The organism is Providencia sp. PROV188 (genome assembly GCF_027595165.1).
Taxonomy (GTDB): domain Bacteria; phylum Pseudomonadota; class Gammaproteobacteria; order Enterobacterales; family Enterobacteriaceae; genus Providencia; species Providencia lanzhouensis.
The window spans coordinates 692057-1153429 of record NZ_CP097291.1 but is presented as its reverse complement, the minus strand read 5'-3'; the positions used below and the strand labels follow the sequence as shown (position 1 = coordinate 1153429).

Sequence of the window (461373 nt, the reverse complement as noted above, 5' to 3'; positions counted from 1 at the left end):
AACCATTTCATCAACATTCATTTTATTTTCAATTAATGTGATTTTTGGGAAGTTTGCATAGTCAAGGCCCGAAAAAATCTCATCCACATACATTTTTGCGATACGGCGCGGGGTATCCGCTAAGCTATCATCGGTTAAATCTAAGTTCAGCAACTTCATAATTTCGGTCATATGTCCTTCAATCAGTTGCTTACGATCCTCACCGGATTTTGGTTGAATACGTAACGGGGTTTCAAGCCCTCTTGCTTCCAAAGCAGCATGAACTAATTCGGCCTCTTTACTCAGAGATGACATAGGATCCTCCACAGATGGTATAACGCTATTTTTATAAAAATGCAGGTGTGCGCGGTACTCTAAAGCAGCAAGTGCAGATAATCCAGTAATACATCTATCAACAGCATGAAATATTTGCAGGTTATCGCGCGACTCGATCCAGAATACTCCTTGCCATTTAAATAACTATTTCATTATTTAAATGCGATTAATAACACCCTTTATTTTAGCCTTTTTGGTAGCTCTGTTTTAGCAAAAATCGTGTTCTTCGATAACGGATTCATTAAAACAACGCAATATGTGACCCAAATGAGACAAACTATCCACCCAAAAGCTATCAGTAATCAATTTCTATTCATTCACCCAATGCGCTATATCTGACATAATACCGCCAACAATTTATTTTAAGCCTCGAAGGCCAATAACAAGATTAAGGGGTAACGATTTATGGACCAGTGTCATACTAACGGTTTGATTTCACTAGAGCTTGCATTAGAAAAATTACGTTCAAACACCGCAACTGTCACAAGCACTGAAATCATTCCACTAACTGAGTCTGCCCAACGTATTATTGCCGAAGACCTCATTTCTCCCATTAATGTCCCGCCGTTTGATAACTCAGCGATGGATGGTTATGGTTTTCGCTTTGCTGATTGGGATGGAAAAACCCCGATGCCCGTCGCTGGAAAATCCTTTGCTGGCAACCCAATGGAAGGAAAATTACCCGCAGGTAGCTGTGTAAGGATCATGACGGGAGCGCCTATTCCTGAAGGTGTTGATACCGTTGTCATGCAAGAAGCCACAGAACAAACTGATCAAGGAATTATTTTTACGGAAAGCTTCAAGCAAGGAAACAATATCCGTAAAGCTGGTGAAGATATTGCCCAAGGTAGTGCGGTATTCCCTGCCGGAACCTTACTCTCCACCACACAGCTACCATTGATAGCGTCTCTTGGAATTGCGAATGTGACAGTCCAGCGCCGTTTGAAAGTTGCCGTGTTCTCAACCGGTGATGAGCTTCAAGCAGTAGGCGAACCTCTGGCTGAGGGGCAAATTTATGACACAAACCGTTTTGCCGTTCGCTTAATGTTAGAAAAACTCAATTGCGAAGTGCTGGATTTTGGCGTTATCCCCGACTCACCAGAAAAACTCAAGCAAACCTTTATTGAAGCTAACCAATGTGCTGATTTAGTCATCAGCAGCGGCGGCGTCTCTGTCGGCGAAGCGGATTACACCAAACAAATTTTGGATGAACTGGGTGAGATTGGATTTTGGAAATTAGCTATCAAGCCAGGTAAACCTTTCGCATTTGGCAAGCTAAGTTCCGCGTGGTTCTGTGGCTTACCAGGTAACCCTGTCTCTGCCGCGCTGACTTTCTATCAATTAGTTCAGCCATTAATTGCTCGCCTCAGCGGCCATAGCCAATGGAAAGCCCCTGTCCGCTTCAAAGTTCCTGTCACTACACCACTGAAAAAATCACCTGGACGCCTTGATTTCCAACGAGGCATTTTAAGCGTCAATGAACAAGGTCAGCTACAAGTGGCGACTACAGGGCACCAAGGCTCACATGTCTTCAGTTCTTTTAGCCAAGCAAACTGCTTTATTGTATTAGAACGTGAGCGTGGAAAAGTGGCGGCAGGTGAAATGGTTGATGTGGAAATGTTCAATTACTTATTAAAAAGTGAGTAAGACTGTGCAAGAACTGACTGATCAGGAAATGCTACGTTATAACCGCCAAATTATCTTACGCGGCTTCGATTTTGACGGGCAGGAAAAGCTGAAGGCAGGTAAAGCCTTGGTCGTTGGGCTTGGTGGACTTGGCTGCGCGGCGACACAATACCTCGCCGCCGCGGGTGTCGGTTATTTAACCCTCGTAGATTTTGATACGGTTTCCCTATCAAATTTGCAGCGCCAAATCCTGCACCGCGACGCGACTATCGGTGAACCTAAAGTAGATTCAGCAAAAGCGCAGCTAGCGGCCATCAATCCTCATATCCAGATTGATACTGTTAACGCGCAATTGGATGATCATGAGCTAGAACAATTAGTTCAACAGCATCATGTAATCTTAGATTGCACGGATAATGTTTCCATTCGCGAGCAGCTTAATCGCCTCTGCTTTAAACACAAAATTCCTTTTGTTTCGGGTGCTGCAATTCGTATGGAAGGGCAACTTTCCGTATTTACCTATGAAGAAGGAATGCCCTGCTATCACTGCCTAAGCCGACTGTTTGGAGAAAATAGCCTGACATGTGTAGAGGCTGGCGTCATGGCGCCGCTGGTGGGGACAATTGGCACATTAGAAGCGATGGAAACCATCAAATTGCTAGCCCAGTACGGCAAAGTCAATGTTGGAAAAGTGCTGTTATTTGATGCGATGACGCTGGATTTTCGCCAATTTAAACTCAATAAAGACCCTCATTGTGAGGTTTGCTCCTAAGATTCTTCATGGCGAGCTAAGTCTCGCCATTTTTTAAGATACAAAATTAGGAATATTCCTAAAAATTCATTTATCTTGTCTTTGGTCTTATACTATCCCCCTTTCGGGGAACCTCGTTATCCCTACTGATTTGAACTATGACTGTGTCAGTCATTACTGAGAATATAAATATGTCATTACCTCCTTGCCCAAAATGTCAGTCTGAATATACCTATACTGACAACGATATGTACATCTGCCCTGAGTGCGCGCACGAATGGAATGATGCTGAGCCAGTTACTGACATTGATGAACTCATCGTAAAAGATGCTAATGGCAACTTATTAGCTGATGGCGATACTGTTACCGTAATCAAAGATCTTAAAGTGAAAGGTAGTTCTTCAATGCTGAAAATCGGTACCCGCGTTAAAGGTATCCGTTTAGTGGAAGGCGATCACAATATCGATTGTAAAATCGATGGTTTCGGTCAAATGAAACTGAAATCTGAGTTTGTGAAGAAAAACTAATTTTGAGGCTGTTCTGCCATTTTGAACAGCTAAATAAAAATAGCCCCTCGGGTATCACACCAGCGGGGCTATTTTTTTATTCAAACAAGATTAGATAACAACACCTTGGCTTTTCAGGTACTCGTCATAAGTACCTTTAAAATCAATCACTTTATCTTCTTTAATCTCAAGAATACGAGTTGCCAGTGAACTCACAAACTCACGGTCATGGGAAACGAAAATCAGCGTTCCTTGATACATTTCCAATGCTAAGTTCAATGATTCAATGGATTCCATATCTAAGTGGTTGGTCGGTTCATCCATAATCAAAATATTTGGCTGTTGCATCATCAACTTACCAAATAACATACGACCCTGCTCACCACCTGATAAGACCGACACTTTTTTCTTAATATCGTCTTGAGAGAATAGTAAGCGACCTAAAATACTGCGAACCGCTTGCTCATCATCCCCTTCACTTTTCCACTGGCTCATCCAGTCAAACACGTTCAGGTCAGTATCGAAGTCTTCTGCGTGGTCTTGCGCATAATAACCAATGTTATGGTTTTCAGACCATTTGACGATTCCGCTTGTCGCAGGTTGCTCACCGACTAAGGTTTTTAAGAATGTGGTTTTACCGATACCGTTAGCACCGATAACCGCCATTTTCTCACCCACTTCCATTAATAGGTTCACGTTTTTAAACAGAGGACCTTGATCGTAACCGTTAGTGACCGCTTCTAATTCTAAAGCATTACGGAACAGTTTTTTCTCTTGTTCAAAACGAATGAATGGGTTTTGACGACTAGAGGCTTTAACTTCATCTAATTGAATTTTATCAATTTGACGAGCACGAGAAGTCGCTTGTTTAGATTTTGATGCGTTAGCGCTGAAACGGCTAACGAAAGATTGTAACTCAGCAATTTGCGCTTTTTTCTTGGCGTTATCAGATAACAGACGCTCTCTCGCTTGGGTTGCCGCAATCATATACTCATCGTAGTTACCCGGGAATAAACGCAGCTCACCGTAATCTAAATCCGCCATGTGCGTACAAACGGTATTTAAGAAGTGTCTATCATGGGAAATGATAACCATGGTGCAGTTACGGTCATTCAGCACTTGTTCTAACCAACGGATGGTATCGATATCCAAGTTGTTCGTCGGTTCATCAAGTAACAGAATATCTGGATCAGCAAATAATGCCTGAGCCAATAGCACACGCAGTTTCCAACCCGGCGCGACTTCGCTCATTGGACCATAATGTTGCTCAACCGGAATACCGACGCCTAATAGCAGCTCACCCGCACGCGCTTCCGCGCTATAGCCATCCATTTCACCGTAAGCCACTTCAAGATCTGCAACGCGATAGCCATCTTCTTCACTCATTTCTGGCATCGCATAAATTCTGTCACGCTCTTGCTTTACATCCCAAAGCTCAGCATGTCCCATGATAACGGTATCGAGAACAGTAAACTCTTCGAATGCAAACTGGTCTTGGCGTAATTTACCTAAACGCTCGTTAGGATCCGTGGTGCTCACATTCCCTGCGGTTGGCGTTAAGTCACCACCCAGAATTTTCATAAATGTGGATTTACCCGCACCATTCGCACCGATCAGACCGTAGCGGTTACCGGTACCGAATTTAACTGAGATGTTTTCAAACAGCGGCTTACTGCCAAACTGCATAGTGATATTGTTGGTTGTTAACACTGCGATGCCTTAAATTGATCTTTGTAGAGTCGCCCCGAGATTGGCGTAATTGCCCTTATCTCGCCGACTTGAAGTCTGATAAGAATAAATAGCCGCGCATTATGCCATAATCCCGCGTTTAGATCTTGTGCTCATTTTTGAGCTGCTTTTTCTGAAAAAGATATGATTTGTTCATAATGCCTTGGGGGCTAATACTATAAAAAGCTCCCCAATAATGGAGAGCTTAAAAATTTACAACGCGATCCCCATGGTACGGGATACTTCGGCTAATCCTTCGCGCTCATAAAACTTAATAGCTTGGTGGTTTTGCGCTAATACTGAAAGTTCTAAGTGACTAAATTTCTGCAACTTAGCCCACTCTTTCATTCCATCTAAGAGCTGTTTACCTGCTTTTTCACCTCGAAAGTCGGGAGAGATGACCAAATCAAAAATATAACCGAAATCCCTTGGCACAATGCAACTATAAGGATCTGCCGTTTGTTTTTGAGCAATACAAAAACCTTTGATTTCACCTTCATGATCAACCACTAAAAGATGAAACTTATTATCCTCAATGGCATTTTCAACAAACTCACTCGATTGTTCCGCGGCTTGTAACCTTTCACGATCAAACTTAGCCATCTCGGCAAATAAAATTTGGTAGAGCGCAAGAATTGCTGATAAATCCTCTTTTTTTGCTTTTCTGATCATAAAGCTACCCGAATAAGTTAGTCGTAAGTTTTCACTGGTGGTGCAATATACGTTTCAAATTGATCTAATAAACTGGCTGGGGATGATTCCACAATCGCCATATGACGATATTTTTCATGTAAAAAGCCCTCATCCGCCATTTTATTGGTCATATCAATCAGAGGCTGCCAGTAATTATTAATATTGAATAATCCGCAAGGCTTAGTATGTAAACCAATTTGACTCCATGTGAACACTTCGCTGTATTCTTCTAAAGTGCCGTATCCACCAGGCATTGCGACAAAACCATCAGCAAGTTCAATCATTTTGCTTTTGCGCTGATGCATGGTGTCAACTTTGTACAGTTCGGTCAGATTTTTATGCGAGATTTCACGCTCTTCAAGCAGGGATGGGATCACACCAATAGCCTTGCCGCCTAAAGATAATACCGTATCGGCAACGGTTCCCATCAGCCCAACACTCGCACCACCGTAGACTAAAGCGATATCACGCTTTACCAGCTCTTTTGCAAACTCAATGGCTTGTTTTTGATAAATTTCATTCGTCCCCATGCTTGAACCACAATAAACCGCGACGCTTTTAATTTTTTTCATGTTCTATTTTCATTCCTATTATCATTCTTGTAAGCGCAAAATTATACGGTACCCTCAAAGAAGCTCAACTCACAATATTTTATTTTTAGTCGTTATCCAATATTAAATAATATGATGAATTTTTCGCTCTCAACAAAGCAATATAATCTGCATGAATTCTGTGAGATAATTCACGCCAATTTGCTGGCTTAGGGTAAATATCCCAACAAACCACCATTATTATTTAGATTTACCCATTTTATCTGTATATACCGTGTGGGTTTTATCGACGTTCCTAACGTTTTTTTGAGGTTTTTTATTCATGTCTGCCGATACTAAAAAGAGTGCTTTTCCGCTATTACCGATAGGCTTGCTATTACTGGCAATGATGTCAATCCAAAGTGGTGCCTCTTTAGCTAAAACATTGTTCCCACTTATCGGCGCACCAGGTGTTACCGGTTTACGTTTGTTGCTTGCCACGATTATTTTGTGTGTGATCTTTAAACCATGGCGTTTAAATTTTAGAAAAAGCTCTCTGGGACCACTGCTTGCTTATGGTTTATCTCTCGGAACCATGAACTACCTGTTTTATTTAGCGCTTGAGCGTATCCCTTTAGGAATTGCGGTCGCACTTGAGTTTACGGGCCCATTAGCCGTTGCGATGTTCTCTTCTCGCCGCCCTATTGATTTTTTATGGATTGGGCTTGTCATTGCTGGGTTGCTATTCTTACTGCCTATTGGCAATAACATTGACTCTCTCGATCTCGTTGGTGCCGCTTATGCTTTAGGTGCTGGTGTCTGCTGGGCGATTTATATTATCTTTGGTCAACGCGCTGGCGCAGGTTATGGTGCCGCAACGGTTGCTGTGGGTTCGTTGATTTCTGCGCTGATTTTCTTCCCGATTGGATTAATGCAAACCGGGGTTGAAGCGATGTTTGACCCAGCCATTCTACCTTTGGCTTTAGGGGTTGCTATTTTGTCTACCGCATTTCCGTATACATTAGAGATGATAGCGTTAACCAAGCTGCCCGCAAAAACCTTCGGTACTCTAATGAGTCTAGAGCCTTGCATGGGAGCATTTTTAGGCATTGTCTTCCTACAAGAACATTTAACGATGACACAATGGTTAGCGCTGTTGTGTATTGTATGCGCGTCTATTGGCTCAACATCCACTTCGGTACCCAAATCAAAGATTGAAAAAGTATCGTAAATAATTACGTCATCTTCACTTTTATTAAAGGCTAATAGGCAATTCTATTAGCTTTTTTACTTTTTTTCTTTGTTCATTTTTTATTTCATTATCTTGTAAGGTAATCTTCATTTATTTGAAATGTCACATCGATAGATTCGATTGGTAAAATCTAAATAAACGCCCAAAAAAAATATCATCGTCCTGCCTATTAAAGTAATAGATTATTACTTTATGACATTCTTAGCTTTACACTCTATATTTATAAGCAGACAAGACAATTGAGTTAATTATATTTAAGAGAGGAAATTCTATGAATACTGCAAAATTATTTAAAACCTCTTCAACTGAACTTTTATATACCCGTAATGATATTGAAGATAGTGTAAAATTAGAAACCATCGGTATCTTAAACATGATGGTTATCCATTTCACCGATCTCTCTTTAATCACTAAACAAGCACATTGGAACATGCGCGGTCGCAACTTTATCGCAGTGCATGAGATGTTAGATGGCTTTAGAGATAGCATCATTGGGCACTTGGATGAATTCGCTGAGCGTGCGGTTCAGTTAGGTGGCATCGCCACAGGAACATCACAACAAGTCAATAAGTTTACATCATTAGAAGCTTATCCATTGGATATTCATTCTGTACAAGACCATTTAAAAGCATTAGCTGAACGATATGCTGTTGTTGCAAATGATATTCGTAAAGCTATCGATGAAGTTGAAGATGAAAATACCGCAGATATGTTTACCGCCGCATCTCGCGATCTGGATAAATTCCTGTGGTTATTAGAAGCCAATATTGAGTAGTGTCGTAAAACAGAGTCAATATATTGACCATGAGACCACTTCGGTGGTCTCAATTTATTTATCGCCCTACTTATCTGATGTTGGCATTTCAGGTTGTTCAATAGGGAAAATGGGTAACGAATTTAATAAACGTTTACCATAGCTTTTGGTTAATAAGCGCTTATCATAAATGATAATTTCGCCATAACACTCATGACTTCGAATCAAACGCCCTGCTTGCTGGATCAAATTAAATGAAGCGCTAGGTAAACTTTGTACCTCGAATGGATAACGCTTTAATGACTTCAGCCAATCACCTTCAGTAATAATTACTGGATTTGTCACAGGCGGAAACGCAATCTTGTGAATATGCACTTGGGTTAAAAATTCCCCTTTTAAATCCAACCCTTCCGCAAATGATTGTAAGCCGATTAACGCGCTTTTTTGCCCTTGTTTAATACGTTCACAATGCGTCTCCACTAGCCGGTAACGTGGCTGATCCCCCTGCACTAATAGCTGTAAACGCAAATCTTTCACATGCTCCAGAAACCCTTCCATCGCTCGCTGGCTACTAAATAGGATCAAGACCCCATGGTGATCACTATGCGTAAATTGATGACGAAAATAGGTTGCCATCTCTTTTAAATGTTCAGCTTCATTTGCCATAGTTGGCTCATGCTGCATTTTGGGGATCACCAACTTACCCTGCTCAACATGATTAAACGGTGAGGTGAGCGTCACGAAACGGTCATCACTCTTTTCGGATAATCCCGTTAACTCCATAAAACGTGAATAGCTGTTCAAAGAGCGAAGTGTTGCCGATGTCACTACAATATGAGGCACATTTTTCCATAACAAATGTTGCAGCTGTTCACTTACGCGGATCCCTGCGCAATGCATAAAAATCCGGGATTGATTTTTCTCATAACGGCGGCTAAGCCATTTCGAAACAGGTGCGCCTGAGCTTTGATCGAGCGAGGCTAAGCGCCACAATTTGGTCATATTTTCAAAATAGCCCATCGCTCGGCTTGTCACTAAGATGGAGCGATGTAAACGCACAATATCTTGCTTTGCTGTTTGTTCCGTTAAATCACTGAGAATCGCCTCTGATAGCCCACGTAATCCATCTGTCAGCTTAAATAGCTCTTGGCAACATTGCTGCATTACCTCAGGCAAGATCCCCATTGGAAACAAATATTCTGACTCTTTGGATGTTTCAGGTAATAGCCCGTTCGCTAACAGTGAAAAATCACGGAAACACTCACGTAATTTCTCAGCATGTTGTTGTAGCTTATCAGGATTAGTCAACTTAGGTGGTTTTGCTGGACGAAACTGCGCAACATACTGCCCGACATGATGAATAAAATTATCCACCTGCGCGGTAAGCTGAACTAGCGTAATTTCCCCTTCAACTTCTAAAGCGTCTCTCGCCACATCGGGAACATGATGCCCCTCATCGAGAACTAACAGTAATTTCTTGGGATCCGGTAATACCGATTCACTTTCCATGGCTGCCATCACTAAAGCATGGTTAGCCACGACCACATCCGCATCTTCAATTTCACGGCGTGCCATAAAAAAAGGGCATCGTTGATAGAACTGGCAATTACGCCCAAGGCAATTCATTTTATCGGTGCTGACTTTACGCCATAAACTATCGCTAAATGCCTTTTTATGGTGGTCGCGTAGCCCATCCCAAGCAAAACTATGAAAATCATTGCATAATTGCTGGCATTGCGCTCTCTCTTCGCTGTTGGTAATTTCAGTTTTGTCTTCCACCAACAGCATTAAATCAATTTGTTCCCCTTCCGCGGCACAAATAGCTTCTAAGTTTCGGGGGCACACATAACGCGCCCGCCCAAATGCGCCTGTATATTTTAAGTCAGGGATAATTTTGCTCAGTAATGGCAAATCCTTACTGAATATTTGATCTTGGAGGGCAACGTTAGCGGTGCTCACGACCAAAGTTTTACCTTCTTCGCGCCCTACCGCAATGCCTGGTATCAAATAGGATAAGGTTTTTCCCACCCCAGTGGGTGCTTCAATCACTAAATGACGCCCTTCTGCATCCGACAAATTTTTCGCCACTTCAGCAATCATCTGCCGCTGAGGTGCCCGAGAGACGAACCCCTCGATTTGGTTAGATAACCCCTTATACCATTGAGTTATTTGTTCTTTGATTTTATTTGACAGAGACATAGATACGCAGAAGACCAAGTAAAAAGGAGATGATAGCTAATCAAAAAAGAGGCAGGAAAGCCCCTGTTTCTCTTTTGCGAAACCCTTCGCAAAACTACTGTATTAATTTCCATTATACACAAATTCTGGAAAGCCTTTCGCAAAACACCAAATCGAGCCAAGAAAATATCCCGTAAAACTTGTTTGCTATCACCATCCAGTTATACTTTGGCATCTTCGTGTCAAATCAGGCTAATAAAAATGAAAAAAGTCGTCATCGCACTGTGCGCATTATGCGCATTGAGTTCTATTGGGGGTATTGTGCTTGCCGGGATGAATATTTATACCCGCTCCACCACACCTTTAGAGCAAAATCAGGCTCAATCGCCATCGATATTACCTGCACCTAATCAGATCCAGTAATCATCCATTATTAATCAAACGGGACGGTGAGTTATGATGTACAACGATTATTTTGTAACACCAGAGTGGTTAAATTCACATCTTTCAGACAGTAATATTATTGTGCTTGATGTCTCTACGCCACCACCTACCGCCCCTTATGATTGCTACCAAAGCTACCTTGATGAGCACATTCCCCAAGCTCAATTTTTTAATCAAGATGAAATCGCCGATAAGAGCTGCGACTTACCCCATATGCTCCCTGACGCCGCCACATTTAGCCAAGCTGTTGGAGCGATGGGGATTAATAATCAAACGCAAGTCATTATTTACGCTCAAAATAATTTGTTTTCATCTCCGCGTGCATGGTGGACTTTCCGCACTTTAGGCTGTAAACAGGTTAAAATTTTAGCCGGTGGAATTAACGCATGGAAAGCAGCTGGTTTCGCAACTCAATCTGGTAAAGTCACCCCACCCGCCGCACAAACCTTTATTGCTGATAGACAAGATGCTAATGCGCTGAATCAACAGCAAATGTTAGAGGTTGCCACTGAAGGTAAAATCCAAATTATTGATGCGCGTGCAGCTGCCCGTTTTCTGGCTCAAGCTCCTGAACCTCGCCCAGGTTTAAGGATGGGGCATATTCCAGGCAGTAAAAATGTGCCTTGGGATTTATTAGTGGATAATGGGGAATATAAATCCCCCGAACAATTAAAAGCTATTTTTGCGCAGCAAGGTGTCGATATTCTCGCACCAACAGTCACAACCTGTGGCTCTGGCATGACTGCTGCCGTAGTTTTACTGGCATTGGTATTATTAGGTAACCCACATGTGCGCCTCTATGATGGTTCATGGGCGCAATGGGGACAAGACAACGGGTTACCAATCGAACCTTAATCATTTTTATTCCCTCATAAATACGCGTTAATTATGAGGGGATTTGTTTGTTCTATTTAAATCTAATATTATAAAAAATCAATCTAATTAATTAAGATTTCTATTACTCTATTTTTATGGAGCTAATAAAAAATGAATACATCATGGGAACTCTGGGTAATAAACCTAGGGACGATCTCTACCTTTGTCGGTACAGCCGCAACTTTATGGGTTCTATTACAAACATCAAGATTAACGATTAAATTTAATCGTAAGGTATCTATTTATTTTCATAAGGAGAAGCTATCCAAGCTACTTAATGATTATTATAAACACTTATCTGAAGTTCATAATAAAAATACCTTTCATGAAGAAATGCATAGAAGGAAGTTACATAGTAGAATACAATCATTACACCATTATATTCTATTCATTGACTCTAAAGATAAAAAATTAACATCATCAATAAAACAATACAAAATAAAAACCACAAAAATAACATCAATAAAAGACCACCATGATTTAGATATTAGCCTATGTTTTGATATGTTAGATGAAGTAAATCTTCTACTTAATTATATTGATAATATTATTGATATTTCAGCTAGAAAAATATGAGGGAAAACTAATGAACCCAACAGAACACAAAGTCATATCTAACGTATTTTTAAAAAGTTTAAAGCGCCAAATAGAATGGGAGCAAACAAAAGATATCCATCCAGCCATTAACCAGTCTCCAAATTTTTGTATTCTAGGATGTTATAATACAACAAACTTAGATAACATGGCTTTTTACTTATACTCATATCGTGCTATTGAATTTAATCATTACACTGAGACACATAATTCTGTAGTGAAATTTTCTCTTACATTAATTGAAAATAACTGTATCACTTGGAATACAGTTCATGATGATAGATTATTGACTCAGTTATTTGAAATTACTGCATTTGATAAATCTTCAATACATAAATTCATGGAACCATGTGAAAATTAAAAAATTAAAGCCACTCATTATTTAGCGAACGTCATAATAGGTGGCTTTAATAAATATTTGATTGTGCAGTTAAAAAGCATTTTTTCCTCAAGATAACTATTTGAGAAATGCTACTTAATAAACATTCCCGCAAGGAATAGCACGACAATGGCGCCGATCACGGCAACAACAAAACTACCGAAGTTAAAGCCATCCACCTTGCCTTTACCAAAGAATGTGCTGATGTATCCCCCGACAACCGCCCCGACGATCCCCAATACAGTCGTCATGATAAAACCCATTTGATAGGTTCCAGGCATTAACCATTTAGCTAAAACACCTGCGATTAAACCAAAGATAATCCAAGCAATAACGCCCATTTGAGGCCTCCAATATCTCTGTTGCTCTAAATTTCCTAGCACGATAACTTTGTTACACGATATAGACTCTTTAATCATGACATACGGTAATGACAATATTTTGAATTAATCACCACCATACTAGTCACCACCATACATAGTAATTAAAGACCTAATCTCAAATTTTGGCAAATTTCATCATGTTAAGATGATACGACAGAAAGCTGCTCCACATGTAGCGCAATAACATCCGCTATTTGCTCCGCCGTTTTCAACGCTCTCACTTGAGAAAACAGTTCATCCGCCTGCTGATACTCTTTACGTAAATAACTCAGCCACTGTTTGATACGAGCTGCATGGTAATGCCCTGTATCACCCAGTTTTTCTAGTTCCGTATATTTAAAGAGTATTTTCCCGACCTGTTCCCAAGGCATCTTCGCGACATTGTGTTTGATCACACGGCTCAAATTCGGCGTATTTAAAGCACCTCGACCAATCATAATCGAATCGCACCCAGTGATTTCCATACAGCGTTTAGCACTTTCATAATCCCAGATTTCGCCATTGGCAATCACCGGAATCGACAGTTTCTGACGAAGCTCACCAATCGCCTGCCAGTTAATACATTCCGCTTTATAGCCATCTTCCTTTGTACGCCCATGAACCGTCAGTTCGGTCGCCCCGGCTTGCTGTACAGCATCCGCAATTTCATGAGCAAATTGGCTGCTATCCCAACCCAAACGGACTTTCACAGAAACGGGTAAATCTTTCGGTACAGCCGCTCGCATAGCTTTAGCGGCGTGATAGATAAGCTCTGGCTGCTTCAATAACGTCGCACCGCCACCGCTGCCATTTACCGTTTTTGATGGACAACCGCAATTGAGATCGACGCCCCAAGAGCCTAATTCAATTGCGCGGTTGGCATTTTCAGCCAACCACTCAGGATGTTGCCCTAATAGCTGCACCCGCACTAACGTTCCCGATGGCGTTCGGCTACCTTGTTGCAATTCCGGGCATAACCGATAAAACGTTTTTGCCGGCAACAAGGTATCGACAACTCGCACAAACTCAGTAATGCACAAGTCGTAGTCGTTCACCTCACTCAATAATCGGCGAACCAGAGAATCGAGTACCCCTTCCATCGGGGCGAGTAGCACACGCATTAGCTATCACTACGCCCTTGTCTAACGCGCTTCTGTGCATTTTTCCACGGTGAACCTGAAGTGGATTCAGACTGACCTTTCTCGGAATTCGCATTTTGACGACGAGGACGGCTTGAACCTTTATTGCTATTATTGCCTGAATGATTGCTGCGCTCACCGCGGCTATCCTCAGAGCTACGGCGGTTGTCAGAACCACGACGGTTATCAGACCCGCGGCGACTATCAGAACCACGACGATCATTACGCTGAGAAGGCTTTTGGATCGGCTCAGCTTTGATTGACGGGTCTGGCTCGTAGCCTTCAATCTCCATCTGTGGGATGGATTTTTTCAATAATTTCTCAATATCTTTAAGCAGTTTCGCTTCATCGATACACACCAAAGATACCGCCATACCCGTGGCTTCCGCACGTCCAGTACGACCAATACGGTGAACATAATCTTCCGCCACATTAGGCAGCTCAAAGTTAACCACATAAGGGAGCTGTTCAATATCTAAGCCGCGAGCCGCAATGTCTGTCGCCACTAAGACACGGATATCCCCGGATTTAAAATCAGCTAAAGCACGGGTACGAGCGCCTTGGCTCTTATTACCATGAATCGCCGCCGCTTTGACACCATCTTTGTTTAAGTGCTCAGCTAAGCGGTTAGCGCCATGTTTGGTACGCGTAAATACCAGAACTTGCTGCCAGTTTTCACGCCCAATCATAAACGAGAGTAACTCAGCTTTACGTTTTTTATCCACTAAATGAACATACTGCGTTACTTGCTCAGAAGCTGAGTTGCGCGGAGCCACTTCAATGGAAACTGGATTGTTCAATAACTTGCTCGCCAACTGTTTGATCTCATCAGAGAACGTCGCGGAGAACAGAAGATTTTGGCGCTTTTTAGGTAATTTCGTGATCACACGGCGAATATCGTGAATAAAGCCCATATCTAACATACGGTCAGCTTCATCCAAGACGAAAACTTCAACCTGCGATAAATCCACCGCGTTTTGATGTTCCAAGTCCAATAAACGACCCGGTGTTGCGATCAACACATCCACACCACCACGCAGTTTCATCATTTGCGGGTTAATACTGACGCCACCGAACACAACAAATGAACGAATTCTCAAATGACGGCTATATTCTTTTACATTTTCAGCCACTTGAGCCGCAAGTTCACGGGTCGGGGTTAAAATCAATGCGCGAATAGGACGACGGTTATTACCGCGTGGATTGTCCACCAGCTTTTGCAAAATAGGTAAAGTAAAACCCGCTGTTTTACCCGTACCTGTTTGAGCGCTGGCTAATAGGTCTTTGCCCGCTAAAACAGCAGGAATAGCTTGTTGTTGAATAGGCGTAGGACTTTCATAGCCTAATTCATTAATGGCACGCAAGATTTCCTCGTTTAACGCGAGGTCAGAAAAACTAGTCAAATTAATTACTCCGGGCTCCACCGCTTCAATTTACTGGGCAGCTCTAGGGGGGAAGATTCGATATTCAATAGAAGAAAAGCGCAAACTGCCATGCGACACGCAAAAATTCTACCATCATTTGACCATGATAAATATATTAATTTAGATTGATGAATAAACTAATACAAAATCTGCTTTATATAGTATATATACGTACACAAAACTAAAGATACATCCGTTTTCATCCTGAACAATGAATAAATGCCAACTAAGAGCATGCTAAAAATTATTTAATTCTGAATCAAAAGGAATGTTTATGAACACAAATTCGTCGCCAACATTACGCGGAGAGAGCGCCAAACTCCAACTTCTTCTCGCCGCTGCCGATGTTTATGGAGAACAAGGTATCGACGGGGCAACCACCCGCCAAATTGCCCAAGCATCTGGGCAAAATATCGCAGCTATTTCCTATTATTTCGGATCTAAAGAAGGGTTATATCTCGCGGTTGCTCAGCAAATTGCCAATAATATCAAAGAGAGTTTCGCTGAAACTATCACTCAAATAGATAACTTTATTAGCCAACCCGCAGAGTCACAAATTCCTGAAGAAGCGCTCGAATTACTGAAAAAAACCATTATTTCGTACAATTTTTTCCAACTTAAAAAAGAAAACTTAAGCTTCTCGCGCATTCTAGCTCGCGAGCAGCTGAACCCAACCGAAGCGTATGGATTGATCCACGAACAAGCGTTAGGACCCATTCACTCACGGCTCAATCGCTTAATTTCTATTTATATCGGCGCCGACCCTAATAATCTAGCGACCTTGATCCACACGCACGCCATTTTAGGTGAAACCCTCTCATTCCGCATTGCGCGAGAAACCTTACTCAGACAAACCGGTTGGAAGCACATCAACGAAAGCGAATTTAAAATTATTAATCAGGTTCTTATTGAGCATATCGACATTTTATTATTGGGGTTACGTCATCGCCAACTAGCAGAAAAGTGATATGATATATGGATTAAATTAAATCATAATCCTGAGTAATGTTTTATCCGTCACTAAGGTTAGCTATGAACACAAAACGCCGTGCATTGGTTATATTACTGCTTATCATGCTGATTGCCACTATTGCTGGAGGCTATTATTATCAGTCACTTAAGGATAAGACATTCGCCTTATACGGGAATGTGGATGTGCGCACAGTTAACCTTAGTTTTCGAGTCAATGGTAAACTCGCCTCTTTAGATGTTGATGAAGGGGCGAAAGTCACTGCTGGGCAACGACTTGGTAAATTGGATGATGCGCCGTACATCAACGCGTTAAATAAAGCTAAAGGGCTGCGAGATAGCGCTAAAGCACAGTTAGCACTCAAAGAGAAAGGCTACCGGACACAAGAAATTGCTCAAGTCGAATCTGAAGTCGCTCAGCGTCAAGCCGCTTGGCAATATGCGGATAATTTTTACAAACGTCAGCAAGGTTTAGCGGCACAAAAACTGATTTCTGCCAATGACTTAGATAATGCCAAAAACAATCGAAATCAAACGCTTGCCGCATTAAAAGCTTCCCAAGATAAACTCAACCAATATCAGAGCGGATTTCGCCAAGAAGAGATAGCAGCAGCCCGAGGGGAATGGCTACAAGCAGAAGCTGCCGTTGCTCAAGCTGAGCTTGATCTCTCAGACACCCAGCTTATCGCCCCATCTGACGGCACAATCCTGACTCGTGCCATCGAACCTGGCACCATCATTGGTGCAGGTAATACCGTTTTTAGCGTGACATTAACTCACCCTGTTTGGGTGCGAGCCTATGTGAGTGAAGCTCATTTAGGTGATGCGGTTCCTGGTAGTAAAGTCTTACTCTTTACGGATAGCCAGCCCAATACCCCTTACCATGGTACGATTGGTTTTGTCTCCCCTACGGCTGAATTTACCCCAAAAAGTGTACAAACACCGGATTTACGTACCGACTTAGTCTATCGATTACGAATTATTGTCGATGATCCTAACGATAAACTGCGTCAAGGAATGCCTGTCACCGTTGAATTTGCGACACCTCAGCAATAGGGCGCATTATGGCTCAGCAAGATATTCACTCATCGAACAGCGTGATTTCATTAATAAACGTCGAAAAACGCTTTGTTGGGCTAAATAACCCTGCGGTTGAAAGCCTAACTACCGAAATTCACGGCGGCTCCGTGACGGGGTTAGTCGGCCCCGATGGTGCAGGGAAAACGACGCTAATGCGCATGCTGGCGGGGCTACTCAAACCCGATTCAGGGCAAATCCACTTAATGGGATTAGACCCTATTAAAGACAGTATCGAAGTGCGGGCAAACCTCGGTTATATGCCGCAAAAATTCGGTTTATATGAAGATTTAACGGTTCAAGAAAATCTTGATTTATATGCCGACCTGCGCGGCGTTATTGGTGAAGAGCGCCAACAAACTTATAAACAATTACTCGCATTTACTAGCCTAGCCCCATTTACTGCTCGCCTTGCCGGTAAGCTTTCAGGGGGAATGAAACAAAAATTGGGACTCGCCTGCACGCTATTAGGTAAGCCGAAAGTTTTACTGCTGGATGAGCCGGGTGTCGGCGTAGATCCTATTGCTAGGCGAGAACTTTGGCAAATGGTGCACACCCTTGCTGACGATGGTATGTTGATCCTCTGGAGTACATCGTATCTGGATGAAGCAGAGCAGTGCAAAGAGGTGCTACTACTCAATGAAGGCAAACTTCTGTATAGCGGAAAACCCGAGCAACTCACCCAAAAGATGGCGGGACGCTCATTTTTACTCGATGTTCCTCCAACACAAAAACGCACCATTCTACAAAATGCCTTAGTGTTACCCGAAACCACCGATGGCGTGATCCAAGGGCGCTATATTCGCTTAATTTTAAAACCTCATGCATCCCAAGAGAATTTACTTAATGCGTTAAATATGAGAGATCAAACGCTGATTGAAGCCCAGCCACGCTTTGAAGATGCGTTTATCGACCTTTTAGGTGGCGGACCATCCCATCGTTCTGAACTCGCAGCTATCGTGCCACAAATTCCACCCGCTCCCAATGAAACCGTCATTGAAGCCCGCAACCTGACCAAAAAATTCGGGGATTTTGCCGCGACGGATACCGTTAACTTTCAGGTAAAACGGGGTGAAATTTTTGGATTATTAGGGCCTAACGGCGCAGGCAAATCCACTACCTTTAAGATGATGTGTGGATTAATGAAACCCACGGATGGACAAGCTCTGGTGCTTGGTATGGATTTAAAAACCAGTTCAAACAAAGCCCGTCAGCACCTTGGGTATATGGCACAAAAATTTTCCCTCTACGGCAACCTCAAAGTTGGGCAAAACTTAAAATTTTTCTCCGGTGTATACGGTTTGCATCATAAACAACAAGCCACCAAAATGCAGGAGATGATCAACGCGTTTAATTTTACTCCCATTATCAGCCAGATTACTGACTCACTTCCGCTAGGTTATAAGCAGCGCCTTGCCCTCGCCTGCTCACTGATGCATGAACCGGATATCCTGTTTTTAGATGAACCCACTTCGGGAGTTGACCCGCTAACTCGGCGAGAATTTTGGCTACACATTAATGGTATGGTAGACAAGGGGGTCACCGTCATGGTCACCACCCACTTTATGGATGAAGCGGAATATTGCGATCGTATCGGGTTGGTTTATCACGGAAAAATTATTGCCGCAGGCACTCCAGATGAGCTAAAAAAACAGGTCGCCAGCACAGAAAATCCGAATCCATCCATGGAAGATGCCTTTATTGAATTAATTTTCAACTACGATAAACAGCGGGAGGCACAATGAAGACAACCGCCTCTGGTTTTTCATGGCGCAGGCTGAAAGCCCTCTGTTGGAAGGAAAGTAAGCAGATAGTTCGAGACCCCAGTAGCTCCTTAATAGCCATTGTTATCCCACTGATGCTGCTATTTATTTTCGGTTATGGGATCAATCTAGACTCCAGTAAATTACGAGTGGGTATCCTAATGGATCAACAAAGCCAACCCGCTCGTGAATTAGTCGATACCTTTACCGGCTCTCCCTTTATTGATGCCACCATTAGCGATAATCGCAATTTATTGATTAATAAAATGCAAGCGGGCGAAATTCGCGGCATTGTGGTGATCCCCGTCAATTTTGCAGAGCAACTTTCTCGCCCTGATGGACATGCGGCAATCCAAGTGATCACCGATGGAAGTGAACCCAATACCGCCAATTTTGTGCAAGCCTACACCAAAGGGGTTTGGCATACATGGCTTATCCAACAAGGTGAAAATCAAGGTTATCCCACCGACCCGCTTATCGAACTCAATATGCGCTATTGGTTTAACGAAGCGGCACTCAGCCAACATTTTATTATTCCAGGCGCCATTAGCATCATTATGACCGTCGTGGGTGCCATTTTAACTTCACTGGTGATAGCCCGAGAATGGGAACGGGGCACCATGGAAGCACTGCTTTCCACCCAAATCACTCGCACTGAATTACTGCTTTCCAAATTATTGCCCTATCAAATTCTTGGATCGTTCGTCATGGTGCTGTGTATGTTGGTGACGACCTTCGTGCTCGATATTCCTTATCGTGGCTCTTTATTGATTTTATTTGTGATAACCAGCCTCTATTTGGCCACCGCATTAGGAATGGGATTACTGATTTCAACCATTACCCGCAATCAGTTCAATGCGGCGATGGTGGCGCTGAATGCGGCCTTTTTACCTGCCATTATGCTTTCAGGGTTTATTTTTGAAATTGATAGCATGCCAGTATTTATTCAAGTAGTGACTTACTTCATTCCCGCTCGCTACTTTGTCAGCAGCTTACAAACCTTATTTTTAGCGGGAGATATCTATTTGGTGTTACTCACCGATTTCTTATTGCTGATTGCTTCAGCGATATTATTCATTGGTTTAACGGCGCTGAAAACGCGTCGCCGTTTGGATTGAGGTGAACTATGTTTTATCGTCTTTACACCTTAATTATGAAAGAGTTGCAATCACTATTGCAGGAAAAACAGACGCGAATTATTTTAATCATGCCTGTCATTTTCCAAATGATCCTCTTCCCACTGGCGGCGACCTTAGAAGTCACTAACACCACCATTGCCATTTTTGACCAAGATAATGGCGAGCATTCGATTGAACTCACTCAACGCTTAGCAAAAGCCAGTGCGTTTTCCCATGTGCTGTTACTGAAAAATGAACCTGAGATTCGAGAAACGCTAGATAACCGTAAAGCCTTGTTAGTCGTCCGTTTTAATCAAAATTTCAGCGCTGATATCGCCAGCCATCATACCGCAAATATGATGTTGCTATTGGATGGACGAAACTCAAATAGCTCCCAAATAGCGGCTAATTACATTGAACAGATAGTCATGCAATATCAGCAGGAGCTCACACAAACCCAAGTACTGCCCAATAACAGTGAACTGATTGTTCGCAACTGGTACAACCCAAACTTAGACTATAAGTGGTTTATTGTGCCATCATTAGTGGCATTGATTACGACGATAGGAGTGCTAATCGTCACCTCGTTGTCTATTGCAAGAGAACGAGAACAAGGAACCCTCGACCAACTATTAGTTTCGCCGCTAACCACATGGCAAATCTTTATTGGCAAAGCGATTCCTGCCTTAGTCGTCGCCACTGCACAAGCAACATTGGTGCTAGTGATTGGGATTTTTTGCTACAAAATCCCGTTCGCCGGTTCACTATTGCTGTTCTATGGCACGATGATTTTTTATGGTTTATCACTCGTGGGATTTGGTCTGCTCATCTCCGCATTGTGCTCAACTCAGCAGCAAGCGTTTATTGGCGTGTTTGTGTTTATGATGCCCGCAGTGTTGCTATCCGGTTATATCTCTCCCGTCGAGAATATGCCCGTTTGGCTACAGGATATTACGTGGGTGAATCCCATCCGCCACTTTACGGATATCACTAAGCAGATTTACCTTAAAGATGCTGATTTTTCCGTGGTATTTCATAGCTTATGGCCTCTTCTGATTATCTTCCTGGTAACCAGCTCTCTGGCTTATTACTTATTTCGCAAAAAAATCGCTTAACTGCCAGATAAAAACCATAAAAAACCCCGCAACAATTAACTTATTGCGGGGTTTCATATTTTCAATCAGCTTGATTAGTAATTAACGGCGGTCACCGAAAATACGCAGTAACATCAGGAACAGGTTGATGAAATCTAAGTACAGAGATAACGCGCCCATAATAGAGTACTTACGCATATTTTCTCTGTCATCTTGGTTGATTTGCTCACCCATCTCTTTGAGTTTTTGAGTGTCATAAGCAGTTAATGCAGCAAACAGTAATACACCACCGTAAGTGATCACCCAGTACATCATAGAGCTTTGCAGCCAGATATTAACCAGAGAAGCGACAACCAGACCAATCAGCGCCATAAACAGGAAGTTACCCATCCCTGTTAAGCTACGCTTAGTCGTGTAACCGTAGAAGCTTAACGCGCCGAACATCACTGCGGTAATGATGAACGTCCCAACAACAGACTCACCAGTATAAACCGCTAAAATAACGGAGATAGTTAAACCAGTCAGTAATGCGTAAAGCATAAACATCCCAGTTGCAATCGCACCGCTCATTTTAGGCAGTAAGAAAGACAGCCCCATCACTAAACCAAGTTCAGCGATGATCATTCCAAAGAACAGAACTTTGTTAGTTGCGATAGTGAAAAACAGACCGCTGCTTAAGGAGTACCAAGCAACAAAAGCTGTCAGTAATAACCCGACGGTCATCCAACCGTAGACTTGCGACATAAATGCCTGAACGCCAGTGCTGGCATTCTGGACAAGAGAATCATTACGTTGATCAAATTGACCCATGATGGTTACCCTTCCATTTTAAGAAAAATCGACCCAGCAAAACCACCAACAGAGTAATCCTTACTGTGATCGGACAAATTTGTTCCAAAGTTTATCACAATATTTTGACATTACCATTCGGCTTATTCGCATTTTCCGCGTAACAGTTTAAGACTACCAACGGTTTGCAGAAGCTTCATCACTCTCTTTGGCTTCCACCCAGCGTTCATTATCAGGGAGAGACTCTTTTTTCCAGAATGGTGCTTTGGTTTTCAGGTAATCCATTATAAATTCAGCCGCTTGGAATGCTGCATTGCGATGTGCGCTGGTCACGCCTACGAATACAATTTCTTCACCGGGTTGTAAGGTACCTATCCGGTGGATCACACTCACGCGTTGCAGTGGCCAGCGCTCGCGAGATTGCATCACAATGTCCGCTAAGGCTTTTTCTGTCATGCCAGGGTAGTGTTCAAGAGTCAATGCCGCTACGCTGTCCCCTAAATTATGATTACGGACTTTACCTGTGAATGTCACTACGGCGCCATCACTGTCACATTCAGCAAGCCACGCATACTGCTCGCCAACACTAAAATTCTCGGTTTGTACCACAATATGGGTATTGTCCATGGTCATCCCCCTGTAACTGGTGGGAAGAAAGCCACTTCATCGCCCGCATTCAGGGGATGGTCCGCAGAAACAAACGATTGATTAACCGCAGCTAATAATTTGCCATCTTCCAAAGCCAGCGCCCAGCGATCACCTTTTTGAGTTAATGCTTGGCGCAAAGATTCTACGGTTGGGTACTCCGCTGCTAACTCTAAGCGGTCAGTGCCAACTAACTCACGAACTTGAGCAAAAAAGAGGACAGTGATCATGCTTCCACCTTAAAATGACCGGACTTTCCGCCCATTTTTTCTAATAAACGCACAGGCCCAATAACCATATCTTTTTGTACCGCTTTGCACATGTCGTAGATAGTTAATGCCGCGACAGAAGCAGCCGTTAACGCTTCCATTTCGACCCCCGTTTTCCCTGTTAATCGGCAACAAGTTTCGATACGTACACGGTTATGGGCTTGCTCAGCTTCCAGGGTGACTTCCACTTTGGTCAGTAGCAAAGGATGGCACAGCGGGATCAACTGCCACGTATTTTTTGCTGCTTGGATCCCAGCGATACGTGCCGTCGCAAAGACATCCCCTTTATGGTGACTGCCATCCACAATCATGGCTAAAGTTTCTGGGTTCATCGTCACAAACGCTTCTGCGCGTGCTTCACGGACGGTTTCCGCTTTGGCTGATACATCAACCATGTGCGCCTCGCCCGACGCATTGAGGTGGGTCAGTTGGGACATAATTACTCCTGAAAATCAAAAAGTTATTAACCGCCGATAACGGAAAGATTCGGGGTGATCCCGCTGTCGCCTTGGTGAAGGAAATGGGTTTCTCGCTTAGACATTAAGCCACTCTGGATACGTGCTTTTAGGGCTTCATTCTGGTTTTCATCGCCCAGTAAATCACGCAGTGGAATGCCATTTTCACCAAATAAACACAAATGCAGATTGCCTAAAGAAGAGACCCTGAGACGGTTGCAGCTTTGGCAAAAATCCTTCTCGTACGGCATGATCAGCCCAATTTCCCCTTGGTAATCAGGGTGACTAAAGACTTGGGCGGGACCGTCGCTACGAGAACGTGGCTGCATATACCAGCCTTCTGCGATAAGGCGATCACGAACGGTTTCACCAGACACATGGTAACGTTGGAATAGGCTGCTGCCTTCCCCTGTTTCCATGAGTTCAATAAAACGCAGTTGAATTGGACGGTGTTTGATCCAATTGAGGAAAGATTTGAGGGCGATATCATTGACGTTTTTCATCAAGACCGCATTGACTTTAACTTTTTCGAAGCCAGCATCAAATGCAGCATCAATCCCTTTCATGACTTGGAAAAATTTATCTTGCCCAGTGATCGCCGCAAATTGGCGAGGGTCAAGGCTATCCACACTCACGTTTACTGCATTCAAACCAGCATCTCGCCATGCTTGCACATCACGAGCCATCCGATAACCATTGGTTGTTACGGCGATTTTTTTGATGGAGTTATTTTCTTTGATAGCGGCGATGATATCGGTGAAATCTTTACGCATCGTTGGCTCACCGCCAGTGATACGGACTTTTTCAGTCCCTAACTCAGCAAAAGCGCGGCTCACTCGACGGATTTCATCAAGCGTCAGAAATTCATGGCGACCACTCGGTTTGTAGCCATCAGGCAGGCAATATGTGCAACGAAAGTTGCAAACATCAGTGATAGATAAACGAAGATAGTAAAATTTTCGGTCAAATTGATCGACAAGTTGCTGCATATTCACACCTTTCCAAATACGGGAGATGCAGACATTTCTATCTTGCACCCTGGTGACTCAAGGTCACGGCCAGAGCATCATATTCAGGAGAACTTAGACACAAAGGCTAGGAGTTTTATCTGGAACCCCGTGAGCTGATTAAGCCTAAAGAGTTAAGACACTCATCACTGGGTTCACTTATTTTCTGTAAGGATTTTAGCCCATTGCAAATGAAAAAGCGAATCCAAAAACGATATATAACTTAATATACAACGACTTACAGAAAACAACCGCTATACTCAGAAGTCCTTATTATTACGGATAATTTTTTTGCTATTTCCATGTGATGATAAACGCCTATCTGTCAATATCTCGTCAAAATGAGGTTAATTCTGTGCACATTGTTTGTTGTAGATCAGTTTTATCCCGCGTTTTTTGATAGATAACCCTAAGAATCCATAAATATGATGTCTCGAATTACTGAAATGACTACATCACCATCGAATCATTATCGAAATGAATCAAAATGGCACCTAGAGGGTAAAATACGCACTTAAATTCCGCGAGTTCAAAAAATATTAATTCCTGTTACCCCACAATAAACAGCGCTATTTAATCTGATTATAGAAAGCGTTAATAATCTCCCATCTATATCCTTTATTTTCATACCGTTCTAGTTAATTACGCTTAGCTACATAATCAAGAAATTTGTGATACCGATCGAGAATATTCTCTTTTGTTGTTTTTTATCACAGCAAGTAAACTTCAGATGGTGTTTTATGATAGATTAGCGCCAATTTTGTTTTAGCACTGATTCTAGATTGATAATTTAGCTAGATTGACAGTTTAAATAGATTGATTGTTTAAATAGGAACACTATGCCAAACCGTAGTTTGACAAATCTTAATCACGTCGTCGCCCTTGGGGGCGGACATGGACTTGGTCGAGTGATGTCTTCTCTCTCATCTTTAGGCTCCCGTTTAACTGGCATTGTCACCACCACGGATAATGGTGGCTCTACAGGGCGAATTCGTCGCTCTGAAGGAGGAATTGCTTGGGGTGATATGCGTAATTGCTTGAATCAGTTGATTACTGAGCCATCTATTGCCTCTAAGATGTTTGAATATCGATTTGCAGGTACAGGGGAATTATCAGGACATAATCTCGGTAATCTAATGCTGAAATCCCTTGACCATTTAAGTGTTCGCCCACTTGAAGCCATCAATTTAATCCGCAATATGCTGAAAGTGGATGCTCAATTAATCCCGATGTCTGAATCACCGGTAGACCTGATGGCTATTGATGATATGGGAAATGAAGTCTACGGTGAAGTTAACGTGGATGCTTTGCAGGAGTTACCGCAAGAATTGCGTTTATACCCTCCCGTTAAAGCGACCAGCGAAGCCCTTGATGCTATCCATCGAGCTGATTTGATTTTAATCGGCCCCGGAAGTTTTTTTACCAGTTTAATGCCCCTGTTATTACTCGATGATATCGCCTGCGCCCTGAAAGAGAGCCAAGCGCCGATGGTGTACATCGGTAATTTAGGGAAGGAAATTAGCACCTCCGCTGCCAGCCTCACACTTCCTGAAAAACTAGTCATGATGGAGCGTTATATTGGGCGCAAGAAAATCGATGCGGTGATTGTAGGGCCACGCACCGATGTCACGACAATCCGCCAAGAACGCAAAGTGACTCAGCGAGTATTAGAGGCTGATGATATTCCTTATCGCCACGATAGAAACTTACTGCTGAAAGCCATCGAAGAGACCATTCCCCTTCTGTAATTCACTGAAATTTTAAGTTGCAGGTCAATCCCTGCAACTTTCTCTCTATTTATCTCCAATAATTTAAGTCCGATAATGGTGCTTGTCTAATCCGTACTTTTTCATCCGTAAATAGAGTTTTTTCCGTGGCATTTGCAGATATTCCGACACATCGTTAATTCGTCCTTGATGAATATTCAGAGCTTCCGTAATAATCTGCCGTTCATAATTTTCAATTTGTTGATCTAATGCCGTTGGCGCTACCGACGTTAATAACGGATTCGCTGTCTCCCCCATTGGCATAATGCCAACCGCGTACAGCTCCGCTGCGTTGGCTAACTCCGTTACATTTCCAGGCCAATGACGACGACTCAGTTTTTTGATGAAAGACTCATCCAGTTCAGGCAATTTCTGATTCAATCGAGTACAAGCCAGCTCTAAATAGTGTTGGAATAAAACCGGAATATCCGCTTTACGCAGGGATAACGGTAAACAATTCACCTGAGTTAATGAAAAATAATAATAAAGTTCTGCAATAATCTGCTGCTGTTTAGTCAAAGTAAGCAGCGGCTGATCTGAGATCCCAACCAAACGAAATTCCCGTTGGTCTTGCTGTAAATGCTGAACCAAATAACGCTGTTGGTTCACAGGGAGTAACTCAATATTCTTAATCACTAATGTTCCTGAGCGTGCCTCAGAGACCCATGTTTCAACAGGCACTTCTTGCTCATTTAATAATGTTTTGATCACCAATGGCGCTTGCTGTGGTGTGCTAATTTGATGCAGATAGCGCGCTAAGTAAGTGCGACCACTCCCTAACTCTCCTTGTAAGAACACTGCGGCAAGGGTTTCCGATAACCCTTGAAGCTGCCCGCGAACTTGTAAAGACCACTCACTGCTCCCTACAAAATTGAGCATCAATTGGTTTTTGCCCCACCGGCGCTGCAATACACGCTGTTTCCGTGCCGCCAGCGCTTTGGCAACTTGCTCTAAAAGATATTCTGGGTTAATGGGTTTTTGTAGAAAATCCCATGCCCCCATTTTGACTGCTTCCACCGCCATTGGTACATCCCCATGCCCGGTGATCAATACCACAGGGAGATGTTTGTCTTTGGCGAGAAATAGTGTCATCAACTCGATGCCCGAACATTCCGGCATACACACATCGCTAAGAATAATGCCGCACCAATCACGGTGAACTAACTCTTTTGCTGTCAATGGGTTATCACACGCATAAACTCGGTACCCTGCTTGTTCGAGTAGCAGACAATACGCTTCCAATACATCTTTATCATCATCAATCAGCAATATGTCATGGTTGTCATCAAGCATCTTCAAGTACCTTTTTAAATTCTAAAATTACACACCCATTTCCACGCAGTGTAGAAGCGATTCTCAACTCGCCACCAATTTGCTGCATAATCGATTGGCTAATGGATAACCCAACCCCCAGCCCAATCTCTTTGCTTGTCGTAAAGGGTTTCATTAATGTATCCGCTAAATGCAATGGCCAACCCGTCCCGTTATCACACAAGGTCAACAGCAACTTATCCGCGGTTTCACTGTAATCAACGGTGATTTCTGCTTCTGTGGGGCTGGCATCAAGCGCGTTAGAGAGCAAGTTAACCAACACCTGCTGAATACCAATTTCATCCCCCAGCACCTTAGGCAATATATCTGGATAACTTAATATCACTTTGCGGGTTTTATGTTGAAGCTTCAGAACATCCCAAGCGCTTTGAATTGATTGGCGTAAATTCACAGGTTGTAATTGCTCATTATCATCACGCTTACGAGCGAATTGACGCAGTGAGCGCACAATGCCATCCATTCGAGCCACAAGTTGCTCTGACTTATTTATCGCCATCAACGAGGTGTCATTATCTTGCTCTGGCAACCCTTTTTTCGCCATAAACAGGTGCATAGAGAGCGCATTTAGCGGTTGGTTAATTTCGTGAGCTAAGGTGGTCATCGTCTGCCCCACGACGGCGAGTTTTGCCGTTTGGATCAGCTCGTTTTGCGTAGTTCGTAAGTTTTCCTCTATTGCCTTACGTTCTGCAATCTCTTGTTCTAGCTGGGTTTTCTGTTGATTGATTTGAGCAATACTGCGCTGTAACAGCGTGCCAATTCGCCCTAACTCATCACGACCTTCGACAGGAATATGGGTCGTCAAATCCCCAATACTGATCCGAGCCACTGCTTGGTTTAATGCGGTAAAACGTTTGACCAAACGAGGACGAATAAACAGCATGTTGAACAGCAATACCAACAGTAATGCCAACCCTGCGGTAATAATAATAATTGTGCCACTCCACGACATAATGTTCGCTAAACGCTGGTTTAGCGTTTGTAGCTGAAAGTGGCTGCTCCCAAGTTGCAAATCAAGCTGAGAGCGAAAATCAGCCAAAATTCGCTCTTTTTCGGTCGTCGCTTCATTTAAGGCTCTTTTCGCCGTTTGATAATTTTGCAGGACTTCAAGCATTTGGTTATCCGAAAGGCCGATATCTAACAACTCATCGATGGTTTGACGCAGCGTCACTGAACTTGGATATAAATTCAACGCCTCTTCATTGGCAGCTAAATTCGTTTTTAAGTACCCTAAATAACGGGCATAGCCGTTAACATCGATGGGCTCATCAAAAGCATCATCCCCTTGAATATCCTTCAAGCGCCCCGTCAAAATATTGGTGATCTGCTCTTCCAAACGCGCCAGTGTATAAATTAACTGCAACTCTCCTTGCACGTTACGTAGCCGACTTTGTAACCCTTTGGCTTGAAGAGGATCTTGCTCAATTTTGTCCAGTAAAGAGCCTTGTTGTAGGCTAATATCTTGCGATAACGAGTTGAGCTCCGTACTAAAATCGTCATGTAACCAGTTGATCCGAGAAGATAATGTATTAATTTTTTCCCGTGCTAAAAACAGGGCATATAGTGCCTTATCCAAGCGCTGTAAAAGATCCTGACTTTGGGTCAAAATGACAGAGATTTGCTGTTGATCCTGCCCATTCAATTGCTGATTAAAAGCGGCTATTTGCGCTAAATGTGCGGTGATCTGATTGCGTAGTTGTAATCTCGTCGCTGTATTTGGCGCTTTTAAAAATTCGTTCAATTCATTGACTAAGGTATTTAGCTGCCCTTCAATCAAAAATGAAGCCTGCATTTTGGGAAAATAGTCTCCAAGTGCGTAGCGGATCTGCTTATTTTGCTCTTGCCATGCATATAAGCTGACGCAACTGACGATCAGTGTCATCAAAGCGCCCGCGATAAAGGCGCCACGTAAAATAGCCGTAATACTGAAGCGCCCCATCAATTTCACTATCGATGTTTTCATTTAATCGCTTCCAATACACTGATGGCTTGACGTTGCTGTTCCTGAAAGAAATGCTGCCAGCGCATATATTCCTCTTCCGCTTTGCGATTATCTTCAAAACGCGAATAATAAGCAGGATCTTCACTTTCTTTCGCACTGACTGGCATCGCCGTCAGTAGCGCTCGAACCTCTGGTAAAGAGTGCTTTAGCTTAGCTTCCGCCATATACACCGCACGCCAAGCATCTTTCGATTCCGTTAAACGAAACGTGATCGCCGCATCAAACAGTTGTTGAACTAATCGCTGGCGCTGTAATACCAACTGGACATCCAGCGGTTTAGGCGAATCTAATAGCTGGCTTTGCTGCGCTTTTCGAGGGTTGTCATCCTCAAGAGGAGTAACTGGGTATTTCCCTGTGCTGCTGTCTGCAAACACTTTTTGCCCTTGTTCACTGAGTAAAAAATCAATCAGCTTTCGCGCATTCTCTGGCGCTAAACTATGGCGAGTGATCGCAATAAACGTCGGCGATGTGGCTGAATCAGGCAGATAGTGAAACTCGAGTTCAGGGTCAGCTAATAGCACATTCGCGTAGTTATCAATAATCGGTGCTGCCCCACCTAGCCCCACTTTGATTTTATCGGCTACCCCAAAACTGCGTGATGATACAGTGGCTAAATTCCCCGACATTCCCAGTAAAATGCGCCATCCATCTTCCCATCCCCGCTGCTGTAATAACGACTCAATCATTAAATGATAGGTATCAGAACGAGATGGACCGCTTATCAGTAACGAGCCTTGATATTGGCTATTTGTCAGGTCATCCCATGTCTTAGGAATAGGTAATTTGTTTTGCTCCATCCACTTTCGGTTGGTCAAAATGCCATATCCAGAAAATGCCACCGCAGCAACGGAACCTTTTAAAGATTCAGGAATTAAGCGCTGGGAATACTCAGGAATATCCGGCAATGCACTCAACCGATTATGCTGCTGCAAATGGTGCATCAGCATCGGCGAGGAGGTCAGAATTAAATCGACATTTTCCAAAGCATCGGTATCTAACAAGCGCTCTAATGAGGCACTGGTTCGATTAATCGTGCGGATGGGTATTGCATCCTCTCGCGCATTCCAATTCGTGACTATCGCTTGTGTCGCTTCGGGTGAGAATGTTGTCGCTATCACCAACTCATCATTTTTCGCATGGCTAATTCCCACGCTGTTTAGCAAGATAATAAAAAAACAGAGCCGCATTATCAGTGGACGAATTGGTGTTATTAGTCTCATAAGCGTAGTCATCCCCTGGGTAGATGTGATTCATATCAAAGAAAGTAACAATAATGTGAGTTTGTCAAAAAGTGCATTTGAGACAAATTTTACCCTTTTCGGATTTATGAGCACATGACAAAACTTACCCGCTTTATTCTCATTGTTACGCGATTAAATCAACCCTTAGTTGCGCGTTTTTTGAAATCCATTCCCGTTAATTTATGAATGGGTCAATTTGACTCGTCACTATACAAAATTGGGTCAATTTTGACCCAAACCCTTCATATTGCGATATTTTTTCAACAAGAACATGATGAGTCTGTCAGAAATAAAACGACAAAAAACATCAGGGAATTTCTTTTTACTCTATTTCACAGGTGAACCTATGCTGTCATTTTTAACGCCAGCCACGGCAAAAAAACAAATTGCACCAGAAAAAGTTCCTGCCGCCTATAAACGCTATCGCGTTCAAGCACTACTCAGCGTGTTCTTAGGTTATTTGGCTTACTATATTGTCCGTAACAACTTCACGCTCTCTACCCCGTATTTGAAAGAAAACTTAGATTTAAGTACCACCCAAATTGGTCTACTAACTAGCTGTATGCTGATTGCTTACGGGATCAGTAAAGGCGTGATGAGTAGCCTTGCCGATAAAGCCAGCCCAAAAGCATTTATGGCATTTGGTTTGATCCTGTGCGCCATTGTCAACTTCGGAATGGGGTTTAGTAACGCATTCTGGTTATTCGTTGGTTTTGTAGTGCTTAATGGTATGTTCCAAGGCATGGGTGTGGGTCCGTCATTTATCACCATTGCAAACTGGTTCCCGCGTCGTGAACGTGGCCGTATCGGTGCATTCTGGAATATTTCTCATAACGTGGGTGGTGGTATTGTTGCCCCAATCGTCGGTGCTGCTTTCGCCGTATTAGGCACTGAGCACTGGCAAAGTGCGAGCTACATGGTTCCCGCTTGTATTGCGATTTTATTTGCAGGAATTGTGTTGGTATTAGGCAAAGGTTCCCCAAAACAAGAGGGTTTACCTGCGCTTGACCAAATGATGCCAGAAGAAAAAGTGATCCTGACTTCAGCGCAAAAAGAACAATCACCGGAGAATATGAGCGCCTTCCAAATTTTCTGTACCTATGTACTGAAAAACAAAAATGCGTGGTATATCTCTTTCGTTGACGTCTTTGTGTATATGGTACGTTTCGGCGTGATCAGCTGGCTACCAATCTACCTGCTGACAGAGAAAAACTTCTCTAAAGATCAGATGAGCGTTGCATTTTTATTCTTCGAATGGGCAGCGATTCCATCCACTTTATTAGCTGGTTGGTTAACGGACAAACTATTTAAAGGTCGTAGAATGCCGTTAGCTATTGTTTGTATGACACTGATTTTCTTCTGCCTCATCGGTTACTGGCAGAGCCAATCATTAGCTGTCGTCACCTTCTTTGCAGCAGTAGTTGGTTGCTTAATCTATGTGCCTCAGTTCTTAGCATCAGTACAAACAATGGAAATCGTGCCAAGCTTCGCAGTTGGTTCAGCCGTCGGCCTACGTGGTTTTATGAGCTATATCCTTGGCGCAACATTAGGTACTAGCTTATTTGGTTTCGTGGTTGACCGTATGGGTTGGCATGCAGGTTTCTATCTGCTCTTAGGGGGGATTGTTTGCTGCATTATCTTCTGTGTGCTGTCCCACTTAGGCGCATTGGAACTTGAGCGTAACCGTCAATCGGTAATAGCAAAAGGTCAGTTAGCTAACGCTTAATCTCGCTAAGAAAATTCGACTAAAAATATGACTGAGTTCAATTTCTCACTGAACTCAGTTTTCTTTATGTATTAATACATTGCTTCGATTTCTGTCGGGGATAAACCTGTAATTTGACTAATAACATCAATGTTTAAACCTAAACTTAAGCTGGTCAAAACTTGGGCATAAGTGCGTTGTTTGGCCTTCTCCTGCTCTTCTTGTCGAGCTTCTTCTCGCCCTTCATTTCTTAATCGATCAGCAATTGTCATAACGGTCTCCTGATATCCTTCTGTTTTCTCTATTAATGTTTTGACTATCTTCTTGTATGTCGGCGTATCCATCACACTAAACAGATAGTTGATGATTAAAATAACGTCGTCGCGATGGTTTTCGTTCTCATGGATCACCTGCGCTAAGCGTTTTGACAGCACCATAAGGTCATCTTTCAGGGATGAGTGTTTGAGAACTAACTCCAACGCCGCAACTTTTCGGTGATTCACAAGTTCATCATCACTTGCCACTGTTACATCCACTAACGGCAGTGGATTACAATACAAATCATGCGCTAAATCAGACCACTCAAAGCAATCTGTCCATGATTGGGAATAAGGATAAGGGGATTGATTTCCATGATAAAACAAGATGGGAACCACCAGCGGCAAGGTTTTATGTCCTTGTTGTAAGTGTTGATTCATCGCGCAAAATGCATAATGCATCATCCGCCACCCCATCAGCTTATCAGGGGAAGATTGGTGCTCAACTAAAAAGTAAAAATACCCTTTACCCATAAGTGTTTGCACGGAGTAGAGCATGTCCGAAAAACGAGAACGCAATGTTTTATCCACAAATGAAGCGCTGGCTAACTTCAAGGTATCAAAATTGCAAAGGTGCTTAATGCGATTAGGAAGATGGACTTCAAAAAAATCCCGCGCATTATCCACTTTGCTCATAAAGCCTTTAAAGGTTGAATCATGAGGAGCTACAATTGATTGGGTCGCCATCTCGGCCTCGTCTTGGTTCATAAGGTGACGAGATACTAACCAATATTTTTGCAAGTGTGAGAAAAAGTTAGTCCTAATTACCGCAAATTACTTGACAAGCTAACTTGTTGTTATAAATAACTTTACTAACTTATTCCATTCATAAAAAAGCCCCTTAACCCGCATATTGCAGCGCTAAGAGGCACTTAATAAATTAGCGTATTTTTTAGCGATTTTTAAAAATTACGAATTGGCGATAAATTGGTTTCGTAGTGTTTGTAACTCATCGCGAACCCGCGCAGCAGCTTCAAATTCCAGATCTTGAGCATGTTTATACATCTGCGCTTCCAGTTGAGAAATACGCTGCTCCAGCTCTTTCGTTGACATGGACTGAACATTAAGCAGAGATTCATCTTTGATGATCTCTTTACCGCGCCCTTTCCCTTTACCACCCACTTTGTGACCAATCTGGAGGATGTCCCCCACTTTCTTGTTCAAGCCTTTAGGCGTGATACCATGGGCTTCGTTAAACGCCATCTGTTTGGCACGGCGTCGCTCTGTCTCAGCAATCGCTTTTTCCATGGAGTTAGTGATTCTATCCCCATACAAAATGGCTTTACCGTTCAAGTTACGCGCTGCACGACCGATGGTTTGGATCAGTGAACGTTCTGAACGTAAGAAACCTTCTTTATCAGCATCAAGGATAGCCACCAACGAAACTTCTGGCATATCCAAACCTTCTCGCAATAAGTTGATCCCAACCAGTACATCAAACTCACCAAGACGTAAATCACGGATAATTTCAACACGTTCCACTGTGTCGATATCTGAGTGTAGATAGCGAACTCGCTCCCCATGCTCTTCTAAATATTCGGTGAGGTCTTCCGCCATGCGTTTGGTTAGTGTGGTGACCAGCACGCGCTCCTGTTTCTGAACGCGAATACGAATTTCAGAAAGTAAGTCATCCACCTGCGTTGCCACCGGACGCACTTCAATCAGCGGATCAAGCAGCCCTGTCGGCCTAACTACCTGCTCAATCACTTCCTGCCCCGACTTATCCAGCTCATAATTACCCGGTGTCGCTGACACATAGATAGTTTGAGGCGCTAAAGCTTCAAATTCTTCAAAACGCATTGGGCGGTTATCGAGGGCAGAAGGCAGTCGGAAACCATACTCTACAAGAGTCTCTTTACGAGAACGGTCACCTTTATACATCGCCCCAATTTGTGGGATAGTGACGTGAGACTCATCCACAACCAGCAAGCCATCAGCAGGTAAATAATCAAATAATGTTGGCGGTGGCTCGCCCGGTGCACGCCCTGAGAGATAACGTGAATAGTTTTCAATACCTGAGCAGTATCCCAGCTCATTCATCATTTCCAAGTCAAATTGGGTGCGCTGAGTGATCCGCTGCTCTTCCAGGAGCTTATGATTCTCTAGCAGCACTTTGCGCCTATCCGCTAACTCGACTTTGATATTTTCCATCGCCTCAAGGATCCGTTCTCTTGGCGTCACATAGTGAGTTTTAGGGTAAACGGTAAAGCGTGGTACTCGATGTTGAATAGCCCCAGTTAACGGGTCAAACAACGATAATCGCTCCACTTCATCATCAAAGAGTTCAACTCTTAATGCATACTCATCGGATTCTGCTGGGAAAATATCGATTACTTCGCCACGAACGCGGAATGTTCCTCGCGTGAATGCTTGGTCATTACGGGTATACTGCAAATCTGCAAGGCGGCGCAAAATAGAGCGCTGATCAATGATCATGCCATCAGTCAAGTGCAGCATCATTTTCAAATAACTGTCAGGATCACCCAACCCATAAATTGCAGAGACCGATGCCACAACAATGACATCACGACGCTCAAGTAAAGCTTTGGTTGCAGACAAACGCATCTGCTCAATATGTTCGTTTACCGAGGCATCTTTCTCAATAAAGGTATCTGAGCTGGGGACATACGCCTCAGGTTGATAATAATCATAGTAAGAAACGAAATACTCTACTGCGTTCTCAGGAAAGAAGGCTTTCATTTCACTGTAGAGTTGTGCCGCCAAGGTTTTGTTATGCGCCATCAACATCGTTGGTCGATTTTCTTGCGCGATAACGTTCGCAATTGTAAACGTTTTCCCTGATCCAGTAACCCCTAGCAAGGTTTGATGAGCAAGACCATCTTCTAATCCTTCTCTTAATTTACGAATCGCCTCAGGCTGATCGCCTCCCGGCTGAAAATCAGAATACAGTTTAAAATCCTTGCTCATAGTTATGCCTCTTTAATAATCTCTCGCCTATGATACTGGATAAAAAACCAGCTTCAAGTGCTGGTGATAAATTTCCTTTTTATGAGGTTGAAATCTGTTTACGAAAATGTTATCCCCAAAATAAAACTTGACCTTTTTGAAAGGAGATATTTTATGCTTTTCGACTTTTAGGCTTTAACGCAAATCTAAATAGAACGCTTGCTTTTATTTAACTAATTGTATTTAAACAAAATTACATAAAAGCCCAGAATCACATCAAATAAAGGCAAAGCCGCTTGTCACCTAGCATTAGAATGGTTTTTGAATGTTAATTCACAAGGTTATCCACAGAAATAGTGGATAACTCTGGAAGCCCTTCCGCCTCATGCACTCCCGTAGCATGCTCATTTTACGGTTTGGCGATAAAATGACAGAAATATGGCGAAATGATGAAAGTGTTTTTACTCTCCATTCGTGACAAAAGAAAAATATTCTGTTTTTTTACGGAAACTACTTAGTATTTTTCCTATGAAACTTGACAAAAAAAGGATCATTAGCGTTAAAAAAGATCGGCGAAAACAAGTAAAAGGCGTACTCCCACCATACCTAATTGTATAGCGGGTTTACTAAGATTTTTAAGGGATCTTAAAGATAGGAAAGGTTTAAATATTGCCCTAAAGAATCGGTAGATTGGCTTTTGATATGCGGGATGATCCCTAAGCATGGCGCATCGATCATCCGTTTCAGTGCAGTGAGATATTCTTGTTGATAAGTGCCCGCGGGTTCCACTTCATTCGCAATCCAACCAACTAACGATAACCCTGAGGCTTTCACGGCTTGCGCAGTTAATACCGCATGGTTAATACACCCAAGCTTCACACCTACCACTAAAATCACGGGTAACCGCTGTTCAACCACCCAATCTGCGTAGGTTTGTTCGGCAGATAATGGGGTATACCAACCGCCAGCTCCTTCCACTAACACCCATTCCGCCTGTGCTTGTAGCTGTTTTAGTCCTTGAGTCATCACGGAAAACTCAATGGACTGCCCAGTTTTTTCACTGACAATGTGAGGTGACGTCGGCGCTTCAAAAATGATGGGATTAATTTGCTCATAAGGTACTACGACGCGGCTATTCGCTTGAAGCTGTAGTGCATCGCTATTACGCAAACCTTGTGCGGTCATTTCGCTACCAGAAGCTACTGGCTTATATCCTACGGTTTTTAGCCCTTGCAGATTAGCTGCTTGTAACAATGCACAGCTCGACATGGTTTTGCCAATTTCGGTATCCGTTCCGGTTACAAAATACGTTTTAGTCACGATAAATAATTCCAAATACAGTTTGATAGGTTAATGGCAGCCCTTTCTCAGTACTTGGATATACTGAGCTGAGTTGCTGCAAACGCTGACGAGTCATCAGCCCCGCTTGGCGACCCGCAGTTAAGTGAGTTGCACCGATTCCCTTCACTGAATTAAGTAATTCAATGAGGTTCGAAAAATAGAGAGTGTCCGCTTGTTGATAAAGTTGGCTACGCCAGCCCTGACAGCTCTTAACAATGTTTGAGTAGGGTAAAAAACGGTTTACATGAGGGGAATCATCCAACGCTTTCCAAGCCGCCGAAAGCTCGCCAAGGGAGTGCTCCGCTAAGGTGGTAAAACCGATAATTCCTCCTGGCTTTGTCACGCGGTATAACTCACCCAGAGCATGAGATAAATCATCGCACCACTGAATGGCCAAATTCGAAAATACCCAATCAAAACTGGCATCCTCAAAAGGAAGCGTATCCATATCCCCACACACATAACAGTGCGCCGATTGCTTGTTTCGCGCGACATCTAGCATGCCCGCAGAGAGGTCAAGCGCCGTCACATGCGCTCCCGTCTGTTTGATAATTTGGCTAAAAAACCCTGTTCCACAACCTGCATCTAATACCTGTTGAGAAAACATAGGCGTCTCTATTACCCCGTGGCTTTCTAATAAGCTAAGCAGCTGCTTACCGCTATTTTGTTGATAGCTAGCCAGAGAATCATAGCGAGAGGCTGCACGCCCAAATGCCGACGCTATCTTGGCTTTTTCTTGCGTATTTCGCGATAAACTCGTCTCATCATGATACAAAGACAAATTCATTGAGTGCCTCCAATAATTTGTCGATATCTTCTTGCTGGTGGGCAGCACTTAGTGTCATGCGTAATCTGGCACTCCCCGGAGGAACCGTTGGTGGTCTAATTGCTTGAACCCAAATGCCTTTCTCGCGCAAAAATTGTGATAACTGCAAACTCTTTTCGTTATCCCCGACAATTAACGGTTGGATAGCTGTATTTGAATCCACCAGATGCATATCCGGTAAATTAAGCTGGCGCTTAAAATAGTGAATATTGCGCTGTAATTGAGCCCGCTGTTCATCCGCTTGTTGAATTTCTCCTACCGCCGCCGAGATAGCAACGGCTTGAGCTGGAGGCATTGAGGTGCTGTAAATAAGGTGACGAGCCGCTTGAATTAAAAAGTCCGCAGTGCGTTCATCACACAACACCGCTGCCCCGCTAACGCCAACGGCTTTACCAAAAGTGGCCACGAGAATATCGGGCTTAATACCATATTCATCACAACTACCACGCCCTTGCTTGCCCCAGATCCCAAGTCCATGAGCATCATCCACCATCAACCATGCATTGTGAGCGTGAGCCAGTGTTTGCAGTTCATCAAGTGGTGCACTGTCCCCATCCATGCTGAACACCCCTTCCGTCACTACTAACGTTTTCGCTGTATGGGGTTTGCTGATTAGTTTTTTTAAGGAATTAACACTATTGTGGCTAAAGCGTCGTAACTGGGCTTGGGAATGCATCGCCCCTTCTAACAAAGAAGCATGGCTGAGTTTATCAGCCAGAATACGGTCTTCCGCCGTCATTAACGCGGTGATCAAGGCATGGTTAGCGGCAAAGCCAGAAATAAACAAAATGGCACGTGGATAGCCTAGCCAATCCGCCAGCTTCTGCTCCGCTTGGTGATGAGCGTGAGTGAACCCCGTGATATGTCCAGAGCCGCCACTTCCTACTCCATACTCTTGCGCACCTTGCTGCCAAGCACGGATAATTTCAGGATGTTGGCTCAGCCCTAAATAATCATTCGACGAAAAATTCAGGTAGCTTTTGCCTTGAAAATGGAGTTCCCGACCAGAGCTTTTTTCAATACATCTGCGCTCACGCCATGCAGAAGCGTCTTTACGCTTCTGCAATTGGCTATCGATAAACGATGTCCAGCCCATCAGACTGCCGCATTATAGAATTGCGGATTGTCAGCGGTTAACAGTGTTTCTGCCAGTTTCGCTGCTTGTAGATCTTCCCCGTCTTCCATTTCGATACGTTCAGGGTTGATATTCAGCTTCTTAAACAGCGCAATATCTTTGTTTTCATCAGGGTTTGGCGTGGTTAACAGTTTGCAGCCATAGAAAACAGAGTTCGCACCTGCCATAAAACACAGCGCCTGCGTTTGCTCGTTCATATGTTCGCGACCTGCGGATAAACGCACATAGGAGCTTGGCATCATGATCCGCGCCACTGCAATGGTACGAATAAAATCAAATGGATCGACATCTTCATTATCAGCCATTGGAGTACCTTCAACCTTCATCAACATATTGATAGGCACGCTCTCTGGTGGTTTTGGTAAGTTAGCCAGCTGCACGAGTAATGCCGCACGGTCACTGACTTTTTCACCTAAGCCCAAAATCCCACCCGAGCAAACTTTAATTCCCGCATTACGCACGTTATCTAGCGTATCTAAACGATCTTGGTAAGTTCGCGTGGTGATAATATTGCCGTAATATTCCGGTGAGGTATCAAGGTTATGGTTATAGTAATCCAAGCCCGCGTCCGCTAAGCGACCCGCTTGCGAATCATCAATCATCCCCAGCGTCATGCACGTTTCCATGCCTAACGCTTTCACTTCCTTGACCATCATTTCAAGGTAAGGCATATCACGCTCTTTCGGGTTACGCCATGCAGCCCCCATACAAAAACGCGTAGAACCGGCATTTTTGGCTTTTTTCGCCGATTCAACCACTTGCTGGACTTCCATCAAGCGCTCAGTTTCTAAGCCTGTTTTATACCGCGCACTCTGAGCGCAATACTTACAATCTTCAGGACATGCCCCTGTTTTGATAGACAGCAACGTGCTCACTTGCACTTGTTGCGGGTCAAAATGTTGGCGATGTACTTGCTGTGCTTGAAATAGTAATTCGAAAAACGGCATTGAAAACAGTTCGTTAGCTTGTTTTATTGTCCAGTTTTTTACTGAACATTGTTTTAGTTGGCTCACGGGAACTCTCCAGTTGAAAAAGTTGTTGCCAGTTTAAATATTGCGATTATCATGTCAACTAAATGATCTAAAAAAAGTTGACGAAAGATAATAATGGACAGTTGTGATATTGCTTTTGATGCCAAGCACATTTGGCATCCTTACACCTCAATGAGCCACCCTATTCCTGCCTATCCAATCGTTGCCGCAGAAGGTGCGGAGCTGATTATGGAAGATGGTAGAAGACTGATTGACGGGATGTCATCGTGGTGGGCAACCATCCATGGCTATAATCACCCAGTCCTCAATCAAGCGGTCACCGACCAACTAGCGAAAATGTCTCACGTGATGTTCGGGGGCATTACCCATCCACCCGCCATTGCATTATGCAAACAACTGGTTGCCATCACCCCAGAGCCACTCGAGTGTGTTTTTCTTGCGGATTCTGGCTCAGTCGCCGTAGAAGTTTCCTTAAAAATGGCGCTGCAATACTGGCAAGCTCGCGGTGAAAAACGCCAGCGAATCCTCACATTACGTCATGGTTACCATGGCGATACTTTTGGTGCGATGGCGGTGTGTGATCCTGACAACTCGATGCACGGTTTATACAAAGGTTATTTACCGCCCCATATTTTTGTCGATGCACCTCAGTGTGGTTTCCATGACGAGTGGAATGAAAATGATCTTCAGCCACTCAAGCATCAACTTGCCGAAAATCATCAGGACATTGCCGCGATCATCCTCGAACCTATCGTTCAAGGTGCGGGAGGAATGCGTTTTTATCATCCTAATTACCTCAAAGGCGTTCGTGAGCTTTGTGACCGTTACGGATTACTGCTCATTGCGGATGAAATCGCCACAGGGTTTGGTCGTACCGGAAAGTTATTCGCTTGCCAGCATGCGGAAATTTCACCTGATATCATGTGCCTAGGAAAAGGTTTGACGGGAGGGTATATGACGCTCTCTGCCACTATCGCAACCCGTCATGTGGCTGAGACAATAAGTAATGGAGAAGCAGGCTGCTTTATGCACGGACCGACCTTTATGGGAAATCCATTAGCCTGTGCCGTTGCCAATGCCAGTTTGAAATTATTGCTAGAAAGCCCATGGCAAGAGACTGTTGCCAACATTGAGCAGCAACTGAAAACGGAGTTACTTCCCCTTGCCCGTTATTCCTGTGTTCAAAATGTTCGGGTGCTAGGCACTATTGGTGTGATTGAGATGAAGCAGCCGGTCAATACGGCCGAATTGCAGAAAATTTTTGTGGCTGAAGGGGTATGGGTACGCCCATTTGGTAAGCTTATTTATGTGATGCCGCCGTATATTATTACCCCAGAGCAGCTAAGCAAAATAACTCAAGCAATGGAAAAAGTGCTTACCGCGTAATGAAACCTGTCGCTGGGTTATTCACACAGCGGCAGGCTTATCAACCATTAACGGAATGTCACCCACATACAGCCTGTAGAGGCTTTATAACGCGCTAATTCAGTTAATTTTCCAGTGATAGAGTCAATCTCTGACACGGAAATATGATCGGATTTTTGTCCGCTTGACACCAAGAAACGCCCTGATGGGTCAATGTTAAAACCACGAGGCTGCGCTTGTGTTGGGTAGCGTCCAACTAAACTTAACTCGCAACCATTCTCAGAAACTTGATAGTGAGCTAAGTAACTCTCTGAACGTTCACTCGCATATAAATAACGACCATTTGGCGTGATATGAATATCCGCCGCCCAACGCTGGCTCTGATTCCCCTCTGGATACAATGCTACATTCTGCATTTCACGGTAACGCGTAAATTTATGATAAACGTTGATCGTGGAATCCAGTTCATTCAAGCAGTAAATCACTTTTTCTCGAGGGTGTAGCGCTAAATGACGAGGTCCCGCTTTTGGCGCTGTCGTGATTTGATCGGCGGTGGCTTCGGTAAGATAACCATTGTTTGCCAAATCAAATAAACGAATATGATCTTCGCCTAAACATGGTACCCACAGCTGCTGATTATCAGCGTCCATATGGGATGAATGCGGATGGCGTAATCCTTCGATGACCTGAATTGGGGCCCCAGCAACGCCGCCACTACCAATCGGTAATACGGCTAAATTGTGCTGGTGGTATGAAGGGACAAACAGGAATTTACCGCTATTATCCAGCGATAAATGCACAGGTTTTCCTGGTACGCAGGTTTGTGCTTTAAAACGTAATGTACCTTGAGGTTCAATATCATAGGTCACAACACTCAGGTGAGGCCCGACCCCGATATACAGATGCTTTTTATCGTGGCTCACCACCATTGGCTGCACTTGCCCCGGTGTACTCACGGTTTGCAGTAGTGAAAGTTCACCCACTTGATTCATCGCCCAAACGTGAATTTGTTGGGTTTCTGGGCTGGCAACATAAACAACCTGATCCATCCTGACTCCTTGATTGATAGTAAAATCATCGAATGAAATGATTGACTGACTATACCGAAAAAAAATCAAATTGCCGCTAAAAAACCAAATTACGGTTAAAAACCCAATAACCACTAAAAACCTGCGCCGCACAGTTTAGTGTATAAACACTAATCAACTTCAGTTATCATAAAGCCCTAAAATGAATCCGAAAAAATCATATGGAGTCGTTTATGTCATACCGTGTTATTGCCCTTGATCTCGATGGAACGCTACTTGATCACCAGAAAAAAATTCTGCCCGAATCTTTAGAAGCTCTGAATGAAGCCCGTCGACAAGGGGTCAAAGTCATCATTGTGACAGGTCGCCACCATGTGGCCATTCATCCGTTTTATCAGACGCTTGACTTAGATACCCCCGCAATTTGCTGTAACGGTACCTATCTGTATGACTATTTAGGTAAAAAAGTCTTAGAGTCGAACCCAATGACGGTCGATTCTGCCGCCTTACTGATTGATAAACTGCGTGGCTCCGATATTCAACACTTAATGTATGTCGATAACGCGATGCTGTATCACACGAAAACTGAAGGTGTGACGCGTACATTAAATTGGGCGCAATCTTTACCTCAACACCAGCGTCCAACTTTCGAATTTATCGAAGATTTCGCTCATGCGCTCAATCAGTATGAATATATTTGGAAATTTGCAGTTACCTCGCCAGATCACCAACGCCTGCACGATGTTGTTCGTGAAATTGAGTCAGAATTGGACTTAGATTGCGAATGGTCATGGGAAGATCAGGTGGATGTGGGTCGCAAAGGTAATAGCAAAGGTCAGCGCCTGAAAGAATGGGTCGAAGCCCAAGGCATGAGCATGAATGATGTGGTTGCTTTCGGCGATAATTTCAATGATTTAAGTATGCTAACCACAGCAGGTTTAGGAGTTGCTATGGGAAATGCAGTTGATGAAATCAAGCAGCAAGCCAAGTTAGTGACTCGCGTTAATACCGAACCCGGTATCGCCGAAGTGATCCGTAAATATGTTTTGTAAAACATCATTCTGGCTAACTTAAAGATGTCTATATCCGCATAAAAAGAAAAACCGCTTACGCGGTTTTTCTCCCTTCCTAAAGGAAGTATCCGACCAATTCTAGAATTGAACGCATTAGATCGAGAATTAATGTAATTAATTTCAACATGTTCAACCACCTTAGATATCTTTCGACATCAAAGATGTGCGACTAATCTGCTTACCTATACAACTAGCCCCTACAGAATTCATCCTGTTTAAATTTGAAGCATCACACATAGAATTAAGGCTTTCAGGTCGCCAAACCTGAGGGACTAGTTATAATTATACAAATTCATAATCTATAACCTAACCAACTGAAATAGTTAAATTTAAAGGAAACAGTAAATAACTTTCTCTATGGTGATATCACAAATTTATCAATCTAATTCGGAGTATGTGGAGTATACTTAGTAGGCAGGAATTTGCAATTGATTCTCAGTTTCGTTATACTTGGCCTGTTTAAATTTGAAGCATCACACAGAATCGCTGGCAAGTGATTCTGCATAAAAACCTCGCAACGCCAAGCGAGGTTTTTTATTTTTTATCTATAGAGCTTACCAACAAGCTGCAAGTCTAAATCATAGATACGTTTACTAGCTAATGAAATCAACAACGCTGCGGTGTGAAGAACGACTCGGAGCAAGGCTCTAAGTTATTCGCATTGCAGCTAGGCGACAAATTCACTCATCCCTAGGAGCATACGCAAGTATGTGACTAGGGTGAGTTAATGAAGTCAACAACGCTGTGGTGTGAAGAACGACTCGGAGCAAGGCTCTAAGTTATTCGCATTGCAGCTAGGCGACAAATTCACTCATCCCTAGGAGCATACACAAGTATGTGACTAGGGTGAGTTAATGAAGTCAACAACGCTGTGGTGTGAAGAACGACTCGGAGCAAGGCTCTAAGTTATTCGCATTGCAGCTAGGCGACAAATTCACTCATCCCTAGGAGCATACACAAGTATGTGACTAGGGTGAGTTAATGAAGTCAACAACGCTGTGGTGTGAAGAACGACGAGCCTTTAGAACGTTTTAGAAAGAGATGCCGACTTAACCTGCGCAAACACCTTCCGTCCTTTACGAATCGAAAGTTCATCCCTAGCCCAGCGCGTGATCCTTGCCCATAAATAGTGCTCATCCCCCAAATCTAACTTCACATCCACTTGCTCGCCATCCTCTATCCATTCCACTACTTCCGCAGAAAGAATATTACGGATACTGCTCACTGAAGGTTTTTCAAGCACTAAAGAGACATCAGATGCATCAATACGTAATCGCAACGCACTGTTTTTATCTACATCTACGCGAGGGATCCACAATTTTTGATTACCCACCATCACCGCCGTCATTTGATAATCAGGGTGCTGGCTATGCACCTCCACACTCAACACGCTACTCAAGGTTTCTTGCTGTAACCAAGGGCGTAATGCGCTACTTGCCCATACCTCTTCTAGGGGGCCAAACGCCTTCACTTTACCTTGCGCCATGACGATAACTTTATCTGCCAAACGCAGAATTTCATCGAGGCTATGACTGACATACAAAATCGGGATTTTAACGTCTTGGGAGAGCTTTTCTAAGTAAGGCAATAATTCACGCTTACGTGGGAGATCAAGGGAGGCTAATGGCTCGTCCATCAACAGAATTTCAGGCGCTGTTAATAATGCACGCCCAATCGCCACCCGCTGTTTTTCCCCACCAGAGAGAGTCATTGGGAAGCGATTTAGTAATTTTTCAATCCCCAATAATTCAACGATATCGTCGAATCGCTCTTTCATTTGCGGCGCCATACCGTAGCGTAAATTGCTTTTTACGCGGTAGTGGGGAAATAACCGAGCATCTTGGAAAACATAGCCAATATGACGCTTTTCAGGGGGCAAGCAGATCCCTTTTTCGATATCCACCAGCGTGCGTCCATTGAGAACGATACGCCCTTTATTTGGTTTAGTTAACCCGCCTATCACGTTGATTAGTGATGTTTTTCCCGCACCTGATAATCCAAAAACTGCGGTGATACTTTCTGTGGGTAGCTGGGTATTCACTTCCATTTGTAAATCACCCAATTTTTGCGCGAAATTTAGTTCTAACATACTAGGCTACCCCCAGACGCTTCTTGCCCCAACGGGTGAGCCATTCTGAAATTAATAACGAAATTAATGCTAAGACAATCGCAATAATGCACAGACGCGCCGCATCAGTTTCTGCTCCCGGCGTTTCTATCAATGTATACATAGCGAGTGGGATTGTCTGAGTTTCCCCTGGAATATTAGACACAAACGTAATAGTTGCCCCAAATTCGCCAAGAGAACGTGCAAAAGCTAAAACCGTACCGACAATAATTCCCGGCAACGATAATGGAATGGTGATCGTGAAAAAAACTCTTAATGGGCTCGCGCCAAGGGTTCGTGCGGCTTGTTCCAGCTTTTTATCTACAGCTTCTAGCGCTAAGCGTATCGCTCTCACCATTAATGGAAATGCGACCACCGCCGATGCCAATGCCGCGCCGCGCCAACTGAATGTAAAACTGAAACCAAACCAGTCATACAGCCATTCGCCAATAAATCCTCGCTTCCCCATACTGACGAGTAGCAAATATCCCACTACCACTGGCGGTAGCACCAGTGGTAAGTGGATAATACTGTCGAGCAATGTTTTGCCAGGAAAATGGCAGCGGACTAATACCCAAGCCATCAAAATACCAAACGGTAAGCTAAATAGCACCGCCACGCTGGAAACTTTTAAACTGAGGTAAATCGCTTCCCATTCATATGGACTTAACATCTGCAACGATATGATCTCTTAATTATTTTTGATTTGGAGTGAAGCCGTAACGCTTGAATATTTCTGAAGCCGCTGGGGTTTTCAGGTATTCATAGTAATCACGGGTCGCTTTATTATCCTGATCTTTCACAATTCCCATTGGATATTCAACAGGTTTATGAGTGTCTGCAGGGAAAATACCCACTACTTTTACTTTTTGGCTTGCAACAGCATCAGAGCCGTACACAATACCTAATGGTGCTTCTTGGCGCTCAACGAGTGCCATTCCGCTACGTACGTTGTTAGTACGCGCTAATAATGGGTCAACCGTTTCCCAAGCTCCTAAATAGGTCAATGCTTCTTTTGCATAAATCCCAACAGGAACGTGATCAGGGTCGCCGACTGCTAAGCGGCCGCCATCTAACAGTTTTTTCCAATCTGTCTGTTTGTTAATTTCCACTTTATCGATTTTTGAATCTTTTGGTGCAATCAACACTAGCTCGTTACCTAATAAAGTATAGCGGGTGTCTTTAACCATCAGATTTTTATCAATCGCAAAATCCATCCACTGCTGGTCAGCAGAGATAAACATGTTTGCGGGTGCGCCTTGCTCAATCTGGCGAGCCAGCGTTGAAGAAGAAGCATATGAAGCGACTACCTCAACATTCGTTTCTTTCTTATATTGCTCTGAAATTTCATTCAGTGCATTAGTCAGTGATGCCGCCGCAAATACGGTAATTTTTTCAGCCGCGAAGCTATTACCTGCCATAGTCAGTGTTAACGTGGCACCCGCAACCAGAGATATCAAACCTTTTTTCATGTTAATCCACCATTGTATTATTTAACTCGCTATATATATCAAGATACAGCGATAACTTAAAGTCAAACAATACATAAAAGTGTGCTAGCTCAAGAACTCATCCACTTTTTCTCAATGGGATACTTATCATGCTAATTACACCGCAGGATTTTTGGGTCTTAGCATCATCGCTTTTATATAGCCTTAAATATATTTCCTTTGTAATTTTATCGGCACAAATCATTTACATTTGAATGTTTAATTCAATTTTTTTGCCATGCGTCATGAAAAAAGGAAAAGGTATGATTCCCACACAGGTAGTACGCGCTCCAACCCAAAATAATTACATAAGCGGATTAACGACCGAACAATTTAATCGATTATTTGATGAAGAGATCAATCCAGAAACGTTGGATGTTTTGGGAAAACAGGCAGGAAATGGCGATTTAAACAGTATTGAGTTACTACACAATATCGCCCTACGCCAAGGCTCTTCAGGAAAAAAAGCCGAAAATATCCTATTCGATTTATTCAGTGGTAAACAGCCAGCAAAGAAAGGAATTGATAAGGAAATACAGAAAACCAGTGAAGCGTTATACCAACTATATACCGACAAAAAACTCGCAAACCACTTTGACGATTCAAAGTTAAAAAAACCGTCTAAGCTCCTCTATATTATTGGTTCATCCATAAAAAACCTCATGGATAAGATTGGATTAAGCACCCTGTTATTCAAAGATGATAGAACAGAATCAACACTTTGGGATACAAATAGAATGGTCACCAGCGATGAAATTGATTCCGAGAATAAAGCCCTCAACGCCTTACCATCTAATATAACCATCAATAGCGCAATGCCTCTTACTCTAAGTGGGTTAGATTTTTTGAAGGAAAATATTGAACAAAAAGAGAAAAATTCGCAGGGATTGAATCAACTTGAATTATTCCCCATCAATGTCCACGAGCATTGGATTTTGCTTGCACTTTATCGAGATCAATTGACACAGAAAACCGATAGTGTGGTATTCAATTCATTCACTGGACTCGCGCCCGAAATTCGTGAACAACTCATGGATGCCGCTCAAGTTGTTGGGGCTGGTGATAATATGACCTTTATTGAAGGGAATATTCAACAATACGTGCCAAATGGTTGTGGGCTATTTGTTCTTGAAGCAATCAAAAAATTAACTGAAAACACACAACAAGATCCAATAGATATCCTCAAAACATTCCACAAAAATTTCCCAGAAAAATCCGTAGAAGAACAACAAGAGTTTAATATTCAAAACCGCAGAGAGTTGTTTTCAAACTATTACGATGACCAACATCATTTATTTTAAAGCGCTCTACTAAAACGAAAAGCCCCTTGACTGCATGCACAATCAAGGGGCTAGGATTAATTCGAGCTAAGCTCGCTATGTATTACTTATTTTCAGTATTATGGTGATGCGGAACATGCGCTTTAGACAATAGGTTAAAGAATGAACCTAAGCCATAGATCAGACCCATGATCAATACCATTACAACCGGAACCATTAATAGGGCAAAACCCAAACTTTTGATAAGTTCTAACATCTAAGCCTCTTCAGTGATACTGTGCTCACCAGCATTCTGATACGCTGACGAGGGAAAAATCAATATAACAAAAATAATAACGCACAATAGCATTATATTGCATACTATTTTAGACAAATTATTATACTAGCAACATACTAAATGTGCTTTTTGCCTTTGCCGCCACAATCCTAGCAGGGAGATTTTAAACAATGCAGGCCGAAATCTTACTTACATTGAAGCTACAGGGAAGTTTATTTGCCGACCCTCGCCGAATTGCGCTATTAAAGCAGATAAAAGCAACAGGATCGATTAGCCAAGGCGCTAAACTTGCAGGGATCAGCTATAAAAGTGCATGGGATGCCATCAATGAAATGAACCAACTGACCGATGATATTCTGCTGGATAGATCAACCGGAGGCAAAGGTGGCGGCGGAACCACTCTCACCCAGTATGGAGAAAGATTAATCCAGCTCTATGATTTACTGGGGCAAATTCAACAGAAAGCCTTTGACGTGCTCAAAGATGATAGCCTTCCCCTTGATAGTTTACTCGCTGCAATCTCTCGCTTTTCATTGCAAACCAGTGCCCGAAACCAATTTTTTGGTACTCTGATTGCTCGAGATCACAACCATGTTTTACAGCATGTTCAAGTGAAATTGGCCGACAAGAAAACTGTCATTAATGCCGCACTAACCGAGTCCAGCGCTAACCGCCTTGGCTTAGTTGAAGGGAAAGAAGTCCTCGCTCTGATTAAAGCGCCGTGGGTCAAATTGACCAAACAACCAAGCGAAACCCATTTTGATAATCAACTGGCAGGCACCGTTTCAACCCTCGAAAGAGGCCCTGAAAACAGCGAGATCCTTGTCGCTTTAACGGGTGGAGAAACACTCTGCTCTACCTTATCAAATCAAGAAGTTGATGCGTTAAAACTGGCGATTAACGACCCGATTACAGCGCTATTTAATGCCGACCAAGTGATTATCGCTACACTTTGTTAGATTTTTAGGGGTTAACGCCCCTAATATTGCTCCTAATTCGCTATTTTTTAGCTTCCCCCTCATGTCGACTTATTGACTTTACCTGTAAACCTGATTATTTGTGGTAGCAGGCAGGTCAATGATAAGGAAGCTAAATGAGCTCGATAACAATACAAAATGGGTGCTTTAAGCTGAGCGAGACCCAAACGCTCGATATTCCTCATCTCGAAATTCATTCGGGTGAAAGCTGGGCTTTTATTGGTGCCAATGGTAGCGGAAAATCATCGCTAGCACGCGTACTCTCTGGGGAGTTGAAATCCCTTACCGGAATCACCCAAAGCGGCTTCAAGTCCCCTATCCGCCTCTCTTTTGAGCAGCTACAAAAAATCATCGCAGAAGAGTGGCAACGTAATAACACCGACTTACTCAGTGAAAATGAAGACGATACGGGCTTTACTGCCGCGGAAATTATTCAACTTCATCATAAAGATAATGAATTGTGCTTAGAACTTGCGGCTAAATTTGGTATCAGCGATTTGCTATCACGCCGCTTTAAATATCTGTCTACCGGGGAAACTCGCAAAGTCTTACTGTGCCAAACTTTGATGAGCTCTCCAGACTTACTGATCCTCGATGAACCTTTTGATGGCTTAGATATCTATTCACGAAGCAATCTTAGCGAACTGCTATTTAGTCTGCATGATAAAGGTCTCACTTTGGTATTAGTTCTCAATCGATTTGATGAGATTCCCGATTTTGTTGAGCACATTGGTGTTGTCGCTGACTGTAAACTCACTCTAAGTGGAGATAGAGAGTCAGTGCTTGCTAACACCCTAATCCACCAGCTACAACACAGTGAAAAAATCAAGCAACTCACTATTCCTGAACAAGAAGATCCCACGATTGAAGAGGCTCTAGATACAGAGACACCACGTATTGTTTTAAACAATGGTGTCGTTAGCTACAACGATAAACCCATTTTACATGAGCTGAATTGGCAAGTTAATCCCGGAGAACATTGGCAGATCATTGGTGAAAATGGTGCGGGTAAATCCACATTGTTAAGCCTGATCACTGGTGACCATCCTCAAGGTTATAGTAATGATTTAACCTTGTTTGGACGCCGTCGCGGCAGCGGAGAAACGATTTGGGATATTAAGCGCCATATTGGCTATGTCAGTAACAGTATTCATCAAGAGTATCGTGTGGCAACCAGTGTACTTAACGTAATTATTTCCGGTTTCCATGACTCCATCGGTCTGTATCAAACACCTTCAGACCGCCAAGTTCAGTTAGCTTATGAATGGCTAGCACTGCTTGGATTTGCACCACAAACGGCTCAACAACCATTTCATAGCTTATCGTGGGGTCAACAGCGATTAATTCTGATTGCTCGCGCTTTGGTTAAACACCCTACCATGCTTATTTTGGATGAACCTCTTCAAGGGCTTGATGGGCTAAATCGCCTGCTGGTATTACGTTTTATCGATATCATGCTTAGCCGAGGAAATACTCAGCTATTGTTTGTTTCACATCACCAAGAAGATGCGCCATCGTGCATTACCCATCGCCTGAAGTTTGTCCCTGATGGGGATAAATACCGCTACGATATTGAAATTGTCTCAGAATTATAACCTTGCTATCTTGCTGGTAAGTATTTACTTACCAGCATCATTTATTACCCCTTATCAAATTTCCCAATAAATTAATCCAGCACATATTATTATTGAATTTTTCACTTGCTGTATCGATTCACTTAGGGTTAAATCTATGGCATACCTTCTGATTTACTGAGCCAGTGACACGGTGCTAAAACACCTAATAGACTAAATCGTTTCGTCTAACCTTAAGTTAAATTAAAACCACTAATCCCAAGATATTATTGCTTTTTTTGACTTGAAACTGAGAAAACGTCATGTTGTCACTAGCGTTCGGGACGACTATCCCTATAATGTAGGTCAGCAATAATTCATTTCTAATTTGAATGTACTGATAGGAGTTTTAGCTATGGCTGTAACTAAACTGGTTTTAGTAAGACACGGTGAGAGTGAGTGGAACAAAGAAAACCGCTTCACCGGTTGGACTGATGTAGAACTGTCAGAGAAAGGTCGTGAAGAAGCCAAAAATGCAGGTCAACTTCTGAAAAAAGAAGGTTTTGTTTTTGATTTCGCTTATACCTCCGTTCTAAAACGTGCCATCCACACCTTATGGAACATTCTGGATCAAGTTGAACAGCAATGGCTGCCAGTTGAAAAAAGCTGGAAATTAAACGAGCGTCATTACGGTGCACTGCAAGGCTTAGACAAATCAGAAACCGCGGCAAAATACGGTGATGAACAAGTGAAACTGTGGCGTCGCGGTTTTGCAATTACCCCACCAGACCTGACTAAAGATGATGAGCGTTTCCCTGGTCACGACCCACGTTACGCAAACTTAAAACCATCTGAATTACCAGTGACTGAAAGCTTAGCAACCACTATCGATCGCGTTGTTCCTTACTGGGAAGAAGTGATTAAGCCACGTGTTGAAAAAGGTGAGAAAGTGATCATTGCCGCTCACGGTAACTCACTGCGTGCTCTGGTTAAATACTTGGACAACATGGGTGAAGAAGAAATTCTGAACCTGAACATCCCAACAGCAGTGCCACTGGTTTATGAGTTCGATGAGAACATGAAACCAATCAAGCGCTACTATCTGGGTAACCAAGATGAAATCGCAGCAAAACAAGCGGCGGTTGCAAACCAAGGTAAAGCGAAGTAATTACTAACTTTTCTTTATGCCTATTGAGGGTTAAGCCAATGGCTTAGCCCTTTTTTATTGGCATTTTTCTTTATTTTTCGAGTTTGATTATAAAATCCATCACCTCAGAGTGTCGAAAACACCGAGAACCGACTATCATAGGGAAAATTCACTGAAAGGTTTATAATACAAGATAATGAATAAGTTTAATCTTTATGTCTGGGTGGGGTTGATCCTCAGCGCCAGTATTTTAGGTGCGCTACTGTATATGTTACAAACAGGGGAAATGACTCTTGAAGGCCCTGCTGGCAGCGCAAACCCTGAGCTGATGAAAACATTGATGATCATTGCGTGTGTCAGCTTCCCTCTGCAAATCGTCAGCATGATGGTTCTCAATTATAAACCTACATTCGCTATTGTTCTGGCCGTGGTCAGCAGCGTCGCATTAATGCCAATTACCATTGTGTTTGCGATGGGTATGGTCTTTTCTGCCATCCGCTGGCGTTACCACCAACTCACGCCATTTGATACCACCATTAATGTGCCTTTCGACGTCAGTATCCCGATGAATAAACGCAGCAATACAATGATGGTATTCCCGATTGCGATTTTAGGTATCGTACTGATTGTATTAAGCCAAAGCCTAGGTATGTTTTTATTTGTGCTGGCAATTTTCTTAGGTTTCTTTGGTAAAAAAGCGAGTAGCACTACCTACTTGGCTATCAAAGATGCACATTTTTATATTCGCCCGAATATCTTTGCTTATTGTTACCGTATCCCACTCAAAGATGTGTTCTACGTAAAAAGTGAAAAAGGAAAATTATTTTTCACTGCTAAAGTAGACGGTTCAGATATTCAGCTCTCTGCTAATCCTGCCAATATGACTCCTGAAGATCAGGCAAATATTGAAAAATTATTAAGCCGAGTGCAAAAATAGTCACAAAAAAGCCAGTTCCGAGAACAACGAACTGGCTTTTCATTCATGTTATTAAATTTGTATTTTATGGATTACTTTTGACGACGAGCAATCACCGCATCGGATAATTGACGTAAAACTTTTTCCGTATCATCCCAACCAATACACGCATCAGTGACACTCTTACCGTAAACCAAAGGCTCGCCAGATTCTAAATTCTGGTTACCTTCAACTAGGTGGCTTTCGATCATCACACCCGTAATTGAGCGATCGCCATTGCTAAGCTGGGCGCTAACATCCGTTGCAACTTCCATCTGTTTTTCAAATTTCTTGCTGCTGTTCGCATGACTAAAGTCGATCATAATGCTTGGGATAAGCCCTGCATTCGTTAACCCTTCACGCACGTCTTTAACATGTTCAGCGCTGTAATTTGGCGTTTTGCCACCACGTAAAATAATATGGCAGTCAGGGTTTCCGCTTGTATTCACAATCGCTGAATGGCCCCATTTAGTGACCGATAAGAAACTGTGCGCCGAGCGCGCTGAATTAATAGCATCAATCGCAATTTTAATTGTGCCATCAGTTCCGTTTTTAAACCCTACAGGGCAAGATAAGCCGGAAGCTAATTCACGGTGGATTTGTGATTCAGTGGTGCGCGCACCAATGGCGCCCCAGCTCATTAAATCCGCCACATATTGTGGGCTGATCACATCGAGGAATTCACCCGCCGTTGGTAAGCCCTGGTCATTGATCGTTAGCAGCAGCTCGCGCGCGATACGTAACCCTTCGTTAATATCAAAACTATGATCCATATGAGGATCGTTAATTAATCCTTTCCAACCAACTGTAGTACGCGGTTTTTCAAAATAAACACGCATCACAATTTCTAAAGAATCTTTTAACTCTTCACGAAGTTTTTTCAAGCGCTCAGCGTATTCCAAAGCCGCTTTTGTATCGTGAATAGAACATGGACCAATGACAACGACTAGACGGTCATCTTTCCCTACTAGGATATTGTGAATAGCATGACGAGCTTCATGAACGGTAAACGCCGCTTTATCGGTTGCTGGAAATTTTTCAAGCAGTGCAATAGGGGGTAATAATTCTTTTATTTGTTTTACTCTGACGTCATCGTTCTGATAGTTCATACTGGCATATCCAATGTTTATTATTTTTCCTAAAGTTGAGTTACATACCTTTTTGAGTCTCAATAGCTAACAATTAACTTAAAATGCGACAGGTATCGAATTTTCAATCTAACTGTTCCCTAGCCATCTGTAAACAGCCAAAATGGCGAGATAATCACTCATTATTCCGCTTCTGATTATAAAATGAGGTGAAACAGTGATATCTAGCACAATAGCTAAACAGTTGAGGGATAATACAGAGTAAAAATATAAAGAAACGGCTAAATAACGATGATGTTACTTTAACCGTTTTTTGCATTTTTTCCTATTGAGTAACTAACTTAACAAGAAGCTTAGTCACGAGATAACGCCGTTGAGCCATTTTCTTTCGCGGATTTGATCCACAACCGAGAACCATTCAATGCAATACCAAGCAGAATTAAATATTCCAGTGACATTGCATAAACGCCTTGGATAAAGAAAATCACAATACTAATAACGTTAATCACTACCCAGAGTAGCCAGTTTTCTACATACTTACGGGTCATTAAAATCATCGCTACCACAGATAACACAGTCATTGTGGAATCCCAGAATGGGAAAGCATCTGGATCTAGCGTTGGTAAGGTTAAGTTAGCGCCAAATAGGTTTAATAATTCAACCGCCCAAGTTGCAAGGCGCCCAAATGCCGCATCAATATTAAAGGTAAGGAAAATAATAGCTAAAACCGAAATAACCAGCGTTGTTAACGCCTTAGGAAGACTTAGCCAACGGATTTTCAGCTCTGCTTCTTGAGCATTTGATACGCGACTCCATGCATACCAACCATAAATATTGGCGCCGAAGAAAAATACCTGTAAAAGCAAATTAGCGTATAACTGAATTTGGAAAAAAATCACTGCGAATAAGGTCACATTAATGAGACCAAATAAGTAGTTGATAGTTTTTTCAAAGCTTGCCAATAGAATGCACAATAAACCCGCTATTGTGCCAACAGCTTCAATATACGAAAGGTCATAAATAGTTCCCCATACAGGGATCTGCACTAACGTATTTGCGGTGCTAAAAAACTCCATTTTCAAATCCTATTTATCATTCATCGTTAAAATAGCATTGCTCATCAATATCACACGGTTAACTTATTTGAAATTAAACCGCTCATTTTTGGTTGTTATTTTAGACTTTCTGCAAACTTTAACATTTTATCCAATGGTAATAGGGCTTTTTCACGCAGCTGTGCGTCTACATGAATTTGGTGCTCGATACCATTGCCTTCTAAAGCCGCTGTAATCGCCTGTAAGCCATTCATTGCCATCCAAGGACAATGGGCACAAGTTCTACATGTGGCCCCCTCACCTGCCGTTGGAGCAATATACAGTGACTTATCTGGACACGCTTGCTGCATTTTATAAAAAATACCCTTATCGGTCGCTACTATCATGGATGGGTTAGGTAACGTTTGTGCAGCTTTAATCAGTTGGCTAGTTGAACCGACAGCATCCGCTAAATCTACAACCGCCTGAGGCGATTCAGGATGAACCAATACCGCCGCTTCAGGATACATGGCTTTCATTTTCTCTAATGATTGGGTCTTAAATTCATCGTGAACGATACAAGCCCCTTGCCAACAAAGAATATCCGCGCCAGTTTGTTGTTGAACATAGCGCCCTAAGTGCTTATCCGGCGCCCAAATAATCTTTTCGCCGAGGCTATCTAAGTGTTCAATCAACTCCACCGCAATACTGGATGTCACGACCCAATCTGCACGGGCCTTTACCGCGGCTGACGTGTTCGCATACACCACCACAGTTCTGTCTGGGTGAGCATCACAGAAGCGGGCAAATTCTTCGTCTGGGCAGCCAATATCCAGCGAGCATTGTGCGTCGAGTGTTGGCATCAAGACATTTTTTTCTGGGCTTAGGATTTTGGCTGTTTCCCCCATAAATCGTACGCCAGCAACAACAAGGGTTGATGCATCATGTCGAGCGCCAAAACGCGCCATCTCAAGGGAGTCGGCAACACAGCCGCCAGTTTCTTCAGCTAATGCTTGTATTTCAGGATCGGTATAGTAATGGGCTATGATCACCGCATTTTTTTCGACCAATAATTGCTTAATGCGCTCACGATAAAATGCTTTCTGATCGGTATTTAACAGTGCTGGCTTAGGAGGAAAAGGATAAACAGCATGGTCAAAATCGATAAACTCGCTCATTTCTTGCCTCTGTTTAGTAGAAAGTTATTTTATGCTTATAAATATTCATAAAACCCCTAATTCTACATACTTTTGTTTTATATACTAAACAAGATACGCTTATTTGGCTAAGATGTCTCCAACCTTTTCACCTATAAGCGAATGATTTTATCATAGTGCCCTTTTTCACGATTTGTTTTTCGCTTTTATCCTCATTTGTCGGTATCTTAGCGGCTTCTGTTAACTCCAATAGGTTAGTTATGGAATCACCTGCAACGCTATTAAATAAAATAATTTCTATTTCACTACTCGAACCTAGAATCGAAGCCGTCATACTGACTGGATCTAGAGGGAGAGAATTAGACATCGATGGCTATTCAGACATCGATATTGAACTCATTGGTCATGGTGTGACTACACTTTTCAATGATAAACAATGGGTTAGCCTTATTGCCAATCCATTAATCGCATTACATTTAGAAAATGGTGGTGAAAATGAGCCAGAAGATCCCACCTGCTTAGTAATTTATGAAGAGGGGCGCAAAGTAGATTTTACATTTGCAGAACCTTCTCGATTACTCAAAATGCAGCAACAAGGGTTAGATAGTACTTACTCACGTGGTTTCATGGTGCTGTTAGATAAAACCGGGATCACGGATGCACTACCGTCGCCTAATCCTCGCGTATTAAAACCTGCACCGTTAAGTGAACATCAGTTTAATGAACTGGTTACGGATTTTTGGTTTGAAGCACACCAAGTAGCAATTGCATTAACGCGTAATGAGCTATGGAGTGCTTGGTCAAGAAGCACTGACATGAAACGCTTTTTTCTCAGTTTACTTGAACAAACTGTTGCTCATGGAAATACACAGCATGATGTTTGGTATAACGGTAAACATTACCAGCAATGGATGCCTGTGCGTGTTATTCAAGCAACTGAAACGATTTTTGACTGTAGCACTGCGCAAAAAGCTGCATTATCTCTACATTGCTTGATGAGCCATTTTATGGAAGCGATGACTGAAGCCATTGAACTGTTTGGTTATCAAGATAACCGAGCGGTAGGTTTAAAAGTGCAAGAAATTGTTATCGGGATCTTAAAGGATAATGGGTTAATTCCTGAAAATCTGGAATAAATGGTATTAGGCTGGCGAGGGAATGCTGGTTTTTGGGGTACTTGAGATGGTGGGTCGTGCAGGATTTCAGTTCTTCGAACTGACACTTCGTGTTGAACCTGCAACCATCTTATCGAGGTATAATTCAATCACTGGAGTTTTACTTGAGATGGTGGGTCGTGCAGGATTCGAACCTGCGACCAATTGATTAAAAGTCAACTGCTCTACCAACTGAGCTAACGACCCATCTAATTTTTTGATTTTCTGTACTAATATAATATCGAGAACGTACAGTATTCTTCGGCCTTCGGTCTCACCCTACGGGCTGAACCTGCAACCATCTTATTAACAGTTAACAATTCTACCAACTGAGCTAACGACCCATCTGAAATGCTTAAATTGTTTACTGCTTTTAGATGGTGGGTCGTGCAGGATTCGAACCTGCGACCAATTGATTAAAAGTCAACTGCTCTACCAACTGAGCTAACGACCCATCTAATTTCTTGCTTTTCTGTACTAATATAATGTCGAGAACGTACAGAATTCTTCGACCTTCGGTCTCACCCTACGGGTTGAACCTGCAACCATCTTATTAACAGTTAACAATTCTACCAACTGAGCTAACGCCCCATCTTTGCTGCTTAAATTGTTTACTGATTTAGATGGTGGGTCGTGCAGGATTCGAACCTGCGACCAATTGATTAAAAGTCAACTGCTCTACCAACTGAGCTAACGACCCATCTAAATGTTTTTAGAATCAATGTTTAATCGATTCTTGCTGATATGACTCGGATTTATCAACCCGCGCTTTCTCGTATCAACGGCGGCTTATATTACTGATTTCTGACGAGGGTGCAATGGTTTTTTTTAAAAAAAAGATTAAGTGCACACTAAACATACGGATAACCCCGAAATATTCGGCTACATCGCTTCGGGGTTATCAATTACAGTGTACTGAGCTTCTTCTCTGCAAGTTTTGCACCAGAACTATTTGGGTATTGTTGTAATACCTGCTGGTAAACAGCCTTCGCTTTATCTTTCTGTCCCTTATCTTGCATGATCAACCCCACTTTAAATAAGGCTTCACTGCTTTTTTGAGACTTAGGATACTGCTTAACTACAGTCGCAAAGTAGAATGCGGCGTCATCCTTGCTACCTTTGTTGTAGTTTAACTGTCCTAGCCAATAGTTGGCATTCGATTGATATCCAGATTTTGGATATGTTTTGATAAACCCTTGTAATGCACCAATCGCTTCATCAATCTGTGCTTTGGACTTACTTTCCATTGCCAGTTTAACAGCTGCATTGTAATCATCTTTTTCATTACCGCCGGAGCTTGCAGCTGGCGTATCTGAAGAAGATGATTGTGCATTTGATGCACTAGTATCAGTTGCATCTGAAGAGCTTGAAGAATCACCACCACTCGCTTTGTCTAATTGCATGTACAAATCTTTTTGGCGCTCAACAACTTGATTCAATTTGTATTCACTTTCTTGAATCTGTCCACGTAACATATCAATATCACGTTGGTTATCGGCTAATTGCTGCTGGATTTGATAAATCATTTGACCTTGAGAGCTAACAGCGGTCTCAAGTTGAGTGAGGCGGTCTGCGGAAGAACCCGATCCGACATTGTTGATTGGCGCTTGGGCAATAGCGGCCCAAGGGGCCGCTACGCCAACCAATAACGACAGACCAACTAGTAATTGTCTGAAGTTACTGTTCATAATAGATAATTTCGCTTATCTATTAGTATGCAATGACTGCACGACGGTTTTTCGCGTAGTCTGCTTCAGTGTGACCTAACACAGCTGGTTTTTCTTTACCGTAAGAAACCAGTGAAACTTGGTCACCTGAAACGCCTTTGCTTTGCAGATACATTTTAACTGCGTTAGCACGACGCTCGCCCAGTGCGATGTTGTATTCTGGAGTACCGCGCTCATCCGCATGGCCTTCAACAACAACACGTACAGATGGGTTGCTACGCAGGAATGCTGCGTGTGCATCTAACATTTCAGCGTACTCTGGAGATACGTTGTATTTATCGAAACCAAAGTAAACAGTGTTGTTCTGTTGCAGTTGTTCCATTTGCTGACGTGCCAGCTCTTCCGCAGACAGACCAGTGTTAGTTTGATTCATAGAAGAATCATCACCAGTTTGGTCGTTGTTTTTGTTAGAGCTACAAGCTGCGACTGCCATGATTGGTAATGCGATCATCAGCCCTTTAAGCACTTTATTCAGTTGCATCGTTTTGATCCTTAATATTTTTGCCACACATTATTATTATGCATCACAGATACGGCGACCAGGCAGGGAATTTAACCTGTCCATCGGTTGCCGGAAGACGCGCTTTGAAACGCCCGTCGGTCGAAACTAGCTGCAATATAGTCCCCAAGCCTTGAGAGGAGCTATAAATTACCATAGTGCCGTTAGGTGCGATACTCGGCGTTTCATCTAGAAACGTTGACGTTAAATATTCAACGTTACCCGTTGCCAGATCCTGTTTGGCGATATGTTGCTGACCGCCCCCGGAGCTGACCATCACTAAGAAAGTTCCATCCGGGCTTACATCAGCATCCTGATTTTGTGATCCTTCATAGGAGACACGAACAGGACTACCACCATTAATATTCATTTTATAAATCTGCGGACGTCCTGCCTGATCAGAGGTATAAACTAAAGTTTGGCTATCCGGCATCCAGCTTGGTTCAGTATTGTTACTACGACCATCTGTTACTTGACGAATTTGACCACTACCTAAGTCCATCACATATAAATTCAGGCTGCCTGTCTTAGACAGAGCAAAAGCTAGTTTAGTCCCATCTGGTGAGAATGCAGGTGCCCCATTATGACGTGGGAATGATGCAACCTGACGAACCGCACCACTTGATAGAGTCTGGATAACTAGCGCAGAACTACCACTTTCAAACGTTACGTACGCAATCTTTTGGCCATCTGGTGACCAAGCTGGCGACATTAAAGGTTCTGGCGAACGGTGAACCGTGAATTGGTTAAAACCGTCATAGTCAGAAACTCGTAATTCAAACGGATATTGACCGCCGTTGGTCTTCACCACGTAAGCAATACGTGTACGGAAAGCACCACGGATGCCAGTCAATTTCTCAAATACTTCATCACTTGCAGTATGCGCTGCATAGCGTAACCAATCTTTGGTCACTTTAAATTGGTTTTGCGCTAAAACTGCACCTGGGTTAGCGGCAACATCCACTAACTGATAGCTAACAACAAAGCTACCATCAGCTGCTGGTTGAACTTGACCAACAACAACCGCGTTAATGCCTAACGCAGTCCAAGCTTCTGGCGTCACTTCTGAAGCCGTGCCAGGTTGCTGAGGCATGCGGCTTGGTTCAATAGGGTTAAATTTACCACTATTGCGTAAATCAGCACCGACAATTCCGCCCACTTCTTGTGGCGGCGCACCCGCGCCAGCCCATTTAAATGGGACAACGCCAATTGGCTGAGCTGAGTTAACACCTTCAGTAATCTCAATACGGATCTCTGCCTGAGCAACAGTAGCCCATAGCATTAAGAACCCGAGAACTATTTTAAACGCATGCTTCATCCTAATCTCCCTTACTGCGATATTCACCACCGCAATAATTCGCTGAATTTTAACAAAGGTATACTAACAAAACTAGATAGCACACAAACTATTTATTACATTGCCTCAAAATTTACAATACAGACTGCTCTTAGTTGTTGAAAATCAAGGCTTAAATACCAATGTGCTACCCGATTTATTAAACGTATCATAGACCTCTCTGCTAGGTGGTTTTGGCATAGTCGCAAGTTTTGCTGCTCTCATTGCCGCCTCACATAACGCGGGATCATTTGCTGGATTATTTTTCGGTGAAATATTCACCAATAATCCATCTGGTGCTAACTTCAATTGCAGTTCACAAGTACGTCCACGATAACTTTCTGAGTCATAGAATTTACTTTGAACAGCAGCCTTAATTTTACCGGCATAGCTATCAACATCAGCATTCGATGCGCCTGATTTTTTACCACCACCGCTACCCGCAGCTGTTTGTCCACCTTGCTTGCTTGGCCCTGATGCAGTTAAATCACCCAGCAAATCATCAACAGATGATGCACTTTTCGCAGCTTCAGCTTTGGCTTTAGCTGCTTTTGCTTTAGCTTCTTTGTCCGCTTTTTCTTTAGCTTCTTTATCTGCCTTAGCCTTAGCTTCTTTGTCAGCTTTCGCTTTAGCATCAGCTTTAGCTTTGGCTTCTTTATCAGCTTTAGCTTTAGCGTCAGCTTCCGCTTTTTCTTTAGCTTCTTTTTCTGCCTTAGCCTTAGCAGCTTCAGCTTCTTTCTTAGCTTGTGCGTCAGCTTTTTCTTTCGCTGCCGCTTGCTCTTTTACGAGTTTTTCTTTTTCAGCTTTGGCTTGAGCAGCAGCTTCTTCCGCTATTTTTTGCTCTTCCTTCGCTTTTTTAGCCGCATCTAAGGCTTGTTTTTTCTGCTCTTCAGCTTGTTTTTGCTGTTGTTCGGTTTCTCGCTGAGTTTGGATCCGTTCTTCTTCAAGTTTTTGCAGACGTTTTTGTTCCTGCTCTTGCTTTTCTCTTAGCTCAGCATCTTGTTTTTGTTGCTGTTCTTTACGTTCTTTAGCTACTTGCTGGGAGCTTTTTTGCTGCTGCTGAGATTGATTATATTGCTCAACAACTGCGCCTGGATCGACCATCACAGCATCAATGACCGTTCCCTCTTCCCCACCGCCGCCAAGTTGGACGACTGTCACTAAAGAGCCTATAACGATCAAAGCAATCAATAAGATGTGCAGCCCAGCTGACATCAATAATGAGCGCTTCAAATCATCTTGTTTCTCTTTTGTCTTTCCCACTCTGGTTTCCAAAAAAAGAATCGATTCTTTTCAACTATATCCGCGCCACTCTCAAAGTGGCGTCAGCAAATTAAATAGGTTGAGTCATCAAACCAACAGATTTGATCCCGGCACCATGTAACATGTTCAGCGCCTTAATGACTTCGTCATAAGGAACTTCTTTCGCACCACCAATTAGGAAAATCGTTTTCGGATTTTTTTCTAACTGCTCTTTTGCGACTGCTGAAATTTGTTCAGGTGGCAGTAACTCCATGCGCTCACCATCGACCAATAAATTATATTGATCAACACCCGCCACTTCTAAAATGACGGGCGGATTATCACTGGATGAGACGGTTTGGGTATCTGTTGCATCCGGCAAATCAACTTCCACGCTCTGAGAGATAATGGGTGCAGTTGCCATGAAAATCAGCAAAAGCACCAACAATACGTCCAGTAATGGAACAATGTTGATTTCGGATTTTAGCTCACGTCTGCGACTATTGCGCGCCATTCGCTTTTTCTCCCCGTCTTATTTCTTATCAGCAGAGAATGCTTGACGATGCAGGATAGCTAGGAATTCTTCCATAAAGTTATCGTAGCTTTGCTCAAGTTTATTCACACGTAAATTTAAGCGGTTGTACGCCATAACAGCTGGAATTGCAGCAAATAGACCGATTGCTGTTGCGATCAGAGCTTCCGCAATACCCGGAGCAACCATTTGTAATGTTGCTTGTTTTACCGCACCCAGTGCGATAAAAGCATGCATGATCCCCCAAACGGTACCAAACAGACCAATATAAGGGCTAATTGATCCTACGGTACCTAAAAATGGGATATGCGATTCAACGGATTCCAACTCACGATTCATAGAAATGCGCATAGCACGAGATGCACCAGTAACTACCGCATCAGGCGCATGAATATTAGCTTGATGTAAGCGAACAAACTCTTTGAAGCCAGAGTAAAAAATTTGTTCTGCACCACCTAATGCATCACGGCGAGCTTGGCTTTCTTTATATAATCGGGACAGCTCGATACCTGACCAGAATTTATCTTCAAATGCTTCCGCTTCGCGCGTGGCGGCATTTAAAACTTTTGTTCTCTGGATAATAATCGCCCACGATGCAATAGAAAAACCGATCAAAACGAACATAATCAGCTGAACCAATAGGCTCGCTTTTAGGAATAAATCCAAGATATTCATGTCAGTCACTGCTTAAACTCCGCGACAATAGACTTAGGAAGCGCTTTCGGCTTCATTTTAGATGTGTCCACACAAGCAATTAGGGCTGTCGCCCCACAAAGCAAGTTACCTTGCAAATCAACTAACCTTTGCTGAAAGAGTAAAGAAGCGAGTTTTATTACAACGACTTCCGTTTCTACTTCCAGCAGGTCATCTAACCGAGCGCCCTTAATAAAGTCAATGGTCATACTACGGACGACAAAACCAAGGTTCTCAGCGAGTAAACTTTGTTGGTTAATACCTTTATTCCGCAACATTTCTGTTCTTGCCCGCTCAAAAAAAGCCAGATAACGTGCATGATATACAACTCCCCCCGCATCTGTATCTTCATAATACACGCGGACAGGCCAGCGAAATAACATAAAAAAACCACTCCGTCTTAGGTTAAATTAATTAACGGTGTCACTATACGCAAGACAGTGCCGCTTTGGAATCACTTTGCAGGTAAAGATATCAAAAATAATTGCGGGTCGCATGACCCACAATCTGAATTTAGATTAACTAAAGACTTTTACAAGTCCCCAGATAAGAATGATGGCGGCAGGTAATGGGTGGAACAGCACTCGCCACATCAATTTATTGGGTAGGAAACCCACTCCAAAAATGATGGCGCTGCAAGTTGCCCATATCATGAGAAGACCTTGCCAGATTGGAAATGCACTGGTATTGGCTGCAAACAGGGAAGGATCCCACATTACTGCGCCAGCGGTTACTAAAGCTAATATAAGGATAAGGGCCCTTATCGGGCCCTTTCCTAATAGCTGATAGGATTTATCCATCAGCATACTATTTACTCACCATCTTTAGCTGTTTTAGCTTCTTTTGCACTTTCAGAGTGCTCAAGGGCTAATGCTGCAATCACTGCAAAACTACAAGCTAACAGAGTGCCGAGGATCCAGGCGAAATACCACATATGTTATGCTCCTTAATACAGTGAATGCTTGTTGCTTTCGATAAAGTTTTTGTCCAAACGGCCAAACATTTTGTAGTAACACCAAGCGGTGTAACACAGAATAATTGGAACAAAAATGATAGCAACCACAGTCATAACTTGCAGAGTGAACAGGCTAGATGTCGCATCCCACATGGTCAAGCTTGCATTTGGCATGATGCTTGAAGGCATGACGAACGGGAACATTGCAACACCACATGTCAAGATAATGCAAGCGATAGTCAATGATGAGAACAGGAACGCCCAACCATTTTTATCTGCTTTAGTTGCAATCATCGTTAACAGTGGTAATGCCAGACCCAGACCAGGTAAAGCCCACAGGATTGGATACGTATTAAAGTTAGTTAACCATGCACCAGAAACAACTTCTACAGTTTTGTTCAGTGGGTTAGACGGGCTTAATGTATCAATCGTTGAAGTCACAACATAACCATCGATACCCATCACTAACCATACGCCAGCACCAGCAAAAGCAGCTAAAGTGATAAACGCACAGATGTAAGTTGCTTTACGGGTACGTAAGTGCAGTTCGCCAGTTGTACGCATTTGCAGATAAGTTGCACCTTGGGTAACAATCATCATTAAACCGACAACGCCAGCTAACAGACCGTATGGGTTCAGCAGACCAAACAGGTTACCGGTATAAGTCAGATACTGCTGGTTATCGATTTGCAGTGGAACACCCAGTAACAGGTTACCAAACGCAACACCGATAACTAACGGAGGCACGAAACCACCGATGAACAGACCCCAGTCCCACATGCTACGCCATTTTGGGTTCTCCAGTTTAGAACGGTAGTCGAAACCAACCGGACGGAAGAACAATGCAGCTAATACCAAAATCATAGCGACATAGAAGCCAGAGAATGAAGCAGCATAAACCTGAGGCCATGCAGCGAACATCGCACCACCCGCAGTGATTAACCAAACTTGGTTACCATCCCAGTGCGGTGCAACAGCATTAATCATAACGCGGCGTTCAGTATCTGTTTTACCTAAGATAGGTAATAAGAAGCCTACGCCCATGTCAAAGCCATCCGTGACGGCAAATCCAATCAGCAGTACGCCGATAAGGATCCACCACACAAATCGAAGAACTTCATAATCAAACATAAGTGGACTCCTGTTTACTGAACGTCGTGTGCTGAACTATTTTTCTGTTCAAAATGGTAACGACCGGTTTTCAGGCTGCTAGGCCCTTTGCGAGCGAATTTGAACATTAAGAACATTTCGGCAATCAAGAACAGTGTATACAGACCACAGATCAGAGCCATAGAGAAGATCAGGTCTTGTGGGGTTAAGTTAGAGTGTGCGACCGAAACCGGTAACACTTCACCAATTGCCCACGGTTGACGACCATACTCAGCCACGAACCAGCCTGATTCAATAGCAATCCATGGTAATGGAATACCAAACAGAGCCAGACGAAGCAGCAGTTTGCTCTTACCAATACGGTTACGAACAACTGACAGGAATGCCCAACCGATGATTAACAGTAACGCGAAGCCAACTGCAACCATGATACGGAATGCCCAGAACAGTGGTGCAACATTAGGAATACTGTCTTTAACCGCTTTCTGAATTTGTTCTTCTGTCGCATCAACAACGTTTGGTGTGTATTGTTTTAACAGAAGACCATAGCCAAGGTCTTTTTTACTTGCTTCGAATGCAGCACGCAGTTCTGGGCTCTTATCACCAGCTAACAGCTGTTGTAATTGACCATAAGAAACCATACCGTTACGGATACGGACTTCGTGTTGCTTCATCAGATCTTTCAGACCTAATACTGGCGTGTCGATAGAACGCGTTGCAATAATACCCATCGCCCATGGAATTGAGATAGAGAATGTATTCTCTTGTTTCTCATTGCTTGGGAATGCGATTAGGTTAAATGCAGCTGGAGGCGCATGGGTTTCCCACTCTGCTTCAACAGCGGCCAGCTTCGTTTTCTGCACGTCACCCATTTCGTAACCTGATTCATCACCAAGAACGATAACAGAGAGAACAGCAGCCATACCAAAGCTTGCAGCAATTGCAAAAGAGCGCTTAGCGAATGCCAAGTCACGACCTTTAAGCATGTAGTAAGAGCTGATACCCAGAATGAACATGGCACCAGTACAATAACCAGCAGCAACTGTGTGAACGAATTTAACTTGCGCAACTGGGTTCAGGACTAGCTCAGAGAAGCTAACCATTTCCATACGCATTGTTTCGTAGTTGAAGTCTGCAGCGATAGGGTTTTGCATCCAACCGTTCGCAACCAGAATCCACAGCGCAGAGAAGTTAGAACCTAAAGCAACTAACCAAGTCACCGCAAGGTGCTGAGTTTTGCTTAAACGATCCCAACCGAAGAAGAATAAACCAACAAAGGTAGATTCTAAGAAGAATGCCATCAGACCTTCGATTGCCAGAGGCGCACCGAAGATATCTCCAACATAGTGGGCGTAGTATGACCAGTTAGTCCCGAATTGGAACTCCATAGTCAGACCAGTCGCAACACCCAGAGCGAAGTTAATACCAAATAACTTGCCCCAGAACTTAGTCATATCTTTATAAATTTGTTTACCAGACAGCACATATACCGTCTCCATAATCGCAAGCAAAAACGCCATACCGAGCGTTAATGGAACGAACAGGAAGTGATACATCGCAGTTAAGGCAAACTGTAATCGTGACAGTTCGACAATATCAAACATCTTGACTCCTTGCTCCTAGCAGGAAGACACCGACTTGCGGCAACCCAGCTTCCAGTGTTAAACGGGAAAGCCTCTTAACTACCAGCAAAAAATGCCTCAAAACAACAAATAATTAACAAAAGTAAAAGAAAAAACCTACCATAATAATAGTACGCCTATCTTCACATACAATAAACTTCTTTTACGTGATTCAGATTTGAATTCTGAAGTTATATCAATAATTATACCCTTTAATAGAAAAATGAGTATTTGATCGAGCACCAATTTAAGCAATTTGGGCAAATAAAGCTAGTGGTAATAAATTGATTTACGTCAATTTTTTCTCACTTGTTAATTGCTCTCGACCCGATTCAAATAATAGTTAGACAGTTGTTAACTATCTGTTATTTTAATTGATATAGGTTTTTTTACTTTTTTAATAAGATTAAAACAAAATGATAACTTTTGTTTTTCTCAATCTAAAAAAGAATGCTTATTTATAATAGCAGCCCATTTCTAAATTATTACTTTATTTATTAATAAAGATAATTATCGTAAAAAAAGCCCTATATTCAGTTAATCAAAATAATCTAAAAATAAAAAAATTGATCTAATATCAAATTAGACCATTTCCCATTTTGTGCTATTTCATATTCAATAATAAACTTACCCAAAACGTACTATTTATGCTGACTTATTTTGGTATTACTCACTAAAAACCCTACATTTTAAGCTTTTAGTAGAAATTACATGAAATAAGTACAGTTATTAGCCATAAAAAAACCCGTGCTTCCTAGAAAGCACGGGCTTCGTCTCTTACGTGATACGAGCTATAAGCTCATATTGCGCTTATTTGTTTAGCATAGACTTCACAGCATCGCCGATATCAGCCAAGCTACGTACAGTTTTCACGCCAGCGGCTTCTAAAGCAGCAAATTTCTCGTCAGCAGTACCTTTACCACCAGCGATAATTGCACCAGCATGTCCCATACGCTTACCTTTAGGTGCAGTTACACCCGCGATATAGCCAACAACTGGCTTAGTGACGTGCTCTTTGATGTATGCAGCCGCTTCTTCTTCCGCGTTACCACCGATTTCACCGATCATCACGATCGCTTCAGTTTGTGGGTCTTCTTGGAATAATTTCAGGATATCGATAAAGTTTGAACCAGGAATTGGGTCACCACCGATACCAACGCAAGTTGATTGACCTAAACCTGCATCCGTTGTTTGTTTTACCGCTTCATAAGTCAGTGTACCTGAACGTGAAACGATACCAACTTTACCTGGCATATGAATGTGGCCAGGTTGGATACCGATTTTGCACTCGCCCGGAGTGATAACACCTGGACAGTTAGGGCCAATCATACGAACGCCAGCTTCGTCTAATTTCACTTTAACAGTCAGCATATCCAGTGTTGGAATACCTTCTGTGATAGTGATGATCAGTTTGATGCCTGCATCAATCGCTTCAAGGATAGAATCCTTACAAAATGGTGCTGGTACGTAGATAACAGATGCTGTTGCACCGGTTGCTTCTACTGCTTCACGCACAGTGTTAAATACCGGCAAACCTAGGTGAGTTGTACCACCTTTACCTGGCGTTACACCGCCAACCATTTTTGTACCGTAAGCAATAGCTTGTTCGGAGTGGAAAGTACCTTGACCGCCAGTGAATCCTTGGCAAATTACTTTGGTGTTTTTATCGATTAAAATAGACATTATTTAGCCTCCGCCGCTGCTACTGCTTTCTTAGCTGCATCTGTCAGGCTGTTTGCAGCGATAATATTTAAGCCGCTGTCTGCCAGTTTTTTCGCACCTAACTCTGCATTGTTACCTTCTAAACGTACAACTACTGGTACATTCACGCCAACTTCTTCTACTGCACCAATGATGCCGTCTGCAATCAGGTCACAGCGAACGATACCACCAAAAATGTTTACGAATACAGCTTTAACGCTCTTATCCGAAAGAATGATTTTAAACGCTTCAGTTACGCGTTCTTTGGTTGCACCGCCACCAACGTCAAGGAAGTTAGCTGGCGCACCGCCGTGCAGTTTAACGATATCCATGGTACCCATTGCAAGGCCCGCACCGTTAACCATACAGCCGATATTACCATCCAGAGCAACGTAGTTAAGTTCCCACTTAGCCGCTTGAGCTTCACGTGCATCTTCTTGAGATGGATCGTGCATTTCACGCATTTCAGCTTGACGATACAGAGCGTTGCTATCCACGCCTAATTTACCATCTAAGCAAACTAAATCGCCTTCAGTATTGATAACTAATGGGTTAACTTCGATCAGCGCTAAATCACGCTCTAAGAACATGGTTGCTAAGCCCATGAAGATTTTAGCGAATTGGCTAACTTGTTTACCCGTTAAGCCTAATTTGAATGCCAGTTCACGACCTTGATATGGCATTGGGCCAGTCAGCGGATCGATAACGGCTTTGTGGATCAGTTCTGGTGTTTCTTCAGCAACTTTTTCAATTTCAACGCCGCCTTCAGTTGAAGCCATGAATACAACGCGACGTGTACCACGGTCCACGACTGCACCTAAATACAGTTCTTTAGCGATATCAGTCGCGCTTTCAACCAAAATTTGGTTAACCGGCTGACCATTTGCATCAGTTTGGTAAGTAACCAGATTCTTACCTAACCATTTTTCAGCAAATTCACGGATGTCATTGATATCTTTTGTAACTTTTACGCCGCCAGCTTTACCACGTCCACCTGCGTGAACTTGGCATTTGATAACCCATGGACCATTACCGATTTTTTTCGCCGCAGCTACTGCTTCTTCTACTGATGAACAGGCATAACCAGTTGGAGCTGGTAAACCATAGCGTGTAAAAAGCTGTTTTGCCTGATACTCGTGTAAATTCATGATGTTCTATCCATAATTGAGTCTGGAGGAGCGTTTATCGCCCCTTGCAATTGTTACAGATTTAGCAGCCAGCGAACTGGCTGCATCGGTTACCTCAGACCGGACAGGTTGTCCCCCTGCCCTGTTATGTTTCTATACGTCTAGCAGTAAACGAGTTGGATCTTCCAACATATCTTTGATAGCCACTAAGAAGCCAACTGATTCACGACCATCGATTAAACGGTGGTCATAAGACAGCGCTAAATACATCATTGGAAGAATTTCTACCTTACCATTAACTGCCATTGGGCGGTCTTTGATGGCATGCATGCCTAAGATTGCGCTTTGTGGTGGGTTAATGATTGGAGTAGACATCAGAGAACCGAACACACCACCGTTAGTGATAGTGAAGTTACCGCCACTTAAATCTTCAACAGTTAATTTACCGTCGCGACCTTTGACAGCCAGCTCTTTAATATTTTTCTCGATATCAGCCATGCTCATTGCATCCACATCACGCAGAACTGGGGTTACCAGGCCACGCGGTGTTGATACCGCAATACTGATGTCGAAATAGTTATGGTAAACCACGTCCGAACCATCGATAGAAGCGTTCACTTCTGGATAGCGTTTCAGTGCTTCAACCGCCGCCTTAATGTAGAAAGACATAAAGCCTAAACGTACACCGTGACGTTTTTCAAATGCTTCACCGTACTGTGCACGCAGGTCTTTAATAGGCTGCATGTTGATTTCGTTGAAGGTTGTTAACATCGCCGTGCTGTTTTTCGCTTCCAACAGACGCTCTGCAATACGTTTACGCAGGCGAGTCATCGGAACACGTTTTTCACTACGGTGAGCTAATGGTGCTTGAGCTGCAGCTGGTGCTTGAGCCGCAGGTGCCGCAGCTGGTTTAGCTGCTAAATGTTTTTCAACATCTTCACGAGTCAGACGACCGCCAACACCAGTCCCTTTGATATCCGCAGGGTTCAGGTTGTGCTCAGCGACCAGACGACGAATCGCTGGGCTCAGCGCATCATTACTTTCTTCTTCTAAGCTCGCCGTTTGACGTGCTGCTGGTGCAGGTGCTGCTTCTTTAACTTCAGCAGGGATACCTGTGCTATCGCCTAAACGAATGCGACCTAGTAACTGTTTAGATAAAACAGTTGCGCCTTCTTCTTCAATAATGGCTTCCAGAACACCTGCTTCACTTGCAGGAACTTCAAGAACAACTTTGTCTGTTTCGATCTCAACCAGAACTTCGTCACGCTGAACACTGTCACCTGGTTTTTTATGCCATGTGGCAACCGCTGCATCAGCGACGGATTCAGGAAGATCGGGAACAAGAATTTCTACGCTACTCATTTTCTATCCTTTAATTATGCAATGTTCAAAGCGTCATTAACCAGGGCCGCTTGTTGTTCCTGGTGAACGGAGGTATAACCAACTGCTGGAGAAGAAGAAGCTGCTCGACCCGCATAGCGTAAAGTTGCGCCTGCAGGGATAGCTTCATGGAAATTGTGCTGGCTGCAATACCAAGCACCTTGGTTTAGTGGCTCTTCTTGGCACCAAACGAAATCTTTCACATGAGCGTACTGAGCGAATACTTTTTGGATATCTTCGCGTGGGAACGGATACAGCTGTTCAATACGCACGATAGCCACATCTTTTTGCTCTTTCTTACGACGTTGTTCTAATAAATCGTAATAAACTTTACCGGAACACATAACGACGCGTTTCACATCTTTCGGATTAATTTCGTCAATTTCACCGATAACTGGTTGGAATGAACCATTCGCCAGCTCATCCATGCTAGAAACTGCTAATGGATGACGTAACAGTGACTTAGGTGACATAACAATCAGAGGACGACGCATATCGCGCAGTGCTTGACGGCGTAACATGTGATAAACCTGGGCTGGTGTTGATGGCACACACACTTGCATGTTTTGATCTGCACACAGTTGCAGGTAACGCTCTAAACGTGCAGATGAGTGCTCTGGGCCCTGACCTTCATAACCATGAGGCAGTAGCATAACCAGACCACACATACGACCCCATTTTTGCTCACCAGAGCTAATGAATTGGTCGATAACAACTTGCGCACAGTTAGCAAAGTCACCGAACTGAGCTTCCCAAATAGTCAGCGCGCGCGGTTCAGTTGTTGCATAGCCATACTCAAATGCCAATACTGCGTTTTCAGTCAGAACAGAGTCCCAAACGTTGAATACACCTTGGCCGCTATGAACATTTTGCAGAGGTACGTAAACAGAGCCATTAGTTTGGTTGTGAACAACTGCATGACGGTGGAAGAACGTACCACGCCCCGCATCTTCACCAGATAAACGGATTGGAATACCTTCATCAACTAACGTACCGTAAGCCAGAGTTTCTGCCGCACCCCAATCAAGTAATTTTTCGCCTTTCGCCATTTCAGCGCGGTCAGAATAAATTTTCTCAACACGAGATTGCGCAACGATACCTTCAGGGATCGTGCTCAGCTTAGTCGCTAACTCAGTTAAACGTTTAATATCGTAGTTAGATTTGTATTGCTCATTCCACTCATGATTTAAGTACGGTTCCCAAGTGTAAGAATGCAGCCCCATTTCACGATATTCTTCAACAACACAGTCACCACGATCTAACGCGTCACGATACAGGTTAACCATTTCAGTGACTTCATTCGCAGAAACCACGCCAGCTTCGATTAAACGATCTGCGTAGATTTTACGTGGGGTTGGGTGCTGTTTAATTTTTTGGTACATGATTGGCTGAGTTGCACTTGGCTCATCAGCTTCGTTATGTCCATGACGGCGGTAGCACACTAAGTCGATCATCACATCGCGCTTAAAGGTGTTACGGAAATCTAAGGCTAAGCGAGTCACGAATGCAACCGCTTCAGGGTCATCAGCATTAACGTGGAAAATAGGCGCCTGCACCATTTTCACGATATCAGTACAGTATTCTGTTGAACGCGTGTCTTTCGGGTTTGAGGTTGTGAAACCAACTTGGTTGTTGATAACGATACGCATGGTACCGCCAACTTCATAACCACGAGCCTGAGACATGTTCAGGGTTTCTTGTACAACACCTTGACCAGTTACTGCTGAGTCACCGTGAATGGTGATTGGCAGAACCATATTACTACGACCTTCGTCCAGACGGTCACGGCGAGCACGTACAGAACCGATAACCACTGGGCTTACGATTTCTAAGTGTGATGGGTTAAATGCCAGTGCTAAGTGAACACGGGAACCCGCCGTTTCGAAATCAGAAGAGAAACCTTGGTGATATTTAACGTCACCTGCGCTTGAATGGTCTTTATGCTTACCAGCAAATTCATCAAATAATTCGGCTGGTTTTTTACCCAGAATGTTGATCAGGACGTTTAGGCGGCCACGGTGCGCCATACCAAGCACCACTTCACGAGTGTCTTGTTTGCCTGCATGATGGATAAGATCCTTCAGCATTGGGATCAGTGCATCGCCACCTTCTAAAGAGAAACGTTTTGCACCTGGGAATTTTGCACCAAGGTAACGCTCAAGACCTTCTGCTGCTGTTAATTCAGCTAAGAAGCGACGTTTTTCTTCTTTAGAAAATTGCTGCGCAACATTCACAGACTCTAAACGTTGTTGGATCCAACGTTTTTCTTCTGTGTTAGTAATGTGCATATATTCCGCACCAATGGAACCGCAATAGATGCGTTTCAGGTGGTCATATAGTTCGCTGAGTTTCATGGTTTCTTTGCCAATTGCAAATGAACCCACGTTGAAAGTTTCGTCGAAATCTTCTTTGGTTAGGTTATGGAATGTAGGGTCCAGATCTGGAACGGCTTCGCGTTTCCAAAGTCCTAACGGGTCGAGATTTGCATTTTGATGTCCGCGGAAGCGGAAGGCATTGATGAGCTGCAAAACTTTAACTTGTTTTGCGTCGATCGTTGGATCGCTAACAGAGGTGTGGTAACGGGTAGAATCTTTTGCTAAGCGACGGAAGTAGTCTCGTGCTTGCGAATGTAATTGCTCACCGCTATTACCCGCTCCAGGTAGTTGCTGGAAGATTTCTCTCCATTCGACATCTACGGAATTAGGGTCAGTCAGATAATCTTCATAGAGCTGTTCTATATAAGACTGGTTCGCGCCTGCCAGAAAGCTTGAATCCAGCCAGTCCTTCATTACGCCGTTCTGCATTGTGATCCCTTAAGCTTTATAAGCTTTAGTTTTCGCCGTGGTTAACTAATCGCCGCATTTAAGCGACCTCGATAAAGGTTCTCTTGGACGTGCTTTTTGCATGTTCTCACTTTGGGAGTCCCTCTTATCAATTAAGGGTTTCCCTTTTAAGGAACCTTTAAAAACTGTCTACGGTTTTTAAAGGTTCCTTGCTTTCGCAAGTGTCTTCATCTTGTTTTGCAGTTGGCTTTTTACTTTCACTTTTTGACTTTTTACTTTACGTTTCAGTGATTCAATTTAAGACTTATACTTACTTTACGCTTATTTTTTACTTTAAGTACGTATTTTGTGCTATCCAAATTTAGCCTACGGCACCTAAGCGCCGCAGGCTGTATCGATTTAGGCGCTATGTTTCAATAACATAGACTTAATGTGACCGATAGCTTTCGTTGGATTTAGTCCTTTAGGGCATACATTGACACAATTCATGATGCTATGACAGCGGAAAACACTAAAAGCGTCGTTCAGATCATCTAATCGTGAATCTGTTTCAGTATCGCGACTGTCAATTAAGAATCTATAGGCAGCGAGCAGACCTGCAGGACCGATAAATTTGTCCGGATTCCACCAGAAAGATGGGCATGAAGTTGAACAGCATGCACACAGAATACACTCGTAAAGACCATCAAGTTTTTCACGTTGTTCTGGTAGCTGTAAGTTTTCGCGCGCCGGCGGATTCTTATTATCATTAAGAAGATACGGACGAATTTTTTCGTATTGAGTATAAAATTGCGTCATGTCGATGATCAGGTCACGAATCACTGGCAGACCGGGCAATGGACGGATCACAATTTTTTTACCACTACGGGTTAAAGCAGACAATGGCGTAATACAAGCCAGTCCGTTTTTACCGTTCATGTTCAGACCATCAGAACCACATACACCTTCACGGCAAGAACGACGGAATGAGAGTGTTGGATCTTGTTCTTTTAACTGAATTAACGCATCCAGCAGCATCATGTCACGCCCTTCTTTCACTTCAAGGGTGTAATCTTGCATACGTGGCGCATTGTCTACATCAGGATTGTAGCGATAAATCGAAAATTCTAGTTTCATAGTTTATTTCTCCGCAACTGGATTAACACCACGCATTAATAAGTACGAATCTTCGGTGGGAAGGCTTCACGCAACTTAGGTTGCATGTTCACTTCACGACGAGTCATCGTTTCAGATTGCGGTAGATATAATGAGTGACATAACCAATTTGCATCATCACGATCTGGGAAGTCAAAGCGACTGTGAGCACCACGGCTCTCTGTACGGAAGTTTGCAGCTTGTGCAGTTGCATAAGCAGTTTCCATCAGGTTATCCAGCTCTAAACATTCGATACGTTGGGTATTGAACTCAGTTGAAGTGTCATCCAGACGCGCATTTTTCAGACGTTCACGGATTTCTTTCAGTTCTTCTAAGCCCTTCGCCATTGCATCCCCTTCACGGAATACGGAGAAGTTGTTCTGCATACAAGATTGCAGCGCTTTACGGATATCAGTTGGATCTTCACCCGTACGCGCATTTTCCCAACGATTGAAACGAGCCATTGCTGCATCGATGTCTGATTCAGACGCATCACGCATTGTACCTTGTTCCATGATGGATTCATTTAAGTGTAAGCCAGCAGAACGACCAAAAACTACGAGGTCAAGTAGGGAGTTACCACCTAAACGGTTAGCGCCGTGTACAGATACACAAGCAATCTCACCCACAGCAAACAGACCCGGAATCACTTCGTCTTCGCCTTTTTCGTTATAGCGAATTGCTTGACCCGTCACTTTAGTTGGAATACCACCCATCATATAGTGACAAGTTGGGATAACTGGGATTGGCTCTTTAACTGGGTCAACGTGAGCAAAAGTACGAGATAATTCAAGGATACCCGGTAAGCGAGATTCCAGAACATCTTTTCCTAAGTGGTCCAGTTTCAGTTTCGCGTGTGGACCCCATGGGCCATCACAACCACGACCCTCACGAATTTCAATCATGATTGAACGTGCAACAACATCACGACCAGCAAGGTCTTTCGCGTTTGGTGCATAACGTTCCATGAAACGCTCGCCATCTTTATTCAGCAGGTAACCACCTTCACCACGACAGCCTTCTGTGACCAGAACACCTGCGCCAGCGATACCCGTTGGGTGGAACTGCCACATTTCCATATCTTGTAATGGAACGCCAGCACGTACGGCCATACCAACACCGTCACCCGTATTGATGTGTGCGTTAGTGGTGGATTGGTAAATACGACCTGCACCGCCAGTTGCTAAGATGGTTGCTTTCGCTTTGAAGTAAACCAGCTCGCCCGTTTCCATACAGATTGCAGTACAACCTACGATATCGCCATCTTGGTTTTTCACTAAATCCAGTGCATACCATTCAGAGAAAATCGTAGTGTGGTTTTTTAAGTTTTGCTGATACAAAGTATGTAACAGTGCGTGACCAGTACGGTCAGCTGCCGCAGCAGTACGTGCCGCTTGCTCGCCACCGAAATTCTTAGACTGACCACCGAATGGACGTTGATAAATACGTCCATCATCAAGGCGAGAGAAAGGCAATCCCATATGTTCTAATTCAAGGATAGCTTCCGGTCCTGTTTTACACATGTATTCGATAGCGTCTTGGTCACCGATATAGTCGGAACCTTTAACGGTGTCGTACATGTGCCATTCCCAGTTGTCAGGGTGTGTGTTACCAAGTGCAACAGTGATACCACCTTGCGCTGACACAGTATGAGAACGAGTTGGAAAAACTTTAGATAACAAAGCACAAGATAGGCCTTGTTGAGAAATTTGTAGTGCTGCGCGCATACCTGCACCGCCCGCACCGATAACGATAGCGTCAAACTCTCTGATTGGCAGATTCATTTTATGCACCCCACACAACAATTGTTCCGTAAATTAAGTAAGCCAGTAAACCAACCACGATGGCCAGTTGCAGCACTAAGCGAATCGCCAGCGGCTTAACATAGTCAGTCAGTACTTGCCACATACCAATCCAGGCATGCACAAGAATTGAGAACAATGTGAGGATGGTGAATACTTTGGTCACAGAGGAGGCAAAGAAGCCACGCCATACTTCATAGGTAATATCATTAATTGCTACGAAGCCAACAATGTAGAGTACGTAGAGGACGATAACGATCGCCGAACCACGGATTAGCAGCCAGTCCTGGATACCAGTACGGCCTAAAGCTGATGCATTACTTACCATACTAAGATCCCCGCCAGAATTGCCAGAATTACAGTAATTACGAATGTAATTTTTGCGGATGAGTTGCCCGCAGCAAGGGTTTCATCAACACAACCGAAATCCATCAGCATATGACGAATACCACCACAAATGTGGTACGCCAGCGCTGTTAAGATCCCCCAAAGAATGAACTTGGCAAAAAAGCCAGTCATTATTTCAGACGCGTATTGAAAACCTTCTGGAGAGGAGAGAGAAGTCCCTAGCAACCAAAGCAGAATACCAACTGCGATGAGAGTAATGACGCCAGAGACACGGTGCAAGATCGACGATATTGCAGTAATCGGAAAGTGAATCGTCTGCAAATCAAGGTTGACAGGTCTTTGTTTTTTCACAATTTTGCCCACACAGCTCTTTATTATTTTCCATCCTCCGGACCTGGGGTGGAAATCAGACAGCGACAGGGGTACAAAATGCAACTTAACACAAACTTTAATCCATCATGTTTGAATAAAGTTGCATACTGATCACGCTGGGAACTCCTACTCAGGGTAATCCGGAGACCTGGCGCCAGTATAAAGTCTTCACATTGCTATTACAATTCCCACACAAAAGGTTTGGAGACATTTAGCCCGAACAGTGAGAAGGATCACGATTTAAACATTTTATATAAATGTGCTTATCTTATTTGACAATGATTCAACATTTATCTTACATATATGCCTGACAGATTTATCTGAATACGTTACGGATGACCCAGAGTCGTGTAGTAATGTGAATGAGTATGCAAGTATAAACAAAAGTTATGAAAGTTGTTTCCCTTACCACAAATAATGATATTGTAGAGAAAACAACAAAAAAAGAACATAACGCCCTATACACTCGCAAACAACCTAACCACATTGTTATCGGTATTGATATTGGTTGCCGGATTTCAAGGTTTTATGTGATATCCCGCTGATTTTCTCAACACACCGATAGAACAATGCTCAAAGACGCAGTATAACGCTGAGTTCTGGGTTGTTGAGTGTGGATTATCAAGCGCTAAGGAGACCGTAAATGGCTGATAACAAAGCTAAGATAATGACTGGAAGTAAAGGTGATTTCGAACTAGACATCCTAAGCCCAACCATTGGCCAAGATGTTATCGATGTACGAGCTTTAGGTTCTAAAGGGTTCTTCACATACGACCCCGGTTTTACTTCTACCGCATCCTGTGAGTCAAAAATTACCTATATCGATGGTGATAAAGGCGTTCTACTCCACCGTGGTTTCCCAATTGATCAACTCGCCACTCAAGCCTCATACCTTGAAGTCTGTTATATCCTGTTATACGGCGAAGCACCAACCCAAGAACAGTACAATACATTTAAAAATACGGTGACCCGCCACACCATGATCCATGAGCAAATCACTCGTATGCTTAATGGATTCCGTCGTGACTCTCACCCAATGGCAGTTCTGTGTGGGGTAACAGGTGCTCTAGCAGCATTCTACCACGATGCATTAGACGTTAATAACCCTCGCCACCGTGAAATCACCGCTTACCGTCTGCTGTCTAAAATGCCGACCGTTGCAGCGATGTGTTATAAATACTCTATTGGTCAACCTTTTGTTTATCCTCGTAATGATTTATCTTACGCGGGTAACTTCTTGCACATGATGTTCTCTACACCATGTGAAGAATATGTGGTTAACCCAGTACTTGAGCGCGCAATGGACCGTATTTTGATCCTACACGCTGACCACGAACAAAACGCATCAACCTCAACAGTCCGTACCGCTGGTTCTTCCGGTGCTAACCCATTTGCGTGTATTGCAGCAGGTATCGCGTCTCTGTGGGGACCTGCTCATGGTGGCGCTAACGAAGCATGCCTACGTATGCTTGAAGAGATTCAAACTGTTGAGCACATCCCAGCATTTATCGAACGTGCAAAAGATAAAAACGACTCTTTCCGCTTAATGGGCTTCGGTCACCGTGTTTATAAAAACCATGACCCACGCGCTACCGTTATGCGTGAAACTTGCCATGAAGTACTGAACGAGCTGGGTTTAAATGATAGCCTGCTTGAAGTGGCCATGGAATTAGAACGTATCGCACTGAACGACCCGTACTTCATTGAGAAGAAACTGTACCCTAACGTTGACTTCTACTCAGGTATCATCCTGAAAGCAATGGGGATTCCATCTTCAATGTTTACTGTTATCTTCGCGATTGCACGTACCATTGGTTGGATTGCACATTGGAACGAAATGCACGATGAAGGTCTGAAAATTGCGCGTCCTCGCCAACTGTATACTGGCTACGACAGACGTGAATTCAGTTCTGAGTTAGACAAAAAATAATTTAACTCACTCATCACTAAAGCCTCGAAGATTCGGGGCTTTTAAATGTCTAACATTCTATATTTATTCTATTTTTTTAGTCTTGATTCACCGCTGTATTCCCGCGGTGTCATCCCGCTCATTTTGCGGAAAAAACTAATAAATGCGCTGTCACTGGCTAAACCTAACTCTTGAGTAATAAATCCATAGCTTTTCTCCTGTGCTAATAACTCTATCCCTTTGATAAACCGCCATTGTTGTCGCCACGCCTGATAACTCATTCCTGTCTCTTTTAGAAAAACTCGAGTAATCGTTTTCTCACTGGCACCAACCGTTTGAGCTAATTGATTTAGAGGCGGAGGAAGTCGCTCTAGGTCAAGGGACTTAAAACGCCGGTCTTGAGGTAAAGAAAGTAGCGTAGGTTCCTTTGTTGCACATTGTAATTCATCAATAAAAACAGGAAGTAACCTTGCTAGTCTCCCTTCTCGCCAGTCACTCTCAAAAGGCGCCACCGCGATGCGTTCCAACAGTTCTCGAAGCAAAGGAGAGATACTTAAAATAGACACCTGATCAGAGATTTGCTCTGCATATTCTTGGCTTAGGTAAACAGACCGATACCCTACCGAAGCTCGCATTTGTGCTCGATGCTGTGTAAATGGTGGGATCCACGCGACTCTCCCTGGCGGTAGTAACGAAATTTCATTCTGTAAGCTAATGCGAATACAGCCTTGTTGTGTAAATAATAACTGCCCCATTTCATGGGTATGCGCTCCTGAATCATGTTGCCCCATTTGGGCTGCAATCCCCAATACGGGGGTATCATACCAGTGAGTTTGAAACTCATCCGTCTGTAATAACCACGCCATAAATGTCTCTTTTTTGATATTTATTGTCTTTATTATCGTAATAAGACAAATAAAAAGCCACTAAACTTTGCGCCATTCCACACACATTGAAAATAAATAGGTAAATCAATATGGAGCGCGTACTTTCATTATCTTTAGCAATAGCGCTGATGATGTTTCCGCAAATTGTCGAAACCCTATATAGCCCTGCGTTAACAGATATTGCGGCTGCATTTCAGGTGAATGCCGAGCAAGCCTCTCAAACACTTTCGCTGTATTTCTTTTCTTTCGCTTTTGGTGTCGTATTTTGGGGCAGAATGTGTGATGTGATTGGTCGTCGTCCCACTATTTTGCTTGGGTTATTTCTGTATGGAATTGCCTCTGTAAGCACACTTTTTGTCTCACATTTCTATGGGTTACTGTTACTGCGTATGTTATCTGCGTTTGGCGCTGCGGTAGGTTCTATTGGCACACAAACCATGATGCGTGACAGTTTTCAAGGTCATACGTTAGCCAAAGTTTTCTCTGTGATGGGTATCGCCTTAGCGATAAGCCCCGCTCTTGGGATGATTTTCGGTGCCAGCTTAGTTTGGCTAGGTAGTTACCGAGCCGTTTTTATGGGTTTGGCTCTTTTAGCCGCCATACTTTTGTTATGGTCATGTTATAAGCTTCCTGAGACCAAACCACAGAACGTGATCAAAACCCCATTTTTAACCACGTTTTTACACATGTTAGGGGATAAACGAATTTTCCAAAATGTGATGTTGATTGCATTTTTCAACATTAATTTATTCAGTTACTATCAGCTTGGACCTTTCATTTTTGAGCAATTAGCGTTCAACCAACAACAATTTGGTCTAACTGGAATTCTGTTAGCGTTTGGTGTTGGTCTCGGTTCGCTGATCAATCGCACATTATTGACGAAAAAGTGGTCACCCGAAAAGCTCGTTAAACTGGCAAGTGGCGTTTCTTTAATCAGCGGCGGCTTAGTTTATCTATTACAAGGTCATATTGGGTTTGTGCTACCAATAATGGGCATTGTGGTGGGATATGGGATCGCAATCCCGAATATTTTGGCGCACGCTCTGGATCATTATCAAGACAGAAAAGGCACCGCCGGCGCAATTTTAGGTTTGTTTTACTATTTAGGATTAGCTCTCGGATTAATGGCCGCCGGCGAGGTTCAAAACCTAGGATTAGTGCTTATCACTTCAAGCTTAATTCTGGTTTTAGTGGCTTTAAAATACCGGACTTAAATCAAACTTAAATTTGATATTTAACGGAAAAAAATCAAATTATCTTTATTACATAGCTATTTTCTAAATAGTTCGCGTTGTAGCTAGGCGGCAAATGAGCTAATCCCTAGGAGCATACAAAAGTATGTGACTAGGGTTAGTGAGTGAAGCCAACAACGCTACAGCGCGAAATATGACGAAAAAAATTAGGCGGGGTTATCGATATCGATGAAGGTAGCATTTACCTCATGATTATCATTCAACCACTCCGTCAACGCCTTAATCCCATAACGCTCTGTTGCGTGGTGCCCTGCGCTGTAGAAATGGATTCCCATTTCTCTTGCGATATGAATAGTTTGTTCTGACACTTCCCCTGTCACGAAGGCATCTACACCAAACTCCGCCGCTTGCATAATAAAGCCCTGACCACCGCCAGTACACCATGCAATTTGACGAATTTCTTCTTTGGCGTTGTCGCCACAATGCAATACTTTGCGCCCTAAGCGTGTTTCTAAACGTTGGGTTAATTCCGCTGGGGTAATGGGTTGGTCGAAAAAGCCAAATGGCATCAGTGGCTCAATGTTGCCATTGACTTGCACGCCCATAATATGAGCCAGTTGCACATTGTTGCCTAATACTGGGTGAGCATCTAATGGTAGGTGATAACCGTACAGGTTAATGTCATTCGCCAGTAACGTTTTTAGGCGATTTCTTTTCATGCCTTTGATAATGGCCGGTTCGTTTTTCCAAAAGTAGCCATGATGCACAATCACAGCATCGGCATTGAGTCTGACCGCTTCATCCAATAATGCTTGGCAAGCCGTCACGCCTGTCACGATTTTTTTAACGTGGGGACGACCCTCTACTTGTAATCCATTTGGAGCATAGTCTTGGATTTCACTGACTTTCAGCTCGTCGTTAATCAGTTCTTCTAACTTAAAATTATGCATAATCGTGTCCTTTACCTACTGAATTCCTACATATTCGTATTCAATTAGCATAAACGTAAATGACATTTTTTTCTGCTGTATTTATTGGCAAACTCACACAAGCTGAAGAATTCAGTTAAATTTGAAAGAGAGAGAATTAAACAAAAGGCTCCCCACTGAGAGCCTTTTTTAGTTTACAGAATTGCGACTATTTTTAGTCTTTCTTAGATTTATTCGCAAAGAAAATATCAGATTGAATATCTTCAGTTCGAATAGTGAAAAGTTGGTTAGTTAAATCCTCAGTTAACTTCTCGGCGCTTGCCATCACATCCAAATTAAACTTGTTGAGCATTTTATTGGCGGCGGCTTTATCTGTTTTCGCCATTTTTAAGTAATTCACTTCCATGGCTTTTTGCTCTAACGCCGTTTTCGCTTCCCACTCTTGATAGGCTTTTTTAACAATAGGCGCCAATTTAGGGTAGTCCGTCATCACTAATGTTTGTAACTTACGGTATTTCCAATAAATAGAATCGCTGTCTGCCTTGTCTGTCCCAATACCATAATGTTTTGGATAAGCTTCTAACCCACTATAGAAAGGAACAAACGCGGTCAAATCAGCCATTCCTAGACCAACATATGTCACTTCACCAATTTCTTGCGGTAGCTCCGGACGTACTTGCATCACATGAGCCTCGTAGGTTCTAAAGACACTGATTGGTCGCCATGGCTCTTTTCCATTTAAGCCGTTGGTATACGGATCATGCTCCGTGCCTTCAAAGTGATTACGTAGCATGGCTTTCGCTTCTTCGACAGACACTTTTTTCTCTGGAGTTAAGAAAGGCGCAAAATTTCGACCATCTGCAATATCTTGTTTTAACGACGGATTAAACTGCTGCTGAATGATCCAAACTCGTGGGTCGTTATAATCACGATCACGCTCATCATCACGCGTATAGGCTTTAGAGAAATTGAATGCGCCATCTTTAGCAGGGTTGTATAAACCCTTTTCTACTGCAAATTCAACGAGGTTTTTAGAACCAAGCATATCGGGATTATTCACCTCAAATGCTTGTAAACGCCCCTGATTACCCGTTGCAAAATATTTATCTTTTGCAATTTTTTGAGCCATCCATTGATGCCCCGTCCCTGTTTCTAAATACCACAATTCATTTTTATCGACGACAGCAACACCAAAACCTTCACCAGCACCTTGGGTTTCAATAATATTACCTAAAAGCTCCACCGCTTCACGGGCTGTTTTTGCACGAGAAAGAAGTACATCTGGAATATCATCTTCGGTAATTCCCGTTTCTTCAACATAGGGATCAAACGCTAATGCTTTAGTAGAAGCAAATATAGATTCGGTACCACTAACTCCTACACCTAATTCATTAAATCCAGTTGCACCATGTAATTGTGTTTTCCAATTTGGCACAGTTGTATATCGTAATGAATTTTTTGGTAATGGGTAGGTGAAATTATTAGCACCATTATGTTCTTTTGTACTGTATATTCCGGATTGATTTTTCTTTGCTGGATGTATTACAAAATGCTGAGCCTTTAATGCACTGCTGTCAGCGCTTCTCGCGATAATTAGCGAGCCATCATTCGTGGCTTCACTGCCTGCAAGTAGCGTGGTACAGGCCAACCCCGATGATATTAATGCGATATTAATTGACAATGCGATAACACATTTTTTAAATAGAATCATGATATTCCTCATTTGCTATTTATAATTAAATATCTTTTGGATTTTAATAAAATAAAATCTAATTTTATTGGGAATGGATATTAGCAATGAGACAAAGACAATTACCGTGATTCACTTCTCAGTGTCAAATAAGTTAATTTATTTAAATTTCAAATTAAATAACATGGCTTTAATTTAAATAACATTGAAGTATAGGAATTAATTATTATGATTTTTATATAAAAAAATCCCCACAATTAAATTATTGTAGGGATATCTTTTTAGTGAATTGAATCACTGATTAACGATGGCTTTCCATCGTCATTTCCGAGCTAGCCAACCATACAGGTTTATCGCTCGTTTTAGCCCAGACTTTATGCAGGTAGCTATAAAATCTTGCTCTTTTTGGGTAAAAAACCATAACCGGAAACGCAATAATGCCAGCTGTTACAGCAGCAGTGCGGCGTAAAAGTACCTGATTACGGGAATATTCTTGATATGTGGACATCGATATCCTCCTTCAGTAGCCACTTAATTTTGCCGATTCCAGTCTTGCTCTTTACTTCTATTTCACTTAATTCACATTTAACTCAATTCGCATTGAACGCAAATCATCAAAGAGGCACTAAAATCGAACACCAAGGTTAATCTTCATTAACGGAATCTATAATAGCGCAATTTGTGTAATTAAACCACTCATCTGACCACTTAAATATAAAATAAATTAACTTTTTGACTCAGTTTCGTTGCTTTATTACAAAATGTAGCAAGATACCGTATGAAACAAACAAATAAATTACATTTAATTAACACACTATACTTAGAGAATCCCTCTATCATCACGAGGCGATTTTAATTGGGCATTTTTATACTATTTTTACACCCCACCTTGTTTTTTTATCAGCTTCTTTACAAGCAAATGCCTAACCTAGCGCAATGGAAATAATAAGGAGATAACAATGTCACTACTTTCCATTTCTGGGGCAGTTCTTGTTGTTGTACTGCTGGTTTATCTGATTTATGCCCTGCTCAACGCGGAGAATTTCTGATATGGCCACCTATGCGTTTTTATTGATCGCCAGTTTTTTACTGGTTCTGATGCTGTTAGCAAAACCACTCGGCAACTTTATTGCTTATCTGATTGATGGTGATATGCCGCGTGCTATTGCCAAAAGTGAATCCGTATTTTGGCGATTAAGCGGCATCAAACAAGTGGGGCGCGATCTCCCTGAGATGAATTACTGGCAATATGCCATCGCCATTTTGCTATTTAACCTGCTAGGTTTTGGCTTACTATTCGTCATTTTAATGTGCCAAGGCTCGTTACCACTCAACCCTCAGCATTATCCGGGAATGAGCTGGGACTTAGCTTTTAATACAGCAATTAGTTTTGTTGCCAATACCAACTGGCAATCTTATAGCGGGGAAAATACCCTAAGCTATCTGAGCCAAATGGTCGGGTTAACCGTACAGAACTTCCTTTCGGCAGCGACAGGGATAGCCGTCGTGTTTGCACTTATCCGTGCATTTTCACGCCACGGTAGCAAAACGATTGGTAATGCTTGGGTTGATTTAGCGCGTATCACGCTGTATCTCCTGCTGCCATTAGCCATTATTTTTGCGTTATTCTTTGTCAGCCAAGGGGTTATTCAAAACTTCTCCCCTTATGTTTTGAGTAACAACCTTGATAGTGCGCCGCAACTGTTACCAATGGGGCCTGTTGCCTCCCAAGAAGCCATCAAATTATTAGGGACCAATGGTGGCGGATTCTTTGGGGCTAACTCATCTCACCCATTTGAAAACCCAACGGCATTAAGCAACTTTGTTCAAATGCTGGCTATCTTCCTTATTCCAACGGCACTTTGCTTTGCTTTTGGTCGTACCGTTTGTGATAACAAGCAAGGTCACGCCCTGTTATGGGCAATGGCGATTATTTTCGTGATTGCCGCCGCCGTTGTGATCCATGAAGAATATGTCGGCAACCCATTCTTAGGGGAGCTACACGCTAGCAGCACAGCCAACCTTGAAGGAAAAGAAAGCCGCTTTGGCACATTAGGATCTGCGTTATACGCCGTCGTCACCACCGCGGCATCTTGTGGTGCTGTGAACTCAATGCACGATTCTTACACTGCATTAGGTGGCATGGTTCCTATGTGGCTGATGCAAATTGGTGAAGTTGTCTTTGGTGGAGTCGGTTCAGGTTTATACGGCATGTTGCTGTTTGTTTTACTTGCCGTGTTCTTAGCGGGATTGATGATTGGTCGTACTCCTGAATACCTCGGTAAAAAAATCGAAGTACGTGAAATGAAAATGGTGGCACTGGCAATTCTTGTTACGCCAACTTTAGTGCTACTTGGTACCACTATTTCACTGATGACCGAAGCAGGACGTGCCGGCATTCTTAACCCTGGCGCTCACGGATTTAGCGAAGTGTTATACGCTTTCTCATCCGCAGCCAACAACAACGGCAGTGCATTTGCAGGATTAAGCGCGAACACGCCGTATTACAACGTGATGCTGGCATTAGCCATGTTCCTCGGACGTTTCGGTGTGATTTTCCCTGTATTAGCTATCGCAGGCTCTATGGCAGTGAAAAAACCACAAGCGGCTAGCCTTGCGACATTGCCGACACACGGTCCACTGTTTATCGGTTTATTAATCATGACTGTTCTTCTCATTGGTGCGCTGACTTTTGTCCCTGCGCTTGCGTTAGGGCCAATCGCGGAACATCTGCAAATTTGGTTAGCGGCATAATGAGGGTGAAAAAATGAAAAATCAAAAAACACAATTATTTGATAGCAAACTGGTTCGCCAATCGACAATTGATGCCATTAAAAAACTGACACCACAAGCACAATGGCGTAACCCAGTCATGTTCGTGGTTTACATCGGCAGTATTATTACGACTTTATTATGGATAGCGATGGTCGCTGGCTATAGTGAAGGCAATGCTTGGTTTAGTGGCATGGTCACTTTATGGCTATGGTTTACGGTGCTGTTTGCCAACTTTGCAGAAGCTTTAGCGGAAGGTCGTAGTAAGGCTCAAGCTCAGAGTTTAAAAGGCGTCAAACAGCAAAGCCGTGCCACTAAACTGGCGACTGCCTCTCTTGATGCGCCACAAGAAATGGTCAGTTCAGACCAACTACGCAAAGGCGATATCGTCCTGATCCGCGCAGGGGAAACCATCCCTTGTGATGGTGAAGTGATTGAAGGCGGCGCATCAGTGGATGAAAGTGCCATTACAGGTGAATCCGCGCCGGTGATCCGTGAATCCGGTGGCGATTTTTCATCAGTCACAGGAGGAACCCGCGTACTTTCTGACTGGCTGATCGTCGAATGTACGGTTAACCCGGGGGAAACATTCTTAGACCGCATGATCTCCATGGTGGAAGGCGCGCAACGCCGTAAAACTCCCAATGAAATCGCGCTCACTATCTTATTAACCGCACTGACCATTATCTTTGTTTTAGTCTGTGCAACATTGTATCCATTCACCTTGTTTGCTACAGAATACGCAGGTGCAGGTGGCGCAGTGTCTATCATTGTACTGATTGCCCTGCTGATCTGTTTGATCCCTACCACCATTGGCGGGCTACTGTCTTCCATTGGGGTTGCTGGCATGAGCCGCATGCTGGGCGCTAACGTGATTGCCACCAGCGGGCGCGCTGTGGAAGCAGCGGGAGACGTTGACGTCCTGTTACTGGACAAAACGGGGACCATCACCCTCGGAAACCGTCAAGCCTCTGAGTTTTTACCGTTAAGTGGAGTTTCGGAGCAACAATTAGCGGATGCTGCTCAACTCTCGTCTCTGGCAGATGAAACCCCTGAAGGGCGCAGTATTGTGGTGCTTGCAAAACAGAAATTCAATTTACGCGAGCGTGATATTCACGCCATGAACGCCACCTTTGTGCCCTTCTCTGCGATGACGCGCATGAGCGGTGTAAACGTCGGCGAACGCATGATCCGCAAAGGTTCTGCTGACGCTATTCGCCGCTATGTAGAAGCTAACCACGGCAAATTCCCAGTAGAAGCCGACAAACTTGTTGAACAAGTGGCGCAGACAGGGGGAACACCGTTAGTGGTGGTTGATAGCCAAACGGTGCTCGGCGTGGTGGCGCTCAAAGACATCGTCAAAGGCGGCATGAAAGAGCGTTTTGCACAAATGCGTGCGATGGGGATCAAAACTGTGATGATCACGGGGGATAACCACCTAACCGCAGCGGCAATCGCGGCAGAAGCAGGCGTGGATGATTTCTTAGCTGAAGCCACCCCCGAAGCAAAACTTGCGTTAATCCGCCAATATCAATCGGAAGGTCGCTTAGTCGCCATGACAGGAGACGGCACCAACGATGCCCCTGCATTAGCACAAGCAGATGTAGCGGTTGCCATGAACTCGGGTACGCAAGCGGCGAAAGAAGCCGGTAACATGGTGGATTTAGATTCCAACCCAACCAAGCTGATTGAAGTGGTGCATATTGGTAAACAAATGCTGATGACTCGCGGCTCATTGACCACATTCAGTATTGCCAACGATATTGCCAAATACTTCGCGATTATTCCGGCCTGTTTTGCGGTCACATGGCCGCAGCTCAATGCCTTGAATATTATGCATTTGCACTCACCTGCATCGGCATTGCTGTCGGCGGTTATTTTTAATGCCTTGATTATCGTGTTCTTAATTCCACTGGCATTAAAAGGGGTAAATTATCGCCCAATGAGTTCTCAATCACTTTTACAGCGTAACTTGAGCCTGTATGGGTTAGGCGGATTGATTGTCCCATTTGTGGGGATCAAACTTATCGATATGTTCATCAGCTTGTTTGGTATTTAAGGAGCCTATTATGAGCATGTTTCGTTCTTCATTGATGATTTTAGTTCTGTTAACGCTGGTAACTGGGATTGCTTATCCGCTACTCGTGACGGGGCTTGCTAATGTCATTTTTCCAACTCAATCGATGGGTTCACTGATCCTACAAGATAATCGCATTATCGGTTCATCGTTGATTGGGCAGTCTTACCAAAATGACAATTACTTTTATGGTCGCCCGTCCGTGACCGCAGAAATGCCCTATAACGCACTGGCTTCCGGTGGCAGTAACCTTGCTATCAGTAATCCACTGTTAACCAAAGAATTGACTGAACGCTCGGTCGCATTGAAACAGCATGAACCCGATGGTGGTGATATTCTGCCTGTGGATTTACTGACCGCCTCTTCCAGCGGGCTAGATCCCCATATTTCGGTTGCCGCTGCGTTATATCAAGCACCGCGTATTGCTAAAAACAGACAGTTATCGATAGACAAGGTAAAATCGCTTATATCTGACAATACGCAATCTCCTCTGTTTCGATTTTTAGGAGAGCCAGTCGTCAACGTATTAGAGTTAAACCTTGCCCTTGATACCTATCAACGGGAAGCTAACAGCCAAAATCTCTGAGGTCAGTTATGAATAATCAGGAGCCTATCCGCCCAAACCCAGATGACCTGTTGGTAAAGGCAAACGAAAGTGGACGTGGCAAACTTAAGATTTTCTTCGGTGCTTGTGCTGGTGTCGGGAAAACTTACGCCATGTTGCAAGAAGCACAACGCCTTCGAGCACAAGGGTTAGATGTGCTGATTGGCGTGGTCGAAACTCATGAACGAGAAGAAACCGCCGCGCTACTGGATGGGCTCCCTCAACTTCCTCCATTAAAAATCAGCCATCGAGGGCGTCGTCTGCACGCCTTCGATATTGATGCTGCATTGGCAAGGCATCCTGCCATTATCTTGATGGATGAACTTGCCTTCAGTAATCCAAATGGCAGCCGCCACCCTAAACGCTGGCAAGATGTCGAAGAATTACTGGATGCAGGTATTGACGTTCTCACCACCGTTAACGTTCAACATATTGAAAGCTTAAATGACATTGTCGGCAGCATCACCGGTATCCGCGTGCGTGAAACGGTGCCTGACCATATTTTTGATGCCGCCAATGAAGTGGTTTTAGTGGATTTGCCTCCAGATGACCTTCGCCAACGTTTAAAAGAAGGCAAAGTGTATATTCCGGGGCAAGCTGAACGTGCTATCGAGCATTTCTTCCGTAAAGGTAACTTAATTGCTTTACGGGAATTAGCCCTGCGCCGCACGGCTGATCGCGTTGATGATCAAATGCGTGAATTTCGCGATGGTAAAGGTGAAGCCCCCGTTTGGCATACCCGCGATGGGTTACTCCTGTGTATCGGGCATAATACGGGCAATGAAAAACTGGTTCGCGCTGCTGCTCGCCTTGCCGCTAAGTTCGGCAGTGTTTGGCATGCGGTGTATGTAGAGACGCCAACATTACACCAACTTCCTGAAAATCAGCGCCGTGCCATTTTAAAAGCCTTGAGGTTAGCTCAAGATTTAGGTGCAGAAACCACCACGCTTTCTGATCCTAATGAAGAAAAAGCCATTTTGCGCTACGCACGGGAACATAATCTCGGTAAAATTTTGATCGGCCGACGCGATAAACACCGCAAATGGTATAAATTCAATTTACACCAAGGTTTTGCCGATAGACTCGGTAAACTCGGACCTGATTTAGATTTGATCATTGTCGCCCTTGAAGAAAAAAGCGATTGGGATAAAGAGCCAGAAAGAAAGCCGTTTACCGAAAAATGGCGCTCTGATGTCAATGGCTATTTAATGGCGATCGCCATGTGTGCAGCCATCACCCTATTCTCTCGAACCTTCTTATTGGCACTGGATAAAGCCAACTTAGTCACTCTCTATTTATTGGGCGTGGTATTAGTCGCGCTATTTTACGGTCGTCGCCCTTCTGTTTTCGCCGCGTTAGTCAACGTGATCAGTTTCGATTTATTTTTCGTTCAGCCCCATTTTTCATTAGCAATTATGGATATGCAGTATCTGGTTACGTTCACTGTGATGCTGATTGTGGGGGTGGTTGTCGGGAATCTCACCGCGGGTATGCGCTACCAGGCAAGAATTGCGCGTTATCGAGAACAACGCACGCGCCATTTATATGAAATGACCAAAGAGCTAGGTCAAGCCCTCAGCACGGAAGATATCGGCAAAACAGGCTATCACTTTTTAAACAATGCATTTCAGGCAAAAACCTGTTTGTTACTCCCTGATGAAAATAACCAACTGACGCCATTACAGTGCGAAGGTTATAGCCAGTTGCAAATCGACAAAGCTATCGCAAAATGGAGCTTTGATAAGCGCCAGCCCGCTGGTGCAGGGACGGACACACTTCCCAGCGTGCCGTACCAATTACAGCCTATCACAACGGCGGATGAAACCCTTGCCGTGCTCGCCATTGAGCCGCGTAATATTCGCCAATTATTGATCCCCGAGCAGCAACGTATGCTGCAAACCTTTACCGGGTTAATCGCCAGTAGCCTTTCCCGCCTGCAACTGACCAAACAAGCAGAAAGAGCCAAATTGGATGTTGAACGGGAGCAATTACGAAATTCACTGCTGGCAGCCCTATCCCATGACCTCAAAACGCCACTGACTGTTTTATTTGGTCAAAGCGAAATTTTGATGCTGGAGTTATCAGCCGAAAATTCACCGCTCACCGCACAAGTCAGCCAGATGCGCCAACAGGTATTAAGCACTTCGCGATTAGTGAATAATTTATTGGATATGGCTCGCTTACAATCTGGGGGGATCCACCCCAATTTGGAATGGGAATCTCTGCAAGAAATTACGAGCAGCGCAGTTCGCATCTTGGACTACACTTTAGATAGTCACCCACTTGATATTGATATTCCAGCCGATTTACTCTTGTATTGTGACGGTAACTTGATTGAGCGCGTCATCATTAACTTGCTCGAAAATGCCATAAAATACAGTGATAGCGATACTCCGATTGGTATTAGAGCGTCTATCGAATCACAAAAAGCTCATATCGAAGTGTGGGATGCCAGCAATGCCATTCCCGATGGGCAAGAAAAAACCATTTTCGATAAATTTTCCCGCGCACAAAAAGAATCAGCAATTCCGGGAGTTGGCTTAGGTTTAGCTATCTGTCGTGCTATTATCCATCTCCATGAAGGGGAAATTTGGGCTGAAAATAATGAAAAAGGTGGCGCCAGCTTCCATTTTATTTTGCCGTTAAAGCCATTACCTGAAATTGAAAACGAAATTTAGGAGCACCTAGCAAACTGTGAGTTCCCATCAAATCCTGATCATTGAAGATGAAAAAGAGATCCGCCGCTTTGTTCGATTAGCGTTGGAGGGTGAAGGCTGGAAAATTTTTGAAGCTGAAAATTACCAGCGAGGGCTCATAGAAGCAGGCACTCGTCAGCCTGATTTAGTGATTTTAGATCTCGGATTACCTGATGGTGATGGATTGGATTTGATCCGTGATTTACGCCAATGGAGCAGTATTCCGTTGATCGTACTTTCTGCTCGTGAAGAAGAGTCCCAGAAAGTGGCCGCTCTCGATGCGGGTGCCGATGATTATTTGACGAAACCTTTTGGTATTAGTGAGTTGCTCGCCCGTGTCCGAGTCGCTTTACGCCGTTTTGGTAAAGCGGGTCAAGAAAGCCCTACTTTTCAATTTGGCGATGTTACGGTGGATTTTATCAACCGCATCGTGACTAAAGGCAGTGAAGAGTTGCACCTCACCCCGATTGAATTTCGCCTACTCAGTGAACTCGTTGCCAATAGCGGAAAAGTGCTCACTCAGCGCCATTTGTTGCTACAAGTCTGGGGACCGAGTTACGTCGAACATAATCATTATCTACGCATTTATATGGGGCATTTACGCCAGAAGTTGGAAAATGACCCTGCACGCCCCGTACATCTTTTAACTGAAACGGGAATTGGCTACCGTTTTATGCCTTAACTGATACCTTAAAACCTAAGTTTGTCTTAAAGCGTGATTCTCAGACTATTACTGATAGTTTATTCATCACGGCTGCCTATAATCTCTCCAATCTTAACTTATCGGAGCGTTTCCTGTGCAATCGTTACTGACTCAAGCCTCTCGCCGTTTTGCTTCCATCTTAGTGATTTTTTTAACTATTTTCGTCACCACCAAAGCCCTTGCGCTAAGCCCTGAAGAGAAAACGCGTACTGAAGCGTTGTTAACGGAGTTGGGTAAGCAGCAGAATTTAACCTTCACGCGTAATGGTTCCGGTCATTCTGCACCAGAAGCTGAATCCCATTTACGATTAAAGCTGGGTAAAACTGAAAAGCGCTTACAGACAACAGAGCAGTTTATTGACAATGTGGCATCAAAATCTTCTATCACCGGAGAAGAGTACCGAGTCACCGATGCCCAAGGTAAAGTCACCAGCGCCAATCAGTATCTGCATGATTTACTGAAAAATAACGTCGATAAACCAGCCAAATAACCCGCTCTATCCCCCCGATTAATAAAGCGCTCCCAATAGCTAGCGGGCGCTTCATTATGTCGCTGTCTTTCGTGACCCGCCTTACACCTCTGATAATGAAAGCGCCTTTTTCACGATCGAGAAACCCCATTTTCCTGACCCAATATATCTGCCAATCAGAATCACAATCCGAATCTTATAACCCTATGTAGGCCGAAGCATTAGATGTGCTGATGAAATGAGTTGATAGTTGCCTCATTGTTCAAAAAGCAATTTGATTGAAATGCTGACTTTCTAAAACATAAAAAACTGATTAATTATCATAAGTTATTCTTAATGATTATTATTATCATATAATATTTAAATGATTATTATTATCATATAGAATACGGAGTTAAAGTTTGAAAATAATAGAACGCTAATGTATTAGCTTGCACATCTATATGTTTTTCATCTAAAAACTTTACATTTTCACATTGAGAGCACATTGATTTAATTCAGATATATTTACGCCAGAGATGTCGAAGAATACATCGGTGTAAGTATGAACGGTAAAAGAAAAACTCACTTTTATCCCCTCCTGACCAAATCAAAAAATATCCATCGTGTGAAAACTTGCACTGCTAGGTTTCCATACCGTCTTAAATTTCACGTTGAAAATAGGGATGAACAGGTATTGCTATGTTAAATAAAAATAAGCTATCAGCGCTATCACTGTTAATAGTTTCGCCATTCGCTGCTTCAGCAACTGATGTTCTGGTTGTGACTACACCAAGCTCAAGTGATTCATATACTGCAACAACGACTTCTTCTGCAACGAAGAATGAAACTCAGATAATGAAAATACCACAGACGGTGAATGTGGTGACCAAAACCCAAATAGAAAACAGAGCGGCAGAAACCGTTGTGGATGCACTGAGGTATACACCAGGTGTAGTTACCGAATACCGTGGTGATTCAAATCGTAATGATGAGGTATTCAGTCGCGGTTTTGATTATGCGAACAAAATTCTAGATGGCATTCCTTTTGGCGGAAATGCGTCCTCGTCCATGGGCACAACCGAGCCTTGGTTTCTAGACAGAATTGAGATGATTAAAGGACCGGCATCTGTGCAGTATGGGCAAATAAGCCCTGGTGGGGTTATTGCCATGACAAGCAAAAAACCAACCGCGCAGAGCATCAATAAAATTCAGTTACGGGTCGGTAATCGAAATAAAACGGAAGGATTTTTTGATCTGGGTGGCAAGCTAACGGATGATGGAAATATCCTCTACCGTTTAAATGGCCTAGCAAAAAAGAAAGACACTCAGGTTCGAGACTATGAAGAAGAAAAATATGCCATCGCTCCCGCCATATCATTCCTAAATGAAGACACTACTTTCACTCTTCTGGCTTACTTACAAAACTCACCGAAAAATGGTTACCGAAATTTTCTTCCTAAAGTTGGCACGATTGAATCAACCCCGGAAGGAAAAATTCCGCAAGACTTCAACATAAGCAATCCTGACTATAATATTTCCAAACAAAAACAACATAGTATCGGGTATGAATTTGAACACAATTTTAGTGATAAAATTTCATTGGTACAAAAAGCACGCTACGCAGAAATTGATGAAAAATATAATTACTTAGTATTTAACACCTTAGCAAGTGAAGCTAAAAACTATCCTTATGTACTAAAACGAATGGCTCAGCACGAAAAAACGAAACTCAATACATTTGGCGTTGATACCCATTTAAATTTCGACATTGATAATGGGGGGCTTTATCAAACACTATTAGTCGGCGTCGATTACAAATGGACTAAAGAGGACAAACAGTTTTGGCGTGACAGAAACGGCAATTATGATATTGATTGGCGTAACCCCCAATACCAGAAAATTGATGAATCCAAGCAGACACTATTCACCGACCAGCTGCAAAAAAGCGATCAAATCGGTATTTATATTCAAGACCAAATCGAATGGAATAACTGGAACTTATTAGCTAGCACTCGGTATGACTGGATTGAAGTCAAAACGATAGACAGAACGATCAGTGACAGGTCACAACAAAATGATGGCAAATTAACAGGCTTAGTTGGATTGTTATACTCATTTGATAACGGTATTTCCCCTTATATTAGCTACAGCACCTCTTTTGAGCCAAATCTTGCAACCAACAGAAAGCCAGAAAGTAAGCCGTTTGATCCTAAAACAGCAAAACAAACAGAAATCGGTATCAAGTACCTCACTCCTGACCAAAAAACGCTGGCGACCTTATCTCTCTATCATATCGAGCAAAAAAACATTCCTAAATACGACTCTGAATTAGGTTATATGACGCTAATCGGCAAGGGGGAAAGTAAAGGTGTGGAAGCCCAGATAAACAGTAAGCTTACCGATAAATTTGCCGTTACAGCAGCATATTCATATACCAAAACCAAAGTGCTTGAAACATCAAACAGTGCGGAAAAAGGAAAAGAATTTCCTCGTATTCCTAAAAATATGGCCTCTGTCTGGGGGCAATATGAAGAGAACTCAGGAATGCTGAATGGACTGAAAGCGGGAGCGGGAGTGCGCTATATCGGTTCCAGCAAAGCAGGGGCGGATAATAGCTTTTCTGTGCCTGGGGTAACGCTTTACGATGCGATGATTGGCTATGAACTTTCCAATATTTCGCCCTCTTTGAAAGGCGCAACGATACAGTTAAACGTGAATAACTTAATGGATAAACATTATGTTTCATCCTGTGGTATGAGTGATGCCTGCTTTTATGGCATAGGCCGTACTGGTACTGTCACGTTTGATTACGCTTGGTAAAACAAAGAGTAAGAATAAAGGCTATATCAAATTGAGATGTAGCCTTTGTTATCCCATTGATAATAAAGATTAACTTGAAAGTGAGGGCTCATGAAGTCTGTTTTGCTTTACGTAATGGTCGCTTTGAGTGCAGCACCCGCAATAGCCGCTCCTTGCAACGAACTGCCTCTCCAAGGGGTTCAGGAAGGCATATTTGATACCGAGGGTAAGGTTTGCTTTGTGCTTCCAGCGCTTAATGAAAACTATATTGCTGCCACACTAAAAGGGGCAACAGGAGCACAATTACTCGACCAGCAAAACCATCATTTACGCACATTATTGGAAGCAGGACCTGCTGATGGAGAAAAATCGCTACTTTTTTCATCCCCGGCAGGGCAAGTTTCATCATTAATGTTATATGGAAATAGCGGTAGCGAATGGCAGTTTAACTGGCAAGTGACAGAAACTCAGCCACTCAATCGCATGCGAAAACTTGATCCAGTCAGTCCTACTTTACAGCAACTCGCAAAGGAGCTGGCAGCAGGAGGAACAACAGATGCATTTTGGAAAAAACAGCAACTCATCGGTACGCCTTTAATTGAACCCGTAGATACATCTCATAAACGAGTCACTTTTTTGTGGCGTGCAGCACGTGGTAATGTGTTTATTTTAGGGTCTCCGGCAGGCGATCATGATCCCATGTTTAAACTGGGTGACTCCGATGTTTGGTTTCGCAGCTATGTGGTACCCGCTGATACGCGTATGCAATATCAATTGGCACCTGACGTTCCTAAAGTAGATGGCAATGCGCGTGAACAACGCCGTGCGATTTTGGTCACTGCACAAGCCGATCCTTTAAATCCCACGACTATGAGTATAGAAAATGATGATAAGTGGAACACTTCATCTTTACTTGATTTAAAACCCTCACGGTATTTTACCCGCGATACAATGAAACAGCCTATACGCCATGGCTCTTTGACTCGACATACATTAAAAAGTAATTTCCTTGGAAATAGTCGGGAAATCATTCTTTATCGCCCAAAAGCGACAACACCTGTTAGTTGGACATTATTTTTGTTTGATGGTCAAATTTGGCAGGATAAATATCACACCGCCAATGTAATTGATGGTTTGATTGCTAATCATCAATTACCCCCGATTAATATTGTCTTTATAGATAGTTTGGATAGTAAACGTCGCTCCAAGGAACTCCCTCCAAATCAAGCTTTTGCTGATTTTATGGCACTGGAACTACTACCTTGGGTGAGCAAAAATGGTATTGAAATAAATAATGAAAAGACGATTGTGGCTGGCGCAAGTTATGGAGGATTGGCATCATCCTGGGTCGCATTGCGATATCCAAACCAATTTCGTCATGTGCTGAGCCTATCAGGCTCATACTGGTGGGCGCCTGAAGGTGAAAAGCCAGGATGGTTAACTCGTCAATATCAGCAATCGCCGCATTATCCGATCAGTTTCTGGATACAAGCAGGGTTATTTGAAAACCAAGGTACTGATGGCGGCATTTGGCTTAATAGCCAAGAGCTTGAATATGTTTTGCGAGATAAACACTACAAAACCAGCTTCCATTCATGGTCAAGTGGTCATGATTATGCAGCTTGGGTAGAAGCATTGGTCTATGGATTGAAAGACTTCACAAACCAACGTTGAATCTTCTGTGGGTGATCAGTCACATCAAAAAAACCCCAGTAATTGGAGGTCTTTTTTTAGGCTGTTTTTAGGCTGTTTTTAAACCTATCTCAGCAATCCTCTAAATAATTCGCGTTGTAGCAAGGCGGCAAATGAGCTAATCCCTAGGAGCATACATAAGTATGTGACTAGGGTTAGTGAGTGCAGCCAACGCCGCTACAGCGCGAAGTATGACGAGGATTCAGCTAATCCCTAGGAACATACATAAGTTATGTGACTAGGGTTAGCGAATGCAGCCAACGCCGCTACAGCGCGAAGTATGACGAGGATTCAGCTAATCCCTAGGAACATACATAAGTTATGTGACTAGGGTTAGCGAATGCAGCCAACGCCGCTACAGCGCGAAGTATGACGAGGATTTAGTTAGACTCAATCTTAGCCCACGTATCACGCAACCCAACCGTACGGTTAAACACCAGCTTATCCGCACTGCTCAGTTTGTTATCTGCGCAGAAGTAACCTTCACGCTCAAACTGGTACGCTTTTTCTGCTGGTGCATCGCGCAGGCTTGGTTCAACAAAACCTTGGCGAATAACCAGAGATTCTGGGTTCAGCACTGATAAGAAATCATCTTCGGCTGCTGGGTTTGGTACAGTAAACAGGCGGTCATACAGACGAATCTCCGCTGGCAGTGCATGTGCTGCACTTACCCAGTGGATAACACCTTTGACTTTACGACCGTCAGCTGGATCTTTGTTTAATGTGCCTGCATCGTAAGTACAGAAGATGGTGGTAATGTTACCTTCTGCATCTTTTTCTACACGCTCTGCTTTGATGATGTAAGCATTACGCAGACGCACTTCTTTACCTAATACCAAGCGCTTATATTGGCGGTTAGCTTCTTCGCGGAAGTCTGCACGGTCAATATACAGCTCATTGCTAAATGGCACTTCACGAGTTCCCATTTCTGGGTTGTTCGGGTGATTTGGTGCCTTCAGAATTTCTTCACCTGCTGGCATATTTTCAATCACTAAGCGAACTGGGTCGATAACTGCCATTGCGCGTGGTGCTGAATCATTCAGGTCATCACGGATGCAAGATTCTAATGCCGCCATTTCCACGTTGTTATCTTGCTTAGTGACACCGATACGACGGCAGAATTCACGAATTGATGCCGCAGTATAGCCACGACGACGTAAACCAGAGATGGTCAGCATGCGTGGGTCATCCCAACCAGCAACGTGTTTTTCCGTCACTAATTGGTTCAGTTTACGTTTTGACATTACCGTGTATTCGAGATTCAGACGAGAAAACTCGTACTGACGCGGGTGGCAGTCAATCGTGATGTTGTCCAGTACCCAGTCATACAGGCGGCGGTTGTCTTGGAATTCTAATGTACACAGTGAGTGTGTAATGCCTTCCAGCGCATCAGAAATACAGTGAGTGAAGTCGTACATCGGGTAGATGCACCACTTGTTACCGGATTGGTGATGTTCCGCAAACTTAATGCGGTATAACACTGGGTCACGCATAACCATAAATGGCGATGCCATGTCGATTTTCGCACGCAGACACGCTTTACCTTCTTCGAAGCCACCCTCGCGCATTTTTTCAAATAACGCTAAGTTGTCTTCAATCAGGCGCTCACGATAAGGGCTGTTTTTACCCGGCTCTTTTAATGTGCCACGGTATTCACGAATTTCATCCGCACTTAATTCATCAACGTAGGCAAGGCCTTTTTTGATAAGCTCAATCGCGTATTGATATAAAATATCAAAATAATCAGATGAGTAGCGAATGTTGCCGCTCCACTGGAAACCTAACCATTGAACGTCATTTTGAATGGAGTTCACATACTCAACATCTTCTTTGACCGGGTTAGTATCATCAAAGCGTAAGTTACACTGGCCTTGATAATCCTTCGCGATACCAAAGTTCAAGCAAATTGATTTCGCATGGCCAATGTGTAAGTAGCCATTCGGTTCAGGTGGAAAACGGGTATGTACTGATGTGTGTTTCCCAGTCGCCAGATCTTCATCTATGATCTGACGGATAAAGTTAGTTGGGCGAGCATCTGCCTCATTCATTGTCATCGTTCCTCAGTGCCAAAAGCGCGCTAAATTCGTATAGTAACCGAATATATTCTACCATAATACGTCCAGAAACAACCGTTTGATTAAGGTTAGTCGGCAAAAGCAATGGCAAAGGGGGATTTTTATCAAAAAATAGGCTATTTATACGAATAGCATGACCCCAAGAACTACCATCAGTAAAATGGGATAGCTTTGAGCATGGCGTTTATCACTCAAGTAGGGCATCAAAAACGAAGCAAAACGAATACCTAGCCACGAGGTAGCAATCAAAATTAAGGCGCCTTTAATATAAATCATCCCTAAGAAACCAGAGCCTAATTCAAGGTGCTTTTCCATAGCAAAATAGAAGTAAATCAAAGAGCCCGTGATTGCCATCGGTAACGTCAGCGGGTTAGCAAATGCCGCCGCTTGCAACATGCTCGCTCCACGGCGACGCATCAAAGGTACCGTCATCACACTACCCCCTACGCCTAAAAATGCCGCGACGGTACCGATCACTGTACCGATGAGCGTGTCCTCAATGCATTTGCCTCTTATTAACGTATTACCTTCTGATTGGGTTTGTATAAATCCGGGGCGAATAAAGCAATCGAGAATAGTGATAATGAGATAACCAATAAATATCCAGCGGATCCATTCACTGTCTACCGATAGCGCGATGAGCGCACCTAAAATGCCGCCAATTGAAATAGGCAGCATAAAAGGTTTAATAATTTGCCAGTTGAAATTCCCTTTCAGGTAGTGTGCTCGGCTCGATAAGCTTGATGAGAAAATCATCACAAATGTAGATGTGGCGACGGCGATTTGCATCGCAACTTCGCTGGCATCATGGCGGGGTCCCCAAACAAGGGTAATTAAGGCATATAACAGGGGCACCGTAATAAAGCCGCCCCCAAAACCGAATAGCGCTGTTGTGATCCCCGAAATAAAACCAAATAAACAAAGTAGTAAATCCACAGGATGATCCTCAAAGATGGTTGAGTTTTTATCTTATCCTTGAGAACCGTCATGTGCTTATGCAGATTTGACAACTCGCTTTGAGATTTCGCCAAATTAATTAACAAATATAACCTTTGAGTTACAAGTCTCTGTGAATTCAATCAATTAGTTTTTTCGCCATACATCAAATTCATCGGCAAATTTCCCAACGGATTCCCCTTTCGGCGCCTTAGGCATCTGCTTAATCGCTTGAGCGACACTGATAATCAAACGCATAAATTCATCCGCAAGTCGCTCTTCACTCTCCTTAGGTATGTCTGTTATGTTTCGACCTGCTTTGGGTTTCCACTGCTCCCTTAACGCATCAAAGAGATTAAACAGTTGCTGCTTGGAGCTATACAGTAGGCTGCCATCTTTAAAGACGTCCTGAAAACCCAATTCATCAATATAATAGTCAAGAAGATCTTCGTTAGCCGGGTTATTAATATAGACCCCCTCTCCCCCGACCTTGATGAGAAAAAATAAAATACTCAGCAATGAGTAAACCATCATTTTTCCATCTAATGCTTTATTGTTTTTCTCAAAATTTTGCAGTATTTCGATTGTCGCTCGACGGCAATGAGGGTCATAGCTACAGACACAACCTCCCGCTGCTTTATCGGGTATTCGGACTAAAATTCGGTTACGGCTAATAAGTTTAAAACAAAAACTAAAGCTCTCTTTGGTCATAACAATTTCTTGATACTCAAGCCAATCTAAAGGCTCTTCCATTGCTAACGAGCTGATATTGCAATACTTTAAATTCTCTTTGTTCATTCTACGAATGCGAATCGGATTCCCTGAACATTGAAAAAAATGGTTCATTTTTTGAAACACATATTCGCTAGCTTCACTCACGAGCGTTATTTTCGACATCATCTTATTTATTCCTTTAAAAACAGCTTCCTTTAACCAACCGATTTCCTTAAATGATTTTTCGCTTCGCCAACAAGGGAAATTTACCTCAAAGAAAATAAGCCATAAGAGAAATAAAATAGTAATAAGTGCCAAAAAATTAAATTCGGTTATACCGAATACATGATTGATTAATATAGGAATTAATACATCGAAAGTTAATACTTGAGGAATTAATGCTTTGGATATTAATTACAGAATAATTTAGATAAAAAATGCCAGCTGATTAAGCTGGCATTTTCTAGGTACTGCTCGCTATTTTCTATCTATACGTAGATTATTTTAATACGTGATAAATAACGGTTTCACCTGCAATAACCTGACCTTTCGCTAAAATTTCAACGCCAGCGAAGTCATCAATATTACTGATGATAACAGGGCTAATCATTGATTTTGCATTCGCTTCAAGAAATGGCAGGTCGAGTTTCAGAATCGGTGTGCCCGCTTCAACTTCAGCACCCTCTTCAACTAAACGCTCACAGCCTTCACCATTTAATGCAACGGTATCAATCCCCATATGCACAATCAGTTCAACGCCATTCGCGGTTTCGAGGCAGAACGCATGGTTAGTTGGGAAAATTTTCACAATTGTCCCTGCGGCTGGCGCCACCACTTCACTGCTGGTTGGTTTGATAGCAATACCATCACCAACGATGCGGCTAGAGAACGCTTCATCCGGAACCTGATCCAGTGAGTAAACTTCACCACTAACTGGTGCGATTAATGACAGTACCGCGTTACCTTTTACTTTTTCTGGTGCCGTTTGCTGGCTTTTTTCTGGAGCCGCAGCTGGCGCAGATGCCGCAATAGGGCCTTTTGCCATCACTTCTGTCATCGCTTTAGCGATTAATTCAGCACGAGTTCCCACAATCACTTGCACGTTTTGCTTGTTCAGGCGGATCACGCCAGATGCACCAATACGTTTAGCAAGTGGGTCGTTGACTACCGCTGAATCTTTTACGCCTAAACGTAAACGCGTGATACACGCGTCGATGTTAACGATGTTGTCGCTACCACCTACTGCTGCAATATACTGACGAGCTTCTTTTTGAATTTCGCTTTCATCGCTGTGAGCATCGCTGACGTTTTCGTCATAGCCATCAACAGTTTCATCACCCGCGCTGACTTCACGACCTGGCGTTAACAGGTTGAATTTGCGGATCATGAATCGGAAAATCACGTAGTAGATGCAGAAGAAGACTAAGCCTTGAACAATCAGCATATACCAGTGAGTTGCGAGTGGGTTACGTGTCTGTAAGAACATATCCACCAGCCCCGCACTGAAGCCGAAGCCTGAAATCCATTCCATTGTTGCCGCGATATAGACAGAAATACCGGTCAATAATGCGTGGATCACATACAGTACTGGCGCAACGAACATAAATGAGAATTCAAGCGGTTCAGTAATACCAGTAAAGAATGCAGCAAACGCACCTGCAATCATGATACCAGCCACTTTGGCTTTATTTTCTGGACGTGCACAGTGATAGATAGCCAGAGCCGCACCTGGTAGACCGAACATCATGATAGGGAAGAAGCCCGCTTGGTAGCGACCCGTAATCCCAACTGTTGCCAGACCTGCTTCGATAGACTTCGCGCCACCTAAGAAGTTAGGAATATCGTTGATACCCGCCACATCGAACCAGAATACAGAGTTCAGTGCGTGGTGTAAGCCAACAGGAATTAATAGACGGTTAAAGAAAGCGTAGATACCCGCGCCAACAGAACCTAAGTCTTTGATGCTTTCACCGAACGCCACTAATCCGTTATACACCACCGGCCAAACATACATCAGAATGAATGCCAGGATGATCATCAGGAATGAGGTTAAAATCGGGACGAGGCGACGACCACTGAAGAATGACAACGCTTTTGGTAGCTCAACGCCACTGTAGCGGTTGTAAAGTTCAGCAGAGAGAACCCCAACAAGGATACCCACGAACTGGTTATTGATTTTATTGAATGCAGCAGGGACGGATTCCACTGGCACACTCATAATCATTGAGTAGGACGCAGGCGAACACAGTGTTGTCACCACTAAGAAGCCGACAAAACCGGTTAATGCAGCTGCACCATCTTTATCTTTAGACATTCCGTACGCAACACCAATCGCAAACAACACGGACATGTTGTCGATGATGGCTGCACCGGATTTGATCAGTAACGCAGCGATTGCGCTATTGGCGCCCCAACCATCTGGGTCAATCCAATAACCAATCCCCATAAGGATTGCGGCGGCTGGTAATACGGCGACAGGCACCATAAGCGCCCTACCAATCCGCTGTAAGTAGCTAAGAATATTCACAAACTCCCCCTTTGTATCGCTCTATTTTTGTCCCATTTCAGGATCTTATTTTCACGCATCGGAAATATATCCGAAGTCGCTTAATTATAGCAATTCATAGAATAGATGAATTTTTTCGCGATACAAAATAAATAGCTGGAAACTGTGATAAATGTCAACGAAAGAAACCTAATATTGACTAAATTAGTAGCTATTCTCGAAAACTTATTTTATGATTAAAAATAAGTTTTTTATATGATTTGCTGTATATACTCCAAGTACCTCAGTCATAAGAAAATGTTGAAAATGTTCAACACAATTGAGATTTGGGGTCCTACAAGTATAAATTTAAAGAAACACTAGAGGTAAAAGTACATGAGGCTTATCCCATTAAATAATGCTCATGATGTTGGCGTATGGTCCGCACAGTACATCGCTGATAAAATCAACGCATTTAATCCGACAGCTGAACGCCCTTTCGTTCTAGGCTTACCGACTGGCGGAACACCGCTTGCCACCTACAAAGAATTAATTGCCTTATATAAAGCAGGTAAAGTCAGCTTTAAGCATGTCGTGACATTTAATATGGATGAATACATTGGTATTCCAAAAGATCATCCACAAAGTTACCACACGTTTATGCACCAAAACTTTTTTAATCATATTGATATCCAAGCTGAAAACATCAATTTACTCAATGGTAACGCACCTGATGTCGACGCTGAATGTCAACGTTATGAAGACAAAATCAAATCCTACGGTCAAATCAACCTGTTTATGGGTGGGGTAGGTAATGATGGTCATATCGCGTTTAATGAGCCAGGTTCTTCTTTAAGTTCGAGAACACGTATCAAAACGCTGACGCCAGAAACTCGCCAGGCTAACTCCCGTTTCTTTGATAATGATATCAATCAAGTTCCTAAATATGCATTAACTGTGGGTGTTGCTACTTTATTAGATGCGAAAGAACTGATGGTATTAGCGACGGGTGCAAACAAAGCTGATGCCGTTCACGCTGCGGTAGAAGGTTCTGTTAACCACTTATGGACAATCAGCTGTGTGCAGCTACATCCTAAAGCATTGATTGTCTGTGATGAGCCAGCAACATTAGAATTGAAAGTCAAAACGCTCAAATATTTCAAACAATTAGAATGTTCGAATATCGAGCAATTTGATTAATTTATACTCAACTCTATTTTAGAGCCTCTAAAAGTAACTAAAATAGATAGAGTATCGAACACCCGACCCGCCATACTGATGCGGGTCGGTGACCCATTTTACTCGCGGTCAGGAGTTTTACGCTATGTACGCATTAACTAATTGCATTATTTTTACAGGTCACGAAAGACTGGATAACCACGCAGTCATTATTGATGGCGAAATCATCAAAGCGGTGTGCCCAGAATCCGAACTCGCTCACGATATCGAACGTAGAGATTTGAAAGGTGCCATTCTATCGGCTGGCTTTATCGATCTCCAAGTGAATGGCTGTGGCGGCGTGCAATTCAATGACAACGAAGAAAATGTCACATTGAAAAACCTCGAAATCATGCAAAAAGCCAATGAGCGTGCGGGGTGTACTAGCTTTCTGCCAACTCTCATTACCTGTTCAGATGAACTGATGAAGCATGGCGTTGATGTCATGACTGAATATCTGAAACAGAATAAGAACCAAGCGCTTGGTTTACATATTGAAGGCCCTTACATTAATTTGATTAAAAAAGGGACTCATAACCCAGAATTTATCCGTAAGCCATCAATTGAAATGATGGATTACTTAGCAGCACATGCTGACGCAATTAGCATGATCACGCTCGCACCTGAAGTCGTTGAGCAACACTTTATCCACCAGCTCACCGAAGCTGGCATTGTGGTTTCAGCAGGTCACTCCAATGCAACCTATGAAGAAGCGCGTCAAGGCTTCCGCTCAGGTATTCGCGCATCAACCCACCTATTCAACGCCATGCCATATATTTCTGGTCGTGGCCCTGGTCTGGTTGGCGCAATTTACGATACCCCTGAAGTCTATGCAGGCATTATCGCGGATGGTTTACATGTTCAATGGGCCAATATTCGCAATAGTAAACAACTCAAAGGGGATAAGCTGGTTTTAGTCACCGATGCGACAGCACCAGCGGGAATTGATCCCCAAACAGGTGAAATGGATCATTTTATCTTCGCAGGTAAAACCATATACTACCGCAATGGATTATGTGTCGATGAAAATGGCACACTGAGCGGCTCTTCCCTGACCATGATTAATGCGGTGAAAAACAGTGTTGAACATGTTGGCATTCCTCTTGATGAAACATTAAGAATGGCCACCCTTTACCCAGCAAGAGCCATTGGGGTAGAGGCAACATTAGGTTCCATCGAAGCCGGCAAAACGGCTAACTTGACTGCCTTTAACCAAGACTTCCAAGTCCTTTCAACTTATGTAAACGGAGAGGAAGTCTATAAAAATGAGTAACTAGCTGATGAATCAAAGCCACTCGCTAAAGCAAATTGGTAATATTGATCTCGTAAAACAACTCAACAGTGCTGTCGTTTACAGCCTGATTGATCAACAAGGACCGATATCTAGAATTCAGATAGCGGAACAGAGCCAGCTTGCGCCAGCGAGTGTCACTAAGATCACCCGCCAATTACTCGAACGTGGTTTAATCAAAGAAGTAGACCAGCAGGCCTCCACCGGAGGCCGTCGCGCTATCTCTATCGTCTCCGAATACAAACATTTCCACACCATCGGCGTACGCTTGGGGCGTTACGATGCCACAATCGCCCTGTATGATCTTAGCGGCAAAATGCTGGCAGACGGTCACTACCCTATTACAGAACCCACCCAGCAAATCGTCGAAGAGAAACTGATTGCGGCACTTGAAGATTTTATCTCGCTGCACCAGCGACGCATCCGTGAGCTGATTGCTATTTCGGTGATATTGCCAGGACTTGTCAATCCGCATTCGGGTATTGTCCACTACATGCCACACATTAAAGTGGATAACTGGAAGCTGATTGATAACCTACAGCAGCATTTCAATCTCACCTGTTATGTTGGGCACGATATTCGCAGCCTAGCTCTCGCTGAGAGTTATTTCGGTGCTACCCAAGATTGTGAGGACTCGCTTCTTGTTCGCATTCATAGAGGCGCTGGAGCCGGTTTAGTCGTTAATAAAGAGATCCTTCTTAATCATCGAGGTAATCTTGGGGAGATTGGGCACATCCAAGTAGACCCACTAGGCGACCTGTGCCATTGCGGTAATTTTGGATGTTTAGAAACCATCGCCTCCAACCAAGCCATTGAAGCTCGCGTGAAACAGCGCTTAGAACAGGGCTATGCGAGCCAATTAACCCCTGAAACCAGTTCAATTACCCATATTTGCCAAGCCGCCAATAAAGGTGACCCACTGGCAACCGAGGTTATCCAACACGTCGGACGCCAAATTGGTAAAGCCATCGCTATCACTATTAACTTGTTTAATCCTGAAAAAGTGGTGATCGCCGGAGACATTACTGAAGCTGAGCAGGTTCTATTACCCGCCATTCAAAGCTGCATTGATACCCAAGCATTAAAAGGTTTCCGTGAAAACTTACCGATTGTTACCTCACAACTGGTTCATAATTCAGCAATTGGTGCATTTGCGCTGACAAAACGCGCCATGTTAAATGGGGAATTGCTCCAAAGATTATTAGAAAGTTAGCTTTGTGCTCTTTCTTATCGATAAACAGCAAAATAGCGCAATAAATTCCAGTGTAATTTTTAACCATCTTAATAATAACAAATCACATTTTTTCAAATTCGGGGTTGTTTTTTGCTGGCTTTATCGACAAAATGATTATTCATCAAACAAACAGACGCATTTTCTAAAAAATAGTGCAAAAAGCTGTTGACTGTCTTGCCTGTAATTAGCATAATGCGCCCCGCAACGCCGATGAAGGTTAAGCAAAAAAAAAGATGGCTATGTAGCTCAGCTGGTTAGAGCACAACACTCATAATGTTGGGGTCACAGGTTCGAATCCCGTCATAGCCACCATTTCTTTGCGGGAGTGGCGAAATTGGTAGACGCACCAGATTTAGGTTCTGGCGCCGCAAGGTGTGCAAGTTCAAGTCTTGTCTCCCGCACCATTTTCCTTCTCGGTACAAATTGAATTTAAGATTGGGGTATCGCCAAGCGGTAAGGCACCAGGTTTTGATCCTGGCATTCCCAGGTTCGAATCCTGGTACCCCAGCCATCTTAAAGGCAATTAATTTTCGTAGTGAAAATAAATAATAGATATTCTCGGATGGGGTATCGCCAAGCGGTAAGGCACCAGGTTTTGATCCTGGCATCCCCAGGTTCGAATCCTGGTACCCCAGCCATCTATTATCCTACCAAGTAGTAAAATCACACAGTAAAGAAAATACAATGGCTATGTAGCTCAGTTGGTTAGAGCACAACACTCATAATGTTGGGGTCACAGGTTCGAATCCCGTCGTAGCTACCATTTCTTTTTTGTTGGGGTATCGCCAAGCGGTAAGGCACCAGGTTTTGATCCTGGCATCCCCAGGTTCGAATCCTGGTACCCCAGCCATCCTCTCTTGTATCCATCATCAAAAAATACTCTCAAAACAATTTAAAAATTTAAGTAAATAAACTTAATGCGTTATTTATTTAATGCTTTTTAAAACTATCATTCTGCCTTTAAATTTTCTTTTAACCTTTTAAAAAACATTTAACACATCCCATTTACCTTTATGCAACCTTTATGTCGGAAGTGTGATGTCAGTCATTTTCACATAACCAAATAAAGTGGTAATCTTGCGGCGAATTGTAGTTAGATTAGATTAGTAATACGTAAGCCCCCTTTCGTCTTAAATTATCAGTCCAACTTTCCAATCCATCTCAACTCAGTTGTAAAAAAAAACCAATAATTATAATTGCTATAACACAATATTTTTACAGAGAAAACTTATGCGAAACATAATAAAACAACCACTATATAAAATTTTATATGTGCAGGTCATCGTCGCCATCACTCTTGGTATTGCCCTTGGGCATTTTTTCCCAGACATCGGAGAGTCATTAAAACCGTTGGGTGATGCGTTTATTAAAATCGTGAAAATGATTATTGCCCCAGTCATTTTCTTAACGGTTGTGACCGGTATTTCAGGCATGACCAACATGAGAGCCGTTGGTAGCGTTGCAGGTAAAGCAATGCTGTACTTCATCACATTCTCAACTATCGCACTGATTATTGGTTTAATCGTCGCTAACGTCATTCAGCCAGGCTCTGGACTGAATATTGACCCTGCAACCTTAGATAATGCCAAAGTCGCGGGCTATGTTGAAAAAGCACACGAATCTACCATCGTTGGCTTCTTCATGAATATTATTCCAGACACCGTTATTAGCCCATTGGTGAACGGAAACATTCTGCAAGTCCTGTTTATTTCGGTGATTTTTGGTTTAGCACTGGCAGCAACTGGTAAACACGGTGAGCCTATCGTTAAACTGCTGCAAAACTTCTCTGAGCCTGTGTTCAAGATGGTTGCGATGTTGATGAAACTAGCACCTATCGGCGCATTTGGTGCGATGGCATTTACCATTGGTAAATACGGTATTTCGTCTATCGGCAACTTAATGATGCTGATTATGACGTTCTACATCACCTCCCTGCTGTTTGTTCTGGTCGTACTGGGTGCAGTGGCTAAATATAACGGCTTCTCGATTATTGAGCTTATCAAATACATCAAAGATGAATTATGGTTAGTGCTGGGTACCTCTTCCTCTGAAGCGGCATTACCAAGCTTAATGAGAAAAATGGAGCACGCTGGTTGCGAAAAATCCGTCGTGGGCTTAGTGATCCCTACTGGTTATTCATTTAACCTCGATGGCACCAATATCTACATGACGATGGCGGCGCTGTTTATTGCTCAAGCGACCAATATTGAACTGACGCTCTGGCAGCAAATTTCCCTGCTGTTAGTTGCGATGATCAGCTCTAAAGGTGCGGCGGGTGTAACGGGTGCAGGTTTCATTACCTTAGCGGCAACACTGATGGTAGTACCAAGCATTCCAGTTGCAGGTATGGCATTGATTCTGGGTATCGACCGCTTTATGTCTGAGTGCCGTGCGCTGACCAACTTAGTCGGTAACGCTTGTGCATGTATCGTGGTTGCGCGTTGGGAAAAAGAGTTAGATACCGAAAAACTGGCGCATGCATTCTCATCCAAAGGTGAATCTTTAGATTCAATCATCACCGAAGAAGATGTAGTACAACCAACGAGTTCTGTCGATATCGCAAATAATAAATAATTTATTACTGCCATAACGAAAATAAGCCGCAATCGCGGCTTATTTTTTATCTAACAAATTAAAGTTCAGTCACGACTTCATTCAATGGAAGACGCACTTTCGGTAAGGCAGAATTAAAATCGTCTTCAGTTTTATAACCCAGCGCAACTACCGTCACCGCACTTAGCCCTTTCTCATTTAAATCGAATTCGTCATTAAGAATTGAAAAATCGAGACCTTCCATTGGCAACGCATCAACCCCTAACACCGCTGCGCCCAATAATAATGCCCCCATATTCAAGTAAACTTGTTTTTCTATCCAATGCGATAAATCCTTCAATTCATTCTTATGTAAATTCACAAAAAATGAACGAGCCATATGATTTTGCTCTTTAAACTCGCTTTTCTGATATCGCCCTTCTTCATCTTCGAGCTCTAAAAGATGCAGTAAATAATCCTCAGGCAACTCTGTTTTTGCGCACATCACTACCACATGGGATGCATTGCGAATTTTTTCCTCATTGAATGAGTATCCACCTGCCGTCGCATTGATAATTTTTTGTTTTGCTTCAGGGCTACTTACCATCAAGAAATGCCAAGGTTGCACATTGACACTCGAAGGACTTAATTGAAGTAACGCTTTTATCTCACTCAGCGTTTCATCAGAAATCGTTTTATTTGGGTCAAAACTTTTCGTTGCATAACGGGTATTTAAAACATTAATTAAGTTCATTGGATCCTCTAAGTTAAATAAACTGTCTTGAGTTTTGAACATCCTAATGTTAAAAGTACAAACAGACAAGTACGCACATTAATGGCACATACTATACAAATGGATACTATCAAAAAAAGACGTTATACAAACTACACCTACGATGGATGCCCTGTTGAAGCCTCATTAGAGCTAATGGGCGGAAAAGGGAAGGGCGTGATCCTGTATCATTTACAGGGAAAAACACTGCGATTTAATGAAATAAAAAGGAAACTAGTTTTCATTACGCCGCGTATGCTGACCAAGCAATTACGAGAACTCGAAAGCGATGGGCTAATTACTCGACATGTCTATCCTGAAGTTCCGCCTAAAGTCGAGTACTCAATGACCCCCGCGGGTGAATCTTTAAGTACAGTGATTAATGCTCTGCAAGAGTGGGGGGAAAAATACGGGATCCCGCTATTAAATATGCAAGAGCAAGATGCAAATACAGAAGAGTCATCATGAGGAAGTTACCCAGAAACTTATCTGGGTAACAAATAACAATAAATAGGTTCAGTAGATTACAGCCCCAGCGCATATTTTAGCGCTAATTTTTTCGCCTCGCCCGCACGTTGCGCGGTCATCAAGCCAAAGTTTCTTAGCATTTTCAAGCCCGGTAAATTTTCGCTAAAGGCCATATAGAAAATATCCATCCCCGCCTGCATCACAAGATTATCGGGTAAACGGCGGCGCTGATAGCGCTTAAGCACATCCAAAGACTCCCATGTCTCAACACACTCACGCGCTTGGTAAATGACCTTCAATAACACATCTACATCGCGATAACCGAGGTTCACCCCCTGACCCGCTAACGGATTGATAGTATGCGCCGCATCACCAATCAGCACCAAGCCATCCATCACATAACGGCTTGCATGGTGACGTGTTAAAGGAAAGGCGCCCGATGCGATGGCTTTTACTGCACCAAGCCGCTCAGGGAACGCTTCCGAGATAGCACCTGTGAGCTGCTCCATAGACATGCTTTGCAAACGGCGAATTTTGGCGGGGCTGTCATACCACACGAGGGACGCCCAGTTATCATACAGCGGTAAAAATGCCCTTGGGCCTGATGGGAAAAACTGTTGCCATGTACGGTCTTGCTGCGGCGCATCCGTTTGGATAGTGATCAGCATACAAGATTGGCGATATTGCCAGCCACGGCTTCCAATACCCGCCATTTTACGCACTTGAGAATTAGCGCCATCTGCGCCAACCACCAGTTTAGTTTCTAGAATGCGCCCATCTTCCAGCTCAACCATCCAGTGTTTTTGCCCATGAGGTTGATGTAAATTCACCAACGTGGCTGGGCAAACTAACTCTAGGTTGCTGTACTGTTCGCACTCTCGCCACAATGCCAACTGTAAAACACGGTTTTCCACCATAAAGCCAAGCTCTGGTAAGCCTAAACTTTTAGCATCAAAAATCACATTGCTGCCCGGCTCTTCCCAGGTTTCTAATTCACGATAAGGCGCGCTGCGCATCGCTTCTACATGTTTCCATGCCCCTAATTGCTTTAATAATTCAATCGAGGCACTGCTGATGGCAGAGATACGCACATCTGGCGTACTGCTCGCGTCAAACTCGGTCGGCTGGGCTTTCTCAAGTAAAGCCACTTTCATCCCTTCTTGGGCGAAGCCTAATGCTGCTGCAGCGCCGGTCATTCCCGCACCAACCACAACAACATCATAAAATTCAGTTAGTTTATTCATCATGATAGCTACTATTAACTGTTTGATTTATTTAGTATACCGAAAAATTCTTACCCCCGCAGGCAATATCTACGCTCGGGCTCTGGTCACTGATGCCTCAAATGAATACAATACTCGTCAATCTTTAAAACAATAGGCAAATAGCCTGCCCTTAAGTATTTGGTGATGATATTATTTTAGCATGTTATTACTGGGTGATTTTTGCATTTAATCCAATACAGAACGCTGTTCTTAATCAAAATGCGGTGAATTCCCCATCATCATAGGGTAGGACTTTGGATTTACAACGCGTTTCGAAGTCCCTATTTTAGACCTCGAAAACACCGGATACACGACATGTCGACAAATAAAAAGTTATATATGAAAACTTGGGGCTGCCAGATGAACGAATACGATTCATCTAAAATGGTCTCTTTACTGGAAAGCACCCACGGCTATCAACTGACTGAAATTGCTGAAGAAGCAGATCTGTTGTTATTAAACACTTGTTCGATCCGCGAAAAAGCCCAAGAAAAGGTGTTCCACCAGCTTGGTCGTTGGAAATTCTTCAAAGACAAAAATCCTGACATCATCATTGGTGTCGGTGGCTGTGTCGCATCACAAGAAGGTGATTTTATTCGCCAGCGCGCACCTTGCGTTGATATCGTTTTCGGCCCGCAAACTCTGCACCGTTTACCGGAAATGATTAACCAAATTCAAGGTAACCGCAGCCCAATTATTGATATCAGCTTCCCTGAAATTGAAAAATTCGATCGCTTACCTGAGCCACGTGCTGAAGGCCCAACCGCGTTCGTTTCTATCATGGAAGGCTGCAACAAATACTGTACGTTCTGCGTTGTGCCGTACACTCGCGGCGAAGAAGTTAGCCGCCCTTGTGACGATATCCTGTTTGAGATTGCACAGTTAGCGGCGCAAGGCGTGCGTGAAGTTAACTTGCTGGGTCAAAACGTTAACGCCTACCGTGGTGAGACGTTCGACGGTGAAATCTGTTCATTCGCAGAATTATTACGTTTAGTGGCCTCTATCGATGGTATTGACCGCGTCCGCTTCACCACCAGCCACCCAATCGAATTCACCGATGACATCATCGAAGTGTATCGCGACACACCTGAGCTCGTGAGTTTCTTACACTTACCAGTACAAAGTGGCTCTGACCGCGTACTCACCATGATGAAACGTGCGCATACCGCATTGGAATATAAAGCGATTATTCGTAAATTACGCGAAGCTCGCCCAGGCATTCTGATCAGCTCCGACTTTATTGTTGGCTTCCCTGGCGAAACCACCGATGATTTCGAAAAAACCATGAAGCTAATTGCTGACGTGAATTTTGATATGAGCTACAGCTTCGTCTACTCCGCGCGTCCGGGTACGCCAGCCGCTGATTTACCGGATGATGTTAGCGAAGACGAGAAAAAGCAGCGTCTGTATCTGCTGCAACAGCGCATTAATCAGCAAGCAATGAGCTTCAGCCGTGCCATGCTAGGAACAGTACAACGTATTTTAGTGGAAGGCACCTCACGTAAAAATGTGATGGAGCTTTCAGGTCGTACCGAAAATAACCGCGTAGTGAATTTTGAAGGCACTCCGGACATGATCGGTAAATTTGTTGATGTCGAAATCGTCGATGTTTATACCAACTCTTTACGCGGTAAAGTGATTCGTACCGAAGATCAAATGGATCTGCGTGTTCATGAATCCCCTGAATCCGTGATTGCACGTACCCGTAAAGAAGATGAACTTGGCGTTGGTAACTTCCAACCCTAAAGATAGGATACTCAGTGACCGATAACAAACCTTTGCAAATCGCAACACAAGAGATTTTTTTAGAGCCCGCAGATAATCAGCGTTTAATGAGCCTTTGCGGGCCATTTGACGACAATATTAAGCAATTAGAGCGTCGTCTTGGCATTGAAATCAATCGCCGAGACAATCGTTTTAAACTATCGGGTAAAGCGCTTAATATCCAAGCGGCCAGTAAGATTTTACGCCAGTTGTACGTTGATACCGCGCCAATCCGCGGTGTGATCCCTGACATTGATCCTGAAAATATTCACCTTGCGATTGTCGATAGCAGAGTGCTTGAGCAATCCGCAGAAAGCGTGCCTGACTATGGTAAAGCCGTGAATATCAAGACCAAGCGCGGCGTGATCAAACCTCGTACCCCAAATCAGGCGCAATACATTGCCAATATCTTAGATCACGATATTACATTTGGAATTGGTCCTGCGGGAACTGGTAAAACTTACCTTGCTGTTGCAGCAGCCGTCGATGCATTAGAACGTCAAGAAGTACGCCGAATTCTGCTCACCCGCCCTGCGGTTGAAGCAGGCGAAAAACTGGGTTTCTTGCCGGGTGATTTAAGCCAGAAAGTAGATCCTTATTTACGCCCTCTGTACGACGCGCTGTTTGAAATGCTTGGTTTTGAAAAAGTTGAAAAACTGATTGAGCGTAATGTGATTGAAGTGGCTCCGCTGGCTTACATGCGCGGTCGCACACTGAACGATGCGTTTATCATTTTAGATGAGAGCCAAAACACCACCATCGAACAGATGAAAATGTTTTTAACCCGTATTGGTTTTAACTCTAAAGCTGTTGTCACTGGGGATATCACTCAGGTCGACTTACCAAGAGGCAGCAAATCCGGTTTAAGACACGCCATCGAAGTGTTGTCGAACGTGGATGATTTAAGCTTTAACTTCTTCCATAGCGAAGACGTGGTGCGTCACCCTGTCGTGGCGAAAGTTGTCATGGCTTATGAAGCATGGGAAGAGCAAGACAGCAAACGTCGCCAGCAATTGAAAGAAGAAAAAGAGCAACAACGTGAGCTTGAAAAGCAGGAAAATCACTAAATGAGCGATGTTATTCTCGATTTACAAATAGCGAGCGAAAATACCGACGGTTTACCCTCTGAAGCGATGTTCCAGCGCTGGGTCAATGCGGTATTACCCAAGTTTCAAGCTGAAAGTGAAGTCACTATTCGTATTGTTGATGAAGCCGAAAGCCATGAATTAAATCTAACTTATCGTGGAAAAGATAAGCCGACTAACGTGCTGTCATTTCCATTCGAAGCGCCACCAGAAGTGGAACTTCCGCTGTTAGGGGATTTAATTATTTGCCGCCAAGTGGTGGAGCAAGAAGCCGTCGAGCAGCAAAAAAGTGAAGAAGAGCATTGGGCACACATGGTAGTTCACGGTTGCCTGCATTTACTCGGTTATGATCATATTGAAGATGATGAAGCTGAAGAAATGGAAGGATTAGAAACCGAGATCCTCGCAGAAATGGGTTATGCCGATCCGTATCTTGCGGAAAAAGAGTGAGCTCACTATAATTTTTAACGTTAACAAGCATTTTTAGACGTAAAACGATGTCTGTTAACGTAAAGAATATGCTCCGACGCTAACCCATAAATTGTTTCGCTAAACAAAATGTTTTAAGCTAAACAATTCATACCTAACTCTATGGGTTAGCGATTTTTCTAATTAACTGAGGAATAATAAATTAAACGCCATGAGCGACGATAACTCTTCGAGTAGTGACACCCCTGGGCCTAAGAAAGGTTTTTTTGCATTGTTAAATCAACTTTTCCATGGTGAACCTAAAAACCGTGATGATTTGGTCGAATTAATTCGTGATTCTGAACAAAACGATTTAATTGACCCGGATACCCGTGAAATGCTGGAAGGTGTCATGGATATTGCCGATCAGCGGGTACGTGACATCATGATCCCTCGCTCTCAAATTGTTACCTTAAAACGTAACCAAAGCCTTGATGAGTGCCTCGATGTCATCATCGATTCTGCCCACTCTCGCTTCCCTGTTATCAGCGAAGATAAAGATCATATTGAAGGGCTATTAATGGCAAAAGATTTACTGCCATTTATGCGTACCGACGCAGAACCATTCAGTATTGATAAAGTGTTACGTCAGGCCGTTGTTGTTCCTGAAAGTAAACGAGTAGACCGCTTACTCAAAGAATTCCGTTCCCAGCGTTACCATATGGCCATCGTTATTGATGAGTTCGGCGGTGTCTCTGGTTTAGTGACTATTGAAGATATTTTAGAGCTGATCGTCGGTGAGATTGAAGACGAGTATGACGACCAAGATGATGTGGATATCCGCCAGCTGAGCCGCCATTCATACTCTGTTCGCGCCTTGACTCAAATCGAAGACTTTAATGACGCCTTTGGGACGCATTTTAGTGATGATGAGGTAGATACCGTTGGGGGCTTAGTGATGCAAGCCTTTGGTCACTTACCATCCCGTGGTGAAACCATTACCATCGATAACTACCAGTTTAAAGTTTCCATGGCGGATAGCCGTCGAATTATACTGCTTCAAGTAAAAATTCCTGACGATGCCCCAGTGCCTACTTTGGATGAAGAACAGAGTTAATGAACTTATCCTCTACTTATCAAAGCCAGTGGCTACGCCTGCTGCTGGCTTTACTATTCGGAGCCAGTGGTACACTGGCTTTTTCGCCTTTTGACTTCTGGCCCGCCGCTCTCCTTTCTATTTTCTTTCTCCAGCTATTAACCCTACACAGAACCGCCAAGCAAGCTTTTGCTATCGCGTTCGCATGGGGATTTGGCTTATTTGGCAGCGGCGTCAACTGGGTGTATGTCAGTATCGCCGATTTTGGTGGGATGCCGGATGCCGTTAACGTATTTATCGTTATCTTGCTGGCTGCTTATCTGTCTCTGTACCCCGGTCTATTTGGTCTACTGCTCAATAAACTCACCCCCAACGCCAATATTTGGCGCTTAGTCTTGATGGCGCCCGCACTGTGGCAAGTGACTGAGTTTCTGCGCGGTTGGGTACTGACTGGCTTCCCATGGCTGCAATTTGGTTATACTCAGATTGATGGACCGATGAAATCATTAGCGCCGATTTTTGGCGTTGAGATGATAACCCTGCTGCTATTTAGCATCAGCGGCTTGCTCGTCCTAACAGTCATTCGCCGCAATCTTATCCCTCTAGCATGTGCGGCGGCGCTGTTGCTGGTTCCTCTGTTAGCCAAAAACGTCCAGTGGTTCACTCCTCTGAATGATAAAACCATGGAAGTGGCATTGGTGCAGGGCAATATCCCTCAATCAATGAAATGGGAAGCAGGCTTTTTGCAGCAAACCAAAGATCGCTATATCAAGCTTTCCAGCCCTTATATTGGCAAAGCCGATATGATTATTTGGCCTGAGTCAGCCATTCCTGTGGTAGAACTGGAAAATCAGCCGTGGCTTAAAGCGCTGGACACGTTGCTAAATGAAACCAAAACGCGGTTAATTACCGGAACTGTTGATGCCAAACCGGTCAATGGTGATTCGGTATTCTATAACTCCATCATTGTGCTAGGTGATAGAAAACCCTATCTCTACCCGACTAAGAATCGTTATAACAAGCATCACTTAGTCCCATTTGGTGAGTTCGTCCCGTTGGAAGATTTACTTCGCCCGCTTGCGCCATTCTTTAATTTACCAATGTCGGGCTTTAGCCGTGGAGATTATCAACAGGCTCAATTAGCAATTGGTAATATTCATCTAACAGCAACCATTTGCTATGAAATTATTCTGGGTACTCAAGTTAGAGATAACTTCAAACCTGACAGTGACTACTTACTGACAATTTCAAATGATGCTTGGTTTGGTGAATCGATTGGTCCTTGGCAGCATTTCCAGATGGCAAGAATGCGCTCATTAGAACTTGGTCGCCCGCTATTACGCGCCACCAACAATGGCGTAACGGCGGTCATCAGTGCGGATGGTTCCATTCAAGGTATTCTGCCACAGTTCCAAGATGCGGTACTGGCTGAAAAAGTCACACCAACAACGGGATTAACCCCTTATGCTCGTTGGAGTAACTGGCCGATGTGGGGTATGGTCGCCATATTCGGTATTGTTGGATTTACCCTTAACCGTCGTCAAAAACGTCACTAATTGACGCTTTAAACCGATTAATAATCCCCGACATCTCGATTGATGATTCGGGGATTTTTTTAACCTAACCAATTAATAATCCCTGCGTTTCTGCTATCCCAATTGAGGCAATACAGCCTGCGTTGAAATTCAAATAATCATCTTCAATACCATCGGAAAAAATTACGCCATTTTCAGGCATTAATGACTCTAATTGTAATGGCGTGGTTTGCTCAATGGTGCCAAACACTAATTCCGTTCCCGTCATTCGGCTGCGAAAAGGTTCCCTTACGCTGAACTGTAACCGTTTTTCATCCCAGCCAAACCCCTGTGATAATGGATGGGAGTGAGTCCCTGCTATCGCCTGAGCCCCCGCAATAATAGATTGAAACCATCCCGTTGACCCTAACCCTGTCGAGACAATAATTCCTGATGATGATTGAAATTCTTGCTGCCCTTGCCATTTCACTCGATAGCGTGCAGATGTATGGCTTTTAGGACCTATAAATAGGTCGTTAACGGCTAATAGCGTTTGCCCATCATTGGTTGTAGCTTGCGCAAAAGTAACGGATTTTTGATTTACCTTTCCAGTTAGTGTACGCGTCACCACATCCGATAGCTGCCCAATTTCAAAGGGCAGCAATTTACCATCCCAACGCGTCGGTTCCGGATTTATAGCAATCACCGGCTGCCCATTAAGGTATTTAAGGGTATTTGCCACTAAACCATCTTGCCCTATGACCACCACGATATCTCGCGCTGAAAACTGGTAGCTCGGTAACAGTTTTCTTTCCAGTAATTGAAAGCGTCCCATCGTTTTAAGAATCGACTCAGCTTGGATTAACTGCCGCTGATACACATCATGTTCAAGTAGGTAATCACTCACTTCAACATCATTATGTTCAAGGTAAAATTTTGCTTGCGACCAGGTATTGAAACGCTCAATTAATTCCTGCATACGAGTTTTACGCATCACTAACACAAAGCGAACATCATCATACTGACTCATTGTTTAGCCCCTTTTTTCATTAGCTGACCAAATAAATCTGGTGAGAAATTAATTTCACCAATTTTGCCTGCGTTTTGAGCCAAGGATTCAAATGCCATCGCCATCAATTGCTCTGGGTTCATTTTCGCCAATGCCATCGCCTTCAAATTCTCCACTGGCAATTGGCTATACGCTTTCATTTTAGCTTCGATGGCATAAGCATCCGCTTCTGATTGAGTACGTTGGTTTTCAACACTTAGCGCCACCAGCTCATTACGCTTAGCTTCCAAATTAACCTGAGCTATTAACTCTTCTTGTTCAATTTCAGCACGCTCACGCAGCAATGTACGTTCATTATCCAACCGAGCTTCTTCAATTTGCTGCTGCTTGGCTTGTACTGATAAATCCGTTTCTAATTCCGCCTCTTTTATAGTTCTCTCCTGCTCAACAGAGAATTTGCGTCTCGCATAAATCGCATCGTCAGCCTCTTTCAAAATTGATTCCCGTGCTTGAGCTTCCAGCGCTTTGAGCGTTTCAGGAGACGGTGTAATAGCAGAAATTGCCACATCCAAAATTTCTATGCCTAACGATTCAAGTGCAGGATGCTCAGACAGTTGCTGAGAAACCAACAGCACCAATGGTTGCCCCATGAGTAATGCATCTCGCAAATCGGTACTTTGCGTTTTTGCTTGGATGACAGTTTGGGCACTACGAACCACCCTATCACTCAGCTTTAACGGGTCTTCTGACGCATAAGATTTACCATCTTGGGCAAGGTTAAAATTCAAGACATCCGCTGTTTTTTCTGGGTATTTCACTTGAAACGAAATTTGCCCTTGAATACGCAAGCTTTGGAAATCCGCTGTCTGTAGATTAAAAATAAATGGCGCTTCTTGGGCGTTCAAAGGTAATGCCGCAATGGACGTTTTATCCGCGTTATACCAAAAACTTAACCCTTTACCTTGCTTACGTACCGCACCATTAATGGATTGAATAATGAATGTCGATGAATCTGATTTGAAATATTTAAAATTTAACATGGTCTACCCCACTTAGTGTCTTTGTGAAATCAATTAGTGTCTTTATGACCTTAATTAATTATTGTCCTACAGACACAAATAAGTCAACGCTTAAATGTCTTAATGACACTAAATAAATTTTCGCGTATGATTTAGCGCAAGACTAAATATGGGGGAAAGGATCTTAATCACATGACAGAAAAAGAGTTTTTATCTAATTATGATCGACGAGATTATTTAACTCCTTTGCTCACAGTGGATACCGTATTATTCACTTATCATGAAAACACCTTAAAAGTGCTGCTCGTGGAACGTGCTAATTACCCTCAGAAAGGGCAATGGGGATTACCGGGTGGGTTCGTTGATGAAAATTGTGATGCCACGTTAGACGATACGGTATATCGCAAGTTAAAAGAGAAAACGGGGGTTGTTCCTCCTTATATCGAGCAGTTATGTACCATAGGAAATTCAGAGCGAGATCCTCGAGGCTGGTCAGTGACAGTCTGCTATACCGCACTCATTGCTCACCAAGCCTGCGAAGCGCACATTGAAAGTGTACATTCTGTTAAATGGGTCTCCATCGAAGAGATTGAAGACATGGCACTGGCTTTCGATCACTATCAGCTTTATTTACAAGCCCGTGAACGTTTACGCCAGAAATCCCTTTATTCCATTGTGCCGGGATTTGCGCTACCGGAAGTATTCACCTTAGCCGAGCTGCAACATGTTCATGAGGTTTTAATCGGAAAATCCATACAGAATAAATCTTTCCGTCGCCGTTTAGACCAAGCTGATTTATTGATTGATACAGGGGAGAAACGCCAAGAGCGCGGACGCCCAGCCAATCTTTATCGCTTAAAGTCCCAATCGGCTGACTATCGGTTTATTCGCAATCTCGAATTTTGATGAAAGAGTTTGAGATTAGAGTTTGATAAGAAAAATGCCCTTGATGCTGATACCAAGGGCATTTAATTAAAACGAAGCGAGCCATAAACGGCTTTTCAGCCCCAGATAACTCGTCCAGCCAGAAGTAAAACTCACCATTTCGCCTTTATCGATAATCATAAAGGTCGGTGTTGCTGTCACGCCAACCTGCGCAGCCAGTTGACCGTTGATATCATTCACTACAGGAAAATCTAATTCCTTTTTTTCCATTCCGGCTAACAGTCGAGAAGATTCCCCCGAACGCAGTGCTACCGTCACCACCGGAACTCCTGATTTTGCTAAATCAGAAACGGTTGGCGATGTGAAGCGGCAAACACCACACCATGTTGCCCAGAAATAGACTAATACAGGCTGTTTTTCGCTGAGTTCAGCAATAGAAACCACCTCACCCGTTGCAATGGTGAGTGGCTCTAATAACACGGGGGCAAGGCTTTGCGGTTTACGCCAAAAGTCCATCACCGTAAAAGCGATCACCAAAATAATCGCCAATACGAGAAGCTCTTTTGACCACTTTTTCAGTCTCCCCATCACGACATTATTTCGCTTTGCTGAGCTGTTCTTTCACGATGCGTTCAAATTCTTGTGCATCAACAGCGCCTGGGATCATTTCATCACCCACTAGCGTTGCAGGCGTACCATTCACGCCCAGCATATTAGCCAACTCAAGGTTTTTACGAATAGCTGCACGGCTCTTATCATTCGCTTTTAACTTATCATTGCCGGTTGCTTGCAGCGCTTCTTTGATGTTTGAATCAGATAACATCCCCTGTTTCGCCATCAGTTTTTGGTGCAGAGCTAAGAACGCTTTTGGATTTTCTTGCCATAAAGTCATCGCTAATTGCGAAGACTCCAGCGAGGTTTCCCCTTTAAATGGCAGGTACTTGATAACAACTGCAACATCTGGGTTTTTCTTCACAATATCTTCTAACAGTGGGTCAAAGCGTTTGCAGTATGGGCAGTTAAAGTCAGTAAAGTTCACCAAGACTAATTTCGCGTCTTTCGAGCCAATACGTGGGCTAGTCGGGTCATTAAACAGGGCATCATGCTGATCTTTTAATACCTGTTTCATTTGCGCTTGTTGTTTTTCACCTTGTTTCGCTTGTAAAGCCACAATCGCTTCTTCAAGGATCTCTGGATTCTCAACTAATGTATCGCGTACCAGCTTACGAACTTGTGCTTCTTGGTCGGCAGTCAGTGGCGCTGCATGTGCTGTGGCCCCTAATACTAGTGAGGAAAATAAAACAGCTAATATCGTCTTTTTCATTTTTCGGCTCCTTTGGCCTCAGTCATAATTGATAATACAGATTCACGATCAAGTATTGTTGACAGTATTTTCCCCTCTGTCAGATTAGGGCCATAAATCTGGTTAAACGGCACAGCCACTTGCCCTCGACGTTGCAAAAACGCCGAGATTTCAGGTGAAGGTTTTGTCCAATCACCCCGTAGCGCGACGACATCCGGTTCACTCAGTAAGTGCTGAATTTCGTCATTAAGTAGGACGTTATATTTATTCGCCTTACACGTCACACACCAGTCTGCAGTCACATCAATAAACACACGTTTATTATCTGCCAGCGCTCGCGTGATTGCGTCTTCAGACAGTGTTTGCCATTGAACCTTATCGGAAGCTAGCGTTTGGTGGCCTTGTTGTTGGTCTATCGCCATCCAAGCAAACCCAGCACCCAGTGCCGAGAATAATAGGAATGGGAAAATTGCCGCACGAACTCCTCGGTTCTTAAGAATAAATAACACTAAGATTAATAAAAATAGTACGGCGATAACGGTAGCGGTCATTGCACCAAAATGGGGAATTAATAAGCTGATTAACCATAAGCAGGAAACCAACATCATTAAGCCCAGTACTGCGCGCAATTTCAGCATCCATGTTCCTGGCTTTGGTAACGCTTTCGCAATCACAGGGAATGCCGCAATCAATAACCACGGAAGGCTCATCCCGATACCTAGTGCAGTGAAAATCAGCCACAGTTGCGACATCGGTGCCGCTAATGCGAAAGCGACCGCCGTGCCCAAAAAGGGTGCAGAACAAGGTGTCGCTAAGAGTGTCGCGAAAACCCCTTGCCAGAAATGCCCGCTATTACCCTGCCCACCTGCGGTGGCTAAACGCGTATTTGCTTTACTGCCTAGGTTAATTTCAAACAACCCAAATAAATTCGCAGTAAACAGCGCCGTAATCAGCACCATAAAGCCGATAAACCACGGGCTTTGGAACTGAATACCCCAACCAACAACTTCCTGTCCCCATCGCAAGAATGTCATCAATAAGGCTAATAACCAGAATGAGACCAGAATCCCCGATGAAGAGAGCAAGAATTGCCGACGAATGGTATTTTGTTCACCTTGAGGAACCAATAAGACAGAGCCGAGTTTCATTGCCAGTACAGGCAAAACACACGGCATTAAGTTCAGGATCAGACCGCCAAGTAGCGCAAATAGAACTATCTGCCATAAACCCAGCGCGTGTCCACTGTCATCCCCAGATACGGAACCAGTATAAGGCACGACATTGCCATGTATTTGTTGAGATAACTCACCGTCCGCCACAACAAATGAAACTGTTTTACCCACAAGATTAGGCGCTTCACCGCCCCAGTCATCGCTAACATCAATGGTAGCGGTTAACTTATTGCCAGAATATTTTAGGGATGGAACACCAAGGCTCGCGCCATCTACAACATCAGTAAACAGATGCGGGTCAATCCAGGTATTATCGGCGGCTTTTTGTAACTCTACCGTCAATTTATTGCCAGCAAAGCCAAATTGCGCCTGTTCAACAAGCCCACTAGCCGCAGGCACACTGCCTTTTGCTTGATTAAATGCCCAGCTAAAATCCGCAGGAGCCGGTTCAGTGAGATCCAATTCAAAAGGGTAGTCAGTTAAAATACAAACATTACTGCACGTTGATAATGTCAGTGTGCCTGACAATTTATCGAGATGCTCACTACTAGTGACTGTAATAGGGAAAACCACGTCTCCCATATAACCTTGTGTCGACACGCCAGCGACATCAAAGCGCCCCGGCGTTGGCCATAGCCACTCCACCGTTTTGACGGGTGAAGACCAACTTATTTCCGGTGCAACGCCCCCTTCTCCCGGTGAGCGCCAATAGGTCTTCCAACCATCATCGAGTTTTACATCCAGTAAAATATCGACCTTGCCCTCTTTTTGTGCAGAGCTCAGCAAGCGAACCTGTACATGGCTCGGTGTGTTTGCGGTCATAAAACCCGTGTTTGCAGGTTGTAACCAGCCTGTATCCGCAGCCTGTAAGCTGCTAGAAAATACAGTAAATAAAACAATTAACGCATTAATAAAAAAACGCATGATCCCTCCAGAATAAATAACAGCGACGAACAATAAGCCGCGGCTTTCTAATCCCGAAGATTACAGAATTGTAGATGACGCCGAACGCCAGGTGGGGAATGGCTCTCTTCACGGTTTGCTCTATATATAAATAGCCTAGTGCAAAAGATAGCGAATGCCGCTAAAGAAAGAAATATAAAAAAGAGAGGTTCTATCACAGCAGGAACAAGAGTAAGGAGTGATTTGGAACTTAATTCACACGTTGAAAGCTTCACGGGCTTGCTATTTTGTTCATTTATATCAGAAAGATAATGCTCTGAAGAAAGCTGGATTTGATTCGCTACCGCAGAAGTCTGTAGTGAAGCTGATGTAAACATTGAGGCGAATAGACGCTCCCCGACGGCTCTTTGATTCATACAAATCAACACCATCAGACAGGCAAACAGCACTAATCCTTTACCTAACTTTATCGACCTCGTCATGTCTGTCTCAGATTATCTTCCTGAATTCACAATAATTAGCTAATTAAGTTAATAACAGGTTACATCTTACACAGGCAAATAAGCAACACAAGCACCATCATCTAACTTTACAAACAACTCTCATTTATAAAATTAACTATTTTTTGCACTTTATCCGAAAAGCGGCACGGAACTTGCTACTTACTTAATAAATGGCAAAACGAAACTATTTTGCACGATTTCGGTGCACGATAGTCGAGTTTCGGCAGTTTGTCTCTTTATTGGTGTCGCAGTTCACAACTGCCTAAATAATATGCGAGACAGCTCCCGAATTTAAAACAATTCGTTTTCAAAACTCATATTTTTTAATTACTTTTTAACAATAATAAAACATACAGCCGATGATCGTGTCATGATGAAAACCTCACGAAACATCTGCAAACACAACACCACAAAACCAAAATAAATCGAGTAATGTATCGTTAAAACACAAACCTCGAAATATGGCGGATTGACACCGATGTTCTAAAGGAGCTGTAATTATGCGTATTAGCAAGCTTGTTTTAACAATGATGCTTTTGGGTGCAACCTGCGCAGTTCAAGCAGAAGAATTAAACGGTACTCTGAAAAAAATCAAAGATAATGGAGTGATAGTCGTGGGTCACCGCGAATCATCAGTGCCATTCTCTTACTATGATAATAATCAGAAAGTTGTTGGCTACTCACAAGACTACTCCAACCTCATTGTTGATGCAGTGAAAAAGAAACTCAATATGCCTGATTTACAGGTGAAATTGATCCCTATCACCTCGCAAAACCGTATTCCATTACTGCAAAACGGCACATTTGATTTCGAATGTGGCTCCACAACGAATAACCTAGAGAGACAAAAACAAGCAGCCTTCTCTAATACCATTTTCGTGGTTGGTACTCGACTGCTGGCGAAAAAAGACGCCGGTATCAAAGACTTTGCTGATTTAGCTGGCAAAAATGTGGTTGTCACTTCAGGGACAACGTCAGAAGTGATCCTGAATAAGTTAAATGATGAGAAAAACATGAAGATGCGCATTATCAGTGCTAAAGACCACGGGGACTCATTCCGTACTTTAGAATCTGGTCGTGCTGTTGCCTTTATGATGGACGATGCCCTATTAGCTGGTGAGCGCGCAAAAGCGAAACAACCGGATATCTGGGAAATCGTAGCAAAACCACAAACTGAAGAAGCTTACGGCTGTATGCTGCGTAAAGATGATCCACAATTCAAAGCACTGGTCGATGAAACTATCTCAACTGCACAAAAATCTGGCGCAGCGGAAAAATCATTCGACCGCTGGTTTAATCAACCTATCCCACCGAAAAACCTGAATCTGAAGTTTACGTTATCTGATGAAATGAAGGCGCTGTTCAAATCACCAAACGATAAAGCATTAAACTAATAAAAAAGACAAACAGGGTGTTACTGAAGTAGGAGTCGCAAGGCGGTCGTTCCCGCCTTGCTTTCTCTTATTGCGGTATTCGGGACAATCAAATTGCCCACAGGAAGTCATATTATGTCAATTAATTGGAACTGGGGGATATTCCTTGAGAATGCCCCATTTGGGAATACCACCTATTTAGGGTGGTTAATATCTGGCTTAGAAGTCACTGTCACGCTATCCATCTGCGCTTGGATCATCGCTTTTCTGGTTGGCTCATTTTTCGGTATTTTACGCACAGTACCTAACCGCTTTTTAGCCTTTTTAGGGACTGCTTACGTTGAATTATTCCGTAACGTTCCGCTGATTGTTCAGTTCTTCACTTGGTATCTAGTGATCCCTGAACTGCTGCCACAATCTATCGGCGACTGGTTTAAAATGGAGTTAGATCCTAACTACCAGTTTTTCCTCTCTTCCATGTTATGCCTTGGCTTGTTCACTGCTGCGCGAATGACTGAGCAAGTTCGTGCTGCTATTCAATCCCTGCCTAGAGGGCAACGTAATGCAGCGCTCGCGATGGGGCTAACACTGCCACAAACCTATCGCTATGTACTGCTACCGAATGCTTATCGCGTCATTTTACCGCCAATGACCTCGGAAATGCTGAACTTAGTGAAAAACTCCGCTATCGCATCCACTATCGGGTTAGTGGATATGGCGGCACAAGCAGGAAAATTACTCGATTACTCCGCCCATGCTTGGGAATCTTTCACAGCAATCACACTGGCATATGTCGGTATCAACTTGATTATTATGCTACTAATGAGCTTGCTTGAGCGCAAAGTGCGCTTACCCGGCACACTAGGAGGACGCTAAGATGGCTTATCAATTTGATTGGAGCTCCATTGAGCCAAGCATCCCATTCTTAGTGGATGGTTTTATTATCACCGCCAAAATTACAGCAGCAGCCATTGTGGTTGGGATTTTATGGGGAACCGTACTCGCCGTTATGCGTTTATCCAGCATTAAGCCACTGCGCTGGCTGGCGGCCTTTTACGTCAACACCTTCCGCTCAGTTCCGCTAGTTATGGTACTGTTTTGGTTCTATTTAGTTGTGCCTAACATATTACAAAATGTTCTAGGCTTATCACCAAAAAATGATATTCGTTTAATATCCGCAGTGGTAGCCTTCTGTCTTTTTGAAGCGGCTTACTACTCTGAAATTATCCGTGCAGGTATTCAAAGCATCTCGAAAGGTCAGGCAAGCGCCTCCCTCGCTTTAGGTATGACCCAAATGCAAACCATGCGTTTAGTCGTATTACCGCAAGCGTTTAGAGCGATGGTGCCATTATTACTGACCCAAGGTATTGTATTATTCCAAGATACTTCATTAGTGTATGTTCTTGGGTTAACCGACTTCTTCAGAACCGCCACCAATATTGGTGAGCGTGACGGTACGCAAGTCGAAATGATACTCTTTGCGGGACTCATCTACTTTATTTTCAGTTTCGGCGCTTCAATGCTGGTGAATTATCTTAAGAAAAGGACTGTTTCATGATTACCCTGAAAAATGTATCGAAATGGTATGGCCAATTTCAGGTGCTCACAGATTGCACAACTGAAGTCAAAAAAGGCGAAGTTGTGGTTGTATGCGGGCCATCTGGTTCTGGTAAATCCACATTAATAAAAACAGTAAATGGGTTGGAGCCAATTCAACAGGGTGAAATTTTCGTTAACGATATCCAAGTTAATAGCAAAAAAACTGACCTTGCGAAGCTGCGCTCAAAAGTCGGTATGGTGTTCCAACACTTTGAACTGTTCCCTCACCTTTCCATTATTGAGAACCTAACATTAGCGCAAGTTAAAGTCTTAAACCGTGACAAGAAAGCCGCTGAAGCTAAAGGTTTAAAATTACTGGAGCGTGTGGGATTGGCGAGCCATGCTAATAAATTCCCTGCGCAGCTCTCTGGTGGTCAACAGCAACGTGTCGCCATCGCCCGCGCGCTATGTATGGACCCGATTGCCATGTTGTTTGATGAGCCAACTTCCGCCCTAGACCCAGAAATGATCAACGAAGTGCTGGATGTTATGGTGGAGTTAGCGAATGAAGGAATGACCATGATGGTGGTAACGCACGAAATGGGCTTTGCGAAAAAAGTGGCTAACCGCGTGATTTTCATGGATGAAGGTAAAATTATCGAAGACAGTAAAAAAGAGGATTTCTTCGCTAATCCGAAGTCAGACCGCGCGAAAGATTTTCTGGCAAAAATCTTACATTAATCTCGATTTAGGTTGCAGAAAGTCCGACAGGGCTTTTTGCAACTTTTCCCTCAACTTTTCTTACCCGCACAAAATTCACCTCGTTTTCTTGATTGTCACTTTTCTGCGCTTGAAATCTCTTAAAAAATTCTCTAACGTGTTCTAAGTTCAAATAAAATTGCGAACAAAGCAAATTCCCCCTGAAATAGTTCAAGTTTTAGGTAGTAAATTGAATTATGATAGGCGATACGCTTATTATTTTGTGCGCGTTCTTAGTTTCATCAACGTATGGCAATATCAACGTATCGCCAACCACTATGTAGCACAAAATATAACAAACAGCTGAAACAGCAAGACCAAGTCCCTGTAAATTCATCTAATCGACGATTCATCGTTTTTTACAGACACAATGGCTTTCGGCATTGTTGTTTTCATGTGTGATCCGCTATGCTATGCGGATCCATTTTATAGAAAAGACATTCACCTGCTACAGACTAAACTGTAGCGATTATTCACCATAGGATTATCGGTGCCATGCAAGAACAATATCGTCCAGAAGATATAGAGCCTAAAGTACAGCGTCACTGGGATGAACAACAAACGTTCAAAGTGACAGAAGACAACAGCAAAGAGAAATACTACTGCCTGTCCATGCTACCTTACCCTTCTGGTCGACTACACATGGGCCACGTTCGTAACTACACCATTGGTGACGTGATCTCCCGCTACCAGCGTATGCTGGGCAAAAACGTTCTGCAACCAATTGGTTGGGATGCGTTTGGTCTGCCAGCTGAAGGTGCCGCGGTTAAAAATAACACTGCGCCTGCACCATGGACTTACGCCAATATTGATTACATGAAAGGTCAGCTGAAAATGCTGGGCTTCGGTTACGATTGGAACCGCGAAGTGACCACCTGTACGCCAGAATATTACCGTTGGGAACAGTGGTTCTTCACTAAACTGTATGAAAAAGGCTTAGTCTACAAAAAAACCTCCGCCGTTAACTGGTGTCCACACGACTTAACCGTTCTAGCAAACGAACAAGTCATCGACGGCTGCTGCTGGCGCTGCGATAGCCAAGTTGAGCGTAAAGAGATCCCTCAGTGGTTTATCAAAATTACCGACTACGCTGAAGAGCTGCTCAATGACTTGGACAAACTGGAAGATTGGCCAGAACAAGTTAAAACCATGCAGCGCAACTGGATTGGTCGCTCTGAAGGTGTGGAAATCACTTTTGATGTTGCTGATCGCGCAGACAAATTAACTGTCTACACCACCCGCCCAGATACCTTTATGGGTGCGACATATGTGGCGGTTGCTGCAGGTCACCCATTAGCGCAAGAAGCTGCCAAAGCGAATAGCGAATTAGCCGACTTTATCGATGAGTGCCGTAATACCAAAACTGCGGAAGCGGATATGGCAACCATGGAGAAAAAAGGTCTGGCAACAGGTCTGTATGTCGTTCATCCATTAACCCAAGAAAAATTACCAATTTGGGTCGCGAACTTTGTTCTGATGGAATACGGTACAGGTGCAGTGATGGCAGTTCCAGCTCACGACCAACGTGACTGGGAATTTGCTCATAAATACAATCTGCCAATCAAAGCGGTGATTGCAGATGCTGAAGGCAACACGCCTGACTTATCTCAAGAAGCGATGACTGAGAAAAACACCCTGATCAACTCAGGTGAATTTACTGGTTTAAGCAACGAGGCTGGCTTCAACGCTATCGCTGACAAACTGGTTTCCCTTGGTGCAGGTCAACGCAAAGTCAATTATCGCTTACGTGACTGGGGTGTTTCCCGTCAACGTTACTGGGGTGCGCCAATTCCAATGGCAACCTTAGAAGATGGCACCGTGGTTCCTGTTCCTGAAGACCAGTTACCGGTTATTTTACCGGAAGATGTCACCATGAATGGCATCACAAGCCCAATTAAAGCGGATCCTGAGTGGGCAAAAACCACCATTAATGGTCAACCAGCGCTGCGTGAAACCGATACCTTCGATACCTTTATGGAATCATCTTGGTACTACGCTCGTTACACTTGCCCACAATACGACGATGGCATGTTGAACCCTGAAGCAGCAAACTACTGGCTGCCAGTGGATCAATACATCGGTGGTATTGAGCACGCCATCATGCATTTAATGTATTTCCGTTTCTTCCACAAATTAATGCGTGATGCCGGTCTGGTGAACTCTGATGAGCCAGCAAAACGTTTACTGTGCCAAGGTATGGTTCTGGCTGATGCCTTCTACTACACCGGTAGCGATGGTCAGCGTGTATGGGTTTCTCCTGCGGATGCAATTGTTGAACGTGATGACAAAAACCGTATTACTAAAGCGGTAGACAGCGAAGGTCATGAACTGGTTTATACTGGTATGAGCAAGATGTCTAAATCTAAGAACAACGGTATTGACCCACAATTAATGGTCGAAAAATACGGTGCTGATACCGTCCGTCTGTTCATGATGTTCGCTGCGCCACCAGAATTAACTCTGGAGTGGCAAGAGTCTAGCGTTGAAGGGGCTAACCGTTTCGTTCGTCGTGTATGGCGTTTAGTTCACGAACACGCACAAAAAGGCGCAACTCAGCCATTAGATATCAGCGCATTAACCGCAGAACAAAAAGATTTACGTCGCGACTTACATAAAACCATCGCGAAAGTGACTGACGATGTGGGTCGTCGTTACGCATTCAACACCGCTATCGCAGCGGTCATGGAATTTATGAACAAGTTAGTTCGCGCTCCGCAAGAAACTGAGCAAGACCGCGCTTTAGTTCAAGAATCTTTAGATGCTATCACGCTGATGTTATCACCAATCATTCCACACGCTTGTTTCGAAATGTGGAAAGCATTAGGTCACAATGACGATATCGATTTTGCAAGCTGGCCGGTGGCTGATGAACAAGCCATGATCGATGATACTAAATTGGTTGTTGTTCAAGTTAACGGTAAAGTCCGCGGTCGTATTACGGTCCCTGCTGATGCTAACCAAGAATTCGTTCTGGAAATGGCATCACAAGAAGGCAGCGTCGCGAAATACCTCGAAGGCGTTAGCATCCGTAAAGTCATTTACGTACCAGGTAAATTACTGAACTTAGTTGTTGGCTGATAAGGAGCCCAAGTGCGCTATCTGATAACTCTATTTCTCAGCCTGTCGGTGCTCGTCACCGCAGGTTGCGGTTTTCGCCTTCAAGGAACCACGCAACTTCCTGAAGAATTGAAAACATTACAGTTAAGTTCTGGCGACCCGTACAGTTACCAAACTCGTGCGGTCAGGGAACAGCTGCGACTCAATAACGTGACTCTGCTAGATTCTGGTCGCGCTGATGTGCCTATTTTGAAAATTGTAGGTTCAACAGAAAGCACCGATACCGTTTCGATTTATCAAGATGGTAAAGCTGCAGAGAAACAACTGACACTGGTCATGAAGGCGCAAGTGTTAATGCCGGATGGCGCTATTTATCCGCTGGAAACAAAAGTTGTGCGGACTTTCTTTGATAACCCGTTAGAAGCGCTCGCAAAAGATGCTGAGAACGAGATTGTGAAGCAAGAGATGCAACAACAAGCGGCACGTAACATCGTGCGCAAACTGCTTCTGGTTCACAGTGCTGAGTTAGAAAAGGCGAAAGCTCAAGCGGCTGAGAAACCTGTTGCCGAATAATGATACGCATTTATCCTGAACAGCTGGCCTCTTCGTTACAAGAGTCTCTAAGAGGCCGCTATCTCATTTGGGGCTCCGAGCCCCTTCTTATTCAAGAAAGCCAAGATGCTATTCGCCAAGTTGCACGTCAGCAAGGTTTTGAAGAGCATTTTACTTTCGCTTTAGAGCAAAATACGGATTGGGATGAAATTTTTAGTCTCTGCCAAGCGCTGAGTCTATTTGCCAGTCGCCAAATGCTCACCTTATTTTTGCCTGAAAATGGCCCTAATGCCGCGATGGCAGACAAGCTCACACAGCTCGCCGGTTTACTTCACCCCGACCTGCTATTAGTTCTACGCGGGCATAAACTCACTAAAGCGCAAGAAAACAGTGCTTGGTTCAAAGCCATCAGCCAAGATGGTATCTATGTCAGTTGCCTAACGCCTGAATATCAACGTTTGCCCCAGTGGGTCTCTAAGCGTGCTAGCCAAATGCGGCTTTCATTAGAAACTGAAGCAAACCAATTACTTTGCTATTGCTATGAAGGTAATTTATTGGGATTAGCGCAAGCGCTGGAAAGGCTTTCCTTGCTCTATCCGGATGGAAAGCTCACTTACCCTCGTGTCGAAAGTGCGGTGAATGATTCAGCCCATTTTACTCCCTACCATTGGGTTGATGCGATACTAGCGGGTAAGCCTCGCCGTTCATGGCATATCCTTGAGCAGCTCAAGCAAGAAGATGTTGAACCTGTGATTTTACTACGGGCTATCCAACGAGAATTAATGTTGCTGATCACGTTAAAGCGTCAATCTGCGACCACCTCATTAAAAACGCTATTTGACCAACATAAAGTTTGGCAAAACCGTCGAGGATTGCTAGGCGAGGCGCTACAACGTTTGAGCTTACATCAATTACAATCGGCGTTGATGCTACTCACCCAAGCTGAAATTCACACTAAGCAGGATTATTCCCACTCTTCATGGCCGGATTTGCAGTCTCTTTCCATGGTGTTATGTGGTAAAACCGATGCAGAACATTTTATTCTGCCACGATAATAACTGATAGCTAATCACCTAATATCAATGGTAATGAATGATGAACGCTAAACCACAAGGTCTACAAGCGCTATTTGGGGGGACTTTTGACCCTATTCATTATGGGCATCTACGCCCTGTTGAAGCATTAGCTAATCAGGTGGGGCTGCAAAAAGTGATTTTGCTGCCGAACCACGTTCCACCTCATCGACCTCAGCCGGAAGCTAGCCCTACCCAGCGATTAGAAATGGTAAAATTGGCCATTCAAAATAACCCACTGTTTACTGTTGATACCCGAGAACTCCAGCGAAATACGCCCTCTTTTACAATTGAAACGCTCAGTGAATTGCGCCAAGAACTTGGTCATGAACAACCTCTTGCGTTCATTATTGGTCAAGATTCCCTGTTATCCATTAATACATGGCATGGCTGGACTCAGCTATTAGATAAATGCCATCTGCTAGTCTGCGCGAGACCCGGTTACGCCACACATTTTACCGATCCTGATATGCAACAGTGGCTGCAACAGCATCAAGTACAAGACCCGCAAGTATTGAGCCAAACGCCCTGTGGTTCGATTTTTATTGGCAATACACCACTGGTTAATATTTCAGCGACTGAAATACGTGAACAACTCAGCGAAGGTCAGGCTTGTGAAGATTTACTCCCTCGCGCAGTTTATCACTATATTCAACAACAACATTTGTATCAAAAATAAGCAATTTTATTTCTATTAACCAAATAGGAATGTCAGCAAATAATTTATTCTCTTTTATTCACTTAATTTCGATTTAATTAATTGCACAACTCAGCGCTTATTCTAGAATATTGATACGTAAGAGATAGGGATATTTTATTTGTAAAGTTACGATAATTATCTTGCCCAATGGATAAGATATCCCTATAAATTGCCCACTTACGCCAATAAAAAATAATTTAGCCGATTTTTGTGAAAATCTGGGGTAAAATGGCGGCACTTTGCTAGGGGGATCCCCCTAGAAAGCACAATGATGAATAGTCTTTAACAAGAATAGTGTTTAACAAGAGATTCTCTCAATTTGAATGAAAGGTGAACCTTTTGCAAGGAACTGAACTCCAACAATTTATTATCGATCAACTTGAAGATGCGAAAGCGGAAGATATCATTTCGATCGATGTCCATGGGAAATCAAGTGTTACTGACCAAATGATCATCTGCACAGGGACGTCAACTCGTCACCTGATGTCTGTGGCTGATCGTTTAATTGATGCGTGCCGTAAAAACGGTTTAATGCCTCTCGGTGTTGAAGGTCAAGGCATTTCAGACTGGATTGTTGTCGACCTTGGTGATGCCATCGTCCATATCATGCAAGATGAAAGCCGCCGCATGTACGAACTAGAAAAGCTCTGGAGCTGAGTTTGAAATTACAACTCATCGCTGTCGGAACTAAAATGCCGGACTGGGTACAGACCGGCTTTATGGATTACCTTCACCGTTTTCCCAAAGATATGCCTTTCGAATTAACCGAAATCCCCGCAGGAAAACGTGGAAAAAATGCAGACATCAAACGCATTCTCGAAAAAGAAGGTGAATTGATGCTTGCCGCTGTCGGCAAAGGCAACCGTATCGTCACGCTGGATATTCCAGGAGATCGTTGGGATACACCCAAATTAGCCGTGCAGTTAGACAAGTGGAAACAAGATGGTCGTAATGTCAGTCTGTTAATTGGTGGACCAGAAGGACTTGCTCCGGCGTGTAAAGATGCCGCAGAACAAAGTTGGTCTCTATCGCCACTAACACTACCCCATCCGCTAGTTCGAGTCCTTGTTGCCGAAAGTCTTTATCGGGCATGGAGTATTACGACTAATCACCCATATCATCGGGAATAGTTAGGAATTAATTTGTACACAATGGCAATGGGATGAAACAACAACGCACCCCTTTTCGCGACCATACCGCAGAATCAGTTTTGTTTATTCGCCGAGCATTAATTGCTTTCGGCGTCATTGTCATACTTACTTCAATCCTCGTGACCAATTTGTATCATCTACAAGTTGTTCGTCATGACGATTACCAAACACGCTCAAATGATAACCGCATTAAATTGGTGCCTATTGCGCCTAGCCGCGGCATTATTTATGACCGAAAAGGCACCCAGTTAGCTCTCAATAGCACGTTTTATCAGCTAGAAATTGTTCCTGAAAAAGTAGATAACTTACAGGAAACACTCGATAAGCTACGGGATGTTGTTGACCTTACTGACGAAGATATCACCAACTTTGAAAAAGAGCGTAAACGCTCTCGCCGCTTTACGTCTATCGCGCTGAAAACCCAGCTAAATGAAGTTCAAGTTGCCCGCTTTGCCGTTAATCAATATCGCTTTCCTGGCTTAGAAGTGAAAAGTTATCAGCGTCGCTCATACCCTTATGGCTCCGCATTAACCCATGTCATCGGCTACGTCGCAAAAATTAATGATAAAGACGTCGAACGCCTTGATAAAGAAGGTTTATTACCTAACTACGCCGCCAGCCATGATATCGGTAAATTAGGTATTGAACGTTACTATGAAGATGTCTTACATGGTAAAACGGGCTACGAAGAAGTTGAAGTGAATAGCCGTGGTCGAGTGATCCGCCAATTACACGAGCAGCCACCGCAAGCAGGTCGCGATGTCTATTTAACTATCGACCTTGAATTACAAACTTATATTGAGAAAATCCTCACGACAAGTCGTGCTGCTGTCGTCGTTACAGACCCGCGTAATGGTGAGATCCTCGCCTTGGTTTCCACACCAAGTTACGATTCAAACTTGTTTGTGAACGGAATTTCCAACAAAGATTACCAAGAGCTGTTAAATAACCCTAACAGGCCGTTGATCAACCGCGCTACTCAGGGCTTATATCCACCCGCATCGACGGTGAAACCTTTTATCTCTGTCGCAGCATTAAGCGAAAAAGTCATTACGCCAAACACCACAATCTACGATCCAGGCTGGTGGCAACTCCCTGGCTCAGAAAAACGCTATCGTGACTGGAAACGCTGGGGACACGGTAAGCTGAATGTGGTCAAGTCTATCATTGAATCTGCGGATACCTTCTTCTACCAAGTCGCTTATGACATGGGGATTGACCGTCTTTCCGAATGGATGACCCGATTTGGTTACGGTGAATATACAGGTATTGACCTTTCCGAAGAGCGCCAAGGGATCATGCCAACCCGCGAATGGAAACAAAAACGCTATAAAAAACCTTGGTACCAAGGGGACACCATCCCTGTCGGGATTGGTCAAGGTTATTGGACATCAACGCCAATTCAAATGTCTAAGGCTTTGATGACGTTGATTAATGACGGAAAAGTCAAAACGCCTCATTTACTGTATGGAACCAAACTTGGCGATGCCATGGTACCTTATGAAGATAAAGAAACCCGACAAATTGGCGATATCCATTCTGGATATTGGGAGCTGGCCAAAACCGGTATGTACGGTGTGGCCAATGCGCCAAATGGTACCGGTAAGCGTAGTTTCGTAGGAACACCTTATAAAGTAGCTGCAAAATCAGGAACGGCGCAGGTATTTAGTTATGAAACCTATAACGCCAGCAAATTAGCCGAGCATTTACGTGACCATAAACTAATGATTGCTTATGCACCTTATGATAACCCCACTATTTCCGTTGCTATTATTTTAGAAAACGGGGGAGCAGGCCCTGCAGTTGGTGATATTGTTCGCCAAATCTTTGACCATGTCCTGTTAGGTGATAACAAAACCCAAGTCGAAAGTACGGGTGCCAGTGCAGAGGAAGATCGTTAATCATGACTGACGATAAGAGAAAATTATCACTATCAACACGTCTGCACATTGATGTGCCTATGTTATTAATCATCATCGCCTTACTCGCTTATAGCGCCTTTATTATGTGGAGCGCTAGCGGGTTAGATCCCGAGATGATGGAACGAAAACTAGGACAAATTTTTTCTGGTTTTATCGTGATGATCGTGATGGCGCAAATTCCACCTCGCATGTATGAAAGCCTCGCGCCACACCTGTTTATTTTCTGCGTTATTCTCTTAGTCTTCGTTGATGTTTTCGGGCAAATCAGTAAAGGGGCTCAGCGCTGGCTAGATTTGGGCTTTGTACGGTTCCAGCCATCCGAAATTGCGAAAATCGCGGTACCGCTCATGGTCGCTCGTTTCATGAACCGTGACTCATGCCCGCCGTCATTTAAAAATACCTGTATTGCCCTCGTATTTATTTTTGTCCCAACATTGCTGGTCGCAGCTCAGCCAGACTTGGGGACCTCGATCCTCGTCGCCGCATCAGGGCTATTTGTCCTATTTTTAGCAGGAATGAGCTGGCGTTTAATTGCCGTTGCCGCCGTCGCGCTTGCCGCCTTTATTCCTATGCTCTGGTTCTTCTTAATGCATGACTACCAGAGAGCCCGAGTCATGATGCTACTTGACCCAGAAAGTGATCCTCTAGGTAAAGGCTATCACATCATCCAATCTAAAATTGCGATTGGTTCTGGCGGTTTAATGGGTAAAGGCTGGTTGGAAGGCACTCAGTCTCAACTAGAATTCTTACCTGAACGTCACACCGACTTTATTTTCGCTGTATTAGCTGAAGAACTTGGATTGATTGGTGTCTTGATCTTATTGGGTCTTTATATCCTATTGATTATTCGTGGGCTATACATTGCTGCAAATGCGCAAAACACCTTCGGGCGAGTGATGGTCGGCGGATTAATCCTAATCCTATTTGTGTATGTGTTTGTTAATATTGGTATGGTGAGTGGTATTCTACCTGTTGTGGGGGTTCCCCTCCCCTTAGTGAGTTATGGGGGCTCCGCCTTAATTGTTTTAATGGCTGGATTCGGTATTATCATGTCTATCCATACCCACAGAAAATTTTTATCTAAGAGTTTATAAAATGAGGCTTAGTATGCGTTTACAATGGATTATGCTCGCCATGGCAACCACATTACTCAGTGGGTGTATTAACGAAGACGTTAAGCAGCAGCCAACAGTTCCAACTAATGTCCCTACACAAGATGTGTTGGGTGCTGAGCCACATTATGAGCCTTATCATCCAACGGCAAATAATGATTACCAGCGTAATGGCAAGCAATACCAAATTGTCCGTGAACCCGCACAGTTCTCCCAAGTTGGCTATGCGTCAATTTATGGTCAAGAAGCTTCCGGTCAATTGACTGCCATTGGTGAACGCGCTAACCCAGTAGAGTTAACTGCAGCTCACCCTACATTACCTATTCCAAGTTATGCTCGTATTACCAACATGATGAACGGGCGCATGATGGTGGTTCGTATCAATGACCGTGGCCCTTATACTCCTGGCAAAAGTATTGCCGTATCCCGAGCAGTCGCTGATCGCTTAAATCTGATGACGACCACAAAAATTAAAATTGATGCAATCCAAGTTGCACCAGATGGAAGCTTATCAGGGCCAGGAACTGTTGGTTCAAACTTTGTTAAACAAAGTTATGCCCTGCCGGATCGTCCACAATTAGGTTCAGGTCCATTAGGTACACCGGTGATGCAAGAATCCCCAGCGCCAAGCAACGTATTACCAGTAAAACAGCCTGCGGAACCTATGCAACCAACGATGCCAGATATGAACATCAAGCAGCCAGAACCACAAGTTGCACCGAAAGCCACTGAAACAGAATCCGTTCCTGAACGTGGTTTCTTAGTTCAAGCTGGCGCTATCAGTAGCAAAGCAAACGCACAAAGTATGTTGGATAACTTAAAAAGTCAGTTTAACGTACCGGGTCGCCTACAGCCTTACAATGGCATCTACCGTGTTCAATTAGGACCTTTTGCAACGAGACAGCAAGCAGTAGAGATACAATCTCGTTTACAGTCTGAGCGCAATCAACAATCCATGGTTGTTGCCCCTTAATCACTCAATAACCGAATAATTTACGTTGCTGGGGGAAATTATTGATAGCTCCCCCTGCAACTTAAAGTACAACGGGTATAAACTAACGTAAATTTACCTGCACAGCGCAAGAGCTTCTTTTATCTGCCTTCGAACTTTTGCTAAACTGCGCTTTCTTGTGTTAACCGAATGTTGGATGTAATGATACAACCATGAAAAATGTCTCCTCATCACGCAATGTCTTTCTGCCACAAATCGTGCGTCAGACTGCGCTGGCTTCTGCACTGATCGTTTCTACTGTCACTTTTGCAAATGCGAATGAAGCTTTTCCAAATACTTCAGTTCCTGCTGCTCCAGCTATCGATGCTGAAGCGTATATCTTGATTGATTACAATTCAGGTAAAGTGCTTGCCGAAAGTAATGCAGATCAGCGCCGCGACCCTGCTAGCTTGACCAAAATGATGACGAGCTATGTCATCGGTCAAGCCATTAAATCAGGCAAAATTGGCGCGAATGACATGGTCACCGTGGGTGAAGATGCATGGGCGACAGGTAACCCAATTTTCAAAGGCTCTTCATTAATGTTCTTAAAACCCGGAGATCGCGTGAGTGTTTCTCAGCTAACCCGTGGTATTAACTTACAATCAGGTAATGATGCCTGTGTTGCTATGGCAGACTATGTCGCAGGTGATCAAGCTAACTTTGTTAACTTGATGAATACCTACGTGAATAAACTGGGTCTGCAAAATACGCACTTCCAAACAGTACATGGTCTCGATGCTGCGGGTCAATACAGCTCTGCTCGTGATATGGCATTGATTGGTCAAGCGCTGATCCGTGATGTACCGGAAGAATACGAAATTTATAAAGAAAAAGAATTCACGTTTAACAATATCCGCCAAACTAACCGTAATGGTCTGTTATGGGATAAAAGCCTTGCAGTTGATGGGATCAAAACTGGTCACACTGATGCAGCAGGTTATAACTTAGTTGCCTCCGCAAAAGATGGCGATATGCGTCTTATTTCCGTCGTTATGGGTGGAAAAAGCAGTAAGGGGCGTGATGCAGAAAGCAAAAAATTGCTGACATACGGCTTCCGTTTCTATGAAACAGTGAAACCTCTGCAAGCTGGCGTCGAGTTTGCCACTGCCCCAGTTTGGTTTGGCGATGACAGCGAAATTAAGTTAGGCGTGGTTGAAGACCTGTACCTCACAATCCCTCGTGGTCGTTTAAAAGACTTAAAAGCAAGCTACGAATTAACCACCACTGAAATCGAAGCGCCGCTGAAAAAAGGCCAACAAGTGGGTACGATTAGCTTCCAATTAGACGGTAAAACCATCGAACAGCGTCCTTTAGCGGTATTAAAAGATGTTGAAGAAGGCGGATTCTTCAGCCGTTTAATCGACTACATCAAATTATTATTCCATCGTTGGTTTGGTTAATACTTGAAATTGAAATCAGTTAGCCCCATATAGTTTGTATCTGAAAGCCTGTAGTGAAATACAAACCCTGATGGGATAGTGAGTTGGCTGGCGAAATCTATTTTCTTCCAGCCAATTTTTATGCAGGCGCTAATCAATATTTTAGGAGTGCCCATGAAAACGAAATTAGGTGAACTGCTTGAGTTCCCATGTCCATTAACCTACAAAGTGATGGGCCTAGCGCAGCCAGAATTAGTTGACCAAGTCATTGAAGTGGTTCAACGCCATGCTCCAGGTGATTATGCACCAGATGTTAAACCGAGCAGCAAAGGCAACTACCATTCTGTATCTATTACTATTAACGCCACTCACATTGAGCAAGTTGAAACGCTCTACACTGAGTTAGGTGCATTAGAATTAGTCAAAGTTGTGCTGTAATTAGCAACAAGAAAACCGAGCCTCCGGCTCGGTAAGTTGATGACAAAGAGGGATAAAAACGTGGTTTTTCCCTCTTTGTGTTATCAGGCGAAAATCAATAAATTGATTTTCCTTGTTCGTTTTACAACCCAAAAGAGCCATTTCCAAACCTGATGGTTTTGTCAATGGTCTGGCCGAGCCTCCGGCTCGTTTTTTTTATTATCCGCAATATCAGCTGAAAAATAACAAGTTAATAACAAGACAAACTGGTGGTAACGCGTTCACAGCGTTATACTGCCATTCATCTTTACAGCCTGTGGACACCGAATTTTGTCGAAGAATAGCATCATCATCCGCGACTTAGGTCTGGCTCCCTACGAGAGCACATCTGAGGCAATGCACCAATTTACTGAATCCCGTACTCCTGATACCTGCGATGAAATTTGGCTGGTGCAACACCCTTCTGTGTTTACCCAAGGGCAAGCTGGCAAAGCCGAACACCTTCTCGCGCCGGGAAATATCCCCGTGATCCAAAGTGATCGTGGCGGACAAGTGACTTACCATGGTCCCGGCCAGCAAGTCATGTATGTGATGATAGATCTAAAACGCAGTCACATTGGTGTCCGTGAGCTTGTTAGCGCCCTAGAAACTTGCGTGGTCAATACCCTCGCCCATTTTAATATCAGTGCGTATCCGCGCCCTGATGCGCCCGGCGTTTATGTCAACGGAGACAAAATTTGCTCCCTTGGCTTACGTATTCGAAAAGGCTGTTCATTCCATGGATTGGCTCTGAATGTGGATATGGATCTCGAGCCTTTTAATCGCATTAACCCTTGTGGTTATAGTGAATTGAAAATGACACAAGTGAGAGCGCTGTCTCCAAACATTACATTAAACGATGTTCAGCCAGTGCTTATTAGTCAGTTCTGTGACACACTTGGATTTCATATTGTTCAATAATAATGCTATAATTTTTTAACATTTTTCAAAAAAATTTTAATGGCAAACAGATAACTGGAACCGGCACATTATGAGTAAACCAATTCAGATCGAGCGTGGAATTAAATACCGTGACGCCGATAAAATGGCACTGATCCCTGTTAAAAACGTGGTGACGGAACGTGAAGAAATTCTACGTAAACCTGACTGGATGAAAATCAGATTGCCAGCTGATTCTACGCGAATTCAAGGCATTAAAGCCGCAATGCGTAAAAATGGCCTGCACTCAGTCTGCGAAGAAGCTTCCTGCCCTAACCTCTCTGAATGTTTTAACCACGGAACTGCCACCTTTATGATCTTAGGTGCTATCTGTACTCGCCGTTGTCCATTCTGTGATGTTGCCCATGGTCGACCAAATGCTCCTGATGCGAATGAACCAGAAAAATTAGCGCAAACTATCAAAGATATGGCTCTGCGTTATGTGGTTATTACTTCCGTTGACCGTGATGATTTGCGTGATGGTGGTGCCCAGCACTTTGCTGATTGTATCAGTGCCATCCGTGAAAAAAGCCCGACCATTAAAATTGAAACTCTCGTGCCTGACTTCCGTGGACGTATGGATCGCGCATTAGAAATTCTCACCGCTACGCCACCGGATGTGTTTAACCACAACCTTGAAAACGTACCGCGTATTTACCGCCAAGTTCGCCCTGGTGCTAACTACGAATGGTCACTGAAATTACTGGAAAAATTCAAAGAAGCTCACCCTGAAATTCCAACAAAATCAGGCTTAATGGTAGGCTTAGGGGAAACCAACGAAGAGATCATTGAAGTGATGCGTGATCTGCGTCGTCATGGCGTTACCATGTTAACGTTGGGGCAATACTTGCAGCCAAGCCGCCACCACTTACCCGTTAAACGCTATGTGAGCCCTGCTGAGTTCGATGAAATGAAAGAGGCAGCGATGGATATGGGCTTCACTCACGCAGCCTGTGGACCGTTTGTGCGCTCTTCCTATCATGCCGACCTACAAGCAAAAGGCGAAGAAGTTAAATAATATTAATCTTTTCGTCTAAATAGTAATTAAAAGAAACCCCAATTGTGAATTACTACACATTGGGGTTTTTTATTAGTGACTTAATTTATCACCAATAAGAATGATCATTAGGTCAATTTTAGCGATAAAAAAACTCGCGCTAGCAAAGCTAGTGCGAGTTCAGTGCTGTTCGTTTCTAAGTATTTAATTACAAAGAGACAACGTTAGCAGCTGATGGACCTTTCGCGCCTTCAGTGATTTCAAATTCAACTTTTTGGCCTTCTGCTAAGGTTTTGAAACCGTCGCCAGAAATCGCAGAGAAGTGAACAAAAACATCTTTGCTACCATCTTCTGGAGTGATAAAACCAAAACCTTTGGACTCATTGAACCACTTAACGTTACCTTTAACTTTAGACATCAAATATTACCTTTAAAATAAAATAGACACACCATCTGTATCAAGCTCAGTACATCAAATATATAACTGACTTGTCTACAACCTAGATCACGAAAATTGATTTAAATGATAAAAAAATATTATTTATCCACCTATTTCGTCCAGAATACGGGGATAATTCTTAATAATAGTAATTAATACAAAGGTAAGTATTACTCATGGTTAATTTTTTAGCGTTTACTTCTCATGAATAAGTAACCAATCTTTAATATCCAATCCTCCTGTATAACCCACCAGCTTTCCGTCATGCCCTAAGACACGATGGCAAGGCACAATCAAAGATATCGGGTTACGAGAATTGGCCATACCGACGGCTCGACAGTAGTTAACCGAGCCCAGTTTTAAGGCGAGATCTTTATAACTCCAGCGCTCACCATAAGGAATTTCGCACAAATGCTTCCAGACTTTTTTCTGAAATTCAGTACCTTGCGGATTCAATGCAACCGAAAACACTTTCCGCTTATGATTAAAATACTCTTTTAGTTCTTTCGCACACTGCTTTGAGAATTCGTTTTTCGACTCTTTCTCCGTTTTTTCATCAACAAAATAGATACTCGTCACACCTTCATCATCAGCCGTAATATGGATCCACGGTTTCGGAAAGTTTTCTGGGGCTACTAAATATTGATGGTACATAACATCTCCTCAAAAGGATTCATTTACCTGATTGTATATACAGTTATAAGGTAAATTATTTCTACTTTGCAATGATATTTTTTCTCAGTGTAGCTAACTGAATCATCTCCCCCTGAATTTTTTTATTTCCAATGTTAATAACAGCATAGACAATAATTCGAATGATTATCATTCAAATAAAGAAATCACTATATATTGTATGGTTGAAATATTTTACGCCTATATATAGGATCAGCTCATCTTCAACACACCACCATTACGTAACTACCACGTTCTGAAAATGTTAAGGTGAAAAAAATGACTGAGATTACCATTTATAGTAAACCCAACTGCGTCCAGTGTAATGCAACCTACCAAGCGTTCGAGCGCAAGCAATTACCGTACACCATTATCGACCTTTCTGAAGATAACCAAGCCATTGAGTTCATAAGAAAACTAGGCTATCAGCAGCTTCCTGTCGTCATTGTAGGAGAGCAGCATTGGTCAGGCTTCCGCCCCGATAAAATCAATGCACTGATTGAGTAAGAGAGGTTGAAATGACCACTCAACCGCTAATTTATTTCTCGAGTCGCTCAGGTAATTGCCATCGATTCGTCGAAAAATTACAGCTGCCAGCCACTCGTATTCCCATTGGCCATCTACCTGAAAATGTACTTTTCGCCTCACAACCCTATGTGCTGTTGCTGCCGACCTATGGCGGTGGAACCGCTCATGGCGCTGTGCCTAAAGAAGTGGTGCACTTTCTCAATATCGAGGCAAACCGAGCGTTAATTCGCGGTGTCATCGCTGCGGGTAATACCAACTTTGGTGAGGCTTATGCCATTGCCGGCAACATTGTCGCTCAAAAATGCGCAATTCCCTTCCTCTACCGATTTGAATTATTAGGCACAGAGCGCGATGTGCAATCTGTAAAACAAGGATTAAAAACATTCTGGGCTCACACAAAGGAGCAGATCAATGGATAACCCACAGCACAGTCACCTAAATAATAATCGCAATGCGGACTACCACGCGCTCAATGCGATGCTTAACCTTTATGATAGTGAAGGTCGCTTACAGCTGGATAAAGACAAACAAGCTGCTCATCTCTATTTCCGCCAGCATGTGAATCAAAACACGGTCTTTTTTCACGATTTAAAAGAAAAACTCGATTTCTTAGTTAATGAAAATTACTACGAAGAAGAGGTGCTCGCTCAATACGATTTCCCATTTATTAAACAGCTTTTTAAACAAGCCTACGCCCACAAATTTCGCTTCCAAACCTTTTTGGGCGCCTTTAAGTATTACACCAGTTACACCCTAAAAACCTTCGATGGTGAGCGCTATCTTGAGCGTTATGAAGACCGGGTTTGTATGGTTGCACTGGCTTTGGCGCAGGGCTCAAAATCCCTTGCGACTCTCTTAGTGGACGAAATCATTAGCGGACGTTTTCAACCTGCCACTCCCACATTCCTGAACGGTGGTAAAAAACAACGAGGCGAGCTTATTTCCTGTTTTTTACTGCGCATAGAAGACAATATGGAGTCCATCGGGCGCTCCGTGAACTCAGCCCTGCAACTGTCCAAACGCGGAGGTGGTGTCGCTTTCTTGATGAGTAATTTGCGCGAACAAGGCGCACCGATTAAACAGATAGAAAACCAATCGTCAGGCGTGGTTCCTGTGATGAAAATGCTGGAGGATGCCTTTTCCTATGCCAATCAGCTAGGAGCAAGGCAAGGTGCAGGCGCGGTGTATCTTCATGCTCATCACCCTGACATCCTGCGATTTTTAGATACCAAACGAGAAAATGCGGATGAAAAAATTCGGATTAAAACGCTTTCACTTGGGGTTGTGATCCCCGATATCACCTTCCAACTCGCTAAAAATAATGAAGACATGTACCTGTTTTCTCCCTATGACATCCAAAAAGTCTATGGGGTACCGATGTCTGAAATCAGCGTGACAGAAAAGTATCATGAAATGGTGAATAACAAAGCCATCAAGAAATTCAAAATTAATGCGCGAGAGTTTTTCCAGACTATCGCCGAAATTCAATTTGAATCTGGCTATCCCTACATTTTGTTTGAGGATACCGCTAACCGCGCCAATCCGATTGCAGGTCGAATCAATATGAGTAACTTGTGCTCTGAGATTTTACAGGTAAACCAACCTAGCCTTTATGAAGAAGATTTAAGCTACCAACATATTGGTAAAGATATTAGCTGTAATTTAGGCTCCATGAACATCGCCAAAACCATGGATTCTCCTGATTTTGCACGCTCGATTGATACTGCCGTTCGCGCCTTAACTGCCGTTTCTGATATGAGCAATATTTGCTCCGTTCCGTCTATTGCTAAAGGCAACCAAGAATCCCACGCTATTGGTTTAGGGCAAATGAATTTGCATGGTTTCTTAGCTCGTGAGCATATTCATTATGGTTCTGAAGAAGGGTTAGATTTTACCAATATCTACTTTTACACCGTGGCATACCATGCCTTAAAAACTTCGAACCAATTAGCAATCGAACGCCAACAAACGTTTGATGGCTTTGAAATATCCACCTACGCCAGTGGCGAGTATTTTGATAAATATATCAACAAAACATGGTCACCAAAGACCCAAACCGTGCAGGAATTATTCCGACGTTCGGGCATCGAAATACCAACACAAACGGACTGGCAGATATTAAAACAGTCCGTAATGGCACATGGAATTTATAATCAAAACTTGCAAGCTATTCCGCCTACGGGGTCTATCTCTTATATCAATAATGCCACCTCCAGCATTCACCCCGTGGTCGCGCCTATCGAAATTCGTAAAGAAGGTAAGATTGGGCGTGTTTACTACCCAGCCCCTTTTATGACTAATGAGAATCTCAAATACTACCAAGATGCTTATCAGATTGGTCCTGAGAAAATTATTGATACCTATGCCGAAGCCACCCAACACGTCGACCAAGGTTTATCACTAACCCTATTTTTCGATGGCAATGCCACCACCCGTGATATCAATAAAGCCCAAATATACGCATGGCGAAAAGGGATCAAAACCTTGTATTACATTCGATTACGTCAGACAGCACTTGAAGGCACCGAAGTCGAAGGCTGCGTCTCCTGCTCACTGTAAAAGGAAAAAGATAATGACCACCAGCACGCTCAATCGCCCTGTTCAAGCAATAAACTGGAACCGCATTCAAGATGATAAGGATCTTGAAGTATGGAACCGATTAACCAGTAATTTTTGGTTGCCCGAAAAAATTCCCTTGTCCAACGACACGGTTTCTTGGAATACACTGACATCTGCCGAACAGCAACTCACTATCCGCGTTTTTACGGGATTAACCTTGTTAGATACCATCCAAAATACCGTTGGCGCACCGTGTTTGATGGGAGATGCTCAAACGCCTCACGAAGAAGCGGTTCTCTCCAATATCAGCTTTATGGAAGCGGTGCATGCACGCTCTTACAGCTCGATTTTTTCAACACTGTGTTCCACAGTCGATGTTGATGAAGCCTATCGTTGGAGTGAAGAAAACAGTGCATTGCAAAATAAAGCCAAAATTATTTTGTCTTACTACTGTGATGAACATCCACTGAAGAAAAAAGTCGCCAGCGTCTTTTTAGAATCATTTTTGTTTTACTCAGGTTTTTACTTACCAATGTACTGGTCAAGCCGAGGAAAACTCACCAATACCGCCGATTTAATTCGTCTGATCATCCGCGATGAAGCTATTCATGGTTACTATATTGGCTATAAATTTCAGAAAGCCCTTGTCCATTATTCTGAACAAGAACGCAATGAAATTAAGGATTTCACTTTTTCGCTCTTGTTTGATTTATATGAAAATGAAATCAAGTACACCCAAGAGCTGTATGATAGCGTTGGCTGGAGTGAAGATGTGAAAAGCTTCCTTCACTATAATGCGAATAAAGCCTTGATGAATTTGGGCTATGAAGCACTTTTCCCTGACTCAATAACCCAAGTTAGCCCAGAGATTTTATCGGCGCTCTCGCCTGATGCTAACGAAAATCATGACTTTTTCTCAGGTTCAGGTTCATCCTATGTGATTGGTAAAGCAGTCAGTACTGAAGATGATGATTGGCTTTTTTGAATAACATCAACAAAAATATCTCGCATCAATCTTTTGAAAAAAATAATAAAATCACTTAAATCATTAATACTATAAACGGTCATAGTGGGATAGGCTTGATGCCTACCCACAGATCATAAAATAACATTCATATCCAAAGCATAATGAGCATGAAAACACCACAAGCGGAACTGACTACGGGCTTAACGCTCTTAATGGCCATCGCCACTGGGCTGGTCGTTGCCAGTAATTATTACGCACAGCCCCTGCTAGACACTATCGCACTCCAATTCAACCTAACAACCAACATGGCGGGCTTTATTGTGACCGCCGCACAATTAGGTTACGCCGTTGGATTACTCTTCCTTGTTCCTCTTGGTGATCTTTTTGAACGTAAAAAATTGATCATCGTGATGACCACATTGTCAGCCAGTGGTTTATTAATCACCGCGCTTTCTGATAATATTTGGCAAATTCTTCTCGGTACCGCTCTCACAGGGCTATTCTCCGTTGTCGCCCAAGTTCTTGTTCCTATGGCAGCTTCTATTGCAAAGCCTCATCAACGGGGCAAAGCAGTGGGTACTATTATGAGTGGGTTACTTCTTGGGATCTTACTCGCTCGAACTATCTCCGGTGGCGTGGCAATGATAGGCGGTTGGCGAGCTATTTACTGGGTTGCCTTTGGATTAATGATGTTCCTGATCCTAATTTTGGCGCTTAAATTACCGCGTTATCACCAAAAAACGGATCTTAACTATTTTCAACTCATTGGCTCTATCGGACGTCTGTTTTTTACTACGCCAGTCTTAGCAACTCGCGCACTGCTTGGCGCCCTCACTTTCGCGAACTTTGCGCTATTATGGACTGCGATGGCATTCTTATTAGCCAGCCCGCCTTTTAATTATTCTGAGGGTACTATCGGGTTATTTGGTTTGGTTGGTGCAGCAGGTGCATTAATGGCAACCCAAGCAGGGCGCTTAGTGGATAAAGGTAAAGGCAAATTAGTCACTACCCTTGGGTTAATTCTATTATTGCTCTCATGGATCCCAATTGGTCTGGCAAAATATTCACTAATCGCTTTTATTATTGGCATCTTAGTGCTTGATCTTGCCATCCAAGGTGTTCATGTGACTAACCAAAGCACACTTTATCGTATTATGCCTGAAGCACGAAATCGCTTAACTGCCGGCTATATGACCAGTTATTTTATTGGCGGAGCACTAGGTTCATTACTTTCAGGTTATGCCTATGAACATGCAGGTTGGATGGGCGTAGCAATTTCAGGCGTTGTTATCACAGGTATCAGTTTAATCATTTGGGCAATTGGTGCTCGATTCGATCCAATTATTACCTCTGAACAGTAATCCCTTCATTCATTTATATCTATAGCAGTCATTTATTTGGCTGCTATAGATTTAATATCTGATCTATTATTCATATGCCCATTATTTAGCCTATTATTATATCTCTGTGATAATAATCATCATGTTAAATAGCTAACAATGATAAATAATTGGTTCAAGGTATAATTTACCTAGAAAAAGTTAATAAGTGACACAGTTAAGCAAAAAGTATATCTTTATCAGATGGTATACTTCTTACCCACAAAATATTAATTCGGTATTACTCAATACCCTAGGTGCCTTTTTAGGGTATTTACCTCAAAAAATAGAAAGATCCTTCTATCTTGTAATTATTGAGTAATAAAAAAAATGGTATTGAGTTAATGCGATGTGATTATATATTGTTTTATATGATTTTATTTGTCGTATAAAACGCAATTATATTTTCATCTATTTACCTACATGATAGTAAGAAAGCAGTGATTGTTAATTGAACTATACTAAATGCGTTAAAACACATTCATAAAATTTATGAATGATGTATCATTGTCAAAATAAAATGGATGAAATTAATTAAGTATAATTGCTAATTCTATCTTTTAATATACCATTCACATGGTTGATTACAGTTGAAATCTTACCAACTGAAACTAATAAGGTATCCAAATAATGGAAAGTTCATTTACACCGACAGAAGAATTACTTAACGCTCGCGTCGCGCAACAAACTTCACAAGAAAATACTATCCCTTACCAAGAAATTTTATTGACGCGCTTGTGCATGCACGTTCATGGAAAACTGTTGGAATCACGTAATAACATGCTAAGAGCTCAAGGTGTCAATGAAACGCTATTTATGGCGCTCATGATCCTTGATACTAAAGATTCTCATAGCATTCAGCCATCTGAACTCAGTGCAGCATTAGGTTCTTCACGGACTAACGCAACACGTATTGCCGATGAATTAGAAAAAAATGGTTGGATTGAACGTAAAGAAAGCCATAACGACCGTCGCTGCCTACATTTGCACTTAACGGAAAAAGGCTCTGAGTTTCTCAGTGGATTATTACCGCCGCAGCATAAGGCATTGATCGATATTTGGTCTTCATTGGATACTGATGAAAAACAACTGCTCGACAAGCTGATGCGCAAATTATTAGCAAAACTCGATAGCATAAAAGAGTGATAATATTGACCACAGATATTTCATGGTTAATGTTTTTGAGGCATTCTGTGGCTTAAACTGAAAAAAAAACTTTTCACTCACATATATTTCATTATCCTTTCAGTTATATATTGCGATATCCCATCGAGCAACGAAATCATTTGTCGTCTTAGTTTCCAGTAGTTAACACTAACTGCTGGAAACAGTCGTTATTTTTATCCATTGAATATGGGGAACCACCAGTATGAGCGCACGCGAGGATCTGCCTGAAACGCAAACGCCGCCATTGAACAAAAAAAGACAGCGCAGAAATGCACTAATGTTCCTAACCGTTATTTTTATCGCGATAGGCATCGGTTGGACTGCATACTGGTATCTCGTCTTACGCCATTACGAATCAACAGACAACGCTTACGTTGCTGGAAATCAAGTTCAAATCCAAGCGCAAATATCCGGTAGCGTCATGACAGTCAATGTCGATAACACCGATTTTGTGAAAAGTGGAACGGTACTGGTGGAGTTAGATCCTAGAGATGCCGAACTCGCTCTTGAAAAAGCCAAAACTGAACTTGCTAACAGCGTTCGACAATCCCAACAGCACATTATCAATAGCCGCCAATTTCAAGCAAATATTGATGTTAAACGCTCTGAATTATCCCGTTTACAAAATGATTTAAAACGCCGCGAAGTCTTGGGTAGCAGCAATTTAATCGGTAAAGAAGAGCTTCAACATGCGAGAGAAGCTGTCATCAGTGCGAAAGGTGCGCTTGATGTGGCGATTGAACAGTACAACGCCAACCAAGCCATCGTGCTCAATACCGCTTTAGAAAAGCAGCCGCTTGTTGAACAAGCTGCAACGCAAGTGCGAAATGCATGGCTTGCCCTGCAACGCACCAAAATTGTCAGCCCAGTGGACGGTTATGTTTCCCGCCGTAGTGTGCAAGTCGGTTCACAAATCACGCCAAATACCCCATTAATGGCAATTGTGCCATCTAGCGGAATGTGGATTGATGCCAACTTTAAAGAGACACAATTAGCGAGTATGCGCATTGGCCAACCTGCCAAAGTAACTACCGATTTCTATGGCAAAAATGTGGTATTCAACGGCACCGTGGTCGGGCTTGATATGGGGACGGGAAGCGCTTTCTCATTATTACCCGCTCAAAACGCGAGCGGCAACTGGATCAAAGTGGTTCAACGCCTTCCAGTACGTATCGCCCTCGATGAGTCCCAACTTGATGAATACCCTCTACGTATTGGGCTCTCAACCGAAGTCGAAGTGGATACTGCCAATAAAGACGGCAAAGTGTTATCCAAAGGTCTGCGCGATACGCCCGCTTATCACACAACGGCTTTAGCGGTTGATATGTCTCCTGCTGACAAAATTGTTGCTGAGATTATTCAAAATAACTCTGGCAAATAAGTAAACGGAGACACTAACGTGACAAATGCACCGTTAACAGGCTCAAAACTGGCTTGGATGACCATTGCGTTATCTTTGGCGACTTTCATGCAAGTTTTGGATTCGACCATTGCTAACGTCGCTATCCCCACAATTGCGGGTAACTTGGGTGCATCTAACTCACAAGGCACATGGGTGATCACATCGTTTGGGGTAGCGAATGCTATCTCTATTCCGATCACTGGCTGGTTAGCTCGTCGTATTGGTGAAGTTCGCCTCTTTTTATGGTCTACCGGGCTTTTCGCCCTTACCTCATGGTTGTGTGGGATCTCCAACAGCTTAGAAATGCTGATTTTATTCCGCGTCCTACAAGGTTTGGTTGCAGGTCCACTCATTCCTTTGTCTCAGAGTCTCTTACTCAATAACTATCCACCAGCCAAACGTAGTATGGCTCTTGCACTGTGGTCAATGACCATTGTGGTTGCGCCGATTTGTGGGCCTATTCTTGGTGGCTATATTAGTGACAACTACCACTGGGGCTGGATTTTCTTTATCAACGTTCCTTTTAGTATCGCGATTATTTTTGCCATTATGCGAACGCTTAAAGGACGTGAAACTCAAATCGCGATCAAGCCAATTGATACCGTCGGGCTTGTCTTACTGGTTGTCGGGATTGGTGCATTGCAGATTATGCTCGACCAAGGGAAAGAGCTCGATTGGTTTAACTCTACGGAGATCATCGTTCTGACCGTTATCGCCGTTGTCGCGATAGCCTTCTTAATTGTTTGGGAACTGACTGATGAGCATCCCGTCATCGACCTTTCCCTCTTTAAAGAGCGTAATTTTACTATCGGTTGTTTGGCGCTCAGTTTGGCGTATATGCTCTATTTCGGTACCATTGTCCTATTGCCTCAGTTGCTGCAAGAAGTGTACGGCTATACCGCAACTTGGGCGGGGTTAGCCTCCGCACCCGTCGGTCTCTTGCCGCTGCTGATCACGCCGATTATTGGTCGCTTTGGTAACCGTATTGATATGCGTTATTTAGTGACATTCAGTTTTATTATGTATGCCGTCTGCTATTACTGGCGAGCTTACACCTTTGAGCCTGGTATGGGATTTGCCGCAGCAGCATGGCCTCAGTTCGTTCAAGGTTTAGCGATAGCCTGCTTCTTTATGCCACTCACGACCATTACATTATCAGGTTTACCACCAGAAAGAATGGCATCAGCGTCCAGCTTATCTAACTTCACGCGAACCTTAGCGGGTGCAATTGGTACCTCCATCACCACCACGTTGTGGACACAGCGTGAAGCAATGCACCATGAAAATTTGACAGAGTTTGTTAACCCGTATAATCCAAATGCTCAACATATGTACAGTGAGTTGGCGCAAATAGGAATGAATGAGCAGCAAAGTGCTGCATATATTGCGCGTTCAATTACTGAGCAAGGGCTAATTATTTCTGCTAATGAAATTTTCTGGATGTCCGCTGGCGTGTTTATTCTGTTAATGGTGATTGTATGGTTTGCCAAACCACCATTCGGTGCTGGTTCAAAAGATGGTGGCGGAGCTCACTAGCCGGTATGTAATCCAAATGAAAAAAAACCATACACATTTTTGTGTATGGTTTTTTTAGGATAGCTCAAGTCAGTAAGTCATTACTTAACTTTATTTTGTGACCACCACTGAGAAAGCATAATCCCTGTTGCTACAGAGACGTTCAGGCTTTCAACTTTACCTGTTCCGCCAATGTACAGGCTCATATCACCCTGATCCCATGTGCTGTCACTTAAACCATCACTCTCTTGACCTAACACCAACACCATTTTCTTCGGTAATTGAACCTTAGCAATGTCCTGACTACCTTTATGGCTTGATGTCGTGACGATGGTATAGCCCGCTTCACGGAATTTATTCAGTGTTGGGGTGAAACCATCCGCATCAATGGCTTTAATATGCTCCGCGCCGCCTTCAGCGGTACGAATTGCCGCACCTGATTCCAGCATTCCTGCATCTTGTAAAATCACACCTTTCACACCAAAGTGAGCGCAGCTACGCATGATCCCACCAAGGTTATGCGGGTTACCAACATCTTCCAGCGCTAAAACACAATCGGTATCGACCGCATTTTCTAAGTAGGTTTCTGCTGCCATACCACCGCGTTTTTTGATGATAAAGCACACACCGCCGTGGTGCTCAGTACCAGACGCTTTTGTTAACTCTTCTTCATCAACAACATGGTACGCTTTGCGGTTTGCTGCCATCCATTTTAATGCATCACGAAAACGTGGGGTGACTGACTGCAAGAACCACGCACGGACAATGCCATCTGGACGGTTTTTAAACATCGCTTGGCAAGCATTTTCGCCGTAAATACGTGTCTCTTCTTGGCGCTGTTTACGTAACTGCTCAGGATCAATTTGGCTTTTTCCTGAAATACCACCGTGGTCGTTTTCTAATTCATCACTGCCTGGTTTTGAAACTGTACGCCATGGAGACTGCTCTCCACGTGGTGCGCTATCGCGATTACTTGAGCGTCTGTCATTGTCAGAACGGCGTTCTGAGCGACCACCTTCTGGACGACCAGAGCGACCAGAACGGTCGTTGCGATCATTGCGGTCGTTACGCCCACCTGAACGCTTATCACCGCGTCTATCATCTCGCTTATCATCACGACCGCCACGGCGTTTATCATTACCTTTATTGTTGTCCTGCTCTTCGCTACGGACATACATCACTTTTACTTTGCCGTTTTTACCACTAAAATCATTCGTGTCGTTCATCGCTATCCCCTACTAAGCTATGGCGCGAAGATTACATGAAGTTGCAAAGCTACGCTACCGATCCGCGCTATTATCTCACCGAAAAGTTATTGAATATACTTCTATCGTAGACAAATCGTTTTGCGTACAATATGCCCCTTATTTTTGTCACAACGAAAAGTGCCCCATCAACCATGAGTCAGAACGCTGTCTATCACCTGCGTCAACAACGCTTAGCCCTTTCTACAAAACCTTTTAAAGCAAGGGGTTGCCGGGTGAAACGCTGTCAATATTGCTTACTCCCCGTGCCACAGTGTCTCTGTGAAGAAACGGTTTCTGCACAAGCAAAAAGCCAATTTTGTCTGATTATGTTTGATGGTGAAGTCTTTAAACCCAGCAACACCGGAAAACTCATTGCCGATGTGCTTCCTGATACTCAGGCATATCAATGGTCAAGAACAGATCCTAACAACCAGCTGTTAGCCGCTCTGCAAGATAAGAGTAGACAGCCTTATCTGATTTTCCCAGAAAGCTACGCGCAAACGGATCGCATTGTCGTCAATGAACCGACGCTTTCTGACAAACCTGCATTGTTTATTCTGTTAGATGGTACTTGGCCAGAAGCGCGTAAGATGTTCCGCAAAAGCCCTTATTTGGATCAAATTCCAATGTTGTCTATCAATACGAAAGCGAGAACCGACTACCTGCTGCGTACACCATCGCGGGAAGAGCAACACTGCACTGCTGAAGTCGCTGCTACCGTGCTAGAACAAGCTGGCGATATTGATGCATCCCAAGCGTTATTCACGCATTTCAATCTGTTTCGCCGTAAATACTTAGAGGGGAAACCGCATCATCCAACCGCTCAAATGCTTTTGTCTAAGCCCCAAGAATAACTCCTTATAGGCATTTTTTACGTTATTTATATGCCTCGCTTTCCAGCAATTTCTATTTTGAAAATCACCTTCACAGCAAAACGTGAAGGTGCTTGTAATATTCAATAAAATTCCCTCGATAAACTGGCGCTTCCCACAATATACGGCACAATATACGACATGGTATTCCAGCAACGTATCGTATAGCGTTGCTTACGAACTCAAAATCAATTGAGCGGGTTTTCGCTCACCACAAAAAGGTTTACCGCCATGGGGTTAGTGAGTCAGCTAGAGTCATTGTTTAGACCAAAATCTATCGTTGTCGTGGGCGCTTCAGAAGATCCTAGCCGAGCAGGATCTGTGATGATGAAAAACTTACTCAGCAGTGGTTTCAAAGGCCCTATTCTGCCCGTTAACCCGAACAGGAACTCCATTCTTGGCGTCCTTGCTTATCCCTCAATTGATAAACTCCCACTCAAGCCTGATCTTGCAGTGATCTGCACTCACTATTCTCGCAATGTTGAATGTCTCCGCCAGCTTGGTGAGGCAGGTTGTAATGTCGTCATTATCTTATCGTCCCCTTCTATTCAATTTAATGAACTGAAAAAGGTGGCTCAGCAATACCAAATTCGTTTATTAGGTCCGAATAGCTTAGGCTTCTTTGCACCATGGCAAGGGCTAAATGCCAGCTTTTCCCCAATCCCTATTTTGAAAGGTAAACTAGCATTTATTTCACAATCTGCCGCAGTCTCAAATACAGTCTTAGATTGGGCGCGCCATCGCGATATCGGTTTTTCCTATTTTATTGCCCTTGGCGATAGCATTGATATCGATATTGATGACCTACTGGACTATCTTGCTCGAGATAGCAAAACCAGCGCTATCTTGCTTTATTTAGAAAACATTAGTGATGCTAGACGCTTTTTATCATCTTCTCGTAGTGCATCCCGTAACAAACCGATCCTCGTTATCAAAAGCGGGCGAACACGCAAAGCGCAAGAGCTTCTCGGTGAAAAACCAAGTTTAGATGCCGCTTATGATGCTGCGATTCAACGGGCTGGTTTACTGCGAGTCCAAGATACCCACGAAATGTTTTCTGCGGTAGAAACACTAAGTTATATGACTCCGCTACGAGGAGAACGTTTATCGATTATGAGCAACGGCTCAGCACCTGCCGCAATGGCACTCGATGAACTACTTCTACGTAATGGAAAACTTGCAAAACTCAGTGTAGAAACTGAAAACGAATTAAGTTCTCTATTACCATTAGATTTATCTACCCAAAACCCGATTGACCTCGGCGACGATGCCACTGTGGATAGGTATCTCAACGTATTAAACAAAATGCTCGATAGCCACGATCATGATGCGTTGCTTTTGATCCATACACCAAGTGCCATTACACAAAGTAAATCCATGGCAGAAAAAGTGATCAAAACCATTAAACAACATCCTCGGGGTAAATGGTTAACTATCCTCACAAACTGGTGCGGGGAATATTCTTCTCAAGAGGCAAGAAGGCTCTTCAGCGAAGCTGGGATCCCAACTTACCGAACGCCAGAAGGTGCAATCACCGCCTATATGCATATGGTGGAATATCGCCGTAACCAAAAACAATTAAAAGAAACCCCTGCGCTGCCTGTCGGGATAACCGCAAATACTCAGCAAGCACATACCTGTATCATGCAAGCCATTGAAAATAACAAGCTGCATTTAGATACCCATGAAGTTCAACCAATCTTAAAAGCTTATGGCTTAAACAGCTTACCGACATGGATTGCTCATTCCAGCGAACAGGCCGTTGAAATCGCAGAAAAGATTGGCTATCCCGTTGCACTAAAATTACGTTCTCCTGACATTGTGCATAAATCAGAAGTTCAGGGCGTTATGCTCTATTTAAGGAATGCCAAAGAAGTCTCTGAAGCTGCCAATGCCATCATTGAACGAGTCTCGACCAACTACCCACAAGCTCGAATTGAGGGCTTATTAGTACAAAGCATGGCGAATCGCGCAGGAGCTCAAGAGCTACGAATCGCTGTTGAGCTTGATCCTGTTTTTGGTTTATTAATCATGCTTGGCGAAGGGGGCATAGAGTGGCAACAAGAGAGTCAGGCTGCCGTAGCTCTTCCGCCACTAAACTTAGCGCTAGCTCGTTACTTGGTCATTAATGCAATCAAAGGACATAAAATTAAAGCCCGTAGTGCTCTAGAACCATTAGATATTCCGGGGCTAGCCAGCTTATTAGTTCGTGTCTCTAACTTAATCATTGATTGCCCTAACATCAGCCGATTAGATATACATCCACTACTTGCGGCTGGTGATGAATTCACATTACTTGATGTTTCAATGACATTGAACTCAGCAAGTAACATTCCAGATACTCGGCTTGCCATCCGTCCTTATCCTAATGAGCTTGAAGAGACCATTAACCTAAAAGATGACCTAACTTGCTTGCTAAGACCGATTCTTCCTGAAGATGAACCACTCTTAAAATCCTTTATTGAGCAAGTCACTAAAGAAGACCTTTATTACCGTTATTTCAGTGAAATCAGTGAATTCACTCATGATGATCTCGCGAATATGACACAAATCGATTACGACCGAGAAATGGCGTTTGTTGCTGTTAAAAATAGTGATACACAACCTGAAATTATCGGCGTAACTCGCGCAATGGCAGATCCTGATAACCAAGAAGCTGAGTTTGCCGTTTTAGTTCGTTCAGATATGAAAGGGCAAACGCTCGGTTATCAATTAATGCAAAAACTGCTTAACTACACCCGCGGACATGGCATTAAGAAGCTGACAGCGATCACCATGCCAGAGAATCGTAATATGATCAGCTTAGCAAAAAAATTAGGATTCCAAATTGATGTTCAATTTGAGGATGGTGTCGTAAATCTCACCCTGCATCTATAATTAGCGTTAGGAATAAACCGTAATCTGTATAGTAAGTAAACCAATGGTCAATTTATTCCTAATGAATGGTGTAAATATGATATCATCGACAGATCATTCGCTTAAATATTTGTATAAAGCGATTTGCTATTAGACTAACAAGAGAAAATTCACACTGTGATGTTGTCAAAACTAAAACAAGCAAAACATCAACAACACTTGGCAAGCATGCCTAAATTGTCTCAGTCGGTTGATGATGTTAAAACGCTCTATAAGACGGAAGATTTTCGTGGTGCTCTGCTTGAACAGATCTCGCAAGCTAAAAATACAGTCTACATTACGGCGCTGTATTTAGAAAAAGATGATGCGGGTAAAGACATCCTTCATGCTCTGTATGCCGCTAAACAAGCAAATCCTAATCTAGATATTAAAATTCTAGTTGATTGGCACCGAGCTCAGCGCGGCCGAATTGGCGCTGCTGCTAATCTGACTAATGCCGATTGGTATTATGAAGTTTCTCAGCAATACCCTGATGTTGAGATCCCTGTTTTCGGGATCCCCGTAAACACGCGTGAAGCATTAGGAGTACTGCATTTAAAAGGTTTCTTATTTGATGATACGCTTCTATATAGCGGGGCTAGCATCAATGATGTCTACCTGCATCGTCATGAAAAATACCGCTACGATAGATATCATCTCATCAAAAATAGTCAGCTCACTGCAACGATGAAAAAATTCATTGATGATTCTCTTTTATCATCGGATGCTATTCATCTACTCAATACGCCTAGCAGACCAAAAACAGCGGAATTTAAAGGGTTAATCAAGCAATTTCGTTTGTCATTAAGAGGCGTTAATTACCAATTTGCAGGTAATGCATCTAATGATGAACTCGCCGTTACTCCATTTGTTGGCCTAGGTAAAAAAAACGAGTTAAATCGTACTATCACCCATTTAATGAGCTCAACCGCTGAAAAGTTAACTATCTGTACACCATATTTTAATTTACCTGCTGTCTTAGTAAGAATTATCAGCAAGTTACTGCGTGATGGAAAGAAAGTTGAAATCATTATTGGTGATAAAACCGCTAACGACTTCTATATTCCACCTGAAGAGCCTTTTAAAATCATCGGTGCTTTGCCTTATCTCTATGAAATAAACTTACGTAAGTTTGTTAGCCGTTTGCAGCGTTTTATTGATAGTGAGCAACTGACAGTTCGTTTATGGAAAGATGGTGACAACACCTATCACCTGAAAGGAATGTGGGTTGATAATCAATGGCAGCTGATTACAGGTAATAACCTGAATCCACGGGCTTGGGGATTAGATTTGGAAAATGCGGTATTAATCCACGATCCAAAACAGCAGCTCCAAGAACAACGCCAACACGAGCTTGATTGCATCCGAGTCCATACTAAAGTTGTTCATCATTATCGCGAGCTGGATAGCATTCAAACCTACCCTGTTAAAGTGAAAAAACTGATCCGTCGATTACGACGTATCCGAGTTGATCGACTCATTAGTCGAATACTTTAATAATTGACTCTCTAAAGCGCCGCTCATGTGGCGCTTTTTATTATCTAGCGAACTCTAACTTATCAGTTGCTGTAGAGGGCCAAGATATATGCCAAATCTCTCTTATAAAACATTAGCTTTAAGTTGCTCCTTAATAGTAATGACTGGCTGTTCAGGCTTCCATTGGTCAAATGATAATTGGCAGGGAAAAGATAAGGCGCAGCACTTTGCCTTTTCTGCTGCAATGGCTGCTGCTGGTAATGCGTATGCGGATAGGCAGAACATGCAACATCGGCAAGCAGCACAATTCGGTATGTTATTTTCGATTTCGCTAGGTGCAGCGAAAGAACTTTATGATAGCCGACCAGCAGGTACTGGCTGGAGTTGGCATGATTTTGCTTATGATGTAGCGGGTTCAGTGGCAGGTTATACTCTATATCAAAACTTTAAGTAATATTTGTTCGCTCATAATAAACAAAAAAATCTAGAAGAGATCACTATAGCAGAGTGAGCTGTGTGACGACAGGGAGAAAATATAGTTAGAAATTGCTGTATTACATGTATCGTAGAAAAACAAAAACCCCGTTATTTTCATCACGGGGCTTGCTATAAGTGGCGGAACGGACGGGACTCGAACCCGCGACCCCCTGCGTGACAGGCAGGTATTCTAACCAACTGAACTACCGCTCCACTTATTCTTTTTGCCTTTCAGCAACTTATTGCTTCGCAATAAGCTTTAATTTAATGTCTGGCAGTTCCCTACTCTCACATGGGGAGACCCCACACTACCATCGGCGCTACGGCGTTTCACTACTGAGTTCGGCATGGGGTCAGGTGGGACCACCGCGCTATTGCTGCCAGACAAATTCTGTTTATTCCCGTCTAAGTTTTCTCTTAAACCAGAATATCAATCCTGAACAAGCTGTGTGTCTACCTTTCGGCTTCTCACTTTCTTTGAAAATCAACTCAATCTCTCATCTCAAAAACACCTTCGGTGTTGTCAGGTTAAGCCTCACGGTTCATTAGTATTGGTTAGCTCAACGTATCGCTACGCTTACACACCCAACCTATCAACGTCTTAGTCTTAAACGTTCCTTTAGGACCCTTAAAGGGTCAGGGAAGACTCATCTCAAGGCAAGTTTCCCGCTTAGATGCTTTCAGCGGTTATCTCTTCCGCACTTAGCTACCGGGCAATGCCATTGGCATGACAACCCGAACACCAGTGGTGCGTCCACTCCGGTCCTCTCGTACTAGGAGCAGCCCCTTTCAATCTTCCAACGCCCACGGCAGATAGGGACCGAACTGTCTCACGACGTTCTAAACCCAGCTCGCGTACCACTTTAAACGGCGAACAGCCGTACCCTTGGGACCTACTTCAGCCCCAGGATGTGATGAGCCGACATCGAGGTGCCAAACACCGCCGTCGATATGAACTCTTGGGCGGTATCAGCCTGTTATCCCCGGAGTACCTTTTATCCGTTGAGCGATGGCCCTTCCATACAGAACCACCGGATCACTAAGACCTACTTTCGTACCTGCTCGAGCCGTCACTCTCGCAGTCAAGCTGGCTTATGCCTTTGCACTAACCGCATGATGTCCGACCATGCTTAGCCAACCTTCGTGCTCCTCCGTTACTCTTTGGGAGGAGACCGCCCCAGTCAAACTACCCACCAGACACTGTCCGCACCCCGGATTACGGGGCTACGTTAGAACATCAAACATTAAAGGGTGGTATTTCAAGGTTGGCTCCACGCAGACTGGCGTCCACGCTTCAAAGCCTCCCACCTATCCTACACATCAAGGCTCAATGTTCAGTGTCAAGCTATAGTAAAGGTTCACGGGGTCTTTCCGTCTTGCCGCGGGTACACTGCATCTTCACAGCGAGTTCAATTTCACTGAGTCTCGGGTGGAGACAGCCTGGCCATCATTACGCCATTCGTGCAGGTCGGAACTTACCCGACAAGGAATTTCGCTACCTTAGGACCGTTATAGTTACGGCCGCCGTTTACTGGGGCTTCGATCAAGAGCTTCTCCTTACGGATAACCCCATCAATTAACCTTCCAGCACCGGGCAGGCGTCACACCGTATACGTCCACTTTCGTGTTTGCACAGTGCTGTGTTTTTAATAAACAGTTGCAGCCAGCTGGTATCTGCGACTGGCTTCAGCTCCATGAGTAAATCACTTCACCTAATGCCAGCGTGCCTTCTCCCGAAGTTACGGCACCATTTTGCCTAGTTCCTTCACCCGAGTTCTCTCAAGCGCCTGAGTATTCTCTACCTGACCACCTGTGTCGGTTTGGGGTACGATTAATGATAATCTAGAGCTTAGAGGCTTTTCCTGGAAGCGGGGTATGAGCTACTTCGCCACCGTAGTGACTCGTCATCAGACCTCAGCATATAGTGAACCGGATTTGCCTAATTCACCTGCCTACATCCTTAAACCGGGACAACCGTCGCCCGGCTAGCCTAACCTTCTCCGTCCCCCCATCGCAATTATCACCAGTACGGGAATATTAACCCGTTTCCCATCGACTACGCATTTCTGCCTCGCCTTAGGGGTCGACTCACCCTGCCCCGATTAACGTTGGACAGGAACCCTTGGTCTTCCGGCGTGCGGGTTTTTCACCCGCATTATCGTTACTTATGTCAGCATTCGCACTTCTGATACCTCCAGCATACCTCACAGTACACCTTCACAGGCTTACAGAACGCTCCCCTACCCAACAATATTTACATATCGCTGCCGCAGCTTCGGTGCATAGTTTAGCCCCGTTACATCTTCCGCGCAGGCCGACTCGACCAGTGAGCTATTACGCTTTCTTTAAATGATGGCTGCTTCTAAGCCAACATCCTGGCTGTCTGAGCCTTCCCACTTCGTTTCCCACTTAACTATGACTTTGGGACCTTAGCTGGCGGTCTGGGTTGTTTCCCTCTTCACGACGAACGTTAGCACCCGCCGTGTGTCTCCCGTGATAACATTCTTCGGTATTCGTAGTTTGCATCGAGTTGGTAAGTCGGGATGACCCCCTAGTCGAAACAGTGCTCTACCCCCGAAGATGAGTTCACGAGGCGCTACCTAAATAGCTTTCGGGGAGAACCAGCTATCTCCCGGTTTGATTGGCCTTTCACCCCCAGCCACAAGTCATCCGCTAATTTTTCAACATTAGTCGGTTCGGTCCTCCAGTTAGTGTTACCCAACCTTCAACCTGCCCATGGCTAGATCACCGGGTTTCGGGTCTATACCCTGCAACTCATTCGCCCAGTTAAGACTCGGTTTCCCTACGGCTCCCCTATACGGTTAACCTTGCTACAGAATATAAGTCGCTGACCCATTATACAAAAGGTACGCAGTCACACCATAAAGGTGCTCCCACTGCTTGTACGTACACGGTTTCAGGTTCTATTTCACTCCCCTCGCCGGGGTTCTTTTCGCCTTTCCCTCACGGTACTGGTTCACTATCGGTCAATCAGGAGTATTTAGCCTTGGAGGATGGTCCCCCCATATTCAGACAGGATAACACGTGTCCCGCCCTACTCGTCGAGTTCACAACACTAACACCTTCGGATACGGGGCTATCACCCTTTACTGCCGGCCTTTCCAGACCGTTCTCCTGATGCTAATGCTGATTAAGACTCTGGGCTGCTCCCCGTTCGCTCGCCGCTACTAGGGGAATCTCGGTTGATTTCTTTTCCTCGAGGTACTGAGATGTTTCAGTTCCCTCGGTTCGCTTCGTTTGACTATGTATTCATCAAACGATAGTGCAACGAATTGCACTGGGTTTCCCCATTCGGAAATCGTCGGTTGTAACGGTTCATATCACCTTACCGACGCTTATCGCAGATTAGCACGTCCTTCATCGCCTCTGATTGCCTAGGCATCCACCGTGTACGCTTAGTCGCTTAACCTCACAACCCGAAGGTGTCTTTACCAACTGACCCGACGGCCAGTTGAACACGTTCACGTTGAGATTTTTGAGAGACTCTCACATTGTTTAAGCGATAAACAATGTGCGTTGTTTTCAATTTTCAGCTTGTTCCAGATTGTTAAAGAGCATAATTATTCGCAATAGACTATTTCTAATCTATTCTGAATAATCAGAAAGTTTATGGTGGAGCTAAGCGGGATCGAACCGCTGACCTCCTGCGTGCAAGGCAGGCGCTCTCCCAGCTGAGCTATAGCCCCATAAAGGTAATTCCAGTATCGATTTAAGTCATTAAAATGACAAATCGAATTTAGGCAAGGCATAACTTGGCGACGTTTACGTCTGGTAAACGAGCTGAGTTATAACGAAACATCAATTCGATTTTGGTAGGCCTGAGTGGACTTGAACCACCGACCTCACCCTTATCAGGGGTGCGCTCTAACCACCTGAGCTACAAGCCTATCGATACCGTTACTCTATTTCATCAGACAATCTGTGTGAGCACTTCACAAGTACACTTCAATGGTAAGGAGGTGATCCAACCGCAGGTTCCCCTACGGTTACCTTGTTACGACTTCACCCCAGTCATGAATCACAAAGTGGTAAGCGCCCTCCCGAAGGTTAAGCTACCTACTTCTTTTGCAACCCACTCCCATGGTGTGACGGGCGGTGTGTACAAGGCCCGGGAACGTATTCACCGTAGCATTCTGATCTACGATTACTAGCGATTCCGACTTCATGGAGTCGAGTTGCAGACTCCAATCCGGACTACGACGTACTTTATGAGTTCCGCTTGCTCTCGCGAGGTCGCTTCTCTTTGTATACGCCATTGTAGCACGTGTGTAGCCCTACTCGTAAGGGCCATGATGACTTGACGTCATCCCCACCTTCCTCCGGTTTATCACCGGCAGTCTCCTTTGAGTTCCCGACCGAATCGCTGGCAACAAAGGATAAGGGTTGCGCTCGTTGCGGGACTTAACCCAACATTTCACAACACGAGCTGACGACAGCCATGCAGCACCTGTCTCAGAGTTCCCGAAGGCACCAAAGCATCTCTGCTAAGTTCTCTGGATGTCAAGAGTAGGTAAGGTTCTTCGCGTTGCATCGAATTAAACCACATGCTCCACCGCTTGTGCGGGCCCCCGTCAATTCATTTGAGTTTTAACCTTGCGGCCGTACTCCCCAGGCGGTCGATTTAACGCGTTAGCTCCGGAAGCCACTCCTCTAGGGAACAACCTCCAAATCGACATCGTTTACAGCGTGGACTACCAGGGTATCTAATCCTGTTTGCTCCCCACGCTTTCGCACCTGAGCGTCAGTCTTTGTCCAGGGGGCCGCCTTCGCCACCGGTATTCCTCCACATCTCTACGCATTTCACCGCTACACATGGAATTCTACCCCCCTCTACAAGACTCTAGCTGACCAGTCTTAGATGCCATTCCCAGGTTAAGCCCGGGGATTTCACATCTAACTTAATCAACCGCCTGCGTGCGCTTTACGCCCAGTAATTCCGATTAACGCTTGCACCCTCCGTATTACCGCGGCTGCTGGCACGGAGTTAGCCGGTGCTTCTTCTGTTGGTAACGTCAATCGCTGATGATATTAGCATCAGCGCCTTCCTCCCAACTGAAAGTACTTTACAACCCTAAGGCCTTCTTCATACACGCGGCATGGCTGCATCAGGCTTGCGCCCATTGTGCAATATTCCCCACTGCTGCCTCCCGTAGGAGTCTGGGCCGTGTCTCAGTCCCAGTGTGGCTGATCATCCTCTCAGACCAGCTAGGGATCGTCGCCTTGGTGAGCCATTACCTCACCAACTAGCTAATCCCATATGGGTTCATCCGATAGCGCAAGGACCGAAGTTCCCCTGCTTTGCTCCTAAGAGATTATGCGGTATTAGCTACCGTTTCCAGTAGTTATCCCCCTCTATCGGGCAGATCCCCATACATTACTCACCCGTCCGCCGCTCGTCAGCGAGAAGCAAGCTTCCCCTGTTACCGCTCGACTTGCATGTGTTAGGCCTGCCGCCAGCGTTCAATCTGAGCCATGATCAAACTCTTCAATTAAAAAGCTTGATGCTCAAAGAATGTTACTGTCGTTTGATTTCCGAAGAAACCAAATTACCTATTAGTTCATATATATGAATTAACGTGTTAGTCACTCTTCAAGACTTAAAATCAAATATTTTTTTGATAGTGTCCTGTGAGTGCCCACACAGATTGTCTGATAAATTGTTAAAGAGCGGTGCGACATTTCTTGAGAAATTCGACTCAGTTTTTATCAACTTAGGTCGTTGTCGCGAGGTGGCGTATGTTACGCTTTCCTCATTGAGAGTCAAGTATTTTTTTTACTTAATCTTTTCAGATTCTCTCGCTGCCGGTTCAGTGTCCATCGCGCTTTGCGTTGGCTTGTTCCCGGTCAGTGGATGCGCATTATAGGGAGTCAGAAAAATCTGGCAAGTGTTTTTTGCAAAATAATTTCTAACTGATTATCCTTTATACTTCACGTGTATTTTTTCAACAAAAAATGCCATTTGGGGCAATATTTATATGAAAAAGGCGACCTTATGGTCGCCTTTTAACTTACTTTTCGACAATAACCGAGCGCTTACTTACTGCTTCGCTACGATTTCATCGTTTTCAACATCCAGAGTAATTGGTTTACCTGGGATTAATCTGCCTGACAGAATTTCTTGTGCCAGTGGGTTTTCAATCTCTTGCTGAATTGCACGTTTCAACGGACGAGCACCAAAGATTGGATCGAAACCAGCTTCACCAATTTTCTCTAATGCAGCCGCTGTTGCAGTGACTTCATAACCATGTTCTTCCAAACGTTTATATAAACGAGCTAACTGAATATTCGCAATATTCGTAATTTGCTCTTTACCTAACGGATGGAATACCACAACTTCATCAATACGGTTAATAAATTCAGGTCTGAAGTTATGAGCGACAACTTCCATCACCATATCTTTCATTTCTGAATAACCAATCATGCCAAAACGTTCTTGGATAAGATCAGAACCTAAGTTTGAAGTCATGATGATTACGGTATTACGGAAATCTACCGTTCTACCTTGCCCATCAGTTAAACGACCGTCATCTAATACTTGCAGCAAGATGTTAAATACATCTGGGTGCGCTTTTTCAACTTCGTCCAGCAAAATAACTGAATATGGGCGGCGTCTTACCGCTTCAGTTAAATAACCACCTTCTTCATAACCCACATATCCTGGAGGTGCACCGACTAAACGAGATACAGAGTGTTTCTCCATAAACTCGGACATATCGATACGAACCATGGCGTCGTCACTATCAAACATAAAGTTTGCTAGTGCCTTACATAATTCTGTTTTACCTACCCCTGTAGGGCCTAAGAACATAAACGAACCAATTGGGCGGTTAGGATCCGATAAACCTGCACGACTACGACGGATAGCATTCGACACAGCCACAACCGCTTCATCTTGCCCAATCACACGTTGATGTAATTGTTGCTCCATCCGTAACAGTTTTTCTCTTTCGCTTTCAAGCATTCTTGATACTGGAATACCTGTCCAACGAGCCAGAATTTCTGCGATTTCGACGTCAGTAACTTTATTACGTAAAAGCTTCATGCTTTTACCTTCTGCTTTCGTCGCCACTTCTAACTGTTTTTCTAATTCAGGAATACGTCCATACTGTAACTCAGACATTTTCGCCAAATCACCATTACGACGCGCTTTTTCCATTTCAATACGCGTATTTTCTAATTCAGCTTTGATATGTTGAGTGCCAGTTAATGATGCTTTCTCTGCTTTCCACTCTTCTTCTAATGCAGAATATTCACGCTCTTTTTCCGCCAGCTCTTCTTCTAACATTTCCAGACGTTTTTTACTGGCATCATCAGACTCTTTTTTCAGTGCCTGCTGTTCCAGTTTTAATTGGATAATACGTCTTTCCAATCTATCTAAAGATTCTGGTTTTGAATCCATCTGCATACGTAAGCTAGCGCCCGCTTCATCGATTAAGTCGATAGCTTTGTCTGGCAGCATACGGTCAGTAATGTAACGGTGCGATAACGTCGCTGCCGCCACAATAGCTGGGTCAGTAATTTGCACATGATGGTGCAATTCATAACGTTCTTTCAAACCACGCAAGATCGCAATGGTGTCTTCCACGGATGGTTCTGCAACATATACTTTTTGAAAACGACGCTCTAACGCAGGGTCTTTCTCTATATATTGACGATATTCATCAAGGGTTGTTGCCCCCACGCAATGCAGTTCACCGCGAGCCAGTGCAGGTTTTAACATGTTACCGGCATCCATCGCACCGTCGGCTTTACCCGCACCCACCATAGTATGTAATTCATCGATAAACAGAATGACGTTACCTTCTTGTTTAGCAAGGTCATTCAGAACACCTTTCAAACGTTCTTCAAATTCACCACGATATTTCGCCCCTGCAATCAGAGCCCCCATATCCAGTGATAAAACACGTTTGTTTTTCAATCCCTCAGGGACTTCACCATTAACAATACGCTGTGCAAGTCCTTCAACAATCGCTGTTTTACCTACACCAGGTTCACCAATTAATACTGGGTTATTTTTAGTACGACGTTGTAATACTTGAATGGTACGACGAATTTCTTCATCACGGCCAATAACTGGATCTAATTTCCCTTGTTCTGCACGTTCGGTTAAATCAACGGTAAATTTTTTCAAAGCTTGGCGCTGGTCTTCAGCGCTTTGGTCATTCACTTTTTCGCCACCACGCATCTGTTCTATTGCCTTTTTCAAATTGTCTTTATTAACACCCGCCGCTTTCAACATATCAGCGAGGGTTGTATTAGCTTCTAAAGCAGCGAGCAGAAATAATTCTGAGGAGATAAAGTCATCCCCATTTTTCTGAGCAAGCTGGTCACATAAGTTCAAATGACGCATTAAGTCACTTGATGGTTGTACATCCCCAGCAACACCTTGCACTTGAGGGAGTCGAGCCAATGCATCTTCAATTTTGTTTTCGAACGTAACTGCGTTCACGCCGAGCGTCGTCAATAATGGACGCACGGTACCACTTTCTTGATTAAACAAAGCACTGAGTAAATGAATTGGTTCAATAAATTGATTTTCGCGCCCAAGGGCTAATGACTGGGCGTCAGCGAGAGCTTGCTGGAATTTATTAGTTAAACGATCCAGACGCATAACACCTCCAATAGAATATGATTAAAATTGCTACTGAAGATAAGATGCGGTCTGTTTTTAAATATTCAAGTTTTAGGCGGGATTATTTTTTCAATATTTGTTAATTTGGAATATTATTCCATGAACTAGTTATTTATCCATATAAGGGATGCCATTCTCCCCGTTCTTCCCTCTCGTCGGTAGGAAAAAAATCTGTTTTCATCACTGACCGTACAAAACTCACCACCATAAATGGCTGAAATGCCCGCGGCTTGTAGCTTTTTACGCGCCAGTAAATAGATGTTTGCCAGAAATTTGTCATTGTGAGGTGTAAACGCATCTGCAAGATCGGCAGATTGACCAGTAAATGCTTGTTTAACTTCTACGCCAACTTCAAATTTTTCAGGGCCAATAGCGGGCCCCATCCACGCCATAATGTCGCTCGGTTGTGCATTAAATGCCGCTAGCGTATTTTCCAATACGCCATTGCAGAGGCCTCGCCATCCGGCATGAGCCGCTGCCACTTCTTTACCATCGCGGCTGCAAAACAATACTGGCAAGCAATCTGCTGTCATGATGGCACACACTTGACCAACTTGGTTGGTATACACCGCATCCGCTTGACGATTTTCAATCTCGCTTCCCATTAAATGCAGAACATGAGTACCATGTACTTGCTCAAGCCACACGGGTTGCTGTGGTAATTGAGCAAGCTTTTCAAGACGATGGCGATTTTCACTGACTGCCTCAGGCAAATCCTCAACATGGTCACCTAAATTTAGGCTATCAAAAGGCGGAAGGCTCACTCCACCTGCACGAGTTGTACTGCATGTTGAAATATTTTTAGGTTGCGGCCAATCAGGGAAAATCAACGTATTCATTACCAGTCCATATCGTCTTTATGAAGTTCAGTGTCAGCTTTCAGTGCTTCAATCAATTTCACCATATCATCAGGTAATGGCGCATGCCATTCCATTTGGATTCCTGTGATTGGGTGATAAAGACGCAGCATTGTTGCGTGTAGCGCTTGTCTATCAAAATTACGCATCACTTCGAGGAACTCTTCTGTTGCTCCTTTCAGTGGACGTGGTCGACCGCCGTATAATGGATCACCGATTAATGGATGGTTGATATGCGCCATATGAACACGGATTTGATGCGTTCTTCCGGTTTCTAAGCGTAGACGTAAGCGCGTATGAGCGCGAAAATGCTCCATGACTCGATAGTGAGTTACCGCAGGCTTGCCCATTGGATGAACAGCCATGTGCGTTCTTTTGGTTGGATGGCGAGAAATTGGCTCTTCGACCATACCGCCTGCTGTCATACGGCCAACAGCGACCGCTTCATATTCACGTGTAATTTCACGGCGTTGCAACGCTTCCACTAAGTGAGTTTGTGCAGGGACCGTTTTAGCGACGACCATCAACCCAGTTGTGTCTTTGTCTAAACGGTGAACAATGCCCGCTCTTGGTACATCCGCGATTTCAGGATAGCGATATAATAATGCGTTTAAAATGGTTCCGTCTGGATTACCCGCCCCTGGATGAACAACTAAATCACGCGGTTTATTAATAATTAGGATATCTTCATCTTCATAAACAACGTCAAGTGGAATATCTTGAGGTTCCCAACGGCTATCTTCTTCAATCAAGGCATCGATGGAAATTTGTTCACCACCTAAAACTTTTTCTTTTGCCTTATTGATAACTTTGCCGTTAACCTGCACTCTATCGTCTAAGATCCATTCTTTTATTCGAGAACGTGAATAATCAGGGAACAATTCAGCCAAAGCTTGATCTAAACGTTGACCAAGCTGTGATTCAGCGATAGTTGCACTTAATTGTACTTGTTGAGCCATAAATTAATCTACTTTTTGGTGTTTGTGTTTTGACGGCGCTGCCGTTTCATTTAAAATGTATGCTATTGTAACTCGAATTTTGCCGGGAGCCTTACGGATAGACTCCCTCGATACAGTCAGAGGATAACCAACACGTGATGATACGTATGAAATATCTGGTGGCAGCTGCCACGTTGAGCCTGGCTCTCGCCGGATGCTCCAGCAATAACGAAGTCAGCCCCGATAGTTCCCCAGCTGAGATTTATAGTACAGGTCAGCAAAAATTACAGGACGGTAACTATAACGCGGCAATTAAACAGTTTGAAGCGTTGGATAACCGCTACCCGTTTGGTCCGTATGCTCAGCAAGTACAGTTAGACCTGATTTACGCCTATTATAAATCAGCAGAGCTACCAATGGCGATAGCTTCAATTGACCGTTTCATGCGTTTAAACCCAACTCATCCCAATATTGACTACGTACTTTACATGCGTGGCTTAACGGCAATGGCGTTAGATGACAGCATGTTACAAGGTTTCTTTGGTATCGATCGCTCTGACAGAGACCCACAACACGCATTGGTTGCGTTCAAAGACTTGAGCCAATTAGTTCGTTACTATCCGAACAGCCCATATTCCAACGATGCAAGTAAGCGTTTAGTTTACTTAAAAGATCGTTTGGCAAAATTTGATCTCTCTGTCGTTGAATATTACAACAAACGTGGGGCCTATGTCGCGGTTGTTAATCGTGTCCAACAAATGTTACGTGACTATCCAGATACAGAAGCAACGCGTCAAGCGCTCGGATATATGGAAATTGCGTATAAAGAGATGGGCTTAGACAAAGAAGCAAACAAAGTCGGCAGCATTATTGCAGCAAACCAATAAATTGCTTTTTAACGCTATCGATTGAAATAAGAACGGCAGCTTCGGCTGCTGTTTTTTTTGATAATTTTAATCGTGATTTGAAATGCAGTGGGTTTGAAGATGAATCAGAGTGTGGGGATAGTTTTGAACTTTTTCTTTTAAAATTCATAATCTAAAATTTTACCCAAAAAAAGTACCGGCTATTTACCGTGTTGATAGCCAACTCTCTCAGTCTCCCTCAATATAGTTATTTTGGCAATCCTTTTACCTGCCTTTTTTAGCCAAAATCACACTTCAAGTGGGTACCCCCTTCCCCATAATTTAAGTGTGATCTAGATCAATTTTTTATTCCTAGATATCGGTATTCTGAATTCATCAAAGACGGAAACAATGAGAGGTAACTATATGATAGTTAACATTACTAGCAAACAAATGGACATCACACCAGCAATTCGTGAACACATTGAAAGCCGTCTAGCAAAACTCGATAAATGGCAAGTTTCCTTAATTAGCCCCCATGTGGTGCTATCGAAAGAGCCTCAAGGTTTTATGGTTGATGCCAACATAAAAACCGCTACCGGACAGTTGGTAGCAAGTGCTAAGCATGAAGATATGTACGTTGCAATAAATGACCTTATCAACAAACTCGAAAGACAGTTAAACAAAGTGCAACATAAAGGAGAATCAAGAAGGGCAACTAATAGTGTAAAAGAAGCGAATCTAGAAACGTTGTAATCAGTTGCGTTTAAGTAGTTACGTTATATTTTTATATTATCAATCCACTTATCTTGAAACCTTCCAAACGCGCTCATCATGGGCGCGTTTTTACATTCTGCGCTGTTTTTTGTTGACTTCTCATTCACTATCATGTCTATTTGAATAACTTCACTCGAAAGGATTTCCCATGAAACTAAATACTGTTTTCTTTTTCTTCTTTAGCCACTCACATTAAGGGGCTTTTGTCGTTCGAGAAAAAAAAGAAGACAATATTTTAAAGCCCCCTACCTAGGGGGCTTTTTTATTCACTGATGTTTGATAGGGTCGCAGAATGGAAAATAGCACTAATTTACTGAAAGTCCGTGAGAAAATTAGCCAGTTAGACAGTGAACTCCTTGGGCTTCTTGCAAAACGTCGAGGCTATGCAATTGAAGTTGCTGAAACCAAAATCGATGATAACCGCCCAATCCGTGACAAAGAGCGCGAACGACAATTACTCGATGTATTAATTAATAAAGGCACACCTCTGGGTCTTGATGGTTTTTATATTACACGCTTGTTTCAGATGATCATTGAGGATTCTGTCCTTACTCAACAAGCTATCTTACAAAAACATTTAAATCTGACACCAAGTGATACCGCAAGATTTGCATTTTTAGGACCTAAAGGTTCTTATTCCCATGTTGCCGCGCGTCAATATTCAGCTCGTCATTTTGATCAACTGGTTGAATGCAGCTGCCATAAGTTTCAAGATATCTTCTCACTCGTTGAAAGTGGTCAAGCAGATTACGGTATTTTACCTATCGAAAATACCAGCTCAGGGGCAATAAATGATGTTTACGATTTACTGCAAAATACATCATTGTCCATTGTCGGTGAAATTCGTTTGCCAATTAACCATTGCTTGTTGACCACGCCAGGTAGTGAATTAAGCAAGATTGATACAGTTTATAGCCACCCTCAGCCCTTCCAGCAATGTAGCCAATATTTATCTCAGTTCCCTCATTGGAAAATTGAATATTGCGACAGCACATCTACAGCAATGCAAAAAGTGGCAGAACATAATTCCCCTAATGTTGCTGCATTAGGTAGTGAGGCTGGCGGAGCATTGTATGGCTTAACGGTTTTGGAACATAACTTAGCGAATCAGCAAATTAATATGACTCGCTTTATTGTTGTGGCTCCACGAGCGATTGAAGTAACTGAACAAGTTCCAGCGAAAACGACGTTATTGATCACAACAGGTCAACAAGCCGGTGCATTAGTGGATGCTTTAATTATCTTAAAAAATAATAAGATAGTGATGAGTAAATTAGAATCTCGCCCAATTAATGGTAAGCCGTGGGAAGAGATGTTTTATGTAGATGTTCACGCTAACTTGCGTTCAGATAATATGCAACAAGCACTGAAAGAATTAGCTGAGATCACCCGCTCAATTAAAATTCTTGGCTGCTACCCATCTGAAAATATCGTTCCTGTAGAGCCAGAAAAAATGACGCCTTAATTTTGGCTCAAAAAAATAACACAGGTCATTAGCCTGTGTTATTTTTATTAATTACGATTTCTGTCAATCACGATTTTTGTATTGTCGCGCTGAGTTTAAAGTAATTAACCAGCTCTTGAAGGTGGTAAGCTTGGTCATTCAACGAATCTGCCGCTACGACCGACTCTTCCACCAGCCCCGCATTTTGTTGTGTTGTTAAATCCAATTGCCCCACGGCGCTGTTAATTTGTGAAATACCATCGCTCTGCTCCCTACTCGCTTGACCAATTTCACGCAATAACGCATTCATCTCTTCAACACTGGCGACCATACCGTGGATCTGCTGGCTAGCTTGTTCAACCAATTCCATACCTTCTTGGGTTTGTGAAGAGGAGTTTTCGATTAACGAACGAATATCACTGGCCGATGCAGCACTTTTTTGCGCCAATAATCTCACTTCACCCGCTACTACCGCAAAACCACGACCATGCTCTCCTGCCCTTGCTGCTTCAACAGACGCGTTCAAGGCTAAGATATTCGTTTGGAAGGCAATAGAGTCGATTAAGTTAATAATATCCGTCATTTTTTGAGATGAACCATTAATTGCGCGCATTTTATCGGTTAGCTGAACCATCATCTGACCATTGTTTTTGACTGTCACAGCCGTATTATCAGCTAACATTGTCGCTTCATGGGTATGTTCTGTGGTGTTCTGTACCGTGGATGTAATTTGCTCCATCGAACTTGCCGTTTGCTCAACAGAAGCCGCTTGCTCTTCCGTTCTAGCGGCTAAGTTCTGATTACCCGCAACAATTTGCCCTGCTGCCGCAGAAATACTCTCAGATCCATTTTGAACTTCTTGGACAATCTCAAGTAGGTGCCCTTTCATTTCACTGAGCGATTCAAGTAAGATCCCAGTTTCATCTTTAGATTGCGCTTGAATATTTTGGGTCAAATCACCACTGGCAATTGATTTAGCAAAATCAACCGCTTGCTCTAAAGGTTTAGTGATAATACGCGTGATGTACCACCCCATAACGCAGCCCACAACAATGCTAATGATTGATAAAAATGCCAATAAAACACGATTTGCTTTATAGTCATCTTCCACCTGATAACCCGTTTCTTGCATCAACATATTTTGGATGGCTATCAGGTTTTGGACTTGCTCACGATATTCTCGCTGAATAGCTGATGTTTTTGTCATCATCATTTCAATCGCAGCTTGACGATTTCCCTGATTCATAAACTCCATCATCTGTTGCTGAGTACTAATAAATTTAGCTCTCACCTCTTGGATATTATCAAGCACTTCACGAGAACGGCTATCAGTTATACTTCGATCCAACTCATCCAACAGATCAGAAATATTTTGGCTAATTTTAACTAGCTCTTCCTTGCGTTTTTCACTCCCTCGGTCATCCAATAAAATCAATTCTTGGATACCAATATAAGAATAAAAATTATCCATCACCGAGTTTGCATTAGCGGTTATTGGATAACTTTTAAAAATGACGTTCTGAATGCTTTCATTTGCTCGATTCATATTTACTAATGAAAACAGAGAACTTAAAACAATTAGCGTGATGAAAACGCCAAACGCGATAGTTAATTTCAAACTAATTTTGAGGTTCTTAAAAGACATAGGTTTACCACACTTATCATCATTTAATGATTAGTGTTATCGGTCAATGGCAAGGGATCTTTATTAGATAAATCGTTTAATTTATAAATATCGATATTATAAATTGATTAATTTCTAATTAATTGGTGGATAAACCTACTTAAGGAAGAAACTCAATTATAAATTTAGGATAAACTACAGAAATAAGTACAATTACTTATTTATTATAAATATTAATAATGGAAATGCATTTAGCACTTTTAGCATAAAGATAGCCATTACCCTTTTTCATCGATTTATAGAGTAATGGCTAAAAGAAATTATTTACGGTTATCGTTCGCCCGCTGTAATAGAGACTGGCTTTCTTTCATAAAATGATGTGCATCTTCACCAAACCACTGGCTGACTTGCTCAAATTGTCGAATAAATTCAGCTTTATCTTTGCGCTCCAGCATTTCAATGGATTGCCCCAAAAGCTGGTAATAACGGCGGATCAATTCAACATTTTCGTCCGAAGACATGATGATATCTGCATACAATTGTGGATCTTGTGCAAACAAGCGCCCTACCATTGCCAATTCAAGACGATAAATTGGGGAAGAGAGATCCAACAACTGTTGTAGATCAACCTGCTCTTTCGCTAAATTTTGCCCATAAGTAAACGTCGTAAAGTGGCGTAACGCCTGAATAAAACTCATATTACGATCGTGTTCTTCAGGCTTAATCGCTTTCAAACGTGCGCCCCAAACTTGTAGCTGCTCCAGCAGCCATTGATAAGACTCCGCCTTTCGCCCATCACAGAATGCAAAAACTTGCTTGGCAACACTACCAATATCAGGACCAAACATCGGATGTAATCCTAATACAGGGCCTTGATGCACAGATAGCATGGCCTCGAGTGGCTTTTGCTTCACAGAAGCAATGTCTACTAAAATTGTTTCTGGGTCTAAAGTAGGCAAACGTTTAATGACATCAACAGTGAGGTGGATAGGTACACTAATCATCACCACGCTTGCACCAGAGACTATCGAAGCCGCATTATCCCAATCCTGCTCACCCAGCAATTTAACCTGATAGCCAGAAAGGGAAAGTAGACGATGAAATAACCGCCCCATTTTCCCATTCCCACCGACGATCACAATCGGACCGGCGGTAGGGTTCAGTGTTTTAAATCCTTTGTCATTTTCGCGCGCATAGGACTCACGCATGATCCGTCGAAGAATATCTTCAATCAGATCAGGCGGGATCCCCATTCGCTCCGCTTCTGCTCGGCGAGCCGCCAACATACTAGATTCACGCTCAGGCACATAAATAGGTAATCCGTGCTGGCTTTTGACTTCACCAACTTCAGCCACTAACTGAAGCCGTCTGGCGAGCAAATCTAATAATGACTTATCAACTTCATCAATCTGTTCCCGTAAATGGGATAATTCAGCAGACATACCAATCCCTTGCTCAGCTCACTTTGCTTAATTTTTGCCCGCGCTGCTCAAGCACTGGTGATAATGCTTGGTGTAATTTACGCAACACAGACTCAGTTTCTTCCCAGTTAATGCATGCATCTGTCACCGAAACCCCGTATTTCATATTTTCACGTGGCTGTTCTGATGACTGGTTGCCTTCATTAATATGGCTTTCAAGCATAATACCTGTAATTGATTCATTACCATTAACAATTTGATCGATAATTGAATCAACCACCAGTGGCTGACGACGAAAATCTTTATTTGAGTTACCGTGGCTGCAATCCACCATTAATGATGGTTCTAGCCCCGCTTTTTTCATTTCAGCTTCACAAGCAGCGATGCTTTGCTCATCATAGTTAGGCGTTTTACCACCACGTAAGATCACATGGCCATTTTTATTACCGCTGGTATGCAGTAAGCAAACTTGACCGGATTGGTTGATTCCCATAAAGCGGTGCGGCATTGCTGCAGCTTTTAACGCATTGATGGCGGTAGATAAACTGCCATCTGTGCCGTTTTTAAAACCCACTGGCATTGATAAGCCGGATGCCATTTCACGGTGAGTTTGGGATTCCGTGGTTCTCGCTCCGATTGCTGACCAACTGAATAAATCACCTAAGTATTGTGGGTTATTAGGATCTAACGCTTCTGTCGCCAGTGGTAATCCCATATTCACTAAGTTGGTCAATAAATCGCGGGCAATATGCAGCCCTTTTTCCATTTCAAAGCTGCCATCCATAAATGGATCGCTAATTAAGCCTTTCCAACCCACGGTTGTACGTGGTTTTTCAAAGTACACACGCATCACAATATATAAGCTATCACTTAACTCAGCAGCAAGCTTCTGTAAACGCTCACCGTATTCGATGGCAGCATCTACATCATGAATTGAACAAGGACCACATACCACGAGTAAGCGCGGGTCACGCTGATGAATAATATCAGCAATCACTTTACGCGATGTCGCAATGGCATGCAGATTGCTGTTACTCAATGGATATTTTTGTTTCAGACTTTCAGGGGTGATAAGAACCTGCTCGTCTTGAATATTCACGTTATTGAGTACATCTTTTTGCATGATCATTTGATTACCTACTTATTAGCTTATTATTTGTTAGTGATGTTATTTATCGATCTTGTGTTTGGTGCGTGAGAGATAACATATCATGCATCGTAAAGATTTCAATCCAAAACCGTAAAATAATTCAATTACATGTACACAAAAAGTTACACCATTTTATCTAATTGAATTTAAATAATATTATAGAATTCAAAGAGAATGAGTTCATATTAAAAAGCAAAAAACGAACAAAAATTGTAAATATAAATTTACGAAATGAGATTTATTGAACGGTATATTCTAAATAGTTAGAGCTGTGGCTAGGCGGTAAAATGAAGACAGTGCAGGGAGCATACATAAGTATGTGACCTGCGTGGCTGAATGAAGCCAACACCGCCACAACGCGAAATATGACGAATATAAAAAAGGCCCGCAGATGCGGGCCTTTTAACTTTCGGATGTAGCGAAAGCGTATTACTTGGCGTTCAGACGCTCTTTGATACGAGCTGCCTTACCAGAACGCTCACGCAGGTAGTACAGTTTAGCTCTGCGAACAGCACCACGGCGTTTAACAGCAATGCTATCTACGACTGGAGAGTGAGTTTGGAATACACGCTCAACACCTTCGCCGTTAGAAATTTTACGAACAGTGAATGCAGAATGCAGACCGCGGCTACGGATAGCGATAACCACGCCCTCAAATGCCTGCAGACGTTTTTTAGAGCCTTCTACGACCCATACCTTAACTTCCACGGTGTCACCCGGACGGAATGAAGGTACGTCCTGCTTCATCTGCTCTTGTTCAAGTTGTTTAATAATGTTGCTCATAATAACTCTCTTACCCTAGGTAAACTGATATGTTTAGACAATTAATTGTCTGGATTCACTGGTTGCTCAGCCTGAAATTCCCGTTGGAACTCAGCTAGCAACATCCTCTGCTCGTCAGTCAGAGCTAGGCTTTCTAGAAGCTCAGGTCTTCTAAGCCAGGTACGACCGAGTGACTGCTTCATGCGCCAGCTATCGATCTTGGCATGGTTTCCTGAAAGTAGTATGTCAGGAACTTGCATGCCGTCTAACACCTCTGGTCGGGTATAGTGAGGACAATCTAACAAGCCATCAGCAAAAGAATCTTCTTGAGCTGAAGCTTGATGACCTAATACTCCAGGAATAAACCGAGAGACTGAGTCTATCAACACCATAGCAGGGAGTTCCCCGCCACTGAGAACGTAATCACCGATTGACCATTCTTCATCAATTTCGGTTTGAATGATCCGCTCATCAATACCTTCATAACGACCACAAACCAGAATTATTTTCTCATTTGTTGCCAGTTCACAAACTCCGTCTTGACCGAGTTTGCGACCTTGAGGTGAAAGGTAAATCACTTTTGCACCATCACCGGCCTCAGCTTTTGCTGCGTGGATTGCATCTTTTAACGGTTGCACCATCATCAGCATGCCTGGACCACCACCATAGGGGCGATCATCAACGGTTTTGTGTCTATCGTGAGTAAAATCTCGCGGATTCCAACACTCAACCGTTAGCAGGCTATTTTTCACTGCCCGACCAGTTACCCCGTACTCGGTTATTGCGCGGAACATTTCGGGAAACAGGCTAATTACCCCAATCCACATGATTTATCCCACTCATAAAAACCGGTAAACCGGAGATTTAAAAACCAGGATCCCACTCCACTTCAATAGTTTTGGTGGAGAGATCGACTTTCTTGATAACCTGCCCATCAAGAAACGGAACCAACCGCTCCTTGATGCCAAATGCATCTTTTAAATTTGCCTTGATGACGAGAACGTCATTCGATCCCGTTTCCATCATATCAATGACAGTACCAAGGTCATAACCCTCAGACGTCACTACATGGCAGCCCATAAGGTCTTTCCAGTAGTATTCGTCGTTGTCCAAATCAGGAAGTTGGGTTGAATCAACCGCAATTTCAAAATTGGTCAATAGAGCAGCTGCATCGCGGTCTTCGACCCCTTTGAGCTTGACGATGATATCTTTGTTATGATGTTTCCAATCTTCTATTTCAATATGTTGCCATTGACCAGAGCGTTGGATAAACCAAGGTTGATAATCAAAAATACTTTCAGCATGTTCGGTGGAGGAAAAAACTTTGAGCCAACCACGAATACCGTATGCCGCGCCTAATTTGCCCAATACAATTGGGTTCGCAGGAGGCAGTAGTTTAGTTTGCTTGCTCATTGTTACCACCGTGACAGATTAAGCTACTTTTTTAGCTTGTTTGACCAGTTGTGCAACACGGTCAGAAACAGTTGCGCCTAAGCCAACCCAATGCTCAATACGGTCCAGGTCTAAACGCAGTTCTTCTGCTTGACCTGCAGCGATCGGGTTGAAGAAACCGATACGCTCAATGAAACGACCGTCACGCGCATTGCGGCTATCGGTTACAACGATTTGGTAGAACGGACGTTTTTTAGCGCCGCCACGAGATAAACGAATTGTTACCATAACATCCTCATTAGTTAACAAAACAACCAGACTCCATCGAGGGATAGAGTCCGGCTGTCATATAAAAAGCCCGAAAAGTTTACTCACTTTGACGCAAAAATCAATCAAAAGTACACTTTTGTTTCAGGCTTTATTGCTTAACGCCCCGGAAAACCCGGAGGCATCATACCCTTCATACCGCGCATCATCTTGGCGAGACCGCCTTTTTTCATCTTTTTCATCATGCGCTGCATATCATCAAACTGTTTTAAGAGTTTATTAACCTCTTGTACTGTGGTTCCAGAACCCGCAGCAATACGACGCTTACGCGATCCTTTGATAATCTCTGGTTTTTCGCGTTCTTTACGCGTCATGGATTGGATCATCGCTTCCATACGGATAGTAATTTTGTCATCCATTTGGGATTTAACCGCATCCGGTAACTGGGACATACCAGGCATCTTACTCAACATGCTGGTCATTCCGCCCATATTACGCATCTGTTTTAGCTGATTTAAGAAGTCATTGAAATCAAAGGTATCCCCTGTTTTCAGCTTCTTCGCTAATTTCTCTGCTTCATCACGGTCAACTTTGTGTTCAATCTCTTCAATCAGAGATAACACATCTCCCATACCTAAAATACGTGAAGCCACGCGCTCTGGATGGAATGGCTCAAGGGCGTCAGTTTTTTCGCCAACCCCTAAGAATTTGATTGGCTTACCAGTAATGGAGCGGATAGATAATGCAGCACCACCACGCGCATCACCGTCAACTTTGGTTAAAACAACCCCTGTTAATGGCAATGCTTCGTTAAAGGCTTTCGCTGTGTTTGCCGCATCTTGCCCCGTCATGGCATCAACCACAAACAAGGTTTCAACTGGATTGATTATACGATGGACTTCTTGGATCTCCTCCATCATCGCTTCATCAACATGTAAACGACCAGCGGTATCCACTAACAATACATCGTAGAATTGTAATTGTGCGTGTTTTAAGGCTTTTTGAACAATTGCCGCTGGCTTTTCTTGGACTTCAGATGGGAAGAAATCAACGCCAACCGCTTGTGCTAAAGTTTCTAACTGTTTGATCGCCGCAGGGCGATAAACGTCGGCAGAAACCACTAAGACTTTTTTCTTTTGCTTTTCTTTTAATAATTTACCCAGTTTTGCAACGCTGGTTGTTTTACCCGCACCTTGCAAACCTGCCATCAACACAACAGCTGGAGGCTGAGCAGATAAATTCAGCTGGTGATTCTCTTCACCCATTGCGCGGGTCAGTTCATTTTGAACAATTTTAATGAACTCTTGACCCGGTGTTAGGCTTTTATTAACGTCTTGACCAACAGCACTTTCTTTGACTTTTTGAATAAATTCACGGACGACTGGCAAAGCAACGTCGGCTTCCAGTAACGCCATGCGAACTTCGCGTAATGTATCTTTAATATTGTCATCAGTCAGACGTCCACGCCCGCTGATATTGCGCAAAGTGCGCGATAGTCTGTCAGTTAAATTATCAAACATGTGTCTTAGCTCAATTCTGTTATGGGCCTATATGTAGCCTTATTTGGTTACTCGCGCGCTGTATTTCAAGGGCAAACTCAAGATAGCCACGGCACAATTCAACGCTGTGTTGGTCGCCGATTGTATCACACTTGATGGGGTTTCGCTGCTTCGTTTAGTTAGCCTAAATGAGCGATTAGTAAAGAATATACAGCGATACGTCATACCAATAGTTGGAGCCTACACTTGCACGGGTTATACTAGTTAATTACTATCCACTTAAAATGAATAACGACACTATACTATGCCCGTATTTGCAGTCATAGCAGTTTGTACATACATGGTCAGTCTGCTGCTGATCGTTCCCGGACAAGTGCGCAAGCAAGCTCTTTATCGTCGATTGGCTATTTTATTAGCTATCGTGGCGATGGTTACTCACGCAATCACATTGAAATTACAAATTTTTAGTGAAGCCAGCGGGCAAAATCTCACCCTCTTAAATTTAGGCTCCTCTGTCAGCCTCTTAATGTGTTTGATTATGACCGTGGTTTCCTATTTAGGGCGCGCGTGGTACTTAACCCCTATTGTGTATAGTTTCGCGATTATTAACCTGATTTTATCTACAATTATGCCGGGTGAGTTTATCACTCATTTAGAGGCAAGCACCCCATTATTTGTCCATATTGGCTTAGCATTATTAAGCTATGCTACGTTGCTTATCGCGGCGTTATATGCATTTCAAGTTGCCATTATTGACTACCAACTTAAAAACAAAATTCTGAAATTTAGCCCTGATATGCCGCCAATGATGGTCATTGAACGCAAAATGTTTCACGTCACTCAGGTGGGAGTCATTCTCTTGACCTTAACACTGTGCACGGGCTTTATTTATATGGATAACATTTTTGATAAAGAGAATATCCACAAATCCGTACTCTCCGTCATTGCTTGGTTTGTTTACGTTATTTTGCTGTGGGGACATTTTCATGGTGGATGGCGAGGCAAACGCGTCCTCTTTTTCCATGTGGGCGGTTCACTTATCCTTACCTTGGCGTTTTTTGGTAATCGATTGATTCAGCAATTAACCATGGCGTAGAGCCATTTTAGCTTTAAACGGCTGTTATAAAAAAGGAACCTTGTTTTGGATGAAGTATCTACTGGTACTCTAATCATCATACTGATTGTTTTAATTTTTTTATCCGCTTATTTTTCAGCGTCAGAAACCAGTATGATGACGTTGAACCGTTATCGGTTAAAACATTTAGCGAAACAAGGTAATCGCTCCGCTATCCGTGTTGAAAAACTACTACGCCATCCCGACCGCTTACTGGGCTTAGTATTGATTGGTAACAACCTAATCAACATTGTTGCCTCTGCTCTCGCGACCATTATCGGGATCCGCTTATATGGCAATATGGGTGTCGCCATTGCAACTGGCGTGCTCACATTTGTTATTCTGCTATTTGCAGAAGTGATGCCAAAAACCATTGCGGCACTGTATCCAGAACGTATTGCCTTTCCTAGTAGCTTTATTCTTACACCACTGCAAAAAATCATGCTACCTGTCGTGTGGGCGTTTAATACTATTTCTGCCCTTTTTATGCGTTGCTGTGGGATAAATGTCTCAAATACTCGTAATGATGCGGTCAATAAAGAAGAGTTGCGTACCATTGTTCATGAGTCCAAAAACAAGCTCAGCCGCCGTAATCAAGACATGCTGATTTCGATTCTTGATTTAGACAAAGTCACCGTTGGCGATATTATGCTGCCACGTAATGAAATTGTGGGGATCGATATTAATGATGATTGGAAGTCGATTGTTAGGCAGCTCACTCATTCCCCTCATGGACGTATTGTCCTGTATCGTGATTCTCTTGATGATTTGATTGGTATTTTGCGTGTGCGAGAAGCTTATCGATTGATGGTAGAGAAACGTGAGTTCAACAAGCAGAATTTGATCAAAGCCGCCGATAGTATCTATTTCATTCCCAATAGTACGCCACTCAACGTTCAGTTGGTTAATTTCCAGCATAAAAAAGAGAAGCTTGGCATCATCGTTGATGAGTATGGTGAGATCCAAGGTTTGATCACCGTAGAAGATATTTTGGAAGAAATTGTCGGTGATTTCACAACATCAATGTCGCCTTCTCTAGCTGAAGAAGTCATGCCTCAGAGCGACGGCAGCGTCCTTGTGGATGGAACAGCAAACATTCGTGACCTGAATAAAGCATTTGATTGGAACCTTCCTATTGATGGTCCTAGAACCGTTAATGGGATGGTTTTAGAGGTATTAGGTGATATTCCACAGCCTGAAGAACAAATAGTTGTTGGTCACTATGTTATCGAAGTTTTAGTGATCAGCGATAATATTATCAAGCAGGTAAAAATCACTCCGCTCGGTTTTGACTCACAAGCCCCTGAATTTTAATTGTTCATTTCAATGGAAAAAGCCTTAAAAACCTGACCAATTGATCGGTGATTTTAAGGCTTTTTAGTCTATCTTTTTCAATAATTAAACGTGAAGCTGGGCAAGCTTTTCTTCTGGCAATGCAAGCTCATCGTTTTTATTGACGAGAATATCCTTCGCAAGCACACTGCGAGCAATTTGCTGAGCTTCTTCAAGAGAGTGCATCTTGTAAGTACCACATTGGTACACATTAAGCTCTGGGATCTTATTTTGATCTTGCACATGCAGCACATCCTGCATAGCAGCCTTCCAGGCGTTAGCAACACGCTGTTCATCCGGTTGACCAATCAAGCTCATATAGAAGCCTGTACGGCATCCCATTGGCGAAATATCGATGATTTCAACACCGTTACCATTAAGGTGATCTCGCATGAAGCCAGCAAAAAGGTGCTCTAGGGTATGTGTTCCTTTTTCTGTCATTGCTTCTTTATTTGGGACTGTAAAGCGTAAATCGAATACAGTGATAGTGTCCCCATGAGGCGTTGTCATCGTTTTTGCTACACGAACAGCAGGAGCAGCCATACGCGTATGATCCACAGTAAAACTGTCTAATAACGGCATTTCATGACCTCCATAAAAATAAAAAAAATAATTTTGAAAAAAAATGAAACTAATCCAAAAATGCAGAGTCTTAATATGTGAAAGACGCGCAAATTGTTATCATCCCTAATTCTTTAAAAGATTTTTTGTTTGGCCACCTTGTTGTGGCCATTTTCTTTTAGCGTCCAGCGTGGATCTTAAGATACTCTTCAAAGCTTTCGCTCTGATCCTGCTCCATTCGCTTTTGTTTCTCAATTGAAGCCAAACGCGCCTGTTCAAACTGCTCTTCAGTGATCACTTCATAAGGTTCATTAATTAACTGCTGATAATATTTTTCAGCTAATTCTAACCCATAACCACCAATACCTTTTTCCAGCATTTCGTCCATCACCAGCGCTGAATAGGTCAAGTTTGGATCTTCAAACATGGCGACAAACTGATGGCACACATCTTTGTATTTGGCATCACAGCAGGTATCTAAGACTTCAGCCACACGGATCAGATCTTTAAACAGCGTTTGTCCCACTTCAACCAATGGCTTAAGCTCGCTACCACAACCAAAGCCTATCACCTGTTCCGGCTTACGACCTTCAAGGATCACGCGGTTCCAGTTTTTGCGACAGCAATCCAACTCTTGAACATTCATTTCCGGGGCATCTGCAAGCACGCACCAGATGAGGAATAAATCCACAAAGCGAGCTTGGGTTTCATTAACCCCAATCGGACTAAATGGGTTGATATCAAGGGAGCGAACTTCAATATATTCGATACCGCCACGTAATAATGCATCAGAAGGCGATTCATTCCCTTGTGGTACACGCTTCGGACGAATTGGTGCATATAGCTCATTCTCGATTTGTAACACATTAGTGTTCAGCTGAACGTACTTGCCATCTTTTTTCACGCCCAACTTCTCAAATTCAGTAGAAGGCTTATGAATAGCTTTCTTCAGATTTTCCACATATTCATCAAGGTGGTTAAACGTAATATTTAAATCACTCTGAGATTTATTGGTGTAACCTAAATCACTCATTCTCAATGAGGTTGCATAAGGCAGATAATAAGTACCACACTCAGTTTTATTAAAATTCAGTGAGGTTTCTCTGTTCTTCAAGAAAGAGCCGCAAATAGCGGGAGATGCACCAAATAAGTATGGAATCACCCAACCAAAGCGATAGTAGTTTCTGATTAGGCGTAAATAGCCTTCAGAAATTTTTTCCTTTCCGCTTTCTGCGTCTTCAACACCCGCCCACGCCTTCCAAAACTCAATTGGGAATGAGAAGTTATAGTGAACCCCCGCGATGGTTTGCATTAATGCCCCATAGCGGTTTTTTAACCCTTCACGATACAGTGTTTTAAACTGCCCCACATTGGAGCTACCGTATTGCGCCAGCGTGATCTTATCTTCACTTGCAATAAAGCAAGGCATACTTAACGGCCACATTCTTTCATTTTGTAAATGACGTGCCGTATAGCGATGTAGATCTCGCAAAAAAGCCAAGTTGTGGCTAATGCTTTTATCTACAGGAGTAATAAATTCGAGTAAGGATTCCGCAAAATCCGTGGTGATCCATTTATGGGTAAGGGCTTTCCCCAGCTCATCTGGATGCAATGTCTCGGCTAACGCACCTTGAGGTGTCACGCGTAGTGTTTCACGTTCAATACCACGTTGAATGCCATTGAGAATTTCCGGGTGCGCTTCTAACCATGAGAGCGCTTTTGATACGTCCGGGATCAAATCGACCTCCCGCCTGTGATTTAGTTTTATTTTAATAAGGTGATTACTTTAGCTTAAATCACATAAATTGTCGCTGTCTAGATGTGTGGTTTACCCGATGAGAAAACAGAAAGAAAAGGAAGGAAGATAGTAAGTTAGGATTTTAGGCAAAAAAAAACTCCTCAAATTGAGGAGTTTTTAATGATGGTGCATCCGGGAGGATTCGAACCTCCGACCGCTCGGTTCGTAGCCGAGTACTCTATCCAGCTGAGCTACGGATGCAAAATTTGTCGATTATCAATCGATGCTGTATGACTACAGCAGTAATTTTGATTTATGAAATTGATGACAGAATTGTTGATACTAACAGAAATGTTTAAGAGATGGTGCATCCGGGAGGATTCGAACCTCCGACCGCTCGGTTCGTAGCCGAGTACTCTATCCAGCTGAGCTACGGATGCATTTTAGTGCAATACGTACTTCTCTCTCAATACTGCTTAATCAAAATCTACTTCAATATTTATGGTTATAAATCTTATTAGCTTTAAGAACCATATTAAATCTAAACTACTTTCGTTTCAGTTCGCTATAAACCAAAACATCACCCTATCAGCTTTGCTTATAAGGTAGAAAATGGTGCATCCGGGAGGATTCGAACCTCCGACCGCTCGGTTCGTAGCCGAGTACTCTATCCAGCTGAGCTACGGATGCAGAGCCTAAAATGGCGGTGAGGGAGGGATTCGAACCCTCGATGCAGCTTTTGACCGCATACTCCCTTAGCAGGGGAGCGCCTTCAGCCTCTCGGCCACCTCACCATATTTTAGTCACATACGATTTGTTTTTGTTTAAACATCTCGTCTCTGTGTGGCGCACATATTACTTTCCTAGACTTAGAAGTCAAACAATTTTTCCAAACTTTTTGCATTCCAATGATCGTTTGCACATTTCACAAGCAAGATGATTAGTTTAACACCGAAAAAGCAATATTTCCGTGCTTTTTTGCCCCTTTATTATCTTCACTCTTATTATAAAAAATTCAGAAAAAAATAGAGAAAGTTGATAGCACATAGCTTAGTAGCATAAAAATAGTACAGAAAGAAAGGTGGATTCATTCAAAGAGATAGCGCTCAACACCAACATAATGTGTTAAGCCAATTAAAAAATAGAAAGATTAAGGAATTACTAAAGATAAAAAGGGGAAAGACAAGCGCCCATGATTGCTGTGTGATAACTCACTGGACGCTTATTCATTATTATTGATTGTCTGGTTGAGTCTTTTCGGCCTGGATCCGTTGATAAATTTCTTCACGGTGAACAGAAACTTCTTTTGGGGCATTAACACCAATACGTACTTGGTTGCCTTTTACGCCCAATACGGTCACTGTTACCTCATCGCCTATCATGAGTGTTTCACCAACTCGACGAGTCAGAATAAGCATTCTTTGCTCCTTGAAATATTAAAAGAGTCGGGTCTCTAGGTATTCCCCGCTATTGTCCATCACACACCGTGAAAACGTAAAGCAATGACATTCACCTAAAGCATTGATGCCATCAAGGCAATAATTCTAATTATTTACAAGCAAAATATAACACTACCGGCAACATATTAACAATGCTGCAACAGATTAAAGTTACCCCATTAAAATGGGGTAACTTCGCAGCAATTACAGTTTCGAATCAACCCATTGTTCGACACTTTCCATCGCTGTTGGTAATGCGCTTACGTCAGTACCTCCAGCCATCGCCATGTCTGGTCGACCGCCACCTTTACCGCCTACTTGCTGAGCAACATAGGATACCAAATCACCTGCTTTAATTTTAGCAGTCAAATCATTAGTCACACCAACAATTATACTGACTTTATCACCACTTGTGGTTGAAAGCACGATAATCGCCGATTTCAGCTGATTTTTTAGATCATCGACCATTGTTCTCAATAGTTTAGGATCAGTATCGCTTAATTGACTAACTAATAGTTTGATACCTTTAACATCTTTCGCTTTACTACCTAGTGAAGCACTTTCTTGAGAGGCTTGCTGATCTTTTAATTGCAAAATCTCTTTTTCAAGATTTCGTGATTTTTCCAATGCAGCTTTAACTTTCTCAACTAGGCTATTTGCATCACCTTTTAATAGATGAGCAATAGCAGAAAGTTGTTCTGATTGAGCATGTAAGTGCTCCATTGCAGTTGCGCCAGTTGTCGCTTCGATACGACGAACCCCAGCAGCGGTACCTGACTCACTTAAGATACTGAATAAACCAATATCCCCTGTGCGGCTAGCATGTGTACCACCACATAATTCGATGGAGAAATCCCCCATACTCAGAACACGTACTCGCTCTTCATATTTTTCACCGAATAATGCCATAGCCCCTTTCGCTTTCGCACCCTCTAAATCCATCAACTCAGTTTCAATTTCTGAGTTTTGACGGATCTGCGCGTTCACAATATCTTCCACTTGACGCAGTTGCTGTTGTGTCATCGCTTCAAAATGAGAGAAGTCAAAACGGAGATACTTGTCATTCACCAACGAGCCTTTTTGAGAAACGTGCTCGCCTAAGACTTGGCGTAATGCGGCATGTAATAAGTGAGTCGCCGAGTGGTTTAGGCGAATAGCATTACGTCTTTCACTATTGACTATAGCCGCAATTCGATGGTTAACAACTAATGAGCCAGATTCAACTTTACCTACATGACCAATTGCTTGACCATATTTTTGAGTATCAGTAACCGTAAAGTTAGCGCTGTCATTTTTAAGAACACCAGTATCACCAACTTGACCGCCTGATTCTGCGTAGAATGCGGTTTTATCTAAAATGACTAAACCTTCATCTCCCGCTTGCAGGGAATCAACTGGCTGACCATCTTTATATAATGCAGTGATAGTCGCTTGCTGTTCATCATGCTGATAGCCTGAGAATTCACTGTGTTTGTCAACTTTAATCAGTGCGTTATAGTCTGCGCCAAAGCCGCTTGATTCTCTCGCACGACGACGCTGATCTTCCATTGCACGCTCAAAGCCTTCTTCATCCACTTTAAGATTGCGCTCGCGACAAACATCAGCCGTTAAATCTAGCGGGAATCCATAAGTATCATAGAGACGGAATGCCGTTTCACCGTCTAGCGTATCGCCTTTCAGTGTTACCAGCTCGTCATCTAATAATTGCAGACCACGTTCTAAAGTACGCGCAAACTGTTCTTCTTCCGTTTTTAATACTTTCTCAACTAAAGCTTGTTGACGCTGTAGCTCTTCCGCAGCAGGTCCCATCACTTTAATTAGGGTAGAAACTAATTTATAGAAGAACGTTTCTTTCGCGCCCAGCATGTACCCATGACGTACCGCACGACGAATAATACGACGTAAAACGTAACCACGACCTTCGTTTGATGGAATGACACCATCACTCACTAAGAATGCGCATGAACGAATATGGTCAGCAATAACGCGCAGAGATTTGTTGGACAAGTCAGTTGCACCTGTCACTTCTGCTGCTGCAGCAATCAGTTCACGGAAAATATCGATTTCATAGTTCGAATTTACGTGTTGCAGAACCGCAGAAATACGTTCCAGCCCCATACCTGTATCTACAGAAGGTTTTGGTAGTGGTTCCATGGTACCGTCAGATTGACGGTTGAACTGCATAAAGACGAGGTTCCAGATTTCAATATAGCGGTCGCCATCTTCTTCTGGACTTCCTGGAGGGCCACCCCAGATGTGATCGCCATGGTCAAAGAAAATTTCGGTACATGGTCCGCAAGGCCCAGTGTCACCCATCTGCCAGAAGTTGTCAGAGGCGTAAGGAGCACCTTTGTTGTCACCGATACGAATAATACGTTCAACAGGAACACCAATTTCTTTGTTCCAAATATCGTAAGCTTCATCGTCAGTCGCGTATACAGTAACCCACAGTTTTTCTTTTGGCAGGTTAAACCATTGTTCGCTGGTTAAAAGTTCCCATGCAAAGCGAATAGCGTCGTGCTTAAAGTAATCACCGAAGCTAAAGTTACCTAACATTTCAAAGAATGTGTGGTGGCGAGCTGTATAGCCCACGTTTTCTAAGTCGTTATGTTTACCACCTGCACGTACACAACGTTGTGCGGTTGTCGCTCGGGAATATGCTCGTTTATCCAGACCAAGAAATACATCTTTGAACTGGTTCATCCCTGCGTTAGTGAACAATAGTGTTGGGTCATTATTTGGCACTAGCGAACTGCTGGCTACCACCTGATGACCTTTCGTATGGAAAAAGTCGAGAAACGCTTGACGGATCTCAGCGGTGCTTTTACTCATATTTATCCCGATATCAAGCTGGAAACAGAATTACGAATTGTTGAGATGGAATGTAGCATCACCTCTAATCAACTCTCCGATTAAAAAGTGACTGATAAGATAAAGTCTCTTTGTATAGAAGTAAAATATAGATACATCCATTCGCGGCTTTCATTGTAAAGCGTCTGAATATTTTCTGAAAGTATGTTTATACCTCTGGCTAGGGTATTTTTCCACAGAAAAACTGTTCAATAAACTATTATTGTGATAGGCAGATACAAAAAAGCGCCAATCAATTAAGAATGGCGCTTTTGATATCAGCTTATTTCAACAAGTTAGCGTTGAATTAAAATTCTTCTGGAACTTCTTCTTCATCAGAATCACTGATGAAATCAGTTGCTGCACTGTTAAATTCACCTGTGTGGTTTAATAATAAATCACGCAGCTTTTTATCAATTTCTTGTGCAACTTCAGGGTGTTCTTTCAGGTAAGTTGTCGAGTTCGCTTTACCTTGACCAATTTTGTCGCCGTTATAGCTGTACCAAGCACCCGCTTTTTCAATCAGCTTATGTTTAACACCTAAGTCAATCAGCTCACCGAAGGTATTGATACCTTCACCATAAAGGATTTGGAATTCAGCTTGTTTAAATGGCGCTGCAACTTTGTTTTTCACAACTTTAACGCGAGTTTCGCTACCAACAATTTCTTCACCGTTTTTCACTGCACCAATACGGCGGATATCTAAACGGACAGAAGCATAGAATTTCAGTGCGTTACCACCAGTCGTAGTTTCTGGGTTACCAAACATCACACCAATCTTCATACGGATCTGGTTGATGAAAATCAGCAAGGTATTTGAGTTTTTCAGGTTACCCGCTAATTTACGCATTGCTTGACTCATCATACGCGCCGCAAGGCCCATATGAGAATCACCAATTTCGCCTTCAATTTCAGCTTTTGGTGTTAATGCTGCAACGGAGTCAACGATGATCACGTCTACTGCACCAGAGCGAGTTAATGCATCACAGATTTCTAACGCTTGCTCACCAGTATCTGGTTGGGAACACAGGAGATTATCAATATCAACGCCTAATTTTTTCGCATAGATAGGGTCAAGTGCGTGCTCAGCATCAATAAATGCACACGTTTTACCACTACGTTGTGCTGCGGCAATAACTTGCAAAGTTAATGTCGTTTTACCGGAAGATTCAGGACCGTAGATTTCAACAATACGCCCTAATGGCAAACCACCCGCACCTAAAGCAACGTCAAGAGATAAAGAGCCTGTTGAAATGGTTTCAACATCCATTGTGCGGTCTTCACCAAGACGCATAATGGAGCCTTTACCGAATTGCTTTTCGATTTGACCTAATGCCGCAGCAAGTGCTTTTTGTTTGTTTTCATCAATAGCCATGTTCACTCCCTAAGGCAATGGTGGTAACCATTGCGAATAAAACGATTGAATTCGATTTGTTGGAACTAAGTATACTGTATAATCATACAGTATCAAGAAAATTTTTCAGATATTAACTGTAAAAGCGTTTCCAGCGAATAACCTGTTGATTGTAAACGAACTTGATACCTATCACCTTCGAATATCTGATGACGAGTCACAACATCCACAGTACCATTGGCCTGCTTTAATGCAAAACCAAACCAAACTGTCCCGACAGGTTTATCTTCACTCCCGCCGCCCGGTCCAGCAATTCCGCTGACTGACATTGCAAAGTCTGCTTGAGCTTCATTTAATGCGCCAAGTGCCATTTCCTGAACCACTTGCTGACTGACTGCACCAAAACGCGTTAATGAGTCATTCGTTACCCCAATCATTTGATGCTTGGCTTCATTACTGTAAGTTACAAACCCACGGTTAAAATAAGCTGAGCTGCCTGCGATATCCGTCAACACTTTGGCAATCCATCCACCAGTACAGGATTCTGCCGCCGTCACTGTTTTATCAAGTTGCAGTAAACGCTGTCCTAACTGAATACTTAATATTTCGAGTTGCTTCTCATCTATCATTTGGCTATTCACCATTATGCTGTTTTTTTACGAGCGCGATCCCAAATCCACAGCCCTGCAATCGCGATAGCAAACACTACACCAAAACCGACACCCACGCTCACGACTGAGAACCCAACCTTTATCGCCAGAGAATATAACCCTAGCATTAATAGCATGGCGCTGTTTTCACCGAGATTTTGTACTGCGATGGCATTACCTGCCCCGACTGTTTCTTTACCTTTCTCTTGGAGCAAAGCATTCAGTGGAACTACAAATAACCCACCAAAAATCCCTAATATCATCAATATAAAATATGAAGGAATAATATTGGTTTGCAGTGACAAGAAAACCACCATAACCCCAATCACGATCCCTGCGGGAATACAGCGGTAAACCGTTTTTAAGGTAATAAATTTCGCCGCTAACCCTGCCCCCACCACAATACCAACTGCAACCATCGCATTCAAAATGGTCGGGGTTGTATTATCTTGCAAGCCAAGAGCCACGGGCACCCATGCCACCAGCAAGAAACGTAATGTCACCCCTGCGCCCCAAAACATGCTGGTACCCACAAGGGAGAATCGGCTTTCTTGGTTTGCCCATAAAATACGACAGGCGGAGAAAAAATCCACCAGCAACAGTTTGAAATTCCATCCTGTTCCTGGTCTTGCAGCCGCTAAATGTGGAATAAAAAAGTTTACAATGACCGCTAGCGCATACAGTAAAGAGCAGGTTCCCAACGCCAATAATAGGTTAATGTCAGAGAGCATGCCGCCCACCACAGAACCCACTAAAATCGCGGCGATCGTTGAGGCTTCCATTAAACCGTTAGCTTTGACTAAGTTATCGCCGCCAGTCAACTCGCCTAAAATACCGTATTTTGCAGGGGAATATGCCGCAGCACCGACACCGACTAACCCATAGCATAGGAATGGATTAACCCCTAAACAGATCCCCAATGCTCCAACAAATTTAAATATGTTGGAAAACAGCATCACGCGACCTTTTGAGAATCTATCCGCTATTTGCCCCACAAATGGTGCTAGTACAATATAGGTGAAAACAAACACCATTTGTAGAATTGGGTGGCTCCATTCTGGGTAAAATTCCGCTTTTAACTGCGCTAATATCGCGAATAATAAAGCATTATCTGCAAACGCAGAAAGAAACTGAGATGCCAGAACGGCCTTCATCCCTGTGCTCATCAGTGGCGTGTTTGGTGTGCTCTCCTGCATATTATTCCCCTGTTAACGCCATCTGTTTTAATGTTACGAAATCCGTTTTTCCACTGCCTAATACTGGTAAGGCTTTAACCCAGCGGATATCCCGCGGAACCGCCAATTCGGTTAAACCCTTACTTTTCGCTGCAGCAGATAATGCGCCCCGGTCAAGATCCTTATCTGTGGTAAATAGCACCAACGCTTCGCCTTTACTACTGTCGGGTTTAGTCACAACTCCGTGGTCGTAACTTGGCGAAATCTCAGCCACCATTTGTTCAATGCTTTCAAGAGATACCATTTCGCCAGCGAGTTTAGCAAATCGCTTCACTCGTCCTTTAATAGTGCAGAAGTTTTTATTGTCTAACTCAACAATATCCCCTGTGTCATACCAGCCTGGCTCTATCTCGCCCTGAGCATTCTCGGCTTTTGGCTCTTCTAACACACCCGGCGCTTCAACTCGTAAATAGCCCTTCATAATATTCGGGCCTTTCAGCTGAAGTTTTCCGCCGTGCTCAATGCCCGGCAATGGGATAATACGGGCTTCCATACAGGGTAAAATCTGTCCTACAGAGCCTTCTTTCGCCGCCATAGGGACATTAATAGAGACAATCGGCGCACACTCAGTCACCCCGTAGCCTTCAAGAATGCGAATACCAAATTTTTCGTACCAAATTTTCTTGGTTTTATCCGACAGTTTTTCGGCTCCCGCGACAACATAGCGTACTCTTGCAAAATCATACGGATGGGCAAAACGTGCGTAATTACCTAAGAATGTTGAGGTTCCAAACAGAACGGTACAATTTCGGTCATACACTAACTCAGGAATAATTCGGTAATGTAATGGGCTTGGGTATAGGAAAACACGGCTACCCGAAAACAGTGGAATAAATAACCCAACCGTTAATCCAAATGCATGGAATAGCGGAAGCGATGACATAAAACGGTCACGCGGCGTAAAGTCGGCAATGGTTTTTATCTGTTCAACGTTCGCCATTAAGCTTCGATGACTATGTACTACGCCTTTTGGCGTTCCTTCAGAGCCAGAGGTAAACAATACAATAGCTTCATCATCCACATTTCGAGGAATAATCGCATTACGTGGTGAAAATAAGTGCTTAGCAATCCACCATTTATCTTGGAAAGTGACAGTATCTTTTAAATCTTCGAGGTAAATCCACGTGGCTTCAGGTACTTGCTCAGGAATATGGGTCAGCTTCCCTTTTTCCAAAAATTGTCTTGAGGTGAAAACCACTTTCGCCGTCGACGCTTTCAGCGCATTACTGATCCCATGACTCCCCGCAGTGTAATTCAGCATCGCAGGCACTCGCCCACGCATTAAACAACCGAAAATTGCTGCCGCGGTCACTGTCGCATTGGGTAGCAATAACCCTACACGCTCATTTTCATGGGTATAGCGTTCGATAATTCGTCCAACACCAAGGGATTTTTTTAGTAATCCTTGATAGCTATCCTCTTTAAAGGCGATATCTTCAATACAGCGAGAACGACGTCCATAACGCTCAATACTATCAATAAAGGCTTCGACTAATGTCATTTGCGGGCGGCTTGCCATACGTGCCGCTTTCATGATTTGGTAAAGATGTTCTCCCGCTAGTGCTCGGCGCTCAACCGCACGAAGTGCATCCGGCATAGGAATGGCTTCAGCAGGTAGGATATGTAACTTGATTTTCGGGAACCACTTTAACGGGATAACCCCTTTTAAGCGCCCAAAATGACTTCGCTCAGCACCATCAATACGAATAGGGACAATTTTTGCCCCTGATTTAGCAGCGACGAAAGCAGCGCCTTCATAGATCTTCATTAAAGAGCCATGAACAGAAATGCGGCCTTCTGGGAAAATAACGATGGGGCGACCTTTGTCCACTTCACGAACAAGGTGTCTGAGACCTAATGGATTTTTTGGATCTAATGCAACAACATCGGCATAAGGCTTAAGACGCTTGATCATCTTAGGCGTCGCCACCGTGCTATACACAGCAAATACAGGTCTTACTGGTAAGAATAGCGCAATCAACACACCATCAAGAAAAGAGACATGGTTTGGCGTAATGATACATTTGTCTTGATTGAACTCATTTGGGTTGCCAATGACTTCGACACGAAACAAAAACTTCAGTACTTTTTTTATTATCTTTGCCAACATAATGATTCCCTTTCTTATGATGATAATTTTATCTATTGATTAACAATTAGATACTACAATAATTATCTCGATACCCATGCACCTCATTAAGGGGTTTATTCCTAAAGGTACTGGTATACCTAATATTTATCTCAAATTTGCGATCTGGTTAATGATAGCATCAATGGATTGATTGGCATCAATAACGTGGTGCGCAGTCGATAAATAGATAGGATCACGCTGCTCCATTACCTCTTCAATTTCTTCAAGCAGTGATTTTCCGGTTAAGCTCGGTCGCTGTTCTGCTTGAGGCTCTGCCGCCAGCCGCTGTGCGAGAGTTTCTGGGGTTGAACGTAAATAAATAACCGTTCCATTATCTCGCATAACCTGCTGATTCTCAGAGGCTAAAATAATCCCGCCCCCTGTTGAAACAATCGCTTTTTGTGGTTCGATTGAAGCAAGAATTTGGCTTTCAAGCTGACGAAAATAGTTCCAACCTTGTTGCTTGACAATGTCAGCGATGCTCATTCCTGCATGTTCAAAAATAAGTTTGTCAGTGTCAATAAACTGGTAACCCGTTTTTTCCGCGAGTTTCTTACCAATTGTTGTTTTTCCTGAGCCTCTAGGCCCAATAATGTAGAACATCTATATTCATCCCATCATCATGATTACTATGATAAATTTGCCATACACATGCTTCTAGCGGGTTAGCCTAAATGGCGAATAGCCTAAAAAATAAAGCCACACGCAGTGTGGCTCGAAATTATTATGATTAAATTATGGTCGACTTAAAAAATCACCGTAACCAATCCATTTATAAGTAGTCAGAGCATCTAACCCCATAGGTCCACGGGAATGGAGTTTTTGGGTACTCACAGCCACTTCCGCACCGAGTCCAAACTGTCCACCATCGGTAAAACGGGTGCTGGCATTCACGTATACCGCAGCTGAATCCACACGCTGTACAAAGTAATCCGCTTGGCGAATAGATTCCGTTAAGATGGCGTCAGAATGCGCGGTACCATAATGGCGAATATGCTCGATAGCGGCATCAATCCCTGAAACAATTTCAACGTTCAAGTCCAAAGATAACCATTCATCAACTAAGTTTTCCGCTTGAACAGGCACCACTTTAGCCACACCATCTTTCAAGAATGCCATTGCTTTTTCGCTGGCGTGTAATGTCACTTGCTGCTGAGCCATTTTCTCACTTAAACGCGGTAAGAAACTCGCTGCAATATTTTCATGAACCAACAGTGTTTCCAATGAATTACATGCGCTTGGGCGCTGAACTTTAGCATTAGTAATGACACTTAGTGCCTTATCAAAATCCACAGAGTCATCTACAAAAGTATGGCAAACACCAATTCCGCCAGTGATCACCGGGATCGTGGATTGTTCACGACATAGTTTATGTAACCCTGCACCACCGCGAGGGATCAGCATATCCACATAGCGATCCAATTTTAACAATTGGGTCACTAATTCACGATCCGGATTATTGATTGCCTGTACTGCATTGGCTGGCAGCCCGCTATTTTTCAGCGCTTGCTGAATAACCTCTACCACCGCAAGATTGGTATTATGCGTCTCTTTTCCACCACGCAGAATGACCGCATTTCCCGTTTTTAAACATAAAGAAGCGACATCCACAGTGACATTAGGACGAGCTTCATAGATAACTCCAATGACCCCTAACGGAACACGGCGACGTTGTAAATTTAACCCGCTATCTAACTCGCTACCATCAAGGACTTGCCCTACCGGATCAGCCAGTTGGCACACTTTTCTGACGTCATCCGCGATACTTTTTAAGCGCGCTTGGGTCAGCAATAAACGATCTTGTAATGCCTCACTCATACCGCTTTGTTGAGCTTGAGCCATATCCAGCTGATTAGCCGCTAAAATACTGGCACTCTTTTGCTCTAAGAGGTCAGCAATTTGCTCAAGCGCACTATTTTTTTGTTTGGTATTAAATTGAGCCAACTGCCATGACGCTTCGCGCGCCGCTTTACCCATTTGTTCTAACATAATTAACTCACTATCATATCGTCGCGATGAACGGCTACTGAGCCATGTTCATAGCCAAGGATTTTACCAATATCTTGGGAATGGTGACCGGCAATCATTCTGAGCGCATCACTATTATAGTGGCTTACGCCATGTGCCAAATCTTTACCTGCCATATTGCGAATACGGATCACTGCGCCACGGGAGAAATCGCCTTCAATTTTCTTAATGCCTTTTGGCAATAACGAACTACCTTTTTCAGTGATGGCTAATTGTGCGCCGTCATCAATGTAAACATCGCCCGCCGCTGGCGCCCCAAAAATCCAGCGTTTACGGTTTTCCATTGGATTTTTCTGCCCATAAAAACGAGTTCCTACAGGGATATTTTCAATCACTGAATTGATGACATCTGGTTTATTTCCCGCTGCAATGAATACGTCAATCCCAGCACGGCCTGCAACATCTGCCGCCTGTAATTTTGTTGCCATTCCACCGGTGCCTAAGCCCGTTACACTATCCCCTGCCATACGGCGTAAATCATCATTAATACCGTGAACTTCAGGGATTAATTTTGCGTTCGGATTACTGCGAGGATCCGCGTCATACAGGCCTTCAATATCGGTTAATAACAGTAATTTATCTGCATCACCAAGAATGGCAGCAAGTGCGGATAGGTTATCGTTATCCCCTACTTTAATTTCTGCCGTCGCCACTGCATCATTTTCATTAATCACCGGAATAATGCCGTTATCTAACAGCGCTTGCAGTGTGTCTCGCGCATTTAAAAAACGTTCGCGATCTTCAAGATCTGCACGCGTTAATAGCATTTGTCCAATGTGGATCCCATAGATGGAAAAAAGCCTTTCCCATAATTGGATTAAACGACTTTGACCGACCGCCGCCAGCAGCTGTTTAGATGCAATGGTGGCCGGCAGTTCGGGGTAATTGAGATGTTCACGCCCTGCGGCAATTGCGCCAGACGTGACAATAATAATTCGGTGACCTTTTTCATATTGCTGCGCACACTGTCTAACCAACTCAACAATGTGAGCTTGATTTAAACGACGTGAACCCCCTGTTAAGACACTTGTGCCAAGTTTGACCACGAGTGTTTGGCTATTTTTCATCATTTTTCTGCCATTAGGATTAATAAATACAAAGTGGGTATCAGTTTTATCAGGAGATGCGCGTTATGCCAACAGGCATAACGCAAAATTAAACAAAAGTTGGTTTAAAACAATTTTATGCGCTTAATTCCAGCTTTAATTCTGTCATTAAGGGGGATGGGAACAAGCTTAACTCTAGGGCAGATAATTGCTGGGTAAGGCGTTGATGGAAGGCATGCAGGTTCTTTTCGACGGCTTCCGTCGTTGCGGCATCTTTCAAGGTTTTTGCTTGCCAACTTCCCTGATTGTTGTAGATCCCTAACTTGTAAGCAAATTCGAAGCCTTCATCCATAGGGGCTAGTTCTAACCACCATCCCCAAAACTCACGTTTTTCAGGCGCGATATTCGCATTAACACAGACAACCAAGCTATCAAAAAAGTAGCAGTTTTTGATAGATTGTTGCTCACGTAAATAAGGCCCTATCGCAGCAAATTTCTTTAAAAATTTTCCATTTGTGTAATCAGTCGGTAACGCCATATTAAGGATCTCCTTCTTGGGAAGATCCCTTTTTAGCAAATGTTAAAAAATAAGCAAGCTATTCAATACAATTATAATATTTTACTTTCTAACCATTTGGTTGTATCTGACATTGATCGCTCGAAAGCCTCTAATATAGGGCTACTCGGCAACGTCAACAAATGACTATCCATAGACGAACGAGCGATTAAGTCTGAATCAGCTTTCGGACTGTAGGGATCATTTTTAAAACATACTGACATCATCGGGACTTGGTTACGGCGACCTAACAAACCTTGATTACGCAGTGAATAGCAGCTGAGTTCATGGCGTAATGATTGACCATCAACTTGATAAACCCCTAAGCGGCTAGCAAAAACATCCAGCACCATACGGGGGATATCTTTTTGGTATTTTTCTTCATGCAATAGGCTATGAACGATAGGACCAATCACCGCTACTGCTTTGATTTTATCTGGGCACATATACGCTAAACGAACAGCGATATTCGCGCCAAAACGGATCCCTGTGATGGCAAATCGTGTGTGGTCAATCCATGGAATGGTGTCGAGCTGGCGAACTATCTGTTCATGCAACGTGCTGGTTTCTTGCGAAAGGCTGTATTTACTGGAATAACCGATAGATGGCATATCCAGCGTTAACATCGCAATCCCTCGAGGCTCTAAATACTCTCTAAAGTAGCGGCTGTAATCTGTCTGTAGGCTATCAAGCATGCCACAAACCATCACGGTTGGGTAAGGACCTTGAACATTCGATGGTATGTGTAAAAAGCCACAGACTTCTTTACCACCATCGACTTTGAATGGGATTTTTTTCAATTGGTACTGTGAGAATTTTGCCGCGCTATCATAAGCCTTACAGGCTAATACAATCGCTTGATCCGCCAGTTCATCCCCTTTAATAAACGGGTAAGCCGCAATGCTGTATAAGTTAGCGGCACGCAGCCACGCATCACACGCTTCCTGACCTTTTTCAAATTCTAAGGCTTTTTGCTGCCAGCGCATGGCTTGATTAGACCATTCAAAACACCAATTACCACGGCGATTGCCAATGACAGTATCAAGCCATTCATCACGGCTGCGTTTAGCATCTGAGATGGCAATACGGCTTAAAACTTCTTCAATTTCAATCGCATCAATACCACGCCAAATCCACATTAACCGGTTGAGAGTACGATACCAATGATTATGTGAAGAGCCACTTAATACACTGCGGTTCTCTAATTGGGACAAAGTATGAGAGGAATAAGAAACCAACGTTGATGTTTCAACTTGTCTAACGCGAGGTTTAAAAAGTTTTTCGGATAAATTTTGCTGAGTCATGTGGGTTCCCTACTTTTACCTATTAAATCTGTCACATAAACAAAAAGGGAGTGCATTTCGCACTCCCCTCTATCATATCGTGTTTAGCTCAAATCACTTAGGTAATAATGTGTTGTTTTTATCAAACAACCCTATCACGGCTAAACAGATTTAAATTATTTCGTTCGGACTACTTATCTTGTTCGCACAGAGGATCGATAAACACAACGCCCATATCCCAAGGCTGTTCAATCCAAGTGTTTTGTGGGATATCAACCACATAATCATCCACTAATGGGCGACCTGCTGGTTTTGCAAAGATAGTCACGAAGTGTGCTTTTGGATACATGTCGCGGATAGCTTTCGCTGTGCCACCAGTATCCACTAAATCGTCAATCACGATAAAGCCTTCACCATCGCCTTCAGCGCGTTTGATTACATTCAATTCGCGTTGGTTATCATGGTCATAGCTAGAGATACAAACGGTGTCAACATGACGAATACCCAGCTCACGCGCTAACAGTGCGCCAGGGACTAAACCACCACGGCTAACTGCGATGATACCAGTCCATTGTTTTGCTGGTAATAAACGTTGTGCGAGTTTACGGGCATGTATTTGCAACATATCCCACGTTACGACATATTTTTCGCTCATAAAATTCGGGTCCCGAAGGTGAGTAAAACAGAAATGTGTCTTGCGGAAAAAAGGTTGCGCGAGATTATAGTGATTTGACGCAGGAAAAACCAGCGAAACCATCCCACTAAATGAATTATTCTTATTAACGCTCTCCATTATTCGATAGAAAGTGTTATGCTGAATCAATACTTAAAACCGCTTAAAACCTGAGTTATTACACTTAAGTGCAATCTTAAATTAAGCGACCAACGCCGTCAGTCGATTGTTTTGGGTGTAAGCCAATCCCCAGCTTGAAATATGACGGAAAGATTACGATCAAAGTGTCAAGGAGAAGAACGTGTCACAATTATCAACGCTAAAACCACAACCACTGTGGGATATTTTCGCTAAAATCTGCTCCATTCCTCACCCATCAAAACACGAAGAAGCTTTAGCCGCCCACATCATGGAGTGGTCTAAAGGGAAAGGTTTTCACGTTGAGCGCGACCAAGTTGGTAATATCTTAATCCGTAAACCGGCGACAAAAGGCTACGAAAACCGCAAGCCTGTTGTACTGCAAGCTCACTTAGACATGGTGCCGCAAAAAAATAACGACACAGAGCACGATTTCACTAAAGATCCTATCCGCCCTTATATCAATGGTGAGTGGGTCACTGCTGAAGGTACAACATTAGGCGCAGATAACGGCATCGGTATGGCGTCCGCATTAGCAGTATTAGCGGATGACAGCGTTGAACACGGTCCACTGGAAGTGTTACTGACTATGACCGAAGAAACGGGCATGGACGGCGCTTTCGGTTTACAACCAAACTGGTTACAAGCTGATATTCTGATCAATACCGATTCAGAAGAAGAAGGCGAAATTTACATGGGTTGCGCAGGAGGTGTTGATTTCACTGCCACATTTGATTTAACCCGTGAAGCATTACCACAAGGTTATAAAACCTTCACCATGACCTTAAAAGGCCTTAAAGGCGGTCACTCTGGTGGCGATATTCACTTAGGTTTAGGTAATGCAAACAAACTGTTAGCGCGTTTCTTAGCGGGTCACGCTGAAGACTTGAGCTTAAAACTGCTGGAATTCACTGGCGGTACACTGCGTAATGCGATCCCACGTGAAGGCCATGCAACTTTCGCGGTACCAGCTGATAAAGTGGCTGAATTAACCGCGCTGAGAACTCGCTACGAAGGCATTCTGAAAAATGAATTAGCCGCAGTAGAACCTAACCTAGCTTTACTGTTAGATGAAACAACGAGTGACTTAAAAGCCCTGACGAATGATTGCCAACAGCGTTTAGTTTTCTTCCTAAACTCGGCACCAAGCGGCGTTATCCGTATGAGTGATGTGGTAAAAGGAGTTGTTGAAACTTCACTGAACGAAGGCGTTGTGAAGATGACTGAAGACAAAGCGGAAGTAATATTCTTAATCCGTTCACTGATCGATTCAGGTAAAAATTACGTCGTTAATATGCTGACATCACTGACAAAACTGGCGAAAGCTCAACACCGTGCTGAAGGTGGATACCCAGGTTGGCAACCAGATGCAGACTCACCAGTCATGCATATTGTTAGCGACACTTACCAAAAACTGTTTGGTAAAATTCCAAATATCATGGTTATCCATGCCGGTCTCGAGTGTGGTCTGTTTAAAAAGCCTTATCCATTAATGGATATGGTCTCCATTGGACCAACCATCCGTGGAGCACACTCACCAGATGAGCGCGTTCACATTGAGAGCGTGGGTCAATACTGGACACTGTTAACTGCTATCTTAAAAGCTATCCCAGTAAAAAACTAAGTAGGCTTTAAGCTATCAATATCAGGGTCATAAGCGACAGTTTATGACCCTATTTTTCTCATTCTTTAAACATAATAAAAACTATAAAAGTAATGAAAGCTGCCTTTCAATTTGTGGATTCTGCAATGTCACATGCAGACCAACTAACCTAACCCCCCGCCCTGCTCGTCGATTTTCCCAAGCCTGCTGTGCCAACCGAATAAGATCCTGCTTATCTATAATGGGATAAACATGCTCTTGCGTCGTTTGCTGAAAATCCTCAAATTTTAATTTCACTCCTTGGCGAGCAATACGCAGATCTGGCTTCACTTTCTCTAAGCGAAAATGTAGCTCATCGTATAAAGTATCGAGTAAAGGCAAACACTCTTCCCACTGATGAATATCTTTGGCGAGAGTGCGTTCTACCCCAACGGATTTACGTAAGCGTTCGGTATTTACTGCTCGTTCATCAATGCCATGACAGCGTTCCCACAGAGCTTGTCCAAATTTACCCATGCTTTTTACCAACGCCAGCATGTCATAGCGCTGAACATCCGCGCAGGTCAATAACCCCATATCCGTAAGTTTTTGCGCTGTCACTTTTCCAACGCCGGGGATCTTTTTTAATGGCAGCGTGGCAATAAATGCCGGTAATTCCTGTGGAGTGATCACAAATTGCCCATTGGGTTTATTCATATCAGAGGCAATTTTGGCGAGGAATTTAATCGGAGCAATTCCCGCAGAAGCTGTGAGTTGAAGTTCATCAAAAATTTGCTGGCGGATAGCCTCGGCGATAAGCGTGGCAGAGCCGTGAAGCTGCTGGCAATCAGTCACATCCAAATAGGCCTCATCTAAAGATAATGGCTCAATCAGATCGGTATAGCGGGCAAATATTTGGCGAATATGATGGGAAACATCTTTATAAACCGCCATACGACCGGGTACGACTTTCAGGTGAGGGCATAATTTCAACGCCAATGCCGTCGACATTGCACTGTGAACACCGTAGCGTCTCGCTTCATAATTTGCAGTGCTCAATACGCCACGTCGGTCTGCACTTCCCCCGACAGCCAGTGGAATATTGCGTAATTTTGGGTCATCACGCATCTCTATCGCTGCAAAAAAGCAATCCATATCAATATGAATAATTTTACGCATGATAGCCGCCCCAACCAATAACTACTGAATAAATATACAGTAGCTTTATTAGCTATGCAACCTTATTCATCTGATTGAAATGTATTCCTGAAATACTGTAAATAACCGAAAAAGTAAAAAGTTACTCCTAATTTATAGGCGCATTGCTTACAAAACGGATGAAACATATTACAACAACCACTCGGTCAATCTCATGTTAGTTCATTGAATTTTCTATTATTATGGATTATACAAATGCAAATTATATCAACGTCAGTGTTAAAAAAATCCGCTACGATAGGCTTACTACTTTTGGTTAGCCAATCCGCTTTCGCATTAATGCCGCAGATTGTAGCGCACCGCGCAGGTACCGCAGATGCCCCTGAAAATACCCTTTATGCTATAGAACAAGCCAAAAGCAATAAAGCTGATGCAATTTGGTTAACTGTTCAGCTCAGTAAAGATAATCAATTAGTCCTTTATCGTCCGAGTGATTTAAATGCTTTAACGGATAAAAGTGGCGTTATTTCTGATTATTCCGCCAAACAATTAAGCCAGATAAATGCGGCGTATAAATTTAATCAGAAAAATAACCAGCAACTACCTACTTCGCAAACCACTATCGTCACACTAGAAGATGTTTTAAAAAAATACCCCGATACGATTTTTTATATCGACTTAAAATCTCCTGATGCAGACCCTAATACTCAAGCTCAAGCTATTTTGGCATTATTAAATAAAACCAACGCGTTTAACCAAGTGCGTTTTTATTCCACTAACGATGCATTTTTAAAAGCGCTTAAGCCACTTTCCTCTAAACTGCAACTATTTGAAAGCCGAGATGAAACTCGCACCATGCTGGCAAACAGCGTAATGAGCCATCAATGTATGCTTGATAATGATAAATCTGCAACCCGTTGGTATGGTTTTGAGCTGCATCGTAAAGTTGAAGTCGTTGAGAAATATACCCTTGGTGAAGCGCGTTCACCAGCAACACTCTCATGGGATAAAGAAGCTATCGACTGCTTTAGAAAAAATGGCAACGCTTACATCATTGTATTTGGTGTAAATAGTGACAGTGATTATCAACTAGCTAAAGAAATTGGTGCTGATGCCGTTATGGTTGACTCACCAAAAGCTTTCAAAAAATAAAGACTAATTATTAAGCTACTTTATTTTGATAATGATTTATTCGATTTAAGTAGCTTATTTTTATTACTCATCTTTTCTATCCATACATTCCCCTATCTTATCTTTCCTTCTTTTTTAATAGTAAATAACATTCAATATTAATTACTTAGTAAAGTATCGATGCCAAAATAAGTAAATACATTTAAACACTTATTCATAAGGAATTTAACATGGCGATATCAAAAGGCTTGCTTTCTATCGAGAACCTATGGAATGAAGACTTAAAAAAGGTGGAAATTTCTTTCAAAAACAATGCGAATGAGTATGGAAATGTTTTTATTTTTTATAATCTTATGAATGGAAAAAAATTAAGTGATATCACAGAGTTCACTTTTTCTTCAACCGAACAGAGCTATTGGATGGGAGTAATCACAACAAAATCAGGAGAAAAATGGAGTAGCATCGCTGACTTAGCATGCAAGCTCAATGAGAAAGATAATGGCAAAGTCACTCTCAGTTTCAAGGGAAATACGCGACACATGTTTGTTCACTACCCTGTTTCCACATCATGCTCGACTTCATTACATAAAATTTAGTTTGCAATGAAATACATCACTATTTTTATCAAAATAACCTTAAAATAAAAAACCCTAGCAGCTCATTAAAGCAACTAGGGTTAATATTCACAACAGAGTAAAAATTACAAAATGCGGTTTTTCTCTAGCATTTTTTTGCGCGCTTCTTCCCGTGCCATACGCTTTTTACGCGCATCGCAAGGCTCAGGGCAGTCACAAACTTTCTCTACCCCAATGCTACTTAAACCGCCGCAACTGCCTTGGATACTTTTCCGCTTAATAATATACCCAAGGGACATACCTAAAAACGCCAACAAAAATAAGGCAAAGGCTGCAAGAAAAACATTCAACATTCTGCTTTCCTCCTTTTACTGTTTTTTCTGTAAAAATGGCTCGAATGCTTTAGTGTAACGCTCTTCGAAGCCTTTATCTGTCTTCACAATCATAAAAACAGGAATATTCATCTTTTCAGCAAGTGCAAGACCCGCATCTGGTCCCATCACATTAAAACCTGTAGATAATCCATCCGCACTCATGCAATCGTCGGCTAATACGGTAATTGAGACTAAATTGTGGGAAATTGGCTTACCTGTTTTTGGGTCAATTGTGTGTGAGAAATGCACACCATTTTGTTCAAAATAGTTACGATAATCCCCTGAAGTGGCGATAGATAAATCTCCCGGCTCGATAATCTCCTGTGCCGTTTGACTCACACCATCCGTTGCAGGTTTTTCAATCGCAATACGCCATGGTGTATCTTTGCCATTTTTACCTTTTGTACGGACTTCGCCACCAATATCAACCATATAATCCTTGATACCGATGGACTCTAAATATTCCGCCACCACATCAACACCATAACCTTTAGCAATGGAAGATAAATCAACATACAGCTCAGGAATGGTTTTAATTAAGTTGTTGTCTTGTACAGAGAGTTTATCGATACCCACCCATGCACGACGTTTTTCAAGCTCCTCATCTGTAGGTGCTTTTGTGACTCTCCCCTCTGGACCGAACCCCCATAAATTAACCAGTGGACCAACGGTGACATCCAGACCGCCATCCGTTAATTTATTAATCTCAATGGCTTTACTGACCACTTTTGCCGTCGCGGCAGAAACAGGGAATGGTACATTAACTTCATTGGATTGATTGAAACGACTTAATTCGGAACCAGGGCGATAAGTCGACATTTGGTCGTTCACTTCTTCCAAACGCTTGTCGATTTCGGCTTGGATAGCTTCCGATGAAGGCTCTGAAGAGCCTGTCACGAACTTAACAGAATAATAGGTTCCCATGGTTTGTCCCTGAAGATTCTTTTGTTCAGGTCCACCACATGCGGCAAGAAGAAGAGTGGCTGCGAATAGCAGCACAGGAGCAAATACTTTTCTGTTTAGCATAAATTTTCTCAGCGTTAATTGTAAGCGCCCACTAGAGAAAGAGTAGGTGCTGAGACGTCTAACAAACTCAACATTCACAAATCTAGAGAATACTCACGTTTAAAAATTGAATTGCCTATTTGGCGATTCACAGTTTACAACCAAAAAGAGGAAAAAAACCCATTTTTTCCTCTTTTTAATCAACAAGCGCCCAGTTTCCTGAGCGCTTAATAGATAATTCACAGTAACTAATCAGCCACCAAAATCATCCAGTAAGATGTTTTCGTCCTCAACACCAAGGTCTTTTAACATCTTAATGACTGCGGCGTTCATGACAGGAGGCCCACACATGTAGAACTCACAATCTTCTGGCGCAGGGTGATTTTTGAGGTAGTTTTCATACAGGACATTATGAATAAATCCTGTGTAACCGTCCCAATTATCTTCTGGCAAAGCGTCAGAAAGTGCAACATTCCATGTAAAGTTGTCATGCTCTGCGGCTAATTGGTCGAAATCTTCGGTATAGAACATTTCACGTTTAGAACGCGCACCATACCAGAAACTGATTTTACGCTTAGAATCTAAACGACGTAATTGGTCGAAAATGTGGGAACGCATCGGCGCCATACCCGCACCACCACCGATAAAGATCATTTCCGCATCAGTTTCTTTTGCGAAGAACTCACCAAATGGACCAGAGATAGTGACTTTATCTCCCGGTTTCAGTGACCAAATATACGATGACATAATTCCCGGCGGTACATCGGGATTACGCGGAGGTGGTGTTGCAATACGCACGTTCAGCATAATAATACCGCGCTCTTCTGGATAGTTTGCCATTGAGTAAGCACGTACTGTTTCTTCTTTGACATCAGAAACATAGCGGAACAGATTGAATTTGTCCCAATCTTCACGGTATTCCTCAGGCACATCAAAGTCTGAGTACTTCACCACATGAGGCGGGCATTCAATTTGAATAAAACCACCCGCACGGAATGGAACCACTTCGCCCTCAGGAATTTTTAACTTCAGCTCTTTAATGAACGTTGCTTTGTTATCATTGGAGATAACTTCGCATTCCCATTTTTTCACGCCAAAAATTTCTTCAGGTAATTCAATTTTCAAATCTTGTTTTACGTTAACCTGACATGCCAGACGGCAACCTTCTTTCGCTTCACGTTTATTGATGTGTGAAAGCTCAGTTGGCAGGATGTCACCACCGCCCTCTTTGATTTTCACACGGCACTGACCACATGAACCACCGCCACCACAGGCAGAAGAAACAAAGATACCCTGGTTTGCTAACATACCTAACAGCTTATCGCCTGCTGGAGCATCAAAGCTCTTCTCAGGATCGCCGTTGACTTCAACTTTAATGTTCCCTGTATTGACCAACTTGGACTTTGCAAACAGGATCAGGCCTGTCAGCGCCAAGACAATCAGGGTAAACATAACTACGCCTAGAATAATAATATCCATGAATTCTTCTCGCCTTTATAGCTGCACACCGGAGAAGGACATAAAGCCCAATGCCATCAAACCGGTCGTGACAAAGGTGATGCCTAACCCTTTAAGACCCGCTGGAATGTCTGAATACTTCATCTTTTCACGAATCGCGGCCATTAAGACAATCGCTAACATCCAACCAATACCGGAACCAAAGCCATAAACAATGGATTCAGTGAAGTTGTAGTCACGCTGAGCCATGAAAGATACACCACCAAAGATTGCACAGTTTACGGTGATCAACGGTAAGAAGATCCCCAATGCGTTGTACAGTGATGGGAAGTAACGATCTAAAATCATTTCCAGAATTTGAACCAGTGCCGCGATAACACCGATAAAGGTAATGAAGTTGAGGAATGAGAGATCCACACCTTCAACTAGCGCGCCGTCACGTAACACTAAGTTGTACACTAAGTTGTTCGCAGGGACGGAGATACCAAGCACCACAGTTACCGCAATACCCAGTCCAAAAGCAGTTTTTACGTTCTTCGATACCGCAAGGAATGTACACATCCCTAAGAAGAAAGCTAACGCCATGTTTTCGATGAAAATGGCTTTTACAAACAAGCTAATATAATGTTCCATGCTCTTAATCCTTCTCTACCTGAGCTGGTTTCAGAGTACGTAGACCCCAAATCAGCATACCGATGATAAAGAATGCACTTGGCGCTAACAGGAATAAGCCGTTTGGCATGTACCAACCACCATTTTGCAGTGATTCAAATACCGTAATACCAAACAGTTTACCGGAACCAAATAGCTCACGTAGGAAGCCAACCAGTACCAGAATCACACCGTAACCAAGACCGTTACCGATACCATCCATAAAACTTTCGATTGGTGGTGCTTTCATCGCATACGCTTCAGCACGCCCCATCACGATACAGTTGGTGATAATCAAACCAACGAATACGGAAAGTTGTTTCGAGATTTCATAGGCATAGGCACGTAAGATTTGGTCAACCACAATTACCAATGATGCAATAATTGCCATTTGAACAATAATACGAACACTGCTTGGAATGTAATTTCTAATTAATGAGATAAAAAAGTTAGAGAACGCGGTAACTAGCGTTACGGCGATGGTCATAACCAATGCAGTTTCAAGTTTAGTGGTCACCGCTAATGCAGAGCACACACCCAAAACCTGCAATGCAATTGGGTTATTATCTAACAATGGTCCTAGTAGGACGCGTTTTACTTCTTTAGAATCAGCCATTATTCAGCGCTCCTTCACGAACTTTTTTCAGGAACGGACCAAAACCGTTATCGCCTAGCCAGAAATCAAACATATGTTGAATACCGTTTGAAGTCAGCGTTGCACCTGAAAGACCATCGATACCAAATGGGTTATCGGTGGCACCACCACGCACGATTTTGATTGCAGGGATACCCTGCTCATTGAACAGTTTTTTACCCGGCCACTGCGCTTTCCATTGTGGGTTGTCAACTTCACCACCCAGACCCGGCGTTTCACCATGCGCATAGTAGGTAATACCGCGAGAGGTTACACCATCGATATCCACGGCGATAAAGGCATACATTACTGACCATAATCCTGAACCATAAACTGGCAGAATCACTTGGGTCACTTTCCCTTGTTCATCTTTAACCAGATAAATTTCAGCGCTATTGGCACGACGGCGAATTTTCGCAATGTCTTCTTCTGGGGATAGTGCGATGCTGGTCTCTTCGCTACGCAGTTCGCTGTTTAAGTCAAAACGACTTACGCTGTTAGATAGTTCATTCGTTTTGAAATTCAGCAATTTAGGCTCGATACGCTCGCCATACACTTTTTGAATTTCTTCAGCGCTCATTTTAGGTTGCAGCAGACCTGCAACACTTAAAATATTACGCTGAGTATCTAACATCATTTGTTCTTGTTGCTGAGGTTTCAGACCAACCGCAGCACCGGCAACGACGACGGAACAGACTAAGCAGAGAATGAAAACAACGATAAACGTTCTGCCGACGCCATCTTTATTTACTGGTTTATCATTAGCCACGGGCTTTTCTCCGTTTAATATTTGCTTGAACGACCATATAGTCAAACAGAGGAGCAAACAGGTTGGCGAACAGGATTGCGAGCATCATCCCTTCAGGGTATGCAGGGTTCACAACCCGAACAAGTACGCACATTACGCCGATCAAAATCCCGTAAGCCCATTTACCTTTATCGGTAAAGGAAGCGGAAACAGGGTCTGTCGCCATAAAAATCATACCGAAGGCAAATCCGCCTAAAACCATGTGCCACCACCATGGCATAGCAAATAGTGGGTTGGTGTCTGAACCGATAAAGTTGAACAGGTAAGACATGGCAATCATACCCAGCATCACACCCGCCACGATGCGCCAAGAGGCGATACGGAAGAAGATGATAAATGCGCCACCGATGAAGATCATCAGGGTAGAAACTTCACCAATTGAACCCGGCATGTTACCTAAGAAAGCTTGCATCCAAGTGATTGGCTCGCCAGTTACTGTGTTTACCAGTGAACTCACACCACCCGTCGCCCATTGTGATAGAGGCGTTGCACCCGAGAATCCATCAGCCGCAGTCCAAACTAAGTCACCTGAAATTTGTGCAGGGTAAGCAAAGAAAAGGAAAGCACGACCCGCTAATGCAGGGTTAAGGAAGTTACGACCTGTACCACCGAAAATCTCTTTTGCAACAACCACACCAAAGGTGATACCGAGCGCCGCTTGCCATAATGGAATGGTAGGCGGAACAATCAGCGCAAATAAGATAGAGGAGATAAAGAAGCCTTCGTTGATTTCATGACCACGGATCATGGCAAACAACACTTCCCAGAAACCGCCAACCAAGAATACCACTAAGTAAATTGGCAGGAAGTAAATCGCACCTAGCAGCATTTTGCTGCCCCAGCCGGCATCCGGCGCTAAAGAAGCACCTAATAATTGCGCCAGAGAATAGTGCCAATCACTCGCTAAAACTTGTTGCAGTTCAGCGCCACTGTATAAGTGATGCAGCGCGGGAATAGCTTGGTTACCGACATTATACATACCCCAGAACATCGCTGGGAAAACCGCAAGCCAGACTAAAATCATCATGCGCTTGAGATCGATAGTATCGCGTACGTGTGAGCGACCTTTTGTCACCGTGCCCGGTGTATAGAAAACTGTCGCAACAGCTTCATACAATGGATAGAATTTTGCTAATTTTCCACCGGGTTCAAATTGGTGCTCATATTTTTCAAATAAATTTTTCAGACCCATGGAATTACCCTTCTAGCTCAATCTTGGTCAGGACATCACGTAGTACTGGACCATATTCATACTTAGCTGGACACACATAGGTGCACAGTCCCAAGTCTTCTTCATCGAGTTCCAGACAACCCAGTTCCTGAGAAGTATCGGTGTCCCCTGCAAGCAGATCACGCAGTAAGTGGGTGATCATAATATCGAGAGGCATTACACGCTCATAGTTACCAATTGGTACCATTGAACGCTCACCGCCATTCATCGTCGTGGTAAAATTGAAGCGTTTATTCTTCAAGAAATGCCCGATGGTGGTACGCGTGATAGTGAACTTGTTCACTCCTGGCATAATCCATCCAAACAGCTCTTTTTCACGACCTTCCGCTAATACAGAAACTTGGTTATGGAAACGACCAAGATAATGATGAGCATCATCACAAGTCACGCCCCACAGCACAGAACCAGAAATAATGCGGTTCTCACCTGCTTTGAGCTGACCTTTGGTTAATTCGTAGATATCTGCGCCAAGGCGAGTGCGTAGCAAGCGAGGTTTCTCAACTTGCGGACCTGCGACAGAGACAACGCGATCAGTATAAAGATGACCAGTGGTAAATAATTTACCGATAGCAATCACATCTTGGTAATTGAGGCTCCACACTTTTTTGCTAATGCTAACAGGCTCAAGGAAATGAATATGAGTCCCTGCTAAACCCGCTGGATGTGGCCCTGCAAATTGTGTGTATGTGATTTGTGCATTAGCAGCTTGTTTTGGAAGCTCGCCCGCACCATGACAAACATGCACCTTGCCTTCAGTCAGTCGGCTCAAAACGATGAGACCGTCAGTAAAGGCTTGTGCATTTTCACCAATAATAATCGAAGGATCAGCAGCAAGAGGATTAGTGTCAATTGCAGTCACAAAAATCGCTGCGGGGGATGAACCTGGCTCCGGAGAACGGCTAAATGGGCGCGTTCTTAAAGCAGTCCATAAACCGGATCTTAAAAGATTTTGTTCAACCTGCTCTTTCGTCAGTGATGGGAGTTGGTCAGTAGAATAAGACTCGAAAGTCTCTTGTTCGTCACCATCGATTTCGATAATAACAGACTGAAGTACACGACGCTCACCACGATGAATAGCAATAATTTTACCGCAGGCTGGGCTCGTAAATACCACGCCAGGATTCTTTTTATCTTCAAAAAGAACCTGCCCTTTTTTTACACGCTCACCTTCTTTAACCAGCATCGAAGGACGCATTCCGACATATTCTTCACCTAGCACAGCTACGTGTTGAATTTTCGGGCCGTCTTCTATCACTTGGGCTGGCTCACCTGCTATTGGAAGGTTAAGGCCTTTTTTAATTTTAATCATAAGATCTGCACAAGTTTATCAGTTAAACCCTAAGCTAACGATTCAGCAATGAATGATAGCGACTCAATAATAAAAATAACTCAAGTTGCTTACGCCACTCGAGTAAGTAAATCTAACAATATTGCTACACTTTCTCTTCTTCTGCCGAGGTCAATTTTATCAGTTCCCTCGACCTCTGTCCGGTTATAGAAGTGACCTAGTTCAAGCAAATTGCAATAAAATTTAAAATTTTGTTGCAACAATTCGTAAATACCTACATGTTGGCTCACATTTATCGAGCATCGATTAATTTATAGTCAATAATGATTCATTAGAAAATTATTAACTTGATATATTAAATTTTGTTCCATTCGTCTAAAATATGCTGAATTTGGTCCATTTTTAATCAGCTTATTTTTCAACATTTGGCTTAATTATGCATATAAGTAAAACCATTGGTGTTTATTTACTCTTCACATTTGCAGCGTCTGCATTTGCTCAAGAAGAAAACACATTATTCTCCCTTAATAGTAAGCCAACTGCTCAGCCTGATTCACCGATATTTATTCAAATATTTAAGCAAGAGGGTGTGCTTGAGCTCTACCAAAAAACAGCCGTAGGAAAGTATAAATTAGTCAAAACCTACCCTATCTGTAAGTTTTCTGGTGGACTAGGTCCTAAAAAGATAGAAGGTGACTTGAAAAGCCCTGAGGGGTTTTATCAGATCACGCGCTCACAACTCAATCCAAATAGTCGATATTACCGATCTATCAATCTTGGATTTCCTAATGAGTTCGATAAGACGCAAGGGTATTCTGGTAACTATCTGATGATTCACGGTAGCTGTGTGTCTGTCGGATGTTATGCAATGACAGATAAATCCATGGGGGAAATTTATCAAACCGTGGAACAAGCACTTCAAAATGGTCAACCTGCCGTTGATGTGAGCATTTATCCATTTCGCATGACTAAAATGAATATGCTGCGTTATCGCAATTCAACGCATTATGCTTTCTGGAAACAGCTTCAACCTGCTTATGATTATTTTGAGCGAACCGGCAAACCTGCTGAAATATCAGTAACATTAGGTAAATATCATGTTAACAGCATGCCAGAAACGCCCACTAAGTTATTGGGATCTAAATCACAGTATGCGTTGGCCACGGTCGAATAGCACAAATTCACCGGGTTCAATTTTTTGCCACGTCTCGTTACCTGTTAAGGGAGCCGTGGCAATAACTGAAACAATATCACTTGGCGTTGTGCACTGTTGGAAGTCAATCTCGATGTCCTGATCCAACAGTTTCGCTTTACCAAACGGTGCCCTACGCGTGATCCAATGCAGCTTTGTTGAGCTAAACGCCATCAAATATTGCCCATCGGATAACAACATATTAAATACCCCTTTTTCACGCAGTTGCTGCGCAAGAGCGCCAATAAAACGGAAAACAGCTTTCCAGTTTGTTGGTTTTCTTGGATATTTTTGATTCAGTTGATGTAAAATCCAGCAAAATGCCCATTCGCTATCAGTTTCACCAATTGGTCGATAGTGTCCCGTCTTTAATGAACGAAACCCTTTCAATTGCCCATTATGCGCATAAGTCCAGTTTCGTCCCCATAATTCCCGCGTAAACGGATGGGTATTCACCAGTGAAACATCCCCTCGGTTCGCCTGACGAATGTGCGCCACAATGCTTTCTGATTTGATGGGGTATTCCTGCACAAAACGCGCCACAGGGGAGACAAAACTCGGTTGAGGATCTTTAAATGTGCGACAACCTAATCCTTCATAGAACGTGATCCCCCATCCATCTTTATGTGGGCCAGTCTGCCCACCACGGGAAATCAGTCCACTTAGGCTAAACGTAATATCGGTTGGTACATTGGCACTCATGCCAAGCAACTCACACATTTAAAGTCTCCTGCTACTAAAAATGGTTACTTAACCATCTCTTTTTCAATTAATTGGATCAAAATATGGATCACTTTGATGTGGATCTCTTGGATACGATCTGCGTAACCAAAATGCGGAACGCGAATTTCAATATCCGCGCTTCCAGCCATTTTTCCGCCATCTTTCCCTGTCAGGGTGATGACTTTCATGCCTTTCGCACGTGCCGCTTCAATCGCTTTAATAATATTACCAGAGTTACCTGAGGTAGAAATGCCAAGCAGCACATCACCTTTTTGCCCTACCGCTTCCACAAAGCGAGAGAAAACAAATTCATAACCAAAGTCATTACTCACGCAAGAAATATGACTAACATCGGAGATAGCGATCGCTGGGTAGCCAGGACGGTTTTCACGATAGCGTCCAGTTAACTCTTCCGCAAAGTGCATTGCATCGCAGTGAGAGCCACCATTACCGCAAGAGAGAACTTTACCACCCGCTTTAAAAGAGTCCGCCAGCAACACTGCTGCTTTCTCAATTGCTTGCAGATTTGCATCATCACTTAAAAATTTTGATAGCGTATCTGCCGCTTCAGTCAGCTCACCACGGATCAAGTCTTGGTACATGAGTTTCCCCTTAATTTTCACGAATGCTTGATGGAGATAATTACGTCTTTATAGGTAATTTATCTTTGATTTCTCGATTGTTGCACAGGGTACATTTTGTTTCTACTTTTGATTGTACCGTATGGGGTATGGTTGACGAAATCTCCAGCAGTGCGCTTCTGGTCTGAGGCTAGCTAAATGCAGGCTATTTTTTCATCCGCTGTCCCTTTACAAAGGCAACTGATGATTTTGTGAGCCAAGTTGTAATTAAGATGTAAATATCTTGCTAATTGTTTATTACCAGATATAGATTAATAAAACAAACAGGTCAGACCTCTTACAAGTAGACAGGAGCTTCAACTATGATCCTTCTCAGTATTGTTTTATTTATTGCGTTAATCGGCGTGCTGAGCTACCACAAAAGCTCACTCATTCTGAGCACCGTTATATTACTGGCTTATACCGCAGCCATGGGAGCTGCTAATGTCTGGAGCTACTGGATGCTGTTGCCCGTCGCTCTGGTTTTACTGCCATTTGTCATCACGCCAATTCGCCAATCACTGTTTTCATCAAAAGCGATGACAATGTTCCAGAAAGTGATGCCACCGATGTCTAGCACAGAAAAAGAAGCGATTGATGCTGGAACCACTTGGTGGGAAGGTGACCTGTTCCGTGGGGCACCAAATTGGAACAAACTTCATAACTACCCAAAACCACAACTCACCGCTGAAGAACAAGCGTTTATTGATGGTCCAGTGGAAACTGTTTGTGGCATGGTGAATGACTTTGAAGTCAGTCATGAACTCGCAGATTTACCGCCAGAAGTCTGGCAATATCTACGCGATCACCGTTTCTTCGCCATGATCATCAAAAAAGAGTATGGTGGATTAGAATTTTCAGCCTACGCCCAATCTCAAGTCCTGCAAAAATTAGCGGGTGTTTCCGGTATCCTTGCTATCACTGTGGGTGTTCCAAACTCATTAGGTCCGGGTGAATTACTGCAACATTACGGTACCGATGAGCAAAAAAATCGTTATTTACCAGGCTTAGCTACTGGTGAAGAGATCCCATGCTTTGCATTAACTAGCCCTGAGGCGGGTTCTGATGCAGGTGCCATTCCTGATGCTGGTGTTGTCTGTATGGGCGAATGGCAAGGCGAACAAGTTTTAGGTATGCGCTTAACTTGGAACAAACGCTATATCACCCTTGCGCCAATCGCCACTGTATTAGGCTTAGCCTTTAAATTAACTGACCCAGATAAGCTACTGGGTGGCGAGAAAAATCTCGGTATTACCTGCGCTCTGATCCCAACGAACACCCCAGGTGTTGAAATTGGTCATCGTCACTTCCCATTAAATATACCATTTATGAATGGTCCAACTCGCGGGAAAGATATTTTCGTACCTATCGATTACATTATCGGTGGTCCGCAAATGGCGGGACAAGGTTGGAGAATGCTGGTGGAATGTCTGTCTGTTGGACGTGGGATCACATTGCCATCCAACTCAACAGGTAGCTTGAAGAGTGTCGCAATGGCAACAGGGGCTTATGCTTATATCCGTCGTCAGTTCAAACTTCCTATCGGAAAAATGGAAGGTATTGAAGAGCCTCTAGCCCGTATTGCAGGTAATGCCTATTTAATGGATGCCGCAGCAACTCTAATTACCTCCGGTATTATGCTGGGCGAAAAACCAGCAGTGCTCTCCGCCATTGTGAAATACCACTGTACTCACCGTGGTCAACGTTCAATTATCGATGCGATGGATATCACGGGTGGTAAAGGCATCTGTTTAGGAAGTTCCAACTTCGTTGCCAGATCCTACCAAGGCGCACCTATCGCCATTACCGTTGAAGGCGCCAACATTTTAACGCGTAGCATGATCATCTTTGGACAAGGCGCCATTCGCTGCCATCCTTACGTTCTCGAAGAAATGGCGGCAGCTCAAGACAATAACCTGAATAAGTTTGATAAAGCGGTATTCGGTCATATTGGTCATGTGATCAGTAATAAGTGCCGCAGTTTCTGGTTAGGTTTAACCAATGGGCGCGGCAGCAGCGCACCAACTAAAGATGAAACTCGCCGTTATTACCAAATGCTTAACCGCCAAAGTGCTAATTTAGCCCTACTCTCTGATGTGTCGATGGGCGTTCTAGGTGGTAGCTTAAAACGTCGTGAGCGTATCTCTGCTCGTCTTGGGGATATTCTGAGCCATCTGTATCTTGCTTCTGCAACGTTAAAACGTTATGAAGATGAAGGTCGCCAAAAAGCGGATTTACCGCTGGTGAAATGGGCCGTTGAAGATTGTCTGTATCAATCAGAAAAAGCGATGGACGATTTACTGAAAAACTTCCCAAATCGCTTTATTGCTGGCGCATTGCGTATTGTTCTGTTCCCGACAGGTCGTGCAATGTCGATGCCATCTGACCGACTGGATCACAAGCTGGCGCAGCTAATGATGGAGCCATCGGAAACACGAGACAGAATTGGACGTGGTCAATTCCTAACCCCTGTAGAGAACAACCCGCACGGCTTAGTGAACCAAGCTCTGTATGACATTATTGCCGCAGAGCCAATCTTTGAACGTATCTGCCGCTTAAAAGAACGCAAATTCAGTTTCACGCGTTTAGATAAGTTAGCCGACCAAATGTTGCCAGAAAACATTATCACCCAAGAAGAAGCAGATATTTTACGTAAAGCAGAAGCCAGCCGCTTACGTACTATTAATGTCGATGAGTTTGATTTCGATGATTTAGGTGTGGTTCCATCAAAAAAGCCACACACTGAGTCAGAGGATGAATCTCAGTCGAAAAAGAAAAAAGCGGCGTAATTAAGTTAACGCGCTAAAAATTGTCACTGTACTAAAAACAACAAGGGAGCCAATAGCTCCCTTGATTTATATTCATCTATTAATATGAATTAATTTACAGCTCTAAAGCTAATAATTCTTGAATAGTTTGACGGCGACGAATCAGCGTCGGTTTTCCGTCAATGAACATAACTTCTGGCAATAATGGACGGCTATTATAGTTCGATGACATTGATGCGCCGTAAGCCCCTGTGTCATGGAAAACCAAATAATCGCCAACGTTGACTACTGGCAGTAAACGCGTTTCCACCATCCCGCCTTCTAGCTGGGTAAACACATCCCCAGATTCACACAATGGACCCGCCACGATCGTCTCTTGTAATGGCTGATTGCCTAATGAACAAAAAACAGCGCTGCCACCGTCTGCTGGCAATACCGAAATATGGTGATAACTACCATACATCGCAGGGCGCATTAAATCGTTAAAACCGCTATCCACCAGCACATAATGGCGGCTGCCCATATCCTTAACCGCACGCACTTGTGCCAATAAAACACCCGACTCCGCCACTAAATAGCGCCCCGGCTCAATTTCTAATTCAATAGAGTGACCTAAGTGCTGCGCGATACGCTGGCGGGCGTTATCCCACAGGCTGTAATAGTGCTGAACATCAATGAGTTCATCCTGTTCGCGATAAGGCGTTGATAGACCACCACCCGCCGAGATAGCCTCAATATCCACGCCCGCAGACATCACTAGCTCCACCATAGAATCACACACATTAGCAAGATGCTGGTAGTCAACACCGGAGCCAATGTGCATGTGAATGCCCACTAACTTCAGGTTGTACTGTTGGATTTTCGCTAATGCTTCGGGTAAATCTTGGTGCCAAATCCCGTGCTTGCTGTTCTCTCCGCCCGTATTGGTTTTTTGGCTATGACCATGTCCAAAGCCCGGGTTAATACGCAGCCAAACTGGGTGACCGGCTTTATACTCACCAATCTGTTGTAGCATATCGATAGAGCCCGCATTCACAGGAATATCTAACTCTGTCACTTTCAGTAATGTTGCTGGATCTAACACATCCGCCGTAAATACGATTTCCGACTTTTCACGCCCCGGCTGAAAACCCGCCACTAACGCACGCTCAATTTCACCCAATGACACCGAATCCACTTTCACGCCCTGTTCACGCATCAGACGCAGAATATGAATGTTTGAACACGCTTTTTGAGCAAAACGAACGGTATCGAACACTTTTAATTGTTCAATACGGTCAATAATCACTTCACTATCATAAACCCAGACAGGCGTACCAAACTGTGCAGGCAGTGCACGTAAATGTTCAGGAGTGAGATACTGGCTGGTGGTGTTGGCGAATGTGGTCATCGGAACCTCGTTGGCAAGTTTTATTATAGTGAGTTCGATTATTAGACGAATAAGACGGGAAAAAAAATATCCTTTTTGCTAAAGTCTATTCATATTTGATATAGAAATACGAGAGGAGCAATCATGCAGGCAATTTCTTGGCGACATATTGAAATTTTTCGTGCGGTAATGACCACCCCCAACCTCACGGAAGCGGCAGCATTGCTAAACACCTCTCAGCCAACCATCAGCCGAGAACTGGCGCGACTCGAGCATTTATTACAGTTTAAATTATTCGATAGAGTCAAAGGTCGCCTACACCCTACGGCGCAAGGCTTGCGCTTTCATGAAGAAGTCGAACACTCCTATTATGGTTTGGAGCGTATTCGCAACTCAGCAGAAACTATTCGCCGCTTTGAACACGCCCAGATTTCCATTGCCTGCTTGCCTGCATTTGCACAATCTTTACTACCGCAAGTTTGCCAAGCCTTTATGGAAAATTACCCTGATGTGAACTTAACGGTGATCCCGCAAGAATCCCCCGTATTAGAAGAGTGGCTATCCGCCCAACGTTATGATGTGGGGCTAACTGAGCACTTACAAACCCCGCCGGGCACGGAACAATTGACTTTAGGTTCCTTAAATGAGGTTTGTGTACTACCCGTTGGGCACCCTTTTGAGCAGAAAAAGATCCTCACCCCACAAGATTTTCATCAACAGCGTTTTATTAGCCTGTCTCTGACAGATAGCTATCGGCAAATCATTGATACCATCTTTGCTGAGCATCAAGTGGAGCGCAAAATGGTGATGGAAACCCATTCCGCTTCCTCTATTTGCGCCATGACATTGAAAGGAATTGGAGCCTCTATCGTCAATCCCCTAACTGCATTGGATTTTTATCAGCAATCCGCAGGTAAACTGGTGATCCGCCCACTCAGTTTTTCAATCCCATTTACCGTCAGCTTAATTACACCGAACCACCGCCCATCTTCACAAATCACCCATATTTTCACTGAGCATTTACAACGCACCTTTACACAAATAGAGCATGACCTCACCTTAGCGCTGCGACATCAATGAGAGCCAGTGAGGTGAGGTTTTAAACCAATTGGCAAGGAAGTCGATCACGGCACGTAATGGCGTTGGCATATGCTGCCGACTGGTATAGACCCCGTAAATACCAAGGGGCATCGGTGTATAATCCGGTAACAACTGAACCAACGCCCCCGATTGCAAATAGCTCGCCACGGAATAGTAAGGTTGCATCGCTATACCCGCGCCATTTAATGTCGCTTCCATTAAAAATACGGATTCATTGGCACTTAAACGTCCATCGACTAATACCGTCGAGGTTTCACCCGCTTTTTCAAAACTCCACAGGCTACGTCCAAAAAAGCTGTAAGTGAGGCACTCCATCAGAGCCAAATCTTCGGGTTTGGTGGGTAAATTTTTACCTTGTAGAAACTTCGGCGAAGCACAAATTACGGAATGGCAGGTCGATAACGGCTTGGCAATTAAATTCGGTTCTAACTGATTGGTGATACGGATAGCCAGATCGATACGCTCCTCGATTAAATTCACCGATTTATTCGAGATCTGCATATCAATCATCATATTGGGATACATCTGCAAAAACTCAGAAATGGCTAGAGACAACGCACTTTGAGCGATGGATTGGGAGCAGCTAATTCTCACCAAACCCGCTAACTCTTTCGTATCGTGCTTTTGCTCTACCGGAACGCTTAAAGAGATAGCATTTAGCTGCAATGATTGTTGATAAACCCCTTCCCCCGCTGACGTTAAACTTAAGCGCCGCGTGGTACGGTTAAGCAAGCGCACCCCTGCCCACTGTTCCATTTCAGCCAAATAGCGCGTCACCATTGCACGGGACATATCCAATTTATCTGCCGCACCGCTGAGGCTACCTTGTTCTACAATAGTAATAAACACCTGCACCGCTTTGAGTCTATCCATATTATTTGACCGATTTATGCAACAAAGATGACCTAATTATGGCGTTTTTCTTACCTTAATTGCAATTTAATATACACACCAAGCCAAATCAGGCACACAACACGACTTAACATTAGGATAAGAAAATGAAACTATCGACTGTATTAACTGCAACCGCCTTTGCTACTGCCACACATTTTGCTCAGGCTACTAACTTAACTTTAGATGTTTATAACCCGGGCAATAACAGCGTGTTCCCTGTCTCCTCTGAAATTATCAGCGGCGATAAAGAAGTGGTTTTGATTGATGCACAATTCCAAAACAATGATGCCCAGCAGTTGGTCGATAAAATCAAAAAGCTGGATAAAAAGCTGACCACCATTTATATCAGTCACTCAGACCCAGACTACTATTTTGGTTTAGAAACACTGACTAAAGCCTTCCCTGATGCCAAAGTGGTTGCGACTCAACAAACCGTTGATGCGATTAACGCCACTAAAGATGGCAAACTGGCTTACTGGGGCGGCGTCTTAAAAAATGAAGCACCAAGCAAAGTTGTGGTGCCTGAAGTTATCAAAACCAATCACTTCACTGTGGATGGTGAAACGTTAGAAATTAAAGGGTTAGATGGCGCATCACCAGACAGAAGCTACGTTTGGGTGCCTTCACTCAAAGCGGTTGTCGGGGGTGTCGTTGTTTCTGACAATATCCACGTTTGGGTTGCCGACACTCAAACCAAGCAATCGCGCCAAGATTGGCAACAAACACTAGAAAGTATCAAAGCGCTAAAACCAAGTGTGGTTGTTCCGGGACACTTTACAGGTAAATCCAAAATGGATCTGGCGAGTGTGACCTTTACCCAAAAATATTTAACGGACTTTGAAAAAGCTAACAGCCAAAGTAAAGATTCCGCAGAACTTATCAAGAAAATGGAAACTCTCTACCCAAACTTGGATGATAAATCCAGCTTAGAATTAGGCGCTAAAGTGGTAAAAGGCGAAATGCAGTGGCCACAATAAGCCGCTGACAATAGAAAATAAAGACTGTCAATAACGGAGATAGCGACGATTAACCCGCTATTTTCCGTTAGCTTGTTTTTTTAACGACCAGCTTTTCAGCTATTCGAATAGAATGATAAAACAAAGAATTAGAGAGAATAAAAACCATGAACACAATTACCCTACATTATATTTATGACCCTTACTGTGGCTGGTGTTATGCCGCTGCGCCGTTAATTGCCATTGCTGCTAATCACCCAAATATTCACCTAGAATTGCACGGTGGCGGAATGCTTGCGGGTAGTGCACGCCTACACCTTGATGACCAATTCCGTCAATATATTTTGCAATCAGATAAACGCATTGCAGCAATGACGGGACAAGTTTTTGGTGATGACTACATCGCCATGTTACATCAGCCAAACGTCGTGATGGATTCCGCGCCACCACAAACCGCCATTTTGGCGGCAACAAAGCAAGGCAAAGGCGTTGAAATGCTTAAAGCGTTGCAGAAAGCTCACTACGTTTCAGGTCGCCAGATTAAACAGCCCGAAGTCTTAGCCGAAGTGGCGCAAGAAATTGGTTTAAATATTGACCAGTTCCAAAAAGATTATGCCCAATGTGCACAAACGGAAACCGACGCTCATATTGCACAAAGTAAGCAATTACTTGGGCAATCTGGCGCTTCTGGCTTCCCAACGCTACTGATCGAACAGCAAGGCAAATGGCTGCGCGTACCGCTGCAAAACTACCTTGGCGAGCCAGAAAAATGGCAGCAATTTTTAGACTCACTGGTGAAAGCTGCTAATTAGGATGCCAGCTAAGCAACAGCCAAAAACTGGCACTACCAATAATGGCGGGACCAAACGGAATGCTCCGCACGAATTTCTGTTTGCCTCGCCGTTCCTTTTTTTCTCGCCATGCGCGCCAAAGAAAATGCAGTAAACCTAAGCTCGCCGCAAGCCCCAGAAAATAGGGAAGATAGAATAGACCGAGCCACGTCGCACACGCGGTAATTAACTTAAAATCCCCTCTCCCCATTTGCGGTCGCCGACGAATTTTCTCTACTAACGTCGTAATAGCCACTAACCCAATGTAACTGAAGAGCAGCGCATAAATAGCGGATAACAAATTTCCCGCTGGCATTCCCCATTGAAACAACAGACCAAAAACTAATAACGGATAATTGAGGACATCTGGCAAATAACCTGTTTTTAAGTCGATTAAACCTAGTGGAATAACCAAGTTGAAAAACAGAAATAATAAAGCGAGAGCCGAAGGTGGATAACCAAGGAGCACAATCCCCGCGCCCAATATCCAATAACCTATCCATACCCAATTGACGTAAATGCTAATACCCGGTAAATCAAAATAACGGGCGGGAATTTCCCTTAGTAACCGAGTTGTCAGCCACGCTGACAAGAGGGACAATAATGTGACTAACGACATAGGTATTAAAAATCCATTTACGGCATCAATCATGGTGTTCTCCTTTTCCATGAGCGCTAAAGATGGGTTTACTAGACAAAGACAGGGCTTACTATACGGCGATGAATGCAGAAACCAACACTATAATTTCGTGGTTTTGGGTCGGTTTTATCGACAAATTTAGCGTGGATATGAGAGTGTGAAATGCAAGGCACAGACGAGCTAAAAAATCCCTCTTTTTAGTTATAAACTCAGTCCGTCCTCTTGTTTTTCGAGATTCTGCCCCCATATCCTGCATCAGTTATCTTAATTATTGGACTAAGGAAAAATCATGCGCGTTCCACGCATTTATCACCCAGAGCCACTCCAAATTAACACTACCATTTCGCTTTGTGATGATGCAGCCAACCATGTGGGTCGAGTTCTTCGCATGACAGCCGGACAACAGCTAGAATTATTTGATGGAAGCAACCATATATTCCGCGCTGAAATTACAGAAGCAACGAAAAAAAATGTGTTTGTCACTATCCAAGACAGCACATTGGATGACCGTGAATCCCCATTAGATATCCACCTTGGGCAAGTGATGTCCCGCGGTGAAAAAATGGAATTTACCATTCAAAAATCCGTTGAACTTGGCGTTAACACAATCACACCACTGCTTTCAGAACGTTGTGGCGTACGCCTTGATGGCGAGCGTTTAGAGAAAAAATTACAGCAGTGGCAAAAAATTGCCATTGCTGCCTGTGAGCAAAGTGGTCGCAACCGCATTCCTGAAATTCGCCCCGTTCAATCCCTTGAAGCGTGGTGTGCGGAAAATGACGGCGCGTTTAAAATTAATTTACACCCTCGGGCAAGTGAGAGCATCAACACGCTCCCCACTGATTTAAAGCACGTAAGATTACTGATAGGTCCAGAAGGTGGCTTATCTGCTGACGAAATTGCCATGACAGCCAATTATCAATTTACTGATATCCTGTTAGGGCCACGAGTATTACGAACTGAAACGACCGCGCTAACCGCTATAACGGCATTACAAGTGCGTTTAGGTGACTTGGGTTAAGGAGATAAAATGATCAAGCTCGGCATAGTAATGGATCCTATTTCATCCATTAAAATCAAGAAAGACACCAGTTTTGCAATGATGCTGGAAGCTGCACGCCGCGGTTATGAAATCCATTATATGGAGATGAACGACCTGTACCTGCACCAAGGTGAAGCCCGTGCGACCACAAAGATCGTGACGGTAGAAGAGAACCCAACCAAATGGTATGAGTTCCATTCAGAACAAGATATCGCCCTGAGCGACCTTGATGCCATTTTAATGCGAAAAGATCCGCCATTTGATACTGAATATATTTACGCGACTTACATTCTTGAGCGCGCAGAGCAAGCGGGCAGCTTGATTGTCAACAAGCCACAAAGCCTACGTGACTGTAACGAGAAGCTGTTTACGGCATGGTTCCCTGAGTTAACGCCAGATACCTTAGTCACTCGTAGCTCTGAAAAACTGCGTGAATTCCATAAAAAACACGGCGACGTGATTTTTAAACCGCTGGACGGTATGGGCGGCGCGTCTATTTTCCGTTTGAAGAAAGAAGACCCGAACGTTGGCGTTATCATCGAAACGTTAACGGAGCACAATTCCCGTTATTGCATGGCGCAAAACTTCTTACCTGCCATTAAAGAGGGTGACAAACGTGTGCTGGTGGTTGATGGTGAACCTGTGCCATATTGCCTCGCGCGTATTCCAGCACAAGGGGAAACCCGTGGAAACCTCGCAGCGGGTGGCCGTGGTGAAGCCCGTCCATTAACAGAAAGTGACTGGGCGATTGCTCGCGCTGTCGCACCGACCTTAAAAGAAAAAGGTCTGATTTTCGTGGGTCTGGATATTATCGGTGATCGCTTGACTGAAATTAACGTCACGAGCCCAACCTGCGCCCGTGAAATTGAAGCTGCATTTGATATCTCCATCACCGGTATGTTGATGGATGCGATTGAGCGCCGCCTGAAAAAATAATTTTTATGAAGGATCGTGTGTAAATAAAAACACATTATTTAAAAGGCAGCCTTTCGAGGTTGCCTTTGGTGTTATTTGCCATCACAGTAACAAGCTATCTTTATCATAACGAATAGGAACATAACCCCTGAGCTTGCCATTTATGAATTTACAGAATCATTTTTTAATTGCCATGCCTTCACTGACGGATCCTTATTTCGACCATTCCGTGGTGTATATCTGCGAACATAATGAAAATGGCGCAATGGGCCTCGTGATCAACAAGCCTATTGAAGATTTTTCTGTCGCAACCATGCTGAAAAAGCTGGAAATTGACGTGTCTGACAACACCAACACGCGAAACCTTGAAAAAATGGTAATTGCGGGCGGACCTGTTTCTGAAGAGCACGGGTTTATTATCCATACCCCTGTTGCAGGCTATGCGGCAAGTTTACGCCTCAATGACCATGTTATGGTAACAACCTCTAAAGATATTTTAGAAACATTAGGCAGTGAACAGCATCCCATGAATTCTTTAGTGACGCTCGGTTATTCAAGTTGGGAACCTGGGCAATTAGAAAATGAAATCATGGAAAATAGCTGGTTGACTGTTAAAGCGGATCCTAAACTGATTTTTGATACGCCGTTAAACGAACGTTGGAAAGCCGCAGGTAACCTTTTAGGCATCGACATTCATAATATCTCCATGCAAGCGGGGCATGCTTAATGTCAGCAAGAACTTTATTAGCGTTTGATTTTGGAACGAAAAGTATTGGTGTCGCTGTCGGTCAAGAGATCACCGGTACCGCTCGCGCATTAGCCTCATTAAAAGCCAGCGATGGCAGACCCGACTGGTCACAAATTGAAAAATTGCTCAAAGAGTGGCAACCGCAGCTGGTGATCGTTGGTCTTCCTTTAAATATGGATGGCACTGAGCAGCTCGTTACTAGCCAAGCACGTAATTTTGCCAATCGCATTCACGGGCGCTTTGGTGTGCAGGTTCAGCTACATGATGAAAGGTTGTCTACCGTAGAAGCGAAATCGGGACTGTTTGAGCAAGGTGGCTATCGCGCACTAAGTAAAGGCAAAGTGGATTCTGCCTCTGCGGTGGTGATTTTAGAAAGTTGGTTTGAACAAAATTACTAAAAGGCACATCTTTACGTTTATTTTCCCCATTCAGTTGCTGCAAAGGTGCCGTTCGCCCTTAATATGTTTTACACTAGGGTTAATTCTCACTATTCACCGAAAGCAACTGAAAAACGGTATTGAATAACATGACCATTCAAAAAAACCTATCTGATGTCACTGAGCGTATTCATCTTGCTGCAACCGAGTGTCACCGCTCCCCTCAAGATATTACCCTGTTAGCTGTGAGTAAAACCAAACCTTGTGAAGCCATTCTGGAAGCCATTGAGGCGGGTCAGCGCCAATTTGGTGAAAACTATGTGCAAGAAGGCGTGGAGAAAATCCAGCACTTTGCAGAAAGAACCGACTTAGTTTGGCACTTTATTGGCCCACTACAGTCCAATAAAAGTCGCTTAGTGGCAGAACATTTTGATTGGTTCCATACTTTAGATCGCGTCAAAATCGCTCAACGTATAAATGAGCAGCGCCCTCAAGATAAAGCGCCGCTGAATGTGCTGATCCAAATTAATATTAGCGATGAAAACAGCAAGTCTGGAATAACCCTTGAGGAAGTAAATGAGCTTGCGGCTCAAGTCGCCCAATTACCCAATTTAGTGTTACGTGGGTTAATGACCATTCCAGCCCCAGAAACCGATTATGAGCGCCAATGCGCAGCGTTTCGCCAAATGGAACAGGCATTCGAGCAGTTGAAAGCTAACTATCCGACTGTGGATACCTTATCCATGGGAATGACCGACGATATGCGCGCCGCAATCCACTGCGGGTCGACCCTTGTCCGCATCGGCACTGCAATTTTTGGCGCCCGTCAGTACCATAATTAATCTTTAGGAGAACAACATGCAACATCGCAAAATTGCCTTTATTGGCGCGGGAAATATGGCGAATGCCATTATTGCGGGTCTTGTGGCTCATGGCTATCCTGCATCGATGATCACCGTCTGTTCACCAACCCCTGTGCGTCGTGACAAAATGGCGCAAGACTACGGCATCATTAGCACTAATGATAATTTCACTGCCGCCCAACAAGCAGACGTGATTGTGCTTGCCGTCAAACCGCAAATGATGAAAGAGGTTTGTGAGCCATTACAGAAACTCACAAACTTAGAAAACAAGCTGATTTTAACCATCGCAGCGGGTATTCCTGCTGCTCGTTATAATGACTATTTCGCCCATTCACTGCGTTTAGTGCGCATTATGCCAAATACCCCATCATTGGTAGGCAAAGGCGTTAGTGGCTTGTTTGCTCAATCGAATGTTTCTGAAGATGATAAGCAATTTACTCAGCAATTGATGGAAAGCGTCGGTTCAACAACCTGGTGTACCAAAGAGAGCGAAATCAACAATATCATTGCGTTAACCGGTAGCTCCCCCGCTTACTTTTTCTTGTTTATGGAATCCATGCAGCAAAAAGCCGAGCAGCTTGGTTATGATGAAAAACAAGCTCGCGAGCTGGTTCTTAATGCCATTGAAGGCTCCGTGGCATTAGCGAAATCACAGGGAGATACCCCATTTTCAACCTTGCGTGAGCAAGTCACCTCTAAAGGCGGTACCACCGCAATGGCTTTAGAGCAATTTTACCAAGGTCATCTACCGCAAACCGTCGCCAACGCTATGCAAAGCGCGATTGACCGTGCGGAAGAAATGGAAAAACTTTTTTAATTTATTTTTTTGGGATAAGCCATGCAGACTATCGTTTTTGTTGTTACCACCCTGATTCAACTGTACATCTTTGTGCTTCTGCTCAGAGTATGGATGCAGTGCGTTCGCGCCGATTTCTATAACCCATTCTCGCAGTTTGTAGTTAAAGCCACTCAACCTATCGTGGGGCCTTTACGCCGCCTAATTCCATCTGTTGGCTCCATTGATACTGCAACCCTGCTGGTGGCGTTTGTACTAGCAATTGCTGACATTATCTTTGGCATGTGGGCAACCAATATGCTGCCGGCCATCGGTCTAACCTTACTGCCAATGGGATTAATTCTCTTACTGACTTATATCGGTAAATTGATTTTCTGGATGATTTTAATTCGCGCCATTTTAAGTTGGGTCAGCCAAGGTCGTAATCCTGTCGATTATTTACTGTTCCAATTAACTGAACCGTTAATGGCACCGATTCGTCGCATTATCCCAGCCATGGGCGGGTTAGATTTCTCTGCGATGATTGTGATGTTTATTTTGATCGCCCTGAACTACTTACGCGTTGATATCTCTTTAATGATTGACCCTGCGTTAACCGCCATGCTGTTCTCCGTCGGCATTATGTAAGGGAAGAGAGAAACAATGCAAAAAGTTGTATTAGCCACTGGTAACCCGGGCAAAGTTAATGAATTAGCGGATTTACTTCGCGAGTTTGGCATGGATATCGTCGCTCAAACCAGCCTTGGAGTTGAGTCCGCGGAAGAAACCGGATTAACCTTTATCGAGAACGCAATTTTAAAAGCTCGCCATGCTGCGGCACAAACAGGCTTACCCGCCATCGCTGATGATTCCGGTATTTCTGTTGATGCATTAGGCGGCGCGCCGGGGATTTACTCTGCGCGTTATGCGGGGGAAGATGCGACTGACCAACAAAACCTCGATAAGCTTCTCGATGCCATGAAAGATGTGCCGGATGAGCAGCGCCAAGCGCAATTTAACTGCGTGTTAGTCTATCTGCGTCATGCCGAAGACCCGACACCGTTAGTGTTTCATGGTCGCTGGCACGGAGTATTAACCCGTGAAGCGAAGGGGCAAGGTGGCTTTGGCTATGACCCAATTTTCTACGTGCCAGAATTAGGCTGCACGTCTGCAGAATTGACTAAAGCTGAAAAACAGGCGGTATCACACCGCGGTAAAGCCCTTGCGATGATGTTGGATGCCCTGAAAAATGCTTAAGCTTCCTCCATTAAGCCTGTATATCCACATTCCTTGGTGTGTACAAAAGTGTCCGTATTGTGATTTCAACTCACATACTCTTAAGGGGGAAATCCCTCAAACTGAGTATGTTGAGCATTTACTTAGCGATCTTGATAAGGACGTGGCGCTGATTGGCGTCCGTCCTGTCAAAACCATCTTTATTGGCGGCGGTACTCCGAGTTTATTAACCGCTGAATCCATGCAGATGTTGATGGATGGCGTTCGTCAGCGGGTGAATTTAGACCCTGAAGCGGAAGTCACCATGGAAGCCAACCCCGGCACCGTGGAAGCTGACCGCTTTGCAGGCTACCAAGCTGCGGGGATCAACCGCATTTCTATCGGCGTACAAAGTTTTGGCGATGATAAACTGATCATGTTGGGGCGTATTCATGGTCCCAACGAAGCCAAGCGTGCGGCTCTGCTCGCCACCAACTTAAATCTACGCAGCTTTAATTTGGATTTAATGCACGGCTTACCGTCACAAACTCGCGACGAAGGGCTATCGGATTTACGTCAAGCTATTGAACTCGCTCCGCCGCATCTTTCTTGGTACCAGCTAACCATTGAGCCGAACACACAGTTTGGTTCTCGCCCGCCACGTTTACCGGATGACGATACCCTATGGGATATCTACACCGAAGGGCATAAATTACTGACAGCAGCGGGTTATCAGCAATATGAGACTTCCGCCTATGCCAAAGCAGATTATCAGTGCGAACATAACCTTAACTATTGGCGGTTTGGGGATTACCTCGGTATCGGCTGTGGCGCACATGGCAAAATAACCTCAACTGATGGGCAGATTTTACGTACTGTCAAAACCAAGCACCCGCGGGGTTATATGGAAGGTCGTTATCTTGATAATCAATATAATGTCGAGAACGAAGACCGCCCATTCGAGTATTTTATGAACCGTTTCCGGTTACTTGAAGCAATGCCTCGCCGTGAATTTACTGAATATACCGGTCTGGCAGAGTCTGTGGTTCGCCCTGCTATCGATGAAGCCTTAGCCAAAGGCTATATCTCAGAAACCGCTGATGAATGGCAAATTACCGAACATGGAAAATTATTCTTAAACTCCCTTTTAGAGCTGTTTTTAGGGGAAGAATAATTTCTATTTCTCCATAAAAAAGCCAGCTTGCGCTGGCTTTTTCTTTTACTAAAGGTAATAAACGAAAATAATAATCTATCGATTACAGTGCCTTGGTGACTGCATCGATTTGCTCAGTGAGGCTGACTAAACCGCCACCGGAGAGATACCACAGGTCAGATTGCAAATAGGTAATTTTGCCATCTTTATATGCTTTGGTTTCTTGGATGTTTTGGTCTTCAAATACCGTTTTTTCCAATTTACCTGCGCCAATCGCTTCACTGCGATCCACAATCAAAATCACATCAGGGTTCGCTTGTGCGATAGTTTTGGTATCTACCACACGGCGTTTGGATTTATCAGCATCCGCTTGAACAGGTAATTCAGCACGTTGCGCTTTTACCACATCGTAAACAACCGCTTGGTTATTTGGGATTAATTTGCCGTCATTGTGCAGTAAAACCAGCACTTTTTTATTGGATGCAGCCGCTTTTTTCTGGGCTTCTGCAATGGTTTTATCCAATTGAGCCAGTTGCTCGTCCACTGCTTTTTGGTCACCGTATAAATCGCCAATTAAACGAATGTTGGCTTTCACTGACTCAATATAATTTTTGCTGTCAGAGCCTAAATTCAGTGTCGGGGCAATTTTTGATAATGCATCGTAAGATTTACCTTGGCGACCCGTGATCACGATTAAATCGGGTTTCAATGCAGCGATCTCAGCTAAGTTTGGCTCTTTCATGCCACCTGCATTTTTGACTGTCGCAGGGATGCCCGCTTTTACATAAGCAGGTGCATTACCCATCGGCAGAGCGACAACCTTGTCCCCTAACCCCAGTTTTTGCATTGAGTCATAAATACCGAAATCAAACAGAACCACTTTTTGTGGTTTTTTCACCACTTCCGTTTCACCGGAAAGGTGTTTAACCGTGACTTTTTCAGCACCTTGTGCAGTGATTGCGTTTGGCGTAAATGCAGCAGATTCAGCACTCAGTGCGTAAGGCGCGGAGAATGACAGGATGGAAACCAGTACCGCTGGAATAAACTTTTTCATATGAATAACACCCATTTAGTCGTTAAGCCAAACCTGCATTCTAAGGAGAGTTACTCATAAGTCAATTAAATGATAATGATTCTTAGTATTGTTTTTATTTATGTTAATGCCGTCATGGTTTGTAGTTATGGCGGTATGGTTTGATGAGGCTTTTAATGTAAAAGGCAGTAATCAGTTTCCCTATTACTGCCTTTCATTACCAATGATAGCGTTGAAAACTCACCAAACTACCTGAATTATTTACTGTTAATTGAATTCAGTAAGCTAATGCGTTGTTGCTCTAATGAAGTGACTTTAGAACAGACTTGCTGACCAAACTGCTGAAAGCTATTTTCTTGGTTTTTCCATTCACTATCAATTTCTTGTTGTAACCCACCAAGGCTACCTAACATGCCTTGCAGCATTTTGTTGGTATCACCACCAGCAAGTAACTGTTTTCGCCCCATTTCATTGATACTGTCTTGTAAAATCCCACCTAAGCTTTCATTGACTAATTCACGCCCTGAAGTTTCCACTTTCTTGATGCCTTCATGGTGGAAAGCGTAGCCGTTTGAACGAGTTTCAATGATTTGGTTAATTTGACCGTTTAAATCTTTTTCAAGCTTAGTCAGGCGGTTGCGAATATTACTATCGCTGCCAATCACTTTAACCACCACTTTATCGAGAGATTTACGCGATGCCGCTAATTTCTCTTCAGATTCTTTTTTGATCCACGGTAAATCCTGACGGATAGCCGATTGATAACGCAGTGCTTGCTGCTGTTGCTCAGAGGTCAGTGCAACTTTTTGGCCATTCAGCGTGACATCACCATTTGGGGTGATTTTTAAATCGCCACTGCGACCGACGACTTGGACATTATCAGGCGTCATAAAAATATCGTCTTTAGGGGTTACCGAGCAGTTGTAATCCGCCGCTTGGCTAGTGGCGCAGGCCAGTAATGAAAACGCAATTAAAGTACGGCGTAACATAAAATCTCCTCGTCGATTACCTCTATATTTATTGAGAGGTAATTAGAAAACAGAACGTCCAATTCGCTTAGATAAAAGCTCTAAGGCAGCACAACCCACCAAAGAGTTTCCGGCTGAATCTAATTCCGGTGACCATACTGCCACCGTAAATTGGTTAGGAACCACACACACAATACCGCCACCGACGCCTGATTTACCGGGCATTCCAATACGAAATGCAAACTCACCGGAACCATCGTACATACCACAAGTCATCATCAACGCATTGATTTGTCGAGATTGTAGCGGCGTGATAATTGGGTCTATCGAACAAGGCGACTCACCTTGATTCATTAAATAGGTAAAACACCTAGCCAGTTCGACACAATTCATACTTAGAGAACAATAATGAAAATAAGTTTCTAAAACCGTTAAAACATCATTATCAAAATTGCCAAAAGATTTCATTAAATACGCGATAGCTGCATTACGGCTCGCGTGTTCCATTTCTGAGCGAGCGACATTTATGTCGTAGCTAATGTCGGGTTCGCAAGCAAGTTTTCGGACAAACTCCAGCATCCGCTGTTTTGGTGCACTCAAACGAGATTGCAGCATGTCGGCAATCACAATCGCGCCAGCATTGATAAAGGGATTACGAGGAATACCTTTTTCCATCTCTATCTGAATCAATGAGTTGAACGGCAACCCTGATGGCTCTTTACCTACACGACTCCAAATTTCTTGCTCTTCGTAGCGCGTCATTGCCAAGGTTAAACTCAGAACCTTAGAAATGGATTGAACTGAGAAACGTTTTCTCGCATCTCCCGCTGTGAAAATATCGCCCTCTGCGGTATGAACCGCAATCCCCAAATGATGTGAAGGAATACCGCCAAGCGCCGGTATGTAGTCAGCCACCTTCCCTTGACCTATCAGGGGGCGGACTTGCTCCAAAATATCATGCAGTAATTGGTCAGAAAACTGGGTGCTCAAGTGTTTTGCTCCAGAATGGATTACTCTAGAAAACAAAGGCATCCAATTGGATGCCTTTATTAATAATCAAACTAGTTATTATTCCCACCAAACATCAAACAGTTCAGAAACAACAACGTCGTTCATCCCTTTTGATTTTAGCCAGTTTTCAACGATTTGACGGTGTTCTTCGGTGCATTTACCAATTTTCTGCAGGCAAACAATCCCTTCCCAGTTCATGTAGCCGCTAGCTTCAAATGCCAGACCGTTTGGCTCGATAGCTTCAGCAATCAGTTGGTCAACGACGCTGTCCACTTCTTCGATTGGCGTGCCTTCTTTAAAGTTCCACTTAACAATGAAACCTAATTCTTGGAACTCGTCCAAACGCATTTTTTTACGTAAACGGCGACTACGTTGTTGTTTAGCCATGATTAAACCCTCTTAAACATTAAATCCCATACACCGTGCCCTAACCGCTGGCCGCGCTTTTCAAACTTTGTTTCTGGTCTTGATTCTGGACGAGGAACGTAGTCCCCTGACGTGGATACGTTTTCATACCCAGCCACGCTGGTCATTACCTCAAGCATATGTTCTGCATAAGGTTGCCAGTCTGTCGCCATGTGGAATACACCACCATCAATTAATTTACTGCGAATTTTTTCTGCGAAAGGCACCTGCACAATACGACGTTTATTGTGTTTCGCTTTATGCCAAGGATCAGGGAAGAATAACTGAACCATTGCTAAGCTGCCGTTCGGGATCATGAAGTCTAAAACTTCAATGGCATCGTGGCACATCACGCGTAGGTTGGTGATGTTCTCTTCTTTTGCTGATGCCAAACAAGCCCCAACGCCCGGTGCATGTACTTCAATACCCAGAAAGTTTTGATCTGGGTTTTGTGCTGCCATCGTCACTAATGAGGTGCCCATTCCAAATCCAATTTCCAGAGTGACTGGATTTGAATTATTAAATAGTTTTGCGAAATCAAAGGGTTCGTTAACAAAATCGATGCCCATTTCTGCCCATTCGCTTTCTAATGCCTCTTCCTGACGTTTTGTCAGACGCCCTTGACGGCGGACAAAACTACGGACACGGCGCATAACCCGCCCTTCTTCATTATATTCGGGGGAGATAACGTTATTGATCATAATAAAGTTCTAAAAAATTCGTTGTCCAGTTAGATAATGTGCCAACAAGAGTATAAAAAAAACCAAACATACCTAATTAATTAATATCTAAGTATGGTGGGAAAGGGAGTTTAGCAAAACTTCAAGGATCTTGCAGTTGATAATTGGATAACTTTACACAAGAAGCGGTTTACAGCTATCACCGTCTATGTTGCAATCCTCTCCATGACTGAAATCGCGATAAAAATATTATAAATAATGGAAGCTCAACAATTCTCAAGTGCAGTGCTCAAGTGGTATCACAAATATGGTCGTAAAACCTTGCCATGGCAGCAGGAAAAATCCTCCTACCATGTTTGGCTCTCTGAAGTCATGTTGCAGCAGACCCAAGTCAGCACAGTCATTCCCTATTTTGAAAAGTTCACCCAACGCTTTGCGGATATTACCGCGCTGGCGAATGCGCCCCTTGATGAAGTTCTACATTTATGGACAGGACTCGGCTATTACGCACGAGCGCGTAATCTGCATAAAGCCGCGCAGGTGATTGCCACCCAATATAATGGTCAATTTCCTACCACATTTGAGGAAGTGAATGCGCTTCCGGGGGTGGGACGTTCAACGGCAGGCGCCATTCTCTCCCTTTCTCAACAACAGCATTACCCAATTTTGGACGGTAACGTAAAACGCGTGCTTGCTCGCTGCTATGCTGTCGCGGGTTGGCCTGGTAAAAAAGAAGTAGAAAATCGCCTGTGGGAAATCAGCACCAATGTCACCCCCAAAGTGGAAGTGGAATATTTTAACCAAGCCATGATGGATCTTGGGGCGATGGTGTGTACTCGTAGTAAACCCAAATGTGAGCTATGCCCACTCAATACCGGCTGTATTGCTTATGCTAACCACTCTTGGCAAGAATATCCGGGGAAAAAACCTAAGCAGAAAATTCCGGAAAAAAGTGCATGGTTTTTGATCCTTCAACATCAAGATAATGTCTGGTTAGAACAGCGCCCACCTTCGGGTATTTGGGGCGGCTTATTCGCATTCCCACAGTTTGAGAGCCATGAGCAACTGGCTCAGTGGCTGGCTGATTCTGGTCTGCAACATGACACGCCAGAACAATTAATTGCTTTTCGCCACACGTTTAGCCATTTCCATTTAGATATTATCCCTGTAAAAGTTAATATTCAGGCATTTAACTCTGCCATGGATGAAGGCAACGGACTCTGGTATAACTTACACCTAGGCGCAACCGTTGGGCTTGCAGCTCCGGTTGAAAGTTTACTAAAACAACTTGCCTTACTACCTGATATTCGAGGAAAAAATAAATGAGTAGAACCATTTTTTGCACTTTCTTACAACGTGACGCTGATGGGCAAGATTTCCAGCTTTACCCAGGTGAATTAGGAAAGCGTATTTTTAATGAGATTTCGAAAGAAGCATGGAGTCAATGGATGACAAAACAGACCATGCTGATCAATGAAAAGAAATTAAACACCATGAACCCAGACGATCGCAAAATGCTGGAACAAGAAATGGTGAAATTCTTATTTGAAGGTCACGATATTCAAATTGATGGCTATACCCCGGAAAAATAGTTTTTAGGTCTATACCTATCGAACCTCAAGTTGCATGGCTCGGTTTACTAACCTCCTGCAACTTGAATGTTTTAGAGTAAACGACCAAATAAGTAGCTAGCTTGCATTAATATTGTGGATCGTATGAAAAAATTATTTGCACTCACATTGTTGATTCCCCTGATTGTCTCTTGCTCCAGTAATCAGAAATCCGACTTTAATCCCGACTACGTCAAAGATACTAATGGCTTTGATATTTTGATGGGGCAATTTGCTCATAACATCGAAAACATATGGGGGATCAAAGAAGTCCTCATTGCAGGACCAAAAGATTATGTGAAATATACTGATGAGTATCGTACTCGTAGCCACATTAACTTTGATGCAGGGACTATCACGGTTGAGACCATCTCCGCCGTTGAACCGTCAGAACACCTGAAAAAAGCCATTGTCACCACTTTATTGATGGGCGATGACCCGAATTCCATCGATCTCTATTCTGATATAAACGACATTCCCTACAGTAAAGAGCCATTCCTGTTTGGTCAGGTGATGGATAATACAGGGGAACCGATCCGCTGGGAGTGGCGAGCCACTAAATTTGCAGATTATCTGATCAGCAATAAAATGCAGCGCAGACAGTCTGGTATGAATATTGTTTGGTCGGTGACCATGCAATTAGTACCAAACCACTTAGATAAACGCGCCCATAAATATCTGCCTTATATTAAGAAATCCTCCGCAAAATACGGCGTGGATGAATCATTAATTCTGGCTATTATGCAAATTGAATCGAGCTTCAACCCATACGCGGTTAGCCGTTCTGATGCGCTAGGCTTGATGCAAATTATGCCAAACACGGCCGGTAAAGATGTGTTCCGCTCTCAAGGTAAGTCTGGGGTACCAAGCCGCAGTTATCTGTTTGACCCAGAGCAAAACATTGATACGGGTACAGCATACTTAGCTATCTTACAAAATAGTTATTTAGGCGATATCAGCAACCCAACTTCACGTCGCTATGCGGTCATTACGGCTTATAACGGCGGCGCAGGCAGCGTGCTACGCGTATTCCACAATGATAAGAAACAAGCGGCTCAGCGTATTAACAATCTCGAGCCGGGGGAAGTTTACGAAACGCTTTCCACCAAGCACCCTGCGGCGGAATCTCGTAATTATCTTATTAAAGTGAATAAAGCGCAGAAAAAATATCTACGCTAATAAATCCTTAAAATAGCGATAAAAATGCCAGTAAACCATCACGGTTGTTGGCATTTTTTTTCACCTTTTGTGAGTTTTTGCATTGATTTGCTTAAAAATTAATTGAAACGCTGAAAAAAAACGCATTCAATCAAAAGTTTTTAGAAACCGCCTTGACTCACTCTCTTAAATCAGGTTTAATACGCTCCGTTGCCCGGATAGCTCAGTCGGTAGAGCAGGGGATTGAAAATCCCCGTGTCCTTGGTTCGATTCCGAGTCCGGGCACCACTATTTAAAGAACCCGCCCTAGTGGCGGGTTTTTGCTTTTTAGCCTTTCCAAACTGATTCAACCCCAATCTACTCAGCAATCACCTTAACTTAATCTAAATTTCATAAATTCAGATCTTATTTGATTTAGCTCCACATTTGCGTTGATTTTATAGCGTATAAATAACTATATGATAAAAGTTGTTTTGTAACTCTTTGGTAAACAACAAAAAAACAACCCAGAGTTAATCTTCTCTCAACGTTTTTAACCAACTTTTAATCATTAATCATGGCTATTTATAGTCTAATAAATATACAAGACATCATAACAACAAGATTGGCGTATAGTTTCTTATTGCCTTAATCACTTTTAAGCAATGAGCTGAAGGAGCGCTTATGTGTAAAGAATCAGTGAAAAGCCCGATGTATTTATCCATTGCAAACTGGGTAATGAAACAGGGTCGCTGGATCACCGCCAGAGAAATCTCGAATAACTTTGAAATTCCGCATACCAATGCGGTGAATATTGTCTCTTATATTCTTTCGGATGTGGCAGAAATACAGTGTGAAGTCAAAATGATCCCCAATAAATTATCGGGGCGAGGCTGCCAATGCCAACGATTGATTAAAGTGACTAAAATTGATAGCCAGCTTTATTCTCGCCTAAAAAATTACACTTCCGAGAAAATGACGATTGAGTCACCAGTGAAAACGAATCTCGTCCCACCAACAGAACTTAATCGTGAGCAGAAATGGCAGTGGATGCTATCTAAAGCCCAGCGTCGTTAATATTATTTTCATCGACGCCATAACGAAAAAACGCAGGCTTAAAGCCTGCGTTGAGGTTACTGACAAAGTATTATTGACGATTTTTGCACATTGGTATCATTGACCTTTCGGTTTGACATCCGTGGTTCCCTGCAACCGAGGGCGATTCGGCTCTATCTCAGTTAACGGAATGGCTTTTTCTAAACTTTGACGATAACGTCCCGCTAAATCTTGATACTCTTTGGTATTTAGCTGTTTCCAATGAAGCTCTTCATCGCTCACATGGCGAAAAAAACGCGCAGGTGCGCCGATCAACATTTGTCTTGGCTCACCTTGGAAACCCGCCTTAACGAAACTCATCGCACCAATAATGCTCTCGTCACCGATGACAGCGCCATCCATCACTACGCTATTCATGCCGACCAGTGCATCACGCCCAATAATACAACCATGTAAAATTGAGCCATGACCAATATGTCCAGATTCCCGCACAATAGTCTCAACATCACTGTAACCATGCATGATGCAACCGTCTTGAATATTCGCCCCTTTTTCGATGGTTAGGCGCCCATAATCCCCCCGTAATGAGGCATTTGGACCCACAAACACATCGGCACCAATAATGACATCACCAATCACCACGGCGGAAGGATGAACGTAGGCCGTTGGATGCACCACGGGTGTCACCCCTTCAAAGCTATAAAAACTCATAATCACCTCACCGTCATCCAATCACTGGTAGGATTAGCGTCCTTTCCAGTTTGGCTCACGCTTCTCTGAGAATGCTAAAGGACCTTCCGTAGCATCTTCGGAGTGCAATACGGCAGGGTAGTTTTCTAACACACCACTGCGCATCAATTTATAGCCCTCTTCCACCGTTAATTCTCCGGTTGCACGGAAAATTTCTTTCAGTGCGGCAACGGCTAACGGAGCGCTTTGTGTGATTTTTTCAGCCAGCTCCCGAGCTTTATCCATTAAATTCTCGATAGGCACGACTTCATTCGCAATCCCCCAGCGCAGAGCCTCTTGAGCATCCATTCGGCGCCCTGTCATTACCATCTCATTGACGATAGGCGCAGGCAGAATTTTTGGTAAGCGCAGAACGCCGCCGCTATCAGGCACAATACCTAATTGCGCTTCAGGTAGCGCGAAACTGGCATTTTCAGAGCAGATAATCATATCTGCCGCCAGCGCTAGCTCAAAACCACCGCCAAACGCATAACCGTTTACTGCCGCGATTACGGGTTTATTTAAGTTGAAAATCTCAGTTAATCCCGCAAAACCACCTGGACCAAAATCAGCATCAGGGGCTTCCCCTTCCGCCGCAGATTTTAAATCCCATCCCGCAGAGAAAAAACGTTCTCCAGCCCCCGTAATAATGGCCACTCTCAGTGTTGGGTCATCACGGAAATTAAGGAAAACTTCTCCCATTTTAAAACTGGTTTTTGCATCAATGGCGTTGGCTTTAGGTCTATCGAGTACAATTTCTAGCACGGCACCATGACGGGTAACTTTTAATGATTCGCTCATAGTTTAAACCTTTAGGTTGTTATTCGATTATTTCAGATGTTTTTTCAGCACCTTACCAGAGCAGTTACGAGGTAAACCTTGACGGACTTCCACCAATGAGGGTACTTTGAACTTCGCCATTTTCGTTTCACAGAAAGCGAAAAACTCTTCTTGGGTTAGCGTTACCCCCTCCTCCAGCACGATAAACGCTTTGATAGCTTCATCACGAATGGCATCCATCACACCGATAACCGCAACATCCGCAACTGCCGGATGGGACGCGATGATGTTCTCAATTTCGCTACAAGAGACGTTTTCCCCGCCACGTTTGACCATATTGCTACTACGGTCAACAAAGTAGAAAAATCCATCTTCATCTTGATAAGCAAAATCGCCTGTGTGCATCCACCCTTCACTATCAAAAGTTTTCTCTGTGGCTTCTGGATTGTTGTAATAGGCTTTAAATAAGGTTTTACCCCGCTCGCCTTTTACACATAGCTCGCCAATTTCGCCGGTTTTTAACGGTTGATTATGTTTATCTCGAATTTGAGCTTGATAACCAAATCCAGGGCGTCCAATGGACGGCCAGCGCCGTTCATCCCCAGGTCTATCACCAATCAGCCCAACAATAGTTTCAGTCATGCCGTACGATGTAAGAAACCGCGTCACCACAAAGCGATCCATAAACTGTTGTTTTTCTTTATCACTTAAATTGAGATAGAACATCACTTCCCGTAAACAGTGCGCTTGCTCATTGTCGGCAACTGGTTGACTCATTAAGGTGCGGATCATCATTGGGATCAGCTCCGCCACTGTCGCGCGATGCTTCACAATCTGTTGCCAAAAACGCCGAGCACTGTATTTCTCAAGGAGAACAAAGGTTGCCCCAGCGGAGAATGCCGCAATAGCCGCTGTGCATTGGCAATCGATATGAAAAGCGGGCATCACCGTCAAATAGACATCATCAGAACGTAATGCACATTGCCAAGAGGAGTAATAACCAGCAAAGCGCAGATTATAGTGGGTGATAATGACCCCTTTTGGTTTAGAGGTCGTCCCTGAGGTAAATAGAATTTCGGCAGTATCATCCACACTGAGTTCAACCTGCTCCGCCAGCACAATCGATTGTTGAGCTAGTTCAACGGTAAAGTCAGTTATACCTTGCTGCGTTGGTAATTGGGTGTCTGAAATTAAGAAGATATGTTCGAGCGCTGTTGCTTTGTCATCAACAAGAGTTTGGTAAATATCGGCAAAATGGGGACGAGTGACAACCAGCCGAGGTTGGCAGTTTTGGATGATCCATGCGCTCTCTTCGTACTTAAATCGCGCATTGACCGGCACCATGATCGCCCCAATTTTGGCAAGACCAAACCAGCAAAAGAAAAACTCTGGGCAATTATCTAAATGTAACGCAACTTTATCCCCTTTTTGGATACCATAGCTTAAAAAGAGGTTGGCAGTCCGGTTAATCTGCTGATTCATTTCTAAATAGCTGAATTCACGCACATCGCCATCACAGGATTCAAAGATAAGCGCCTTTTTATTGACGTGAGTTTTCGCAAAATCATCCCACATTTGACGCAAATTTTGTTTACCGATTACATCCATTAATTGTTATCCCATCATTTCCCTAATGTCTATTCAGCCCAACAGGAATGATTGAACTGAATAGTCATTGAATTACTCAACAATTTTAGCCAGCCCTTTCTCGACCAGCCCCCTAATCTCATTTTCGTTATAACCAATGTTTTGCAGAATATCCGACGTGTCCATGCCGTGAGATGGCATGCCGCGCCAGATTTGCCCCGGATTGTTTTTGAATTTTGGCATCACATTTGGACCACGACAGGTACGCCCGTCCATGGTTTGCCAACTGGTGATAGATTCGCGGGCAATATATTGTGGATTGGTTTCTAATTCTGGAATGGTAAGCACCTTGGCACTGGCAATATTCAGCTCCGCCAAACGCGCTAAAACCACATCAATGTCACGCGCCCCTAGCCACTCATCTAATTTTTCTTCAACAAGTGGACCATACGGACACTCAACACGGTGAATGAGCTGCGTACCTTCAGGAATTTCCGGTGTACCCAATAAGTGAGCAAGACCAATATCTTTGAAGATTTCTTGGATCTGAGTAATACCCACAATCTCCATTACGATATAACCGTCTTTACAGCTATAGAGACCGCAACCGGCATAATATGGGTCTTTCCCTTTTGTCATTCGTGGGCAAATTTCGCCGCCGTTAAAGTAGTCCATCATGAAATATTGCCCCATACGCAGCATCACTTCGTACATGGCAATATCAATACTTTCGCCTTTACCTGTTTTTTGAACTTTATACAGCGCCGCTAAAGCGGAGGTGGTGGCGGTCATGCCAGAAAAATAGTCTGCGGTATACGGGAATGCCGGCATTGGCTGTTCTTTATCACCGTTTTGAATTAAATAACCGCTGAATGCTTGCGCAATGGTGTTATACGCCGCAAGGTTGGTGTATTGCGGGTCGCCGTATTGTCCGAAGCCTGATAAGTGGGCGATCACTAATTTCGGGTTATGCTCCCACAACAATTCATCGGTGATCCCTCTGCGCGCAAAGGCTGGACCTTTACTGGCTTCGATAAAAATATCCGTCGTTTCCATCAGTTTAAGGAACGCTTCTCGACCTTCATCTTTAAAGATGTTCAGCGATAGCGCCCGTAGATTGCGGCGAGATAGTTGCGGGTAGTTAGGTTGAACGCGAATAGTGTCAGCCCATGCGACGTTTTCGATCCAAATAACCTCTGCGCCCCACTCTGCGAACATTTGTCCGGCAAATGGGCCTGCAATTTCAATCCCTGAAAATACCACCCTAACCCCAGATAGCGGGCCAAACTCGGGCATTGGTAAATGCTCTGCCATTTTCTCATCTCCTGTGAAACTAAAGTGATCTCCCGAGAATCTCAGGAGATCAATCAACGACAAACCTCGATTAGCGGTACTGTTTCAGTACGCTACGACCTAATGTCAGTATTTGCATTTCATCTGAACCGCCCGATACACGATCCACGCGCAGGTCACGCCAGAAACGTGCGATACGGTGTTCACCTGCAATACCCACACCACCGAGGACTTGCATTGCTGAATCCACAACTGCAAATGCTGCGTTTGCACAGAAGTATTTACACATTGCCGCATCACCAGAGGTGATTAAACCGTTGTCACTCTTCCATGCAGTTTCATATAACATGTTGCGCATCGAATTGAGCTTGATCGCCATATGTGCAAATTTTTCTTGAATTAATTGATAACGACCGATGGCTTCACCAAATTGAACACGTTGGTTGGCATAGCGCGCCGCATCTTCAAACGCACACATTGCTGTACCGTAGTTGGTCAATGCCACTAAGAAGCGCTCATGATCAAACTCTTCTTTCACACGGTTAAAGCCGTTGCCTTCACGACCAAACATGTCTTTTTCATCAAGCTCAACGTTGTCAAACGTAATTTCGCAGCAGCTATCCATGCGCAGACCCAGTTTTTCAAGTTTGTTCACCTTGATACCCGGCTTGCTCATATCTAAAAACCACTCAGTGAAAACAGGTTTATCCGGTGAATCCGCATCGCGGCTCATCACCACGATGTATGGTGTGTACGCACTACTGGTGATAAAGCATTTGCTACCGTTTAAGTACACTTTTCCATTACGGCGAGTGTATGTCGTTTGTAAACTACCAACGTCAGAACCTGCACCCGGTTCAGTAATAGCGGAGTTCCACATCTGTTTACCCGTACCACGGAACGCCATGATTTTGTCGATTTGCTCTTGAGTACCTTCACGCAGAACCGTATTAAAACCACCCGGTAATTGGTACAGAACATAAGTAGGAGCACCCAAGCGACCTAATTCCATCCATACCGCAGCAACCGTAATAAAACCTGCATTTAAGCCACCGTGCTCTTCAGGGATCAGTAGGTTATCAATTTCCATATCCGCTAAGGCTTTTACAAAACGCTCTGGGTATTTGCTTTCACGGTCACATTCAGCGAAATAGCTTTCCCAGTTCTCACTTGCCATCAGTTCACGGATCCCTGCGACAAACAGTTCCTGCTCATCATTCAATCTAAAATCCATATCAATAACCTCTTCAATGTTGTTTCTGAAATATTATTTCTGAGTAAAATTAATCGTTTTTCCAATGCACTCTTGCATCTTTAATAAAGGAGAGCGTTACCATGATGTTCACGAAAAAAAGTGGGCATCCTCCGGCAATAATCGCCGTTTGAATGGGTTTCAATCCGCCTAATGCCAGTAAGACAATGCCAATCACGCCGACAAGTACAGACCAACCAATACGCACTAATAACGGTGGCTCCTCTCCATCTTTCACTGCGCGACAAGTCGACATAGCGAGAGTGTATGAACAGGCGTTAATCAGTGTGACAGTGGCGATAAAGCAGAGGATGAAGAAGCCCCAAATTGTTACAGTGCTCAAAGGTAAAGCGGCCCAAGTTTCAATGATGGCTCGTGCAACACCGAACTCTTCAATCAACTTAGGAATGTTAATGACATTTTTATCAATCAGTTGGAGCGTGTTACTGCCGAGAATGGTCCAAATTAAGGTAGTACCTGCGGTTAAGCCCGCAACCATACCTAAACACAGTTCACGAACAGTACGTCCTTTGGAAATACGTGCGAGGAAAATACACATTTGAATCGCGTAGATAACCCACCAAGCCCAGTAAAACACGGTCCAACCTTGAGGGAATCCACCTTTGCCAACTGCATCGGTATAGAACAGCATGCGTGGCATATACATTAATAATACGCCGACAGAGTCTGTAAAATAGTTGGCGATAAAGCTCGCACCACTGACAATAAGCACCCATCCAAGCATTAAGAAACTTAAATAGCTGCGTACATCACTGGCGGCTTTCACCCCTTTTTGCAGACCAAATGCTACACACACCGCATTGAGGATGATCCAGCAGAAGATAATGATCGCATCAAGCTGCAAGGTATGTGGAATACCAAACAGATATTGAATACATTCAGTCACCAGCGGTGTTGCCAGACCCAAGCTGGTTCCCATCGCTAAAATCAATGCAACCAAATAGAAGTTGTCGATAATGGTACCAAACCAGCCATTGGCACGCTTCTCACCCACCAGCGGAGCCAGCGTACTACTTGGGCGGATCACATCCATTTTACGAACAAAGAAAAAGTAAGCGAAAGCAACAGAGAGGAAGCTGTAAGTTGCCCACGGCAGCGGTCCCCAATGGAACAAGCTGTAAGCTAATCCGATACTTTTAGCTTCATTAGAATAAGGTGCAAAATCAAACGGCGGCGATGAAATATAGTAATAAATTTCAATCGATCCCCAGAACAGCACCGCGGCTGAAGTACAAGATGCGAACATCATAAAAATCCAGCCAGCTCGGCTAAATTCTGGCTTTTCATCCCCTAAACGTTTCTTCGCATAAGGTCCGAAAATTAACCAAAACCAACCACCAAACATAATGACCATATACCATTCAAATGCCCATCCCCAGACATTGGTGACATAGCTAAAGACTTGGTTAATCACTTCGTTTGATGCATCGAGGTCACGTACTGTTAACCAGCACAGTAACCCGACAATAATTAATGGTGGGAAAAAAACTTTCGGTTCTATTCCGACCTTTTTATTTTCTTTGCTCATAGGTCTATTCCAATTTATTATTTAATACATAAGTTTTAAAACAATAAATATTTAACATTCATTTAATGACTTCTAAATAAACGCCTCTTAAATATGCCCAATTACTTATTATCAATAGCCAATTAAAGATTAATTAATTTATTTACTATTTGAATCATGTCGGCTCACCAATAACAATTCTGTTATTAAGGTCACAATATTATTCGTGATAAAAATTTGTTATTAATTTTTACGTTAAAAACAGAAAAATAAACCAATGAAAACAAAGCGATGAAATATAATGTTAGGTTAATGTTATTAAACTCATTCAGTATTGGTGATTAAGCTAGCAATATTGAACATTAGATTGCTAACTTGATGATTTTTACAGTATTGGTGAGTAATGTAACAGTATGAATATTTAAACCCGCTTTAATTTAAGGCATTCAATATTGGTGATGTAGGTTTTATTTTTAAATATCCAGTTCGTGATACTCATATAAATATTAAACCACAACTGTTCCATTTATTTTATTCTAGGAGATGTAATGAATATTATTACATGCTACAAATCTGTTCCTGATGAACAAGATATTGTTGTTAATAGCTCAGATGGCTCTTTAGATTTTTCTCGCGCTGACACTAAAATTAGTCAATATGATTTAAATGCCATTGAAGCTGCGAATCAAATAAAAGCGCAGCAACCAGAAAGCAAAGTTATTGCGTTAAGTATTGGTGGCAAAGCACTGACCAACATGAAAGGTCGTAAAGACGTTTTATCCCGTGGTCCCGATGAATTAGTCGTGGTGGTTGAAGACCAATTCGAATATGCCCTGCCGCATCAAAGCGCGATTGCCCTTAGTGCTGCCGCCAAAAAAGTGGGCTTTGATTTGATTCTGTGCGGTGATGGCTCTGCTGACCTCAACGCCCAGCAAGTCAGTATTTTAATGGGAGAGGAGCTGCAAGTTCCTGCCATTAACGGGGTCAAAAAAATCCTCTCTATTGCACCAGATACCATTGTTGTTGAACGTGAACTCGAAGACGAAATCGAAACGTTATCCATTCCACTGCCTGCGGTTATTGCTGTGACTTCAGACATTAACGTCCCTGTTATTCCATCGATGAAAGCCATTTTAGGTGCGGCGAAAAAACCTGTTCAAGCATGGACGGCTGCTGATATCGGTCTTGGTGATGTGGCGGCGTTATCGGCTCAATCGATTGCTGCACCAAAACAAAAAGTTCGTCAGCGCATCATTATTGAAGGCGATGGCGATGATCAAGTTGCACAGTTCGCTGAACATTTAAGAAAAATCATTAAATAATAGGGGGAGTTATGAGCAAATTATCAACCGTTTGGGTACTGAGTGACATGACTTCTCGCTTACCTGAACTGATCGGCGGCGCGCAGACTCTTGGTGAACATGTCAACGTTCTCGCATTGGATGACGCGCAAACCACTCAAGCTTTTCAACTCGGTGCGAACCAAGTTATTCAATTATCCGGCAAACCTGATGACCGCATTATCGAAGATTATGCAGATACCGTCGTCGATGTGATCAAGCAACATGGTGATACCGGACTGCTGTTATTGCCAAATACACGCCGTGGAAAACTATTGGCGGCACGTTTAGGCGCAAGACTGCAAGCCGCTGTATCGAATGATGCTACCACTGTCGTCATCGAAGATAACAAGCCAGTTATCAAACACATGGTCTATGGCGGTTTGGCGTTCGGCAGTGAAACATTAAGCAGCTCATTTTCCATCGCCACAGTGGCGACTGGGACTTTTGATTCCGCATCAAGTAATGCATCACTTAGCGGCACAGCCCAAGTTGCACAATGGATTAAACCGAAACAATCTGTTGTACGTACCTCGGTTCAGCAAAAAGCGGGTAACTCCGTTGAGTTAGACAAAGCGCGCCTTGTGGTCAGTGTGGGTCGAGGTATCGGTAGCCAAGAAAATATTGCCATTGCTAAAGCATTAGCGGATTCCATTGGTGCTGAAATTGCGTGTTCGCGCCCTGTGGCTGAAAACGAAAAATGGATGGAGCATGAACGCTATGTGGGTATTTCCAACCTGATGATCAAACCTGAACTGTATCTGGCAGTCGGTATTTCAGGGCAGATACAACACATGGTTGGCGCCAATGGCGCTCAAACAATTGTTGCCATCAACAAAGACAAAAATGCCCCTATCTTCCAATTTGCAGACTACGGAATTGTTGGGGATCTCTTTAAAATTCTTCCAGCATTGACTCAGCAACTGGCCAAATAAACATCCTAAGTAGTGGGGGAACTCCCTCACTACTGTATTAAGTTTGGAGACACTATGTCCGATGATATTTTTGATGCAATCATAGTAGGAGCTGGTCTGGCTGGCTCAGTTGCTGCACTGGTACTTGCCCGTGAAGGTGCTCAAGTTCTCCTAATTGAAAGAGGAAACTATGCGGGCGGCAAGAACGTAACAGGTGGGCGCATGTATGCTCACAGTTTAGAGCGGATCATCCCTGGGTTTACCAAAGAAGCGCCTATTGAGCGCATGATCACCCACGAAAAGCTCTCTTTTATGACCGAAACCGGTGCAATGACGGTGGATTACCAAAATGGTGACCCACAAAAACCCGAAGAAACCTCATGGTCCATCCTGCGTGGAAAACTGGATCCATGGTTAGCTGAACAAGCTGAAAATGCAGGTGCACAATGCATCACTGGGATCCGCGTTGATAAGCTGGTTGAACGTGATGGCAAAGTCGTTGGTGTCGAAGCTGACGGTGATGTACTCGAAGCCAAAGTGGTGATCCTCGCTGACGGTGTAAATTCCCTTCTAGCAGAACAATTGGGCATGACAAAACGCGTCAGTGCCGAGCATGTCGCTGTCGGCGTCAAAGAGCTGATTGAGCTACCAAAAGACGTTTTACAAAACCGCTTTAACCTTCAAGGTAACGAAGGTGTTGCGTGGCTATTTGCAGGCTCGCCAACCGATGGTTTGATGGGCGGTGGTTTCCTTTACACCAACGAAGATACGATTTCGTTAGGGCTGGTCTGTGGTCTACACCACATCAAAGACGCCAAAAAATCCGTTCCACAAATGCTCGAAGATTTTAAACAGCACCCTGCTGTCGCACCATTAATTGAAGGCGGAAAAATGATTGAATACGCCGCCCATGTGGTGCCTGAAGCTGGTTTAAAAATGCAATCTGAACTGGTTCGAGATGGTGTTCTTGTTGCTGGCGATGCCGCAGGTATGTGCATGAACTTAGGCTTTACAATTCGCGGTATGGACTTAGCCGTCGCTTCAGGTGAAGCCGCAGCTCAAGCCGTACTCAGCGCAATGAAAAAAGAGGACTTTAGCAAGCAAGGCCTAAGCGAATACCTCACTTTGCTGGAACAAGGTCCATTGCGCGATATGAAAGCCTACCAAAGAATGCCTGAATTCTTAGATAACCCGCGCATGTTCACCGCATACCCGGAGATGGCACTTGGTATTGCCAAAAAACTGTTCACCATCTCAGATGAAGCCCCTGTGCCTCTGCGCAAAACCATGCTGCAACATGCGAAAAAAGTCGGCTTTATGAATCTAATTAAAGACGGAATTAAAGGAGTGAGAGCGATATGAGTGCTCCCGTAAATGTTGATGTCAAACTCGGTATTAACAAATTTAATGTCGATGAAGAGATCCCCCATATCGTTATCAAAGAGCAACCTGATATGGCGGTACTCGAAACATTAACCAAAGCCTGCCCAGCAGGTTTGTATAAAAAACAAGATGATGGCTCGGTGCGTTTTGATTATGCCGGCTGTCTTGAATGTGGGACATGCCGCATTCTGGGTCTCGGTAGCGCACTGGAAAAATGGGAATATCCACGCGGTACCTTCGGTATTGAGTTTCGATACGGCTGATATAGCTAGCGCTTACTCTCGAAGCGAAGTTATCCCATAAAGTTATGTTGCTTCGAGAGCTTTTTTTATTTTATTGCGCTAATGCAGGTAACGACTATGCAACCTAAAAGCTTTGATGACATCCAGTTTTCCTCAGTCCACCGCCGCATTATGTTGTGGGGCAGCGGTGGGCCTTTTCTTGACGGTTACGTATTAGTCCTCATTGGCGTTGCCTTAGAGCAACTCACTCCAGTGCTTAATTTAAGTAATGAGTGGATTGGTTTACTCGGTGCGGCCACGTTAGCGGGGCTGTTTATCGGTACCTCTTTATTTGGTTATATCTGCGACCAAGTCGGTCGCCGTAAAATGTTCCTGATTGATATTGTGGCTATTGGGGCAATCTCCGTCGCCACTATGTTTGTTTCAACGCCTTTGCAGCTTCTATTAATGCGCTTTTTAATAGGCATAGTCATCGGGGCTGACTACCCGATAGCCACGTCGATGATCACCGAATTTTCCAATACTAAACAGCGTGCTTTTGCTGTCGGGTTTATTGCCGCGATGTGGTACGTCGGTGCCACTTGCGCCAACCTTGTGGGCTATGCTTTATACGATGTTGAAGATGGCTGGCGCTGGATGCTTGGGAGCGCCGTAATTCCCTGCATCGTGATTTTGATTGGTCGTTTTGATTTACCTGAGTCGCCACTTTGGCTGATCCGCAAAGGTCGGCATCAAGAATGCCAAAAGATGATGACCAAATTATTCGGTCAGCCCGTGGTATTTGAGGCCGAAGAGCAAAAGAAAACCCGCTTTATTGATATTTTTACCAAGCGGCACTTCTCTTTTGTCTTATTCACCGCAGCGATTTGGACTTGCCAAGTGATCCCCATGTTTGCCATTTACACATTTGGCCCGCAAATTGTCGGGGAACTTGGTTGGGATCAAGGGAAAAATGCCGCACTCGGTAATGTCGTCATTAGCCTATTCTTTATGCTCGGCTGCTTACCTGCAATGTACTGGCTCAACAAAATGGGCAGAAGACCTTTACTAATTGGCAGCTTTGCAATTATGACCTGCGCTTTGGCAATCCTTGGCTTATTCTCCAACTTGGGGATCTGCTTGGTAATCATTATGTTCGGTATTTACGCTTTCTTTTCTGGTGGTCCAGGGATATTACAATGGCTGTATCCGAACGAGCTTTTTCCGACCGATATTCGTGCTTCCGCTGTTGGCGTGATTATGTCTATAAGCCGCATCGGAACCATTTTTTCAACATGGGCACTGCCTGTCTTTATTCACGAATATGGCATTAGCCATGTGGTGCTCATGGGGGCTGGCGTTTCGTTAGTCGGCTTAGTGGTTTCCATCCTGTTTGCGCCAGAAACTAAAGGATTAACCTTAGCGCAAACCTCCAAGATGAGCATAATGAAAAGAAAATAGCCTAATACCCGTTTTAAAAATCTTTCGGCTAATCACAACGAAATCTCGGGGATTAAATATCCCCGTGTCCTTGGTTCTATTTCATGCTCTTTAGAGATTAATTCAACTTTATCACTTCTTAAAAATTGAATACCCGTAAGGTCATATCCATAAATATCTTTCAGCGCCCATTCTTTTTTTAAAAAATGGCCGCTTAATAAGGAATCTAGCCGAGCTAAATCAACTTTTATTTTCTCATTAGAATAAGTATTGAGTTTTGTCTGTAATTTATAGCGAAGAAATTCCAACATAATAATGCTTGCATTACATATCGCATATTGGTTTATTGACGCTAAATTCCCACCAATGACATAACATTCCCAGTTATGATGAACATCAACAATCGCATCCACTTCACTATTTTCATATAATGGTATAAAGCCATAAAACATCTGAAGAAGAAAAAGAGTTTCACACTCAGTTAAATAATCATCCGAAGATGAAAAACTAGGTAGCTTATCTCTAATTAACTGAATATAAGCACACGCTTGTTGAAATTGCTCTAGGTTTAAGTTTGTTTCAACACCATAAAACTGTGTTGATTGGCTACACATATGTGTTAACTGATATTTCATAATATAATCATTTGGGATTGATGCTTTTCAATACTCTTGAAAAACAAATAATGTGTTTTCCAAAATATAAATCGCAATTTAAAGTTAATTACACACCGTATCTTTATAAGAGCATCCACTTCAATATCAATTGTTTAAAGCAAAAAAACAACATCAATTATTACATATACAAAAAAGATAGCGCCATATTTTAAAATTCAACAATGAAAATCAAAAATAGATTCACTTTCAATTAATAAAAATTTATTATAGTCCAACATTTTATTAATGATAATATTTTTCAATTAAGAGAACAAGAAATCAATTATATTTATAAATTTATTAAAAATTGATTTTCTTTTTTAGATGGGAATTAAATAGAAACCAATGTTGATAGTTTAAATATAACGATATTTAAACTATCAACTTCAGATAAATGAAATAACGTAGACGAGCAAGAAAAAATCATTTCACCTTTATGGCATAATCACTTTCCATGTCATCATCACCGCACTGCATAAAATCAGCAATAACGTAATATATTGGAAAGTTCGCTCAGATAATTTCACCAGCAAATATTTCGCTAGCGGCATCACTAACAGTGCCCCTACACATAAAATTAATGCCAGTTTTAAATCCGTGTGACCATCTTGCGCATAAGCCAGCGCCGAAGAGCCTGATAACACCGTCGTCACCACAATTGATGTGCCAATGGCTTGCTTAATATTTAAATCCATATAACGCAATAACATGGGTAGAACGACCACTCCGCCGCCAACCCCAGTTGCGCCTAATACAATTCCCGCCAATACCGCCGGGATCGCCATCGCTTTCAATTGGTTTTCTTTCACGGCAACTTTTTTACGCGGATTAGCAAAAAACATCCGTTGAATAAATAAATACAATGAAAAAATAATGGCGGCGGAGACCAACAGATTAATGCCCCACTCCACCTGGTTTTCATAAGCAGGGATACTGCCTAGCCACGTCACAAACAAGCTGGATAAAAACGTACTTGGCAACATAATCGCCAAGACAATCAGCGCTCCTTTTAAGGGAATATTGCCTAGCCGAAAATGCATGTATGACGAAGAGACCTTCATCAACATAGAGAGAAAGTTGGCCGTTGCCACTGCGGCTAAGGCGTTAAGCCCAAAAAAATAAGTCAGTATGGGTAAAACAATCACACCACCGCCCACACCGGTTGTGCTTATAATCAAGCCAATCAGTGCGCCGATGGCTAACTCTGTGACAATCATGGTGGTTTATCCTGCCTGAGTAACGGCTTGTCGACCTTTTTGCAATGCGATGTCTGCATCTTCATTGGCAAGGGTTAAATATTTGAAAAATAGCGTATCGAATATCACCATCTGCAACACTTGAGGTGTGATCACCCCCAGCTGAGAGTGTTGTTCATCATAGTAATATGGCAGCGTTAAATCCGCGAGACGCGCCGCGTCATCTTGCCCAAAGCGCGTTAAAGCAATCGTCGTGCAGCCATTTTCATGCGCCGACTTCAGCATTCGGTTAACTTCTGGCGTATTTCCCCTTGCTGTCACGGCGATGGCGAGATCCCCTTCACCTAAATTTGCCGAATAGCTCAGCTGCACATGCAAGTCAGGGCTAAATAACGCCGATTTATTAACGCGAATCAGTTTATGGAAAATATCATTCGCCACAATCGCTGATGAGCCAATACCAAATAGCACAATGCGCTTCGCTTCAACCAATTTTTGCGCGACGGCATCAACCGCGGCGGGCTCTAGCAGTTCTAAGGATTTTTCAATGGCACTAATAAATAACTGCCCAGATTTAGCGATAATCTGAGCCGTATCATCGTTACGGCTCAGATTGCCATACAAACTTTCCGCTTTGTGTTGCTTCTCATCAGATAAATAATCGACTTTGAATTCAGGATAGCCACGATAGCCCATTTGCCTTGCAAAACGAATGACGGATGCGCTGCTCACACCAGCCTCACGAGCCAATTCAGCGGCATTCATTGCCACAAGGCTATCGCGATATTCCAGCAAAAACTTCGCAATACGCTGCTCTGTGCCTTTGCCTCTCGTCAATAAGCTTTCCAATTTTACTGTCAGTGCTGACATGGCTATACCTTCTTATTATTTTTCTGGATCGTTGAAGCCTATTATCATACTGGCAATGAAACCGACAATCCATGCGCCTGCTACCGCAATCAGAAAATCCAGAATCTGCCCATCACCCACCAGCGGAATTAAGGATAAGCCTGCGGTACCAAATGGAATGATAATCCCCACATGGAAGAACGCCATCAGCGCACCGCCTGCGGCACCACCGATACAGCCAGCAATAAACGGTTTACCCAGCGGTAAGGAAACCCCGAACAGTAATGGCTCACCCACACCGAAGATACCGACGGGTAACGCGCCCACTAAGGTTTTCTTTAAACGCTGGTTTTTGGTTTTCAGGAACACCCAGAAACATGACCCCACTTGCCCCATTCCGCCCATGGCTAAGATTGGGAATAAATAGTTCAAACCAAAAGTTTGTAGAATTTCCGCATGAATTGGGATCAAACCTTGGTGCAGACCAGTCAGTAATAAGAATAGGAAGCTGCCACCTAAGATGCCACCCGTTGCTACTGCCCCGCCACCACTACTCAGTAGCGCCACAGAAACCCCTTGTGCCAGCACTTGGTTCAGATAATGACCCGCCGGTTGGAAGACGACTAACGCCACCATTGCAGAGACTAAAATCGTCACAAATGGCGTCACAATCAGATCTAAACTCTCTTTAATGATGCCCCTAAACCACACTTCAAACTTAGAGGAGAACACCACCACCATCAGCACCGCGAAAATTCCGCCGCTATTCGGTTGGAGTTTTTCACCAAATAAGGTGATATCAGCTAAGCCCGGCATCGCTAAAAGCCCCGCCATCACAGCACCAATCGACGTGGATGCGCCTAATTCTTTCGCGGTATTTACCCCAATCATAATGGATAAATAGGTAAATACTGCGCTACCGATCAGCTTTAATAATTTAAACAGCTCAGGGAACTGATCCACCACACCTGGCGCCACTAAACGCACAATATTAATCAGCCCCATAATTAGACCACAACCAATTAACGCAGGAATGGTTGGGACAAAAATTGCGGCTAATGTATTCAGCATACGGCGGATCGAGAACGATTTTTTCTCTGGCGCTGATGGTGTACTTTCATCACTTGCTACGCCGCTGTTTTGCATTCTTTTATTCATCACAGAGAAGACTTTCGCCGCCGTCCCCATGCCCACAATCACTTGTTGTTGTTCACCATTAAAGACAACCCCCTTCACGCCCTCCACTTGCTTAAGCGCATCTGCATCAAACTTGCTATTATCTTTTAAAACCAGACGGATACGCGTCATACAGTGGGTTAAGGTACCCACGTTTTCAAACCCGCCCGCATATTTTTCTATTTCTCTGGCGAGCACTTCCAGATGTTCTATCTTATTAGCCATAGGATTTCCCCGGTGTCGACTGAGTTATGACTCTGTTTATGTTATGTTTTACGCTATTCACTGTGACTGTTTAGCATCGAATCCAAACTGGTGTTCGGGTTACACTGAACAATCTCTGTCGCTTGTTGTGCAGTAATATTCAATTCATGCATCAAAATGGCGCGGCGCGGGTGATAATCCACTTGCTTCAATAATGCTGCCGCAGTGTCTACATCAATCCCGCACACTTCCCCAACAATACGTTCAGCACGACGCAGTAATTTAATATTACTCGCCATCACATCGACCATTAAATTGGTATGAATTCGCCCTAAGCGTCCCATGACACAGGTGCTTAGCATGCCTAAAATCATTTTTTGTGCAGTGCCACTCTTCATGCGCGTAGAGCCAGAAAGTACTTCCGCCCCCACATCCGGCGCAATGGCATACTGCGCTAAATCACTGAGCAAACCGTGTCCACGGGTGGTTATCCCCACGGTTAATGCCCCGATTTGATTACCATATTCAATCGCCGCTAAGGTAAATGGCGTTCGTCCACTTGCCGCAATACCAATAATCACATCTTTTTCCGTTGCACCGCGTGCCCGTAGTTCTTCTACCGATGCTTCTGTTGAGTCTTCAATATTTTCAACGGCTTTCAGCATGGCTGAATGACCGCCCGCAATAATCGATTGCACCATTTCTGGCGATGTACCAAATGTTGGCGGACACTCTGCGCTGTCTAATACCGCCAGTCGACCACTGGTGCCAGCGCCCACATAAAAGATCCGCCCGCCTTGTTTTAAACGATCCGCAATCACATCCACCACATTGGCGAGCTCTGGCAATACCGACTGTAATGCCGTTGCTACCGTGCTATCAGCCTGATTGATCACCGTTAACATCGATAAGGTATCTAAGCGAGAAAACTGCAATGTGTCCTGATTAAGTTCATTGTTCAAACAATCACTAAGCGTATTTTCGGTTACTGACATGGCACACCTCAACTGAAACTATATTTCATTAAAAAATGCTATTTATGAATTTTAATTTTAATTCTAATCATTACAAGTTATTCACTTGTGATGATTTACGTGACTGGTCTCACAACAACAACATGAAAAAGTGTGAAAGAACCGGTGGCAACTTTATAAAGCGTTTAAGGCTGCCACCGGATGAGGGTTATTTGACGAGCTTACAGCTTCCGAAAGCGGAAGGGATATGGAAGTCTGGCTTCACTGAATCCGGCTTGATCCAGCTGATCCACTTACGCACTTGCTTAGGCTCACCGGCACTAAATTCGCCGCGCAGAATGGCGCACATCAAGGTTTTCTTGTCATTATCTTGCCAAAGATTCAGCTTGGTGAATTCATCCAGATCGATTTTCCCCGTTAACACATAGCCTTCAGGGGTAATTTGTCCCACCGTTTTTAGTGTTTGCCAATTCCAGCTTGGATCCACTTCTCGGTAAAAATTGGCTTTCGCGTCAAATGTACGCCCAGAAGGGTCCATTTCAGCCGTGTAATACGGTTTTAACTCAGGGCTGGTTGCAAAAAATAATTCCACACGGTCTGAATCCAATACCGCCTGATCTTTATCAGCATCTTTGCCTAGCTGGATATCTTTATCGTCAGCAATAAAGCGAAAATAAAGTGCATTATCGCTCCATAATGCACGAAAATCAGTTTTTGGTGGCGTCTCATTTTCCCACGGATACGTGAAGTCAGTGAGCACTTCAGCTTGCTCCCAAACCGCCGATTTTTGAGCATCTTCAAGGGAATTGATCTGCGCAGTATGATGAATGGGGTACTCTTTTGCTGCCACGCTGGCAGTCACTAACAAGGTTGTTGCTGCAAATAGGGTGATTAATTTCATGCCTTGCCTCACTTTATCGGTTTTATAATGTGCGAATAACATCATGGTGTTTTTTATAACGGAATCGTTATGATCATTTAAGAAATTAAATTTCATAACATATAACGAATATAGAATTAAAATTTCACCAAGAGCAAGGCATGTTCAATAAAAACCCTCACATTGTGAAGAGGCTCACTGTTTATAATTTCGTTATTCTGACCTTAAACTTAAGGCTAACTTTTCACGAATCGTATCGATAACCACTCTTATTTTTAGCGGTAGAAAGGACGTAGCGACCCACACGACAGAAATTGGGTAACGAGCACTTTGATAGTCAGATAAAATCTCAACAAGCTGTCCCGAATGTATTTTTTCTTGTGCCAGCCACTGAGGCAAATACGCAATTCCCGCCCCTTTTATTGTCGCCAACATAATTGTTTGCATATCATCCATAATCAATTTACTGGTGGGTAAATAGCGGTGCTCTTGCTGAGCTCGATCATACACTTGCCAAGGCAAAATGTGTCCGCCCTGTGTGTAGGCAATAAGCTGATGCTTTTCTAATTCGCTGAGTGCCGTCGGCGTACCGTTTGCCGTTAAATAATCGGGTGATGCACAAAAAATCATTTTATGGTGACCAATTTCATGTGCAATCAATTGGTTTGAATCAGCAAGTTGCCCCACTCGCACTGCGACATGAACCCCTTCTTGCTGTAAATCCACATTCCGGTCATTCAATAACGTTTCAATTTCCAATTTAGGGTAAAGGTTCATTAACTCAATCAGTAGCGGGATAACATATAAGTTTCCCAATAGCCTAGGCGCGGTAATGCAGACCTTCCCTTCGACATTACGCTTGCCGCTTTCCAAGAAGTTTGACGCTTCTTGCAGAGAGTTCAGCGCATGACTCGCATATTCATACAGCACCATTCCATCATCCGTTAATGCTTGCTGACGGGTGGTTCGCTGAAACAGTGCAACGCCTAGGCTATTTTCTAAACGTGAAATACTTTTACTCACTGCTGAACGAGTTACATGTAGCCGCTCAGATGCCGCGGTAAAATTTCCACTTTCAACCACAGCAATAAAAATAGGTAAACAGTTCAAATCTAACTTGTTCATATTGGTGCTCATTTGGAAACAATATAAGGAAAGAATATCACTCATTGTCAACTTATCAAGCCAGATATACTGACCACATCCTAAATTGATAAGGAACAATTCCATGAAAATTTTAGTTATCAAATCCAGTATTAACGGTGCACAATCGCAAACCAATACCTTAATTCAGCAATATCTGGATGAACGTAAAGCCCAAGGCTATCAAGACTGTGTTATCGAGCGTGATGTGGCAGAAAATCCATTACCCGTTCTTAATCAAGCCCGTTTCGCAGCATTAAGAGGCGCAGAAATTAACAATTCTGATTTAAAAAATACCACAGAGCTTTCTGACCAGCTTATTGCTGAGCTTAAAGAGAGTGATTTACTGCTCCTTGGTGCGCCAATGTACAATCTCAATGTACCAACTGAATTGAAAAATTGGTTTGATTTAGTGGTTCGTGCTAGAGAAACTTTTCGCTATACCGCAACCTACCCACTGGGGTTAGTGGAAAATGTCAAAGCGCTGGTATTTAGTGCTCGAGGCGGTATTCATTACGGGCAAGAGACCGATGCAATTACCCCTTATTTAAACTCTGTATTAGGGTTAATGGGTATTAATGATGTTCAGTTTATCTACGCAGAAGGTTTAGATATGAAACCCGAAGGTTATGAGACTGGACTCGCCAATGCTCAACAACAATTAATGCGTCTCATTCATCATTAAGTATCATAATAAAATAAATCCCCACTCTACATTATTTAATTCGTGGGGATTTTGTTTTCATTAAATTAACTATAAATACTCGCTTACAATTGTTAATTGTCAGCTAATGGACTGTATTAATTAATATTTAAATAGTTTATTTCTTTATAAAAACAGACTTCACCGCAATACAGCACACCATAAAAACCCTCATAATGAGTAACCAAAAGTGCAAAATGAAAGCAAATATTATATATTGTATCATTTTATTTCATTTCGGGATTAGTAAATAGATTTTATTTATTGATCTACGTCATTATCCAAAAAATCTTTTATTTCACTTAAGATTTAACTCATAAAAAGAGTAATTTAATAGCCAATATTCTAGGGTTTTTATTTCATTTGAATGTAACATTATATTTCATCATATTTTGAGTATTTACATCATTATTTAACCTATCTACAATTCGCCTCGTTTTGAAATCATCCAATTAAACAACTCATATTTAACCAACCTAGGTAATTAACTAATTATCAATATAATGAAACTAAATGAAAAAATAGGACGTTTTATTAGAAATGCACGGATAAGCAAAGGATTATCTGAAAAAGAATTAGCATCCTTAATATCAGTCAGTCAGCAACAAATATCAAGATATGAAAGAGGGATATCGACATTAAGCATTGAAAGTATTTTAAGACTTTTAAATGTATTAAATATCCCCTTTGATGAATTTAGTAATAAGGTAATAAAACCAGAACAAAATAGACTTTTCAATTTACTTATTGACGAGTTAGAAACTGACGGTGTAATTCATGTAGGCAATCTCAAAAATACATAAATGTATTTTTCGGAGTGCATGCTTTATTTTGAATGCAAGCACCAAAAAAGAAATAACCCCTTTTAAAATTTTATCTAATGGAAAGTAATATAATGAAATTTAAGTTAATCGCTATCGCATTGCCTATTTCTCTAGCTTTATCTGCAAATGTATTTGCAGAAGGAGAACCTAATGCTCCAGAAGAATTAGCTCCTGTGACTGTCAGTGGTGGCGTTGTTAATTTTGCGGGTACCATTGTGAATACCCCTTGCGTTATTGATAATGATGATGCTTCACAAACTGTTAATTTAGGTCAATACCGCCAAGATGGTTTTGATGGTAAAGATTCTGTATCATCACCCGTTGGCTTTGATATTAAATTAACCGGATGTGCAACTGAAACATTTAAAAATGCCTCTCTGACTTTTGATGGTAATACCATTCTTGACGAAGAAAAAATCCTTGCTCCAGTAGCATCTCAAAGTGGGCAAACAATCGCAACTGGCGTGGGCATCCAAATTTTACAAAACAATAAGTTAGTAACTGTTAATGGCTCAAAGGCAACGGATGCTATTAAGTTGAATGAAGGTGACAGCACATTACGCTTCCAAGCACAGTACATCGCATTAGCAAATGAAGTTACTGCGGGTTCTGCTAACGCATCTGCCAATTTCACGATTACTTATCAGTAATATTTCTGTCTTTGCACCCGTGTCATAGCGGGTGCGCATTATTTTATATCCGGAGTTTTTATGTTTTCGCTACCTAAAGCAAGTCATTATTATCAATGGCTGGTTTCGTTATTCTATTTTGGTTTTTCTTCTCTTTGTTTAGCTGGTGGAATTACACTTGATAGCACCCGAATTATTTACCCACAAGAAAGTAAGCAAATTACCACGGGTATTCGAAATACCTCAGACAAATCAGCTTTTCTAGTTCAAACTTGGATTGAAGATGCTAAAGGAAATAAAATAAGCGATTTTATTTCCACTCCCCCTTTATTTACTAGCGCACCAAGAAATGAAAATACTATTCGATTAGTTTATGTGGGTGAACAATTAGCGAAAGATAAAGAATCTCTATTTTATTTTAATGTAAAGGCTATTCCATCCCTTGATCGGAATGAATTAGCTGATAAGAATGCATTAATCCTTGCGGCTGTAACTCGAGTTAAACTTTTCGTTCGACCAAAAGGATTAAAGATCACACCAAAGGAAGCAGAAAACCTTATCCGATTTAGCAAGATTGATAACCAAAAAATTAAAATATCAAATCCATCACCGTATTACATGACCTTAACGGATCTTCATTCAGGAAATAATGAATTACCATCAACGATGATCGCACCATTTAGTCATATTGAGGTTAATGCACCAGCAGGGTTTGATACCAGTAAATTGACGTTCAGTTCAATCAATGATTTTGGTGGGATCACTTCACCAAAACCAGCCATTTTCAATTAAGAATTAATCTATTTTATTTCAAATGGAAATAAGGTTTTCTATGTTCGTTTCACTAAAAAAATACAAAAAAATCATCAATAACCATTTGAGACCCTCATACTTATTTATCTGCCTTTTTGTAATACCAAGCACTAACGCCCAAGAGGGAGAAAATTACTATTTTCCACCTTCTTTGATCTCTATCGATTCAGAGCATATTGCTGACTTAAGTACTTTCGTAAGCCAAGGTTCACAATTACCAGGAACCTATGACGTTGATGTTTTATTGAATGGCAATCTCAAATACAGAAGAAATATTACCTTTGTCAAAGCACAAGATTGCCAAAAGCAAGATGACCAATTACCTAAATTCGTAGCAGACCAAACAGGGTTAATCCCACTGTTAACGCCGCAGGAACTGGCTGAGCTGGGAGTCAATATTGATAGCCTTCCATTGCTACAATCGGACAACCATCAATGTATTCCTCTGGCGCAATTAATTCCTAATGCGAGCACTGAATTTGATTTTCCGAAAATGAAATTGAATATCAGTATTCCTCAAATAGCATTAAATAATTTAGCCAAAGATGAAATCCCAACAAACCAATGGGATGAAGGAATTAATGCATTATTTACCAGCTATACATTAGGTGTCACTGATAACCAATATCAGCACGATTTCAGTAAAAATATCTATTTGAATCTAAGAAATGGCGTCAATTTAGGGAGCTGGAGATACCGTGATAACCGGACATGGACCAGCTATAAAAGCAAACATAATCAAGAAAATAACTGGCAACATCTCAACAGCTATGTCGAGCGAGGGATCATCCCTTGGCGAAGCCGTTTAGTATTAGGCGACAGTTCAACTAATAATACCGTTTTCGATTCACTGGCTTTTCGAGGCGCACAATTGCGAACGGACGAAAGTATGTACCCTTCTAGTCAACAAGGGTTTTCGCCGATTATCCGCGGCGTAGCAAACAGTAATGCGACCATTGAAATTCGCCAAAATGATTATTTAATTTACCAAGCTAATGTCGCGCCTGGTGAGTTCGCCATTACCGACTTAAACGCCATGAGTTCGAGTGGTGACTTGCAAGTCAGTATTCTTGAAGCTAACGGCGATATTCAATCATTTATCGTGCCCTATTCCTCTGTTCCGCTGTTATTACGAGAAGGTCGAATGAGTTATAGCCTGACCGCCGGTGAGCTTCGCTCGGATAACAGCAATTATGATACGACTCAATTTGGAGAAACGACGCTTATCTGGGGAGCATCGTCATTAACAACGCTGTATGGCGGCGTTCAATATGCTAAAAACTATCTGGCAGGAGCAGTTGGTACCGGCTTTAACTTAGGGACATGGGGGGCATTTTCAGCAGATATCACCCATGCCAATAGCCAATTAACCGATGGGAGTCGCTATCAAGGACAGTCACTGCGTTTTCTATACGCACGAGCCTTCCCTGAAACCGGCACTAACCTTCAACTCACTGGGTATCGCTACTCAACCCGAGGCTACTATACCCTGCAAGAAACATCGTTAAACCGGATGTCTGGCTGGCTATCACAAAATGAAACCCTTGATACCAATGGGGAACTGAAAACCAACCATACCGACTATTTTAATCTTTACGATAATAAGCGTGAAAGAATACAGACCAATATCTCACAAAAGATAACAGGGGTTGGTTCTATTTATTTAACCGGTGTCCGCCAGAGTTTTTGGGAGCGAAATGGCAGTTCGGTGTCCATACAATCAGGGTTGAGTAGCCAGATTGGCGATATTAATTACACGCTCTCATATGGATTAAATAAAAATGTTGATCAATACGATGTAAAAACAACGGATAGGAATATTTTCTTAACGGTATCCATCCCGTTACAGAAATGGTTACCTCAAGGAGCGCCGTCAATGTATGCCTCTTATAGTGTTAACCACGATAACCAAGGAGAGTTAGTCCAGCAGACCAGCTTAAGCGGAAATTTACTGGCTCAACAAAACCTGAATTGGAACGTTGCTCAAGGGTATTCATCGAGTAATGGGAATGACGGGAATATCAACTTAGCCTACCAAGGCGGCTATGGAAATACTCAAGCCGGTTATAGCTACGGTCAAGATTACCGTAAAGTTTCAACGGGTATTTCTGGTGCAGTGACCCTGCACTCTGACGGCATCATTTTTAGTCAACCCCTTGGTGAGACCAACATTCTGATTTCGGCACCGGGAGCGAGCGATATTCCCGTCGAACATACCAGTGGTGTGAAAACAGATTGGCTCGGTTACACCATCAAGCCTTACGCAACGCCATATCGTTTAAATCGTGTTGCCCTAGATAGCAGCGAATTAGATGAACAAACAGAAATTGAAAACAGCGTTCTTACGACGGTGCCGACTCGTGGCGCTATCGTCAAAGCAAACTTTGTGACTCGCCAAGGTGCTCGCGCACTGGTTCACATCGTAAAAAATGGCAAAAACTTGCCTTTCGGCACCTTGGTCTCGATTGGGCACCAAACGGCAATTGTGAATGATGATGGACAGGTTTATTTATCTGGGCTCGAATCCTCTGGCGAATTAACAGCCAAATGGGGATATGACGATGAAAATCAGTGCCAAGCCATATATTCGTTACCTGAAAATGCAGATCTGCAATCATTAATTCGATTCGATGTTAATTGCCAATAATCATTGGTCAATAACAAAACTATTTTAATTCTTTATTTAAATAACAGGCTTAATATGAATTTAATTATCAATAAACTCGTGAAATTAATTTTGGTCATCACCTGTGTTAGTGGTGCAAATATCAACTTAGCCAGCGCGGAAAGTGCAAGTGCGTTAGTTAAAATAAAAGCGACTGTTTTGGCAGGCTGCTCACTTGATGCACCCGATACCGTTTCTTTAGATAAAATTCCGAGTTCTGCATTCAATGGTAAAACAACCGGAGATGACCTAGATACTTATTCTAAAATATTTACTTTGACCGCCACCTGTTCAGGCACTAACAAATATAAATACACCTTCAAAGCAAATGAAGCAGATGGTTCCTGTATTAAAACAGATGCTGACTTTATGCGCTATTGCTTAAAATTCAATGACGATTACCTTGATTTATCGTCTACCACAGCCACCTTGGAAAGAGATAGCTCCAAAGATGGGGGTAAGACTGAAATCACTGTCGTTCCGCAGGTGTCCTCTACTTCAAGTACCCCTGTTGGTGACGTTAATGGACAGATTACTGTCACTATCGAGCCGATGTAAATTGCGAATTAACCAGTAAGGTCAACAACATTGCGCCAGTTATTTATTTTTATTGTTTCATTGTTTCCGCTGTCTGTTTATGCGGAAACAACATTTATTCTAAAAGAAATTAAAGATGTATATATTGAAGAAATTACGTCCGCAAATAGAAGTACATTGTTTAGATTTGAGGTAGATTACAGCAATCCCGACGGCACATCAGGTCCATTACGATCTGCATGCTGGCCAAGCTTAGAGGAAATGAAAACCGCTTTCTATAGTCATGGATTAGGGGTCTATGCAGAAACCTTTAATGATGGAAAAATTAGACTCAATGGGAGTGGTACAGTACTCAATTATTTTGGGGGGGATAATTCAATTAATGGACTTACATATGTCACGAGCCTGTCAGGATTTAATGATGAAACTTGGGTTTTATACTGTAGCATAGTGACAAATAATTATAGCGGAGGACAGATACTGTTTAGACCGACAACTCTCACCTATACGATTGTTAATTTACATGCATCAAGTATGGCGTATCCTCATATCAGCGCACCGGCTGTCATTGATTTAAAAACTTGTTCACCCGGTGACAACCTGAAGGCTGCTATTCCGTTAACTGTGGGTTTTGTGGGATATATGGGACAAAGTAAAAAAATGGATTTAACCGTAAGATCTCATGATTTACCTGATGATTTTGATATTGTTCTTGATAACCAAAGTATTCTCAATAAACCGCCCCAAGTCATTCAAATGCCAGCAGGGCAAAAAGAGAAACAGATTGAAACTCACTTACAAGGAAAATGCCCAAGTCAAGCAGGAGAATATATTTGGAATGCAGAATATATTACGACTATTCAGTAAGCTTGATTTCGCATTTTATTAGTCACTCTTTAATATAAAAAAATCCGCCTAATGGCGGATTTACAATCAAGATGAATGTAGAAAAGAATAAATAAAGAAAAGTTCTTAATAAGATTAAATTCTAACTTGTTTTATCAAAATAACTTTCAATATCCTTGTGAGTATCACTTAACTTCACATTTGGGATTTCACCATGATAATCATTATTCAGCAGGAACCTTAACTCACTAAAAAAGTCTCCAAAATCAAAATCTAAAATAAAAAGAATACTTAATAATGTATCAACAGAAATGCGGCATTTCCCACATTCATATCGTGAATAGTGCTGCTGTGAAATACCTAACTGACTAGCCACCTTAGAGCCCGAGAAACCTTTCTTTTTACGAATTCGTTTCAGCTCTTTGCCGATTATTACGGAGTAAACATGATTTTCGGGTTTACTATCTTCATCTACGCTCTTCATATTTTATATATCTCCCTGTACTGGAACGATTAATTAAAAATTTAATTCTCGGTCCTACCGATAGATAAAGTTATCCATTATGAGTGACTTTTATAGTGTCATTATTTTGAGTTTTAAAACCGTAACGGCTTAACGGTGAAATCACTAACTCCTGTACTGTGTTTTTCACATTAATAGTTTTGCTTTCATTCGGTCTTAAATAAAATTGATCAATGGTATAAGCGTCATTGCTCGGTAATGTCGTGACTGAAGGTGATAAACGAACAACTTGATCCCCTGTATTCGTCAACGTCAGTTGATTATTTTTTTGATTAACAGCGATATTTTTCCAAGGTGTTTGGCTTAATACCCCATTAGCTGGCGTAATCAGCATGGCCACATCTTGGCGAATAGGCATTTTTGCAGAGTTTTGCTTAACGGCACCGACACCTTGGAAAGAAACACGCAAAATCTGTTCTTGTTTTAAATCTAACCCTTTCTTTAAAACAAAATTTATTTGCTGGCTTTCATTTGGTTCAATTCTAACAATAGGCGGAGATACCATAATATCTTTAGCCATAGGCTGAGAACCTTCTAAATCAGAGACTTTTGTTGATAATAAGATAGGCTCTTTCGATGTGTTTTTTACACTAAATACTTTGCGCTCTTCACCAGCATCTAAAATAACAGTCATTGTTTCTAATTGGAAACTCGCTTTTGCAGGTACGCTCATTAAGCCTATTAAACTTAAAAATGCGATATAAATTAACTTTTTCATTGAAACCTCAAACTTGTATTCAAATAATATTAAGATTATTGGCAGATAGCATCTGCCTCTTCATAAAGTGATTCAGCGGAAAAAAATTCCGGTACGTTATATTTAATAATGCAATCATCAGAGTTAGGTGAGCGCAAAATAATGTCATCGCCAATTTGCTCATTACTAAGTAATAAATTACCTTCCCCCATAATGACACCCATATAATCACCTTTTTTATTGAGCACACTGGCACCAAATGGAACGTCATTGCCATTGGCCATTTTGATGCTCAACAATAATTGCCGCATTGTGGTTGCCTGAATGCGTTTCGTCATGACAGTCCCTCTCGCCGCAGCAACATCAAACGACGTTGTATCCAAGCGCACATTCAGAGGCAGTTTCTCCGTATTTAGCTGCACGGTAGACTTTTGGTTCTTTGGTAACGATGAAATCGCTGCCGTTCCAAAATGATTCGTTATCGTGGTGCCACTGCCCATCGTGTTGACTCTAACCCCTGGCGCATCCGGTACATACACGATGCCAAAGGTGTCTCCTAAAGGTACGGATGACGTTGCAAATAACCCATCGGAATACGCCATGCCGCCTGATGCAGAGACAGTGACTGAGTGCGTATTATTCTGGGACATCGAACCGCTCAGCGAAATATTGCTATACGCATTGGCATTATTAATACTGCCATTCACGACACTCGTGCCATCATTACGACCAGCCCCAACGGAATACCTTAAATTATCGCTGACTTGCTGATTGTAATTTGCCATTACCATGGTTTTATCTTGGTAATATTGGCTCTGCATACTCATGCTTTTTTTCTTACCTAACGGCATCGATGCATTAATAAAAATTCGGCTATCTCGATCATCACCCGTTTGGTAATTCACATTCAACGATATATCTGCAACTTTTCGGCTATAGCCCGCTGAATAAAAAACGGTATCAGATTTATCGCCATAAAAATGATTATGGTTTACGTTAGCGCTAAAGCGCCCCCATGTAACATCACCCCAACTTGCAAATAACGAAGAGGTAGTTTGTAATTCTCCACTAAACCATCTATTCGTATTTTCTTGCTCATCCTGAGCGGGTTGCTTTTTTAATAATGAACTATCCAAGGTTGGAAATTTATTCGTACGATATAAAACAGATGCCCCGAATGTCATTTTCTCAAATGCAATATTGCTATTGAAATCGATCTGCTCCCCGCGCTTTTCATTATTTCTCGCACTTTGAACGCCAATCCCCGTAGAAATCGGTGTTGAAAAATCAAAATAAGAGTTAAGTCGTCCACTCACCGCTTGAAATTGATTTGAATAAAGTACGCCTGCCCCATAATTTGACATGCCATATTGCTGGCTGATTTCTGCACTACCAATAATGGGTTTATCCGTTTGCAAATCACTTTGGCTACGATAACGCCCCACTGAAAATTGATAGCTCATGGGTGAAACCGCAGTTTGCTGGTTGGCCGTCACCACCTGAAACTGCTGTTTTTCACCATTATCTTGGAAAACCGTGACATCCAAAGGCGAACCAATCACCACATTATTAATGCGATTTAACTCAAAAGGTCCTGCTGGTACCATCGTTCGATATAGCAGCCGCCCATTTTGCTGAACTTCAACAGTTGATGGTGTACTTGCAAAACCAGTCACCGGAACAACTAAAATATTCGAGCCTTGCAAAGAGCTATCTGAGTAAAGTTGCACACCATCAAGCGGTGTTCCCCCAAAAAAGGCACCTTGCGTATTAAGCTGCCCAATATCTAATAAAGACTGCAAGGGTTCGATGCTTTTTGACAGTACAGTTTCATTAAATTGATATTGTGATTTTGAATCTCCAGCGGAGAGGCTACTGTTATTTCGTAAAACCCAATTATTCCAGTTAATACCCGTTTCAAACTCTCCTTGATAGAAACGCTGACTGTAATTACCGTTAATATGCATCCCATATAACTGATAGTTACTGACAACACCAAAACCACCGTACGTTAACTCATTGCCTTGTAGTTTTGGGTCTAAATTCTCTTCGGCAACCACCATATCAATTTGGTAGGAGCTAGGATGTAATGCAATTTTTGCCTCAGGATAAATTTGTTCGAATGTATTACATCCGTCAGTTAAGTTAACTTTTTTTAATCTTAACTTACTCATTAACCCGTCAGTCAGGCAAAGCTCACCGTTTTCATTGATTTCAATATTCGCAGTATATTCATTACTGCCATTTAATTTTATGGTGACATCATGATTTCCGGGTAAAAACTGATTACCCTTCATAAAGAATTCAGCGACCTCTGCCCCATACCCTAGTGATTTTAAAGAGTCGATATCAAAATTAATTGACGATCCTGTGTTACTCTTTATTGATTCAGATGCATCGGAATTATTTACATGCAGTACGACAAAAATTAAAAATAGATGGCAATAAGAAAATTTATTTTTCTTATTCATTATTATTTTTATTTCCAATATAAACTACTAAGAATTAAAACTATATTCCAAATGAAAATATAATATCTGCACTGCCATCTAATTCCACAGCCTCAATAATTGGACCATTGGTTTCTTTAAGGCTGTTTAATATAGGCTTAACGGCTATATTAACGGTGAAATTTTTCCCACTGGATAATACGTTTTCATTTGTAAACCATGCATATTTTTTCCCTTTTAATACCGCTCCTTGAATGCGTTGAAATGGACCTGCACCTTCCACCACACCGATTCCAACCGATTGACCATCCACTTTTGGTTGGTTAAGTATCAGCTGGTAATTCCCTAATCGTCCCTGGTTATTCACCTTCCCTAACCCAAAGTAATCTTCATTTCCCAATTGTGATGAATCACTTCGGTTATCCGAGAACTGAACAAGCAATTGAGTTGGTGTATTACACGACACTTGCCATGTTTTGGTAATCTCGGGTATTTCCGTTGCGTTAATCGCATTAAACTGGCGAGCATGCAATTGATTAAATTGATATTGCCCGCCATCAGGGATGGCGATTTCACACGTAGGGGGTGACTCAACCTGTTCAATAATATTTCTATTTTGAAAAGTATGCGAATAAACTGCTTCACTAAAAAACAGACTACAATATGCAAATAGTAATGTAGCTTTAGTTACTGGAGTGACAAATAAACGCATATATTCCCCAAGAAATACATCTCATTAGAATTTAATTAAATACCAAAGTTAAAAGCCAGCACAGCCTCTGCTTGATAATCGACATTAGACGTCAAATCGATACCCGCTGCTGTTAATTGGTTAATAGAGTTAATATAAACACCGCTGGTTTCAAAATCTGCAGAAAATACTTTTCCTGCTGTTAATTTATTAGCGAATATTGTTGAACTCTTTGTACCAAAACCATTAAGTATTTTTTTGGTCATGACAGTGTTATTTGCTGTAACGCCATCACTTGCAACAAAAGCAGTTTTAGAATCAATGGTGACATTGGAAACAGCAAACATCACTGCACCGACTGATTTATCTGCATTATCCGAATGCACTATGAAAAAATAGTTATCCGCAGATGACGTTGGCCATGGCGTACTTTGATACGTATCCGTTGCACGATAGGTTAAATATGTCTCCGCATCACAAGTCACAGTGACATTCTTTTTAACCGGTGATTGTAATACCGTATAGGATGTTTGACTCAAATATCTTGGCGATGTTTTTGCTAATTCAAAAATAACATCTGACTGTTCATTTCCATTAATTAAACAGGTTGGCATTGCAACTTTGCCGGATACTTTTATATTTGCAGTTGTATTGGCAAATACAGCTGGAGATATTAACACTGTCGATAATATTAATGGTGTTATTTTTTTAATCATAGTTCCGTTCCATAATGAATAGATATAAATTTATATCTATTCATTTCAATCAAAAAATTAGAGAGAGAAAGCAAAGGCTAATGTAGCATGACCATCTAATTCAGCATCACCCGAACTTGTTTTCAATTCGGAACTCAGAGTTGGTTTTACATCAAAGTCTGCTGCAAAAATTTGCCCTGCTTTTAATGTGCTTGCAGCTGTTGCCCACGCCATTTTTTTCGTTTTATCAATATACATTGTTGTGGCATATGTTGCTCCATTCGAAATACCGACAGTTTGAGCAGCACTTGAAGAATCCGCTTTAACTGTTGCATTCTTCATATTGATTGTATAGAAACCAACTTTTTTATCGGTATCAAACAGACCTAAACCAAAGTTATATACACCCGCAGTTAATACAGAACTCGCACGGTTATCAGTAGAGGAGAAAGTTAAATAAGTTGCTGCATCACAAATCACTTCAATGCTATTTGTTTTTGCATCAAGTCCTAAATTACCAGAAACAGGGAACATTCCAGGTGACACATCAAATACATATTCTAAGTCAACTTCATTCTGCCCTTTAATAGTACAAGTTGGTGGCGTAATTGAACCTGATACTTTTAAATTAGCCACGGGTGCCGCTGCTAATGTCGCGCTTGAAACAGAAATTAAAGATAATGCAATTACGGTTCTCTTAAACATGAAATAAATCCTATAAAATAAAAATAATATTTAAACGAATAAAACCCCTCCTATTGGAATTTTAAAATTAAAATTCAAACAAGAATGTTTTAGATATTTAGTTGGTTTTATTTATTTTCAATATCGATTTAATGCTAACAAACTCCATCAGCCTAATTAACTCGATGGAGCCATTATAAGCATATATTTTTAAGATTTGAATTAGGCTAAATAAAGCAAGTTATTTAATTTTGCCTTATTACAAAGTATTTCAGTATGTTTCATCATAGAAAACAAGCAAGTAAACTCAATTACTCGTTTTAAGATTATCTGTTGAATATATTTAAACCTAGAATCATCATAAAAAGAATGCAAATACAGTTTTTTATATCAAATATACTTTTTATTTGTTCCTAACAGCGAAGAATTACAATTTAACACATATACAGAGTAAAAACAAAAGGTCGATAATTGACAAAAAAATATAGAGATAAATTTATTTAGTTAAAAATCAATGCCATATAGATAGACAGCCAAATAAACCATTCACACTTATACACAGTAAACCAAAGAAACTATACAAACTTGTGAAGTTATACCAAAACCATCGCCAGGTTGTTACAACAATAAAGAGTAATAATGGTACTTTTATCTAACCACCTCTTCCGATCGTCATATTTAGAGAGTCTTTATATGACTACTTCTACTTACTTCTTGTGTTTTATACTAGTAGCTGATTTTTATTTGGTGGATTATGAAGTCATTATCTTACAGTTTAATAATTTATTTTTTGACTTACGCTATAAAACAGTCATATATAATGTAAACAATAGTAAAAAATGCCTTTTATTTTTTCCGTTTCTTTCTCGCTGTCACACTCTTTTTATCTTCTCGGCTTGATGACCAAATCTCAATGTAATCCATGTTCATTAGGAAAAAGACAATACAGCTTCCTAGAACCGCCATCCAAACTAACATCGCTTTTGGAATATTATCGAAGCGGAAAATTAATAACAGCGGAATAAGCACCATCATGCTGATAAACATTGAGCTAATCATGCCCAATACTACGGGTGCGATAAATTTCTTCATCCCGATCATTCTCATCACTAGCGTGAAAACAATACAGGCAGGGATCATTCCAAACGTAGCAAACATCACGATCAACCCCGGCTCCCCTTTATTCACCAACCAATCGGTGAAACCAAACCATGAAAAAGGAATTGTGATCATGATGCAGACTCCTGTTGAACATACAGCAAGGGAATATCTTTAAAACGGAATAAGAGTGTAAAAATGAGATTCGGGAAAAGACGAATGTTGGTGTTGTATAACGTGACTGTTTGATTAAAAAATTCTCGGCGATCCGCAATTTGGTCTTCTAACCCTTTTGCTGACGTTTGTAATGCTAATAACGCCTGCTGGCTAATCAGCTTGGGGTATTTTTCTGCCAGTAAAAAAATCGGCTTTAAATGTGAGCGAAATTGGTTTGCGGAATCCACTTTAACGTCGAGCTGTTCCGTGGATAAATAGTGCTGACGACTTTGCAGTAATTCGCTAATTAAACGCTTTTCATGAGTCATTGCCCCTTCCGCTACGATTGTTAATTGTGGCATTAAATCTGCCTGTTTTTTTAGGAGCACATCAATATTGGCAAATGCTTTGTCGCAATTATTTTTCAAGAAAATAATATTGTTGTAGATCCCCACAATATAGCGAACCAAAATGGTGCCTATCACCGCGACAAAAATCCAAAAGATAATCTGATTCATATCATTCACTGTCAGATAACGAAATTTGGTTAAAATGAAGCGTTAAGTATCCATCTTGATAACTCACTGGCGTCATTAATATTAGCGCAATCAGAATAGCTGCAATCATTGCTGTCACTCCAATATTCCGACGCATTGGCGCGGATTTATTCCAGCGAGTCACATAATCTGATGGCGAAACACCTAATAACATGTGTGGCGCTTTACGGGTGATCACCACTTTGCCATTCTCACTGTCCGCTGACCCAATCAATAAATAGCTCTTCCCACTTTCAAGTAAATACTCTTTATAACGACGATTGCCACTCTCATAATCCATATGGGGGGATAATCCGGTATGGACAAAATAATCTGGGTCACAAATCACATTCACAGAGCCAGTATCATCCGTCATGGTGAAATTATGTAGCTGAACACTGCTGTCTCTGAGGGTATAACTTTTTTTACCTTCTTTATCCGTAGAGATAGAGTACTCGTAATAAAAAGCACCATAACAGCTACGATTACCTAACTTACTTTTGACTTCCTTTCCTGAGGTTATTTTCCCTTCTACTTCTACGAGCCCCATCGCAATTGAGCGAATTTTTGAAGTTGCGAGGTTCTTTTGAAACTTTAGAAAGCGTTTTTCGGGGGTATTTTGAATAAAACTGAAAACAAACAATAAGACGAAAGCCACAAAAAAGAGGCGAATATCGATAAAAAAGCCCATGGTTAAACACCCAGCCAATGCAGTGCCAACAAGGGTTTTTAATAATGCAATAAATTTGGAGGAGCCTTCCTTTTGCAAACGTTGATAGCGATCATACGCACTTTCCGTTATTCCAACGACAATACGACTAGCCGCAAAAGCCATCCCTACTGCCACAGCATAGAAAAAGTAACGTTCATATTCGCCAGGTCTCGGCGAGATAGTTTCCCATGCCCCAAATAGCACCGCAGTAAAAAGAATAATGCCCCAATTTAATCTACGCTTTTTGGAATATTTTCTGTCTAAATAAAAAAGAATGCCACCTAATGCGGCACCTAAAAAATAGTAGATATTCACAGATGATACCTTTAACGGTGATTATGATTTGAATTGAATACCATCATATTTTTTCTCAGCTTCAGTGATTTCCAATAAAGGCAACGCAGTAAAACCAAAAATATTGGCAAAAATACTGTCTGGGAACATTTGGATCGCCGTATTGTATTCCGTTGTTGCATCATTGAAGCCTTCGCGGCGCTGAGCAATTTTATCTTCCACTTCGCTTAGTGCGATTTGTAATTGGGTAAATTGCTCACCCGATATTAGCGTTGGGTAGTTTTCAGCAACCGCGACGAGGCTTTTTAACGCTTTATCCATTTCATTTGATGCAGCAATTTTTTCATTCACATTTTTAGCACTGAAATAATTTTGGCGAGCATCACTCAATGAAGTAAATAGCGCTTTTTCATGCTCCATGGCTTTTTCAACTATCGTGACTAGCTGGGGAATTTGGTCAGCACGCTGTTTTAAAATCACATCAATATTGGCAAATTGATTGCTAACTTGGTTCCGGGTACTCACCAAGCGGTTATAAATAGAAATACCCCATCCCGCTAAAATAAGCAGTAAAACCAGAAGAACAATCATTGTCGTTGCCATTTTTATGCCTTTTAATTAAAAAAATCATTAATGCTAAGATATTTAATTTAAGTTATCGATATAACACTTTTTATTCAATCGGAAAAATAGCAAAGAAAAGGATTAATAGAGATTTATACGCTACACCAAATCGATCATGATCACATTAATGACGCAAACAAATTCAAATTTTACCTTAAAGTGTTAGCTGAAATGTTTTTTCAAAGATTCTTCACTTCTGAAAATAACGAAACTAATTATACTCTTTCGAAAATCATCGCATCCACTATAGTTTGCATTTTGTCTGGCAAACAAACCTCATAAACAAAAGAGTTCTTAAATAAAAAATAGGATTTGAATCACAATTATCACTTTTTTATTTAGCATCTCTCAAAAATGACGACGTCGTCATATTAAAAACTAAACAATTTATTTATAACAATAGAGCATCACTTTTCTCACACCATTATTATTTTTAGCCGTCAAGCATTACAAAGAGAACGGTTTACTTACAAAAACGACGTTTAATGTTGACGTCAACATTATAGCCAACATCCAGAATGAGGTTATTAGAATATGAGTACCCTACCTGAAAAAATGAAAGCTGTTGTATGTCATGGCCCCCATGATTACCGCTTTGAAGCGATAAAAAGACCAACACCAGGATTTCGTGAAGTGGTCATCAAAGTAGATGGATGCGGTATCTGTGCAGGTGACTGTAAAGCGAATGATGGCGCTCAAATGTTCTGGGGTGAAAACCCATGGATCAAAGCCCCTGTCGTACCAGGACACGAATTTTACGGACGCGTCGCTGAGCTGGGCGAAGGTTCTGGTGAAAAATATGGTCTGAAAGTAGGCGATCGTATTTTAGCGGAACAAATCGTGCCTTGCTGGGAGTGTCGTTTCTGTAAGTCAGGCAAATATTGGATGTGCGAAACCCATGATATTTACGGCTTCCAAAAAGAAGTTGCCGATGGTGGGATGGCGGAATATATGCGTTTTTCTGAGCGTGCCATTATTCACAAAATTCCAGATGAGCTTTCAGAAAAAGATGCGGCGTTAATCGAGCCAATGGCCTGCGCTATCCATACCGTTCGTCGTGGTGATATCGATTTAAATGACGTTGTCGTTATCGCAGGTGCAGGTCCACTGGGTCTGTGCATGATCCAAGTCGCGAAACTCAAAACCCCGAAAAAATTAGTCGTTATCGATGCTATCGATGAACGCCTTGAATTAGCGAAGAAATTTGGTGCTGACGTGGTGATCAACCCACTGAAAGAAGATGCCATCAAACTGGTTAAAGAGATGACCGAAGGTTACGGTTGCGATGTGTACATCGAAGCGACTGGTGCTCCAATCGGCGTGACTCAAGGGTTAGAAATGATCCGTAAACTGGGTCGCTTCGTCGAGTTCAGCGTTTTCGGTAAAGAAACCACCGTAGACTGGTCAATTATCGGTGACCGTAAAGAGTTAGATATCCGAGGTGCTCACTTAGGCCCATACAGCTACGAGGTCGCCATTGACCTATTTAGCCGCGGGTTAGTATGTGCTGACGATATCGTTACCCACTTCTACTCAATCGATGATTGGGAAGAGGCATTTGTTATGGCGAAATCGGCAGACTCTATCAAAGTCGTTATCAAGCCATAATGCTGTTGTAGTGCAATATAGTGAAATGCAATATCAGCATAATTAAAGTAAGTCATTAATAATCATAAATATTAGCAGTACCCTATAACACTAAAGACTCTTTAGGAGAACATCTTATGTTGAGTAAATTTAAAAAGTTAGCTGTTGCAGCAAGCGTTTTAACACTGGGCATGGCTTTTAACGCGACAGCAAAACCTGTTTCTGTCGGAATGTCGTTTCAAGAACTGAATAACGAATATTTCGTGACCATGAAAGAGGCTTTAGAAAGCGCAACAGGTGAAATGGGCGCTCAACTTTATATCGCTGATGCGGCACACGATGTCTCAAAACAAACCAGCGATATCGAAGATATGCTTCAGAAAAAAATCGATATTCTGCTGATTAACCCAGCAGATAGCGTGGGTGCAGAAACAGCTGTATTAGCTGCGAAAAAAGCGGGTGTCGTGGTGATTGCAATCGATGCACAAGCTAACGGTCCAATCGACTCATTCGTGGGTTCTAAAAACTACGAAGCAGGTCTAATGGCGGGTAAACGTTTAGGTGAATCATTAGGTGGTAAAGGCGAAGTGGCTATCCTTGATGGTATCCCTGTCGTGCCAATCCTTGAGCGTGTTCGTGGTTTTGAAGCCGCCATGAAAGAGTATCCAAACATCAAGATTGTGACCAAATTAAACGGTAAACAAGAGCGTGATACTGCGATGAACGTCACTGAAAACATGCTGCAAGCTAACCCTGGCTTGAATGGTATCTTTAGTGTGAACGATGTGGGTTCTTTAGGCGCATTAGCGGCAATCGAATCTGCAGGTCGTGATGTGAAACTGGTGAGTGTTGATGGTTCTCCTGAAGCCGTCGCTGAAATTGCCAAAGGTAATTCACCGTTTATCGCTACTTCCGCACAATTCCCACGTGACCAAGTACGTATTGGTTTAGCCATGGGCTTAGCAAAACACTGGGGAGCTAACGTACCTAAAGAAGTTCCTCTGGATGTTAAGTTAATCGATAAAACCAATGCTAAAGATTTCCATTGGTAATCAGCAATTAACAAAGTAAATAAATAAGTCGAACTCGGTATTGCGCCTACGGATTATTCCCCGGCGCAATACTCTTAATAAAAATGAATGACACTCTGTTTATTGGAAAGCATTTCACTTTCCAACTCGCTTTGTTACCCATTTTTAAGCGGTAAAGAAAATAAGGGAAGCAACATGATGCAATTGTTAGCATTAAAAGATGTCAGTAAAACTTTCCCTGGGGTTAAGGCGCTAGATAATATTAATCTCTCTTTAGAAAAAGGAGAGGTACACGCACTGCTGGGTGAAAATGGTGCGGGTAAATCAACGCTAATGAAAGTGCTGTGTGGAATTCATAAACCAGATAGCGGGAAAATACTTATCGAAGGCGAAGAGTACACCTTCCATAATTATCGTGATGCCATTAAAGCGGGCGTCGGTATTATTTTCCAAGAGTTTTCGTTAATCCCTTATTTAAATGCTTTTGAAAATATCTTTTTAAACCGGGAAATTAAAAATAAATTTGGCTTATTAGATAGAAAGCTGATGCGTGAAAAAGCGCAGATAATCCTATCTGAGTTGGGCGTTAATATTGATATTGATGAACCCATTAGCCATTTAAGTATTGCTGAACAACAATTTGTGGAAATTGCCAAAGCGCTTTCTCTGGATGCCAAAATATTGGTACTAGATGAGCCAACGGCAACATTAACCCCCAAAGAAGCCAATCACCTATTTGATGTGATGCGTGACCTGAAAGCAAAAGGCGTCGGCATGTTCTTTATCTCTCACCACTTGGAAGAGATTTATGAAATTTGCGACACCATTAGCGTATTGCGAGATGGTCAATATATTGGATCCCGTAAGGTGGATGATACCGACCTTGATGTGATCATCGAAATGATGGTGGGTCGTGAAGTCGAAAATATCTACCCGCCAAAACGTCATTTTGATGGACAAGAGGTCATTCTAGACGCTCAAATTCAGCGGTTTGCTTCTAGCCCAACCAATCGCATTCAATTGAAAAAAGGCGAGATCCTCGGTCTTGCAGGCTTAGTCGGCTCTGGCCGCACTGAAAATATTCTCGCCATGATGGGCGCGGATAAAGCCTACAAGAAAAAAGTGGTTCTAGAGGGGCAAGAAGTCAAAATGAAATCTGCGGCACAAGCGCTCCAGTTAGGCATTGGACTTTTACCTGAAAGCCGTAAAACCCAAGGTTTGGTTTTGCCATTCTCAGTTAAAGAAAATATTTGGCTAAATAACCACGCTCAAAAACTGTTCTTAATTCAAAATAAAAAAGAACATTTGTTATCTCTTGATTTAATTTCGCAAGTCAAAGTTAAAACACCAGAAGCAGATACAGCGGTTTCAACGCTTAGCGGTGGAAACCAACAAAAAGTGGTGATTGCACGTTGGCTAAATAAACAAGCCAAAATTCTTATTTTCGATGAGCCTACACGGGGTATCGACGTCGGAGCAAAATCAGAAATCTATCAATTAATGCGTTCACTTACCGAAAAAGGGATCTCAATTATTATGATTTCCTCAGAGCTGCCTGAAGTTATTGGCGTGAGCGATCGAGTTTTGGTGTTTCGAGATGGTGAAGTTGCTGCTGAATTAAGTGGGGACGAGATTAACTCAACCCAGATTATGTTACATGCGGCCGGCAATATTATATAGGATCATGACTATGTCTAACCAAAGTACAATTCCACTGGCGAAGAATAAATTTAATTTTGCCAAATTAACCAAGATACCGGCATTTTTACCTCTCGTTGGGTTAATTATTTTATTTGCTTGTATGTCCATTTTTAATGAGCATTTTTTAACGGTAAATAACTTATCTACTATTGCCCGCCAAGTTTCTATTAATGCAATCATTGCTATCGGGATGACATTTGCCATCTTAACCGGAGGGATCGACCTTTCCGTTGGGGCGGTGATGGCGCTATCCGGTACATTGATGGCTGGATTAATGAAATATTATGGTATGGATCCTTCCATTGCCATTGCTCTGGGTCTGTTATCTGGTATCGCGTTTGGATTTATTAATGGGATTTTAACTGCTTACGGTAAAATGCCGCCAATTATCGTGACCTTAGGCGCCATGATTATTGCGAAAGGCTTAGCGCTAATTTACACCGGTGGCTACCCTATTTCTGGCTTACCTCAAGAGTTTGCTTTTTGGGGACGTGAAGAGTTGATGGGAATTCAGGTACCTATCCTATTAATGCTAGGTCTGTATCTGATTTTTTATGTGGTGCTTAATCATATTCCATTCGGCCGCTATATTTATGCCATTGGCGGTAACGAAGAGGCGGCGCGTTTAAGTGGTATCCGCGTTGAGCGCTATAAAATGTTGGTGTACGTCATCAGTGGTTTCACTGCCGCATTTGCCGGACTGATTTTTACCTCTCGCGTTATGAGCGGTCAGCCTAATGCCGGTGTCGGTTTTGAACTTGATGCTATTGCAGCAGTCGTTTTGGGTGGTGCATCTATCGCAGGCGGTCGCGGGATGATCATCGGCACATTGATCGGCGCAATGATTTTAGGTGTACTAAACAATGGCTTGAACCTTCTGGGTATCTCACCGTACGTTCAATATATTGTAAAAGGCCTAATTATCTGGGGCGCAACCTTAATTAGCTCAATGAAGCGTTGATTTTCACGCTGTTACGAAAAACAACAAATAAGGATTTCATGATGAAATCCTTATTTTTTTAATCGTAAGTCACAAGTTTTCCATTGACGAAAATTTGCTTGGAACCCGTTTCTTTAGTGGTACCACCTTCTATCTCTGCAAACAGTAATTCCGCTGTTCGTTTACCTAAATAAACTGAGTCATGGTGAACGCCTGAAATCGATAAATGATAAGTATCAGCATAAGGCGGTAAGTCCACCGAGAAATAACGGCAAGATAATCCGAGTTCAGAAATAATTTTGTACATCCCCGCGGTAATAATTCCGTTTAAGCCCACGATATACATATTGGGTGTATAGAGTTCTTTTATTTTTTCTCTTAAATACTCTTCATCTTTCTTACTAAAAATATAACTACTGTACAGGACATGAATATTTTTACGGTTAGTAAATTGATCATAAATACCCGCTAAGCGTGAAAGACTAATTTCAGAATGCTCAGGCCCTGAGACAATTAAGGTATTTTCGCTGCGTTGCTGATTGAGATATTTACCGGTTAATGCCCCGATTTCAAAGTTCTTCAAAAATAGCCCAGGGTAATCTTTGCCATAAATAGAACGGTCAACAAAAACCAGAGGGACTTTATGCTGATCAATCAGTGATAAATAACTCGGTTGATAGGCTTTATCGTCACGCACAGGCGAAAGTAAAATACCGCTAGCCTTATAGCTGACTAAGGTTTCAATAGCCGTTTGCTCGGCTTTTTCATCGCTATCGGTATCAAAGATCATCACCTGATACCCTTTCTCTTTCGCTAAGCGGGAAACCGTCTGGATTAATACAACATAGAACGGGTTAAAGGTACTGTCCGTAACAACCCCAATAATGCGGCTATTTTTATTCTTTAAATTCCGAGCAAATACATTGGGGACATAATTTAATTCTTGCGCGATAGCGAGTATTTTTTCTCGCGTCTCTTTTTTTACCAATTCTGGGTGATTAAAAGCTCGAGATACCGTAATATCGGTCACATTCGCGCGTTTGGCGATATCAATGATGGTTGTTGAACTATCTTGTTTAGTCATATTTATGCTAGTCAACCTGTAATGATTATTGTATTTGGTAGGGTATAGCGTGTCCTGTTGATGTCGCTGCTGAATAAGAATTGCGATTAATCCATTATACCTGTTTATCATTGAAGATAAATCAGTTTTCTTTCTTATACATCAAACCAATAGCATCTTATGCCTAATATTCTCAATTTGAATCAAGCCAAATATAAAAAAATATTTTAAAAGTAAAATAACTGAAAAACCACTAATAAATGAGTAGTGGAAATGAAGTTATTATATTAAAAAACTGGGGATTCCATTATTTTTTATAAAAATAAAAATAAAAATTGAATATAACAAATAAAATGAAACAAAAACAACCAATAATGCAAATATAGTTTGAACAATATTAACAGGGATATAGCCAATCAAAAAACGCCCAACAACCAGCCCTAAAACGCAGGCTAAAATAAAAGTTGCGCTCACCTCTAATGGATATTCAAAACCATTCAATATATTAATTGAAATACTAATGCTGCCAATGAGGAATATCACCATCAGCGAGGTGGCAATAATGCTTTTAAGGTTTAAATTGGTGAACTTTTTCATTGCAGGCACAATAATAAACCCGCCGCCTACACCTAATAGCCCCGTCAGTAATCCAGCAACTAATCCAATTCCCCCTAATATAGATGCCGTTTTGATATTCCAAATAAATTTTCCTGTTTGCTGGTTTATTTTGCACGGAGCATCATCATCTTTAATTACTTTCTTAAAAACAATACGATATGCAACCACCAGCATCACGAGACTAAATGCTAAAGTCAGCCATTGGGGTGAAACAATTTGTGCTAAATAAACGCCATATTTCGCGGTAGGAATGCTAATTAACGCAATCCAAATAGCTGCTTTATAACGAATATTCTGCTGAATAAGCCCTTGAATAGCACCAACTAATGCCGCCAATGTAATGGCCAATAACCCCACTGGTGCGGCGAGTGCAACGCCCCATCCTTGAGATGTCATCAAGGCAGGAACCGCTAAAATACCACCACCAGCGCCCGTTAATCCTAATAGGCAGCCAATCACCAAACCTTCTAATATCAATGTGAACATAGCAACCTATTTTCTATTTGAGTAATCAGCTGTGAAAGTCGATATTCCCCTGCCATTAAATCCACAAGACGAGAATCATGGAAAAGCGCAATGGAAGGCACGGATTTAATTCCATACTGAGGGGCTATTGTCGGAGATTGAGCGATATCTACTATTCCAAAATGTATACTGCCACCAAAATTTATACGACCGCCAAAGTGCGTACCATTATCAGAAAAGTAATCCGTGAGTTGTAAATAGATAGGCTGCATGCTCTTACATGGCTGGCACCATGATGCACAAAAATAGATTAACGCCCATTGCCCGCTCGGCTGCATCGGGTCAGATAACAGCCGGCTAAAATTATCGCTACTGATGAAGGGAACAGCGGGCATGACGTTTTTTCCTTTTACACTGAGCATCACATCACCGACTGTATCAGCTCAATTGGAAAAAATCTCCCCTAGCTGTTACTCACGTTGATCTTCAATGCGGCAGCAATTGCCAACGGAGAAAAGGTGATGCTTGCGGCAAATAGTGCGCCGAGGATCGCAAAATATCCGCCAAGAGGCATATTAAAACTGTATGCTTCCATCGTGCCCGTCGCATAAATTAACACCGGAATATACAGCGGTAGCACCAGTAAACTGACCAGTACGCCCCCCTTTTTTAATGATACGGTGAGCGCAGCACCAATCGCACCAATAAAGCTCAATACTGGCGTTCCTAGCAGTAACGTCCCCGCTAGCACCAATAATGTGTCGCCATTAATTGATAACATTACCGCTGCAACAGGAGACAGTAGCACCAGAGGCAGTCCCGTCACTAGCCAGTGGGAAATCACTTTGGCTAAAACCGTGATAAACAGAGGGTGTGGTGCCAGTAATAATTGCTCTAACGAGCCATCCAGATAGTCATCTTTAAATAAACGTTCTAACGAAAGCAACGACGATAAAATGGCGGCAACCCAAAAAATCCCCACAGAGATCCGTGCCAATAATTGCGGTTCAGGTCCAATGCTCAATGGAAAAAGCGTGATGACGATTAAGAAAAACCACAGTGGGTTAACCAATTCGGAGAAGCTACGAAAGGCAATTTTAAGCTCTCTTTTTATTAATAGCCAAAACATCACTCGTACCCACCTGTCAGTTTTAATGTCCCAAAGTGCCCTGTCATCGCTTGGTGCGACGTAAATAAAATCATGCCACCTTGCTCTGCATGTTGATGAAAACACTCAGTTAAACGATTTACCCCCGCCACATCAATCGCCGTGAATGGCTCATCCAAAATCCACAGTGGCGCATCGCTTAACCATAAGCGGGCAAGGTTGACTCGGCGCTGTTGCCCTGCTGAAAGCTGCCCGACAGGAATATCCTCATACCCCATCAAAGAGACTTCTTCTAGCGCAGACCAAACTTTGTCGCCTTCAGGTTCTTGGTGGTGCATTTGGTAATAAAACTTCAGGTTTTCATAGGGGGTTAACAGTGATTTTACAGCCGGTTTATGCCCTAGATACAGCAAGTGGCGAGTAAACTCTTCCTTAAGTTTTTCAATGGAGTGCTGCTGCCATAAAATTTCACCTTCATCCGGCTTTAATAACCCAGCCATCATGCGTAACAGTGTGGTTTTACCTGCCCCGTTAGGTCCTTCTACCTGCAAAATTTGGTTCGGCATAACCGAAAAATCCAGCTGCCGAAATAGCGTTCTATTTTGTCGATGGCAGGTAATTTTATCCGCACTTAACATGGGGCTGAGTTCCTTTTAACATCCGTGAGGTCGCTAGCTTTTTGTAATTTTGTTCAGCAGCATATCACTAATGCTGTCATTAGAAATTGTTTCACCGCAAAGCACTTGCATCAAAACTTCCGAGCCAAGGGACGAGAGTGAAAACAGCATATCCGGGTTCAGCAAACGGATTTTATCCATGTTTGATTCTTGGTTAACCAATACCACGGTTTTTGCTTCGCTTTTACTACCCGATTGCGCTTTTACACCGAGCAAGGCAAAGGTACTTAACGAGTCACTATCGGTCATGATCAGCACACATTTCGCCTGTTTCACATTGGCTTCTGCCAATAAAGCGGAGTCCGTTGGGTCTCCTGTCACGATATTATCTTTTTCGGGATAGTGGCTGCGGTGACTTTCTTGGCAAATCACGGCGACAGGCAGTTCCCGTTTTTTCAGTGCTTGATAGACGTTAACCGCCATCGGTGTACTACCAATCACCACATAATGATTTTTCATATATGAAAACCTCTTGCGAACAATCTCTTTGGTACCTTTGGCTAATACGCCTACCACATACACTACGGAGGTAGTAAAAATGGTGATCCCTAAGATAATTACAGTCACCGTAAAGACCCTAGCATCCAGGGTGACAGGAACAATATCGCCAAACCCTACGGTCGTCATACACACCAGCGCAAAATAAAATGCCGTGGTGCCATCCTTCACAACGGGTAAGAATTCATCGCCGATATACAGCGTACCGAAAATGGAATAGAGCAATAATGAAATAATACAGGTGAGCGCCACAAACCCCGCGCTACTGATACTGTGTCGAGGGTACAGTTTCCAAAAGAGTGTTAATGCGACAAACAAGCCAAAAGAGAAATAACCTTGTCGCACATGTTCCGTCGCCACTTTTAAGTCAACAAAGGCAATGATTGCCAATAATAAGAGTGCGAAAACCCATGCAATGCGCGCGCCATTGATCATAAATAGCGAAAGAAAGATAAGCGAGATACCCAATAAGAAGCGGGGAATATCCAGCAATTTCATAAACCCTAAGGATTTTAACCACTCGGTAAATCCACTTTGGCGCCAATCGATATAGTCCGTGTAAGCACTTAAGATGGGCTTTAAGATGAGCCCGCCATCAACAATAATCAAAATGGAGAGCAGAATTCTCACGGCTAAAGCGGATTTCAAAAAAGCCACAAAGGCGTTATCTAGCATCGTTTATGCCTCGCATTAAGCATCCCCTATCAATTAAATGCCATCAGTATTTCTAGCTAATAGATTAACAAAGAATAATATCAATTCCATTGCTTATGCAATAAATGAAAAATGTGAAGGAAAGCCTCATTTCTTAATAGGTTAATCATTAAATGAGCGCCAAAAAGAAAAATTTATAAATGATTTAAAAATCATTGATAAACAATGTAATAAATTAGTTCTTATCTGCATCTACAATAAACAATAAAACAGTAAACACATTCTTAATATAATTTGAACTTACTCGATAACTATCTATCTAAAAAACGATTTTTCGACTATGTTTTGATTGTTACTTAACGAAACTAATAATTAAGAGCTAAAAATTTATGGTTAATTCGATAAAAGCAGGAAAGTTTAGCTGGATGTCCTTGTTCTGGCTGCTAATATTTTTCTGGTATTTTTCATCTTTATTACAGCTGTATGTGGTTATCACCGGGCAAAGTAATACCATCGGGTTAAGAGATTCTCTACTCTATAGCTCACTCTGGCTCGTTCCCGCACTATTTTTCCCTAGAAAAATCAAACTAGTAGCAGGCTTAATCGGGATTGTTTTATGGCTATCCTCGGTCGTCGCTCTTGCTTATTTCGTGGTGTATGGGCATCAATTATCCCAAAGCGTGATGTTTGTGATGTTCGAAACCAACACCAACGAAGCGGGTGAATTCTTACGCCAATATCTGAGCTTTAAAGTGATTGCGGTGATTTTGGCTTACACCCTCGGCGCTATTTTCCTATGGACACGTTTAAAACCTGTCACGTTGCCAGTACCTGGACGTGTGATTGTGTCCGCGCTCGTTCTGATCGTGCTATTTGGTGTGCCTTACTACAACAAAGCCATCAAACAGCAACGCCCTTTTGAGAACGTCGTTTCCTACGTTAACAGTAAATTAGCGTATGCCGCACCATGGCAGTTTGTAAGTGGTTACTTCCTGTATAAGAACCAGCTGGCAAACATGGAAGAATTAATCCGCGACAACAGCAAAATTCCACCGTTAGAAAACTTTGTTGATGCCAATGGCAATACCCCAAGAACGTTTGTGTTAGTGATTGGTGAATCCACCAGCCGCGACAGAATGAGCTTGTATGGCTATTCTCGTCAAACAACGCCAGAGCTTGATCAACTGGAAAAACAGTATCCAAACAATTTGACGGTCTTTAATGATGTGGTCACGCCACGCCCTTATACCATCGAAGCGTTGCAACAGATTTTAACTTTTGCTTCAGAAACTGAGCCTGATCTGTTTAATTCCCGCCCATCGATTATGAATATGATGAAGCAAGCGGGCTTTAAAACATTCTGGATCACCAATCAGCAAACCATGACCGAGCGAAATACGCTGCTAACGGCGTTCTCTCGTCAAACCGATAAGCAATATTATTTGAACAACGATATGGCGCAAAGCTCCCGTATTTATGATGACGTGGTGCTTGACCCATTCAAAGAAGCCTTAGCTGATCCTGCTGAGAAGAAATTTATTGTGGTGCACCTGTTGGGTACCCATATGCGCTATGAGTTCCGTTATCCTGAAGATAAAGCCATCTTCACCGATAGCAATAGCCCAGTGCCAACCAACTTAAAAGGCGACCAAATCAAAGATTACAATGCCTATGATAATGCTCAGCATTACAATGACTATGTGGTTTCTACGCTGATTAAAGATTTCGATTCTTCAAAAGAAAATGGTTTCTTAGTCTTCTTCTCCGATCATGGTGAAGATGTTTACGACACGCCGCCACATGAAATGTTAGGTCGTAGTGAAGGCAAGCCAAGCAAAGTGATGTACAACGTTCCATTCTTAGTATGGCAGTCGCCAGAATGGTTACAGACTCATCAATTTGACTTGAAAGATAAAACCGCTCGCCCATACAGCAATATGGATTTTATCTATACATGGTCTGATTTGGCAGGTTTCAAGTACACCGGATTTGAGCCACAAAAAAGTCTGATTAACAATGAGTACCAACCACAACCTCGTTGGATTGGTGACCCAGAAAATAAAGCATCCATGATGCTGTATGACGACTTAAAGAAATAACCCTCAATCAGCGCAAGTGGGTGTTTACTCACTTGCGCTCTCTCCTTCCCACACAAGTACCTTTCCACACATCTTTACAGACGCCACATGGATCTTTTTCCATTTCGTGTGCTACATTTTGATGTGTTTATGTCGGTATTTTAGCCCCAAATGAATTTACCGTTTAATTAGTATTTTTCTAACATGACCTGTTAAGGAATTAATAATGAAACATAAAATCATTTCTTCTCTTGTTGTTGCTGGCGTTTTAACCCTTGTCGCTGGCTGCGATGACTCATCAAAAAAAGACGATGCGGTTCAACAAGTCGAAGAAAAAGCTACCCAGTTAAAAGATGCGACTGAGCAAAAAGCGACTGAGTTATCTGATAGCGCAAAAGCCACCGCGCAAGATGTGAAAAACGATGCTTCAGACAAAGCATCTGAACTCTCAGACAAAGCCAAAGAGTTAGCAGACCAAGGTGAGAAAAAAGCGGATGAGCTGAAACAAGACGCATCTGACTCGGCCGATAAACTCAAAGAACAGTATGACAAAGCATCTAGTGAGTTTTCAGAAAAAGCGCAAGACATGAAAACGGATGCCATTAACAAGGCTGACGAACTCGCCACTGACGCTAAAGACAAAACCGAAGCGTTAAAATCAGAGAATGATGCGAAGAAATAAATCATCGCATTTTCCCCTTTTTTCATTCCAAAGCAGACTGATATTGTCTGCTTTTTTTATGCGCATAAGCGTTAATTCATTTTGCTATTTAGCCCGCTTTAAGGCTATTTTTAGCCACATAATTATCTCTTTTGCTCACTTGGCTACATTTCCATAAATAACACCAAAATACAGTAAGATAAATAAACAATGAATTGATAAATAACATGAAATTTACACCCTATGTTTATTTTCATTTTACCGCTTAGGTTGATCATTAATGCCTACCATGGCAGTATACCCTTTCGTTTTTTGTTCATCACAGGGTTCAAAGGGGGTCACCACTTACCAATTTTTGTTGATAATTCAGCCATAAATCATCGTTATCAACGCTCACAATTTAGCCATTTTATTGTTCTTTCTATTTCGTTTCCTATAGGGAAACCCTTTCGCAATAACCTATTGTTTCATTCAGAAGGACAGCTCGCCGCATGCCCCCTTAAGATTGGTATGCAAAAAATAAAATAAAAATCAAAGAAGGTCGTTATGAGTCAAAACGTGACTGAAAACAAAAAAGTACGCACCAAAATCAGCCCCCCTGTGTTTTACAGTTCGGCTATCATTATTCTGCTTATCGTCGGTTTTGCCGCCTTAATGCCTGAAATGGCAGAATCTCATCTAAGTCATCTTCAAAAGAACCTATTTAACAACGCCAGTTGGTTCTACATTCTCGCTGTAGCCATCATTTTGTTGAGTGTGACTTATCTGGGACTCTCGCGTTATGGACAGATAAAATTAGGTCCTGATCACGCACAGCCCAACTTCAGCTATGTCTCGTGGTTTGCCATGTTGTTCTCCGCTGGAATGGGGATCGGCTTGATGTTCTTCGGCGTTGCCGAGCCCGTCATGCACTATCTCAATCCACCAGTAGGGGATCCGCAAACCGTAGAAGCCGCCAAAGAAGCCATGCGCCTGACGTTCTTCCATTGGGGATTACACGCTTGGGCTATCTACGCCATTGTCGCCTTGATTCTGGCCTTTTTCAGCTATCGCCACGGATTGCCACTTACCCTGCGCTCAGCCCTATATCCCATTATTGGTGACCGAATTTATGGTCCTTTAGGTCACGCTGTCGATGTGTTTGCGGTAGTCGGTACCGTATTTGGTGTCGCGACCTCTCTTGGCTTTGGGGTACTGCAAGTTAACGCGGGAATGAACCATCTGTTCGGTTTACCGGTGAATGAAACCGTGCAAGTTGGCTTGATTATCGCCTTCACCGCTCTCGCGACTTTATCCGTCGTCTCTGGATTAGATAAAGGGATCCGTATTTTATCTGAGCTGAACCTCGGTCTCGCCTTCCTGTTGTTACTGTTGATTGTGATCTTAGGTCCGACGGTCTTATTGCTAAAATCCTTTGTTGAAAATACGGGGGGATATCTCTCAGAGATCGTCAGCAAAACGTTTAACTTGTATGCCTACGAACCTAAATCCAGTGATTGGCTAGGGGGTTGGACGCTGCTGTATTGGGGCTGGTGGTTATCATGGTCACCATTTGTTGGGATGTTTATCGCAAGAATTTCTCGCGGTCGTACCATTCGTGAGTTTGTCACTGGCGTTCTGTTTGTTCCTGCGGGCTTTACCCTAATGTGGATGACGTTCTTTGGTAATACCGCCATTGATTTAATCAAAAACCAAGGGGCAACCCGACTGGCAGAAACGGTGCAATCGGATGTGTCACTCGCCCTATTTGAATTTCTAACTTACTTCCCGTTCTCAACAGTATTATCTTTCTTCGCCATGTTGATGGTGGTGGTATTCTTTGTCACCTCCGCAGACTCCGGTGCCATGGTGGTCGATACCCTCGCCTCGGGTGGCGATTCCGATACGCCAGTCTGGCAACGTATTTTCTGGGCTGGATTAATGGGTGTTGTGGCAATCACCATGCTGTTGGCGGGAGGATTGCAGGCGCTGCAAACCTTAACCATCGCTAGTGCCTTGCCATTCGCCGCTGTTCTGCTTGTCTCCATTTATGGATTATTCAAAGCGTTACGAGTGGATGCCTATAAGCGTGATAGCCAGCAATTAGCCACTATCGCCCCAACAGCAAGCCGTAACCCGATTCCGTGGCAGCGCCGCTTACGTAATATTGTCTATTTCCCGAAACGCGCTCATGTAAAACGCTTTATGGAAGAGTCCGTGAAACCATCCATGGAGATGGTTTCTGAGGAGCTCGCCAAGCAAGGCACGGTTTGCCATATCCATACCGATAAAGACGATAGGATCGGATTTGAGGTGGATTTAGGCGAAGATATGAACTTTTTATACGAAGTTCGCCTACGTTACTATATTCAGCCGGCCTTTGCCCTGGCAGGTATGGGAACAGACAGTGATGAAGAGCGCAGTGAAGAGCAAAAATACTATCGCGCAGAAATTCACTTAAAAGAAGGTGGGCAGGATTACGACGTGATGGGCTGGGCGAAAGAGCAGATCATTCATGACATCCTCGACCAGTATGAAAAACATATTCACTTCTTGCACTTGCTCGGCAAGTGATCACTAAAATATGCCAGAAAAACAATACTCTAAATAATTTGAATTGCAGCTAGGCGGTAAGAAAAGCTATCTCGGGGAGCATACACAAGTATGTGACCCGAGTAGCTGAGCGCAACCAACAACGCTGCGGTTCAAAGTATGACGAGTATTTAGATGGTAAGAGAAGCTATCTCGGGAAGCATACACAAGTATGTGACCCGAGTAGCTGAGCGCAACCAACAACGCTGCGGTTCAAAGTATGAAAAAAGTTATACTCTAAATAATTTGAATTGCGGCTAGGCGGTAAGAGAAGCTATCTCGGGGAGCATACACAAGTATGTGACCCGAGTAGCTGAGCGCAACCAACAACGCTGCGGTTCAAAGTATGACGAGTATTTAGGCTGTCTTGCTTCTATCCATAATACTACTATAATCCGGGCTCTCCAGCGCAATCAACTCATCCAGCAGAGCCGTCAGTTGCTGCATTTTCTCTTGAGAGAAAGCCTGTTCAATCTTTTGATAACCCTCTTCAACTTCCTGACGTGCCTTGTCATACAACTCTTGCCCTGTAGGGGTCAGTGAGACATACAGTTTACGTTGGTCATTCAATGGCTTTAAACGGAAAATAAGCCCTTCGCGTTCCATACGAGTCAAAATCCCCGTTAAGCTTGGACGCAAAATACAGGTTTGCACTGATAATTCATGAAAATCAATAGAGCGATTATCCGCTAACACGCGAATGATACGCCATTGCTGTTCGGTCAAATTATAGGACTTTAATATCGGTCGAAAGAAGCCCATTGCGGTCTCTCGCGCCTGTAATAATGCAATTGTCAATGATTCATGCATAAGCTTAAAACTCACCACGCTATTTAAAGTTATGAAACACCCACTACCGGGGGTTAGTCAGCCTCCGTGCTGGTTACCATTTTTAACGCTGCCATTTTTAACGCGACGGTTTTTAACGTCGCTTTAGGGTTAGCAATAAATCATAGGGTAACTGCAACACACTCAATTATCTTAAATGCAAGAGTAGCATGCAGTACTAACAATCACAAAGAAAAACACCAAAATATTAATGAGTAAATAAATTTTATCAAAAAATCAAAGTTAATATATTGTAAATTTTTAAAAGTTAAAAAAATAATAAACTCATTATATACAGTCAGTTACATGAAGACCCCTTTATTATGTTAATAAGATCACAATTAAAATTAACATTTCCATAAAGCTATTGCTTATTACAAAATAATACTTTATTAATATATTAATAATTACTCAGAATCGATCTCTTTAATAAGGAGTTGTCAATGAAAGGCACTGTTTTTGCCGTTGCCCTCAACCATCAAAGCCAACTTGATCATTGGCTCGAGGCGTTCCAGCAAGCCCCTTATAAAACCCCACCGAAAACACCTGTGTGGTTTATTAAGCCGCGTAATACACGCATTAATTCCGGGGATAACATCCTGCATCCTGCTGGTGAAGAAGTACAAAGCGGTGCAACGCTGGCGCTGGTGATTGGTAAAGATGCACGCAAAGTGACTGCACAAAATGCGTTGGAGTTCATTGCTGGCTTTGCACTGGCGAATGAAGTTAGCCTGCCAGAAGACACCTTCTACCGCCCTGCGATTAAAGCAAAATGCCGTGATACTTTCTGCCCAATCGGCGAGTTAGTGAAAACGTCGTTATCTTCACCTGTTGAGATAGTGACACTGATTAACGGCAAAGAAGCTGACAGATGGTCAACCAAGGATCTCGTTCGTAGCGCAAGCGAATTAGTGGCTGCATTGAGCGACTTCGCAACCCTAAAACAAGGGGACGTGATTTTACTGGGCACTCCTCATCAGCGCGTCACCATCAAACCGGGTGATCAGGTTGAGATCCAAGCAGCTGGCTTCCCAAGCCTCAAGAACAGCGTTGTTGCGGCAGGAGGACAATAATCATGAAACACGCAAAAATTCGTTATCAAGGCACTGAGTATTCCGTCACTGTCGGTGACAACGAAGCTATCAAACTGCCAAATGGCAACGTGATCTCTGGCGATAGCGCAGATGTTGAATGGCTACCACCTGCACAAGGTACTTTATTCGCGTTGGGTCTGAACTATGCCGACCACGCCACTGAATTAGAATTTAAGCCACCAGAAGAGCCTCTGATTTTTATCAAAGCTGAAAACAGCTTAACAGGTCACCGCCAAGTATCCGTTCGCCCAGACAATGTTGAATATATGCACTATGAGTCTGAGCTAGTGGTGATTATTGGCAAAGCGGCTCACAAAGTGTCCCAAGAAGATGCCATGGATTACGTCGCGGGTTACACCGTGTGTAATGACTACGCTATCCGTGACTATTTAGAGAACTACTACCGTCCAAACCTACGCGTAAAAAGCCGCGATACATTGACGCCAATCGGCCCATGGATGGTAGACAAATCAGATATTAAAGATCCACACAACCTCGCACTGTACACCTACGTTAATGGTGAATTGCGTCAAAAAGGCACCACCGCGGATCTGATTTTTAATATCCCATTTTTAATTGCCTACCTGAGTGACTTTATGACACTGCAACCAGGCGACATGATCGCAACGGGCACGCCAAAAGGGCTGTCTGATGTGGTTCCAGGTGATGAAGTGATCGTTGAAGTTGAAGGTGTGGGCAGGCTGATCAATACCATTATCAGCGAAAAAGAGTATGAGGAGCGAGTGTGATGACTAAGATTAACCATTGGATCAACGGCAAAAACGTTGAAAGCAAAGAGTATTTCGAAACCACTAACCCAGCAACGGGTGAAGTATTAGCGGAAGTGGCATCCGGCGGTCAAGACGAAATAAACCAAGCGGTTGCCGCTGCAAAAGAAGCCTTCCCTAAGTGGGCAAACACGCCAATGAAAGAGCGCGCACGCTTAATGCGCCGCTTAGGTGAGCTGATCGACGAAAACGTTCCGCAAATTGCTGAGATGGAAACCAACGATACCGGTTTACCTATCCACCAAACTAAAAACGTTCTGATCCCTCGCGCGTCACACAACTTTGAATTCTTTGCTGAAATTTGCCAGCAAATGAATGGTCGCACCTATCCGGTTGACGACAAAATGATGAACTACACCCTGATCCAGCCAGTGGGTGTGTGCGGGTTAATCTCGCCATGGAACGTGCCATTTATGACCGCAACATGGAAAACAGCACCGTGTTTAGCGCTGGGTAATACCGCGGTTCTGAAAATGTCTGAACTGTCTCCGCTATCTGCAAACCGTTTAGGTGAATTAGCCCTTGAAGCGGGTATCCCTGCGGGCGTACTGAACGTGGTGCAAGGTTATGGTGCTACTGCGGGTGACGCTCTGGTAAAACACCATGACGTTCGTGCAGTCTCCTTCACAGGAGGCACCGCAACTGGTCGCGCCATTATGCAAAACGCGGGTCTGAAAAAATACTCAATGGAATTAGGCGGTAAATCTCCGGTTCTGATTTTTGAAGATGCCGACATTGAACGTGCAATGGATGCCGCGCTGTTCACTATTTTCTCTATCAATGGAGAGCGCTGTACCGCGGGTTCACGTATTTTCATCCAAGAAAGCATTTACCCAGAATTTGTGAAACGCTTTGCTGAGCGTGCAAATCGCCTGATCGTCGGCGACCCTACCGATCCAAAAACCCAAGTGGGCGCCCTGATCAGCCAACAGCACTGGAACAAAGTATCTGGTTATATCCGTATTGGTATGGAAGAAGGTGCAACTCTGTTAGCGGGTGGTCCAGACAAACCAACGGATCTGCCAGCTCATCTGAAAAATGGTCATTTCCTACGCCCAACGGTTCTGGCGGATGTGGACAACCGCATGCGTGTGGCTCAAGAAGAGATCTTCGGACCCGTCGCTTGTTTAATTCCATTCAAGACCGAAGAAGATGGTCTGCGTATGGCGAACGATGTTGAGTATGGTCTGGCGTCTTATATTTGGACTCAAGATGTCAGCAAGATCCTGCGTCTTTCTCGCAATATCGAAGCGGGCATGGTGTTTGTTAACACCCAAAACGTCCGTGATTTACGTCAACCATTCGGCGGCGTAAAAGCCTCTGGCGTGGGTCGTGAAGGCGGCGAGTATAGCTTCGAAGTCTTCGCCGAAATGAAGAACGTTTGTATCTCCTACGGCGACCACAACATCCCACGCTGGGGTGTGTAATTTATTGAAATACCATTATTCTTCAATCAATTAAGTAATCTATACGATTTGAATTATATGTAATTTTGAATCAATGATAATTAATTTAGCTACTTATCCTAAATAATTCGTGTTGTAGCTAGGCGGCAAGTGAAGTTATCCCTAGGAGCATACTGAAGTATGTGACTAGGGTGACTTTATGAAGCCAACAACGCTACAGCGCGAAGTATGACGGATAAGCGAAGGGGAAAAGACATGGGTAAGTTGGCATTAACCGCAAAGATCACACACGTCCCATCAATGTACCTATCTGAACTGCCGGGCAAAAACCACGGTTGTCGCCAAGCCGCCATCGATGGGCACAAAGAAATCAGTCGTCGCTGCCGTGAACTCGGCGTCGACACCATTATCGTTTTTGACACTCACTGGCTGGTCAACAGTGCTTATCACATTAACTGCGCCGATCACTTCAAAGGCATCTATACCAGTAATGAATTGCCACACTTTATCCGCGATATGGAATATGAGTATGACGGCAACTCTGTATTGGGTCAGATGATCGGTGAAGAAGCTCGCAAGCTAGGCGTTCGTGCTCAAGCTCATGAAATTCCAAGCCTAACTCTAGAGTACGCGACGCTGGTTCCAATGCGTTATATGAACAGCGATCGCCACTTTAAAGTGATCTCTATCTCCGCATTCTGTACCTCACACAGCTTTGAAACTAGCCGTAAATTAGGCGAAGCCGTACTGACTGCGATTGAAAAATATGACGGTACCGTGGCGGTACTCGCGAGCGGCTCACTGTCTCACCGCTTTATCGATGACCATCGTGCAGAAGACGGCATGAACAGCTATACCCGCGAATTCGATGAGCAAATGGACAAACGCGTCGTCAAACTGTGGCGTGAAGGTCGCTTTGCTGAGTTCTGCAAAATGCTGCCGGAGTACGCGGATTACTGCTATGGCGAAGGTCACATGCATGACACCGTGATGTTACTGGGTCTGCTGGGCTGGGATAAATATGATGAGAAAGTGGAAGTGTTAACTGACCTGTTCGCCAGCTCTGGAACTGGGCAAATCAACGCGATTTTCCCACTACCAAAATTTATCACTGACAAACAAACAGCCAACGCATAAGGAGCAGATATGCCTCATTTTTATGCTGAATGCACCGACAACATTCGTGAAGAAGCAGCCCTACCCGAGCTGTTCGCTAAAGTAAACAGCGCGCTAGCTGGCACTGGAATTTTCCCATTAGGGGGCATTCGTAGCCGCGCAATCTGGTTGGATACTTGGCAAATGGCGGATGGCAAACACGATTACGCGTTTGTGCATATGACCTTAAAAATTGGTGCGGGTCGCTCCCTCGAAGATCGCCAAAAAACTGGGGAAATGCTGTTTGATCTGATCAAAACCCATTTTGCCTCTCTGATGGCAAAACGTTACTTGGCACTCTCTTTCACTATGGAAGAGCTTGACCCTGTTCTGAACTATAAGCAGAACAATGTGCATGCACTGTTTAAATCATAAAAAGCTTAAGTCATAAAAATTTAAATCGTGATTGATGAATATCGATAGGGGGCAATATGCCAATTTCATTTACCAATAGACCGATACCGCGCTGGTTGATCCCGTTACTGGGTTCACTGGTGGCGTTCGGTCCCCTATCGATTGATATGTACTTGCCAGCCTTGCCAAAAATGGCGCAAGCACTGAATGCCACCCAAGGACAAATGCAGTACACCCTCGGGGCATTCTTTGCGGGCTTCTGTGTCGGCATGCTGTTTTATGGTCCCCTGAGCGACCTGCTGGGGCGCCGTAAAATGTTGCTCAGTGGGCTGGCGATTTTCACCCTCGCCAGCCTGTTATGCGCGCAAGCCACCAGCTCAGAAGCCTTAATTACCTTTAGAGCATTGCAAGCATTTGGAAGTGGTGCAGCGATAGTGATGGCGCGCGCCATTGCCCGTGATGTGTATCCTTCTAGCGAGCTGCCTAAAGTGTTATCACTGATGACATTAGTCACCATGATAGCCCCATTATTAGCACCATTAGTGGGCGGTTTTTTATTAATTCATTTTGAATGGCAGGTGATTTTCTATGTTCTCGCGGCCGTGGGGCTGTGCTCTGTTTCAGCGATTTTCTTACTGCTACCTGAAACCTTGCCTCATCAGCGTGAATCCCGCAATTTAGTCGGTGTCGCCTTTCATAATTATCGGTTGGTGCTCACAGACCGAGAAGCACTAAGCATTATTGGTACTATGGCATTCTCTTTTGCCGGTATGTTCGCCTTTATCAGTGGTTCACCGTTTGTGTATATCAACTACTTTGGTGTTTCTGAACAGTATTATGGGCTGCTGTTTGGCTGCAATATTTTGGGCATGATTGCCATGTTGCTGCTGAATGTCCGATTGCTCAAGGTGTATAGCCTGCCACGAATTTTGGGCATGCAAAGCGGTATCCAATTGATTTTTGGTGTTCTGTTGTTAATTTTCTATCAACAAAGCCTACCAATTATTGTTATCCTAGTGGTTCTGTTCCTATCGATGGTTAATGCTATCGGCACCAACAGTTTGTCACTGTTACTGCAACACCGCGGGAAAATCGCAGGCAGCGCCAGTGCGCTCGCCATCTCAATTCAGTTTGCCTTGGCAGCCCTTGCCAGTGTTGCAGTGTCCATACTACAAGATGAATCCCCATTTGCTATGGCACTCGTAATGGCGATTTGTGCCGGACTGAGTTTTTCAAGCCAACGCTTGTCCGCTAAAAATGTCCACGCGCACGTTCATTCAGTGTCTTCGGAGAACAACGAAAAATGAGCTTAAACACCAATTCTAAATTATTCCGCCAGCAGGCTTACATTAATGGTCAATGGGTAAATGCCCAAGACAGTAGCCAGTTTGATGTGACTAACCCGGCAAATGGAGAAGTGATTGCTCGCGTCAGTAATGTGGGTGCAACTGAAACTCAACAAGCCATTGAAGCCGCAGAAAAAGCATTGCCAGCATGGCGTGCAAAAAGCGCGAAAGAACGTAGCCAAATTCTGAACAAATGGTTCCGTTTAATGATGGAAAACCAACAAGAACTTGCGCAGATCCTGAGTACTGAGCAAGGTAAATCCATCAATGAATCCATGGGCGAAATTGCCTACGGAGCCAGCTTTATTGAGTGGTTTGCCGAAGAAGGTAAACGTACTTACGGTGAAACTATCCCATCCCCACTGCCGGGTCGCCGCTTAGTGACCATCAAGCAGCCTGTGGGTGTGGTCGCTGCTATCACCCCTTGGAACTTCCCGAATGCGATGATCACCCGCAAAGTCGGTCCTGCCCTCGCAGCGGGTTGCACCATGGTATTAAAACCTGCGGCTGAAACCCCATTATCGGCGCTGGCATTAGCAGCATTAGGTGAAGAAGCCGGTATTCCTGCTGGCGTATTCAATATCGTTCCAGGTACCGATGCCAAAGCGATTGGTGCGGTCATGACATCTAGCCCGATTGTTCGCAAGCTGACCTTCACCGGTTCTACCCGCGTGGGTAAATTGCTGATGGAACAGTGCGCAGATACCGTGAAAAAAATGTCACTGGAATTAGGCGGTAACGCACCATTTATCGTATTTGACGATGCGGATTTAGACGCTGCGGTTCAAGGGGCTTTAGCCGCTAAATTCCGTAATAGCGGACAAACTTGCGTGTGTGCAAACCGTATTTTAGTGCAAGAAGGTGTTTACGATGAGTTTGCGGCTCGCCTAGCGAAAGCTGTGAGCGCATTAAAAATTGGTCCAGCAACCCAAGCTGATTCTGAGCAAGGCCCGCTTATCAACCAAGCTGCCGTGGATAAAGTGTCTGAGCACATTGCGGATGCCGTTGCTAAAGGTGCGAGCATCGCTGCGGGCGGTAAATCATCCAGCCTTGGTGGTCTGTTCTTCGAACCGACGGTATTAGTCAATGTGACTGAATCCATGAAAGTGGCGAAAGAAGAGACATTTGGTCCATTAGCGCCATTATTTAAATTCCGTGATGAACAAGAAGCTATCGACCTTGCCAACGACACTGAGTTTGGTCTGGCCTCCTATTTTTATTCACGTGATATCGGACGTATCTACCGTGTGGCTGAAGCATTAGAAAGCGGCATGGTGGGTATTAACGAAGGCATTATTTCAAATGAAGTGGCTCCGTTTGGTGGTATTAAGCAGTCAGGACTTGGTCGTGAAGGCTCCCGTTACGGAATCGAAGATTATCTGGAAGTGAAATATCTCTGCTTTGGTGGTCTTTCTAATTAGAAAGAAACATTAGCTGGCGGTCTTCGCTTTTAAAATCTTAGCTCTAAATAATTCAAGTTAGAACAAAACAGTAAATGAGACTAATCCCCTAGGAGCATACCGTGTGACTAGGGGATAGGCGCAAGCCTATCGTGAAGCTAACGTAGTTATAGCTCGAAGTATGACGAGCTGAGGTGCAAAAGGAAAAATAAGATGTTGCAACAAGATACCATTTCAACAATCGCTCAACGCCTAAACCAAGCGGAAAAAAGCCGCCAGCAAATCCGTCAAATCTCACTGGATCATCCCGAAATGACCATTGAAGATGCCTATGCCATTCAAAAAGAGTGGGTTGGCTTAAAACTGGCGGAAGGGCGCGTATTAAAAGGGCATAAAATCGGTCTGACATCCAAAGCGATGCAAGCCAGTTCCCAGATTGATGAGCCTGATTATGGCGCACTGCTCGATGATATGTTCTTTGATGATGGCTGTGATATTCCAACGGATCGCTTTATCGTTCCGCGTATCGAAGTTGAACTGGCATTCGTGTTAGCAAAACCGCTGCGCGGCCCTAACTGCACCTTATTTGATGTGTATAACGCCACGGACTATGTGATCCCCGCTTTAGAGCTGATCGACGCCCGTTGCCACAATATCGATCCTGACACTAACCGCCCACGTAAAGTGTTCGACACCATTTCAGATAACGCGGCAAACGGCGCGGTGATCTTAGGTGGACGTCCGATTAAACCTCGTGATTTAGACATGCGTTGGATCAGCGCCCTGCTTTATCGTAATGGCGTGATCGAAGAATCTGGCGTTGCAGCGGCGGTTCTCAACCACCCTGCCAATGGCGTGGCATGGTTAGCCAATAAATTAGCCCCACACAATGTGGAGTTACAGCCGGGACAAATTATCCTTGGCGGTTCATTCACTCGCCCTGTTCCTGCTCGTAAAGGGGATGTTTTCCACGTTGACTACGGCGTGATGGGCTCAATTAGCTGCCGCTTTGCATAAGGAGTTCACTGTGGATCTGTTAGAAAATAAATTCAAAAAAGCCCTGAAAACAGGCAAACCACAAATTGGTTTATGGCTAGGATTGTGCAGCCCATACAGTGCTGAGCTGGTTGCTGGTGCTGGATTTGATTGGCTGTTGATCGATGGTGAACATGCACCAAACAATGTGCAAACGACCTTAGCGCAATTACAAGCAATCGCCCCTTATCCATCACAACCGGTAGTTCGTCCGGCGTGGAATGAGCCAGTGATTATCAAGCAATTGCTGGATATCGGTGCACAAACGCTGTTACTGCCGATGGTGCAAAATGCAGAACAAGCAGAGCAAGCGGTACGCTCAACTCGTTATCCACCCGCGGGAATTCGTGGGGTGGGCAGCGCCTTAGCGCGCGCCTCTCGCTGGAATCGTATTCCCGATTATTTAAAACGCGCTAACGATGAAATGTGCGTGATTGTCCAAGTGGAAACCCGCGAAGCTATAAAAAATCTGCCTGAGATCCTCAAAGTTGAAGGCGTTGATGGTGTCTTTATCGGTCCTGCGGATCTGAGTGCGGATATGGGCTTTTCTGGCAATCCAAACCATCCTGAAGTGAAAGCGGTGATTGAAGATGCCATTAAGCAAATTCGTGCGGCAGGTTTAGCGCCAGGAATTTTGATGGCGGCACCGGATATCGCAGAACACTATATTAAGCTCGGCGCCTTGTTTGTCGCCGTTGGCGTGGATACCACATTACTAGCGCGCACCGCTGAAGCCCTTGCCGCAAAATTCGGTAAAACGGTTTCCGATATGGATAACAGCGCATCTAGCGTGTACTAAAGCAATCTGAACTCCTCTAGGTCGCTCAATTTTACCCTACGCTCATGAGCGACCTAGATAGTAAGCAATAAAATCGCAACCACAACAAGGCAGCCCAAATGACTGCCTAGTAGACCCTTGTACCTATAATAAATTGTAATTAGAGGGCATTATAATGAGTCATTCACAGAATGTTGCTAGCACCAACCCTGCAGAGCAACATAAGAACCTTACCGAACCGCAACAGCGGGTAATTAATAAGCTTTTTAAACGACTGATCGTATTTCTGTTTGTTCTGTTTGTTTTCTCGTTCTTAGACCGAATTAATATCGGCTTTGCGGGGCTAACAATGGGGAAAGACATTGGTCTAACGTCCACCATGTTTGGTCTGGCAGCGACGCTGTTTTACGCCACCTACATTATTTTTGGTATTCCAAGTAACATCATGCTTGGCATTGTCGGTGCTCGTCGCTGGATTGCCACTATCATGGTGCTATGGGGTATTGCTTCTACTGCCACTATGTTCGCGACTGGGCCAACCAGCTTATATATTTTACGCATGCTGGTGGGTATTGCTGAAGCTGGTTTCTTACCAGGTATGTTAGTTTACTTAACTTACTGGTTCCCCGCTTATTTCCGCGCACGTGCTAACGCTCTGTTTATGATTGCCATGCCAGTTACTATGGCATTTGGTTCACTAGCTTCTGGTTATATTTTAGGGCTAGATGGTGTGTTAAATCTGAAAGGCTGGCAATGGTTGTTCTTACTGGAAGGTTTCCCATCCGTTCTGCTGGGTATTTTAGTGTGGTTCTATCTGGATGATTCTCCGAAGAAAGCAAAGTGGCTAACTCAGGAAGATAAAGACACCCTGCAAGAGATGATGGATAAAGACCAGTTAGAGCTTGTGCAGCCACACGGCTCAAAAAGCCAGACTGCGCTGCAAAATAGCAGCCTGTGGAAAGAGATTTTCACCCCGGTGATCTTAATGTATACCGTGGCTTATTTCTGTCTAACTAACACGTTGAGCGCCATTAATATTTGGACACCACAAATTATGCAGAGTTTTAATCAGGGCAGCAGTAATGCCATGATTGGGCTATTAACTGCGATCCCTCAGTTCTGTACGATTTTGGGGATGATTTATTGGAGTCGCCGCTCAGATCGCTTGCAAGAGCGTAAGATGCACACTGCGTTACCGTATTTGTTTGCGGCGGCAGGTTGGATCATCGCAGCGATGACTCATCAGCCGATACTCCAATTATTGGGGATCATTATGGCGTCCACCGGTTCGTTTACTGCTATGGCCGTTTTCTGGACCACGCCAGATCAGTCGATCAGTTTACGCGCTCGCGCAATCGGTATTGCCGTAATCAACGCAACAGGTAATATAGGTTCCGCGGTCAGCCCACTATTAATCGGTTGGCTAAAAGATCAAACGGGTAGCTTCAATTCTGGTCTCTATTTTGTTGCCGGTTTGCTGGTGGTCGGCGCCCTTCTGGTCATCGCCATCCCAATGAAAAACTCAAGACCAAGAGCCACACCGTAAAACGGTCAAACTGTAAAACTGTAAAACTGTAAAACTGTAAAACTGTAAAACAGTCGAATTAAAGAAATGAGTGCTGCACTCCAATAACCTTGAGCATTGCTCAAAATAATTCGAGTTGCAGCTAGGCGGCAAGCAAGCTAATTCCTAGGAGCATACACAAGTATGTGACTAGGATTAGCTTGTGTAGCCAACAACGCTGCAGCTTGAAGAATGAAGAGCAATTATGACGGGCATTACAAACATAGATATTGGGAAGGACTACGATGACGTCCTGGGTAATGACGACGTCCACTACCAAACCTTCGGCAAACTCGCCGCCTTCTTCGGTCGCGACATGCCCGCGCATCGTCACGATGGCTATTTCCAATTACACTATTTAGTCACTGGGCATATTACTCTCCAGCTGGATGAGTCTCGTTATTCTGTGCAGGCACCGCTATTTATTTTGACGCCCCCTTCTGTCGCCCATGCGTTTTTTACTCAAGAAGACACTGACGGGCATGTATTAACCGTGCGGCAAGATTTAATTTCGCCGCTGTTGGAGTCTCTTTATTCAGCCAATCTGGATAGAGTCGATATTCCCGCGATTTGTTTATCTGTCGCGGATAAGCCCCAAGACATTGAAACTTTTAATCACTATTGGGATTTAATGGCGCGGGAATCTGCGAATAACTATATTGGTCGAGACCAAGTGTTATCTTCGCTTGCCCAAGCCTTATTTACCTTTTTACTGCGCTCTGTCCCCCTTGACGAGCATCATGTTAGTGGCGTTCGTGGTGAACATCGATTATTCCAACGTTTTAACCAGCTTATCGATATGCATTATCGTGAGCATCTCTCTGTCCCTGACTATGCGGATAAGCTCGGCGTCACCGAATCTCGCTTAAAAGATATGTGCCGGCGATTTGCCAACCGCCCACCTAAAAAGCTTATTTTCGACAGGATTTTGCGGGAAGCCAAACGCATGCTGCTATTTTGCGATAGCCCCGTTTCTGAAATTGCTTATCAACTTGGATTTAAAGATCCAGCCTATTTTGCCCGCTTTTTTAATCGCTCTGAAGGTACCTCTCCGAGCCAATGGCGTGAACAAAATATCCACTAGATCGCGGATATCAAAATTTTAGCATCCCCTTTAAATTATTTTACATAATGCAAACATTTTTGATGTCTTGCATTTTTATTTTTAAAGTTACAACTGGTACTATTAGAAGCAAACAAAAAGTGAATGCATAGCTCAAAAAACAATCAAACAAAATGATATAAAATAAAATTCATTAAGTTTTTAATAAAACATAATTCAATGATAAATAAAGACTTATATATTAAAATTGAAATGGCATTAATATTAAAATATCGATAAGATCACATTTCTTTCATAAAACCATCTCACCAACGAAAAGTACCAGCTTTCCTTTGGAAAATCTCTTTTAAAACCCCACAGAAAACGATTCAATTAGTAAACACAAAACAAACATAAAATTAACATTATTCAAGCTTGCAACCTTTGTACGCCGACAACCCGCAAGCCCTCTTTGTTCTAAAACGAGGTAGACATGAAACCAGAAGATTTTCGTTCCGATGCTAAGCGCCCATTTAATAGCCAAGAATATCTAAAAAGTTTACAAGATGGTCGCGAGATTTATATCTATGGTGAGCGTGTTAAAGATGTCACCACGCACCCTGCTTTTCGTAACTCAGCAGCTTCTATAGGACAGTTATATGATGCGCTTCATGATAAATCGACTCATGACCAGCTTTGCTGGGGCACAGATACAGGCAACGGCGGGTATACACACAAATTCTTCCGCTTCGCAAAAAGTGCAGATGACCTACGCCAACAACGCGACGCCATCGCAGATTGGTCACGCCAAAGCTACGGATGGATGGGACGCACTCCAGACTATAAGGCGGCATTCGCCAGCTGTTTAGGCGCTAACCCAGAATATTACGGCCAGTTTGCCGATAACGCACGCAACTGGTACAAACGTATTCAAGAGAGCGGTTTATACTTTAACCATGCAATTGTTAACCCACCTATTGATCGCCATAAGCCCGCTGATGAAGTTAAAGATGTTTATATAAAGCTAGAAAAAGAAACTGATGCAGGTATTATCGTCAGCGGTGCAAAAGTTGTTGCAACCAACTCTGCGTTAACACACTACAACTTTATCGGTTTTGGTTCTGCACAAGTCATGGGTGATAACCCTGATTTTGCGCTGATGTTTGTTGCGCCAATGGATGCGGACGGTGTGAAATTAATTTCCCGTGCATCTTACGAGTTAGTTGCTGGTGCAACAGGAGCTCCGTTTGATTATCCGTTATCAAGCCGTTTTGATGAGAATGATGCCATTCTGGTCATGGATCATGTGTTAATTCCATGGGAAAACGTGCTGATTTATCGTGATTTCGACCGTGCTCGTAACTGGGCGGTACAAGGTGGCTTTGCTCGCCTGTTCCCATTACAAGCTTGTGTACGTTTAGCCGTCAAACTGGACTTCATCACAGGTCTTCTGCAAAAGAGCCTTGAATGTACGGGTGTTATTGATTTCCGTGGTGTTCAAGCGGATCTCGGTGAAGTGGTCGCTTGGCGTAACCTGTTCTGGTCACTGACTGATGCTATGTGTTCAGAAGCAAAAGCTTGGGAAGGCGGTGCGTTCCTGCCAGATACTCAAGCCATCCAAACGTATCGTGTTATGGCACCAATGGCCTACACCAAAATCAAAAATATCATCGAAAGTAACGTAACAAGTGGTTTGATCTATCTGCCATCAAGCGTTCGTGATATGAATAACCCAGAGATTGACAAATATCTGGCAAAATATGTTCGCGGTTCAAATGGGATGGATCACGTTGAACGTATTAAAATTTTAAAATTAATGTGGGATGCTATCGGTAGTGAATTCGGTGGTCGTCACGAGCTGTATGAAATTAACTACGCGGGAAGCCAAGACGAAATTCGTCTGCAATGTCTGCGTCATGCATACGGTTCTGGTAATATGAAAGCCATGACTGACATGGTTGACCGCTGCCTGTCTGACTATGATCAGCACGGCTGGAAGCGCCCTCACCTGCACAACAACAACGATATTAATCTGTTAGATTCGCTGCTGAAGTAATCGGCAGCAGGAGGTCAAAATGTCTTTAGAAAATGAACATCGCTTACGTTTCAGAGATGCGATGGCAAGTCTCGGTGCCGCTGTTAACATCGTCACCACGGATGGTCCAGAAGGCCGTTGCGGTATTACTGCCACTGCGGTTTGTTCTGTGACTGATACGCCACCGACTTTGATGGTATGTGTTAACCGCAACAGCTCTATGAATGCGGTTTTTCAAAAGAATGGCCGCCTATGCGTTAACGTTCTCAACCATGATCAAGAAGATTTAGCTTGTCACTTTGCGGGCATGAAAGGCTCGACAATGGATGAGCGCTTTGGATGGGATATGTGGGATAAAGGTATTTTAGAACAACCATTGTTAAGAAATGCCCTTGCTAATCTTGAAGGTGAAATTACCCAAGTACAAGATATTGGCACTCACTCTGTCTATATGGTTGAGATGAAAAAGATTGTTGTTAGCGATGATGGACATGGCTTGGTCTATTTTAAACGTAAATTCCATCCCGTTTTGCATAAAATCTTAGAGCATACAGCCTAATTTAACCTCCATTTTATTACGCTATTCTAAGCCCCTAAATACATCATTTAGGGGCTTTTTTATTATATCTATCGAATGTAACTTTCTTAAATCAAATCCATTATCAGGCAATTTCTGTCTAATTGACACCGACCAAATTAGAGGTATACACTGGAAAAATACTTATTTGACATCCTAATAAATAAAATAAAACAAAATATGAAATATCTTATAAATAATATTATTTATGACAGCCATCAGGGGTTGTTATATCGCGATAATATCGGCGATGCAATTAAACTAACTACCACACTAAACCGCTTATTATTGGTGTTAGTGCAAAATAATGGTGAGATTTTAGATCGTGAAACATTATTAAGCCGAGTGTGGGATGAACATAACCAAGTTGCATCCGATAATAACCTTAACAGTAGCATTTCTGTTTTACGCCGTCATTTGTCCTCATTTTGTGAGGATGAAATAATTACGACTATACCTAAAGTGGGTATCAAGCTTAATGCGCAATTGCAGTTACTATCATCAGAATTAAATCATGATGTCCAGCAAAAAGAACCTCAAGAAATATTACTTAATGAACCACATAAAGCAGCCGTTATAGAAGAAACACCAAAAGAAAAAGTGCAAACAGTAAAGAAAAAAAGTTACATTCTCAATAACCGTTTTATTGAGCTAGCCTTAGTTGTGATTATTATTTTTTGCTTACTTTATCTTTTTAAAAGCTATTTTTTTGCTACGCGAACAGAATATCCTGAGGTGGGTCGCATTGATCAGTGCAGCATACGCTATATTAATAGTTACCATAAACCCGATACGACGACGATTAGTTTTACTGATTTACAAAATCAGTTAACACGGTTAAACATTGATTGCAAAAAACCGGCTACATTATTTTATTACAATGTTGGAATCGTCACGAATGATAAAAACCTCTATGATAACTTTTTATTTTTATCTTATTGTCCTAACACCCCCAAAGATAGTACAACAGTGAGTTGTGAGAATTTTTATGTCAAATAAGAAATCTATCAGGGCTTTTTGGCTACTGATTATTTCAACCATCTTAGTCTTCATTAGTAGCTATGTTTATTATAAAAACAACACGGCCATTGTTCCGAGTTGCAGAGCAACACTGAAAATTGATATTTCAGATAGCCGTTCAGACTTAAAAGGCTATTACCTACTTAGTATTATTCCAAATGAGCATGACCCTGAGCATCATACCTTTGTGATGAATGGAACCATTAGCAACGATGGTAAAAGTTATGTTATCGCTCGCAAATTTTATATGAAATATGTCTACCAAGGCGGGCATTTTTTCTCACAAGTCGAACGAGTTGTTATTGATCCTAATGACCAAGCTCAAAATAAAATAAAAATACGGGGTATTCCGCAAGAAGGGCAAATTTATTTTGTAAACATAAAGCGTTTGAGTGAAAAAAACTATATTTTTGAAGAGAACTTCTCCCCTCTTTTTATTTGCACAATTTAATTTAAATCAGCAAACATTTCATCATGACAAATATAGAGCATCGAATTATGACATTTGATGCTCTATTTTTTTAATTTTTAAAAATTACTTATTAATTTACCTTAAAGCAAAAGTGATTAAAAATCCCATACATTACCACAGTGAAATAAAAACATTAAAACTCACGTTAAAAATATTAATACCAGAATTAAATATTTTACTTCATTAAAATACCAATACTTTATTTCAAAAAACTCTCCTGATGGATAAACTTGTTTTCGTCGAAATGACTTACACAAAAAGCCAATGCATGGATGCACTAGGCAATTTGCATTCACTTTAGGGACTAAAAATTACTTATCTTTAAGGATCTATCACATGAAATTAAATAAATTATCTGTTGCTGTTTTATTTGCAGCTTCTACTCTGTCTGCATCTGTTTTAGCTAGCGGCAACACGGGTGAATTACATTTTAGCGGTCAAGTTGTTAACTCCCCATGTAATATCGAATCTGAAAGCACCAAACAAGAAGTTCCATTTGGTCAACTGTCACGTGCTTCTTTAGAAGCAGGTAATGCAGCAGAGAAAGATATCTCTATTAAATTAAAAGAATGTAACTTCGACGAATTCAGTAAGGATACTGAAGGTAAATGGGTTGCAGTTAAAGATATCAAAATCACTTTCGGTGGTAAAAACTACGTTGGTACTAATAAAGAGTTCTTAGGCGTGACTGGTACCGCTAATAACGTTGGTATTCAAATTAAAGATTTTAAATTTGATGAAGCTAAATCTGTACTGAACCAAATTCGTAACAGACAAGGTGAAAACGTTCTGGAATTTACTGCATTAGCAAAACGTGTTGATGCTTCTACTCCAGTAACTGAAGGTGAATTCAACTCTATCGCTGACTTCAAAATCACTTACGAATAATTTTTATGGGAGGGGAAACCCTCCCAATAAAAAGGTTCATTATGCGAAATTTATCTTTCTTATGGTCAACACTATTATTAGCTCCTTTTATTTCTAATGCAGAATATACAGTTGATGGCGGAATTCGTGGTGAAACTGTTATGCGCGGATATATTGTTGCTGCGCCCTGCTCAATAGAAACAGACAGCCAATATCAATATATTAATTATGACCTTGTTTCTAAAAGTGACATCAATACAGAAGAAGCAAAAAATAATAATAGAAAAACATTTAACATTAAATTAAACAACTGCATTAGTGAATATGACAAAGATAATAGCAAAGGCATAAAAATTAAATTCTTTGCCAATAGTGACATCTACAACAATGCAATCAAACTGTCAGGTCCTACGGATGGTGTCGTTGTCTATATTTATGACACCAATAACAATTTAGTCACTCCGAATAAATCGTATTCTATTTCAAATAGCGCTATTTACTTTGATAGAAAAACAAAAGTCAGTGTTTTGAAATATGAAACAGAAATTGACACCATTAATAATGAGATTGAACCCGGAAATTACTTTGCCACGATTAAATTCAATGTAAGTTACGACTAATAAATATTTTAAATTAATTTATATGATAAGAACACTATGGCTAAATTTAATATTTTTCACCAGTTAATTATTATATCTTGCTTATCCAGTATTCCTACTGTTGCTTTTTCTGTTGAATTTAATACAGATATGCTTGATACCAAAGATACTCAGAATATTGACTTTAGCCAGTTTTCTCAGGCCGGATTTGTTATGCCTGGAAATTATCATCTAACGATTAAAGTCAATAATGAACGTTTGGGTAATGCCCGCGATATTACTGTAGGTGCGCCAACGTCTGCTGAAGATTCATTATTTAGCGTTGTTTGTGTTCCGGCAGCTATTACGGATCAACTCGGCTTAAAACCAGAAGCTATTCGCTTAATTAAATATCGCGATAACGATCAGTGTATCGATTTGTCTGCGCTTGAAGGCAGTACCATGAGCGTGGATTTATCCACGTTAACACTGACGATCTTGATCCCGCAAAGTTATTTGGAATATACCGACCCTAGCTGGGTGCCACCTTCTCGCTGGGAAGACGGTATTAACGGCTTTTTACTCGACTACACCTTGACGGGCTCCTTTACCCGCCGAGATAGCGGAACAAAAGAATCCTATTTATCTGCGAACGGAACTACAGGGTTAAATCTCGGTGCGTGGCGTTTACGTGGGGATTACCAAGCAAACTACCGTAAATCATCGGGTAACTATAACAATGAATATAGCGATGCCATATTCAGCCGTTTATATGCTTATCGCTCATTAGCGAATATCGCCTCGGTTCTAACGTTGGGGGAAAACTATTTCTACTCGGCTATTTTTGATTCCTGGCAGTTCACGGGTCTATCACTAGAGACCGATGAAAACATGCTGCCACCGAAACTAACGGGATACGCCCCTGAGATCATCGGGATAGCTCAGACTAACGCCACGGTCATCGTCAAAAGCCATGACCGAATTGTTTTGGAAACTACGGTTCCCGCTGGTCCATTCCAGATCCAAACATTGGATAGCTCAATCCGTGGAACCTTAGATGTCACGGTGCGTGAAGAAAATGGCGAAGAACAAAAGTTCAGCATTACTACAGCGGCGCTGCCTTATTTAACACGTCCTGGACAAGTTCGCTATAAGTTTGCCGTCGGTAAACCTCGTTACGATGGGCGTCACCTTGAAGGGGATATGACCGCATCGGGCGAGCTTTCTTATGGACTTAATAATATTTGGTCTATTTATGGTGGGTCGATTTTATCCAAAAACTACCAAGCATTTTCAGCTGGTTTTGGGCGTGACTTATTTACCTTCGGGAGCTTGTCATTTGATATAACGCAGTCCCATGCAAAGTTACTCAGCAATACCTTAACAGGACGCAGTTACCGTTTAAGTTACTCAAAATCGTTTGATGAGGCGAGAACCGACATTACCTTCGCAGGCTATCGATTCTCGGATGAAACCTATCGTTCATTGCAACAAACGTTGGACGAACGCCGTACAGGGATTGAAACTCAAGCACACAAAGAGAGCTATCAGGTCAATATTAATAAATATTTTGATGCGTTCTCACTGGGTGGAAACTACCAATACAACACGTATTGGAATAGCCAAACGGAAGAGCAATTTGGGGCCTATATCAACACCGCCTTCAATATTGCCTATTTAGGGTTAAAAAATATCAGCTTAACTGCTTCTGCGACACGCTCCAAAAGAGCGGGATATCAGGATGATGCCATTACGTTGTATGTCACTGTTCCCCTCACAATGGGCAGCAGCATGAGTTTCTCTGAGGGTTATACACGTGACCAAAATGGGCGCCGTTCTTCAACCCATAACGTGGGCTATAGCGGCTACAACGATCAGCGTAGTTATAACCTGAACGTAGGTTACCAAACGGGACAGTATCAAGACTCACAAACCAGTTTCAGTGGTTATTTGAGCCAGAACTTCCCAACGGCATCACTATCGGCCAATGCCAGTTATGTTCCCAACGAGTACCACACCGTTGGTGGGTCAATTAACGGAGGGATCACATTGGTCAAAGAGGGAATTGCGCTGCATCAGGCAGCTTATGGTGGAACGCGCTTAGTCGTTGAAACACCGGGAGCGAGCAACGTGCCATTAAACGGCGGTGTTTATAAAACTAACCGCTTTGGCTTAACCGTGCTCCCTAACGTGAGTAGCTATCGCAAAACAACAGCATCAATTAATACCAGTAAATTACCGAACAATATCGAAGCGTTAGAGAGTGTTACCGAAGCCACATTAACTCGTGGAGCCATCGGTTATCGCAGCCTTAATGTTATTCAAGGGGAAAAAACCTTTGCCCGTTTAAAACTGGCAGACGGTACTTACCCACCTTTTGGCGCCAGTGTGCGTAATAAAAATAACATTGAGCTCGGCATTGTGGGTGAGCAAGGGATCACATGGATTGTCGGCGTGATGCCAAATGACCTGCTTAACCTTTACTGGGGAAATAAATTGCAATGCAGCACGCAAGTCACTGAGTTTAAAAACAGTGCAGAAAGCTACCCTGTATTAATTTGTCATTAGGAAACAATTTAAATGAAATCAAATCTTTTTAATTTACTTCGCACCAGTGTCTTATTGACCTCTATCGGTGCAATGGGCGCCACTTACGCCGCAGTTACATTGGATCGTACTCGTATTATTTTTGATGGTGATCAGCAGTCTATTAACATCACTATTCGCAATGATAACCCCGAGCTGCCTTACCTAGCACAATCATGGTTAGAAGATGCGTCAGAGAAAAAATTGGAAGCTGGCCCGATTATCGCGACGCCACCGATTCAGCGTATGGAGCCAAAATCCACTAGCTTAGTTCGTTTAAGCACTGCGCCAGATATCAGTAAGTTACCTCAGGATAGAGAGTCTCTGTTTTACTATAACTTGCGTGAGATCCCACCAAAATCAACGGAAGCAGGTGTTCTACAAATCGCCCTACAAAGCCGTGTAAAACTGTTTTATCGCCCAGAAGCAATTGTGGCGGATAGCAAAAAAGAGTGGGCAAAACAGGTAACACTAACCCCAACAGCCAATGGTTATCAGCTAAATAACCCAACAAGTTTTTATCTGACCGTTATCGGCATTGGTAACAGCCAGAAGCAGTCTGAGCAGAGTGATTTTGATGCTGTTATGGTACCACCGAAATCAACCCATAACCTAAAATCAGCGAAATTTGCGACGCCATATCTCACCTATATCAATGATTATGGTGGAAAGCCATCACTGGCGTTTAAGTGCCAAGCATCGCAGTGCACAGTCACACCATAGACGTAACGGATAAACAGGAATATCAACATGAAACTGTATCACTTTGGGTTATCGCTCATGTTCGCCATGCCTGTATTGGCAGAAACGCCATCGCAACCCTCATTATTGGAAACAACAGGCACTGTTTATGTTCATGCGCGTTTTCTCATAACACCTTGCCAGCCTAATGTAACGATGACGAGAGCGGTCAATCATGTCAATGAACCTGTTTATCAATTTACTGTGAGTTATGCCCATTGTGTCACCCGCACTTATAACCAAACGTGGGCACCATTCACGTTGAAATTTGCGGGTCAGCAATATGTTTTTTCAAAGCCGCAGACAAATAAAAGTATGACTTTTTTACTTCCAGCCGAAAGCTCAGCACGCCGTTTGGAGATGATTTATGACTAAAACATTCGCACTTATGGTTGGCATGAGTAGCTTGTTATTTACCAGCTACGGCAGCTTGGCAAATAGTCTATCCGTCTATTTTGAAGGGACACTGGTGCCTATCGGTTGTCGCTTATCCGACGATGACACGAAGAAAACGGTTTACTTATCAGGTCTGCGCTTTTCTGAACTTGAAAATCTGGGGCGTTCTGATGTTCAACCTTTTCAGTTGGATATCGTCGATTGCTCAACCGCGGCATTAAATAAGACCATCAAAATTACGCTAAATACTCAAGATACTGAAACTCACAATGGCGTCACCTATTTGAAAACAACCGGCGAGTCCAATGTGTTACTGGCGTTAACTGATGGCAAGAATGCTCAACCTTTGAAATTTAATACCCCGATTGATATCAGTACCGTCACGGAATCGGGAAAAGGCTCCATTAACCCACTGCAATTTGGGGTATATGCACAAAAGCCCTTTAACGGACGGCTCAAAACAGGGAGTTTCTCATCCTTAGTCACTTTCAATCTGGACTACCAGTAGGAGAATGCAGATGAAAATATCCGGTTTTTTAGGGGCGATTTGCCTGCTAATGAGCAGCTTTTCACTGGCTGATATTTTAATTACGTTGGAAACCACATTAGTGCGTCCATCCTGTGTGATCACCAATGAAAATGGTGATAAAGAGCTGTATGTGAATTTTCAAAATGTCGCATTAGATCGCATAACAGAAGAAAAGCAAAACTTTGGGATCCTAATTAAACAGTGCGATCTGCGTAAAAATTTACGAATTTATTTATCCCCTAAAGAGGGTTCGACCCTCACGATTAATAACGAAACGGTATTAAGCACCACGATCCAAGGATTAGGGATCCGCTTTTCCCAAGCCAATAGAAATACCGCTATCAATCTACTGAAATGGGAGCCCATCTTCCCGTCAGTGAGTGGTGACACCGCCACATTGACCTTACAGTCACAATTAGTTACGAATCAAGTGCCTGAAACACTTGAAGTCGGCCCGTTTAGTGCGGCACTGTCAGTGATGATTGATTATCTCTAAAGTTAGGTAACGACAATGAAAAAAACATCTAAAACTTCGCTAATTTCATTAATGACCATGCTGATGTCACTGTTTCTCTATAGCCAAGTGTCTCATGGGTTAACTCGCTACTCGTCCAGTGGTGGAGGTTATAGAATAAATCTTGTCTCCAATAACTCGGTCATCGCGAGCACTCCGACAATTGGAAGCAATGGCGAGAAATACTACTCCGTCGCTCCGCCAAATAAAGAGGGTATTGTGATTAATGAAAGTTCATCACAGCCCTACGGTACTGTCTATTGCACTGTGAATTTTTTAGCGGGTAACTACCAAAACGGACTGGCATGGAACTATGCCTTTCATCGTGTTTTTGCTTATATGCCAGAGGCTGGCTTTAGCATTAAGGGGCTAACCGCTTATAAAATTAATGCGAATACTTATTTCACACTGTATTCAGACAATGGAATTACTCAGGGTTGGAAAAACATTTCTGGACGTGGGTGTTCTTCCGAAGAAATGGGGCCATTAGACGCAGGATTCTTCACCGTTCAATTCCCATTTGAAGTACGTATTTATGTGAAAGATATTCCCATTGATGGCAAAGTTGTTATTCCACCAGCAATGATTGCAGGCTATACCCGAATGTTCCAATATCCGGGTACACCTGATGTATTCGTTCCAGCGGATAAAGCGAGTGTAAAACTGGATTTAACTCAGTCGGTGATTAACTACCCATCAAACTGTAAATCCAATATTGATAACTTAAATATCAATCACAATACACTGGATGCCATTGAATTTGATAGTAAACAAACCCGTACTGCAACCTATCAATGTGATAGAAGTCAGGGGGTTAGAGTGAAATTCGCCTTAGATTACGTTATGGATAACGATCCACAAAAGCGTGTGCCGCTGAAATCAGGTAATAACACGATTTACTCTGAGTTATCACTGTACGATGCAGAGAATAACCTACGCGGTAAAACTATCGAAACCACCATTGATAAAGTGAAAAATATTGAAATCGAAAGCCACCTTTATGGATTAGATGCTGAGCCAGGAAAATACACTGGTAATGCGTGGTTAATTGCAACTTATTTATAATTAACATGCAGTATAAATTTTATGATTATGCTTTCTCGTGCTGTATTTATTAGTATTTTTATTATTTGGAATCTCGCCAGCATAATTTACATTGATAATTTAGGTAGCTTAAGGCAATCGCTGCCACAAAATATTATTAGCTGGTTAGCGATTGCATTAATTATTTCCATCATTGCATTTACCGTATTTTATAGAAAAAATCGGATTTTCATTACGATTCCTGCAATGTGTTTTTGTTTAGCGCTAGCCATATTAAGCATCAATCTTTTTTATCTAAAAGAAAGTAATAATGTTATATTTTGGTATTGGTCTGGTATTAGCGCAGGAGTCATACTGTATATTGTTGGACTGCAAATACGAGAGAAGTGGCTAATTCAATCTTTCTGTATTTATTGTTTTATCGCTATTAATGTTATTCAGTGTTTATTTACTATTTATCAGTACTTTTTTGAAACCAGTATTTTTTATTTTGCAACAGATATGCGGTCATATGGTTTGACACAACAAATTACCATTTTATCGGTTAACATGGCGATGAGCTGTATGTTTTCGTTGATGACCCTTGTGTTATCGCAATTTAAACTCGCATCACTCATCCAAGAAAAATGCCGCATAACACTATTAAGTTTCTGTATTTTCTTGTTTACGGTGACGCTGATTGTTCTGCAATCCATCACCACAACATTGAGTTTTGCAGTTTGCGCATTTATCTTTATCTGTTTGTTTTATCAAAAGAATAAAGTAAGGGTCAGTGTCAGCTATTTCATTATTGCCGTCGCTGTATTTATTGGAGTTTACCTTATTCAGCTATGCCCAAAGTATATCGACAGTGAGATAATCAACCGCTTTCACCTTAAGCAGATGTTACGGTTTTCCATTTCACTGTTTATCTACCCACCAGCTGAAGTTTGGGAACAACCTTTAATTATTAATGCGAGCATGGAGAAAAATCAGCTCCCATTTTTAAGTTCTGAAAATTATATTGTTCCTCATATTTATAATGAGATATTGCGTTGGATTATGACTGGTGGGTTTATCAACCTTATTTTTATGTCATTAATAATAACGGGGGGTATATATGTTATTTATCAGTCAATTATTAAATATAAAAAAAACGGGAACGGTTATTCAATATCCTTGGTATTAGCATTAACACCTGTGGTTATTAATAGCAATTTAGAACACCCATTTTTACAATCAGTATTACATTGGGGAATGATTATATTGTTTTTATCATTTTCAGATGCTTCATTCCCACTGAGAGAACAATCCAGTTTCTATATTAATAAACATCTTTCTTTATTGTTTAGTTTTAGCACTTTTATTATTGGCCTCATCGTTTTTATTATTGGATTAAATTTATTTAATGGTCAATCTTTCTTTCACACCAATATTTTTTCATTTGCATAATGAGAAAATTAAAAGATAAACGAGGACAGCATAATGACTCTCTATGACAATCAAATCTCCAATACAGATATTGGTGCAAAAGTCCGTAAACGCCGACTATTATTGGGCTGGAGTGCCAGTATTCTTGGTAAAAAAACGGGCTTAAGCCAACAGCAGATCTCTCGCTATGAACGTGGAACTCAAAATTTTACAATCCACCGATTATGTATTTTTGCCAATGTGCTTCAATGTGATTTAAATTACTTTTTAGAACGTAGAAATTCTTCGGTAACAGTACCGATTAATCTGTAATGCTGTTGTATTTATATCGCCGAAAACCTTATTTGATCGCGACATAATCATGCCCTCTAAGTCTATTTTTAGGGGGCATTTTCATTCCTAAAAGCAACCTAGACGGATATTTCTACATTGCTAGAACCTGTTAATTCAATAATTAGAAAAATAAATACTAATATATTATCCCGCAATTAGAGGCGCATTGTGATCGAGATATTAAATACGGTGATTTCCCCACGGATCATCAGAAGATGAGTTGGCATCATCCATTGAATCGTCTTCTAGCATATCAAGATAGAGCGCTTCAACTTCAGCCCGCGCCCATGGCGTTCTTCGTAGGAATTTTAAGCTTGATTTTATACTGGGATCTTTGTTGAAGCAGTTGATTTTAATAATGTTGCCTAATTTTGCCCAGCCATAATGGTTAACTAATTCTGTTACCTGCATTTCAAGTGTAACCCCATGTAATGGGTCTTTAGATTTATGTTCAGTCATTTGTATTACCTTATAGGGCATTTCGGAGTATTTAAAGCACGCGAAGATTACAAGAAATGCAAGGCGCTCGCAATCAATACGGTAAGTTACAGACTCCTTAGTGAAAACATAAAAAATCCCCCAGCAAGTTACCCTGCTGGGGGATGATTTATTCACAAGTTAAACTCGTAAATTACAGAACATCTACGCAGTTCAGTTCTTTGAATGCTTGCTCTAAACGAACAACCATTGAGTCTTGTGCTTTACGCAACCACACACGTGGATCGTAGTATTTTTTGTTTGGCTTATCATCGCCTTCTGGGTTACCTAACTGAGATTGCAGGTAGCCTTCTTTCGCTTTGTAATACTGTAAAATACCATCCCATGTTGCCCACTGAGTATCGGTATCGATGTTCATTTTGATAACACCGTAGCTTACTGCTTCTTTGATTTCAGCAGCGCTTGAGCCGGAACCACCGTGGAAAACGAAATCTAAGCTGTTGTGTGGCAGGTTAAATTTCTCAGACACGTAGTCTTGGGAATTACGCAGAATTTTTGGCGTTAATTGTACGTTTCCTGGTTTATAAACACCGTGTACGTTACCAAAAGAAGCCGCGATAGTGAAACGTGGGCTGATAGCGTTCAGTTTTTCGTAAGCGTAAGCCACGTCTTCTGGTTGGGTGTACAGCGCTGAGCTGTCCATGCCAGTGTTATCAACACCATCTTCTTCACCACCAGTACAACCTAATTCGATTTCCAGAGTCATGTCGATTTTCGCCATGCGCTCTAAATATTTAGAACAGATTGCAATGTTTTCTTCCAGAGATTCTTCTGACAGGTCAATCATGTGAGAAGAGAACAGTGGTTTACCCGTTTTCGCGTAGTGTTTTTCACCCGCATCTAACAGACCGTCAATCCATGGCAGTAATTTCTTCGCACAGTGGTCAGTGTGCAGAATCACTGGCACACCGTAGTGCTCTGCCATTTGGTGTACGTGGTGTGCACCTGAAATTGCACCTAAGATAGCTGCTTGTTGCCCTTCAGCTTTCAGGCCTTTACCTGCGATAAATGCAGCACCACCGTTAGAGAACTGAACAATAACCGGAGCGCGTACTTTAGCTGCCGCTTCAAGTACGGCGTTAATTGAATCAGTACCAACACAGTTCACAGCTGGCAATGCAAAGTTATTTTCTTTGGCAACCGCGAAAACTTTCTGTACATCATCACCAGTGATAACACCTGGTTTAACAAAATCAAAAATTTTAGACATGTGAAAAGGTCCTGTGGTGAACAGGCAGCCTACGCTGCCTGTTGTGTATGAACAAATTAATTACGCTTTAGCACGTTCTTCTAGCATCACAACGGCTGGGAGCTTTTTACCTTCAACGAATTCAAGGAAAGCACCGCCACCGGTAGAAATGTATGAAATCTTATCAGCGATACCGAATAAATCGATCGCCGCTAGGGTGTCACCACCACCAGCGATTGAGAAAGCGTCACTGTCTGCGATAGCACGAGCAACGATTTCTGTTCCCTTACGGAAGTTAGGGAATTCGAATACGCCCACAGGGCCGTTCCAAAGAATGGTTTTCGCATTTTTCAGAATTTCAGCCAGACGTTCTGCGGATTCATCACCTAAGTCCAGAATTTGCTCATCATCTTTGATAGCGTTACTTGCTTTCAGTGTTGCTTCAGCAGTTTCTGAGAACTCGGTAGCCACGCGAACATCAGTTGGCACTGGGATTTGGCAGTTAGCCAGTAATTTTTTCGCTTCTGGGATCAGGTCCGCTTCATACAGTGAACGCCCCACATTGTTGCCTTCTGCTGCGATGAAAGTATTCGCGATACCACCACCCACAATCAGTTGGTCAGCGATTTTAGACAGGGAATCTAATACCGTCAGTTTAGTGGAAACTTTAGAACCGCCTACGATAGCAACCATTGGGCGCGCTGGGTTACCTAACGCTTTGCCTAATGCTTCTAATTCGTTGCTTAACAACGGGCCTGCACACGCAACTGGTGAGAATTTAGCCACGCCATGCGTTGACGCTTGAGCACGGTGAGCCGTACCGAATGCATCCATAACGTAGACATCACACAGTGCTGCATACTGTTTAGACAGCGTTTCGTCGTCTTTCTTCTCGCCTTTGTTAAAGCGCACGTTTTCTAAAACAACTAATTCGCCCGCAGCGATATCAACACCGTTCAGGTAGTCTTTAACTAAACGAACTGGGTTGTCTAATTTTTCTGCCAGATAGTCAACAACAGGTTGCAGTGAAAACTCTTCATTGTACTCACCTTCCGTCGGACGACCGAGGTGGGAAGTAACCATGACTTTAGCACCTTGTTTCAGCGCTAATTCAATTGTTGGTAATGAAGCACGGATACGTGCATCTGAAGTAACTTTACCGTCTTTAACAGGAACGTTTAGGTCCGAACGAATGAAAACGCGTTTACCCGCTAAGTCCAAATCGGTCATCTTAATTACAGACATGGTGAATCCTCTTGTTGATTCTCTATAAAGTTTTCATTAGCGACTGTGCGAGGAGGTCAATAGTGTATTTACCTATTGTGCCCCGCTGTCTGTCAGGCGCCAATTAGTTTAAACCTGTTGCTGCCATCGCTAGGGTTGTATCTAGCATCCGGTTAGCAAACCCCCATTCGTTATCACACCAAACCAGGGTTTTGATTAAGTTCTTGCCGCTAACTCGTGTTTGCGTGCCATCAATAATCGCGCTGTGCGGATCATGATTAAAATCCATCGAGACTAACGGTAGTTCAGTATAGTCTACTATACCACGAAAATGCCCGTGCGCGGCGCTCTGTAATAGCTTGTTAACTTTATCAACACAAACATCCGCATCTACAGTGACACTTAAGTCAATGGCGGTGACATTAGTGGTTGGAACACGTACAGAAATCGCTTCAAAGCTGCCTTGGAATTTTGGAAAAATTCGCGTGATCCCCGCTGCTAATTTGGTATCAACAGGAATAATCGATTGGCTCGCTGCGCGCGTTCTGCGTAAATCTTTATGGTAAGCGTCAATCACGGGTTGATCATTCATGGATGCATGAATGGTGGTGACTGTGCCTGACTCGATACCAAATGCATCATCCAACACTTTGATGACTGGAATAATACAGTTGGTGGTACAAGATGCATTGGAAACGATGTTATCGCTTCTTTGTAGGCTGTCATGGTTAACACCATACACAATGGTCGCATCGAGATCATCGGTTCCTGGATGGGAAAAAAGCACTTTTTTCGCGCCGGCTTGCAGATGCTTTAACCCATCTTCGCGAGAGCCGTAAACACCCGTGCAATCTAATACCACATCCACACCGAGCTCTTTCCAAGGTAGCTTGCTGATATCCGCTTGATGGAAAAGACGCATACTGTCATCTCCAACTTGTAGCTGGTCGCCATTAAGGCGAACATCCCACGCAAAGCGTCCGTGACTTGAATCATATTTCAGCAAATGAGCGATACCTTCAGGTTCCGCTAATTCATTGACCGCAACAACGACAATTTCTGCCCGGCGACCTGATTCATATAACGCTCTGAGAACACTTCGACCAATTCGACCGAAGCCGTTTATTGCTACCCTGATTGCCATTCTACACCTTGTATCTGAGCAAAATCACACGGTTGCTAAGGATAACTGACTACCACCAACTCTACTGCTCATTTTAACTGTCAAACATCAAAAGTGTGCTTCACTCGACATTTTTAAAATTTATTTACATTATTTCAAATGCAACTGAAACGGTTCAGCTTATCAAGTTTTAGATTAAGGGATATATTTAGAGAACGCAATAGAAAAACAAGAAACGGTGCACAAAAAAACAACGCCTCAATACCAAACTTGATATTGAGGCGTAAATTAGGTTAATTCACTTTATTTTCAGAGGCGCGACCGTTTATTCGGAACACACCTCAAGCAATTAAATGAATTATTTCAGCAGAGATTTTGCAGCTTTAACGGCGTTTTCAACCGTAATGCCAAACTCTTTGTAGAGCTGATCAGCTGGTGCTGATTCACCGAATGAGTGCATACCGATGATAGCGCCATTCAGACCAGTGTATTTGAACCAGTAATCTGCAATACCCGCTTCGATAGCCACACGAGCACTGACGTTTGCAGGCAGAACGGCTTCACGATAAGCCGCGTCTTGTTTGTCGAATGCATCTGTAGAAGGCATAGAAACCACGCGAACTTTACGACCTTCCGCAGTCAGTTGGTCAGCCGCTTTCACCGCTAATTCAACTTCAGAACCGGTTGCAATAAAGATCAGCTCAGGCGTGCCTGCGCAATCTTTCAGGATATAAGCGCCTTTCTCGATATTTGCTAATTGCTCAGCGGTACGAGGTTGCTGTTCTAGGTTTTGACGAGAGAAAATCAGTGCGCTTGGACCATCTTTACGCTCAATGGCATATTTCCATGCAACCGCAGATTCTACTTGGTCACATGGACGCCATGTGCTCATGTTTGGTGTCACACGCAGGCTCGCCAGCTGTTCTACTGGTTGGTGCGTTGGACCATCTTCACCCAGACCGATAGAGTCATGAGTGTAAACGAAGATGCTGCGAATTTTCATCAGCGCTGCCATACGTACTGCGTTACGTGCGTATTCAACGAACATTAAGAATGTTGCGCCGTAAGGGATGAAACCGCCGTGCAGAGCTATACCGTTCATGATAGCGGACATACCGAATTCACGAACACCGTAATGGATGTAGTTACCCGCTTTGTCTTCGTTCAGAGGTTTAGAACCTGACCACATGGTTAAGTTACTTGGCGCTAAGTCCGCAGAACCGCCCATGAATTCTGGTAATACTTTACCAAATGCTTCTAATGCGTTTTGAGATGCTTTACGGCTTGCGATGTTCGCAGGGTTTTGTTGCAGGTTTTCAACGAATTTTTTCGCTTCTGCATCAAAGTTCGCTGGCAGTTCACCCGCCATACGACGTTCGAATTCTTTCGCTAATTCTGGGTATGCTTTTGCGTATGCCGCAAATTTTTCATTCCAAGAATGCTGTTTTTCTTTACCGGCTTCACGCGCATCCCAAGCTTGGTAGATATCTGCTGGGATTTCGAATGGACCGAATTTCCAGCCCAGTGCTTCACGAGTTGCTGCGATTTCTGCATCACCTAAAGGTGCGCCGTGAACCGCTTCGGTACCTGCTTTGTTTGGTGAACCAAAACCGATAACGGTTTTGCACATAATCAGCGTTGGTTTGTCTGATTGTTTGTGAGCTTCGTTCACTGCAGCGTTGATTTGATCTGCATCGTGACCATCGATGTCACGGATAACGTGCCAGCCGTATGCTTCGAAACGTGCTGCGGTATCATCAGTAAACCAGCCTTCAACTTCACCATCGATAGAGATGCCGTTGTCATCGTAGAATGCGACCAGTTTATTTAATTTCAGGGTACCCGCTAATGAACAGACTTCGTGGGAGATACCTTCCATCATACAACCATCACCCATGAACACATAAGTGTGGTGGTCGACAACGTCATGACCTGGGCGGTTAAATTGTGCCGCTAAAGTACGTTCTGCAATCGCAAAACCCACTGCGTTTGCAATACCTTGACCTAAAGGACCGGTAGTGGTTTCAACACCTGGCGTATAACCATATTCTGGGTGACCCGGGGTTTTAGAATGTAATTGACGGAAGTTCTTTAACTCATCAATAGATAAGTCATAACCGGTCAGGTGCAGCAAGCTGTAAATCAGCATTGAACCGTGACCGTTAGACAGTACGAAGCGGTCGCGGTTAGCCCAATGTGGATCTGCTGGGTTATGATTCATATGGTTGCGCCAAAGAACTTCAGCAATATCAGCCATGCCCATTGGTGCGCCAGGGTGCCCTGATTTTGCTTTTTGAACCGCATCCATACTTAGAAAGCGGATAGCATTAGCAAGGGTTTTACGAGTCGTCATTAGTATACTCCAAGTAGGATAGAACGTACTTAAACCAATATTCACAACGCAATAGGGAATCATTGCGGTTTATAGAGTTAGCCTCAATAATTCGAGCCGCAGGTGCATAAAAGCTTATTAGACCTACCCACAACTTGAAGTTTGGCGATGAGACCCTACGAAACTAGCGCAATTTCATCCATACAGCAATTATTTGAAACAATATGACAGCAGACTGCGGATCTTTATCGCAACCGTCAAGCTGAATCCTTTCCATTGCGCAAAATATCCCTTTGAGTTCTTCGTTTTGCGCAATTGCCTGACCTTATTAAACCTGAGTTCACCACTTAGGATCAAGGTGATTTATGCATCTTGCGTAATTAGCCGCAATATTAGTGATATTTGGCAAATTTTTCACTGGTAAACCCGCACAAAACAACAAGGGCGCTCATTTTTGCGCCCTTGTTTTCACATTGCTTTCTTTTTGATTTTTTTATCGCGATTAACGCTCTGTCATCGCCTGTTTCATCCGCGTGATAGGCTTAATCAGGTAATCAAAGACGCTTTTCTCACCCGTTTTGATATCCACTGATGCCACCATACCCGGAATGATTTCCATTTTATGGTTATTTTTGTCTAACAAGTAATTGGTATCTGTTTCGACAAGAATTCGGTAGAACGTCTCATCGGGATTAAGCTTTAACTCACTACGACGCGTATCATTACTTAAGGTATCTGGGCTGATTAATTTCACCACTCCATTTAAGCCCCCATAAATCGCGTAATCATAAGCAGTGACTTTAACGACCACCGGCATTCCCGGTCTTAAGAAAGCCACGTCTTGCGGGCGAATATAAGCTTCCACCATCAATTTGTCATCGAGGGGAATAATTTCAAGGATGTCTTGCCCTGTATTCACGACGCCACCGATGGTATTGATCTTAATATTTTTTACGATGCCATGAACGGGCGCGCGGATCTCCGAGCGAGTGACAGGATCTTCACGCATACTCATGGTCTCTTCCGCTTGATCCAGCTCCGATTCCACTTTCACCAACTCAGCGTTTGCTTCCGCAAGGTAGTTATTCATGCGTTCATTAATTTGCGTCGCTAACTCAACGGACTGTCTTTCCATACGCAGAATTTCCACATTGGAAACTAACCCTTCTTTCGCCAGCGGTTTGGTAATAGCGATTTCTCGGTCTAATAATCCTTTGCTTTGACGTAAGCCTGCAATAGCTTGATCACGCTGCGTTTTTTTCGCGTTATAAGCATTGGTTTCACGCTCTACTAAGTCTTGATCCGTTATCTTTGAAAAATCAGGAACTTCGTTGCGAGATTCTCCCTGCAACCGCGCTGAGATGGCTTCAAGGTTTTGTACTCGAGCTTGGCTTTCACGCAATAATGCCATACTTCGCGCATCATCCAGCTTCAGCAAAATCTGCCCTTTTTCAACAATATCCCCTTCCTTAACGTACATCTCTTGAATATTGCCAGGGTCGATACTTTGAATGACTTGCTCACGGCTACTTGGAATAATGGTTCCTTGCCCACGAATGATCTCTTCTAAGTGGCTGTTATACGCCCAGACCACAAAAATCGTCAATAACAACGCCAGAAAGATAATAGGCAAAAACAGTAAGTTACTGCGCTCTTTTCTCATCACGGATTCTAGGTCATGAGAAAAGTCACTGGAAAAAGTGCGATGCTCTTTTGGCGCTTTACCATATTGATCCATTTTAAATCGCCCCTTCTTCTTTATTAATTACGCGTCTAACCTGTGAAACGACTCGCACTTGCGGCGCAGACTGTGGAGCAGGTTTATCTGTGGTAACTGTGCCAGTGGCTTGCTCCGTTTGTCCTAACGCTTTTAAGACTTTCTGCTTCGGCCCATCAATTAAGATTTTGCCTTCATCCATCACGATAATGCGGTCAACTAAACGTAAAATTGGTAACTTGTGGGTAACGACAATCAGCGTTTTATCTTTCGTCCACGCCTCTAGCGCATCGAGCACCAATTTTTCAGTATCCACATCAATTCCCGTGGTTGGCTCATCCAGTAACACCACATTTGGGTTATGCAGGGTTAACTGTGCCAGTGCCACCATCTGTTTTTGTCCACCTGAAAGCCCTAAACCATCTTCACCAAGGGGCATATCAAGCCCTGCTGGATGCTGACGAATAATTTTATCGAGCTGGAAGCGTTTGAGCGCACGCACTAAATCGTCATCGCTGGAGTAGCCATCAAGACGTGCTAAATCCAAGTTTTCACGTAAGGTTCCGAAGAATAAACGCGGCTTTTGCGTCAGCATACCGACTTTGCTTCTGAGGAAAATCGGGTCAATTTGGCGAATATCGAGATCATCTAAGCTAATATTCCCTTGCTGCTGTTCATATAGCCCGGTGAGTAATTTAAGTAATGTACTTTTTCCACCACCGATTTTGCCGAGGATCGCGACTTTCTCTCCCGCTTTGATCTCTAAATTAATGTTGTTTAATGCAGGCTGCCCATCTTTACTATATTGATAAGTCACATTCGCCAGTTGTAATGCCCCGTGAACTGCAGTTGGTGAAATGTATTTTTTATGATCTTCACGCTCGATAGGACGGCTAAAGATATTTCGTACGCCGGCTAATGCCATACGCGCTGATTGGAAACGTGTGGCCAGACCCGCAATTTGTCCCAGTGGCGCTAATGCTCGACCAGATAAGATCACGCTGGCGATCAGCGCCCCCATCGTAATACGCGAGTTCACATCATTCGCATGGATCAGGTAAGTTCCCAAGCACACTAAACCGACGGTATTGAGCTGCTGCATCGCCGCACTGAAATTGACCATAAAATTGGTTAGATTGCGCACGGCGATGGATGAAAATGCCGTTTTCTCTGTAAGCATTTCCCAGCGTTGTTGCGCCCAATTCACCGCATTATTCAGCTTTAAGGTTTCGATCCCTTCAATGGATTCCACCGCTAAGCCTTGGCGTTGAGATGTTTCTTTCATTGAGGCGTTGATCCCTTTCGCCAGTGGCTTTTGAATCAAAAGACCTGCGATCACTACAATCGGGATAATGGTCAGTGGCACTAATGCTAGGTAGCCACCAATCATGCTGATTACGCCGATAAACAGCAAAATAAAGGGTAGATCGACGAGGGCTAATAAACTCGCGCTGGTCATAAATTCACGAATGGATTCGAAGTCACGTAAGTTGTTCGCATACGATCCCGATGAGGCTGGGCGCTTATCAAGGCGGATCCCCATCACGCGGTGGAAGAGCATCGCGCTGATCACAATGTCCGCTTTTTTCCCTGCGATATCTAATAGATAAGATCGCAACATTTTGGCGAGAAACTCAAAACCAATTGCCAGCACAACACCGATGGTCAGTACCCATAAGGTTTCGTAAGCTTGGTTTGGGATCACGCGGTCATACACGTTCATCACATACAGGGAACTGATTAACGCTAATAAGTTGATCACAAATGATGCGACGATCACTTGGTAGTAATATTTTTTATAACGCCAAATCACTTTCCAGAAACCGCTAGTTTCGTATTTATCGATTTCTGAACGAGTTTCCGAGCGAATATTGCGTTTAATAAACCAGCTGTAACCGCTGTAGTTCGCTGCCAGATCTTTCACACTTAATGTTTGACGTAAACCTTCTTCCGTTAAGATCTCAAAATGACGCCCATGTTCGCCATCTTCAATTTTGCTGATCACTACCGATTCATTGTTTGCTAATAGCACCAGAAATGGCGCCGCAATCGTCGGGATCTTATGCAGATCGATTTCAATGATCTGGTTATCAAATTGGTGTGAGTTCAACACACTCGCCAGCGAGGCATAATCAAAAGATTTCGATTCCGTGCGTTTAGTTTGTGCTAATAAAATTTCTGGTGAAAGGGTATAACCCAAACGCTTGGTAACTAAAGATAGGTTATTAATAATATTCATAATTTATCTAGAAGCCAATTCTTGGTTCATCCATGCAGACATTTTTGCCTGCACACTGAGGTAATTGAGTGTCGCGTCACGGAAGTCGTTTTGTAAGATAACAGCGCTGGTTTGAATACTTGCTAGCTCGTTATACGCATCAAGCAAATCAATCAAAGTGCGGCGGTTGATCGTAAATTGCTTTTCATAGTTGCTGATCACCACTTTTTGCTCTGCGATATAGGCTTTGGCTATATTTCCTTGTTTTTCACTTTGCGCCATATTGATCGCCGCAGATTGGCTCATCTCTTTAATTTCACGGAATGTTTTTTTAATACGCTCATTGGCTGCGGACAGGGCATACTCTTTCTGTGCTTGGCTGTAATAGCTCGCTTGGTCAAAAATATTCCAAGAAACACGTAAGAAAACTTCGCTATTATCTGGCGTCGCATTAACTTCCAAATTCAGGGCTGGCTTTCTCATGGCGCTGGCGACTTTAACTTCGGCATCAAGGCTTTGAGCATCGGCCACTTGGGCTTTATAACTTGGGTTATTTTCTAGATTATCTTCTTGAAATTTGGCTAAAATCGCACCGCTAGTCGTGGCTCTGAATGGGTCAACAAATTGGTCAACAGTTAGCTGGCGCTGAGTCAAAATCGATAATTGGCTCAGGGCTAAATTCAGGTTTCTTTCTGTTTCAGCGCGGCTCATTTCCACTTTTAAGGTACGCGCTTTCACTTGCGTTAATTCGCTCATTCGACCAGAGTCATGCTGAACAATCGAGGTCAGTTGCTTTTCAATTTGGTGATGACGAACGAGGTTTTCATCAATCACATCAAGGGTTTCCTTGTGGCGTAAAACCTGCAAATAAAGCTGACTGATGCGCACGCTAATATCTTCTTGAGAAAGAATATATTGGTTTTCATAGTAACTTTGCTTGGACTGTTCGCGGTCTACACCCGCTTCAATTCCACCCCAAGCATAAATGTTCATGGTCGCTTTGGTACCAAGGTGAAACCCCGATTCCATCGCGTTACTTTCGTATTTGTGTTGCTGCGCAAGAGGCTGAGTTCCCATTAAACTGACGACCGGGTAATGCCCAGCTTCCGCTGCACTAACGTTGCTTTGTGCCGCTTGATAATTGGCATAAGCCTCTTGGACTTCTGGGGCATTATCGAGTGAATCTTTTAATAAGTTTTTTAATTCAACCACATCTGCCACAGCAGAAAGAAAAAGCATCTTCACGAAGAATAACGCTAAGATGCTATTAATTAGAGATTTCATAAAGTTGGCACAAAGTAAATAAAACTGGTGTTGGCGAAATAAAATATTGAGGGCTACCCGTGGTAACCCTCAATCATTAGCCTTAAATAATGGCGCTCTGAGTTTCTTGTAACGCATCTAATGATGAGTTCATGAAACCAGTAGAGTGACTTGATGTTGCATTGACATCGGTGTCTACTCCATGTAACTCCATTGCACTTTCTGGTGAGAACAGTTTCAGGGCTGTTAAATCAGTATCATTCAAGCCTGTGTTACCTGACTCTTTTAACTTACTGATACCCACTGAAATTGATGACTTACCGTTGGTACCGTCGTTATCGGTTAACGTCAGCGTAAAGGTCTCTTTCTCCATTCCCGTCGGACGTGTTGCCCCCGGACGATAGGTTAAGTGACCAAAGTTTTTCTCACCTAAAGAGATAGAGAGTAAACCGCCCGCATCGGTTTTAACGGCTAATTCACCCTGACCAAAATCAACCCACATGCTCTTATCAAGGTTATCCGACGTAATTTCCTTGGTTGTTGGATCGTATTTGTAAGTGTGGCCATCCACTTCAATGCTGATAGATTTCATGCCATCCGCGCCGAAGCTCAGGGTTTCCTTGCCATCATTCGCTTTTGAGAAGCTACTTTCGATGGTGTTTTCATTAGGGACATATTTGCTCAGGATGTTACCTAAAGAGCTCATATCTTTCAGAACGATAACGTCGTTAGCATCGTTGTTTTGGCCTTTTTGACCATCAAAAGCGATAGGCTGAATAAACTCTTCACCTGTTTTACCACCCACGCTATTGAGCATATCTTGACCAATACCAATAGCCACAGAGCGAATACCTTTTTCTGTTAAGAAAGCCTTCCAGCTATCTTCACCAATATCAGTATTTGGGCTTCCTGGGACAAAACCATTTGGTGATGTTGGTGCTATACCATTTCCAGCAACAGGATCCTGACTATTGCTTTGGTTACCATAGTTCGGAATACCATCAGTAATCACAAACAATGTGTTATCTAGTTTTCCATTAATATCTTTTGCATCAATCGGTTCCATGCCACTACTGGATGTTTTTTGGAAAATACTGATCACCTGCTGCAATGCTGCATCATAGTTAGTATCTACACCGATAACATGCCAGTCTGGGCGTAGCGTTTGAGCGCCACGTAAACCTTCAATAATTTGTTTTGCCTCAGAGATGGTACACCAGTATGGTTGATCCATTGGGTAACCCGGCGCCCCACCAATTGCCGATGCTTGCTTAGCAAAACCATTAATGCTAACGCGCACTTCTCCTGCATCAGCGCTGTTTAGACGCTCTTCATAACTACTTAACACGCTATCAATTGAATCTAATGCAGCGTCATATCGCGTTTTCATTCCTGATGCAGTGTTACCGCCTTGAATACCACTATCATCTCTACCCATGCTACTGGACAAATCTAACGAGATAATCAAGTTAGCATAAAAGGTATTTTCAACTGGTGGTTCTACTGATAATTCAACATTCGAGGCTTCAGGCTTATCATCATGAACCACGATTTCAGTTTTCACTTCATCGGTGCCATTTTTCACACCAAAATCAATATTCAGAGAGTCTTTGCCTGCTGGATGATCAACAAGGCCTTTGAGATTAACTTCATAATTAACCTTTGTGCTGCCATCTGCGGTTGGGGTATCTGTCACTTTAACGGAAATCACTTCTTTTCCATTTGGTGTTTTACCCACAAAACCATTGTCAGTAGATTCCCATGAAATAGGTTCTCCACCTGAAGTCAGCTTGGTTGTCGGCTCAATGATCTTAATATCGCTTGGAGTTGTTGGTTTATCTGTTGGATTAGATAACTCAATAACGCCATGCACAGTCACAGGCGATTTATCACCCGCAGTTCCATCCGTTCTTAAGCCTTTCTCGAAGACTTCCGTCGGTGTCGTTTGCGTTGGTGTAATATCAATAGTGACAGTCGCTGTATTTGAGATGCTGCCATCCTTATCTTTCACGGTATAAGTGATGGTATCTTGGCCTGTAGCACCTGGTTTTGGTGTATAAATCAGTTTGCCATCTGCATCAAACGTCGCGGTACCTTTGCTGCCATTCTTTTCAATATGCAGGGTTGATTTATCCAACTCTCCATCAGGATCTTTGTCATTAATCAACACATCAATAATTGTCGGAACACCTTGCTTAGTTTGACCATGGTCATCACCAGCAACGGGGGGTTCATTGATTACAATGGTCACGGTCGCTTTATTGGAAACATTACCGTTAGCATCCTTCACTGTGTAAGTGATGGTGTCCGTACCCTTCGCATCCGCATTCGGTGTGTACACCAGCTTGCCGTTCACAATACTCACAGTGCCTTGTGATGGCTGCTCAACAACTGCTAACGTATTTGGATCGATATCATTATCTAAGTCAGTATCATTACCGAGTACATCAATCTCAACAGGTGTCGCTTTGTTGGCTTTTGCTGAGTCATCAACTGCCACTGGCGCCGCGTCGATATCGACTGTCACCGTCGCTTCATTGGAGACATTACCGTTCTTATCGAACACTTGGTACGTGATGGTATCCGTGCCCACTTCACCCGTATGTGGGGTATAAACCAACTTGCCGTCAACAATAGTTGCCGTCCCTTTGCTGCCATTGGTCTTGATCACCAGCGTGCTTGGGTCGATGTCTTTGTCTAAATCGGTGTCGTTGGCTAACACGTCAATGGTCACCGGCACCGATTCTTTGGTCGCCGCTGTATCATCAACTGCTACTGGTGGTGCATCGATATTGATAGTTACCGTCGCTTCATTCGACACGTTGCCGTTTTTATCAAACACTTGGTACGTGATGGTATCCGTGCCCACTTCACCCGCATGTGGGGTATAAACCAACTTGCCGTCAACAATAGTTGCCGTCCCTTTGCTGCCATTGGTCTTGATCACCAACGTGCTTGGGTCGATATCTTTGTCTAAATCGGTGTCATTGACCAACACGTCAATGGTCACCGGCACCGATTCTTTGGTGGCCGCTGTATCATCAACTGCTACTGGCGGTGCATCGATATTGATAGTTACCGTCGCTTCATTCGACACGTTACCGTTCTTATCTTTCACGGTATAAGTGATGGTGTCGGTACCCGTTTCCCCTGGATTTGGGGTGAAGATCAGCTTGCCATCTTCACCGATGGTGACCGTGCCTTTACTGCCCGGCTGGGTGATCACTACGCTGTTTTTGTCCAGATCACCATTAAGATCGGTATCGTTCGCGGTGATATCGATTTCAACGGGCGTATTGTGGCGCGTATCGGCAACATCATTGCCTGCCACTGGTGGCGCATCAATGTTAATAGTCACCGTTGCTTCGTTGGAGACGTTACCGTTCTTATCTTTCACGGTATAAGTGATGGTGTCTGTGCCCGTTGCCCCTGGATTTGGGGTATAGATCAGCTTGCCATCTTCGCCGATGGTCACGGTGCCTTTGGTGCCCGGCTGAGTGATCACTACGCTGTTTTTATCTAAATCACCGTCGAGGTCAGTATCGTTCGCTGTGACATCAATTTCAACTGGGGTATTGTGGCGAGTATCGGCTTTATCTTCATTGGCAACTGGCGGCTCAGTGATATCAATGGTCACAGTCGCTTTATTAGACACGTTGCCATTTTTATCTTTGACCAGATACGTAATCGTATCTTGACCCATGGCATCTGGGTTCGCGGTGTACACCAGCTTACCATCAACCACTTTGACGGTGCCTTTGGTTGGTTCACCCACAACAACTAATGTTGTTGGGTCAATATCACCGTCGAGATCGGTATCATTATCCAAAACATCTAATTCAACTGGCGTTGCCTTGTTGGCTTTAGCTGAGTCGTCGTTCGCTACTGGTGGCGCATCGATGTTGATGGTGATCGTCGCATCTTCAGAGACGTTACCGTTTTTATCTGTCACGGTATAAGTGATGGTGTCAGTACCCACTTCGCCTTTATTCGGCTGGTACACTAACTTACCATTAACAAACTTCGCGAAACCTTTGCCACCATTGGTTTTAATCGCTAAAGAGCTATGGTCAACATCCCCGTCTTTATCGGAGTAGTTATTTTCCATATCGATGGTGACAGGTTTAGATTCTTTGGTTGCTGCAGAATCGTCTTTCGCTTCTGGAGCCGCGTCAATTTTTACAGTGATGGTAGCAACATTCGACTCATGACCTGCACGATCTTTCACCACATAAGTGATGGTATCAACGCCATATTCACCTTTATTTGGTGTATAGATAATCTTTCCATCTTTACCGATTGTCACGGTTCCTTTAGAACCTTCTTTAACAATACGAATAGAGTTTGGATTTAAGTCGCCATCAACATCACTGTCATTCGCAGTAACATGGATAGTAACAGGAGTATTATGTTTTGCATGTGCAGAGTCATCACCCGCGATAGGTGCATGGTCGACAACTTTAGAGTGACCGCCACCACCACCGCCGCCACTGATTGCCACAGCAGGAATACCAATAAGAGGAACCAGTGCAGCTAACCACCATGGGTTAAATGCCCACAATGGAGGTAATGCATCGCCACCAATAGCTTGTCCAGCCGCTTGACCGTCAGCTAACTGGCTGATTGCATCTGCTTTTACTGCACTTTCCGGAACGTATGGGAAGTATTGGCCATTTTCATATTGACCAATAATGAGGTTTGCATCGCCTTCTTGATAACCAATGGCGCCATTCTCAGCAAAGTAATTTTCGATAATTAAATCAGGACTTTCTACATCGCCGCCTTCAAATGCGATGACAAGATTTTTATCAACACGCTTAACCGCAATGTTTTCTGGTGCGAATTGTGTACTTTCATCAATTAATAAATAATTTACATCTTTTTGTGCATTAATATGCAGTGGTTGTTTTAATTGTCCTGCACCGTTTTCCCCACCAGTAACAGAATATTGCTCAATCGTCTCTTTGCTATTATTAACTTTAATTGATATTTTTTTAATAGACATAGTTATCCATTGCCTCGTATCGGACAATTATTTATTGAATTAAATTTAGTTTAAAATCGTGTTAATTATTGGCAGCTTTGAGCTACATCCACACGAGGTAAAGTATGAACCTGGGTGCTAACTTTCCCTTTAAATTCATTAACTTCTTTTTCTGTCATTGGTTTTAATGATACTGTTCCATTGGTTTCAGTAACCAAGAATGCATAGGATTTGCCTGGCTCTAGTGGCTTATTATCGATTTCGTTTAATTTGGTATTATAGCGCTCGCTAACATCTGTCTTATATGCAGTGAAATTGTTGTTTCCAGAGCATAATTTAATTTGTTTAGTCGCATTAGGCTCTAATGAAGTGAGGTACTGTTTATTCACAAATATATTAATTGTTTTCCCTTCAACTTGATTATCTATTCTATAGAAAGAGACTAATGCTTTATTACTTTCAACTTCCTTGCTTTCTTTAAGAATATTCTTATTCTTCCATGTTTCGTTATTATACCCGTGCAATCCTTCATTACGCACACAACCCGTCAATGCTGCAATACATAATAGTATTACAACGCTAGTGATCTTTTTCATATTAATCCTTTCAACGCTATGGTGTTTAATTTATGCAAAGCAAAATCCCTCTACGTAATATTAGAGAGAATAAATATCGTAGTGATTTGAATAAATACTAAAGCTGGAAATCATTTAGTCTCCAGCTTAAAAATAAAATGCTTATAATTATTTTTGCTTCAATTTAACCCATTAAATGGGTACCTGAAGCATTTTGTTACATGATGAAAACTTCAGCATTATATCGTTCAAAGTTGATATGCGTCAATTTTACTCCCCCGAATTTTACCAATCCAAAGAAATGCTATCAGTTTTAGTCGCTATTCTATCAATTGATTCATAATATACTGTTTTTATTGAAATAATTTACATGTTAAAAAATTATTTATTTTTCTAACTCATATAGTGCGTGAGCATAAAAACCATAAAATTGATAAAAATAAAACTTAAATTCTATATATATATAAATACAAAGAATTTATATCTAAGTTAAAACCATCCTAAAAGAGGGGTCTATAGGCGGTGTTAATGCCTATTAACATTCTGGTAAAAATACCTTAATACGAGTAAATAACTTATTATCACGAAATACTCCCGCTGCGTGTAAAATATAAGTTTATCGCATTCTAATTAAATACCTTTATCATTTAATCGCCTTCAAAATAGTCAGAGCCCATAATTAGTAATATATATCATCTATTAATTTTCATAATTTCACTTAAATTCAATATTTGAATATAAACTAAGAATATTCCCTTATAATTCCCAATTCACATAGGAATTATTCTTAGTTCGTAAAATGAAATGTTAATTTAATATACATTGATGGTTCCTATTTCAATAATCGAAAATAACAATATCTCAGTAATAACGTCTATCGATAATAGGATTAATTATCGTTCCTATAAATAATTTGATGACTGTATATGCCCCCCGTGAGTACAGAAAACAGAATTGGCTGTAATAAACCACCTAGCTTTCCCCTGTAAGGGTGAGAATGAGTGTAAGAGCGAATTGAGGCATGTACATCCAAAGGCTGGAGATGTCATGTAATGGGGAATTTTGAAGCAAAAAAAGCCCCGAGTCGTAAGACTCAGGGCTTAATAAATTGGCGGAACGGACGGGACTCGAACCCGCGACCCCCTGCGTGACAGGCAGGTATTCTAACCAACTGAACTACCGCTCCGAAGTTCCCTACTGGGAACGCCAAGCATATTACGAATACTTGATATGACAGTCAACTCTTTTTCTTGAAAAATCGTACGGTTGAGCAGTTTTTAGCCTTATTAGATCACAAAACTGTCGCCCTTAATGAAGGGTTTCGTCATCTTGCTCAGTTTGCCGCCATAAACAGGGTTTCCCCCCTTTTTTATCCACAATATCTAAGCGGGCTTCATGCTCTGCAATTTCTTCATCAGAAGCATAAATAATTTTTAATCCACTTACTGGACGCTCAATACGTTGAATTTCATTGGTCTGTTCTGTATTGCTGGATTCAGATTCCATTGAAAATGCAAGAGAGGTCTGCCCCCCTGTCATCGCTAAGTAGACGTCAGAGAGGATCTCGGCATCGAGTAAAGCTCCGTGCAATGTTCGCTTGGAGTTATCGATAAGGTATCTATCACATAAGGCGTCTAAGTTATTACGTTTACCGGGGAAAATCTTACGAGCTAATACTAAGCTGTCGGTAATAGTACAGAATTCTGAGGTTGGAGGAATGCCTCTGTTGAGCTTGCGAAACTCGTAGTCCATAAATCCGATATCGAAGGGTGCATTGTGAATGACGAGTTCTGCACCGCGAATAAATTCGATAAATTCATCGGCTATATCGGCAAATACCGGTTTGTCTTGCAAAAATTCATCACTGATTCCGTGGACTTCGAAAGCTTCTGGGTCAACGAGACGGTCTGGTTTGATGTAGACATGAAAATTGCGACCTGTTAAGCGGCGATTAATCACCTCTACGGCACCAATTTCAATGATATTGTGCCCTTCATAATGAACACCAAGCTTGTTCATACCTGTGGTTTCAGTATCGAGGACAATTTGTCGGGTTATCGCCGTGCTCATAATGTTTTTTTGTGTCAAACTAGAAGTTGATGAATAAGGAAGAGTGTAACAGAAATGACAAAGCAGGTAGAAATTTTCACTGATGGGTCTTGTTTAGGTAACCCAGGACCCGGCGGATACGGTATCGTACTTCGTTATCAGCAACATGAGAAAACACTCAGTGATGGTTTTTTCCTCACCACCAATAATCGCATGGAATTACTCGCGGCAATCGTTGCTTTAGAGTCGCTGACCCGACCTTGCGATATTATTCTGACCACCGATAGCCAATATGTACGCCAAGGGATCACTCAGTGGATCCACAATTGGAAACGCCGTCAATGGAAAAAGGCGGATAAATCGCCAGTGGTCAATGTGGATCTTTGGAAGCGTCTCGACCAAGCAATTACACGCCATACTATCGATTGGCGCTGGGTGAAAGGTCATGCTGGTCATGCTGAGAATGAAAAATGTGATGAATTAGCTCGCGCCGCCGCCAATGCGCCAACAAAAGAAGATACAGGCTACCAACCAACTCAAGAATAGCCAGGTTCAGATTTAACGAAGTTGCTTCGATTTACTGATTTCTTTCGTTGCGCCCAGCGCTGTTGAAATTTTCACTTTAGGTTGCTTAAATTTCAAGGGCGTTGGCGTTAATGGATATGTACGTTTTCTTGCAACGATCACGCTGATCACGCCAATTCCACCACAACGTTTATTTACCCGTTTTTCCGATGAGATCCAAGGTAACACTTGGCAATTTCGGTGATATAGCACCTCATAATTGAGTAACCCTAGCCAATCAAATACCCGGAGAGAAGGGAAAAAACGGCTACAGTAAGGCTGCTGCTTACGTAAAATCGGTACTAATTTAGCCATTCCAGCTAAGCTGAATGGGTTAAATCCCGATAAAATCAGCCAACCATCATCGATCAATACCCGATCCACTTCCCGTAAGATCCAATGTGGATCATGGCTATAAGCAAGTAAATGAGGCATTAAGCAGGCATCAATTGTCTTATCCGCAAAAGGCAAAGCTTCGGGATTTGCCGCGACATCAAATACGTGAGGATCTTCACCTAGCGTGAATTGATGAGGGATCATGCACTCTTTAGTGTGGATTTCTGTACTCAAATGACCTAATTTAAGCAGGTGAAAACCAAACATTTTTTGCCACCAAGGCGCTAACTGGGCTTCCAAGGCTTGGCGATAGTGTTCACCAAAAGGAATATCAGACCAACTGGCGGGCATTTGAATCTTTTCTTCAATACGCGCAGGTTTCATAACATTCCCCTTAAAAATCGGATCGAGGTTGATTATGGAGTTAATTCGAGTACCAGCGTTAAATGATAATTACATTTGGCTACTAGCAAACAACCCGCAGTGTATCATCGTTGACCCTGCTGAGTCAGAGGCGGTTCTCTCAATATTAACGGCTAACCAATTGACCCCTGTTGCAATTTTACTCACCCATCATCATAACGACCATACTCAGGGTGTAAAAGCTATTATTGCTCAATATCCAAAACTCCCCGTATTTGGCCCCCAAGAAACCTTAGTTAAAGGGGCGACAGAGCTGGTATGTGATGGCGATTTCGTCATTATTGATGACTTCAATTTTCAAGTCATTGGTCTCCCGGGTCACACACTTGGACATATTGGTTTTTACCAAGCTCCTTACCTATTTTGTGGTGATACATTATTTTCAGCCGGTTGTGGGCGGATTTTCGAGGGTACCCCCGATCAAATGTATCAATCGATTCAAAAAATCGCAGCACTTCCTGATGATACTCTCGTCTGCTGTGCACATGAATATACGCAGTCTAATTTACAATTTGCTCATCATATTTGGCCTGAAAATGAGACAATTACGAATTATTCCGAAAAAGTAAGAACTTTGCGCAATAATCAGCAAGCAACAGTACCTAGCACATTGAAAATAGAGAAAAATATCAACATTTTTTTACAGTGCGATAACCCTGAATTACAACAAAAACTGAACATTAATATGACAAATCCATCATTACGAGCAGTTTTTACATTATTACGCCAATTAAAAGATGAATATTGATGTATAATTATTGTCAATAACAGCTAAAGCCAGTATTATCTGGTCAACTTTTAAACATTAAAAACAAAGAAAAACAGAGCTAATGAAGATAATCGCGACCCTCATCGCCATTGTTTTGCTTGCGGGCTGTCAAGGCACTTCTAAAGTCACCGTTAAGCAACCAAAATCTTCAGCCAACCACTCAATTGACACTGTTGCATCCCATAACCAAGCAGCAAGTAGACAGGTTTCCAAAGTCGATCATGACCTTTGGGGTTATATTAGTGGTGAGCTGAAGATGGATATCCCCGAAAACGCAACAATTCGGGAAATGGCCAATAGTTACTCCAATAAACAAAGTTTTATCTATGATGTGGCAGTAAGAGCTGAGCCTTACATGTACTTAATTGTAGATGAAATCAATGATCGTAACTTACCAATGGAATTAGCCTTAATTCCTGTCATTGAAAGTTCATATAATCCTAAAGCCACCTCTCCCGCGCAAGCGGCAGGTCTTTGGCAAATCGTTCCCATTACTGCACGTTCATATGGGCTAAAACAGACACAATGGGTTGATGAACGCCGTGATGTTGTGACATCCACAAAAGCGGCTTTAGATCTCCTTGAGAATCTGAATATTATGTTCGGTCACGATTGGGAGCTCACACTTGCTGCTTATAACTGCGGTGAAGGTTGCGTTCAAAACGCGATTAAAAAGAATGAAGCTGCTGGCTTACCAACAGATTTTTGGTCTCTTCAATTACCAAAAGAAACCAAACAATATGTTCCAAAGATCCTTGCGCTTAGCCAAGTGCTGAGACAACCAGAACGCTATCAAGTCAGGTTACCAAAAAGTAATAAGAATAGAGGGTTAACGCAAGTTGATGTGGGACAACAAATCACATTGACTCAAGCAGCTGAATTAACAGGTTTAACGGAAGAATCTATTAAAACCTATAATTCGGGTTATACCCGAGGCGTTACGTCGCCAAATGGTCCACATTATATTATGTTGCCAACAGCAAAAGCTGAGCAGCTAAAAGTTTCACTGACGGATCAAGACGTATTAAATGATATTCGCAACGCAGTAGCACAAAATCGTTATGCGCAAGCCGCGGCGAGTAACATCCAGACAGCAAAAGCGAACTCAAAGCAAGCTAAAACCTTTAGTTATAAAGTTCGCAAAGGTGAATCTATCGCAAGCATTGCTAAAAAATTCAATACAACAGCTAAGAATATCCAACAGCTAAATGGGTTAAAAACAGCTAAAGCGAACATCGTTCCAGGACAAACATTAAAAATTTCAGGTACGACGCCGACCAGCAATAATCGTAAAGGTGGAACTTACAAAGTCAGAAAAGGCGATACTTATTACAGTATTGCTAAGCGTCATGGAATTAAACTTAACGACCTGATGAATTGGAACTCAGGTGTTAAAATGGCAGATTTAAAGCCAGGTGTTACATTGAATTTATATCTTTAAATTAAATATTTCAAAAATCCCCATAAAGGTTAAACCTTAGGGGATTTTATATTAAATAAATTTCAATGATTAGAAATAAACTATTTAATTAGCCTTAATCTCGATATCAATCTGGATCACAATTTGAGTTGTAACATATCATCAAATACACTTAATTGCCGAAATCGCACAATATCATTTACATTCTTGATTAGGGTGTGATAGAAAAAATAATTATCCCGATTTTTCCTAGTTTCCCCTTACGATTCCCTGCTTAAAAAAGTCATTATTGGGTGGTGACTTATGAAATAAAAGTGCTATTATTATTGATGTGGCGAAAGCAATCTGAGCAATCAGTTTATATTTGAATATTACTTTTATATTAGTGACAACCTAAAACTCTCTCAATTAGTGATAATCTTATATTTATCAATATACTAACCATGTTTGTTTATATTGAAAACAGATGCTTATATTTAGTTGATGTGACATTATTTTTGATACAAAAATACGCAAAGTAAAAGTCAGATTCGCCCATGGAGGTGATTATGGATGAATACTCACCCAAGAAACATGATATAGCCGAATTAAAATATCTGTGTAACAGTTTGAATAGAGACGCAATATCAAGTTTACAAAAAACAAACACCCATTGGGTAAATGATCTTAGTTCGGCACAAAGCATCAGCCTCAATGAGCTCGTTGAGCATATTGCAGCTTTTGTCTGGCGATTCAAAATCAAGTATCCGAAAGAAAATCTCGTTATTTCTCTTGTTGAAGAGTATCTTGACGAGACATATAATTTATTTGGCAGCCCAGTAATTACTTTCAGCGAAATCATTGACTGGGAAAGTATGAATCAAAATCTTGTCACAGTGCTCGATGATGATCTAAAATGCCTGACAAGTAAGACATAGAATCACCATTTACCTTTAATTTCACTATCCTATAGTACATTTTAGGTTATCGACACATAAAGAAAGGGCGTTATGACCAAATCCGATTATCTGATGCGTTTAAGAAAATGCACCACTATTGAAACACTTGAGCGCGTTATTGAAAAAAATAAGTATGAGTTATCTGATGATGAATTAGAGTTATTTTACTCCGCAGCTGATCATCGTCTTGCCGAACTCACTATGAATAAACTTTACGATAAAATCCCAGCATCTGTTTGGAAGTTTGTTAGATAAATACTTATTTACACGCATAGATAGTGAATGGTTATAGCCGGTAATACTTTATCGGCTCAATGAAAATTCCTTATTTATCTTAGTTAGTATTCACTGAATACTGGCAGCCTCTTTATATCCTTTTATTTTCACCTTTCCCTAATCCCAATTAATTTAACATTTCATGCGATAATAGCTATTTCAATATCAATTTAACCATTGTAAATACCAATTAAGAATAGCAATCAATTTCTTATTATTAAAATATAGTAAACTAAGCACGATAATAACAAGAAAGCATAGCTAAAAGGCAATGATTATCTCTACTGAACATTTGATTGATGAAACAGGGATATGGAGATTAAGAGAGGGCTTAATATTGGGTGGGAGCCCTGCCAGCGACATCCCGGCACACACGACCCCTGCTATGGCTGCTTCCTTCCGGACCTGACCTAGTTAACAAGTTAGCGTTGCGGGAGAACCAACAGAGCCCCCATTGATTGCTTCTTTCAAAGCACGGGCATTATGCTTGATAGATAGCTAAATAGCAAGAAAGTGGCGATCAAGTGCTGTTTTATTACACAAAAATCTGAAGGGTTATTTAATACAGATTGGTATGAACAATAAATATTGGTAGGAATTAACACTTACTAATAAGAACCAGCCGCTAGTTAGCAGGAACCAAAAGTAAATCAATATTTTCAACCATGCCATTATTGATCACTTCAGTCGACGATTCTGTAATATAGATTAATTTTCCATCAGCGTGTAACGTCGCACTAACCGTGATTTTAGCTTGGTTTCTTATTTCATTTTTGTGGTATGTCAGTTGATACGGAAGCGTCACTTGATTGTTCAAGTTAGTATAGTGCTTTTGAGATAATATCAGCGCTGGCAACTCAACAAATGAGTTATCTACCATGGTGACTGTAATATCCACGTTTTCAGATAACCCTTTATTTTTAGCAATAAGGATATTTCCGCTAATCGTACCGATGTCTACTTGCTGATTTTCGCGATTACTTTTCCCTTTTACCCTTTTTTCAGGGGGATTGGCGTTGTTCCCTTCACACCCTACTAAGAAAATAAGTATCAACGAACTAATCATGTAGCGATAGAATGTCATTATAATTACCTATAATATTTTGATTTAATTAGACATTTTAATATGATTATTCTTGATATATTAGAGTTTATCTAAACTTAGAAAATTATATCTAATACAAATTAAATAATGAAATTATATTTCAAATTGTAACCAAAAACGATTGTCAATTAATCCGTACACAAACTACCTACCTATTTCTGTGGATTAATGGGAAAATAGCGACATCTGATATTTTTTAACCATCTTCAAGGTAACTATGAGCACAGAATTACAAAACTTAATTAGCCTAATAAAACTCGAAAAAATTGAAGAAGGTATTTTTCGGGGGCAAAGTGAAGATCTTGGTTTACCACAAGTTTTTGGTGGACAGGTTGTTGGACAAGCGATGTATGCAGCGAAACAAACCACTCCCGAAGATCGCATCATAACCTCATTTCATAGCTATTTTCTGCGTCCAGGTGATAGCCAAAAACCGATTGTCTACGATGTAGAAATTTTGCGTGATGGTGGTAGTTTTAGTACACGCCGTATTAGTGCCATTCAAAATGGTAAACCGATCTTCTTTATGACGGCCTCATTTCAAGAACATGAAGATGGATTTAACCATCAAAATCTAATGCCCGATGTCCCCGCGCCAGAGCAATTGATTTCACAAGATGAAATCATTCAACGCTTCGCAGATCAGCTTCCCGATGCTGTCAAAAAATATGCACTGCGCCCTAATCCTTTCGAGTTTCGCCCGATTCAGTTCTATAGCCCGTTTGATAGCGCACCTCAAGAACCATTTCGCTATATTTGGTTTAAAGCGAAAGGAGAACTCCCCAATACACCAGAGTTGCATGATTACTTGTTAGGCTACGCATCGGATTACAATTTCCTTCCTGCAGCATTACAGCCTCATGGACGTGGGTTTATGGAACGCGATTTACAAGTGGCAACGATTGACCATTCAATGTGGTTCCATCGCCCTTATCGCCTCGATGAATGGTTACTTTATGCCATTGAAAGCCCTTCTGCTTCTGGCGGGCGTGGTTTTGTTAAAGGGCAAATTTATAATCAGCAAGGGGATTTAGTGGCAACAACAGTACAAGAAGGGGTCATTCGTAAAAGAAAACCTCGATAATGTTCCGATTTATATCAGCCCGAAAAAAGTAAGTCGTTACTAACTTTAAGACAAGAAAAGCCTCAACTATATAGGAATTCCTAATTGTGAGGCTTTTCCTTGCTTAGTAACTTAATCAACTCGTCAATTCAACATAAAGTATGTCAGTAAGCACTAACTAAACTAATAATGCTTCTGCAGCCGCTTCATCACGAGAGTTCAGTGACTCGCCCACTTGTTGTAATTGATACATCTGGTAATAGCGACCTTCCTGCTGAAGAAGTTCAGTATGATTTCCCTGCTCAACGATCATTCCTCGATGAAGAACAACAACTTGATCAGCATCCACAATCGTTGATAAGCGGTGAGCTATCACCACCAGCGTAGTATTTCGACGAATAACACGTAGCGCCTTTTGAATAGCCTGTTCAGTGCCAGAATCTATATTCGCGGTCGCTTCATCCAATATCAGAATTTTCGGTGTTACGACGAGTACTCGCGCCATCGCCAATAGCTGTCGTTGCCCAACAGATAAAGTGTTTCCTTGCTCACCTAACAATGAATCCAATCCATCTGGCAATTCACGGACATGCTGAGCTAATTGTACAGTTTCAAGGACTTCCCACACCTTTTCTTGGGAAATATCACGTCCTAGAGCAACGTTATCAAAAAATGAAGCCGCGAGTACTACCGGATCCTGCTGCACCATAGCAATGCCATTTCGTAATACTTGATGGGACAGTGAATTTAAATCCCGTCCATCCAGTAAAATTTCCCCTTCCTGCCATGGGTAATACCCCATGATTAAGTTTGCAATGGTACTTTTTCCACTTCCCGTGTGCCCAACAAGTGCCACGAAATGGTGTTCTGGGATGGATAAATTAATATCATCAAGGACTTTTTTATCATCTCGATAAGCAAAAGAGAGGTGTTTGATCTCAATTGCTCCGCCCTGTAATGGCGCAATATTTTCGCCATAACCTTGCTGTGGGCTATCCATCAATTCAAAAACACGTTCACCGGATACAACCGCTTGTTGCAACATGGACTGCTGAGATGTTAGCTCAATTAATGGTTCGTTTAAACGACCTAAATAGTTAATGAAAACATACAGAACCCCGACACCGACAGTACTGGTACCATCAAATCCAAATAGCAATAATAACCCACATAATACGCAGGCAGAGAACAAACTCAGTAGTGGCCTGAGTAGTAATCCATCTAATTTCAATGCTTTCATTCGGGAATGATAGTGCTCTTCACTTGCTTCCAGCATTTTTTGCCCAAATCTAGCTTGCTGTAAAAATTGCTGGATAACCGTCATGCCATTAATGACTTCATTGAAACCATTATTAATATCTGCAAGATACGCCCTAACACGGCGCACAATTGGCGTGCTAAGCCGCTGATAAACCAACATTACGATCAGAACCGCAGGAAAAATGAGTACCGCAATGGATGCCATTCGCCACTCTAAAGAAAACATGGCGACTAGCATGGCACAAATTAATGCCAAACTGCGAAATACTGTTGGTACTACCATGACAAACAAATCTTTAATCACTTCGGTGTCGTTGGTCACACGAGAAATAATCTGCCCCACGGGTTGCTTATCAAAGGCACTTAATGGCTGGCGCAGAGCCGCATTCATTACATCAGTTCGTAGATTTTGCACCACTCCAACAGAGGCTTGATTAAACAGAATTTTTTGATAGTAGTGAAGAAGTGCTGCAATGATTTGCAGCGCAATAAATCCAATCACCATGTACAGCGTTAGCGGCATAATGATCTGTTTTTTAGCCACCATATTGTCAATAAAGTAACTAATCAGTAAGGGCCCACTCACTTCTGCGGCGGCAGCCAACCAAAGCATAGCAATCGCTATCCCCATGGTACCGCGGTAAGGTTTACCGTAAGATAATAAACGTTTTAATGCTGGCCAAAGCGGCTTTCTTTGGTTCATAGATCACCGTCCAAAGCAGCTTCAATTTGCTGATAATGATACATATCGCTGTACCAACCAGATTGCTGGGAAAGTACTTTATGAGTGCCTTTGGCAACTATACTCCCATGACATAAAACAAGAATATTATCGGCATCCACCAAAGCTGATAGACGATGGGCGCTAATAATCAACGTTCTCCCCTGTCTCCAACGACTCAAATTCTGCAAAATGGTGTGCTCTGTCTGCCCATCAACGGCAGACAGCGCATCATCCAAAATAAGGATTTCCGCATTTTGTAAAATCGCCCGTGCAATGGAAATTCGCTGTTTTTGCCCCCCAGACAGCATGACACCACGCTCTCCCACTTGGGTTTGATACCCTTCCGGTAGACGTAAAATGTCTTCATGCACACAAGCAACTCGAGCCGCGTCTTCTATTTGCTCCATTGTTGCATTTGGCTGCCCAAGAGCGATATTGTTTGCGACCGAATCAGAAAATAGGAATGGAGATTGATTCACTATTGATAACCTTGCCCGCCACTCATCGAGTCGAATATCTGTCAGTGATTTATTTTGATAAATAATTTCACCTTCATTCACATCAAAATGGCGTTGTAACACAGTAATTAATGTCGACTTCCCTGATCCCGTTGGTCCACATACCCCAAGGAAGCGTCCAGGTTTTACATCAAACTGGATATCATGCAAAGCATGGCGCTGGGTTTCGAGATACGAAAATGTTCTGATATTGACGTTTAACTCGCCTTTTTCCGCAAGCAAACTTTGGTTACCATCTTTAATCACTAATGGCTCGTCAAGTAAGCTTAAAATCCGGCTATATGCTGCACTTCCTCGTTCAACAATGTTAAACATCCATGCAAGGGCAAGCATCGGCCAGATCATCAACCCTAAATACATGACAAAGCTGGTGAGCTCTCCGAGGGTTAATGTGTCATTCAACACCATCCAGCTTCCGCCCGCGATGGCTAACAAATTTGCCATTCCTATCGCCATAAAAATGGTCGGATCAAAACGAGCATCAATCTTCGCTACATGCATATTCCTGCGTCCAGCTTCAGTGGCAACTTGCTCAAACTGATTGGATTGATGCGTTTCAAGGCCAAATGCTTTGATCATTCTAATACTGGTTAAGCTCTCTTGTGCGTGGTTATTTAATGATGAAAAAGCACCTTGAGCATGTTTAAAACGATGATGAAGTTGGTCGCCATAACGCTTAATGACCAGTGCCATGATAGGCATAGGAATCAAGGCAAGGAGTGTTAGCTGCCAACTTATTTCGATGCTCATCATAATAAGGACGGCACATCCCATCACCAGAGAGTCAACGAGAGTTAAAACGCCTTCACCTGCGGCAAATACCACACGATCCACATCATTCGTGGTACGCGCGATAAGATCTCCTGTGCGATATTTCAAATAAAATGGCTGATTTTGTAAGCTAAGCTGCTGATAAATTTGTTGTCTTAGTCGGACAGCCAATTTGTAGGAAGCACCAAATAGCCATAAACGCCAAACATAGCGCAACCCATAAACTGTTAAAGCAATTCCGAGCATGGATAATACATACGTCACAAGTTGTTGATTAGTCATCGATCCTTTGCTAATACCATCCACTATCACACCAACAAAGCGTGGTGGGATCATTTGTAAAATAGCAATGACCACAAGAAAACAAATAGCGCCAACATAGCGACGCCATTCGCTTATAAAATACCAACGTAATTGTGAAAATAATCGCACGTATTACTGCCTTGAATGATGTTAGTGACTGCTTGCTCTATTATTAGGAGCTCTGCGCTCTTGGGCTAATATATGACTTTTGGATTAGTCAGGGATTGGCAAAACGGTTGTATATTTGATTTTTTCCATTGCAAAACTGGAGGTTACATCAATTAAGCCATGAACGCCATTAACCAATTTCTTATAAAATAGATCATAGGATTTCATATCATGAACTTCGACTTGCATCAGATAGTCATATTCACCAGCCATGCGATAAAACACTAAAACTTCAGGTAATTTTTCCACAAATGAAACAAATTGCGCATACCATTCGCTATTATGTTGTTGGGTTTTAATCATGACAATCACCGTCAGCCCCAATCCCAGCTTTTCGCCATCTAATAGCGTGACTCGTCCTCGAATATATCCTTCGTCCTCTAGCCTTTTAAGTCGCTTCCAGCATGGTGTCGAGGTTAAATTGACGGCTTCTGCTAATGAGTTTAATGATAGGCTGCTGTCATTTTGTAATAAGCAAAGTAGTTTTTTATCTATTTTATCCAGCATGTTTAGCCCCTAAGCGAATCCTGTTATCCGCAAAATTCTATCATGATGAAATAATAAAGCTGTTACGAATTGCTAGTATTGTAGAATAACTTTGCATGAATAACCGAAATATAGCATAAATTGCTTATTTTAGAGGTTGAAGGTACAAAAACAGACTGTTCATTCCCCTCTTGGCTCGTTAACATAGATCTAAATTAATATTCTCATTATTTAATCTTAGGAGAGACTCATGAAACGTGCTGTTGTTGTCTTCAGCGGAGGACAAGATTCAACAACCTGCCTAATTCAAGCACTCAAACATTATGATGAGGTTCATTGTGTCACCTTTGATTATGGTCAGCGCCACCGCTTAGAAATCGACATTGCGCAAAAGCTTAGCCTACAATTAGGCGCAAAAGCGCATAAAGTTCTCGATGTTACCTTGCTCAATGAGCTAGCGGTTAGTAGTTTAACCCGTGATAACATTCCAGTTCCAGACTATGAAGAAAGCGAAGCCAGCGGGTTACCAAGTACTTTTGTACCCGGGCGTAATATTCTATTCCTAACACTCGCTGCTATCTATGCTTACCAAGTACAAGCTGAAGCGGTGATCACCGGTGTCTGTGAAACTGACTTTTCAGGTTACCCTGATTGTCGTGATGAGTTTGTCAAAGCGCTCAATCATGCGGTTAGCCTAGGACTAGCAAAAGATATTCGTTTCGAAACACCACTTATGTGGTTAGACAAAGCACAAACATGGGCTCTTGCTGACTACTATGGGCACCTTGAGACTATCCGCACTCAAACTCTCACTTGCTACAATGGTATTCCAGGTGATGGCTGTTCCGAGTGTGCCGCATGCCATTTACGTAGCAAAGGCTTGAATTATTATCTCAATAATCAACAAGCCGTTATGGATTCATTACTCAAACAACTCAACGCAACGAAGTAATTCTAAAAGCCAACCTTAGTGAATATTTACTGGTTGGCTATACTCCTAATTTGCCTATACTTCGATAAAAGCATCTGTTTTATTTTTCAGTGACTCAATTTTTTCTCGGAGTTCATCCTCGATCACCATGGCTTTATTGACTTTACCATCAATGAAGACAAACGTGACGTACGCATCAGATACCACTTCATCAACACCATTACGATGGCGAATAATTTGTTGGTAACAGACTGCACTCTTCACTCCGATTTTATCCATTCGTGAAATGACGGTTAGCTCATCGCCCAACCCAACGGCTTGGAAATAGTTAACATTAATATTCACTGCCGCCATCACGATTCTATGCTGAATAGCCCATTCAATAAGATTAGCTTTTCCCATCCAATCCCATCTATCCGCTTCATAGAACTCTAAGTACCGAGCATTATTGACATGCTGAAAGACATCAATGTGATAACCGAGCACTTTTATGTGTATCGCCATAACTACTCCGACCAGCTAAATTATTTGATAACATAAAAATAACAAATATTTGAAAGGGCTGCTTAAAAAATATCACTAATCAGACTTAGCTCTCATATTCATGCTTAAATCAAATTTAATAGCACAAATATTACCCATAATTTATTTTTAATCTCATAACGCTACTTTCCATTTTCTAAAAAAATAGCCCACGCTGAAAGTGGGCTGTTTTTGCTTATAGGACAAGTTTATTACGATTTTTCTCTAAAAATGCAGGTCCAATTCCCTGTACTTCAAGGATATTTTCAACTGTATTAAAAGCGCCATATTTTTCTCGGTATTCCACAATAGCTTGAGCTTTCTGTTTACCAATTCCATTGAGTTTCCTCGCTAATTCCTCAGCAGTGGCTTGATTAATATTCACTTGGTCTGGAGATGTTAAACTCGCCACGTTTTTTACTTCATCACTATTTTGAGGTTGCACTATCGCCGTGGCTGGTTTTTCAGTTTCTGCTTTTTTAACCACTGCAAATGCAGATAAAGGGCATAACATTGCTACCATTAACACTGTCCCTAATCCTTGTTTAATGCTTTTATTCCATTTCATCATTGTTCTCCTATGTGTGTTGAAACATCACAATGCCAGAGAATTTTTTCAAAAACTTTTCTTCTGTTTATACAATGCGAAAGGCCACCCAATGGGTGGCCTTCTATTACAGATATTGCAATTTTAGTTGCGAAGCGCTTCGCAATTATTCCATGCAAATAACTTATTCTAAGCTTTGCACTTCAATTTTTGCGTTCGCGCGTAAATTCAGCATTAACGCTTCATTCACCGCTGAGCTCATTGCACCACGATATTCGTTAGATAGCTGGCTCAATTCTTCAGCTGTTGGCTGACCTAAAGTCACTTTATCTAATTGAACAATTAGTAGATTATCTTTTTGATCATAAGCGATTGCGTAAGTTGGTTTACCGTCAGTTGGCGGTGTCATTTTCATCGCAACGCCCGTCACATCCGTTGCAGGTGCAAGGAATGAAACTGTTTGAACAGCGCCAAATTGGGTGTCTGCAGCTTTCAATGCTTCATCACCTTTACCAGCTTGTAGCTCTGCCAGTAATTTCTCACCATTCGCTTTTAATTGTGCAGACGCTTTCTGACGCTTAACTAATGCTTCAATATCCGCTTTTACTGTTTCGAATGGCTCTGTTGATTCCGCTTTATAATCAGTCACACGCAGAACAAATGCACGATCCCCTTCAACGTTGATCACGTCAGAGTTGATACCTGTTGTACCTTTTTTATCGACTAAACGGTCGCTGAATACTTCGTTAACGACTTTCGGGAAATTCAGTTGTGTCGGTGGGTTTTGGCGATCAAACCAGCCAGTAGTCGCAACTTTCAAGCCAGAAATGCTTTCAACTGATGCTAATGATTCATTGTCATTCGTCGCAGCTTCACTCACTTTCTGTTGTAAATCGTAAAACTGTTTGACGCTTTTATCTTGAACTAAACTAGTTTCAATACTTGATTTAACGTCATCAAAAGGCTTAATTGCTTCTGGCTTAACATCATCCAAACGGAATAAGACATAATTATCTTGGACTTTGATCGGTGCAGAAATTTGACCTTTCTCGGTTAAATTCGCACTGATGATTTCGCTTGGTGTAGAAGTTGCTTCCATCCAACCAATCACGCCTTTGTTGCCAGCACTGAATTTATCTGTGGATTTTTCAGTAGCTAACGTTGCGAAATCAGCGCCGCCTTTCAGCTCGGCTTCTAAAGCTTGTGCATCTTTTTCTGATGCGACTTGAATCATGCTATACAGCTTTTGTTCCGCTTTAGTAAAATTCTTCAGATTTTCATCGTAGTAAGCTTTCACTTCTTCAGCCGTCACAGATGCTTTTGGCATAGATGCCGCATCCATTTCGACATAGCTTACTTGAACTTGTTCAGGTGAAATGAAACTGTTTTGATTTGCCGCGTAATACGCTTTTAATTCATCTTCAGAAACGGTTTGTTTAGCTTCTAGCGCAGCTAACGACAAGCTTGCCGTACGGACTTCACGCTCTTGCATAAACAGTTCCGCATACGCTTTGACTTCTGAAGGCAGTGCAAATTCTGTTCCGGTGAACGATTTACCTAATTGCGCACGAACTAAATCTTGGCGAATTTGTGCCGCAAAATCATCTGCATTAATATTGTAACGTTTTAAAATCTCGCGATATTTTTCACTATCAAAATTTCCATTTGTTTGGAAAACTTGCATAGCAAAAATAGCTTGCTCAATTTGTTGGTCGCTAGCAGAGAGTTGTAATTCATTAGCGTATTGGTTAATCAATTGATTATTGATTAAGTTATTCAAAGCTTGGGTACGCAGCTCTTTCATGTAGTTGTCATTACTTGCAACTTCAGAGAATTTATCTCCTAAGTATTCTTGTAATGACTGGCGCTCTTGCTGGAAAGCTTGCTGTAATTGTTCCTTGCTTATTGGCTGTCCATTGACTTCAGCAGCATTATTACTTGAGCCACCAATCACATAGCCAGCAACACCTGTCAGCACGAATGACAAGATAATAATAGCTAACAACACTTTAATAAAAGGACTGTTCGCCTTCGTGCGTAGATCTTCCATCATAAAAAGGCTTAACTCCGCTTTGCTTTGTTGAATTTCTTAATATTACGCTAATTTTAACTCAGATAGAAAAAAAAGCGCACCATTTCCATGGCGCGCTTATATATTAGCTGATTAAAGACATTACGTCAGTTTGAGTTTTCGCAAAAATGCGTGAAAGACGAAACTAAACTCAATTAACCGTTAACAGCGTCTTTAAGACCTTTGCCTGCACGGAATGCAGGAACTTTTGCCGCAGCGATTTTAATTTCTTTACCTGTCTGCGGGTTACGACCTGTACGTGCTGCGCGTTGACGTACATTAAAAGTACCAAAACCAACTAAAGTAACATCATCACCCTTGCTCAGAGAAGTCGTTACAGAAGCAACGAAAGCATCGACTACGCGACCTGCTGCGGCTTTAGAAATGTTCGCTTCTACAGCGATTTTTTCAATCAGTTGAGACTTATTCACTATTATCATCCCCATATTAGTTTTGACTTTATCGGTTAATTAACCAACTACAGTATAGTTAACATTACTAAGTATAGTTAATTAATGATGCAGCCGTTATATCAATCCTGAATATTAATGGCAAGAAAACAGATAGCACGCTAACCATTATCAGAATCTTCGCTAAAGTAACCACGAAAAAAAAGGCTGACAAGCCCTAAATTAGCTGTCAGCCTTAATTTTATACAAGCTTCTTGATTCAGCTCACTCTTTTAGCTTTCTTTTGGACCACTTCAGCCCCAAAAGGAGGATTGACTAATGCTAATGAGAGGACTTCTTCAATTGTCTTAACAGGATGGATTTGCAAATCAGCAATCACATTCTGAGGAATTTCTTCTAAATCACGTTTGTTATCATCAGGGATAAGAACCGTTTTAATACCACCACGATGAGCTGCCAGTAATTTTTCTTTCAGCCCACCAATTGGTAATACTAAACCGCGTAACGTGATTTCACCGGTCATCGCCACATCCGCTTTTACAGGGTTACCCGTTAAGCAAGAAACCAGTGCCGTTGACATTGCGATACCCGCACTTGGACCATCTTTCGGTGTTGCGCCTTCTGGTACGTGAACGTGAATATCACGTTTTTCATAGAAGTCACCGTTAATACCCAGTTTTTCTGCACGAGCACGTACCACTGTCAGCGCTGTTTGAATTGATTCTTGCATCACTTCACCCAGAGAACCGGTGTAAGTTAACTTACCTTTGCCCGGTACACAGGCTGTCTCAATGGTAAGTAAGTCACCACCAACTTCTGTCCATGCTAAACCAGTCACTTGCCCTACTCGGTTTTCGGTATCAGCATGACCGTAATCAAAGCGACGAACACCTAAGTAATCCTTCAGATTATCTGCAGTGATCTCAATATGCTTCAGTTTTTTATCCATCAGCAATGCTTTAACAGCTTTACGGCACAGTTTAGAAATTTCACGTTCTAATCCACGCACGCCAGCTTCACGAGTATAGTAACGAATGATACTCATAATTGCGCCATCATCGATAGATAACTCGCCTTTTTTCAAGGCATTACGCTCAATTTGCTTAGATAGTAAATGTCTCTTAGCAATATTCAGTTTTTCGTCTTCGGTATAACCAGACAGACGGATCACTTCCATACGGTCTAATAATGGTGCAGGGATATTCATCGAGTTCGATGTTGCCACAAACATCACGTCAGACAGGTCATAATCAACTTCCAAATAATGGTCGTTGAATGCAACGTTTTGTTCTGGATCTAACACTTCTAACAGTGCTGATGCAGGATCTCCACGCATGTCTGAAGACATTTTATCGATTTCATCCAGTAAAAATAGTGGGTTTTTAACCCCTACTTTCGCCATTTTCTGGATAAGTTTACCCGGCATTGAACCAATATAAGTACGACGGTGACCACGGATTTCCGCTTCGTCACGAACCCCACCCAGAGCCATACGGGTATATTCACGCCCTGTTGCTTTAGCGATAGATTGCCCCAGAGACGTTTTACCAACCCCTGGAGGTCCGACTAAGCATAAGATTGGCCCTTTGATTTTACTAACACGGCTTTGAACCGCGAGGTATTCAAGGATACGGTCTTTAACGCGCTCTAAGCCATAGTGATCTGTATCGAGCACTTCTTGCGCTTTCACTAAGTCTTTTTTGACTTTGCTACGCTTATGCCATGGAACCTGAACCATCCAATCAATGTAGCTACGAACCACCGTCGCTTCAGCAGACATTGGAGACATCATTTTCAGCTTCTGCAATTCAGCTTCGGCTTTTTCTTGTGCCTCTTTTGGCATTTTCGCTTCTTCGATTTTGCGTTTCAGCGATTCGTTTTCATCTGGAGCATCATCCATTTCGCCAAGTTCTTTTTGAATCGCTTTCATTTGCTCATTCAAATAGTACTCGCGCTGGCTTTTTTCCATCTGTTTTTTCACGCGGTTACGAATGCGTTTTTCAACTTGCAGTAGTTCAGTTTCTGATTCCATCATTGCCATGAGGAACTCAACACGCTCAGCAATGTTTGCCATTTCTAAAACGCGCTGTTTGTCTGCCAGTTTTAACGGCATGTGTGAAGCAATCGTATCAGCCAGTTTATCTAGCTGGTCTTGCTCAATCGCATGCAGTGAAGTCAGAACTTCAGGTGGAATTTTTTTGTTCAGTTTAATGTAACTTTCGAACTGACTAACAATCGTACGATATAATACTTCTTGCTCTTTTTCGTCAACCAATTCGGTAGTGCTAGGCGCTTTTGATGCGTCATCATAGATAGCCGCTTTCACACTATCGTTCGCGAGATATTCAGCTTGCGCTAAGAAATACTCCCCGTTATCAGTCAGGCTAGTAATACGAGCACGACGTAGGCCTTCAACTAGCACTTTAACGGTACCGTCAGGTAGTTTCAGCATCTGGATCACAGATGCAATTGTCCCAACAGTAAATAAATCATTCACCCCAGGTTCATCGGTTGAGGCTTCTTTTTGCGCAACCAGCATCACTTGCTTATCATGATCCATTGCTGCTTCCAGACTGTGAATGGATTTTTCACGTCCAACAAACAGTGGGATCACCATATGTGGGTACACCACTACATCACGCAGAGGCAATACTGGTATTTCAATGCGTTCGGAACGCTCTGGATTCATAAAGCTCTCTCTTCGTTTAGCACACGCCAGTTAAGGGTTTCTGCTTATAACAGAAAAAATTCTTGTAAAACACTGCGATATAAACAGTGCTCTTTCAAAATAAGGAAACCACAACTAAGAATATAAACTATATGGGGACAAGATTTTAGCATTCAATGGTTAGTTAAGCATAAAAAACAAAATGAGGGTTACCCCTCATTTTGATTGATTATTTATTGAACACAGACGAGAAGTTAATTATCGCCAGAAGCTTGGGCATCCGGTTTGCTGTAGATTAACAGAGGTTCTGACTGTTCATTAATCACATTTTCATCTACAACGACTTTCTCAACATCACTCATTGAAGGTAGATCATACATGGTATTAAGTAGAGCAGCTTCGACGATTGAACGTAAGCCACGAGCACCTGTTTTACGCGCCATTGCTTTTTTCGCTATCGCCGTTAATGCTTCTTCTCGAAACTCTAATTCAGTGCCTTCGAGGTTAAACAGAGCTTGATACTGTTTAGTCAATGCGTTTTTCGGCTCTTTTAAGATCTGAATCAGAGCTTCTTCACTCAGCTCAGTCAAAGTGGCAACCACAGGTAGACGACCGATAAACTCAGGAATCAAACCAAATTTAATGAGATCTTCAGGCTCCGCTTGAGTGAGTAACTCACCTTCTGTTGCCTTCTCAGATTCACCTTTAACTTGCGCCGCAAAACCAATACCTGAACGAGTATTCAGACGTTGACCAATAACTTTATCCAACCCGGCAAATGCACCGCCACAGATAAACAGAATTTTCGAGGTATCTACCTGTAAAAACTCTTGTTGCGGATGCTTACGACCGCCTTGTGGCGGAACCGCGGCTACAGTGCCTTCAATCAGTTTCAGTAATGCTTGCTGCACCCCTTCACCTGATACGTCACGCGTGATGGATGGGTTATCGGATTTACGAGAAATTTTATCAATTTCATCGATATAGACGATACCACGTTGAGCTTTTTCAACATCATAGTCGCATTTTTGTAGCAGCTTCTGGATGATATTCTCAACATCTTCACCCACGTAACCCGCTTCAGTTAATGTGGTCGCATCCGCCATAGTGAATGGCACATCTAAATAGCGAGCTAACGTTTCTGCTAATAACGTTTTACCACTACCCGTCGGACCAATGAGCAGAATGTTACTTTTGCCTAATTCAACACCATCGCTGGTTTTATCGCCATTACGTAGACGTTTGTAGTGGTTATAAACAGCGACCGCTAACACTTTTTTCGCTTTTTCTTGACCAATAACGTAGTCGTCAAGATGCTGTCTGATTTCGTGGGGAGTTGGTAATTCACTACGCTCGCGATGCGGAGCCAGTTCTTTGATCTCTTCACGGATGATGTCGAGGCATAAATCCACGCATTCATCACAAATATAGACTGACGGACCGGCAATCAGCTTACGCACTTCATGCTGACTTTTTCCGCAGAAAGAACAGTACAGTAATTTACCTGCTCCCTCTTTGCGTTTATCTGTCATCAGTAGACCTCACTTATATTTATAATGCCTTGTTTTATCTAATTTTCGTAGTAAAACAAGGCAACAAATTTTCAAAAACTTTAGGATATAAATTAATTATATCAAAATATTCGCAAATTAACGGCTGGTATAAATATGATCAACCAGACCATATTCTTTAGCTTCATTTGCTGATAAGAAACGGTCACGCTCTGTGTCACGACTAATTTCTTCGATGGATTTCCCTGTATGTTGGGCCATCAATTCATTCATGCGCGATTTCACTTTCAAGATTTCTTGAGCGTGAATTTCAATGTCTGTCGCTTGTCCTTGATAGCCACCTAACGGTTGGTGGATCATGACGCGAGAGTTTGGTAAGCAGAAACGTTTACCTTTTGTACCTGCGGTTAATAAAAACGCACCCATTGAGCACGCTTGTCCCATACAGATAGTGCTCACATCAGGTTTGATAAATTGCATGGTGTCGTAAATTGACATCCCTGCAGTAATCACGCCGCCTGGTGAGTTAATATAAAGTTGAATATCTTTTTCTGGGTTTTCTGCTTCAAGAAATAGCATTTGAGCGACAATTAAGTTCGCCATATGATCTTCCACCTGACCAGTCAGGAAGATAATACGTTCTTTTAAGAGACGTGAATAAATATCATATGAGCGCTCACCTCGAGAGGTTTGCTCGATAACCATTGGCACAAGTGCCATTTGGGATGCTAACTGCTCCTGACCGCCAAAATGTGACATCGAAATCTCCTATTAAAAACTTTTTCTGGTGCTTGCGCCTAATTTGCTGTCTGTCCGCCATTTTGGGCAGGGATCGTGCTACAAACAATATTTCTAAAAAACAATATTTCTAAAAAACACTCTTTCTAAGTTAGTTGTGTCTGCCTGTTTATACTCTTCGCTTACTTCATTATTTTAGTCACTTTTTTAAATCTTGGTTAAAAAGTCGCTAAAGAATTAAGCCAGAATACTGTTGAAAACACTGCGATAGGCAAGACGCTCTGCTAAAGAGTTTAACACAAGTCTATCTAGTTACACGGTTTTATACTGTCGAAAAATGTGTTCCACACAAAAATCCCATCATCATCTAGCGAACGATATCTTGATGACTCTTATTATAATTAGGGTTTAAATGTAATTTTCAAGATGATTTGCACAAAGTCTAAATATTACGACGCTAATCGACAAAAAACCCGCAGTGAAACACCACGGGTTTTGCTTTGTACTTCTAAAAAGAAGAGTACTGCTAAAAAGAAAAATTAACCAGCTTGAACTTGGTTCATCAGCTCAGTGAAGTTAGTTTCTTTTTCAGTTACTTTAGCCGCTGCCAGAATAGTTTCTACAGCTTGCTCTTCTAACGCTAAGTTACGAACACTGTTCATCAGCTCTTCATTTTTGCTGTAGTATTCGATAACTTCTGATGGATCTTCGTAAGCAGAAGCCATGTCTTCGATCAGCGCTTTAACGCGATCTTCGTCAGCTTTCAGCTCGTTAGTACGGATAACTTCGCCTAACAGCAGACCAACAATTACACGACGTTTAGCTTGTTCTTCGAACAGTTCACGTGGTAATTCCATCGCTTGTTTTTCGTTGCCACCAAAACGCTGTGCAGCTTGACGACGCAGAACATCGATTTCACCATCAACAACTGCTGCTGGGACTTCGATTTCGTTTGCGTTAACCAGACCTTCCAGAACTTGCGCTTTAACACGGTTACGAACTGCATTTTTCAGCTCACGTTCCATGTTTTTACGAACTTCTGCACGCAGACCTTCTACTGAACCGTCAGCAATACCGAAACGCTTAACGAACTCTTCAGTAAATTCTGGCAATTCACGCTGTTCAACTTTCTTCAGAACGATAGCAAACTTAGCTGCTTTACCTTTCAGGTTTTCTGCATGGTAATCTTCTGGGAAGTTAACTTCGATATCAAATTCTTCACCAGCTTTATGACCAACAACGCCTTCTTCGAAACCTGGGATCATACGGCCTTCGCCCATAACCAGTGCGAAGTCTTCAGCTTTACCACCTTCGAATTCTTCACCGTCGATAGAACCTGTGAAGTTAATAGTGATACGTGAATCAGCTGCTGCTGCATCTTCAACTTCTTTCCACTGTGCTTGTTGCTTACGCAGAGTTTCCAGCATGTCGTTGAGATCTTCGTCTTTCACGGTTACAGCTGGTTTTTCAACTTCGATAGTTTCAAAACCTTTTAATTCGATTTCTGGGTACACTTCGAACTCAACCGCGTAAACGAAGTCTTTACCGTCTTCGAACATTTCTGGCTTGTAGCTTGGCGCGCCAGCTGGGTTGATTTTTTGTTCAATGATTGCATTGATAAAGTTACGTTGCATAACATCGCCCAGAACGTCTTGCATTACAGACGCACCGTAACGTTGTTTAACGATGTGCATTGGTACTTTCCCTTTACGGAAACCATCAACACGGACTTTCTTAGCAACGTTAACCAGCTCGCTATTCAGCGCTTTTTCAATATCAGTGGCAGGAACGGTGATTGTTACACGACGCCCAAGGCCTTGAGTCGTTTCAACAGAAACTTGCATCTTCTTACCTCAAAATAAATCTTAGTGATCGGTCTACTCCAGAGTTATGCCATTAAATCATAATGGCAATCTCCCTTCCAGAACCGGGGGCGTTACTTTCATAACGGTCATCCCTGATATCAGAAGCGTCCCGAAACCTTACTGAAAATTAGACGCAGCATTATACCGATGCATGCGCCCTGAGTCGAGAAAAGCCGATAAAAGAAGCGATTATTCCTCTTTATTTGTGACTTTTCTGACTAAAAATTCATTTTCCTCTCTCAAATTGAGGAAAAAACGCTCACTTACAGCCACTCGATAAACACACTATTGGTATTCGTATGTCATCAAGACGTTTGATTAGCGATTCACACCACCAACACCACGACAAGCAGGTGATTTTAGCGCAGTACTCGCTAATTCATTCCACTCTTTTGGAGTATAAGTGTGTAAGGCTAAAGCATGAATCTCACCTGCAAGCTCGTCAGCCAAAATAGCATAAATTTCACGGTGACGACCAATCATACGTTTGTTTTCAAATTTATCACTGACTAAAACCACTTTGAAATGGCTCTCTGAACCGGGTAACACATTATGCTGATGACTTTCATTAATCACCTCCATATGTTCAGGTTCAAATGCAGACTGTAGCTTTTCACTCACGCGAGACTGCATAGTTTGTGGCATATTGGCGTCCATAGAGACTCCTAAATTAATTAAAAAACGCTAAAGCACATCTGAAAAAAAATCCCCTAATCACGCTGTTGGTAACTATCTTCTTATTATAGAAATAGCGGATAATAGCATCTACATTGTTGAAACTATGGTCCGGGTATGCAAAATGTTCATCGACTGCACATTTACGCGAATTTTTTCTCAAACTGTTGTCTAATAGTGTGAGTTGTTGCACCCCGAACCATAACGGAACATTTTCAATTAGGAAAGATGAACTGGGAAGAATTATGTTAAGAAAACTGTGTTTTCCACTTTTTGCGTTATTTTTATTAGCGGGCTGTACTGCACCGTCTAATACGCTGCCCCTCGAACCTAAAATTGCATTACCAGCCAAAAACCCGACGCTCAATGCGACTTCAATTAGCGTGAGTAGCGTTGATAACCGTACAAATCGCGCATTAGCTGAAATTAACCGAAACGGTACTTTAGAGGTGCTAAATCCCTCTCGCGATCCGCGTTATCTAATGCAAGAAGCCGTAGAAAAGCAAATGGCTGCTCGTGGTTTCATGGTGACATCTCCCGCCAATATCAACTTAGTGGTTCAATTAAACAAGTTGAACACCCAAGTGAGTGAAGGAAGTTTACGCCATAATATTACGGTTAATTCCAGCGTTGTCGTTAATGCTACCGCACCAAATGGCTCAACTAAGAGCCGGACTTATAGCCGTAATTACAATACCCAAGGGGCATTAGGCGCAACCAATGAAAAAATTGCTGCGGCAATTAACCTTGCTTTAAGTGATTTAATTTCAGATATGGCGAAAGACCAAGAAGTGGCCGATTTTATCAGACAAAATTCACGATATTAATCGCGTATCAAGAATGAATTCATACTAGTATCATTCTGGTTCATCGGAGACTGTAAAAACAGTCTGCTTTATCCTACTAACCCGAGTTATTTCTTTAATACAAATAGCTTGGGTTGTTTTATCTTTCTACTGCGCCATTCTTCGCGCAACATAATACACCAGCATCAGGCGATGAGGGAATAATGCCACGTTTTACACTACCCAGATTTACACTGCCCAATAATGTGACCTTAATTTTACTGGGATTTGTCTCAGGGTTGCCCTTGGCATTAACCGCTGGAACATTACAAGCTTGGTTAACCGTTGAAAAAATTGACATTAAAACCATCGGTTTCTTTTCTCTCGTCGGTCAGGCCTACGTTTTAAAATTTCTATGGTCCCCCATGATGGATCGCTATACCCCCCCATTTTTAGGGCGACGTAGAGGGTGGCTATTAACAACGCAAATTTTGCTTGTTATTAGCATTGCAGGCATGAGTTTTATGAATCCGTCGGAGCACCTTTGGTGGTTAGCTGCGCTAGCGGTCACTGTAGCCTTCTGTTCCGCATCCCAAGATATTGTCTTTGATGCCTATAAAACAGATTTATTAAGTGCAGAAGAGCGAGGTATTGGTGCAGCAACATCGGTCATGGGCTATCGCATCAGTATGTTGGTTTCTGGGGGATTAGCACTTTGGCTTGCTGATAAATTCCTCACTTGGCAGCAACTTTATTTATTCATGGCAGGGCTAATGTTTATTGGGATCTTCGCAACACTTTTTGCGAAAGAACCTCAAGAAAATACCGCTCCACCAACTTCGTTAAAAGATGCTATTTATGAGCCACTTGCCGAATTTTTTAGCCGCAATAATGCATGGCTGATTTTACTGCTTCTTATCTTTTATAAGATGGGAGACGCTTTCGTTATGGCGCTAAATACTAACTTTTTACTCAATGCCCTTGGCTTTAGTTTAAGCGAAGTAGGTACAGTAAATAAAACCGTTGGTATGGCGGCGACAATCATCGGAGCCCTATTTGGGGGTTATCTGATGAAGAATATGAGCCTATTTAGAGCATTATTCGTCTTCGGTGTACTTCAAGGTGGTTCGAATATCGGCTACTGGTTCCTCGCAGTAACACCGCCAAATATTATCAGCATGGGATCTATTATATTCCTCGAAAATATCTTTTCAGGAATGGGAACTGCGGCATTTGTCGCCTTATTAATGACATTATGTAATAAGTCTTTATCAGCCACTCAATTCGCCTTGCTTTCAGCATTATCCGCTGTAGGCCGTGTCTATATCGGCCCCGTCGCAAGTATTTTTGTCAGCACCTATGGCTGGCCCATGTTCTACTTAATTTCCATCGGCGTTGCAGTACCGGGGGTTTTATTGCTACTCGCTTGCCGAACTTCGTTGTTATACACCCAAGATACGGGAGAATTTCAACGTAGAGAGTTTTTTCCTCGAGAATATAAAATCGCGGTTTATGCGCTAATGGCAGCAGCATGTATACTGACGGTTTGGTTAATTAGTTTACTAATCACATCATTTGCAGGGGTGAAAGTTTACTTGTTTACTACCCATATATCCCTGTGGTTAGCGCTCCCAACTTATCAGAATCTCATATTTAACATTGGTATAGCCATTGGTGCTATCAGCCTTATTGTTGGTGGAACCCTCGACTTCCTCGCTGTCCGCAAAGCCATAAAACATAAATCATTCTGATGTTTTTGATTGATTCCCATTCTATTCAGCTCACGACTTCCCCAAGTTAAACTAATTAATTTGGGGAATCTCTCCTTTTTTCGCAAATTAGATCTCTCTTGCAAATATCGCTTAAAGATCGATAAAAACGTGATTTGAATCACTCATTTTCTGAAAGGGATTTTTTAATTACAAATTGAAAGCTTAATATCTCACATGTTTGAGGATGGTTAGTTGACAAGCTAAAAATTTGCGTAACAACTAATTTTTATTAATACATAAACGAAAATAATGTCTTATGAAAAAAACACTACTCTGTGCTGCTGCTCTAGCATCATTGGCAGGGACCGCAAATGCTGAAAATTTTCTTGGGTATCAGAATGGTTTCGCAGATATCAACGTGAACTATCTCGACTGGTCCCGTCATACAGAAAATAAATCTAAAAATACAACCCATAAGGAAGATTTCGCTTACTTCGAATTAGAAGGTGGCGCTAATTTCAATTGGGGTGAATTATATGGTTTCTTTGACGTTGAAAACCCATTTAATAAACAGCATGAAGATCCAGGCAAAAACCAGCGTTATACGCTGAAAACAACAGCTCGCGTCTATATCGCAGATACTGGGTTCAACTTATACGGCCACGTTTATGGTACTTGGTCTTTACCGGGTGACAAACACGGCGGCAACTTCCACGAAGTCAACACACTTTATGGTATCGGTTATAACACCTCGATTGGTGATCTGTGGTTCAAACCTTTCGTGGCTTTGCACTATGTTGACCAAACCTATTATTCCGGTAATAACGGCTATGTAGTTGGTTGGGTTGCTGGTTATAACTTCAAAATGTTCCAAGAAGATTTCATGATCACTAACTGGCATGAAATGGAATTTGCACGTCATGAGCGTTATGGCAACGGTGGGCGTGATGGCGTGAACGGCGCATTAGCTTTCTGGTGGAACGCCACACCAAATTTAGCTGCTGGTATTCAATATCGTTATGCTGACAATAAGTTAGGTGATGATTTCTACCAAGATGCAATCATTTATACATTAAAGTATAACTTCTAGTGACTAAGGAAATATTGTTTATATTTTTAACATATTTCCTTTAGTTTCAAAAATGTAACAATTTTTCTTTATTATTTTGCCGGTAAAGTAGCCAATTTCACTTTATCGGCAATATAATCAGTAATTTCCCCTACGGAATATCTTAACAACCCAAGCAGTTTTCACATTTTTTTGTCAATTTTGTATATATTTTTCTTTGAAAAATTACCAAGATAATTTAGTATTCATACTGTTTTATCAAAACATACCTATAATTAGCAGCAATTTTAACTTTTTAGAAGCAAAAGCTTTACATGTGATCATATTAACATAAAGAGCTAACAATTCCGTTTCTTTACCTTACAATCATTTACACTCGCACAACCTTACCGTAAAATGCCCGCACTGATGAAACGACAATTAGATTCTTGTCATTTGGGGTCGTGGATGAGACTTATGAACTACAAAAAAAGCATTGGAGCAATCTCACTTGTTGCAGCAGCCTTATTATTAGGCGGTTGTGATATGGTGTTGATGGATCCGAAAGGCGCCGTTGGCGTAAAACAAAAAGAACTGATTCTTATTGCAATTGGTTTGATGCTCCTTGTTGTGATTCCTGTTATTTTTATGGCGATTATCTTCGCTGTAAAATATCGTGAATCCAATAAGTCAGCTACCTACCGTCCTAACTGGGCTCACTCTAACAAAATTGAGTTAGTCTGCTGGACAGTTCCTATCATTATTATCATTATTCTAGGTGCTATCACTTGGAAAACGACTCATGAGCTGGACCCGTATCAGCCATTAGTTAGTGATCAGGAACCTGTTACCATTCAAGTTATTTCAGCTGACTGGAAATGGATCTTTATCTATCCAGATCAAGGCATTGCTACAGTCAATGAAATCGCATTCCCTACTGGTGTTCCTGTAAACTTCAAAATCACGTCTGATTCTGTGATGAACTCATTCTTCATCCCATCTTTAGGTGGACAGATCTACGCGATGGCGGGTATGCAGACAAAACTTCACTTAATCGCTAACGAACCAGGTACCTATAAAGGCTTCTCAGCAAGCTATAGCGGTCACGGATTCTCAGATATGAAGTTTAATGCTATTGCTACAGCAGATCGCCAAGGCTTCGATGAGTGGGTACAGAAAGTAAAAGCATCACCAAAAACTATGGATACGATGCAGGCATTCGACGAAGTTGCTAAACCTAGCATGAACGTTCCTGTTACCTACTTCTCTAGCGTGAAACCTAAACTTTATGAAGACATCATTATGAAGTTTGGTCATGAGCACCATAAAGGTCACGCTCCTGTAGATGCGAATAATGAAGCAAATCATTCTATGCACATGGGCAACACTGCTCAAGCGCAAGAATCTACAGGTCATTCAATGCATATGAGCCATAACGCTCATGCAGGCGCTGAGGAATAAGGGCATGTTTGGAAAATTAACACTGGACGCAGTTCCACTTCATGAACCGATTATCGTTATTACACTGATTGCCATTGTCCTCGGTGGACTTGGCTTAGTTGGTGCAATCACCTATTTCGGAAAATGGAAATGGCTGTGGAAAGAGTGGTTAACGTCTGTTGACCATAAAAAAATTGGTATTATGTACATCATCGTTGCGATGGTGATGTTATTCCGTGGATTCGCGGATGCTATCATGATGCGTGGTCAGCAAGTGCTGGCTTCAGCGGGTCAAGAAGGTTTCTTAAACCCTCACCACTATGATCAGATCTTTACAGCGCACGGCGTTATCATGATTTTCTTCATGGCAACTCCATTTGTTGTTGGTCTGATGAACTTAGTTGTTCCTCTGCAAATTGGTGCCCGTGACGTTGCATTCCCATTCCTTAACTCACTGAGCTTCTGGTTCTTCGTAGTAGGTGTTGTATTAATCAACATCTCATTAGGGGTAGGTGAATTCGCACAAACTGGTTGGTTAGCATACCCTCCTCTGTCCGGCTTGGAGTACAACCCGGGGGTCGGGGTCGATTATTGGATATGGAGTCTCCAGATATCCGGTATTGGTACGCTATTAACAGGTGTTAACTTCTTCGCGACCATTATCCGCATGCGTGCACCGGGTATGTCGATGATGAAAATGCCAGTATTTAGCTGGGCAGCATTCTGTACTAACATCCTGATTATTGCAGCATTCCCAATTCTGACAGTGACCATCACGTTACTGACATTAGACCGTTATCTGGGCACCCATTTCTTCACTAACGATATGGGCGGCAACATGATGATGTACATCAACCTGATTTGGGCATGGGGTCACCCTGAGGTGTATATCCTTGTTCTGCCAGTGTTCGGTGTGTTCTCAGAAATTGCAGCAACCTTCTCGAAAAAGCGTTTGTTTGGTTATACCTCATTAGTGTGGGCAACCATCGTTATCACCGTTATGTCCTTCATCGTTTGGTTACACCACTTCTTTACGATGGGATCAGGTGCGAACGTTAACGCCTTCTTTGGTATCGCTACAATGATTATCGCAATCCCTACAGGGGTTAAGATTTTCAACTGGCTGTTCACCATGTACCAAGGTCGTATCGAGTTCAAATCACCAATGTTATGGACTATCGGTTTTATCATCACCTTCTCTGTGGGTGGTATGACTGGTGTTCTCTTAGCGGTTCCAGGTGCGAACTTCGTTCTGCACAACAGCCTGTTCCTGATTGCTCACTTCCATAACGTTATTATCGGTGGTGTAGTATTCGGATGCTTCGCTGGTATGACTTACTGGTTCCCGAAAGCTTACGGCTTCACGCTGAATGAAAAATGGGGTGTTCGTGCCTTCTGGTTCTGGATCACTGGTTTCTTCTTAGCATTCATGCCGTTATATATCCTTGGCTTTATGGGCATGACCCGTCGTCTGAGCCAAAATATTGATCCAACCTATCACGGTATGCTGGTTGCAGCTGCGTGTGGTGCTGGTCTGATTGCTCTGGGTATTGCTTGCCAAGTTATCCAAATTATCGTGAGTATCCGTGACCGTCATGAAAACCGTGATTTAACCGGTGACCCATGGGGTGGACGTACTCTGGAGTGGGCAACTTCTTCTCCGGCACCATTCTACAACTTCGCTGTTGAACCACAGATTCAAACTCGCGATGCTTGGTGGGATATGAAAGAGAAAGGTATCGCTCATAAGAAACCTACTTCATATGAAGAAATTCATATGCCGAAAAATACAGGCGCTGGCGTTATCATCGCTGCATTTAGCTTAATTTTTGGTTTCGCAATGATCTGGCACATCTGGTGGCTGGCAATCGTTGGTTTCGGTGGCATGATTGTTACTTGGATTGCAAAAAGCTTCGACGAAGATGTTGATTACTACGTACCTGTGGCTGAAATCGAACAAATCGAGAATAAGCACTTTGAAGAATTACGTAAGGCAGGTGTGAACGATGTCAACTAATACAATGACTAATCATAATGTAGCCCATGCAGAGCATGGGCACCACGATGCGGGTGCAACAAAAGTATTCGGATTCTGGATCTACTTAATGAGTGACCTGATCCTGTTTGCTAGCTTGTTTGCAACTTACGTGGTTTTATCTGATGGCACTGCTGGCGGTCCTGCTGGTAAAGACATCTTTAGTTTGCAGTTCGTATTAGGTGAAACATTCTTACTGTTATTCAGTAGTATCACCTACGGTTTTGCAATGATTGCAATGCACAAAGAGAAAGTGGCTGCCGTTAACTTATGGCTGTTCATTACTTTCTTATTTGGTCTTGGCTTCGTTGTTATGGAAGTTTATGAGTTCCACGAACTGATCGCTGAAGGCTACGGCCCAGATCGCAGTGGCTTCTTATCTGCTTTCTTCGCATTAGTTGCGACTCACGGTATCCACGTAACTTGTGGTCTGGTTTGGATCATTCTGATGATTATCCAAAACTGTCGTCGTGGTCTGACTGCGGTTAACAAAACCCGTCTGAACTGCCTGAGCCTGTTCTGGCACTTCTTAGATGTTGTTTGGATCTGTGTATTTACCGTTGTTTATCTTCTGGGGGCTATTTAAATGAGTCATGCAAAAGATGCTCATACTGGAGCAAGCCACGGTAGCGTTAAGACATACCTGATTGGCTTTATTCTGTCAGTTATCCTGACTGTAATTCCTTTCTGGATGGTGATGAATGGAACCGCTTCACAAGGCGTTATTCTAGCAACTGTTGTTGGAATGGCTGTTGTGCAAATCCTTGTACACCTTGTTTGTTTCTTACACATGAATACATCATCAGATGAGCGCTGGAACCTGATTGCATTCCTGTTCACTATGCTAATCATCGGTATCGTTGTTATTGGCTCTCTGTGGATTATGTACAACCTGAACATCAATATGATGCTCGACTAAAGAGTTGCCGATATGTTTAAGCAATACCTGCAAGTGACCAAACCAGGAATTATATTCGGAAATCTGATTTCTGTGATCGGCGGTTTTCTGCTGGCCTCTAAAGGGTCAATTGACTACCCGCTGTTTATTGCGACTTTGCTGGGTGTATCATTGGTCGTGGCTTCTGGTTGTGTATTTAACAACTACATCGACCGTGATATTGACCGTATCATGGAAAGAACTAAGAATCGCCCTTTAGTTAAAGGGCTGATTGACCCGAAAGTTAGCCTGATTTACGCTGCTGCATTAGGTATTGCTGGTATGGTGCTGCTACTCGTAGCAGCCAATGCACTGGCAATGCTACTTGCACTCATTGGTTTCATTGTGTACGTGGGCGTGTATAGCCTGTACATGAAGCGTAAGTCAGTTTATGGCACGTTGATTGGCAGCCTATCTGGCGCAGCACCACCGGTTATCGGCTACTGCGCTGTCACAAATGAATTTGACGCTGGAGCCTTAATCCTGCTGTTAATATTCAGCTTGTGGCAGATGCCGCACTCATATGCCATCGCAATTTTCCGCTTTAAGGATTACAAAGCCGCAAACATTCCGGTGTTACCGGTGATCAAGGGCATATCTGTCGCTAAGACTCATATATTCTTGTATATCCTTGCGTTTATGGTCGCAACATTAATGTTAGCGATTAGCGGATACGCGGGCTATAAATATCTGGTTGTCGGCGCTGCGGTTAGCTTATGGTGGCTTGGTATGGCAATTTCTGGTTTCAAAACCGAAAATGACGACCGAGTTTGGGCGCGTAAACTGTTCATCTTCTCCATCGTTGCGATTACTTCGCTAAGTGTGATGATGTCAGTTGACCCAACCGTTACAAGCGATACTGTTATAGCGTTAGTCCGATAATTTATTGCATCATTGACAATAAATGTGTTCAAACGGCGGGGAGTGCAAACTTCCCGCCGTTTTTCTTTGTCTGCGAATATTTTTGTGATGATTTTTATGGTTAAATAGCCGCCTGCTATTAATAAACCAATATTGTCATATAGCAAACTAACTTAACTCATTGATTTAAAATTAAATTAACACCAGCACCGCTACAGCCCGAAATAAAAAGAATAGAAATTGAATACTCAAAATAGTTCGTGTTGTAGCAAGGCGGCAAGTGAAACTAATCTCAGGGAGCATACACCAGTATGTGACCTGAGTTAGTGAGCGCTGCCAACACAGCTACAACTCGAAATATGACGAGTATTTATGAACGATAATAAAATGACAGCTTTAGAACTCCGAGCAACTTGGGGACTAGGATCCGTATTCTCCCTTCGCATGCTTGGCATGTTTATGGTGCTCCCGATCCTCACCAGCTATGGGATGCATTTACAGGGCGCTAACGAGTTTTTGATTGGTTTGGCGATTGGTATTTATGGGCTTAGCCAAGCTGTTTTTCAAATTCCTTTTGGTTTAATGTCTGACCGTATTGGTCGCAAACCACTGATTATTTTTGGGTTGCTGATATTTATTATGGGCAGCGTCATTGCCGCATTAAGCGATTCTATTTGGGGCATTATTATTGGTCGAGCTTTACAGGGAGCTGGCGCTATCTCTGCTGCCGTTATGGCCTTGTTATCGGATTTGACCCGTGAGCAAAATCGTACAAAAGCGATGGCATTTTTAGGTATAAGCTTTGGCGTAACGTTTGCTATTGCCTTAGTTTTAGGACCGATTGTAACCCATGCCGTTGGTTTAAGCGGTTTATTTTGGGGAATCACTTTATTAGCCGTCGGCGCTATTTTCGTTACTATCTTTGTGGTACCTAACAATACTCACCATGTTGTAAACCGTGAATCTGCTTTTGTTAAAAGCAATTTAAAAGCCGTTTTACTTAACTCTCAACTTCTCAAGCTGAATGTTGGGATTTTAAGCCTACATACACTGTTAATGTCCAGCTTTGTCGCCCTCCCCTTGATCATGGCCGATGCCGGTTACTTGGCAAAAGATCACTGGAAAGCGTATTTAGTCACCATGTTAGTCGCCTTTGTTTGCGTACTTCCTTTTATTATTTACGCAGAAAAACAGCGCAAGATGAAGCAGGTTTTCCTGTTCTGCATTTTGCTCTTAGCGGCTGCGGAAATTGTTTTATGGCAATCAGGTCGCCAACTTTGGATTATCTTCTTAGGGATCCAACTGTTCTTTATTGCATTTAACGTGATGGAAGCCATTTTGCCGTCCCTGATCAGTAAAGAAGCGCCTGCCGGATACAAAGGCACAGCCATGGGCGTCTACTCCACCAGCCAATTTCTAGGAGTAGCCTTAGGCGGAATTCTGGGCGGCTGGTTGTATAAATTTGAAGGGGCCAGTACCGTATTTATCGGCGGATTACTACTTTGCGTTATCTGGTTCGTTATCAGCTTAACCATGAAACAACCGCCTTACGTCAGCAGTATTCGCATGGTTCTCCCGCATCGTTTTAAAAATATCAGTAAGCTTCAGGAACAGCTAAAAGCCATGAACGGTGTGCTTGATGTGGTTGTGATTGCTGAAGAGATGAGTATTTATATCAAGATTGATAAAAAAGTGGTTAACCGAGCAGAGCTTGAAGCCATTGTTCATGCTTAATCATATGTAATCTTATAAATAACAAATAGCCCGCAATATCGCGGGCTATTTTCAATAACTAAAACACGCTTATCAATTAGTCGCGGAAGTTATTGAACTGGAATGGTTGACCTAAATTGCCGCCACGGACTAACGCCATAACAGCTTGCAAATCATCTCGCGCTTTGCCCGTTACACGCACTTGTTCACCTTGAATTTGCGCCTGCACTTTCAACTTGCTGTCTTTAATCAGCTTAACAACTTTCTTCGCCATACTCGCTTCAATGCCTTGTTTTAAAGTCACTTCCACGCTGTAAGTTTTACCACTATGTACAATATCTTCAGGGACATTCAGCACTGCGCCATCAATTCCCCGTTTTGCCATTTTCTCTCTTAAAATATCAAGCAGTTGTAAAACTTGGAAATCGGATTCACTGGTCACTTTGATAGACTCATTTTTATCGTTCAGTTCAAAGCTTGCAGTGATGTTTTTAAAATCCCAACGGCTAGTAAGTTCACGCTGAGCATTTTCTACCGCATTGCGGACTTCACTCATTTCAACTTCAGATACAATATCAAATGATGGCATTTTAACGCTCTCCTATAATCAATTGGCTTATAATAGCTTATTTGCCCATGACACTCCATGTTGTCAGATTGGCTCACTTGTATAACACAACTAATTATTTGGATATCCTATTAAAATCGCTATGATGGCGGTTATTAATCCAAATCAACCGCTCTCAGATAGTAGGGAAAATCGATGAAAATAACCCTGATTGGCTGTGGTGCTATTGGTAAACTTTGGTTAGCCGCCCTCTCCTCACAAGGACACGATGTTCAAGGATGGCTGCGAGTTGCTCAATCCGACTTATTTGTTGATGTTAATGGACCTGACGATAAAATTTTCCGCGAATTAATTCCTTGCAATAATCATCAGCATCTACACACAAGCGAATTAGTGATTGTCTGTTTGAAAGCATGGCAAGTTTCGGATGCCTTATTGCCCCTGCTGCCCATTATTCCTGAAACTAGCCCTATTCTCCTACTGCATAACGGATTAGGCACATTGGAAGAGTTAGGCACATTACGCCATCCATTTTTGAGTGGGGTAACAACTCATGCGGCATGGCAAGATAACAACCAAGTTTTTCATATTGCTAGCGGCATCACTCATATCGGCGCCGTCAACTCTCAAGCAGAAGCTTATTACCCTATCGCCAATATTTTGCATGAAGCCCTACCGGATGTGGCATGGCATAATCAAATCCTTAATACTATTTGGCGAAAACTGGTGGTTAATTGCGTGATAAACCCGCTTTCCACGGAACACAATTGTACCAATGGGCAAATCATTCACTATCCAGAACAGATTGTTCGGGTCATAGATGAATGCTGCCAAGTGATGGTTGCCGAGGGATTGCATACAGATAAAGAAGAGATGACTGAGCGCGTCTATGACATTATTCATCAAACCTCAGAAAACTATTCATCCATGCTGCAAGATGTGCGTCATCATCGCAGAACTGAAATTGATTACATCACGGGCTTCTTAATCAAAAAAGCCCGAGCTCATGGCTTAGCTACCCCTGAGAATGACCGTTTGTACCACTTAATTAAAAATAGAGAACAAAGTTATGACAACCTCCGTGCTGATATGCATCGCCAATGGTAGTGAAGAAATTGAAACAGTCACTACCTCCGATTTACTGGTTCGTGCCGGAATACAAGTGACATTAGCCAGTGTGACGGAAGACGGAGCGTTAGAGATAACCGCATCTCGAGGTATTAAACTCGTTGCTGACCTGCCCATCATCCGCGTTGCGGACGAACCTTTTGACGCCATCGTGTTACCCGGTGGTCTAGCCGGTGCAGAAGCTTTTCGTGATAGCCCACTGGTGGTTGAGAAAGTCAGGCGCATGCATTTAGATGGAAAAATTGTGGCAGCCATTTGTGCCGCCCCTGCATTAGTTTTGGAATACCACCAGCTATTTCCTCTCGGAAACATGACTGGTTTTCCAAGCATGCGGGATAAAATTCCAGCCCATAAATGGGTCGATAAACGCGTCTATTTTGATGAGCGAGTAAATTTACTGACTAGCCAAGGCCCTGCGACAGCCTTTGACTTTGCACTGAAATTGATTGAATTATTGCAAGGGCGAGAAACCGCTGCCAATGTCGCCTCACAACTCGTTTTGCCACCGGGCATTAATGATTATCTGGAAGATTAGAAACAAAAAAGCGAGCTAATCAGCTCGCTTTTTTGTTCAATATCACCTGACAACTTACGGGCGATAAACCTTAATATTCTCAAAGCCTTGCTCTTTCAAGTACAACGCTTGCAGACGGCTCATCACGCCACGGTCGCAATACAGCAGGTACGTTTTCTCTTTAGGTAAATCACCGAACTGCGTACCAAGCTTATAGAATGGAATATGTTTAATTTCAATTCCTTCGACCTTCAATGGTTTATCTTCAAACTCATCGATTGAGCGAATATCTAAGATAACTTCATTATCTGCCGAAAGTTGGCTAACCATCTCAACTTCAGGTACTTTCTCAAGACTTTCTTGCGCAATCTCGCGAATATCAATGTTTTGTGCCTGCTCAACGACAGACTCTAAGATACCAAAATCAAAGTTCTCTTCTTCCGCTTCAATACGTGCTTTCACCGCTTTCACGGTTGGGCTTTTCGAAATCACACCGCAATATTCCGGCATGGTTTTCGCGAAATCTTCCGTACCAATTTGACGAGCTAACTTGATAATGTGTTCTTTATCGTGAGAGATCAGCGGACGTAACACTAAGGTATCTGACGCATTATCAATTAAACGTAAGTTAGTTAGCGTTTGGCTAGAAACCTGTCCCAGTGCTTCACCCGTTACGATAGCTTGAACGCCATAGCGCTCAGCCACTTTAGAAGCCGCACGTACCATCATACGTTTTAATACGACACCCATTTGACCGTCATCGACTTTCTCTAAAATCTCAGCCACAACAGGTTCAAAGTTAACGGCAATAAAACGCACTTTATGGGAGCTGCCAAAGCGGTTCCATAAATAGTGAGCAATTTGCTTTACGCCAATTTCATGGGCAGCACCGCCGAGATTAAAGAAGCAGTAATGCACTCGGCAACCACGGCGCATTAACATATAGCTGGAAACCCCGGAGTCAAAACCACCTGAAATCAGTGACAGTACATCTTCTTGTGTACCAATTGGGAAACCGCCGATCCCTTCGATACGCGCTTTCACGAGAATCAAATTATCATCTTCAATTTCCAGATGTACGGTGGTATCAGGATCTTTCAGTTTCACTTTTGCAGAGGCAATATGCTGATTTAAGCCGCCGCCGATATAACGCTCTGCATCAATGGATGAAAATTCGTGTTTACCACGGCGCTTCACACGCACACAGAACGTTTTGTTCTCCACCGATGCCCCGTAGGCTTCCAGTGTCATTTCAAAAATATGGTGTAAACTGGTAAAAGGCTTCTCTTCAACTTCTAAGATGTGGTGGATACCAGGAATACGGCTCAGCATGTCACAAATTTCGTCGTGCTTTGATTCCCCTTTAACACGCACTTCAATGTTATCCCAATTACGGACAACCGAGATCTCTTCGCCAAGACTCTTCAATACATTGCGGATATTACTGGTTAGAATTTTAATAAAACGGAGTCTAACTGTTTGGCTTTTGATAGTGATTTCTGGGAATAACTTAATAATAAACTTCATAGTCGTGGCATGTTCTTGGTTAGTGGGGCAAACGGACGTTGCGAAAAAGTGACTGTCGTGCACTTTACCAGTTGTCAATAAAGAGGCGTATTATAGCACTATCTTGCGTACTGAATCTAAAAACACCAATAATAAATTGTAACCATTGCGAGACTAAGTTAGTCTGCACAATAATTAAAGTTCCCCCCACTTTTAAGTGATTTAACATTAGTGATTAACGATTATGGCTAAAGAAAAATCTCAGCAAGTTCCCACTGTTAGTTTTGAAAACTCCCTTCAAGAGCTTGAGCAAATTGTCGCTCGCCTAGAATCAGGAGAGCTGCCTTTGGAAGATGCCTTAAACGAATTTGAGCGAGGCGTCCAAATTGCTAAGCAAGGTCAAAAAGTCCTCCAGCAAGCAGAACAACGTGTACAAATTTTGCTGAGCGATGACGAAAATAAAGCCCTCGACGATTTCTCACCTGATACAGAATAAATTATGTCCGAACAACACCCAGACACCTTTGTGCGCCAGCAACGCCAAGCTCATGACAGAGTTAATCAATACTTATTAACCTCATTAGATGCGCTCCCTTTTGCTGATTTGCCATTAGCGCAAGCCATGAAATATGGCACTTTACTTGGTGGTAAACGCTTACGCCCTTTCTTAACGTATGCCGTCGGTGAAATGCTGGGCGTTAGCCTTGATAACTTAGATGCGCCCGCTGCCGCTGTAGAATGCATTCATGCTTATTCGCTGATCCATGATGATTTACCTGCCATGGATGACGACGACCTGCGCCGCGGGCAACCAACTTGTCACATAAAGTTTGGTGAAGGTAATGCCGTACTCGCCGGAGATGCCTTACAAACATTCGCATTCCAATTACTCTCCAGCGCCCCTATGCCTGATGTGTCCGATAAAGACCGTATTGCGATGATTGCAGAACTGGCTTATGCCAGCGGTTTAGCGGGGATGTGCGGTGGACAAGCATTGGATCTTGATGCTGAAGGCAAGCGCGTTGATCTAATTTCGCTCGAGCGTATCCACCAGCATAAAACTGGAGCGTTAATTCGAGCCGCTATTCGTCTCGGCGCCTATGCCGCAGGTCATAAAGGTCATCAAGCATTAGCTAGTTTAGATAAATACGCCGAATCTATTGGGCTTGCCTTTCAAGTTCAAGACGATATTCTAGATGTTATCGGAGACAGCGCAGTGACAGGCAAACGCCAAGGTGCTGATGAACAACATGAAAAAAGCACTTATCCATCACTGTTAGGTCTTGAAGCTGCCCAACAAAAAGCCAAAGAGCTCTATCAAGATGCGATCGCGGCTTTAGAATCATTGCAATCTCAAGGTTACAATACAGAGTTATTGAGAGCTTTAGCCAATTTTGTCATTGAGCGCAAAAGCTAACAATATGCTTTGCCTTTTGGTATAGATAAGACTGATAATTATAACATTGATTACCTGAGTAACTTAGAGCCGTTGTGACGACTTATAAAATACGTTCAACACAAAAAAAGCACGGTCAGCAACCGCTCGACGTTAACAGGCATCGCCCTAATTAATTTAAGTAGTGAGCACCTAATGAGTATAGATACCGCGAAATATCCAACGCTGGCACTGGCAGAGACGCCTGATGAACTGCGCCTTCTGCCAAAAGAAAGCTTGCCAAAGCTTTGTGATGAACTGAGACAATTTCTATTAAATAGCGTCAGTCGCTCGAGCGGTCACTTTGCCTCTGGATTGGGCGCCATTGAATTAACTGTTGCTCTACATTATGTCTATAAAACCCCGTTTGATAATCTTGTTTGGGACGTCGGTCATCAAGCGTACCCGCACAAAATTTTAACTGGGCGCCGTGACAGAATCGACACCATTCGTCAAAAAAATGGGTTACATCCATTCCCATGGCGTGCTGAAAGCGAGTACGACATTCTTAGTGTTGGTCATTCCTCAACCTCCATTAGTGCCGGTTTAGGTATGGCTATCGCCGCGGAAAAAGAAGATAAAAACCGCAAAACAGTTTGTGTTATCGGTGATGGCGCCATTACTGCGGGTATGGCTTTCGAAGCAATGAACCATGCTGGGGATGCTGCGCCCGATATGCTGGTGATCCTCAACGACAATGAAATGTCGATTTCAGAAAACGTTGGCGCGCTGAATAACCATTTAGCCCATTTACTTTCCGGCAAGCTATATACCACGCTGCGTGAAGGTGGAAAGAAAGTTTTCTCGAATATTCCGCCAATCAAAGAGTTACTCAAGAAAACGGAAGAACATATCAAAGGCATGGTTGTGCCTGGCACCATGTTTGAAGAATTAGGCTTTAACTACATTGGTCCTGTTGACGGACACGATGTGATTGCGCTGATCCAAACGTTAAAAAATATGCGCGAGTTAAAAGGACCTCAATTCCTGCACATTATGACCAAAAAAGGTCGTGGCTATGAGCCGGCAGAGAAAGACCCAATTAGCTGGCACGCCGTACCTAAGTTTGACCCTGCCACTTTTACGTTACCAAAAAGCAAAGATACCAGACCGACATTCTCCAAAATTTTTGGGGATTGGTTATGTGAAGAAGCTAAAGACGACGATAAACTTATGGCCGTCACCCCAGCGATGCGTGAAGGTTCTGGTATGGTGCGTTTCTCGAAAGAGTACCCAGACCAATATTTTGATGTCGCGATTGCCGAGCAGCATGCTGTCACCTTCGCCGCAGGTCTTGCCATTGGGGGTTATAACCCGATCGTAGCAATTTACTCGACGTTCTTACAACGTGGTTACGACCAAGTGATCCACGATGTGGCCATCCAGAAACTCCCAGTGATGTTTGCCATTGACCGTGCCGGTATCGTCGGTGCTGATGGTCAAACTCACCAAGGATCATTCGATATTTCATTCTTACGTTGCATCCCAACAATGGTGATCATGACGCCAAGTGATGAAAATGAATGCCGTCAAATGCTGCACACTGGCTACCATTATCAAGAAGGTCCTACCGCGGTTCGCTACCCTCGTGGCGCAGGTACAGGGGCTGAGCTAATGCCATTAGCACCGCTTGAAATTGGTAAAGGGATTGTCCGCCGCCAAGGCGAAAAAGTGGCGATCCTCAGCTTTGGGACATTACTGAGTAACGCCTTAGAAGCCGCAGAACAAATCAATGCCACCGTCGTGGATATGCGTTTTGTGAAACCATTAGATGAAGCGCTGATCTTAGAAATGGCCAATACCCATGACCTAATCGTAACGCTGGAAGAAAATGCGATTATGGGCGGTGCAGGCAGCGGTGTGAATGAATTCCTGATGAGCGAGAAGAAAATTCTACCAGTTCTGAACTTGGGCCTACCGGATTTCTTTATCCCCCAAGGTACCCAAGATGAGTTACTAGCAGATCTCGGTTTAGATGCTGCAGGGATCGTGAGTTCCATCAATACTTACCAAAATAAGTAACTTATAAAAAATTAAGGCGTTACCACAAAAGTAACGCCTTAAATCACGGACTAATTCATCTTACTTTTAGCGCATAATTATTGATAATTCTGCACTGCCACTCACCTTACCCGCCACATTATTACCACGAGAATAAAGCTCATACACTAGCTCATTATTAAAGCTAACATTGGTTTGTAGTGCGGTAATTTTAGCTAAATCAATCGGCTTCTGATCTAAGGTAATCGGTGTTTTATTACCATTAACCATGACGTACATTTTGACATACGCACCGGCTTGCTGTTGAGCATTCAATAAGTTCACTTCCAGATTATTGCCTGCGTAGTACTGCGGCTTCACATTGCCTGATAACGAAATCGTCGCGGCGATCTTATTCGCAATTTGATCGCACTGCACCGACATGTTATTTCGCATAGTAGAAAGCAACTCATTACTTTTGCTACTTGCACTATGAGAACCAAAATTAACATAAGATGGTGTATTTAATGTGCAAGTTAGCCCTGATACCGTCACGATAATATTTTCTGTTTTGGGAACAATTTGCCTGGCAGTCGTTCTATTTTGAGGATTTTGAATAACAATGCCAATATCATCATCTAATCGGTAGGTGCCACTACGTTGGTTACCCGTTCCATAAATCAACATACGCCCTGTTGCGGTAACGGTATGGCGTATTGCCGGTGTTGGCGTACTTTGATTGGGGGACCAGAGGCAGTCTCCTATACCTAACTGCTCATTGGTACCAGATCCCCATCCATTAAAATGCCCAGTGATGGTATCGAGGTAGCTATTGTTTGAGTAGTTTCTTCTTTCATCAACAAACACAAATTCAGGTACCATGATCATCTCACCGCCAGCAATAGGCATCCCTCTGACACCATCAATATTGATGACTAACCCCCCACGATCAACACAGTAGTTTATGATTCCATTAAAATTATTATAAAACTGTACATAGTAAAAATTAGCCTTTTCATTCCAAGCGGGTGGGTTCGTCATCCCCGTTAGCGAAGTATTATATTCACCATAAACACCAATCAATCCACGTCCATTCATAACCGTCACTGTTTTGGCAAAACTGGGTATACTCGCCATAAAAGTTAACACACAGCTCAGTAGTAAGCTTTTCCATCCCACTAATATCTTGTTCTTTATTACATTGATTTTCATAAAATATTCATCCAATTAGTGGCATGACAGGGTTAAATTGCGTAATGATGAATAGGCATTTTCTGTGGATTTATCCATATTAAAAGGCGCTTCGCAGCGCTCGGAACCACTTTTACCCCATTTGATAACTATCTGCCCTGACTCTGGCAATCCACTTAAATAAACGCGTCCGTTATCACTTACAATGCCTGAAATGATGGCATCATCTGTATTATCATCTTGGTGCAACGAGGCGATTGCGCCCATTGGAACGTTGTTTGGTTGCTGCAAAGTGATCATCGCTTGATACCCTTTTAAGGTTTTAAAGTTCGCTCTCACAATTGCCCCTTTAGTTGGGTAAAGGTTCAGCGCATTCTCTTTGCTTTCAACGTTCTCAGGTAATGTATTCACATCCAAATTTGCAATATTTTGCGTATAGTCTGATAAATGCGGAATAATACCGTAGCCATTGGCATCGATAACCGTTGAGCCATTATTCACCTTAGTTCCCGCTGCATCTGGGGCATAAACTATGGCTGCCGAATTACCTAAATACTGACTTAGCAAAACACCACCTGAATGGATAACTATTCCACCTGATGCATTGGCATACATCATTTGGCTATCACGACCATAGCTATATCCGCCACCGTAATACCCTTTACTGCCTTGATAGCCCACATTCACCGAGCTTGTCATTTTTTGATCGCGATTATCGCCACTTTCAGTCAGCTGATAACTCAGCTTGTTATCTAATAACTGGCCATTAATACCAACCTGCTGGTAAGTGCGCCCTGAATTATCATGGCTCACTTGGAACGTACTATTAATGTTCTCAATATTCTTGTGTTCACTGAAAATGCTGAATGGAATACTCATATTCACACTAACTTGCTTATTTTCAGGCCAATTTCCATTACCTTCGGTACGGCTAATGCTGTAATCAATGCCATAGTTGATACCACGATAAAAACCGTTATAACCAATACCTAGCGTCGTTACTGTGTCAGATTTACCCCAATAATCACTGCGCATTCCGCGTAAATAGATAGAACCCCATTTACCCAGAGATTGGTTAATATAGGTTTGGAAACTGCTACGCTGGCGACCATTAAGCCACGGTGCAACGTTCTCTTTTAACTGATAACCCACTTGGTTGAAATCCGCAAAACTGTAGTATTCTTTCGTTGAGTAGCGCAGTGCGGTTAAATCAACGGATGTGCCACTTTCTGATAAGTTTTTAGAATAGCGAACACGAAGAGATTGCCCTTGCTTACTTTCATGATTAATTGAGGCTTGTGCGTGGGTAATATCCATGGAAAGCGCACCAAAACTACCGAGTGAAATCCCAGTTCCAACCATTCCGCTCCAATAATGATTTGCCCCGAGTAAACCTGTATACAGAGTGATTGACTTCGGTAAACCATAGATCAGCGTTCCCATAATAAACTGCTGCTCTTTGGAACCGTCCGTGATCCCTCCATCATATTTACCCGTAGCAACTTCATATTTAACTCCGCCAGCACGTTGCATGACGGGCAATGAAGAGAATGCTTGAGTGAATACTCGCGTTGTTCCATCTTCCTCTTGAACAGAAACCTCTAAGTCCCCTGCCGTTCCCGTTGGATAAATATCATTGATGACAAAAGGTCCTGGTGCCACATAGGTTTGATAAATAATATTGCCATTTTGTCTGATGATGATCCGCGAGTTAGACATTGCAACACCACGAATTTCCGGAGCAAATCCACGATCTCCTTTGGACAGCATGAGTTCATTCGATAACAAGCGAACACCTTTAAATGGAACGCTATCAAAGACATCGCTGAGTGTACTGGTTTCCCCAATCACTAACTCAGAATCTAAACGCTGAATGTCCCGTGAAACCGTTATGCGCGAAAACTCGCTTTCCCGATGACTGGTGCTGTAGCCATTGCTCTTGGATTTGTTTTCCATATACTGAAAGTTTGAACGCAAGCGCCACGCCGCCAAGTTAAAACCACCGCTAATATTGGCATACAACGAATCATTGGTATTTTTACCACTTGCACTGGAGCCACTGTGCTTTTGTTTACTTCCATTGACTTGATAATTAAACAAAAACGCAGTGACCCCTTGGTCCAATAAACTCGGGTCTATCGCACCACGCGATTTATGACGCATGGCAACTTGAGGAATATTGATATTGAGATCCAACTTAGATATATCAAACTGAACTTGAGAATCTGGTAGAGCAGCCTCTAAAGACGCAATCGGTTCATCTTTTGGTAAGGATCTTAATGTTGAAATACTCTCAACATTAACGCCATATTCATCTAATAACGCAGGTGTAATTTCCGGCACAATATTTCCCGCCGTATCTGCGGAAAAATAGATCTCTTTTTGCCCTTGATCTTCTTTGTTGATCCTCAGTGTAACCATATAACGCCCCGCCGTTACCGATTCAGAGCGCGTAAATGCAGATAAATCAATGCTATCTACGCTAGTTCCTTCAGGTAGATTTAATAGTGTCGGATCAAAATAAGGTTCTGCCACCGCATTCCCCATGGATAAACAACATGCCAGAGCCAAAGCAATTGGAGAGACGGTAAAAGCGCCATCACGCATTTTAGCTTTCATTCTCGCCTCTCACTTCAACCTTTGTAGGTATGCTGTATTCATTCAACACACGCCATGTAATCGTACCTGATACATTTTTTTCGAGAAAAATAACCTGTTGCCCAAAAGGGGCAATTCCATGGGTGAACTTTTCTACTGGCACCTCATAATCCCCCACTGACAGGCTGGCTAATGTCATAGAGAGTGGCGTTGGATTAGTAATCGTGATTTTGCTGCCTTGCACAGTGACGTCTAACTTTGCGGTTTGAGCATCTAAACGCAATTCTTCAATTTGTTTCGGGCGATACAACATTTTTAAATAAATAGTTGGCGCCAAAATAAATTGTGATGAGGCCTTATCATTCGCGCTAGATTCTGGGATCACTTTCAGTGCAACGTAGAAAACAGTTTCTCTATCGGTAGCGAGCTTTCCATCATTAACACGCTGAATACGCCAGTTAAAACGCTCATTGATATCTAATTTATGTAATGGCGGCGTAATCAAAAAAGCCTCATGACTTTCCCCTTGATGTTCAGTCAAAGGTAAACCGGTTTGAAGATCTGTCGGTACAACCTGCGCCTGGATCAATGCCGCTTTTGAGGTACCATTTTGTAGACCCGCAGAGATCCCTTTGGTATTACTTTCCAAATAGACCAAACGTTCAGGTGAAAAATGAAAACCTTCATTTGTCTCTGAGGCAAATGCATGGCTTAGCGTCATCATTAAAATCCACCCACACAGCGATTTCATTACTGACATAACAGCCCCTTATTCTCCTTCACAGAACCGGAGTAAGGCGCAGTGTCACCACCGTAATCATTGATGGCTTGCCAACGCATCGGAGTTTGTACGGAAATGGATTCTGAAATCGCCAATGTCTGCTGACTAAAAGGTGCCACCATCGTGCCAGCGAATTGAGCAAACACTTGATTACCCACTTTGACTTCGCTGAGCGTAATAAAATAAGGGGAGTGATTCGCTACACATAAACCTTTCGGCGATGTATGAAATTGCAAATTAGCAACGGCAGCATCTGGCGACTGAGTAAATTTAACGGGACGATAAAATAGCTTAATGACTAAGCGAGTACCGATAGATAATTGCGCCGCTGCATTTTCTGTTAATTCAGGAGAAACACCAGGAATAGCAATCGCGCTAAAATAGAAAACTGACTCTCTATCTTGAGGCAATGATTCTGGAGAGCTTTGTAATAAGACTTTCATCGTTTGCTGTTTATTCGCATCTAAACGATATAAAGGTGGAATAACAGAAAACAGTGGCGATTCTTGAGTGCCCGTTGGTGTATTAAATACACCGGACTGAATTAAATAAATGTCATCACTGTCATTGGTTAATGCCACTGATTGCTGAGTGTCGGAATCACTCCAAATAATACGACTTTTTTCTAGACGTAATCCCGCTTGTGCTGAATTAACGTTAATGCTAATTAACAGCACCAATAAATGAGAAATGAAAAATAATGCACCTGTTTTCTTAAACATTTTTGAAAGTATTCCGTTATTTTTATTATTAATAGATTTATCACTCAATAAACGGCTCAATAAGCTAAAACGGTAAACATCATGGTGGCTTTAAATGTGCCTAATTGAATTTTCTGAATGTTTTGACAATTTCCACATGAAAGTGCCGTGACCACTGTAATTTGACTTCCTTGATTGCTGGTCGTAGACAAATCCCAAACTGAATCTCCACTGACCTTATTTTTTCCATCTGCTTTTAATCGAATCCCCACACCGCCTGAAGAGCCACTTTCCTTAAACAGGGCTTCCCCGTTCATGACTTGACTAGGACCAGTCACAATGACTTTGCTACCATTTAATGTTCCCAGTCCTGAGCAGTTAGCTAAGGTTAAAATAACATTACGATTCAGAGCGGTACTGGTACCTAAGTCATTATCAACAATGGTTTGAGGTTTCACTTTTCCATAAGCCACCACACTTTCGGAGAGGTTTACATCGCACGTTCTGCGATATAAATGCGCATCAAAGTTAATACTCACCGAATTTGAGGCAGCAAACATTTCCCCTGTAAAAACGAATAATGAAGCCATAAGAAAATATGAATACTTGTTCATATCACCTCCATTTATGGCATCACAACAGTGAATAAAATGGCCGCTTTCACAGCACCTGCAGTGACGGTGTTATTACCGACTTGGCGAATAAACCCTACCGTAAAAGGTTTTTCTCCATCATTATCCCCTACGGGTAGAAGCACAGAATCACCATTAACGACTGTTTTTCCTGCATTGTAATAACCAGAAAGCTCCTTCACCGCGCCATCTTTCAGCATAAAACCAACGCCTTTGGCGCCTTTTGGATCAGCTGTTAAAAACAAATTGGTATCGGCAGCTGTATTCCCTGTCACTTTTATTTCAGGGCGAGCATTGGTTTCATAGCCCGTACATTTATACGACAAGCTTAATAGCTGGATATCTACCGCATCATTCGCCGCAAATTCGCCCACAGAAGGACGTCGTTTGAATTCAATCAATGAAGGGCTAACCGCAATATCGCACTCTCCTGCATTGTCAATTTCTGCGGTCAACTCTAGGGTATTCGCTGCATTCACTTCAGGTATCGCCACAATGGAAAATATCCCAGCGAAAAGCGCCCATCGATACTGTCCCAGTTTAAGGTTGTGAATACTCACTTCGTCCCCCAAGATCATTGATGACAGCCCAGACTTTTTTGCCTTTTTTCACCGGGGTTGGGTAATCCATACTGCTAAAAGGCGCTATCATGGTGTTATTCATTTCAGGGTTTAACGTCACCGCTTTTTCCCCCACACTCAATGATGACAATGTGATGTAATACGGCGATGGATTAATCACTTTGATTCCGCTCGCTGTCTCTTCAAATGTCAGGCTACCTTGAGCTTGCTCTACCGTTAACGTTAGGTTTTTAGGGCGATAAAAAACTTTAATCACACTCTCTAATGCAATTTTCACTTCACCTTTCATTGCTGCATTCTGCTGCCCAGCATTCTTTTCACTTGCCGCAATGGCTCTAGCATGAAAATAAAAAACTGATTCCCTATCTTTCGGTAATACAGATGCTCCTGCGCCTTCCACTAAACGAACATCGCGCTGCTGGCTTGATGCCAGATAGAACATAGGAGGAAGCACATCTAAAGTTTGGTCTTGCGCCGCACCTTTGGCGGTTTTTGTCAGATAAACCTGAACCAAATATTCTTCCTTCTCTGTACTATTGCGCAGAGTGACAGGGACTGACTGATTTCCTTGGTTGAAAATAACTCGAGTGGCATTGATACCGACTCCAGCCGCAGATGTCGTTCCTATTTGAATAAAAAACAGAGTTGCAAAAATAGGGAGCGTACGGAGTAAAGTGAATAATTTCATGTTTTACCTTCTCGTGATGCGTTACAAAGTGAAATGGCAGAAACCTGCCATTTCACAACAAACTTACTCGTAGCTTACAGAGAAAGTAATCGGCGCTTCGATACGTTGTGAAGCGGGTTTGCTCACAGTTGAGTTCAATGCCACATTCATTGGGATCACAGCAGAACCGCCTTCAGCCAGAGACTTAATGCTGCTTAATTGAACGTTTGTATTTGGCTTTACTTCTTTACCGTCAGCAGTCACTGCCACACCAACAGTTCCTTTTTCAACATTGTTAAATAAAGAAGTATTCGCTGCTAAAGCAGTACCTTTCGCGTACATTTGTACGAACTTACCACTTTCACCATCAAACTCTTGGCTGCAGTTGGATAAGCTCATATCAAAATTATGAGTACTACCAGCTATAGTTCCAACCGTTTGAATATCTGAAGAGATAAACGTTCCTAAATCGATATTGGTATTTGTGACGCTTAAATCACATGTCGCAGCAGCAATATTTCCAGTTACTGTCACTTGTGCGTTCGTTGCTGACATTGCTGCACCTGAAAAGCCTAAGCCAGCAGCGATAGATAATACGATCAGATTTTTTTTATTAATTAACATAGTAAACCCTTATTAATAGGCAATATAAAATTGAAATAAATATATTTTTATCAAAACAAAACCGATATGACTTTATTAAAAAATAACAAGCCAAATAAAAATTTAATTTTTCTAAAAAATAAATTAAGGCGTGTTTTATAAAAACTAATTCATGCTTGTTATTTCCCAAGCATACTACTTGAATATTCTTACTCGGTATACGCACCTCAAGAGTCATATCAGTAACAATCTGTAAATTGCCATTTCATAATAAAACCCCAAAGTACACCCATGATTAGTAAATTCAATTAAAAACCTTAACTTTAATCAACTTTTGATTACATTAAATTAACAAAAACAACCTAAATAAATCATACTTGTGATTTTCGAATTTAAATAAATGAAAATCATTCTCACTTAAATAATAAAATAAATATACCAAACATCACGTATACGTTAATTTGACTAAGTTATTTTTTTCTCATAACAGAAAAATAAAAAATAAAATAACCACCCATATTTCGAGTTAATATTGATTCTTTGTTTTTTACATTTTTTAATAAATAGGAAACTATGATGAAAGCATAATTATAGTGAAATTAATTTTTACAAATAACGAATTTTTTATTTTTCATAATAAAAATAAATTTAACTTTATTCATAAAAAATAGAAGTAAAAATAAAAAGTAATTTAGGATAAGAACAAAGCCCTAGTATTTAACTAGGACTTTATTTATCTAAAAAAGATATTTTATCTTTGAAGGAGGGAATTAACTCAAATCAAAAAGGCATCACCTGATAATGCACTAATAGCCAAATTGTCACATAGGCAAATATGGCAGCAATAATGTCATCAATCATAATGCCAAACCCGCCACTGACTCGGCGGTCAAAGATACGGATAGGCCAAGGTTTCCACATGTCGTAAACACGGAAAATCAAAAAGCCGGTGAGAACCCACTGGATACTCACCACAGGGATGGCCATTAACGTGATCCACATTCCAATAAACTCATCCCAAACAATACTGCCATGGTCATGGATCCTCATATCATCGGAAGTGCGTTGGCATATCCAACACCCAAACCAGAATCCAACGACGATAATAACCCAGAGGCTCCATACAGGGAGTTTGTCCATTAGCAACCAAAATGGAATGGCGGCTAATGAGCCCATTGTACCGGGAACAATTGGCGATAAACCACTTCCGAACCCCGTCGCTAGCAGGTGCCACGGATTACGCATATTCAATCGTTTTTTTGCTGCTGCTTTTTCTTGAGCGGTTGCCATGGACATTTTCCTAAACAAAATGATCGAAGCCCTTGAGGTCAACCTCAACAGCTTGGTTATCACAAAAATAACTGATCCCTTCAGATTGAGGCTTGATTTGGCCAATACAGGTAAAACCTGACCCCGTATGAGCAAGCGCTACTTCTAAGGCTCCCCGATTCATTTCAGGTACTGTAAAGCATAGCTCATAGTCTTCACCACCACTTAACGACCAAACTCTTGCTTGCTCCACAGAACAGTTCTGCTTCAACGCATCGGACTGTGGTAGCGCATCGAGATTGATCCTCGCCCCACAACCGCTCGCTTTTAATATATGGTTGAGATCAGAAACTAACCCATCTGAAATATCTATCGCAGATGAAGCCAAATTGCGTAAAGCCTGCCCCTGCAAAATACGCGGTTGTGGGCGTAAATGACGCTCAATCAACCACTCCTTATGCTCAGGGCTTTCAGGCTGTAACCTGTTTTGCAGTATCGCAAGTCCCGCAGCACTATCTCCCAAAGTACCCGTCACATAAATCCAATCACCATTACGTGCACCAGAGCGAGATAACGCTTTGCCAATTGGCACAAGACCATGAACGGTATAGGTTAAACTCATTGGTCCACGGGTCGTATCTCCCCCAATCAGCTGCATTCCATAGTAATTCAGTTGTTCAAACAACATATCGCTAAAAGATTGCAACCATTCATGGTTTACGCTCGGTAGGGTAATAGCTAAAGAGACCCAAGCTGGATCCGCTCCCATCGCAGCAAGATCACTTAAATTTGAAGCTAGGGATTTATAGGCAAGGTCAGCGGGAGAGATATCGGGTAGAAAATGAATACCGGAAACTAGGGTGTCCGTACTCACAGCAAGTTGCTGTTTCTCAGGGATAGTCATTAGCGCACAATCATCGCCAATACCGATGTTAACATCACGTCGGTTTACAGGTTGGCGATTAAAAAAACGTGCGATGAGGTCAAATTCGCCATATGACATGGTAGATTTTCCATTTTCGCTATGCCTAGCTCGTCAATAAACTGAAAAGCCAGACATAAGTACTAGGATAGACTGGAACCCAGCCTACCCATTATGACTTACGTATTACAGGAGGGAACCTGATTATGTTTATTTCTTACGACGTACCGCAGGTGCTGCTTTATCTAACACACCGTTGACAAATTTATGGCTATCTTCAGCACCAAAAACTTTAGCTAATTCAATACCTTCGTTGATAGCAACTTTGAAAGGTACATCTTCTCTATAGCTTAGTTCATACATTGCTACACGTAAAATCGCTTTCTCAACTTGACCTAACTCTTCTAACTGACGAGATAAGTAAGGTGACATTAATTGATCCAGCTTCGTAGCATTGTTTGCAATACCAGAAATCAGCTCACGGAAATAGGTTACGTCAACGTCAGACATGTCCTGTTCAGCAATAAACTCATATTCTACGTCGGCAATAGGATTACCGGATAATTGCCATGAATAGATGGCCTGTACAGCACACTCACGAGCGCGGCGACGAGCAGCAGGTTTCACAAGATTCCCCTTAAATAAAAAAAACTACACAGCATATCTCGAACTCACAGAGCCCGAGATATGGCGCGTATTATTTGCCTTTTACAGCTTTAATCACATTAATCATTTCGAGAGCGGTCAGTGCAGCTTCTGCACCTTTGTTACCTGCTTTAGTACCAGCACGCTCAATGGCTTGCTCGATATTTTCAGTGGTTAATACACCGAAAGTCACAGGAACTTCGCTATTTAATGCAACATGAGACAGACCTGAGCTGCACTCACCCGCAACAAATTCAAAGTGGGCAGTACCGCCACGAATAACAGTACCTAATGCGATAACTGCATCATATTTTTTGGTTTCAACCAATGCTTTCACGGTCAGTGGTAATTCATAAGCACCTGGCACCCAAACAACGGTGATGTTATCTTGAGCAACTTGGCCAATACGCTCTAACGCGTCAACAGCACCGTCCAGCAGGCTATCATTAATAAAGTTGTTAAAACGAGCGATAGCGATAGCAACACGCGCTTTTGGCGCAGCAACAACACCTTTGATTACGTTCATAATCTTCCTCAAATATTAATTACAACCCGCGGGGCGCGGATTTTATCACATTCTTTAGGTAACCGTACGAGTGAATTTCAGCAAACCGCTAAAAAAACACATTTACCATACAGGCCGTAACCTGACGCGAAGGTCATTTCCGACTTTCTCAACGTCAGTAAATTCAAATTGAGGCGCATCTGATAATGCGCTTAATTCAGGGAGACTCACTAACCCACGCGCAGTATCCCCAAGTAATTTAGGGGCGATATAGACGATCAGTTCGTCGACTAAACCGAGTTTTAATAACGAACCTGCAAGCTTAGCACCCGCCTCTACCCAAATACTGTTCACATTACGTTTCGCTAATTGCATCATCAAAATCACTAAGTCGATGCCATTATCATCAGCAGGAATAGCAAGCTGTTCGACATTTCCCTGCCATGTTTCTGTGGTATCCGGCGTTGGGCGAATTAGCCAGCATTCACCGTCTAACTGCGTCACTTTGTGTTCAGGTTTCACGCGATTGTGTCTATCTAACACGATACGAATAGGTTGGCGCAGCTTTTCTTCTGGGTATTGAGCTTGAACATCCGCAGGTAATTCGTTCCAGCGCACCGTTAATGCAGGGTCATCAGCAAGCACGGTATTACTGGTACTTAAAATAGCGCTGGCTTGAGCACGTAGAACTTGAACATCTTTACGCGACGCAGGGCTAGTAATCCACTTGCTTTCCCCATTCGCTAATGCGGTTTTGCCATCTAATGATGCAGCAAGTTTTAATTGAATATAAGGAAATGCGGTACGCATACGTTTTAAAAAGCCACGGTTTATTGCTTCGGCTTCTTCCAACAAAATATTACTAGCAGTTTCTATTCCCGCTTGGGATAGCATAAATAAGCCGCGGCCAGCCACTTGAGGGTTAGGGTCTTGCATTGCAGCGACTACGCGGGAGATCCCCGCATTAATTAATGCTTCCGCACAAGGTGGGGTGCGACCGTGATGGCTACAAGGCTCAAGAGTCACGTAAGCTGTCGCGCCTTTCGCTTTATCACCCGCCATTCGAAGTGCATGGACTTCCGCATGCGGCTCTCCTGCTTTTTGATGATAACCTTCGCCGACAATTTCACCTTCGCGCACAATCACGCAACCCACATTGGGGTTCGGCGATGTAGTAAAACGCCCTTTTTTTGCCAATTCAAAGGCCCGGGCCATGTAGATACGGTCTTGTTCAAGCATCGGTATTAGTCCTGTAACTTGGCAATTTCTTCGCCAAATTCACGTACATCTTCAAAACTACGATAGACCGAAGCAAAGCGAATGTAAGCCACTTTATCGAGTTTTTTGAGTTCATCCATCACCAAATTACCAATTAACTTCGAGGGAACTTCGCGTTCGCCAGTCGCTCGTAGGTGGGATTTAATAGAAATTATGGCTTGATCGATAGCATCAGAACTGACAGGGCGTTTTTCTAGGGCTTTCAACATGCCTCTGTTGAGCTTTTCTTCATCGAAAGGCTCGCGAATGTCATCACTTTTAATTACCCGAGGCATAACAAGTTCCGCCACTTCAAATGTAGTGAAGCGTTCATGGCAAACCAAACACTGGCGGCGCCTGCGCACTTGTGAGCCTTCACCAACCAGACGCGAGTCAATCACTTTCGTATCTACAGCTGAGCAAAATGGGCAATGCATAGGAATTCCTGATTCTATTTTTGTAGGGTAGATAGTGTAACTCAGACCTGAAATGAAAAACACCCTGAGGATTATTTATCCGCAGGGTGTTTATGATACACGAGTGTCTGTATTCGTTATGGTAATAAAGACTCTTGATCTGCGCCTTCTTTCTCGACTTTCGCCTGAATTAAGTGCTCACGCTTCATACCCATCTTCAGTGCTAATGCAGAAGCCACATAGATAGATGAAATCGTACCAATCGTCACACCGATTAACATAACCAGTGAGAAGCCTTCTAACATCGCGCCACCAAACAGATACAGCATCAGAACCACTAATAATGTCGTTGCTGATGTCATGATGGTACGGCTCAATGTTTGGGTCAAAGAGACGTTCATGATTTCGTACGGTGTACCGCGACGGATCTTACGGAAGTTCTCACGAATACGGTCAGATACCACGATACTATCGTTAAGGGAGTAACCGATAACCGACATCAATGACGCCACGATAGTCATATCAATCTCAATGTGGAATAGAGACAGAATACCTAAAGTGATCACCACGTCATGAGCCAATGCCAATACGGCACCTGCCGCTAAACGCCATTCAAAACGGAAGCCAACGTAAATCAGGATACAGATAAGCGCTGTTAATAACGCTAATGCCCCTGTTTGTGCTAACTCAGCACCTACGCTTGGTCCCACGAATTCAATACGCTTAACCGTCGCTTGCTCATCAACGTTTTTATTGATGATAGTAATGATCTCTTTACCAACCTCTTGACCCGCTATGCCTTCAACCGGCGGTAAACGGATCATGATGTCTCGGCTACTACCAAAGTTCTGAATTAATGGATCTTTATGGTTCGAGTTAGACAGGCTATCACGAATTTTATCTAAATCAGCAGGCTGACTAAGGTTGATTTCAATGACGGTACCGCCCGTAAAATCGAGTCCCCAGTTAAAACCTTTAACACCGATAATCACACAAGAAGCGATCAGTAAAATGATAGAAATGCTAAAGGCAACGTTGTCCCAGCGCATAAAGTCATAGACTTTACGACCATAGTTCAATTGTTCAACAGTATAATCCTGTGCCACAACGTGCTCCTTAAATTGACAGCTTGTTAATACGTTTACCGCCGTATAGCAGGTTCACGATTGCACGTGTACCAACAATAGCTGTAAACATAGAGGTTGCGACACCAATCGCTGTCGTAATCGCAAAGCCTTTAATCGAACCAGTACCCACTGCATACAGAATTATTGCGGTGATTAAGGTCGTTAAGTTTGCATCGGTAATACTTGAGAAGGCGCCTTTATACCCTTCGTGGATCGCTTGTTGCACTGAGCGTCCGTTACGAAGTTCTTCTTTAATACGTTCGTTTATGAGAACGTTGGCATCGACGGCAACCGCAAGGGTTAGGACGATACCGGCAATACCTGGCATAGTCAGTGTCGCCCCTGGTAACAGAGACATCACACCCACGATTAAGACCAAGTTAGCCATCAGAGCACTACTCGCGATCAGACCAAATTTACGATAGTAAATAATCATAAACAGGATAGAGGCCAACAGACCCGCGATACACGCTTTCAGACCTTGCTCGATGTTTTGCATACCCAATGTTGGACCGATAGTACGTTCTTCAACAATTTGGATTGGCGCAATCAGAGCACCAGCACGCAACAGTAAAGATAATTGACGCGCTTCGTTCGCGTTATCAATTCCCGTAATACGGAATTTGCTACCGAAACGAGCTTGAATACGCGCGGCGTTAATCACTTTTTCATCTTTAACTAAAATCGCACGGCCTGCGGCATCTTTTTTACCACTGTCTTTGTATTCAACAAACAGGGTTGCCATCAGCTTGTCTTGGTTGTCACGAGTAAAGTCAGACATGATTGAGCCACCGGCACTATCAAGGCTAATACTGACTTGCGGATAACCATTTTCATCAGTTTCAGATGTAGAATCAGTAATATGGTCGCCCGTTAAGACAACACGCTTATACAGAACATAAGGCACGCCATTACGATCAGACTTAAGCTCTGAGTCACCCGGAATTCGTCCACTTTCTGCCGCTACGCTATCTACACCAGTATTCACTAAGCGGAATTCTAAGGTTGCAGTTGCGCCTAAGATTTCTTTTGCACGCGCAGTATCTTGGATACCCGGTAATTCAACAACAATGCGATCCGCACCTTGGCGTTGAACAAGTGGTTCAGCAACACCTAATTGGTTAACACGGTTACGAATGATCGTGATGTTTTGAGAGACGGCATAGTTACGCGCTTCACGTAAGCGCTCATCAGTCATAACAGCAATCATGGTGTTATCGCTGCCGTCAGAAAATACTAAATCTGGGTATTTACGCGCCAGTGTTTTCTCAGCAAGACTGCGATCGTCAGCGTTACGGAAGCGAACTTCGACGCTGTAATCACTGCCTTTACGAATAGAAGAGTACGCAATACCTGCTTGGCGCAAGTCATTACGCAAACCATCCATGTTTTGTTCCTGCAATTTACCTAATGCAGTGTCCATATCAACTTCCATCAGGAAGTGAACCCCACCACGTAAGTCCAGACCCAGCTTCATCGGTTCACCACCGAGAGCCTCAAGCCATTTTGGTGTAGCAGGTGCAAGGTTTAATGCAACAACATACTGGTCACCCAGTGCATTCATGATGACTTCACGAGCACGTAACTGAACGTCAGAGTTGTTGAAACGGGCTAAAATTGCCCCATTTTCGAGAGCAACAGATTTGCTCTGAATTTTGTCTGTTTCTAAAGCTTTTTGGACTTGGATCAGCGTTTGTTCATTGGCGGCGGTTCCCCGCACGCCAGTGATCTGAACAGCCGGATCCTCACCATATAGGTTTGGAAGTGCATACAGCAAACCGATGAGGATCGCAGTGATCAACATCAGATACTTCCATAAAGGATAACGGTTTAGCACGGCAGTTCCCTTCGGGAAAATTCAGAATTAGATTGCTTTCATTGTGCCTTTAGGTAGAACAGCAGCAACGAAATCACGTTTGATAGTTACTTCAGTGTTCTCACTCAGTTCAAGAACAACATAACCTGTTTCAGACACTTTAGTCACACGACCGATTAAACCACCAGTGGTTAAAACTTCGTCACCCTTAGCGATTGATTCCATCAGTTTACGGTGATCTTTAGCACGTTTTTGCTGTGGACGCAGGATCATGAAATAGAAAATCAGCGCGAAAACAACCAGCATAATAATCAGAGAGTACGGGCTACCTTGAGCGGGTGCGCCTGCTGATGCCGCTGCTTCAGAAATAAAAAAACTCATTCAACTTTCCTCATTGTTATTGAAAGCAATTTCAAACTTACACTTTAACTAGTTCAAGTTACATAAAATACATCAAACCATCATGTAACTAGAACCAAAAACTATAATTTGCACTAAATAATTCTTTTGGCTGATGCCAATAACCACAATCAGCTGCAAGAACGAAGGGTACAGCCCGATATGCTACACAGTTCGGGCTAACTTCGCACTTTAAATTCACTCTCTATTTAATGAAGGCTGGGCTTTGCCAATCTTCTGATAGAAATCCGCAGCAAACTGCTCAAAATTACCCGCTTCAATCGCTTGGCGAATACCCGCCATCAAGCGTTGATAGTAACGTAAATTATGGATGGTATTGAGTCGTGCACCCAAAATTTCATTACAACGGTCAAGATGATGCAAATACGCGCGGCTGTAATGACGACAAGTATAGCAGTCACACTCTGCATCGAGAGGTGATGTGTCTGACTTATACTTCGCATTACGGATTTTTACCACGCCACTGGTGACAAATAAATGCCCGTTACGTGCATTTCGTGTCGGCATCACACAGTCAAACATATCGATACCACGACGTACACCTTCCACTAAATCTTCCGGCTTACCAACGCCCATTAGGTAACGTGGTTTTTCTGCCGGAATTTGCGGGCATACATGCTCTAAAATACGGTGCATATCTTCTTTTGGTTCGCCGACTGCTAAGCCGCCTACAGCGTACCCATCAAAGCCAATTTCCACCAGCCCTTTCACTGAGATATCGCGTAAATCTTCGTAAACACTGCCTTGGATAATCCCGAACAACGCATTTTTATTGTTCAATTCATCAAAGCGCTGACGGCTACGCGCAGCCCAACGTAATGACATTTCCATTGATGTCTTTGCGTAATCCCAATCTGCTGGGTACGGCGTACATTCGTCGAAAATCATCACGATATCGGAACCGAGGTCATACTGAATTTCCATCGATTTTTCGGGGCTTAAGAAGACTTTTTCACCATTAATTGGATTACGGAAATGAACGCCTTCTTCTTTAATCTTACGCATTGCGCCAAGGCTAAAGACTTGGAAGCCGCCTGAGTCTGTTAAGATAGGGCCTTGCCATTGCATGAAATCGTGCAAGTCACCATGTAATTTCATGATTTCTTGACCTGGACGCAACCATAAATGGAAGGTATTACCCAGTAAAATTTGAGCTCCGGTTTCTTTCACTTCTTCAGGAGTCATTCCCTTAACCGTGCCGTAAGTTCCTACTGGCATGAACGCCGGAGTTTCTACCACGCCGCGTTCAAAAATCAGGCGACCACGACGCGCATTGCCGTCGGTTGTCTGTAATTCATATTTCACGTTTTATCTCCTAGCATCAGAAAAACAGTCTGGTGCTATTGGTTACTGAATCTAAGCAAGCAGCTACGCCGCCACTTATTCTTGTTCTGCCGAGCCGACTTGCTCAAAACGAGCATTGGCGTTTGGCGTAATAAACATGGCATCACCATAGCTAAAAAAACGGTATTTTTGCTCAACAGCTTCTTTATAGGCTTGCATGGTGTTTTGATATCCCGCAAACGCAGAGACCAGCATAATTAATGTGGATTCTGGCAAGTGGAAGTTAGTGATCAAGGCATCAATCACTTGATATTCATAACCCGGATAAATAAATATCTGAGTATCATCAAAGAATGGAGCAATTAAAGCGTTTTCGCTGGCTTTCGCGGCACTTTCGAGTGAACGAACAGATGTTGTTCCCACTGCAATCACACGATTTCCACGCGCTTTACACGCCAACACGGCATCGACCACCTCTTGCGGAACTTCCGCATATTCAGAGTGCATAATATGGTCTTCGATGGAATCAACACGCACCGGTTGGAACGTTCCCGCCCCGACATGCAATGTCACAAATGCCATCTCAACGCCTTTTTGGCGTAATGCTTCTAATAAAGGCTCATCAAAGTGTAAACCTGCTGTTGGTGCAGCAACCGCGCCCGGACGCTGGCTATACACGGTTTGATACAACTCTTTATCAGACTCTTCATCTGGACGGTCGATATACGGAGGTAATGGCATGTGACCAATTTGGTTAAGGATGCTTAATACATCACGTGCATCATCAAAGCGCAGCTCAAACAGTGCGCCGTGACGAGCGACCATCGTTGCATTCACACTTTCATCTTCACCCAGTAACAGCGCTGCACCTTCTTTCGGTGCTTTAGAGGCTCTAACATGAGCCAAAACACGATGTTCATCGAGCATACGCTCAATCAAAACCTCAATTTTACCGCCGCTCGCTTTACGACCGAACAATCTGGCAGGGATCACGCGAGTGTTGTTGAACACCAGCAAATCCCCTGGCTCCAATTTTTCAAGAATATCGGTAAACACACCATGCGTGAGCTGTCCCGTGGCACCATCAAGACCAAGTAAGCGACATGAGCTACGCTCAGCCTGAGGATAGTGGGCAATAAGTTCTTCTGGTAATTCAAAAGTAAAATCGGATACACGCATTGTATTGACATCAATCTAAAAAAATAAGGCGACTAGTCTAGTGCTGCACTGCCTTTGGCGCAAGAAATAAGCGCCATTTTGTATAAAAAAGAATCAATATTGTACAAATATTTTCTGAAACCGCACGGAATGTGTCGGCTGCCTTTTTTCTTTCAATTTTTCGTTTCTGACATTTTTCGTTTATAGTATCGATATGAATTATCTTGCTCATCTTCATCTTGCCCATCTTGCCAAAAGCTCCCTATTGGGAAACATGATGGCAGACTACGTACGCGGTAATCCTGCGGGAGCTTATTCTCCTGAAATTGTTGCAGGGATCCGTATGCACAGAGCCGTAGATAGAACCACCGATACCCATCCGCTCGTCAAACAAGCTCGTCAGCTATTTCGCGAAGAATACCGCCGAGTCGCCCCTATCACCTTGGATTTAGTCTGGGATCATTTTCTTTCTCTGCATTGGGAGCGTCTCGTTCCCTCGCATTCACTCTCTGATTTTGTGCATTTTGCCAGGCAAACCATTGAACCGGATTTGTGTCATACCCCTGAAAAATTTCAGGAGTTAAATGAGTATCTCTGGCCTCAACAATGGCTGACACGATACGCAGAAAAAGCGTACATCGGTAAGTCACTTAATGGCATGGCAAGGCGCCGTCCTAAACTTGCGGCTCTAAGTGGCTCATTCGATGATTTTCTGCTTAATTATCTAGAACTTGAACATATTTTCTTTCAGTTTTATCCACAAATGATTGAGACGGCAAAACAGCAACTTTTTGCCCAAGAGTTCACATTACGTGCATCCGAATAAATTAAAACTTGCACTTTAATGGAATAAAACTATCTTATTGATATTAATCTGCAAAATTGATACCATTGATAGGTAAAAGCTATCATATCAATTGGTTTTAATGTCTTTATTCTCCAAAGATAAAACCTTATCCTTAGGTTATATTTATCCGCATGCCCCATTTCGATTGCGGAGATAGAAACCCTTAAAACTCATAGGAGTACATTATGGTTCTGGTTACACGTCAAGCCCCTGACTTTACTGCTGCAGCTGTTCTTGGTAATGGTGAAATCGTTGAAAACTTCAACCTGAAAAAACACCTGAACGGTCGCCCAGCTGTGATCTTCTTCTGGCCAATGGACTTCACTTTTGTATGTCCTTCAGAACTGATTGCATTCGATCATCGCTATGAAGAATTCAAAAAACGCGGCGTAGAAATCGTTGGTGTTTCTTTCGACTCAGAATTCGTTCATAACGCATGGCGTAAAACTCCTGTTGATAACGGCGGTATCGGTGAAGTTAAATATCCGATGGTTGCTGATATCAAACGCGACATCATGAAAGCTTACGGCATCGAGCACCCAGAAGCGGGCGTTGCTCTGCGTGGTTCTTTCTTAGTTGACAAAAACGGTGTTGTTCGTCACCAAGTGGTTAACGACCTGCCATTAGGCCGTAACATCGACGAAATGCTGCGTATGGTTGACGCGCTGCAATTCCACGAAGAGCACGGTGATGTTTGCCCAGCTCAGTGGGAAAAAGGTAAAGAAGGCATGAACGCATCTCCAAAAGGCGTTGCTGCTTACCTGACTAAGAACGCAACTGGTCTGTAATTTGACCTGTTAAGTTTTCAAGTGCCGGCTTAATGCCGGCATTTTTGCATCTATCCCTATCTAAAATTTTTTCCTACCGCGTTAACACTTTTTCACTTTTGTTATTCAATCCCTCAAACCATTCATGCTATATCTGGATGATACAAATATTTAACAAATTATTTATTTGTATTACATCTACGCGTTACTTCCTCATTTAATCGGGAGATACCAATGATAAAAAATGCATGGCGCCCTTCTTTACTACTGATTTCGTTACTAACTTCAAGTCAACTTTATGCTGCTTCAGAACCTGCCGTTGAAGCAACAAAAGGCATGGTTGTCTCCTCTCAACACCTTGCTTCACAAATTGGTGCTGACATTTTAAAAGCCGGAGGAAATGCGGTTGATGCGGCAGTTGCAGTGGGTTATGCCCAAGCAGTCGTTAACCCTTGCTGTGGCAATATTGGTGGTGGTGGTTTTATGACACTGCACCTTGCGGATGGTAAAGATATCTTTATTAACTTCCGAGAAACAGCCCCAAAAGCCGCCAGCGCTGATATGTATTTAGATAAAGACGGCAAACTTATCAAAGATGCCAGCCTATATGGCTACCTCGCATCGGGTGTACCGGGTACAGTGAAAGGCTTAGATTATGCCCTTGAAAAATATGGCACCATGAGCCGCCAACAAGTAATGGCGCCCGCGATTAAACTGGCTCGAGAAGGCTTTGTCCTAACCCGTGGTGATACCGATGTGCTCGACACAACGACCGAACGCTTCAAACAAGATCCCGAAGTAGCTCGGATCTTCTTAAAACCGGATGGAAGTGCTTACCAACCGGGAGACTTGCTGGTACAAACCGATTTGGCAAACACGCTGGAAAAAATCGCCAATAAAGGCCCTGTTGCATTCTATGAAGGCGATATTCCTAAAATTGTAGAAGCTGCATCGAAGAAAAATGGCGGGATCCTAACAGCTCAAGACTTTGCTGATTACTCCATTTCAGATACCACTCCCGTTAGCTGCACCTACCGTGGTTACAAATTTATCTCTGCACCACCACCAAGTTCGGGCGGCGTAACTATCTGTGAAACCCTCAATATTTTAGAAGGTTATGATCTCAAAGAGATGGGCTTCAACTCCGCTGAATACATTCATACGCTGACTGAAGCGATGCGCCACGCCTATATGGACCGCAATACATTCTTAGGCGACCCTGCATTTGTAGATAACCCGACAGGTAAGCTACTCAGCAAACAATACGCCGCTGATCTGCGCAAAGAGATTGTGCCAAATAAAGCGACACCATCCACTGAAGTTCAACCGGGAATAGGACCTCACGAAAAACCAGAAACGACCCACTATTCGGTCGTAGATGACAAAGGCAATGCCGTTTCAACCACTTATACAATCAATGGTCGATTTGGCTCTGTAGTGATTCCGCCAGGTACAGGTTTCTTCCTGAATGATGAAATGGATGATTTCACCACCAAAGTGGGTGAGAAAAATCTGTATGGCTTAGTACAAGGGGAAAGAAACTCTATCGCCCCCGGTAAGCGCCCACTATCATCAATGAGTCCGACAATTGTCACTAAAGATGGCAAAGTCTTCTTAGTACTCGGCTCTCCAGGAGGCTCAAGGATCATTTCAATTACCTTGCAAACTGCACTAAACATTATTGACCACGGCATGCCACCACAAGAGGCGGTAAATGCCCCTCGCATTCACCATCAATGGCTGCCTGATGAGGTTTATTATGAGCAACGCGGCGTGTCTAAAGACAGTTTAGCGTTACTCGATAAGATGGGTTATAAAATGGTAGAGCAGACCCCATGGGGCGCTGCTGAGCTAATTATGATCGGTATTCCTGACGGTGCGGGTGTGAGTGCGAAATCTTCCGGCAACGACTCTGCCGTTTCTGGCAAAGTCCGTGAAGGCTTTATTTACGGATCTAACGATGTTCGCCGCCCTGCGGGCAGTGCGGTGGGTGTGAATTAGTTAGTCGATAACTAAAATGAAAAATGCCAGTGGATTTATCATCTACTGGCATTTTTTTAGGAATTTACAATATATTATGCGTGCTTATGATGCTGACTTGATGGTGTGATAAGTCTGTCACATAGCGCAGCAACCACTAACACAACCACCGATGGTAATAACCACGCTAAATCTTGCTGATATAATGGAATAGACGTCATCCAGTCTGGGATATAAGTCTTCAAGTTATCAGAGGCTTTCACTGCACCAATCAAACCGACCACAAAGCTTGTTAACATCGTTGGAGCAATCACGATGGTTGGGTTTCGCCACCACTTCAACGTAAAGCTCATTAAAATCAAAACGATACAAGGTGGATAAATCGAAACCAATACCGGCAATGAGAACGCAATCAGCTTACTCAGTCCTAGGTTTGAAATCACCATAGAAAACAAGCCTAAAATCAATACCAATTTACGGTAAGAGATTGGCACATAGCGGCTGAAGAACTCAGCACATGCGCAGGTTAGCCCTACAGCAGTTACCATACAGGCAACAAAAATCAACACCGCTAAGAAGAAGCTACCGTAGTTACCGAACGTGTATTGAACATATTCGTGAAGAATATCAGCGCCATCAGCTGGATTTGGAATCAATGATCCACTATTTTCGCCCAGTTTAAACAACGATAAATAGACCAGAGTTAATAATACCCCAGCAATTAAACCTGCCCACATGGTATAGCGAGTTAATAATGATGAGTTTTCAATACCGCGGGAACGGGCCGCATTCACAATGACAATACCAAAAACCATGGCACCTAATGTGTCCATCGTTAAATAGCCATTAATAAAGCCATTGGAAAATGCCATATTTTGGTATTCAGGGGTTGCCAGAATCGGTTCTCCAGCAGGCCACATAACCGCAGCAACGCCTAAAATTGCCAGTGCCAACATTTTGACTGGTGCCAAAATGTGCCCAACGCTATCTAGCAATTTACCTGGGTATAACGAAATACCGATTACCAGTACAAAATAGATGGCACTATAAATCAGCAGTGATATTTCCGATTCACCGCCCAGCAATGGTGCAATACCCACTTTATAAGAAACGGTTGCCGTTCTTGGGGTCGCAAAAAGAGGCCCCACCGATAGATATGCAACGATAGCTAATAGCAGACCGGCAGTTTTACCAATTGGCGTGCTGAGCGCTTCAATACCGCCCCCCACTTTCGCCAATGCAACGACGGTAAGAACAGGAAGACCGACACCTGTGACTAAGAAGCCAAGTGCCGCAGTCCAAACTTGTTCACCGGCTTGTAAACCGACCATTGGCGGGAAAATAATATTTCCAGCCCCAACAAACAGCGCAAAGGTCATAAAACCTAATGCGAGGATATCTCTGGATGATAAACGATGAGCCATATTATGTTAATTTTTAGTAAATTATGAAATAAAAATAGGTCACTTCATCCGTAACCTATTGGAACATATATGACGAAATAGAGTTCTGATCAACATTACATTAACAATACAAAATGCATGTCTTGGTTAGCTTTGCAATACTAAACATCAAAAAACAGTAAAAATCGCCAATAACTGGCGACAAGTAAAACTTTTATAGGGAAAAAAGGCAAGAGCAAACCCGAAAACAAGAACAATGCACCAAACTAAATTTAAGAACCAGTGATTACTGTCAGTAAAATTGCAATATCCCGTATATATTCAGGCTAAAAAATCATCAATAAAACATTTTTTAACCATACTGAAGAAATATTCACAGAATAAGATGAAGAAAATTGCAGGATAAAATTGAAAATATAACGTAGGTGTTAGAAATAGTACCAATATAGGGTGAAACACAAAACAAAAAACCTTGCTAATATGATGATTTAATTAGCAAGGTTTCAGTTTTTCGATTATTTCGCGCTTAATGTATTCACTTTCTTGTCTGACACAATAAACACTGGCGGTAATGTGAATGAAAACTCACTGCCCTTACCAACCTGACTGGTTACTGAGAGCTGGCTACTATGATGCTGAATCGCATGCTTAACAATCGCTAAGCCCAATCCTGTTCCGCCGCCACCTTGCCTTGAACGCGCTTTATCCACACGATAAAAACGCTCTGTTAAGCGAGGAAGGTGCTCGGCTGGAATTCCCGGACCATTGTCACTCACACTAAACTGGGCACCATTACTGGTTCGCTGCCATTTCACCTTAATTTTCGTACCATCTGGCGTATGGTTTATGGCGTTATACACTAAGTTAGCAACCGCGCTTCGTAGCTGCTCTTCATTTCCATGAACTCGAAGTTTTTCATCAATACTGAATTCAAACTCGTGCCGCCCTTGGCTTAAGCTAATCGCTTCTTGTTCAATCATCTTGAGAATGACCGGCATATTAATCTGTTCGTCTAGATTAATTTGAGGGGCAACCTCTATACGGGATAATTGCAGCAATTGCTTCACTAGGTTATCCATTCGATGAGTCTGTTCTTGCATCACCGACAACGCTTTTTTATTCATCGGTGAAGTGCCTTCTTGGTCATCCATAACTTCAAGATAGCCTTGGATAACGGTCAATGGCGTACGTAACTCATGGCTCACGTTAGCAAAAAAGTCTCTACGTGCTTTTTCTAGACGGCGTTTTTCAGTCACATCTCGAGCCACCATCAAAAGCTGATCACTCGCATATGGTAAGATCCGAAACTCAACAATTTCGCCACTATTAAGCTCAATCGTCAGTGCTTGGTCATAGTTTTTCACGGTGAAATAACGACTAAAATCAGGATAACGTAGCAAGTTAAAAATATGCTGTCCGTTATCCTCAGGCCAGCGAAAGCCTAGAAGCTGTTGAGCGTGGCGGTTACACCAGAAAATATTGCCTTCGGTGGTCATAATTACCACCGCATCAGGCAAGGATTCAGCTCCGCTGCGAAAGCGCTTAATCAACTGACCTAATTCACGGCGACGCTTACGGTTGCGCTGCTGCATCTGATAGATGCCATAAAATATCGGCTCCCATCCCCCCTTGCCATCCGGCGGCAGCATACTTCTATCCAACCAGAGCCAATCTGAAAGTTTTAGCAGGTTATATCCGTGCCAAATGAGTGCTGCGAGCAGTGAAATCACTAATAGCCACGGAAGATGCCCAATAAAAACAGACAGTATCAATGCGGGTAAAATAAATAAAAACAGCCCCCAAATCAGCTGTTTTAAGGATAAGCGTTCAAGCACCCATGTTTCTCCCTAATGGTTTCTCAATAGCGAACAGAGAAGCGGTAGCCAGTACCACGAACCGTTTGCACCATCTTATCATGCCCATCTAACTCTAACGCTTTTCTTAAACGACGAATATGCACATCCACCGTTCTGTCTTCCACATACACGTTTGCGCCCCAAACATAGTTGAGTAACTGTTCGCGGCTATATACTCGCTCTGGATGGGTCATAAAGAAGTGAAGTAACTTGTATTCGGTAGGCCCCATATCAATGGGAATTTCTTTGCTGGTAACGCGATGAGAAGTAGGATCAAGAACTAACCCGTTCATCTCAATAATGTCTTCTGTCGCCATTGGAGAGATACGTCGTAAAATGGCTTTAACTCGAGCTATCAATTCTTTTGGTGAAAATGGTTTGATTAAATAATCATCCGCCCCCACTTCTAATCCTTTCACGCGATCTTCTTCTTCGCCCCTTGCAGTTAGCATCATCACGGGGACATCACGCGTGGCGCTATCACGCTTCATATGTTTAATGACTTGGATACCGGAACCACCGGGGATCATCCAGTCCAACAACACTAAATCAGGAAGTGGATCAACCAATTGCGCTATTGCAGAATCATAATCATCAGCCTCTGTGGGCTGAAAACCATTCTGTTCCAATACAAAACAAACCATTTCTCGGATGGGCGCTTCATCTTCAACGACTAGAATGCGTCTTGCCATGATTGTTCCTGTAAATAAGAAGAGATTTTTAATGTGACCGCATTATGCGTCAGTTTTGTGACAGAATTATGAATATCTCAACCCACAATCAAGATCTATCATTAGATTAACAGTTTAATGTCATGTAAGTGAAATATTAACACCACATCTGGCTATCATTGCGAAGCGCTTCGCAACTCTCTTATTTTTACTGTTTAATTTGCCATACCTTTGCTTTCACTGAACCTATATACAGTATACTGTGACACAGCAAACCAAATGGTTTGAATATTAGTATAAAGCATCAGAATATTAATATAGTAAAAGCGTCATAATTACAGGAACCGCTAGCTCATGCGCATCATCCACACTTCAGACTGGCATTTAGGTCAGTATTTTTTCACTAAAAACCGAACTGCTGAACACCAACACTTTTTGCGTTGGTTAATAGAACAAGTCAAACAGTACCAAGTGGATGCCCTGATTGTGGCTGGTGATGTCTTTGATACTGGCGCTCCGCCAAGTTATGCGCGCGAACTCTACAACCAGTTTATTGTTGATTTGCAAAAAACAGGCTGCCAATTAGTTATTTTGAGCGGTAACCATGATTCTGTCTCTGTTTTGAATGAATCCAGCGCGTTATTACGTTATTTAAATACTCACGTCATCACATCAAACAGCGAGTCCCCAGTCATCACATTGAAAGATAAACAAGGGAACCCTAATGGGCTGGTGTGTGCGATCCCCTTTTTACGACCACGAGATATCCAAGTCAGCATTGCAGGGCAAAGCAGTGAAGAGAAACAACTTTCATTACAAAATGCCATTCATGAACACTACCAAAGCTGTTACCAAAAAGCCGTTGAGCAACGTACTGAACTGAACTTAGATATCCCGATTATTGCCACGGGGCATTTGACCGTTGTTGGTGCAGAGCTGACAGACTCCGTGCGTGAGATTTATATTGGCACATTGGATGCTTTTCCTTCCGGCGCATTCCCACCTGCGGATTATATTGCACTAGGGCACATCCATCGCCCTCAACTGATTGGTGGGCAAGCACATATTCGCTACAGTGGTTCTCCGATTGCACTTAGCTTTGATGAATCACAACAACAAAAAAGTGTCTGTTTAGTGGAATTTAATCAGCACCAATTTGCCAATGTTACTTTACTACCAATACCCGTTTTTCAGCCACTATTGAGTTTAAAAGGCTCTTTGAAAGAACTACAAAAACAATTAATGGCCTTACCTGTCAAAGAAAATGAGCTCCCTATTTGGTTAGATATTGAAGTCGCCACTCAAGATTATCTAGGAGATATCCAACAACGTATTGAAGCTCTTACTCAAGAACTCCCTGTTGAAGTTGTTCGCCTACGCCGAGCGCGGCAGGCGCAGACTGGTCAAAACCTCACTCCACAGAATGAAACATTAAATGAACTGACCGCCGAGGAAGTCTTTACTCGACGACTTACAGAAGAGTCATTGGAAGACAAAGCGTTAGAACAGCGTTTATTGCAGCTGTTCAAGCAATCCTACGCCAACTTGCGCAATGAACAGGGGGAATAACTGTGAAAATCTTAAGCTTACGCCTGAAAAACATTAACTCCCTAAAAGGTGAATGGAAGATTGATTTCACAGAAGAGCCTTTTGCCAGCAATGGGTTATTTGCCATCACAGGCGCAACTGGCGCGGGAAAAACCACGTTATTGGATGCCATCTGCCTTGCACTGTACCACCAAACTCCACGGTTAGGCGCGATATCAAAAAGCAAAAATGAGTTAATGACCCGCCACACGAGTGAATGTTTAGCTGAAGTGGAATTTGAAGTTAAAGGCGTCGCTTATCGCGCATTTTGGAGCCAACGCAGGGCAAACAATAAACCCAATGGTAACCTGCAAGACGCAAAAGCTGAGCTAGCAACCGTCGCTGATGGGCAAATCATTGCAGAAAAAATCAGTGAAGTGCGTGAAAAAATTGTGCAAATCACCGGGCTAGATTTTGGGCGTTTCACTAAATCCATTTTGCTCTCTCAAGGGGATTTTGCCGCCTTTTTAAATGCGACCGAAAAAGAGCGAGCCGATTTACTGGAAGAAATCACTGGCACCGAAATTTACAGCCAGATTTCGGTGTATATTTTTAACCAACATAAACAAGCTAAAACCGATCTCGATATTCTGCGGGCGCAAGCCGGTAGCATTAACTTACTCACTGAAGCTGAACATCAAGAACTCGTTGAAAAACAGCAACAATATTCAGCGCAAGAACAGCAACTGAATCAGAATAAAAACCGCCATCAACAAGCGCTAACATGGCACCAGCAACATCAACAATTGGTACAAAATACCCAGCGATTACAGATTGCACAGCAGCAAGCTCTACAACAATATCAAGCCGCCGAACCCCGCTTACATAAGCTGGCACAAAGCGCCCCAGCAGAAGCCTTACGCCCAGATTGGTTGGCAGTACAAAGCTTGCAAACTCAACTCGATGAACAGACCCAAAAACAGCAGCGCACCACATTACTTTTAGAAACCGCTCAAAAGCAGCGCTTACCATTGGTCGCCCAATACACTCACGCTCAGTCGGAGCAAAATCAATATAAAGATTGGGTACAAAAAACCACGGCGATGATTGATAACGAAGTGCGACCACTCGACAATTTGCTTACGCAGCTTAACCAGCAAAAAGTCCAATTGGACCTGCAATTAAATCAACTAAATGGAGAATATTTACAGAAAAAATCGAGTGTAGAAAATATTCAGCAGAAAATTCTTCATGCCAATAATGAGTTGAATAAAACCCAGTTATTTCTGCAAGAACACCAAAATGACGCCCAGATTGTCGCGCAACTCGGAAGCTGGCAACAGCAAGGGAAATTTATTTATGAACTCACAGAACGCCTAACCCAAAATCAGCAAAAGCAGAAAGCTATCCACCAAGAATGGCAAACCCTACAACAGGTTCAGCAGCAAAAAGCCAAAGAGTCTCAACAGGCTCAAAGCCATTTAGAAGAGCAGCATTCTCGCTTTAATCAGCTCGAAAAGCAGTTTCAGGAATATAAAGAAAAGCACAATATCGAGGAAATTAAAGCAGCAATTTCACAGCAGCAAGAACCTTTGCAGCATGCGAAAATACTACCTGTTTTACTGACTCAACATGAGGAAAAACAGCTACAGTTACAGTCACAAACGCAGTTGCAAAACCAACTTAGCGAATCTATCAACCAATTGTCGCAACAGATTACCATTACGCAAGATAGACTGACTCAGCTCCAGCCGCAACGGCAAATTTTGGAGCAAAAACTTCAGCTAGAACAAAAGATTGTCAGCTTAGAACATGAACGCCAACAGCTCATTAAAGGGACTCCATGCCCTCTTTGTGGCTCATTGGACCACCCTGCTTTAGCATCATATCAAGCCGTTATACCCAATGAGACTCAGCAACAACTGGCTATGCTGGTCACTCAAATTGAAACTGAAAAACAAAAATTTACTGAGCTGCAAGCCTTATTGCAAGCAGACAAGCGCCACCAGCAAGATAACGAATTGGCTCAAAAACAGCTACAAGAGCAGTTCAACAACCTGAATCGTCAATGGCTGAAAGCATGTGAGCAAGCACTTACACCTGAACTAGCCAAAAACGCATCTGCAGTAGAACAATTTCTCATTGAATTACAAGAAAAGCTTACCGCTCAGCAAACCATCATCAATGAATTTGCACAATTAGAGCGTCAGTACCAAGATGCTAAAAACCAATATTATGAACAGCAAACCCAAGCTAAACAGCTGTTTTCTGAGTTATCTCTCCTTGATGAGAAACTTAAGCATCACTCCCAGCAATTAGAAGAAAACCAAGCTGAGCAGCAATCTCTGCAACAACGCTTAGAACAACAAGTACAGCAGCTTACGGCCTCGCTGGCGCCATTTAATCTCATTCTTCCAAGCCAAGCACAATTTAATACTTGGCTACAAGAGATTGAGCAACGCGGGCAATATTATGAAGCACAAAAAAACACCTTTCTGCAAATCACCAAAAATATTGACGTTGATACGGCTACGCTTGCAGCTGAAACAGCTAATGCTCAGCAATTAACTCAGCAACTTTCTGCTCAACAGCAGCAATTAGAGCAATTAAATCAGCAAATTGAACAAAAAAATATGCAACGCCAGAATCTGTTAGATGGTCAAACAGTTGCTGTTTTTGTCCAAAAAATGCAAGAAAAACAAGCTCAATACACACATCAAGTTGATTCACTTTCAGAGAAAATTAGCGAAATAGATAAAAATATTGCTGTACTCAACGGAAGTGCCCAAGAACTTGATCACCAATTGAAGCAACTAAGCCAACGACAGTTAGCCGCTCACACTCAGTTTGTTGCTGCACTCAGTAGCAGCCCTTTCGATACTCAAGAGCAGTTCCTTAATGCCTTACTGCCGACTGAAGAGAAAATTGAGCTGGAGCAGCTTAAACAGCGAGTCACTCAACAGCGGCTGGAGGCGGAAACTCGCTACCAAGAAAGCCAGTCAGCCATAGCAAATCATGAGCAACAGCGTTTAGTGGAATTCACTGAGTTCTCTGTGGAAAAAATTCAGCAAGCTCTCGAACAACTAGAGAGCCAAATCAAGATATTGAACCAGCAACAAGGGCAAATCATTAACCAGCTTGAGCGTGATCAGCAGCAACGTCACCAGCAGCGTGAGTTATTGAATAAAATTGAACAGAGCCAATTAAGCTACGATGATTGGAGTTATCTCAATACCTTAATCGGCTCCGCCGAAGGGGATAAATTCCGTCGCTATGCTCAAGGGCTAACTCTAGACTGTTTAGTCTCGCTCGCTAACCAACAACTCGATAAATTACATGGTCGTTATTTGCTACAGCGTAGCCATTTAGCCAACCTCGAGTTGCAGGTTATTGATGGTTGGCAAGGGGATAGCATTCGCGATACGAAGACCCTTTCAGGGGGGGAAAGTTTCTTAGTCAGTCTCGCCCTAGCCCTTGCACTCTCTGACATGGTGAGCCATCGAACACAATTAGAGTCACTCTTTTTAGATGAAGGTTTCGGTACGCTAGACGCTGAAACTTTAGACATCGCCCTAGATGCATTAGAGAGCCTAAATGCATCAGGAAAAACCATTGGTGTGATTAGCCATGTAGAAGCGATGAAAGAACGAATTCCTGTACAAATTGCAGTGAAAAAAACTAACGGACTCGGCTTTAGTGAACTTCCAAGTCACTATCGTGTTAGTTAATACAATAGGCTAGAAATAAAGATAACCAAATGAATTTATTTAATTTTTATAACAACATGCAAAAATTTGAACATTAAGGTTAAATTTTTTTTCTATGATTTGGTTGGGATACCTTTATAGTTGTTCACATCGAAACAATTTACTTCGAAACAAGTTACGGCTTCTGAGGTTGTTCAATAAATTGCCGTGCTCTAAACAAAAGCAAGGGGACACACATGTCTAACGCATTTATCGAAATGATTAAAAATCGTCGCACTATCTATAACTTAGGCGATTCATTACCAATCTCGGAAGAGAAAGTGGCTGGGCTTATCAAAGAAGCGGTTAAGCACTCCCCATCAGCATTTAACTCACAAACGTCACGTATTGTGGTGCTATTTGGTGCAGAACATAAAAAACTGTGGAATATCACCAAAGAAGCGTTACGCGCTATCGTACCAGAAGCAGCATTTGCGGGAACTGAGCAAAAAATTAATAGCTTTGCAGCAGGTGCCGGTACCGTTCTTTTCTTTGAAGATAAAAATGTCGTCACTGGTTTACAAGAGCAATTTCCACTCTATGCAGATAACTTCCCTATCTGGTCAGAACAAGCGAGCGGCATGGCACAGCTGGCAGTATGGACAACATTATCTCAGGAAAATGTGGGCGCATCATTACAGCACTACAACCCATTAATTGACAATCAAGTTCAACAAGAGTGGGATATCCCAGCAAATTGGATCTTACGCGCTCAAATGGTATTTGGTTCAATTGAACAACCTGCTGGTGATAAAGACTTTATGGACGACGACGTTCGTTTCAAAGTATTCAAATAATTCATCACTGATCGTTATTATCTTTATTGCCTCTGCAAATATTTGCAGAGGCTTTATTTTATTTATTCACCCAAACCATTATATATTTATTTATATAATACATTTGAATTTCATTAAATTATTAACAATATAAAACCCTCAACTATCACAAATTATCCAAATAGAAAAACACCCTCGGAATATTAATCAAAATCAATCACACTTATTCAAAAATAATATTTCATTTTTATATATTGGTCGCAATTTTATAAAAAATAGCATTTTTAATCACTTACATGAAACTGAAAAACAACCTTAATTTGATTGACATCAATATGTTATATCCTCAGGGTAATAGTATTTACTTATAGACTAAACTTTTATTTTTGCATTATCGGCATTTGAACTACACTAAAAATAAGAGCACAGAAGCAGTATTGGATGGTGGTCAGTGTTATTAAGGGGGTGGACTATGAAACGTTTATCTTTATTAACTACTGTAGTGGCAATCTTCATTTCGAGTTGTTCTTTTGCAAGTAATATCAACCCATCTTCAGGAGGTACAGTTTCATTTGGTGGTTATATCTATGAGCCTCAGTGTGAAGTCAATATCGTGAATCAAACCCATGCAAATGTGGATTGTTATCGTAATGGTAAAACAGTCACTGCATCAGGTTCATTGAAAAATGGTAAAAAAATCGAATCCGAGTATGTCAAAGTTGAATATGACAAACACAGTAAATTACCTATGTTAAACGTGACTTATGAATAAGTTAATTGAAGATCTAATAAGCATAATATTTCGGGGAGCTGCCATTTACTCTTAAGTTTAAACTCCCCGAACTTTATTTCTATATTAATCCGCTTTTGTTATCACATAGCCAGTCAGCTATTTTTCTGTTCTTCTATGCACCTTTCCGCCATGATGCTTTCCATAATCTTTTTTTCATACGAATGTCATCGAACATACATTTCTATGAAAAAAAGCCTGACATAAGTGACAGGCTTTCGGTTATCAATATTTTATGACTGCTATTACTTAGCGGTTAAATCAACTTGGTAAATAGCAAAACCGATATCGTCAGTACCCACTTTTTTCATTGGATATTGAGCATGTTGCTGAATAAACTCGGCAGCCTTTTCACTTGGTGAAGTTTCAAAGCGTACATCGAGTTTTTTATCGGTTTTAATTGGCGTGAAGGACCAGTTATTATCCGCCTTCGAAACCACTTCGCCTTTTTCTTTAGACACTTTAGCGATATAAGCCGCTAAAATTGCACGGTTTTCATCTGGTGAAGCAAATGCAATATGCGCATCACCAGTACCTGCAAATTTACCGCCGTAACCACGATAGTTATTAGTCGCGATTAAGAATGCCGCTTTAGGATCGATTGGTTTGCCTTGGTAAGTCACATTTTTGATACGATTCGCATCTTTATTGACCACTTGGCAGTCAGTGTCATATTTAGCTGGCTGAGTTAGGTCAATCTGGTAATTCACACCGCTAATGGTGTCAAAGTTATAGGTTCTAAAACCATCCCAGTTGATCAGACTTTGTGGCTTAGTTGATTGAGCATCGATTTGGTTGAACATGCCCGCAGAGCACTCTAACCATTCAACCACATCCGCACCTGTTGCTTTTACTACCACTAAGGTATTTGGATAGAGATATAAGTCCGCCGCATTACGGAAAGTTAAATCCCCTTTCTCCACTTCAACAAACTCAGAAGGCGCATTTTTACGTCCACCGGCTTTGAATGGTGCCGCTGCGGCCAATACTGGTAAATCAGCTAAATCTGGGTCGCCTTGGATAAAGTTACGGGTGTAATCCATCTGAGCATCATTCACAATCTGAACCGTTGGATCGCTTTGAACTAATGCCAAGTAGCTGTACATGTTTTCAGAGGCTTTACCAATCAGTTTACCCACGAAATCGCGGGTACCTTGATGCTGCTCTTGGATGATTTTCACGAGTGATTCATCGCGCTCAACCAGTGCTTTCTTATTGGCTTTATCATAAACAGGGCGGGCATGGGCTTGAGCTTCAACCACTTTCCAATCGCCGCTGTCATTGTTAACCACCAAATCAACCACGCCTAAATGATCACCCCACTGTCCTGGCATAACTGCTGGAATGCCGTTGACTGTGCCTTTGGCAACATCGACACCTTTAATATCAGCAAATTCTTTACTTGGGAACACACCGTGAGAGTGACCAAACATGATAGCGTTAATGCCCTGCACTTCGCTGAGATAGTACACAGAGTTTTCTGCCATCGCTTTGTATGGCTCTTGTGAGAATCCTGAATGAGGAATTGCCACAATCAGGTCAGCGCCCTCTTTCTTCATTTGCGGCACAAACTTTTTAGCAGTTTCAGTGATGTCATTCACCTTCACTTTGCCTTCTAAGTTTGGTTTATCCCAAATCATGATTTGTGGCGGAACAAAACCGATATAACCAACTTTAATAGTGTGCGTTTTGCCATCACGGTCTTTTACTGGAGTATCAACAATGATGTATGGTTTGAAGTAGTTTTCACCGGTTTTAGCATCAACGATATTGGCATTGACGTAAGGGAATTTCGCGCCTGCAATAGCTTGTTTCAGGTAATCTAAACCAAAGTTGAATTCGTGGTTACCAAAGTTACCGACGGTGTAGCCCATGGTGTTCATTAAGCTATGAGCAGGATGAGATTCTCCCTCTTTTAAGCCTTTGTTCGCCATATAGTCAGCCAGTGGGCTGCCTTGGATTAAATCCCCGTTATCCACGAGGATAGCGTTGGTGGCTTCATTTTTCGCGGCTTTGATTAATGTCGCAGTACGTACTAGGCCAAATTGTTCAGTAGATTTGTCTTTGTAGTAGTCGAAGTCAATGAGGTTGCTGTGTACATCGGATGTTTCCATGACACGCAAGTCAACCGTGGCAGCGTTGGCGTTAAATGCCACCAGCAGTGCCAAAGATGAAAGTTTTAGAGCCTTTTTCACGTTAAATCCCCTTTGTTGCCTTTTGAGAGAATGCCTCTCATAAAGTCCAGATTCATTTCATGGTTATTGGTCAAAAACCCAACCATACCCGAAATTGAGCCTGTCACTGTGTGTTGGATATCAAGTTTTAATGATAATGACTGCAAACAGTAACCATTTTTTGTGACTAAATCACGGTTTTAGTCCATTTATGAATCCCGACTTTTATATAGCTCACAAAAATAGATTTATCCGATAAAAATCACCGCTATTATTTGAGTTATCGATAAAACCCGCTATTCCCCGAATAACTCACCGACACTCACTTTATCAGTAGTCAAACCCACCAGCTCATTTTCACTTTTGCCCTTCTTTTGCTTTTGCCTTGCTTTTATCTTTTGTCTTTTTTAACTCTAGAACATGCTCTAAATAATTCGCGTTGTGGCAAGGCGGCAAGTGAAACTAGTCCCTAGGAGCATACATTAGTATGTGACTAGGGCTAGTAAGCGTAGCCAACGCAGCTACGGCGTGAAGTATGACGAGCAAGGCGGCAAGAGAGGCTAATCCCTAGGAGCATGCATTAGTATGTGACTAGGGTTAGCGAGCGTAGCCAACGCAGCTACGGCGTGAAGTATGACGAGCATTAACCCTCAGAGCAGAGCCAGGCCGCCCCCCGCACCCCACTCGAATCCCCATGCTCCGCCTTCCTGATTGGCGTATCAAACTCCCTACCAAACACCCATTGACGAATTTTTTCTGGCAAATTTTCATAGAGCTCATCGACGTTGCTCATTCCGCCCCCTAACACTATGACGTCTGGATCTAGCATGTTGACGGCTTGTGCTAACGCTTTTGCTAGACGATTTTGGTAATGTTCAAAGGCTTTTATCGCGTGTTTATTGCCGTTTCGCGCCAATTGAATAATTTCAGTGCCTGTTTTGGATTCTCCGGCCAGTTTTTTGTAATCCGCCATAAATCCCGTACCGGAGACAAATTGCTCTGTACAGCCACTCAGCCCGCAATAACATTTTTCGTCAGCCAGAAATAGTCGGTCTTGGTCATCTTGCCATGGCAAAGGGTTGTGTCCCCATTCGCCTGCGACGCCATTTCCACCAGAATGAACTTGCCCATTAATGGCGATCCCTGCGCCACAGCCCGTTCCGATGATAACCGCAAATACCACTTTAGCGCCTGCCCCTGCACCATCTACGGCTTCTGAAACAGCAAGGCAATTAGCATCATTGGCCATTTTCACTGGGCGACCTAAACATTGAGCAAGGTCTTTATCGAATGGTTGTCCGTTTAGCCACGTAGAATTGGCATTTTTCACTTTTCCCGTCACTGGAGAAAGTGTTCCAGGGATCCCTAAACCCACACTTCCAACTTGACCCGTTGCCGCTTCCGCCTCATCAACTAAATGCTTAATTGCATCGAGAGTGCCTTGATAATCACCTCGTGGCGTTGGCATACGCTGACGAAATAGAATATTGCCACCATCATCCAGCGCGACCACTTCAATTTTTGTACCGCCTAAATCAATCCCTATTCTCATAATGGCACTCACTTATTATCTATTTTTCATTTAATTGCCTGCTTACATTATTAGACGACCTTTATAGAAAGTAAAACACCGCAAAATGGCGGGCATTTTTTTTCGCTTAATAACGGACAATTCGCTATCATGTCCGCCTTGCTAAACATGTTTTTAATGACAAAGGTAGGTTTTTCATGTGGTTCAAGAATATATTGGTCTATCGCCTGAATCGGGATTTGGCACTCTCCGCGGATGATCTGGAAAGACAACTTGCGCCGCTAGCTTATACCCCTTGTGGAAGCCAAGACATGATGAAAACGGGCTGGGTGCCACCAATGCGTGGCGCAGATGCACTCACCCATGCTGCAAATAACCAAATTCTTATTTGTGCCAAAAAAGAAGATAAGATGCTGCCATCCCCCGTGATCAAGCAAGCATTACAAGAGAAAATTGAAAAATTAGAAGCGGACCAAGGTCGCCAACTGAAAAAAACTGAAAAAGCCTCGCTCAAAGACGAAGTGGTTCATGACTTACTTCCGCGCGCATTCAGTAAATTCAGCAAAACCTACATTTGGATTGATACCGTTAATCAGCTAATTATTGTTGATGCCGCTAGTGCTAAGCGTGCCGAAGATAATTTAGCGTTATTACGTAAAAGCTTAGGCTCGCTTCCTGTTGTTCCCCTGACCTTTAAAGACCCAATTGAGTTAACCCTGACTGAATGGGTGCGTTCTGGTGCATTACCTCAAGGTTTTGCCGCTATGGATGAAGCGGAATTAAAAGCGATTTTAGAAGAAGGCGGGATCATCCGTTGTAAGAAACAAGACCTAATTTCTGACGAAATTGCCACCCATATTGAAGCTGGCAAATTAGTCACTAAATTATCGTTAGATTGGGAAGAGCGCGTTCAGTTTATGCTATCTGATGATGGCTCTCTGAAGAAACTGAAATTCAGTGAAAAACTAAAAGAACAAAATGACGATATTCCTAGAGAAGATTTTGCTCAGAAATTTGATGCTGATTATATTCTGATGACAGGCGAACTCAGCGCCTTAATCGCTCGCCTAATTGATGTTCTGGGCGGTGAAGCCGAACATTAATATTATTTAGCTTTTTATCCTGACTTCACGATGGCAACGGGCATTTACGCAAGTTGCCATTTTCTTTTTAGACCCCGCTTGCATAGCCACAATTAAGTCATTGACTGCCTCCTCGATCTCTGGTTGATTAAATTACATCCATGTAACAAATCAGTAGCAATTTTGATTATTCAATAATAACAACACAAGCAGCTTCCTCGTGAAGCTTTGGTCAATATTCGAGCGAAGGAATGGTTATGATAGAGTTCATCGAGCCAGAAGTGGATGAAAATTCCGTTGTCTCCTTGCAGAAGGTAACAGCTGAAAACTTTTCGGAAATCTGTTTGCTGAGCCATACACTCAGTGAAGCACAGCGTAGCATGGTGGCAGATAATGCCTATTCCATGGTTGAGGCGCAATTCTCTGACTGTGCTTGGTATCGAGGCATTTATGCGGATGATATCCCTGTAGGATTCATTATGCTGCATTCTGGGCTAGATGATGATGAGCTTGAATACGATGGCATTATGCTATGGCGATTTATGATAGCCGAGCCTTACCAAAAATTAGGATTTGGTCGTGAGGCGTTAATTCAAGTGATCCGTTACTTGAAAAAGAAAGGTTACCCACGGCTGTATAATAGTTGCGGTGAAGGAGAAGAGAGCCCATTTGAGTTTTATCAGAAACTTGGCTTTATTCCGACAGGTGGCTATATCGATGATGAGTGCGAGCTTGTGCTGGATATTGCGAGCTGGCAGGATGAGTAACCGAACTATCACCTATAACAATCAGTTGTAATTTCACGACTGATAGGTAGCTTTAATATTTTAGGGTATCACTGAAATACGCTAAATAGTTTGTGCTATCGCAAGACGGCAAATGCGTTAGACCCTAGGAGCATACACAAGTATGTGACTAGGGCTAACGAATGAAGCCAACACCGCGACAGTGCAAAATATGACTAATACCAATACGCTAAATAGTTTGTGCTGTCGCAAGGCGGTAAATGCGTTAGACCCTAGGAGCATACACAAGTATGTGACTAGGGCTAACGAATGAAGCCAACACCGCGACAGTGCAAAATATGACTAATACCAATACGCTAAATAGTTTGTGCTGTCGCTAGGCGGCAAATGCATTAGACCCTAGGAGCATACACAAGTATGTGACTAGGGCTAACGAATGAAGCCAACACCGCGACAGTGCAAAATATGACGCGTATTTGTTATTTTTGGATAAGATAACGAATAGTCGGCCCATCTTGCTGAATATCCAACACCTTATAACCATAATTTTTTGCATCTAAAGGGATATTATTGATAGATTGTGGGCAATCACTTACCACTTCTAATATCTCTCCAGGTTTTAACGATGGCATCGCTTCTAACGTCGCAACCGCAGGGTATGGACAAGGTTCGCCCACCATATCTAATCGATAATCCGGTACTATTTCTTTATGGCTCATGCGGCCTCCATGGAAGTATTCGCCAATTTTTGGGCACGTTTACGGAAGAAATATTTTTCCCATACCAGCATCAAAATAAATGCAATGGCTAATAAAGCGTATGTAACGAGCAAGCCGCCTTCCGGACCAAATGTCTCTAGCAAGTTCACTTTGTCAAAGTCTGTAGCCAACCATGGGCCTAAATCATCCCAGTAATACGCTAAGATAGTCGCACCGATAATGTTACCGAAACCAACCCACCAGTAATGAACTTGACCTTCAACGGCACGGTACATCCAGCCAGTTTCACAACCACCCGCTAAGACAATACCAAACCCGAATAGTAATCCACCAATCACAGCATTTGGACCAGCCCACATAATCTTAGGTGTCGCGCCCAATTGCACATAACTGAAAATACCAATCGCACTGACCGCCATACCAATGATAATCGCTTTCGCCATATGAGTACGACCAGTGATCCATAAATCACGAAACGCGGAGGTAAAACAGATTTGAGCACGTTCAATCAGCAAACCAAAACCAATCCCACATAAGATAGCAAAGCCCATGACTGGTGCATCTAGCAGTGTATAAAAGCCCCACGCAAGTGCGACAGCAAAAATAGCCATGCCTAATTTAAAGCGTTTTTTAGCTGTATTCGGATTTTGAGTTAATGGCGATGCTGTTGAGACTTTTTTCAATTTTACCGCAATACGGAACATTGGCAGCAGGGTGAATTTGGCACCAAAGTAAGAGCCGACGGCAGTCGCTACAGCAAAGAACCAAGCGTGTAACGAGAATTGTGGAATACCCGTAAAGAATGCCGCTAAGTTACATCCCATGGCTAGACGAGCGCCGAATCCAGCAATGATCCCACCGAGGATGGCTTGAAAAATTCGAACCCGATGCTGCGGCATGCGAATTTTGACATTATTTGCCCAAAGTGCCGCGGCAAAACAGCCAGCAAACATACCGATAATCATCACGCCATCAATTCGATCAAGTGGCGAACCTTGAAAACCAATAACTTTGAAATAGCCCCATTCTTCTGGATGCGCACCAAATAGCTGCATGATATGCCCGCCCCAGCGAGTAAATTCACCGGTTACAGCCCAAAAAGTGCCTGTTAAACCAAAATAATAAGTCGATAAGATACCTGCCGCAATCACCGCAGGTAACGGTTTCCAAAAACCGATGAGATAGTGAGATTTAAACTCAGACCAAGTCATTTTTACTTCCAGAATGTTTCAAGCCAGTACCTGGCAAAGAATTTCGCTGTTGTATGATGTGTTGCTACATGATGTATTGCTACATGATGTATAGCTAAATGCCCCACAGCGAAGAGGTGCACATCATACTCTGATACTTTTTATCATTAAATAATAAATTATGAATACTCTCAGAAAGATTGATTTAACCACATGCTTAATCACACCGCATATCACCGATTCTTCACATAAATTCTGAGGGTACAGTTGATGCTTGAAAGATAAATAAACATGCATAAAAAAAACGCCATCTTAATGATGGCGCATGGAAGTATAGTCTTATCTTATTTATAGAGGAGTATAATATGAAATATTTTTATTACATCATTTTGCTGTGTGTCGTCTAAAGTCAGCCCATTTGACTTCAGTAATAACATCCGAACTTACATCTAACAACTGAACATCGTACACTCGAGTATGATTGATTATATTTATTTTTAATATAAAGCCTAATCAAACAGCGACTAGTACTTTATTTATTCCCTAGCATTAGTAAATTGAAAAATAAAAAACTCGAGATGAAAAGTTATTAAAAAGTATTTCTAAATGTTATTGGCTGCATTATAGCGCTCATGAAATGTTGCGCAAGTGTTTTTTTATTTTATTTAAGAAGCATTAGCAAGAAGTCAAAAAAACAATAAATAACAATACATTGAACCCAAAAAACACTAATAAACGTGTCAGCTTTGCATTTATAACAGTAATTACATATTTATATTTCATTGTTCAAGTACATTTAAAATAATTTTATTAATAACACTTATATTAATAAAATTATCCAGCTTATTTACTCGCTTTTTTTATCATTTCAATTAGAGTTAAATGTATTAATAATTTTTATTATTCTCTTTTTTTGTCTGAACTTCATCTAACGGGTTAGCCCTGTTGTTATTTTGAACGATGATATCGCCTTTATTCATGATTATTCTAACAATCAGTAAGTTCCATGGTAATTCACACAAAACACTCTAAAATCGATACTCTTAATTTGGGTATTCAGAGAAATTACTCTGTATGTGAATAATCCCGCACAATATGGATGGTTTATTTTCAATTAACCTTATCAAGCCTTTTTTAAACGTGGTTTTATGTGAGCAGAATTTAAAATTACTCTAACTTAAATAAAATTAGAAGAAATTCCGAATAAAATTAAACCATTTGTTTGCGAAACTATAAAGAGAGAGCATTTTTTTATCAGAAATGTTGCAAGAATATGCAAAAGATATGATGGATGAAAATTGATAGGCATAAAAAAATGCGTTTTATCTCAAAGCATCAACGTGAGAATGACATCCGCGATGCAAAGATAAAACGCATTACTACGTAAAACAACTTAGCTATTTAGCATTAGCCGCTGTTGCTTCCATACCGACTAAACCAATCTTGAGATACCCCGATTGACGCAATGCATTCATTACATCCATCATCGTTTCATAATCCACACTTTTGTCCGCTTGGAAGAAAATTGTGGTTTCTTTATTGGTGTTTGTGGCTTGATCAAGAGTTGAACCTAACTGCTCTTTACTAACCGCTTGCTCGCCGATAAACAGCTGACTATCTGATTTCACAGTTAAGAATACTGGCTTTTCTGGTCGAGGCTGAGGCTTCGCAGTGGAAGCAGGTAAGTCGACTTTAATATCAACGGTAGCCAGTGGCGCTGCAACCATAAAGATAATCAGCAGAACCAACATAACATCGATAAACGGTGTTACGTTGATTTCATGCATTTCACCGCTATCGTCTTGTTCGTCACCTAAACGCATTGCCATAATAATTACCTTGCTTTGCTGTTTGCCAGATCGAGGTCACGCCCCAGTAACAACGCTGCTTGTGCAGCAACATCACCCACTTGACCACGATAGTTGTTGATCATACGAGCAAAAATATTATAGATAACCACCGCAGGAATCGCGGCAATAAGACCGATTGCCGTTGCCAGCAGCGCTTCTGCAATCCCTGGAGCAACAACCGCTAAGTTTGTGGTTTGTGAGTGAGCAATACCTATGAAGCTATTCATGATCCCCCACACTGTGCCAAATAGACCGACAAATGGAGAAATCGCTCCAATTGTTGCTAAATAGCCATTTCCACGCCCCATATAACGGCTGATTGCAGCAACCGCTCTTTCTAAACGGAAACCTGTACGGTCTTTAATACCCGCAAGATCTTGACTGTTTGCCGAAAGCGCTCTTTCCGTTGTCGCTTCAGCTAATAACATGCGCGTAATGCTACCTGCTTTAAACCCTTCCGCGATAGATACCGCTTCATCAAGAGATTTTACTTCTGCAATTGCTTTTGCTTCATCTTTTAAACGACGACGTGCAATTAAAATCTCACTTCCTTTGGATAAGAATAGCGCCCATGTAATCACGGATGCGAGTAACAGACCAATCATCACCGTTTTTACAACAACATCTGCGTTTTGGTACATACCCCAAACCGATAAATCCTGATCAAAACCGCCACCGTGAGCTTCAGTCGCAATCTCAACATTTTCAGTCACTACCGTATTTGTCACGACAGATTCCGGTGTTGCTGCTGGAGTTGTCGTTGCTTGAGTTGCAGTCACTTCCGTTGTGGAAGGAGTATTTGCAGGAGCGGCTGTTGAACCTTGGTTAGCTACTGGTGTAGTAGGTGTGACAGCGGGTGTTGTTTCTGCGGATGCCGTGCCCATTAAGCCGATCGCCAATAGAATAGAAGCTGTTAATTTACGCATCAGTTGGCCTTTACTCTCTTATTTTGTGTTGTATAAAAAAATTTATATCGATGATTGTGCCATTCATCGACTAACCATTAAAAGCGAAATTTGATTCACGCATTCATCTCTTTTCGTCAAGATGTCAGATAATATCAAACACACCACGAATTGATAGTAATTATCATTAGTATTCGCAATTTTTTGTCGCTTATCAACATAACCCTTCGAGAGACGACTCGATTTGCTGCTTGATAATGAAGAAAATTCAGCTAACCACTTTTGTTCTTGCTCTGGTAGACCAAAATCATTTAACGTCAGGTGATAACTTGGCCAATCATTTGATTTTCTATTGGTAAATAAGGGATAACTCAATGGCAAACATAAGACCAGAAACCCAGCTCGTGCATCTTGGTAGAAACCCTAAATTCACTCAAAAAGGGGTAAACCCTGTCATTCAACGTACCTCTTCCGTGATTTTTGATTCGGTAGAAGATAAAAAGCATGCTGTACGCAATCGCGCAAATGGCGTATTAATGTATGGTCGCCGAGGTACACAGACCCATTTTGCTTTCCAAGAAGCGATGACCGAATTGGAATGTGGTGCTGGCTGTGTTCTTTACCCTTCAGGTGCAGCAGCGATCACCAATGCCATTATGTCATTTATCAGCGCGGGGGATCATATTCTGGTCACGGGGTCAGCCTATGACCCGACACAAAACTTCTGCGACAAAATCCTCACTAATTTGAATGTTGAAACGAATTATTTCGACCCATTAACTGGCGCAAAAATTGCCGATTTAATCCGTCCAAATACCAAAATTGTTTTTTTGGAATCGCCAGGTTCTATCACTATGGAAGTCCATGACCTTCCTGCTATTGTAAAAGCCATTCGTCAAAAATCCCCAGAAATCATTATCATGCTCGATAATACATGGGCTGCGGGTGTCTTACTTAAACCTCTTTTATTTGATGTAGATATCTCTATTCAATCCGCGACAAAGTACATTAATGGTCATTCAGATGGCATGTTAGGGGTCGCTGTTGCCAACCAGCGCTGCATCGAAACTTTGCGAGAAAATTCATATTTATTGGGGCAAACTGCCGATCCTGATACTGTTTACATGGCTGGTAGAGGTCTTCACACCTTACCAACCCGCCTCAAGCAGCATGAAGCGAACAGTTTAGCCGTCGCAAACTGGTTAGTAGAGCATCCCGCTGTGGCACATGTTTTTCATCCTGCACTTCCAGGCCACCCTGGGCATGAATTCTTTAAACGGGATTTTAGTGGCTGCAACGGGTTGTTTTCATTTCAATTAAATTCGCGGTTATCCCCTAAACAGTTCAGCGATTTTCTCGACCACTTTAGCCATTTTAAAATGGGGTATTCATGGGGCGGGTTTGAATCACTGATTCTTGGTTATCAAACCGAAGATTTACTCAGTATGCGCCAATACAATTATCAACCGGATAGTGGGTCGTTTTTCCGTCTGCATGTCGGCTTAGAACACCCGCAAGATCTCATTGATGATTTACAACGTGCTTTCGCGCGCATTTAAACATCAACATTCTGTCCTTAATTATTAGGCAGTTAATCACTACCTTTTAGATAATTACCCAAACAAATCAAACTAGGCTGAAATTTTTCCTGTAATATAGAGCCCAATGATTCGCTTTATGCAGATACAGGAACGATTATGGAAGTCATACGCGAAATCGTACTGGCACTTTGGCAACACGATTTTATGAAGCTCGCCAACCCAGAAGTTCTCTGGGTAATTTACACCGTACTCTTTGTGGTGATTGTATTAGAAAATGGCGTGCTCCCCGCCGCATTTTTACCAGGTGATACCCTTTTACTGCTTTCTGGTGCATTGATTGCCAAAGGTGTTTTGCACTTTGTCCCCACAATCTTGCTGCTAGCGACGGCTGCGAGTTTAGGCTGCTGGCTTGGATTTGTTCAAGGGCGTTGGTTAAGCGAAACGAAGATAGTTAAACGCTGGCTTTCTCAACTCCCTGAGGAATATCATAAAAAAGCCAATGATATGTTTAACCGACAAGGTTTGTATGCATTATTGATCGGACGCTTTCTGGCATTCGTGAGAACGCTACTGCCATTGTTAGCGGGATTATCCGATTTAAGCCACCGCCGTTTCCAATTATTCAACTGGCTTAGCGGGTTATTGTGGGTCGGTATTATTGTGACTTTGGGCTATGCCGTTAACCAAATTCCTTTCGTTAAAGAGCATGAACAAGTCGTGATCACCGCACTGATGATCATCCCTGTTGTGCTGTTGGTCAGTGGTTTGATTGGCTCCATTATCGTCTACTGGAAGCACCGTAAAGCTTTGAAAGGCAGCAAAGAAAGCTAAATTGCACGCCTAAATCATCTCACGCGACCAACACAAGTTTCAGTGTTTGGTCGCCGCTACAAAACCATATCTACCTCTCAATATGCGCTCACTTCGTACTAATAAATAACTCAATAAACGCGCTTAATTTCCCTGGAGACACTATGCACAACACAGCAATACCTACGAATGAACACACGCTTAACGTTCATCTTGTAAACTCATTTACTCGAAATAACACAGGCGGAAATCCTGCCGGAGTCGTGCTCAATCCCCCGAAACTCAGTGATGCACAAAAAATTACGATTGCTCGCCAAGTGGGATTTTCCGAAACGGCGTTTGTCTATTCCGGAGAAAGTGCGGGTGAAGAAACGGATTTTAAAGTGGATTTTTTCACCCCTGAAAGTGAAGTCGACTTTTGTGGACATGCAACATTGGCTGTCTTTTTTACCCTATTTTCACTGAATCAATTAGCCGCTGGCACCTACTCCCAAAAAACCAAAGCAGGTATTTTAAATGTTACGGTCAGTGCTGATGGGGTCACTATGCAACAAACACTCCCCGCTACTCGCCAAGGGCCTGATGTGAATACCGTCGCTGCCGCATTAGGTATCCCAGCTGAGACAATCACAGAAACAGGTTTACCTATTGAAATTATCTCCACTGGATTACCTGATATTTTAGTCCCCGTGCAATCCAATCAATTGGATAATTTAAAACCTAATTATGATGCTATCGCGCAGCTGAGCCGTGAATTTGACTCGATTGGTTTTCATGTTTTTGAGTTAAACCAGTCGCCTTCTTTTACTGCTCATTGCCGAAATTTTGCTCCGCTCTACGGAATTAATGAAGAGTCCGCAACCGGTAGCGCCAGTGGTGCTCTTGGCTGCTATCTTGTGAAACATGTCTTCCCCACAGAAACCCATTTTCTGTTAGAGCAAGGGCGAGCAATGGGGTGTTCCTCGCAAATTCAAGTGGAAATCTCTCATCAAGATCAGGCTATCAGCCGAGTTTATGTGGGTGGACAAGCCGCAACAATGGGTGTCCAAACCGTCCATTTTTAATCTCTTAACACACCTAAAACAAAAAAGTCGCGGCATATTCTGTCGCGACTTTGATATCAATAATGGATTGCTAACTTACGCTGTTATTGCTTCGCCAATAAGAAACTAATGGCGGAAAACAGATACTGCCCAATTTCTGGCGTCATCCATGTTCCTTGAGAAATAACCGGATCTTCGCGATAAATCGTGCGGATTTTTTCCTGTAATAGCGGATCGCCCCCAGTAAATTGGTTAAACATGGTTAACCACATTCCCGCCAATTTCTGCACATTCGGCGAATCTGGGGCATCCCCCGCTTTCAAAGCATTATAAATTCCTGAAATAAATTCAGGCCATACCTTGCCTGACTCAAAGTAATGTTGACTAACAACAGCAAATTGCTCAGCGGTTAAATGGGGTTTAAAACGTGATAGTTGGTACTCACTAAAGCCCCGAGCTACAAAGTCAATGATCGCTTCGGTGATCCCTGTCGAGAACATTAGCTCGTTGTCGGTTAAGTGAATTTGATTTAAACGCGCAAAGAAATCAGGGTTTCCGCCCGTATCTCTTTCCAAGGCAGTCATCCACTCAACACCAACCGCTTGTACTTCAGCTGATTTCGGTGATTCACCTTTTTCCATTAACGATTTTACTGTGGCGACCCGCTGTTGCCACTCTTGATTTTTCAATGTGTTCGCCGTGTATAGTGGCAATTGCTCAAGCTCTTGAGGGGTAAAATATTTATCAAACATCGACATCATCTCCAATAATGAAAACCAATCAGCCTGAGTGGGGTTATCTCCCTGTTGCATTTGCTGCTGTAACCGCTCGAGACGTGAACGCAGTTTTTCAATCTGCTTCATCTGCTCGGTTAACAGACTAATACGCTCTTGCAGCAAAAGAGAGATATCGCCACTGTGACCATTAAGTAACTCACCGATGTCTTTCAGTTTGACTCCCACCTGACGCAGCATCTGAATTTGCGTCAAACGTTCAATACATTGCATATTATAGAGTCGATAACCTGCATCGGTTCTGGCAGTCGGCAGTAATAAACCAATCTCTTCATAATGATGAAGGGTACGAATGGTTAATCCTGTTTTCTCTGCAATCTCACCCACTTGAAATAGCATCTTAGCCTCCTGTCCTGAAATGCAGGTTAGTGCCTCACGTTACGTGAGGGTCAATCACTATTGTGCACTATTTTTCATTTATATTAATTTATTCCACTTTTTCGCTCCCCATAAAAAAACCCCAGAGGCGATAACACCACTGGGGTTAATAATCAGCGAATCAGTGATTATTTAATTAATGCGTGCATCTCTTGTACAGAAATCACTTTATCCGTTGGGTCTGCGCTCAGGGATAATGCCGTCGCAAAGCCACCGTTGAGGGTTGTATCATAGTGAACTTTGTAACGCAGTGCGCTACCGCGAATGAGTTTTGAATCTTCAATCGCTTGACGACCTGCCGTTGTATTCACGATGTAGTTGTACTCTCCATTCTTAATACGGTCTTGAATGTGTGGACGACCTTCGTGAACTTTGTTCACTAAACGTGGGTTAATACCCGCTTCACCCAAGACAATCGCCGTTCCGTGAGTCGCATCTAACTCAAAACCGTGTTTCAGCAGTTTCGCTGCTAAATCAACAACTTTCGTTTTATCGCCTTCACGAACAGACAGCAGTGCGCGACCGGATTTCTTCATGGTTGAGTTGCTGCCTAACATCGCCTTAGCAAATGCTTCAGCAAATGTGCGACCAACACCCATCACTTCACCCGTTGAGCGCATTTCTGGTCCGAGGATTGGGTCAACACCTTGGAACTTGTTGAATGGCAGAACCACTTCTTTGACTGAGTAGTAAGGTGGAATGACTTCTTCAGTCACGCCTTGCTGAGTCAGTGTTTGACCCGCCATAACACGCGCGGCAACTTTCGCTAGTGGTACGCCTGTTGCTTTAGAAACAAATGGCACCGTTCTTGCTGCACGCGGGTTCACTTCAATCAGGTAAACTTCGTTGTTCTTCACCGCAAACTGGACGTTCATCAGACCGCGAACGCGTAACTCGAATGCCAGACTGCGCACTTGTTCACGCATCACATCCTGAATTTCTTGGCTTAATGTATAAGCTGGCAGTGAACATGCTGAGTCACCAGAGTGAACACCCGCTTGCTCAATGTGCTCCATAATTCCGCCAATCAGCACCATTTCACCGTCGCAGATTGCATCCACGTCAACTTCAATCGCATCATCAAGGAAGCGGTCTAATAGGACTGGAGCATCGTTAGACACACTCACCGCGGTTTGGAAGTAGCGACGCAGGTCAACTTCGTCATAAACGATTTCCATCGCACGACCGCCCAGTACGTAAGATGGACGAACCACCAGTGGATAGCCGATACCAGCTGCTTTTTCAACAGCTTGTTCGATAGTTGCAACAGTGGCGTTTTGTGGCTGTTTCAGGTTTAAGCGATTAACCGCTTGTTGGAAACGCTCACGGTCTTCTGCACGGTCAATCGCATCTGGGCTAGTACCAATAACCGGTACACCCGCGGCTTCTAATGCACGCGCTAATTTCAGTGGAGTTTGACCACCATATTGAACAATCACCCCTTTCGGCTGTTCGATACGGACGATTTCTAATACATCTTCCAGTGTCACTGGCTCGAAATAGAGGCGGTCAGAGGTGTCATAATCTGTTGAAACGGTTTCTGGGTTACAGTTGACCATGATGGTTTCATAACCATCTTCACGCAACGCTAATGAAGCATGTACGCAGCAGTAGTCGAATTCGATACCTTGCCCGATACGGTTTGGACCGCCACCTAATACCATGATTTTTGGTTTATCGTTGTTCGGATTGGATTCGCATTCATCTTCATAAGTCGAGTACATATAAGCAGTGTCGGTCGCAAACTCTGCCGCACAGGTATCTACACGCTTATAAACTGGATGTAAATCATAACCTTGACGTAACTTACGTAATTCAGCTTCAGACACACCCACTAAACTTGCCAGACGCGCATCCGCAAAACCTTTACGCTTCAGTTGGCGTAAGAAATCTTTAGTCAGACCATTAATACCTAACTCTGCCACTTCGTTTTCTAAACGCACCAGCTCTTCAATTTGTACTAAGAACCAGCGGTCGATATTAGTTAGATTGAAGATACCATCGATAGATAGGCCTGCGCGGAATGCATCAGCGATGTACCAAATACGGTCGGAGCCCGCATCTTTCAGCTCACGGCGAATGCGAGTTAACGATTCTGGGTCGTCCTGGCTCACTTTCGGGTCAAAGCCTGTTGCGCCCACTTCCAGACCACGCAGCGCTTTTTGCATAGATTCTTGGAATGTGCGACCAATAGCCATCACCTCACCCACTGATTTCATTTGGGTGGTCAGACGGTCATTGCTTCCTGCGAATTTTTCGAAGTTAAAACGAGGGATTTTGGTCACAACGTAGTCGATAGACGGTTCAAATGACGCAGGAGTACGACCGCCTGTGATGTCATTCATCAGCTCATCGAGAGTGTAACCAACCGCTAATTTTGCAGCGATCTTAGCAATTGGGAAGCCTGTTGCTTTTGACGCTAGTGCGGATGAACGAGAAACACGCGGGTTCATCTCGATAACAATTAAGCGACCATCTTTCGGGTTAACGGCGAACTGAACGTTAGAACCGCCTGTTTCAACGCCGATTTCACGCAGTACTGCCATCGAGGCATCACGCATGATTTGGTATTCTTTATCTGTCAGTGTTTGCGCAGGTGCGACGGTGATGGAGTCACCAGTGTGAATTCCCATTGCGTCGAAGTTTTCAATGGAGCAGACGATAATGCAGTTATCTTTCTTATCGCGAACTACTTCCATTTCATACTCTTTCCAACCAATTAACGATTCATCGATTAATAATTCGTTAGTTGGAGATAAATCTAAACCACGAGTACAGATTTCTTCAAATTCTTCGCGGTTATACGCGATACCACCACCGGCCCCCCCCATGGTGAAAGATGGGCGAATGATACACGGGAAACCAACGTCATCAGCGACGGCATTAGCTTCTTCCATTGTGTGTGCGATACCTGAACGCGCTGTGCCTAAACCGATTTTTTTCATCGCTTTATCAAAGCGCTGGCGGTCTTCTGCTTTATCAATCGCGTCCGCAGTCGCACCAATCATGGTCACGCCAAATTCAGCCAATACACCTTGGCGTTCAAGCTCAAGGGCACAGTTCAGCGCGGTTTGTCCACCCATGGTTGGTAATACTGCATCTGGGCGCTCTTTTTCAATGATTTTGCGTACCACTTCCCAGTGAATTGGCTCGATGTAAGTTGCATCCGCCATTTCTGGGTCTGTCATGATAGTCGCTGGGTTCGAGTTCACTAGAATAACGCGGTAGCCTTCTTCTCTAAGAGCTTTACACGCTTGCGCACCTGAATAGTCAAACTCACACGCTTGGCCGATAACAATCGGGCCCGCACCGAGGATCAGAATGCTTTTAATATCTGTACGTTTTGCCATTTTCTTTCTCCCGATTATTTTGCGTTTGAACGTGGTGTGTTTTGACGGTATTCGTTGATTAAATCAATGAAGTGGTCAAAAAGACCTGCGGCATCATGAGGACCAGAACTGGCTTCTGGGTGACCTTGGAAACTGAATGCAGGTTTATCTGTGCGATGGATACCTTGCAAAGTGCCATCAAACAGCGATTTGTGCGTCACACGCAATGTGTCGGGTAGTGTGGATTCATCAACCGCAAAACCGTGGTTTTGAGCCGTGATCATCACCACATCTTTATCTAAATCTTTAACTGGGTGGTTAGCACCGTGGTGACCAAACTTCATCTTCACGGTATTGGCGCCACTTGCTAATGCTAGCAATTGGTGACCCAAGCAAATGCCAAATACGGGGATTTCAGTTTTTAAGAATTCTTGGATAGCGTTGATAGCGTAGTCACAAGGGGCTGGGTCGCCAGGGCCGTTTGATAAGAAAATCCCATCTGGGTTCATCGCTAACACCGTTTCTGCTGGTGTTGTTGCCGGAACGACGGTTAAGCGGCACCCACGGTCAACTAACATACGCAGAATATTGCGCTTTGCACCAAAATCGTAAGCAACAACGTGTAATGGCAGCTCATCTTCTTTGCTTGCTGCTGGTTGCCCTTCTTCTAAGTTCCAAGAGCGTTGAGTCCAGCTGTAAATCTCTTTGGTGCAAACTTCTTTTGCTAAATCTAAGCCATTTAAACCTGAGAAGCTGCGTGCTTTTTCTAAAGCCAACGCCGCATCTGGGTTATCCCCTGCGATGATACAACCGTTTTGTGCGCCTTTTTCTCTTAACAGGCGGGTTAATTTGCGCGTGTCGATATCCGCGATAGCCACCACATTGTGGCGTTTCAGATATTCAGACAAGCCTTCCTGACCACGAAAGTTACTGTAAATTAATGGTAAGTCGCGAATGATAAGGCCTTGAGCGTGTACGTTAGGAGATTCTTCGTCATCAGCATTAGTGCCGACATTACCAATATGGGGATAAGTGAGAGTAACAATTTGGCGGGAATAGGAAGGGTCAGTAATTATTTCTTGATATCCGGTCATTGAAGTATTGAAAACGACTTCTCCAATAGCGGCCCCTTCAGCACCAATGGCACGCCCGTGGAATTGGGTTCCGTCTTCCAGAACCAATATAGCTGACTTTATCAAAACATCCTCCGGAGAATAATCAATCATATTTTTTGCATATTAATTCAGATTTTGCGATCTAAATCAATGCCAAAATGAGTTTTTAAGCAAATTTTTGGCAAATTGCGCGCATTCTAATGATGGGATAGAGTCTTGTCTAGAAAAAAATGCATTTTTTTCACTTTTAGCTTACTTTTTTGCATTCTTACCTATTTTTTCTATAGAAGGCTAATGAAATAACTATTCATGGGTAAAAACGCAAACGGTTAATAGCGAAGAAAAGTGCAAAATGGATAATAGCGCAGACAAGGGAGGATCTAAAGTGCAATTTTTGAGTAAAAAAGAGGAAAAATGACACAAAGATAATAGAAAACAACGGATTTAATTAAATTAAATAAATAGATTACGATAAATCAGAGGCTTCAATCGAAGCCATCTGATTTTAAATGGAAATTTATTTTATAAAAAACTACAAATCATCAAGATTAAGGACATCTTTCATATTGTATAACCCATCTTTCTTGGCATTAACCCAAGATGATGCTCTTATCGCGCCTTTAGCAAAGGTCATACGACTGGAAGCCTTGTGGCTTATCTCTACACGCTCGCCAATATCAGCAAACATTGCAGTGTGCTCACCAACAATATCGCCAGCACGTACAGTAGCAAAACCAATCGTGCCCGGCTCACGCTCTCCGGTATAGCCTTCACGTGCATACACCGCACACTCTTTCAGATCTTTTCCTAATGCATCCGCGATAGATTCCCCCATCGCCAGCGCAGTGCCTGAAGGGGCATCAACTTTATGACGATGATGGGCTTCAATAATTTCAATATCAGTGTAATCTCCCATCACTTTCGCCGCTTTTTCCAGTAATTTCAGCACCAGATTCACACCAACGCTAAAGTTGGCAGCGAAGACAATTGGGATAGATTTTGCGGCTTCAGCAATGGCCAATTTTCCTTGTTCATCAAATCCTGTGGTCCCAATGACCATGCCTTTTTGGTGAGATTGGCAGAACGCTAAATATTGTAAGGTACCTTCAGGACGGGTGAAATCAATCAGTACATCAAAATCATTAACGACAGAATCTAAGTGACCAACGACTTTCACACCAATTTGCCCAATTCCCGCCAATTCACCCGCATCAGTGCCTATAAGTGAAGAGCCTTCACGCTCAATGGCTGCGCCAAGTTGAATTCCGTCTTGTTCTTGTGCTGCTTGAATTAATTGGCGCCCCATGCGCCCACCCGCACCGACAATCGCAACGCGTACAGTTGAATCTGCCATTTTTGATCCTTTCGTAAATATTGAGGCGAAAACCAAAATAAAATCTTGGTTATACCTTAAAGAAACTTGAATCGGGACGCCAGCACTAATCTGGAGATATTAATAAAACCGTAGAGAGGGGGATGATTATCAGAAAAAATTGTATTGATATGGGATGGGGTGCTGACAAAATAGAAAACAGCAGCGGCCAAATCAGCCGCTACTATAATAAAATCAATGTATTAGTTAATTTCTTTAACGTCCACACGCAGCTCTTTTGGTACTTCAAAAACGATATTTTCTTCTCGCCCTTGCAGCTCAACTACGGAGTCGGCACCCAGCTCTTTCAGTCTATCAATCACTTGGCGGACTAAAATATCTGGCGCGGATGCCCCCGCAGTCAATCCGATAATTTTCTTATCTTTTAACCACTCGGTTTGAATATCTTCAGCACCATCAATCAGAAATGCGGCCTTCCCCATTCGAGACGCTAATTCAGCTAAACGGTTTGAGTTGGACGAGTTTTTCGAACCAACAACTAGCACGATATCGGCTTTTTCCGCGAGCTCACGCGCCGCTTCTTGGCGGTTCGTGGTCGCATAGCAAATATCGTCTTTACGCGGTCCAACGATATTAGGGAATCGACGGGTGAGCGCATCAATCACATCGGAGGTATCATCCACTGAAAGCGTCGTTTGCGTCATAAAGCTCAGGTTGTTTTCATCTTTTACCTGTAGCTTCCAAACGTCTTCAGGGCTTTCAACAAGATACATTCCCCCTTCAGGGTTATTGTATTGCCCCATTGTCCCTTCCACTTCAGGATGTCCTGCGTGACCGATTAAAATCGCTTCTTTGCCTTTACGACTTGCGCGAGCCACTTCCATATGCACTTTAGTCACTAATGGGCAGGTCGCATCAAATAACATGGTTAAATCGCGGGAACGGGCTTCTTGGCGAATGGCTTGTGAAACGCCATGAGCTGAGAAAATTAGAATAGAGCCATCCGGAACTTCAGAGATTTCTTCAATGAAGATAGCGCCACGCTGGCGTAAATCGTCAACCACATAGCGGTTATGCACCACTTCATGGCGAACGTAAATCGGTGCGCCATAAATTTCTAAGGCGCGTTCAACAATACTGATTGCACGGTCAACACCCGCACAAAATCCACGAGGATTAGCCATTAATATTTGCATGGTGACTCTCCAATTGTGGGGCTATTTCTAGCACTTCAATTTCAAAGGTAATTTGTTGCTCAGCAAGAGGATGGTTAAAATCAACAGTAATTGATTCCCCTTCGATTGCCTTCACGACACCCGGCATTTCGCTTCCATTCATGCCCGTAAACAGCATGATGGTACCAATTTCAGGGATCCCCGTTTCCATAAAATCACGCAATGAAAAGTATTGCACTAAGTCTGGATTATGTTTCCCGAATACCGTATCCCCAGCTAAGGAAAATGTTTTCTTTTCACCTTCAGATAGCCCAATCAGTTGCGCTTCTAATTCTGGCGACAGTGAATCATTTCCAAGAGCAAACAACGCAGGCTTTCCTTGTGCGTGAGAAGAATCTGCCGTGGAGCCATCTTCTAATTTCAGAGTGAAATGCAGTAAAACAGAACTCTGCGCCTGTATTTGAGTAGACATAATCTAAACCTGTTTTTTATCATAAAGTTCAGCCCGACTATCGTCGGGCTGAGATGATTAATATGCAATATTGGGTTTTATCAACCTATCGCACTATCTGTTCTATTTAGCATCTTGCTGTTTGGGTTTATCCGGCAAAAAGCCTTCAAAAATCACCAATGCCGCACCAATACAAATGGCCATATCCGCCAAGTTAAAGGTCGGCCAGTGCCAGTTGCCAACATAAAAATCAATGTAGTCAACCACAAAGCCATGCACTAAACGGTCAAATAAATTACCGATCGCACCACCAATAATTAACGCATAAGCAATATTGCTCAGGCGTTTTTTCACACTTTGGCGATACATCATCACCATTAACGTAATGGAGATGGCAATAGCTATTCCAGCAAAGAACCAGCGCTGCCAGCCGCCTTTATCCGCCAGGAAACTAAATGCCGCACCAAAGTTTTGAGCGTACATAAGGTTAAAGTACGGAATTAAAGGGTGTGGATCGTACAGAGTCAGCTCTTTTAAGACCAATTGCTTAATTGCTAAATCTGCAACGATAATCACAACCGTCAGCCACAGCCAACGCAAACCAGTAGAACAAATAGGTGTCTTCATTAAGCAAACTTACGTAATTCACCGTTTCCGGCTACGTTAGTCACACAGCGACCACAGATTTCAGGTTGTTCTGCCGCTGCACCAATATCACTTGCATAATGCCAGCAACGAGGACATTTTTCCCCAGCCGCTTTACTGAAGGCAATTTTCAGGCCTTTCAGTTCACTGTCTTGTGCATCCGCAGGCGCCGTTGCAATATCAGCCACATTCGCTTGAGATGTTAACAGCGCAAAACGCAGTTCATCGCCTAAGCTATTTAACTTAGCAGCTAATGTGCTATCCGCATATAACGTTACCGAAGCTTCTAACGAACCACCAATGTGCTTGTCTGTACGCGCTTGTTCCAGAACTTTGTTCACTTCGCCACGTACGGCTAACAGTTCAGACCAGAAACCATCATTCATCGCTTCAGATTCGTCTAAACCAAATAAGCCGTTATACCACTCTTCAGTGAGAACGAATTGAGCGCGTTTGCCCGGTAATTCGTTCCAGATTTCATCAGATGTGAAGGACAGAACCGGTGCAATCCAACGAACCAACGCTTCCACAATATGGAACAGTGCAGTTTGGCAGCTACGACGCGCAACGCTATCACTTTTCGCGGTGTACTGGCGGTCTTTGATAATATCCAGATAGAACGAGCCCATCTCGATAGAGCAGAAATGCATTAAGCGTTGGATAACACCTAAGAAATCATACTCATCGTACGCTTTCGTAATCTCTTTCTGTGCTTCTAATGCACGACCAACCGCCCAGCGATCTAACACCACCATATCTTCTGGTTTCACCATATCGGTTTCTGGGTTGAAACCATTTAAGTTTGCCAGTAAGAAGCGCGCGGTATTACGGATACGGCGATAAGAGTCTGCTGCACGTTTTAAAATTTCATCAGATACAGCGATTTCGCCCGTATAGTCAGTTGATGCCACCCACAGACGCAGGATATCAGCGCCCAGCTTGTTCATCACATCTTGCGGACTCACTGTATTACCTAAAGATTTAGACATCTTACGACCTTGACCATCAACGGTAAAACCGTGGGTCAGAACTTGGCGGTAAGGTGCTTTGCCTTTCATCGCAGTAGACAGCATCAGAGAAGACATGAACCAACCACGATGTTGGTCAGAACCTTCCAGATACATATCTGCGGAGTTACCATGGAATTCAGGACGAGCATCAACCACAGCAAAGTGGGTGGATCCTGAATCGAACCAAACGTCTAAAGTGTCTGGTACTTTACGATAAGTTTCAGCATCAGCGCCCAGCAATTCAGCAGGGTCTAAATCCCACCATGCTTGGATACCATCAACTTCAACGCGCTTAGCGACTTCTTCCATCAGCTCTAAAGTACGTGGATGTAGTTCTTCAGTCTCTTTGTGCACGAATAACGACATTGGGGTACCCCAAGTACGTTGACGTGAGATACACCAGTCAGGGCGGTTTTCAACCATTGACTCGATACGTGCACGCCCCCAACCTGGGATCCACTGAACAATGTCGATCTCTTTCAGAGATTGTTCACGCAGACCGTTTTTATCCATGCCGATAAACCATTGTGGTGTCGCACGGAAAATAACTGGGGTTTTATGGCGCCAGCAACATGGATAGCTGTGAGAGATAGCTTTCTTGTACATCAATAAGCCTTTCTCGTTCAGAATTTCCAGCACCACATCATTAGCTTTGAAAATAAATAAACCATCTAAACCTGGGTAAGTATTTGGCAAGAAGCAGCCATCTGGACCCACTGGGTTCGCTGTTTCTAAACCATATTTTTGTCCAACAACATAGTCTTCAGGACCATGACCTGGCGCTGTATGTACCGCACCTGTACCCGCATCTAGCGTAACGTGGTCACCTAAAATTGCAGGCACATCAAAGCCCATAAATGGATGAGCAAAACGAAGTAACTCTAATGCACTACCTTCGCACTCGCCTAATACTGTCCATGACTCAACACCGACAGTCTTCATGACTTCTTCAACTAAGTCAGTTGCTAGAATGACTAAATCACCATTCGCATCCACCAGAGAGTATTTGAACTCTGGGTTCAGAGAGATTGCACGGTTAGCTGGTAACGTCCAAGGCGTTGTCGTCCAGATCACTAAAGATGGCGTTTTATCGCTAGAAACACCAAATTTTTCGCAAACGGCTTTGCTATCTACCGCAGGGAAGCGAACGTAGATAGATGGGGATGTTTTGTCGTAATACTCGACTTCCGCTTCAGCCAATGAGGAACCACATGCTGTACACCAGTGAACGGGTTTTGCCCCTTTCACTAAATGACCATTTGCAACGGTTTTCGCCAGAGCACGGATGATGTTCGCTTCGGTTTTAAAATCCATGGTCAGGTAAGGTTTGTCCCACTCACCCAACACACCTAAGCGGATAAAATCAGCTTTTTGCCCTTCAATTTGCTCTTTGGCATATTCACGGCATTTTGCACGAAATTCAGCGGCGGAAACTTTTTCCCCTGGTTTACCTACGATTTGTTCAACTTTGTGTTCAATAGGTAAGCCATGGCAATCCCAACCAGGGATGTATGGGGAATCAAAGCCCGCCAGCCCTTTGGATTTAATAATAATATCTTTGAGAATTTTGTTTACTGAGTGACCAATATGAATACTGCCGTTAGCATACGGAGGACCATCGTGCAGAATAAAGGTTTTCTTGCCCGATTTTGCTTTACGGATTGCCTGATACAAACCTTCTTTGTACCAGCGCTCTAACATCTGTGGTTCGCGTTTAGCGAGATCGCCACGCATTGGGAACCCTGTTTCTGGTAGATTCAGGGTATTTTTATAGTCACTCATCGATTCTCAGTTCCAATTTTCCGCTAAATTATCTGATTCCAATTGCTGCGAGATATTCTCTGGCTGCAACTACATCATTAGCAATTTGCTCCTTCAGCGCGTCCAACGAAGCAAACCGCTGTTCGTCACGTAATTTTTTACGTAACACAACATCAATATGACGCCCATATAAATCCATATGTGCATCAATCAGATGGACTTCTAACTGGGTACCTTTTCCAGATACCGTTGGACGTGTGCCAATGTTTGCCACGCCCGGTACAGGCTTATCGCCCAGACCATGAACTTCTACAGCATACACGCCAGTCACCGGTGTGACTAAACGTTTTAACGGTAGGTTTGCTGTCGGAAAACCTATCGTACGACCTAGCTGATTACCGTGAACCACACGCCCACTAATGCGATATGTGTGACCTAATAAATTTTCAGCTAATGCCAGATCGTTGTTTTGTATCGCTTTACGGATCGCAGTGCTGCTGACGCGCACACCTGAATCACAAAAGCTTTCGGTGTCTGCGACTTCAAAACCAAACTTTTGACCGGCTTGCTGTAAAAAAGAAAAATCCCCCATCCGATTTTTTCCGAATCGGAAATCATCACCAATGGCGAGATATTTCACACCGAGTTTGTCGACTAATAAGTCAGACACAAAAGCGTCTGGCGTTAATGAGGCAAAATGCTGGTTAAATTCCACACATAATAGATAATCGACCCCGCTATCAGCAAGGTACTTCACTTTATCTCTTAGGCGTGTCAAACGCGCAGGAGCCTTATCACCCGTAAAAAATTCAAGGGGTTGTGGTTCAAATATCATCACAACAGTTGGTAAACCTAACTGTTTACCCTTGAGCTTCAAATTTTGAAGTAATACTTGGTGCCCACGATGAACACCATCAAAATTACCAATAGTCAGTACGCAACCATGATGGTACGACCGGATATTTTGTATACCGCGAATTAGCTCCATAACTGGCTCAATACCGAGGAAATTGCAGGATTATACCTTGTACGACGCATAAGGTTAACCTAAGTTCGTAAAAGCTTTCATTAAACCCTATTTTTTTGATCACTACACTATTTAATCAGATGATTTTACACTGCTAAGCATCTTTCTGCACGACACCGCGCTGCTGAATCTGATCATTGTCCATAGGCAAATCAAAAAAGTTTGGATAACCAATAGATTATCAATACAACAAATTGACGCGGAGATCTCTAAAAATATTTAATTTTTATAGTTTTCTTATCATCCATTTTGTATAACAAACTCAAGTGTACAAAAAACACTCTAGTTATCATTCAATTTCATCTTAATGAACGTTTGATATCACTAAAAAAATTTTTTCTGAAAAATGATTTAAAATATCTTCTATCAATTATGCTTTTTTTCACGCGCAGATCTGTATTCTTCTGATATTTGCTGGTAGAATCTTGCACCATTCACAACGCATTGACATCGAAGTACACGATGTTTATTTGCACAAATCCATTGACAAATGAAGGGCGAAAGGGCATATTCCTTGACCTTTAAATTGTCCTCAATAGAATACATTTGGGAGTTGGACCTTGGCTAATATCAAATCAGCTAAGAAACGTGCCGTTCAATCAGAGAAACGTCGCCAGCACAACGCTAGCCGTCGCTCTATGGTACGTACTTTTATTAAGAAAGTTTACCTTGCTATCGCTGCAGGCGATAAAGAAGCAGCTCAGAAAGCATTCAATGACATGCAACCTCTTGTTGATCGCCACGCTAGCAAAGGCCTGATCCACAAAAACAAAGCAGCACGTCATAAAGCTAACTTAGTTGCTCAAATCAAAGCAATGTAATTTCGCTTCTTGATTATAAAAAACCGGCTTAGGCCGGTTTTTTTGTCTGCTAATTTCTTGCCTCACACTTTCGTGTTCTAAACTTTCTGTTCTAAATTATCGAACGGCGCAGAAAATAACTCAGAAAAATCTTTGTTACAGACACGTTGTACTGCTGGGTGCTGGATCATTCTTTCCGCAAAAATCACGTAATACTCTTCTTTAACACTATCTAAGCGGCCAATTTCCTGCACTTCATTATCAGCAAAAATATCTTTCGCATACAAAGATGGCGCCACGAAAATGGCATTGTGATACATTCCGAATGCTTTCATTAATGCAGCATCATCAAATTCACCAAGTACTTCAACTTGTAGGTTTTTATTGCGGATCCATGTTAATAAATGGCGACCAAGCATCGAACGACGCCCTGGAATTAATAACCTGCGCTCTTCTAGACATTCAGGGAATGGTTTCTTCGGTACTGGCTGACGGCAGAAAAAACTGACGCTGCATTCGCCTAATTTAACAGAGAACAGCCCCTCTTGTTGTGAAGAGTCCACAGGGCAATCCGATAAAATCATATCCAGCTTGTGCTGGCTTAATTGCTCCAGTAACAGCTCATGAGTTGATTCAAAGCAACGTAAATGAATTTGCTCATGTTCTACAACTGCTGTTTCTAGTACACGGCTGACTAAACGTTTCGATAATGCGTCAGCCACGCCCACATCAAACAGTAGGTTAGATTCTCGGCTGTAGTTGACGATATCCAGCATTTCTTGGCTGAGCATAAACATTTTGTCAGCATAACGAAAAATCAGTTGTCCCAGCTCTGAAGGCACTAGCCCCCGACCTTGGCGTTTAAATAATTTTCCACCTAACCGTTCTTCGAGTGCTTTAATTTGCCCAGTAATTGTCTGTGGAGTCAGGTAAAGAGCCTCGGCAGCACCGACAACAGAGCCTTCTTTGCAAACATGCCAGAAATAGTAAAGGTGGTTAAAATTAAGATGTGAAACCCGCATATCGATTCCTTTTGTATCGCCAATAATGACCGCAGTGCATAATGACCATACGCTTTACCCGTACCCCGTAATCGGGAGTTATAAGTTAAAATACCCGCAGTATGCAACTCATACCGCGGGCATATCATAGAAGATTAACTCGAAAATTCTTACTAATAATTACGTCTATTATGTTTATTTTGCATCACTGTGCGAAACTTTTGGTTTCGGTAACACTACCCTTAACATAAAGTACCCTAACAATGCAGCTGTTGTTGAACCGATTAAAATGCCCAGTCTCGAGTAGGTACTATACACTTCATCAAGCCCTTCAAAAGCGAGCCCGGTGATAAAAATAGACATAGTAAAACCGATTCCACAAAGCACAGAAACAGCAAACACTTGCTTCAAGTTAATCGATGCTGGCAATTTAGCCAACCCTACTTTTACCGAAATCCAACTAAATAAGAAAATACCGACTGGTTTGCCCAGTATCAAACCCGCTGCGACACCAAGTGGTAATGGGCTCATTAAACCATCAAAGGTGACGCCATTGAGCTGTACGCCTGAATTTGCAAATGCAAAGATAGGCAATATGAGATAAACAACCCAAGGGTGCAGCACATGCTCTAATTCTTCCGACGGTTTTGTATTATTAGTCCCTCTTAATGGAATTAAGAAACCAACAATCACTCCCGCCAGAGTGGCATGAACACCTGATTTCAGAATACAAACCCACAAGATTAGGCCTATCACCAAATAAGCTGCCGTATTTTCAACTCGTCGCCAGTTCATTAGACACAGTATTGCCACACACAGTGCAGCTAAACTCAATGCGACGACAGAAACTGAGCTGGTATAGAAAAAGGCAATGATCACAATGACACCAAGGTCATCAATGATAGCTAATGCCAATAAAAATACTTTGAGCTCTGTAGGAACACGCTTACCCAATAACGCCATCACACCCAACGCGAATGCAATATCTGTTGCTGCAGGGATAGCCCAACCTTGACGAGTAATATCGTCAGCACCATTGAACGCTAAGTAAACTAACGCTGGTGCAATCATTCCACCCACAGCCGCAATTGCCGGAAATATCGCTTTATCACGTCCCGCCAGGGATCCTTCCAATAACTCGCGCTTTACCTCTAAACCAACAACCAGGAAAAACACAGCCATTAAGAAATCATTAATCCATAGAATCAGAGGTTTATCTAATTCAAATGTTGAGATTTTAATGGCTACCGGAATATCTAAAAATTGCTGATAAGCTCCTTGTAATGGCGTATTAGCCATTATTAAAGCGACAATGGCAGCAATAATTAGGAGTAGCCCTCCTGCTGCTTCTAACTTTAAAAATTTACGAATAATTGCTGTCATATGAATAACCCCAAAAAATACTTTTGAATGTTAATATTATGATAATCATTAATTCGTAAAAAATCGTTTATTTATCCATTAATGATCGTAATTTCCGAGTATTTAACAATCGAGATCACGACGAATGATAATAAATCGTTAATTTAACTATAGGCAACTATTCTAAAAACCAACAATAAATTTACTGAGTAAAGCGCTTTAAATATTCAACTTTTTTAGAGACTAATGAAAAATGACCATTATCGATAGTCCAAAAAATCGTTTATTTTTTTATTTTCGAAGCCCTTCGCAAAAATAAAAGTACCTGCCCTCTCTTCCTTGCGTGCCTCTTCATAAAAAAGACGCTTTATGTGATACTCGAGCCACTCTTAAGCAATCACTATCTCTCTATATTATGTCCCTATACGTACTGCTTTCTGTGCTGTTTGCTGCGTTTTGCCATGCCAGTTGGAATGCTCTGGTTAAATTTGGTAATGACCGCTTCTTTGGTTTGATAATGATTGCTGTTTTTTCTGGAATTTTAACTATTCCAGCTCTCTTTTGGTTTGGGCTGCCATCTCCCGATGCCGTCCCGTGGCTAGCTTTGTCAGTATTATTTCACATCGGTTATATCTATTTTCTCAGCCAAGCTTATAACCATGGTGACCTCAGCCAAATTTACCCTATTTCTCGCGGCTCAGCCCCTTTAATCACCGCGTTATTAAGTATTGTTTTATTCAATGAATCCTTACCATTTATGAGTTTTGTAGGGATTATTTTCATCATTTCAGGCGTGGTAGCCATCGCGTTTGCAGGTCGAAAATTTACTTTGAATATCAAAGGTAAAGCGCTTAGCTTTGCATTGTGCACTGCCTTTTTTACGGCTTGTTATACCCTCTCGGATGGATATGGCGCTAGAGCCAGCCAAGATCCCGTTGTTTATACCCTATGGCTGTTTTTATTAAATGGTGCGGTACTCGCCATCCCCGGAGTGATGAAATACAAAAGTTCATTACTACACGGGTTTAGGCAATATTGGCGCTCAGGGTTGCTTGGCGGGTTAATGCAGATAATTAGCTACGGCATCGCAATCTGGGCAATGAGCCAAGCCCCCATCGTACTCGTTGCTGCTATTCGTGAAACTAGTGTCCTTTTTGCTATGTTTCTTTCCATTGTATTTCTTAAAGAGAAATTTAATGGAATGCGAGTCCTCGCCTGTATTGTCATCTTACTTGGGGTGTTACTGGCGAAACTATCCAGTTAAGATAGCGGTGCTTAGAAGATAAGTTTTACATCCTATATTTGATGCCCATAATATTTGATACAAATAATTTTTAGCCCTATTTTTCATTGAGTCATGAGGTAAGAATGACATTACTCCGATCTCTCGTTGCCATATCGATGATGGCAGCACCTATCGCGGCACTTGCCACCACTCCAGCGGATTTAATCATTGTTGATGGTACTGTTTTGACAATGGATGCCAATAATCAAGTTATTGAGAATGGGACTGTTGTTATTGATAAAAATAAAATTATCGCTGTTGGCGGCCCTGAGCTTGCGACACAATATACCGCCAAAAAACGGCTAAATGTTGATGGCGATATAGTCATGCCAGGGTTAATCAATACCCATACTCACGCATCAATGACTGTATTTCGTTCCCTTGCCGACGATGTCCCCGACCGTTTGCACCGCTATATCTTCCCATTAGAGAGCAAGATGGTTTCCCGTGAAATGGTGCGAGTAGGCGCTAACTTAGCCAACGTCGAAATGGTCAAAGGTGGCGTTACAACTTACGTGGATATGTACTATTTTGAAGATGAAGTTGCGAAAACTGTCGATAAAATTGGTATGCGAGCGATCCTTGGGGAATCTGTGATCAAATTCCCTGTTGCCGATGCTAAAAATGCTGATGAAGGTATCGCTTATGCGGTGAATTTTATCAACCAATACAAAGACCACCCGCGCATTACGCCAGCTTTTGCTCCTCACGCACCTTATACCAATACCACTGAGCATCTACAGAAAATTGCTAAACTTTCTCAAGAACTTAATGTTCCCGTGATGATCCACTTAGCGGAAACCGATCGAGAACAAGAAGAAATTGCCAAGCGTACTGGCGGAAAAAGCCCGGTTCAATATATGGCTGATATCGGTGCATTGAATAACAAAGTCATTGCGGCTCATGCCATTATGGTTGATGAAAACGATATCAACCTACTCAAACAGTATGATGTTGGAGTGGCTCATAATGTCAGTGCGAATACCAAATCAGCCAAAGGTGTTGCACCAGTGACCGCGATGTTAGCAAAAGGAGTTCGTGTAGGCTTAGGAACCGATGGTCCGATGTCCAGCAATACCTTAACAACCATGAATGAACTAAATTTAGTAGGTAAAATTCATAAGCTCGAAAATAAAGATAGAGCTGCAATGCCGCCCATTACCGTGGTTGAATTAGCGACCAAAGGCTCCGCAAAAGCCATTCACATGGAAGATAAGTTAGGCTCTCTAGAAGCGGGGAAATTGGCAGATATTATCGTTGTCGATACAAAATCGCCGAATATGGTTCCGATGTATAGCCCTTATGCCGCACTGGTTTATGGCGCGAATGCTTCCAATGTACGCCATACCATTGTGGATGGAAACCTATTAATGGAAGACCGCAAAGTACTCACAGTTGATGAAAATGCGATTGTGAAAGAGGCTCTACAATTTGCCGATCAAGTTCGTAAAACCGTGGTTGCCAGCGGTGAAACTGTGAAATAAAAAAATGGCTGATTCAGTTTTTCACTGGATCAGCCATGATTCTTAACTTAGCGATTAACCCTTATTTATTGGTTAAATCATCAAAGAATTTTTTCACGCCATCTAAGAAGCGTTTTGAACGTGGGCTATTTTTCTCGCCACCCGTACCGCCTAACGACTCACCAAACTCTCTGAGTAACTCTTTTTGTTTCTCATTCAGTTTGACTGGGGTTTCGACAACAATGTGACACATTAAATCACCTTGCATACCACCACGTACTGACTTCACGCCCTTACCTTTCATACGGAACGTTTTGCCCGTTTGGGTTTCCGCAGGAATTTTCAGTTTAACGCGACCATCAAGGGTTGGGACTTCAATTTCGCCGCCCAGCGCTGCTGCTGCAAAGTTGATTGGCACTTCACAATGTAAGTTATTACCATCACGCTCAAAAATATCGTGAGGTAAAACATGCATTTGAACGAATAAATCCCCTGCTGGTGCACCATTCGCACCGGCTTCACCTTCACCGGATAAACGAACACGGTCACCCGTATCAACCCCTGCAGGGATCTTAACGGATAAGGTTTTGTATTTTTCAACGCGACCTTGGCCATGACATTTGTTGCATGGGTCTTTGATAACTTTCCCGCGACCGTGACAGGTTGGGCAAGGTTGTTGTACTGAGAAGAAACCTTGGCGCATGTGTACTTGGCCCATACCGTGACAGGTTTGGCATGTATCTGCGCTAGTGCCTGGTTTTGCACCGCTACCGTGGCACACGTCACAGCTTTCGAGCGTTGGAATACGGATCTCTTTGGTCACTCCACGGACTGCTTCTTCAAGAGTCAGTTCCATGTTGTATTGCAGATCAGAACCACGGCTTGGGCGCTGTTGACGACGACCGCCACCAAAAATGTCACCGAAGATGTCACCAAAAATATCACTGTTGAAATCGCCGCCACCAAAGCCGCCGAATCCACCTCCGCCACCCATACCGCCTTGTTCAAACGCGGCATGACCATATTGATCGTAAGCGGCACGTTTTTGCTCATCGGACAGGACTTCGTAAGCTTCTTTTATCTCTTTGAATTTCTCTTCAGATTCATCTTTGTTTTCCTGATTGCGGTCAGGATGGTATTTCATTGCTAAGCGCTTATACGCTCGCTTAATGTCTTTTTCTGAAGCATTTTTTTCGAGGCCTAAAACCTCATAAAAATCTCTTTTCGCCATTTATTTTTCCCTTAACATGCAGACACGGGCGCAGAGTTCCCTCAACGCCCGTGTCCGGTATCAGTCACTATTTAACATTATTGCGATAGTCACTGCGCCCGCTAAGGGCCTTATTTTTTGTCTTTGTCGTTAACTTCTTCGAATTCAGCGTCAACAACATCGTCATCTTTCTTCGCTTCTGCACCTGCACCCGCAGCGCCCGCTTGAGCTTGTTGCTGTGCAATTTCCAGAAGTTTCGCAGATGCCGTTACCAGCGCTTGGATTTTCGCTTCGATTTCAGCTTTATCTTCACCTTTAGAAACGACTTCTAATTCTGAAGTTGCTTTTTCGATGTTCGCTTTATCTTCAGCTGGTAATTTGTCGCCTGCTTCTTCGATTTGTTTACGAGTACCGTGAATCAGTTGGTCTGCTTGGTTGCGAACCTGCACTAACTCTTCAAATTTACGGTCTGCTTCAGCGTTAGCTTCTGCGTCACGTACCATTTTTTCGATTTCCTCGTCATTCAGACCAGAAGATGCCTTAATGGTGATGTTTTGCTCGCGACCGCTGTTTTTGTCTTTCGCAGAAACATGCAGGATACCGTCCGCATCGATGTCAAAAGTCACTTCGATTTGCGGCATACCGCGTGGCGCTGCTTGAATACCATCTAAGTTAAACTGACCCAGTGATTTGTTATCACTCGCACGTTTACGCTCACCTTGCAGTACGTGAATGGTCACGGCTGCTTGGTTATCTTCTGCAGTAGAGAACACTTGGCTGTGTTTAGTTGGGATTGTGGTGTTCTTCGAAATTAACGAAGTCATCACGCCACCCATGGTTTCGATACCTAAAGACAGTGGAGTTACGTCAAGTAACAGAACGTCTTTAACATCACCCGCTAATACACCACCTTGTACTGCTGCACCCATTGCAACGGCTTCGTCTGGGTTAACGTCTTTACGTGGTTCTTTACCAAAGAAATCAGCAACAACTTTCTGAACCATTGGCATACGAGTCTGACCACCAACTAAGATAACGTCGTTGATGTCACCTACACTTAAACCAGCGTCTTGCAGAGCAACTTTAACTGGCTCCATAGAACGTTTAACTAAATCTTCTACCAGTGACTCCAGTTTTGCACGAGTCACTTTGATGTTCATGTGTTTTGGACCTGTCGCATCTGCTGTGATGTATGGCAGGTTAACGTCAGTTTGTTGAGCAGAAGACAGCTCAATTTTTGCTTTTTCAGCAGACTCTTTCAGACGTTGCATTGCCAGTGGATCGTTACGCAGATCAACACCTTGTTCTTTCTTAAACTCGTCAACTAAATAGTTGATTAAACGAGTATCGAAGTCTTCACCACCTAAGTGAGTGTCACCGTTAGTTGCCAGAACTTCATAGGTTTTTTCGCCATCAACTTCATCGATTTCGATGATTGATAAGTCGAATGTACCACCACCTAAGTCGTAAACCGCGATAGTACGGTTGCCAACTTCTCTATCTAAACCGTAAGCCAGCGCTGCTGCTGTTGGTTCGTTGATGATACGTTTTACTTCTAAACCAGCGATACGACCCGCATCTTTGGTTGCTTGACGCTGAGCATCGTTAAAGTAAGCTGGAACAGTGATAACCGCTTCAGTTACTGGTTCACCCAGATAGTCTTCCGCTGTTTTCTTCATTTTTTTCAGCACTTCAGCAGAAACTTGTGGCGGTGCCATTTTTTGGCCTTTCACATCTAACCACGCATCACCGTTATCAGCCGCTACAATTTTGTATGGCATGATAGACACGTCGCGCTGAACTTCTTCGTCTTGGAAACGACGACCGATCAAACGTTTGATCGCAAATAATGTATTTTCTGGGTTAGTGACAGCCTGACGTTTTGCTGGCTGACCAACTAAAATTTCACCATCTTGTGTATATGCAATGATGGAAGGAGTAGTTCTATCACCCTCGCTGTTCTCAAGAACACGCGCAGTAGTGCCATCCATAATTGCAACGCATGAGTTAGTTGTACCTAAATCGATACCAATAATTTTACCCATTTAAAACGCCTCCAAAGGAATTCTTTTCATTTAATTTCGATATCAATCTATATAAGGCTCAATATTTCATTTTCAAGGGAGTTTTTACTTCAACCTTGATTTTTTTTGCAACCTTAATTCTTTTTGCAATTCGCAATAATTTAGATTGATAACTGTTGATGTCTTAAAGATGGGGTCACAAATTCATTCATCAAGGGGCAAAACTAAAAAAGTTTTACATTTAATGCAAAAAAACCCGTCTCTTGATCATTGTTTCGACAATTAAAACTGCGTATTATGCGCCTCCCGTCCTATGGGGCTACAAAAGTTTATTGTATCTATTTGATTTTTAAATACTTTACCAGAGGTTATATGCAATCTAGTTCGCTTGCCAATCCAGGCCCACTCGGTTTATTGGGCTTTGGTATGACAACAATCCTGCTGAATATTCATAATGCAGGCTTTTTCCCTCTCTCATCTGTGATTTTAAGTATGGGGATTTTCTATGGTGGTATCGCGCAAGTGATTGCTGGGCTTATTGAATATAAGAAAGGTAATACGTTCGGTGCGACTGCATTTACCTCTTACGGCTTCTTTTGGCTTGCGTTAGTTGGTCTGCTGTTTTTACCGACCATGGGATTAGCTGAAGCAACTGACCCTACATTTTTAGGGATGTTCCTTCTCTTATGGGGGATCTTTACTTTCTTTATGTTCTTAGGCACCTTCAAAGCAAATTTTGTGCTGCAATTTATCTTTGGCAGCCTAACCGTACTGTTTGCAATGTTAGCGGTGGGTAATTTGACCAACGATTCCACTCTGCTTCAATATGCGGGCTATGAAGGAATTATCTGTGGAGCGAGCGCATTCTATCTGGCTGTCGCTGAGATCTTAAATGAGCAGTATGGCAAAACCATCCTGCCAATTGGCCAACGCAGCTGAGTCGATAGCCTGTTAAGCTAAATAGACAGAAAGAAAACTGTAACAAGAATTATCAGGCAGACATCACGTTCTGCCTGATTTTTTAGAAGGGATTACTCGGCTGTGCGAATAGCCGACTTTGGCCGGAAAGCTTTAACGATGCTTTCGTCTGTTTCAATGTATGGGCCATCAAGTAGTTGAATGCAGTATGGCACACTCGCAAAAATGCCTGATACCAGCACATTTCCTTCTTTATCTTTCAGCCCTTCTAGGGTTTCAGCAATCGCCTTTGGCTGCCCCGGTAAGTTTAAAATCAGTGACTGATTGCGGATCACGCCAACTTGGCGAGATAAAATCGCCGTCGGCACGAACTTCAGGCTAATTTGGCGCATCTGCTCACCAAAGCCAGGCATTTCGCGATCGGCAACTGCAAGCGTTGCATCTGGGGTGACATCTCGACGAGCAGGACCTGTGCCGCCTGTGGTCAGGACTAAATGACAGGAAAATTCATCCACCAGCTCACACAACGTTTGCTCTATCATGACTTGCTCATCAGGGATCAAACGAGTTTCTAAACGAAAAGGCGTGGTGATGGTTTTCGTTAGCCACTCCTCCAGTGCTGGGATCCCTTTATCTTCGTAGATACCGCCTGAAGCACGATCAGAAACCGACACCAGACCTATGCGCAACTCATTCATACAAACCTCAAAAATTAATCATTTAAATTCGTTCATTTGGCGAGAAAATACTAACTTAATTAATACCAAGCCAATAATGATAAACATGGTGCATCATACCATGAGGTCGAATGCCTGACAGCGTCGTGTTTGTGTCGAAATGTGGAATTGAGAGTTTAATCAATGAAAACGCAGCATAAAAAAACCCAGCCAACTGACTGGGTTTTCTAAGAAAAAGGAAATTACAGCAGAGCTGCGATCATTTTTTCCAGTTTTTCTTGGTCTACAGCAAACTTACGGATACCGTCAGACAGTTTATCAACCGCCATTGGATCTTGATTATGCTGCCAGTAGAACTCAGCTTCAGTCAGTTTAGCGCCTGGCTCTTGAGTTTTACCTTCATCTTTCAGTTTACACACTAATTCGCCTTGTGATTCAGACAGCTCTTTCAGCAGCGCTGGAGAGATAGTCAGGCGGTCACAACCTGCCAGCTCAATGATTTCACCTACGTTACGGAAGCTTGCGCCCATCACGACGGTTTTATAACCATGTGCTTTATAGAAGTTGTAGATTTCAGTCACAGAAACCACGCCTGGATCTTCATGTGCAGCAAACTCTTTTTTATCGGTGTTTGCTTTGTACCAGTCAAGGATACGACCTACGAATGGAGAGATCAGGTAAACACCAGCTTCCGCACAAGCACGCGCTTGAGCAAAAGAGAATAATAAAGTTAAGTTACAGTTGATGCCTTCTTTTTCCAGTTTTTCCGCCGCGCGAATACCCTGCCAAGTAGAGGCTAATTTGATCAAAATGCGATCATTGCTGATACCCGCTTCGTTATACATTTTCATCAGACGGCGAGCTTTAGTAATACACGCTTCTTCATCATAAGAAAGACGCGCATCAACTTCTGTTGAAATACGACCTGGGACTAATTTCAGAATTTCTAAACCGATATTAACAGCCAGTTTGTCACATGCATCGACAACTTGTTGTTCACGGTTATTGCTTTGCTTACGCGCCCACTCTACCGCTTCATCAATTAATTTACGGTACTCAGGAATTTGTGCAGCATTTAAAATCAGCGATGGGTTTGTCGTCGCATCTTGTGGTTTGTACAGCTTCATCGCTTCGATGTCGCCAGTATCGGCAACAACAGTTGTCAGACTACGTAAGGAGGTTAGTTTGTCGGTCATTTCTTTAATCTCGTTGTTATACCCGTCATACTTCAAGTTGTAGGGGTGTTGGCTACATTCACTCACCCTTGCCATCTACCCGCAACTTAAACTACTTTGTGTATTATTAAGGAATTGAGGCTAGCGCCGCACCGTCCCATGATAATATCACGCATCTACGTTGCTGCAAGCGAGGAAATATCCTTGAAAGCAACTATTTGATCAGCAATCGTTTTCGCGGTATCCCTAGGAACTGAATGCATTTAGCTAGGTAGAGTAATCTCATCAGTAAACCAGATAACCACCATAAGCGCGACTTATTACAGCGATTCGCCATTTCATCTGATTTTTTGTTAAAGTAATGGATAAATTTACTATCACAAGGGTTAAGTTATGCTGATTACTATTTCACCTGCCAAGACATTAGACTACGAAAGCCCGCTCGCCATCGACACGTTTACTCAACCCGAGCTCCTCGCTGAGTCTGAAAAACTAATTAAAACATGCCGAAAACTCACGCCAGCGGATATCGCCAGCTTAATGAAAATTAGTGATAAACTTGCAGGGCTGAATGCGGCGCGTTTCGGTGAATGGCAGCCAAACTTTACCCCTGATAATGCACGCCAAGCCATCCTCGCCTTCAAAGGGGACGTGTATACCGGCATGCAAGCCGAAACGTTTTCTCCCGCTGATTTTGAATTTTCTCAGCAACATTTACGTATGTTGTCCGGGCTATATGGTGTGCTGCGTCCATTAGACTTAATGCAGCCTTATCGCTTGGAAATGGGAATTCGCCTTAAAAACAGCCGTGGTAAAGACTTATATGAATTCTGGGGAGATATCATCACTCAGCATTTAAATAAAGCACTGGCAGCGCAAGGAGATAATATCCTTGTTAATTTAGCTTCTGATGAATATTTTAAGTCTGTGAATACCAAAAAATTAGATGCTGAAATTATTAAACCCGTTTTCTTAGATGAGAAAAATGGCAAATATAAAGTCATCAGTTTTTATGCAAAAAAAGCTCGCGGATTAATGAGCCGTTTTATCATTCAAAATAAACTGACTAAATCCGAACAGCTATCTGACTTTAATTTAGAAGGCTACCAATTTGATCAAGCGCAGTCGAAAGGTAATGAATTAGTCTTTACACGACCTGAGCAAGCCTAATCATAGACTCACTACGTTGGCTTATGGGGAATGCATCACACCCTATAAGCCTCATACTCAACATACGATATCTTATTTCAAATCCCCGTCACAATCTGGCGATAAAATAATCACCTCTTAAGCTGTATAGCATTCTTTCACCAGTGAGCTCGACAGAGTTATGCCAAAATTCGAGTAAATCTTTGCCATTTATTTTGGAGGTGAGCCATGCCATATTCTGCTGCGTCACATCGTTACACAGATATGGAATATCGTCAGTGCGGTCGGAGTGGATTAAAGCTCCCCCTTGTCTCTTTAGGACTCTGGCATAATTTTGGTGACAACAAGCCAATTGAGAACTGCCGAGCCATGTTAAGACATGCGTTTGATCATGGGATCACCCATTTTGATCTCGCCAACAATTACGGGCCACCTCCTGGCTCCGCAGAACAACAATTTGGTCGCATTCTACAACAAGATTTTCGTCCTTATCGCGATGAAATGGTGATCTCCTCCAAAGCAGGTTACACCATATGGGAAGGTCCTTATGGTGATTGGGGCAGTAAAAAATATTTAGTTGCCAGTCTTAACCAAAGTTTAAAAAGAATTGGCGTCGATTATGTGGATATTTTCTATCACCATAGACCCGATCCTCAAACTCCACTAGAAGAGACCATGGCAGCCCTTGATTTGATCGTTCGACAAGGTAAAGCGCTTTATGTGGGAATTTCGAATTACCCAGCAGAAACAGCGCAAGAAGCTATCCGTATTCTCAATCAACTGGGCACCCCCTGCCTTATTCATCAACCTAAATACTCCATGCTAGAACGTACCCCAGAAGAAGGTCTCCTCGATTTGCTCGAAGAGGAAGGTGTCGGCTCGATTGCCTACTCACCACTGGCTGGGGGTATTTTAACGGATCGTTATCTCAATGGTATTCCCGCTGATTCTCGTGCAGCAGGTAATCCATCACTGCCGCCTGAAAGACTTACATCCGCTATTTTAGCAAAAGTTAAAAAACTCAATGAATTAGCCTTAAATCGTGGGCAAAAATTGAGTCAAATGTCTTTAGCGTGGTTACTGCGCCACGACCGCATTACTTCCGTGCTTATCGGCGCAAGCCGTATCAGCCAAATCGATGACGCTCTCGGCATGATGGAAAATCGTGATTTTAGCCAAAATGAGTTAAAAGCCATTGAGCTGATCCTCGAAGACTCAATCTAAGCCCTTCCTATCGCTATCTCTTAAAATATATTTAAGGGATAGCTTTCTATTTATTATCTTTAATTTAAATATAAACGAACGAATAACATTCTGGTTTATTATTTTATATTCATACAAAACAAATTTGAGTCATTAATTAATCGATAACATTCTTTAATTATTTAAGTGAGTCATTTAAGCTTTATTTGCAGTTTAATTAATTCACTTTATAACGAGGAATTTATATGCGTAAAATCTCTACTGTCTTAATCACCTTATTATTCCCTTTATCCGCACTTTCCATGACTATATCGACCAACGCACAACAAACGGATACCGAATATCTGTGGAGCAACGGAGGAAATGGCGGTAACGGTGGGCATGGAGGCAATGGTGGTAACGGTGGAAGCGGTGGTAGTGGCGGGCATGGAGGCAATGGTGGTAACGGTGGTAATGGAAATTAAATAAACCCGATTATTTAATTATTTCCCCCTTCACATACGAAGGGGGATGGAGGATACAATGGTTAATCAATCTCTATTTCAATTTTTCTCTATTTTATTTCTCACTGCAATACCAACATTAAGTCATTCCAATTATATTCAATCAAATAAAAACACTTTATTCCATTTAAATAAAACCATTTTTATCGATAATATTTCTCAGTCTAATTCCTGCATTCCTTTTTATTACCGAAATTATTATTTCCATTTTTCCGAAAATGGCATAAATGGAACTCATGGACAAAATGGCAGTGGAGGAAACGGCGGTAATGGCGGAATCGGTGGTAATGGCGGCAGCGGAGGTAATGGTCAACATGGTGGAAATGGTGGCAACGGTGGCAGTCATGGTCATGGCAACCACGGAGGTCACGCGACGCCCGGCAGTAATGGAAATGGTGGCAACGGCGGAAATGGTGGCGTGAATGGTGGAGACGGCGGACACGGCGGTAACGGAGATGGTCTAGGTAACGGGGGGAACGGTGGAAATGGTTCCGTCAACGGCAATGGCGGCAATGGCGGACACGGAGGAAGCAATGGCGATCATGGCGGTAATGGGGGGGATGGCTCTGGTAGTGGCGATGGCGGCAATGGAGGAAATGCAGGTATTGGAGGACAAGTGGGCAAAGGTGGTAAAGGAGGACCCGATGGCGGTCAAAATGGCACGGACGGCTCTAATTATTAGCTTTTCCTCAAAAAAAAACGGAAGCCAATACAGCTTCCGTTATTAAGATCCCCGTCAATCGCAGGTTTCAATTATTGTTTCGGTGCTAACTTCATTAAGAATTCGCGTAATTGAGCAAAATTTGACGGTAAGAAGTGAGAAAGCAGAGGTAAATCTGCACGTTCCGCCAGCTCTTTTGGCAGCGAAATTTGTTTATTTAAGATAGCTTCCACGCTCTCCTTAAATTTCGCAGGATGAGCAGTTCCTAAGAACAGGCCATATTCACCATCTTGCAGCTGATCACGCAGGACTCGATAAGCAACCGCTGCATGAGGCTCCGATAAATACCCTTTCTTATCTAACTCACGTACGGTTTCTTGAGTCACTTCATCACTCACTGCACCGTAACCTAACTCTTTCAATGACCAACCTTTGCGACGGAATAACTCTTCAATACGCGGCCAGTTATTTGGCTGGCTGACATCCATTGCGTTAGATAAAGTCGCAACGGTTTGATGTGGCGCCCATTTACCATCAACTAAATAACGCGGAACCGTGTCATTAACGTTAGTGGCAGCGATAAAACGTTTCACTGGTAATCCCATAGATTTCGCCAGCAAGCCTGCCGTTAAATCCCCAAAGTTACCACTTGGCACAGAGATCACCAGTTGATCGCGTTTTTCTGCTGGGATCTGAGCAACCGCTTCAAAATAATAACAAATCTGCGCTAACAGACGGCTAATATTGATGGAGTTCGCAGAGTTCAAATACAGGGCTTTTTTCAGTTCTTCATCATCAAAAGCGTGTTTGACCATCGCCTGACACGCATCAAAATCATCTTTGATAGCCACAGTATGGATGTTTTTACCCAGCGTACAGAATAGTTTTTCTTGCAGTGGGCTGATTTTGCCTTCTGGGTATAAGATAACCACTTGAACATTATCCAAACCATAGAATGCATGGGCAACAGCAGCGCCGGTATCACCAGATGTCGCGGTTAAGATAGTGACTGGCGCACCACCAGCTACTTGACCTAACGCTTGCGCCATGAAGCGACCGCCAAAGTCTTTAAATGCCAGTGTTGGTCCGTGATACAGCTCTAACGTAGCCACATCATCTTCAACTTTGGAAACAGGTGCAGGAAATGCAAAAGCCGTTTTAACACGTTCAGCAAGCTGCTCAGCTGGAATTTCATCTCCGATAAACGCGTTTAAGATACGGCTACTACGAGTGACAAAATCCAACTTCAGTAATTCATCAATTTCACTGGCGCTAAACTCAGGTAAGTCTTGAGGGAAAAATAGCCCTTGTTGCTTACCTAACCCTTGTTTCACGGCTTGCGCGAAGCTGACTTGTTCGTTGTTATCTTTTAAATTATACAGTTTCATCGTTTACCCTATTGTCCTTGCACCCGCCATATCTAAACGACAGATATGCACAAAGCCTTCATCATTTTGAATGTAATGTTGTTGTAGGTACTGCACCATCTCTTCTGCGATTTTTTTATCATCACAAATGGTAAAAATTGTTGGTCCTGATCCCGAAATACCACATGCCAGAGCACCAATTTGCTTCGCATGTTCTCGTGCCTTCGCAAAACCTGGCAGCAACTGAGTACGGTATGGCTCTGCGACGACGTCTTTGATCATCGTGACCGCTAGCTCAGGCTGATGAGTATGACATGCATGGATAAAGCCTGATAAATAGCGCCCATGATTTACAATATCATGGCGAGAATAGCTATCGGGTAAAATGGCTCGCGCTTCTGCGGTAGAGACTTTAATACCCGGATAGGCCATCACCCAATACCAGTTTTCAAACGCAGGGACGGGCTGAGAAATAATGCCATTTTGCTCGATGATCAGCTGTAAGCCCCCCAAGTAGCATGGCGCGACGTTGTCATAGTGAATACTGCCTGAAATACGCCCTTCTAGCTCGCCCATCATGCCAAGCAGTGCGGTTTGGTCAAATGGCTTATCTGCAAACTCATTGAGTGCCATCAGTGCAGCGACGACGGAGCAAGCACTTGAACCTAAACCCGAACCAATTGGCATATTCTTTTCAAGGGTCATTGCCACGTTCAGTTTTTTACCAAGACGCTCGCAAAACAGTTCCCAGCATTGGTAAACAATGTTGTGTTCCATTTTTTTCGGTAGCTTAGAAACAAATCGACCTTGGTTTTCTAATGAAAATGTCTCTGCCGCTTCAATGCTGACACAGTCACCGAGCAGTGAGCCATCAATCGGAGAGACTGCTACGCCTAGCACATCAAATCCAACGCTCACATTACCAATTGAAGCGGGTGCATAAACTTTGATCACTTCTTAAACTCCCAATTTCCATGATAGGGTACGCAGCATATCCGCAAATACACCCGCTGCAGTTACATCATTACCAGCACCGTAACCTCTGAGAACTAAAGGAATTGGTTGATAGTAGCGTGTGTAGAATGCCAGTGCGTTTTCGCCATTTTTTACTTTAAACAGTGGGTCATTTCCATCAACGGCAACCATTTTCACCTGACAGCGACCTTCTTCGATAAGACCCACATAGCGTAACACTTTTTCCTCTGCTTCTGCCGCTTTTATCCGCGCAGCAAACTGGGCATCAAGTTGTGGTAAACGCGCCATAAACTCGGCAACACTGCCTGAACTGTCGAAATCAGCAGGAAGTACAGATTCAATATTGATGTCGCTAAGTTCTAATTCATAACCCGCCTCACGAGCTAAAATCAGTAATTTACGCGCCACATCCATGCCGGATAAATCGTCGCGTGGATCTGGCTCGGTGAAGCCTTTTTCCTTCGCTAACGTTGTCGCTTCTGATAAGGACATTCCTTCATCCAATTTACCGAAAATAAATGACAAGGATCCTGACAAGATTCCACTGAAATGAACTAATTCATCCCCTGCGTTCAGTAAGTTTTGTAGGTTTTCGATAACCGGTAAACCCGCCCCTACGTTGGTATCATAAAGGAATTTACGTTTTGAGCTCTCGGCGGCAGCACGAAGTTGATGATAATAATCCATCGACAATGTGTTGGCTTTTTTGTTCGGCGTGACGACGTTAAAACCGTCTTTTAAGAAGCTAGCATATTGCTCTGCGATCTCTTGGTTAGACGTACAGTCGATGATCACCGGGTTTAAAAAATGGTACTCACGCTCTAAACGGATCAGACGGCTGAGGCTAAACGCTTCTTTGGCTTCAGCTAATTCAGCTTTCCAATTATCTAAGTCAATTCCTTGCATATTGATCAGCATCGCTCTTGAGTTCGCTATCCCACAGACACGTAGATCAATATGTTTTTGTTTCAGCCACTGTTGTTGACGGTGGATCTGTTCGATCAACGCATTACCGACGCCGCCCACTCCGACAATAAAGGCTTCAATCACTTGCTCAGCATTGAACAGCATTTGGTGACATAAACGCACCGCTGAAGTGGCTGACTCATTGGCGATCACCGCAGAGATTGAACGCTCGGACGAGCCTTGCGCAATAGCAACGATGTTGATATTGCCGCGGGTTAATGCTGAGAAGAAACGTGCGGAGATGCCTTTTAATGTACGCATACCATCCCCAACAACGGAGATGATGGATAGTTGCTCCATCACATCTAACGGGTCTAATACCCCGTCTTTAAGCTCTAAATAAAACTCTTCTTCTAATGCGCCACGAGCGCGCTGTAGCTCATTTTGCGGCACGCAGAAGCTGATACTGTATTCCGACGATGATTGCGTGATCAGCACCACGGAGATCCCTTTACGGGACATGACCGAGAAAATACGTGCTGCCATACCAACCATGCCTTTCATACCCGGACCTGAGACGTTGATCATCGCCATATTATTCAGGTTAGTGATCCCTTTCACTGGTGTACTAACATCCGTTTGACCATCACCAATCAGCGTACCCGGTGCACTTGGATTAGTGGTGTTTTTGATCAGGCAAGGGATTTGGAATTGTGCAATTGGGGCGATAGTACGAGGGTGTAAGACTTTCGCGCCAAAATAAGAAAGCTCCATCGCTTCTTGGTATGACATCCCTTTGAGTAAACGGGCATCAGGCACTAAACGTGGGTCACAAGTATAAACCCCATCAACATCTGTCCAAATTTCACAGCAATCTGCACGTAAACATGCCGCTAATACCGCAGCCGAATAGTCGGAACCATTACGTCCTAACACCACCAGTTCACCCTTCTCATTTCCAGCCGTAAAGCCTGCCATCAACACGAAATGATCTTTAGGGATGTTCAACTCTGTAATACGTTTAGTGGATTCATTGATATCAACGGTGGATTCAAGATAGTGACCTTTTGCTAGCAAGCTTTTCACCGGATCAATCACGGTGACTTTGTGACCGCGAGCTTTTAATACAGATTCCATGATGGCGATAGAGAGCTTCTCACCACGGCAGATAATAGAGGCGTTGATGCTATCAGGACATTGTCCTAGAAGAGTAATACCATGCAGTACTTGTTTGATTTGCGCGAATTCGTGTTCGGTCAGCTTTTTCAGTTTGTCATATTCAAAGCCGGGCTGCTTTTCTTTCAATCCTTTTAAGAGATTAGCAAAAATCATTTCTGCATCACTCACATGCGTGATGACATCCTGACCTGCTGCCGTTTTTTCAATCATCGCCACCAAATGGTTAGTGATTTTCGCGGGTGCAGATAGCACCAACGCGACTTGTCCATCTGCCAATTTGCTTTCCGCGATATCAGCAACATTAAGTACCCGTTCGTCATTTGCGACTGAAGTACCGCCAAATTTAAGCACACGCATGGTATTTCTCTCCTGAATTAGCGCCAAAAAAAAGCCCACATCTTTTTAGGATGCGGGCTTTTTCATTTTTATTTTTTGGATGCGTCAGCCCGCCCCGTTTCCTGTGGTTACGGTGGTGGTGGTAATAATCGTAGTCAGGCTGATGTTACGCATAAAATTTGTTTGTCTCGTAGGGAACATTTCGGTTTCTCCCTATACGGTTAAAGTAATCACACAATAATGTCAAATTTATTTGTATTTATGACCTCAAAAGAAGCGGTAATTCAGCTCGGAGATCCACTGTATTCATCAAAAACATCTTCATAAAAAGAGAGCTAGCTTAGATATTCCAGTTGTAAAATTCATTAATTCTAAAATTAATAGATTTTAATTTTATTTAAAAAATTAGCGCCTCACATGTACAAAAAACAATCAAACACCAAATTTGATGACGGTATTTTAACCGTATTTCTCAACAGTAAATTTGAAATAAATTGCCACTGATGTCCTATCTTTCTCTCTTCGATTAATCTTGATCAAGATTTGCACCAACCTTAAAGAAACCTACTTAGTTTCAGATCAAAATTGCACATAAGAAACCAAATAGTCATTTAGTTAATTATAAGCATGCAAACATTAATTCAGATAGTTCTGAGGAGTCTTGTTATTTTTTTGTAAAACAAAATAGATTCACGCAAAGCAAGTAAGTGTAATCACCTAGTTTTTCTTATAAAAAACCAAAAATACTTTTTTTACGCGATTTTGATGTGCTAAACGAAATTTTACTCTCTGACAATTTTAAGGTGTTCTAAAGACACAAAAATCACTTACGTGACTTAGCTTAAGTTAAATACAAATATCTTCATCCCTATTCATATCGACCTTTCTGTACGGTATCACGATGAAAAACGTGCATTATCTCTCTTTTTTTCTCTTATTTTTATCGTCTATTCGATATCTCTATAACAAATAATTTTGGTATAATTATCTGCCTAACAATCATTGTTAACGTGCTACAATTGATTTTGATATGTATCAACAAAAGTTAGTTTTTTAGGTGGTAAATGCAGTATTAGCTGTTATATTGCTGTTAACAGCCCAATATTGGGAAAGTGCTTAAGTTTTGGTGAGTTTTATGACCTTCAGCCTAATGGATAGGCAACGCTAAGTCACTGAAAAATGTAAAGACAAATTTATACTCATAGACGTGTTTTTCCAGATAATCATACCAACAACCACCTAACTGGAAACGGCCTATGGGTTCAGTATTTTTATTTTAATACTTTAGGTAGCAAATATGCAGACCCCACACATTTTGATCGTTGAAGACGAGATTGTCACACGTAATACGCTGAAAAGTATCTTTGAAGCGGAAGGTTATGTTGTTCATGAAGCCACCGATGGTGAAGAAATGAACAATGTTCTTTCTGAACATGACATCAACTTAGTGATCATGGATATTAACTTACCAGGCAAAAACGGCTTACTGCTGGCTCGTGAACTACGTGAGCAAGAAAGTATCGCATTAATGTTCTTAACTGGCCGTGATAACGAAGTTGATAAGATTCTTGGTCTTGAAATCGGTGCTGATGACTATATCACCAAACCATTCAACCCACGCGAATTGACTATCCGTGCACGTAACTTACTGTCCCGTACTATGAATTTAGCGGGCGGTACAGAAGAGCGCCGTCTGGTTGAGAGCTATAAGTTCAATGGCTGGGAATTAGACATTAATAGCCGTTCTTTAGTGAGCCCTGCTGGTGAACACTACAAATTACCACGTAGTGAATTCCGTGCAATGCTTCACTTCTGTGAAAACCCAGGCAAAATCCAAACTCGTGCAGACTTACTGAAGAAAATGACTGGCCGTGAGTTAAAACCTCATGACAGAACAGTCGATGTGACTATCCGTCGCATTCGTAAACACTTCGAGTCTACGCCAGATACCCCAGAAATCATTGCCACCATCCACGGTGAAGGCTATCGTTTCTGCGGTGATTTAGACGAGTGATTTCATTCTGATTAATGAAAACCGGCGCAAGCCGGTTTTTTATTGGAACTTAAAATACCAAAAATATTATTCCAATTCTAAAAAATTAAAACTGAAAGTCATTCAAAAATCGCCACTCATTTTAAACATAATCAGTGGCGATTTTTATATTAAAGCACTATCACCACGGCATAATTGGCACGGCGCTTAACGCATTTTTAGGCGAGCCGTCGATCATCTTATCGGAATAGGTCAAATAGACGAGTGCATTACGTTTTGGGTCGTAAAAACGAACCACTTGAAGCTTTTTAAACACCAGTGACGTTCTCTTTTGGAAAACTACCTGCCCTTTTTTCGGGTTACGTTTCACTCGGTCATTTAGCTCAATAGGACCCACTTGTTGGCAAGAAATGGCAGCATCCGAGGTATCTTCCGCTAATCCAAGCCCACCTTTAATCCCGCCCGTTTTTGAACGGCTTAGGTAGCAAGTCACATTGTCCACATCCGGATCATCAAAGGCTTCAACCACTATCTTATGGTCAGGTCCTAGCACCTTGAATACAGTATCAACTGAGCCGATTTCCTCTGCGACTGCCATAAAAGATAGTGCAGACAACATTGATCCCAAAATGAGGTTTTTCAGTGTATTACCTTTCGCAATACCTTTTTTAAATTTGGAAGAACCCATACAGTATTCCCTTTTCAGCTTAACATCTGAATTTTAAATAACCTAAACGGCAATAATTCTG

Annotated in this window: 404 protein-coding genes, 18 tRNA genes, 3 rRNA genes, 1 other RNA gene, 1 riboswitch and 2 other annotated features (1 of these 429 running past the window's edge); of the genes, 194 read left to right on the top strand and 232 right to left on the bottom strand. The window is 42.8% G+C overall.

Annotated elements, in window-relative coordinates; all coding sequences use genetic code 11:
* A protein-coding gene (folE, locus tag M5X66_RS05160) for a GTP cyclohydrolase I FolE (protein ID WP_036949713.1) crosses the window boundary here: on the bottom strand, nt 1-294 show its 5' portion. Its footprint begins 366 nt before the window's first position; the window shows 294 of its 660 coding nt (coding positions 1-294); the start codon lies at nt 292-294; the stop codon falls past the left edge of the window.
* Between the two features lie 426 nt (nt 295-720).
* On the opposite strand from folE, the gene moeA reads away from it, so the two are divergent.
* From moeA to M5X66_RS05145, 3 genes are all read left to right on the top strand, one after another.
* A complete protein-coding gene (gene moeA / locus M5X66_RS05155; protein ID WP_108479410.1) occupies nt 721-1962 on the top strand; it encodes a molybdopterin molybdotransferase MoeA in 1242 nt (413 codons plus the stop codon).
* 28 nt (nt 1963-1990) lie between these two features.
* A complete protein-coding gene (gene moeB, locus M5X66_RS05150) occupies nt 1991-2713 on the top strand; it encodes a molybdopterin-synthase adenylyltransferase MoeB (protein WP_270104025.1) in 723 nt (240 codons plus the stop codon).
* Nucleotides 2714-2883: 170 nt separating this feature from the next.
* On the top strand, nt 2884-3219 hold the full coding sequence (locus tag M5X66_RS05145; RefSeq protein ID WP_036949717.1) for a zinc ribbon domain-containing protein YjdM: 336 nt from the start codon (nt 2884-2886) through the stop codon (nt 3217-3219).
* Nucleotides 3220-3309: 90 nt separating this feature from the next.
* Here M5X66_RS05145 and M5X66_RS05140 read toward each other — a convergent pair whose 3' ends face one another.
* The 3 genes from M5X66_RS05140 to M5X66_RS05130 form a co-directional block, all read right to left on the bottom strand.
* Nucleotides 3310-4884 carry an ABC-F family ATPase gene (locus M5X66_RS05140; protein WP_154604456.1) on the bottom strand — a complete coding sequence of 525 codons (1575 nt, stop codon included), beginning with the start codon at nt 4882-4884 and terminating at the stop codon, nt 3310-3312.
* 255 nt (nt 4885-5139) lie between these two features.
* Complete coding sequence (locus M5X66_RS05135) at nt 5140-5598, bottom strand: GNAT family N-acetyltransferase (RefSeq protein WP_036949720.1); 459 nt, start codon at nt 5596-5598, stop codon at nt 5140-5142.
* A gap of 17 nt (nt 5599-5615) precedes the next feature.
* Entirely contained in the window at nt 5616-6191 is a 576-nt protein-coding gene (locus M5X66_RS05130) for a TIGR00730 family Rossman fold protein (protein WP_036949723.1), read from the bottom strand.
* Between the two features lie 301 nt (nt 6192-6492).
* Between M5X66_RS05130 and rhtA the strand changes: the two genes are divergently transcribed.
* Together rhtA and dps are read left to right on the top strand one after the other, a co-directional pair.
* Entirely contained in the window at nt 6493-7380 is an 888-nt protein-coding gene (gene rhtA, locus M5X66_RS05125; RefSeq protein WP_036949726.1) for a threonine/homoserine exporter RhtA, read from the top strand.
* Nucleotides 7381-7672: 292 nt separating this feature from the next.
* The gene (dps, locus tag M5X66_RS05120; protein ID WP_036949728.1) at nt 7673-8176 is read left to right on the top strand and encodes a DNA starvation/stationary phase protection protein Dps; all 504 of its coding nucleotides are present in this window, start codon (nt 7673-7675) and stop codon (nt 8174-8176) included.
* A gap of 66 nt (nt 8177-8242) precedes the next feature.
* Here the strand turns inward: dps and dinG are convergent, their stop codons facing one another.
* Nucleotides 8243-10354, bottom strand: coding sequence for an ATP-dependent DNA helicase DinG (gene dinG / locus M5X66_RS05115; RefSeq protein WP_270103909.1), 2112 nt, complete (start codon nt 10352-10354; stop codon nt 8243-8245).
* A 240-nt stretch (nt 10355-10594) separates the two neighbouring features.
* Between dinG and M5X66_RS05110 the strand changes: the two genes are divergently transcribed.
* The 4 genes from M5X66_RS05110 (at nt 10595) to M5X66_RS05095 (ending at nt 12608) form a co-directional block, all read left to right on the top strand.
* A complete protein-coding gene (locus M5X66_RS05110; protein ID WP_187369806.1) occupies nt 10595-10756 on the top strand; it encodes a hypothetical protein in 162 nt (53 codons plus the stop codon).
* Nucleotides 10757-10792: 36 nt separating this feature from the next.
* Complete coding sequence (gene sseA, locus M5X66_RS05105) at nt 10793-11632, top strand: 3-mercaptopyruvate sulfurtransferase (protein ID WP_154599940.1); 840 nt, start codon at nt 10793-10795, stop codon at nt 11630-11632.
* Between the two features lie 132 nt (nt 11633-11764).
* On the top strand, nt 11765-12229 hold the full coding sequence (locus M5X66_RS05100; RefSeq protein WP_154599903.1) for a hypothetical protein: 465 nt from the start codon (nt 11765-11767) through the stop codon (nt 12227-12229).
* A gap of 10 nt (nt 12230-12239) precedes the next feature.
* Nucleotides 12240-12608, top strand: a complete 369-nt coding sequence (locus M5X66_RS05095; protein WP_036949740.1) for a hypothetical protein — start codon at nt 12240-12242, stop codon at nt 12606-12608.
* Nucleotides 12609-12718: 110 nt separating this feature from the next.
* On the opposite strand, the gene M5X66_RS05090 is transcribed toward M5X66_RS05095, so the two are convergent.
* The 3 genes from M5X66_RS05090 to rhlE all read right to left on the bottom strand — a co-directional run bounded on the left by M5X66_RS05090 (nt 12719) and on the right by rhlE (nt 15530).
* A complete protein-coding gene (locus M5X66_RS05090) occupies nt 12719-12967 on the bottom strand; it encodes a GlsB/YeaQ/YmgE family stress response membrane protein (protein ID WP_036949742.1) in 249 nt (82 codons plus the stop codon).
* Nucleotides 12968-13149: 182 nt separating this feature from the next.
* Nucleotides 13150-14109, bottom strand: a complete 960-nt coding sequence (dusC, locus tag M5X66_RS05085) for a tRNA dihydrouridine(16) synthase DusC (RefSeq protein ID WP_036949744.1) — start codon at nt 14107-14109, stop codon at nt 13150-13152.
* Entirely contained in the window at nt 14109-15530 is a 1422-nt protein-coding gene (gene rhlE / locus M5X66_RS05080) for an ATP-dependent RNA helicase RhlE (RefSeq protein WP_108479400.1), read from the bottom strand. The genes dusC and rhlE overlap by 1 nt, the downstream gene beginning before the upstream one ends.
* 289 nt (nt 15531-15819) lie before the next feature.
* Here rhlE and cecR point away from each other — a divergent pair, with 289 nt between their 5' ends.
* The 5 genes from cecR to M5X66_RS05055 all read left to right on the top strand — a co-directional run bounded on the left by cecR (nt 15820) and on the right by M5X66_RS05055 (nt 21593).
* On the top strand, nt 15820-16518 hold the full coding sequence (cecR, locus tag M5X66_RS05075) for a transcriptional regulator CecR (RefSeq protein WP_036949750.1): 699 nt from the start codon (nt 15820-15822) through the stop codon (nt 16516-16518).
* Nucleotides 16519-16583: 65 nt separating this feature from the next.
* The gene (gene hlyD, locus M5X66_RS05070) at nt 16584-17576 is read left to right on the top strand and encodes a secretion protein HlyD (RefSeq protein ID WP_108479399.1); all 993 of its coding nucleotides are present in this window, start codon (nt 16584-16586) and stop codon (nt 17574-17576) included.
* 8 nt (nt 17577-17584) lie between these two features.
* Nucleotides 17585-19342, top strand: a complete 1758-nt coding sequence (locus M5X66_RS05065; RefSeq protein WP_108479398.1) for an ATP-binding cassette domain-containing protein — start codon at nt 17585-17587, stop codon at nt 19340-19342.
* Nucleotides 19339-20478 carry an ABC transporter permease gene (locus M5X66_RS05060; RefSeq protein ID WP_036949755.1) on the top strand — a complete coding sequence of 380 codons (1140 nt, stop codon included), beginning with the start codon at nt 19339-19341 and terminating at the stop codon, nt 20476-20478. Before M5X66_RS05065 ends, M5X66_RS05060 begins: the two co-directional genes overlap by 4 nt.
* An 8-nt stretch (nt 20479-20486) precedes the next feature.
* Entirely contained in the window at nt 20487-21593 is a 1107-nt protein-coding gene (locus M5X66_RS05055; RefSeq protein WP_036949756.1) for an ABC transporter permease, read from the top strand.
* 81 nt (nt 21594-21674) lie between these two features.
* Here the strand turns inward: M5X66_RS05055 and M5X66_RS05050 are convergent, their stop codons facing one another.
* The 5 genes from M5X66_RS05050 to moaA form a co-directional block, all read right to left on the bottom strand.
* Nucleotides 21675-22382, bottom strand: a complete 708-nt coding sequence (locus tag M5X66_RS05050) for a Bax inhibitor-1/YccA family protein (RefSeq protein WP_036949765.1) — start codon at nt 22380-22382, stop codon at nt 21675-21677.
* A gap of 153 nt (nt 22383-22535) precedes the next feature.
* Nucleotides 22536-22988, bottom strand: a complete 453-nt coding sequence (moaE, locus tag M5X66_RS05045; protein ID WP_154637457.1) for a molybdopterin synthase catalytic subunit MoaE — start codon at nt 22986-22988, stop codon at nt 22536-22538.
* Nucleotides 22989-22990: 2 nt separating this feature from the next.
* Complete coding sequence (moaD, locus tag M5X66_RS05040) at nt 22991-23236, bottom strand: molybdopterin synthase sulfur carrier subunit (RefSeq protein WP_036949767.1); 246 nt, start codon at nt 23234-23236, stop codon at nt 22991-22993.
* A complete protein-coding gene (gene moaC, locus M5X66_RS05035; RefSeq protein ID WP_154637458.1) occupies nt 23233-23712 on the bottom strand; it encodes a cyclic pyranopterin monophosphate synthase MoaC in 480 nt (159 codons plus the stop codon). The genes moaD and moaC overlap by 4 nt, the downstream gene beginning before the upstream one ends.
* Nucleotides 23713-23738: 26 nt before the next feature.
* The gene (gene moaA / locus M5X66_RS05030; RefSeq protein WP_036949769.1) at nt 23739-24719 is read right to left on the bottom strand and encodes a GTP 3',8-cyclase MoaA; all 981 of its coding nucleotides are present in this window, start codon (nt 24717-24719) and stop codon (nt 23739-23741) included.
* Nucleotides 24709-24844, bottom strand: a riboswitch (molybdenum cofactor riboswitch). Its footprint overlaps the gene before it by 11 nt.
* A gap of 732 nt (nt 24845-25576) precedes the next feature.
* Here moaA and M5X66_RS05025 point away from each other — a divergent pair.
* On the top strand, nt 25577-26485 hold the full coding sequence (locus M5X66_RS05025; RefSeq protein WP_036949771.1) for a gluconeogenesis factor YvcK family protein: 909 nt from the start codon (nt 25577-25579) through the stop codon (nt 26483-26485).
* 63 nt (nt 26486-26548) lie between these two features.
* Here the strand turns inward: M5X66_RS05025 and pgtA are convergent, their stop codons facing one another.
* Genes pgtA through M5X66_RS05010 form a run of 3 tightly spaced genes read right to left on the bottom strand, consistent with a single transcriptional unit; the run spans nt 26549 to nt 31021 of the window.
* A complete protein-coding gene (gene pgtA, locus M5X66_RS05020) occupies nt 26549-27796 on the bottom strand; it encodes a two-component system response regulator PgtA (protein ID WP_132494326.1) in 1248 nt (415 codons plus the stop codon).
* Entirely contained in the window at nt 27789-29795 is a 2007-nt protein-coding gene (gene pgtB, locus M5X66_RS05015; RefSeq protein WP_154599900.1) for a two-component system sensor histidine kinase PgtB, read from the bottom strand. The genes pgtA and pgtB overlap by 8 nt, the downstream gene beginning before the upstream one ends.
* Nucleotides 29792-31021: an ABC transporter substrate-binding protein gene (locus M5X66_RS05010; RefSeq protein WP_036949777.1), complete on the bottom strand. Its 1230-nt coding sequence runs from the start codon at nt 31019-31021 to the stop codon at nt 29792-29794. The genes pgtB and M5X66_RS05010 overlap by 4 nt, the downstream gene beginning before the upstream one ends.
* 400 nt (nt 31022-31421) lie before the next feature.
* Between M5X66_RS05010 and pgtP the strand changes: the two genes are divergently transcribed.
* Nucleotides 31422-32801: a phosphoglycerate transporter PgtP gene (gene pgtP / locus M5X66_RS05005; protein WP_036949779.1), complete on the top strand. Its 1380-nt coding sequence runs from the start codon at nt 31422-31424 to the stop codon at nt 32799-32801.
* A gap of 71 nt (nt 32802-32872) precedes the next feature.
* On the opposite strand, the gene M5X66_RS05000 is transcribed toward pgtP, so the two are convergent.
* The 6 genes from M5X66_RS05000 to bioB form a co-directional block, all read right to left on the bottom strand.
* The gene (locus M5X66_RS05000; RefSeq protein WP_270103907.1) at nt 32873-33784 is read right to left on the bottom strand and encodes an Rpn family recombination-promoting nuclease/putative transposase; all 912 of its coding nucleotides are present in this window, start codon (nt 33782-33784) and stop codon (nt 32873-32875) included.
* A 222-nt stretch (nt 33785-34006) separates the two neighbouring features.
* A complete protein-coding gene (gene uvrB / locus M5X66_RS04995; RefSeq protein WP_270103906.1) occupies nt 34007-36025 on the bottom strand; it encodes an excinuclease ABC subunit UvrB in 2019 nt (672 codons plus the stop codon).
* Nucleotides 36026-36649: 624 nt separating this feature from the next.
* Entirely contained in the window at nt 36650-37324 is a 675-nt protein-coding gene (gene bioD / locus M5X66_RS04990) for a dethiobiotin synthase (RefSeq protein WP_036949783.1), read from the bottom strand.
* Nucleotides 37317-38132 carry a malonyl-ACP O-methyltransferase BioC gene (gene bioC / locus M5X66_RS04985; protein WP_036949785.1) on the bottom strand — a complete coding sequence of 272 codons (816 nt, stop codon included), beginning with the start codon at nt 38130-38132 and terminating at the stop codon, nt 37317-37319. Before bioC ends, bioD begins: the two co-directional genes overlap by 8 nt.
* Entirely contained in the window at nt 38110-39267 is a 1158-nt protein-coding gene (gene bioF / locus M5X66_RS04980; RefSeq protein WP_270103905.1) for an 8-amino-7-oxononanoate synthase, read from the bottom strand. Before bioF ends, bioC begins: the two co-directional genes overlap by 23 nt.
* Nucleotides 39267-40253, bottom strand: coding sequence for a biotin synthase BioB (bioB, locus tag M5X66_RS04975; protein ID WP_051422575.1), 987 nt, complete (start codon nt 40251-40253; stop codon nt 39267-39269). The genes bioF and bioB overlap by 1 nt, the downstream gene beginning before the upstream one ends.
* Nucleotides 40254-40412: 159 nt before the next feature.
* Between bioB and bioA the strand changes: the two genes are divergently transcribed.
* Nucleotides 40413-41684 carry an adenosylmethionine--8-amino-7-oxononanoate transaminase gene (gene bioA, locus M5X66_RS04970; protein ID WP_036949791.1) on the top strand — a complete coding sequence of 424 codons (1272 nt, stop codon included), beginning with the start codon at nt 40413-40415 and terminating at the stop codon, nt 41682-41684.
* Nucleotides 41685-41731: 47 nt separating this feature from the next.
* Here bioA and pgl read toward each other — a convergent pair whose 3' ends face one another.
* On the bottom strand, nt 41732-42712 hold the full coding sequence (gene pgl / locus M5X66_RS04965) for a 6-phosphogluconolactonase (protein ID WP_270103904.1): 981 nt from the start codon (nt 42710-42712) through the stop codon (nt 41732-41734).
* 212 nt (nt 42713-42924) lie between these two features.
* On the opposite strand from pgl, the gene M5X66_RS04960 reads away from it, so the two are divergent.
* Nucleotides 42925-43743 (top strand): pyridoxal phosphatase, encoded by an 819-nt coding sequence (locus M5X66_RS04960; protein ID WP_036949795.1) that lies wholly within the window; start codon nt 42925-42927, stop codon nt 43741-43743.
* Nucleotides 43744-44785: 1042 nt separating this feature from the next.
* Here the strand turns inward: M5X66_RS04960 and modC are convergent.
* From modC to modA, 3 genes are read right to left on the bottom strand one after another with little or no spacing between them, the layout of a single operon-like run.
* On the bottom strand, nt 44786-45853 hold the full coding sequence (modC, locus tag M5X66_RS04955; protein WP_036950539.1) for a molybdenum ABC transporter ATP-binding protein ModC: 1068 nt from the start codon (nt 45851-45853) through the stop codon (nt 44786-44788).
* A 1-nt stretch (nt 45854) separates the two neighbouring features.
* Complete coding sequence (modB, locus tag M5X66_RS04950) at nt 45855-46544, bottom strand: molybdate ABC transporter permease subunit (RefSeq protein ID WP_036950542.1); 690 nt, start codon at nt 46542-46544, stop codon at nt 45855-45857.
* 22 nt (nt 46545-46566) lie between these two features.
* Nucleotides 46567-47343: a molybdate ABC transporter substrate-binding protein gene (modA, locus tag M5X66_RS04945; protein ID WP_036950547.1), complete on the bottom strand. Its 777-nt coding sequence runs from the start codon at nt 47341-47343 to the stop codon at nt 46567-46569.
* Between the two features lie 263 nt (nt 47344-47606).
* On the opposite strand from modA, the gene M5X66_RS04940 reads away from it, so the two are divergent.
* A complete protein-coding gene (locus M5X66_RS04940) occupies nt 47607-48662 on the top strand; it encodes an ElaD/SseL family deubiquitinase (protein WP_187369807.1) in 1056 nt (351 codons plus the stop codon).
* 82 nt (nt 48663-48744) lie between these two features.
* Here the strand turns inward: M5X66_RS04940 and M5X66_RS04935 are convergent, their stop codons facing one another.
* Nucleotides 48745-48897: an AcrZ family multidrug efflux pump-associated protein gene (locus M5X66_RS04935; protein ID WP_036950553.1), complete on the bottom strand. Its 153-nt coding sequence runs from the start codon at nt 48895-48897 to the stop codon at nt 48745-48747.
* Nucleotides 48898-49088: 191 nt separating this feature from the next.
* On the opposite strand from M5X66_RS04935, the gene modE reads away from it, so the two are divergent.
* From modE to M5X66_RS04915, 4 genes are all read left to right on the top strand, one after another.
* A complete protein-coding gene (gene modE / locus M5X66_RS04930) occupies nt 49089-49877 on the top strand; it encodes a molybdenum-dependent transcriptional regulator (protein ID WP_036950555.1) in 789 nt (262 codons plus the stop codon).
* Between the two features lie 134 nt (nt 49878-50011).
* Nucleotides 50012-51490, top strand: coding sequence for a molybdate ABC transporter ATP-binding protein ModF (gene modF, locus M5X66_RS04925; protein ID WP_036950558.1), 1479 nt, complete (start codon nt 50012-50014; stop codon nt 51488-51490).
* 373 nt (nt 51491-51863) lie between these two features.
* Nucleotides 51864-52616: a 2,3-diphosphoglycerate-dependent phosphoglycerate mutase gene (gpmA, locus tag M5X66_RS04920; RefSeq protein ID WP_036950561.1), complete on the top strand. Its 753-nt coding sequence runs from the start codon at nt 51864-51866 to the stop codon at nt 52614-52616.
* Between the two features lie 175 nt (nt 52617-52791).
* Nucleotides 52792-53532: a hypothetical protein gene (locus tag M5X66_RS04915; protein WP_154610166.1), complete on the top strand. Its 741-nt coding sequence runs from the start codon at nt 52792-52794 to the stop codon at nt 53530-53532.
* 71 nt (nt 53533-53603) lie between these two features.
* Here the strand turns inward: M5X66_RS04915 and aroG are convergent, their stop codons facing one another.
* From aroG to nadA, 3 genes are all read right to left on the bottom strand, one after another.
* Nucleotides 53604-54659: a 3-deoxy-7-phosphoheptulonate synthase AroG gene (aroG, locus tag M5X66_RS04910; RefSeq protein WP_108479387.1), complete on the bottom strand. Its 1056-nt coding sequence runs from the start codon at nt 54657-54659 to the stop codon at nt 53604-53606.
* Between the two features lie 332 nt (nt 54660-54991).
* Nucleotides 54992-55714, bottom strand: coding sequence for a nicotinamide riboside transporter PnuC (pnuC, locus tag M5X66_RS04905; RefSeq protein WP_036950573.1), 723 nt, complete (start codon nt 55712-55714; stop codon nt 54992-54994).
* Nucleotides 55715-55809: 95 nt separating this feature from the next.
* On the bottom strand, nt 55810-56850 hold the full coding sequence (gene nadA, locus M5X66_RS04900) for a quinolinate synthase NadA (RefSeq protein ID WP_108479386.1): 1041 nt from the start codon (nt 56848-56850) through the stop codon (nt 55810-55812).
* Nucleotides 56851-57089: 239 nt separating this feature from the next.
* Here nadA and M5X66_RS04895 point away from each other — a divergent pair, with 239 nt between their 5' ends.
* Nucleotides 57090-57965, top strand: a complete 876-nt coding sequence (locus tag M5X66_RS04895) for an aminoglycoside 6-adenylyltransferase (protein ID WP_270103903.1) — start codon at nt 57090-57092, stop codon at nt 57963-57965.
* A 149-nt stretch (nt 57966-58114) separates the two neighbouring features.
* On the opposite strand, the gene M5X66_RS04890 is transcribed toward M5X66_RS04895, so the two are convergent.
* The 22 genes from M5X66_RS04890 to sdhC form a co-directional block, all read right to left on the bottom strand.
* Nucleotides 58115-58190, bottom strand: a tRNA-Lys gene (locus tag M5X66_RS04890).
* 171 nt (nt 58191-58361) lie between these two features.
* Nucleotides 58362-58437: transfer RNA gene (locus M5X66_RS04885), tRNA-Lys, on the bottom strand.
* A gap of 170 nt (nt 58438-58607) precedes the next feature.
* Nucleotides 58608-58683: transfer RNA gene (locus M5X66_RS04880), tRNA-Lys, on the bottom strand.
* A 205-nt stretch (nt 58684-58888) separates the two neighbouring features.
* Nucleotides 58889-59671 carry a cell division protein CpoB gene (gene cpoB / locus M5X66_RS04875; RefSeq protein WP_036947759.1) on the bottom strand — a complete coding sequence of 261 codons (783 nt, stop codon included), beginning with the start codon at nt 59669-59671 and terminating at the stop codon, nt 58889-58891.
* Nucleotides 59672-59693: 22 nt separating this feature from the next.
* A complete protein-coding gene (pal, locus tag M5X66_RS04870) occupies nt 59694-60191 on the bottom strand; it encodes a peptidoglycan-associated lipoprotein Pal (RefSeq protein ID WP_006660438.1) in 498 nt (165 codons plus the stop codon).
* Nucleotides 60192-60234: 43 nt separating this feature from the next.
* Entirely contained in the window at nt 60235-61527 is a 1293-nt protein-coding gene (gene tolB, locus M5X66_RS04865; RefSeq protein WP_036947763.1) for a Tol-Pal system beta propeller repeat protein TolB, read from the bottom strand.
* 144 nt (nt 61528-61671) lie between these two features.
* Nucleotides 61672-62808, bottom strand: a complete 1137-nt coding sequence (tolA, locus tag M5X66_RS04860) for a cell envelope integrity protein TolA (protein ID WP_036947774.1) — start codon at nt 62806-62808, stop codon at nt 61672-61674.
* Between the two features lie 70 nt (nt 62809-62878).
* Nucleotides 62879-63301, bottom strand: a complete 423-nt coding sequence (tolR, locus tag M5X66_RS04855) for a colicin uptake protein TolR (RefSeq protein ID WP_036947778.1) — start codon at nt 63299-63301, stop codon at nt 62879-62881.
* Nucleotides 63302-63319: 18 nt separating this feature from the next.
* Nucleotides 63320-64003, bottom strand: coding sequence for a Tol-Pal system protein TolQ (gene tolQ / locus M5X66_RS04850; protein ID WP_036947783.1), 684 nt, complete (start codon nt 64001-64003; stop codon nt 63320-63322).
* Nucleotides 64000-64395: a tol-pal system-associated acyl-CoA thioesterase gene (gene ybgC, locus M5X66_RS04845; protein WP_270103902.1), complete on the bottom strand. Its 396-nt coding sequence runs from the start codon at nt 64393-64395 to the stop codon at nt 64000-64002. Before ybgC ends, tolQ begins: the two co-directional genes overlap by 4 nt.
* Before the next feature lie 135 nt (nt 64396-64530).
* A complete protein-coding gene (gene ybgE / locus M5X66_RS04840) occupies nt 64531-64818 on the bottom strand; it encodes a cyd operon protein YbgE (RefSeq protein WP_036947787.1) in 288 nt (95 codons plus the stop codon).
* A 5-nt stretch (nt 64819-64823) separates the two neighbouring features.
* Entirely contained in the window at nt 64824-64946 is a 123-nt protein-coding gene (gene cydX / locus M5X66_RS04835) for a cytochrome bd-I oxidase subunit CydX (protein ID WP_006660445.1), read from the bottom strand.
* Between the two features lie 12 nt (nt 64947-64958).
* Nucleotides 64959-66098: a cytochrome d ubiquinol oxidase subunit II gene (gene cydB, locus M5X66_RS04830; protein ID WP_036947789.1), complete on the bottom strand. Its 1140-nt coding sequence runs from the start codon at nt 66096-66098 to the stop codon at nt 64959-64961.
* A 14-nt stretch (nt 66099-66112) separates the two neighbouring features.
* Complete coding sequence (gene cydA / locus M5X66_RS04825; protein WP_036947791.1) at nt 66113-67681, bottom strand: cytochrome ubiquinol oxidase subunit I; 1569 nt, start codon at nt 67679-67681, stop codon at nt 66113-66115.
* Nucleotides 67682-68509: 828 nt separating this feature from the next.
* Nucleotides 68510-69382 (bottom strand): succinate--CoA ligase subunit alpha, encoded by an 873-nt coding sequence (sucD, locus tag M5X66_RS04820; RefSeq protein WP_036947794.1) that lies wholly within the window; start codon nt 69380-69382, stop codon nt 68510-68512.
* Nucleotides 69382-70548 carry an ADP-forming succinate--CoA ligase subunit beta gene (gene sucC, locus M5X66_RS04815; RefSeq protein ID WP_006660449.1) on the bottom strand — a complete coding sequence of 389 codons (1167 nt, stop codon included), beginning with the start codon at nt 70546-70548 and terminating at the stop codon, nt 69382-69384. The genes sucD and sucC overlap by 1 nt, the downstream gene beginning before the upstream one ends.
* A gap of 132 nt (nt 70549-70680) precedes the next feature.
* Entirely contained in the window at nt 70681-71889 is a 1209-nt protein-coding gene (gene odhB / locus M5X66_RS04810; RefSeq protein ID WP_036947796.1) for a 2-oxoglutarate dehydrogenase complex dihydrolipoyllysine-residue succinyltransferase, read from the bottom strand.
* 14 nt (nt 71890-71903) lie between these two features.
* Nucleotides 71904-74711, bottom strand: a complete 2808-nt coding sequence (gene sucA, locus M5X66_RS04805; RefSeq protein WP_108479382.1) for a 2-oxoglutarate dehydrogenase E1 component — start codon at nt 74709-74711, stop codon at nt 71904-71906.
* Nucleotides 74712-75089: 378 nt separating this feature from the next.
* Nucleotides 75090-75806: a succinate dehydrogenase iron-sulfur subunit gene (locus M5X66_RS04800; protein ID WP_036947808.1), complete on the bottom strand. Its 717-nt coding sequence runs from the start codon at nt 75804-75806 to the stop codon at nt 75090-75092.
* 35 nt (nt 75807-75841) lie between these two features.
* Entirely contained in the window at nt 75842-77608 is a 1767-nt protein-coding gene (gene sdhA, locus M5X66_RS04795; RefSeq protein WP_154637479.1) for a succinate dehydrogenase flavoprotein subunit, read from the bottom strand.
* Nucleotide 77609: 1 nt separating this feature from the next.
* Nucleotides 77610-77954, bottom strand: coding sequence for a succinate dehydrogenase membrane anchor subunit (gene sdhD / locus M5X66_RS04790; RefSeq protein ID WP_036947812.1), 345 nt, complete (start codon nt 77952-77954; stop codon nt 77610-77612).
* Nucleotides 77948-78337, bottom strand: coding sequence for a succinate dehydrogenase cytochrome b556 subunit (gene sdhC, locus M5X66_RS04785; RefSeq protein ID WP_004909059.1), 390 nt, complete (start codon nt 78335-78337; stop codon nt 77948-77950). The genes sdhD and sdhC overlap by 7 nt, the downstream gene beginning before the upstream one ends.
* Nucleotides 78338-78989: 652 nt before the next feature.
* On the opposite strand from sdhC, the gene M5X66_RS04780 reads away from it, so the two are divergent.
* On the top strand, nt 78990-80276 hold the full coding sequence (locus M5X66_RS04780; protein WP_036947815.1) for a citrate synthase: 1287 nt from the start codon (nt 78990-78992) through the stop codon (nt 80274-80276).
* 68 nt (nt 80277-80344) lie between these two features.
* On the opposite strand, the gene M5X66_RS04775 is transcribed toward M5X66_RS04780, so the two are convergent.
* Entirely contained in the window at nt 80345-81121 is a 777-nt protein-coding gene (locus M5X66_RS04775) for an AraC family transcriptional regulator (protein WP_108479380.1), read from the bottom strand.
* 110 nt (nt 81122-81231) lie between these two features.
* On the opposite strand from M5X66_RS04775, the gene M5X66_RS04770 reads away from it, so the two are divergent.
* The gene (locus M5X66_RS04770; protein WP_036947818.1) at nt 81232-82356 is read left to right on the top strand and encodes a multidrug effflux MFS transporter; all 1125 of its coding nucleotides are present in this window, start codon (nt 81232-81234) and stop codon (nt 82354-82356) included.
* A gap of 185 nt (nt 82357-82541) precedes the next feature.
* Here the strand turns inward: M5X66_RS04770 and M5X66_RS04765 are convergent, their stop codons facing one another.
* The 3 genes from M5X66_RS04765 to M5X66_RS04755 form a co-directional block, all read right to left on the bottom strand.
* On the bottom strand, nt 82542-83285 hold the full coding sequence (locus tag M5X66_RS04765; protein ID WP_036947820.1) for a type 2 GTP cyclohydrolase I: 744 nt from the start codon (nt 83283-83285) through the stop codon (nt 82542-82544).
* A 193-nt stretch (nt 83286-83478) separates the two neighbouring features.
* Nucleotides 83479-84975: a C69 family dipeptidase gene (locus M5X66_RS04760; RefSeq protein WP_270103901.1), complete on the bottom strand. Its 1497-nt coding sequence runs from the start codon at nt 84973-84975 to the stop codon at nt 83479-83481.
* A 280-nt stretch (nt 84976-85255) separates the two neighbouring features.
* A complete protein-coding gene (locus M5X66_RS04755) occupies nt 85256-85462 on the bottom strand; it encodes a YbfA family protein (protein WP_036947824.1) in 207 nt (68 codons plus the stop codon).
* 451 nt (nt 85463-85913) lie between these two features.
* On the opposite strand from M5X66_RS04755, the gene kdpF reads away from it, so the two are divergent.
* From kdpF to M5X66_RS04710, 9 genes are all read left to right on the top strand, one after another.
* Nucleotides 85914-86003, top strand: coding sequence for a K(+)-transporting ATPase subunit F (kdpF, locus tag M5X66_RS18665; protein ID WP_071524944.1), 90 nt, complete (start codon nt 85914-85916; stop codon nt 86001-86003).
* A gap of 1 nt (nt 86004) precedes the next feature.
* Nucleotides 86005-87708 (top strand): potassium-transporting ATPase subunit KdpA, encoded by a 1704-nt coding sequence (gene kdpA / locus M5X66_RS04745; RefSeq protein WP_036947830.1) that lies wholly within the window; start codon nt 86005-86007, stop codon nt 87706-87708.
* Between the two features lie 13 nt (nt 87709-87721).
* Entirely contained in the window at nt 87722-89785 is a 2064-nt protein-coding gene (kdpB, locus tag M5X66_RS04740; protein WP_036947835.1) for a potassium-transporting ATPase subunit KdpB, read from the top strand.
* A gap of 10 nt (nt 89786-89795) precedes the next feature.
* On the top strand, nt 89796-90389 hold the full coding sequence (gene kdpC / locus M5X66_RS04735; RefSeq protein WP_036947836.1) for a potassium-transporting ATPase subunit KdpC: 594 nt from the start codon (nt 89796-89798) through the stop codon (nt 90387-90389).
* Nucleotides 90390-90397: 8 nt separating this feature from the next.
* Nucleotides 90398-93085, top strand: a complete 2688-nt coding sequence (gene kdpD / locus M5X66_RS04730; RefSeq protein ID WP_036947837.1) for a two-component system sensor histidine kinase KdpD — start codon at nt 90398-90400, stop codon at nt 93083-93085.
* Nucleotides 93086-93101: 16 nt separating this feature from the next.
* Nucleotides 93102-93785, top strand: a complete 684-nt coding sequence (kdpE, locus tag M5X66_RS04725; protein ID WP_036947840.1) for a two-component system response regulator KdpE — start codon at nt 93102-93104, stop codon at nt 93783-93785.
* A gap of 115 nt (nt 93786-93900) precedes the next feature.
* Nucleotides 93901-94296: a DUF5329 family protein gene (locus tag M5X66_RS04720; RefSeq protein WP_230085019.1), complete on the top strand. Its 396-nt coding sequence runs from the start codon at nt 93901-93903 to the stop codon at nt 94294-94296.
* Between the two features lie 660 nt (nt 94297-94956).
* The gene (locus M5X66_RS04715) at nt 94957-97077 is read left to right on the top strand and encodes a TonB-dependent siderophore receptor (RefSeq protein ID WP_154610047.1); all 2121 of its coding nucleotides are present in this window, start codon (nt 94957-94959) and stop codon (nt 97075-97077) included.
* A 90-nt stretch (nt 97078-97167) separates the two neighbouring features.
* A complete protein-coding gene (locus M5X66_RS04710) occupies nt 97168-98730 on the top strand; it encodes an esterase family protein (RefSeq protein WP_270103900.1) in 1563 nt (520 codons plus the stop codon).
* A gap of 398 nt (nt 98731-99128) precedes the next feature.
* Here the strand turns inward: M5X66_RS04710 and glnS are convergent, their stop codons facing one another.
* The 4 genes from glnS to nagE all read right to left on the bottom strand — a co-directional run bounded on the left by glnS (nt 99129) and on the right by nagE (nt 105000).
* Nucleotides 99129-100796 (bottom strand): glutamine--tRNA ligase, encoded by a 1668-nt coding sequence (gene glnS / locus M5X66_RS04705; protein WP_108479374.1) that lies wholly within the window; start codon nt 100794-100796, stop codon nt 99129-99131.
* Nucleotides 100797-100943: 147 nt separating this feature from the next.
* Nucleotides 100944-101759 carry a sulfite exporter TauE/SafE family protein gene (locus M5X66_RS04700; protein WP_036947618.1) on the bottom strand — a complete coding sequence of 272 codons (816 nt, stop codon included), beginning with the start codon at nt 101757-101759 and terminating at the stop codon, nt 100944-100946.
* Between the two features lie 147 nt (nt 101760-101906).
* Complete coding sequence (locus M5X66_RS04695) at nt 101907-102659, bottom strand: hypothetical protein (RefSeq protein WP_270103899.1); 753 nt, start codon at nt 102657-102659, stop codon at nt 101907-101909.
* 313 nt (nt 102660-102972) lie between these two features.
* Nucleotides 102973-105000 carry an N-acetylglucosamine-specific PTS transporter subunit IIBC gene (gene nagE / locus M5X66_RS04690; RefSeq protein ID WP_108479371.1) on the bottom strand — a complete coding sequence of 676 codons (2028 nt, stop codon included), beginning with the start codon at nt 104998-105000 and terminating at the stop codon, nt 102973-102975.
* Nucleotides 105001-105354: 354 nt separating this feature from the next.
* Here nagE and nagB point away from each other — a divergent pair, with 354 nt between their 5' ends.
* From nagB to M5X66_RS04640, 10 genes are all read left to right on the top strand, one after another.
* Nucleotides 105355-106158: a glucosamine-6-phosphate deaminase gene (nagB, locus tag M5X66_RS04685; RefSeq protein WP_108479370.1), complete on the top strand. Its 804-nt coding sequence runs from the start codon at nt 105355-105357 to the stop codon at nt 106156-106158.
* A gap of 124 nt (nt 106159-106282) precedes the next feature.
* Entirely contained in the window at nt 106283-107449 is a 1167-nt protein-coding gene (gene nagA / locus M5X66_RS04680) for an N-acetylglucosamine-6-phosphate deacetylase (protein WP_154634481.1), read from the top strand.
* Nucleotides 107450-107456: 7 nt separating this feature from the next.
* Nucleotides 107457-108680, top strand: coding sequence for a DNA-binding transcriptional regulator NagC (gene nagC, locus M5X66_RS04675; protein WP_036947633.1), 1224 nt, complete (start codon nt 107457-107459; stop codon nt 108678-108680).
* A 256-nt stretch (nt 108681-108936) separates the two neighbouring features.
* Nucleotides 108937-109013, top strand: a tRNA-Met gene (locus M5X66_RS04670).
* Nucleotides 109014-109020: 7 nt separating this feature from the next.
* Nucleotides 109021-109105, top strand: a tRNA-Leu gene (locus M5X66_RS04665).
* Nucleotides 109106-109137: 32 nt separating this feature from the next.
* Nucleotides 109138-109212: transfer RNA gene (locus tag M5X66_RS04660), tRNA-Gln, on the top strand.
* A gap of 52 nt (nt 109213-109264) precedes the next feature.
* Nucleotides 109265-109339: transfer RNA gene (locus M5X66_RS04655), tRNA-Gln, on the top strand.
* A 48-nt stretch (nt 109340-109387) separates the two neighbouring features.
* A tRNA-Met gene (locus M5X66_RS04650) sits at nt 109388-109464 on the top strand.
* A gap of 12 nt (nt 109465-109476) precedes the next feature.
* Nucleotides 109477-109551 (top strand) — tRNA-Gln (locus M5X66_RS04645).
* A 380-nt stretch (nt 109552-109931) separates the two neighbouring features.
* Complete coding sequence (locus M5X66_RS04640; protein WP_108479367.1) at nt 109932-111275, top strand: dicarboxylate/amino acid:cation symporter; 1344 nt, start codon at nt 109932-109934, stop codon at nt 111273-111275.
* 58 nt (nt 111276-111333) lie between these two features.
* Here the strand turns inward: M5X66_RS04640 and nfsB are convergent, their stop codons facing one another.
* On the bottom strand, nt 111334-111987 hold the full coding sequence (nfsB, locus tag M5X66_RS04635) for an oxygen-insensitive NAD(P)H nitroreductase (RefSeq protein ID WP_270103898.1): 654 nt from the start codon (nt 111985-111987) through the stop codon (nt 111334-111336).
* Between the two features lie 99 nt (nt 111988-112086).
* Here nfsB and M5X66_RS04630 point away from each other — a divergent pair, with 99 nt between their 5' ends.
* The gene (locus M5X66_RS04630) at nt 112087-112473 is read left to right on the top strand and encodes a winged helix-turn-helix transcriptional regulator (protein WP_195848399.1); all 387 of its coding nucleotides are present in this window, start codon (nt 112087-112089) and stop codon (nt 112471-112473) included.
* Nucleotides 112474-112529: 56 nt separating this feature from the next.
* Here M5X66_RS04630 and ubiF read toward each other — a convergent pair whose 3' ends face one another.
* Entirely contained in the window at nt 112530-113717 is a 1188-nt protein-coding gene (gene ubiF, locus M5X66_RS04625; RefSeq protein ID WP_108479416.1) for a 3-demethoxyubiquinol 3-hydroxylase, read from the bottom strand.
* A gap of 336 nt (nt 113718-114053) precedes the next feature.
* Here ubiF and miaB point away from each other — a divergent pair, with 336 nt between their 5' ends.
* The 5 genes from miaB to lnt all read left to right on the top strand — a co-directional run bounded on the left by miaB (nt 114054) and on the right by lnt (nt 119647).
* The gene (gene miaB, locus M5X66_RS04620) at nt 114054-115484 is read left to right on the top strand and encodes a tRNA (N6-isopentenyl adenosine(37)-C2)-methylthiotransferase MiaB (protein WP_036947639.1); all 1431 of its coding nucleotides are present in this window, start codon (nt 114054-114056) and stop codon (nt 115482-115484) included.
* A gap of 86 nt (nt 115485-115570) precedes the next feature.
* Entirely contained in the window at nt 115571-116569 is a 999-nt protein-coding gene (locus M5X66_RS04615; protein WP_225577265.1) for a PhoH family protein, read from the top strand.
* Nucleotides 116570-117037: an rRNA maturation RNase YbeY gene (gene ybeY / locus M5X66_RS04610; RefSeq protein WP_036947642.1), complete on the top strand. Its 468-nt coding sequence runs from the start codon at nt 116570-116572 to the stop codon at nt 117035-117037.
* Nucleotides 117038-117227: 190 nt separating this feature from the next.
* The gene (gene corC, locus M5X66_RS04605; protein WP_154600177.1) at nt 117228-118112 is read left to right on the top strand and encodes a CNNM family magnesium/cobalt transport protein CorC; all 885 of its coding nucleotides are present in this window, start codon (nt 117228-117230) and stop codon (nt 118110-118112) included.
* Nucleotides 118112-119647 carry an apolipoprotein N-acyltransferase gene (gene lnt, locus M5X66_RS04600; protein WP_270103897.1) on the top strand — a complete coding sequence of 512 codons (1536 nt, stop codon included), beginning with the start codon at nt 118112-118114 and terminating at the stop codon, nt 119645-119647. The genes corC and lnt overlap by 1 nt, the downstream gene beginning before the upstream one ends.
* Before the next feature lie 64 nt (nt 119648-119711).
* On the opposite strand, the gene M5X66_RS04595 is transcribed toward lnt, so the two are convergent.
* Together M5X66_RS04595 and M5X66_RS04590 are read right to left on the bottom strand one after the other, a co-directional pair.
* Complete coding sequence (locus M5X66_RS04595; RefSeq protein ID WP_154600175.1) at nt 119712-120635, bottom strand: sugar kinase; 924 nt, start codon at nt 120633-120635, stop codon at nt 119712-119714.
* On the bottom strand, nt 120632-121654 hold the full coding sequence (locus M5X66_RS04590) for an SPFH domain-containing protein (protein WP_036947650.1): 1023 nt from the start codon (nt 121652-121654) through the stop codon (nt 120632-120634). Before M5X66_RS04590 ends, M5X66_RS04595 begins: the two co-directional genes overlap by 4 nt.
* Nucleotides 121655-121825: 171 nt before the next feature.
* On the opposite strand from M5X66_RS04590, the gene M5X66_RS04585 reads away from it, so the two are divergent.
* A complete protein-coding gene (locus M5X66_RS04585) occupies nt 121826-122539 on the top strand; it encodes an NUDIX hydrolase (RefSeq protein WP_154634076.1) in 714 nt (237 codons plus the stop codon).
* 66 nt (nt 122540-122605) lie between these two features.
* On the opposite strand, the gene M5X66_RS04580 is transcribed toward M5X66_RS04585, so the two are convergent.
* Genes M5X66_RS04580 through M5X66_RS18845 form a run of 4 tightly spaced genes read right to left on the bottom strand, consistent with a single transcriptional unit; the run spans nt 122606 to nt 126378 of the window.
* The gene (locus M5X66_RS04580) at nt 122606-123106 is read right to left on the bottom strand and encodes a protein disulfide oxidoreductase (RefSeq protein ID WP_036947657.1); all 501 of its coding nucleotides are present in this window, start codon (nt 123104-123106) and stop codon (nt 122606-122608) included.
* Nucleotides 123107-123113: 7 nt separating this feature from the next.
* Nucleotides 123114-123842, bottom strand: a complete 729-nt coding sequence (locus tag M5X66_RS04575) for a DsbA family protein (protein ID WP_036947659.1) — start codon at nt 123840-123842, stop codon at nt 123114-123116.
* A complete protein-coding gene (locus M5X66_RS04570) occupies nt 123839-125917 on the bottom strand; it encodes a protein-disulfide reductase DsbD family protein (protein WP_270103896.1) in 2079 nt (692 codons plus the stop codon). The genes M5X66_RS04575 and M5X66_RS04570 overlap by 4 nt, the downstream gene beginning before the upstream one ends.
* A 47-nt stretch (nt 125918-125964) precedes the next feature.
* Entirely contained in the window at nt 125965-126378 is a 414-nt protein-coding gene (locus M5X66_RS18845; protein WP_442959373.1) for a metal resistance protein, read from the bottom strand.
* A gap of 521 nt (nt 126379-126899) precedes the next feature.
* Between M5X66_RS18845 and M5X66_RS04565 the strand changes: the two genes are divergently transcribed.
* The 17 genes from M5X66_RS04565 (at nt 126900) to lipA (ending at nt 144423) form a co-directional block, all read left to right on the top strand.
* Nucleotides 126900-127793 carry an amino acid ABC transporter substrate-binding protein gene (locus M5X66_RS04565; RefSeq protein WP_036947666.1) on the top strand — a complete coding sequence of 298 codons (894 nt, stop codon included), beginning with the start codon at nt 126900-126902 and terminating at the stop codon, nt 127791-127793.
* 114 nt (nt 127794-127907) lie between these two features.
* Nucleotides 127908-128648, top strand: coding sequence for an amino acid ABC transporter permease (locus M5X66_RS04560; protein WP_006662330.1), 741 nt, complete (start codon nt 127908-127910; stop codon nt 128646-128648).
* Between the two features lies 1 nt (nt 128649).
* The gene (gltK, locus tag M5X66_RS04555) at nt 128650-129330 is read left to right on the top strand and encodes a glutamate/aspartate ABC transporter permease GltK (RefSeq protein ID WP_006660949.1); all 681 of its coding nucleotides are present in this window, start codon (nt 128650-128652) and stop codon (nt 129328-129330) included.
* A complete protein-coding gene (locus M5X66_RS04550; RefSeq protein ID WP_036947670.1) occupies nt 129327-130052 on the top strand; it encodes an amino acid ABC transporter ATP-binding protein in 726 nt (241 codons plus the stop codon). The genes gltK and M5X66_RS04550 overlap by 4 nt, the downstream gene beginning before the upstream one ends.
* Nucleotides 130053-130565: 513 nt before the next feature.
* The gene (gene leuS / locus M5X66_RS04545) at nt 130566-133148 is read left to right on the top strand and encodes a leucine--tRNA ligase (RefSeq protein ID WP_036947673.1); all 2583 of its coding nucleotides are present in this window, start codon (nt 130566-130568) and stop codon (nt 133146-133148) included.
* A 12-nt stretch (nt 133149-133160) separates the two neighbouring features.
* Nucleotides 133161-133700, top strand: coding sequence for an LPS assembly lipoprotein LptE (lptE, locus tag M5X66_RS04540; RefSeq protein ID WP_036947677.1), 540 nt, complete (start codon nt 133161-133163; stop codon nt 133698-133700).
* Nucleotides 133700-134734 (top strand): DNA polymerase III subunit delta, encoded by a 1035-nt coding sequence (holA, locus tag M5X66_RS04535; protein WP_270103895.1) that lies wholly within the window; start codon nt 133700-133702, stop codon nt 134732-134734. Before lptE ends, holA begins: the two co-directional genes overlap by 1 nt.
* Before the next feature lie 40 nt (nt 134735-134774).
* Entirely contained in the window at nt 134775-135431 is a 657-nt protein-coding gene (gene nadD / locus M5X66_RS04530) for a nicotinate-nucleotide adenylyltransferase (protein ID WP_036947683.1), read from the top strand.
* A gap of 351 nt (nt 135432-135782) precedes the next feature.
* Complete coding sequence (gene rsfS, locus M5X66_RS04525; protein ID WP_080675589.1) at nt 135783-136109, top strand: ribosome silencing factor; 327 nt, start codon at nt 135783-135785, stop codon at nt 136107-136109.
* Between the two features lie 2 nt (nt 136110-136111).
* On the top strand, nt 136112-136582 hold the full coding sequence (gene rlmH / locus M5X66_RS04520; RefSeq protein WP_006660942.1) for a 23S rRNA (pseudouridine(1915)-N(3))-methyltransferase RlmH: 471 nt from the start codon (nt 136112-136114) through the stop codon (nt 136580-136582).
* A 32-nt stretch (nt 136583-136614) separates the two neighbouring features.
* On the top strand, nt 136615-138504 hold the full coding sequence (mrdA, locus tag M5X66_RS04515) for a peptidoglycan DD-transpeptidase MrdA (protein WP_036947689.1): 1890 nt from the start codon (nt 136615-136617) through the stop codon (nt 138502-138504).
* Nucleotides 138505-138506: 2 nt separating this feature from the next.
* Entirely contained in the window at nt 138507-139619 is a 1113-nt protein-coding gene (gene mrdB / locus M5X66_RS04510; protein WP_036947691.1) for a peptidoglycan glycosyltransferase MrdB, read from the top strand.
* Between the two features lie 13 nt (nt 139620-139632).
* Nucleotides 139633-140610, top strand: coding sequence for an endolytic peptidoglycan transglycosylase RlpA (rlpA, locus tag M5X66_RS04505; protein WP_036947694.1), 978 nt, complete (start codon nt 139633-139635; stop codon nt 140608-140610).
* 191 nt (nt 140611-140801) lie between these two features.
* On the top strand, nt 140802-142031 hold the full coding sequence (gene dacA, locus M5X66_RS04500; protein WP_036947697.1) for a D-alanyl-D-alanine carboxypeptidase DacA: 1230 nt from the start codon (nt 140802-140804) through the stop codon (nt 142029-142031).
* A 153-nt stretch (nt 142032-142184) separates the two neighbouring features.
* Entirely contained in the window at nt 142185-142448 is a 264-nt protein-coding gene (ybeD, locus tag M5X66_RS04495) for a DUF493 family protein YbeD (RefSeq protein ID WP_006662335.1), read from the top strand.
* Nucleotides 142449-142823: 375 nt separating this feature from the next.
* Nucleotides 142824-143387 carry a lipoyl(octanoyl) transferase LipB gene (gene lipB, locus M5X66_RS04490; RefSeq protein ID WP_230082517.1) on the top strand — a complete coding sequence of 188 codons (564 nt, stop codon included), beginning with the start codon at nt 142824-142826 and terminating at the stop codon, nt 143385-143387.
* 70 nt (nt 143388-143457) lie between these two features.
* Nucleotides 143458-144423 (top strand): lipoyl synthase, encoded by a 966-nt coding sequence (lipA, locus tag M5X66_RS04485; RefSeq protein WP_036947707.1) that lies wholly within the window; start codon nt 143458-143460, stop codon nt 144421-144423.
* Between the two features lie 187 nt (nt 144424-144610).
* Here the strand turns inward: lipA and cspE are convergent, their stop codons facing one another.
* Nucleotides 144611-144820, bottom strand: a complete 210-nt coding sequence (gene cspE, locus M5X66_RS04480; protein WP_006662336.1) for a transcription antiterminator/RNA stability regulator CspE — start codon at nt 144818-144820, stop codon at nt 144611-144613.
* Nucleotides 144821-145036: 216 nt separating this feature from the next.
* The gene (locus M5X66_RS04475; protein ID WP_006660933.1) at nt 145037-145495 is read right to left on the bottom strand and encodes a methylated-DNA--[protein]-cysteine S-methyltransferase; all 459 of its coding nucleotides are present in this window, start codon (nt 145493-145495) and stop codon (nt 145037-145039) included.
* Between the two features lie 297 nt (nt 145496-145792).
* Here M5X66_RS04475 and nrdH point away from each other — a divergent pair, with 297 nt between their 5' ends.
* From nrdH to emrB, 8 genes are all read left to right on the top strand, one after another.
* Nucleotides 145793-146020 carry a glutaredoxin-like protein NrdH gene (gene nrdH / locus M5X66_RS04470; protein WP_036947709.1) on the top strand — a complete coding sequence of 76 codons (228 nt, stop codon included), beginning with the start codon at nt 145793-145795 and terminating at the stop codon, nt 146018-146020.
* An 11-nt stretch (nt 146021-146031) separates the two neighbouring features.
* Nucleotides 146032-146460, top strand: coding sequence for a class Ib ribonucleoside-diphosphate reductase assembly flavoprotein NrdI (gene nrdI / locus M5X66_RS04465; protein ID WP_108479360.1), 429 nt, complete (start codon nt 146032-146034; stop codon nt 146458-146460).
* Nucleotides 146453-148600 (top strand): class 1b ribonucleoside-diphosphate reductase subunit alpha, encoded by a 2148-nt coding sequence (gene nrdE, locus M5X66_RS04460; RefSeq protein WP_270103894.1) that lies wholly within the window; start codon nt 146453-146455, stop codon nt 148598-148600. The genes nrdI and nrdE overlap by 8 nt, the downstream gene beginning before the upstream one ends.
* Before the next feature lie 13 nt (nt 148601-148613).
* Nucleotides 148614-149585 carry a class 1b ribonucleoside-diphosphate reductase subunit beta gene (gene nrdF / locus M5X66_RS04455; protein ID WP_036947713.1) on the top strand — a complete coding sequence of 324 codons (972 nt, stop codon included), beginning with the start codon at nt 148614-148616 and terminating at the stop codon, nt 149583-149585.
* 143 nt (nt 149586-149728) lie between these two features.
* A complete protein-coding gene (locus M5X66_RS04450) occupies nt 149729-150928 on the top strand; it encodes an MFS transporter (protein ID WP_036947717.1) in 1200 nt (399 codons plus the stop codon).
* 648 nt (nt 150929-151576) lie between these two features.
* The gene (mprA, locus tag M5X66_RS04445; RefSeq protein WP_036947719.1) at nt 151577-152092 is read left to right on the top strand and encodes a transcriptional repressor MprA; all 516 of its coding nucleotides are present in this window, start codon (nt 151577-151579) and stop codon (nt 152090-152092) included.
* A 223-nt stretch (nt 152093-152315) separates the two neighbouring features.
* Nucleotides 152316-153494 carry a multidrug efflux MFS transporter periplasmic adaptor subunit EmrA gene (gene emrA, locus M5X66_RS04440; protein WP_036947721.1) on the top strand — a complete coding sequence of 393 codons (1179 nt, stop codon included), beginning with the start codon at nt 152316-152318 and terminating at the stop codon, nt 153492-153494.
* A 57-nt stretch (nt 153495-153551) separates the two neighbouring features.
* A complete protein-coding gene (emrB, locus tag M5X66_RS04435; protein WP_051422531.1) occupies nt 153552-155051 on the top strand; it encodes a multidrug efflux MFS transporter permease subunit EmrB in 1500 nt (499 codons plus the stop codon).
* Between the two features lie 80 nt (nt 155052-155131).
* On the opposite strand, the gene M5X66_RS04430 is transcribed toward emrB, so the two are convergent.
* On the bottom strand, nt 155132-156256 hold the full coding sequence (locus M5X66_RS04430) for a tRNA/rRNA methyltransferase (protein WP_036947726.1): 1125 nt from the start codon (nt 156254-156256) through the stop codon (nt 155132-155134).
* A gap of 173 nt (nt 156257-156429) precedes the next feature.
* Here M5X66_RS04430 and M5X66_RS04425 point away from each other — a divergent pair, with 173 nt between their 5' ends.
* From M5X66_RS04425 to M5X66_RS04410, 4 genes are all read left to right on the top strand, one after another.
* Complete coding sequence (locus tag M5X66_RS04425) at nt 156430-157131, top strand: tRNA-uridine aminocarboxypropyltransferase (RefSeq protein WP_154637470.1); 702 nt, start codon at nt 156430-156432, stop codon at nt 157129-157131.
* A gap of 249 nt (nt 157132-157380) precedes the next feature.
* On the top strand, nt 157381-160026 hold the full coding sequence (locus tag M5X66_RS04420) for a bifunctional acetate--CoA ligase family protein/GNAT family N-acetyltransferase (RefSeq protein WP_036947727.1): 2646 nt from the start codon (nt 157381-157383) through the stop codon (nt 160024-160026).
* A gap of 159 nt (nt 160027-160185) precedes the next feature.
* Nucleotides 160186-161541, top strand: coding sequence for a CDP-diacylglycerol--serine O-phosphatidyltransferase (gene pssA, locus M5X66_RS04415; RefSeq protein ID WP_108479356.1), 1356 nt, complete (start codon nt 160186-160188; stop codon nt 161539-161541).
* 88 nt (nt 161542-161629) lie between these two features.
* Nucleotides 161630-161974, top strand: a complete 345-nt coding sequence (locus M5X66_RS04410; protein WP_036947732.1) for a YfiM family lipoprotein — start codon at nt 161630-161632, stop codon at nt 161972-161974.
* 159 nt (nt 161975-162133) lie between these two features.
* On the opposite strand, the gene M5X66_RS04405 is transcribed toward M5X66_RS04410, so the two are convergent.
* The 9 genes from M5X66_RS04405 to rluD form a co-directional block, all read right to left on the bottom strand.
* Nucleotides 162134-162210, bottom strand: a tRNA-Asp gene (locus M5X66_RS04405).
* 56 nt (nt 162211-162266) lie between these two features.
* Nucleotides 162267-162382 (bottom strand): 5S ribosomal RNA (rrf, locus tag M5X66_RS04400).
* 139 nt (nt 162383-162521) lie between these two features.
* Nucleotides 162522-165427 (bottom strand): 23S ribosomal RNA (locus tag M5X66_RS04395).
* A 201-nt stretch (nt 165428-165628) separates the two neighbouring features.
* Nucleotides 165629-165704 (bottom strand) — tRNA-Ala (locus M5X66_RS04390).
* 124 nt (nt 165705-165828) lie between these two features.
* Nucleotides 165829-165905: transfer RNA gene (locus tag M5X66_RS04385), tRNA-Ile, on the bottom strand.
* Nucleotides 165906-165970: 65 nt separating this feature from the next.
* A 16S ribosomal RNA gene (locus M5X66_RS04380) occupies nt 165971-167510 on the bottom strand.
* The 16S, 23S and 5S rRNA genes sit together here with 3 tRNA genes alongside, the layout of an rRNA operon.
* Nucleotides 167511-168055: 545 nt before the next feature.
* A complete protein-coding gene (gene clpB / locus M5X66_RS04375) occupies nt 168056-170629 on the bottom strand; it encodes an ATP-dependent chaperone ClpB (protein ID WP_036949859.1) in 2574 nt (857 codons plus the stop codon).
* Between the two features lie 125 nt (nt 170630-170754).
* Nucleotides 170755-171489, bottom strand: coding sequence for a purine nucleoside phosphorylase YfiH (yfiH, locus tag M5X66_RS04370; RefSeq protein WP_036949856.1), 735 nt, complete (start codon nt 171487-171489; stop codon nt 170755-170757).
* On the bottom strand, nt 171489-172466 hold the full coding sequence (rluD, locus tag M5X66_RS04365; protein WP_036949853.1) for a 23S rRNA pseudouridine(1911/1915/1917) synthase RluD: 978 nt from the start codon (nt 172464-172466) through the stop codon (nt 171489-171491). Before rluD ends, yfiH begins: the two co-directional genes overlap by 1 nt.
* A 137-nt stretch (nt 172467-172603) precedes the next feature.
* Here rluD and bamD point away from each other — a divergent pair, with 137 nt between their 5' ends.
* From bamD to pheA, 3 genes are all read left to right on the top strand, one after another.
* Nucleotides 172604-173332 carry an outer membrane protein assembly factor BamD gene (gene bamD, locus M5X66_RS04360; protein ID WP_036949850.1) on the top strand — a complete coding sequence of 243 codons (729 nt, stop codon included), beginning with the start codon at nt 172604-172606 and terminating at the stop codon, nt 173330-173332.
* A gap of 384 nt (nt 173333-173716) precedes the next feature.
* A complete protein-coding gene (gene raiA / locus M5X66_RS04355) occupies nt 173717-174046 on the top strand; it encodes a ribosome-associated translation inhibitor RaiA (protein ID WP_036949847.1) in 330 nt (109 codons plus the stop codon).
* A gap of 168 nt (nt 174047-174214) precedes the next feature.
* Nucleotides 174215-174334: a sequence feature (Phe leader region), on the top strand.
* Between the two features lie 25 nt (nt 174335-174359).
* Nucleotides 174360-175532 carry a bifunctional chorismate mutase/prephenate dehydratase gene (gene pheA / locus M5X66_RS04350; protein WP_036949843.1) on the top strand — a complete coding sequence of 391 codons (1173 nt, stop codon included), beginning with the start codon at nt 174360-174362 and terminating at the stop codon, nt 175530-175532.
* 67 nt (nt 175533-175599) lie between these two features.
* On the opposite strand, the gene M5X66_RS04345 is transcribed toward pheA, so the two are convergent.
* The 8 genes from M5X66_RS04345 to ffh all read right to left on the bottom strand — a co-directional run bounded on the left by M5X66_RS04345 (nt 175600) and on the right by ffh (nt 183647).
* Entirely contained in the window at nt 175600-177156 is a 1557-nt protein-coding gene (locus M5X66_RS04345; protein WP_036949840.1) for a methyl-accepting chemotaxis protein, read from the bottom strand.
* Nucleotides 177157-177455: 299 nt separating this feature from the next.
* Nucleotides 177456-178577 carry a bifunctional chorismate mutase/prephenate dehydrogenase gene (gene tyrA, locus M5X66_RS04340; protein ID WP_154600386.1) on the bottom strand — a complete coding sequence of 374 codons (1122 nt, stop codon included), beginning with the start codon at nt 178575-178577 and terminating at the stop codon, nt 177456-177458.
* Between the two features lie 13 nt (nt 178578-178590).
* Entirely contained in the window at nt 178591-179685 is a 1095-nt protein-coding gene (locus M5X66_RS04335; RefSeq protein WP_036949837.1) for a 3-deoxy-7-phosphoheptulonate synthase, read from the bottom strand.
* Between the two features lie 450 nt (nt 179686-180135).
* Nucleotides 180136-180489, bottom strand: a complete 354-nt coding sequence (rplS, locus tag M5X66_RS04330; RefSeq protein ID WP_036949834.1) for a 50S ribosomal protein L19 — start codon at nt 180487-180489, stop codon at nt 180136-180138.
* Nucleotides 180490-180530: 41 nt separating this feature from the next.
* A complete protein-coding gene (gene trmD, locus M5X66_RS04325) occupies nt 180531-181295 on the bottom strand; it encodes a tRNA (guanosine(37)-N1)-methyltransferase TrmD (protein WP_036949832.1) in 765 nt (254 codons plus the stop codon).
* Between the two features lie 37 nt (nt 181296-181332).
* The gene (gene rimM, locus M5X66_RS04320; protein WP_036949830.1) at nt 181333-181881 is read right to left on the bottom strand and encodes a ribosome maturation factor RimM; all 549 of its coding nucleotides are present in this window, start codon (nt 181879-181881) and stop codon (nt 181333-181335) included.
* Between the two features lie 18 nt (nt 181882-181899).
* A complete protein-coding gene (rpsP, locus tag M5X66_RS04315) occupies nt 181900-182148 on the bottom strand; it encodes a 30S ribosomal protein S16 (protein WP_036949828.1) in 249 nt (82 codons plus the stop codon).
* A gap of 137 nt (nt 182149-182285) precedes the next feature.
* A complete protein-coding gene (gene ffh / locus M5X66_RS04310) occupies nt 182286-183647 on the bottom strand; it encodes a signal recognition particle protein (protein ID WP_036949826.1) in 1362 nt (453 codons plus the stop codon).
* 283 nt (nt 183648-183930) lie between these two features.
* On the opposite strand from ffh, the gene M5X66_RS04305 reads away from it, so the two are divergent.
* Both M5X66_RS04305 and M5X66_RS04300 read left to right on the top strand, forming a co-directional pair.
* Complete coding sequence (locus M5X66_RS04305) at nt 183931-184722, top strand: cytochrome C assembly family protein (RefSeq protein ID WP_108479420.1); 792 nt, start codon at nt 183931-183933, stop codon at nt 184720-184722.
* A 45-nt stretch (nt 184723-184767) separates the two neighbouring features.
* The gene (locus M5X66_RS04300) at nt 184768-186054 is read left to right on the top strand and encodes a CNNM domain-containing protein (protein ID WP_036949821.1); all 1287 of its coding nucleotides are present in this window, start codon (nt 184768-184770) and stop codon (nt 186052-186054) included.
* A gap of 84 nt (nt 186055-186138) precedes the next feature.
* Here the strand turns inward: M5X66_RS04300 and luxS are convergent, their stop codons facing one another.
* The 18 genes from luxS to gpt all read right to left on the bottom strand — a co-directional run bounded on the left by luxS (nt 186139) and on the right by gpt (nt 203598).
* Complete coding sequence (gene luxS / locus M5X66_RS04295; protein ID WP_036949818.1) at nt 186139-186654, bottom strand: S-ribosylhomocysteine lyase; 516 nt, start codon at nt 186652-186654, stop codon at nt 186139-186141.
* Nucleotides 186655-186811: 157 nt separating this feature from the next.
* On the bottom strand, nt 186812-188371 hold the full coding sequence (gene gshA / locus M5X66_RS04290) for a glutamate--cysteine ligase (protein ID WP_108479422.1): 1560 nt from the start codon (nt 188369-188371) through the stop codon (nt 186812-186814).
* Between the two features lie 184 nt (nt 188372-188555).
* A tRNA-Arg gene (locus M5X66_RS04285) sits at nt 188556-188632 on the bottom strand.
* A gap of 102 nt (nt 188633-188734) precedes the next feature.
* A tRNA-Arg gene (locus M5X66_RS04280) sits at nt 188735-188811 on the bottom strand.
* A gap of 173 nt (nt 188812-188984) precedes the next feature.
* A tRNA-Arg gene (locus M5X66_RS04275) sits at nt 188985-189061 on the bottom strand.
* An 11-nt stretch (nt 189062-189072) separates the two neighbouring features.
* Nucleotides 189073-189165, bottom strand: a tRNA-Ser gene (locus tag M5X66_RS04270).
* Between the two features lie 438 nt (nt 189166-189603).
* Nucleotides 189604-189789, bottom strand: a complete 186-nt coding sequence (gene csrA, locus M5X66_RS04265; protein WP_004264815.1) for a carbon storage regulator CsrA — start codon at nt 189787-189789, stop codon at nt 189604-189606.
* Between the two features lie 225 nt (nt 189790-190014).
* On the bottom strand, nt 190015-192642 hold the full coding sequence (gene alaS, locus M5X66_RS04260; RefSeq protein WP_154610161.1) for an alanine--tRNA ligase: 2628 nt from the start codon (nt 192640-192642) through the stop codon (nt 190015-190017).
* 325 nt (nt 192643-192967) lie between these two features.
* A complete protein-coding gene (recA, locus tag M5X66_RS04255; protein WP_036954212.1) occupies nt 192968-194035 on the bottom strand; it encodes a recombinase RecA in 1068 nt (355 codons plus the stop codon).
* Between the two features lie 92 nt (nt 194036-194127).
* Nucleotides 194128-194643, bottom strand: coding sequence for a nicotinamide-nucleotide amidase (pncC, locus tag M5X66_RS04250; RefSeq protein WP_036954226.1), 516 nt, complete (start codon nt 194641-194643; stop codon nt 194128-194130).
* Between the two features lie 14 nt (nt 194644-194657).
* Nucleotides 194658-195860, bottom strand: a complete 1203-nt coding sequence (gene lplT, locus M5X66_RS04245; RefSeq protein WP_036954211.1) for a lysophospholipid transporter LplT — start codon at nt 195858-195860, stop codon at nt 194658-194660.
* Nucleotide 195861: 1 nt separating this feature from the next.
* Nucleotides 195862-198009, bottom strand: coding sequence for a bifunctional acyl-ACP--phospholipid O-acyltransferase/long-chain-fatty-acid--ACP ligase (aas, locus tag M5X66_RS04240; protein WP_270103893.1), 2148 nt, complete (start codon nt 198007-198009; stop codon nt 195862-195864).
* 126 nt (nt 198010-198135) lie between these two features.
* Nucleotides 198136-198633 (bottom strand): shikimate kinase AroL, encoded by a 498-nt coding sequence (gene aroL, locus M5X66_RS04235; protein ID WP_108479426.1) that lies wholly within the window; start codon nt 198631-198633, stop codon nt 198136-198138.
* Between the two features lie 132 nt (nt 198634-198765).
* Nucleotides 198766-200019 carry a glutamate-5-semialdehyde dehydrogenase gene (gene proA, locus M5X66_RS04230; RefSeq protein ID WP_108479427.1) on the bottom strand — a complete coding sequence of 418 codons (1254 nt, stop codon included), beginning with the start codon at nt 200017-200019 and terminating at the stop codon, nt 198766-198768.
* Nucleotides 200020-200021: 2 nt separating this feature from the next.
* Nucleotides 200022-201125, bottom strand: a complete 1104-nt coding sequence (gene proB / locus M5X66_RS04225) for a glutamate 5-kinase (RefSeq protein WP_036954225.1) — start codon at nt 201123-201125, stop codon at nt 200022-200024.
* Between the two features lie 115 nt (nt 201126-201240).
* The gene (gene crl, locus M5X66_RS04220; RefSeq protein ID WP_036954207.1) at nt 201241-201642 is read right to left on the bottom strand and encodes a sigma factor-binding protein Crl; all 402 of its coding nucleotides are present in this window, start codon (nt 201640-201642) and stop codon (nt 201241-201243) included.
* A 71-nt stretch (nt 201643-201713) separates the two neighbouring features.
* Complete coding sequence (gene frsA / locus M5X66_RS04215; RefSeq protein WP_270103892.1) at nt 201714-202964, bottom strand: esterase FrsA; 1251 nt, start codon at nt 202962-202964, stop codon at nt 201714-201716.
* Between the two features lie 169 nt (nt 202965-203133).
* Nucleotides 203134-203598 carry a xanthine phosphoribosyltransferase gene (gpt, locus tag M5X66_RS04210; protein WP_108479429.1) on the bottom strand — a complete coding sequence of 155 codons (465 nt, stop codon included), beginning with the start codon at nt 203596-203598 and terminating at the stop codon, nt 203134-203136.
* A gap of 319 nt (nt 203599-203917) precedes the next feature.
* Between gpt and pepD the strand changes: the two genes are divergently transcribed.
* Nucleotides 203918-205378: a beta-Ala-His dipeptidase gene (pepD, locus tag M5X66_RS04205; protein ID WP_036954204.1), complete on the top strand. Its 1461-nt coding sequence runs from the start codon at nt 203918-203920 to the stop codon at nt 205376-205378.
* Nucleotides 205379-205459: 81 nt separating this feature from the next.
* Here the strand turns inward: pepD and dinB are convergent, their stop codons facing one another.
* Entirely contained in the window at nt 205460-206515 is a 1056-nt protein-coding gene (dinB, locus tag M5X66_RS04200) for a DNA polymerase IV (RefSeq protein ID WP_270103891.1), read from the bottom strand.
* Nucleotides 206516-206749: 234 nt separating this feature from the next.
* Here dinB and M5X66_RS04195 point away from each other — a divergent pair, with 234 nt between their 5' ends.
* Together M5X66_RS04195 and M5X66_RS04190 are read left to right on the top strand one after the other, a co-directional pair.
* Nucleotides 206750-207646 carry a glycerophosphodiester phosphodiesterase family protein gene (locus tag M5X66_RS04195; RefSeq protein WP_108479432.1) on the top strand — a complete coding sequence of 299 codons (897 nt, stop codon included), beginning with the start codon at nt 206750-206752 and terminating at the stop codon, nt 207644-207646.
* A gap of 209 nt (nt 207647-207855) precedes the next feature.
* Nucleotides 207856-208221, top strand: a complete 366-nt coding sequence (locus M5X66_RS04190) for a hypothetical protein (protein WP_154600391.1) — start codon at nt 207856-207858, stop codon at nt 208219-208221.
* 104 nt (nt 208222-208325) lie between these two features.
* On the opposite strand, the gene nqrM is transcribed toward M5X66_RS04190, so the two are convergent.
* From nqrM to M5X66_RS04150, 8 genes are all read right to left on the bottom strand, one after another.
* Entirely contained in the window at nt 208326-208553 is a 228-nt protein-coding gene (gene nqrM, locus M5X66_RS04185; protein WP_006657399.1) for a (Na+)-NQR maturation NqrM, read from the bottom strand.
* 15 nt (nt 208554-208568) lie between these two features.
* The gene (locus M5X66_RS04180) at nt 208569-209600 is read right to left on the bottom strand and encodes an FAD:protein FMN transferase (protein ID WP_270103890.1); all 1032 of its coding nucleotides are present in this window, start codon (nt 209598-209600) and stop codon (nt 208569-208571) included.
* 231 nt (nt 209601-209831) lie between these two features.
* Nucleotides 209832-211058 carry an NADH:ubiquinone reductase (Na(+)-transporting) subunit F gene (gene nqrF / locus M5X66_RS04175; RefSeq protein ID WP_036954195.1) on the bottom strand — a complete coding sequence of 409 codons (1227 nt, stop codon included), beginning with the start codon at nt 211056-211058 and terminating at the stop codon, nt 209832-209834.
* Between the two features lie 15 nt (nt 211059-211073).
* On the bottom strand, nt 211074-211670 hold the full coding sequence (gene nqrE / locus M5X66_RS04170; RefSeq protein WP_006657396.1) for an NADH:ubiquinone reductase (Na(+)-transporting) subunit E: 597 nt from the start codon (nt 211668-211670) through the stop codon (nt 211074-211076).
* Nucleotides 211671-211674: 4 nt separating this feature from the next.
* Nucleotides 211675-212304, bottom strand: coding sequence for an NADH:ubiquinone reductase (Na(+)-transporting) subunit D (locus M5X66_RS04165; RefSeq protein WP_036954193.1), 630 nt, complete (start codon nt 212302-212304; stop codon nt 211675-211677).
* The gene (locus M5X66_RS04160; protein ID WP_036954191.1) at nt 212297-213091 is read right to left on the bottom strand and encodes a Na(+)-translocating NADH-quinone reductase subunit C; all 795 of its coding nucleotides are present in this window, start codon (nt 213089-213091) and stop codon (nt 212297-212299) included. The genes M5X66_RS04165 and M5X66_RS04160 overlap by 8 nt, the downstream gene beginning before the upstream one ends.
* Nucleotides 213084-214322, bottom strand: a complete 1239-nt coding sequence (locus M5X66_RS04155) for an NADH:ubiquinone reductase (Na(+)-transporting) subunit B (RefSeq protein ID WP_036954189.1) — start codon at nt 214320-214322, stop codon at nt 213084-213086. Before M5X66_RS04155 ends, M5X66_RS04160 begins: the two co-directional genes overlap by 8 nt.
* A 4-nt stretch (nt 214323-214326) precedes the next feature.
* Complete coding sequence (locus tag M5X66_RS04150; RefSeq protein ID WP_036954187.1) at nt 214327-215670, bottom strand: Na(+)-translocating NADH-quinone reductase subunit A; 1344 nt, start codon at nt 215668-215670, stop codon at nt 214327-214329.
* Nucleotides 215671-216085: 415 nt separating this feature from the next.
* Here M5X66_RS04150 and M5X66_RS04145 point away from each other — a divergent pair, with 415 nt between their 5' ends.
* Nucleotides 216086-216823: a L,D-transpeptidase family protein gene (locus M5X66_RS04145; protein ID WP_036954185.1), complete on the top strand. Its 738-nt coding sequence runs from the start codon at nt 216086-216088 to the stop codon at nt 216821-216823.
* On the opposite strand, the gene M5X66_RS04140 is transcribed toward M5X66_RS04145, so the two are convergent.
* Together M5X66_RS04140 and lpcA are read right to left on the bottom strand one after the other, a co-directional pair.
* On the bottom strand, nt 216794-217561 hold the full coding sequence (locus M5X66_RS04140; protein WP_108479434.1) for a class II glutamine amidotransferase: 768 nt from the start codon (nt 217559-217561) through the stop codon (nt 216794-216796). The genes M5X66_RS04145 and M5X66_RS04140 overlap by 30 nt on opposite strands.
* A 26-nt stretch (nt 217562-217587) precedes the next feature.
* A complete protein-coding gene (gene lpcA, locus M5X66_RS04135) occupies nt 217588-218166 on the bottom strand; it encodes a D-sedoheptulose 7-phosphate isomerase (RefSeq protein ID WP_036954182.1) in 579 nt (192 codons plus the stop codon).
* 341 nt (nt 218167-218507) lie between these two features.
* Here lpcA and fadE point away from each other — a divergent pair, with 341 nt between their 5' ends.
* Entirely contained in the window at nt 218508-220973 is a 2466-nt protein-coding gene (gene fadE, locus M5X66_RS04130; RefSeq protein ID WP_036954180.1) for an acyl-CoA dehydrogenase FadE, read from the top strand.
* Nucleotides 220974-221067: 94 nt separating this feature from the next.
* Here the strand turns inward: fadE and lysA are convergent, their stop codons facing one another.
* A complete protein-coding gene (gene lysA, locus M5X66_RS04125) occupies nt 221068-222342 on the bottom strand; it encodes a diaminopimelate decarboxylase (protein WP_270103889.1) in 1275 nt (424 codons plus the stop codon).
* 123 nt (nt 222343-222465) lie between these two features.
* Between lysA and M5X66_RS04120 the strand changes: the two genes are divergently transcribed.
* Nucleotides 222466-223401 carry a LysR family transcriptional regulator gene (locus M5X66_RS04120; RefSeq protein ID WP_270103888.1) on the top strand — a complete coding sequence of 312 codons (936 nt, stop codon included), beginning with the start codon at nt 222466-222468 and terminating at the stop codon, nt 223399-223401.
* Here M5X66_RS04120 and M5X66_RS04115 read toward each other — a convergent pair.
* The gene (locus M5X66_RS04115) at nt 223381-224295 is read right to left on the bottom strand and encodes a LysR family transcriptional regulator (RefSeq protein WP_036954172.1); all 915 of its coding nucleotides are present in this window, start codon (nt 224293-224295) and stop codon (nt 223381-223383) included. The genes M5X66_RS04120 and M5X66_RS04115 overlap by 21 nt on opposite strands.
* A 125-nt stretch (nt 224296-224420) precedes the next feature.
* Here M5X66_RS04115 and M5X66_RS04110 point away from each other — a divergent pair, with 125 nt between their 5' ends.
* The gene (locus M5X66_RS04110; protein ID WP_154610155.1) at nt 224421-225293 is read left to right on the top strand and encodes an MBL fold metallo-hydrolase; all 873 of its coding nucleotides are present in this window, start codon (nt 224421-224423) and stop codon (nt 225291-225293) included.
* A gap of 146 nt (nt 225294-225439) precedes the next feature.
* Nucleotides 225440-226084 (top strand): DsbA family protein, encoded by a 645-nt coding sequence (locus tag M5X66_RS04105; RefSeq protein ID WP_154600397.1) that lies wholly within the window; start codon nt 225440-225442, stop codon nt 226082-226084.
* On the opposite strand, the gene M5X66_RS04100 is transcribed toward M5X66_RS04105, so the two are convergent.
* On the bottom strand, nt 226077-226754 hold the full coding sequence (locus M5X66_RS04100) for a prepilin peptidase (protein ID WP_154600398.1): 678 nt from the start codon (nt 226752-226754) through the stop codon (nt 226077-226079). The genes M5X66_RS04105 and M5X66_RS04100 overlap by 8 nt on opposite strands.
* Nucleotides 226755-227031: 277 nt before the next feature.
* Here M5X66_RS04100 and rsmE point away from each other — a divergent pair, with 277 nt between their 5' ends.
* The 9 genes from rsmE (at nt 227032) to hemW (ending at nt 233851) form a co-directional block, all read left to right on the top strand.
* Nucleotides 227032-227763, top strand: coding sequence for a 16S rRNA (uracil(1498)-N(3))-methyltransferase (gene rsmE / locus M5X66_RS04095; RefSeq protein ID WP_036954167.1), 732 nt, complete (start codon nt 227032-227034; stop codon nt 227761-227763).
* Between the two features lie 9 nt (nt 227764-227772).
* The gene (gene gshB / locus M5X66_RS04090; protein ID WP_036954166.1) at nt 227773-228720 is read left to right on the top strand and encodes a glutathione synthase; all 948 of its coding nucleotides are present in this window, start codon (nt 227773-227775) and stop codon (nt 228718-228720) included.
* Between the two features lie 142 nt (nt 228721-228862).
* On the top strand, nt 228863-229426 hold the full coding sequence (locus tag M5X66_RS04085; RefSeq protein ID WP_108479443.1) for a YqgE/AlgH family protein: 564 nt from the start codon (nt 228863-228865) through the stop codon (nt 229424-229426).
* Nucleotides 229426-229845, top strand: coding sequence for a Holliday junction resolvase RuvX (gene ruvX / locus M5X66_RS04080; RefSeq protein ID WP_036954161.1), 420 nt, complete (start codon nt 229426-229428; stop codon nt 229843-229845). The genes M5X66_RS04085 and ruvX overlap by 1 nt, the downstream gene beginning before the upstream one ends.
* A 128-nt stretch (nt 229846-229973) precedes the next feature.
* A complete protein-coding gene (locus M5X66_RS04075) occupies nt 229974-230666 on the top strand; it encodes a YggS family pyridoxal phosphate-dependent enzyme (protein WP_036954160.1) in 693 nt (230 codons plus the stop codon).
* 16 nt (nt 230667-230682) lie between these two features.
* A complete protein-coding gene (gene proC, locus M5X66_RS04070) occupies nt 230683-231504 on the top strand; it encodes a pyrroline-5-carboxylate reductase (RefSeq protein WP_036954159.1) in 822 nt (273 codons plus the stop codon).
* Nucleotides 231505-231525: 21 nt separating this feature from the next.
* A complete protein-coding gene (locus M5X66_RS04065; RefSeq protein ID WP_036954157.1) occupies nt 231526-232110 on the top strand; it encodes a YggT family protein in 585 nt (194 codons plus the stop codon).
* A gap of 15 nt (nt 232111-232125) precedes the next feature.
* Nucleotides 232126-232719 carry an XTP/dITP diphosphatase gene (locus M5X66_RS04060; protein ID WP_036954156.1) on the top strand — a complete coding sequence of 198 codons (594 nt, stop codon included), beginning with the start codon at nt 232126-232128 and terminating at the stop codon, nt 232717-232719.
* The gene (hemW, locus tag M5X66_RS04055; protein ID WP_036954150.1) at nt 232712-233851 is read left to right on the top strand and encodes a radical SAM family heme chaperone HemW; all 1140 of its coding nucleotides are present in this window, start codon (nt 232712-232714) and stop codon (nt 233849-233851) included. The genes M5X66_RS04060 and hemW overlap by 8 nt, the downstream gene beginning before the upstream one ends.
* A gap of 82 nt (nt 233852-233933) precedes the next feature.
* Here the strand turns inward: hemW and M5X66_RS04050 are convergent, their stop codons facing one another.
* The 5 genes from M5X66_RS04050 to trmB form a co-directional block, all read right to left on the bottom strand.
* Nucleotides 233934-234884, bottom strand: a complete 951-nt coding sequence (locus M5X66_RS04050) for a siderophore ABC transporter substrate-binding protein (protein WP_036954223.1) — start codon at nt 234882-234884, stop codon at nt 233934-233936.
* Between the two features lie 236 nt (nt 234885-235120).
* Entirely contained in the window at nt 235121-235852 is a 732-nt protein-coding gene (locus M5X66_RS04045) for a DUF2884 domain-containing protein (RefSeq protein WP_036954148.1), read from the bottom strand.
* 42 nt (nt 235853-235894) lie between these two features.
* The gene (glsB, locus tag M5X66_RS04040) at nt 235895-236863 is read right to left on the bottom strand and encodes a glutaminase B (RefSeq protein WP_410431244.1); all 969 of its coding nucleotides are present in this window, start codon (nt 236861-236863) and stop codon (nt 235895-235897) included.
* 36 nt (nt 236864-236899) lie between these two features.
* A complete protein-coding gene (locus M5X66_RS04035; protein ID WP_036954142.1) occupies nt 236900-237229 on the bottom strand; it encodes a YggL family protein in 330 nt (109 codons plus the stop codon).
* 2 nt (nt 237230-237231) lie between these two features.
* Nucleotides 237232-237948 carry a tRNA (guanosine(46)-N7)-methyltransferase TrmB gene (gene trmB / locus M5X66_RS04030; protein WP_108479449.1) on the bottom strand — a complete coding sequence of 239 codons (717 nt, stop codon included), beginning with the start codon at nt 237946-237948 and terminating at the stop codon, nt 237232-237234.
* A 237-nt stretch (nt 237949-238185) separates the two neighbouring features.
* On the opposite strand from trmB, the gene mutY reads away from it, so the two are divergent.
* From mutY to caiF, 5 genes are all read left to right on the top strand, one after another.
* Nucleotides 238186-239253 (top strand): A/G-specific adenine glycosylase, encoded by a 1068-nt coding sequence (gene mutY, locus M5X66_RS04025; RefSeq protein WP_036954138.1) that lies wholly within the window; start codon nt 238186-238188, stop codon nt 239251-239253.
* A complete protein-coding gene (locus M5X66_RS04020) occupies nt 239250-239519 on the top strand; it encodes an oxidative damage protection protein (protein ID WP_006657365.1) in 270 nt (89 codons plus the stop codon). Before mutY ends, M5X66_RS04020 begins: the two co-directional genes overlap by 4 nt.
* Nucleotides 239520-239642: 123 nt before the next feature.
* Nucleotides 239643-240716, top strand: a complete 1074-nt coding sequence (gene mltC / locus M5X66_RS04015) for a membrane-bound lytic murein transglycosylase MltC (RefSeq protein WP_036954136.1) — start codon at nt 239643-239645, stop codon at nt 240714-240716.
* A gap of 191 nt (nt 240717-240907) precedes the next feature.
* A tRNA-Phe gene (locus tag M5X66_RS04010) sits at nt 240908-240983 on the top strand.
* 375 nt (nt 240984-241358) lie between these two features.
* Complete coding sequence (gene caiF, locus M5X66_RS04005; protein WP_036954132.1) at nt 241359-241751, top strand: carnitine metabolism transcriptional regulator CaiF; 393 nt, start codon at nt 241359-241361, stop codon at nt 241749-241751.
* 96 nt (nt 241752-241847) lie between these two features.
* Here caiF and caiE read toward each other — a convergent pair whose 3' ends face one another.
* From caiE to caiT, 6 genes are all read right to left on the bottom strand, one after another.
* Nucleotides 241848-242441: a carnitine operon protein CaiE gene (gene caiE, locus M5X66_RS04000; protein WP_036954130.1), complete on the bottom strand. Its 594-nt coding sequence runs from the start codon at nt 242439-242441 to the stop codon at nt 241848-241850.
* Nucleotides 242442-242474: 33 nt separating this feature from the next.
* Nucleotides 242475-243260, bottom strand: a complete 786-nt coding sequence (gene caiD, locus M5X66_RS03995) for a crotonobetainyl-CoA hydratase (protein WP_108479451.1) — start codon at nt 243258-243260, stop codon at nt 242475-242477.
* A 27-nt stretch (nt 243261-243287) separates the two neighbouring features.
* Nucleotides 243288-244847 carry a crotonobetaine/carnitine-CoA ligase gene (caiC, locus tag M5X66_RS03990; protein ID WP_270103887.1) on the bottom strand — a complete coding sequence of 520 codons (1560 nt, stop codon included), beginning with the start codon at nt 244845-244847 and terminating at the stop codon, nt 243288-243290.
* A gap of 72 nt (nt 244848-244919) precedes the next feature.
* Nucleotides 244920-246140 carry an L-carnitine CoA-transferase gene (gene caiB, locus M5X66_RS03985; RefSeq protein WP_154610150.1) on the bottom strand — a complete coding sequence of 407 codons (1221 nt, stop codon included), beginning with the start codon at nt 246138-246140 and terminating at the stop codon, nt 244920-244922.
* Nucleotides 246141-246210: 70 nt separating this feature from the next.
* Nucleotides 246211-247353 (bottom strand): crotonobetainyl-CoA dehydrogenase, encoded by a 1143-nt coding sequence (caiA, locus tag M5X66_RS03980; protein WP_036954121.1) that lies wholly within the window; start codon nt 247351-247353, stop codon nt 246211-246213.
* A 49-nt stretch (nt 247354-247402) separates the two neighbouring features.
* On the bottom strand, nt 247403-248920 hold the full coding sequence (gene caiT, locus M5X66_RS03975; RefSeq protein ID WP_036954118.1) for an L-carnitine/gamma-butyrobetaine antiporter: 1518 nt from the start codon (nt 248918-248920) through the stop codon (nt 247403-247405).
* 527 nt (nt 248921-249447) lie between these two features.
* On the opposite strand from caiT, the gene fixA reads away from it, so the two are divergent.
* The 5 genes from fixA (at nt 249448) to M5X66_RS03950 (ending at nt 254218) form a co-directional block, all read left to right on the top strand.
* Nucleotides 249448-250221 carry a putative electron transfer flavoprotein FixA gene (gene fixA, locus M5X66_RS03970; RefSeq protein ID WP_036954115.1) on the top strand — a complete coding sequence of 258 codons (774 nt, stop codon included), beginning with the start codon at nt 249448-249450 and terminating at the stop codon, nt 250219-250221.
* A gap of 11 nt (nt 250222-250232) precedes the next feature.
* Nucleotides 250233-251174 carry an FAD-binding protein gene (locus tag M5X66_RS03965; RefSeq protein ID WP_108479455.1) on the top strand — a complete coding sequence of 314 codons (942 nt, stop codon included), beginning with the start codon at nt 250233-250235 and terminating at the stop codon, nt 251172-251174.
* A 54-nt stretch (nt 251175-251228) separates the two neighbouring features.
* Entirely contained in the window at nt 251229-252515 is a 1287-nt protein-coding gene (fixC, locus tag M5X66_RS03960) for an FAD-dependent oxidoreductase FixC (protein ID WP_036954109.1), read from the top strand.
* Entirely contained in the window at nt 252512-252799 is a 288-nt protein-coding gene (gene fixX / locus M5X66_RS03955) for a ferredoxin-like protein FixX (RefSeq protein WP_036954107.1), read from the top strand. The genes fixC and fixX overlap by 4 nt, the downstream gene beginning before the upstream one ends.
* 96 nt (nt 252800-252895) lie before the next feature.
* Entirely contained in the window at nt 252896-254218 is a 1323-nt protein-coding gene (locus tag M5X66_RS03950; protein WP_108479456.1) for an MFS transporter, read from the top strand.
* Nucleotides 254219-254250: 32 nt separating this feature from the next.
* Here M5X66_RS03950 and M5X66_RS18660 read toward each other — a convergent pair whose 3' ends face one another.
* The 7 genes from M5X66_RS18660 to M5X66_RS03915 all read right to left on the bottom strand — a co-directional run bounded on the left by M5X66_RS18660 (nt 254251) and on the right by M5X66_RS03915 (nt 261257).
* Nucleotides 254251-254832, bottom strand: coding sequence for a hypothetical protein (locus M5X66_RS18660; RefSeq protein ID WP_051422722.1), 582 nt, complete (start codon nt 254830-254832; stop codon nt 254251-254253).
* A 455-nt stretch (nt 254833-255287) separates the two neighbouring features.
* Nucleotides 255288-256070 (bottom strand): sulfite exporter TauE/SafE family protein, encoded by a 783-nt coding sequence (locus tag M5X66_RS03940; protein WP_154637327.1) that lies wholly within the window; start codon nt 256068-256070, stop codon nt 255288-255290.
* 6 nt (nt 256071-256076) lie between these two features.
* Entirely contained in the window at nt 256077-256919 is an 843-nt protein-coding gene (locus M5X66_RS03935; RefSeq protein ID WP_036954098.1) for a MurR/RpiR family transcriptional regulator, read from the bottom strand.
* A gap of 15 nt (nt 256920-256934) precedes the next feature.
* A complete protein-coding gene (locus M5X66_RS03930) occupies nt 256935-258299 on the bottom strand; it encodes a PTS transporter subunit EIIC (protein ID WP_154600402.1) in 1365 nt (454 codons plus the stop codon).
* 53 nt (nt 258300-258352) lie between these two features.
* Nucleotides 258353-259273 carry an N-acetylmuramic acid 6-phosphate etherase gene (gene murQ, locus M5X66_RS03925; protein WP_036954092.1) on the bottom strand — a complete coding sequence of 307 codons (921 nt, stop codon included), beginning with the start codon at nt 259271-259273 and terminating at the stop codon, nt 258353-258355.
* Nucleotides 259274-259460: 187 nt separating this feature from the next.
* Nucleotides 259461-260153: a carbohydrate-binding family 9-like protein gene (locus M5X66_RS03920; protein ID WP_187128802.1), complete on the bottom strand. Its 693-nt coding sequence runs from the start codon at nt 260151-260153 to the stop codon at nt 259461-259463.
* Nucleotides 260154-260345: 192 nt separating this feature from the next.
* Complete coding sequence (locus tag M5X66_RS03915) at nt 260346-261257, bottom strand: LysR family transcriptional regulator (RefSeq protein WP_036954086.1); 912 nt, start codon at nt 261255-261257, stop codon at nt 260346-260348.
* Between the two features lie 103 nt (nt 261258-261360).
* Here M5X66_RS03915 and M5X66_RS03910 point away from each other — a divergent pair, with 103 nt between their 5' ends.
* The 7 genes from M5X66_RS03910 (at nt 261361) to M5X66_RS03880 (ending at nt 268313) form a co-directional block, all read left to right on the top strand.
* Nucleotides 261361-261960, top strand: coding sequence for an FMN-dependent NADH-azoreductase (locus tag M5X66_RS03910; RefSeq protein WP_270103886.1), 600 nt, complete (start codon nt 261361-261363; stop codon nt 261958-261960).
* A gap of 521 nt (nt 261961-262481) precedes the next feature.
* Nucleotides 262482-262781, top strand: coding sequence for a helix-turn-helix domain-containing protein (locus M5X66_RS03905; RefSeq protein WP_036954081.1), 300 nt, complete (start codon nt 262482-262484; stop codon nt 262779-262781).
* Nucleotides 262782-262873: 92 nt separating this feature from the next.
* The gene (locus tag M5X66_RS03900) at nt 262874-263452 is read left to right on the top strand and encodes a fimbrial protein (RefSeq protein WP_154600404.1); all 579 of its coding nucleotides are present in this window, start codon (nt 262874-262876) and stop codon (nt 263450-263452) included.
* Nucleotides 263453-263512: 60 nt separating this feature from the next.
* Nucleotides 263513-264223, top strand: a complete 711-nt coding sequence (locus M5X66_RS03895; RefSeq protein ID WP_036954075.1) for a fimbria/pilus periplasmic chaperone — start codon at nt 263513-263515, stop codon at nt 264221-264223.
* A gap of 40 nt (nt 264224-264263) precedes the next feature.
* Complete coding sequence (locus tag M5X66_RS03890) at nt 264264-266891, top strand: fimbria/pilus outer membrane usher protein (RefSeq protein ID WP_230083300.1); 2628 nt, start codon at nt 264264-264266, stop codon at nt 266889-266891.
* A 54-nt stretch (nt 266892-266945) separates the two neighbouring features.
* Entirely contained in the window at nt 266946-267467 is a 522-nt protein-coding gene (locus M5X66_RS03885) for a hypothetical protein (protein ID WP_154609515.1), read from the top strand.
* A gap of 30 nt (nt 267468-267497) precedes the next feature.
* A complete protein-coding gene (locus tag M5X66_RS03880) occupies nt 267498-268313 on the top strand; it encodes a hypothetical protein (protein ID WP_270103885.1) in 816 nt (271 codons plus the stop codon).
* A gap of 121 nt (nt 268314-268434) precedes the next feature.
* On the opposite strand, the gene M5X66_RS03875 is transcribed toward M5X66_RS03880, so the two are convergent.
* The 10 genes from M5X66_RS03875 to M5X66_RS03830 all read right to left on the bottom strand — a co-directional run bounded on the left by M5X66_RS03875 (nt 268435) and on the right by M5X66_RS03830 (nt 277431).
* Nucleotides 268435-268776 (bottom strand): helix-turn-helix domain-containing protein, encoded by a 342-nt coding sequence (locus M5X66_RS03875; RefSeq protein ID WP_108479464.1) that lies wholly within the window; start codon nt 268774-268776, stop codon nt 268435-268437.
* Between the two features lie 70 nt (nt 268777-268846).
* A complete protein-coding gene (locus M5X66_RS03870; RefSeq protein WP_108479465.1) occupies nt 268847-269533 on the bottom strand; it encodes a fimbria/pilus chaperone family protein in 687 nt (228 codons plus the stop codon).
* 35 nt (nt 269534-269568) lie between these two features.
* On the bottom strand, nt 269569-271983 hold the full coding sequence (locus M5X66_RS03865) for a fimbria/pilus outer membrane usher protein (protein ID WP_108479466.1): 2415 nt from the start codon (nt 271981-271983) through the stop codon (nt 269569-269571).
* Nucleotides 271984-272023: 40 nt separating this feature from the next.
* Nucleotides 272024-272674, bottom strand: a complete 651-nt coding sequence (locus tag M5X66_RS03860; protein ID WP_108479467.1) for a hypothetical protein — start codon at nt 272672-272674, stop codon at nt 272024-272026.
* Between the two features lie 35 nt (nt 272675-272709).
* Complete coding sequence (locus M5X66_RS03855; RefSeq protein ID WP_108479468.1) at nt 272710-273369, bottom strand: fimbrial protein; 660 nt, start codon at nt 273367-273369, stop codon at nt 272710-272712.
* 57 nt (nt 273370-273426) lie between these two features.
* Nucleotides 273427-274053: a fimbrial protein gene (locus tag M5X66_RS03850; RefSeq protein WP_108479469.1), complete on the bottom strand. Its 627-nt coding sequence runs from the start codon at nt 274051-274053 to the stop codon at nt 273427-273429.
* Between the two features lie 825 nt (nt 274054-274878).
* Entirely contained in the window at nt 274879-275265 is a 387-nt protein-coding gene (locus tag M5X66_RS18655; RefSeq protein ID WP_108479470.1) for a hypothetical protein, read from the bottom strand.
* A complete protein-coding gene (locus tag M5X66_RS03840) occupies nt 275262-275804 on the bottom strand; it encodes a LemA family protein (protein WP_036954057.1) in 543 nt (180 codons plus the stop codon). The genes M5X66_RS18655 and M5X66_RS03840 overlap by 4 nt, the downstream gene beginning before the upstream one ends.
* A gap of 1 nt (nt 275805) precedes the next feature.
* Nucleotides 275806-276849, bottom strand: coding sequence for a hypothetical protein (locus M5X66_RS03835; protein WP_230082537.1), 1044 nt, complete (start codon nt 276847-276849; stop codon nt 275806-275808).
* Nucleotides 276850-276870: 21 nt separating this feature from the next.
* Nucleotides 276871-277431, bottom strand: a complete 561-nt coding sequence (locus tag M5X66_RS03830) for a LemA family protein (RefSeq protein WP_036954053.1) — start codon at nt 277429-277431, stop codon at nt 276871-276873.
* A gap of 555 nt (nt 277432-277986) precedes the next feature.
* On the opposite strand from M5X66_RS03830, the gene M5X66_RS03825 reads away from it, so the two are divergent.
* From M5X66_RS03825 to M5X66_RS03810, 4 genes are all read left to right on the top strand, one after another.
* Complete coding sequence (locus tag M5X66_RS03825; RefSeq protein WP_036954051.1) at nt 277987-279060, top strand: zinc-binding dehydrogenase; 1074 nt, start codon at nt 277987-277989, stop codon at nt 279058-279060.
* Between the two features lie 170 nt (nt 279061-279230).
* A complete protein-coding gene (locus M5X66_RS03820; RefSeq protein WP_414153954.1) occupies nt 279231-280091 on the top strand; it encodes an ABC transporter substrate-binding protein in 861 nt (286 codons plus the stop codon).
* A 174-nt stretch (nt 280092-280265) separates the two neighbouring features.
* The gene (locus M5X66_RS03815) at nt 280266-281750 is read left to right on the top strand and encodes a sugar ABC transporter ATP-binding protein (RefSeq protein WP_036954047.1); all 1485 of its coding nucleotides are present in this window, start codon (nt 280266-280268) and stop codon (nt 281748-281750) included.
* Between the two features lie 10 nt (nt 281751-281760).
* Nucleotides 281761-282732, top strand: coding sequence for an ABC transporter permease (locus tag M5X66_RS03810; protein ID WP_036954045.1), 972 nt, complete (start codon nt 281761-281763; stop codon nt 282730-282732).
* Between the two features lie 58 nt (nt 282733-282790).
* Here M5X66_RS03810 and M5X66_RS03805 read toward each other — a convergent pair whose 3' ends face one another.
* The 6 genes from M5X66_RS03805 to M5X66_RS03780 all read right to left on the bottom strand — a co-directional run bounded on the left by M5X66_RS03805 (nt 282791) and on the right by M5X66_RS03780 (nt 287815).
* Nucleotides 282791-283795 (bottom strand): LacI family DNA-binding transcriptional regulator, encoded by a 1005-nt coding sequence (locus M5X66_RS03805; protein WP_036954043.1) that lies wholly within the window; start codon nt 283793-283795, stop codon nt 282791-282793.
* 261 nt (nt 283796-284056) lie between these two features.
* Nucleotides 284057-284878 carry a sulfite exporter TauE/SafE family protein gene (locus tag M5X66_RS03800; protein WP_270103884.1) on the bottom strand — a complete coding sequence of 274 codons (822 nt, stop codon included), beginning with the start codon at nt 284876-284878 and terminating at the stop codon, nt 284057-284059.
* Nucleotides 284866-285252, bottom strand: a complete 387-nt coding sequence (locus tag M5X66_RS03795; protein ID WP_154600409.1) for a thioredoxin family protein — start codon at nt 285250-285252, stop codon at nt 284866-284868. Before M5X66_RS03795 ends, M5X66_RS03800 begins: the two co-directional genes overlap by 13 nt.
* A gap of 68 nt (nt 285253-285320) precedes the next feature.
* Entirely contained in the window at nt 285321-285986 is a 666-nt protein-coding gene (gene ccmB / locus M5X66_RS03790) for a heme exporter protein CcmB (RefSeq protein ID WP_036954037.1), read from the bottom strand.
* The gene (gene ccmA / locus M5X66_RS03785) at nt 285986-286603 is read right to left on the bottom strand and encodes a cytochrome c biogenesis heme-transporting ATPase CcmA (RefSeq protein WP_154634508.1); all 618 of its coding nucleotides are present in this window, start codon (nt 286601-286603) and stop codon (nt 285986-285988) included. The genes ccmB and ccmA overlap by 1 nt, the downstream gene beginning before the upstream one ends.
* 33 nt (nt 286604-286636) lie before the next feature.
* Nucleotides 286637-287815 carry an ion channel gene (locus M5X66_RS03780; protein ID WP_036954033.1) on the bottom strand — a complete coding sequence of 393 codons (1179 nt, stop codon included), beginning with the start codon at nt 287813-287815 and terminating at the stop codon, nt 286637-286639.
* A gap of 368 nt (nt 287816-288183) precedes the next feature.
* Here M5X66_RS03780 and cptA point away from each other — a divergent pair, with 368 nt between their 5' ends.
* The 3 genes from cptA to M5X66_RS03765 all read left to right on the top strand — a co-directional run bounded on the left by cptA (nt 288184) and on the right by M5X66_RS03765 (nt 293086).
* Nucleotides 288184-289893 carry a phosphoethanolamine transferase CptA gene (gene cptA, locus M5X66_RS03775; RefSeq protein WP_036954031.1) on the top strand — a complete coding sequence of 570 codons (1710 nt, stop codon included), beginning with the start codon at nt 288184-288186 and terminating at the stop codon, nt 289891-289893.
* Between the two features lie 205 nt (nt 289894-290098).
* Nucleotides 290099-290554, top strand: a complete 456-nt coding sequence (locus M5X66_RS03770; protein ID WP_036954029.1) for a hypothetical protein — start codon at nt 290099-290101, stop codon at nt 290552-290554.
* 525 nt (nt 290555-291079) lie between these two features.
* Nucleotides 291080-293086: a BCCT family transporter gene (locus M5X66_RS03765; RefSeq protein WP_036954027.1), complete on the top strand. Its 2007-nt coding sequence runs from the start codon at nt 291080-291082 to the stop codon at nt 293084-293086.
* 375 nt (nt 293087-293461) lie between these two features.
* Here the strand turns inward: M5X66_RS03765 and hpaR are convergent, their stop codons facing one another.
* Nucleotides 293462-293914, bottom strand: coding sequence for a homoprotocatechuate degradation operon regulator HpaR (hpaR, locus tag M5X66_RS03760; RefSeq protein WP_036954025.1), 453 nt, complete (start codon nt 293912-293914; stop codon nt 293462-293464).
* Nucleotides 293915-294375: 461 nt separating this feature from the next.
* Between hpaR and M5X66_RS03755 the strand changes: the two genes are divergently transcribed.
* The 25 genes from M5X66_RS03755 to M5X66_RS03635 all read left to right on the top strand — a co-directional run bounded on the left by M5X66_RS03755 (nt 294376) and on the right by M5X66_RS03635 (nt 318975).
* Nucleotides 294376-295005, top strand: a complete 630-nt coding sequence (locus M5X66_RS03755; protein WP_036954023.1) for a fumarylacetoacetate hydrolase family protein — start codon at nt 294376-294378, stop codon at nt 295003-295005.
* Between the two features lie 2 nt (nt 295006-295007).
* Complete coding sequence (locus tag M5X66_RS03750; protein ID WP_108479481.1) at nt 295008-295775, top strand: fumarylacetoacetate hydrolase family protein; 768 nt, start codon at nt 295008-295010, stop codon at nt 295773-295775.
* The gene (gene hpaE / locus M5X66_RS03745; RefSeq protein ID WP_006657319.1) at nt 295775-297241 is read left to right on the top strand and encodes a 5-carboxymethyl-2-hydroxymuconate semialdehyde dehydrogenase; all 1467 of its coding nucleotides are present in this window, start codon (nt 295775-295777) and stop codon (nt 297239-297241) included. Before M5X66_RS03750 ends, hpaE begins: the two co-directional genes overlap by 1 nt.
* Nucleotides 297242-297475: 234 nt before the next feature.
* Nucleotides 297476-298357 (top strand): 3,4-dihydroxyphenylacetate 2,3-dioxygenase, encoded by an 882-nt coding sequence (gene hpaD / locus M5X66_RS03740; RefSeq protein ID WP_036954019.1) that lies wholly within the window; start codon nt 297476-297478, stop codon nt 298355-298357.
* A 9-nt stretch (nt 298358-298366) separates the two neighbouring features.
* Nucleotides 298367-298750, top strand: a complete 384-nt coding sequence (locus tag M5X66_RS03735; RefSeq protein WP_036954018.1) for a 5-carboxymethyl-2-hydroxymuconate Delta-isomerase — start codon at nt 298367-298369, stop codon at nt 298748-298750.
* Between the two features lie 56 nt (nt 298751-298806).
* On the top strand, nt 298807-300036 hold the full coding sequence (locus M5X66_RS03730) for a Bcr/CflA family multidrug efflux MFS transporter (RefSeq protein ID WP_195848953.1): 1230 nt from the start codon (nt 298807-298809) through the stop codon (nt 300034-300036).
* Nucleotides 300033-301496, top strand: a complete 1464-nt coding sequence (locus M5X66_RS03725; RefSeq protein WP_036954015.1) for an NAD-dependent succinate-semialdehyde dehydrogenase — start codon at nt 300033-300035, stop codon at nt 301494-301496. The genes M5X66_RS03730 and M5X66_RS03725 overlap by 4 nt, the downstream gene beginning before the upstream one ends.
* A gap of 192 nt (nt 301497-301688) precedes the next feature.
* A complete protein-coding gene (gene hpaH / locus M5X66_RS03720) occupies nt 301689-302492 on the top strand; it encodes a 2-oxo-hept-4-ene-1,7-dioate hydratase (protein WP_036954012.1) in 804 nt (267 codons plus the stop codon).
* A 10-nt stretch (nt 302493-302502) separates the two neighbouring features.
* A complete protein-coding gene (hpaI, locus tag M5X66_RS03715) occupies nt 302503-303309 on the top strand; it encodes a 4-hydroxy-2-oxoheptanedioate aldolase (RefSeq protein WP_036954009.1) in 807 nt (268 codons plus the stop codon).
* Nucleotides 303310-303463: 154 nt separating this feature from the next.
* Nucleotides 303464-304834, top strand: a complete 1371-nt coding sequence (gene hpaX / locus M5X66_RS03710) for a 4-hydroxyphenylacetate permease (RefSeq protein WP_036954007.1) — start codon at nt 303464-303466, stop codon at nt 304832-304834.
* A 223-nt stretch (nt 304835-305057) separates the two neighbouring features.
* The gene (gene hpaA, locus M5X66_RS03705; RefSeq protein WP_036954004.1) at nt 305058-305936 is read left to right on the top strand and encodes a 4-hydroxyphenylacetate catabolism regulatory protein HpaA; all 879 of its coding nucleotides are present in this window, start codon (nt 305058-305060) and stop codon (nt 305934-305936) included.
* 451 nt (nt 305937-306387) lie between these two features.
* Nucleotides 306388-307950: a 4-hydroxyphenylacetate 3-monooxygenase, oxygenase component gene (gene hpaB, locus M5X66_RS03700; RefSeq protein ID WP_108479482.1), complete on the top strand. Its 1563-nt coding sequence runs from the start codon at nt 306388-306390 to the stop codon at nt 307948-307950.
* A 19-nt stretch (nt 307951-307969) separates the two neighbouring features.
* Entirely contained in the window at nt 307970-308488 is a 519-nt protein-coding gene (hpaC, locus tag M5X66_RS03695) for a 4-hydroxyphenylacetate 3-monooxygenase, reductase component (protein ID WP_036953999.1), read from the top strand.
* A gap of 198 nt (nt 308489-308686) precedes the next feature.
* Nucleotides 308687-309505 carry a winged helix-turn-helix domain-containing protein gene (locus tag M5X66_RS03690; RefSeq protein ID WP_270103883.1) on the top strand — a complete coding sequence of 273 codons (819 nt, stop codon included), beginning with the start codon at nt 308687-308689 and terminating at the stop codon, nt 309503-309505.
* Nucleotides 309495-309977, top strand: coding sequence for a FidL-like protein (locus M5X66_RS03685; protein WP_036953993.1), 483 nt, complete (start codon nt 309495-309497; stop codon nt 309975-309977). The genes M5X66_RS03690 and M5X66_RS03685 overlap by 11 nt, the downstream gene beginning before the upstream one ends.
* A gap of 357 nt (nt 309978-310334) precedes the next feature.
* Nucleotides 310335-310886, top strand: coding sequence for a fimbrial protein (locus M5X66_RS03680; RefSeq protein WP_036953990.1), 552 nt, complete (start codon nt 310335-310337; stop codon nt 310884-310886).
* Nucleotides 310887-310927: 41 nt separating this feature from the next.
* Nucleotides 310928-311485 carry a fimbrial protein gene (locus M5X66_RS03675; protein ID WP_270103882.1) on the top strand — a complete coding sequence of 186 codons (558 nt, stop codon included), beginning with the start codon at nt 310928-310930 and terminating at the stop codon, nt 311483-311485.
* A gap of 36 nt (nt 311486-311521) precedes the next feature.
* Complete coding sequence (locus M5X66_RS03670; protein ID WP_036953986.1) at nt 311522-314011, top strand: fimbria/pilus outer membrane usher protein; 2490 nt, start codon at nt 311522-311524, stop codon at nt 314009-314011.
* Nucleotides 314012-314023: 12 nt separating this feature from the next.
* The gene (locus M5X66_RS03665) at nt 314024-314752 is read left to right on the top strand and encodes a fimbrial biogenesis chaperone (protein WP_036953984.1); all 729 of its coding nucleotides are present in this window, start codon (nt 314024-314026) and stop codon (nt 314750-314752) included.
* Between the two features lie 27 nt (nt 314753-314779).
* A complete protein-coding gene (locus M5X66_RS03660) occupies nt 314780-315145 on the top strand; it encodes a hypothetical protein (RefSeq protein WP_036953982.1) in 366 nt (121 codons plus the stop codon).
* Nucleotides 315138-315674, top strand: coding sequence for a fimbrial protein (locus M5X66_RS03655; RefSeq protein ID WP_036953980.1), 537 nt, complete (start codon nt 315138-315140; stop codon nt 315672-315674). Before M5X66_RS03660 ends, M5X66_RS03655 begins: the two co-directional genes overlap by 8 nt.
* Before the next feature lie 10 nt (nt 315675-315684).
* Nucleotides 315685-316191: a fimbrial protein gene (locus tag M5X66_RS03650; RefSeq protein ID WP_036953978.1), complete on the top strand. Its 507-nt coding sequence runs from the start codon at nt 315685-315687 to the stop codon at nt 316189-316191.
* 15 nt (nt 316192-316206) lie between these two features.
* Nucleotides 316207-317274 (top strand): adhesin, encoded by a 1068-nt coding sequence (locus M5X66_RS03645; protein ID WP_270103881.1) that lies wholly within the window; start codon nt 316207-316209, stop codon nt 317272-317274.
* A gap of 21 nt (nt 317275-317295) precedes the next feature.
* Nucleotides 317296-318684: an O-antigen ligase domain-containing protein gene (locus tag M5X66_RS03640; protein WP_154600415.1), complete on the top strand. Its 1389-nt coding sequence runs from the start codon at nt 317296-317298 to the stop codon at nt 318682-318684.
* A 33-nt stretch (nt 318685-318717) separates the two neighbouring features.
* Entirely contained in the window at nt 318718-318975 is a 258-nt protein-coding gene (locus M5X66_RS03635; protein ID WP_036953973.1) for a helix-turn-helix domain-containing protein, read from the top strand.
* A gap of 201 nt (nt 318976-319176) precedes the next feature.
* On the opposite strand, the gene M5X66_RS03630 is transcribed toward M5X66_RS03635, so the two are convergent.
* From M5X66_RS03630 to dnaQ, 12 genes are all read right to left on the bottom strand, one after another.
* Complete coding sequence (locus tag M5X66_RS03630; protein ID WP_132496208.1) at nt 319177-319455, bottom strand: VF530 family DNA-binding protein; 279 nt, start codon at nt 319453-319455, stop codon at nt 319177-319179.
* A gap of 172 nt (nt 319456-319627) precedes the next feature.
* The gene (gene fbaA, locus M5X66_RS03625) at nt 319628-320704 is read right to left on the bottom strand and encodes a class II fructose-bisphosphate aldolase (RefSeq protein ID WP_006657248.1); all 1077 of its coding nucleotides are present in this window, start codon (nt 320702-320704) and stop codon (nt 319628-319630) included.
* Between the two features lie 60 nt (nt 320705-320764).
* A complete protein-coding gene (gene pgk, locus M5X66_RS03620; RefSeq protein ID WP_036953968.1) occupies nt 320765-321928 on the bottom strand; it encodes a phosphoglycerate kinase in 1164 nt (387 codons plus the stop codon).
* A gap of 103 nt (nt 321929-322031) precedes the next feature.
* Nucleotides 322032-323051, bottom strand: a complete 1020-nt coding sequence (gene epd, locus M5X66_RS03615) for an erythrose-4-phosphate dehydrogenase (RefSeq protein WP_036953966.1) — start codon at nt 323049-323051, stop codon at nt 322032-322034.
* A gap of 337 nt (nt 323052-323388) precedes the next feature.
* A complete protein-coding gene (gene tkt, locus M5X66_RS03610; RefSeq protein WP_108479489.1) occupies nt 323389-325383 on the bottom strand; it encodes a transketolase in 1995 nt (664 codons plus the stop codon).
* 481 nt (nt 325384-325864) lie between these two features.
* Nucleotides 325865-327100: an HlyD family efflux transporter periplasmic adaptor subunit gene (locus M5X66_RS03605; protein ID WP_154600417.1), complete on the bottom strand. Its 1236-nt coding sequence runs from the start codon at nt 327098-327100 to the stop codon at nt 325865-325867.
* A 1-nt stretch (nt 327101) separates the two neighbouring features.
* Nucleotides 327102-329318 carry a type I secretion system permease/ATPase gene (locus tag M5X66_RS03600; protein ID WP_154609947.1) on the bottom strand — a complete coding sequence of 739 codons (2217 nt, stop codon included), beginning with the start codon at nt 329316-329318 and terminating at the stop codon, nt 327102-327104.
* 3 nt (nt 329319-329321) lie between these two features.
* The gene (locus M5X66_RS03595) at nt 329322-330581 is read right to left on the bottom strand and encodes a TolC family protein (protein ID WP_051422719.1); all 1260 of its coding nucleotides are present in this window, start codon (nt 330579-330581) and stop codon (nt 329322-329324) included.
* Between the two features lie 82 nt (nt 330582-330663).
* Complete coding sequence (locus M5X66_RS03590) at nt 330664-335565, bottom strand: Ig-like domain-containing protein (RefSeq protein ID WP_270103880.1); 4902 nt, start codon at nt 335563-335565, stop codon at nt 330664-330666.
* Between the two features lie 65 nt (nt 335566-335630).
* Nucleotides 335631-336140: an OmpA family protein gene (locus tag M5X66_RS03585; RefSeq protein WP_036953956.1), complete on the bottom strand. Its 510-nt coding sequence runs from the start codon at nt 336138-336140 to the stop codon at nt 335631-335633.
* Nucleotides 336141-337228: 1088 nt separating this feature from the next.
* A tRNA-Asp gene (locus M5X66_RS03580) sits at nt 337229-337305 on the bottom strand.
* Between the two features lie 122 nt (nt 337306-337427).
* Nucleotides 337428-338189, bottom strand: a complete 762-nt coding sequence (gene dnaQ / locus M5X66_RS03575) for a DNA polymerase III subunit epsilon (protein ID WP_036953954.1) — start codon at nt 338187-338189, stop codon at nt 337428-337430.
* Between the two features lie 54 nt (nt 338190-338243).
* On the opposite strand from dnaQ, the gene rnhA reads away from it, so the two are divergent.
* Nucleotides 338244-338714 carry a ribonuclease HI gene (gene rnhA, locus M5X66_RS03570; protein ID WP_036953952.1) on the top strand — a complete coding sequence of 157 codons (471 nt, stop codon included), beginning with the start codon at nt 338244-338246 and terminating at the stop codon, nt 338712-338714.
* Between the two features lie 12 nt (nt 338715-338726).
* Here the strand turns inward: rnhA and M5X66_RS03565 are convergent, their stop codons facing one another.
* Nucleotides 338727-339452 (bottom strand): class I SAM-dependent methyltransferase, encoded by a 726-nt coding sequence (locus M5X66_RS03565; RefSeq protein ID WP_036953950.1) that lies wholly within the window; start codon nt 339450-339452, stop codon nt 338727-338729.
* Nucleotides 339453-339486: 34 nt separating this feature from the next.
* Here M5X66_RS03565 and gloB point away from each other — a divergent pair, with 34 nt between their 5' ends.
* The 4 genes from gloB (at nt 339487) to M5X66_RS03545 (ending at nt 342873) form a co-directional block, all read left to right on the top strand.
* Nucleotides 339487-340239 (top strand): hydroxyacylglutathione hydrolase, encoded by a 753-nt coding sequence (gloB, locus tag M5X66_RS03560; RefSeq protein WP_270103879.1) that lies wholly within the window; start codon nt 339487-339489, stop codon nt 340237-340239.
* Nucleotides 340240-340321: 82 nt separating this feature from the next.
* Complete coding sequence (gene mltD / locus M5X66_RS03555; RefSeq protein ID WP_108479260.1) at nt 340322-341701, top strand: murein transglycosylase D; 1380 nt, start codon at nt 340322-340324, stop codon at nt 341699-341701.
* 527 nt (nt 341702-342228) lie between these two features.
* Nucleotides 342229-342597 (top strand): Hha toxicity modulator TomB, encoded by a 369-nt coding sequence (tomB, locus tag M5X66_RS03550; protein ID WP_270103878.1) that lies wholly within the window; start codon nt 342229-342231, stop codon nt 342595-342597.
* A 72-nt stretch (nt 342598-342669) separates the two neighbouring features.
* Nucleotides 342670-342873, top strand: coding sequence for an HHA domain-containing protein (locus M5X66_RS03545; RefSeq protein ID WP_004905417.1), 204 nt, complete (start codon nt 342670-342672; stop codon nt 342871-342873).
* Nucleotides 342874-343242: 369 nt separating this feature from the next.
* Here M5X66_RS03545 and ffs read toward each other — a convergent pair.
* Both ffs and M5X66_RS03535 read right to left on the bottom strand, forming a co-directional pair.
* Nucleotides 343243-343339: signal recognition particle sRNA small type (gene ffs, locus M5X66_RS03540), an RNA gene on the bottom strand.
* 180 nt (nt 343340-343519) lie between these two features.
* Nucleotides 343520-343978: a YbaY family lipoprotein gene (locus tag M5X66_RS03535; protein WP_036953939.1), complete on the bottom strand. Its 459-nt coding sequence runs from the start codon at nt 343976-343978 to the stop codon at nt 343520-343522.
* Between the two features lie 238 nt (nt 343979-344216).
* Between M5X66_RS03535 and tesB the strand changes: the two genes are divergently transcribed.
* Nucleotides 344217-345083 carry an acyl-CoA thioesterase II gene (gene tesB / locus M5X66_RS03530; protein WP_036953936.1) on the top strand — a complete coding sequence of 289 codons (867 nt, stop codon included), beginning with the start codon at nt 344217-344219 and terminating at the stop codon, nt 345081-345083.
* Between the two features lie 157 nt (nt 345084-345240).
* Here tesB and M5X66_RS03525 read toward each other — a convergent pair whose 3' ends face one another.
* The 3 genes from M5X66_RS03525 to M5X66_RS03515 form a co-directional block, all read right to left on the bottom strand.
* The gene (locus tag M5X66_RS03525; protein ID WP_036953934.1) at nt 345241-347025 is read right to left on the bottom strand and encodes a SmdB family multidrug efflux ABC transporter permease/ATP-binding protein; all 1785 of its coding nucleotides are present in this window, start codon (nt 347023-347025) and stop codon (nt 345241-345243) included.
* A complete protein-coding gene (locus M5X66_RS03520; RefSeq protein ID WP_270103877.1) occupies nt 347022-348767 on the bottom strand; it encodes a SmdA family multidrug ABC transporter permease/ATP-binding protein in 1746 nt (581 codons plus the stop codon). The genes M5X66_RS03525 and M5X66_RS03520 overlap by 4 nt, the downstream gene beginning before the upstream one ends.
* Nucleotides 348768-348851: 84 nt before the next feature.
* Nucleotides 348852-349313, bottom strand: a complete 462-nt coding sequence (locus tag M5X66_RS03515) for an Lrp/AsnC family transcriptional regulator (protein WP_036953928.1) — start codon at nt 349311-349313, stop codon at nt 348852-348854.
* A gap of 229 nt (nt 349314-349542) precedes the next feature.
* On the opposite strand from M5X66_RS03515, the gene queC reads away from it, so the two are divergent.
* Nucleotides 349543-350244: a 7-cyano-7-deazaguanine synthase QueC gene (gene queC, locus M5X66_RS03510; RefSeq protein WP_036953925.1), complete on the top strand. Its 702-nt coding sequence runs from the start codon at nt 349543-349545 to the stop codon at nt 350242-350244.
* A 54-nt stretch (nt 350245-350298) separates the two neighbouring features.
* On the opposite strand, the gene M5X66_RS03505 is transcribed toward queC, so the two are convergent.
* The 9 genes from M5X66_RS03505 to bolA form a co-directional block, all read right to left on the bottom strand.
* Nucleotides 350299-350727 (bottom strand): acyl-CoA thioesterase, encoded by a 429-nt coding sequence (locus M5X66_RS03505; RefSeq protein ID WP_036953922.1) that lies wholly within the window; start codon nt 350725-350727, stop codon nt 350299-350301.
* A 214-nt stretch (nt 350728-350941) separates the two neighbouring features.
* Nucleotides 350942-351313 carry a ComEA family DNA-binding protein gene (locus M5X66_RS03500; RefSeq protein ID WP_036953919.1) on the bottom strand — a complete coding sequence of 124 codons (372 nt, stop codon included), beginning with the start codon at nt 351311-351313 and terminating at the stop codon, nt 350942-350944.
* A gap of 163 nt (nt 351314-351476) precedes the next feature.
* Nucleotides 351477-353345, bottom strand: a complete 1869-nt coding sequence (gene ppiD, locus M5X66_RS03495) for a peptidylprolyl isomerase (RefSeq protein ID WP_036953916.1) — start codon at nt 353343-353345, stop codon at nt 351477-351479.
* Between the two features lie 173 nt (nt 353346-353518).
* Nucleotides 353519-353794, bottom strand: coding sequence for a nucleoid-associated protein HU-beta (gene hupB, locus M5X66_RS03490; RefSeq protein ID WP_270103876.1), 276 nt, complete (start codon nt 353792-353794; stop codon nt 353519-353521).
* Nucleotides 353795-354032: 238 nt separating this feature from the next.
* A complete protein-coding gene (lon, locus tag M5X66_RS03485) occupies nt 354033-356462 on the bottom strand; it encodes an endopeptidase La (protein WP_036953910.1) in 2430 nt (809 codons plus the stop codon).
* A gap of 233 nt (nt 356463-356695) precedes the next feature.
* Nucleotides 356696-357973, bottom strand: coding sequence for an ATP-dependent protease ATP-binding subunit ClpX (gene clpX / locus M5X66_RS03480; RefSeq protein ID WP_006657220.1), 1278 nt, complete (start codon nt 357971-357973; stop codon nt 356696-356698).
* 117 nt (nt 357974-358090) lie between these two features.
* Nucleotides 358091-358711, bottom strand: coding sequence for an ATP-dependent Clp endopeptidase proteolytic subunit ClpP (clpP, locus tag M5X66_RS03475; protein ID WP_006657219.1), 621 nt, complete (start codon nt 358709-358711; stop codon nt 358091-358093).
* 518 nt (nt 358712-359229) lie between these two features.
* Nucleotides 359230-360534, bottom strand: coding sequence for a trigger factor (tig, locus tag M5X66_RS03470; RefSeq protein ID WP_036953907.1), 1305 nt, complete (start codon nt 360532-360534; stop codon nt 359230-359232).
* 339 nt (nt 360535-360873) lie between these two features.
* Nucleotides 360874-361212: a transcriptional regulator BolA gene (bolA, locus tag M5X66_RS03465; protein ID WP_036953906.1), complete on the bottom strand. Its 339-nt coding sequence runs from the start codon at nt 361210-361212 to the stop codon at nt 360874-360876.
* Nucleotides 361213-361475: 263 nt separating this feature from the next.
* On the opposite strand from bolA, the gene M5X66_RS03460 reads away from it, so the two are divergent.
* From M5X66_RS03460 to M5X66_RS03420, 9 genes are all read left to right on the top strand, one after another.
* The gene (locus M5X66_RS03460) at nt 361476-362057 is read left to right on the top strand and encodes a YajG family lipoprotein (protein WP_154600160.1); all 582 of its coding nucleotides are present in this window, start codon (nt 361476-361478) and stop codon (nt 362055-362057) included.
* A gap of 182 nt (nt 362058-362239) precedes the next feature.
* Nucleotides 362240-363766 (top strand): muropeptide MFS transporter AmpG, encoded by a 1527-nt coding sequence (gene ampG, locus M5X66_RS03455; RefSeq protein WP_036953900.1) that lies wholly within the window; start codon nt 362240-362242, stop codon nt 363764-363766.
* A 277-nt stretch (nt 363767-364043) separates the two neighbouring features.
* On the top strand, nt 364044-364817 hold the full coding sequence (locus M5X66_RS03450; RefSeq protein WP_036953898.1) for a nucleoside-specific channel-forming Tsx family protein: 774 nt from the start codon (nt 364044-364046) through the stop codon (nt 364815-364817).
* A 426-nt stretch (nt 364818-365243) separates the two neighbouring features.
* Nucleotides 365244-366236 carry a cytochrome o ubiquinol oxidase subunit II gene (gene cyoA / locus M5X66_RS03445; RefSeq protein WP_036953895.1) on the top strand — a complete coding sequence of 331 codons (993 nt, stop codon included), beginning with the start codon at nt 365244-365246 and terminating at the stop codon, nt 366234-366236.
* A gap of 4 nt (nt 366237-366240) precedes the next feature.
* Nucleotides 366241-368232: a cytochrome o ubiquinol oxidase subunit I gene (gene cyoB / locus M5X66_RS03440; RefSeq protein ID WP_036953892.1), complete on the top strand. Its 1992-nt coding sequence runs from the start codon at nt 366241-366243 to the stop codon at nt 368230-368232.
* A complete protein-coding gene (locus tag M5X66_RS03435) occupies nt 368222-368836 on the top strand; it encodes a cytochrome o ubiquinol oxidase subunit III (protein WP_036953890.1) in 615 nt (204 codons plus the stop codon). The genes cyoB and M5X66_RS03435 overlap by 11 nt, the downstream gene beginning before the upstream one ends.
* Nucleotides 368837-369169 carry a cytochrome o ubiquinol oxidase subunit IV gene (locus M5X66_RS03430; RefSeq protein WP_006657209.1) on the top strand — a complete coding sequence of 111 codons (333 nt, stop codon included), beginning with the start codon at nt 368837-368839 and terminating at the stop codon, nt 369167-369169.
* A 12-nt stretch (nt 369170-369181) separates the two neighbouring features.
* Nucleotides 369182-370069: a heme o synthase gene (cyoE, locus tag M5X66_RS03425; protein ID WP_036953887.1), complete on the top strand. Its 888-nt coding sequence runs from the start codon at nt 369182-369184 to the stop codon at nt 370067-370069.
* A 351-nt stretch (nt 370070-370420) separates the two neighbouring features.
* The gene (locus tag M5X66_RS03420; protein ID WP_036953884.1) at nt 370421-371782 is read left to right on the top strand and encodes an MFS transporter; all 1362 of its coding nucleotides are present in this window, start codon (nt 370421-370423) and stop codon (nt 371780-371782) included.
* Between the two features lie 76 nt (nt 371783-371858).
* On the opposite strand, the gene M5X66_RS03415 is transcribed toward M5X66_RS03420, so the two are convergent.
* On the bottom strand, nt 371859-372350 hold the full coding sequence (locus M5X66_RS03415; RefSeq protein ID WP_036953882.1) for a YajQ family cyclic di-GMP-binding protein: 492 nt from the start codon (nt 372348-372350) through the stop codon (nt 371859-371861).
* A 174-nt stretch (nt 372351-372524) separates the two neighbouring features.
* On the opposite strand from M5X66_RS03415, the gene panE reads away from it, so the two are divergent.
* Both panE and yajL read left to right on the top strand, forming a co-directional pair.
* Nucleotides 372525-373436, top strand: a complete 912-nt coding sequence (panE, locus tag M5X66_RS03410) for a 2-dehydropantoate 2-reductase (RefSeq protein WP_036953879.1) — start codon at nt 372525-372527, stop codon at nt 373434-373436.
* Nucleotides 373399-373992, top strand: a complete 594-nt coding sequence (yajL, locus tag M5X66_RS03405) for a protein deglycase YajL (RefSeq protein WP_036953876.1) — start codon at nt 373399-373401, stop codon at nt 373990-373992. Before panE ends, yajL begins: the two co-directional genes overlap by 38 nt.
* Nucleotides 373993-374046: 54 nt before the next feature.
* On the opposite strand, the gene thiI is transcribed toward yajL, so the two are convergent.
* A complete protein-coding gene (gene thiI, locus M5X66_RS03400) occupies nt 374047-375498 on the bottom strand; it encodes a tRNA uracil 4-sulfurtransferase ThiI (RefSeq protein ID WP_154600158.1) in 1452 nt (483 codons plus the stop codon).
* A gap of 223 nt (nt 375499-375721) precedes the next feature.
* Between thiI and xseB the strand changes: the two genes are divergently transcribed.
* The 3 genes from xseB to dxs all read left to right on the top strand — a co-directional run bounded on the left by xseB (nt 375722) and on the right by dxs (nt 378934).
* Complete coding sequence (xseB, locus tag M5X66_RS03395; protein WP_036953869.1) at nt 375722-375973, top strand: exodeoxyribonuclease VII small subunit; 252 nt, start codon at nt 375722-375724, stop codon at nt 375971-375973.
* Nucleotides 375974-375976: 3 nt separating this feature from the next.
* Nucleotides 375977-376894: a (2E,6E)-farnesyl diphosphate synthase gene (gene ispA / locus M5X66_RS03390; RefSeq protein WP_036953867.1), complete on the top strand. Its 918-nt coding sequence runs from the start codon at nt 375977-375979 to the stop codon at nt 376892-376894.
* Nucleotides 376895-377068: 174 nt separating this feature from the next.
* On the top strand, nt 377069-378934 hold the full coding sequence (gene dxs, locus M5X66_RS03385) for a 1-deoxy-D-xylulose-5-phosphate synthase (protein ID WP_036953864.1): 1866 nt from the start codon (nt 377069-377071) through the stop codon (nt 378932-378934).
* Between the two features lie 66 nt (nt 378935-379000).
* Here dxs and M5X66_RS03380 read toward each other — a convergent pair whose 3' ends face one another.
* The 19 genes from M5X66_RS03380 to queA form a co-directional block, all read right to left on the bottom strand.
* Nucleotides 379001-380104: a hypothetical protein gene (locus tag M5X66_RS03380; RefSeq protein ID WP_036953860.1), complete on the bottom strand. Its 1104-nt coding sequence runs from the start codon at nt 380102-380104 to the stop codon at nt 379001-379003.
* 15 nt (nt 380105-380119) lie between these two features.
* Nucleotides 380120-382702: a fimbria/pilus outer membrane usher protein gene (locus M5X66_RS03375; RefSeq protein ID WP_230085007.1), complete on the bottom strand. Its 2583-nt coding sequence runs from the start codon at nt 382700-382702 to the stop codon at nt 380120-380122.
* On the bottom strand, nt 382692-383441 hold the full coding sequence (locus tag M5X66_RS03370; RefSeq protein WP_036953857.1) for a fimbrial biogenesis chaperone: 750 nt from the start codon (nt 383439-383441) through the stop codon (nt 382692-382694). Before M5X66_RS03370 ends, M5X66_RS03375 begins: the two co-directional genes overlap by 11 nt.
* The gene (locus tag M5X66_RS03365; protein WP_108479251.1) at nt 383432-384184 is read right to left on the bottom strand and encodes a fimbrial biogenesis chaperone; all 753 of its coding nucleotides are present in this window, start codon (nt 384182-384184) and stop codon (nt 383432-383434) included. Before M5X66_RS03365 ends, M5X66_RS03370 begins: the two co-directional genes overlap by 10 nt.
* 56 nt (nt 384185-384240) lie before the next feature.
* Nucleotides 384241-384777 (bottom strand): fimbrial protein, encoded by a 537-nt coding sequence (locus M5X66_RS03360; RefSeq protein ID WP_230082534.1) that lies wholly within the window; start codon nt 384775-384777, stop codon nt 384241-384243.
* A gap of 11 nt (nt 384778-384788) precedes the next feature.
* Nucleotides 384789-385355 (bottom strand): fimbrial protein, encoded by a 567-nt coding sequence (locus M5X66_RS03355; RefSeq protein WP_230085008.1) that lies wholly within the window; start codon nt 385353-385355, stop codon nt 384789-384791.
* Complete coding sequence (locus tag M5X66_RS03350) at nt 385336-386064, bottom strand: fimbrial biogenesis chaperone (protein WP_154600155.1); 729 nt, start codon at nt 386062-386064, stop codon at nt 385336-385338. Before M5X66_RS03350 ends, M5X66_RS03355 begins: the two co-directional genes overlap by 20 nt.
* Before the next feature lie 63 nt (nt 386065-386127).
* Nucleotides 386128-386598 (bottom strand): fimbrial protein, encoded by a 471-nt coding sequence (locus M5X66_RS03345; protein WP_230082533.1) that lies wholly within the window; start codon nt 386596-386598, stop codon nt 386128-386130.
* An 828-nt stretch (nt 386599-387426) separates the two neighbouring features.
* Nucleotides 387427-387936: a phosphatidylglycerophosphatase A gene (gene pgpA / locus M5X66_RS03340; protein ID WP_108479247.1), complete on the bottom strand. Its 510-nt coding sequence runs from the start codon at nt 387934-387936 to the stop codon at nt 387427-387429.
* A 10-nt stretch (nt 387937-387946) separates the two neighbouring features.
* Nucleotides 387947-388918, bottom strand: coding sequence for a thiamine-phosphate kinase (gene thiL, locus M5X66_RS03335; RefSeq protein ID WP_036953844.1), 972 nt, complete (start codon nt 388916-388918; stop codon nt 387947-387949).
* Nucleotides 388919-389047: 129 nt separating this feature from the next.
* Nucleotides 389048-389464: a transcription antitermination factor NusB gene (nusB, locus tag M5X66_RS03330; protein ID WP_036953841.1), complete on the bottom strand. Its 417-nt coding sequence runs from the start codon at nt 389462-389464 to the stop codon at nt 389048-389050.
* Nucleotides 389465-389534: 70 nt separating this feature from the next.
* Complete coding sequence (ribH, locus tag M5X66_RS03325; protein WP_036953837.1) at nt 389535-390008, bottom strand: 6,7-dimethyl-8-ribityllumazine synthase; 474 nt, start codon at nt 390006-390008, stop codon at nt 389535-389537.
* 102 nt (nt 390009-390110) lie between these two features.
* A complete protein-coding gene (gene ribD, locus M5X66_RS03320) occupies nt 390111-391226 on the bottom strand; it encodes a bifunctional diaminohydroxyphosphoribosylaminopyrimidine deaminase/5-amino-6-(5-phosphoribosylamino)uracil reductase RibD (protein ID WP_036953834.1) in 1116 nt (371 codons plus the stop codon).
* Nucleotides 391227-391231: 5 nt separating this feature from the next.
* Nucleotides 391232-391681: a transcriptional regulator NrdR gene (nrdR, locus tag M5X66_RS03315; RefSeq protein WP_006662792.1), complete on the bottom strand. Its 450-nt coding sequence runs from the start codon at nt 391679-391681 to the stop codon at nt 391232-391234.
* 116 nt (nt 391682-391797) lie between these two features.
* Entirely contained in the window at nt 391798-392766 is a 969-nt protein-coding gene (gene secF / locus M5X66_RS03310) for a protein translocase subunit SecF (RefSeq protein ID WP_036953831.1), read from the bottom strand.
* 10 nt (nt 392767-392776) lie between these two features.
* A complete protein-coding gene (gene secD, locus M5X66_RS03305) occupies nt 392777-394624 on the bottom strand; it encodes a protein translocase subunit SecD (RefSeq protein WP_270103875.1) in 1848 nt (615 codons plus the stop codon).
* Nucleotides 394625-394651: 27 nt separating this feature from the next.
* Entirely contained in the window at nt 394652-394984 is a 333-nt protein-coding gene (yajC, locus tag M5X66_RS03300; RefSeq protein ID WP_006657183.1) for a preprotein translocase subunit YajC, read from the bottom strand.
* 216 nt (nt 394985-395200) lie between these two features.
* Nucleotides 395201-396328, bottom strand: a complete 1128-nt coding sequence (tgt, locus tag M5X66_RS03295) for a tRNA guanosine(34) transglycosylase Tgt (RefSeq protein ID WP_036953825.1) — start codon at nt 396326-396328, stop codon at nt 395201-395203.
* Between the two features lie 75 nt (nt 396329-396403).
* Complete coding sequence (queA, locus tag M5X66_RS03290) at nt 396404-397486, bottom strand: tRNA preQ1(34) S-adenosylmethionine ribosyltransferase-isomerase QueA (protein WP_132496176.1); 1083 nt, start codon at nt 397484-397486, stop codon at nt 396404-396406.
* Nucleotides 397487-397679: 193 nt separating this feature from the next.
* Here queA and M5X66_RS03285 point away from each other — a divergent pair, with 193 nt between their 5' ends.
* The 3 genes from M5X66_RS03285 (at nt 397680) to ggt (ending at nt 401080) form a co-directional block, all read left to right on the top strand.
* A complete protein-coding gene (locus M5X66_RS03285) occupies nt 397680-398291 on the top strand; it encodes an acyl carrier protein phosphodiesterase (RefSeq protein WP_154637601.1) in 612 nt (203 codons plus the stop codon).
* A gap of 206 nt (nt 398292-398497) precedes the next feature.
* Nucleotides 398498-399100 carry a peroxiredoxin C gene (locus M5X66_RS03280; protein WP_036953813.1) on the top strand — a complete coding sequence of 201 codons (603 nt, stop codon included), beginning with the start codon at nt 398498-398500 and terminating at the stop codon, nt 399098-399100.
* 213 nt (nt 399101-399313) lie between these two features.
* Nucleotides 399314-401080: a gamma-glutamyltransferase gene (ggt, locus tag M5X66_RS03275; RefSeq protein WP_154600150.1), complete on the top strand. Its 1767-nt coding sequence runs from the start codon at nt 399314-399316 to the stop codon at nt 401078-401080.
* A gap of 74 nt (nt 401081-401154) precedes the next feature.
* On the opposite strand, the gene brnQ is transcribed toward ggt, so the two are convergent.
* From brnQ to phoB, 3 genes are all read right to left on the bottom strand, one after another.
* Nucleotides 401155-402483: a branched-chain amino acid transport system II carrier protein gene (gene brnQ / locus M5X66_RS03270; protein ID WP_036953807.1), complete on the bottom strand. Its 1329-nt coding sequence runs from the start codon at nt 402481-402483 to the stop codon at nt 401155-401157.
* Between the two features lie 494 nt (nt 402484-402977).
* Complete coding sequence (gene phoR / locus M5X66_RS03265) at nt 402978-404297, bottom strand: phosphate regulon sensor histidine kinase PhoR (RefSeq protein ID WP_036953805.1); 1320 nt, start codon at nt 404295-404297, stop codon at nt 402978-402980.
* 23 nt (nt 404298-404320) lie between these two features.
* Complete coding sequence (phoB, locus tag M5X66_RS03260; RefSeq protein ID WP_036953802.1) at nt 404321-405010, bottom strand: phosphate regulon transcriptional regulator PhoB; 690 nt, start codon at nt 405008-405010, stop codon at nt 404321-404323.
* Nucleotides 405011-405343: 333 nt separating this feature from the next.
* Between phoB and sbcD the strand changes: the two genes are divergently transcribed.
* The 4 genes from sbcD (at nt 405344) to M5X66_RS03240 (ending at nt 411810) form a co-directional block, all read left to right on the top strand.
* On the top strand, nt 405344-406558 hold the full coding sequence (sbcD, locus tag M5X66_RS03255; protein WP_154633902.1) for an exonuclease subunit SbcD: 1215 nt from the start codon (nt 405344-405346) through the stop codon (nt 406556-406558).
* A gap of 2 nt (nt 406559-406560) precedes the next feature.
* The gene (locus M5X66_RS03250) at nt 406561-410244 is read left to right on the top strand and encodes an SbcC/MukB-like Walker B domain-containing protein (protein ID WP_270103874.1); all 3684 of its coding nucleotides are present in this window, start codon (nt 406561-406563) and stop codon (nt 410242-410244) included.
* Between the two features lie 215 nt (nt 410245-410459).
* A complete protein-coding gene (locus M5X66_RS03245) occupies nt 410460-411059 on the top strand; it encodes a nitroreductase family protein (RefSeq protein ID WP_036953792.1) in 600 nt (199 codons plus the stop codon).
* 451 nt (nt 411060-411510) lie between these two features.
* Nucleotides 411511-411810: a type 1 fimbrial protein gene (locus tag M5X66_RS03240; protein WP_154637598.1), complete on the top strand. Its 300-nt coding sequence runs from the start codon at nt 411511-411513 to the stop codon at nt 411808-411810.
* 263 nt (nt 411811-412073) lie between these two features.
* Here the strand turns inward: M5X66_RS03240 and M5X66_RS03235 are convergent, their stop codons facing one another.
* Complete coding sequence (locus M5X66_RS03235) at nt 412074-414023, bottom strand: bifunctional 2',3'-cyclic-nucleotide 2'-phosphodiesterase/3'-nucleotidase (protein ID WP_270103873.1); 1950 nt, start codon at nt 414021-414023, stop codon at nt 412074-412076.
* A gap of 622 nt (nt 414024-414645) precedes the next feature.
* Nucleotides 414646-415554 carry a fructokinase gene (gene mak, locus M5X66_RS03230; RefSeq protein ID WP_036953784.1) on the bottom strand — a complete coding sequence of 303 codons (909 nt, stop codon included), beginning with the start codon at nt 415552-415554 and terminating at the stop codon, nt 414646-414648.
* Between the two features lie 176 nt (nt 415555-415730).
* Here mak and rdgC point away from each other — a divergent pair, with 176 nt between their 5' ends.
* Together rdgC and M5X66_RS03220 are read left to right on the top strand one after the other, a co-directional pair.
* Nucleotides 415731-416636: a recombination-associated protein RdgC gene (gene rdgC / locus M5X66_RS03225; protein ID WP_036953781.1), complete on the top strand. Its 906-nt coding sequence runs from the start codon at nt 415731-415733 to the stop codon at nt 416634-416636.
* Nucleotides 416637-416872: 236 nt separating this feature from the next.
* Complete coding sequence (locus tag M5X66_RS03220; RefSeq protein WP_108479236.1) at nt 416873-417382, top strand: GNAT family N-acetyltransferase; 510 nt, start codon at nt 416873-416875, stop codon at nt 417380-417382.
* 458 nt (nt 417383-417840) lie between these two features.
* On the opposite strand, the gene yedF is transcribed toward M5X66_RS03220, so the two are convergent.
* From yedF to exbB, 4 genes are all read right to left on the bottom strand, one after another.
* Nucleotides 417841-418080: a sulfurtransferase-like selenium metabolism protein YedF gene (yedF, locus tag M5X66_RS03215; RefSeq protein ID WP_006657165.1), complete on the bottom strand. Its 240-nt coding sequence runs from the start codon at nt 418078-418080 to the stop codon at nt 417841-417843.
* Nucleotides 418077-419291: a selenium metabolism membrane protein YedE/FdhT gene (yedE, locus tag M5X66_RS03210; RefSeq protein WP_036950333.1), complete on the bottom strand. Its 1215-nt coding sequence runs from the start codon at nt 419289-419291 to the stop codon at nt 418077-418079. Before yedE ends, yedF begins: the two co-directional genes overlap by 4 nt.
* A 1376-nt stretch (nt 419292-420667) precedes the next feature.
* Nucleotides 420668-421099, bottom strand: a complete 432-nt coding sequence (gene exbD, locus M5X66_RS03205) for a TonB system transport protein ExbD (RefSeq protein ID WP_036950331.1) — start codon at nt 421097-421099, stop codon at nt 420668-420670.
* A 5-nt stretch (nt 421100-421104) separates the two neighbouring features.
* The gene (gene exbB / locus M5X66_RS03200; protein WP_036950329.1) at nt 421105-422046 is read right to left on the bottom strand and encodes a tonB-system energizer ExbB; all 942 of its coding nucleotides are present in this window, start codon (nt 422044-422046) and stop codon (nt 421105-421107) included.
* Between the two features lie 353 nt (nt 422047-422399).
* Between exbB and metC the strand changes: the two genes are divergently transcribed.
* The 3 genes from metC to M5X66_RS03185 all read left to right on the top strand — a co-directional run bounded on the left by metC (nt 422400) and on the right by M5X66_RS03185 (nt 425440).
* Entirely contained in the window at nt 422400-423584 is a 1185-nt protein-coding gene (gene metC, locus M5X66_RS03195; RefSeq protein WP_036950327.1) for a cystathionine beta-lyase, read from the top strand.
* Between the two features lie 138 nt (nt 423585-423722).
* Nucleotides 423723-424397 carry a DedA family protein gene (locus M5X66_RS03190; RefSeq protein ID WP_036950325.1) on the top strand — a complete coding sequence of 225 codons (675 nt, stop codon included), beginning with the start codon at nt 423723-423725 and terminating at the stop codon, nt 424395-424397.
* Nucleotides 424398-424540: 143 nt separating this feature from the next.
* Nucleotides 424541-425440, top strand: a complete 900-nt coding sequence (locus M5X66_RS03185; protein ID WP_036950323.1) for a PhzF family phenazine biosynthesis protein — start codon at nt 424541-424543, stop codon at nt 425438-425440.
* A gap of 83 nt (nt 425441-425523) precedes the next feature.
* Here M5X66_RS03185 and M5X66_RS03180 read toward each other — a convergent pair whose 3' ends face one another.
* From M5X66_RS03180 to ribF, 9 genes are all read right to left on the bottom strand, one after another.
* Nucleotides 425524-426552: a MerR family transcriptional regulator gene (locus M5X66_RS03180; RefSeq protein ID WP_036950320.1), complete on the bottom strand. Its 1029-nt coding sequence runs from the start codon at nt 426550-426552 to the stop codon at nt 425524-425526.
* Between the two features lie 167 nt (nt 426553-426719).
* Complete coding sequence (gene carB / locus M5X66_RS03175; RefSeq protein ID WP_036950318.1) at nt 426720-429941, bottom strand: carbamoyl-phosphate synthase large subunit; 3222 nt, start codon at nt 429939-429941, stop codon at nt 426720-426722.
* A gap of 14 nt (nt 429942-429955) precedes the next feature.
* Entirely contained in the window at nt 429956-431119 is a 1164-nt protein-coding gene (gene carA, locus M5X66_RS03170) for a glutamine-hydrolyzing carbamoyl-phosphate synthase small subunit (protein WP_108479264.1), read from the bottom strand.
* A 448-nt stretch (nt 431120-431567) separates the two neighbouring features.
* Complete coding sequence (gene dapB, locus M5X66_RS03165; RefSeq protein WP_036950314.1) at nt 431568-432389, bottom strand: 4-hydroxy-tetrahydrodipicolinate reductase; 822 nt, start codon at nt 432387-432389, stop codon at nt 431568-431570.
* Nucleotides 432390-432610: 221 nt separating this feature from the next.
* Nucleotides 432611-433564 carry a 4-hydroxy-3-methylbut-2-enyl diphosphate reductase gene (ispH, locus tag M5X66_RS03160; protein WP_132496157.1) on the bottom strand — a complete coding sequence of 318 codons (954 nt, stop codon included), beginning with the start codon at nt 433562-433564 and terminating at the stop codon, nt 432611-432613.
* Nucleotides 433545-434015, bottom strand: a complete 471-nt coding sequence (gene fkpB / locus M5X66_RS03155) for an FKBP-type peptidyl-prolyl cis-trans isomerase (RefSeq protein ID WP_270103872.1) — start codon at nt 434013-434015, stop codon at nt 433545-433547. Before fkpB ends, ispH begins: the two co-directional genes overlap by 20 nt.
* 102 nt (nt 434016-434117) lie before the next feature.
* A complete protein-coding gene (gene lspA, locus M5X66_RS03150; protein WP_036950306.1) occupies nt 434118-434621 on the bottom strand; it encodes a signal peptidase II in 504 nt (167 codons plus the stop codon).
* Entirely contained in the window at nt 434621-437431 is a 2811-nt protein-coding gene (gene ileS, locus M5X66_RS03145; RefSeq protein WP_108479229.1) for an isoleucine--tRNA ligase, read from the bottom strand. Before ileS ends, lspA begins: the two co-directional genes overlap by 1 nt.
* 28 nt (nt 437432-437459) lie before the next feature.
* Entirely contained in the window at nt 437460-438398 is a 939-nt protein-coding gene (ribF, locus tag M5X66_RS03140) for a bifunctional riboflavin kinase/FAD synthetase (RefSeq protein WP_036950302.1), read from the bottom strand.
* A 599-nt stretch (nt 438399-438997) separates the two neighbouring features.
* Here ribF and rpsT point away from each other — a divergent pair.
* Nucleotides 438998-439258: a 30S ribosomal protein S20 gene (gene rpsT, locus M5X66_RS03135; RefSeq protein WP_036950300.1), complete on the top strand. Its 261-nt coding sequence runs from the start codon at nt 438998-439000 to the stop codon at nt 439256-439258.
* 77 nt (nt 439259-439335) lie between these two features.
* Here the strand turns inward: rpsT and nhaR are convergent, their stop codons facing one another.
* The gene (nhaR, locus tag M5X66_RS03130; RefSeq protein WP_036950297.1) at nt 439336-440259 is read right to left on the bottom strand and encodes a transcriptional activator NhaR; all 924 of its coding nucleotides are present in this window, start codon (nt 440257-440259) and stop codon (nt 439336-439338) included.
* A gap of 174 nt (nt 440260-440433) precedes the next feature.
* The gene (nhaA, locus tag M5X66_RS03125) at nt 440434-441621 is read right to left on the bottom strand and encodes a Na+/H+ antiporter NhaA (protein ID WP_036950295.1); all 1188 of its coding nucleotides are present in this window, start codon (nt 441619-441621) and stop codon (nt 440434-440436) included.
* A 394-nt stretch (nt 441622-442015) separates the two neighbouring features.
* Here nhaA and M5X66_RS03120 point away from each other — a divergent pair, with 394 nt between their 5' ends.
* Nucleotides 442016-442864, top strand: a complete 849-nt coding sequence (locus M5X66_RS03120) for an EamA family transporter (protein WP_154637593.1) — start codon at nt 442016-442018, stop codon at nt 442862-442864.
* 137 nt (nt 442865-443001) lie between these two features.
* Nucleotides 443002-444369, top strand: coding sequence for an amidohydrolase (locus M5X66_RS03115; protein WP_430248555.1), 1368 nt, complete (start codon nt 443002-443004; stop codon nt 444367-444369).
* Between the two features lie 61 nt (nt 444370-444430).
* Here the strand turns inward: M5X66_RS03115 and dnaJ are convergent, their stop codons facing one another.
* Nucleotides 444431-445579, bottom strand: coding sequence for a molecular chaperone DnaJ (gene dnaJ / locus M5X66_RS03110; RefSeq protein WP_036950288.1), 1149 nt, complete (start codon nt 445577-445579; stop codon nt 444431-444433).
* A gap of 110 nt (nt 445580-445689) precedes the next feature.
* Nucleotides 445690-447603 carry a molecular chaperone DnaK gene (gene dnaK / locus M5X66_RS03105; RefSeq protein WP_108479227.1) on the bottom strand — a complete coding sequence of 638 codons (1914 nt, stop codon included), beginning with the start codon at nt 447601-447603 and terminating at the stop codon, nt 445690-445692.
* A gap of 351 nt (nt 447604-447954) precedes the next feature.
* Here dnaK and satP point away from each other — a divergent pair, with 351 nt between their 5' ends.
* Nucleotides 447955-448521, top strand: coding sequence for an acetate uptake transporter (satP, locus tag M5X66_RS03100; RefSeq protein WP_036950283.1), 567 nt, complete (start codon nt 447955-447957; stop codon nt 448519-448521).
* A 92-nt stretch (nt 448522-448613) separates the two neighbouring features.
* Here the strand turns inward: satP and mog are convergent, their stop codons facing one another.
* The gene (mog, locus tag M5X66_RS03095) at nt 448614-449198 is read right to left on the bottom strand and encodes a molybdopterin adenylyltransferase (RefSeq protein WP_036950281.1); all 585 of its coding nucleotides are present in this window, start codon (nt 449196-449198) and stop codon (nt 448614-448616) included.
* Between the two features lie 221 nt (nt 449199-449419).
* Nucleotides 449420-450373, bottom strand: a complete 954-nt coding sequence (gene tal, locus M5X66_RS03090) for a transaldolase (protein ID WP_036950279.1) — start codon at nt 450371-450373, stop codon at nt 449420-449422.
* Between the two features lie 372 nt (nt 450374-450745).
* Here tal and yaaA point away from each other — a divergent pair, with 372 nt between their 5' ends.
* The 4 genes from yaaA (at nt 450746) to M5X66_RS03070 (ending at nt 453889) form a co-directional block, all read left to right on the top strand.
* The gene (gene yaaA, locus M5X66_RS03085) at nt 450746-451522 is read left to right on the top strand and encodes a peroxide stress protein YaaA (protein WP_154637591.1); all 777 of its coding nucleotides are present in this window, start codon (nt 450746-450748) and stop codon (nt 451520-451522) included.
* A 207-nt stretch (nt 451523-451729) separates the two neighbouring features.
* A complete protein-coding gene (locus tag M5X66_RS03080) occupies nt 451730-452725 on the top strand; it encodes an aldo/keto reductase (protein WP_270103871.1) in 996 nt (331 codons plus the stop codon).
* 224 nt (nt 452726-452949) lie between these two features.
* On the top strand, nt 452950-453168 hold the full coding sequence (locus tag M5X66_RS03075) for a hypothetical protein (protein WP_132496147.1): 219 nt from the start codon (nt 452950-452952) through the stop codon (nt 453166-453168).
* Nucleotides 453169-453226: 58 nt separating this feature from the next.
* Nucleotides 453227-453889, top strand: a complete 663-nt coding sequence (locus M5X66_RS03070) for a hypothetical protein (protein WP_270103870.1) — start codon at nt 453227-453229, stop codon at nt 453887-453889.
* Between the two features lie 71 nt (nt 453890-453960).
* Here M5X66_RS03070 and thrC read toward each other — a convergent pair whose 3' ends face one another.
* The 4 genes from thrC to thrL all read right to left on the bottom strand — a co-directional run bounded on the left by thrC (nt 453961) and on the right by thrL (nt 458805).
* On the bottom strand, nt 453961-455256 hold the full coding sequence (gene thrC, locus M5X66_RS03065; protein WP_036950269.1) for a threonine synthase: 1296 nt from the start codon (nt 455254-455256) through the stop codon (nt 453961-453963).
* 3 nt (nt 455257-455259) lie between these two features.
* Entirely contained in the window at nt 455260-456189 is a 930-nt protein-coding gene (thrB, locus tag M5X66_RS03060) for a homoserine kinase (protein WP_270103869.1), read from the bottom strand.
* A 3-nt stretch (nt 456190-456192) separates the two neighbouring features.
* The gene (gene thrA / locus M5X66_RS03055) at nt 456193-458652 is read right to left on the bottom strand and encodes a bifunctional aspartate kinase/homoserine dehydrogenase I (protein ID WP_154609343.1); all 2460 of its coding nucleotides are present in this window, start codon (nt 458650-458652) and stop codon (nt 456193-456195) included.
* A gap of 24 nt (nt 458653-458676) precedes the next feature.
* Nucleotides 458677-458798 (bottom strand) — a sequence feature (Thr leader region).
* Nucleotides 458737-458805, bottom strand: a complete 69-nt coding sequence (gene thrL, locus M5X66_RS03050; RefSeq protein ID WP_108479263.1) for a thr operon leader peptide — start codon at nt 458803-458805, stop codon at nt 458737-458739. It overlaps the preceding feature by 62 nt.
* Nucleotides 458806-459928: 1123 nt before the next feature.
* Between thrL and arcA the strand changes: the two genes are divergently transcribed.
* Entirely contained in the window at nt 459929-460645 is a 717-nt protein-coding gene (arcA, locus tag M5X66_RS03045; protein ID WP_004905684.1) for a two-component system response regulator ArcA, read from the top strand.
* 160 nt (nt 460646-460805) lie between these two features.
* Here the strand turns inward: arcA and creA are convergent, their stop codons facing one another.
* Nucleotides 460806-461312 (bottom strand): protein CreA, encoded by a 507-nt coding sequence (gene creA / locus M5X66_RS03040; RefSeq protein WP_148444759.1) that lies wholly within the window; start codon nt 461310-461312, stop codon nt 460806-460808.
* Nucleotides 461313-461373 lie beyond the last annotated feature (61 nt).

Excerpts from the sequence above, each read along its gene's own strand:
- moeA (WP_108479410.1), top strand. The coding sequence starts at position 721 with ATGGACCAGTGTCATACTAACGGTTTGATTTCACTAGAGCTTGCATTA.
- moeB (WP_270104025.1), top strand. The coding sequence starts at position 1,991 with ATGCTACGTTATAACCGCCAAATTATCTTACGCGGCTTCGATTTTGAC.
- M5X66_RS05145 (WP_036949717.1), top strand. The coding sequence starts at position 2,884 with ATGTCATTACCTCCTTGCCCAAAATGTCAGTCTGAATATACCTATACT.
- M5X66_RS05140 (WP_154604456.1), bottom strand. The coding sequence starts at position 4,884 with ATGCAGTTTGGCAGTAAGCCGCTGTTTGAAAACATCTCAGTTAAATTC.
- M5X66_RS05135 (WP_036949720.1), bottom strand. The coding sequence starts at position 5,598 with ATGATCAGAAAAGCAAAAAAAGAGGATTTATCAGCAATTCTTGCGCTC.
- M5X66_RS05130 (WP_036949723.1), bottom strand. The coding sequence starts at position 6,191 with ATGAAAAAAATTAAAAGCGTCGCGGTTTATTGTGGTTCAAGCATGGGG.
- rhtA (WP_036949726.1), top strand. The coding sequence starts at position 6,493 with ATGTCTGCCGATACTAAAAAGAGTGCTTTTCCGCTATTACCGATAGGC.
- dps (WP_036949728.1), top strand. The coding sequence starts at position 7,673 with ATGAATACTGCAAAATTATTTAAAACCTCTTCAACTGAACTTTTATAT.
- dinG (WP_270103909.1), bottom strand. The coding sequence starts at position 10,354 with ATGTCTCTGTCAAATAAAATCAAAGAACAAATAACTCAATGGTATAAG.
- M5X66_RS05110 (WP_187369806.1), top strand. The coding sequence starts at position 10,595 with ATGAAAAAAGTCGTCATCGCACTGTGCGCATTATGCGCATTGAGTTCT.
- sseA (WP_154599940.1), top strand. The coding sequence starts at position 10,793 with ATGTACAACGATTATTTTGTAACACCAGAGTGGTTAAATTCACATCTT.
- M5X66_RS05100 (WP_154599903.1), top strand. The coding sequence starts at position 11,765 with ATGAATACATCATGGGAACTCTGGGTAATAAACCTAGGGACGATCTCT.
- M5X66_RS05095 (WP_036949740.1), top strand. The coding sequence starts at position 12,240 with ATGAACCCAACAGAACACAAAGTCATATCTAACGTATTTTTAAAAAGT.
- M5X66_RS05090 (WP_036949742.1), bottom strand. The coding sequence starts at position 12,967 with ATGGGCGTTATTGCTTGGATTATCTTTGGTTTAATCGCAGGTGTTTTA.
- dusC (WP_036949744.1), bottom strand. The coding sequence starts at position 14,109 with ATGCGTGTGCTACTCGCCCCGATGGAAGGGGTACTCGATTCTCTGGTT.
- cecR (WP_036949750.1), top strand. The coding sequence starts at position 15,820 with ATGTTTATGAACACAAATTCGTCGCCAACATTACGCGGAGAGAGCGCC.
- hlyD (WP_108479399.1), top strand. The coding sequence starts at position 16,584 with ATGAACACAAAACGCCGTGCATTGGTTATATTACTGCTTATCATGCTG.
- M5X66_RS05065 (WP_108479398.1), top strand. The coding sequence starts at position 17,585 with ATGGCTCAGCAAGATATTCACTCATCGAACAGCGTGATTTCATTAATA.
- M5X66_RS05060 (WP_036949755.1), top strand. The coding sequence starts at position 19,339 with ATGAAGACAACCGCCTCTGGTTTTTCATGGCGCAGGCTGAAAGCCCTC.
- M5X66_RS05055 (WP_036949756.1), top strand. The coding sequence starts at position 20,487 with ATGTTTTATCGTCTTTACACCTTAATTATGAAAGAGTTGCAATCACTA.
- M5X66_RS05050 (WP_036949765.1), bottom strand. The coding sequence starts at position 22,382 with ATGGGTCAATTTGATCAACGTAATGATTCTCTTGTCCAGAATGCCAGC.
- moaE (WP_154637457.1), bottom strand. The coding sequence starts at position 22,988 with ATGGACAATACCCATATTGTGGTACAAACCGAGAATTTTAGTGTTGGC.
- moaD (WP_036949767.1), bottom strand. The coding sequence starts at position 23,236 with ATGATCACTGTCCTCTTTTTTGCTCAAGTTCGTGAGTTAGTTGGCACT.
- moaC (WP_154637458.1), bottom strand. The coding sequence starts at position 23,712 with ATGTCCCAACTGACCCACCTCAATGCGTCGGGCGAGGCGCACATGGTT.
- moaA (WP_036949769.1), bottom strand. The coding sequence starts at position 24,719 with ATGCAGCAACTTGTCGATCAATTTGACCGAAAATTTTACTATCTTCGT.
- M5X66_RS05025 (WP_036949771.1), top strand. The coding sequence starts at position 25,577 with ATGCCAAACCGTAGTTTGACAAATCTTAATCACGTCGTCGCCCTTGGG.
- pgtA (WP_132494326.1), bottom strand. The coding sequence starts at position 27,796 with ATGCTTGATGACAACCATGACATATTGCTGATTGATGATGATAAAGAT.
- pgtB (WP_154599900.1), bottom strand. The coding sequence starts at position 29,795 with ATGAAAACATCGATAGTGAAATTGATGGGGCGCTTCAGTATTACGGCT.
- M5X66_RS05010 (WP_036949777.1), bottom strand. The coding sequence starts at position 31,021 with ATGCGGCTCTGTTTTTTTATTATCTTGCTAAACAGCGTGGGAATTAGC.
- pgtP (WP_036949779.1), top strand. The coding sequence starts at position 31,422 with ATGCTGTCATTTTTAACGCCAGCCACGGCAAAAAAACAAATTGCACCA.
- M5X66_RS05000 (WP_270103907.1), bottom strand. The coding sequence starts at position 33,784 with ATGGCGACCCAATCAATTGTAGCTCCTCATGATTCAACCTTTAAAGGC.
- uvrB (WP_270103906.1), bottom strand. The coding sequence starts at position 36,025 with ATGAGCAAGGATTTTAAACTGTATTCTGATTTTCAGCCGGGAGGCGAT.
- bioC (WP_036949785.1), bottom strand. The coding sequence starts at position 38,132 with ATGAATTTGTCTTTGTATCATGATGAGACGAGTTTATCGCGAAATACG.
- bioF (WP_270103905.1), bottom strand. The coding sequence starts at position 39,267 with ATGGGCTGGACATCGTTTATCGATAGCCAATTGCAGAAGCGTAAAGAC.
- bioB (WP_051422575.1), bottom strand. The coding sequence starts at position 40,253 with ATGCCGTTTTTCGAATTACTATTTCAAGCACAGCAAGTACATCGCCAA.
- bioA (WP_036949791.1), top strand. The coding sequence starts at position 40,413 with ATGGACAGTTGTGATATTGCTTTTGATGCCAAGCACATTTGGCATCCT.
- pgl (WP_270103904.1), bottom strand. The coding sequence starts at position 42,712 with ATGGATCAGGTTGTTTATGTTGCCAGCCCAGAAACCCAACAAATTCAC.
- M5X66_RS04960 (WP_036949795.1), top strand. The coding sequence starts at position 42,925 with ATGTCATACCGTGTTATTGCCCTTGATCTCGATGGAACGCTACTTGAT.
- modC (WP_036950539.1), bottom strand. The coding sequence starts at position 45,853 with ATGTTAGAACTAAATTTCGCGCAAAAATTGGGTGATTTACAAATGGAA.
- modB (WP_036950542.1), bottom strand. The coding sequence starts at position 46,544 with ATGTTAAGTCCATATGAATGGGAAGCGATTTACCTCAGTTTAAAAGTT.
- modA (WP_036950547.1), bottom strand. The coding sequence starts at position 47,343 with ATGAAAAAAGGTTTGATATCTCTGGTTGCGGGTGCCACGTTAACACTG.
- M5X66_RS04940 (WP_187369807.1), top strand. The coding sequence starts at position 47,607 with ATGAAAAAAGGAAAAGGTATGATTCCCACACAGGTAGTACGCGCTCCA.
- M5X66_RS04935 (WP_036950553.1), bottom strand. The coding sequence starts at position 48,897 with ATGTTAGAACTTATCAAAAGTTTGGGTTTTGCCCTATTAATGGTTCCG.
- modE (WP_036950555.1), top strand. The coding sequence starts at position 49,089 with ATGCAGGCCGAAATCTTACTTACATTGAAGCTACAGGGAAGTTTATTT.
- modF (WP_036950558.1), top strand. The coding sequence starts at position 50,012 with ATGAGCTCGATAACAATACAAAATGGGTGCTTTAAGCTGAGCGAGACC.
- gpmA (WP_036950561.1), top strand. The coding sequence starts at position 51,864 with ATGGCTGTAACTAAACTGGTTTTAGTAAGACACGGTGAGAGTGAGTGG.
- M5X66_RS04915 (WP_154610166.1), top strand. The coding sequence starts at position 52,792 with ATGAATAAGTTTAATCTTTATGTCTGGGTGGGGTTGATCCTCAGCGCC.
- aroG (WP_108479387.1), bottom strand. The coding sequence starts at position 54,659 with ATGAACTATCAGAACGATGACGTCAGAGTAAAACAAATAAAAGAATTA.
- pnuC (WP_036950573.1), bottom strand. The coding sequence starts at position 55,714 with ATGGAGTTTTTTAGCACCGCAAATACGTTAGTGCAGATCCCTGTATGG.
- nadA (WP_108479386.1), bottom strand. The coding sequence starts at position 56,850 with ATGAGCGAGTTTATCGATTTTGACCATGCTGTTTATCCTTTTCCTCCT.
- M5X66_RS04895 (WP_270103903.1), top strand. The coding sequence starts at position 57,090 with ATGGAATCACCTGCAACGCTATTAAATAAAATAATTTCTATTTCACTA.
- cpoB (WP_036947759.1), bottom strand. The coding sequence starts at position 59,671 with ATGAACAGTAACTTCAGACAATTACTAGTTGGTCTGTCGTTATTGGTT.
- pal (WP_006660438.1), bottom strand. The coding sequence starts at position 60,191 with ATGCAACTGAATAAAGTGCTTAAAGGGCTGATGATCGCATTACCAATC.
- tolB (WP_036947763.1), bottom strand. The coding sequence starts at position 61,527 with ATGAAGCATGCGTTTAAAATAGTTCTCGGGTTCTTAATGCTATGGGCT.
- tolR (WP_036947778.1), bottom strand. The coding sequence starts at position 63,301 with ATGGCGCGCAATAGTCGCAGACGTGAGCTAAAATCCGAAATCAACATT.
- ybgC (WP_270103902.1), bottom strand. The coding sequence starts at position 64,395 with ATGTTATTTCGCTGGCCTGTCCGCGTGTATTATGAAGATACAGATGCG.
- ybgE (WP_036947787.1), bottom strand. The coding sequence starts at position 64,818 with ATGCTGATGGATAAATCCTATCAGCTATTAGGAAAGGGCCCGATAAGG.
- cydX (WP_006660445.1), bottom strand. The coding sequence starts at position 64,946 with ATGTGGTATTTCGCCTGGATCCTCGGCACTCTGTTAGCTTGTAGTTTT.
- cydB (WP_036947789.1), bottom strand. The coding sequence starts at position 66,098 with ATGTTTGATTATGAAGTTCTTCGATTTGTGTGGTGGATCCTTATCGGC.
- cydA (WP_036947791.1), bottom strand. The coding sequence starts at position 67,681 with ATGTTTGATATTGTCGAACTGTCACGATTACAGTTTGCCTTAACTGCG.
- sucD (WP_036947794.1), bottom strand. The coding sequence starts at position 69,382 with ATGTCTATTTTAATCGATAAAAACACCAAAGTAATTTGCCAAGGATTC.
- sucC (WP_006660449.1), bottom strand. The coding sequence starts at position 70,548 with ATGAATTTACACGAGTATCAGGCAAAACAGCTTTTTACACGCTATGGT.
- odhB (WP_036947796.1), bottom strand. The coding sequence starts at position 71,889 with ATGAGTAGCGTAGAAATTCTTGTTCCCGATCTTCCTGAATCCGTCGCT.
- sucA (WP_108479382.1), bottom strand. The coding sequence starts at position 74,711 with ATGCAGAACGGCGTAATGAAGGACTGGCTGGATTCAAGCTTTCTGGCA.
- M5X66_RS04800 (WP_036947808.1), bottom strand. The coding sequence starts at position 75,806 with ATGAAACTAGAATTTTCGATTTATCGCTACAATCCTGATGTAGACAAT.
- sdhA (WP_154637479.1), bottom strand. The coding sequence starts at position 77,608 with ATGAATCTGCCAATCAGAGAGTTTGACGCTATCGTTATCGGTGCGGGC.
- sdhD (WP_036947812.1), bottom strand. The coding sequence starts at position 77,954 with ATGGTAAGTAATGCATCAGCTTTAGGCCGTACTGGTATCCAGGACTGG.
- M5X66_RS04780 (WP_036947815.1), top strand. The coding sequence starts at position 78,990 with ATGGCTGATAACAAAGCTAAGATAATGACTGGAAGTAAAGGTGATTTC.
- M5X66_RS04775 (WP_108479380.1), bottom strand. The coding sequence starts at position 81,121 with ATGGCGTGGTTATTACAGACGGATGAGTTTCAAACTCACTGGTATGAT.
- M5X66_RS04770 (WP_036947818.1), top strand. The coding sequence starts at position 81,232 with ATGGAGCGCGTACTTTCATTATCTTTAGCAATAGCGCTGATGATGTTT.
- M5X66_RS04765 (WP_036947820.1), bottom strand. The coding sequence starts at position 83,285 with ATGCATAATTTTAAGTTAGAAGAACTGATTAACGACGAGCTGAAAGTC.
- M5X66_RS04760 (WP_270103901.1), bottom strand. The coding sequence starts at position 84,975 with ATGATTCTATTTAAAAAATGTGTTATCGCATTGTCAATTAATATCGCA.
- M5X66_RS04755 (WP_036947824.1), bottom strand. The coding sequence starts at position 85,462 with ATGTCCACATATCAAGAATATTCCCGTAATCAGGTACTTTTACGCCGC.
- kdpF (WP_071524944.1), top strand. The coding sequence starts at position 85,914 with ATGTCACTACTTTCCATTTCTGGGGCAGTTCTTGTTGTTGTACTGCTG.
- kdpA (WP_036947830.1), top strand. The coding sequence starts at position 86,005 with ATGGCCACCTATGCGTTTTTATTGATCGCCAGTTTTTTACTGGTTCTG.
- kdpB (WP_036947835.1), top strand. The coding sequence starts at position 87,722 with ATGAAAAATCAAAAAACACAATTATTTGATAGCAAACTGGTTCGCCAA.
- kdpC (WP_036947836.1), top strand. The coding sequence starts at position 89,796 with ATGAGCATGTTTCGTTCTTCATTGATGATTTTAGTTCTGTTAACGCTG.
- kdpD (WP_036947837.1), top strand. The coding sequence starts at position 90,398 with ATGAATAATCAGGAGCCTATCCGCCCAAACCCAGATGACCTGTTGGTA.
- M5X66_RS04715 (WP_154610047.1), top strand. The coding sequence starts at position 94,957 with ATGTTAAATAAAAATAAGCTATCAGCGCTATCACTGTTAATAGTTTCG.
- M5X66_RS04710 (WP_270103900.1), top strand. The coding sequence starts at position 97,168 with ATGAAGTCTGTTTTGCTTTACGTAATGGTCGCTTTGAGTGCAGCACCC.
- glnS (WP_108479374.1), bottom strand. The coding sequence starts at position 100,796 with ATGAATGAGGCAGATGCTCGCCCAACTAACTTTATCCGTCAGATCATA.
- M5X66_RS04695 (WP_270103899.1), bottom strand. The coding sequence starts at position 102,659 with ATGATGTCGAAAATAACGCTCGTGAGTGAAGCTAGCGAATATGTGTTT.
- nagB (WP_108479370.1), top strand. The coding sequence starts at position 105,355 with ATGAGGCTTATCCCATTAAATAATGCTCATGATGTTGGCGTATGGTCC.
- nagA (WP_154634481.1), top strand. The coding sequence starts at position 106,283 with ATGTACGCATTAACTAATTGCATTATTTTTACAGGTCACGAAAGACTG.
- nagC (WP_036947633.1), top strand. The coding sequence starts at position 107,457 with ATGAATCAAAGCCACTCGCTAAAGCAAATTGGTAATATTGATCTCGTA.
- M5X66_RS04640 (WP_108479367.1), top strand. The coding sequence starts at position 109,932 with ATGCGAAACATAATAAAACAACCACTATATAAAATTTTATATGTGCAG.
- nfsB (WP_270103898.1), bottom strand. The coding sequence starts at position 111,987 with ATGAACTTAATTAATGTTTTAAATACCCGTTATGCAACGAAAAGTTTT.
- M5X66_RS04630 (WP_195848399.1), top strand. The coding sequence starts at position 112,087 with ATGGATACTATCAAAAAAAGACGTTATACAAACTACACCTACGATGGA.
- ubiF (WP_108479416.1), bottom strand. The coding sequence starts at position 113,717 with ATGAATAAACTAACTGAATTTTATGATGTTGTTGTGGTTGGTGCGGGA.
- miaB (WP_036947639.1), top strand. The coding sequence starts at position 114,054 with ATGTCGACAAATAAAAAGTTATATATGAAAACTTGGGGCTGCCAGATG.
- M5X66_RS04615 (WP_225577265.1), top strand. The coding sequence starts at position 115,571 with ATGAGCCTTTGCGGGCCATTTGACGACAATATTAAGCAATTAGAGCGT.
- ybeY (WP_036947642.1), top strand. The coding sequence starts at position 116,570 with ATGAGCGATGTTATTCTCGATTTACAAATAGCGAGCGAAAATACCGAC.
- corC (WP_154600177.1), top strand. The coding sequence starts at position 117,228 with ATGAGCGACGATAACTCTTCGAGTAGTGACACCCCTGGGCCTAAGAAA.
- lnt (WP_270103897.1), top strand. The coding sequence starts at position 118,112 with ATGAACTTATCCTCTACTTATCAAAGCCAGTGGCTACGCCTGCTGCTG.
- M5X66_RS04595 (WP_154600175.1), bottom strand. The coding sequence starts at position 120,635 with ATGAGTCAGTATGATGATGTTCGCTTTGTGTTAGTGATGCGTAAAACT.
- M5X66_RS04590 (WP_036947650.1), bottom strand. The coding sequence starts at position 121,654 with ATGTTAAATTTTAAATATTTCAAATCAGATTCATCGACATTCATTATT.
- M5X66_RS04585 (WP_154634076.1), top strand. The coding sequence starts at position 121,826 with ATGACAGAAAAAGAGTTTTTATCTAATTATGATCGACGAGATTATTTA.
- M5X66_RS04580 (WP_036947657.1), bottom strand. The coding sequence starts at position 123,106 with ATGGGGAGACTGAAAAAGTGGTCAAAAGAGCTTCTCGTATTGGCGATT.
- M5X66_RS04575 (WP_036947659.1), bottom strand. The coding sequence starts at position 123,842 with ATGAAAAAGACGATATTAGCTGTTTTATTTTCCTCACTAGTATTAGGG.
- M5X66_RS04570 (WP_270103896.1), bottom strand. The coding sequence starts at position 125,917 with ATGCGTTTTTTTATTAATGCGTTAATTGTTTTATTTACTGTATTTTCT.
- M5X66_RS18845 (WP_442959373.1), bottom strand. The coding sequence starts at position 126,378 with ATGACGAGGTCGATAAAGTTAGGTAAAGGATTAGTGCTGTTTGCCTGT.
- M5X66_RS04565 (WP_036947666.1), top strand. The coding sequence starts at position 126,900 with ATGCGTATTAGCAAGCTTGTTTTAACAATGATGCTTTTGGGTGCAACC.
- M5X66_RS04560 (WP_006662330.1), top strand. The coding sequence starts at position 127,908 with ATGTCAATTAATTGGAACTGGGGGATATTCCTTGAGAATGCCCCATTT.
- gltK (WP_006660949.1), top strand. The coding sequence starts at position 128,650 with ATGGCTTATCAATTTGATTGGAGCTCCATTGAGCCAAGCATCCCATTC.
- M5X66_RS04550 (WP_036947670.1), top strand. The coding sequence starts at position 129,327 with ATGATTACCCTGAAAAATGTATCGAAATGGTATGGCCAATTTCAGGTG.
- leuS (WP_036947673.1), top strand. The coding sequence starts at position 130,566 with ATGCAAGAACAATATCGTCCAGAAGATATAGAGCCTAAAGTACAGCGT.
- holA (WP_270103895.1), top strand. The coding sequence starts at position 133,700 with ATGATACGCATTTATCCTGAACAGCTGGCCTCTTCGTTACAAGAGTCT.
- nadD (WP_036947683.1), top strand. The coding sequence starts at position 134,775 with ATGAACGCTAAACCACAAGGTCTACAAGCGCTATTTGGGGGGACTTTT.
- mrdA (WP_036947689.1), top strand. The coding sequence starts at position 136,615 with ATGAAACAACAACGCACCCCTTTTCGCGACCATACCGCAGAATCAGTT.
- mrdB (WP_036947691.1), top strand. The coding sequence starts at position 138,507 with ATGACTGACGATAAGAGAAAATTATCACTATCAACACGTCTGCACATT.
- rlpA (WP_036947694.1), top strand. The coding sequence starts at position 139,633 with ATGCGTTTACAATGGATTATGCTCGCCATGGCAACCACATTACTCAGT.
- dacA (WP_036947697.1), top strand. The coding sequence starts at position 140,802 with ATGAAAAATGTCTCCTCATCACGCAATGTCTTTCTGCCACAAATCGTG.
- ybeD (WP_006662335.1), top strand. The coding sequence starts at position 142,185 with ATGAAAACGAAATTAGGTGAACTGCTTGAGTTCCCATGTCCATTAACC.
- lipB (WP_230082517.1), top strand. The coding sequence starts at position 142,824 with ATGCACCAATTTACTGAATCCCGTACTCCTGATACCTGCGATGAAATT.
- lipA (WP_036947707.1), top strand. The coding sequence starts at position 143,458 with ATGAGTAAACCAATTCAGATCGAGCGTGGAATTAAATACCGTGACGCC.
- cspE (WP_006662336.1), bottom strand. The coding sequence starts at position 144,820 with ATGTCTAAAGTTAAAGGTAACGTTAAGTGGTTCAATGAGTCCAAAGGT.
- M5X66_RS04475 (WP_006660933.1), bottom strand. The coding sequence starts at position 145,495 with ATGTACCATCAATATTTAGTAGCCCCAGAAAACTTTCCGAAACCGTGG.
- nrdH (WP_036947709.1), top strand. The coding sequence starts at position 145,793 with ATGACTGAGATTACCATTTATAGTAAACCCAACTGCGTCCAGTGTAAT.
- nrdI (WP_108479360.1), top strand. The coding sequence starts at position 146,032 with ATGACCACTCAACCGCTAATTTATTTCTCGAGTCGCTCAGGTAATTGC.
- nrdE (WP_270103894.1), top strand. The coding sequence starts at position 146,453 with ATGGATAACCCACAGCACAGTCACCTAAATAATAATCGCAATGCGGAC.
- nrdF (WP_036947713.1), top strand. The coding sequence starts at position 148,614 with ATGACCACCAGCACGCTCAATCGCCCTGTTCAAGCAATAAACTGGAAC.
- M5X66_RS04450 (WP_036947717.1), top strand. The coding sequence starts at position 149,729 with ATGAGCATGAAAACACCACAAGCGGAACTGACTACGGGCTTAACGCTC.
- mprA (WP_036947719.1), top strand. The coding sequence starts at position 151,577 with ATGGAAAGTTCATTTACACCGACAGAAGAATTACTTAACGCTCGCGTC.
- emrA (WP_036947721.1), top strand. The coding sequence starts at position 152,316 with ATGAGCGCACGCGAGGATCTGCCTGAAACGCAAACGCCGCCATTGAAC.
- emrB (WP_051422531.1), top strand. The coding sequence starts at position 153,552 with ATGACCATTGCGTTATCTTTGGCGACTTTCATGCAAGTTTTGGATTCG.
- M5X66_RS04430 (WP_036947726.1), bottom strand. The coding sequence starts at position 156,256 with ATGAACGACACGAATGATTTTAGTGGTAAAAACGGCAAAGTAAAAGTG.
- M5X66_RS04425 (WP_154637470.1), top strand. The coding sequence starts at position 156,430 with ATGAGTCAGAACGCTGTCTATCACCTGCGTCAACAACGCTTAGCCCTT.
- M5X66_RS04420 (WP_036947727.1), top strand. The coding sequence starts at position 157,381 with ATGGGGTTAGTGAGTCAGCTAGAGTCATTGTTTAGACCAAAATCTATC.
- pssA (WP_108479356.1), top strand. The coding sequence starts at position 160,186 with ATGTTGTCAAAACTAAAACAAGCAAAACATCAACAACACTTGGCAAGC.
- M5X66_RS04410 (WP_036947732.1), top strand. The coding sequence starts at position 161,630 with ATGCCAAATCTCTCTTATAAAACATTAGCTTTAAGTTGCTCCTTAATA.
- clpB (WP_036949859.1), bottom strand. The coding sequence starts at position 170,629 with ATGCGTCTGGATCGTTTAACTAATAAATTCCAGCAAGCTCTCGCTGAC.
- yfiH (WP_036949856.1), bottom strand. The coding sequence starts at position 171,489 with ATGAATACGTTGATTTTCCCTGATTGGCCGCAACCTAAAAATATTTCA.
- rluD (WP_036949853.1), bottom strand. The coding sequence starts at position 172,466 with ATGGCTCAACAAGTACAATTAAGTGCAACTATCGCTGAATCACAGCTT.
- bamD (WP_036949850.1), top strand. The coding sequence starts at position 172,604 with ATGATACGTATGAAATATCTGGTGGCAGCTGCCACGTTGAGCCTGGCT.
- raiA (WP_036949847.1), top strand. The coding sequence starts at position 173,717 with ATGATAGTTAACATTACTAGCAAACAAATGGACATCACACCAGCAATT.
- pheA (WP_036949843.1), top strand. The coding sequence starts at position 174,360 with ATGGAAAATAGCACTAATTTACTGAAAGTCCGTGAGAAAATTAGCCAG.
- M5X66_RS04345 (WP_036949840.1), bottom strand. The coding sequence starts at position 177,156 with ATGTCTTTTAAGAACCTCAAAATTAGTTTGAAATTAACTATCGCGTTT.
- tyrA (WP_154600386.1), bottom strand. The coding sequence starts at position 178,577 with ATGTCTGCTGAATTATCCCATTTACGGGAACAGATTGATGAAGTTGAT.
- M5X66_RS04335 (WP_036949837.1), bottom strand. The coding sequence starts at position 179,685 with ATGATCATGCAAAAAGATGTACTCAATAACGTGAATATTCAAGACGAG.
- rplS (WP_036949834.1), bottom strand. The coding sequence starts at position 180,489 with ATGAGCAACATTATTAAACAACTTGAACAAGAGCAGATGAAGCAGGAC.
- trmD (WP_036949832.1), bottom strand. The coding sequence starts at position 181,295 with ATGTGGATTGGGGTAATTAGCCTGTTTCCCGAAATGTTCCGCGCAATA.
- rimM (WP_036949830.1), bottom strand. The coding sequence starts at position 181,881 with ATGAGCAAGCAAACTAAACTACTGCCTCCTGCGAACCCAATTGTATTG.
- rpsP (WP_036949828.1), bottom strand. The coding sequence starts at position 182,148 with ATGGTAACAATTCGTTTATCTCGTGGCGGCGCTAAAAAACGTCCGTTC.
- ffh (WP_036949826.1), bottom strand. The coding sequence starts at position 183,647 with ATGTTTGATAATTTAACTGACAGACTATCGCGCACTTTGCGCAATATC.
- M5X66_RS04305 (WP_108479420.1), top strand. The coding sequence starts at position 183,931 with ATGCCCGTATTTGCAGTCATAGCAGTTTGTACATACATGGTCAGTCTG.
- luxS (WP_036949818.1), bottom strand. The coding sequence starts at position 186,654 with ATGCCGTTATTAGACAGTTTTACTGTGGATCATACGCGTATGGCTGCT.
- csrA (WP_004264815.1), bottom strand. The coding sequence starts at position 189,789 with ATGCTTATTCTGACTCGTCGAGTTGGTGAAACACTCATGATAGGCGAT.
- alaS (WP_154610161.1), bottom strand. The coding sequence starts at position 192,642 with ATGAGTAAAAGCACCGCTGAGATCCGTCAAGCGTTTCTCGACTTTTTC.
- recA (WP_036954212.1), bottom strand. The coding sequence starts at position 194,035 with ATGGCTATTGATGAAAACAAACAAAAAGCACTTGCTGCGGCATTAGGT.
- pncC (WP_036954226.1), bottom strand. The coding sequence starts at position 194,643 with ATGATAGATGAGAAGCAACTCGAAATATTAAGTATTCAGTTAGGACAG.
- lplT (WP_036954211.1), bottom strand. The coding sequence starts at position 195,860 with ATGCAGGAGAGCACACCAAACACGCCACTGATGAGCACAGGGATGAAG.
- aas (WP_270103893.1), bottom strand. The coding sequence starts at position 198,009 with ATGTTGGCAAAGATAATAAAAAAAGTACTGAAGTTTTTGTTTCGTGTC.
- aroL (WP_108479426.1), bottom strand. The coding sequence starts at position 198,633 with ATGTTCTACATTATTGGGCCTAGAGGCTCAGGAAAAACAACAATTGGT.
- proA (WP_108479427.1), bottom strand. The coding sequence starts at position 200,019 with ATGTTAGAACAAATGGGTAAAGCGGCGCGCGAAGCGTCATGGCAGTTG.
- proB (WP_036954225.1), bottom strand. The coding sequence starts at position 201,125 with ATGAAAAATAGCCAAACACTCGTGGTCAAACTTGGCACAAGTGTCTTA.
- crl (WP_036954207.1), bottom strand. The coding sequence starts at position 201,642 with ATGGCGTTACCGACTGATTACACAAATGGAAAATTTTTAAAGAAATTT.
- frsA (WP_270103892.1), bottom strand. The coding sequence starts at position 202,964 with ATGACTCAGCAAAATTTATCCGAAAAACTTTTTAAACCTCGCGTTAGA.
- gpt (WP_108479429.1), bottom strand. The coding sequence starts at position 203,598 with ATGAGCGAAAAATATGTCGTAACGTGGGATATGTTGCAAATACATGCC.
- dinB (WP_270103891.1), bottom strand. The coding sequence starts at position 206,515 with ATGCGTAAAATTATTCATATTGATATGGATTGCTTTTTTGCAGCGATA.
- M5X66_RS04195 (WP_108479432.1), top strand. The coding sequence starts at position 206,750 with ATGCAAATTATATCAACGTCAGTGTTAAAAAAATCCGCTACGATAGGC.
- M5X66_RS04190 (WP_154600391.1), top strand. The coding sequence starts at position 207,856 with ATGGCGATATCAAAAGGCTTGCTTTCTATCGAGAACCTATGGAATGAA.
- nqrM (WP_006657399.1), bottom strand. The coding sequence starts at position 208,553 with ATGTTGAATGTTTTTCTTGCAGCCTTTGCCTTATTTTTGTTGGCGTTT.
- M5X66_RS04180 (WP_270103890.1), bottom strand. The coding sequence starts at position 209,600 with ATGCTAAACAGAAAAGTATTTGCTCCTGTGCTGCTATTCGCAGCCACT.
- nqrF (WP_036954195.1), bottom strand. The coding sequence starts at position 211,058 with ATGGATATTATTATTCTAGGCGTAGTTATGTTTACCCTGATTGTCTTG.
- nqrE (WP_006657396.1), bottom strand. The coding sequence starts at position 211,670 with ATGGAACATTATATTAGCTTGTTTGTAAAAGCCATTTTCATCGAAAAC.
- M5X66_RS04165 (WP_036954193.1), bottom strand. The coding sequence starts at position 212,304 with ATGGCTGATTCTAAAGAAGTAAAACGCGTCCTACTAGGACCATTGTTA.
- M5X66_RS04155 (WP_036954189.1), bottom strand. The coding sequence starts at position 214,322 with ATGGGTCTGAAAAATTTATTTGAAAAATATGAGCACCAATTTGAACCC.
- M5X66_RS04150 (WP_036954187.1), bottom strand. The coding sequence starts at position 215,670 with ATGATTAAAATTAAAAAAGGCCTTAACCTTCCAATAGCAGGTGAGCCA.
- M5X66_RS04145 (WP_036954185.1), top strand. The coding sequence starts at position 216,086 with ATGCATATAAGTAAAACCATTGGTGTTTATTTACTCTTCACATTTGCA.
- M5X66_RS04140 (WP_108479434.1), bottom strand. The coding sequence starts at position 217,561 with ATGTGTGAGTTGCTTGGCATGAGTGCCAATGTACCAACCGATATTACG.
- lpcA (WP_036954182.1), bottom strand. The coding sequence starts at position 218,166 with ATGTACCAAGACTTGATCCGTGGTGAGCTGACTGAAGCGGCAGATACG.
- fadE (WP_036954180.1), top strand. The coding sequence starts at position 218,508 with ATGATCCTTCTCAGTATTGTTTTATTTATTGCGTTAATCGGCGTGCTG.
- lysA (WP_270103889.1), bottom strand. The coding sequence starts at position 222,342 with ATGACCACATTCGCCAACACCACCAGCCAGTATCTCACTCCTGAACAT.
- M5X66_RS04120 (WP_270103888.1), top strand. The coding sequence starts at position 222,466 with ATGCAGGCAATTTCTTGGCGACATATTGAAATTTTTCGTGCGGTAATG.
- M5X66_RS04115 (WP_036954172.1), bottom strand. The coding sequence starts at position 224,295 with ATGGATAGACTCAAAGCGGTGCAGGTGTTTATTACTATTGTAGAACAA.
- M5X66_RS04110 (WP_154610155.1), top strand. The coding sequence starts at position 224,421 with ATGAAACTATCGACTGTATTAACTGCAACCGCCTTTGCTACTGCCACA.
- M5X66_RS04105 (WP_154600397.1), top strand. The coding sequence starts at position 225,440 with ATGAACACAATTACCCTACATTATATTTATGACCCTTACTGTGGCTGG.
- M5X66_RS04100 (WP_154600398.1), bottom strand. The coding sequence starts at position 226,754 with ATGATTGATGCCGTAAATGGATTTTTAATACCTATGTCGTTAGTCACA.
- rsmE (WP_036954167.1), top strand. The coding sequence starts at position 227,032 with ATGCGCGTTCCACGCATTTATCACCCAGAGCCACTCCAAATTAACACT.
- gshB (WP_036954166.1), top strand. The coding sequence starts at position 227,773 with ATGATCAAGCTCGGCATAGTAATGGATCCTATTTCATCCATTAAAATC.
- M5X66_RS04085 (WP_108479443.1), top strand. The coding sequence starts at position 228,863 with ATGAATTTACAGAATCATTTTTTAATTGCCATGCCTTCACTGACGGAT.
- ruvX (WP_036954161.1), top strand. The coding sequence starts at position 229,426 with ATGTCAGCAAGAACTTTATTAGCGTTTGATTTTGGAACGAAAAGTATT.
- M5X66_RS04075 (WP_036954160.1), top strand. The coding sequence starts at position 229,974 with ATGACCATTCAAAAAAACCTATCTGATGTCACTGAGCGTATTCATCTT.
- proC (WP_036954159.1), top strand. The coding sequence starts at position 230,683 with ATGCAACATCGCAAAATTGCCTTTATTGGCGCGGGAAATATGGCGAAT.
- M5X66_RS04065 (WP_036954157.1), top strand. The coding sequence starts at position 231,526 with ATGCAGACTATCGTTTTTGTTGTTACCACCCTGATTCAACTGTACATC.
- M5X66_RS04060 (WP_036954156.1), top strand. The coding sequence starts at position 232,126 with ATGCAAAAAGTTGTATTAGCCACTGGTAACCCGGGCAAAGTTAATGAA.
- hemW (WP_036954150.1), top strand. The coding sequence starts at position 232,712 with ATGCTTAAGCTTCCTCCATTAAGCCTGTATATCCACATTCCTTGGTGT.
- M5X66_RS04050 (WP_036954223.1), bottom strand. The coding sequence starts at position 234,884 with ATGAAAAAGTTTATTCCAGCGGTACTGGTTTCCATCCTGTCATTCTCC.
- M5X66_RS04045 (WP_036954148.1), bottom strand. The coding sequence starts at position 235,852 with ATGTTACGCCGTACTTTAATTGCGTTTTCATTACTGGCCTGCGCCACT.
- glsB (WP_410431244.1), bottom strand. The coding sequence starts at position 236,863 with ATGCCTTTGTTTTCTAGAGTAATCCATTCTGGAGCAAAACACTTGAGC.
- M5X66_RS04035 (WP_036954142.1), bottom strand. The coding sequence starts at position 237,229 with ATGGCTAAACAACAACGTAGTCGCCGTTTACGTAAAAAAATGCGTTTG.
- trmB (WP_108479449.1), bottom strand. The coding sequence starts at position 237,948 with ATGATCAATAACGTTATCTCCCCCGAATATAATGAAGAAGGGCGGGTT.
- mutY (WP_036954138.1), top strand. The coding sequence starts at position 238,186 with ATGGAAGCTCAACAATTCTCAAGTGCAGTGCTCAAGTGGTATCACAAA.
- M5X66_RS04020 (WP_006657365.1), top strand. The coding sequence starts at position 239,250 with ATGAGTAGAACCATTTTTTGCACTTTCTTACAACGTGACGCTGATGGG.
- mltC (WP_036954136.1), top strand. The coding sequence starts at position 239,643 with ATGAAAAAATTATTTGCACTCACATTGTTGATTCCCCTGATTGTCTCT.
- caiF (WP_036954132.1), top strand. The coding sequence starts at position 241,359 with ATGTGTAAAGAATCAGTGAAAAGCCCGATGTATTTATCCATTGCAAAC.
- caiE (WP_036954130.1), bottom strand. The coding sequence starts at position 242,441 with ATGAGTTTTTATAGCTTTGAAGGGGTGACACCCGTGGTGCATCCAACG.
- caiD (WP_108479451.1), bottom strand. The coding sequence starts at position 243,260 with ATGAGCGAATCATTAAAAGTTACCCGTCATGGTGCCGTGCTAGAAATT.
- caiC (WP_270103887.1), bottom strand. The coding sequence starts at position 244,847 with ATGGATGTAATCGGTAAACAAAATTTGCGTCAAATGTGGGATGATTTT.
- caiB (WP_154610150.1), bottom strand. The coding sequence starts at position 246,140 with ATGGCAGAGCATTTACCAATGCCCGAGTTTGGCCCGCTATCTGGGGTT.
- caiA (WP_036954121.1), bottom strand. The coding sequence starts at position 247,353 with ATGGATTTTAGATTGAATGATGAGCAGGAACTGTTTGTCGCAGGGATC.
- caiT (WP_036954118.1), bottom strand. The coding sequence starts at position 248,920 with ATGAGCAAAGAAAATAAAAAGGTCGGAATAGAACCGAAAGTTTTTTTC.
- fixA (WP_036954115.1), top strand. The coding sequence starts at position 249,448 with ATGAATATTATTACATGCTACAAATCTGTTCCTGATGAACAAGATATT.
- M5X66_RS03965 (WP_108479455.1), top strand. The coding sequence starts at position 250,233 with ATGAGCAAATTATCAACCGTTTGGGTACTGAGTGACATGACTTCTCGC.
- fixC (WP_036954109.1), top strand. The coding sequence starts at position 251,229 with ATGTCCGATGATATTTTTGATGCAATCATAGTAGGAGCTGGTCTGGCT.
- fixX (WP_036954107.1), top strand. The coding sequence starts at position 252,512 with ATGAGTGCTCCCGTAAATGTTGATGTCAAACTCGGTATTAACAAATTT.
- M5X66_RS03950 (WP_108479456.1), top strand. The coding sequence starts at position 252,896 with ATGCAACCTAAAAGCTTTGATGACATCCAGTTTTCCTCAGTCCACCGC.
- M5X66_RS18660 (WP_051422722.1), bottom strand. The coding sequence starts at position 254,832 with ATGAAATATCAGTTAACACATATGTGTAGCCAATCAACACAGTTTTAT.
- M5X66_RS03940 (WP_154637327.1), bottom strand. The coding sequence starts at position 256,070 with ATGATTGTCACAGAGTTAGCCATCGGCGCACTGATTGGCTTGATTATA.
- M5X66_RS03935 (WP_036954098.1), bottom strand. The coding sequence starts at position 256,919 with ATGTCAGCACTGACAGTAAAATTGGAAAGCTTATTGACGAGAGGCAAA.
- M5X66_RS03930 (WP_154600402.1), bottom strand. The coding sequence starts at position 258,299 with ATGGCTAATAAGATAGAACATCTGGAAGTGCTCGCCAGAGAAATAGAA.
- murQ (WP_036954092.1), bottom strand. The coding sequence starts at position 259,273 with ATGTCAGTAACCGAAAATACGCTTAGTGATTGTTTGAACAATGAACTT.
- M5X66_RS03920 (WP_187128802.1), bottom strand. The coding sequence starts at position 260,153 with ATGAAATTAATCACCCTATTTGCAGCAACAACCTTGTTAGTGACTGCC.
- M5X66_RS03915 (WP_036954086.1), bottom strand. The coding sequence starts at position 261,257 with ATGAACAAGTTAGATTTGAACTGTTTACCTATTTTTATTGCTGTGGTT.
- M5X66_RS03910 (WP_270103886.1), top strand. The coding sequence starts at position 261,361 with ATGAAAATTTTAGTTATCAAATCCAGTATTAACGGTGCACAATCGCAA.
- M5X66_RS03905 (WP_036954081.1), top strand. The coding sequence starts at position 262,482 with ATGAAACTAAATGAAAAAATAGGACGTTTTATTAGAAATGCACGGATA.
- M5X66_RS03900 (WP_154600404.1), top strand. The coding sequence starts at position 262,874 with ATGAAATTTAAGTTAATCGCTATCGCATTGCCTATTTCTCTAGCTTTA.
- M5X66_RS03895 (WP_036954075.1), top strand. The coding sequence starts at position 263,513 with ATGTTTTCGCTACCTAAAGCAAGTCATTATTATCAATGGCTGGTTTCG.
- M5X66_RS03890 (WP_230083300.1), top strand. The coding sequence starts at position 264,264 with ATGTTCGTTTCACTAAAAAAATACAAAAAAATCATCAATAACCATTTG.
- M5X66_RS03885 (WP_154609515.1), top strand. The coding sequence starts at position 266,946 with ATGAATTTAATTATCAATAAACTCGTGAAATTAATTTTGGTCATCACC.
- M5X66_RS03875 (WP_108479464.1), bottom strand. The coding sequence starts at position 268,776 with ATGAAGAGCGTAGATGAAGATAGTAAACCCGAAAATCATGTTTACTCC.
- M5X66_RS03870 (WP_108479465.1), bottom strand. The coding sequence starts at position 269,533 with ATGAAAAAGTTAATTTATATCGCATTTTTAAGTTTAATAGGCTTAATG.
- M5X66_RS03865 (WP_108479466.1), bottom strand. The coding sequence starts at position 271,983 with ATGAATAAGAAAAATAAATTTTCTTATTGCCATCTATTTTTAATTTTT.
- M5X66_RS03860 (WP_108479467.1), bottom strand. The coding sequence starts at position 272,674 with ATGCGTTTATTTGTCACTCCAGTAACTAAAGCTACATTACTATTTGCA.
- M5X66_RS03855 (WP_108479468.1), bottom strand. The coding sequence starts at position 273,369 with ATGATTAAAAAAATAACACCATTAATATTATCGACAGTGTTAATATCT.
- M5X66_RS03850 (WP_108479469.1), bottom strand. The coding sequence starts at position 274,053 with ATGTTTAAGAGAACCGTAATTGCATTATCTTTAATTTCTGTTTCAAGC.
- M5X66_RS18655 (WP_108479470.1), bottom strand. The coding sequence starts at position 275,265 with ATGATCACAATTCCTTTTTCATGGTTTGGTTTCACCGATTGGTTGGTG.
- M5X66_RS03840 (WP_036954057.1), bottom strand. The coding sequence starts at position 275,804 with ATGAATCAGATTATCTTTTGGATTTTTGTCGCGGTGATAGGCACCATT.
- M5X66_RS03830 (WP_036954053.1), bottom strand. The coding sequence starts at position 277,431 with ATGGCAACGACAATGATTGTTCTTCTGGTTTTACTGCTTATTTTAGCG.
- M5X66_RS03825 (WP_036954051.1), top strand. The coding sequence starts at position 277,987 with ATGAGTACCCTACCTGAAAAAATGAAAGCTGTTGTATGTCATGGCCCC.
- M5X66_RS03820 (WP_414153954.1), top strand. The coding sequence starts at position 279,231 with ATGGCTTTTAACGCGACAGCAAAACCTGTTTCTGTCGGAATGTCGTTT.
- M5X66_RS03815 (WP_036954047.1), top strand. The coding sequence starts at position 280,266 with ATGATGCAATTGTTAGCATTAAAAGATGTCAGTAAAACTTTCCCTGGG.
- M5X66_RS03810 (WP_036954045.1), top strand. The coding sequence starts at position 281,761 with ATGTCTAACCAAAGTACAATTCCACTGGCGAAGAATAAATTTAATTTT.
- M5X66_RS03805 (WP_036954043.1), bottom strand. The coding sequence starts at position 283,795 with ATGACTAAACAAGATAGTTCAACAACCATCATTGATATCGCCAAACGC.
- M5X66_RS03800 (WP_270103884.1), bottom strand. The coding sequence starts at position 284,878 with ATGTTCACATTGATATTAGAAGGTTTGGTGATTGGCTGCCTATTAGGA.
- M5X66_RS03795 (WP_154600409.1), bottom strand. The coding sequence starts at position 285,252 with ATGCCCGCTGTTCCCTTCATCAGTAGCGATAATTTTAGCCGGCTGTTA.
- ccmB (WP_036954037.1), bottom strand. The coding sequence starts at position 285,986 with ATGTTTTGGCTATTAATAAAAAGAGAGCTTAAAATTGCCTTTCGTAGC.
- ccmA (WP_154634508.1), bottom strand. The coding sequence starts at position 286,603 with ATGTTAAGTGCGGATAAAATTACCTGCCATCGACAAAATAGAACGCTA.
- M5X66_RS03780 (WP_036954033.1), bottom strand. The coding sequence starts at position 287,815 with ATGCTAGATAACGCCTTTGTGGCTTTTTTGAAATCCGCTTTAGCCGTG.
- cptA (WP_036954031.1), top strand. The coding sequence starts at position 288,184 with ATGGTTAATTCGATAAAAGCAGGAAAGTTTAGCTGGATGTCCTTGTTC.
- M5X66_RS03770 (WP_036954029.1), top strand. The coding sequence starts at position 290,099 with ATGAAACATAAAATCATTTCTTCTCTTGTTGTTGCTGGCGTTTTAACC.
- M5X66_RS03765 (WP_036954027.1), top strand. The coding sequence starts at position 291,080 with ATGAGTCAAAACGTGACTGAAAACAAAAAAGTACGCACCAAAATCAGC.
- hpaR (WP_036954025.1), bottom strand. The coding sequence starts at position 293,914 with ATGCATGAATCATTGACAATTGCATTATTACAGGCGCGAGAGACCGCA.
- M5X66_RS03755 (WP_036954023.1), top strand. The coding sequence starts at position 294,376 with ATGAAAGGCACTGTTTTTGCCGTTGCCCTCAACCATCAAAGCCAACTT.
- M5X66_RS03750 (WP_108479481.1), top strand. The coding sequence starts at position 295,008 with ATGAAACACGCAAAAATTCGTTATCAAGGCACTGAGTATTCCGTCACT.
- hpaE (WP_006657319.1), top strand. The coding sequence starts at position 295,775 with ATGACTAAGATTAACCATTGGATCAACGGCAAAAACGTTGAAAGCAAA.
- hpaD (WP_036954019.1), top strand. The coding sequence starts at position 297,476 with ATGGGTAAGTTGGCATTAACCGCAAAGATCACACACGTCCCATCAATG.
- M5X66_RS03735 (WP_036954018.1), top strand. The coding sequence starts at position 298,367 with ATGCCTCATTTTTATGCTGAATGCACCGACAACATTCGTGAAGAAGCA.
- M5X66_RS03730 (WP_195848953.1), top strand. The coding sequence starts at position 298,807 with ATGCCAATTTCATTTACCAATAGACCGATACCGCGCTGGTTGATCCCG.
- M5X66_RS03725 (WP_036954015.1), top strand. The coding sequence starts at position 300,033 with ATGAGCTTAAACACCAATTCTAAATTATTCCGCCAGCAGGCTTACATT.
- hpaH (WP_036954012.1), top strand. The coding sequence starts at position 301,689 with ATGTTGCAACAAGATACCATTTCAACAATCGCTCAACGCCTAAACCAA.
- hpaX (WP_036954007.1), top strand. The coding sequence starts at position 303,464 with ATGAGTCATTCACAGAATGTTGCTAGCACCAACCCTGCAGAGCAACAT.
- hpaA (WP_036954004.1), top strand. The coding sequence starts at position 305,058 with ATGACGGGCATTACAAACATAGATATTGGGAAGGACTACGATGACGTC.
- hpaB (WP_108479482.1), top strand. The coding sequence starts at position 306,388 with ATGAAACCAGAAGATTTTCGTTCCGATGCTAAGCGCCCATTTAATAGC.
- hpaC (WP_036953999.1), top strand. The coding sequence starts at position 307,970 with ATGTCTTTAGAAAATGAACATCGCTTACGTTTCAGAGATGCGATGGCA.
- M5X66_RS03690 (WP_270103883.1), top strand. The coding sequence starts at position 308,687 with ATGAAATATCTTATAAATAATATTATTTATGACAGCCATCAGGGGTTG.
- M5X66_RS03685 (WP_036953993.1), top strand. The coding sequence starts at position 309,495 with ATGTCAAATAAGAAATCTATCAGGGCTTTTTGGCTACTGATTATTTCA.
- M5X66_RS03680 (WP_036953990.1), top strand. The coding sequence starts at position 310,335 with ATGAAATTAAATAAATTATCTGTTGCTGTTTTATTTGCAGCTTCTACT.
- M5X66_RS03675 (WP_270103882.1), top strand. The coding sequence starts at position 310,928 with ATGCGAAATTTATCTTTCTTATGGTCAACACTATTATTAGCTCCTTTT.
- M5X66_RS03670 (WP_036953986.1), top strand. The coding sequence starts at position 311,522 with ATGGCTAAATTTAATATTTTTCACCAGTTAATTATTATATCTTGCTTA.
- M5X66_RS03665 (WP_036953984.1), top strand. The coding sequence starts at position 314,024 with ATGAAATCAAATCTTTTTAATTTACTTCGCACCAGTGTCTTATTGACC.
- M5X66_RS03660 (WP_036953982.1), top strand. The coding sequence starts at position 314,780 with ATGAAACTGTATCACTTTGGGTTATCGCTCATGTTCGCCATGCCTGTA.
- M5X66_RS03655 (WP_036953980.1), top strand. The coding sequence starts at position 315,138 with ATGACTAAAACATTCGCACTTATGGTTGGCATGAGTAGCTTGTTATTT.
- M5X66_RS03650 (WP_036953978.1), top strand. The coding sequence starts at position 315,685 with ATGAAAATATCCGGTTTTTTAGGGGCGATTTGCCTGCTAATGAGCAGC.
- M5X66_RS03645 (WP_270103881.1), top strand. The coding sequence starts at position 316,207 with ATGAAAAAAACATCTAAAACTTCGCTAATTTCATTAATGACCATGCTG.
- M5X66_RS03640 (WP_154600415.1), top strand. The coding sequence starts at position 317,296 with ATGATTATGCTTTCTCGTGCTGTATTTATTAGTATTTTTATTATTTGG.
- M5X66_RS03635 (WP_036953973.1), top strand. The coding sequence starts at position 318,718 with ATGACTCTCTATGACAATCAAATCTCCAATACAGATATTGGTGCAAAA.
- M5X66_RS03630 (WP_132496208.1), bottom strand. The coding sequence starts at position 319,455 with ATGACTGAACATAAATCTAAAGACCCATTACATGGGGTTACACTTGAA.
- fbaA (WP_006657248.1), bottom strand. The coding sequence starts at position 320,704 with ATGTCTAAAATTTTTGATTTTGTTAAACCAGGTGTTATCACTGGTGAT.
- pgk (WP_036953968.1), bottom strand. The coding sequence starts at position 321,928 with ATGTCTGTAATTAAGATGACCGATTTGGACTTAGCGGGTAAACGCGTT.
- epd (WP_036953966.1), bottom strand. The coding sequence starts at position 323,051 with ATGGCAATCAGGGTAGCAATAAACGGCTTCGGTCGAATTGGTCGAAGT.
- tkt (WP_108479489.1), bottom strand. The coding sequence starts at position 325,383 with ATGACGACTCGTAAAACCCTTGCTAATGCTATCCGCTTTCTAAGTATG.
- M5X66_RS03605 (WP_154600417.1), bottom strand. The coding sequence starts at position 327,100 with ATGGATCAATATGGTAAAGCGCCAAAAGAGCATCGCACTTTTTCCAGT.
- M5X66_RS03600 (WP_154609947.1), bottom strand. The coding sequence starts at position 329,318 with ATGAATATTATTAATAACCTATCTTTAGTTACCAAGCGTTTGGGTTAT.
- M5X66_RS03595 (WP_051422719.1), bottom strand. The coding sequence starts at position 330,581 with ATGAAATCTCTAATTAATAGCATCTTAGCGTTATTCTTCGTGAAGATG.
- M5X66_RS03590 (WP_270103880.1), bottom strand. The coding sequence starts at position 335,565 with ATGTCTATTAAAAAAATATCAATTAAAGTTAATAATAGCAAAGAGACG.
- M5X66_RS03585 (WP_036953956.1), bottom strand. The coding sequence starts at position 336,140 with ATGAAAAAGATCACTAGCGTTGTAATACTATTATGTATTGCAGCATTG.
- dnaQ (WP_036953954.1), bottom strand. The coding sequence starts at position 338,189 with ATGAGCACGGCGATAACCCGACAAATTGTCCTCGATACTGAAACCACA.
- rnhA (WP_036953952.1), top strand. The coding sequence starts at position 338,244 with ATGACAAAGCAGGTAGAAATTTTCACTGATGGGTCTTGTTTAGGTAAC.
- M5X66_RS03565 (WP_036953950.1), bottom strand. The coding sequence starts at position 339,452 with ATGAAACCTGCGCGTATTGAAGAAAAGATTCAAATGCCCGCCAGTTGG.
- gloB (WP_270103879.1), top strand. The coding sequence starts at position 339,487 with ATGGAGTTAATTCGAGTACCAGCGTTAAATGATAATTACATTTGGCTA.
- mltD (WP_108479260.1), top strand. The coding sequence starts at position 340,322 with ATGAAGATAATCGCGACCCTCATCGCCATTGTTTTGCTTGCGGGCTGT.
- tomB (WP_270103878.1), top strand. The coding sequence starts at position 342,229 with ATGGATGAATACTCACCCAAGAAACATGATATAGCCGAATTAAAATAT.
- M5X66_RS03545 (WP_004905417.1), top strand. The coding sequence starts at position 342,670 with ATGACCAAATCCGATTATCTGATGCGTTTAAGAAAATGCACCACTATT.
- M5X66_RS03535 (WP_036953939.1), bottom strand. The coding sequence starts at position 343,978 with ATGACATTCTATCGCTACATGATTAGTTCGTTGATACTTATTTTCTTA.
- tesB (WP_036953936.1), top strand. The coding sequence starts at position 344,217 with ATGAGCACAGAATTACAAAACTTAATTAGCCTAATAAAACTCGAAAAA.
- M5X66_RS03525 (WP_036953934.1), bottom strand. The coding sequence starts at position 347,025 with ATGAACCAAAGAAAGCCGCTTTGGCCAGCATTAAAACGTTTATTATCT.
- M5X66_RS03515 (WP_036953928.1), bottom strand. The coding sequence starts at position 349,313 with ATGCTGGATAAAATAGATAAAAAACTACTTTGCTTATTACAAAATGAC.
- queC (WP_036953925.1), top strand. The coding sequence starts at position 349,543 with ATGAAACGTGCTGTTGTTGTCTTCAGCGGAGGACAAGATTCAACAACC.
- M5X66_RS03505 (WP_036953922.1), bottom strand. The coding sequence starts at position 350,727 with ATGGCGATACACATAAAAGTGCTCGGTTATCACATTGATGTCTTTCAG.
- M5X66_RS03500 (WP_036953919.1), bottom strand. The coding sequence starts at position 351,313 with ATGAAATGGAATAAAAGCATTAAACAAGGATTAGGGACAGTGTTAATG.
- ppiD (WP_036953916.1), bottom strand. The coding sequence starts at position 353,345 with ATGATGGAAGATCTACGCACGAAGGCGAACAGTCCTTTTATTAAAGTG.
- lon (WP_036953910.1), bottom strand. The coding sequence starts at position 356,462 with ATGAATCCAGAGCGTTCCGAACGCATTGAAATACCAGTATTGCCTCTG.
- clpX (WP_006657220.1), bottom strand. The coding sequence starts at position 357,973 with ATGACAGATAAACGCAAAGAGGGAGCAGGTAAATTACTGTACTGTTCT.
- clpP (WP_006657219.1), bottom strand. The coding sequence starts at position 358,711 with ATGTCACATTTTGGCGGTCAGGAGCAGTTAGCATCCCAAATGGCACTT.
- tig (WP_036953907.1), bottom strand. The coding sequence starts at position 360,534 with ATGCAAGTTTCTGTTGAAACGACTCAAGGCCTTGGGCGTCGTGTAACA.
- bolA (WP_036953906.1), bottom strand. The coding sequence starts at position 361,212 with ATGGACGCCAATATGCCACAAACTATGCAGTCTCGCGTGAGTGAAAAG.
- M5X66_RS03460 (WP_154600160.1), top strand. The coding sequence starts at position 361,476 with ATGTTAAGAAAACTGTGTTTTCCACTTTTTGCGTTATTTTTATTAGCG.
- ampG (WP_036953900.1), top strand. The coding sequence starts at position 362,240 with ATGCCACGTTTTACACTACCCAGATTTACACTGCCCAATAATGTGACC.
- M5X66_RS03450 (WP_036953898.1), top strand. The coding sequence starts at position 364,044 with ATGAAAAAAACACTACTCTGTGCTGCTGCTCTAGCATCATTGGCAGGG.
- cyoA (WP_036953895.1), top strand. The coding sequence starts at position 365,244 with ATGAGACTTATGAACTACAAAAAAAGCATTGGAGCAATCTCACTTGTT.
- cyoB (WP_036953892.1), top strand. The coding sequence starts at position 366,241 with ATGTTTGGAAAATTAACACTGGACGCAGTTCCACTTCATGAACCGATT.
- M5X66_RS03435 (WP_036953890.1), top strand. The coding sequence starts at position 368,222 with ATGTCAACTAATACAATGACTAATCATAATGTAGCCCATGCAGAGCAT.
- M5X66_RS03430 (WP_006657209.1), top strand. The coding sequence starts at position 368,837 with ATGAGTCATGCAAAAGATGCTCATACTGGAGCAAGCCACGGTAGCGTT.
- cyoE (WP_036953887.1), top strand. The coding sequence starts at position 369,182 with ATGTTTAAGCAATACCTGCAAGTGACCAAACCAGGAATTATATTCGGA.
- M5X66_RS03420 (WP_036953884.1), top strand. The coding sequence starts at position 370,421 with ATGAACGATAATAAAATGACAGCTTTAGAACTCCGAGCAACTTGGGGA.
- M5X66_RS03415 (WP_036953882.1), bottom strand. The coding sequence starts at position 372,350 with ATGCCATCATTTGATATTGTATCTGAAGTTGAAATGAGTGAAGTCCGC.
- panE (WP_036953879.1), top strand. The coding sequence starts at position 372,525 with ATGAAAATAACCCTGATTGGCTGTGGTGCTATTGGTAAACTTTGGTTA.
- yajL (WP_036953876.1), top strand. The coding sequence starts at position 373,399 with ATGACAACCTCCGTGCTGATATGCATCGCCAATGGTAGTGAAGAAATT.
- thiI (WP_154600158.1), bottom strand. The coding sequence starts at position 375,498 with ATGAAGTTTATTATTAAGTTATTCCCAGAAATCACTATCAAAAGCCAA.
- xseB (WP_036953869.1), top strand. The coding sequence starts at position 375,722 with ATGGCTAAAGAAAAATCTCAGCAAGTTCCCACTGTTAGTTTTGAAAAC.
- ispA (WP_036953867.1), top strand. The coding sequence starts at position 375,977 with ATGTCCGAACAACACCCAGACACCTTTGTGCGCCAGCAACGCCAAGCT.
- dxs (WP_036953864.1), top strand. The coding sequence starts at position 377,069 with ATGAGTATAGATACCGCGAAATATCCAACGCTGGCACTGGCAGAGACG.
- M5X66_RS03380 (WP_036953860.1), bottom strand. The coding sequence starts at position 380,104 with ATGAAAATCAATGTAATAAAGAACAAGATATTAGTGGGATGGAAAAGC.
- M5X66_RS03375 (WP_230085007.1), bottom strand. The coding sequence starts at position 382,702 with ATGAAAGCTAAAATGCGTGATGGCGCTTTTACCGTCTCTCCAATTGCT.
- M5X66_RS03370 (WP_036953857.1), bottom strand. The coding sequence starts at position 383,441 with ATGTCAGTAATGAAATCGCTGTGTGGGTGGATTTTAATGATGACGCTA.
- M5X66_RS03365 (WP_108479251.1), bottom strand. The coding sequence starts at position 384,184 with ATGTTTAAGAAAACAGGTGCATTATTTTTCATTTCTCATTTATTGGTG.
- M5X66_RS03360 (WP_230082534.1), bottom strand. The coding sequence starts at position 384,777 with ATGAACAAGTATTCATATTTTCTTATGGCTTCATTATTCGTTTTTACA.
- M5X66_RS03350 (WP_154600155.1), bottom strand. The coding sequence starts at position 386,064 with ATGAAATTATTCACTTTACTCCGTACGCTCCCTATTTTTGCAACTCTG.
- M5X66_RS03345 (WP_230082533.1), bottom strand. The coding sequence starts at position 386,598 with ATGTCAGCAACGAACGCACAAGTGACAGTAACTGGAAATATTGCTGCT.
- pgpA (WP_108479247.1), bottom strand. The coding sequence starts at position 387,936 with ATGGCAACCGCTCAAGAAAAAGCAGCAGCAAAAAAACGATTGAATATG.
- thiL (WP_036953844.1), bottom strand. The coding sequence starts at position 388,918 with ATGTCATATGGCGAATTTGACCTCATCGCACGTTTTTTTAATCGCCAA.
- ribH (WP_036953837.1), bottom strand. The coding sequence starts at position 390,008 with ATGAACGTAATCAAAGGTGTTGTTGCTGCGCCAAAAGCGCGTGTTGCT.
- ribD (WP_036953834.1), bottom strand. The coding sequence starts at position 391,226 with ATGCTTGAACAAGACCGTATCTACATGGCCCGGGCCTTTGAATTGGCA.
- nrdR (WP_006662792.1), bottom strand. The coding sequence starts at position 391,681 with ATGCATTGCCCATTTTGCTCAGCTGTAGATACGAAAGTGATTGACTCG.
- yajC (WP_006657183.1), bottom strand. The coding sequence starts at position 394,984 with ATGAGTTTTTTTATTTCTGAAGCAGCGGCATCAGCAGGCGCACCCGCT.
- queA (WP_132496176.1), bottom strand. The coding sequence starts at position 397,486 with ATGCGTGTATCCGATTTTACTTTTGAATTACCAGAAGAACTTATTGCC.
- M5X66_RS03285 (WP_154637601.1), top strand. The coding sequence starts at position 397,680 with ATGAATTATCTTGCTCATCTTCATCTTGCCCATCTTGCCAAAAGCTCC.
- M5X66_RS03280 (WP_036953813.1), top strand. The coding sequence starts at position 398,498 with ATGGTTCTGGTTACACGTCAAGCCCCTGACTTTACTGCTGCAGCTGTT.
- ggt (WP_154600150.1), top strand. The coding sequence starts at position 399,314 with ATGATAAAAAATGCATGGCGCCCTTCTTTACTACTGATTTCGTTACTA.
- brnQ (WP_036953807.1), bottom strand. The coding sequence starts at position 402,483 with ATGGCTCATCGTTTATCATCCAGAGATATCCTCGCATTAGGTTTTATG.
- phoB (WP_036953802.1), bottom strand. The coding sequence starts at position 405,010 with ATGGCAAGACGCATTCTAGTCGTTGAAGATGAAGCGCCCATCCGAGAA.
- sbcD (WP_154633902.1), top strand. The coding sequence starts at position 405,344 with ATGCGCATCATCCACACTTCAGACTGGCATTTAGGTCAGTATTTTTTC.
- M5X66_RS03245 (WP_036953792.1), top strand. The coding sequence starts at position 410,460 with ATGTCTAACGCATTTATCGAAATGATTAAAAATCGTCGCACTATCTAT.
- M5X66_RS03240 (WP_154637598.1), top strand. The coding sequence starts at position 411,511 with ATGAAACGTTTATCTTTATTAACTACTGTAGTGGCAATCTTCATTTCG.
- mak (WP_036953784.1), bottom strand. The coding sequence starts at position 415,554 with ATGAGAATAGGGATTGATTTAGGCGGTACAAAAATTGAAGTGGTCGCG.
- rdgC (WP_036953781.1), top strand. The coding sequence starts at position 415,731 with ATGTGGTTCAAGAATATATTGGTCTATCGCCTGAATCGGGATTTGGCA.
- M5X66_RS03220 (WP_108479236.1), top strand. The coding sequence starts at position 416,873 with ATGATAGAGTTCATCGAGCCAGAAGTGGATGAAAATTCCGTTGTCTCC.
- yedF (WP_006657165.1), bottom strand. The coding sequence starts at position 418,080 with ATGAGCCATAAAGAAATAGTACCGGATTATCGATTAGATATGGTGGGC.
- yedE (WP_036950333.1), bottom strand. The coding sequence starts at position 419,291 with ATGACTTGGTCTGAGTTTAAATCTCACTATCTCATCGGTTTTTGGAAA.
- exbD (WP_036950331.1), bottom strand. The coding sequence starts at position 421,099 with ATGGCAATGCGTTTAGGTGACGAACAAGACGATAGCGGTGAAATGCAT.
- exbB (WP_036950329.1), bottom strand. The coding sequence starts at position 422,046 with ATGCGTAAATTAACAGCTTCTATTCTATTGGCGATCGGCTTAATGGGC.
- metC (WP_036950327.1), top strand. The coding sequence starts at position 422,400 with ATGGCAAACATAAGACCAGAAACCCAGCTCGTGCATCTTGGTAGAAAC.
- M5X66_RS03190 (WP_036950325.1), top strand. The coding sequence starts at position 423,723 with ATGGAAGTCATACGCGAAATCGTACTGGCACTTTGGCAACACGATTTT.
- M5X66_RS03185 (WP_036950323.1), top strand. The coding sequence starts at position 424,541 with ATGCACAACACAGCAATACCTACGAATGAACACACGCTTAACGTTCAT.
- M5X66_RS03180 (WP_036950320.1), bottom strand. The coding sequence starts at position 426,552 with ATGCTATTTCAAGTGGGTGAGATTGCAGAGAAAACAGGATTAACCATT.
- carB (WP_036950318.1), bottom strand. The coding sequence starts at position 429,941 with ATGGCAAAACGTACAGATATTAAAAGCATTCTGATCCTCGGTGCGGGC.
- dapB (WP_036950314.1), bottom strand. The coding sequence starts at position 432,389 with ATGGCAGATTCAACTGTACGCGTTGCGATTGTCGGTGCGGGTGGGCGC.
- ispH (WP_132496157.1), bottom strand. The coding sequence starts at position 433,564 with ATGCAAATATTAATGGCTAATCCTCGTGGATTTTGTGCGGGTGTTGAC.
- fkpB (WP_270103872.1), bottom strand. The coding sequence starts at position 434,015 with ATGTCTACTCAAATACAGGCGCAGAGTTCTGTTTTACTGCATTTCACT.
- lspA (WP_036950306.1), bottom strand. The coding sequence starts at position 434,621 with ATGAAGACACCTATTTGTTCTACTGGTTTGCGTTGGCTGTGGCTGACG.
- ileS (WP_108479229.1), bottom strand. The coding sequence starts at position 437,431 with ATGAGTGACTATAAAAATACCCTGAATCTACCAGAAACAGGGTTCCCA.
- ribF (WP_036950302.1), bottom strand. The coding sequence starts at position 438,398 with ATGGAGCTAATTCGCGGTATACAAAATATCCGGTCGTACCATCATGGT.
- nhaR (WP_036950297.1), bottom strand. The coding sequence starts at position 440,259 with ATGCGGGTTTCACATCTTAATTTTAACCACCTTTACTATTTCTGGCAT.
- nhaA (WP_036950295.1), bottom strand. The coding sequence starts at position 441,621 with ATGACAGCAATTATTCGTAAATTTTTAAAGTTAGAAGCAGCAGGAGGG.
- M5X66_RS03120 (WP_154637593.1), top strand. The coding sequence starts at position 442,016 with ATGTCCCTATACGTACTGCTTTCTGTGCTGTTTGCTGCGTTTTGCCAT.
- M5X66_RS03115 (WP_430248555.1), top strand. The coding sequence starts at position 443,002 with ATGATGGCAGCACCTATCGCGGCACTTGCCACCACTCCAGCGGATTTA.
- dnaJ (WP_036950288.1), bottom strand. The coding sequence starts at position 445,579 with ATGGCGAAAAGAGATTTTTATGAGGTTTTAGGCCTCGAAAAAAATGCT.
- dnaK (WP_108479227.1), bottom strand. The coding sequence starts at position 447,603 with ATGGGTAAAATTATTGGTATCGATTTAGGTACAACTAACTCATGCGTT.
- satP (WP_036950283.1), top strand. The coding sequence starts at position 447,955 with ATGCAATCTAGTTCGCTTGCCAATCCAGGCCCACTCGGTTTATTGGGC.
- mog (WP_036950281.1), bottom strand. The coding sequence starts at position 449,198 with ATGAATGAGTTGCGCATAGGTCTGGTGTCGGTTTCTGATCGTGCTTCA.
- tal (WP_036950279.1), bottom strand. The coding sequence starts at position 450,373 with ATGACCGACAAACTAACCTCCTTACGTAGTCTGACAACTGTTGTTGCC.
- yaaA (WP_154637591.1), top strand. The coding sequence starts at position 450,746 with ATGCTGATTACTATTTCACCTGCCAAGACATTAGACTACGAAAGCCCG.
- M5X66_RS03080 (WP_270103871.1), top strand. The coding sequence starts at position 451,730 with ATGCCATATTCTGCTGCGTCACATCGTTACACAGATATGGAATATCGT.
- M5X66_RS03075 (WP_132496147.1), top strand. The coding sequence starts at position 452,950 with ATGCGTAAAATCTCTACTGTCTTAATCACCTTATTATTCCCTTTATCC.
- M5X66_RS03070 (WP_270103870.1), top strand. The coding sequence starts at position 453,227 with ATGGTTAATCAATCTCTATTTCAATTTTTCTCTATTTTATTTCTCACT.
- thrC (WP_036950269.1), bottom strand. The coding sequence starts at position 455,256 with ATGAAACTGTATAATTTAAAAGATAACAACGAACAAGTCAGCTTCGCG.
- thrA (WP_154609343.1), bottom strand. The coding sequence starts at position 458,652 with ATGCGTGTGCTTAAATTTGGCGGTACTTCAGTCGCAAATGACGAACGG.
- arcA (WP_004905684.1), top strand. The coding sequence starts at position 459,929 with ATGCAGACCCCACACATTTTGATCGTTGAAGACGAGATTGTCACACGT.
- creA (WP_148444759.1), bottom strand. The coding sequence starts at position 461,312 with ATGGGTTCTTCCAAATTTAAAAAAGGTATTGCGAAAGGTAATACACTG.